Origin of the sequence: Apibacter sp. ESL0404, assembly GCF_019469245.1 — a bacterium.
Lineage (GTDB): Bacteria > Bacteroidota > Bacteroidia > Flavobacteriales > Weeksellaceae > Apibacter.
Genome location: NZ_CP048267.1, coordinates 346,028 through 807,400, shown reverse-complemented (window position 1 = coordinate 807,400; position 461,373 = coordinate 346,028). Strand labels below are relative to the sequence as shown.

The window sequence follows — 461,373 nt, the reverse complement described above, 5'->3', positions numbered from 1 at the left end:
TTAAAAATAACACTTAAATTTAAAATTAATATTTGGTTGAATCTTGTAAAAAATCTATGACCACATATTCAGAATTGGTTCCTATTCTGAACCTTCCACCCCAAATTCCGATTCCTGAACTTACATAGATATGAGTATTTCCTTTTTTTAAATAACCATGAGATTTTTCGAATACGGATTTAGTAATTAAAGAAATCGGCCAAACTTGTCCTTGATGGGTATGTCCTGAAAATTGTATGTCTACTTGATTAAGCTCGGATTCTTCCAGATGATAAGGCTGATGATCTAGAACGATTATAAGTTTAGAGGTATCAAGATCTTTAATTAATTCATTAAGAGGCTTTCTAGAGCTATTGGTACGATCATCTCTTCCCACAATATAAAAACTATTTTCAATTAAAATTGAAGAATCTCTAAGTAAATGAATACCGGCATTTTTAATAAAATCTATACTTTCAGTAATTCCACTTATATATTCATGATTTCCTAAACAACTGTAAATACCTAAACGGGATTTTATTTTTTTAAAGTGCTTTTCCAATAAAAAATGCTGTAAAGGCTTAACATTAGTGTCAATGATATCTCCTACTATAAGAACTAAGTCAGGTTGTTCCTTATTAATTTTATTAATCCAGCTTTTCAGTTCATTTCCCTGAATGGCATAACCCAAATGAAGGTCACTGATCATTACAATTTTTAAAGGTTTAATTAACTTTTTATCGGTTGTTAATTTTAAATAAATTCTCCTTTTATTAAAATAATTTCTATATCCATAGAAACCTATACAAACCACTAAGCATAGAATCAAGATAATACCATAATTGTTATTAAAGAAACTTTCAGGTATAAATTCACCAAACTTATTTAATAAAAGCAATCCATCATAAACAAGAAAAAGTAAAAAAGAGTATAAAAGAACAACCGGCCAACTAGTAGAAATTTTATATAAAATCGTTGCAGATGCTAAAGATAATTTTTTTGAGAAAAGTAAAAATAATATAAAAGATGAGGGAAGAAAAAATACCAGTAAGAAAAAAATGCTTTTTAGTATAATTGATTGTTCAGATAATAAGGAATATATATGATAAAAAATATAAAAGTTAGCTAAAAAGTATAAAAATATGGTAAACGAAAATAAAAAAATTTTTTTCATAGAATCTTTTTTTTCTAATTTTTATAAAGATAGCTAACTTCCATTTCAATCAAATTTAATTTTTATAGATCAAACCTATTTTACTATAACTTAATAAAGCAGATAAAATGATTTTAATTGATTAAAAAAATTATATAAATCAGAATAAATTAAACAGTTAGTTTAGTCTAATTATTTAAATATCGATTTATACTATAATTTTTACTCACCTGGATAATCATTATCTTAGTCAGATACCTGCTTTATTTCTTCTATAAACCTATCTGCCAATTGATCGGCTTCTTGTTGTGTAGGAGCTTCAGTATATATACGGATGATAGGTTCTGTATTTGATTTTCTTAAGTGTACCCAATTATCGGAAAAATCGATTTTCAACCCATCATAAGTTTTTATATCTTCATTTTTATATTTTTCGGTTAATTTTTGTAAAATAACATCTGTATTAATTTCCGGACTTAAATCAATTTTTTTCTTTCCCATAAAATAGGAAGGATACGTATTTCTAAGTTGTTTTATTGTAATCTTTCTTTCAGCAAGATAGGATAGAAAAAGGGCTATTCCAACTAATGAATCACGACCATAGTGTAATTCAGGATATATAATACCTCCATTACCTTCGCCTCCGATACGCGCGTTGATATCCTTCATCTTTGTTACTACATTTACTTCTCCAACTGCCGAAGCATGATATTCTTGATTGTATTTTTCTGAAATATCACGTAATGCCCTTGAAGATGATAAATTAGAAACCGTAGCTGAAGGAGTTTTACTTAAAACGTAATCTGCAACAGCTACTAATGTATATTCTTCTCCAAACATGGTTCCATCTTCGCATATAAATGCTAAGCGATCTACATCCGGATCCACAACTATTCCTAAATCCGCTTGTTCTTTAGGAACTCTTTTCATTATTTCGCCTAAATTGACTTCCAACGGTTCGGGATTATGTGGAAAATGGCCGTTGGGTGTACAATACATTTCGATTACTTCAACTCCTAATTTTTCTAATAAGGGAAGAACCGATATACCTCCTGTAGAATTTACGGCATCAACCACCACTTTAAAGCCTGCTTTTTTAATTAAGTCAACGTTCACTAAAGGCAGTTCCAATATTTTGTTTATATGATGCTCTATTGCTTTTTCTTCTTTTACATACGATCCTAAATAATCCACTTCAACAAAATCAAAATCTTCCGTATCAGCTATGTTTAATAATTCCTTACCTTCTTTATCGGATATAAATTCACCTTTAGCATTCAATAGTTTTAACGCATTCCATTGTTTAGGATTATGACTTGCCGTTAAAATAATTCCTCCGTCTGCTTGTAAGTATGGAACCATAATTTCCACCGTAGGAGTTGTCGAAAGTCCTAAATCAACAACATCTATTCCTACTCCCTGTAAAGTGGATGAAACTAACTCGGAGATCATTTGACCGGAAATCCGTGCATCTCTCCCAAGTACTACTTTAATTTTTTCTTTATTTAATTTTCTTTTTAACCAAGTTCCATAAGCCGAAGCAAATTTTACGGTATCAATCGGTGTAAGATTTTCTCCTATTTTACCCCCTATTGTCCCTCGAATTCCTGATATACTTTTAATTAACGGCATAGATATTTTCTTTTATTCTTATAATTATTTTGAATATTCTTCAATTTTACTTAAAATGAACTCTTTGGAAAGATTTCCTAAAAATCCTTCTTTTTTATTTCCTTTTTGTATAACTGTTACCGGTATACCCCCTTCTAGATCAGGACTAATCGTACCAATATGGTCTCTCATTTCTTTAGAGGATATATTGTATACGTTTTTCATTTTATTTTTTTGCACAAATGATTGTAATGTACTTTCGGTATCTATTTGATCGATGCTTACAAAGATAAATTTTACTTTTTCATGGGTGTATTTCTCTTGAAGAGCCACAAAATCAGGTATTTCTTTAACACAAGGAGGACACCACGTTGCCCAGTAATTGGTAATATATATAGTATCACTCTTTGTATTTAATAAACTTTGAATTTTTGAAAAATCGGATTTGATTATTTTAGTTTCTTGATTACTTACTTCAATTTCGGAATGATCTACAGTAGTTTCATGAGTTTGATTTGAACTCTGCTCTTTACAAGTATTTTTTTCTTTACAGGAAACTAGTAAGGCAAGGCTGAATAGTACTACATATATTTTTTTCATTTAACTATTTTATTTACAAAAGTAATCATTTAAAAGTTCAAATTTTTATTTTATAAAATCAATCATATAGTTTACGTACAAAAAAACATATTTTTTTAAAGTGTTTTTACACGTATTGTTTATAAATTATATCACAGAATACTACTCTTTATTTTTATAAATAAAATAGACCGTAATTGCTATTTTTTTTATATTTGATAAAATTAAATGTTTATGAAAAAAAATTTTTATGTTATAGCAATCCTTACTTGTGGATTGATTTCATGTGATAAATATTCAAGCGGTAATAAAAATATTATTCCTGCCGATATTGAACAAAATGTAAATTCACAATCACAATCAAATGATACCCTAAAAAAATCTTCTATTGTTATTGATTCTTCAAAAAGTGAATCTACAAAAGATTCCTTAACGAAAAAAAATCTTACCCAAGATTCATTGCATCCTACGAAAACAGTTATAAAAAAGTAACTAATTATTTAATACTAATTATTTGATTTATTAAATAATTTTTTACTAACAATTAAAACTTTTAAGATGTTATATAATAAATATATTAGTTTAATTTTATCCGTTCAACTTATTTTGTTTTCTTGCGGAGATAATAAGAGTAATAAATCTACCTCGACTTCTGACGTAAAAAGCACTGAAACTACAACACAACAAATTAAACCTCAAGGAAAAGAATCCGGTTTCAAAAAAGAATTAGTATGGACGGCTTATAAAACTCCCAAAAAAGTACCTGTAAGTGGTAGTTTTAAAAATATTTCCTTAACCAACACCAAAGAAGATAAACCGTTGGAGGAATCATTGGAAGGAGCAAAATTTTATATTGATGGAACAACGGTTTCTACCGGTGACACTTCCAGAGATGGAAACTTAACTTTATTTTTTTTTAAAAGATTATCCTCTTCTGAAATTTATGGATCATTTGGGAAATTTGAAAACAATAAGGTGAAGATCTCCTTAACTTTAAATGGAAAAACAATAACCAAAGAATTCACATATAAATTGGATGAAAAAGTTCTCAAAATTCAAGGTTCAATCGACGTATTAAAAGATTTTAATTCTGAAAGAGCATATACCAGCTTGCATAGAGCTTGTTATGATCTGCATGAAGGTAAAACTTGGACAGAAGTTGATTTAATGGTTTTTATTTCTAAATAATACTTGTTATATACAATTAAGTTTGTTTGCGACAAGTTAAACCTAAAATAGTATCAATCACAATTAAACAATACGTAATTAATTTAGATACATTAGATGATTGATTCAGTACCTATTAATCGATAAAGAATAAAATTTTAAAAAAATCAGTGTTTATTTCATTTATTATTTTATTGAAATTCATAGATTTAATAGTATTAAATGAGATTAATTACTTTAAAAATCGTTATTTGTAGCAAAAAATATGAATTTTTCAATCAAAAAAGTTTGTGAAATTGAAAAATGAGTTTATCTTTGCACCACTGAAATTATTAAAAATAAGTCTTCAGAAAAGATCCGGTAGTTCAGTTGGTTAGAATACCTGCCTGTCACGCAGGTGGTCGCGGGTTCGAGTCCCGTCCGGATCGCTAAGAAACATAAATTTCTTTATTTTTTTATTGCACACTATGCAATCTACCCTGATCCGGTAGTTCAGTTGGTTAGAATACCTGCCTGTCACGCAGGTGGTCGCGGGTTCGAGTCCCGTCCGGATCGCTAAAATTTATACTTCATTTTCATATTAATTCCTATTAATTTCCTTTTTTATTTATTAGTATTTAACTATGAAGACTCTTAATATAGATCTCTAAAGATCTTATTTTTGTTTAGAATTTAATTATTATAAGAGTTTTTTGCATGGATATCTACCCTATTATACTAATTACTATAGCAAAGCATTAATTTAATTTTTTTTCTTTTAACCACTTATGTACATGATCCGCAATTTCAATATTATTAAGGTCTGACATAATAAAATGCGTATTTCCATTTATTCCAATGTCCGGCAAATGAATAACAGTGACATCTCCGCCGCTTTCATTTATTAATTTCGCCCATTCTTTAGCGGAAATCAGTACCTCTCTCCAAAAATTTTGCGAATAAGTAGTATTTTTTTCTTCGGGAATAAAATCTCCATAATATATGAGTATAGGTATACGGGTTAATTTCATAAATTGATTCATGGGTATACTCCCTCCCCTATTTCCAACAGGAACTTTCCCTTCGGGAAAACTAAACGCACCCGGTTCAATGGCAATAATTGCTTTTACCTTTTCATTCTGTATAGCTGTTTTCCATCCGGGCAATCCTCCGGCTGAATGTGTAAAAAAAATAGCATCTCCCGATTTTTTCAATACTTCTGATAATGAGTTTACAAGAGTTTCCTCATCTATACTGCCTGTATTGGGTGTCATCATTCTAAAAAATTGATCGATTGATATACTATCTTTTGGAAATTGTACTCCCTCATAATAATTTGGATATTTTCCTATCCGAAATTGTGTAAACCAGGTTTGATCATCAGGTGCTGTTGAAATAGCTAGGGGCTTACATGTTTGTCCTGCTTCTCCCCTTCCGGGTTGATCTACCAGGTATATACTATACCCCTTTCTTAAAAATATATTGGAAAATCCCTCTCGCCCGTCTGCTGTCGTTTGCCAGCTTCGTCTGGATTGCCCATACCCATGTAGAAAAACCATGGACGTATGTTTAGGATGAACAGGAATTTGATACCATACATCGGCATGATCACAATGTCTTGTTTGTCCTCCTTGTGGCTCGAACCAGGGCTTATTAGGATCAAATACTCCTTCACTCTTACTAATTTTACCTCCTGAAGAAAATGCCCCCTGTTCTTTGATTAGTATGGGCTTTTCTTCAAACTTATCATCTTTTTTTTGACCATAAGCCAATACTAGCAAAAGTACACTTGTCATTAAAAAACTGTTTTCATTATATTATATAATAATTGTTAATTTTATCGTGTTCCACAAAGTTTCATAAATACCAATTTATCTGAGTTTTTTATTGAACTTAAAGAGATATATTTAGCAAATCTAAGAATGAGATTTATTTCAGGATAAATTATTTTAAAAATATTTTATCTCTAATCCGAATATTATACTTATTAATTGAAAAACTTTATAAATAATTTGCCTGAAGATTAAATAGGATTTCTATTTTATAAATAAGTGTATAAAATAAAGTTTACCATAAAATAAAACGACTTTACTTAAAGACTGTAAGTAAAGTCGTTTTATATTGTAAATATTTTAATTTTTAGTTTTCAAGAGGAAGGAATCCATAATTTTTAGAGTAGAACAACATTTCTACTGCAAATGATTCCGGATAAGTAACTTCAATATCAGTTATTTCTCCTTGTTCATTAGTTTTAGGAACTAAAATAGGATTGATGAAACCTTTATAAGCTGCGGTATTAAATTTAGAGTTTCTTTTTAAAACTTCTGCATGTAATTCTTTATCCACTTTTACTCCATACGTTTCCACTAAATTTTTTGCAGCATTATAATCTCCTTCAGATTTAATTCTTTGAGTTTCTTTCAATAATTCTCCAAATAAATTGTGAAGCTTTTCATAATCATTAATTTTAAAATAGGTTTTACCATCTTTAACCACTTTTTCAATTACATTATCTTTTTTACCTTTTTCATACGCCCACGCACTTACCCATTGACGATTTCTCATATGTGCTTCTTCTATATCTCTTCCCGGTTCAATTCTAACTAATTGAGTCATTAATCCGTTTCGTATATAATCATTATAGGCTGTCATTCCTACTTTTTTCCAGTCATCTACTAATCCAAGCTTTTGTAATTCCGGATCATATAAATAATACAATCCTACTAAATCTGCTCTTCCCTCTTCCATTGTAGATGCATAACTTTTTAAAGTTTCTTTAGGGGTTCCGACTCCTTGATTAATTTGTCCAGAAGCATGACCCACAACTTCATGTAAAGCTGTATGCAGTTTATCTGCTAATTCTCCGTATTTTTCTGATAATTCTATTTCTTCTTGGCTGTATGCAAATTCCTTTAACTTTTCACTTCCTCCGGCTAAATTATAAGCGTCTATAATATTTCCTAAAGAAACCGACTTTGAGCCATATTCCGCACGGATCCAATCCGCATTAGGTAAATTTACTCCAATCGGAGTACTGGGTGAAGAATCTCCCGCTTCCGATGCTACATTAACTGTTTTATACGATATCCCTACTACATTTTTCTTTTTATGTTCCGTCATTAAAGGAGAATGATCTTCAAACCATTGTGCATTTTTGGATATAACTTCCATTTTTGCCGACATGTCAAAATCTTTGATTTGAACAATATTCTCATAGGATCCTTTGTGACCAAGCGGATCATTATACACCTCTACAAATCCGTTTATATAATCTATATTTCCTTTAGTTGCTTTAAGCCATGCTATGTTATAATCATCCCAAGTTTTTAAATCTCCTGTTTTGTAATATTCAATTAAAAGTTTTAAAGCATCTCCCTGTTCTTTATTTTCAGCTACGGTAACAGCCTTATCCAACCAATAGATTATTTGATCAATAGCTGAACCGTACATTCCCCCGCTTTTCCAAATCTTTTCTTCTAAAGTACCTTTACTGTCTTTAACTAATTGGGAGTTTAAACCAAAAGATAAGGGACGAGAAGCATCCGGACTTTTTTTAGCTGAATAATATTTCTCCACTTCCTTTTCGGTAATTCCTTCTCCATAAAAATTTACTGCAGATCCTGAAATTAACCCTTTGGATTCATCTAGATTTACTTTTTTAGAATCTTTTTCATTGAATAAAATGGAAACGATCTGAGAATCCAATGAAGTTTGAGTTTCTTTCATTAGCTCCTCAAAATATGCTTGGGTAAATTCAGGCATAATTTTATCATTAGAATAATGATGATGAATCCCATTTGAAAACCAAACCCTTTTTAAATATACTTCAAAATTGTTCCAATCTTTTGAGGTTTTATCTCCTTTATAATTTTGATAGATGGATTCTAATGCTTTTCTTATTTTCAAATTATATTTATAGTTTTGGTCCCAAAGGATATCTCTACCTGCTAATCCGGCTTGAGAAAGATAATAGACCAATTTTTTTTCATTTAAAGACAACTTATCCCATTCAGGTATTCGATATCTTAAAACTTCAATATCGGCAAAACGATCGACTTTATAATTAAAATCTTCTTCACTAATTTTTTCGGTTTGCTCTGAATGTTTTGATTCACAAGACCCCAAAATTATTGAGGCAGCAAGAATACCCGCAACAATATTAATTTTCATCTTTATAATGTTTATATGTTAATTATGTTAACAAAGATAAAAAACTATATGATAAGGAGAGTATAGTTCTCAAAATTATTATAAAATGAATGGGATAAGTTTGTAATTAAAAAATAATACTCAATACGTTATATAGAAACCTTTAAAGAATATTACTTTTTAATAAAACTGATATAAGCACCTTCTATAAAACTATTTACCACTACAATTGATATTTATAACTAAATTTTATAAAAGAGCAAAAACCGGTATACTCTTCTAAATTTAAGACGAAAGCTATTTTAAAAATGAAAGTTATTATCTCAATCAAGAAAAATATATTATAAACGAGTATTCATAAACTAAATTTAATTTTAAACGTTTAGAACTTATATTATATGTAAGCGAATAAGGATACTATAACTATATTTTTTTAAAAAACGGGTTTAACAATATGAAGACTTTATTTATAATTAATCTTCTATTTTTGCAGTTATTAATGTGGCATGAAAATTACATTATTATCGATTGGCAAAACCAATTCTAAAGAATTAGTAATTCTAATGGAAAATTTAGAAAAACGCTTACCCGCTTTCATTAAATTTGAACGCAAAGAATTACCGGATGTAAAAAATTCCAAAAATCTTTCAGAAAATGAATTAAAAAATGCGGAAGCAGAGTCCATTCTTTCTTTTTTAGTTTCGGGAGATACACTCATAATTTTAGATGAAAAAGGCAAAGAGTTTACTTCAACTGAATTTTCATCATTTCTGGAAAAGCAAATGAATAATTCTGTTAAACATTTAGTTTTTTGTATCGGAGGAGCTTATGGATTTTCTGATAAAATTTATAATCTAAATCCTCAAAAACTAGCTTTATCCAAAATGACGTTTACGCATCAGATGGTGCGTTTGTTTTTCGTTGAGCAATTATATCGCGGCTTCAGTATTTTACAAGGAAAACCTTATCACAATGAATAATTATCTTAAATTAAAATGGTATGACATAGTTTTAGCTCTTATCTTATTTTTTTTGGGAGCTTTGGTACTAAGTCCTCTATTTTCAATTCTAGCTAAAAAACTACATACCAATCCCTACGTTTTTACCCCGATTCTAACCATTGGAAATTATCTAATTGTTTATTTAGTCTATTATTTGGTGGGATTGAAACCCAGAAAAGAACGTTTTATAATCAGTTACTCACTTAAGAATAGTAAACTCTTCCCTATTGCCCTTTTGTTATTTTTTGGACAATATTTAGTTTCAGAATTTTTAACCGGATTAATACCTACTCAAGGCGGAATATTCGAAAAAATGTATAAAACCATGTCGTATGCCTTATTGGGTAATGCCGGTAATTATCCTATAATTACCTTTATATCGGTATGTATCGTTGCTCCAATTTTTGAAGAATTATTTTTTAGGGGATTTATTTTAAAGGGAATGCTCAATAATCAAATTAAACCGCAAAAAGCTATATTAATATCAGCCTTAATTTTTGGAGGAATCCATATATTTCCTTGGCAGGTAGTTGGTGGAATTTTAGCAGGAATTGTCTTAGGAATTACTTTCTATAAAACAGGTTCCCTGCTTACCTGCACACTACTTCATTGCATTAATAATACGATAGGTTTTATTTTTTTTATACGATATAAATCATTGGAATCACCCGAATTAGGTTTTAGTAATTTTACTCTGTTCATTGTTGGTATTATTATAATAGCTATATTTGGATGCATTTATATGAAATTAACAAAAAATCAATCATGGAAATCCTATTAGCTACACAAAACGAACATAAAAAAGCTGAAATAATTGAAATTTTACCCGAAAATTTTCAACTTAAAACCTTTGCTGATTATAATTTTGAAGGCGAAATTGAAGAAACAGGTACCACTTTCCGTGAAAATGCTTTTATTAAAGCTAAATTCGGATATGATTTAACTCATATACCTTGTTTTGCAGATGACAGCGGATTAGTAGTTGAAGCTTTAAATGGAGAACCCGGAATCTATTCTGCGCGTTATGCAGGAACCGGATCTTTTGATGATAATATTTCTAAAGTGCTAAAAAGTATGCAAAATAATACCAATAGAAAAGCTTATTTTATAAGCGTAATCTGTTGGGTAAATAATGAGGAAGTTAAATATTTTGAAGGTAAAATTTTTGGAACTATTACTACTGAAATCAAGGGTGATGGTGGATTCGGATATGATCCGATATTCATTCCTGACGGATATTTGAAAAGTTTTGCAGAATTTTCACCTAAAGAAAAAAATATGATAAGTCACAGAGCTATTGCTTTACGAAGATTTACCAATTTTTTAAAGTTATATTAGTTAACTTCATACTATAAATGATCCGTTATATTTTTTTACTTTAATTTAAGCAATCATTGAATTTCATTTTCTTAGCATACGTTGATATTTCAATTAATGGAAAGATGCACGAGTCTTATGAAAAAATATATCAATTATAATTTGATTTAAAAAAGTAGGATCATGAAAAAATATTTTCTAAAAATATGTCTTGCGGTATATATAATTACCTCGGCTCAGAATTTAGAGATCATTCCATTAGGAGTTTATGGAGGAAGTGACGAAAGTAATCTTTCTTCTTATCTAATTGCTGAAGAAAAAACATCCAATTATTTAGCCTTGGATGCCGGAACTATTTATAGTGGTATTAATAAGGCAATTGAAAAAGGAACCTTTACCAATACTACAATTGAAAATGTATTAAAAGATAACATCAAAGGATATTTTATATCTCATGGCCATTTAGACCATTTATCAGGAATGTTGATTAACTCTCCCGAAGATTCCTCCAAGCCAATTTATGCAAGTAAGGAAACCATTGAAGTTTTAAAAAATAAATATTTTACCAATGCTGCTTGGATCAATTTTGCCAATGAAGGCGAAAGTCCAATTCTTAATAAATATCAATATATATACACAGAAATAGGAAATGCATTCCCTATTCTTAATACCCGTTTAACGGGTACAGTTTATGAATTAAGTCATGTAAAACCACTTAAAAGTTCCGCCATTTTAGTGGAAAATAATACCCAAGCAGTTTTATATTTTGGCGATACCGGAGCAGACAGAATTGAAAAATCCGATAAACTCAAAAAAATTTGGAACCTTATAGCTCCTAAAATTAAATCAGGAAAATTAAAAACCTTTCTTATTGAAGTTTCTTTTCCTAATTCTCAACCTGAAGAATTATTGTTTGGTCATTTAACGCCCAACTTACTAAATGAAGAAATGAAAAAATTAGCTCAATTAGTAGGAAAAAAAAATATGAAAAAGTTAACAATTATTGTTACCCATATCAAACCTAAAGGAAATCATGAACAAATAATTAAGGAACAATTAGTTAAACATAACCCATATTCTATCAATTATATATTTCCTACACAAGGAGAGCGTATCATTTTGAAATAGGTGATGAAAAAAAGAATATATTTCTGAAAAATATTTTTACAGTTTATTATTTCAAACATTTCACATTCTCAATCTAAACTTATTTTTGTGTTTTACCATCAAAAAGTTTATAAAATAAATTAAAACCAATAAATAAATTTATTTTAAAAATAAAAATTACAAATTATATTTAAATTTAAGCTAATTTACTTTAATTTTACAAAAATTAATAAACAAAAAAAATGTGTGGATTTGTAGGAATTTTCGATTTAAAAGAAGCCGGTGAAACATTAAGGCCTCAGGCTTTAAAAATGGCAAAAAAAATTCGTCATAGAGGTCCGGATTGGTCCGGAATCCATTGCGATAAAAATGCAATCCTTGCTCATGAAAGATTATCTATCGTTGATATTGCTTCCGGTGGTCAACCCTTATATAGCAGCGATAAAAAATTGATATTAGCCGTTAACGGTGAAATCTACAATCATAAAGAAATTAGAAAGAAATTTGAAGGAAAATACGATTTCCAAACATTATCTGACTGTGAAGTTATTTTAGCTTTATATAAAGAAAAAGGGGTCAAATTATTTGAAGATATTACAGGAATTTATGCCTTCGTTTTATATGATCAAGAAAAAGATGCTTATTTAGTTGGAAGGGATCATATGGGAATCATTCCTTTATATATGGGATATGATGAAAAAGGGCAATTTTATGTAGCCAGTGAACTCAAATCGTTGGAAGGAGTTTGTCCGGATATCAAAGAATTTGAACCCGGAAAATACTTATATAGTCCGGACGGAGAAATAAAAACTTGGTATCATAGAGATTGGATGAATTTTGATTCTGTGAAAGACAACATTTCTGACATTCAAAAATTAAGAAAAGGATTAGAAGATTCTGTACACAGACAGTTGATGTCTGATGTTCCTTACGGGGTTCTTCTATCCGGTGGATTAGACTCATCCATTATTTCAGCTATTGCAAAAAAATATGCAAGTAAACGAGTGGAAGATAACAATAATTCGGATGCTTGGTGGCCTCAACTGCATTCCTTTGCTGTCGGACTAAAAGGTGCTCCGGATTTGTTGGCAGCCAGAAAAGTGGCAGACCATATCGGGACCGTACATCATGAAATTCATTTTACCATTGAAGAAGCTTTAGATGCGATCAGTGATGTCATTTATCATATTGAAACCTACGATGTTACAACAGTTCGGGCTTCTACCCCCATGTACTTATTAGCCAGATATATAAAATCTATGGGAGTAAAAATGGTATTATCGGGAGAAGGATCCGATGAACTTTTCGGCGGATATTTATATTTCCACAAGGCACCTGATGCTCAAGCATTTCATGAAGAAACCCTCAGAAAATTAGATAAACTCCACCTTTACGACTGTCTTCGTGCCAATAAATCCTTAATGGCTTGGGGCGTTGAAGGGCGGGTTCCTTTCTTGGACAGAGAATTTATGGATATAGCCATGACTTTAAATCCTAAAGATAAAATGTGCGGAAACGGAAAAATTGAAAAGCATATTTTAAGAGAGGCATTTGAAGATTATTTACCTGAAGAAGTTGCTTGGAGACAAAAAGAACAATTTTCAGACGGAGTGGGTTATTCCTGGATTGATACATTGAAAGAAACGGCTGATAAAAAAGTTTCTGATAAACAAATGGAAAGAGCATCCGAACGCTTTCCAATTAATCCACCGATGTCAAAAGAAGAATATTGGTTCAGAAGCATATTTGAAGAACATTTCCCTTCTCAGGCAGCAGCACAAACGGTTCCTTCTGTACCTTCTGTAGCCTGTAGTTCTGCCGTGGCTTTAGAATGGGATGAAGCATTTAAAAATAACCCTGATCCATCAGGTAGAGCCGTAAAAACGGTGCATACTGATGCTATTTAGGTCAAAATTTCTCTTTCATGGCTTTTATTATGAATAATAAAAGCCATTTTATTCTACTACTATCCCATTTGGAAATAGGTTTTTCTTTTTTAGATAATTAAATATTTTTGGAAAAAATATGCGTAAAAAGAGTTTTATCTTTAATTTTCTATTTTCTCTTACAGATTGTACCACATAATCACTTATAGTTTCTTGATTAAATACAGAAGCCGGAATTTTACTTTTTAAAGTTTTAATGGCTTCATTATAATTGGTTGCTTTGCTTTGACTTAATGATTTTCCGTCATGAATTCTTCTATATTTGTATAAGGGTTGATTAAAATAATAAAAACTATAATTTTTAACTGCAGATCTTGACCAGAAATCCCAATCTTCTGCATACGATAAAGTTACATCATAGCCCCCGTTATCCTCCCATACCTTTTTTTTATAGATACTTGAATTGGGTAAAAAACATCCGCTATTTATTAACCGTAAACGGTTATATTTTCCTGATTTATTGTACCTGTTCTCACTTCCGAAAATTATATAATCTCCATAGAGAATGTCAATAGTTGGATCATGAATAATCTTATGTAAAGCTTGATCATAATAATTTCCATTCATTATATCGTCCGAATCGAAAGGTAATATATATTGACCTTTTGCATTTTCAATACCCGTATTTCTTGCCCTGGCTACTCCTCCATTTTCTTGATTTATAATTGTATATTTTTCTTTGTAATCTTCCAATATTTTTAAAGTCTCCGAATCTGTTGATCCGTCATTTACTAATATGACTTCATAAGGATATGAAAAATTTACCTCTTCAATACTTTTAATAGTTTCCTTCAAATAAATTCCTGAATTAAAAACCGGAACAACTATAGATAAAATAGGATTTTCTTTCATATTACAAAAGTAATTTTTTTATGGGATTGAATTTTATATTCCAACAAAATAAAATTAAGATCATTACCATGACGATAAATTATCTGTTTTAGTGACCCTTAATTTTATTAGTTTTAAACACAATGTAAGTATGAATATTTTTACAATTGATTCATATACTTTATACTATCTTTTAGATTGTGCAATTGGTAAAATAAGGATAATTGGAACCGAGCTTTATTTAAATAATGGGTCGAATGAACCATTTGACAAGGCTTGGTTTTTAAGAAACCTGATCAACGTTATAAATTTAAATAGTTATCAATTAGCTCAATAAACGGGATCTATTGGGAAACTTTAGAAATCTTTTATAATGGATATTTTTTAACTCATGTTATGAATTTATGAGTAGAAAAAATTTATATCTTATTTAATATACTGATTTAAATTACGATAAAGTTTTCGAAATGATAGCATCTGAAAATCCTATTTTTTTATAGATTTCCAATAATTTTTTGGCTGAATCGTAACTACTTACTTTCCCGCTGGTATATATGTATAAATTGTTATCCGTTTTTTGTCTTATTACATTATTTAATCCCCTGAAAATAGCATCTCTTTCTCTGTATTTTTTAGGTGATACAAATAATTCAATGGTATAGTATAGACCGGTTACCACTTCTTTTTCATTAAATTCAACTATAGAAGCATCTGTAAACCCGGATTCTTTGGCAATTTTTAAAGTCGCTTCACTTTCAGATCGTAAATTGGTACTTCCTGCATAATATATATACTTACCGTTTGATTTAACAATTTCAACATTTTTCATACCTCTAAGTTGTACGGAATTAGGACTGTATCTGTTGAATGATGCTAAGAATTGTACCTTTAGTGATAAGTTACTGTCCACCGGATTTTCAACAACTTGTTGAATTTCTTCCTCCGCTTTTTTCTCTGATTTTTTATCGTATTCCTTTTTATAGCTTAAAAAAGCTTCGTAAATATCTTTAGCTATAGTATTTTGTCCATCTTCTGAAGCTAAATATTGCCCTTCTTGAGGGTTAGAGATGAAACCGGTTTCAATTAATACTGAAGGCATGGCTGTTTGAACTAAAACCAAAAAACCGGCTTGTTTTACTCCTCTGGAAAATCGATTTTCTTTTTTAAAATTATTTTCCACATAGCTGGCCATTTTTAAACTGTTTTCTAAGTATATGTTTTGCATCAATGTGAGGCCTATTACCGATTCGGGTGATGAGGGGTTAAATCCTTCATAAGTCGTTTGATAATCTTTTTCCATATAAATAACTTCATTTTCCCTTTTTGCAACATCAAAATTATCTCTATTTCGATGAGCTCCCAGAACAAAGGTCTCCGTACCGTACGGGGCACTTTTAGGGCTTGAATTGCAGTGGATGGAAATAAATAAGTTGGCTTTTCCTTTATTGGCAATATCTGCGCGGGTCATTAATGGAATAAATTCATCCGTCTTTCGAGTATAAATAACTTCTACATCTTTATTGTTATTTTCAATCATGGCTCCAACTTTTAAAACCAATGAAAGATTAACATCTTTTTCATTGGCAAAAGCTCCTCTTGCACCATTATCATGCCCGCCATGTCCTGCATCCAAAACTAAGGTAAAATCTTTTTTTTGAGAAGATAAAGAGCCGGTGAAAAAAATTAAAGTTATTAGTAGTATATTTTTTAAGTTAAATATTGTTAAAACTCTCATTAATTCTTTTTTTTGATTAATTTTGACAGCAAAATTTTTTCTGAATTTATATGCTTTGATCAATTCAAGTTTCAAATATAATATACTTTATTTATTTTTTCTAATTTTTAACATTCTCTTAGCACAGGAAAAAAGAGTTAAAACCCTTTCTGACACTGTAAAAATCCCTACTGATTCCATATCAGTCAATAAAGAAAAGCTTGAAAATATTGTGGACACTAAAGGGGATGAAATTCGTAATGTTTTCTCAAAAAAATTAACCTATCTGATCCATAATGCACAGGTCAGCTATCAGGATATGACCATTAAGGCAGATTATATTGTTATGGATTGGAATACCGGAGACATTTTAGCTCGTGGAAAAGTGGACAGTTTAGGAAGAATTATTGATAATATAAAATTTATTCAGGGAGGAAAAGAGTACGAATATACAGAAGCCCAATTTAATATGAATACCAAACAGGGTACGGCTTTCAATATTCGAACGGAAGAAGATGAAATGGCAATTATTGCTAAGAAAGCTAAAAGAATGAATGATGAAGAATATTATATGAGGGGGGGATTTATGACTACGGATGAATATTTTAAAGCAAAAAAAGATTCTATTCCTGATTATGGTTTATCGACTAATAAAATGAAAGTTATTACCGGTAAAAATCAAAAAACCATCATTGCAGGACCTACCACGATGTATATTGAACAAGTACCGACTCCGTTCATTTTACCCTTTTTATATTTGCCTTCAACGGGCAGCAATCGACAGGCGGGAATTTTAATCGGAACGTTCGGTGAACGGCAAAATAAAGGATTTTATTTGGAAAGATGGGGAATTTATGTTCCCATTGGTGAATATTTGGACTTAGAAAGCCGTTTTGGATTTTACACAAAAGGAAGCTGGATGATCGATAATAGATTAAGATATTTAAATCGTTACAAATATTCCGGTAATTTAAATTTTATATATGAAAAAAATATAAATAGTACCAAAGGACTGGATGATTATTCAGAAATTGAAAATTATCGTATTACCTGGTCTCATTTACAAGATGCCAAAGCCAATCCAAATTTGTCCTTTAACTCATCGGTAAATTTTATGAGTCAGAATTACTACAACAACAGCATATATAATCAAAATGCTTTACATGGTAATGTAAATAATAATCAGACTTCATCATCAATTTCTTTGGTTAAAAGATTTAATAATAATCCCTTAACTATTTCATTTAATACCTCCGCTTCGCAAAATATTTCAACCGGTGATGTAAGCATGGTACTTCCTAATGTAACGGTTACGATGCCTCAAATTTATCCTTTTAAACCTAAATCAGGACCTAAGAAAACCATTTGGCACAATATCTATATGGATTATAAAATGAATCTTCAAAATTCATTGAATACGACTACTGATGATATGTTTACGTCAAAAATGTTTAAAAACTCTAATAACGGAATGAAAAATTCCACCAGTTTTGGTACTACTTCCACACTTTTTAATTATTTTCAATTAGGTATCAATGGTAATTATCGAGAAATCTGGACTACAAAGACTATTAGAAGGGACTATAATGCTTCTTTGGATAAGGTTGAAACATTTAATAAAGATGGATTTAAAACTTTCCGAACTTTTGACGGGTCCCTTAATTTAACAACGACTTTGTATGGTATCGCCAACTTTAAAAAAGGAAGTATGATTCAGGCAATCCGTCATATGATATCTCCTACAGTCAGCTATGGTTTTATGCCTGACTTCTCTAAAGATTCTTGGGGATATTACGGTACGTATACGGATAAAGATGGAAAAAAAGTAAAATATTCTTATTTTGAAGGAAATGTCATGGGTAATCCTTCCAATTATGAAAACAGTGCCATAAATATATCCCTTGCTAACAATCTTGAAATGAAGGTTAGAAATAAAAAAGAATCCAGCGGTTTTAAAAAGATAAAAATATTTGAATCTTTAAATATCAATACATCTTATAATTTTGCTGCAGATTCTTTGAAATGGAGTCCTATTAATGCTTCGGGCTCTTCTTCTTTATTTAATTCTAAATTACGTGTTAATTATGCCATGAGGGTAAATCCTTATAAAATAGTATTTGATACTCCCGAATCAACAGTAGGTCATGCTATTGATAAGTTTGGATATTTTACTATTGCCAGTTACACGATGGGATTGAATTTTTCTTTGGATGAATCATTATTCGGTGAAAAGAAAGTAATTAAATATAAGAAGCAAGGAACAGTTAGATATGAAAAATACTACTTTGATGATGAAAATTACGCCCATTTCGATATGCCTTGGAAATTGGACGTAGGATTGAATTATGCTTCTACGAAAGAATATAATAGAAATACTAATGTTACTGCTACGGTAAATCTTTCGGGAGAAATCTCCCCTTCTCCGTATTGGAAGATTACTGCATCTACTAATTACGATTTGGAAAGTAAAGAATTCGGATACACTCGACTAGGATTTATGAGAGATTTGAGAAGTTTTAATATTAATTTTAATTGGGTTCCCATATCTTCAAGTTATAACAAGACATGGAGTTTTTATATAGGAGTAAAAGCAGCCATATTAAAAGATGCGGTAAAATACGAGGCTAAAAATTTCAATGACAATGCAAGTTTTTAAAAAATTTGTATATTTAATTCATGATTAAAAAAATAATTAATACTAAAAAAGCTCCTGCAGCTATTGGACCTTATTCTCAAGCGATTAAGGTTAATAACTTTTTATTTGTTTCCGGACAAATACCGGTAAAACCGCAAACCGGAGAAATTCCTACTTCCATTGATGATCAAACTCATCAGGTTATGAAAAATATTGAAGCAATTCTCAATGAAGCTAATTTAAATTGGAATAATTTGGTTAAAACTACCATCTTTCTTCAAAATTTATCTGATTTTGCCGCGGTTAATGAAATATATGCTTCATATTTTTCCGATGCGTATCCGGCCCGTGAATGTGTACAAGTCTCAGCCTTACCCAAAAATGTTTTAATTGAAATTTCAGTTATTGCTACAGAATTATAAAACGAAATGATAAGAAATACTCTTGCAGTTATATCCGGGCTTTTAGTAGCCATTACAGTAATTACTCTTTCTGTTATGATAAATTCTTATTGGATACCTTACAATTATAAAGGTCTTCCAATAGAATATTGGAGATCCATTGTTCGTACTGCTAAAGGCGAATTCTTTATAGCTTTATTAATTTCTTCCGGGATTGGTTCTCTATTAGGTGGAATAGTTTGCGCTTTATTAGTAAAAACAGCAAAAACTGCTTATGCTATGTTGATCGGATTTATACTTTTATTAACTGCTATTATTTCTGTTTTTACATTTAAAGGACATCCCACCTGGTATATAATAAGTATGTTTTTTATATTTTTTCCATTCTCTTGGCTGGGGGCTAAAATAGTGGAATGGTTACAAAATAAAAAAATAATAGATTCACAAAAAAACAAGTAATTCTACATTCGTATAGTTTTCATTAACAGCTCCACTACTTCGTAAGCAGCAGGACATATGACCGTATTTTTTAAGGTTAATTTATTAATCTGATAGAATTTTTTACGATCCGTATGGGGATATTCTTTACATGCTTTTGGACGTACTTCATAAATTGAACAATAATTGGAGCTGTCCAAAAATGGGCAAGGCAATTGTTTAAAAATCCAATCGTTATCTTCATCTTTATATAAATATTGATCTATAAAATCAATCGGTTTCATTCGTAAATATTTAGATATTCTTTCAATGTCTTTTTCCAAAAACAGAGGTCCTGTTGTTTTGCAACAATTAGCACATTGTAGGCAATCTATATGTGAGAAAACTTTATCATGAATTTCGATTAATTCTTGATCTAATTTTTTAGGCTTCTTATTTTTTAGTTTTTCTAAATATTTTTTGTGTTCTGAAGCTTTTTTTAACGCTTCGTTTTTATATTTATCTAAATTCATTATACTTTTAAAGTGTATATATTATTTAACTTAAAATATTAGCCCTTTTAATTGAAAATGGATGATATTTTTCAATGGTATCTCTTAGTTGTTGACTATCTAGATGGGTATATATTTCTGTTGTGGTAATACTTTCATGTCCCAGCATTTGCTGAATTGAACGTAAATCGGCACCATTTTTCAGTAACACCGTTGCAAAAGAATGCCTGAATGTATGGGGGGAAACTTTCTTTTTGATTCCAGCCTTTTCCGCAATATTTTTTATTATTATAAAAATCATTTCACGTGTTAGCTGTCCTCCTCTTCTATTTAAAAAAAGTATATCTTCACATTTAGGTTTAGGGTTTAAATGGATACGAATTGAGTCTTTATAAAGATTAATATATTTAATCGTCCAATCCGATACAGGAACTAATCTTTGTTTATTACCTTTTCCGATAACTCTAATAAAATTTTCATCCAAATATAAATCGGAGAGTCGTAAATTAATTAATTCTGAAACACGAAGACCACATCCATATAAAGTTTCAATAATGGTACGATTTCTTTCTCCTTCTGATTGGGATAAGTCTATAGACTGTATTATAGTTACTACTTCTTCATGGCTTAGCACGTCGGGAAGATATAGTCCAATTTTAGGACTTTCGAGCAATTCTGCCGGATTATCTTGCCTTTTTTCTTCAATTTGTAAAAATTTAAAAAATGATTTTAATGATGATATTACTCGTGCTTGAGATTTTGCTGAGGAAGATTTTTTTGCAAAATCATAAATAAAATCTTGAATTAAAAATCTGTCTATAGTATATGGGGTAATGGACGTATCATGTTCGGTAAATTTTATTAGTTTTTTAATATCCCTTATATAAGCTAATTGTGTGTTTTGAGAAAGGCCTTTTTCTAATAATAAATATTCTTGAAAATTATATATTTCTTGATTCCATTCCATTAATACAAATTTAATATTTTGGCAATTAATATTCTTACTAATTAATTAAAAGCCGTTATTGCCAATGTCTAATTATGTTTTCGTATTTTTGTCGGTATAAATACTGAGAAATGTTTTTCAACTCATTTGAATACGCAATTTTCCTACCTATCATCTTTATTATTTATTGGTTTATTTTAAATAAAAATTTAAAACTCCAAAATTTATTCCTTTTAATTTCAAGCTATTTTTTTTATTCTTGCTGGGATTGGAAATTTTTATTTTTACTTGCCTTTTCAACCATTCTTGATTATATAAGTGGTTTAAAAATATATAATTCTAATACTCAGATAAAGAAAAAAATTTGGTTAATTATAAGTGTATCCATAAATTTAGGTTTTCTAGGTTTTTTCAAATATTATAACTTTTTTATTGAATCTTTTGCTGATTTAATTCAAAAATTGGGTTTTACTGCTCATTATTCAACTTTAAATATAATTCTACCGGTCGGTATTTCTTTTTATACTTTTCATGGCTTGTCTTATGTATTTGATATTTATAATAAAAAAATCAAACCTTCCCATAATTGGATTGAATACGCTTTATTTGTTAGCTTTTTTCCTCTCTTGGTTGCCGGGCCTATTGAAAGGGCTACTCATCTACTTCCTCAAATTGAAAAACCAAGAAAATTCAATTATGAACTAGCGGTAAGCGGTTTAAAACAAATTTTATGGGGGTTATTTAAAAAGATAGTAATTGCAGACAATTGTGCTAAAGCAGTTAATTTAATTTTTAATTCCTATGAAAGTCAATCGGGCGGGACTCTTTTTTTAGGTGCCATTCTATTTTCTTTTCAAATTTATGGAGATTTTTCAGGATATTCTGATATAGCTTTGGGCTCAGGTAAACTTTTGGGAATAAAACTGATTAAAAATTTTAATTATCCTTATTTTTCTAGAAGTATTGCTGAATTTTGGAGACGTTGGCATATATCCTTATCTTCTTGGTTTAAAGATTATCTGTATATTCCTCTAGGTGGAAGTAAAGGAGGAACAATTAAGAGAATTAGAAACACTTTTATAATATTTTTAGTGAGCGGTTTTTGGCATGGAGCGAATTGGACTTTCATTTTATGGGGAGGATTAAATGCTCTTTTTATTTTGCCTTCCATTATTTTTAAAACTAACAGAAATAATATGGATATTGTAGCCAAAGGAAAAATTTTACCTAATTTCAAAGAGTTTTTTCAGATTGTTTATACATTTCTATTAGCTTCATTTGCTTGGATTTTCTTTAGATCAGAATCTTTAAGTCAGGCATTTTCTTATATTAACAAAATGTTTAATTCAATTCATTTACCTGATTTAAGTATTTTTAATCTAAGTTTATTTCCTCTACTTTTACTTTTAATTTTAGTTGAATGGAAAGGAAGAGAAAATAATTATGCTATTGAAAAATTATTTTATAAATCAAAAACTTGTATTCGTTGGAGTTTTTACTACATCCTTATTATTTTAATGCTTGTTTTTGGTCAAAAAAATTCTCAAGAGTTTATATATTTTCAGTTTTAGTAAATACATGAAGAAGTTTATTTATAGAATTTTAGCTTTCCTCCTACCCATAATATTTTTGGCTTATTTAAGTGACTTTATTATATCAAAAAAAATTAGAGCATCTGGTGCTGGTGACTTTTCAGTATGGGAAGATATTTATAATGGTAGGATTAATTCAGATATAGTAATTTATGGTTCTTCTAGAGCTCTTAATCATATTAATCCAGTAATCTTAGAAGACGAATTTCATACAACTGCTTATAATCTCGGAATGGCTGGACAACATATATGGCTACAAAATTTAAGGCATATTGAGTTTTTAAAATATAACAAAAAACCAAAAGTAGTTATTTATTCTTTAGATGATTTATTATTTAGTGATCCAATAGGTATATATCAACCCGATCAATTTTCTCCCTATATGTTTTGGCCTAAACATAAAGAAATTGAAGAGCAACTTTCTGTTTACAAATTTCCTCATTTTAGCTATTTTGATTATAAAATTCCATTATTGAGATATGTTGACTCATTTTATTCTAATAAGGCTTTAGAATTAGGGCGTATTAAATTTCTATCTTTTATCCAAAATATTTCACAGCAGAAGTTTGAAAATTCTGACTCATTAAATGAAGAAATATCTAGGATTATTAATAATGAAAATATTATAAAACCCGAAAAAAGAATTAAAGGATATCTACCCCGTGATTTAAATTGGAATAGTGATTTTGATAATGCTCTATTTTCTAAAGGACATTTAGAAGTTTCAATAAATAAAAAAGGAATACATTTATTTGAAAAAATTCTTACTGAGTTAATTCAAAAAAATATTTATGTATTATTTGTATACACACCTGAATATATTGAAGGACAAAAATTCATTAAAAACAGAGCTGAAGTTATGGAAATATACACAAACATTTCCAAAAAATATAATATACCATTTTTTAGCTATTCAAATGATACAATGAGTTACCAAAAAAAATATTTTTTTAATTCATTACATCTAAATGCAAATGGAGCTGAAAAATTTTCAAAAAAGTTTGCATTAGATATTAAACCAATATTATATAGGATAATAGATAATTTTTAATAAAAAGTTTTCTAATTTAGCTTAGTTAAATGAAATAAGATTTAGAAAAACTTAATATCAATAATTAAAAACTTTTAATTCAAAGGTAAAGATATAATGTTTATTAATCTTTATATACTTTACTTTATTAAAATAAAAGACTTAATTAATTAAATATTCAATGTATTTTTTAATTACAAAACAAACTTATAATTTTAATTTTTAAGATATATATTATTTATAATTAATAACTTAACTTTAATAAGTTTATCAAAATGAGCTTAAGAGATATACAATTACAGGTCGATGAATGGATAAAAAAATATGGTGTTAGATATTTTAGTGAATTGACAAATATGGCACAATTAACCGAGGAAGTGGGTGAAGTTGCTAGAATTATATCAAGAAGATATGGGGATCAATCAGAAAAAGAATCAGATAAAAACAAAGATTTAGGTGAAGAGTTAGCGGATGTAATTTTCGTTGTAGCCTGTTTAGCTAATCAAACAGGAATTGATTTGGAAAATGCCTTTCAAAAAAAGTTGGTTGCAACTACTTGTCGTGATAGTGAAAGACATGTTAATAATAAAAAATTAAAATGAAAGAAGTATCTATCAATCTATCTGGATCAAAAAGTATCACCAATCGTGTATTATTATTAAATTCATTATACAACGATCCACTTCGTTTACAAAATTTATCGAAAAGTCAAGATAGTCAAAAGATGGTACAAGCTTTAGCTTCTAAAGAACCATTGATTGATATACATCATGCGGGTACAGCAATGAGATTTTTAACTGCTTATTTTGCAATTCAAGAAAATAAAACCGTTATACTTACCGGTTCAGACAGGATGAAAGAAAGACCTATAAAGATTCTAGTAGATGCATTAAATTTTTTAGGAGCTCATATTTCCTATCTTGAAAATGAAGGATATCCTCCTTTAAGAATTATGGGAAAAAGAATTATATGTGATACTATTAATTTACCTGCTAATATTAGCAGTCAATATATTACTGCCTTATGTTTAATTGGAGCAAAACTAAAAAACGGTTTAATTATAAATTTAGAAGGTAAAATTACTTCTAAACCTTATATAACTATGACTCTGCAGATTTTAAATAAAATAGGAATTTCTGCTACTTTATATGAAAATAAAATTTCAATACTCCCGATTAATGAAATTAAAAAACAAGATTTTATAATTGAAAGTGATTGGTCATCCGCTTCATATCATTATGCAGTTTGTGCATTAAGTAATAATTTTAGAATAAATATTAAATATTTATTTCAAGATTCTTTACAAGCAGATCGAAGAATTGTTGATATTTATCAAAAATATTTTGGTATAAAAACTTTATTTATAAACGATGAAATAACTTTATTTAAAATAGACCATTTTGATTATCCAAAATATATAGAATTAGAAATGAATGATTGTCCGGATATTGCCCAAACTGTTGCATTAACTGCTTTTGGACTGCAAATACCAATCAAAATAACCGGTCTTGAAACTCTGAAAATAAAGGAAACTGATCGATTAATCGCTCTTAGAAATGAAATTGAAAAATGTGGAGGAAGTGTTGAAATTACTGATAATTCTTTTAAGCTTCATAAAGTCAATATTTTTAATGAAAATCAAAAAATTGAAACATACAATGACCACCGAATGGCTATGAGCTTTGCTCCTCTTAAACTATTATTTCCAATAGAAATATTATATCCAAATGTAGTTGAAAAGTCTTATGTAGAATTTTGGCATGATATGAAATATTATGGAATAAAGTAATATTTACTTATGAATATGCTATTATAACACCCTTTTTTGGCCAAATCTATTTTATATAATAATTTTAAATATACTACCTTTGAATCGTTTTTGATAATTCATGAATTATAAAATATCTATAATTGTTCCCGTTTATAATGTTGAAGCATATCTTCGTAGATGCTTAGATTCATTAATTCATCAAACATGTAAAGAAATAGAGATCGTAATTATTAATGATGGATCTACCGATAAATCGCAATTAATTATTGATGAATATGTATTAAAATATCACAATATAAAATCAATAATTCAAAAAAATAAAGGATTAAGTGAAGCCAGAAATAATGGGATCAGAAATTCCTCAGGTGATTTTATAGCCTTTGTCGATAGCGATGATTGGATTGATGAAAACATGATGAATGATATGTATAATTTAGCAATTAAACATTCTGCGGAAATAGTTGTATGCAGTTTACAAAATGTAGATATATATGGGAACATTATAAAAAAATTACCTCAGTCACATCAATTGCCTGAAAAAATAGACCTCTCAGAAGATTTCACAATTTTTGGAGAAATGTCTTGTTTTGCATGCAACAAGATTTTTAAAAGAGAATTATTTAACGAAATATCTTTTCCATCAAATTTGCATTTTGAAGATGTTGCTACGATACCTCGTTTATTTTTAAAAGCAAAAACAGTAGCAAAAACTAATAAATTTTTCTATTATTACCTTATTAGAAATGGTTCTATAACAAGAAATTTTACAATTAAAGGAATTAATATGTTGGATGCCATTGAAATGGTTAAACAGGATTTTTTTAAAAGCAATTATAAGAAAAATATAGATGAATGGAAAAAATTTATTATATTCCAAGGATTTTATTCTTTTTTAGCTTATTATGCATTTGTAAATGATAATGATGTTAAAAAACAAATGTTTGATAAATTAAAAAAAATATTAAAAATTGAAAACATATCTAAATGGCAAATTTTTCAATATAAACGATTCGGTAAAAATTATTTATTTTCACTAAACCTTAAAAAAATAGTATTTTATTTATTACAATTAATAAAACTATGAATTAATGCTTCATCCTGTATATTATATTATTCTCTTTATAATTACATTTTTTTCATATTTAGAAATATCGAATAATGGCTTAAAGGCAACGATTAAAGTACCTTATATAATTATTTGCTCACTTCTTATTTTTCTTGCAGGAATACGTGTGGCTCAAGGTGCAGACTATTGGCCCTATTATCGAATATATTTAAATATTAATAAATATATTACATGGAATAAAATTTTTAATGCTGATATTGAAGTTTCATACGCATTAATATCAAAAATTTTGGGATATTTTAAAATGCCATTTTTTTTATTATTATTTATATATGCTTTAATATCAATCTCATTAAAAACATATACCTATTACAAATATTCCCCCTATCCGATGCTATCGTTAATGTATTTTTTTATGCCCAATTACTTTTTTAGTGATTGTGGACATATTAGACAAGCTGCATCAATAGCATTGTGTTTATTTTCCTATCAATATATTGAAAAAAGAAAATTAGTAAAATTTTTATTGTGTATTTTCATTGGATATTATTTTCATAAAACTACATTAATATTTATTCCTGCTTATTGGATTGCTAAATTTAAATTATCAACATTTAACTGTATATTAATCGTTGTTTTCGCTATACTCATATCGCCATTTAAACCGTATTTAATTTTTGAAAACTTATTCTCAAATATCTCTTCTGACATTATTTCAGAAGCAACCGGGGGCTTCTATTCTTATAGAAGTTTAGAAGGAACCGGATGGGGGCTAAATGATTTTGTAAAACTTATTTTTTTAGTCATACTTTTACTCAATGACAATTATATATGCAAAACTACCTCTGATAAAAATTATATGATGATTAGAAATCTAATCATCACTCACTATTTTATTTATTATTCTTTACGTGAAAATTCAATTTTTTCAATAAGACTTCCAGCGGCATATGGTGATTTTTGGTCTATTTTAATAGCTATGATTGTTAAATATTGTAATAAAAGTTACAAATACTTTTACTATTACTTTTTTATACTTTATTTTTATTTAATGAGTTGGAGAATGTGGCCTAATTCTGTCCATTTAGGCTTTGATAAAATGTCTAATATATTTAATGAAAATATAAATATTAAAAAGTTTATACCTCAAGAATTTGCTAATGATAATTAGTATGATTATTAAAAATAATATTAAAAAAATATATAAAATCCTAATTTATTAATTGGGTGTTTTAATTTATAAAAAATGCTTCTTATATCTTAAATTAATTGTAAGCATGCAATTAACTGTTAATCCTTAAATTATGAATAATCTTACTTCTGTATCTATAATTACAGCTAATTTTAATTCGGCAAATTTTATTGGCGATACGATTGAATCTGTTTTAAAACAAACTTATACTGATTGGGAGTGGATAATTATTGATGATTGTAGCACTGATAATTCTGTTGAAATAATTAAAAAATATACTGATAATAGAATAAAACTTATTGTTTTAGAAAAAAATCAGGGTGCTGCAATAGCTCGTAATTTCGGTCTAAAAAACGCATGCGGAAGATATATAGCTTTTATAGATAGTGATGATTTATGGCTTCCTAATGCTCTTGAAAAAAGAATTAATTTTCTTAAACAAAATAATGAAAAAGCTGTATATACTTCATATAAAAGAGTTGACGAAAATTTAAATCCTTGTCTTGCTGATTTTGTCGCGGAAGATATGGTCTCATATAAACGTTTATTATTTAACTGTCCGGTATTTATATCAACATTAATTTATGATTCAAATAAAACAGGTAAAATATATTTTCCTGATGTACATAAAAGAGAAGATTATGCTATGATTTTAAATCTTTCAAAAGTCATAGGTAAATTTCGTGCTCTGAACTTACCTTTGGTAATTTATAGAATACGCCAAAATTCATATTCTAGAAATAAGTGGCTAATGCTAAAACTTCAATTTTTGGTTTATTATAAGTTTTTAAAATTACCATTATATAAATCACTATATTATACAACTCATTGGGTTATAAATGGCTTAAAAAAATATAAACTAATATAAATTTTCAATCATCTTATAAAATATATTCTATTATTTATATATTTAAAAATAGAAAAGATTTATATCATGTATTTCAAAATCCTTAAATACACTGGTTTAGCAAATTTCAAAAAATTTCAATAAAAAAACTCTCTAATATTTTATATTAGAGAGTTTATTATTAGCAATAAGAAATTTTAATTTTTTATAATTTTTTTAGTAATAATTTTTGAGCCTGATTGAATTTTTACAATATATATTCCTGAAGGTTGTCCTTGAATATTTACTTCAATATCTGATGAATTAAATTGTTTAGAATAAATAACACTATTATTAATGTTTAATATTTGTATTGTTCCTTCAGTAATATCTTTCAAATTGATTGAAAATAAACCTGTATTTGGATTAGGATATATTTGAATGTAAGAATCGTCTAAGTTTTCATTATCATTTACAGTAAAAATCTCATTAACATTATTTACTGCTTTATGAAAAGTATTTACACTTCGTGTATCTTTTACACAACGAACAGAACGACCTTGACCAATATTATTAAATCCTAATATATTTAAATTAGAATTATTAGCATAAAAAAGATGTGCATTTGAATATGCGGATTGTATCCAATTAGCTATGGATGCTGTCCACAAGGATGATTCAATACCAAAATTTTCAATTGATGATTTTCGATTATCTATAACCACTCTAAAACCTGCTGCAGGATACATTCCTAATTTATAATTCGGTCTATCAAATATAAAACCTGAGCCATTTATTATTTTTTCTTTATCTATGTATAAGGAAATATTTTTGCCTCCTAGTTCTTTATATTCTTTCTCATAGAAAGCATCATTATAAAAATAATAAGTACCTTCTTTATACCAAGGAGATGCAGGTGGTATATTTCCACCTTCAGGAACTCTCCATCCTCCAGGACATGGATCAAAAGGAGATTTCTCTTTTGCTTTACCCCAAAGTTCATTTCCATTATTTAATAAAGCATAGGGAGTCCAAGTATTTTTAGAATCAACGATAAAAGATAAAGGATTTCGGGTTGTAAAGAGCAATGCTTCTTTTGTTGAACCAAATTCTTTACGTCCTATATAATCACTGTTATCGTATTGATCGGATGTCATAGGAGTATAATCTTGTCTTCCGTTTACTGTGTTTCCTATATAAAGAGTATAATTTTCTTTAGAATTTCTTTTAAAGTTTGGAATTGGATCTTTTCTTCCCCATTGGTAGTGCATTCCCACGAAATCCGTTTTAGTAATATTAGCATCTAATGCTCCCAAATCACGATCCATAAATTCTGAAGTTGAAGGTTTATAACCGGATGTTGTTTCATATACTAAGAATCTTTTATAATCAATTAATTTTTCTTTAGTATCACTAAATCGTTTTTCCGTTGTGTAAGTATTTATTTTTACTTCATTTTTAGTAACCCAAATATGCCAACTCCATAATACTTGATCTTTGGAATTTCTATTGTTTCCTGCATGTACTGAAATAATAGCATTTCCTGATTGATTAGGATTTATTTGGACTTTTATTTGAGAATTTTCTTTATTTCCTGTTGTATTATATAAAGATATAGTTTTTATTAAATCTTTATTAGTAGTCCAATATACATTAGATGATAATTCGCCTTGAGGCCATTCACCATCAGTTAAATAGGTATTATATATTGAGAAAGCTTTATTTACAGGAATATTAATTTCTTGAATACGATTTGATTGAGTTAACAAAAATGTATTAGGATTATCCATCCCTTCACTGTAATAGGTTTTTCCCTTAAGATATTCTGTATCAAACAAAAATGTATCAGCCCTATCTTGTTTAATACATCTAACAGCATTTAATAAATATGTAGCTCCACCTCCAGATCCTTCCGGATCAAGTAAGTATTGTCCAGTCCCCTTTTCAAAATCATTTGCTGTTAAGGAAAATTTTTTTGCATAACCATATTGTTCTAAAGTTGCCCCCCAAAGAGCTATTTCACTGTTTTGATCTTGGAATACGAGACCTCTAACAGGATTATATCCATAATATCCTACATAATGACCTGCTAATGGAAATGTACCTATATCATTACCCGGAACATCACTAAAGTCATATCCTAAACTGGGATAAATTTTAATTCCAGGATACTTATCAACGGGCAACATCGTATCATCCTCGTAACCATTAGTAAATTTATATTTTATTAAGTCTAATTTTTGACCAAAAGGCTCATTCCATCTATTTGTACCATCTTTTCTATATCCAATAGTTGGATATTTTCCCCATGGACTTGAATTATATCTGTCATAGCTAGTACGGCTAGCATAAGACGGAACTTTCCATCCGGATGGACATGGATCAAATGGTGTTTTTTGAGCTTGAGCAACCACCCAACCTGCTGAGTTTCGTGCACCTTTTGAATTATCACCCCATAAATCTAAGGTAGATTCGTTATTACTAACAGAAATGTTATTGGACAACCAACTAACATTACTTCTTGTAGTTAAAAATTTTTTGTTTCTCTCGTTCCATTTTTGAGTGTATTCTTTTTCCAATGGATAAAAAAATTTAATCGGATTATGAATACTAGCTTGAATATTTTTATTAACATCTGTCTCATATGGCCTTTCCATTATCATATGATTACCATAATTCCATCTATTTACAAAACCTTTTTCACCTAAATGTATTTCGGGAGCATAACCATCTAAATATAAAAATACCGGGTATGGATCTTTTCTTCCCCATTGATACATAAGTCCCCCTGAACGTGTCCAATCATTTCCTAAAAAGCTTGCGGATAATGCACCTAAGTTTCGGTCCATAAAAGTGGAAACCATTCTTGTTTGTCCATTAGGATTATTATTATTAGTGCGAGCATTTTTAGTAGGATCGTCTGTTACCCAAATATGCCAACTCCAGTATATAGGATCTGAACTATTACCATTAGGACCAACATGGAGTGCTACTATAGCATTTCCTTTTCCTTTCCTTTTATCTATATTAACATTTATTTTTGCATTTTCCCTATCAGAATCTGATGAATTTATAACTTCAATTTTTTCAACTAATCCATACACATCCTGCCATTGTAAATCTGCAAATAATTTTCCTTGTGGTATAGGTTTATCTAAAAACTTATTATTTTCCCAAACTGCAAAAGCTTTTTTTACAGGAATTGAAAGACCACCTAGATTTTCTTTATTCGCTTTGTCGATATCGAAAATATAACTGTTTGGCGCCAAAGTATAATCTTTTTCATTTGATGGAGATATGTATACTTTTGAGGCAACGTTTAGAGATTGTCTTGCTCTACTGCTGTTGACATAAACTTTAACTTTTATGTGATATGTTCCCGGTTTTAATTCTGCCTCTGCTAATGGACTTCTCGAATTAAACCACCCTTTAGCTCCATCATTCATCCACGTAGTTTGAGTTAGTAACGTCTCTGTTTCCGTGCTATTAGTATTTTCCTTAACTAAATATGTCCATTGCCTCATATAAGCTAATGAACGAACTTCTAAATCAGCTTTATTTCCTTTAGGTACCACAAAAGATTTACTTTTATAAATAAAATACCCTTCGCCGGGATCTCCCGGCGCTCCCGTGATCCATCGCTCATTATAAGTATTATCTTTGAATTGCGGATAATACCAACCTGAATAGGTATGCCTTGTACGAGCAACGTGTTCTGATCCATCCGGACGAATACATTTCCAATCCGGATCTTCGATTTCAATTGGCATAACAGAGCCGTCGTCATTACGGCCTGTACTAAGATCAATTACCTTGACCTGGGCTTTCATTATTGAAAATAAAAAAATAAAAAGCCAATAAATTTTCCTCATTTTACTTGATTATTTAATATTGTTCTGACAAATATACATTTTTATTTATTTTTGCTTTTATATTTAAATTAATATTTTTATTCATGATTTTTATATGATTCATTAAAATTATTACACAATTGCCATACAATAAGCGTTTTAATTATATAATTAATAATTAAACTTTATTATTTAAATTATATTGTTATCATATAAATATTTTTAATTCATTTTTTGAAATAAAATATGTTGGAAATTATAATAAATTTGATTAGGAATAAAAAACTATAAAATTCTATTTAAAACTTTCGATATATTAATTATTTAAATATATCTTTGTTTTTACTTTAAGAATTACGCGATTTTGTAAGTCACGAAATGACTTAATAATATGGAAGGATTTGATATAAGAAGTATTAAAGATTTTTTAGGTATTGACAGTTTCTATCTAAAGTGTATTATAGGATTTTTAGGATCTTTCTTATTAACTTATGTGTCAATCCCAAAAATTATAAGAGTTTCTTATAAAAAAAATCTTATGGCTACTCCAAAGGAAAGAAGCTCTCATATAAGAAAAACTCCCAATTTAGGTGGAATTTCTATTTTCTATTCTGTTACCATTATGTCATCCATCTGTGCTTACGAGTTATTTTCTTCCTATATATTTTTATTTTCTGCTATAATCGTTCTTTTCTTTATAGGATTAATGGACGACATACTAGTCGTTTCTCCGAACAAAAAATTTTATGCCCAAATTGTAACGGCACTGATGATTTCAGTTGGTTCTAATGTTAGAATAGGTCATTTTTTTGGTATTTTTGGTATAAATTTACTTCCTTATTGGTTTAGTATTTTATTTACAGTTATAGTCTTTATATTTCTAATTAATGCTTTTAATCTGATTGATGGAATAGACGGTTTAGCCTCGGGCATTGCAATATTAGTATGTGGTGCATTTATAGTAACTTTTTGGAGATTAGGCGCAATCAATCATCCTATGATAGTTTTATCTTTAACAATTATTGGAAGCCTTTTAGCTTTTATCCGATTTAATTTTTCAAAGAAATATAAGATATTTATGGGAGATACAGGATCTATGATTATAGGATTTTTGCTTTCATTTATGGGAATTAAATTCCTTAATCTTTTTTTGTTGCAATATCCTTATGGAGCTCCTGTTTATTGGATACAAACTGCTCCTGCAATAGTAATTGCTATATTAATTATACCTATTATTGATACTTTAGGTGTATTTGTAATTAGGTTATTTAAAGGTCATTCTCCTTTTAAAGCTGATAAAAATCACATGCATCACAGATATTTGCGTTTGGGTTTATCACATAAAAAAGTTTCAATTATAATTGTATTTGAAAATGCTATTGTTATCTTAGTCGCATATTTTTTAAGGCATATTGAAGTTCATTTACTACTTGCAATTATTCTTTCTTTAGGTATTATCTTTTCATTTCTTCCATTATTATTATATAAAAAAATAAATCTTATAAAAAGTGATTCATAATACGAAAATATATTTATCTCCTCCACATATAGATCAATCAGAAATAAATAGTGTTATAGATGCTTTAAATAGCGGTTGGATTTCTCCATATGGTTCCTATGTTAAAGATTTTTCAAATAAATTATCACGATATTTTAAAAAAGATGTTTTATTAACAAATAGTGGAACATCTTCCATTCATTTAGCACTAAAATTATCAGGTATTCAAGACGGGGATTTTGTATTATGTTCAAATTTCACATTTGCTGCTACAGCTTTTCCCATTTTATATGAAAAAGCTTTTCCTGTGTTTATCGGTTCCGAAAATGAAACATGGAATATGTCTCCTGGATTTCTTCAGTCCGCAATAGAAGATTTAAAAAGAAAAGGTATAAAACCTAAAGTTCTAATTATTGCTCATATTTACGGAATGCCAGCACAAATGAAAGATATTATTGATATCTGTAAAAATAATAACATCATTATTATAGAAGATGCAGCAGAGGCATTAGGTTCATTTTACCATAATAAGCCTTTAGGCTCGATTGGCAACTATGGAATTTTATCTTTCAATGGAAATAAAATTATAACTACTTCTCAAGGAGGAGCTCTCATATTACCCAATAAAAAAATTTATAAATATGCAGAAAAATTAGCTTTTCAAGCAAAGGAAAAAGTTGATTATTATAAACACAATGAAATTGGATATAACTATTCAACAAGTAATATTCTTGCAGCTTTGGGTAGCAAACAATTTGATAAATTGGAAAAAAAAGTAAATCGTAGAAGAGAAATTTTTAATTATTACTTCTCAAATTTTGAAAATAAAATTAATTTTGATTATCAAAAAGAGTTAAAAAATAATTTCACTAATAGATGGTTAAGTGTATTTATTTTCCCCCCTTCTATAAATAAAAAAATCAAAAATATACTAAGTAAAAATAATATTGAATCCAGATACGTTTGGAATCCATTAAATAAACAAAAAGTTTTTAAAAATTTTTTATATTATGGAAATAAAAATTTAGAAAATAAATTATTTTCAAACGGACTTTGTCTTCCATCCGGTGATCATTTAAATAGTAATGACTTAGATAAAATTGTAGAATTAATAAATAATGGTTTTAAGTAGTTAAGATGTCAAAAATAGAAGATATAATCAAAATTCAAAATCAAGATATTTCATTTGAAAGTTTATTTGATAAAAAAATTGACTATTCTTTTAAAGAATCATCATTTTTAAATGATAAAATATTATTTATAACAGGAGGAGGAGGATCCATAGGAAGTATATTGATTGAGCGATTACTTGAACAAAATATAAAAAAAATTATAGTATTAGATCATTCAGAATATGCTATTTTTAAACTTAAATTAAAATTTAGAAAAGCGATAGAAAATAATAATTTGTATCTAATTTTAGGAGATATTCGAAATAAAACACTCTTAAAAAAAATATTCTCATTATTCCCAATTCAAATTATTTATCACACAGCGGCATATAAACATATAGACATCTTAGAGAATAATTGTGAAGAATCATTATCTGTAAATTTAAACGCAACATTAAATTTATTAGAAATTGTTTTAAAAAATTCTAATTCTGAGCAATTTATTTTCATTTCAACTGATAAAGCTGTCAATCCCGTTAATAATATGGGAATATCTAAAAGATTAGCAGAATTATATTTATTAAAAAATATTTTTCAAAATGAAATAAATAATCGTGTTAAAATTAAAATTATTCGTTTTGGAAATGTTTTTAACAGTAGTGGCTCTGTTTTTACTATATTTAAATATCAAATTGAAAACAATTTACCTATCACCATAACTAATAAAAACATGAAACGATATTTTATTTCAAAATATCAAGCATCAAAAGGATTAATTGAAATTGCTGATTCTAAAAATATTTCTGGTATGTATGTCTTAGATATGGGAGAACCCTATAATATCACTATACTTTTATACAATTTATTACAAAAATTACAGCTTAATTATACACCAGATATATCTTATCTAAATATCATACCTAAATTTGAAAAATTTGAAGAAGAATTGTATTTATCGTATGAAAAAATTGAAAAAAATATTTCTAATTATAAAAAAATAGATTTAAATAATTATAATATGAGAAATATTAAAACAGAAATATCAAATCTTATACAAATATTAAAAAAATAATTATTTTTGTAACTTAAGTTATTATATGAAATTAAATCAAATTATTTTTATTATTTCTTTTGCTTTATTTTTATGTTCTTGTATCGGTGTTAAAGATTTAAAATATCTTCAACCGAGCGAAAACCTACATTATAATGAATATGGATTAGTTCCGGTAATCTATGAAAACTACAGGGTAAAAAAAGATGATATTTTAGCAATGACCCTTATTACTTCGGATAAAAACGCTTCCCGATTTTTAAGTGAAGAAAATACAACGGCATTTAAAGGAGGTGCTAACAATGGAGATGGAAGATTAAGAACTAGTGGATTAATTGTTGATGCCAATGGATATATAACCATTTATGGATTAGGTGAATTCTATGTATATGGGTTAACTTTAAATGAAATAACAGATTTAGTTCAGTCTAAACTAAATGAAGTATTATATAATGATGGAAAAGCTGAAGTTCGAATGAATATCGGAGCCATTAAATATTATATGGTAGGGGAAATAAATACTCCAGGTGAAAAAATAGAATTATCAAACCGAGTGGATCTACTACAAGCTATAGCTAAATCCGGCGACTTAACTAGATATGCTGATAGAAGACATATAAGAATTATTAGAGAATATCCTGAGGGAAAAAAGAATATAGTTCTTGATATAACTCATGATGATATTCTCAATTCGCCCTATTTTTATTTGCAATCTGGAGATCAAATTATTATTGATCCATTAAAAGAAAAAATATCTGGATTAGGTGGTGGTACTACTATTGGAGATGTGACCCAATTTCTATCTGTAGGTATTCAGGCAATTACAACATATTTATTTTTTAAAACTTTATAATAAATACTAATTGAAATTTATGAATACCTCTGAACATCAAAATAATAATCAAAAAAATAAAAGTTCTGATTTTTTAGAAAAAAATTTTTTTAGTTTTGAAAGATTTATTCGAAGGCTTATAAAAAATTGGTATTGGTTTTTAATCGCTTTTATAATTGGATGGACCATAGCTTTTCTAGTCAATCGATTTTCTGATCGATTTTACCAATCTTCTACCACAGTAAGTATATCTTCTGGTACTTCGAGCGTTTTAGCTCCTAATCAATCCATAAATTTTATATGGGGAGGAAATTCCGGAGCTACACAAGGTATTTACTATAAAAAATTATTGACTTCTAGAACACATAACGAAAATTTAGTCAAATCGCTTAACCTATACATAAATTATTATTTAAAAGGTAATATAAAAACCACTGAAATCGATTATGTAGATGTACCTTTTAAAATTACTGTAGATACAAGTTATGCGCAAGCATTATATTATGATGTTAAAGTTGATATACTTCCAAATAATAAATTCAAACTAACTTTTCCAGATAATCTAAATGATACTTGTTTCCTTTACACAAATGAAAGTTATTTTTTACGTAAAGATAAATACGTTAAAGAAATTATAGTTCCTATTAATACTTGGGTTAAAACTAATAATTTAAAATTCAAAGTCGTAAAAAATACGGAGTATGGAGGAAGATTCGGTGATAATTTCAAAGATCTTAGTTATTATTTCTATCTTTCATCCATCAATTCTTCTGTATCTAAAATAAAATCATTAGTTTCCATAGATTTTGATCAAGATCTTCCTTCCATCATGATTATTACTAAGAAAGGTCTCAGTCTTAATGGAACTATTAATTTTTTAAATAAATCTGTTGAAGAAATTATTAAAAGAAGACTTGAAGATAAAAATAAAGTTAATTTAAATACCATTGAGTTTATTAAAAAGCAACTTATAATTACTAAAAAGAAATTAGATAGTGCGACAGTAATATTTCAAAAAGTCCAGGTTGATAATAAAATATTTTCTAATAGTGATGTAAGTACTAATGTGTTATTATCAAAAATTCAAGCATTAGACCTTAATAGAGAAGAATTAAAATCGAAAATCGATGCTTTTAATCAATTAAAAAAATCGATATTAAATAAAAATTTCTATAGTAACGGTGAAATATTAGGATTATCGGATACAAATTTAGATGGACTAATTGATAAAGTTCAAACTTTAGAACTTGAAAAGAGAGATTTATTATTAATTTATAGAGAAAATTCTGAACCCATTAATGAAATAAACTTTAAAATTGATAATGCAAAGAATAATGTAATAAAAATACTTGAAAGTTCATCTAAAGATCTTTATACCAAATTAAAAAATGTTACTAGTCAAATTAGTAATTTAGAACTTGATATTGAATCTTTACCTGAAAAAGAACGAATGTTCATAAATGCTCAAAGAGGTTATTTACTAAATGACGGAATTTATAATACACTCTTGGATAAATTATCTGAGGCAGAAATGAGAAAAGCCACTACAATTTCAGATATTACTGTATTAGATAAAGCAAAAAATACCGGACAAGCCCCCATTACTCCCAACATTCAACAGAATAAATATAAATTTATAGGAATATCATTATTTATTCCATTTATTTTGCTTTTTATTATTGAACTATTAGATAACAAAATAAAATTAATTTCAGATTTGAAATCGGTTACTAAAATTCCAATTATTGGTACTATAGGACCCAAAAATACCGAGAATAATTTAGCTGTTTTGGCAAGACCAAAATCAAGTATATCTGAAAGTTTTCGAGCTATTAGATCCAATTTAAGGTTTTTATATAATGAAAAAGAGATTAAAGGTGGAAAAGTAATTTTAATAACGTCTTCAATAGGTAGTGAAGGAAAAACTTTCATAGCAATTAATTTAGCGTCTGTTTTAGCTTTAAGCGGTAAAAAAACGGTATTGGTTGGTATGGATTTAAGAAAACCTAGAATTTTCGATGATTTTAATATTAGTAATAAAATTGGATTATCAGCTTATCTTTCAGGTACCAATTCTTTAGATGAAATTCTTAAAAAAACAGAATATGAAAATTTAGATATTATTCCGGCAGGACCTATACCTCCAAATCCGGGTGAATTATTAATTAGTATGGAAAATGAAGAACTGATTAAAAAATTAAGAACTATGTATGATTATATCATTATAGATTCTCCACCGGTTGGTTTAGTTATCGATGCATATGATCTTATGTCTCTTTCAGATGCAAGAATATATGTAGCAAGATGTAATTATACATATAAACAACTACTTAAAGGAATTAATGATAAATACAATAATGATGAAGTAAATCATATCGGTATTATTTTCAATGATTATATTAATCCGAGAGGATATGGTTATGGCTACGGGTACGGATATGGTTATGGCTACGGGTATTTTGAAGAAGATGAAAACTATGACAATTCATTATTTACTCGAATAAAACGTTTATTTAAAAAATAATAATCAAAAAGGTTGGAACATATTCCAACCTTTCTTATAAATATTTATACCTCAAAATTTTCGTATATAACATAATTAATCGTAAGTGAAAAAGCTTATCATTATAGGAGGCGGAGCTTCCGGATTTTTTTTAGTATCCAATATTAATTCCAATAAATGGGAAACAATTATATTAGAACAAGCTAAAAGTCCCCTTCAGAAATTAAAGATATCGGGCGGAGGAAGATGTAATGTTACTAACGCTTGTTTTATACCTAAAAAACTGGTAAAGTTCTATCCTAGAGGATCCAAAGAACTTTTAAGTGTATTTAATCATTTTCAACCATCTGATACATTTGAATGGTTTGCTCAAAAAGGCGTTAATTTAAAAATTGAAAATGATAATAGAGTATTTCCCGAATCTAACTCCTCTCAAACCATTATAGATACATTTATTGAGCAAGCAACCAAAAAAAATATTGAAATTAATTACAATTCAACTGTAATTAACATCAAAAAAATAAATGATAAATTTGAAATAATTACTACTCATTCCACTTATTATGCTGATGCCCTAGTGGTTGCAACAGGAAGTTCCGTGAAAATGTGGAAAATCTTAAATCAATTAGGTCATACCATCATTCCTCCTGTCCCTAGCTTATTTACTTTTTTATGTGATGATCCACTGATTCACAATTTACAAGGAATTTCTTTTCCTGAAGCAGAAATACATATACCTTTATTAAAATACAAGGAATTCGGATCTTTACTTATCACGCATTGGGGTATTAGTGGGCCTGCCGTATTAAAATTATCTGCATGGAGTGCCCGGGAATTATATAATCTTAATTATAAATTTGTTGTACGGGTAAATTGGATTTCTGAAACTTTTGATAAGGTAAAAGAAGCATTAATTCAAGAAAAAGAAAACCATCCTAAAAAATCGATTTATAGTTTAAAACTATACCATTTAACTCATCGATTTTGGAATAATCTTTTAGAACATCTGCAAATTAACGATAAAAATCTAGCGGATTTAAGTAAAAAAGATATTAATAAAATAGCAAAATCACTTACCAATACGCTATTATCCATTAATGGAAAAAATACGCATAAAGATGAATTTGTTACAGCCGGAGGAGTTGATTTGAAAGAAATTGATTTTCGCACCATGCAATCTAAATTAATACCTAATTTATATTTTGCGGGTGAAGTTTTAAATATTGATGCATTAACGGGGGGATTTAATTTTCAAGCATGTTGGAGTGAAGCATATATCATAAGCCAACATCTTAATTCATTAAATTGAAATTTAAATTTTATTTAGTAAATTGAAAAAATAAAATTTGAATTAACTATTATAAAAGCATTTTAAAAATTTTAACCATGATTTCATTAGAAACCTATTTAAAACATGTGAAAGATCTTACCATATAAATTATTTATTTTTTTAAATACCAAACAACAGTTAGTGCCGACAAGCTACCATTTTATATGCTCTTTTATTAATAAAAAATAATTTAACTACTATGAATTTAAAGTATCCGTTCATTTTAAATAAAAAAATTATATCCTTATAAAATAACTTTGTAACAATCTAATTATATTTATATTTCATTTTTATACTAATTAATACTCAAATTATATGAAACCTTTCTATTCTATTTTAATCTTATTGGTATTTAATTTGTCATTTTCACAATCAATAAATTTTGAAACGATAAAAGATAATGTAACGGATAGGAATTCGTCCTATTATTATGATCAATTAATATCTGAATTCTTAAATAATACGTCTGCCTTCCATAATGAGAAGGTTAAATCGTATTATCTTTATTATGGCAAACTATATTCTTCATATTATACTAAGTCTTTGGAAGGAAAAAACAATTATTTAAAATTCATGAAACAAATAGCAGCTAAAAAATATACTAAAGCAGTTATTTTAGGAGAAGAATTACTAAAAAATGATCCGGTTAATCTTACGGTAATTTTAAATCTAATTATATGTTATAATGAAAATAATGAAAATGAAGAAAGATTAAAACTATTAAAAAATCAAGCTGAAATATTAATGAGAGCTATTGCTGATTATGGAGATGGAAAGAATAAGGAAACCGCTTTTAAAGTTATTTCATTAAGTGATGAATTTGCACTTTTGAATTATATGGGAATTAATCTTGAAATGTATAGTAGAAATTCAGAAAAGCTAAATTCAACTACTATCTTAGATATTTGGACTAAAGAGCAGAAATATCAAAAAGATAAAAGAAATAAAATTTATATAGAGGTTTTTACAGAACCTTCTGTTAAATAGAATAACTGAATCTTCTTTGTAGATCACCACTTAGTTTATAAACTTTTAGTGCAAATAACTTATATTTACAAAAATAATATTTATGATAGTCCACGATTTCAGTAAATCTAAATCCATTTTAAATCATTTTGTAGGAGAATTAAGAGATGTCATTATTCAGAAAGACAGAATGAGATTTAGAAAAAATTTGGAAAGAATAGGTGAAATTTTAGGTTACGAACTAAGTAAGACGTTAGAATACCAGACTGTTAACATTACTACTCCTTTAGGTAGTAAGCCTACAGAATTGATTATCCAGCAACCTGTACTATGTACTATTTTGAGAGCGGGATTACCTTTACATCAAGGAATGATGAATTTTTTTGATCAAGCAGAAACCACATTTGTATCCGCATTTAGACATCATCCGAACAGTAATAAAGAATTTGAGATAGTGGTTGAATATTTGGCAACCCCTTCTTTGCAAGATAAAACATTAATAATTTCAGATCCTATGCTGGCTACTGGTGAATCTTTGGCAAATGTTTATGAAGTTTTATTAAGTCAAGGAAAGCCTAAGAAAGTACATATTGTTGCAGCCATAGGCTCCAAACCGGGAATTGATTATATTAAAACTAAATTACCTGAAAATTCAGAACTATGGATTGCGTCTGTTGATGATGAATTAGATGAAAACAAATATATCGTACCGGGATTAGGAGATGCCGGTGATTTGGCTTTTGGAAAAAAATTATCCAAATAGATAAAGCGGATTGTTTTTTTTAGCTAAAATAATAAAATAAAAAAAAAGAGTAACGTTTAATTTAACTTACTCTTTTTTTGATTGAATAATTATTAATAACTATTTAAAAATAAATAAAAATATCTTTTTTAAAATTTCAAAATTTATTTTTTGAAATATTCTTCTTCGTAATCACAGATTCGTTGAACTTTTGGAGCAGAACCGCCACCGCTAAATTCTGACTCTAACCAAGTATTCAACAAACTTTTCGCAAGTTCATGCCCAATTACTCGTTCACCAAAACAAATAATTTGTGCATTATTACTTTTTCTTGCTCTTTCAGCAGAAAAAGGATCATGACAAACAGCTGCTCTAACTCCCGGTATTTTATTGGCTGTTATTGCCATTCCTATACCCGTTCCACACGTTAACACAGCTCTTTCAAATTCTCCTGCTGCTACAGCCTTTGCTACTTTTGCTGCAACATCCGGATATAAAACCACCTCTCCTTTTTCAGCACCAAAGTCTTTGACTTCATATCCTAATTTTTCTAAATGATCTTTTAAGACAATTTTTAAAGCATACGCTGCCTCATCGCAGCCTATTGCTATTTTTTTCTTACTCATAATATTGTTTGTGTGTTTTAGTTAAATCTTTATTAAGATTTCTTTAACAAATATAAGTACTATTTAGCAGTTTACCAACAGAAATTTTAATTTTTATTCACAATTGTAAATAATTTTAACTTTAAGTTAGCAAAAAAATATTTTGTAAAAAATTACAATACAATTAAATACATTAAAAAACTCAAGTAAAAATCTGATGAAAATTTTTTATTGATTTCTTAAAATTATCTTAAGAAAAAAATAAATGTTAATAAAATTAATACTATTGAAAAGTAATATTTCTTTATTTCACGTAAACAAATTTTAAAAATCTTGATAGAAATTAAGATAAATAGGTAAATTATGAACGGGGTAGCCGGATTAATTAATACACAATTTGTTTATAAATAATTTAGCAATAATTATAATTCATCTTTTAAAAATTTTGCAGTATAACTGCTTTTATTTTTAACTACTTCTTCCGGAGTACCTTGTGCAATTATTTTACCTCCTTTATCTCCCCCTTCCAGTCCGATGTCAATAATATAATCTGCTGCCTTAATAACATCGAGGTTATGCTCTATAATAATAATTGAATTACCTAAATTTACCAAACGATTAATTACTTCCATTAAAATTCTGATATCTTCAAAATGTAAGCCTGTAGTTGGCTCATCCAATATATAAATGGTATTCCCTGTTTGTTTTTTACTTAATTCTTTAGCTAATTTAACTCGTTGAGCTTCCCCTCCCGATAGGGTTGTTGATTGCTGTCCTAAAGTAATATAACCTAAACCTACTTCTTGTAAGGTTTTAATGATGCGATGAATTTTAGGGATTGGCTGGAAAAAATCTACAGCTTCATCTATGGTCATATCCAATACATCTGAAATAGATTTACCTTTGTATCTTACCTCTAAAGTTTCTCTGTTAAATCGTTTTCCATGACAGGCTTCACAATGAACATATATATCCGGTAAAAAATTCATTTCAATCAATTTCAATCCGGAACCTTGACAAACTTCACATCTTCCTCCTTTCACATTAAAAGAAAACCTACGCAATTGATATCCTCTTATCTTTGATTCAGGCAATTGAGCAAACAAGTTTCGTATATCTGTAAAAACTCCTGTATAGGTTGCAGGATTGGATCTTGGAGTTCGACCAATTGGCGATTGGTCTACATCTACAATCTTGTCTAAAAATTCTATGCCTTCTATCTTCTTATAAGGAAGAGGTTCTTTTTCAGCACGATAGAAATGTTTATTTAATATAGGATATAATGTGTTGGTTATTAACGAAGATTTTCCACTACCGGAAACTCCGGTTATGCAAACCAATGACCCTAAAGGTATATCCAGGGTTACATTTTTTAAATTATTTCCTGTACATCCTATCAATTTTAAATGATTACCATTTCCTTTTCTTCGTTCCTCAGGTATGGGAATTTGTAACTCTCCATTAATATATTTTGCAGTTAATGTATTTGCTTTTGATATATTTTGTGGTTTTCCTTCCCAAACTACCTCACCTCCTCCCTTTCCGGCCAACGGTCCCATATCAATTACATAGTCTGCATTTAGGATCATATCTTTATCATGTTCCACTACTAAAACAGAGTTTCCTAAATCTCTAAGTTTTTTTAAAGAGTCTATTAATTTAATATTATCGCGTTGATGTAGACCAATGCTGGGCTCATCTAAAATGTATAAAACATTGACCAATTGAGAACCAATTTGTGTAGCCAAACGTATTCTTTGAGATTCTCCACCGGATAAGGTCTGCGACGGCCGATCCAAACTAAGATAATCTAAACCAACGTCAACTAAAAAACTGAGTCTCTTGGAAATTTCTTGAATTAAATCTTTGGCAATTATTTGATTATTTTCAGATAATTTTGAAGGCAATTCGTGAATCCATTCACTTAATTTTTGTAAAGAAAAACGGGCTATTTCCGAAATGTTTTTGTTATCAATCTTAAAAAATAAACTTTCTTTTTTTAAACGAGCACCCTCACAAACCGGACAAATTCTATCTTCAAATACCTGAGTTTTAAATTTTTGAGATTCTTCTTCATCTTTTCCGGTGGACAAACGAGTTATATAATCAATGATTCCTTCAAAATTTACTTTATAGGTTTTCTTAATTTGAGCATAATCTAAATCTAAGGTAACCTTATCATTTATTCCATAGAGGATTTCATCTTTTGCTTGATCAGAAAGTTTTTCCCACGGAGTAGACATTGTAAAACCATTCTTTTTTAGGATAACATCTATTTGAGATAAGATCCATCCGGTATGACTAAGTTCTTCAAAAATTGGAAAAACATTTTTGTCAAAAGATAATTTGGGATTGGGCACCAACTTATTTATATTGATTTCCTTAACTCTTCCTAATCCGTTACAGTGCTCACACGCTCCTTTAGGAGAATTAAAAGAAAATGTATTTGGCTCCGGCATTTGGTAAGAAATCCCGGTACTGGGACACATTAAATTACGACTAAAATATTTTCCCTGCTCCTCTCCTTGCTTCAAAAGCATTATGGTACCCTCTCCATATTGCATGGCTAAACGTATCGACTGTATGATTCGTTGAGTATTCTCTTTTGTATCTATAATCAGCTTATCTATTACAACCTCAATATCGTGAATTTTGTAACGGTCTAACTTCATATCCGGAACAATATCCAATAATTCTCCATCAACTCTAACTTGTAAAAAACCCTTTTTAGCCAGATTTGCAAACAACTCTCTATAATGTCCTTTTCTTGATCTAATTAATGGCGCTAAAACTAACACCTTTTCTTCTGAAAAATCCTTATAAAATAAATCAGTAATCTGGTCTTCCGAATAAGTAACCATTTTTTCACCCGTCTTGTATGAAAATGCATCCGAAGCTCGGGCATATAACAATCGAAAAAAGTCATACAATTCTGTTACGGTCCCTACGGTTGAACGTGGGTTTTTCGATGTAGTTTTTTGTTCAATAGCTATAACAGGAGATAAACCATCTATTTTATCTACATCCGGACGATCTAAAGTCCCCAAAAATTGACGTGCATAGGCTGAAAAGGTTTCGATATATCGTCTTTGACCTTCTGCATATATTGTATCAAAAGCCAAGGAAGATTTTCCACTTCCGCTTAAACCGGTAATTACTACTAATTGATTTCTGGGAATTTTAAGAGAAATATCTTTGAGGTTATGTTCTCTTGCTCCATAAATATTTATATAATCCTGATTCATTATAGGTTATCTCAAGTTAATTAATTAACTGACTTAAATTAAAGTAGTGCGCAAAGATATGAAAATTTGCTTTTTTTAGTGATTTGTGTATTTAATACCTATTATAACACAAATAATCATACCAAATCTTTTTTTAATTATTATAAATTCAAAATATATTTATAATTATATCCATATAATTTAAATCTTTTTATACATGATTATATGAATAACTTTTATTACTCATCTATTTTTAAATTATTATCAAATTATTCTCCAATAAAATTTATTATTTTTTATAAAAAGATTTTTTCTTAATTAAAAAATATAAAATACTATTAAATAGGTTATAAAAGATATTTGTTTAATAGTAAATTTAATCCTTTTTATTGTTTTAAAATTTCATAAATATTTTAAGGTTATATACTGATCAATCTGTACAAATTTGAAATATCAATGGCTTAAAATTATTAAAATAAATCAACTAATAAACTGATACATTTTTTTTAATTTTTAGTTTATGTTTATTTTTTTTAATAAATATATATTTATATAGTAAATATTAAAATTAAATTTATATTTGCAAAGAAATTTAAAATTATATGCCTATGAAATAAAATAATTAGAATAATATAAACTCCTATCTTTTATACAATACCGATCAGCAGCTTCTAAAATTTAATAAAATTAATATATTTAATTAGTATATAAAAGGAATATGTAAGGAGTATAATTAAAATCAAGCTGCATATTTATAACTAACTATTTTAAAATTGCAAAATGAATCAAAACGGAAAAACTACGAAGAAAAAAAGTAAAGGCTGTTTAATTGCTTTAATTATAATGATAATAGCATTTATTGGAGCTATATTTTTCTTTATAATTATGCCAATCTTCTTTATCAAAAAATCAACTGATGCCTATTTAAATAATACCGAACAAAAAATAGAACAATCCAAAAATTTAGTGTATAAGGATGTCTTAGTTTTTAAAGGAAATGGTAAGAAAAAGTCAGAATCATTTCACCTATCAGGAAATGGAGCTAAAATAATTTATAAATATTCTTCAGACACTAATAATATGGGAATATTTAATGTATATGTTGTAAAAGAAGGTAATGATATCATGGTACAAGGAGGAATTCCAGAAATCTTTATCACATCCGATAAAGAAGAAAGTGAAACAACTATTAGAAAACGTGCAGGAGACTATTATTTAGATGTAGATGGTTATGGCAATTGGGAAATCATAGTTCAAGATAAACAATAATAAGTTAAGGGTTCATTAATGAACCCTTTCATATATATTTATAGAATAATAAAATTTTTTGACAGAGTTTATTTAAATGCTTAAATGTTATTAACTATTTAAACAATACTTATTTTTTTAGGTTAAGCAATCGAGTAAAACTTAATTATTGTAATTTTGCAAGTTTTAATTGAATTGATAACCATGAAAGAATACGTTTTTGAATTAGTTCGACAAATCCGTTTCGTTGATATTATTGAATTTATAGGAACATTTGCCTTTGCAATTAGTGGTGTTCGAGGTGCTGCAACAAAAAAATGCGATTGGTTTGGTGCTTTTGTTTTAGGTTTTGTTACTGCCGTTGGAGGAGGAACTTTTCGAGACCTTCTTTTAGGTATAACTCCTTTTTGGATGCTTAATAGTATTTATGTATGGTGTACTCTTTTCTCTTTGTTATTTTATATATTTCTACGTGAGCATCTTAATCATTTAAATAGTTTCTTTTTTTGGAGTGATAGTATCGGTCTTGGATTATTTGTTGTTGTAGGCGCTGAAAAGGCTATGTTGTTAGGATATGATTCATGGGTCATAGTGATTATGGGAACTATTACAGCTGTATTAGGTGGAGTAATTCGTGATATTCTTTTAAATAAAGTCCCTCGAATCTTTAAGCGTGAAATTTATGCTTCTCCCTGTATAGTTGGAGGTATCTTTTTTGTAACGCTTCAATTCTTCAACTTTAATTTACCTTTTATTAGTGCTGTAACTATCGGAATTGTAGTTTTATTAAGATATATAGCAGTTAGATGGGATTTGCAAATCCCTAAACTTAAAAGTGAAAAACTTTAAATCATTGTATGCCTTTACTTTATAACCTAAATTTATAAATTAATTAAGAAGTTAGACCATTTCTTTTTAAAAATTTAAAATATACATTACTATATAAAAAGAAAAAGGGAGTTTAAACACTCCCTTTTTTAATATCCTATGGTAAATCTTTGTTGATGATGTTTTGGATTTTCAAGTTCGTCGACCATAGCTTTCGCATAATCCTGAACAGATATTTTACTGTTTCCTTGATCATCTGTAATAAGATTGTCTAATCCTAAACGATATTTTCCTGTTCTTTCTCCCGGCTCTATAGTTCCGGCAGGTGAAAAGAAAACCCAATCCAGTTCTTTTTCCGGTAAAAATTGATCTTTTAAGACTAATGCTAATGCCTTAACTCCCGGTAAAATTTCGTCCGGAATGGCTCCTGAATCTACAACGGTTTTACCCGGAGCTACCAATAAGCTTCCTGCTCCACCAACCGCTTGTAATCTCTTAATACCCGCTTTTTTAACAGCCTCAATTATTGATTGATATCCTTTTATTGTATCATCGTAAATATTCGGATTAGTCCAGCCCGGATTATATGCACTTATTACTGCATCATTATTTTTTAAAACTTCAGCTAATTTATCTGTGTCAAATACATCTGCACTTACCACTTTTAAATTTTTATCGTCATTCTTAATTTTATCTGCCGAACGAACGATTGCTGTTACTTGGTACCCTCTACTCAGTAATTCTTTTACTAATTGTGACCCTATAAATCCTGAGGCACCTATTAATGCTACTTTTTTCATAATTTGTATACTAATATTAATAATTAATTCTTTGATAACTTATTTTCATATAATAAATGAGATTTCCATATTTGTTTTCCCTAAAATTTCATGCTGAAATCTAGAAGGGTTACTCCTTCCAGTTTTTTAAATACTACCTCTTCAATAGTTTCATTCAATTCGCTAATGTTTTCATTTATTTTTTTTCCGACACAACATAAAGGATTGGGAGATGGTAAAAGTTTTCCTACTAGCGATTGATTGTAAACACTTAAATAAATTTCAGACAATGCAGTTTTTTCAGGAGATTTTAATAATCTACTTCCCCCCTTCTTTCCTTCTTTTGTTTCTATAAAACCATGTTTTTGAAGGTTGGTTAATTCATTCCTGACTATAACAGGATTAAGATTTAAACTTCTTGCTATATAAGCTGACGGTAGCCATTGATCCAAATTTTTTGCCAAAAGAGTAAGTATATGCATGGAAACTGTAAAATGGCGGTCATTCATTACTGTAATATTTTCAATTACAGTTCAAATATAAGCTTTTTTTATAAAATATTTACATATTTATTAAGTTATTCAATATTTATTAAAATAAATTAGTAAACTATTATTCTAATTATTTTGTATTGTCTCTATTTCAAAATGAATTAGTTTCCGATATTTAACTTTTATCTACTAGTTATACAGATCTTAAAAAATCAGATATAAAAAAAGGGATTCAAAGAAATGTTACAGTAATAAGATACAACAAAAAAAGAGCTATTAAAATAGCTCTTTCATAAGTATAAATATATTAGTAAATTCTATTTCTTAAGAAAACAGGTCTTTAAAACAATACTTGAACCGTCAATTTTACAATCTACTTCTTCCGGATTATCAGTTAATCGGATGCTTTTTACTTTAGTTCCTCTTTTAATTACCATAGAAGAACCTTTTACTTTAAGATCTTTAATGACTGTAACCGCATCTCCATCTTGAAGTTCAGCTCCGTTGCTATCTTTAACTATTGAATTACCAGCCGATTCTTCTCCCGACCATTCATAAAAACAATCCGGGCATACGTAGGAAGTACCATCAAAATAAACATTTTCCATTGAACATTTTGGGCACTTTAAAACATCTGTCATTATTTTTTCTTTTTAAAGATTACTAAATTTAATTGGGTTGCAAATATAACTTATTTAAACGCAGAGAACAAATATTCAATTTAATATTACATTTATTTTATTCTTTTCTCTAATTATTTACAAAGTATTTTTTCATATTTTTAAAAACATTTGTATATAGGTTTCTTTATAACTATATAAATTATTCTTTAATTTATAAGATTCTTTTAGTCAAAATAAAAAAGTTTACCTTTGTTTTATTTCGACAAATTCATTTACCATGAAAGATAGAATTGTTGTAAAAATTGGAAGTCAGCTGTTAACCCGTAAGGATGAAACTCTTGACATTACCCAAATGTCTGATATCGTCGATCAGATTGCCGAACTACATAAAAATAATACGGAAATCATTCTGGTATCATCCGGAGCGGTAGCGTCCGGTAAAAATGAATTTAAAATCCATTCAAAGCTTGACAGTATTTCTGCTCGCCAGTTATATTCTTCTGTTGGACAGGTAAAACTAATTCATAGATATTACGACCTATTTAATCAACACGGAATTCTATGCGGACAAATCTTAGCAACTAAAGAAGATTTTTCAACACGCATGCATTATCTAAATCAAAGAAATTGCATGAATATTATGCTTGAAAATCATGTGATTCCAATTGTAAATGAAAACGATGCGATTTCCGTTAATGAACTAATGTTTACGGATAATGACGAATTATCAGGTTTGATAGCTGCTATGATGGATTGCAAAAAATTGATCATTTTAAGTAATATCGATGGAATTTACACCGGCGATCCTTCAGACCCTGAATCTAAGCTTATAAAAGAAATAGACAGTTCAAGAGATTCAGTTGAGGATTATATACAATCTAAGCGGTCGACTACCGGAAGGGGAGGAATGAAAACCAAATATAATATAGCTAGAAAAGTAGCAGAAGAAGGTATAGAAGTTATTATCGCCAATGGAAGAATAAAAAACATCATTTCCAGACTTGTAAATGGCGTTGACACACCTTCCACACGATTTATTCCCGCGTCTAAAGAAATTTCGGGCGTAAAAAAATGGATCGCCCATTCTGAAGGTTTCGCTAAAGGAGAAATACATATTAATGAAGGAGTAAGAAAAGCTTTATTAAATTTTAAAGCCGTCAGCATATTGCCTGTAGGCGTAACTCGGATAGTCGGAAATTTTGAAAGTGATGATATTGTTCGTATTATTGATCACACCGGAAAACAAATTGGAATAGGCCGATCTTCCTATTCCAGCGAAAAAGCGAAAGAAATTTTAGGACAGGCCAACAACAAGCCGATCATACATTACGACTATTTATATATTGAAAAATAAATGATGTCTTCTATTCAACAAAATATTTTTACCTCATCCGTTGAAGCGGTAAATGAACTAAATTTAGTTGATATTGATAAAATCAACCAAGTTTTAGAAGCTCTTGCCAATGAAACTGAAAATTCAATTCCTTATATTCTTTCTGAAAATAAGAAAGACATAGAAAGGATGTCTACTTCCGATCCGAAATTTGATCGGTTGCTTTTAACTGAAGAACGCATACAAGATATAGCAAAAGATATTCGCAAAGTTGCCTCTCTTCCCTCACCTGTAGGAAAAATAATTTCAGAAAAAATTCTTTCCAATGGTCTTAAGTTATCTAAAATTACAGTTCCTTTCGGAGTTATAGGAATTATTTATGAAGCCAGACCGAATGTAAGCTTCGATGTATTTTCTTTGTGTTTAAAATCGGGTAATGTTTGTATTTTGAAAGGAGGCTCTGATGCTTTTTTTTCTAATACAGCGATTGTTTCGATTATTAAGAGGGTTTTACTACAAGAGGGTTTGAATCCCGATATTTGTAATTTATTGCCCGCTGATCGTTCTTCGACTTTACAATTATTGAACGCAAGTGATTATGTTGATCTTCTTATTCCGAGAGGAAGTAAAGAGCTTATTAATTTTGTTCGTGAAAATTCGAAAATCCCAGTAATCGAAACCGGTGCAGGAGTATGTCATACTTATTTCCACCGGGAAGGTAATTTAGAAATAGGAAAAGAGATCATCTTTAATGCTAAAACCCGAAAAGTTAGCGTTTGCAATTCGTTGGATTGCTTACTTATTGATAAGGAAAGAATACAGGACCTTCCCGAATTGTGTAAAAAATTAATTGAGAAAAAAGTAGTTATTTATGCGGATGAACCTGCATACACTCAATTAGAAAACTCTTATCCATCCAATTTACTGCATAAAGCAACTTCCGCAAATTACGGAATGGAATTCTTGGATTATAAAATGTCTATAAAAACGGTAAATTCTATTAAGGAAGCAATTGAACATATAGCGAACTACGGATCCAAACATAGCGAAGCAATAATAAGTGAAAATAAATCATGTATAAAAATTTTTGAAAAGCTGGTAGATGCCGCTTGTATTTATGTTAATACTTCTACTGCCTTCACAGATGGCGCACAATTCGGAATGGGTGCAGAAATAGGGATCAGCACGCAGAAAATGCATGCACGAGGTCCTATGGCTCTGGATGAATTATGTTCTTATAAGTGGATTGTAGAAGGTAACGGTCAAATAAGACCGTAAATAATTAAGATAGTAGCTAGACTGTTTTTATTTCTTAAACTATAATCTTTTCTGTTTTTAAATTCAGTATAAAAATTGGAATTAAAAAAAGATGAATTCTTTATCTTTATATGAAAAAAATTTCATCAAATATAAATTTTGAAAATAATAAAAGGCAATGGATGAATTAAATTTTAATTAGATAGTAAAATTTAATTCATCCATTACAAAATATATATTTAGTAGAATAAATTCTTAATCAAATATATCTTTCTATAAATTATTTATTTTTCCATCACCGTTTTTCAATCTCATCCTAAAATCTTCGAAGCATCCAAAACTATTTTCACTAAAAACAGTAACGAAACAATATAAACCGTTGGAGTAACCTCTTTTCTTCTGCCTCCTAATACTTTTAATAAAGTAAAGCTTAGCATACCAAATACAATACCTTCCGCTATACTAAATGTAAAAGGCATAAAAATTATGGTTAAAAATGCGGGTAAACCTTCCGTGATATCATTAAAATTAATTTTTACAACAGAAGAAATCATAAAGAGACCGACAATAATTAATGCCGGAGCTGTGGCAGCTGCCGGAACTAATAAAAATATAGGTGCTAGAAATAAAGATAAAAAGAACATCAAAGCTGTACTAACCGCTGTAAGACCGGTACGCCCTCCGGAGGCTACTCCGGAAGCACTTTCTACATATGAAGTAATTGTGCTGGTACCCAAGATCGCTCCAACCGTCGTTCCCAATGCATCAGACAATAATGCTTTTTTCATTTGAGGAAAATTTCCTTCTTCATCCGTGAATCCCAATTTAGATACAACTCCTATTAATGTTCCAATCGTATCAAACAAATTAACAAATAGAAAAGTGAAAACTACAATCAACATATCCACTGAAAATATTTTGTCCCAGCCTTCTGAAGAAAACATTGGTTCGACAGCTTTACCAAATATAGGTTCAATAGAAGGAGGCATACTTACCAATGAACCAGTTAATTGTATGTCGCCCAACAAATAGCTAAATAAAGTGGAAACTACAATTCCCGCTAAGATAGATCCATTTATATTGCGCGAATGAAGCACAGCCGTAACCAACAATCCCGCAAAAGCAATCCATACCGAATGTTGTTTAAAATCACCTAAAGCAAGAAAAGTATTGGGATCTGAAACAATGATATTAGCTCCTTTTAGTCCTATTAAGGTAATAAATAATCCAATTCCGACAGGAATTGCCTCTTTCAGTACTCTAGGAATGCTTTTAACTATCATTTCCCTGACATTCAAAAAAGTAAGTATTATAAATATAAGCCCCTCTATAAAAACAGCTGTTAGAGCAAATTGCCAAGAATATCCAAGTCCTAAAACTACAGAAAAAGCAAAAAAGCTGTTCAGTCCCATTCCGGGTCCTTGTGCTATGGGCAATTTTGCCAATATTCCCATTAACAACGTCGCAAAAATAATAGCTAACGTAGTTCCTGTAAAAAGAGCTTCTCTATCCATTCCCGTTTCCGATAAGATACTAGGATTGACAATCAAAGCATAGGACATGGTTAAAAAAGTGATGATCCCGGCTACTAATTCTTTTTTAATAGTTGTACCATTTTCGGATAGCTTAAAATATCCGTCTAGAAAAGTTTTCATGTTATCAGTTTAGTTTAGTTTAGTAAAAAGCAAAAGTACTAACAAATAAGTAATATTGGTTAGTGTTTTTGTGTGTAAAGGCTGCCTTTCCACTCATTTAATCAATTGCATTTTTTATTTAATTAATTATCAGTTTATTAAAATCTAAAGTTAAAAGCTCTTCGGGTAAAATCGTATTGAAAAAGACTTGACTGGCTTCTTCTTTTAGTATGGATATATCGGTATAACGATTGGAAAAATGCCCTAATATTAATACTTTAACGTTTGCCATTTTTGCTATTTCTGCGGCTTGATGTGCTGTGGTATGTCCTGTTTTAGAAGCTAATTCTCTTAATTCATCTAAAAAAGTAGCTTCATGGTATAAAACATCTACCCCTTTAATTAACGGGACTATATTGGGACTGAATTTAGTATCTGAACAAAAGGCATAGCTGTAAGAATGTTTAGGAGGAAGGGTAAGATACTCATTTTTTATGATATCTCCGGATTGAGTTATAAAATCTTTACCTAATTTCAAATTATGATAATCGCATACTTCAATTTCGGGATTGTATTTAATTACATCCATATTAAGCCTTCTCGGCTTTACTTTTTCTTTAAACAGAAACCCATTGGTGTAAATACGATGGTTTAATGGAATCGTCCAAACACACAATTTATTATCTTCATAAATTAATTCACTTTTTAAAGAAGTCAGTTCAATAAAGTTAATATCAAACTGATTACTACTCTCAGTTAATAGTAATTGAATTTCAATTAATTTTTTAATTCCTTTAGGCCCATAAATGGTTAAAGGTTCAGTTCTTCCCAATAAATGAAAGGAAGATATAAGCCCGATCAAACCAAAAACATGATCGCCATGCAGATGAGAAATAAATATAGTATTTATATGGGTAAATTTTACTCTTGCTTTTCTAAGTTGTACTTGAGTCCCTTCTCCACAATCTATTAGAAAATATTGGTTATTACATTCTAATAACTGTGATGTAGGATTGGTACGAACAGTGGGAACCGCTGAGTTATATCCTAAAATAGTAAGTTTCATAAATTTTAAGTTGTATTTTTGAGTTTTTACAAACTATTACCTTACTAATATTTTTCATAAAAATACATGATTTTTTTCATTTGATAAATAAAAAATTAATTTTTAAGGCGCTTTTTTTTACGCTTTTTTTTCATTTTTAACGCATTTTTTAAGAAAAATAAGTGATTTTTTAATGAATTTTTTCTTAATTAAATTAGCGCAAAATACTATATTTCAAACAATTACATTTCCAAAAAATGTTTTTTAAAGAAAAAAATTACAATTTATAACAATTCAAATATATTATTCATATATTACTGTCCTTAATAAAATAAAAACAATATGAAAATACTTAAAAGTCTTTACGTACAAGTCATAATTGCCATAATTATAGGTATTCTTATTGGATATTTTTTCCCAAGTGAAGATATTATAGTTAATGGGGTTAAACAACACAGTACGGGACTTGGTGAAATGCTAAAACCATTAGGAGACGGATTTATCAAGCTAATTAAAATGATCGTAGGACCTTTGATTTTCTGTACCATTGTGCTGGGTATTGCAGGAATGGAAGATACTAAAAAGGTTGGTAAGGTTGGTTTAACAGCTATTGTTTATTTTGAAATTATGACAACAATAGCTTTAATCATCGGCTTGGTTTTCGTTAATGTGCTAAAACCCGGAAACGGCATGCATGTAGATCCTTATGCATTGGACTCTTCATCTATGTCCCATTATATAGAAAAAAGTAAAGAAGATCACGGAATTATTACGTTTATTTTGGATATGATTCCTGAAAATGTTATTGCTTCAATTGCATCTAATAATTTACTTCAAGTATTAGTCTTTGCCATTCTTTTTGGTTTTGCCATGACGAAAATTGGACCTAAATCTTCAAAACCGGTTTTATCTGTAATGCAATCTTTCCTGGATGGACTTTTTGCTATTATAAAAATAATTATGTATCTGGCACCTTTAGGAGCCATGGGCGCTATGGGATATACCATTGGAGTTTACGGATTGAAAGCATTGAGTAATTTAGGAATGTTAATCTTATGCTTTTATCTAACGTGTATTGTTTTCATTTTCGGAGTTATCGGAGCAGTTCTTTATTACAATAAGGTCAACATATTCAAATTTATTAAATACATTAAAGAAGAACTTTTAATTGTGCTCGGCACCTCATCTTCCGAATCGGCATTACCGGGAATTATGAGCAAGATGGAGAAGATAGGATGTTCTAAGTCTGTCGTTGGTTTGGTAATACCAACCGGCTATTCTTTTAATCTCGACGGTACTTCCATTTATCTTACCATGGCTGCTGTTTTTATTTCTCAAGCTTTAGACATGCATTTGAATTTACAACAAGAAATTACGCTTCTTTTAGTATTGCTTTTAACCTCAAAAGGTGCAGCCGGGGTAACAGGAAGTGGTTTTATTACTCTTGCCGCTACCCTACCGGTAGTAGGACATGTACCGGTTGAAGCTGTGGCGTTAATATTCGGTATTGATAAATTCATGAGTGAAGCAAGAGCTTTAACTAATTTAATAGGTAATGCAGCAGCTACTATTGTTGTTGCCAGAAGGGAAAATGAATTTAATTACGATAAAGCTGAAAGCATATTAATATCCAATAAGTCTTAAGTGTGATTTGTAATTTATTTTTAAAAAATATAATTTGTTAAATAAATATTATCATTTTTTTGGTAAAATTATAAATTAAAAATAGATTTGTATAAAATATACTAGTTTTGAAAGTCCTGGTAGATAATTTACTAGGGCTTTCTTAGTAAATTTTCTATTTTTTACTTCGACTTATTTATAAATATTCTTTTTAACGCAGGCTTACGTAAATTTATGAACATATATTTTTTATTTTTGTAATACTATGGATTAGCATAATATTAAATTTTTTAAAAGAAATTTGAAATTTTAGATTAATAAAATTTATTATTAGAAAATATTGAAAATATAAAAGTTTTACTATGTTAGTTTTTATTTAATATTTTAAATGTTAATCTTATGAAGTAATTTATTTCGATAAATAAATTATCTTCAAGCAATTAAAATAGAATACGAGCAACTTTTGAATTATAATTAAGCAATTAACCAATGAAAAAAATATATTTAGACAGTGCCGCTTCAACCATTATAGATGAAAGAGTTATTGAAGCAATGATTCAATCTATGAAAGAAGATTTTGGTAACCCTTCTGCTATACACAGCTTTGGGCAAGAAAGTAAGTCAAAAATAGAAATGGTCAGAAAAAATATAGCTCAATGGTTGCATGTAAATCCTAATGAAATCATTTTCACAAGCTGCGGTACTGAATCTAATAATTTAATTTTACGTTCTTGTATAGAAAACTTATCTATTAAACGGATCATATCTTCTCCCTTAGAACATAAATCTGTTTTGGAAACCATCAGAGATCTAAAAGAAAAACATCCTGAAATTGAAGTTGTTTTTCTTCCTTTGAAGAATAAAAAAGGGGATTTGGATATAGCTTTTTTAGAAGATTTACTAGAAGAAAAAATTCCAACATTAGTTTCTTTAATGCATTCCAATAATGAAATTGGAAATTTAACGGATATTGATAGTATTGCTCAATTATGTAAAAAATATGGAGCTTTGTTTCATTCAGATACTGTTCAAACTATGGCTCATTATCCTTTAGATTTCTCTAAAACACCCATTGATTTTGCTTCTTGCAGTGCCCATAAATTTCATGGTCCTAAAGGAATAGGAATGGCTTTTATAAGAAAATCAAGCGGTTTAAAAGGTATTATTACCGGAGGAACTCAGGAGCGTAATTTACGAGCCGGAACTGAAAATGTTTACGGGATTGTTGGCTTAGGTAAATCTTTTGATTATGCTATGCAAGAATTAAAGGAAAGAAGAAGGATAATTGAAGATTTAAAACAATATACAATTGATCAATTGTCTAAAAATATACAAGGGGTTTTGTTTAATGGGCATGGAACAGACTTTACTAAAAGTAACTATACTCTTTTAAGTATTTTGCTTCCTTTTCCCAATACTATGGTTGGTTTTCAACTCGATATGAAAGGTATCGCCGTTTCTCAAGGAAGCGCCTGTGCTTCCGGTGCTTCCAAACCATCAAAAACCATGTTGCAGCTTTATACTGAAGAAGAATTAAAAAATACAACGACGTTACGCATTTCATACAGCCATTATAATACAAAAGAAGAAATAGATGTTTTGATCAATTTTCTTTATGAGATACAAAAGAATTTAACTAATACCATCCCCGCCGAAAATGGGTAACCACCGCGCTTAAGTTAAAATTAAAGGTAAATCGAATATGGGATAAATAATTATTTTTTGCCGGTTCAAATCCCAACGTTGATTGAATGGGTAAATACAATTCTAAAAATTCAGGTATTATGTTCAATTTAACTCCTGAATCGTAGATAAAATACGTAGATTTCTTTTTATTCGAATACAATCCCATATCTGCATATAAGTCAAAAGGCTTCCATAAATGTATTTCTCCATTTAATGAAGTAATCCATTTATTGGCTGATTTATTCAACATGGATTTAAACCCTCCTTCAGCCATTATATATTGTTGATAAAACAATCCACCGGTTGCAGATCTTCCTAAATAATCCATGTAATTGAAACTATAATCTGTGATATGATCTACTCCGAAATCGAAGTAAGTAGAATTGGAATGATTGTTTATAAAATATCCTCCAAAATAGCGTAAACTTATTTTTTTATTCGGCGCATATTCATGTCTAAAATATATCTCTGTACTTATTTTATTGAAAATATTAGAATGTTGGAAGTTCGTTTTACTATACCATTCATTGATTATTCTTTTATCTGAATGCGAATATGACAGATCCAGCAGATTATAATGGGAATAATCATTTTTTTCAAGAATTTTAAACGGATCTTTTTCTCTTTCAACACTATTAAATGAAAGTCCTATGGTTCTGTTAATATCTGATCTGGGTCTCTTTTTAAATATAAGATTTACATTTCCTGAATATTTTTTATAACTCAAATTCTTATCATAATGATAATAAGTATATCCTGTTCCCATAGACATTCTTCTAAATAAGCCTTCTTCCATATCGTAATTGTAATTTAAGGCAACTGATCCCGTTAAACTTTTGGTTCCAGTGGAATAAGTTGGAGAAAATGAATATTCGAAAGGTCTTGAAAATGGAGAGCTATTATAAAAACGTAATCCTAGTATAAATTTATCGTAATTATTCCAATTTATATTGGGTTCATAAAAAATTTGTGTATAATTAGGATTATCAACGTCTGCATAGAATTTCATTTGCAATTTCTTTCTGTTCTTATAGATACCCTCTGTGTTCAATAGATTATCATTATCATTAATTTCCGGAAACAGATAATTTTTATTTATAAGTAAACGATCATATTCTCCATTTTTAAATGAATATAAAGAATCTTTATTGGTTGAAAACACCCATTTCTGATTGATTATCTTCTTGTTTTTTTCTCCCGTGATTAATATTGGAATCGGTAAAGCCGTTTTATTAGTGATACGTACTTTTATAGTATCTTTTTCATACTTATCCTCATAAAATTTTTTAATCTTAAAATTAATACGATCATTGGTAACTATATAATTTTGAAAAAACCATGCTAAATTTTTTTGAGAGTTTATTTCTAAAATCCTTTGAAAGTCTGATGAAGTAATTTCACGATCTTTTCCTTCTTCTATAAGCTTTTTAACTGAATTTTCGAAAAGATCCGCTCCCAAATAGGCGGATAGAAAATTAAAACTTAATCCCGATTTAAATTCACTAATTATATACTGGTTGATATTGCTCAATTCTAAAAAATCTTCACTTATCGGCTGATCATAATTTTGAGTGGCTATATATCTGTAACCTAATTTATACCGATCGGTTATAGGAACTTTAGATATGAAAAAATATTGTAACGGTTTAATTTTTATTATGCTAAGTTCTTTAGGAAGATTACCTAATAATTTAGTGTCAGGATAATACTTCTTTAAATAATTTAATTGATAATAGGTAAGCAAACCGTTAGGTATCCAATGATATTTATTTTTATCCACTTGTATTACCTGATTGATAACTGAATAGGCTATTTGCTGAAACATTTTAAGATCAATTTTTACGTCATCAGGAAAAAGTTTCCATTCTTTTAAACCCAATAATTTAATATCATCAACTCCTATAAAATTGCGATCTTTTTTAATTTTAGAGCTAATTAATAATTTTGAGGGTAGTTTGCCTAATTTTTCATTTAAAAATAGTAATTCGCGTTTTATATTTTTATAATAAATTTCTTTAAATTTTTCATTAATGGAATATCCAATAACTACTTCGGTTTGCGATCCGTTTATAGTATAAATAAAAGAAATCGGTTTATTTTTAGTAAGGATCATAGTTACAGCATCACCGGATGTTCCCTGTAATTGATTTTCTCCTACTTTTGTAAGGTCTCCATCCATATATAAACCCATAGGATGGTAAAAGTTAATAGTATAATTGGTTTTTCTATAGGGATTAAACTCAGTATCGGTAAATGGCTCCAATTTGGGTTTTGAATTGATAAAATCTAGAGGCTGTATAAAAAAGTTTTTTAAAACATAAGTACCTTTCGAGGAAAATCCATATCCGGTAATTCTATTGGAAGGAATTTTTATATTATAATTTAAATCCAAAGATATACTATCATTGGGTAATAAAGGAGAAAAAAGATTTACTTCGTAAAATTCAAAATCTCTAAGTAAAAAAACGGGTTGTCGTTTATTTATAAAGATGGTCAAATCATTGATTCGACCTCTATCCATATATTTTGAAAAATATAAAGTTTTATTTCTATCCTCTAATTTTCGTTTTCCTAATACCGTATTAGTATTAGAATAGGAATTAGCGGCTGCGTGTAAATATATTTTATCTAAAGTTATACCCGTATTATTATAAAAAACGATCTTTTGTTTTACGGATATATTTTTAGTTAGACTGTCTAAAGTTGCTGATATAAGTATTTTGTCACTTTGTGAAAAGCACAAAACTGGTAAAATTACTAAAATTATATTCGATAAGATTCTTAGAATTTTCATAGTTAACAGCAAGAAGTCATAGGAGATGATTACTATTTAAACCTTATTTCAACGGCTCCAAAACGATATTTAATAATGTCTGCTTCAAAATATTCAATATCATCCATATTATTTAATATTTTATAAATTTCTTTTTTTAATACTCCTTTACCTTTGCCATGTATTAGTATCAACTTCTTAACCTTATCTTTCTTGGCTGATTTTATTTCCTCCATAGCTTTATTAATTTGCTTTTCAAGCATTTGATGAGGCATCATGTTTTTAAAAGAATCAACAATATTTCCTATATGCAAATCAATAATTCTTTCTTGTATAGTTTCTTTTGCTACATTGTTAGTCTTTTTAGAAGTTACATCTTCTTTTTTAACATTAAAATCGGTAGCTTCAGTATACATATTTGCATATTTATCATAGGCAATTAAGTTATTTAGTAAATGTGTAACTTCAAATCCATAAGAATCTAGTAAAACTGCTTTATTTCCTATAAAATTTTTTATAGTAAAAATTCCTTCTTCATCCAGTAGTTTAACTTTATCCCCGATCTTCATACAGATTGAATTAATAAAGAAGGCTATCTTGAGGATAGCCTTATTTGTGTTGTATATATTATTTAATTTATTTTACATCATTTTCTGGGAACTCTATTGCTGGCTCCTCTTTTGGTTCTTTTAGAAGAAGATTCTTTACCTTTATGATCTTGAGCTACCCTAAATCCAACCCATACGGCAGACTCATTTTCAAGCATATATCTTCTTTGTCCAGGATCTAACCAATAAGCGGTATCATTCCAAGATCCTCCTTTAATTACCCTTAAATCATTACTGATTTGAGAAGTTCTTTGTTTGGAATCTTTATCTAACACAACTCTTCCGTTTTTATCTACTGTCCAGTTTCTAATAGGTGAATTGTAGTAATTAAAAGTACCGGTTGAATCAACACGACCATCTCCCGATTCTAAAGATGATTGTAAGTCTCCATCTCTAAAGTTTCTTGCATCATCTACAATCTCTGTTTCAAATTTTCCTGATAAATTTCTATACAATTTTCTTCCGTCTGCCAAAGTATCGAATTGAATTGAACCGTCATCAACTTTTTTAAATCTTCCGGGATTTCCTTCTTCACTAATAAATTGTTGATAAACGTTTCCTCTATAATAGTTGAAATCATTAAAATCAGTATCAATTAACGGTCTATAAACGTCTTGTGTCCATTCAGCAACATTTCCATACATACCATATAAACCAAATGGATTGGATGGATATGCTCTAACATCGGAAGTAATTGCATTCCCATCATTAGCCCAACCTCCACTACCGGAATAATCACCTTGTCCACCGGATTTGAAATTATCCAGGAATTGACCTCTATTTCTTCCTTTTTTAGCACGCATTCTATTGATCATTACGTCTTTACCTTCAATGATATTATACTGTCTGTTATCTGCTTCAGCCAGTGCAGCATATTCCCATTCAGCTTCTGTAGGTAATCTGAATTTTTGTACTAAATTTCCTTGAGCACTTTTATTAACAGCTATAATTCTTTCATTTTTGCTGGTAATACCGCTTTGTTTAGCGATTTTATCTTGATTAACAATACCTTCTAATTCAGGATCATTGTATTTATATTTTTCAACATTAAATGAATTTGAACCTACATTATTGGCCGGATTACTATAAAAATCTTTTGGGATAATACCTTTATTCATTAATTCTCTTTCATTGGCTCTGTCGGTTAACCAATCACAATATCTTTGTGCTTGTAACCAACTTACTCCAACTACCGGGTAGTTATCAAATTGAGGGGCTCTGAAATAATCTTCTGAATAAACATCGTTTCTGGACAATTTATTTTTCCAAACAAGAGTATCAGGAAGGGCTCCATAATAAATATCTTTATAATTCTCATCCGTTGGTGAATATACATACTTTAACCAAGTTACATATTCACGATATTCATAATTTGTTACTTCAGTTTCACCGATAAAAAAAGATCTTACTTGCATTCGGTTAGGGGTATTGTTCCAATCATGCATTACATCGTCTTTAACTAATCCCATAGTAAAAGCTCCACCTTCCACGAATACCATTCCAACCCAACCTTTTTCAGTCTTTTTCTTTTTACTATAAAACCAGCCGTTTCTATCATTGGCCTTCCATCCGGTCAAACTTTTTGTATTTTTAGTTCCACCGCCAGGTTTAGTTCTCCCACCACTGCAACTAACTAATGCTAAGGAAATTGAAGAAACAACGGATAATAATAATATGAATTTCCCGATTCTCATTGTATTTATTTTCATAATTAAGATCATGCAAAAATAATATAATATTACTTGAAAGAAAAATTTTTTCTACTTTATATTACATAACCTCAAATAACGTTAACTTATTTGTAGATATTGTATATTTAGTAAAATATTATTTCTACTTATTCGTTATTTAGAGGTAAATGAAAAGATTTTTATACATTTTTATAGCGTTTTTCATTCAAGTGTCCACATTTATCCCTGTGGCACAAACTATTACGATTAATTGGGATGGTATAAAGAATTTTTATTATTCAACTGAGCAAGTAAAAAAATATCCTTTCTTTACCAATGATAACTATTCCATTGATGAAGGAATACCTACTTTATATTATGCCGAGAAAACTGAATTTAATGGAGATGTATATCTGACTAATTTACAATGGCAACCTATTGAAAAATCGCAACTTGGCGATACGCCTCTGGACTTCATTCCCGATGATGATATTTTCAGCGCGTCAATTACTAAGTCACGAGATCAAAAATTTATATCCGTAACCATTAAAACATTTAAGAAAACAGGCAATACCATTTTTAAACTGATACGTTTTACCATTGAGAAAAAAAATTCTTACAGTAAAAATTATTCATCTTTAGAATCCTTTTTGAATGTTGAAAGTGTTCTAAAAAATGGATCATGGTATAAAATTAAAATAGCTAAAACAGGAATTTATAAAATTGATCGAAATTTCTTACAATCATTAGGAATAAATTGTAATTCTTTAGATCCCAAAACTATACGAATATTTGGCAATGGAGGAAAAATGCTTCCGGAACCAACCTCATCGTTCAGATACGATAACCTAAAAGAAAATGCCATTTTTGTCCGAGGAGAAAATGATGGAATTTTTGATTCAGATGATTATATATTATTTTATGGGCAAGGACCGGACTATTGGATAAGAAATTCAAAGGTTAGGCATAAAAAAAATATATATGAAGATTATGCATATTATTTTATTAACGTCAATCAAACTTCGGGAAAAAGAATTCAATCCAATCCATACAAGACACCGAACGCTAAAGTATATGTAGAGTACGATGATCATCAATTCTTTGAAGAAGATAGACTAAATTTAAATCAATTAGGTAAAATATGGGTGGATGAAAATTTAGGATTGAAAAATTATAAAGAAATCCTATTTCCGGTTCATGACTTAGTTCCGGGTTCAAGCATAACTTGGAAATATGCTTGGGTATCAAGAAACGGTATTAATGGAAAAATAAATGTGTCGTATAATGATAATCCAGTATTTTCATCGATTTTAAGGCCATCCCCTAATGAAATTGATTTTGCAATTGGAAACCAAACACAAACTATTACTCCAACTAATAATCAATTAAAATTTAATTTAGGATTTGATAATTCAGCCAATCCCTCGGCTGAATTTTATCCCGATTATTTTGAAGTCTTATATAAGCAAAAGCTTAAATTTAATGGTAGTCAAATGAATTTCAGAACATTTGATCCCATTGAAGATGGAAAAATATATGGATTTACTTTTGTTCCTTCTGAAGATTTTGAAGTTTGGGATGTTTCTGATGTAGTCAACGCAAAAAAACTGAAACGATCAGCAAATGCTTTTACATATTCCTATCAACTGTTATCAACTAATTTTAAAAACGAAATGATTGCCTTTAAGCACTCAGCTGCCTACATTCCGGAAGTTGTTGGTAAAATTTCAAATCAGGCGTTACATTCCATATCCGATGTAGATTATATTGTCATAACTGTTCCTGAATTTGTTTCTCAGGCAAATCGCATTAAAAATTTACATCAATCTAAAAATCGATTAAAAGTAGAAGTAGTTACAGTAAATCAAATTTATAATGAATTTAGCTCCGGGGGACAAGATTTAACCGCAATAAGAGATTTTTTACGTTATCTATATAAGAAAGACAATGGAAAATTAAAATATGTGCTTCTACTGGGCTCTGCCTCGTATGATTATAAAAATAAAACCGGAACCGGACATAACTTAATTCCTACCTATCAAAGTTATAATAGCACCGGTCTTAATTACTCTTATGCAACAGATGATTTTATAACGATATTGGATGATGATGAAGCTAATTTAATAGGAGAAGATGCCAATCTTTCAGCTACTCAATTAGATATAGCAGTGGGAAGAATGATTGCAAAAAATCTATCCGAAGCAACAGCGTGTGTAGATAAAAGTGTAAAATACGATAATGGAAAAGCTCCTCAAGGTACTCCTTTTGGAAATTGGAGATTAAACGCCTCTGTTATTGTAGACATTGACAGTGATAATAATTTCCATAAAAAAATTGAAGAAACTATTGCTCAAAATATTTTTGATAAATCTTTGAAAGAATATACACTTAAAAAATTATATATAGATTCTTATAATGCAGATTACACTACAGGTGGAGCCAGATTTCCACAGGTAAATGAAGCTATAAAAGCCGCTTTTAACAATGGTAATTTAGTAATAAATTATTTTGGACATGGCGGCACATTATCTCTTTCTCAATATAGGCTATTTTCAAAAGAAGATGTAAACAGCTTGTCTAATTTTAACAGAGATTTTTCTCGACTGCCTTTATTTATTACTATCTCATGCGATGTTTCCGTATGGGACAATCCTTCTTTAAATTCTTTAGGGGATTTATTATATCTCAAAAAAAATGGTGGAGCAAATTCCATGATTACAACCAATAGGGCGCTATCAATCTATTATGGGTTGAATATGAATCCTATAATCATGAAAAACATATTCACAAAAAAAACTGAAAGTAATCAATATATAGCTCTAGGTGAAGCGCTTCGACTTTCCAAAAAAGAAATCTTAAGTGGAGAAAGTCGAAAAATAAATTTGTTCGGAGATCCCGCGCAATCTTTGGTATACCCGAAACGTAAAATTAAGGTCACTAAAATAAACGGATTGGATGCAGACCATTTCTCGGGTGTTATAAAAGCCCTTGATTTCATTACCATTGAAGGCCAAGTACTAAATGAAAATGGAGATGTTGATCCCTCTTTTTCGGGAAATATCCAAACTGTTTTATATGATAAACCTGTGGATAAAAAAACTCTAAATAATTTTAATTATAATTCACTTAAACCACCTCTTGAATATAAAGAACAGGTTAATGCTATATATAAAGGAGGTTCACAAGTGAAAGATGGAAATTTTAAAATAGAATTTTACGTTCCTAAAGATATTAATTATGATATCGGTGATGGCAAATTACTTTTATATGCCGATAATTCTGAAATTGATGCCTTATATTTTAAAAATGATTTAAAAATTGGAGATATAAATCCCAATGGAATAAATGATTCGGAAGGCCCAAAAATAGGTTTATACATGAATAATCTAAATTTTGCTAATGGAGGAATAACTGATCGCTCACCGTATCTTTTAGCCTGTGTAACGGATAGTACCGGTATTAATTCAACCGGTTTAGGAATTGGACATGATATCACTGGCGTTTTAAATAATAATGTAAACGGTACCATTATTCTGAATGATTTTTATACCGGAGGAGAATCTTCTCCTTGTCTAAATCCGAATTTAAAAGATTATCAAAAAGGAAAAGTTTGGTATCGATTAGAAAATCTTGAAACAGGAAATCATTCAATTAAATTCAAAGTTTGGGATATTAATAATAATTCATCTTCTGCTACCTTAGATTTTTTAGTTGTTGATAACGGTGATCAGAGATTAATAATAAAAAAATTATTAAACTGGCCTAATCCATTTACAACTAAAACATTTTTTCATTTTGAACATAATTGTCCCGATATTCTTAATGTTCAAGTCCAAATTTTTACCGTGTCAGGAAAATTAGTAAAAACTATTAATAAAACCGTTACTTCTCAGCCTTTTAACGAAGGATACAGAACCGACAAATTTGGAATTGAATGGGACGGATTGGATGATTTTGGAGATAAAATCGGAAAAGGTGTGTATATTTATCGTGTAAAAATAAAAGGAACATCTGAATTTTGTAAGGGTTCAGTTTCTCAAGTGGAAAAATTGGTAATATTAAAATAAAATTTATTTTTGCATTATAAAAACGCTATAATAAAAAAAATTTATATCATTTTAACTCAAATAGTTCATGAAAAAAAGAATTTTAATTCTGACGTTGTTATTATTTAGCGCCTTTAAGGCTCAGAATAGAAATTACGCCATAGTCACCGGAGCACCCTTTTTAAGAATATCACCGGATGCTCGTTCTGGCGGTTTAGGTGATCAAGGGGTGGCAACTTCACCCGATGGGTTCTCCCAATTTTGGAACCCTTCAAAATATGTTTTTGGAACTAGTTATTCCGGAGTAGGTCTTTCATATACTCCCTATATGAATAAACTAACTAGCGATGTATTTTTATTAAACGGAACTTTTTATACATTCCTCGGTGAAGAAGAAAGAAGCACATTAGCCGCAAGTATTTATTATTTCAACATGGGTGAAATCCAACTTAACGAATTATTAGGAAATAATATTGTTGAAAAAGGTATTTCTAAACCTAATGAATTTGCATTAGATGTGTCTTATGGACTTAAATTAGCGGATGTATATTCCATGGCGGTTACCGCAAGGTATATTCGTTCCGATTTATTTAACAATGTTGATAATTCATCTGCCCAAACAAAGGCTGCCAATACATTTGCAGTTGATGTAACCGGATATTTCCAATCTGAAAAAAGCAGTTCTTTCGGCAATTATGAAGGAAGATGGAGAGCTGGTTGGGGATTATTTAATATGGGACCTAAATTAGACTACTCAGACAGCAAAGAAAATTCCAGCTATTTGCCTACTAATTTAAGATTAGGTGTGGGTTATGATCTGTATTTCGATGACGATAATAAATTGGGATTGACTTTTGAAGCTACAAAATTACTTGTTCCTGCACCCGAAGAAGTTAAAAATCCCGATGGTAGCATAACATATCAAGTTCCAGATAAAAGTTTTATTTCCGGAATGTTTAAATCATTTAGTAATAAAGATGTGGGCAAAGAAATTACGTACAGTATTGCAGGTGAATATACTTTCAATAACGCATTTGCTTTTCGTACCGGTTATTTCTACGAAAATCCTGACAAAGGAGGAAGACAATATGTAACACTGGGAGCGGGTCTTAAATATCAATCGTTCGGTATTGATTTTTCTTATCTAATTACAACTTCAAGTGTTAATAATGCTTTAGATAATACATTACGATTTGGATTAACGTGGGATTTTGGTGGTGATGCAACCAATGCTTACGACAATTATTAAAATTTCAACTAAAATATCTAACCTATAGTAAGAATCACTCTGTATAAAAGAGTGATTTTTTTTACATTTACCAAAATTATACAGTACGATGTTTACACCTGAAAAACTCCAAGAATTAAAACAATTAATTAAAACAAAAAAAAATATACTCATTTTGGCTCATCAGAATCCGGATGGTGATGCCATTGGTTCTTCTTTAGGATTATATCATTTTTTACGTAACCTTGGAGTTCAATCCACGATAATTGTACCGAATGAATTTCCTAAATTTTTAAAATGGTTGCCGGAAGCCAAAAATATCATCATTGGTGAATATCGGGTAAAATTCGTTGAAATAGCTTTTAGAAATGCAGATTTAATTTTCTGTCTTGATTTCAATACTTCTTCAAGGATTAATCAATTGGAAGCAAAATTAAATGAATCAAGAGCCGTTAAAGTGTTGATTGACCATCATCAAAACCCGGATAATTTTGATTATATATATTCAGATACTTCTCAACCGGCTACTTGCCAAATGATTTATAAATTTATTGATGCCTTAGGTGAAGTATCAAAAATCGATGAAAAAATAGCAACTTGTCTATATACCGGAATTTTAACTGATACCGGAAGTTTTCGGTTTAAAAATACCACCGCTGAAACTCATAAAATTATATCCGTATTTTTGGAAAAAGGAGCTAAACCGGATCTTATAGCTTCCAATATTTTTGATTGTAATACACCGGAACGACTAAAACTTTTAGGCTGTGTTTTAGAATCCATTGAACTTATTCCTAATAAAAATACTGCAATATTGTATGTAACTAGAAACCAATTGTTAGAATTGGGTTATCAAAAAGGAGATACGGAAGGATTTGTTAATTACGGACTTTCCATTGTAGGCATTAAGTTTGTTGCATTTTTTATGGAAGATCTGCAAAATGATTTTGTTAAGATTTCTTTCCGTTCCAAAGGAAATTTTGACGTTAACGCGTTTTCTCGAAGCTATTTTAATGGCGGTGGACATATTAATGCTGCCGGTGGCAGAAGTGATCTTTCTTTAAAAGATTCTATTTCAAGATTTAAAAATATAATTGAAAACGAAATCCATGAAATTTCTTAACATTGCAATTATATACTCATTTTGTATAGGCATTTTATTCTCGTGTCAGAAAAAAGAAATTTTCCTTCCGGTTACTAATTCAAAATCTGCATACGGCAAAAAATTATTAGAAAACTCTAAAGCCAGAGAAGATAAGGAAAGGGATTTCTTGCAAAACTGGATTAGTAAACGAGAGGATTCTTTACATTTAAAATTTGTGCCTACTTCTTCGGGTATTTGGATTCGATTTATTTCACATAAAAAATCTCCACAACCTAAAAATAATAGCTGGATTAAATATTCTGCTGAAATAAAAACACTTTCAGGAGATGTAATTTATTCTTTTGATGAGTTTGGTGAAAAGCAGGGAGTTTTGGGAAAATTTAAAGAGATAAGAGGAATTGAGTCAGCATTGTATATGATGGAGAAAGGGGATATAGCTGAAATAGTCCTCCCCTCCTTCACTGCCTATGGTTTATATGGAGATGAAAATAAAATTGGATATAATGTTCCCCTCTTAGTAACCCTTACTTTAATCGACGTTAAACCTTTATCGAAATGATTATCTTATAAAATTTAGTCGGATACACTTATTTTGAAAAATTAATTATATAAATCTTTAAAATAGTTTTGTGTATTTTTTTTATCCAAAATCAATCTAGCCTTAAGTTCATCTAATGAAGAAAATTTGATCTCATCACGTGCTCTATCATAGAAATAAATTTCAATTTCTTTTCCATATAAATCCCTATCAAATTCAAGTATATGAACTTCAATTTGTTTTTGTAAACCTTGTATGGTAGGACGCATTCCTATGTTCATCATCCCGTAAAAAAATTCATCTTTAATCTTAACTTTCACATAATATACCCCATTTTTTGGATATATCTTGTGTGGATCAATTTCAATATTTGCAGTAGGAAAACCGATGGTTCTTCCTATCTTATCACCGGTAACCACTTTGCCCTTCATAAAAAAATTATACCCTAAATACTCGTTTGCTTTACCTATTTTACCTTCGCTAATTTTATTTCTAATTTTAGTCGAACTGATTACGGAAGTATATCCACTTACTGAAGGAAGTTTGTAAAGAGTAAATCCAAATTGTTCGGAATATGTTTGCAACCGTTCGTAATTTCCATCCCGATTATTTCCAAATTGATGATCATAACCAATAACTAATGAATGTATGTGTAATTGGGATACTAATAGATCTCTAACAAATTCTAAAGCACTTAACCGGCTAAACTCTTTAGTAAATTCTTGTATAAATAAATGCTGCACATTAAATTTTTCCAAAAGTTGTATTTTTTCATTTAAAGTAGTTAAAAGCTTAAGTTCAGTCGTGGGTTGTAAAACGAATCGGGGGTGTGGATTGAATGTCATGACCGCTGTTTCAGCTCCCTCTTTATTTGCAATATCATGCAAATAGTTTAAAACAAACTGATGGCCCAAATGCACTCCATCGAACATACCTAAAGTTAGTATAATTTTATTTTCTTTAGCTACTTTAAAATTTTTAGTATGAATATTCACCGGTAATGAAAACAAATTGTCTGCAAAAATATGATATTTTTTTGGTTTTTTTCAACGCCTATAAGCTTTAAAATAGTATATTTGTAATTCCACAAAGGAAATGTAATTATTTGAATTTTAAATTATATGGTAACGGAAAATAAAGGTAAAATATCTCAGGTAATAGGTCCGGTTATAGACGTTGTTTTTGATGACGTAGAACAACTTCCCAATATATATGATGCTTTAGAAGTTATTAAAGATAACGACGAACCCAATTTAGTACTGGAAGTTGAGCAACATATAGGTCAAGATACAGTTAGATGTATCGCTATGGATGCTACCGATGGCTTATATCGAGGTCAGGAAGTTATAGCAACCAATAAACCTATAACGGTTCCTATCGGTGAAGAAATTAACGGACGTTTATTCAACGTTATTGGAAAAGCTATTGATGGAATCGGTGATGTTCCCAAAACTCATGAATTACCTATACACAGGCCTTCTCCGAATTTTGAAGATATTTCTACTTCTGCAGAAGTTTTATATACCGGTATTAAAGTTATCGATCTAATTGAGCCTTATTCCAAAGGAGGTAAAATTGGACTTTTCGGAGGTGCGGGAGTTGGTAAAACCGTATTGATTCAAGAATTGATTAACAATATTGCTAAAGGACACGGTGGGTTATCTGTATTTGCCGGTGTTGGAGAACGAACTCGTGAAGGTAATGACCTATTACGGGAAATGTTGGAATCTAAAATTATCTCGTATGGAGATGAATTTATGAAATCCATGGAAGAAGGCGGATGGGACCTTACAAAAGTTGATTTTGACGCTTTAAAATCATCGAAAGTTGCCTTTGTTTTTGGTCAAATGAATGAACCTCCCGGTGCTCGTGCCAGAGTGGCTCTATCCGGTTTAACCTTAGCTGAATATTATCGAGACGGTTTAGGAGCCGGAAAAGGTCGGGACGTATTGTTTTTCATAGATAATATTTTCCGTTTTACTCAAGCCGGATCGGAAGTTTCTGCTTTATTAGGACGTATGCCTTCTGCGGTAGGATATCAACCTACCTTAGCCAGTGAAATGGGTGCACTTCAAGAAAGAATTACCTCAACCAAAAACGGTTCTATTACATCTGTTCAGGCGGTTTATGTTCCGGCAGACGATTTAACTGACCCTGCCCCTGCAACTACATTTGCTTATTTGGATGCTACTACCGTATTAGACAGGAAAATTGCTTCATTGGGTATCTATCCGGCCGTAGATCCACTACAATCTACTTCGCGAATTCTTTCTCCTGAAATTTTAGGAAATGATCACTATGAATGTGCTCAAAATGTTAAGGAAATCCTTCAAAGATATAAAGCTTTACAAGATATTATTGCCATCTTAGGTATGGAAGAATTGAGTGAAGAAGATAAATTAGTGGTTTATCGAGCTAGAAAAGTACAAAGATTCCTTTCACAACCTTTCCATGTTGCTGAACAGTTTACGGGAACTCCCGGTGCATTAGTGGATATTAAAGACACGATTAAAGGGTTTAATATGATTCTTAACGGAGAATTAGATCAATATCCGGAAGCTGCCTTTAACTTGAAAGGAACTATCGAAGAAGTAATTGAACATGGCGAAAGACTATTAGCTGAATTAAAAAAATAATTTGTTGAATAATTTTAAATCTTGATGAAAATACAAATACTTACTCCGGAAGAGGTTATTTTTGACGGTGAAGTTTCATCTATAACAGTTCCCGGTTCATTGGGTGAATTTCAAATGTTGGAAAACCATGCTTCTATTGTTTCTACCCTTGAACCCGGAATCATTAAGCTTGAAAATGTAAGTTCTTCTTCCAACGTTACTAAATTAAAGAATGAGGGTAAATACCAAACATTCACTATTAAGAGCGGATTATTAGAATTTAATAACAATAAAGGTATAATACTTTGTGATTAAAATATTTATACAATAATATTATAATAACATAAAAAAGGATTTAGTAACAATCCTTTTTTTATTATATATAATTTAGATTTAGAGTATCTAGTTAAGATATTTAAAATAGGTCAATTAATATAGCATGAAATTCCGTTTATAGTTATATTTTAAAATTTAGATAGGTGATAGGTTTACCTTCTTTTAAAAACATATTCTCATAAAAAGTTTTTATTTCTCTTACGTAAGAAGGTAATTCGTATTCCGGCGCTCCATAAATATCATGGTGAGAAGATAACACGGTATATCCCAAACCATGTATTAATCCGTTGGCATAACCATGTAAAAATTCACTATCCGTTTTTAAATGGATACTACCTCCTTCTTTCATAATTCTTTTATATTTTTCAAGAAAAATAGAATTTATTAATCGGTGCTTTGTCCTTTTATATTTAATTTGTGGATCCGGAAATGTTATCCAAATTTCATCTACTTCACCGGGAGAAAATACATGTTCAATTAATTCAATTTGAGTGCGCAAAAAACCAACATTTTTTATTTGTTGTTCTATGGCTGTTTTTGCTCCTCTCCAAAAACGTGCTCCTTTAATATCTATTCCTAAAAAGTTTTTTTCAGGAAAATGTTGCGCTAAACCAACGGAATATTCTCCCTTTCCACAACCCAATTCAATGATTACGGGATTATCATTTTTAAAAAATTCTTCTTTCCATTTACCTTTATAATGAAAATTAGAAAGTATTTCATCTCTCGTAGGCTGTATTACATTATTAAAAGTCTTGTTTTCAGCAAATTTACGAAGTTTATCCTTGCCCATAATTTAGTCTTGAATGTACAAAAATAACTATATTCGTACACATTTCAAATTTCTTTATTGGTAGCTAGTTTCATAATGTGACAATAAATGAATAATCCTAAATATAATTAAGATCTGTTAATTAAAAACGTTTCCTTTTAAATCTTCTTAAATTTCTTTAAAATTCATTAAAATATTAAAATTAAAGTTTCAATTATTATCGTATTTATAATTCATTCATAAAAAATTTCATATACTTAAAATTAATTTAATATTTTTATGAATTAAACACTATTAACAATGAATCTTTCTCAACCAAAACTTACTCCTAAAATACTTTGGCTGATGGCTATTAGTTCAGGACTAGTAGTAGCAAATAACTATTATAACCAACCACTATTGGGTTTAATGGCCAAAGATTTTAATGTCAGTGAATCAAAAATAAGCGGTATAACCATGTTTACGCAGATCGGCTATGCCTGTGGACTATTTTTTCTGATTCCTTTAGGTGACATGTTTCGTAGAAAAAAAATTATTCTTATTGATTTTATATTCATTATTAGTAGTTTATTAGCTATGGCTGTCAGTCCTTCTATAGAATTATTATTTCCTATAAGTTTTATAATAGGTTTTACCTCAGTTATTCCTCAATTGTTTATACCCATGGCTGCAACTTTGGCAGCTCCGGAAGATAAACCTAAAGCCGTTGGATTTGTGATGAGCGGATTACTTATTGGTATATTGGGATCGAGAGTTTTAAGTGGATATATCGGCGATATTTTAGGATGGAGAGAAATGTTTTATATCGCAGCTATATTAATGGGTGTTGTGTATCTTTTGATATATTTTAATTTACCGGAAATCTACCCGAATTTTAAAGGAAATTATAAAAAGTTAATGCTTTCACTCGTTGAGCTTTTTAAAACAGATTCATCATTACGCTCTGCCGCTTTACGAGGAGGACTTAGTTTTGCTTCTTTAAGTGCTTTTTGGACTCCTTTGGTTTTCCATCTTGAAGAAAATTTTCATTTAAGTGATGGAACAGCAAGTAATATAGCCGGAAAATTTGGCTTAGTAGGTGCATTTGGAGCTCTGGCTGCTGCCCTCATGGGAAAAGTTATATCTAAATTCAATAAAAATACGATACTTGTTTTTACTGCATTATTGATTTTACTTTCATGGATTATATTCTACTATGGAGGTTATTCTTATTTGGGTTTAACTATTGGGATCATATTAATTGATATTGGGGTGCAATCTACCCAAATTACTAATCAATCAATTATTTTTTCAAATCACCCGGAAGCAGGTAATCGTGTTAATACTATTTATATGACCAGCTATTTTATCGGTGGATCACTGGGAACCTTTATTTCTGCTTATGCTTTTGAAATTTATAATTGGACCGGTGTGATTAGTGTGGGTAGTTTTTTCGCTATAATAATGTTAATATTCCATTTGCTTTCTATAAAACGATAATGTATTGTTAGTTTATTTCTTTTGTAATAAAGATAGTATAAAATAAACAAGCAATATTTAATTCATTAAACCGGTGGTAACTGACTTTATTTCATAAAAAAAACTCCTATTTTCTAGGAGTTTTAATTTTTTTTTAACAGCAGCTAAATTATTTGGATTGTGGAATATAAATTTGAAATCCTAAACCAAAACCTAAACCACTTTGTTTGTTTCCGTTGTTAATATTTTGAATTGCAGCTGCATAGTTATATCCGATTGTACCTTCTAACGCTACAGAACGGGTAATAAAATGAGCGTAACCCACATTTACACCAAAGGCAAATCCACTGTCTGAGCTTCCGTTAACTGCTGCTCCTTTGAATCCAACATCACCTTCAGCAAAAAATCTTCCGGTTTCTTTAGCACCTTCAGGGAAGTAATACCTAACGAAGGGCATAACCCCATAGTTCCAAATAGGTTTTTCATCATCTTGAAACACTGCTCCGAAATCTATAGCTGCACCAACGGCTATTCCATGAGAAAGAAAATACCCAACTCTAGGAGTTAAATTAAATGAAAATCCTTTGTTTTCGAAATCATAGCCGAGATTTGTAATACCTGCTCCGGTCAACCAGCTTCCTTTTTGAATTGGTGTAGAACCTACGTTAGCCGAAGTTTGTGGTGTAGTTACAATCTGTGCATTTGATATTGCTATACTACCTAAAAAAATAGTAAACAATAAAAGTACTTTTTTCATAATTATTATATTATTTTTATACACCATAGTAAACGACAAAACCTATGCCAAAATTTTAACAAAATATTATATTTTTTTTAATTAGAATAATTTGGTGCTTCTTGAGTAATTATAACATCGTGAGGATGACTTTCTTTTAATCCTGCAGAGGAAATTTTAACCATTTTACTTTCTTTTTGCAATTTTACAATATCTTCTGTACCGCAATAGCCCATACCTGCACGAATTCCTCCACATAATTGATAAACGACATCGGATAATTTTCCTTTATAAGGAACTCTTCCTTCAATTCCTTCCGGTACTAATTTTTTTGTTCCTGATTGAAAGTAACGGTCTTTGCTTCCTCTTTTCATGGCAGAAATTGAACCCATACCTTGATAACTTTTGAACTTTCTTCCTTGAAAAATAATTTCATCTCCTGGTGCTTCATCGGTTCCGGCAAATAAAGATCCCAACATGACACAGGATGCACCGCTGGAAATAGCTTTAACTATATCTCCCGAAAGTTTAATTCCTCCATCAGCAATTACCGGTATATGATGCTGATTTGCATATTCATAGACATTATATATGGCAGATAATTGTGGCACTCCCACTCCCGCTACTACTCTAGTGGTACATATAGATCCGGGACCTACACCCACTTTTAATGAATTGGCTCCGGCTTCTATTAAATCTTTTGCCGCTTGTGCGGTAACTATATTTCCACCAACAATATCTAAATCAGGAAAAGAAGTTCTGATTTCTCTGATTTTATTTAATACATTGATTGAATGTCCATGAGCGGAATCTACCGCAATTATGTCCACTCCGGCTTTTACTAATGCTTCGACTCTTTCTAAGGTATCATCTCCTACTCCTACCCCTGCTCCCACTCTAAGTCTTCCTTCAGAATCTTTACATGAATTGGGATACTCGAACAAATTGTCAATATCTTTTATGGTAATCAATCCTATTAATTTGTTGTGATCATCTATAATAGGAAGTTTTTCTATCCTATTATTTAATAATATTTGCTTGGCTTGTTCCAAAGAAGTATTTTTTAAAGAAGTAATAATATGTTCTTTGGACATGACATCTTCTACTTTCTGATTTAAATCCGATTGATATTTAATGTCTCTATTAGTAATTATGCCGACTAAGGTATCATCTTCTTCTATTACAGGCAAGCCGGATATTTTATACTCCCTCATTAACATGAGCGCATCCTGTAAGGTATGGTTTCGACTTAAGGTAATGGGATTGGAGATCATGCCGTTTTCTGACCTTTTTACTTTGTTAACTTCAACAGCCTGTTGATCTATCGGCATATTTTTGTGAATAAATCCCAGACCTCCTTCTCTAGCCAAAGCAATGGCTAAACCTGATTCAGTTACAGTGTCCATAGCTGCTGAAACTATTGGAATGTTTAATTGAATTCTTTTGGTTAACTGGGTTTTTAAATTTACTTGAGAAGGTAGAATCTCTGAATAAGAAGGAATAAGCAAAACATCATCAAATGTGATAGCTTCTTCTACAATTTTAGAACTAAGCGACATATTGTTTTTTGCCAAGCAAATATATAATTTTTTTTTTAAAAAAATAATTTAATTTTTTTAAAAAAGTATATAATCAAAATAATACATGATAAAATAAAACGTAATTTTTTATAAAAAGACTAATTATTTACAAAAATAAATTAAATTGATATAGATATTTTGGATTTATTTTTATAAAAATTATAAATATTTTTTTTCTACAATTAAAATAATTTAAATTAATTCTTACTACAATTTTTTACATTGTGAATTTCTTATGCTTGATTTTTATCTACATTTCTTTTTTGAAATTCTGTTTTCAATTTATAATTAAATCGAGATTTAAACTTTTGGATTTTAGGTGCAATAGTATAGCTGCAATAAGGTTGATTTGGATTTTGTTCGTAATATCTTTGGTGATAATCTTCAGCCGGATAAAATTCTTTAAAAGGTACTATTTCCGTCACATATTTACCTTTCCATAAGTCAGAAGATTCTGATTTTTTTAAAGATTCTTGAGCAAGAATTTTTTGTTCTTCGTTTCTATAAAAGATAACAGATCTATATTGAGTGCCAATATCATTTCCTTGTCTGTTTAATTGAGTCGGATCATGTAAAAACCAAAAAACATCTAATATTTCTGAAAAAGAAATTTCTTCAGGATCGTATTCAATTTCAATTACTTCCGCATGTCCCGTAGTGCCCGTACAAACATCTTTATAATTAGCATTTTCTTTTTTTCCTCCGGAATATCCTGCTGTAACCTTAGTAATACCGTTTAACATTTCAAAACAAGGACTTAAACACCAAAAACATCCTCCTCCTAATGTAATTTTCTCTAATTTTTTTCTCATTATATCCGTTTTCTTTTCTTGTGATTGATTGGTCTGACAACTAAACAAAAGTAAATTAATAGCATTAAAAAAAATAAATAATTGCTTTTTTATATTATTTGTTAGAACTAGTTGCATATTTATAAAACAGTTATAAAAATTTAAGTATCTAATATTATTCTTTATTAAACAAAAACTGTACTAAAATTTATTTTATTTTAAATATTTTAGACAAACAAAAGGATTTATTTATATTTTTTTTGAATAAATAAATTATTCCATAAAAAAAATATTTATTTTGTTTAGGAAATCATTCTAAATTATGTTATAAGAAAGTATGATTAAGGTAATTAATTTGCTAACTTTGCATATTACCTATTCTATAACATGAGTACAGATACTGCAAATAAAAATTTTGAAATTGTTAAAGATGTTTTTATAAAATATTTAGAAGATCGAGGACATAGAAAAACTCCTGAAAGATTTGCTATCGTTGAGGAGATCTATTCAACAGATGAACATTTCAATATCGATTGGCTGTATATGAGAATGAAAGAAAAAAATTATAGAGTGAGTAGAGCCACTATTTATAATACCATTGAAATTCTTTTAGATGCCAAGTTAGTCCGAAAACATCAATTTGGAGAAGGACTTCAAGCTTTATATGAAAAATCATATTTTGCTAAGCAACATGATCATATCTTAATGATCGATTCGGGAGAAGTTATTGAATTTTGTGATCCTAGACTTCAAACAATTAAAGATTCTTTAGAAAAAATATTTAATATTGAAATCGAAAGTCATTCTTTATATTTTTATGCAAAAAAGAAAAGTAAGTAAATGAATTTAAAAATTATATTTTTTATTTTCTTTATATTCACAGGTGTATTTTTATTTTCTCAAGTTACCCCTCCGGCTTCTTCAAAAAAGGATAATCCCAAACCCATAAATCTTATCAATGCCGACATGGAAGAGGTGAATGAGCATGTATTTAACGGAAATATTGTTTATTCAGGACATGTCATAGCAGAACACGAAACTTCTCATTTAGAAGCAGATTCAATCATTTATTTTAGCGATAAAAATTTTATTGAAGCAAGAGGAAATGTTTTTTTTAGGGATAAACAATCTACCTTGAATTGTAAAAAATTGACTTATAATGGAATAACCAGAAATGCCATCGCATATCATAACGTAAAATTAGTTACCCCTGATCAAACGGTTGAAACCGAGGAAATGATCTATGATGCCAATCGGGATGTTGCCTATTTTGACAATTGGGGAACAGTTTATAAAGGCGAAAATATAACTCATACAAAAGTTGGAAAATATTTTGTTAAAGATAATCGAATTGAATTAGGGGAAAATTCTACGTTAGAATCTCCGGAATATATATTAGAAGGGTCTGATATTAAATACGATGCTAAAAATGAAATTGCAACATTTACTAAATTTACCCGCATAACCAATAAAAAAGATCCCACCGTTTACGTAACGGGAAGTACGGGTTCTTACAATACCAAAACCAAACAATCCGATTTAAAAAATGACGGAAAGGTTTATTACCAAGGGAAAATATTATCCGGCAATGATTTATTTTTTGATGAAATAAAAGGTTTTGGTAGAGGAATTAAAAACGTTAAATTGGAAGAACCTAAAGAAAAAAGATTTTTAATCGGTGAATATGCTGAAGTATATCAATTTAAGGATTCTGCAATGATTACAGGAAGGCCTTATATGGTAAAAGCATTTACTAAAGATTCTTTATATATTCATTCCGATACCTTGATTGCTATTCAAGGAAAAGATAAAAAATCCACCATTCGGGGGTATCATAACGGAAGGCTTTTCAAATCGAATGTTTCCGGAAAAAGCGATTCTCTGGTGTATCAAGAAACCATTGGTAGAATTGATTTTTATAAAAAACCCATATTTTGGTCAACAGGAGGAAGACAATTAACCGCAGATACTCTTTCTGCGTATTTAAATAGTTCCAGTCAAGCCATAGATTCCATTTATGGCAGATCCCATGCTTTTGTAATTAGTAAAGTAGATTCTTTAAGTCCTAAATTGGAATTCAATCAAGCAAAAGGAAGAATGCTTCATGCCTATTTTCAAAACGAAGAACTTCATTTAGTAGATTTAAAAGGTAATGCCGAATCCATCACTTATGTAGAAGAAGAATCTAAAACGAAAGGTAAACAACGGACGGGAATCAGCATATCTGTATGTGGAATTTTACAAGGTGAGTTTGTTGAACGCAAAATGGATATTGTTTCTTGTCAGCTAAGTGCAGAATCAAAATTATACCCTGAAAGTAGGCTTCCCGAGCAAAACAGATATTTACCTGAATTTGAATGGAGAGATGACGAAAGATTAAAAAAATGGCAAGATATATTCCCGGATGTCTTTCCCTATAATAAAAACGAGCCTAGAAAAACCATTGAGCAACTATTGGAAGAAGAGAAAAAACAAAATGCAAAAGTCAGCAATCGATAATTATCAGATACCTATATAAATATCTATATTTGCATCTTACATTAATATAAATTAGTATGGAAAGAGAAATAATTCGATGCGAATGGGTAGGATCTGATGACATATACAAAAAATATCATGATGAGGAATGGGGCAAACCGGTATATGATGACCGATTACTATTTGAATTTCTTTTACTTGAAGGATTTCAAGCCGGTCTTAGTTGGATTACGGTATTAAAAAAAAGAGAGAGTATTCGTGAAGCTTTTGACCATTTTGATTATAAAAAAATTTCACAATATACTCAGGAAAAAATGGATCGTTTACTTCTCAATGAAGGTGTTATTAGAAATAAATTGAAAATTAAAGCTGCCACAACCAATGCACAAAAATTTATGGACGTGCAAAATGAATTCGGAAGTTTTAGCAATTATTTATGGAACTTTGTCAACCACACACCTATTTGCAACCACTGGGAGACCATTAAAGAAGTTCCCGCTTCAACTCAACTTTCCGATAGTATTTCAAAAGATTTAAAAAAGCGTGGATTTAAATTTGTGGGTACAACTATTATTTATGCATTTTTACAGGCAGTTGGAGTGGTTAATGATCATACTCTTACTTGCTCATTTCATCCTGTTAATCATTAGTTGATTGTAAACATGTTTTTTTCAATTTACTTTTATATTTAATGACTAATTATAAAAAATCTCTCTTTAGGACCCATTGTACTATTCAGTAAAAAACACAGAATTAAAAAAATTGTATAATTATTGAAAGATACCTGTTATGTTAAATCACATTATGCAGTAATTACACATACCTTATAAAATTTAATAGTATTACACATTATTAAAAAACAATACATTTGATAAATAAATCGAGTTTAAAGCAGATTAATTTTATATGTTAGAAAAAAAAGAAGCATTATATGAAAAAGCTATTCTAATCGGATTGATTACTCAAAACCAAGATGAAGAAAAGTTAAATGAATACATGGATGAATTGGAGTTTTTGGCAAATACAGCCGGAGCTGTAGTTTATAAAAGATTTACGCAAAAGCTGGATCAGCCACACTCTAGAACGTTTGTAGGAAAAGGAAAGTTGGAAGAAATTAATAGTTATGCTAAAGAACATGAAATCGATACAATTATTTTCGATGATGAACTGACTCCTTCTCAACTTAAAAATATAGAAAAAGAATTAGACAGGAAAATTATTGACCGTACGAATCTTATATTAGATATTTTTGCTCAACGAGCAGAAACATCCTATGCCAGAACACAAGTTGAACTTGCTCAATATGAATATCTTCTTCCTCGCTTAACTCGTATGTGGACTCACCTGGAACGTCAAAAAGGAGGTATTGGATTGAGAGGACCGGGAGAAACTGAAATTGAAACCGACCGACGTATTATCAGAGACAGAATATCCTTGCTTAAAGAAAAATTAAAATCGATTGATAAGCAAATGTCAACTCAACGAAACAATCGAGGAAAATTAGTTAGAGTAGCTTTGGTTGGATATACTAATGTAGGAAAATCTACCTTAATGAATGTGTTGAGTAAATCGGAAGTTTTTGCCGAAAATAAATTATTTGCAACACTAGACACAACTGTAAGAAAAGTTGTAATAGGTAATCTTCCTTTTTTACTAACCGATACAGTCGGCTTTATAAGAAAATTACCTACTCAGCTGGTAGAGTCGTTTAAATCAACGTTAGATGAAGTAAGAGAGGCTGATCTTTTGATTCATGTGGTTGATATTTCTCATCCCAGCTTTGAAGATCATATTAATTCCGTAAATACCATATTGGCTGAAATAGGTTCTGCAGATAAACCAACAATAATGGTATTTAATAAAATTGATAATTTTTCTTATGAAAGAAAAGATGAAGATGATCTAACACCGGTTACCAAAAGAAATTATTCGTTAGACGATTGGAAAAAAACATGGATGGCTAAATCCAAATATCCTAGTGTTTTTATTTCTGCTTTAACTAAAGAAAATTATGAAGAATTGAAGAAAATTATTTATAATCAAGTTAAAGATATCCATACACAACGATTTCCTTATAATGATTTCCTCTTTGAATATTACGATCAAGAAGGAAAAGAAATATAATTTAAAATACAAAAGGGCTTAATTAATAAGCCCTTTTCGTTTTATATTTTTTTGATAAAAAAATTATTTTGCTCGGTTACAATAAATTCTCCAATTAACTAATAAGGCGGAAGGAAAATTCCTTTTAATTCTTTTTAAATCAGATTTTGCCGATTCTCTCTTAAAATAATCTCCGGCCAAAAGTCTCCAATCAGGACGTAAATAACTTTTTTCAACCCGTAACTCAGGGAATAACTTTCTAAATTCTGTAGTCAACGTATTAATTTCCTTCTCTGTTTTAGCTTCTCCAACTTTGATCATAAAACCGGGTATATCGTTACGTCTGCCACAAATGTTTTCAGGAGAAACAGGCCTGTTCACCGGTTTTTTATCGGTGGAAGAAATAGGTTTAGATTCTCGCGTGGTGTCTCCAAATTTTTTGCATAATTCATCTTCACTAACCATTTTCAATATTTCTTCATCAGCATTAATAATCAGCTTTCCCCCGGTAGCTGAATCTACTTTAGTAATGATTTGCTGGGCTTTAAAAGAAATACATATAAAAAAAAGTAATAAAAAAATATAGCTTTTCATTTGGATATTATGATAAAATTAACTACACAAAAATAGCATTTTATAATTAAATCTAAAGAAATATGCTATTTAAAAGAGACTAAAAGTTAATTTAAGAAATAAATTTTTATCGAAAGTTGGAAGGTGATAGGCTCCCATTCTATAATAAATTCCCAATCCAAAATAGTAAATTAGCTTATTAAGCTCCATTCCAACTTCTTGATAATAGTTGTCGGGAACTGAAAAAGAAGTTAATTTATGGATTTCTTTATGATTCATATTTCCTAGTAATCCATTATAAACTAAAGAAAATTGCAACCTACTGTTTCCTATAAAATTTATGTCTTTAAAAGAATGAGTTAAGAAAAAAGCCACATATTTATCCGCATAAAACTCTCCGGGTGCTAAGGTTTCCAGTGATCGATAGCCTTTCATTGAAAATCTATTTCCTATTGATTTTCCTACTTTCGCAGTACCAAAACTTCCATAATTAATCCATAAAACCGTTTTTCCGAAAATATATCCGGAATTCATAACTAAGGAACTCTCCCCTATTGGATTAATTACAGATATATGAGCAGCTAAATCAAAACGATCATAGTTGAAATCAGCTCCTAAAGTTTTCCACCCTTTGGTATAATCAAAGTATAAATAAACGGGCTTATCTTCTACCGTCATTTTTCCTTCCGGAGTCATCAGGTATTTAGCAAATGGTGCGTATTTAAGATGTAAAGAAGTTGAAAATAACGTATATTTATGAGAAGGTGAATAAGATTTAAATGAATATTCATAATCCGATTTTTGAACTTCATAATTCGCTTCCACCGAAGCAGTAACTTTCTTTACTATATCTTGTTCATAAGCGAGCTTTCCTCCTCTGTAAGTATAAAAAATTGAATTTTGAATGTAATTTAATTCGTCCTTTATTTGTTCCTCACGATTAGGAAATCTATCAATAGTTTTCGAAAATGGATTTACATCAGAGTATCCTAAAAGCTTTATTTTTCCATTATTTTTTTTGTTGACATTAAAATCCATTCCCAACGCACCTTTACTGTTAGTGCTTTTCGTCCCGAAGGCAAGATATCCGAGTATGGATATATTTTTACTAAACTTGTAATTGGTTTTTCCTCCTAACTGAAACCTAAATCCTTCATAATCATTATAATTCATCAAATTCAATACATTTAAATTCACTTTACCTAAAGGTAATTTCCAATTTTTTACCGAATTTAAAAGACGAACATTTTTTTCAATGGGTAACGCATTAAAAAAGCTGGAATTTGCATAGGTATTCTTTTCTCGTTGCGTTAAAGGAGTTTTACGAAAATTTTTAATTTTAGATTCCGTATTCGTATTAAAATCTTTTTCCAATTCATATTCATATCCTCTAAAATCTTTTCTTGTAAAAGACTTATTGGATGTAAAATGAGACGTTGTCATCTGGATAACTATCCAGGGAGAAAACAAAAATTTTTGTTCCTTGTTGGAATTTGTCAAAAATTTGGTAACATCAATGGTACTTATTCTTATTTTATTGGTTTTAGACTTTAAATACCATATCCCTTTGAACGATTTCCATTGATACTCAAAATAACGAGTATAATTTGAGTTATATTCTTCACCTGAATATTTAACTACTGCAAAACTTTTAGCGTCAATATACAATGTTCCCCTGCTACCATTTACTAACAAGTTTTTCTTGGATCCGAATGAAATAATGTAATTTTTTTTAGTATCGATTACAATGCTGTCAATTAATTTAAAATTATAAGAATTGAATTTATTCTTGAAAAGATTAGGAAATTCTTCTTGAAAAAAAGGTTCAGAAAACAACTCGTAAAAAGGTTTTTTAAAGCCCGAAACTTGATCGGCTAAAATTATATTTTTTTTCCCGTATCTTCTGTCATATCTACATTTCATCACCCGCTCTCCTAAAAATATATATTCCTTTTTCTCTAACTTAGCAATCTCAGATGAATCACTATTCATACTATGCATAACATTACTAAAATCATCAATATAGAATTTAGTATATAAAAAATAATTATAAGAATTTAAATGGTTAGGATGGTTAATTTTTTCGTTCTTTTTAACCATTTTTAAAATTTTATAAACACGGGAATGAGAATGATCCGGTACATAATATTTCATCTCTAAATTCTGAGAGAACATAAATATTTGAAATAACAAAAAAATATAAACCGGAAAATTCTTCATATAGTCAAATAAAAGTGTATTACAACTAAGTATAAAATTAAAACTTAATCATACTTTATTTAGGGGCAAATATAAAGTATTTAACATAAACAAATTTCTATAAAAATAGTACATTTGCTATTTGTGATTGAATAAATAATACAACTCAAAAATGGATTATTTTATTGTAGCTGAAAATGTTACCCGAACTTATGAAGACAAAATTGCCTTAGATAACTTCAACATAAAAATTCCTAAAGGCAGTATCTATGGAATTTTAGGTCCGAACGGTGCCGGAAAAACTACGTTTATAAGAATCATTAATCAAATTACTAAGCCGGACAGCGGTACAATTTATTTTAATGGAGAGCCTCTACAACCCAAACATATTTCACATATAGGTTATATGCCGGAAGAAAGAGGACTGTATAAAAACATGAAAATTGGCGAACAGGCAATTTATTTAGCCCAGCTTAAGGGCATGAATAAAACGGAGGCCAAGTCGCGTTTAGAATATTGGTTTGATAAACTAAAAATTGAAAAATGGTGGAATAAAAAATTGAGCGAATTATCCAAAGGAATGGCTCAAAAAATTCAATTTGTAGTTACTGTATTGCATAATCCTGAATTATTAATTTTTGACGAGCCTTTCAGCGGATTTGATCCGGTAAATGCCAATCTAATAAGAGATGAAATTCTAGAGCTAAAAGAAAAAGGGACTACCATTTTATTTTCATCTCATCGAATGGAATCTGTTGAGGAACTTTGTGATTATGTTGCTCTTATCCATAATTCAAAAAAAATTTTAGATGGTTCGGTTAAAGATATCAGACATAAATTTAAACAAGGAAAATTTAATATCAGGATTACTGATATACAATCCCATGATATTGAACATTTACTATCTAATCATTCGATCGAAAATTTAATAAAAATGGATAATGAATATTCATTTTCAATTAAATTAACCGACCGGGAGAGCTCAAAATCCCTTTTATCAGAACTTTCATCTAAAGGAACAATCCTTTCTTTTTATGAAGAAATCCCAGGTATGAATGAAGTTTTTATTAATGCTGTAAATTCAAAAAATCTATGAGAAATATCTTTTTGGTAATGAGAAGAGAATTTCTTACTCAGGCAAGAAAAAAATCTTTTGTTCTTATTACTTTTTTTGCTCCGATATTAGTAATCCTAGCCGTAGCAATTATTGGTTTTATGATTAAAATTAATGAAAGCAATTCACGTATTGCCATCATTGATTCTACCCATGAATTTTATCCTGATTTCAAGAGTAATGAAAAAAATATTTTTAATTTTTATACAGATAATGATTTACAAGCTTTAAAAGATTCGTTAGCACAAAGTAATTCATTAGATGCTATCTTGTATATACCCAAAACCAAAGATTCTCTATTAAATAATTTACAAGATCATATCCAACTTTATACAAACAAAAATCTGAACAAAAATCTTCTCTATTCATTAGAAGAAACCATCAATAAAAAAATTGAAGAAAAAAGAAGAAAATTATTAGGAATAAATCAATCCGATATAGATAAAATTAATTCCAAAATATCTTTACAAATTACTAATGTTAAAGAAGGCAAATCAGAGGATAACCACTTAATTAAAGAAATTCTTTCTTTGTCATTGATGTATGTAAATCTTATGTTTTTTATTATTTACGGAACACGTGTGATGAGAAGCATTATGGAAGAAAAAAATAACAGGGTGGTTGAAATAATTATTTCATCCGTTAAACCTTTTGAATTAATGATGGGAAAAATATTGGGTACAACGTTAATTGCTTTAACTCAATTTTGTATATGGATTGGAATGACCCTGCTCCTTCTTAGTATGGGTAAACTGATATTAGGACATGAATTAACGCTTTCCATTCAACAAAATGATTTACGAAATATTCTTAATCAAGAAATGCAAATTCAAATTAGCGAAACTATTAATGCCCTTTTCAATCTTAATTATCCGTTAATTATTTTCGTTTTTCTTTTCTTCTTTTTTACGGGATATTTATTTTACAGTTCTTTTTTTGCAGCCATTGGAGCAGCTGTGGATAATGATACAGAAACTCAACAATTTATCCCAATAATTGTAATCCCCTTACTTTTAGGAGCTTATGGATGCATAAGTATCATAAACAATCCGGAAGGTCCTGTGGCTTTTTGGTTAAGCATTATTCCTTTTACCTCTCCTATGGCTATGGTTACCCGATCCTTTTATGGAATACCGGGTTGGCAATTGGCAGTATCAATTATTACCATGGTCGGATCGGTATTAGTAATGGTTTTTATTGCAAGTAAAATTTATAGGATTGGTATACTTATGTATGGAAAAAAAGTAACTATAAAAGAAATTTTCAAGTGGATTAAACAATCATAATATATTTTTCTGCTTTATTTCTTACTCCGAAAATTAGTAAATAAGAATTCAATTGATGCTTTTATGTAAAGGGCTTTAATTTAATTTTAAATCAATAGTCACCTCTACAGCACAATCAAAAATTTAAAAAGTAAAAATTTAGAACATGAATTAAAATAAATTTTATATTTATGCTCAAATACCATCTTATTAATTAAAAAAAATCCGTTCTGATGGAAAAAAACTCTTTTATTAAATCCCAAGGTTTGGGTAACGAATACATAGTAATCAATGAAGATACTATTACTTTTCCTTTAACTGAAAAAGCCATTCAAAAAATCTGTAACGTAAACTTCGGAATAGGTTCTGATGGAATATTAGTAAAAACAAAGTCAGAAACGGCTGACATAGGTCTGAAAATTTTTAATCCGGATGGTTCCGAAGCAGAAAAAAGCGGAAATGGATTAAGAATTTTTTGCAAGTATGTATACGATTATAAAATTATTCCTCAAAAGGAATTTACAGTAGAAACCAAAGGAGGGAAAGTTCGTGCAACCATACAAGAAACTTTAAATGAGAGGGCTGCTTTAATAACAGTAGATATGGGTCAAGCCATTTTCGATTCAAAACAAATACCCACTTCCTTTGATTCGGAAGAAGTACAAGATGAACGCATTACTATCGATGATCAAGAGTTTCAAATCAATTGTGTTTCTGTAGGAAATCCACATTGTGTGATTCTTAAAGAAAATCTAGATAGTGAAGAAATAAAAAAATATGGACCTAAAATTGAAACGTTTTCAAAATTTCCTAACCGTATAAATGTTCAATTTGCAAAAGTACTGAATAGAGATGAAGTTCAAATATTAATTTGGGAAAGAGGGGCCGGTTTTACCTTAGCCTCAGGAAGTTCGTCTTGTGCGGTAGCAAGTGTATTAAGAAAAAAAGGGTTAATAAATAATAAAGTAACCATTAAAATGCCCGGAGGAGAACTTAAAATAGAAATTGATGATCATTGGCAAATAAGAATGACCGGAGAAGTTCGCCAAATTTGTGAAGGTGTTTTGCATGAAGAACTAATAAACAGTTTTTTATAATTATTCTCAATAAAAAAATATTTTCTGAATTTGATAAATGATAACTTAAAATTGTTAAAATATTTTTAAAATCTAATATTTGATGGAAAAAATTATTAATTTTTTTAAAAAAGCATTTATTAACTAGTAAATTTATAGATATTTGTAATCTGATTTTTTTCCACTATTTAAAATGAAAATAAAGTATCACGATTTAATTCAACAAACTTTTGATTTTCCACAGCCCGAATTTAAGGTTGATAACGGAAATTTATTATTTCATGACATCCCTTTAATGGACTTAATTGAAAAATTCGGAACTCCTTTTAAGTTCAATTATTTACCTAAAATATCGCAAAACATACAACAAACCAAAAAATGGTTTAAAAAGGCTTTTAAGGAAAATAATTACAATAATGAATATAGATATTGTTATTGTACGAAATCAAGTCATTTTTCATTCGTGGTTGAAGAAGCTTTAAAAAATAAAATTAGTTTGGAAACTTCTTTTTCAAACGATATGGAAATTATACGAAGATTATACGATAAAGGAATTGTCGATAAAAATATAGAAGTTGTTTGCAACGGATTCAAAACCGATGAATATTTAAAAATTATTTCGGAAATGATTAACGGCGGATTTTCTAACATATTACCTGTATTGGATAATTTCAGAGAAATCGATCGACTTTCCGACAGCATAGATACTAATTTTAATATAGGTATTCGAATTGCTTCTGAAGAAGAACCTAAATTTGAGTTTTATACTTCTCGTTTGGGAATCGGATATAAAGATATTGTTCCTTTTTATGCTCAAAAAATCCAAAATCATCCTTTTGCTCGTTTAAAGATGTTGCATTTCTTTATCAACACGGGGATTAAAGATACATCCTATTATTGGAACGAACTTTATAAATGTTTGCGAGTTTATGCTCGATTGAAAAAAATCGCACCCGAAGTGGATTCGCTCAATATAGGAGGAGGTTTTCCTATAAAAAATTCCTTGAATTTTGATTACGACTATTATTATATGGTCAATGAGATTACTTACCAAATAAAAAAATTCTGTGAAGAAGAAGGAGTAGAAGAACCTACTTTATATACCGAATTTGGTTCATTCACTGTTGGAGAAAGTGGAGGGATTGTTTACAAAATTTTAAGTCAAAAAAGACAAAATGATCGGGAAAAATGGGATATGATTGACAGTTCTTTTATGACAACATTACCTGATTCTTGGGCTATTTCTCGTCGTTTTACCATGCTTCCTATCAATCGTTGGGAAGATTCCTATGAACGGGTTTTCTTAGGAGGTCTTACTTGTGATAGCGATGATTACTACAATTCTGAACAGCACGTTAATGCCATTTATCTTCCTATTTTCAGTGAAGAAAAACCTTTATATATAGGTTTTTTCAATACAGGAGCTTATCAAGATGCCATTAGCGGGTTCGGAGGCGTGCACCATTGTCTAGTTCCGCAGCCAAAACATATTTTGATCAATAAAAATAAAGACGGCGAATTTACTTATGAAGTGTTTCGAGAAGAACAAAATTATAAGCAAATTTTAGATCTTTTAGGTTATTAGAAGCCCCATACAATAAATTGACAGATTCATAGTTTATAATTACAAAAAAGTACCATCAAGCGTACCTGATTTATTTTCTTGTAATTTTTACTATAATGCGTCTATTGCATAAATTTATACTAATTATATTCATTAGTTTATACTCCATTGTCTATTCTCAAAACGGGCAAGAAATATATACTTTTATGAATATGACCGTATCTGCCCGTCAAGCGGCTTTAGGAGGTAATGTTAATTCTTCTTGGGACAATGATCCTAATATGGCTATGTTCAATCCGGCAATGATGAACGATAAAATGTATAACCAAGCGGGAATAAATTATTCCTCTTATCTTGCAGATGTCAAATTGGGAGCTGTTTCCTATGTCTATAATCCCAAAGAAAGTAAGCACTATTTTTCCCTTCATGGAAGATATGTAGATTATGGAGATCTTAAAGCCGCCGATGAAATTGGAAATGTAACCGGAAAATTTACAGCAAAAGACGCAGCAGTAACTTTGGGTTATGCCTATAATATCTCGGATTTCTTTACGGTGGGCGGAAATTTATCTTATGTTACCAGTAAAATTGAAAGTTATACCTCTTCCGCTCTTTTGGCTGATCTTGGGGTGGTATTTCACGATATTGATTACTATACTACCGTTTCTGCTGTGGTTAGAAATTTTGGTGGACAATTAACTTATTATAATGATAGAAGAGAAAAATTGCCCATTCAAGCAAATTTAGGAATCTCGCAACGATTCGAAAAATTACCGATGGAGTTAACTCTTACCTTACATGACTTACAAAAATTTGATATTTCATCTCCAACTAATAAAAAGGGAGAAAAGATCAATGGAGGAAGAAAAATTATAGATCATATTTCGTTAGGTGCCGAACTATTTCCCGAATCAGGATTCAACCTCAGAGCCGGATATAATTTTAAGAGAGGTAATGAATTGTCCATCGAGGATCAACGGTCATTTGCCGGATTAACTCTTGGTTTTGGTGTGAAAATTTCATATTTTCGCTTTGATTACGCTTGGGGGCGATATAATGCTGCGGGAAACACCAATACTTTTGGACTACGTATAGACTTGGAAAATATGTTTGCCCCTCGTTATGACTGGTAATAACATGAAAAACAACAAGATAAAACCTATAATTGCCATAGATGGTTATTCTTCCACCGGTAAAAGCTCCTATGCAAAAATGTTAGCCAAAGAATTTGGATGGATTCATATAGACACCGGTGCAATGTATAGAGCCGTAACTTTATATGCTATTGAAAATTTTTATAAAAATAATACTATAGATGAGCTAGCTTTATTAACCCATTTAAATGAAATTCATTTGGACTTTAAGCTAAATTCTGATTCCAATACCAATGAAATTTATCTTAATGGAAAAAATGTTGAAAATAGAATTCGTGCTTTTGACATATCTGAACATGTTTCATGGGTGGCAAAAATACCTGAAGTAAGAGAATATTTAGTAAAACAACAGAGAAATATAGGAAAAAACGGCGGGATTGTTATGGATGGTAGAGATATTGGAACGGTCGTATTTCCAAATGCTGATATAAAATTTTTTATTACTGCCAGTATAGAAGAAAGAGCTAAACGAAGATTCACTGAATATAAAAATCAACACAAAAATATTTCTTTAGAAGAAGTTCAAAAAAATCTTAAGCAAAGAGATTACATTGATGGCAGCCGATCGGTGTCACCATTAACTCAGGCCCCAGACGCCATTCTTATCGATAATACTCATTTAAGCAAAGAAGAAACCTATAATAAAATGGTTCAAATCGTTAAGGATAAATTTAAAATCTGATTTATAAAATAATTTTTTTACTTTATCTTATTGTTACTGATAATTCAGTATACTTTTAAAAAATTTGAAAATATAACTATTTTTAATAGTATGAAGGATTAATTTTTATTAATCTGCTTATCATTGAAACTTACAAATAAATAAATCTATAAGGATATTATTTTTCAATAAGATCTTTTATTTTAGAGAGGGAATTGAAAAAACTATTCTTCAATCTCTTCTTGTTTATGATAGGCTTCTAAAATTTTTCTTACTAATTTATGTCTTACCACATCAATTTCTGTCAATTGCACAAAACCTATTCCCTTAACTCTTTTTAAAAGATGAAAAGCTTCTTTTAATCCGGATTTCTGATGTTTAGGTAAATCTATTTGCCCGGGATCTCCCGTAATAATAAACTTAGCATTAGCCCCCATACGCGTTAAAAACATTTTCATTTGCAGATGGGTCGTATTTTGAGCTTCATCTAAAATTACAAAGGCTTCATCTAAGGTTCGACCTCTCATAAATGCCAAAGGAGCAATTTGTACGACTCCTTTTTCAATATAAGAAGCCAGTTTTTCATGACTGATCATATCTCGTAATGCATCATACAAAGGCTGAAGATAGGGATCTAATTTATCTTTTAAATCACCGGGTAAAAATCCCAAACTTTCCCCTGCTTCCACAGCCGGACGAGTAAGCACAATTCTTTTTACTTGTTTATCTTTTAAAGCTTTTACAGCTAAAGCAACGCTAGTATAGGTTTTCCCTGTTCCTGCCGGACCAATGGCAAATACCATATCATTGTTTTCGACTGCTTTCACCAGCTTTTTAAGATTTTCTGTTTTAGCCCTAATAAGTTTTCCTCCTATTCCGTGAACGATAAAATCTTCAGATTCGGATCTAAGCTCATTCTGCTTTTCTCCATTAGAGAGTATTCCCTCCAGAGCAATATCATTTAACTTATTATATCTGTTTATATATTCTGTTATTTCTTTAACTTTATTATTAAACAAAGTTAAATCCGCATCATTTCCTGCAGCCGACACTACCCGATCCCTTCCTGTAATTTTTAATTTGGGAAAATGATTAATCAACAGATTAAAGTTTTGATTATATTCACCATAGAAAGTTTTTAAATCCACCCCTTCTAAAGTAATTCGTATTTGATTCAAATTTTAACTCCTTTTTTAATTTTACATAACAAAAATAAGCAATAACTTTGTGTAGGATAATAAAAAATGGGAATAATAACACTTACTACCGATTTTGGTTTAGACGATTACCATGTGGCTGCCCTTAAAGGTGCTATATACAGCCAAATTTCGGATATTATAGTCGTTGATATCTCACATCAAATTATGCCTTTTGATTTAATTCAAACTGCTTATATTATTCAAAATTCATACAAAAATTTTCCTAAAGGAACCATTCATATAATTGGTGTCGACGCGTTGCCTTCTCCTTTTGTAAAATCTTTAGCTGCAGAAATCAACGGTCATTTTTTTATATGCAATGATAACGGCATTCTTTCTTTAATCGCTGAAGAATATATTCCCGATCAGGTCTATGAAATCACGATTAATAAATACGATGATCTTCATTTTTTAACTAAAGACCTTTTTATTCCTGTAGCCTGTCATCTTGCCAGAGGCGGAAAAATAGAATTAATAGGTAGAAAAATAAATTCTTATAAAGAATTAACTCAACCCAAACCGGTCGAAAAAAGCGAAGATAATTCGTTAACAGGAATGGTTATTCATGTAGATAATTTCGGTAATGCAATAACCAACATTAGTAAAGAACAATTTCACCAATTTGGAAAAAAAAAGGACTTTATAATTTTTGCCAGAAACGTTCAATTCACTGAAATCAAATCTAAATATACCGATATACTTGGGACAGATTCTGATGACAAAAAATATCATGGAAAAGCTTTTGCTATATTTAATTCTTCGGGCTTTTTACAAATTTCCATGTATAAGAGTAATTTAAAAACCGTTGGAGGGGCCAGCTCTCTAATGGGCTTATATATAGGAACTAATATCCGCATTGTTTTTTCTTAGTTAGTAAATCATATTTTTTATACTTCCTATTTTATACACATGTTTACCTATACATGTGATCATTCATGTGTAATACTTTTATAAATTCTGATTTATATTTTTTAGAAAAAAAATAAGAACACAAAAATATACTTTGGTACAATATTTTCTCATCTACACATCAGAATAAATTTAAAAATTATTTATAACATTCTATTTTATAAAAAAATTAGTTTATTTTTTTTTTAAAACAATTAATATAAAAAACAACTAAAATATAATATATTATGAAAATTACCATAGATGATTTCCGTGTGATAGAAGGTAAATCAGTAAACCTTAAAAATTATACTACTCAATCACCTGAAAATTTCAAAAAAAATAAAAAAGAGATAAAGAAAATAATTAAAAGTATAGATTATTATCAAAATATTTTAAATGCTGAAAACAAACAATCTTTATTAATTATTTTACAAGGAATTGATGCTGCCGGAAAAGACAGTTCCATACGAGCAATCATGACGGGAGTAAATCCCCAAGGAGTAAATGTATCATCTTTTAAAACACCTTCTTCTTTAGAGTATGAACATGATTATTTATGGAGACATATTATCAAAATGCCCGAACGTGGAAAAATTGAAATATTTAATCGTTCTCATTATGAAAACGTATTAGTTTGCAAAGTACATCCTGAATTTATTTTAAATGAAAAAATTCCTACTATAAATTCTGTCAAAGATATTAATGATGGGTTTTTCGAAAAAAGATATGAGGAAATTAAAAATTTCGAAAATCGTATGTTTAACAATGGTACTCGAATTATTAAATTTTTCCTCAATATAAGCAAAGACGAGCAGAAAAAAAGATTTATTAAGAGAATTAATGAAAAAGAAAAAAATTGGAAATTTTCAGCTTCTGATTTAAAAGAACGTAAATTTTGGAATGAATATCAAAAAGCTTTTGCAATGGCTTTTGAAAAAACTTCCACTGAAAATTGTCCCTGGTTTATTGTTCCTTTTGATAATAAATCTTACGGGCAATTGATAATGGCTTACATTATAAATGAAACATTAAAATCTATGAACCCGAAATATCCGGAAGTTAATAAACAAGAAAAGGAGGCTTTAAAAATTGCTTATCAGGATTTACTAAATGAAAAAGATTAAAATTCACACTTTGTTTATTTTAATTGAGTAGAACAAACAACTTCCATCTTATTGCTTAACAATTTTTATTTATCTTATAATTGTTTCTTTAACCTTTGAGATAAATAAAAACTGTTTTTTCGAGTTTATAATTAATTTCTTAGCTGAGATTACCATAAATCTATATTATATTAAAAAAACTTTTTTAATACAATAATAATTTATACTCTAAATTATTACAAAGAAACTAAATAATAAATTATTTTTTTATCTCAGATCTTTTAACATTGGTTATACCTTCAATATTATGCAACTCTTCTATAATTTGTTCTAATTGAAGAGTATTTTTTACAAATAATATTAAATTTCCGTAAAAGATACCATCTTCGGAATTAATGTTTATTTTTTTTATACTAATTTTAAATTTATTAGAAATAAGAGTGGTTATATCGTTAAAAATACCGTTTCTGTCAATTCCTTGTAATGAAACTTCTATCAGAAAATCCCTGCTTGAACTACTTACCCATTTAGCCGGAATTACTCTGTAATCATAGTTAGCTCGCATATCAATAGCATTGGAACAGCTTTCTTTATGAACTTTTATACCACTGTTTATAGTTACAAAACCAAAAATATTATCACCCGGAATTGGATTACAGCATTGCGCTAATTGATAATTTAGTTTTTCTTCATCATCTCCAAAAACAATCATATCATAATTTTCCTCCTCTTTAGGTTCTAGAAAATTATTTTCAGTGATTATAGAGGTTCTTTTTCTTAATTTGGATAATAAGTTTGTTAAAACTCCTTTACTATCTCTATATTTTTTTAGTGCTTTACTATCGATGACTCCGGTAGCAACCTGATAAAAAACATCGTGACTGGTTTTTGCTCCGAAAAATTTTTGAATGGAATTTAATTCTTCTTCTGAAAAATTAATTTTTAAGTGCCGTAACTTACGAATTAATAATTCTTTACCTTCTTCTGTATATGTTCTTTTTTCCGAATTCAATGCCGCTTTGATCCTTGATTTTGCTTTTGAAGTGGCGACAAAATCCAACCAATCTGCTTTAGGTTTTTGAACATTGGACGTCAGTATTTCCACCTGATCTCCACTTGATAACTTATAACTCAATGGCACCAATTTATTATTTACTTTAGCTCCTAAACAATGATCTCCGATACCCGAATGCACGGAATAAGCGAAATCTAAAGCCGTTGCTCCTGCCGAAAGTACTTTTAAATCTCCTTTAGGAGTAAAGACAAAAATGTCCTTTGTGTATAAGTTTAATTTAAAATCATCTAACAATTCCTTTGTAGAGGCCGTTCCCAAGTTTTCCAACATTTCTCTGACTTGAGAAATCCAATTTTCTATTTGATTATCTTCTCTTCCCTTATATCCTTCTTTATATTTATAGTGAGCGGCAATACCTTTTTCAGCCAATTCATCCATTCTCTCCGATCGGATTTGTACTTCCACCCATTTAGATTCCGGACCAATGACGGTAACATGCAAACTTTCATATCCCGTGGATCTGGGAGTTGTAATCCAATCCCTCATTCTGCTGGGATTAGGCATAAATTTATCCGTAACTATGGAATAAATTTTCCAAGCCAGGAATTTTTCATTTTTATAATCAGATTTATATATAATTCTAATAGCAAATAAATCAAAAACTTCCTCAAAGGAAACATCTTGTTTTTTCATTTTTTTATAAATTGAAAAAACGGATTTATGTCGTCCTTTAATAGTAAAATTCAAACCTTCGGCATTTAAGCTTTCTTGCATAATCCTTGAAAACTCTTCAATATATCGTTGTCGGTCTTTTTCTGTTTCCTCAAGTTTTTTAACGATTAAAGAATAAGATTCCGGATCGGTATATTTTAAGCTCAAATCTTCAAGCTCAGATTTGATGGTATATAGCCCCATTCTATGGGCTAAAGGAGCATATATATAGGTGGTTTCAGCAGCAATTTTTTTCTGTTTAGAACTTTTCATGCTGTCCAAAGTCCTCATATTATGAAGTCTGTCAGCTATCTTAATTAAAATAACTCTAACATCTTCAGACAAGGTAAGTAACAGCTTTCTATAGTTCTCGGATTGTAAAGAAAGATTTTGATGGTCTATGTTGGATATTTTGGTAAGTCCATCTATAATTTTAGCTACTTTAGGATTAAATAAATTGGAGATATCTTCAATGGTATACTGAGTATCTTCCACTACATCATGCAGTAAAGCACATGCTATGCTTGTTGCTCCTAATCCTATTTCATCTGCAACAATTTTAGCTACGGCTAAAGGATGATATATATAAGGTTCTCCGGTTTTTCTCCGTTGATCCTTATGAGCCTCTTTTGCAACTTCAAAAGCTTTTCTAATCAGAGATTTATCTTCTGTAGTCAAATCTCTGTAGGTGTTACGAAGCATATCTTTGTAACGTTTGACTATTTCTTCTTCTTCTTTTTTTAAGTCTATTTCGTCCATACCACTATTTAGTCTATTTTACTAGTTACAATTTATATGCGAATCATAACATTATTCTTTATTTATCTATTAAAATCTTAACTTTTATTAGTTACACAAAGCTAATTAATTTTTCTTTTAAATATGCATTCTAACTTTTTTATGTTATTATATTATTTATAAATTTATATTTTTAAAAAACTAATTATAGTATCAATGAAAAAAATTACACTAAAATCTTTTTTATTAACCTGTTTTTTTAATGCTTCATCATTAGTCGCTCAAACGGGTGGGGGTATGTGGATACCTAATCAGCTCAATGAAAAAGAAATGAAGGAAATGGGTTTGAAAATATCTCCAAAACAAATATTTAATACCTATAATCCAAGCATAAAAGATGCGGTTGCTCATTTCGGAGGAGGCTGTACTTCTGAAGTTATTTCACCTAAGGGATTATTACTTACTAACCATCATTGCGGTTACTATAGCATACAATCACACTCTACAGTTACCAATGACCTGTTAACCCATGGATTTTGGGCTTCTAACTATGAAGATGAAAAACCGAACGAAGGCTTAAAAGCAACTTTTATTGTTGATATTATAGATGTAACTTCTCAAATATTATTGGGTATAAGCGATAATTTTACTGAACAACAAAGAAATATTATTATTAAAAATAATATTAATAAAATTAGTTCAACCATTAAAAAAGAGGACTATCAAGACATTGCCATCTTGCCTTTTTACAACGGTAATCAATATTATGCTTTTATTACAGAAACTTACGAAGATATCCGTTTAGTGGGAGCTCCTCCATCTTCTATTGGAAAATACGGATCAGATACCGACAACTGGATGTGGCCTAGGCATACCGGAGATTTTTCCCTATTTAGGATTTATGCAGATAAAAATAATCATCCGGCGAAATATTCTAAAGATAATATACCTTATACCCCCAAATACTATTTGCCTATATCAATTAAAGAGAAAAAGGAAAATGACTTTTCATTTGTATACGGATTTCCCGGGAGAACTCAAGAATATTTACCGGCATCTGCTATTGAACAACTATTGGAAATAACCAATCCATCAAGAATTTCTTTACGTAATGAATCTTTAAAAATTTTAGATCATGCGATACGTGCAAATAAAGAAATAAAAATAAAATATGCGGCAAAATATGCATCTATCGCTAACGGATGGAAAAAATGGATCGGCGAAAATCAAGGGTTACTTAAATCAAATGCTATCGAAAAAAGAAAAGAATATGAAAATCAATTGGTAGAGCAAAGTCAAACAAATCTTGATACTAAAAATAAAAATCTGTCTTTAGTAAATGCATTAAATGATTTATATAAAAATAATAGTGGATATAATAAAGCTTACACTTATTTTAATGAAGTTTTCTATTCGAATTCTGAAACTTTTCGTATGGCTTATATAGTATCCAATCTTCTTAATGCTTCTGATCAAGACTTTGAAAAAATTAAATTAAGAGTAATAAAAAATGTGAGTTCAATTTATAAAAATTATGATTCTGAATTAGACAGGAAAGTTTCTTCAAAAATGCTTTCCATGTACAGTATGAATATTGAGCCAAGATTTCAGGTAGCCGGTCATGAAGATTTTGAAAAAGAATCTTCGTGTAATATTTACCTAACTGATTTATGGAAAAATTCTTATATAACTCGTGAAAGAGGAGATCTTTTATCAATATTATCTTCCGATTCTAAGGAAAATATAAAGTATAAATTAAAAGACGATGCAGTACTAAACTTTATTACTCCTTATATTGAAATGTACAGAAGAAAAATTTTACCATTTCATGATGATTTTGATAAAAAAAATGACAGCCTGCAAAGAAACTATATGAATGCTCAATTAAAGAGTTTTCCTTCAAAAAAATTCTTTCCTGATGCAAATTCTACTTTAAGAGTTACTTATGGTAAAATAGACGGATATACACCAAAAGATGGAGTTTATTATAAACCTTTTACAACATTATCCGGTGTTATTGAAAAATATATTCCTGATGATTACGAATTTAATTTACCTAAAAAATTAATAACATTGTACAAACAAAAAAATTTCGGACCTTATTCACAAAATGGAGATATCATAGTAAATTATATTGCAACCAATCACACTACCGGGGGCAATTCAGGAAGTCCCGCCTTTGATGCTCATGGTAATTTGGTAGGACTTAATTTCGACAGGGTTTGGGAAGGCACTATGAGCGATATTAATTATGATCCTTCTATCTGCAGAAATATTATGGTTGATATTCGTTATATATTATTTATAATCGATAAATATGCAGGAGCACAAAGACTTATAGATGAAATGAAAATTGTAAAGTAAAATAAAAAAGGTTTTCTAAATTAGAAAACCTTTTTTATATAATTACTTATTTAAAATAATCCTATCGCTTTCCACCAAGCGGTTCCCACTAGTAGCCAAATGGCCAAAATAACTAAACTCATAAAAAATCCGATCTTCCACCATTTTGCCAATGGTATATATCCGCAACCAAACAAAATAGGAGCGGGTCCGCTCGAATAATGTGTAATTGACATATTTAAATTACTGAAAAATGCAAATAATAATATTGCTAACATTGGTGGAGCCCCTGCAGCTATCGATATGGAAACAAATATAACGTACATCGCACTGATATGTGCTATAGCACTTGCCATAAGATAATGCACATAATAATACACCAATAAAAGTATAAATAACATCGGTAACCAAGGTAAACCTTTCACCGATTCAGCTACATAATTTCCAAACCAAGGAATAAATCCTAAAGTATTCAATTGAGAAGCTAAGGTCATAAGTATCGCAAACCATATAATTGTATGCCATGCTTCTTTTTCACTAATTACATCATTCCAATCTAGAGCACGAGTTAATAATAAAATACATAATCCTACAAAGGCTGTAAATGTCGCATCTATTTTAAGAAATGAACCTAATACCCAAAAAATTACTAAATAGGAAAAAACACCTAGAACAATCCACTCTTTGGTAGTCATTTTACCCATCTCTTTAAGCTTTTCTTTTGCAATCGCTTTCATTTCCGGGGTATGTTTTAATTCAGGTGGATAAAATTTATATAAAACGTATGGAATTACAAGTAAAGATAACAAGCCGGGAACAATTGCGGCCTTTGCCCAATCAGTCCATGAGATGGTATATCCCATATTCTCAACAAATTTTGCTATCATAGGGTTGCCTGCCATCGAAGTTAAAAACATGGCACATGTAATTGCATTACATTGAAATATACATTGTACTAAAAATGCCCCGATCTTATTCTGAGTTCCTTTTTCTGGAGTAGAATCATAGGCATTTGATATAGATAAAAATAGAGGGGTTATTATTCCGCCACAACGTGCAGATGTGGATGGCATTGCCGGCGCAAATATTAAATCGGTCATAACCAAACCATAAGATAAACCTAAGGAACTGTTTCCTAATTTACTAATGAAAAGATATCCTACTCTTCTTCCAAAGCCTGTTTTAATAAATCCTCTTGAAATAAAAAAAGCACAAGCTATCATCCAGATTGTTGTATCTCCAAATCCTTTTAAGGCGCTTTTAATCGGAATTAAATCTAGAGCAACTACCGTGGTCATACTAAAGATTGCCATTGCTCCCAAAGGAAACGGAGAAAGAATCAATCCTAAAACCGTTGCGATAAAAATTGATGCCAAATGCCAAGCTTTAATATCAAGACCATCCGGCACAGGTACGAACCAAAGAATAACTCCTACTAAAATAACCAATAAAAACTTTAATATATTTTTATTCATAATTTAACTATATGTATTTAATTTGTTTTTAATTATTATATAAATAAATTCTAATTGTTTAACGATATAAGTCAACTATCAATAAATATATATGAAGTAAAAAATGTATCATAGTATTTAGAATCATTTATTCCCTTCGAAATTACCATTTTTTAAACTTTTAGGTTATATGAAACATTTCATACAATTTTTTATTCTAAGAGCAATAATTAATCCAAAAAAAAGTGTAGGAGTTTCTAGTTTTGAAAATAATAAAAATGTAATGATCTAATAGTCAGAAAAATATATTTAATAAATAAATTTATAAATTAGTTAAATTTTAAGATAAGAAAAAACTAAATTTTGGATATTTTTTTAAAATATTGTTCTCTCCGAAGAATCAAAAGAAAAAACCCATCAAAAAAGAGTTATAAAAGAAATAAAAATCAATAAAACCTATTTATTCAAATTATATAATTTCAAAAACTATTTTTAAATAAGAAGGTCCTTATTGGGAGTTGAGATTGTTTTTAATAACATTGAAGAATATGTATAGTAAATATCATCATAGACAGTAAAGGTCTGATATAAAATTATGAGAGTTAGCTTATGAGTTTAGCTAAATTAAAAGTTTATAAGTTAAAAATTCCACCTACCAAATAAACCACTCCAATCCAAAACAAAAAAAGCCTTGTATATTACCTATACAAAGCTTTCTTTTTTAAAAAACCGGCGGCTACCTACTCTCCCGCGTTTGCAGTACCATCAGCGCAAGTAGGCTTAACTTCTGTGTTCGAAATGGGAACAGGTGAGCCCTACCGCTATAACCACCCTAAATATCTTAATGGGATTTTATATAATTTTGTAAACTCTTACGGCCAATTCTATTAACTTTTATTTTTTTCTTGGACGAAATCTCCGGGTAATTAGTACTACTCGGCTATGACATCACTGCCTTTACACCTGTAGCCTATCAACGTGGTATTCTCCCACGACCCTATATCGAATTCTTATCTTGTGGCGAGTTTCGCACTTATATGCTTTCAGTGCTTATCTCTTCCAAACTTAGCTACTCAGCGGTGAACCTGGCGGCACAACTGATACACCAGAGGTTTGTTCAACTCGGTCCTCTCGTACTAGAGTCAACTCCACGCAAAATTCTACGCCCGCAATAGATAGAGACCGAACTGTCTCACGACGTTCTGAACCCAGCTCGCGTGCCACTTTAATGGGCGAACAGCCCAACCCTTGGGACCTTCTCCAGCCCCAGGATGTGACGAGCCGACATCGAGGTGCCGAACCTCCCCGTCGATGTGAGCTCTTGGGGGAGACTAGCCTGTTATCCCCGGAGTACCTTTTATCCTATGAGCGATGGCCCTTCCATACGGAACCACCGGATCACTATGTCCTGCTTTCGCACCTGCTCGACTTGTCGGTCTTGCAGTCAAGCACCCTTATGCCATTACACTCTGCGCACGGTTGCCAAGCGTGCTGAGGGTACCTTTGAAAGCCTCCGTTACTCTTTTGGAGGCGACCACCCCAGTCAAACTACCCACCACGCAATGTCCTTCTGTTCAGAAGTTAGGCTCCAGATAAATAAAGGGTGGTATTTCAACGTCAACTCCTCGACTCCTGGCGAAGCCGATTCTTAGTTTCCCACCTATCCTACACATCATTTACCCGAAGTCAATACGAAGCTATAGTAAAGGTTCACAGGGTCTTTTCGTCCCATTGCGGGTAATCGGCATCTTCACCGATACTACAATTTCACCGAGCTCATGGTTGAGACAGTGCCCAGATCGTTACACCATTCGTGCAGGTCGGAACTTACCCGACAAGGAATTTCGCTACCTTAGGACCGTTATAGTTACGGCCGCCGTTTACTGGGGCTTCAGTCAAAGGCTTCGCTTGCGCTAACCTCCTTCCTTAACCTTCCAGCACCGGGCAGGTGTCAGACCCTATACGTCATCTTGCGATTTTGCAGAGTCCTGTGTTTTTGATAAACAGTCGCCTGGGCCTTTTCACTGCGGCTCCCTTTTTACGGGGAGCGACCTTTCTCCCGAAGTTACAGGTCTATTTTGCCTAGTTCCTTAACCATGATTCACTCGAGCGCCTTAGGATACTCTCCTCATCCACCTGTGTCGGTTTTGGTACGGGCGCTGTAAACTTGCCTTAGAAGTTTTTCTTGAGAGCTCTTACCTACACTATCCATTCCACCGTAGCTTCCTGGTACTTTCACTTTCGGCATCTGCAACGCATTTTACTATTGCTGATTTACCTACATGCTTTAACGTACTATTCCGTCAGTACGCGGTAGTGTCATTACTCTGTCACTCCATCGAATTTACAGCCGGTATCGGAATATTAACCGATTTCCCATCGATTGCTCCTCTCGGATTCACCTTAGGTCCCGACTTACCCTCAGCTGATTAGCATAGCTGAGGAAACCTTGGATTTTCGGCGTGAAGGTTTCTCACCTTCATTATCGTTACTTATGCCTACATTTTCTTTTCTATACGCTCCACAATAAGTCACCTTACTGATTCTGCGCATATAGAATGCTCCCCTACCGAAATTTTCATTTCGCATAGCTTCGGTAGTATACTTATGCCCGAGTATTATCCATGCCAAACCGCTCGACTAGTGAGCTGTTACGCACTCTTTAAATGAATGGCTGCTTCCAAGCCAACATCCTAGCTGTCTGGGCAGTCTGACCTCGTTTGTTCAACTTAGTATACATTTCGGGACCTTAGCTGTTGCTCTGGGTTCTTTCCCTCTCGGACATGGACCTTAGCACCCATGCCCTCACTGCTAAGAAACATATAATAGCATTCGGAGTTTGTCAGGATTTGGTAGGCGGTGAAACCCCCGCATCCAATCAGTAGCTCTACCTCTAGTATACTCTTTCTTAACGCTGCACCTAAATGCATTTCGGGGAGTACGAGCTATCTCCCAGTTTGATTAGCCTTTCACCCCTATCCACAGGTCATCCGAAGACTTTTCAACGTCAACCGGTTCGGTCCTCCACTTTGTGTTACCAAAGCTTCAACCTGCCCATGGATAGATCACAAGGTTTCGCGTCTAATCCCACTAACTCAACGCCCTATTCAGACTCGCTTTCGCTGCGGCTCCGTAGCTGAACTACTTAACCTCGCTAGTGAAATTAACTCGTAGGCTCATTATGCAAAAGGCACGCCGTCACATCTTATGATGCTCCGACCGCTTGTAGGCGTATGGTTTCAGGGTCTCTTTCATCTTTCTTTTCGAAATACTTTTCACCTTTCCCTCACGGTACTTGTTCGCTATCGGTCTTCAAGGAGTATTTAGCCTTGGAGGATGGTCCCCCCATGTTCAGACAGGATTTCACGTGTCCCGCCCTACTCTTTTTCATACATATCCAGATTTCACTTACAGGACTTTCACCTTCTTTGGTTGTTCTTTCCAAAACATTCTGCTATCTAATTACATACTTTTGGGCTCTTCCGATTTCGCTCGCCACTACTCTCGGAATCTCGGTTGATTTCTTTTCCTCTTCCTACTTAGATGTTTCAGTTCGGAAGGTTTGCCTTCCCTTGCGGGAATACTATACTCTTGTATAGTGGGTTGCCCCATTCAGACATCTGCGGATCTATTCGTGTGTGCCAATCCCCGCAGCTTTTCGCAGCTTACCACGTCTTTCTTCGCCTCTTGAAGCCTAGGCATCCGCCATACGCCCTTAACGATTTCTTTTCCTTAGCCAATTGTATTGGCCGCTCGGTTTATTTTTTTATATAAAATCCCAATAATGTCAATGATCCGTATATAACACCGGTTCTTTTTTACTACTTCTTTCGTTTTTAGAACCTTGTGGAGAATAAGGGAGTCGAACCCTTGACCTCCTGCGTGCAAGGCAGGCGCTCTAGCCAGCTGAGCTAATTCCCCTTGTTTCCCTTTGTAGTCTCAGGCAGACTCGAACTGCCGACCTCTACATTATCAGTGTAGCGCTCTAACCGGCTGAGCTATGAGACTGATTGATTTTTATTTTCCTCGTTGCTCCTTTTACTCTTCTTCTTATGTCTTACCTTTTCCTTACAGGGGCTTTTCAGGGGTGTTATATATCTTGTGTTTTTTTCAACTTTTTACTTACTCTTTTATTTGTTTAAGTAGGAAACACCTGGAAGTTGTCAGCTTCTTTTGGGGTTTTTATTCCTTGTTTTGACTTTTTGCTCTAAAAAAGAGATGTTCCAGCCGCACCTTCCGGTACGGCTACCTTGTTACGACTTAGCCCCAGTCACTAGTTTTACCCTAGGCAGCTCCTTTTACGGTCACCGACTTCAGGTACCCCCAGCTTCCATGGCTTGACGGGCGGTGTGTACAAGGCCCGGGAACGTATTCACCGCAGCATGGCTGATCTGCGATTACTAGCGATTCCAGCTTCATAGAGTCGAGTTGCAGACTCCAATCCGAACTGAGACCGGCTTTTGAGATTCGCATCTGGTTGCCCAGTAGCTGCCCTCTGTACCGGCCATTGTAGCACGTGTGTGGCCCAGGGCGTAAGGGCCGTGATGATTTGACGTCATCCCCACCTTCCTCGCGGTTTGCACCGGCAGTCTCATTAGAGTTCCCGACTTTAATCGCTGGCAACTAATGATAAGGGTTGCGCTCGTTATAGGACTTAACCTGACACCTCACGGCACGAGCTGACGACAACCATGCAGCACCTTGAAAATTGTCCGTAGAAATACTTATTTCTAAGTACGTCAATTCCCATTTAAGCCCTGGTAAGGTTCCTCGCGTATCATCGAATTAAACCACATGCTCCACCGCTTGTGCGGGCCCCCGTCAATTCCTTTGAGTTTCAACCTTGCGGTCGTACTCCCCAGGTGGGATACTTATTACTTTCGCTTAGTCACTGAGAAGTTAATCCCCAACAACGAGTATCCATCGTTTACGGCGTGGACTACCAGGGTATCTAATCCTGTTCGCTCCCCACGCTTTCGTCCATCAGCGTCAATCGGTATTTAGTAACCTGCCTTCGCAATCGGGGTTCTGTGTAATATCTATGCATTTCACCGCTACACTACACATTCCAGCTACTTCAATACTATTCAAGATTAACAGTATCAACGGCAGTTCTACAGTTAAGCTGCAGGTTTTCACCGCTGACTTATCAACCCGCCTACGGACCCTTTAAACCCAATAAATCCGGATAACGCTCGCATCCTCCGTATTACCGCGGCTGCTGGCACGGAGTTAGCCGATGCTTATTCGTATGGTACCTTCAGAACATTACACGTAATGTGGTTTATTCCCATACAAAAGAAGTTTAAAACCCATAGGGCTGTCGTCCTTCACGCGGGATGGCTGGATCAGGCTCTCACCCATTGTCCAATATTCCTCACTGCTGCCTCCCGTAGGAGTCTGGTCCGTGTCTCAGTTCCAGTGTGGGGGTTCACCCTCTCAGGCCCCCTAAGGATCATCGTCTTGGTAAGCCGTTACCTTACCAACTAACTAATCCTACGCATGCCTATCTGTATCCGATTAATCTTTTAATATCTGCCAATGCTGACTGATATGTTATCCGGTATTAATCCGGGTTTCCCCGGGCTATCCCGGTGATACAGGTAAGTTGCATACGCGTTACGCACCCGTACGCCGGTCTCTCTTGAAGCAAGCTCCAAAATACCCCTCGGCTTGCATGTGTTAGGCCTCCCGCTAGCGTTCATCCTGAGCCAGGATCAAACTCTCCATTGTAATTTCTTTGTTATTATCAATTTCAAGGCTTTTCCCTAACTCAAAAGAATCTCTTTTCTTCCAGGTTGTGTTTTGCTACTTTTTATCTTTCGTAAGCTTTGTTTAAAAAACTTTTTATTTCAACGATCTTTTGCGCTTCTCAGGTCCCTCTTCTTCTGTTTTTCTCTTTCGTTGTTCCTGACTTGCGGGTGCAAAGATAGCTACTTTTTCTTTCCCCGCAAGTTTTTTTTTAATCTTTTTTTAATCTTTTTTGCTAAATAATCATTAATGTCCTGAATACCACCTATTTAACCTCCAAAAAAATTTTTAATTTTTTTTTATTTACTCCCGCTTCTCTCCTCATCATTTGTATTGGACCTTATGGGCTCGTTCTTATTCTTTTCTATTTTATCATCTTTATAGGTTGTATTCTATCTGTTTTGACTTCGTATCCGCTATTGATTTTATTCAAGTACTTTTTTTATATATAATATATAGGTAGATTGTACACTTTACTATTACTTTAACTGAATAGCTTTTTGTTTTGTAATTTATAATAATATATATCGAACAAGTTATTAAAGTCTTTTGCTAAATAAACTAATATATAAAATTAAACCTAAAAAGATATATAAACTATATATAACAAAAAAGACTGCTTATTTATCATAGCAGTCTTTTTAATTTTTCAGATATGTTCTAGCAGATTATCTTTTAGCTCTGTATTCGCTAACAGTTAATTGCTTTCTTCCTTTTGCTCTACGTCTTGCTAAGACTTTTCTTCCGTTAGCTGATGCCATTCTTTCACGAAAACCATGCTTGTTTCTTTTCTTTCTTTCTGAAGGTTGAAATGTACGTTTCATCGGTTGTTATCTTATATCTTTATATTCGTTAATCTTTTTCGAGGTTGCAAAGATAGCATTTATTTTTTATATTCCTACTTTTAATTGTTTTTTTGTGTAAAAAATTTTAGGTGTAACCGTAAGGTAGTTATAGGTTTATAGTCATAAACAAGGTTATTGTAGGTTATTTCTTCACTTTACATGACAAATGTACTATATAATAAACTTCTTCTTAGTTGATATTTTTATATGTTCTGTCAAGAAAGAATAAATTTTGATTGATTATTTTATATTAAGGTAATTTATATTTTGTTTTCGTGAAATCAATTTTATATTTATCAATAAAAAAAGCTATCATTAATGATAGCTTTTTCAATTCATTATAAAGTAGTAATATGAATATTACCCGTTAATTTTAGCAATTCTTTGAATCAATTCAACAACTTTGTTAGAATATCCCCACTCATTATCATACCAGCTTACTACTTTAACAAATTTAGGGCTTAATTGTATCCCTGCTTTAGCATCAAATATTGATGTACGTGGGTCTGTAATAAAGTCAGAAGAAACAACTTCTTCATCGGTATATCCTAAAATTCCTTTTAATTCACCTTCTGATGCTTCTTTCATTGCTTTACAGATTTCATCATAAGTTGTTTCTTTAGCTAAATTTACTGTTAAGTCAACTACTGAAACGTCTAAGGTTGGTACACGGAATGCCATACCTGTTAATTTTCCGTTCAAAGAAGGAATAACTTTGCCAACTGCTTTAGCTGCTCCGGTTGAAGATGGAATTATATTTCCTGCTGCTGCTCTACCTCCTCTCCAATCTTTTGCTGATGGTCCGTCAACTGTTTTTTGAGTTGCAGTAGTAGCATGTACTGTAGTCATTAATCCTTCTAAAATACCAAATTTTTCATGTAATACTTTAACTACCGGAGATATACAGTTTGTTGTACAAGATGCGTTAGAAATAAATTGAGTACCTTTTACATAAGTATTATCGTTTACTCCGCATACAAACATAGGGGTATCATCTTTAGATGGAGCAGACATAACTACATATTTTGCTCCTGCGTCGATGTGTCCTTGTGCTTTATCTTTTGTAAGGAATAAACCTGTTGATTCTACTATATATTCTGCTCCGATATCACCCCATTTAAGATCTGCAGGATTTTTTTCAGCAGTTACTCTAATTGCATTTCCATTTACTACTAATTTACCATCTTTAATTTCAATCGTTCCATCGAATTTACCATGAACAGTATCATATTTTAGCATATAAGCCATATATTCAACATCAATAAGGTCATTGATTCCTACAACTTCAATATTTTCATTATGTTGAGCCGCACGAAATACTAATCGTCCTATACGACCAAAACCATTGATACCAATTTTAATTTTTGACATAATACTTTACTTTTTTAAGTTTGTTTCTAAATTAATTTTTTTATTTTATCTATGTAGATAAGATATCTGCTACTTTTATTAGATCCTTATCTATTTCATTGTGTTTTTTAATTGCTTCTTCTATAGGAGTAAAAACGATCTTGCTTGATTGCATTCCTGCCATTACATTAGATCTACCCGCCATTAATCCTTCAACTGCAGCAACACCTAACCTTGAAGCCAACACTCTGTCGGCAACTGTAGGAGATCCTCCTCTTTGAATATGACCTAAAACGGTAACTTTAACGTCAAATTCCGGATATTTCATTTTAGTAAATTTAGCCAAATCATATACTCCTCCTAATTTTTCTCCTTCAGCTACTACTACAATACTGGATGTTTTTCCTTTTTGTTTTGCATTGTCAAAAGAAGAAAATAAATCTTCAATACTATCTTTTTGTTCAGGTATAAGTATATCCAATGCTCCGGTAGCTATACCGCTGTTTAAAGCAATAAATCCGGCATCCCTTCCCATAACTTCTACAAAGAAAACTCTATTATGCGAAGTGGCTGTATCTCGGATTTTATCTATTGCATCAACGACGGTATTTAATGCGGTATCATAGCCTAAGGTAAAATCTGTACCGAATATATCGTTATCGATAGTTCCAGGAATTCCAATAAAAGGTACTCCTTGTTCTTTTTGGAAAACAGTTCCACCTGTGAAAGATCCATCTCCTCCGATGACTACTAATGCATCTATATTATGTTTTTTTACTGTTTCTGCTGCTTTATTTCTTCCTTCAATAGTTCTAAATTCATCGGAACGTGCAGATTTGAGCTCAGTTCCTCCTCTATTTATTAAATTTCTTACTGAACGAGGACCTAAATCAACAACCATATCATTAATCAGTCCATCATATCCCATTCGTATTCCACAGCATTCTATTCCATAATAATTAGCTGCTCTTACAACTGATCTTATGGCAGCATTCATCCCAGGAGAATCTCCTCCTGAGGTTAAGACACCTATTTTCTTAATTTTATTTGTGTTTTTAGACATGTTTTTTTATATAGATTTTTACATTCTAAGATCATACAAATATACTAATCATTTGTGGATTATGCATTAAGAAAAGGACATATATAATAAAATATATATCATGTGATTTTATATTGATTTAAAATTAATTTTTTCTTAATTTTGTAGTTATCACCTTTAATTTTAAGGTAACTTATTTATTTTATATCCACATTTTAAATTAGATATATTACGAAGTTATTAGTATAATAAATTGTATTGATAATTTACAGTTTTATATATCAAAAATAATACCATATTCCTTTATAATACAACATTTATACAGCTTCTTAGTCGTAAAATAAAAAATCATTTATGCTGATTTTCATAAATTTTTTATTAATTATTTTAAACTTCCTACCATGTCTTCCGGTCTAACCCATTGATCAAATTGTTCGGCAGTTACTAAACCTAAATTAATTGCTTCTTCTTTTAGTGTTGTTCCGTTTTTATGTGCTGTTTTAGCAATTTTGGCAGCATTTTCATACCCTATATGTGTATTTAAGGCTGTCACCAACATTAGGGAATTATTAACGAGTTCTTTTATTCTTGTGTAATTAGGCTCAATTCCGATGGCACAATGATCGTTGAATGATTTACAAGCATCTCCCAATAGTTGGGCTGATTGTAAAAAATTATAGGCCATAACCGGTTTAAAAACATTGAGTTCATAGTTTCCTTGTGTACCGGAAAAAGAGATAGTTGTATCATTACCCAATACTTGAGCACATACCATGGTCATTGCTTCATTTTGTGTAGGGTTTACTTTGCCCGGCATAATGGATGATCCAGGTTCATTTTCCGGTATAAACAATTCTCCTATTCCGCTTCTAGGTCCGGATGCAAGTAATCGTATGTCTTGAGCTATTTTAAAAAGTGAAACGGCTAATTGTTTTAGTGCTCCGTGTGTTTCAACTATTGCATCATGAGCTGCTAATGCTTCAAATTTGTTGGGTGCAGTAACAAATGGCAATCCGGTAAATTTAGATATGTATTCTGCAACTTTGACATCATAACCTTTAGGAGTGTTTAATCCTGTCCCTACAGCTGTTCCTCCTAAAGCTAATTCTGATAAATGCGTCAAGGTATTTTTTATAGCTTTAATGGCATGATCCAATTGAGCAACGTATCCGGAAAACTCTTGTCCTAAAGTTAAAGGGGTGGCATCCATTAAATGGGTCCTTCCTATTTTTACTACATCTTTAAATTTCTCTGATTTTTTTAACAATGTATTTCTTAATTTTTCAACTGCCGGTAAGGTATGTTTTACCACCTTTTTATAGGCTGCAATATGCATTGCTGTTGGGAAGGTATCGTTTGAAGATTGGGATTTATTTACATCGTCATTAGGATGAATCGGACTCTTTTCACCTAGTTTACCTCCACCTAATACCAATGCTCGATTAGATATTACTTCATTGACATTCATATTGGATTGTGTTCCTGAACCGGTTTGCCATATAACAAGCGGGAATTGGTCATTTAATTCTCCTTTAATGATTTCATCACATACTTTGGCTATTAAATCCCTTTTTTCTGAAGGTAATACTCCTAAATCAGTATTAGCATATGCGGCCGCTTTTTTTAGATAGGCAAATGCTTCAATTATCTCTTTGGGCATTGATGCCTCCTGTCCAATCTTAAAATTATTTCTTGATCTTTCAGTTTGGGCACCCCAATATTTGTCAGCGGGAACTTGTACTTCTCCCATAGTATCTTTCTCTATACGGTAATTCATGGTTACGTTTTTTTATTTTATATGAATCTTTCAAAAATCATACAAAAATAAAAAATCAGCCAAAAAGGCTGATTTTATTACTTCTATTATAGGATTGATTTACTTTTTCTTATTTTTATTTTGATTCATTTTTTGTTCTTGAATCTGTTTTTGTTGCTCTTGGGCTTGTTCCAACATGGATTGCATTTTTTGCTGCCATTTACTTTTTTTCTTACCCGGCTTTGTTTTATTCTCTTGCATCTTAGCATGCAACTTTTCTTCATTGATCATAAAGTTTTTAATCAATAAGATTAAAAGTATATTTATAGCATTGGATACTAAATAATACCAAGAGAGACCTGATGCATATGAATTTAACCAAAATATAAACATAACCGGCATCAAATACATCATAAACCTCATATCCGGCATTCCTTCTTGTGTAGGTGCCTGCATGGTAGAGGTTGACATTTTAGTGTAAATTAATAATACTAAACAGTATAATATCGTAAACAGACTTATGTGATTTCCGTAAATACTTGATAAAATCGGAATATGTGTTGTCCATTCATAAATAGAATCATAAGCGGTCAGATCATCTGCCCAAAGGAAGGACTGTCCTCTTAAAGCTATATTATTCGGGAAAAATCTAAATAATGAATAGAAAATAGGTATTTGTATTAATGCCGGTAAGCATCCTGCTAATGGATTAACCCCTACCTTTCTATATAATTCCATCGTAGCTTGTTGCTTTTTAATCGGATCTGAATTTTTGTGTTTTTCGCTTAATTCGTCAATTTCCGGTTTTAAAATTCGCATTTTTGCTCCTTGAATGTATTGTTTATACATAATAGGAGAGGTAACTAATTTTACCACGATGGTCATTAAGAAAATTATCCATCCTGCTGCAATACCGAATTTTGATAAAAATTCATAAATCCATAAATAAAATATACAAAGCCATTTCATCCATCCAAATGGAATGTTGTATGAAAACTGTTTACTGTCTCCATTATCTGCTTTGTAAGATTTCAATAGATCATAATCTAAGGGTAGAAAATTCCAAGTATATTTTTGATTAATTTCTCCTTGTTGGATAGGAACTATACTTGTAAACGTAAAATTCTTAAGATAATCAGGGTTATCTCTTTCTGCTTCTTGTGTACCTTTGGATTTGTAAAATCCGTTCTGTGCTTCTAAAATAGTTGCAAAGAATTGTTGTTTAACACTAATCCAATCTATTTTGTCTTTATCTTCAGTAAATCCGTTTGTATCGTAATCAGTTTGTGAATAATCGTTTAAACTGTATCTAAACTCCGTATAGGTGGTTTCTTGTGATTTTCCTTTTTCAAGAGCGATCGCATTTTGATTCCAGTATAATTCAGCATCATGCTGGGAGGTAATTTTTGATAATCCTTTCGATACTACTTGAAAATCTAAAGAATATTTTCCTTTCAGTGCATAACGGAATTGAATAAAACTCGTATTATCTAAATTCGCAGTTAAAACGGTTACATTTCCTTCCGTTGATGGTGTAAAAACCAAATCTCTGGTATTAATTATTTTACCAGCCTTATCTTTAAATGAAATATTGAAATCGGTATTTTCATTATTTACAAGATATAAAGGTTTTTTGTGAAGGGTTGTATCCTTATCATAAGCCGTCCATTTTTTTAAACGTACTTCACGTAGTTGAGCTCCTTGTGTGCTGACTTTAACTTCTATTTCATCATTTGAAAAAGGTAATAATTCTACCTTAGCCTGAGCAAGTGAGTCTAACTTTACGGGTGCTGACTTATCATTGGTATTCTGAGAGATATTTTCAGATTTGATTTGTTGCTGTTCGGATTTTTGGGCTTCATCTATCGCCTGTTTTTGTTGATTATTGGAATAAATCAAAAATCCAATTAAAATAATCCCTATAAGAATAAAACCAATCAGCTGGTTTTTATCAAATTTGCTTTCCTGTTGCATTCTTTACTTTGTTTATCTGATATTTTTGAGATGCTTTAACTAATGCTAAAAATAATGGGTGGGGTGAAGCTACCGTACTTTTATATTCCGGATGGTATTGTACTCCTATAAAGAATGGATGATCTTTTACTTGTATAACTTCCACTAACCCTGTATCAGGATTAGTTCCAATGGCTTCTAAACCATGGTTTTCAAACTCACTTATATATTCATTGTTAAGCTCGTATCTATGTCTGTGTCGTTCTTCTATATTTTGTGCATTGTAGATTTTTTCTGCTATAGAGCCTTTTTTAAGTTTACATGCCCATGCTCCCAGTCTCATAGTGCCTCCTTTATTGGTGACATTTTTTTGTTCTTCCATTAAACAGATAACCGGAGCTGAGGTATGCAAGTTAAATTCAACACTATCTGCATCTTTATATCCAAGTACATTTCTAGCAAATTCTATGACCGCAATTTGCATACCTAGACAGATTCCTAATACAGGTATTTTATTAACTCTAGCGTATTGACAGGCTATAATTTTTCCTTCAATTGCTCGATCTCCAAATCCGGGAGCTATTATAACTCCATCCACACCTTTTAAATAATCGGAAATATTCTCATAGGTAAGATCTCCGCTGTATATCCAACGAATATTTACTTTAGTTTCTAAAGTGGCTCCTGCATGTATTAGAGCTTCTACAATAGATTTATAGGAATCTTGAAGAGATACATATTTTCCTACTAAAGCTATTTCAACATTACTTTTTGGATTTTTATATTTATCCAGAAAATCATTCCATTGTTTTAAATCCGGTTTTTTATCTGTGGATAAACCTAGTTCTTTTAACACTAATGCATCAAAATTCTGATTTTGCAGATATAAAGGAACTTCATAGATGGTAGGAAGGTCTTTACTTTCAATTACATTATCAATATTAAGGTTACAGAATAATGCTAATTTAGAGCGTACTTCTTTAGATATTGAGCATTCTGTCCTACATACCAGAAAATTGGTTTGTACTCCATATTCCATAAGTTGACGTACGGAATGTTGAGATGGTTTAGTTTTTAACTCTCCACTGGCTGCTAAATATGGAATTAAAGTTAGGTGTACTACAATCGAATTTTGATATCCTAATTCCCAGCGTAATTGACGTACGCTTTCAACATAAGGCAAGGATTCAATGTCTCCTACCGTTCCTCCTATTTCGGTAATAATGATGTCAAAATCTCCTTTTTTGCCTAATATTTTAATTCTTCTTTTTATCTCATTAGTAATATGAGGAATTACCTGTACAGTTTTTCCTAAAAAGTCTCCTCTTCTTTCTTTATCAATAACTGTTTGGTAAATTTTTCCGGTAGTAACATTGTTGTCTTTGCTGGTAGGACTATTTAAGAATCTTTCGTAGTGCCCTAAATCTAAATCAGTTTCAGCTCCATCTTCAGTAACATAGCATTCTCCATGCTCATAGGGATTTAGTGTTCCCGGATCAATATTAATATATGGATCGAGTTTTTGAATGGTTACTTTGTAACCTCTGGCTTTTAAAAGCATTCCTAAAGATGCAGCGACAATTCCCTTTCCAAGTGAAGAAGTAACACCACCTGTAACAAATATATACTTTGGAGAAGATTGGTCAGACATAATTTTAAAGTTTTGAAAAAATTTAGTTTATATAGTTTAGAATAGTTCAGTCAGTACCAATAAAAAAAGGCAAGCTACCTGCATCACACCGCTACAACCGTTTACCTTTGCTGCGTTCCCACCCTGGAGGATTCACAGGAGCTGGTTGTGCAGGACTTGCCGGTGCAAAAGTATAACTTTTTATAAATAATACAAAATTATAAGGCTTTTTTGAATAATATTTTTTTACAGCACTTTTTGAATCATTATATTAAAAATAAATACTGATTTAAAGTAAAAATAATCCTATTTACAACATTAGATGCTATATATTATTTTGTATTTTTGAAATTTGATGAAGATTATTTATTAATTGATAATTATTAATATAAAAATTTCAAGAAAAGGATTTATAAAGTTTACTAATGTAATTTGCATCAATTGAATAATTCATTTAAGTATATTTTCACTAAATTTAATACATATTATTTTAAATTTCATTTGCATCAAATTATCCTTTTATATAAAAGATAACACTAATGATATATTAATTTAAAAGTTTTTAATTAAAGCTCTTTAAAAGAAGTATAAATATACTTTTTGTTCATCAATTATGAATCAAAATATCATATTCTTATTTATCTTAATCAAAAAAAATAATTACTATATTAGCTACTTATCAAAATACTAAACAAAATGAGCATAAAATTGCGGCTAATTATTCTTGTTTTTCTTCAATATTATATTTGGGGTTCTTGGTTAATATCTTTGGGAGGATATGCCGGATTACCTATAACTGAGGGTGGTTTAGGATTTACCGGAATCCAAATCGGAAGTTTATTTGCAACTATGGGATTTACTTCTCTTTTTATGCCCGGCTTATTGGGTATAATTGCCGACCGGTGGATAAATGCTGAAAAATTATTAGGTATAAGCCATATTCTAGCTGCCATATTTATTTTCATGGCTTCTCAAGTTAAAGAATACCACATATTTTATCTTTTGCTATTCCTGCATACTTGCTTTTATATGCCAACCATATCATTGACTAATTCTGTTTCTTATAATGCTCTTGAAAAAAATGGTTTAAATTCAGTTACCGATTTTCCTCCTATACGAGTTTGGGGAACCATTGGTTTTATTGCAGCTATGTGGACGGTTGATTTCTTAGGTTTTGCCAGAAGTTCTGTTCAACTTTTCATTAGTGCGGGAGCCGGAATTATTATGGCCTTATATTCCTTTACGATGCCGGCTACACCACCAACTAAAAATGTTGATAAGAAAGGATTAGTACATGCACTAGGCCTGGATGCTTTTGTTTTATTGAAAAATAGGAAAATGGCTATATTTTTCTTTTTTTGCATGCTGTTAGGTTGTTCACTTCAAATAACCAATGCTTTCGGAGGTCCTTTTTTAGATAGTTTTAAATCCACATATCCCGATTCTTTTGGCGTTAAACACCCTAACTTATTATTATCTATTTCACAAATTTCTGAAACTTTATGTATTTTGCTAATACCATTCTTTTTACAAAAATTTGGAATCAAAAAGGTGATTATGATAAGTATGTTTGCATGGTTTCTACGTTTCGGACTGTTTGGATTAGGAAATCCGGCTAATAAAATTTATCTTTTAATTTTATCCATGATTGTATATGGAATGGCTTTCGATTTTTTCAATATTTCAGGATCTTTGTTTGTAGATAAAGAAACTGATAAGAGTATGCGTTCCAGTGCTCAAGGACTATTTATGATTATGACGAACGGACTTGGTGCTATTTTAGGAAGCTACGGTAGTGGATGGGTGGTTGAGCATTTTACTGTCAATGGCATTACCAATTGGCCATATGTTTGGTTTACTTTTGCAGCTTATTCTCTAACAATTTTTATCATTTTCCCATTTGTATTTAACCCTAAAAAATCTTCCTAGGGATTAGGTATTTTCAAAATGGTCTATTAAAAATATTTTTATTTAAGAATAAATATTTGCGTTTTAGTAAATAACCATCCTATTAAAACGCCGATAAATGCTCCTGAAAGAACATCCAGAGGAAAATGTACTCCTACATATATTCTGCTATAAGATACCAAAATAGCCCAAGAGAATAATAAAAATGATGAATATTTATATTCTTTTTTAAAAAGAAAAGTTAAATAGGTAGCTAAACTAAAAGAATTGGCAGCATGTGCGGAAAAATAGCAATAGGATCCCCTACATTTTTCAATCACTAGCCTAAAAACCCCATCTAATTCCGGATTTCTACAAGGTCTTGGTCGCTGAATCCAATTTTTAACTAATGAGGATAAAGAATCGGTTAAAGAAATCATTAAAGCAATACTTAAACCGACTAAAAGAACTTTTTTCCATCCATATTTTTCTAAAATAACTAAAAATATAAAAAAATAAGTAGGGATCCAATAGTATTCATTAGTTATAAATAACCAAAAAGCATCAAATTTTGGGCTTCCTAAATTATTTAAATATAAAAATAATTCTTCATCCCATTTTATAATTTTATCCATTAACTTCTTTTTACAGGACCGTCGAACGTATCATCCATAAAATCATTTAAATGATCAGTAGCCTCACTTACCTTTTGATCCATATTTTTTTTGGCCTCATTTATTTCATCTTCAATTTCCTTAACTGATCCGTTGTCATCAACTTGAGACATGATTTCTCTTTTAATATTATCGGTGGCATCTTTCATGGCACGTACCCCCTGACCTAACCCTCTTGCTATTTCAGGAATCTTATCAGGGCCAAACAATAAGACCACTACTAAAAGTATAACTATAATTTCTTCAAAACTCACAATATCTACATTTATTTTTTACAAATTTACAACTTTCTCATATGTATTGTCCGATTTTAAATGAATTTAACGTATTCATATTAATTAAATTCTAATAAGTGCTTGTAATAATTATTTTAAATAATAAATGAGAATTTTTATGTGTGAAATATCATTTTAAGCCTAACAATCCTGTAAAATTCAAAATTCACTAACCCTATACATATTGTTTATAAAAAAAGGTCTTGAATTTCAAGACCTTTTTTTATAACAACATAAAATATTTATTTTATAGTGGATACTTTCGTATTTGAATGTTCTTTATCATAATTATATTTAGTTAAATCATAAGATAAAGAAGATGCTATGTATATAGATGAATACATACCAAATGTAAATCCTAAAAATAGTGCAAACATAAACCCTTGTAAAGTTTCACCACCGAAGAAGAAGATAATAACTGTTACCATAATTGTAGAAACACCCGTATTAATAGTTCTTCCTAAAGTATGATTAATTGCATCATTATATAATTCCTCTAAAGTCATTAAGTGGTGCGCATTATTTTTCTTATTTTCTCTAATCCTATCAAATACAATAACGGTATCATTAATAGAATAACCGATAATAGTTAAAATAGCTGCAATAAATGATTGATCTATTTCCACGGAAAAAGGTATGATTTTTAGCCAACTTAATACGGAAAATGCACCCATTACTACTATTGAGTCATGTAATAAGGCTGCAACCGCACCGGTCGACATTTGCCAATTTCTAAATCGTACCAAAATATAAATGAAAATACCTGCTAATGCAATAGATACGGCAATAACTCCATTTCTAACGATCCCACTGGCTACTGTAGGGCCCACTTCTGAACTTGATTGAATTCCATAAGGAGTACCCTTTACAAAACTTTCTTTAGAGTAATTAGCCGGAAGATAATTTTTTAATCCTGTATATAATTTTTCACGAATTACCACATCAATATTCGGATCATTACTATCCATTCCATATTTAGTAGTTATTCTTACTTGATTACCTTCTCCATATTTTTTAGCATTAATATTCGAAGATTCTCCGTCAGTAGTAAATAATTTTTCTAATGATTCTGTTACTTCTTCCGGATAAATATTTTTTTCCAGTTTAATTACATAAGTTCTTCCTCCCGTGTAATCTACCCCTTTATCAAAACCTTTAGTGAACATGGAAATCAAGGCAATAACCATTATAACTAATGAGAAAATATAAGCATATTTTCTTTTTTCCATCCATTTAAAATGAACATTGGTAAACCAGTTTTTAGTTATGCTTGTAGCTAAAGAAAAGTTTTTACCTTTTTCCATAGAACCATAAATAAGCATACTGGTTATAAATATTGCTGTAAATAAGGTACAGAAAATACCTATAACTAAGGTAACCGCAAAACCTTTGATCGGTCCGGTGCTAAATAAAAGCACGATACCCACAATTAATGTGGTTAAATTACCATCAATAATTGCTGCCAAAGCATGTTTTTGTCCTTCAATAAATGCTTGCTTTAGAGGTCTTCCTCGTCTTAACTCTTCTTTAACTCTTTCAAAAATAATAATGTTAGCATCTACAGCCATTGCCATAGAAAGTACTATACCTGCAATTCCGGGAAGAGTTAAAACAGCACCCGTGGAAGCCATAATACCTATTAAATAAAATAAATTTAATATAAGAGCTATATTCGCGTATAAACCTGCTTTTCCATAGTAAAAAATCATCCATCCTAAAATAAACAAGTAGGAAACAACTATAGATATTAATCCATTGTTTATAGATTGTTGACCCAAGGTTGGACCTACAATTTCTGATTGGATAATTTTTGCTTTTGCCGGTAGATTACCGGATTTTAAAACATCAACCAAATCGTTAGCTTCTCTTTCTGTAAAATTACCGCTAATAACTGATTGACCGTTTGGAATAACTGAATTGACATTAGGAGCAGTATAAACTACATCATCAAGAACAACTGCAATGGGTTTACCAATATTTTTTTCAGTCATATTTTTCCAAACCAAAGCACTTTCCGGTCCCATTTGCATACTTATTTGTATTCTGTTGAATTGGTCGAAAGTTAAACCTGCTTCAGTAACTGCCCCGACTAAAGGAGATTTGTTATTTTTAGTTCCACGAATGGCATATAATTCTAACTCATTGTTAGATTGCGAATCCGGTTTAGAAGCCCATAATAATTTTATATATCGTAAACCAATCGGTAATAATTTTTTAGCTTTATCTGAATATATAACTTTATTAATTGCTGCTGTATCAGATAATTTAGCAACTGCTAATGCATTGGATCGATTAGACGGTTTCAATAAGGGAGTTAATTTGTTATTAGCAACCTTTAAATTAACATCCATTAGATAGGACCATGCGGTAGGTTGATCATACACTTCCCAAAACTCTAATCTCGCAGAAGTCTGAAGTAATTTTTTTACACGATCAGCATCAGTAACTCCCGGTAATTCTACTAATATTCTACCGGTACCGGGTACTCGTGCAATATTGGGTTCATCAATATTTAGTTTTTTGATACGGGCCCTTATAACATCTATTGCTTTAGTAACTTTGGATTCAATAACTCCGGAAATATATTTTTCAACTTGCTCGTCTGTTGTGTTATGTTGAATTTGATTGGATAAATCTCTAGTACCAAAAACATCAGGACTAGATAACTTTAAATCCGGCTGATTTAATTCTGATTTAGCTGTTTGAAATGCTTTAAAAAAATTAGCTGTATAGGTATCCCTGGATTTCACTTCCTCCGAAGTAGCTATATCTAAAGCTTTTCTAAATACCGGATTTTCTGAATTATCTGCCAAATCCAACAATAGATCTTTTTCGGAAATTTCTAATAATAGATTTAATCCGCCTTTAAGATCCAATCCTAACTTCATTTCATTCTTCTTGGCATCATAATAATTCATCTTAACTATTCCGAGATTCAAAGTATCTTTAGCTAATTTATCAAGCTCAGCTTTTTTACTCGCCTCCGTTCCGTTAGATAAACTGTTTGCTTTAGATTCTATACGGTTAACATATAATGTTGGAAATAATTCCGCCAAACATATTAACACAAGAACAATTGCAAAAAATTTAACAAGTCCTTTTCCTTTCATTGGTAAGTTTTAATTATAAATAATGTATTTTTATTTGGTTTGCAAATATAACAGTCTATTTGATGACTGGCAATTATTTATATATTTTTTTGCTCATTAAAATAAATACATTCAATAATATGCATAAAATTTTAAAATAAACTTATAAATAAAAAGTGTAAAAATTATTTTTATAAAACCTTGCCGTTTTATATTTGTATTTTAAACAATTATGGAAAAGGAAGAAATTGAAAAAGCAGTTGAAATTTTAAAAAAAGGAGGAACTATTCTGTATCCCACCGATACCATCTGGGGTATTGGATGTGATGCAACCAATGAGGAAGCCATTGAAAAAGTTTTCAAATTAAAAAATAGGGATAAATCTAAAAATTTAATTATTTTAGTAGAATCTGAAAGAAGGCTTCAAGAATATGTTAATGTTTCTTCATTGGCTTGGGATTTGATTGATTTAGCAAACAAGCCATTAACCATAATATATGATAAACCACAAAACTTGCCTGCTCTATTGATTTCTGACGAAAATACTATAGGAATTCGTTTAACGAAGGATCCCTTTTGTAAAAAATTAATTTCAAAACTTAATAAACCCTTGGTGTCGACCTCAGCAAACATCAGTGGTGAACCATCTCCGGAAAATTTTTCATCAATTTCTTGCAAAATTTTGGAAGGTGTGGATTATATAATAAATTTGCGCCACGAAGAAAATATGCAATTTGCATCTTCTTCCATAATACAACTATCTGAGGATGGACGAATTAAAGTAATTAGAGAATAGATACTAAATGAATTTAAGCCACGCAATACAAAATCCTATTTTTAAACTGATAACTCATGTTGTTTCGGACAAAAAACAACAAACTTTTGTTATCGGAGGCTTTGTTCGTGATCTCCTTTTGGAAAGACCGAAAGTTAAAGATATTGATATTGTAACTGAAGGTAGCGGTATTGAATTAGCTTTATCCGTTGCAGATAAACTACATTCCAAACCAAAAGTATCCGTTTTTAAACGTTTTGGTACCGCTATGATCCATGTTAAGGATTATGATGTTGAATTTGTGGGTGCGAGAAAAGAAAGTTATTCTTTTGATAGCCGGAAACCTTTTGTTGAAACGGGTACTATAGAAGATGACCAGAATAGAAGGGATTTTACTATTAACACATTAGCGATAAGCTTAAATGAAGAAAATTTTGGAGAATTGGTCGATCCATTTAATGGATTAGAAGATTTAAAAAGAAAAATCATTCGTACGCCTTTAGATCCTGAAATTACCTATTCAGACGATCCCTTACGAATGATTAGAGCCATACGATTTGCAACTCAGCTAAATTTTACAATTGAATCGTCTTCTTTTCTTGCGATTAAAGAAAATGCTGAACGATTTGATATTTTATCAAAGGAAAGAATTACGGATGAGTTTAATAAAATTATGATGTCTCCTCAACCTAGTATTGGTCTGAAATTGTTATATGAAGCAAATCTTTTACAACGATTTTTACCGGAACTAACCGATTTGCAGGGTATTGAAGAAGTTGAGGGACAAAAACATAAAGATAACTTTTTTCATACTCTTGAAGTAGTTGACAATATAAGTAAAACTACAACCAATTTATGGTTAAGATGGGCTGCTTTATTACATGATATCGGTAAAGCTCGAACTAAAAAATTTGATAAAAAAATAGGTTGGACATTTCATTCTCATGAATTTGTGGGTAGTAAGATGGTTCTTTCCCTATTTAAAAGATTAAAATTACCTCTGGGCGAACCTTTAAAATATGTTCAAAAACTAGTTCAGAATAGCTCGCGTCCCATATCACTTATTACAGATGATGCATCGGACAGTGCTTTGAGAAGATTATTATTTGATATGGGTGATGATTTGGAAGATTTATTTTTACTTTGCAAAGCTGATATCACAACAAAAAATCTAAAGAAACAAACACGTTTCAAGCAAAATTTTGATTACGTTGAAGAAAAAATAAAGGAAGTAGAAGAAAAAGATAAAATAAGAAATTTTCAACCGCCTATTACCGGACATGATATTATGGAAGCTTTCGAAATTATTGAAGGAAAACAAATTGGTACAATTAAGGAAGCAATTAAAGAAGGTATATTAGAAGGCACTATTACAAACGACTATAAAAACTCATACAACTATATGTTACAATTAGGAAAAAAATTAAATTTAAAACGTAAAAACTAGACTATATGATTTATAAGATTAGAGTAATTCTTGAAACAGAAGGGGACGTTTTTCGAGACATTGAGATTAAGGATTTGCAAACATTGTGGAATTTATATGAAGGCATTAAAAGTGCTTTTAGTCTACAAGGTGATGAGTTAGCTTCATTTTATAAGTCTGATGATAATTGGACTCAAGGCACAGAGATTCCTTTAGAAGATATGGATGAAGATGGCGAGGGTGAGACCATGTCAGACGTATATATTAAAGAAGTTTTTACAAAAGTCGGAGATAAAATGTTATTTGTTTATGACTTTATGAAAATGTGGTCTTTTTACGTAGAATTGTTAGAAATTATTGATAGAAAAGCGATAGGTGTTTATCCGTTAACGGTGTATCGTTTTGGTAAAATGCCTTTAAAAGCACCTGATAAAAAGTTTACTTCACCATCAAATATTGACGATTTCAGTGATGTGGGTGATGTTGACATGAACATTAAATTTGACGACGATGACGATTCCTATGACGACGATGACGATGATTCGTATAATGATGACGAACTTCTAGACGAGGATGAATTATAGAAACTAAAAAAGGAAATTAAATAAAATTTAATTTCCTTTTTTCTTTTAAATTTATAAATTTTCACATATAAATTTCATATATTAATTTACTAATAATATAGCTTATAAATCGTATTCGTATTTTCTATCCAAAACAAAATCTTCCATAAATTTGGTCGTATAATCTCCCTTCAAGAAATTTGGATCATCCATAAGCTGTCTGTGTAAAGGAATAGTAGTTTTAACCCCCTCAATATAGAATTCATCTAATGCTCTCTTCATTTTAATAATAGCTTCACTTCGTGTAGGAGCTGTTACTATTAATTTAGCAATCATAGAATCATAAAAAGGTGGAATTGTATATCCTGAATAAACATGTGTATCAACTCTTACTCCATTACCTCCGGGAATATTCAAGGTAACTATTTTTCCTGGTGATGGACGAAAATCACTGTAAACATCTTCTGCATTAATTCTACATTCTATGGAGTGTCTTTGCGGATAAAAATTATTTTTAGGAACTTTAGCACCTGCTGCTAACTCTATTTGAAGTTTTAATAAGTCTAAGTCGGTAATTTGTTCAGTGATCGGATGTTCAACTTGAATTCTCGTATTCATTTCCATAAAATAGAAATTTCCATATTTATCAACTAAGAATTCAATTGTACCTACTCCTTCATATCCTATATATTCTGCTGCTTTTACAGCTGCTTCACCCATTTTTTTACGTAATTCTTCTGAAACAAATGGAGAAGGCGTCTCTTCTGCTAATTTTTGATGACGTCTTTGAACTGAACAATCTCTTTCAGAAAGATGGATAGCCTTACCATATTTATCTCCGGCTATTTGAATTTCAATATGTCTAGGTTCTTCAATAAGCTTTTCCATATACATACCCCCATTCCCAAAAGCAGCTTCGGCTTCTTGAACTGCAGATTCCCAAGAACTTTTAAGGTTTTCCTCTTTCCAGATAGCTCTCATTCCTTTTCCGCCACCTCCGGCTGTTGCTTTAAGCATAACAGGATATCCTATTTCTTTAGCAATTTTAACAGCATCTTCATACGATTTTATTAAACCGTCTGAACCCGGTACAGTGGGAACTCCCGCCTCTTTCATGGTTGCTTTTGCAGAAGCCTTATCTCCCATCCTTTCTATATTTTCAGGAGTACCACCGATGAATTTAATTCCCATCTTTTGGCAAGATCTGGAAAAATTAGCATTTTCAGAAAGGAAACCATATCCAGGATGAATAGCGTCTGCGTTAGTAACTTCTGCAGCTGCTAAAATATTCAATTGTTTTAGGTAGGAGTCTTTACTTGATGAAGGTCCAATACATACTGCTTCATCTGCAAATCGTAAATGTAAGCTCTTAGCATCTGCCGTAGAGTAAACAGCAACCGTTTTAATACCCATTTCTTTTGCTGTTCTAAGAATTCGCATAGCGATTTCTCCTCTATTAGCAATCAAAATTTTTTTAAACATACACTTTAACTTTTAATTTTGATTATTTAAGATGGATCTACTAAGAATAAAGGTTGGTCAAATTCAACGGGTGAAGCATCATCAACTAAAAATTTAACAATTTTTCCTGAAACTTCTGATTCTATTTCATTGAATAATTTCATTGCTTCTATCACACAAACTATACTACCTGCACTAACAGTGTCTCCTATATTAACAAATGCTTCTTTATCAGGGGAAGGTTTTCTGTAGAATGTACCAATCATTGGAGATTTTATAGTTACATACTTAGATGTATCTTCATCGTTCTGGGTAGCTACTGATTGGTTAGTTACAGTTGGCAAAGAAGCTACCGGATGATTTGTCACAGCTTGTATTGGTTGGGAAACTTCCGGTGTATATACTACGGAACCACTTTTGGTTTTAATGGAAATCTCAAATTCTTCTGTCTTATATGTTACTTCTGCAACATCTGATTTAGATACAAATTTAATTAAATTTTGAATGTCTTTAATGTCCATGAGCTAGAGCTTTTATTTAAATTTTCCCAAATGTAAAGGAAATAAATTAATTTTATACAGAAAAAAACCATTTAACTAATAAATTAAATGGTATTATATTTTTAGATTCTAACTAACTTAGATTTACTCTTCAACTTCTTCAACAGCCTTTTCCATAACTACTTTTCCTCTGTAGTATAATTTTCCTTCATGCCAGTATGCACGATGGAACAGGTGCAATTCTCCGGTTGTTGAGCATTTAGCTAATTGAGGAACTGACGCTTTATAGTGAGTTCTTCTTTTATCTCTTCTTGTAGATGACTGACGTCTTTTAGGATGTGCCATAATTCTTCCTTAAATATTTTTTTATTTTATATTTTATTCGCCTTCTTCATCAGACAGGCCATACTTTTCAAGTAAATGGGTATGTTCGTCCTCATATCCTTCGGAATATTTAGGATGAACATGCTTCATAGGTATGGATAAAAGCACACTTTCATAAATTAATTGAGACACATTTATACTATGAGAACCTAAAGGTAAAATTAAAACTTCTTCATTACTATCATCATAAGATTCTCCAAACTTAACTAATGTTTTGATTTCATTTTTAACGGCTTGTTCATATTCTTCTCCGGAAATATCACATTCTAAAACTACAACACCTTCTGTTTTTACCTTTAATTCTAAAAAAGAAGAATGTTTTATAATTTCAATGTCAACCTCAATTTTAGGACTTTTAAACTCCTGTATGAAATCAAACAATTCAAAAAATGGTTGCTCAATACTCATCTTAAAGCTATGAGTTCCAAGCTTTAATGATGAAAATAAAATATCATAATTGCGTAACCTTTCCATAAATATGGTTTGCAAAGTTAAGTATTAGTTATTAAAACTACAAATTTTTAATTTATTTTTAATTGGATATAAGATATTTAGTAAAACTGCCATATAATGTATATAAAAATAAATTTATCTAATTTATTTATTATTAGTATATATTTATAATTATTCTTTTGAAAATTTATAAATTTGTTAGAGAATAATTATCAATGAAAGATTATGCATTTTATTCAGGGTTAGGTTTTCAACTCATGGTAACCATATTAATTTTTACGGGAATTGGTTATTATCTAGATGAAAAATATCTTTCTATGAAACCTTTATTTATAATAATTTTCAGCTTATTAGGAATAGGAATCGGACTCATCAATATCATCCGCCAAGTATCAAGAAAACAAAAATAATATAAATCATATTTTCTTGAGTAGCAAACATTAAAATATGATAAAAATCATACACATGGAATGTGTTTTAAAAATATTTATATTTGCATATACATGAATCAGAAAAATATGATAAAATTTGCATTTAGCTTTTTAGTCTTAATTTTTACCTTTAATTTCACTTTTGCTGAGGGTACTACTAAAAGTAATGATTCAGAAACATTTAATCCTACTGAAACTGCCATGCACCATGTTAAGGATTCTCATCAATTTGAAATATGGGGCGATGATGTTACTCTCTATTTGCCTGTAATCCTCTGGACTGATAATGGATTAGTACTGTTTTCTTCTAAAGAATTTAAAGGAAATGATGATGGAGAAGTAGTGGTAGAGAAAAATGGAATGAGATTTATTAAATTTCATGAAAAAATATATTATGCTAATACCAAAAAAAATGCATCGGGGGAATATATAACAGAATCATCCCAAATTGTTCACTTGGACGATCAACATCATCCTATCAATAAAGCTCCTTGGGATTTTTCAATTACTAAAAATATATTTTCTATGTGGCTTTCCCTTGGGATTTTATTAGTTGTATTTATTTCAGCAGCCAGATATTATAAATCAAAATCTTATACCGGAGTTCCTAAAGGAGTAGCTGCCGTTGTTGAACCTTTGATTGTATTTGTAAGAGATGAAATAGCTATACCAAATATCGGAGAAAAAAAATATAAAAAATATATGCCTTATTTGTTAACTGTATTTTTCTTTATATGGTTAAACAATGTTATGGGGTTAATTCCATTTTTTCCATTTGGAGCTAATCTGACTGGAAATATAGCTGTTACTTTTACATTGGCTGTTATCACTTTTATAATTACTAATATTAGTGGAAATAAAAATTACTGGAAACATATATTTTGGACTCCCGGCGTACCTGTCCCGATGAAATTATTCTTAGCACCCATTGAAGTTATCGGTATTTTTACCAAACCCTTTTCATTAATGGTTCGATTATTTGCTAATATAACCGCCGGACACATTATTATTATCAGTTTAGTTTCATTAATTTTTATATTTAAATCTTATTTTGTAGCTCCTGTATCTATAATTGCAGTAGTCTTTATAAGTGTAATTGAAATTTTAGTAACTGCCTTACAAGCATATATATTTACAACTCTTTCTGCACTATATTTCGGTATGGCAACAGAAGATAATCACGAAGAACATTAATTTTTAATATATAGTAAACATGGGAATGTCAGTAATTGGAGCAGGTTTAGCTGCTATTGGAGCAGGAATTGGAATCGGTCTTATCGGTGGAAAAGCGATGGAGGCTATTGCAAGACAACCTGAAGCTCAAGGAAAAATTCAGGCTTCTGCATTAATCTTAGCTGCATTAGTTGAAGCAGTTGCTTTATTTGCAATTGTGGTATCTTTGATTAAATAAGAAGAAAAATAACAGAAAACTCGAAATGATAACGGTTGGTTATTCGAGTTTTCTTTTAATTAAAAAAGCATTTATTTAAACTCTTATTATAAAAAGTTAAAAAAGATATAAAATATGGATTTATTAACTCCTTCAATTGGTTTAATATTTTGGATGACTATTTCCTTTATAGTTTTATTAATAATTTTAGGAAAATATGCCTGGAAACCTATTTTAAAAGCCTTAGAAAATAGAGAAAACTCAATACAGAAATCTTTAGATGAAGCTAAAAATGCGCGTGAAGCGATGGCTAAGTTAATCTCTCAAAATGAGCAAATTTTAAAAGAAGCTCGTATGGAGCGCGAAGCCATTCTTAAAGAAGCCCGTGAAATTAAAGATAAAATTATCAACGATGCTAAAGATGCTGCTACTGCAGAAAGCAATAAAATTATTCAATCAGCTAAAGAAACTATTAATGCGGAAAGAATATCTGCGATCAATCAAATAAAAAGTGAAGTGGCAGATTTATCCGTTGATATAGCAAAAAAAGTTCTTCAAAAAGAACTATCTTCTCCTGAAGAACAAAAAAAGCTTATTGATTCATTAGTAAACCAAGCAAAATTAAACTAAAATGTCAGTAGTTAGACTTGCTAAGCGCTATGCAACGGGTTTATGGGAGTATGCCCTATCTTTACATGAAAGTGAAACTATCGTTAAAGAAATGAAATCTTTAATTGATATAATCAATCAAAATAAAGATTTTCAATTCTTTTTAAAATCCCCTATAATTGAAACCCATAAAAAAATTAATATTGTAAACGAAATTTTCAAATCCTTCTCTCCTACTTCTCGTAATTTTATTACTTTAGTAGTAAGGCATAAGAGAGAAAATGATTTATTGGAAATAGCACAACAAGTCTTGGAATTATACGATGTATATAATGGCATACAACGCGTTGAAATTATTTCTGCTGTACCATTAGATCAAGAAACCGTAAGCAAAATTTTAAATTCATTCCCAAAAATTAACCAAGAAAAAGCAATTATTGAAAATAAAATAGATGCATCTCTTATTGGAGGATATATTTTACGTATGGATGATCAACAAATCGATGCAAGCGTAAAATCCGAACTAACTAATATTCAAAAAAAATTAAGTAATAAAATATTTTAATTTTTTAGCTATAACTTATAAATAAAAAGACCACAATGGCAGATATAAAACCAGCAGAAGTTTCTGCAATTTTAAAACAGCAATTATCAAATTTCGATCAAAATATTTCCTTAGAAGAAGTGGGAACGGTTTTACAGGTTGGAGATGGTATTGCCCGTATATATGGACTAAGTAATGCAGAACAAGGAGAGCTTGTAAAGTTTTCCAATGGATTGGAAGGAATGGTTCAAAATTTAGAAGAAGATAATGTAGGGGTAATACTTTTGGGTAAATCCAATGGTATTAAAGAAGGAGATATCGTTAAAAGAACTAAAACGATTGCATCTATCGATGTGGGTGAAGGAATGATAGGAAGAGTTGTCGATACTTTAGGTGCTCCAATAGACGGTAAAGGTCCGATTTCCGGAGAATTATACAGAATGCCTTTGGAAAGAAAAGCACCCGGTGTATTATTTCGCCAACCCGTAAATGAACCTTTGCAAACCGGTATAATAGCTATAGACTCTATGATTCCTATCGGTAGAGGCCAAAGGGAATTAATTATTGGTGACCGTCAGACCGGAAAATCTACAGTAGCCATTGACACGATTCTAAATCAAAAAGAATTTTATGATCAAGGCAAACCCGTGTATTGTATTTACGTAGCTATTGCCCAAAAAGCATCTACTGTTGCGCAAATTGTTAAAACATTAGAAGACAAAGGAGCAATGGCTTATACGGTTGTGGTTGCCGCAAACGCTTCTGATCCTGCTCCTATGCAGGTTTATGCTCCATTTGCCGGAGCTTCCATCGGAGAATTTTTACGCGATACCGGTAGATCTGCATTAATTATCTATGACGATCTATCTAAACAAGCAGTTGCTTATCGTGAGGTTTCCTTATTATTAAGAAGACCTCCGGGACGTGAAGCGTATCCGGGTGACGTATTTTATTTGCACTCCCGTTTGTTAGAAAGAGCCGCTAAAATTATTGATAATGATGAGGTTGCTTCAACGATGAACGATTTACCGGAATCTTTAAAAGGTAAAGTTAAAGGAGGGGGATCATTAACAGCTCTACCAATCATTGAAACTCAAGCAGGAGACGTTTCTGCGTATATTCCTACTAATGTAATTTCCATTACAGACGGACAAATATTTTTAGAATCGGATTTATTTAATTCCGGGGTAAGACCTGCGATCAATGTTGGTATTTCTGTATCACGTGTAGGTGGAGCTGCTCAGATTAAACCTATGAAAAAGGTATCCGGTACACTGAAGATTGACCAAGCGCAATTTCGCGAATTGGAAGCATTTGCAAAATTTGGTTCCGATTTAGATCCGGCTACTGCCGCTGTTATTGCAAAAGGAGAGAGAAACGTTGAAATATTAAAACAGTCCGTTAACTCACCTATGCCTGTTGAAGAACAAATTGCTATTATATATGCAGGAACTCAAAATTTATTACGTGAAGTTCCTGTCAATAAAGTTCAAGATTTTAAAAGAAATTTAACGGAAACATTACGAACTCAACATGCCGATTTATTAAAAAGTTTAAAAGAAGGTAAAATAGATGATTCCATTACTTCTTCTTTAGATACGATAATAGCCGGAGTTGTAAAAAATTATTCATAAATAAAAAAGAATATTCTAGAAAATGGCAACATTAAAAGAAATACGAAACCGAATTGCCTCTGTAAATTCGACTATGCAAATTACAAGTGCAATGATGATGGTTTCTTCATCTAAACTGAAAAGAGCGCAAGATGCTATTTTAAGACTACGCCCCTATTCAGAAAAAATGCAAGAATTATTATCAAATGTTAGTCCTTTTCTTGACTCTGATTCCGGTGGTGCAGAATATGCTAAAAAGAGAGAACTTAAAAAGGTTTTATTAGTTGTTATTACTTCCAATAAAGGACTTGCCGGGGCCTTTAACTCTACTATTGTTAAAGCTGTTAAAAATCTATTGGAAAATGACTATAAAAATATTCAAGTTGACCTTTTAACAATAGGAAAAAATGGATATGAAAATTTAAAAAAATCAGTATCCATATATAAAAATTGCAGTTCTCTATGGGATGCGCCAACCTATGAAAATTCTTCTAAAATATCTGAAGAACTTATGCAGTTGTTTTTAAATGGTGAATATGATCAAATTGAATTGGTATATAATCGATTTAAAAATGCGGTGGTTCAGCTTTTACAGGTTGAGCAATTTCTACCAATTGAACTTTCTAAAAATACCAATGATTCTTCCTTAGTTAGCGATTATATTTATGAACCCTCTAAGGAAAGTATTTTAACACATCTTATTCCTACATCATTAAAAACTCAGCTGTTTAAAGCGATATTGGATTCAAATGCTGCAGAACATGGAGCAAGAATGTCTGCTATGCAGGCTGCCACAGATAATGCTAAAGCATTAAAAAATCAACTATCCATATCGTATAATAAAGCTCGTCAAGCATCCATAACCAATGAATTAATTGAAATTGTTAGTGGAGCTCAAGCCTTAGAAAATTAAGATTTTAAAATTATAATCTATATAAAAAGGTTACTATAAACGTAACCTTTTTTATTTTTATCCGGTTTTGGTTCAAATTTTGAGGGATAAAGAGCATTATTAAACCTATTAAAAAATTAAATAATGAATAATTTTGCCTTTGTAAATCCTGTAAAAATTTTATTCGGAAAAGGTATGATTTCCGAAATTACTAAAGAAATACCTTTACAAACTAACATATTAGTCATCTATGGTGGAGGGAGCATCAAAAAAAATGGAGTATATGAACAAGTAATTAATGCATTAAAAGGGTACCAATGGTTTGAATTTTCAGGCATTGAACCGAATCCTCACTATGAAACTTGTATGCGTGCCGTTGAATTTATTAAACAGAAAAATATTGAATATGTATTAGCCGTGGGAGGCGGTTCGGTTATTGATGCAACCAAATTTATTGTTGCAGCAGCTTGTTTCGATGAGGGAGATCCTTGGCGAATACTTGCAGACCCTACTGTGGTTATAAAAAAAGCACTTCCTTTTGGTACTATTTTGACTATTTCTGCCACCGGATCAGAAATGAATACCTATTCTGTCATTACAAAAAATGAAACCCAAGAAAAATTATCTTTCAGCTCACCAATAGTCTATCCAAAATTTTCTGTATTAGATCCAAGTGTAACCTATAGTTTACCTCCGGTTCAAACCAGTAATGGGGTTATCGATGCCTTTGTGCATGTTATTGAACAATATCTAACGTATCCTGTAAACGGTTTATTACAAGATTTCATGTCTGAATCCATTCTAAAGACCTTAATCATTGAAGGACCTAAAGCTTTAAAAGATCCTAAAAATTATGATGTTCGAGCTAATCTGATGTGGGCTTCAACTTGGGCTTTAAATGGTTGGATTGCTTGCGGTGTACCTCAGGATTGGTCTACACATATGATAGGACATGAATTAACCGCTTTCTACGAAATAGATCATGCGCAAACACTGGCAATTGTATTGCCCGGAGTAATGGAAGTATTAAAAGAAGAGAAAAAAGATAAAATTCTTCGATTGGGAAGAGAGGTTTTTTCTTTACAAGCCGATTCTATTGACGAACTGATCAAAGATACTATTAGTGCAGTTGAATCCTTTTTCCATAGCATGAATTGTAAAACCAGACTTTCAGATTATAATTTAGGAGAGGAAGCTATAAACCGAATTTCTGAACGAATAGAAAAAAGAGGTTGGCAATTGGGTGAACATCAAAATATTAAATCCCAAGAAGTTAAGAAAATATTAGAATTAAGAAAATAGAAAATTAATTTAGAATTCCGTCTTATAAATCAGGATAGTTTCCTATCCTGATTTTTTATTGCTTAAAAATTATATTTATTATAAACTTGATAGCGTATGATTATTACCTAATTTTTTCCGTAACAAAATCTACAATTTCCTGAGTACTCTGATAATCGAACCAGTTAACTGACTCATCTCTTCGATACCAAGTTAATTGTCTTTTAGCATATCTGCGTGAATTCTTTTTGATTTCATCTATGGCAAATTCTAAGGAAGAATTTCCATCGAGATAGTCAAAAAGTTCTTTATACCCAACGGTCTGTAACGCGTTTTTATGTCTATATGGTTGCAAAGAAATAACTTCTTCTAATAATCCTTTTTCCATCATTAAGTCCACTCGTTTATTTATCCTATCGTAAATAAGATCACGAGAAGCTGTTAAACCGATTTTAACGGATGTAAAATTTCTTTTTTCTACCAGATTTTTTCTAAATGAACTGTAAGGTTTTCCGGTTCCTCTAAAAATTTCCAACGCTCTCATTACTCGCTGCGGATTATTATAATCCACTTGAGAATAATATTCGGGATCGTTCTTCTTTAGTTCTTCTTGTAAATAGGATAGTCCCTTTTCCTGTATTTCAACCATTAAATCCTCTCTGACTTTAGAATCTATATCGGGAAAATCATCTAACCCTTCATTAACCGCTTTTTCATATAGACCAGACCCTCCCACCATAATGAGTTGATCATATTTATTAAAAAGCTCGTTTATCTTTCTTAATGCGTCTTTTTCAAAATCGCCTACTGAATAATCTTTAGCAATACTTAAATTTCCTATAAAATGGTGAGGAACTAAAGATAATTCTTCCGATGAAGGAGCAGCAGTTCCAATCTTTAATTCTTTATAGAATTGTCTGCTGTCACAGGATATTATCTCTGTTTTTAAATTTTTTGCCAGTTCAATAGATAAAGCAGTCTTTCCTATTCCTGTAGGTCCTACTATAGACCATAAAATTTTTGGATTTTTATTCAATGACAATAGTATTATGTTTTTGCTTTTCCCATGCTACATACTTATCAACTTCTTTGAATAATTTGGAAAATGCAAAAAAGGCAATAGTTAAATCATCAAGAAAACCTATGCCTACTAAAAAGTCAGGGATGAGGTCAATGGGAGATAATACATAAATAATTAAAAAGGTGAAAATAAAAAGATTTTTAATTCCCGGTTTATATTGCCCCTTTAGAGAAGCCCTTAACATTCTAAATAAAACAGGAATTTTGGAAATAAATGATTTATCTTTAGATACTGCACCTACCAAATGTTTTACTTTCATTTTTTTAACTACTTGATTGATTAGCTAATTTCAATTTCTATTCCAAATATTACTCTCTGCCGCATTTGCAATTGACACCTCCTCCGCATTTTTTCTTTTTGGAAAAAAAAGTTTCTCTAAATAATTTAATCAAATACCAGACAGCTACTATTAAAGTTAAGGCTATAAACGCATATTGAAGATAGATATTCACAACTAGTTAACTATTTAGATTAATTCTATGCGAAGATACAATTTTATTTTAAAATATTCTTTTATAAATGATTATTTGCTTTTCAATATTGTAATGGTTTTCAACTAAAAAAACTTATTTTTGTAGAAATTTAGATGTTTTTTATTATGTTTAATAAAGAAGACGAAGAACTAGACCATTTCACACATACAGAATATACTCCTATTCGATCGGATGCCTTTGTTTTATCTCCTGAAGAAAAACAAAAAGCGATTCAAGAGCATTTTACTAAAATTATGCATATTCTTGGATTAGATTTGAATGACGATAGTTTAAAAGATACTCCTAAAAGGGTTGCTAAAATGTATGTAAATGAAATTTTTGGAGGACTTCTTCCCAAAAATAAACCGGAAGTATCTACTTTCAAAAATAGTTACAAGTATCGTCAAATGCTGATTGAAAAAGATATTACGGTTTATTCAACTTGTGAACATCACTTTCTGCCTATAATAGGAAGGGCACACGTTGCTTACTTTTCAAATGGAAAAGTTATCGGACTGTCTAAAATTAACCGAATCGTAAATTATTATTCCAGAAGGCCTCAGGTTCAAGAACGGCTCACCAGACAAATTGTTGAAGCTATAAAAGAAGTATTAAATACTAATGATGTGGCTTGTGTGATTGACGCTAAACATTTATGTGTTAATTCGAGAGGCATACAAGATACAGAAAGCAGCACGGTTACGGCTGAATTAAGTGGTTTGTTTTTAAACAATCCTACAACAAGAAAAGAATTTTTACATTATATTGGTATTGACTCCCATTTCAAAATTTAAATATGCGCAGCTATCTGAACAATCAAATAAAATTATATAATTCTTTACACGGTAAGAAAGAAGTATTTACCCCTTTGCATGAAGGTTTTGTAGGAATGTATGTATGCGGTCCAACGGTATATAACAAAGTGCATTTGGGTAATTGCCGAACTTTTTTATCTTTTGATGTTATTAACAGATACTTGCGTCATTTAGGATATAAAGTAAGATACGTTCGTAATATTACCGATGCCGGACATCTTACGGATGATAATTCTGAGGATAAAATTTCAACGCGGGCTCGCCTGGAAAGAATAGAGCCTATGGAAGTCGTACAAAAATATTCCCTTAATTTCCATAAGGTCTTAGATCAATTTAATATGCTCCCTCCCGATATCGAGCCTACAGCCACCGGCCATATTGTAGAGCAAATAGAGCTAATAAAGAAATTATTGCATAAAGGTCTGGCTTATGAAGTTAACGGGTCTGTTTATTTCGATGTAAATAAATTTGATTTAGAAGGAGGCAACTACGGTGAATTAAGCGGCAGAAAAATAGAAGATATGATTGCCAATACTCGTGATTTGGATGGTCAAGGAGAAAAAAGAAATCCTCAAGATTTTGCGTTGTGGAAAAATGCGTCTCCGGAACATATCATGAGGTGGCCTTCTCCTTGGGGAAACGGATTTCCGGGTTGGCATTTGGAGTGTACCGCAATGAGTACCAAATATTTAGGTAAAAAATTTGATATTCATGGAGGAGGAATGGATCTAAAATTTCCGCATCATGAATGCGAAATTGCTCAAGCTAAAGGATCTTTTGGTGAAGAACCTGTAAATTATTGGGTTCATACGAATATGCTTACCTTAAACGGACAAAAAATGAGTAAATCTACGGGTAATACCATTTTACCTGAAGAATTGTTTAGCGGTGAAAATAGTTTTATTGAAAAACCTTTTCATCCGATCATTGTTCGTTTTTTCTTTTTACAAGCTCATTATAGAAGTGTCTTAGATTTATCCAACGACGCTATTATTGCTGCCGAAAAAGGTTATTTCCGCTTAACTTCCGCGATTGAAAAACTCCCACATATTGCTGCTTCTGAAACTTCAAGTTATAACATTCAGGAATGGATTGATACTTGTTATGAAGCATTAAACGATGATTTTAATACTCCGGTATTAATTTCACATTTATTTGATATAGTTAAACTTATAAATAATTTAGATTTAAAAAAAGAAACACTAACTGCTACTGATTTAAAAAAGTTAAATACTGCTATTCATGTTTTCTTCTATGATATACTAGGATTGGAACTTTTATCTGACACTATGAAAGATTCCGGTAAACTGGATCAAGCTATGAAAGTTCTTATTGATTTAAGAAATAAAGCAAGACTTGAAAAGGACTGGGCTCTTTCTGACGAGATTCGTAATCGTTTGTCAGAAGCCGGTATTAATCTTAAAGATGGAAAAGAAGGAACAACTTTTGAAGTTGAATAATTAAATGATCACAAATAATGAAAAATATCAGTTATTTTACTATTATTTTAATTCTGTTAGCTTGTTACAGCTGTTCAAAATTAAACAAAAAAGAATCGGCAACTATTATTGCTCCTGAAAATGTAATGAATGTTGCTGCTTCAAAAAAAGCTAAGGCAGAAATTACCGGAGAACAAAGCGGTGTATCCATTGCCAACGAAAAAATTAATGTTTGGAATATCGTTTACAGAGACGACAAAGGTAATTTACATTCAACCATTATAAAGAAAATGCCTGAAGATAAAAGTAAGGTGGGTGATTCTTTATCTATTTATTATGATGAAACTAATCCTATGTCACTTCCTATTCACGAATCTCAATATGATGAAATGAATAAGTAAGTAACGTACTGAATGCAGATATAATTAAATTTGTAAAAGATATGTTACGTCTTTTCTAATAAATTTATGATAAAAAAAATATATATCTGCTTATTTTTACTAGTGTTTACGATTATTGGTAAAGCCCAGTCTACCACCTCGACTGAAATAATTAAGGATATTAAAGTAATCACTTTTTCAGATTTTAAAAATATTATTGAGAAAGAGAATGATAAATTTTTAGTCGTTAACTTTTGGGCTACATGGTGTATGCCTTGCGTTGTTGAAATTCCTTCCTTTATGAAAGTAAATGAAAGGTTTAAGGATAACGTTGGTTATAAAATGATCTTAATAAATTTAAATCCTGTTAAAAATATTGAATTTGTTAAAAAGTTTATACGTAAATATTCCATTTCAACCGAAGTTTATCTTCTAAATGACCTTGAAAATATGGATAAATGGATTCCTGCTATTGATCCACTTTGGGAAGGAAGTATACCTGCAACCGTTTTTTATAAAAATGGAAGTAAGATTTTATTTAAAGAGCAATTACTTAACGAAAAAGATTTAGAATCTATAATTATTGCCAACTTATAAAGTTGGATAAAGCCTAATTCATTCATTCTCATTATGATAGTAATTGCTTTTTTTGTGGTATTTACTAGTTAGCTTTATACTTTATTCTATACTGATACTATTTTATCTAAAGAATATATATTAGATTGATTTGTTTCAATTAATTTTGAAATATATTGATAACCTTCAAGGTTATGATTATATCAATATATTCAATCACAGCATTATCTGATAGTTTTTAGGAAACATTTAAAACACAACCATAACCCTTCCTTGAATTAAGTTAATGTTTTCTTTATTGGTTCCATAATTGTTATAAGGTCCTAAATTTAGGTAGGAATAATTAATTTTAAAACCTATGTATTTATTTAGATAGTAATTTACCGCTAATGATAAATCACTCATTCTCCCCCCTTTTAAAATTTCCGTATTATAGATCCCGTCATTAAGATCTGTATAATCATATCTAATAGCCATTTCCAAAGTATGATCTCCCGGTTTTTTCAATCGTCTGTCTCCTAAATTATATTTATAGGTTTTGTCTCCAAGTATTAAAAAACCCGTTTGCACATAAAAACCATCGGCGTTATACGAATGATTATTTGCTTTTCTATTGATATGAATCGAATAATATTCGCCTTGCAAAAAAGCAGGGCCGGCAGTCGCTAATAATTCCGTCACCCATCTGTACTGATCTTTTACGTTAGTGATGGTTATGTCTAAGGGTTTCTTTTTTTCAACATTTGTATTTAAATTTCCGGAGTAACTCATAATCCGTTTGGTTTTTTTATTATCATCCAAACCATCACGATTACCGTTTCTATACTCTCCAGATATTCCTATATGAACTAATTTATCATTAGTACTGACAGGATCAACTGAAAATTTTCCTACAAAAGCATATCCTTGATTTCCTTCTTTGCTGTTGGTTATTGCATCGCTATCTGTATAAAAGCCACCGCTATAATATATTCTTTTATTCCATTTTACATAGGTAAAACCCAGCTGTCGCCCCGAACCAAAAACTTGTGAACTAGCTGCTGCCGTCATAAATTTAAGCCATGCAGAACTTTCCCAGTTTTCCAACCCGAGTTGCTCTCCGGCATATCCCAACTTAACCCAGGAATTTTCATTTATATTATAAATTAAATGGATGTCTTTGGTATTTACTTTTTTATCGGAAAAACCAAAATCTATTTTTGCATCCCATTTTTTATATCGCATTTTGGAGGTTAATCGCACATCAGATATAGTCATTCCATTACCCAATGGTGTTTTATCATCAAAATAAACAGCTCCATCAAAAGCTATTCGACCTCCCATGGTTATTTTTATATTATCCTCAGTATTCGTTCCTGTTTTTATTTCGAGTGTTTGAGCTTTAACAGAACTAACTAAAACGATAAGAAATAACAGACCAATTAAATTTTTTCTATTCATAATTGCAAGAACTTCAAAATATTTCCTCTGAACATTTTTAGATTGTTTAATTAATTCAGAGGAAATAAACTTAATTAATATTACTTCATTATGTAATCAACGGGTTTACCTATGGCACCGTTAGGCATTTGTATTTTTAATAATGCAGATATGGTAGGAGCAATATCTGTCATATAAACTTCTTCTGTAGTGCTTCCGTGAGGAATTTTCCAGCCCATTAAAATAAAAGGTATGTGCGCATCATCCGGTCCCCAAGTACCATGCGTACCTCCTTTGGTTGGATCATAGTATTCAAAATCATAAGATCCTCCATCTAAAATAATCTGTATTTCTCCGGAATATTCTCTGTTATACCCGTTAATGATTTTTTCTTTAATATATTGAGGAACTGTTGCTATAGATGCTTTTTTCATATCAACGGCATATAAGACCCCTTCCAGGGTTTGAAGATAATCAATACAGGTTTGTTTAAGATCTTCTAAATTTATTGAGGCTTGTTTAATTGCAGTATAGTTGAAATTTACTTGATAGTTATTAAAACTTCTAACTAAATCGTCTCTTCCGTATTTTGATTTCAAATAATCATTGATTTTCTTTTCATAAGGAGTTAATCTTCGAAGTGCACCGGCCATTTTATTGTCATTCATAAAATTTGCATTAGGTATTCCTGCATGATCGGCACTTAGAAAAACCAGGTAATTTCCTTTTCCTACTTTACTGTCTAAATGGCTAAACAAATCTGCTAATTCTTGATCCAATTTTATATAGGAATCCTCCGTTAGTATTGAATTGATTGAATAATGGTGAGCCATTTTATCGGGAGAAGAATAACTTATTGCTAAAAAATCGGTATCTCCTGATTTGTTATTTCCTAAATTCTCATGATCAATCGCCAACTTAGCTATATCTGTCGTGGTCGTGTTTCCATAGGGTGTGTATTGAATCAAGCTTACACCTAATGTTTTCATCATTTGGGAAGTCTTCATTGGAAAAGAGGGAGTTTCATATCCTTTAAATCCTACTTCATATTTACCCAGCATTTTGATATCCGGACTTTGTATGTAAGTTGAAATGGGATACGTTGGATTCCAATCTTTACTTAAATATTTTTCCGGCATATTTTTAGAATTATATTCTTTTAACCATTTCGGTAATTCTTTCATATAGTAGGTACTGGTTATCCATCTTCCGCTTTTTGCATCAAACCAATAGGCAGCATCCGCTGCATGTCCTGCTGGTAATATACTTCCTCTGTCTTTTAAAGAGATACCTATTACTTTTGATCTAGAATTGGTAGCATATTTAAGTTGATCGGTAACTGTTGATACTTTTAAATTATACGGAGACATTTTCCCTACTTTGTTTTCCGGATCATCCAATCCTACCCCTTTTACTTTGGAGTCTTCTGTACAATAAATGCTCCTGCCGGTGTTTTGCTCTATATAATCATTTCCTGCAATTCCATGTATGGAAGGAACTGATCCGGTATAAACCGTACTGTGTCCTATGGCTGTAAATGAAGGAACATAATTTACCATGCAGTTCTCAAATGAAAATCCTTCATTTAAGAGTCTTTTAAAACCTGCATTTCCATATCTGTCATACAATCGATATAGGTAATCCCATCGCATTTGGTCTACAATAATACCAACTACTAACTTGGGCCTTTCTACCTGTGTTCTATTTTGTGCTTCTAATGATCCATATAAGGTCATCAAAGTCAGCAATGTGAGAGTAATTTTTTTTATTTTCATATGTGTATATAGTTCAAAAAATTGGTTACAAAAAAAAATAATTTTATATGTATTATGTATTTATTTTATAGATATTATAGCTATACATCCAATATTTTATCAATTTCGTTATTATTTAAAATAAAGAAACATATATTACCATTAATTTAATATAATTAAACCTATAAATTAAATCAATTTATTTAAATTATCGTAATAAATCCTAGTAATATTTATTATTTATATCTTGTTTTCAAATATAAAAAAATTTATCAATTAAATTAATAATATTTTCAATTTCAATAAAATTTATTTTATATGGATTTTAAATCTATTAAAATGATTTAAGCTATAAATTTAATAAAGGTTTTTAAATTATATAATTTATCGGAAAAGATGTAAAAAAATAGAGGTTTATCTATGTTATATCTTTTAAGCAATATGCTTCTTTTTTAGTGAAATAATTATCAATAGATTAAATAGATTAAAGCAGAATGAAGAAAATTTTTCAATCGGTAATTTTCGTTTAAATTAGATAAAATGCTTTTTTTTTAAAATTTAAGCTTCAATACCCTAAACAGTATTGAAGCTAAGTTTAAAATGCGAATAAATTAATTTATCTGTATTCTTTTTTAACCTCTTCGTATGCATTTACAATATCAACTTGAGTGTTGTCTTTTAAACGTCGGATGGTGTATGAAATAGGCGCAGATGAGGCTACTAGAGCTTTTTTTCCTAATAAATTCATATAATCCATGAATTGATCGTAATTAGTAACTATTTCGGATGGACCTCCTAGTACTGAAACTTTAATTTTATTAGAGTTAAACAACCTTTTAAATTCCTCATTCTTTTGATAATTCCCGCCAACTGAAATTCTACCAATTTTAAAGTCTACAGCCCCTTTAACCATATTACCGGTTTCTTGTGATGACTTTTTAGTTTCAATCAGCAAATAGGCCACTCTACCATAATCTATACTGCTGATATATACCGGTTCGTAAGGACCGCTATCTAAAACACTAATATCTCCTTGTACCCAATTTGACCAGTGCACCGGATCTATTCCTGCAGAATATACGGTCTGTCTTAACTTAACCAAAATATAGCTGGATGATTTCACATTTGACTTATTATAATAATAATCAAAAGAGGAATTCGCTATACTAGCAAAATTTGCTTTTATATGCAGATTGATTGTCTTTTTAAAACTCTCCTCTGTTGTAACATGCTCACTTTCATACGTATAATTTGCAGGTATATATTCTTCTGGAAAATAACCTGTATTATTTAATTTTAGATCCGATAAGGCTTGAAAAACTTCACTTCCTTTAGGAACAACATCTTTTTTAACATTAACATTGACTCCTTGGATAGTAAGAAACAAAGTAACCGGATTAAAAGAATTATGAAGTACTACCGGATCATACTTTCCATTTAAAAACGATTCCCCCCTAAGTATGCTTCCCGGATATAAGATTGTTTTTTCAATATTTGCTTCACTCATAAGATCTGCAGCCGAAAATTCGTTGTACCGACGCGTAACAATTTCGTATTCTTTACGGGGAACGCCATCAGCATCTATACTTGTATTTCCAGTAAATTTTGTAGAGATTTCCTTATCCGGTTCGGAATGAAATTTCACTTCACGCAATCCCCTACTACCGGAAACCGCATCATCGTCGCTACTGCAAGAGCTAAACACATTACCAAAGATAAATCCGAAAATCAGAACGGATACTAAATTTTTTTTCAAAGTCATTTCTGTATAGTTTTAGATTATTATAATTAAAGATTATTATTTCCTTCTGTTCCCCAATCATCTTTCCTTCCATAGAAAACTACGGGAATATTTTTGTATTCGATATTGGTGGTTACCCCATTTACTTCTTTTTTGAAAACAATTTTATCAATTGTATTTACCGTATATGCATTTTTACCTCCTTCCACTCTTTGTACTTCATAAAAATCTCTATTCTGTTTATTGCGAAAATTAGATTGCTCGAAACTTCGCGAATTATAATATACGTTATAGGTAAGATTCTCAAGATATTTATCATATTCTTCATTACCTGTGTCAATATAAAGTTTATGAAATACTCCTCTCAAGGAATGTTGCCATGTTGATGATTTCCTAAGCCTGATTTCATAATTGTAAGCAACAATTCTCACTGAATTAAAATACAGATCACTTTTTGAAATTAGTTTATTAGGAATTTCATTGTTTTCAGTATTTACAATAAAAGCAGTATAGGCATGACTAAAATTACCTGCCTTTTTGATATAAAGGGTAAATTTACCTTGCTTTTCTAGCGTATTAATTTTATCAGCCTTCTTATTTTTATAATAAAGATCATAATCTTCTCCTAAAATTTGATGCGAAACAGGACCTCCGAGTTGAGGCATGATAGTAAGTGCTTCATCCGATTTAATAGTGACACCAGTAATTTTATAAGCTATTACAAGTGAATCTCCAACTTGAAGATTATTAATGGTTGATCCACGGGATGTTCTGACAAATTTTAATGAGAATGTTGGATTTTCAATTAGAGTTTGATCTATAGTTTGATTTAAATTATTATCATCGGAATCGCTACAGGAATTGATACCAATATATAGCAAGAATAACAGTATTAATTTTTTCATAGTATAGTTTAGATTTTTTATTAATACTTTATTAACGTAAAATTTAATTTATTATTTTATAATTAACTAAAATTAATATAGTTTTGTTCTATTAACGCAACAAATACAATTTAATTTAATATAATTACTAAATATTAAATCCTAAAATTATTTATATTAGAAAGAGAATTTTAATATCGCATCTGACATTTGGATAACATTTAAAGCATAATACTTAAGCAAAATTCAAAACGTAATTACAGTACATATTCATTTTATAACAAGCCAAATTTCCCTTATTAAAACATTTAGCTTCAATACCAGAAAAGGTATTGAAGCTAAAATTTAGATATAGATAAGCACTATTTTTATCGGAGCTCTTTTCTGACTTCTTCGTAAGTGTTCACAATTTCAACTTTTGTATTATCTTTCAAACGACGAATGGTATATGAGATTGGCGCGGAAGAAGAAATGATGGCATCTTTTCCATATAAATTCATATAATTAATAAATTCGTCATAAGTAGTAACTGTTTTGGAAGCCCCCCCCAACACGGAGACATTGATTTTTTTTGAATTAAATAGTTTTCTTAATTCCTCATTTTTTATATAGTTTTCTCCTGATGTTAAATTTCCTATCTTATAATCAACTGCACCTTTTACCATTTTACCGGTTTCCTTCGCTGTTTTATTAGTCTCAATTAATAAATAAGCTACCCTACCATAATCTATGTTGCTTATATATACCGGTTCATACAAACCAACTTCCGATCCTTTTATATTACCTTCTACCCAATTAGACCAATTGGCGACATCAATACCTGCTGAGTAAACTGTTTGTTTTAGTTTTACTAAAACATAGCTGGATGACTTTACACCGGAGTTATTATAATCATAATCAAAAGAGGAATTTACAAGGGTTGAAAAATTAGATTTTACATGTAAATTGATAATTTTCTTAAAACTTTCTTCTGTAGTAACTTGCTCACTATCATATGTGTAATTAGCAGGAATATAATTATCAGGAAAATAACCGGAATTATTTGTTTTTAATTCGGTCAGAGTTTGTGAGACTTCACCTCCTTTAGGTAAAACATCTTTTTTTATACTAACATTAACCCCATTGATCGAAAGATATAATGTAACCGGATTATATGAATTCGTTAGGTTTAATGGCTCATAGTTACCTTTAATAAATGACTCTCCCCTAAGTAAAGATCCTGGATATAAAATAGTTTTTTCAATAGTAGCTTCTTTCATTAAATCCGCTGTTGAAAACTCATTGGAACGACGAATAATAACTTCATATTCCTTACGTGGAACACCATTTTCGTCCACGCCTGTATTACCTGTAGGCTTTGCAGATATTTCCTTATCTGACTCATAAAGAAATCGTACGGGACGAAAAAAATTAATATTTGAATCAGCATTATCATCACTGCTACATGAATAAAAAATACTACTTAACATAAATCCGGAAAGTATACCGGATAATAAACGTTTTTTAAAAATCATTTTTTATAATTTTAGATTATTTATTAATATTATTTTTTCATAAATAGCTGATATCTTGATTAAAAATATTTACATAAAATCATTTCTAAAATTCATATAAACAATAAAAAGCACCCAAAATATATATCTTTTCATATCAAGATAATAAAATTAAAAAATAAATATAATTATAATAACGTAAAAAAGAAGAAAATTATTTTATTATAATATATATTTTAATTTATTTTGTTCTATTATCACACATAAACCCTAATATTTAACCTGTTTACATAAATTACTCTGATTTTTTTATATAAAAAAAGGAGAATTAAAATTTTAATTCTCCTTTTTTTAATTCATAGAGTTAGTATGAATACAACATAGGTAACCAATAACCTAATTAACCCAAAATTTCTTTCACTTGTTTATACACATTTTCAGGGGTAAAACCTAGTTTTTGATCTAAAACTGCTGCCGGAGCAGAATATCCAAAAGAATTCATTCCCCAGATTTTCCCATTTTCTCCGACCAATCCTTCAAGAGTAACGGGAAGTCCCGCAGTTAAACCGAATTTCATTTTATTTTTAGGTAAAACCAACTCTTGATAGTCTTTAGGTTGTGATCTGAATAATCCTTCTGATGGTACAGAAACAACTCTTGTTTTTATACCGTCTTTTTTTAGTAATTCAGCCCCCTCCACTAATGTAGAAACTTCTGAACCGGAAGCCAGTAATATTATTTCATACCCCTCATCTTCCTGTATTATGTAAGCTCCCTTAGAAGTTTGTAAGGATTCATTAAATCGATCTTGTTTAGTCGGTAAATCCTTAATATTTTGTCTAGACAAAATCAAAGCTGTTGGAGTATGTGTATTTTCCATTGCTAATTTCCAAGAAACAGTTGTTTCCTGAACATCTGCCGGTCTTAAGACTAACATGGAATTTTTTCCTTTATGGTTTTGCAGTTTTTCCATTAAACGTATTTGTGCTTCTTGCTCCACAGGCTCATGAGTGGGTCCATCCTCTCCCACTCTGAAAGCATCGTGCGTCCAAATGAATTTAACCGGCTGTTCCATTAATGCGGCAACCCTAACTACAGGTTTCATATAATCAGAAAAAACGAAAAAGGTGGCACACGCAGGAATTACTCCTCCATGAAGACTCATTCCCACACATAAACAAGCCATAGTAAATTCAGCTACTCCTGCTTGCAAAAATGCACCTGAGAAGTCGTTTTTGGTAAATGGACGGGTATGCTTTAAGAAGCCATCCGTTTTATCTGAATTTGACAAGTCGGCAGAAGATACAATCATGTTGTCAACTTGTTTAGCTAAAGTTTCCAACACCGTTGAAGATGCTGCTCTTGTAGCAGCATTGGGTTTTTGTGTAATTTCAGACCAATTGATATTTGGTGCAGCACCTGAAAACCATTTTTCCATTTTTTCGGCTAATTCAGGATTTTCTTTTACCCATTGTTCTTTTATTTCTTTTTTATTTTTTACTATTTCTTCTAATTCTTTGGCTCTATTTGTATATAATGCTTGAACTTCAGGAAAAATAATAAATGGGCTATTCGGATCACCTCCTAAATTTTCAATGGTTTTTACTAAACTACCTCCGGCTTCCCCTAATGGTTGACCGTGTGTGGATACTTTATTTTCAAAGGATTGCCCATTAGCATCCATTGCTCCTTTTCCCATGATAGTATTTCCTATGATAAGAGTAGGCCTGTCGTTAACTGCTTTTGCTTCATGTAAGGCTTTACGTATTTCTGAAGGATCATTTCCTTTTATAGTAATTACTTTCCATCCCCAGGCTTCATATTTTGCTGCTACATTTTCTTGATTAACTTCTTTTACTTGAGTAGAGAGTTGTATTCCGTTGGAATCATAAAACATAATCAGATTATCCAACCCTAAATGTCCGGCTATCCTTCCTGCTCCTTGAGATACTTCTTCTTGAATCCCTCCGTCTGAAATAAAGGCATAGATGGTTTGATTCATTAAATTTCCTAATCGAGCTTTCAAAAACTTTGCAGCTATTGCCGCTCCCACAGCATAAGCATGACCTTGTCCTAAAGGTCCGGAAGTATTTTCAACTCCTCTTTCAACATCTAACTCAGGATGTCCCGGAGTAACACTTCCCCATTGACGAAAATTTTTAAGGTCATCCATAGAGTATTTTCCGGCCAATGCCAAAACTGAATATAACATGGGCGACATATGTCCCGGATCCATAAAAAATCGGTCTCTTCCTTCCCATCTGGGATTTTTGGGATCGTATTCCAAAAACTCCGAATATAATATATTAATGAAATCAGCTCCCCCCATGGCTCCTCCCGGGTGGCCTGATTTTGCTTTTTCTACCATTGATGCAGCTAATATTCTAATATTGTCTGCTGCTCTATTTAATGTTTTAATATCAGTCATTGTACTTTATAAAATTTTGGATTCCAAATTTACGCTTTAATTGCACTTACTTCAATTATTCAGAGCAATATTGTGAAAAATTTGATTAATGAATTAATATTATTCTTTTATATAATTTTTAAAAGGGCAAGTTCTGTCTCTATCTGTTCATAGAGACAGATGCTCCATTACCCTTGAAAACTAATTTATATGATCTCTTTGATATTTTCTAAACTCAAGTATTTATTAAATTCTTGATTGTAATGTTTATTATATTCTTGGTTAGGATAATAGATATTCGAAATTTCCATTCCCATTTTGCTCTGCGCTTCGGGTAAATTTTTATACACTCCCGCAACTACAGCAGCACACATGGCAACTCCCAAAGCACATGCCTCACGGGTTGCAATAACTTTAATAGGCATTCCGATAACATCCGACATGACTTGCATTACGTATGGTGATTTTTGAGATATCCCCCCAACGGCAATAATTTCTTTAAGCTTTATTCCGTTGTCAATAAAACGGTCAATAATATTTTTAGCCCCGTAAGCAGTTGCTTCCACTAAGGATTTATAAACTAAAGGAGCTACACTGGATAAAGCTATTCCTGTTATCGTTCCTTTTAATTCATAATCTACATTAGGAGATCTTCTGCCATTGATCCAATCGGTAGATACAATCTGACTGTCTTTGGGAGGTATGATTTTCGCTTGTCTGGCCAAATTAGGAATCATTTCAGCATATACTTCATCTCTTAAACTTTGCCGCGTCTCCGGATCTCCTATATTCGATTTTAGCATTATGTTATCTAAAGGCCACATTAACAATCTCTTAAACCAGGCATATAAATCTCCAAAAGCCGATTGACCTGCTTCGAATCCTACCATACCGGGAAGAATAATGTCATCTGCTTGTTGAGGAATCCCCGGAACTAATTTATTCCCTAAGCTCTTAGGTCCTACGGTAATGGCACAAGTAGAAGTTCCCACAATTTCCACCATAGCTTTATCTTTAACTCCCGCTCCAACCGCACCTGCATGACAATCCAAATTACCAACGGCAATAAGTACATGTTCCGGAAGACCTAATTTATTAGCCCACTCTTTGGTGATCGTTCCCGCGACTTGGTCGCAAGTATATGCTTCTTTGTTAAATGTATCTACTAAGCCATCTAAAGACGGATCCAATGATTTAAAGAATTCATTGGGAGGATATCCCCCCCATTCTTTATTCCACATCACCCGAGATCCGGCTATACCCATTCCTCTTTTTATCTCTTTGGGCTTAGTTAACCCACAAAGTATGGCAGGCAACCAATCACTGGACTCGACGAAAGAATAGGCGGCTTGTCTTATTTCGGGGATCTTAAATATATGTAATGCTTTGGTCCAAAAGTGTTCTGTGGAATAATCACCACAACCGGCAGACTTAGTATAGTCTATATGCCATTTTTTTGCAAAGTCATTCAGATATTCATTTTCTTTTTGTCCTGTGTGATCTTTCCATAAAATAAACATGGCATCAGGATTTTCGGCAAATTCCGGCAACAAAGACAACGGGGTTCCTTCTTTATTTACCGCTACCGGCGTTGAACCGGTCATATCTGTACTGATGGCTTTCACGCGAGCGGCTGCTCCCGGCACTTTATATAAAACATCTTTAACGATATATTCGAGAACTTCGAGATAATCTAAAGGGTGTTGTCTAAATTGGGTCTTTACAGGATTACAATATAATCCTTTTTTCCATCTTGGATATTCTTTGATTGATAAGGCTAATTCTTTTCCGGTTTCTGCATCCATTAAAATTGCTCTTCCGGAATCTGTACCATAATCTAATCCTATTACTAAATTATTGGATAATTGCATTTTTTTGGGTTTAGTTTGAAGTTTTGTTTGATTGGAGACGGCGATCATTATTTTTTTACTATCCTCCGTCTCCGTAATATTATGGTTTTCCAGTTAGCTCTTTTACTTTTTCTAACCGTTTGTATTTTTCATATTCAACATTGTAATGTTGGTGATTTTGTTCGTTAGGATAGTAAATTGTTGAAATTCCCATTCCCATTTTTTCTTGAGCATGTTCCAATTTAGAATAAATTCCGGCGGTTACAGCTGCACACATCGCCACTCCTAAGGCACATGCTTCCCTGGTTGCGATAACTTTTATAGGCTTGCCTAAAACATCTGATAAAATTTGCATAACATAAGGAGACTTTTGGGAAATTCCTCCTACTGCGATAATTTCCTCAATTTCAATTCCATTGTTTATAAATTGTTCTACAATAGCTCTTGAACCGTATGCGGTTGCTTCTACTATGGATTTATATAGTAAAGGAGTACTGCTGGATAATGCCAACCCTGTGATAGTCCCTTTCAATTCATAGTCAACATTGGGCGTCCTTCTTCCATTAATCCAGTCAGTGGCTATAATATGGCTGTCTTTTGCCGGTATAAGTTTTGCTTGTCTGGCCAATTCAGGAATCATTTTATCATAAACTTCCTGAATTACTTTATCTTTTGTTTCTTTATCTATATATTCGATTTTTGCAAATATTTCTCGCAACGGCCACATTAAAACCCTTTTAAACCAAGCATAATAATCCCCGTAAACGGATTGTCCTGCTTCATAACCTACCATTCCGGGAATTATGGAATCATCTGCCTGACCTGATATTCCCGGAATTAACGGGTTATTTTCACTTTTAGGTCCTACAATAATATCGCATGTGGATGTCCCGATAATTTGAACAATGGCTTTATTTTTTACTCCTGCTCCAATTCCTCCTGCATGGGCATCTATATTTCCGGCAGCTACTTTAACGGCTGTGGTTAATCCTAATCTGTTAGCCCATTCTTCTGATAAATTTCCTATCGTTTCTACACAGGTATACACTTTTTTTGAAAAGGTGTCTACAATTCCATCTAAAACGGGATCTAATTCTTTAAAGAATTCATTAGGTGGATATCCTCCCCATTCTTTATTCCATAACACTTTAAATCCGGCTGTACATATATTTCTTTTTAAGTCTTCCGGTTTTTTTACCCCTATTATTAAATTGGAAAGCCAATCACAAGCATCTACAAAAGAATGCCCGATTTCTTTTATTTTGGGATCTTCTCTGAATATGTGAAGAGCTTTAGCCCAAAAATGTTCTGCAGAGTAATTTCCACCTCTTCCTGAATATCGGGTATAATCGGTATGCCATTTTTTGGAAAATTCGTTGATATGTTCGCAATCTTTTATTCCTGTATGATCTTTCCATAAGATAAACATCCCGTTGGGATCATCTAAAAAGTCTTCTCGTAAAGCTAAGGGTGTACCTTCTTTATCTACTACTACCGGAGTAGAGCAGGTAACATCTATTGCTAATGCTTTAACTCTTTCTTTTGCTACCGGAACTGTACTAACTACTTCATTAATTATATATTCTAATACTTCAACATAGTCTAAGGGATGGTGCCTGAATTGGTAATTCACCGGATCGCAGTACATACCTTTTTTCCATCTCGGATATTCTTTTACTGAGAGTGCTAATTCTTCGCCGGTTTCAGCATCCATTAATATGGCTCTTGCTGAATCAGTTCCGTAATCAACACCGATTACTAAATTGTTTGAAATGCTCATCATTTTTTTGTTTATTCATTTGGTTTATAGTAATTATTTGTTTTTTTCTTGTCCATAATAAGCATTCGCTCCATGTTTTCTTTCATAATGTTTATGGATCAATGCTTCTTTCAATCTCGGGGCTTGGGAATTTATTTGCCTTGTTAAATAAGCCATTTTAGCTATATTTTCTAACACCGCACTGTTGTAAACTGCTTTTTCAGCTGTTTTACCCCAGGTGAAAGGCGCATGGCTTCCTACCAATACCATTTCCATCTCTTTATGACTTAATTTTTTTTCTTTAAGAATATTGAGAATCTGGAAACCTGTTTGGTATTCATAGTCTCCTTGGATCATCTCATCACTCATAGGCGGAGCACAAGGTATATCAGAAATGTTATGATCTGCATGGGTTGTACCGAATATGGGAATATCCAATAAAGATTGCGCCCAAGCGGTAGCATAGGTGCTGTGCGTGTGTACAATTGAGTTAACGTCTTTCCAATGCTTGTATAAAACGGCATGAGTGGGTGTGTCTGATGAAGGTCTTAGTTTACCTTCGACCACTTTACCGTCAAAATCAATCAGTACCATGTCATCGACCTTTAACTTTTCATAGGGCACTCCGCTAGGTTTTATAGCAAACACTCCTTGATTCTGATCTGCGACACTTACGTTACCCCAGGTAAATAAAACTAAATTCAATTGGGGTAATAATTTATTGCCTTCGAATGCTTCTTCTTTTATTTGAGCATATTTTTTCATAGCTTTATTTTATATGTGAATATTCTATCAGGTTGCCTAATACCTCTATGCTCGGCAAGACAATATCCAATTCAGGATCAGCTTTTTCTGCATCTTCCAACGTAGCTTCTCCGGTTAGTACCAAAACTCCGAAAGCTCCGGCATTATGAGCCATCATCATATCTGTGTAAATGCGATCTCCTACCATAGCCACTTCATCCGGCTCTAAATTTTTCGCTGACAATATCCCGTCTAACATTTCTTTTTGTGGTTTACCCAACACTATATCCGGTTTTCTTCCCGTTGCGGTTTCTATAGATGAACATATAGAAGCACAATCAACTAAAACTACCGGTTTGTCGGTCGGACAAACTTTATCGGGATTGGTTGCTATATAAATTTTTCCTTGTTTTGCCCACCAAGCTGCTCTGCATAATCTTTCATAATTTAAAGTCATATCAAAAGCAACAATTAAGGCATCGGGCTCATCTTGTGCCGAGTCTTCAGTAGATATATATCCTGCTTTATTGAATTGTTTGATCATACTGGGGGTTCCCAATATGAATAATTTTTTTATTTGGGGATGTTTGGCTTTTAAATAATCTATGGTTGCTACTGCGGATGAGTACATTTCTTCTTCTGAAGCATCAATTCCTAATCCTTCTAATTTTTGCAGGTAGTCTGAAATACTTTTAGACGGATTATTGGTAAGAAATGAATAGCTTATGCCTAATCTTTTAAGCTGATTTAAAAAGCTTACTGTATAGGGGAATAGGGTTGAGCCATTGTAAATAGTTCCATCCATATCAAGAGCTACATGCTTCAGCTTTTTTACTTTTTCTAAAAGAACATTTGAAGTCTTTTTTATATCTGTGATATAATTATTCATACAATTTATATTTAAAAGATATAAAGAATAAACATGTAATCTTTCTATTACATGAATATCCTTTTAATTTATTTTCCTTTTAATGCTCCTTTTTCGCTGAATAATTCTTCAATCCATTGATCAAAATATCCTGCTCTGTAAGCAAAGTCTAAAATTGTATATCTGCTTCGGATTTTATGTGCTCTGTAAAAACTATCTTTGAGTCTTTTTCTGGTAATACCGATTTCTTCCGGTTCAACAGGTGCTCCTACGGCTGCCAATCGTTTTTTTGTTTCCTCAAAAGGTATAACTTGATTTCTTAGTTTTTCTTTTAATTGCGGCCAATTCTTTTTAATTTTATTTAACTGCTCCCTTAATTCCTCTTTGGTAACGTATTTATCTGTAGTTTGAACAACAGCAAATGGATGTATTTCTGTCCCTGCAAACATTTCGTCTATCTCTTTTAATTGAGCTTCCAGGGTCGGCCATTTTTTAACTGCCGCTTCAACATCAAGCCGATCTATAGATTCTTTTAACATAACTTCATACAAAGCGGTAATTGCCAATGTGCCAATACCTACTTTAAATCCATGCGATGGGGCTTGTTCATCTTGATTAGGATATAAACCGAATTTTTTGGCCATTTCTCCTTTGAAGGTGTGATGCTCCATATCCCAAAGATGGCTGAATTGATGTTCTGAACCGGATGCCGGACGGCTTACCCCTGCCCCCCATGATTCCATGGATTGCATGGCGAAACCGCCTAGCATTAATCCTTCTGTTAATAATTCAATGGCTTTTGGATTTCCATTTTTTGCTCCTGTCGGATCTTGCAATGCCTCAGCCAGTCCATCTTGTACTATATTCCATGCACTAGTCATGGGCTCAATACCTTTTTTAGGATGATTGGGATCGGCTAATTCTGCAGCTAAAATCCAATCTGCTCCGGATACTACTTTAGCATATAAATCGGCATATCCGGAAGCGGTCATCAAAGGGGGAGCAGCAGCAATAATATCAATATCAGCTACTAAGGCTTGGGGAGCTTCACAGGCATGAGTGATTTTAGCTCCTTTGTTGGTTATGGATGCACCTGCTGAAGAATATCCATCCATGGATGCGGCAGTAGCAACACACATATACGGTCGTTTTAGTTCGGAACTTGCTCGTTTCGTTAGATCGTTTATAACTCCTGAACCAACCGCAATAGGTGTTACGTCTTTATCTTTTAAATAATCTCTTATTTTCTCTACAAATATATAATCTGCATATAAATTAGGATCATCTAAAATATACGGTTCTTCTCCTTCCAATCCGGCTTTTTGTAATGCTTCATGAACTTTTTTTCCTGCTACTCTATAGGTGTTAGGATCTGCTATAATAATTGCTTTTTTTCCGGGAAATTGTTCCTTAAATATTTGAGGTACATCCTTTAAGATATTGGATTCTATTTCTAGAAACTTTGTTTCAGTAGCTTGTTTTAAAGCTGATTTAATGCTTTCTTTAGACATTTTATTTTTTATTTTTTGTGGTTTGTGATTGATATGGTCTCTTATTAAGTTTTAAAGTTTTTTAGAGTCTTCTAAAAACTTGGCTAATCCAATATCTGTTAATGGGTGTTTTAGTAAATCAAGTATGGGAGCTAAAGGAGAAGTAATCACATCAGCTCCTATTTTCGCACAATTGATAATGTGCATGGAAGATCGTATGGATGCGGCTAGTATTTGGGTAGAATAACCGTAGTTATCGTATATTTCTCTTATTTCAGCTATCAGGTTTAAACCGTCTGTTGATATATCATCTAATCTTCCTATAAAGGGAGATACATAGGTAGCTCCTGCTTTTGCCGCAAGAAGTGCCTGACCGGGTGAGAAAACTAAGGTACAATTAGTTTTAATTCCTTTACTTGAAAAATATTTAATGGCTCTTATCCCATCATGGATCATAGGAACTTTAACAGTTATTTGCTTATCAATTTCTGCTAATTCTTTTCCTTCTTTAATGATTCCTTCGTAATCGGTTGAAAGTACTTCTGCACTTACATCTCCATTTACGATTTCACATATTGCTTTATAATGAGCATATATGCTGTCCTTTCCGGTTATTCCAACTTTTGCCATAATGGAAGGGTTTGTGGTAACTCCATCAAGAACTCCTAGATCCTGAGCTTTTTTAATTTGCTCTAAATCTGCTGTATCAATGAAAAATTTCATTTTTTTTATTTTTTATGGTTTTATAATTGATTTGATTGTTTTAAAACATATTGTCCGGTTTTTATTTTAATTAAAATAATCTTTAACTAATAAGTACAGTCCTGCAGCAAGTAATCCCCCTACTATTGGAGCAATGGAAGCGTACACAATTCCATACCCCCAATCACTATCTCCTTTGCCTTTTAATGGGAGGATTTGATGAACTAATCTAGGCATTAGATCTCTGGCAGGGTTTAAAGACCATCCGGTAACCCCTCCGTAAGCCATACCGATTGCAAATATCATAAATCCGGCAGGTAATGCTCCTAAAGATCCGAATCCTACCATCGAATGAGTAAATTGAGGAATACCTGTTGAATTTTCAATAATTACTCCTCCGTGATTAGCACTCATGGATAATCCTATAAATACTAAGAAAAAAGTACCTATGGCTTCAGATGAAAAATTCTGAATTGAGTTATTTTTTCTAATAGATGCATTGGTTGCAAAAACGCTTAAAAGTTTACTTGGATCTGAAGAAGTAGCAGTTAAATGACCTCTATATACAAAAGAAACAAGTAGAGCCCCTAAAAAACAACCGATAAATTGTGCTGTTATATACGGAAGAACAAATTTAGGATCTAAAACTCCTGCAGCCCATTGTGCTATGGTAACTGCCGGATTAAAATGCCCACCCGTATCAAATGGTGAAGAAATAATTACCGACATAGCTACAGCAAAACCCCAGCCAAGTGGCCCGCTTAATGCTGCCTTATTACCTTCTCCGTATGATTTGTCTAAGGTAAGATTCATGCTAATCCCACATCCTAAGGCTATTAATGAAAAAGAACCTAGTAATTCTCCTATAAATTTTGTTGCAACGACTGAATCCATAATCTTTAATTTTAGTTTTGATTTGTAATTTAATTTTATTGAATTTTTGTTTTACATAATTAAAACGTAACAAATGTATTTACTAAATCGAAACTAAACAATAATAAAACAAAATTTTTTTTTATAAATATTAAAATTATTTTAGCATAAAAATAGATTAAAAAGAATTTATTTATTATCTTTGTTGTTGATTGACAAATATTTATATATAAGTTTAACTATTTTCCAAATCGAAACTAATTACATTACCCTCTTCTGACAATTTAAATATTTTCGTAAATTTGATGCATAAAGCATTACATTTAATTTCGTCCATGTCATTATATATCAACCTATGAAGAACAATAACATAAATAATATAAGACAACAGGAAATTTTAGAAGAATTAAATTTCAATCATTATGTTTCTGTAACAGACCTTTGTAAAAAATTAAATGTGTCTGCCGTTACAATTAGAAAAGATTTGACTCATCTGGAGAAGATCGGTAAATTATACAGAACCCACGGCGGAGCAACTCGAGAATCTTTTATTGTTAAGGAAAGACATGTTAATAAAAAGGAAACGCTACAGGTTGAAGAGAAATCGAAAATAGCCAAAACGGCTCTTAATTTTATTGAAGATAATGATTTTATTACGATTTCATCAGGAACTACCACACAAATGGTTGCTCAGGTAATTGAAAATAATTATACTAAGTTAACCATTCTTACTTCTTCTTTAAAATCGGCTATGCTATTATACGGCAATCCAAATTTTGATGTAATACAACTGGGAGGAGACGTTCGAACTAAGTCCGGGTCTGTTATGGGTCCTTATGCGGAATTAATGATCAGTAATTATTCTTGCAGTAAACTTTTTATTGGCGGTGATGGGGTCGATTTTGATTTTGGACTTTCTACTTCAAGTACTATGGAGGCTAAAATGAATCAATTGATGATTCAAAATTCCGAAAAGGTTATTGTTTTAGCAGATTCTACCAAAATTAGTAAAAGGGGATTTGGTAAAATAACTGATTTGGATAAAATACATGTCTTAATTACCGATGAAGGCATTAAAAAAAGAGATGTTGAAAGATTCGAAGATTTAGGTATTGAAGTTGTAATTGCACGATAAAATAAACCGGCTTTACTATCAATATTTAGGTTAGGATATTATGGAATTATCTGAATCTTTGACATCATAATCTCCAATTTTCTCCCTTCGCAATTTAGTCAAATACCCTCCAACGCCTAAGCTTTGTCCAAAATCGTGAGCTAATGAACGGATATAGGTCCCTTTACTGCAATGGACTAAAAATTCTACATAAGGCAGATTAATGTTAGTGATTTTAAAATCGTAAATGGAAATTTCACGAGAAGGAACTTCAATAGCTATTTCTTTCCTTGCAAATTCATACAATCTTTTCCCATCTTTTTTTAAAGCAGAAAATACCGGAGGTTTTTGACTAATGGATTCCCCTATGAAATCTTGTACTGCCTCTTCAATATCTTTTATTTGTAAATGATTGTATTCTTTGGGATTAAACTCTTCTGTTTCTAAGTCATAGGAAGGAGTTTCTACTCCTAATTTAATTTCTCCGGAATAGATCTTGGATGCATCTTGAATTTGTTGTATTTGTTTGGTTGATTTACCAACGCATACAATTAATAAACCAGTTGCTTTGGGATCTAATGTTCCCGCATGACCTACTTTGATTTTCTTTAAATTAAATTGCTTTTTTATTTTCCATTTAATTTTATTTACTATATCAAATGAAGTCCAATCTAACGGCTTATCTATTAAAAATATTTTACCTTCCAGTAATTCATCTAAATCCATTCATTCATAAATTTAAAAGCAAATATAAACAACTAATATTTTAAGTCCATTTTTGAATATTGAAAAATATCGTAATTTTGCAAAAAGCAAATCAACCTTGTTGCTTCTATTTTTTATAGAAGAGGAAAGTCCGGACACCAAAGGATATCACAGCGGGTAATGCCCGTCCATCGTAAGATGAGGACCAGTGCAACAGAAAGGAAGTACAGTTCGGCTGTAGTGAAATCAGGTAAACTCTGTGAGGTGCAATGCTATGTATACCGGATTTATAAGGGCTATCCGTCCGATGCCGGGGGGTAAGCAGATTGAAATAAGGAGTAATTCTTATTCTAGATAAATAACAAGGCTTTTCAGTAATGAAAATGACAAAATCCGGCTTATTGATTTGCTTTTTTTTTATTTGTATATATATAAAATAAGCATGGATTTTATCCTATCCATTCATTGACATGTTCCCCTAATCCCATACTTATAGCCTTTGCTGATATGGTAAATGTTTCTGTAATCGAGGATCTACCTAATCCTAAGGAATCAAATTTTTCTTTATATTTTACTACATAACCGTCTGTAAAATTTAATTCTTTTAAGGGGGTGTTAGAATCCTTTTTTGTAAAGACTACTTTGCCATTTTTCTTTTCATAGCTATTAGTCATCCATTCAAAAAAACGAGTTTCATTAGTTGATCTTAAAGTTATCTCAATTCTTCCTCCTCTAATTTGTGCTGATGGTCGCCCGGTTGGATCTGTTTCTTGCGCTAATGAATAATTTACATTGATAATATTATATTTTCTTCCGGCTACCTCTAATCGTGCTCTAAATGACATAATAATAATGATTTTTAGTGAATTTTTCAAATTTTACAAATTTACGTATTTGAAAGTATATAGTATTTTTCCATTAGTTAAATGCTTGTTAAAAATAAATAGCCTTATTTTGACTAACTTTATCTCTATATCATAATAATATATGGAAATTAATTTTCATACTGTTCTATATTTTAGCAACTATTTATAACAATAAAAAAAAGAGATATTATAAATATCTCTTTTTTTTATAATTTAAATTTTTCCTAATTATTTCTCAATTAAAACATTTCCTGTCATTTCTGAAGGAATCGGTAAGCCCATTAATGTTAGAATAGTAGGTGCTATATCTCCTAGTTTACCTTGTTTTAAATTGTATTTTTGATTATCAACTACAATTAAAGGGACTAAATTAGTAGTATGTTGAGTATTTGGTGAGCCGTCTTCGTTCTTCATTTTGTCAGAATTTCCGTGATCTGCAATAATCAGAGTTGTATATCCGTTTTCTAACGCTGCTTTACAAATATCTCCGGCACATTCATCTACTACTTCTGCCGCTTTAACTGCTGCTTCAAATACTCCGGTATGACCTACCATATCCGCATTAGCAAAATTGAGACATACAAAATCCACTTCTTTTTTTTCAAGTTCGGGAATAATAGCATCTCTTATATCATATGCAGCCATTTGTGGTTTTAAATCATATGTTGGCACATCTTTAGGAGATGGGGCTAAAATTCTTTTTTCATTTTCAAATACTTTTTCTTCTCCTCCTGAAAAAAAGAATGTCACATGTGGATACTTTTCGGTTTCGGCAATTCTGATTTGTTTTAGAGCAGCATTTGCTATCACTTCACCGATTGTATTTTTAATCGTATCTTCTTTGAATATGACATGAATGTTTTTGAATGTTTCATCATATTCCGTCATAGTAACGAAATATAAATCCAATTTTTTAATTCCAACTTCCGGATGGTCATGTTGAGATAAAACATCCACTATTTCTCTCGGTCTGTCGGTACGGAAATTAAAACAGATCACCACATCTCCTTCTTGTATTTTGGCTACCGGATTGTTATTTTCAGTTACCACGATAGGCATAAGAAACTCATCGGTAATTCCGTCTTCATACGATTGCTGTATAGCTTGTAAAGGATCTTCTGTTTTATTTCCTTCAGCATTTACCATTACATCATAAGCTATTTTAACTCTTTCCCAACGTTTGTCTCTATCCATAGCATAGTATCTGCCTACAATAGAAGCTAATTTTGCATTGTTATCTTTGCAAAATTCGATCGTATCTTTTATAAAACCTTTACCACTTTGCGGATCGCAATCTCTCCCATCGGTAAAAGCGTGTACAAAAACATTAGGTACATTCGAGGAGTTTGCCGCTTCTACTAGTGCTTTTAAATGGCTTATATGTGAGTGAACACCTCCGTTGGATACTAACCCGATGAAGTGTACCGGTTTATTATTTTGTTTAGCATACTCAAATGCTTTTTTTAATTCTTCTTCATTTCCTAAGGTTCCGTTTTCTACGGCTAAATTAATCTTCGTCAAATTTTGATAAACCACTCTTCCTGCACCTAAATTCATATGCCCAACTTCTGAATTTCCCATTTGTCCTTTAGGTAATCCAACATCCAATCCATAAGTTACTAAAGTGGTATTGGAATATTTTCGAAAACAGCTGTCCATAAAAGGTGTATGAGCATGGTCAATAGCAGATACACTTTTATCTGTGGCTATTCCCCATCCATCCAGAATCATTAAGATTACTTTTTTATTCATAATTTATTATTTTTTTGTAAAATTAATCTATTTTTATGCGTATTTTTAATTTTAAAGTTACTGAATTTTTATGATTTTTGTTGAATAGATATCGATAATCCATTCTTTTTTCTAATAAAAAAAGACTTGGCAATCAAGTCTTTTATATATTTAATAATTCATGATCTAGCGTTTATTCAACGGTAACAGATTTTGCTAAATTTCTAGGCTGATCTACATTAACCCCTCGTAATACAGCTATGTAATATGCTAACAATTGTAAAGGTATAACGGATAATAGCGGAGTAAAGCATTCTGAAACATCAGGAATTTCAATGGCTTCGGTTACCATATCTTTAACTACGGTATCGCCTTGGGTAACAATTGCAATTACTTTACCTTTTCTTGAATTAATTTCCTGTATATTACTTACAATCTTTTCATAATACCCTTTTTTAGGTGCAATGACAACAACCGGCATATTTTCATCAATTAATGCTATAGGCCCGTGTTTCATTTCTGCTGCCGGATATCCTTCTGCATGAATATAGGATATTTCTTTTAATTTTAAAGCACCTTCTAAGGCGATAGGATAATTATAACCTCTACCTAAATATAAGAAGTTTCCTGCTCCAACATATTGCTCAGCTATCTTTTTAATTTGATTTTCTGTATTTTTGATCACTTCTGCTACCCTTTCCGGTATAGTTTCCAACTCTATGATTAGACTGTTGAATCGTTCTTTACTTATGGTACCTTTGTGTTTAGCTAATTTAAGTGCTATCATTGCTAATAGGGCAAGTTGAGCAGTAAATGCTTTAGTGGAAGCAACACCAATTTCCGGACCTGCATGAGTATAAGAACCGGCATCAGTTAAACGTGCTATTGAAGAGTCGATAACATTACAAATACCGTAAATAAATGCTCCTTTTTCTTTTGCTAATTTTAATGCTGCAATAGAATCTGCTGTTTCTCCTGATTGAGATATTGCAATAACGATATCTTTATCTGTTATTATCGGGTTTCTATATCTAAATTCAGAGGCATACTCTACTTCAACCGGTATTCTGGCTAAATCTTCAATAAGATATTCTCCTACTAACCCGGCATGCCAAGAAGTTCCACATGAAATAATTATAATTCTTTCTGCATTTAAAAATTTTTCTTGATAATCCCAAATTCCCGCCATTTGAATTATGTCTTCATTTACTAATAACCTTCCCCGCATAGTATCCATAATAGATCTGGGTTGTTCGTGGATTTCTTTTAGCATGAAATGCTCATAACCTCCTTTTTCAATTTTTTCTAAACTCGTTTTTAGTTCATGAATTTGGGGATTCACTTTTGAGTTATCTTTTATTTTATATACATCTACTCCTTTTAGAGTTATAGTCGCCATTTCTCCGTCTTCAAGATAAACAACTTCATTGGTAAACTCAATGAAAGGAGAAGCATCTGAAGCTATGAAGTATTCATTTTCACCTATACCAATTGCTAAAGGGCTACTTAATCTTGCTACTACGATTTCTTGCGGTTGGTCTACTTCCATAACTGCTATGGAATAAGCACCTACAACTTCATTTAAAGCATATCTGACAGCTGTTGATAAATCCACGTTTTGTGTCTCTTGCATAAACTGTATCAAGTTCACTAATACTTCTGTATCGGTTTCACTTTTAAAAGTATATCCTTTAGAGGTCAGCATTATTTTTAAAGTTCCATAATTCTCAATAATACCGTTGTGAATAATTGCTAATTTTCCATTATTTGATATATGAGGATGTGCATTTATGTCACTAGGAACCCCATGGGTGGCCCATCTTGTATGTCCTATTCCTACGGTTGCTTCTGAATTTAAATCTTTACATTTAGCTATTAAATCGGATACTGAACCTTTTGTTTTTCTTAATTCAAAGGCTCCGTTTTCATTTAAAACTATGCCCGCACTATCATAACCTCTATATTCTAACCTTTTTAAACCGTTTAATATGATGGGTAAGGCTTTTTTATTTCCAATATATCCAGTTATTCCACACATAATTTAATGTTTTTTAGATTTTTTTATATTAAATATAAATTTAATTTTTAGTATACAATATTTCTAATCTTAACTTCTTATCTCCTGAATTTTTATTACCATAAAAAGTTAATCGGAAAGGTTCATAAGCTCTTGTCGTCTTTGAATAGCCTAAATATTCGTTACTGTTGGTAGAACGGGTTATAAAATTACCCATTTCTACAAGTATTTCATCATTAGGTTTATTTTTTTCTACAATATCTTTGATTTGTTTGGTAACGTTCAGTGTATAATATTGGGGATTAGTTTCAAAATCGTACTTTGGATTAAAGAAATAACCCGCTAGACCGGAATAAAAAGTTAAATCAGGCAAAAACTTCCTTTGTGTATAATTATATCCGTATATATAATCAGGTTTTGACTGTACGTTTCCTGTAAGATAAAATTTCAATTTTGCTCCTGTAATAGCCCAATTGTGATTTTGAACCGAATCTTTTATAGCTTCTAATTGTGAATCATCTAATTTAAGATGAATGGAAGGCCCTCCCATACCTTGTAAAAATAAAATGGATTCACCTGACAGCTTATCCGGATTCTGCATTTGCTGCTTAAATTGGGAACTGGCAGTATTACGATTATAAAAGTTATATTCTCCTACCATTGAATTATAGGCCGAATTCATGGTAAATGAATAAGTTGCAGGTGTAAAATTATCTGATGATTGATCTTTATATCTATAATAAGCAATTAAGGTCATTTTGCTTACCGGGAAATTGAACATGAATTTAGAATTTTCATCGACCGGTTGTATTTTAATTCCTTTAAAATACTGAATAAATCGTGAATTATCACTAATATCTGCGCTTCCTTTTTTACTGAAAAAATATTGGTAGAAATAATCGGGATCTAATTTTATTCTATATCCGGCAGCAGTAGGTTCTGAAATAACTTTTCCATCACTTGTTTTTACCGATATACTGGTCAATGAATCACCTAACAGTGCATTTCCTAATTTATCGCCAACATCAACTGTTTTATTGGAATAAAACTTAGAAGAGGTTGATTCCAAAAATGTATTAATCCTATTTACATTAACTTCCATGGAATTACCTGCTTTACCTAAATAGGAAGCTAATGTATATTTTTTAACGTATTTTATAGTATCGACACCACTGGTACTTCCGGGATTTAAAATGATTTTCTTTTCTTTGTAAGAAGAGGAATTGAATGCCGGATTGAGGCTTAACACAACAGAATCGACTTGTTGGATAGTCCCTTTGATTTCATCGGCTGTACTTAGTCTTACTTGAATATTAAAAGAGGCTTTTGATTTCCCAAAAGTATTATCTTCATAAATACCGATTAATCCACTTCCTAGAGTGTTATAATCTGCTCGAATAGTATCGTTGTTAGAAATATTATACGCAACCAGATCAACAAATGTTTTATTTCCTTCTAATTTATCAGGTATTAGGTTAGCTCCAATATCTGTTGTATCGTTTTCACAACTTAATAAAAAAAAGGTTGAAAGTAAAGTTAGAGCTAATAACTTTACTTGAGACTTAAATATTTTCATAGTTGTTTTACTCTTGGATCTTTATTTCGCTGGTGACGTGATAAATTTCTTTGACATCTTCATTTTGAATAAAATCAAATTTAGGATTGCTTGATTGTTTAAACATGTCTTCCAATTCGTCAATTAAAACTTCTTCGCCTTTTACAATAGTGTCGGATCCTTTCATGGCTTCTTTGATAATACTTACGTATTTGTTATCAGTTAAGTAATTTAATTTACTTGTATCTATATTATCAAATTCCAAAATATCTTTAAGATTATTGCTAAAAATCCCGTTACTTCCTTGGTTATAAACCGATGTGATCACTTTTATATCACTGAAGAATGCATCATTAGCATAATTTGTTTTCAAATAAATTGGTAAAAAGCTGGCCATCCATCCATGTAAATGAATGATATCGGGTATCCAATTTAATTTTTTTATTGTTTCTAAAACCCCTTTGGTAAAGAAAACAGCCCTTTCATCATTATCTTCAAACCATTCATTTGCTTCATCTTTATAGGGAGATTTTCTTTTGAAATATTCATGATTTTCAATGAAATAAACTTGCATCCTTTCTCCCGGAAGTGAAGCTACTTTAATAACCAATGGCTGATCTAGGTCATTTATAATCAAATTCATACCTGATAGCCTGATTACCTCGTGAAGCTGAAATCTTCTTTCATTTATTTGCCCGAATCTAGGCATAAAGATTCTAACATCATTTCCTTGTGCAAACATTTGTTTGGCTAAATTGTAAACTCCTGATGAAATCGGATTTTCGTCAAAGTATGGTACTAATTCTGAAGTAACGTGAAGTATTCTTTTTGAACTCATTATAAATTGAAGGCTGATTATAATTTAACAAAGTTACAAAAAATTAATCAAACTGTAGTAAGTTTGCATTTTAAACCATGACATTCGTCATTTAAATCTAAAGTATGTTATTATTAAAAACCAGAAATGAATTATTTGATTTCATTCAATATATCCACGCTAAAAAATTAACTTTAGGATTTGTTCCTACTATGGGTGCACTTCACGAAGGCCACCTTTCTCTTTTTAAAAAAGCTATTGAAGATAATCAATATACTATAGGCAGCATTTTTGTAAATCCTACGCAATTTAATAATCAAGCGGATTTGATTAAATACCCTCGCACGGTAGAAGCAGACATTGCAAAATTGGAAATTATCGGTTGCGACGCATTATACTTACCAAGCGTTGAAGATTTATACCCAAATGGATTGGAATGTGAATCAATAGATATGAATGGATTGGATGTTGTTATGGAAGGAGCTTTTCGCCCAGGTCATTTCCAAGGTATGGCAACGGTTGTAAAGCGTTTGTTATTACAAGTTCAGCCTACCAGAGCCTATTTTGGTGAAAAGGATTTTCAACAGTTACAAATTATTCGCCAAATGGTCAAAACCTTACAATTGCCTGTCGAGATTTTAGGAATGCCAATCATTCGTGAATCCAACGGTTTAGCTATGAGTTCGCGTAATATGAGGCTTACTGAGGAATTTAAGAAAAAATCATTATTTATATATCAATCATTACTTAAAGCTAAAGAATTATCATCCCATTATGCTCCTGAAAATGTGATTTGCAAAATTGAAAAATTGTATCTCAATTCAGATTTAAAATTGGAATATTTTACTATAACTGAAGAAGAATCACTACAAACGACTCAGTCTTTTGACCCCTCTAAACACTATAGGGCTTTTATAGCAGTCTATGCCGGAGACATCCGTTTGATAGATAATATTCAAATAAGATAAAGAGTAAAATAAATTATATCATTACAGACCATTAAAAAACTATTACAGTATTTATTTTTAAATTATAAATACTTAACCTTTATTTAAATAATATTTATCTTACAATCTTAACTATTTATTTAAATTATAATATATTAAATATAAATTTATTATATTTATGTTTAATTGTTACATTTTTTTAACTATTTATATTTTAACTATTTTTAAGTTTTTTGATTTTGGAGATTATACGATTAATTATTATTTTGGTCTGAATAATACATTGAATTCATGAATAAAAAATTAAAAAATACCCTTACGGTTTGTATATCTGTTATAATTGCCGGTGGACTAATGTATTTAGTTTCTATAAGCTTAGGTGGTGATTTTATAGAAAAAACCATATCAACCGCAAAAAAAGCAAACTATTTTTGGATAAGCATGGCTGCTATCTTCGGTTTAGGGGCTTATTGGATCAGAGCTGTCCGATGGAATTTACTTTTAGAACCCATGGGCTATAAAATTAAAAATTCAAATGCTTTATGGGCTCTTTCCTTTGGGTATTTTTTAAACTTAGGAATTCCAAGAATGGGAGAAATAGGAAGAGCAACTGCTTTACAAACCGTTGAAAAAGTACCTTTTACCAATTCTTTTGGTACAATCGTTACTGAAAGAATTATTGACTTATTTTTTATGTTATTTTTTATTCTTTTAGCTTTAGTTTTTAATTATTCAACATTACTGTCTTTTTTTGAATTACTAAGTAAGAATAAAACGAATAACCCTGATGAAAAAAATTACACACTTTATATTTCTATACTTGTCGTAATTTTATTATGCTGTATTCTAATGTACATATTCAGAAAAAAATTGCTTCAATTATCAATTATTAAAAAAATAGTATTTTTCATAAAAGGAATTATTGACGGTTTAGTTTCAGTTTTTAAATTAAAACAAAGAGTGAAGTTTATTTTATTGTCCTTCGGAATATGGATATGTTATTTTTTTGCTTCTTATCTTGTAGTATTTGCCTTGCCAGAAACTTCTTCTCTACCTGTCCAAACAGGCTTTTATATTTTAGCTGTAGGAACTTTAGGCATGTTAGTACCTGCCTCGGGAGGCATAGGTGCTTTTCACCTTGCAATGATGATCGGGTTTTCGGCTTTATATTTACAATCCGGAAAATCTCTAGATGAAGGCAAAGATATTGGCTATTCTTATGCAATACTTGCTCACAGTTTACAAATGGTGTTAATGATTATAATGGGAATCATTTCAATAATTATGCTCACAAGGAATAAAGAAAAAACAATAATTTAAAATTAAAAAAGTGATAAACTTTTTAATTATAACAAATTAGTTATATTATATAAAAAATAAAAAAGCTGTTCGTTTTGAACAGCTTTTATTTTGATTTATATAGAATACTATAGATTCTAAATTAATTTCGAAAACTTTATGAATATTAGTTTTCTGATTCGTCATCTGCAGAAGCAGCCTTAACATTTCGAGATGTTTTCACAGCTGCAATTACAGTATTAGCCGGATGCAATATTTGGTAATCTTTTAATTCAACTTTAGATACTTCAAATTTATTACCAACATCTAGAGAAGTTACATCTATAACAATCTCATCCGGTAAATTTGCAGGAAGGGCTTTAACTCTAAGTTTTCTTAAGTTAACACGTAATACACCTCCTCTAACTACTCCTTTTGCTCTACCGGTTATTACTACAGGTACTTCCATAGTAACATATTTTTCCGGATTTATTTGATAAAAATCAGCATGGATTATCTTATCTGTTACCGGATGAAATTGTAGATCTTGCAAAATAGCATCTATTTTTTCTCCATCTATTTCCAAAGTAACTGTGTGTGCTTCAGGAGTATAAACTAAATCAGTAAAGCTTCTTTCTTTAGTAGAAAAATGGATTACATTTTTTTCTCCATAAACAACACAAGGAACTTTTTCAGCATTACGTAAGGCTTTTGAAGAATTTTTACCTACGCTTTCTCTTTTTTCTCCTTGAATTGTAATTGATTTCATATAATATTTACATTATAAATTTTTTACTTATTGATTCTCTGTTATGTACCAAGTTCATCACTTCTCCAAACAAAGGGGCGCAAGATAACACTTTTATTTTACTTACCAAAGTATTTTTTAAAGGAATTGAATCAGTTACAATCACTTCCTCCAATTTAGAATCGTTGATTCTATCATAAGCAGCACCTGAAAAAATAGCATGTGTTGCCATGGCTCGTACACTGGTTGCTCCTGCATCCATTAATATATCAGCCGCTTTAGTTAAAGTCCCTGCAGTATCAATCATATCGTCTACTAAAATCACATTCCTTCCTCTAACATCTCCGATTAAAGTCATAAAATCGACATTATTGGCTTTTTTTCTTTCCTTATAACAAATAACCACATCAGCATCTAAATATCCCGCATAGGTTCTTGCTCTTTTTGCTCCTCCCATATCCGGAGATGCAATGGTTAAGTTGTCTAGATTTAGTGATTTAACATAATTAATAAATATTGCAGACGCAAATAGATGATCAACCGGAATTTCGAAAAATCCTTGAATTTGATCAGCATGTAAATCCATAGTCATAACACGCGTTGCACCGGCAGCAGTCAATAAATTGGCTACCAATTTTGCTCCAATCGGAACACGAGGTTTATCTTTTCTGTCTTGACGCGCTAAACCAAAATAAGGAATTACTGCTGTTATCTTATCTGCAGATGCTCTTTTGGCTGCATCTATCATTAACAACATTTCCATCAAATTATCTGCCGGTGGAAATGTTGACCCTATAATAAAGACTCTGGAACCTCTTACCGATTCTTCTAAACAGGGTTGGTATTCACCATCACTAAAATCAAAGAAACTCATTTTCCCTAGGGGCATTCCATAACTTTGTGATATTTTTTCTGCTAAAGAAACACTTTCTCTAGTCGAGAAAATATGGACTGGTTGAATCATTTATATGTGTTAAAAATATTTTCTGAAAACGAGTACTGCAAATTTATGATTTTTTTAATCATACCATAATAAAACTGAACAAAATTTGTTCAGTTTTATTAAATATTTACTTTATCTTTAAGGAAACTTAACTGCTTGATATAGATTAGGATTAACGGAAGGAAGATTCGATTTAAATTTAAAGTTTATAATTTTAATAAATTCATTAGCTATAATGGCATACCCTCTTCCGGTTGGATGTATACCATCTAATGAAAAAAATCCTCCTGTTATAAATTCATTGGTATAACTTACTCCGTTGTAAAGAATACCTTCTTTTGTTTTTAAATTTTTAATTAGTGAATTTGTATCTGTGATTGCCAGATTATACTGTTTTGCTACAGTTTCAATGCTCTCATTAAATGCTTGAGTTGCTTCTTTGATGGTTAGAATCTCCTTATCGGTCAAAACATATTGATCCTCTATAGGTTTTGAAGTTCCTCCACCCGTTTTTAAAATGGAAGATACCGACAATAGAAATAAATCTTTTGAGGTAGACATCCTTATAGAAGGAAGTCCCATCGCATCTAAATTTGTTAAATTCTTATCTATTATTACTGCTCCATTAGCTTTATCTTCAATAAAAACAATTTTTCTACTTGCGGCTTCTTCTTCTGTAATTAAATTTTTTGCTTTTGCTTGATCCAAACCGGAATTATACTTTTGATAGGAAGCATTTAAATTTTTTATTTGCTGCGGTGTAAATTGATTGGCTTTAAAAGGTAAGGACGAAACTTTATTGAAAAAAGGAAAATCGGTAACGTCCGGAATTGTAGCTACCACTCCTTTTGCCGAATTTGAGGTAAGTGTTTGTACCAATGTACTATAAGCATTCTGAAAAGTTGAAATATCTGTAATCACAGCCGATCCATCTCCTCCGGAAGTGGCATAGCTTAAAATATCATTAATTCCAATCCATAAAGAAAAAAAGGTAGGATTTTGTTCCATTACATCTTCTACCACCATTGCATTGGGCTTAGAAGCAAATCGTACAAAATAAGGATTGGATTTTTTGGAAGCTAAATGAGTCGGATTTCCATATCCCGCCGCAAGCAAATGAAATGATTTAGCTCCCGGTATACCCATATTTTGATATCCATCTTTTGAATATATATTTGCCAGTGTAGTTGTTCCTACGCCCGCACTGGTAACCGGAGCAAGAGAACCCTCGGCTACAACCAATATTTTTTTATTATCCACTTTCGCATTTGGAATTCCTCCTAATTCATCTGCCATAAAAGGAATATTAAATCTTTGGCAGCCTGAACGCTTCATTTGCTCGGCAATCATTAACGGAAAGGATTCCTTTTGTCCTGATATATACAGTGCATTATCTCTAAAACCTGCAGTAAACGAATCTCCTAAGGCTATATATTTAGAAAAATTTGCATCTCCCGAACTAAATACCTTATTTATATCTTCATTAAAGTCATTATTGCATGAAAGGAAAAAAATAAACATTCCTAACCAAAGCATTAGTATATTCTTACTCATATTTTGTGTTTTAAAAAGGATTCCAAGCTAATCCCAGCCCGAACATAAAGCTATGCATCTTGACATCTCCTTTGAAATTATAAAATTTATTAACTACTTTTCTTGAATTACCTGCATAATACATTCCTGTCATATCAAGCATTAATTTATCTTTTAAGAATTTATAACCAATACCTCCTGTAATGGCATTATTATCTGTACTTGGCATTTCCGGACTCCAATAGTCTTTACTGATCGGTGAAGGATCGTAGTAGTATCCTAAACGAACATCCAACTTATCAGATACGGAATATTCTGAACCCACTCTAAATGTATGAGTGTTATGTAAATTTTTAGGCGATGTGGATATCGTTGGATTGTTGGGATCATTGCCTACCTTATTTTGATTGAAATCAATTGTCAAAGCTTTGTATTTATTCCATCCAGAAATATTCAAATCGGTAGAAATCGTCCATTGAGGTAAAAGCCTATAGGTTAATCCCAGCGTGATTTCAGAGGTAAGGGGTAACTTTGCATTAAATCGGTCATTTTCCGTAGGAAATGACTCACTTCCCACTAATGATTTTGGAAGGTAGAACCGGGCTTTTCCGTTGACCGCATGAATATCGATATTGGAACGATAGGCTATACTGACATCCAAATTTTTAATCGGTCTGATATACATACCTACATTATACCCATTACCGGTTGCATTTTTATCAACCAGTTTCATTCTCCCGTCTATTGAAGATATAGCTTTTTGCAGATTAACGCTTCCTAAAGCATATATATATCCGGCACCCACGCTAAACCAATCATTTAGACGATAAGCTACTGTTGGTTGAAAGAAATACGACCGGATAGTTATTTTAGTAATTAAATCTTTACCTTCCCAATTTTGTCCCCAATCGACGCTGCTGCCGAAAGGAGTAGTAAAGCTAAAAGCAACGGATAGTTTATCAGTGGCTTTGTAGGCAATATTAAACAGAGAAGGCGTACTTACCGGATTATCTGTTTTTGTTTTATATAAAGTAGGTTTATTTTGAAAATCAGCTTTTCCCATTATTATGAAAGTTCCCGCTGCAATGCTTAATTTTGAGGGTATAAATGATATACCTGCCGGATTGAAGAAAGCAACACTTGCATCTCTGGTGTGGGCACTGGTATGTGCCATAGCTGCTTGTCTCGCTCCTTGAAGTGAAACTCTAAACCCTCCTCCTTGCATTATAATAGATGTCATAATAAAGAACATAAATACTGCTTTTCTCATCATTATAAATGTCATAGTGTAGCAAAACTATAGGATTTTTACGAAATTAATAAATTTCTATACGTTCAATTTTTAATTTGATAACATACCTTAAGTTTTTATTTTATCCCTATTACACAAATCTTTTGGTATCTAGTCTATTAAATAATTTTTGATTTTATTTAGATTAAATACAAATAATTCATATATTTGCTTGAGAATATTAAAAAGGTGTTTAGTTATAAAATCATGCTTACCCATAAATCCCTTTCATTTTTAAAACCAGCACAACAAGCAAAAGTTATAGGATTTTCTGAAGAAGATATACCCACTAAGATTTTAGAAATGGGAATAGTTCCCGGTGTTTTTGTTAAATTAAAACGTCAGGCTCCTTGGAATGGTCCTCTTTTTATTGAATACGGTAAAGAGAAAAGCACGGTAATGTTGCGTAAGGAAGAAGCAGATTGTATATTGATTGAAATGCAATAGAAAAAAACAATGAGTATTAAAACTATTGCTCTCATAGGAAATCCAAATGCCGGAAAAACAACACTTTTTAATCAACTAAGCGGATTACATCAAAAAACCGGAAATTATCCGGGTATTACCGTTGAAAAAAAAGAAGGTAAGTTTACTTATAATAATACTGACTATAGGTTAATTGACCTTCCCGGGATATACAGTCTTTGTCCTTCTTCTGCTGATGAAGAGGTGGTACTATCAATTCTTGCCAATCCTGATAATTCTTACTATCCTGATATTATTGTAGTAGTAGCCGATGTTCATAATATGAAAAGAAGTTTATTTCTGTATGAACAAATCAAAGATTTAAAAATTCCTACTATTTTAGTTATTAATCAGATTGACAATATTGAAAAAGAAGGAATTCTAATTAGAGATAAAAATTTGGCCGATTATTTTTCTACTCCTGTAGTACTTGTTAGTTCCAGAAAAGGTAAAGGTATTGATGAATTAAAAGAAATTATAAATAATGGCTTTGTCAATGAATCGTTTGAAACTTTTCAATATCCTAAAGAATTTGAACAACCGGTAAGAGAATTATCCGATAGGTTTAAAATTGATGATTATCTCGCTTGGCTTTTCTTGGCTCAAACAAAAATGAACAACATCCCGAGTGCGTATCGTGAAAATGTATCGGAAATTATAAATAAGTATAAGTTGATTCCTAAAAGGCTTCAACTTAAAGAAACTATTTTAAGGCATCGCCAAATTGATGATCTTGTAGAAAAAGTTGTCTATAAAGACCCAAACTATCAGACTTTCACGAACAAATTCGATAAAATTGCAACACATCATTTTTGGGGATATTTTTTATTTTTTTCAATCCTATTTTTAATTTTTCAAGCTTTATTTTTTTTGTCAGGTTATCCTCAAGATTGGATTGAAACTCTTTTTTCCAATACTAGTGAAATTCTCGAAGCTTATTTACCGAACGGACCACTATCGGAGCTCATTACGCAAGGTATAATTCCCGGAATTAGTGGAGTTGCTGTATTTGTCCCTCAAATTGCAATTTTATTTTTCTTTCTGTTGATTATGGAAGAAAGCGGTTATATGGCTAGAGTTGTATTTTTGATGGATCGATGGTTCCGACCTGTTGGACTAAACGGGAAAAGTGTTGTTCCTTTATTATCCGGTGCCGCTTGTGCTATTCCTGCAATAATGTCGGCACGAAATATTGAAAATTCAAAGGAACGATTAATTACAATTTTGGTTACACCATTTATAACTTGCTCGGCTCGCCTTCCGGTATATTCCATCATCATCGCTTTAGTAATTCCTAAAGGAAATGGAATCTTTAATTTACAGGGTATTGTTATGATGATTATGTATTTATTGGGAGTCATAATGGTTTTTATAAGTGCATCCATTGCCAACAAATTAATAAAATCTAACTATAAAAGCTATCTTATTTTGGATATGCCGAATTATAAAGTTCCTTTTTGGAGAAATGTATTTTACGGTTTATTTGAAAAATCATTAAGCTTTATAGCTAATGCCGGTAAAATCATCATTGCTGTCAGTGTCATACTTTGGGCATTAGGAAAATTTGGAAAGACAGCCGAAAATGGTAAAACAAATTATCTGGCAGATGTTCCTTTAGAAAATTCTTATTTAGGAAATTTCGGAAAAGTAATTGAACCGGTTTTTAAACCTTTAGGGTATGACTGGAAAATTGATATTGGTATTCTTTCTTCATTTGCTGCCAGAGAGGTTTTTGTCGGAACCATTGCTTCCATATACAGTTTGGAAGATGATGGCAGTGAAAATCTTAAATTAAAAGAATTAATGAGAAAGGATATAAACCATAATACGATGAAGCCTACATTTAATTTAGCGACAGGTATTTCCATTTTATTATTTTATGCTTTTGCCATGCAATGCGTCAGTACCTTGGCTGTTGTTAGAAAAGAAACGAATTCGTGGAGATGGCCGGCTATTCAATTATTTTTTATGACGGGCATAGCCTATTTAGTCGCTTTACTTGCTTATCAGCTCTTAAAATAAATTTTAAATATTATTTACGAACTTATCTACTACTAAATCATTATATAAATTAATTAAATCCAAAATTTAGGATATTTTCTTTTTTTGCTCAGATTGTTGAATAGTAATGCAATAATCACCAACACGATTGCTCCCGACAAAACCGGATTTATTAGAAAGTCCCACTTTACTCCTCCGGTAATAATAATAAGCGGATCTGCACCTGCCGGCGGATGTGTAGTCTTCGTTATTTGCATAACAAATATAGCTAATCCTACTCCCAGTGATAGGGAATACCATTCATTTTTTAGTACCATCGATACAATTAAACCCATAATTGAAGATAAAATATGTCCACCAATAATATTTCTAGGTTGAGACAGTGGACTTTCAGGTACACCAAATGCCAATACACAGGTTGCGCCGAAAGGTGCCATAATAAAAGGAATTGAGGTTGATTTTGTTAATAAGGCTATACACATAATTGCTATGCATCCTCCAATTCCCGATAAAATTGAAAAATTAAAATTAACTTTAAGAGGACTTCGTTCTCTACTTATAAATTTTGAGAGATATTTTTTACTATTCATTTCATTAAATTTTTGATGTTATTTTTTGTTTTCTCTATAAGATTCTGTGTTCTATATACTTGACTATCGATCATACATGCTTCAAAAAACATATAAATAATGAAGGCGTCGTTTTCCTCACCTATTATATCAATAAAAAAATTCTGCAGTTCTGTTTTATGTTTTTGTATCACACTTAAAATGCGAACATTATCCAGTTGTATTTCTGATAGCATGTTCAAAAAGCAACAACCACGAAAATTTTCTTTTTCATTCATTTGTTCTAAATAATCAAAAGCTGATAGTACTTTTCCTTTCGGGGTTGTTTTTTCTTCAGTAAAATGTTTTAATCCTTCAAACCAGATTTTATGACGTACTTCTAAATATTCCAGAGCTAAATTTTCTTTTGATTTAAAATGTTGATAAAAACTGGCTTTTGCAACCTTGGCTTTTTCAATGATTTCATTGATTCCTGTAGCATTGTATCCTTGCTGATGAAATAATTGTGATGCTACGTACACTATTCTTTCTCTGGGAGGCTTATTTTTTAATTCCATTCAACAAAGATAAAATAAATTTTCAAATATAGACATACTTGTCTGTATATTTTTGTTAAATATATTAATACCAAAGTTTACTCTCTTTTATAAAATATATAAACCAGCATAATAATAACGTATTTAGTTACTCTGCTTTATTACTCCTATACCAAATAGATATGTAATCCAATAAATTAATTATAATTATTAATTCATCCAGCAATATCTATATAGAAGCTCAAATATTTATCTTAATTAGAAATTGTGCTTTAATACTACTACTAAAACAGCATTAATATGATTTATAATAAAAACCATTAGCATAAAATATTATATTTTGTAAATTAGCGCATATTTAATAATTTAAGATGATATTTAAAAAAATTAACTCTGTAAAAAATGCCTACAAATCTCCTCTGCTCATTAAAGGATTATATGATTATTGTACTACTTTAAATCCTGATAATGAAATTATTTACAAAGATATTTCCAAATATAATTATCGAGAATTCAAAAAACGAGTTCAACGATATGCCAATATGTTAAGAAATCTTGGGATAGACGGAGGCGAAACCATTGCCGTAATGGATTATGACAGTCATCGATATCTCGAATCTTATTTTGCTATTCCTATGACCGGAAATGTTCTTCATATGATTAATTGGAGATTGTCAGCTGAACAAATTCATTATACTATTAATCATGCTGAAGATTTAGTTATTATTGCTCATGCAGATTTTCTTCCTATTTTGGAAAAATTTGCAGGAGATATGCCATCTTTAAAATATTTAATCATTTGTAAAGATGATGATGCTATAATAACTTCTGAAAATTTAAGTATTACCGGAGAATACGAACAATTGATGGCTGAAGCTTCTGATTCATATGAATTCGAAGAATTTGATGAAGATGCGGTTGCCACAACATTTTATACTACAGGTACAACGGGCAATCCTAAAGGCGTATATTTTACCCATAGACAATTGGTGCTTCATACCTACAATACGGCAGCAAGTTTTGGATTTTCCGGTTCAATTGCGTGTCGTTTAAATTCCAATGATGTGTATTTACCGTTAACACCGATGTTTCATGTTCATGCATGGGGATTTCCTTATCTTGCAACCACCTTTTCATTAAAGCAAATATATCCCGGAAAATTTAATTTAACCGGATTTATTGATATTTTCACAAAAGAAAAACCAACTTTCTCTCATTGTGTACCTACTATTTTGCAAATGATTTTAGAGAGCAATGAAACTAAAGATATTGATTTTAACGGATGGAAAGTTATTATTGGTGGAGCTTCTTTAACCAAAAAGTTAGCAAAAAATGCTCTTGAAAAAAATATTGATATCATGTCGGGATACGGGATGTCCGAAACTTGTCCAATTATAACGTTAACTCATATAGATCCTAAATATAAAAATTTAGATATAGATGAACAATCTGAAATGAGAATCAGAACCGGAACTCCTGTTCTATTTACAACCATAAAAATTATTAACGAACAAGGAGACCATGTACAAAATAATGATGTAGAACAAGGGGAAATCATTATTCGAGCGCCTTGGCTTACTCAAGGTTATTTTAAAGACGAAGAAAGAGGAAACGAATTATGGAATGAACAATATTTACATACAGGAGACGTAGCTACCATAAATTCCAATAATTCTATAAATATTACAGATAGAATAAAAGATATTATCAAAAGTGGAGGTGAGTGGATTTCTTCTGTTCAATTAGAAAATATTATTACCGGACATGAATCTGTGGCTGAAACCGCCGTAATTGGAATTCCGGACGAAAAATGGAGTGAAAAGCCTTGTGCATTTATCGTTTTAAAACCGAATATGACGTTAACTCATGATGAATTAAAAGATTATTTAAAACAATATACGGAATCCGGAATATTGAGTAAATGGGCTATACCTCAAAATATAAAATTTGTTTCAGAAATCCCAAAAACCAGTGTGGGAAAATTAAATAAAAAACTAATCAGACAACAATTTGTAGAAAATTTATAAGTGTTTAAAAATCTATTTTTTTAGTAAAATAAAAAGGTTAATAAATGGTAATTATTAACCTTTTTATTTTTAATCTTTACTGTTTAAAGATGCTTACCAAACTTTTTGATTAAGCATAAGTATACCATAAGGTTTTTTTATTCATTGTATTAAACTAAAATTAGATTAAATATTTGTTTTACTGAGGTAAGTATTGTTATATTTGATACAAATCAATAGTTATCATGCAAAAAATAAAAGTACTTAATCCGGTTGTTGAAATGGACGGAGATGAAATGACAAGAATTATATGGAAGTTCATTAAGGACAAACTCATTCTCCCCTATTTAGATATAGATCTGAAATACTTTGATTTAGGTATTGAAAACAGAGATAAAACTAACGATCAAGTTACTATAGACTCTGCAGAAGCAACTAAAAAATATAATGTTGCCGTAAAATGTGCTACTATTACTCCTGATGAAGCTCGTGTTAAAGAATTTAACTTAAAAAAAATGTGGAAATCGCCTAATGGCACCATTCGTAATATTGTTGGAGGAACAGTTTTTAGGGAACCTATTATTATGAATAACGTTCCGAGATACGTGCAAGGATGGATGCAACCTATTGTAATTGGCCGCCATGCTTTTGGAGACCAATATAAAGCAACGGATGTGGTAATTAATGGCCCCGGTAAATTAACTATGACTTTTACTCCTGAAAACGGTGAACCTCAAACTTGGGAAGTATTTGATTTTAAAGATGACGGAGTTGCAATGTCCATGTACAACACCGATGAATCTATTGAAGGGTTTGCGCATTCTTCATTTCAAATGGCATTAACCAAAAAATGGCCTTTATATCTGTCCACTAAAAATACCATTTTAAAAGCTTATGACGGAAGATTTAAAGATATCTTTCAGAAAATATATGAAGATCATTATCAATCTAAATTTGAAGAACTGGGAATTACTTATGAACATCGTCTAATCGATGACATGGTAGCTTGTGCCATGAAATGGAACGGAGGCTTTGTATGGGCGTGTAAAAATTATGATGGTGACGTGCAGTCAGACACTGTTGCTCAAGGTTTTGGTTCTTTAGGCTTGATGACTTCTGTTTTGGTAACGCCTGATGGCAAAACCGTTGAAGCAGAGGCGGCTCATGGTACTGTTACCCGACATTATAGATTATATCAAGAAGGTAAAGAAACTTCTACTAATCCCATAGCTTCTATCTTTGCATGGACCAGAGGCTTAATGCACCGTGGTAAATTAGATCATACTCCGGATGTTGTCAATTTTGCAGAAACGCTGGAAAAGGTTTGTATTGAAACTGTTGAAGGAGGTAAAATGACCAAAGACCTTGCTTTATTAGTAAAAGGTAAACAAATGACCAGAGAAGATTATCTTAATACTGAAGATTTTCTAGATGCTATTGACAAAGGGTTAAAAAATAAATTAGTTAAATAATTAAGTATTTTTAATCTGTCACAAAAATATATTTATCTTATTAATCAACTACTTGTGTGACTAAATATTAACATATTTTTTTAATATGAAGAATTTCATATTTTTTTGCTGTGTATTCTTGATTATTTAGAAATAAAATTGTAATTTTGCAACTCAAATTTTTAGAGAAATGAAAAAAGACATTCATCCGGATAACTATAGATTAGTTGTTTTTAAAGATATGAGCAACGACGAGGTATTTTTATGTAAATCTACTGCAGAAACAAAAGATACAATTGAATATGAAGGAGTAGAATATCCTTTAGTTAAGATGGAGATTTCAAGTTCTTCTCACCCTTTTTATACAGGAAAAGTTAAATTGGTTGATACTGCAGGTAGAGTTGATAAATTCTTTAACAAATACAAAAATTATAAAAAGTAATATAGTAATACTATTATAAAAATTAAATATACCCATAGTAGTAATACCATGGGTATATTTTTTTATCTTTTTGGCATAAATATTGATGGAAAGAATAGTAATTTAGGTTTCTGCCTTAAAAAAACAACATATTATGAATGCTAAAATTTTAATTTTATTAGTAATAATGACCTTTTCTTCTATATTTGGTTATTCTCAAGAAAAATATAAATATAGAGAAGAAATACAATCTACCAATGAAAAAGTACAGAAAGTGGAAGCTCTGATTCAACAAGAATTTGGCTCTGCTTCTTCGCCCGGAATTTGGACTTCAAATAATCCTGATTATGGTCTTATGATCAGAACAAAAGGGAATACATTTACCATAAGTGCCTGGCAAATTTCTGATAATACAGATATAAAGGCAAGAATTGAAAAACTTATGTCCAAAGTAAAATCTGAACTGTAAAAAAATTTTATATACCAAACTTTAAAACTTCAGTAATGACTTACTGGAGTTTTTTTAACTTAAAATTTGACCAATGAAATTAGATATATTAGCCATAGGCGCCCATCCTGATGATGTTGAACTCGGTTGTGGAGGAACTCTGGCCAAAATGATTTCTGAAAATAAAAAAGTGGGAATATTAGATCTGACGGAAGGTGAATTAGGGACAAGGGGAACAGCTCTTACCAGAAAATCCGAAGCCGAAGAGGCCGGTAAAATACTTTCGATTGCTTATCGTGAAAACTTAAAATTCAGAGATGGTTTTTTTAAAAATGATGATACTCATCAAATCGAATTAATTAAAGTAATAAGAAAATATAAACCGGATATTGTTTTAGCTAACGCGGTAAATGATAGACACCCTGATCATGGAAAAGCTGCTAAGCTTGTTTATGATGCCTGTTTTCTCTCCGGATTATTAAAAATACAAACAAGTTATAACGGGGTAACACAAGATAAATGGAGACCTAAACATATATTCAATTACATTCAATGGAATGAAGAAAAACCGGATTTTATAATCGATATATCTCATTTTTTAGATAAAAAACTAGAAGCTTGTATGGCCTATAAAACCCAGTTTTATGATCCGAATTCATTGGAACCTAATACTCCTATTACCTCCATTAATTTTAAAAAAAGTATTATATACAGAGCTGAAAATTTGGGTAGATTAATAGGCTGTGATGCGGGAGAAGGCTTTACTTCTCAAAAATGGATTGGTCTGAAAGATTTTGAAAATTTTGTTTGATAATATGAAATCTATTCCTATATTTGCATTCCCAAAACGGTGGCCATAGCTCAGTTGGTTAGAGCGTCGGATTGTGGTTCCGAAGGTCGTGGGTTCGAGACCCATTGGCCACCCTAAGCTCCAAAGCATTCCTACAAAAGCTTTGGAGCTTTTTTAATAAACTACTTCAAGTGTATAATTACATAAAACGGCAATGTATACGGCAATGTAATTATTACAAAAATCACTAAATTTCGTTTGTGCTTTTCAAATATAAGGGTTTGTCAACCAAACTAGAAATCAAAATAAAAAAATTTATATTATATCTTTTTTATTAAAGATTAATATAATATTGCTAAGTAACATTTAGATGAAAATATTATAAATATTTTAAATTAATTAGCTTAATCATTATGTTCTTTTTCAAAGCTACTCTAATTAATATTAATATTATATTGATTTAATTATAACATACTACTAATGAAATTACAAAATATTTTTATATACTTAAATAATTATTACATTAGTTATTATTGAATACAATCATATTAACTTATTTTATCATTAATTTTTCTAATCATTAATTAACTTATATAGTAATTAAACAATCCCATTAACTTCTTACTTTAGTTTAAATAATAAAATAGTTTAAATATCATTATTTTTATATGTTATTGATATAGTTATTATATAACAATTAAAATATTTAAATCATTTTTTAATTTTACAAAATATAAATGTCGGATTATTATAATATCAAATAATAATTTTATAATAATTTATTTATTAAGAAATCTTATGTATTGATTAATATATATTTTCTATTTATTATGTAATATTAAAAATATCAATATTATAATTTTACTATATTTAAATTCAAAAATTAATAAAATTTATTATAATCATTTTTTTATAAATAATTATATTTTTATATCTTTTTTACAAATATATATAGCATTATATAATTATATAAAAATTTGACAAACAAATAAAATTTATAGTTATTTATATGTATTATAATAATTAATTATATTTTTTATGGTATATTATTATAATAAAAAATTTTTTATATATATTTGTCCAAAAATTAAATAAAAAATGCATTTATGAGGCAAATAATTAAATACGCATAAATACTTTAAGAATATTAAATCTTTAATTTTAATAATTAAGGACTTTTGGACATGTTATATTCTATTTCATTAATATTTTGATTTAATAGAATAATCGTTTATTATCTTAGTAACTATTTTAATTTATAAATTTAAATAATAATATATATGATAGATTTTAAGGTTTTTATATCATTAACAACATTTTTAATATCTTTTATCTTTTATGGACAAGATATTTCAGAGAGCACTGCAAAAAAAGTAGCTAATAACTTTTTGAAAATTAAATTAAATCATACATTAAAAAAATCAAATGAAAATTTAAAAATAACCAACATTACTCACCAAATTAATAAAGAATATAATGGTTTTTACATTTTTACTATTAAAAACGGTAATGGATTTTGTATAGTTTCATCTGAAAGTGCAAATCATCCAATTTTAGCTTACTCAACAAATTCTACAATTCCAGCATCAACTAATTGTTCACCCGGATTTTTAAATATTTTAAATAGTTTTGAATTTTATAATAATAATCTTAGGAAAAAAATTCAAAAAAGATCATTCGATAAAAACAATGAATTAATTAAAAAAGAATGGGAAGCTTTACTCAATGGACAACAATTACCTAATTCTCAAGAAATAAGCAATAAAGCATTATCTAAATCTTTAAATAATCCCCTAACTGTAGATCCATTAATAAAAACTATTTGGGATCAATCTCCCTTATACAATAAATTTACTCCCAATACATATGAACATGAGCCAACATATGCAGGATCTGCTTCTATCGCCATGGCTCAAATAATGAAATTTTGGAATTTCCCAACATATGGTAGTGATTCTATGAAATATTTTATACCTAATAAGTATTATTATTATAATTACGATTGGAAATGGAAAAAATTATCAGCTAATTTCCAAAATACCAAATACTTATGGGATAAAATGCCTGTTTACCTCTCTAAAAATTCTTCTGCTGAACAAATAGATGCAGTTGCTAGAATAATATCTCATGCAGGTATTTCAATAAAAACTATGTATGGGCCGATTGGTTCAGGTGCTTTTAGTACTAATGTTCCTCAAGCCCTTAAAAAATATTTTAAATATAGCCCAGATATTCAACTAATAGATAGAACTGATTTTGAATCTGATGATGAATGGCTAAATGTATTTAAATCTCAGGTTTCAAAAGGATTACCAGTTTATTTATCTGGTCAATATCCTGATGCTGAACATGCTTATATAGTTGATGGATATGACTCTCAAAATCTAATTCATCTTAATTTTGGATGGGGAGGAACTTCAAACGGATATTATTGGATAGATGAACTCAGAGGATATTCTTCAAGTCAAATTGCAATCATCAATATTTATCCTTCAACTTATTCTTCAAATCTAAATTGTGAAATTCCTTCAGGATTTTCAAGTTCGGATATTACTTTACAGAGTGCTACTCTTAATTGGAACGCCAATCAAAATTTAAATTATACCATTCAAATTAAAGCAGAAACGGATAATGATTGGACTATAGTTGGTAATGATATTAGAGGATCTTCATATACTTTATCAAATTTAAGTCCAAACACATCGTACACGGCTAGGATTAAATCTAACTGTGATAATGGTAAATCTAGCAATTTTACTGAAGTTAATTTTAATACGACTTCTCATTCTAGCCCTTCATTAGCTTCATGTATTAATAATTTTGAACCAAATAATTCATTTGAAGATGCTTATTTAATTAAACCAGATTCTGTCTATTACGCAGGCATACAATCACCTAAAGATGAGGATTTTTTTAAATTCTTTATAACAAAAAATTCAGATATAGAAATTCATCTTCAAAAACTTCCCAAAGATTATGACATAAAACTATTTAATAGTAGCAAGGTTGAAATAGGTCAGAGCGAAGCTGCAAATACCACAGATGAAAAAATCTCAATAAAAAACGTTTTACCTGGTACATATTATATAAAAGTATATGGATATAAGGAAGCATTTGATGAATCTCAATGTTATGAATTAGGAGTTTATGCAACAAATATACCTTCATGCAGCAATAATTATGAGCCAAATAATAGTTTTGAAGAGGCCTATCCTATTGATACACATACAACTTATTTCGCAAGTATAGGTACTGCTAGAGATCAAGATTATTATACATTTACTTTAGATTCTGATTCAGATATAAATATTATTCTTCAAGATATTAACTATGATTACGATTTTAATCTTTATGATTCTTTAAAAAATTTAATTGAAAAAGGTAAATTAATTAGTCCCAATAGTAAATTAATTAGTTTAAAAAATCTTGCTGCTGGCAAATATTACATTCACATAACCGGTAAATATTATTATCCTACTTCATGTTATAGTTTGAACATTGATACTGTTATAGACAAATATTCATGCAATTATAATTACGAAGAAAATGATACCTTTGAAAGTGCTGTTGAAATCAAAACAGATTATCCATATACTGCTAGTATCGGTTATGCACATGATCAAGATTATTATAAATTTACTTTAGATAAAAAATCTAATATTAAGGTTGTACTACAAAATATAGGTGAAAAATATGAATTAAAATTGTATAATTCAAATAAAACAGAAATTGGAAGTAAGTATAATGAAGATAAAAGTGATGAGATTATAAATATTAACGATCTTGAACCTGGTACCTATTATGTACTAATAAAGGGTATTAATGGAGCATTTAATAACAGCAAATGTTATGGTTTAATAGTTGAAACAATCCTTTCTACACCTGCATGTATAAATAATTTTGAACCCAATGATACTTTTCAAGAAGCAACCTCTATAGAATTAAATACAAAATATGATGCAGGTATAGGTTCTTCTAACGATAAGGATTATTATAAGTTTATATTAAATGAGACTTCTGATATTAAAATCTTACTTCAAAATCTTCCAAAAAATTATGATTTAATTCTTTATGACAATTTTAATTATGAAATTGATAGAAGTATAAATATTGGAAATATAAGCGAAAAAATTGAAATAGAAAGTTTACCTGCTGGAACCTATTATATATATATATATGGAAAAGATGGTGTATTCGATACAAGTCAATGTTACAACCTTGAAGTAATTACATCGAGTGTTTGTGCTTCAAACTATGAACCTAACAACAGCATAGATATGGCATATCCTATTAGAAATATTTTAACATATTCTTCTGATATTAGCTCTCCTACTGATGATGATTATTATAAAATATTTATTGGTGTAAAAGCTGATATTGAAGTTGTATTAGATAATCTTCCAGAAAATTACGATCTTAAATTGTATAATTCTTCAAAACAAGAAATAGGAAGAAGTTCAAATAGTGGTACCAATAAAGAAGTTATAAATGTATATAATGTAGAAAGAGGTGTTTATTATGTATATGTATACGGATCTAATGGTGCTTTTGCTCCTGGTAAATGTTATGATTTAACAGTAAATTTTAAACCTACTAATACTACTCATCCTATACCGTCATGTGTAGGTAATTTTGAACCAAATAATACATTTGAAGAAGCATTTCTTATTAATACAAACACAAAATATGAAGCTGCAATTGGTACTCATAACGATCTGGATTACTATAAATTTAATTTAAGTGAAAAAGGAGATATTTTAGTTAAGTTAGATAACCTCACAAAAAATTATGATATTAAAATATATAATTCTTTAAAAGAAGAAATAGGAAGCAGTCTAAATATTGGTGATGCCAAAGAAGAAATAAATATTTTAAATTTGGATAAAGGAATCTATTACGTATATATTTATGGAAAAGATGGTGAATTTGATCCAACAAGCTGTTATAATCTAATTGTTAATTTTTATCCATTAAAAAATAATCCTGATATAAGTAATAATGAAGATTCTATTATATTATATCCTAACCCTGTCCATGATGTATTAAATATTAAAGGAATTAATAAAGATAAGGAAAAATTTACAACTTTTACTATTCTTGATAGTAGTGGACGAATAGTTAAAAAATTGCAAACAAAGGTTGATGATATAATTCCTATTAATGTCTCAGATTTATCTCCAAATCAGTATTATTTACAAATTCAAGGAAGAAATTTCAGATTCATTAAAAATTAAGTTTTAATTATTAATTAAAAAACCGAAAGATAAATCTTTCGGTTTTTTTATATTCATTAAACTGATATTATCAATCAACTCTTTTTTTATCAAAAAAATAAAGGGTCATACCTGCTCCTATGATTCCTAATCCAATAATACTCTCCCGAGGATGGTTAACAAAGGTAAAATACAAAATATAAAAGCTGAAAAGTAAAAAGATACCGGGCATTAGTAAAAAAATATTTCCTTTGAAAAGTACCCGATTTTTTTTCTTAATAAATAAAGAAGTACTCACAGCAGCCGTAGAAAGAAGTTGAAGTACAAATGCTGTGTAAATAAAAATTTCTTCAAATTTACCACTCAATATTATTAGTATACTGATAAGGGTATGAGCAACTACAGCCCAAATAGGTATTCGGTTTTTATTTTCTTTACCTAAATAACTCCAAAGATGATTTTCTTTTGCTGTTGCCTGGGTTACTCTCGATCCAACCCACAAATAGCCACTAATTGTTGAAACTAATTGCAATGCAATCAAATAACTTATCCATTTTACTCCCCGAACACCTAAAATATTGGTAAATGCGATATTGGCAATGTCTTCTTTTCCTTCCATTTGTTCGATTGAAGCATGTTTTAAAAAAACAAAATTTACCAACACATAACTTACTGTTACAAAAACAGTTCCTATTATCAACGCTTTGGGAAGATTAACTTTTGGCTTTTCAATTTCTTCAACAATATAAGAGGCAGAATTCCAACCGGTATAAGCGTAGGTAACAAACACTAACGAACTGGCAAAAGCCGGAACGATAATTTCATGAGTCCAAGAATTATCCCATAATAATGCATTAGTAGGAGACGGACTTATCGAAATTCCAATTAAAATCAGTACTACAATGAATGCTACCTTAAGAACGGCAAATATATTTTGAAAACGACTGCTTACCTTTAGGCTGAAACATTGAAATACAGCAATAATAATGATAATGAGAATAGCTGTACTTCTTTCATTTTCAAAACCCAAATATTTAGCCATAGCCAATGCTGCTAAAGCAATTGGCCCGGAGAAGCCAACTATAAGCGATACCCAACTGGTAATATATCCCATGATGGGATGATACGTACGAGAAAGATAAATATAATCTCCTCCCGATTGCTTAAAATGAGCTCCTAATTCTGCATAGATAAAAGCACCTATTAAAGCCAGTATTCCTCCGATTGTCCATAAAAGAATAATGGTAAACGTATTGTGTAATTCCGGAACTTGATATCCTAAACTTGTAAACACTCCCGTTCCTACCATATTGGATAAGACTATGGCAGTTGCTGTCTTCCAGCCTATTTTTTTCATATTTATATTAAATATATAAGTCTAATTTTAGAAATTCATAGAAAGCTTAGTAAACCAATTAGCTCCGGTTGTACCCATCTGTACCGGTGCATACTTGAAAACATTATAATAAGAATTTTCATAGATTTGCTTATCCGGAAAGACATCAAAAATATTATTTCCGCCCATCGTTAGTATTAAATCTTTTCGTATGGAATAACTGATACTAAAATCGGTTACTAATTTTGGATCATGATGTTGTACCGAACCGTATGGGTAACCATCTCTCGTAACTTTACCGAAATAGGTATTTCTTACTAATAAATTCCATTTCGAAACTGAGTAATTGAAGCCTAAAGTTGCCTTTGCTTTCGGACTTAAAGATTCAATTATATTGGTTTGATCGGGACCGAAATATTCATTTCTGTCTCCTTCAAAAACTTTGGGAAAATGATAATCAACAATTTCTGTTTCTGTATAGTTTCCTGATAAACTTATATCCAGATTTCCCCTTCCTAAACCAACTTTATACGTGGCCACTATATCAATACCTTTCGTTTCCGTATCCACAGCATTAGTAAAAAATCGTGCTCCTTCCACTCCATAAGATTCTACTTTTGCATTAACAAATTCACTTGTGAGTACAATACGATCTTTAACTTTGATATAGTAAGCATCAGCCGTTACATATATTTTTTTAGAAGGTTTAAATGTTAAACCGGCACTCGCATTTATAGATTTTTCTTCTTTAAGTTTATCAATACCTAATGCTTTTGCCAAAGGACTGTCATTTCTAAATATACCTTTAGAAACAACTCCTGATCCCGACGATGAGATACTGGAAAAAGAATTATTGAAATACTGCTGTTGCAGAGACGGGGCTCTGAATCCATTACTAAAAGCTCCCCTTACAGCAAATCCGTTTACATATTCATAACGCACCGCCAACTTTCCTATCCATGAATTACCAAAATCGGAATAATGCTCATATCTTCCTGCCAAATCACCGGTAAGTTTTCCTTTTTTAAATGCTACATCCGCATAACCGGATGCATTATTTCTGTCCTCTTTTAACGCATTTTCAGGAGAAAATCCTATAAAACCTTGAGCTCCCCCCTCTCCCAGTATATCGGTGGGAAGGGTAGATGCTGTTGCCGGATTACCAAATTTATCGTAACGCATCCATGAGCCTTCTTCTCCGGCCTTTATTCTATACTGTTCGTATTTAAATTCTCCTCCGAAGGCAATGGAAAGAAGTGTATTTATTTTTTTAGAAATATCCAGATTGATAGTATTTTGCATAAACTCATGTCCCCCGGCTTTAAATTCCGTTGGAGAATGTATGCCCAACGAGGCGTTGTTTGTATGCGTAGCCTTATAATTAAAGAGGTTTTCTCCAAAGGTATTACTTATATCTACCATCCAATTATTATGCATATATCTTATTCCCGTAGAGTTAGAAATATCATAAATAGTGGATTTTAATAAAGGTTGAAATCCTATCGGATAAAGTTCTTTAACTACATTAGTTTTTTCACTGGGAAGTCTTCGGAATTCAGCTCCTTCTCCTTGTCTTAAACTTGCTCCGCCGAATGAGTAGAACTCATACTTTTCGGATAATGGATAAATGGAATTTATAAAAAACTGTTGATTTTTAATTTGAGCATCTCCTGCCCTGAAACGGAAGTCTTTTTGGGTTAAACCCATTTCTGCCATAATTTTTTCATCGTTTATTCTGGCCTGATTGGGATCCGGTGCAAAATCATAGGCAAAGTTATCGCCAAACTTGTCCAGATTATTTTCATAAGAACGATTGGTTTTATTTCTTTGGCTGACTACAAAAGAAAGATTGATACTTCCTCCTTTATCTCCTAATTTAGCCCCGTAATTTCCGCTAAAATTGTAAGTTTCCCCGTCATTTCTATTGGTTAATCCATAGGTGATGGATGCCGAGCCGCCCTCATTCTTTTTTAAAATAATATTAATTACACCGGCAATGGCATCCGAACCGTATTGAGCTGCAGCACCATCTCTCAAAACCTCTATTTTTTCTATTGCTGAAACGGGTATGGCACTTAAATCTGTACCCACAGATCCGTTACCTACCGTATTTTGATAGTTGACTAATGAGGTAGTATGCCGTCTTTTTCCATTCACTAATACCAGAACCTGATCGGGACCCATACCTCTCAAGGTAGCCGGATCAATATGTTCCGTTCCATCAGAAGAAGATTGGCGAACTGAATTGAATGAAGGTACTAAATAATTTAATAAGTCGTTAACGGTTAACTGAGGAGATGCCTTTTCTATTTTCCTGACATCTATTACGTCTATGGCAACGGGAGAATTTACTTTGGTTCGTTCTGAACTTCTGCCACCGACTACAACAATCTCTTCAAGATCAAGGGAATCTACGGCTCGTTTTTCTTGAGCATCCACATAATTGGTAAATTCTAAAATTAAACTTACCATTAACAAAGAAACTTTTTTCATTATCTTTCTTACATTTAGTAAATTATATTTATTAAAACTGTATCAAGAAAAACCGGAAAGGAAAAAAGAAATTATTCACAACTCAACACACTCACAACTCGCGAATCACTCATCTTTCCCCTCAGGGCTGGAATTAGCACCAAGCCTAAGCAGGCCGGTTGCCAAGGTTTCACAGGGCCAGTCCCTCCACCTTTCTTGATAAGTGATGTAAATATACCATAATTTTCATAATAAAATAATTTTATATTATATTATTTTACCTCTAAGATAAAGAAATAAATTTACTTTATCTTAAAAAATCTTACCAAGAAAATTATTCCTATTCCAAACAAGGAAATGAAAGTAAAAGATATTTGTAATGAAAATTTTTCAGCTAAAAAACCAATGCAAGGAGGGCCTAGAAAAAAACCGATAAAACCAATGCTGGTAATAACTGTAAGCGCTTGTTCGGGCGAAGCAGTTTTTGAATTTCCCGCTAAGGTATATACTAAGGGTACGACTGCAGATATTCCCAGTCCAACAATAACGAACGAAAGAAGTGTAGTTAGTAATGTTGGAAATAGAACAGCACAGATCATACCTATAAAAATTAAAGATCCGCTGATGATCAACGTAATTTTTGAACCGAATTTTCGAACTATAAAATCAGAAATGAATCGTCCGCAAGCCATGGCTGCCATATAGGCAGTCAATCCATATCCGATATATTTTTTATCGGCTTTCACTATATTCCTCATATATTCATTGGACCAATCGGTCATCGTTCCTTCAGAAACCATAGCAAAAAAAGCTAGAAATCCTAAGACAATAAGATTTTTATCAACTCTGATAAATTTTGATTTTTTCGGTAATTCCATTGGTTCTTCTTTGGATTCATCCGGCAACAAGTATCTGAATAACCAAAGGGAAACTAGAATTCCTATGGAAGAATATAAAATAAAATGCTCAGAAGGTGGTATGTTTTTAGCAATCATTACCGCTCCTAACCAAGAAGCAAAAAAACCTCCAATGCTCCAAGTACCGTGCATGGAGCCTATTATTTGACCTTTATAGGATTTTGACACATTAACAGCTTGTGTATTTATAGCTATATTGGTTAAATTACCTATGGCCCCGTAGGCTATTAAATTGAGTTTCAATTGCCACAATTTTCCACAAAATCCAATCCCAATTAAAAATATAAAGTAAAGAATGATAAATGTAAGGGTTGATTTTTTGCTTCCCAGCTTTTTTATTAAATTACCCGCAAAAGGTAACGTAATAAGTGTTCCGATTGATAAAAATAGTAAAACCAATCCCCAATTGGAATCGGAAACATTCATCGATAATTTAATCGTTGGAATTCGTGAAGCCCAAGTCGCGGAACTGCCTCCAAAGAAAAAAAATAAAAGGGTTACCGCCATTCTGGGCAAATGCTTTTTGTTTATCATTAGTAATTCTCTCGGATTTTTATTGGATTGTTCATTTTTCATCAACTCCGCGTATTTATAACATAAAAAAGCCTGCTTGATTCAATCAAACAGGCTCTTCATTAATTATCTTTTTAATCTTTTGTCGGGGATTCTTTTTCCACCTCCCGTATTTTAATTTCCGTACTATCTTTTTCTTTATTTAATCCAATATAGAGATGGTCTCCGTCATGTATCGATGAATTGATAATTTCTTCAGCGATCACATCTTCCACATATTTCTGGATCGCTCGTTTAAGCTGACGTGCACCGAAATTTTTGTCCCATCCTTTTTCAATGATGAATTCTTTAGCTTCCGGAGATAATTCTACTTCATATCCAATTTTAGCAATTCTATCGTACACATTTTTCAATTCTAAATCTATAATTTTGGATATATCTTCCTTTTCCAAATTATTAAAGATGATAACATCATCGATCCTATTAAGGAATTCAGGCGCAAAAGTTCTCTTTAAAGCGTTTTCTAAAGTAGATTTTGCTCTTATATCGGAAGATGATTTTTTGGCAGAAGTTCCAAATCCAACACCGTCACCGAATTCTTTGAGTTCACGAGTTCCGATATTGGAAGTTAAAATGATTATTGTATTTCTAAAATCTATTTTTCTTCCCAAACTATCCGTAACATGTCCGTCATCTAAAATTTGCAAAAGAATATTAAATACATCCGGATGCGCTTTTTCTATTTCATCTAAGAGGATTACAGCATAAGGTTTTCTTCTTACGGATTCAGTCAATTGCCCCCCTTCTTCATATCCTACATATCCCGGAGGAGCTCCTACTAATCTAGATACGGCAAATTTTTCCATATATTCACTCATATCTATTCTAATGAGAGCATCATCTGAATCAAATAATTCTCTGGCAATAACTTTTGCTAATTGAGTTTTTCCAACTCCGGTTGCTCCTAAGAATATAAATGTACCTATAGGCCTGTTAGGATCTTTTAATCCGGCACGGTTTCTCTGAATGGCTTTTACTACTTTGTTGACCGCTTCGTCCTGACCGATAATTTTTCCTTTCATCAGATCTTTCATTTGAGCAAGTTTTTTAAGCTCTCCTTCTGCAACTCTTTGTACAGGTACACCGCTCATCATTGAAACTACTTCTGCAACATTATCTTCGGTAACTATCTCCCGATGTTCTCTTGAAGATTTTTCCCATTCTCTTTGTGCATTCGCTAATTTTGTTTCAATCTCTTTTTCGGTATCTCTTAATTTTGCAGCTTCTTCATACTTTTGGCTTTTAATTACCTTAGTCTTTTCAGCTCTGATTTTTTCTAATTCTTTCTCATAATTAACTATTTCCTTAGGAACTTTGATATTTTTAATATGGACTCTTGATCCCGCTTCATCGAGCGCATCAATCGCTTTATCCGGCAAATATCGGTCGGTAATGTATCTTGTAGTAAGATTTACACAAGCTTTAATTGCCTCCTCGGTATAAGTTACATTATGATGTTCTTCGTATTTATCTTTAATTTGATTTAATATGATAATGGTTTCTTCCGGAGAAGTTTGTTCTACCATTACTTTTTGAAATCGTCTTTCTAGGGCGCCGTCTTTTTCAATATATTGCCTATATTCATCCAAAGTAGTCGCTCCGATGCATTGTATCTCTCCTCTTGCTAATGCCGGTTTGAACATATTGGAAGCATCTAAAGAGCCTGTGGCTCCTCCGGCTCCTACTATGGTATGGATTTCATCAATAAAGAGAATAATATCCGAGTTTTTTTCAAGCTCATTCATGATGGCTTTCATTCTTTCTTCAAATTGTCCTCTATATTTAGTACCTGCAACCAGTCCGGCTACATCTAAGGTAACTACACGTTTATTGTATAAAACACGAGAGACCTTTTTTTGAACAATTCGTAAAGCGAGTCCTTCTGCAATGGCTGATTTACCGACTCCGGGCTCTCCTATTAACAAAGGATTATTCTTTTTTCTTCTGCTTAATATCTGAGATACTCTTTCAATTTCTTTTTCCCTTCCTACTACCGGATCTAAACGACCTTCAAGTGCAGCGGTGGTTAAATCTCTACCGAAATTATCTAATACCGGTGTTCTGCTTTTCGAAGGGTTGGATCTGCTTCCTTTAGGTGCTTCGTATTGATTTCCTTCACTAATGCCTTCTTCTTCAGAAAATTCATTGGTGGGTTGTTCCGTTAAATCTTCTTGAAACTGAAATCTATATTCTTCTTTAAGGATATTAGCATCGATATTATACTTTTTGAAAAGCTGAGTTACCGGATCGCTTTCTATCCTCAAGATACATATCAATAAATGTATGGTTTCTATTTCCGGGCTTCTAAAAAGCTTAGCTTCTAAAAAGCTTGTTTTTAAAGCTCTTTCGGCAGCTTTAGTAAACGGGATGCGATTCCTGTCTACTTTTATACTTATTTCAGGTTTATTAAGATTTTCTATTTTTCTCCTTAAGTCACCTAAATCAACATTTAAACTTTGAAGTATGGTAATAGCTTTGCTGTTACCTTCACGTAAGATACCCAGTACAAGATGTTCCGTCCCTATATGGTCATTACCTAATCGTAATACTTCTTCATTGCTGAAGCTTATTACATCTTTGACTTGTTGTGAAAAATTTTCGTCCATGTATGACTTACTGTTCTATATATTAATATTTTACGATTTGAATCTTGCATTTATCATGCCACTTTACTTATCGGTTATTTTGTCATATTCCTTGATAAAGTAAAATATTTTTTTCTGATAAATGTACTCTATTATTTTAAAATATCATATAATGTCGGAACTATTTCTCGGGTACGTATATTATTTCTCCATTTTCCAGTTCATAAGCTATCCCTACTTTTTTCCCTTTTTTACCTGTGGATTTCTCTTGGGACGGGGTATACTTGTTTATTTTATTTCCTTCTTTGGTTATTATTTCCATGTCTTCTTTTCCCGGATTTTTAACAACGGTAAAATCTTCATTGGAAAATACTTCACCCATATTTAAATTCATAACCATGGCAACCATAAGAGCAACGGCAAAAACCATAGCTACATCAAATAGGTTTACGATGACACTAAGCGGATCGGTATCTTCTTCTTTTAGAAATCTGTTAATTCTTCTTCGCCTTTTCATTCTTAATTTACATTACCCGTTACTACTCTTGCTACATAATCTAAATTGTTAACTTCTTTTGCATACCATCGTTGTTTAACTTGTAAAGTTACTAACCCGATTGCGCTTACTACCAATCCCACCACAGTTGTTGCAAAAACTACTTGCATGTTATACGCCATACCGGAAATATCCCCGGAAGACAGTCCAACCAGTGCCGGACTCATGGCTATCAGGGTACCGATTAAGCCTAAAACAGGTCCGAGTTTTGCAAGCATTTTTGATAAGGAAAGGTCTTTATCTACTTCATTTTCAAAATTAGAAATGGTAAAATCGGCATAAGCTTCATGGGTGGTATTTTCCAATAATGTCCTTAAATATTTTATATATAAGGAATTGTTTTTTGAAGGCAAGGATGCTTGTAAATCTTTTAACTTTTCTTGAGTAAGGTTTTCAATAACCGGATTTATCTTTTTATCGTTATTTCTTTTAACGATAAATTGATTGTAAAAGCTTCCTAAAAGAAGCAATGAACGAGCGAATAATATTAGTAAGATGATGATATCGGGAATTAATAAACTATTCGCTACCCAGAATAATACTTTTGATATAATTTCCATATTTATTAGTTATTTTAATTTTTTCTTTTAGTGTTTAACAATTTTTCCATTTAGTTAACCTCCATTTAATTTTATTTCCTAAAAATCCTATTAGAAAAAAGAAAATGAATAGTCCCATCGATAAAAGTATATAGTTAACATTTATGGTTTCTTCTGATGTTTTATATATTATTTTTCCATCAACGGTGGTTATGAGTCCTAGTATACAAATGATTAAACTCATAATAAAATGTATTTCAAGTCTTAAATCAAATTCCGGAATCAGTTTTTTAAAAGTTATGACAGCTAAAACCATACATAAAATAACGATTGATGCATAAAGGATTGCCATGGTTAAAAAGTGAAAACCGGTAAAGGTAAATGCGGCTTGAGTCAATCCATAAAATAAAACTAAAAAAGGTAATATTCCCGGATAATATTTTAATATTAATCGAACTATCTTATGTTTTTTACTTCCAAACCGTCCCATTAGTGCTGCAAAACAGAAAGCAAAACATACCGCCGATTCTACCGTAACTACTACGGACATGTTTTGCATCATAACATGATCAGCTAAAAAATCTTCTATCTGTGTTTTAGATTGCTTAATGGCTAAGGGATAAATTAAAAGTATATAGACTGTGTATACTAGCATCATTAAGGCTATTAGCCCTATTTTCCAAAAACTTAGCTTTATAATACTATTTACTAGGATAAGAGCCATTAATAAATGTATGATGAGTTCCATAAAGTACTATTCTTTTATCTTAGCTGTTTTTTCTTCTTTTCCTTATATACATTAATAGTGAAAGGGCAACAATGCTTATAACCGTAACTATAATTACTCCGTTGACTGCTGTTTTTTCTGATTTATTAACTCCTTTGGAAACTTCTTCTTTTTTCAAAACCATCCCCTCTTTAGAATCTGATGAAGATTCTCCTATTTTCATTTTAGTTACTTGTTGCTTATATTCTGTAGATTGCTGAGGTGTAACTTTATTTGAAATATAATCCTGGAGTTTTTTATTATTTCCGGAAAATCCTGCTCCTGAATGTCCAAATTCTTTCACAACTTGTGTATGTACGAGAGCCGTTTGTTTTATTTGCTCTTCAGTAGCTTTCCACATCCCTTTTCTTGAGGTTTCAAGCATGATCGCTGTAATTTCTTCCAATGCTGCCGGACTAACTTTTTTGAAAAATTCTTTGGTTCCTAAATTAGTTTTATCGGTTACATAGGTATCATATATCTGATCCCACATTTCATTATCGATCACATCGGGCTTCATTACATTCCAACCGTAGGTATTGGTTATAACCTCTGTTATATCGGCCGCGCTGGATGCTCCCCCTTTCATCTTCTCTTTAATATAGGCCGGATTGAAGATGGTGGTACGAGCTTCAACACCTATAGCTTCTTTCAATTCTTGTATTTTGAAATTAGTATGATTTCTGTAGTCTGCAAAATAGGCATCGGGATCTTTACCTGTAACATTGCGAATGGCTAAATTCATTCCTCCCATAAACTCGTATACATGATCTAGACTTAAAGCTCCCCAGGTATTGCTTTGTCTTGGATGAACAACCATATCTGTATTTTTTAGTACAGCTTTTAGCAATCCTTTGTGAAAATCACCCCAATTTTTATCACTGCCATATATTGCTCCCATATTATTGATATAGGTTTCTGCTATTTCTTTTTCATCTTCCCATTTATCTCCGCTGGTTACCATTTCTTGAATTCCTGTTCCATACATTCCGTTAACTCCTCCGAATATTCTTTGCGTTGAGATCTGACGGGCTTCTTGAGGAGGTACTCCTTCATCGACTAAACTTTTTTCTATATCCAGAGTGCTTTGAGCTACTAAATTTTCATAGTTGGAATCTTTTGCAGATGCGGCCATTTCCACGGCTCTGGATAGTAATGCCAAACGGGAAGCTGCCAGATCTCTAAATTGTCCTGAAGTTTGCACCACTACGTCAATCCTCGGTCTTCCTAAATCTTTCGATTCAATTAGTTGTAAATCGGATACTCTTCCGAAGGCATCGCGAACCGGTTCAACTCCCAGCATATATAAAACTTGCGCTATGGTTGTTCCTTCGCTTTCAATAAATTCACTGCTCCAAAAGGTATAATTAACTTTTTTAGGATACGCTCCATGCTTTGCTTTATATTGTGCCAAAGTTGCATTAACAAGTTCCTTTCCTCTGTCCCATGCTATTTCAGTAGGGGTGGATTCTGCATTAATGGAATACAAATTTCTACCTGTAGGAACTCCGTTCGGATTCGCCACAGCATCTCCTCCTGAAGAAGGTTCAATATAGCCTCCGGATAGTGCATTGACTAATGCTTTAAATTCCAACTCCGGACTTTCTTCTAAACTTTTTTCGTATTTCTTTATATTGGTGATAGTTCTTTCTATTTCAACAATAGCTCTCGCTCTTGATTTTTGCTCTTTGGTATAAGTCATTTTTTTATGAGCCATTCCATGCATAGGCTTTTTCTCTGATTCCTTTGGAGCTGTATGTGCAACTTGTTGCGAAGAGGTATTTTTGGTATGACCTGGAGAATTTTCCATTTTAGAAGGTTTGCCTGCAGTACTTTTAGTACTTTTTTTAAACGTTCTTTTTGGAGGGGAAATAATCATTTTAGATTGTTCCAATTCTTTTTCATCAATTCCGGCAACGCTGCAAATAAATGCAGGACTTGCTTCTTTACCTGATAAGATTTGATTTACTATATTTTTGGCTGCGTCTAAATATCTTTGTTTAAAGTATACTTTATTTTTGAGTTGTTTTTCGGTTACTTTTCCTCTTTGTTTATCCAAGGCGGCCAGACTATAAGCAATCGGATCTGTACTCATTGCCTGAACGGTTGAAATGATTTTATCTTTAGTATAAGGTATACCGGAAGTATAAAGATGTCCGGACATTTTCTCATTGGAAATTTCTTCGGCAAAATTTTCTATTCTTTCTATCTCCTCTAAATTATAAGGTTTTGTTGCTATACTATCTAAACGTAAATCTCTGTGCAATCCCATTTTTACCGCTATTTTCTTTACTTCTAGGGATGCTAATGGCTGATTGGATTCTTCAGATTTATAGTAATATTGTATCTTATCCTGCAATTCTTTAAATTGAGAACGGGTTTGGCTCTCCATAAATGCAGGAGTTAAATAAGATAGTAAGGTGGCGTAGGAACGTCTTTTAGCCATCATACTTTCTCCGATATTTCCAATGGTATAATAATAAAAATGTGGCAAGGTTCCTACCAGTCTGTCCGGCCAATCTTCATTACTCAGTGCAATTTGTTTTTGAGGAGTAAACTCAAGACTTCCGTGTGTCCCAAAATGAATCAACGCATCGGCTTGGAATCCGTGCTGTACCCAAAGATAGGACCCAATATAGGTATGAGGAGGAGCTGTTTTTGCTCCATGGATAATGGCAAAGGTATCATCTCCCAATCCTGCCATAGGTTGAGGTAATAGTACAATATTTCCGAATTGAACTCGTGAAACCGCTAAATACGATTTTTCACCTATATTTTTACTCATGTAATTACCCGGAGCTTCTCCGTAAACCGCTGTAACTTCGGCATATTTTTCGGGGGTAAGTGTTTTTTTTGCCCAGTTTTCATACGTTGTTTTATCAATCAATTCCGGATTGCCATTTTTCAAATATTCATCAAAAGCTCCTTGGGCGTAGGTACTCATTACAGAACCTTGGGTCATCAAGATTTTTTCAAAATCTTGTACATTTTCGGGTAAATTATCTACTTTATATCCTTCTTTTTTTAATCGTTTTAAAAAATTATAAAGTGAAGGAACGGTTTCCAGTCCTTGTGCGGTTAAGGATTCTTTACCGGGTCCTTTATAATAGTAGATGGCTATTTTTTTATCTTCATTTTTTTTATGTTTTAACTCTACAAAATTGTGAATGATTTGAACAAAATTTTGGAGTCTTTCGGGCACTGTTTTAAATAAATAAAGATTGTTATCTGTTAATTCTTGGGTATTTAAAACGTATGGATATATAGATCCATCCAATTCAGGCATTACTACACTTTGTGAGAGGAAACCTCCCATCATTCCCATGGGATCTTTAAGCCATTCGTCTTTAGTTTTTAATATGGTAAGTGGCGTAAATACGGGAATATTTATTTGTTTTAACCAGTTTACTGCTTCTTCTGCTTTTCCTAACGCTAGTCTTCCGTGAGCGAAATGTATAACTGCATCCGGTTGAATTTCCTTTAAAAATTCCAATCTCTCAAATGTGGAGGATATGGGATATACGTTAAATCCTTTCTTTTGTAAAGAAACGATTAAGCTGTCTAAGTTATCTCTATTTCCACTATAGGGATCATTTAATCCACCCAAAATGACCACTTTGGGCGCGCCCTCTATATAAAAATTATTTTTCTTTAAGTAATTTTCGTATTCACTAACATTTTTAAAAGCCAAATCTTCATCTAAATGATACAATACATCTTCTGCAGTCTCAACTATAGGGCTTGGTTCCGTAACAAAAAATATCTTTTTATCTATATTTTTACGTATATATCTGGCAAGGCTTTGATAATTTTTTTTGTTTCCACTATCCATAAATGCTTCTACCGCTTTCATCCGGGTGCTGTCTAAATTACACAGATTATTTTCAGGATTGGTTGCGCGGTATATATAAAAGGGTTTACCGTCTTGCATAATTTTTTTTAGCTGCTCCCTTTCTTCCGCGGATGCTTTCATGCCCATACCGAATCCTAAAATAAAGTCGTACTTCTTTAATTTAGACAAATCTTCTAAAGAGACTTCTTCGTATTGAATGAAGGGGTCTTTATTGGATTGAATAAGACTGGTGGTTTGAAATTTTTGAAAGTTTACTAAAGCTACTTTTGTTGGTGAGGCAGTTTTATTCCAAATGATCCAACTTGCCATTAGTAATACTAATAGACACACTACTATACTCAATAAGAGCTTCTTTTTTTTCATTTTCATAATATTTATGTAAGCCTGATTTTTTCTTTGATAAACGTTTATTTGACAATGATTTTTTTAGTCGCTTTATGATCACCTACTTTGAATACGAGAATGTAAATTCCGGGAGTTAAGGCAGATAAATTCAATTCTTTTGAATAAAAACCGGCTTGCCCCAAGATTTTATCTTCGTACATTTTCTTACCACTTAAGCTATATATGGATAATTCTGCTTTATTTGCATTGGAATTTTTAATATCATATAGTAAGGTAGCCGTTTTATTTACTATAGGATTAGGATAAACCGTAAAGGAAGAATGATCTGTCAATTCTTCTATTCCTAAATTATTTATTTTTTTATACGTGAAATTGATAGTTCCTGTAGCTGCTCCTCCAAAATCAGTAAACCATAATTCGTATAAGCTCGTTGTTTGATCTTTTTCTGTTTTAACGTAATATTTATTTTTTGGAATTACGTATGAATAACCGGATAATTCCTTCCATCGGTCTCCTATGGTATTAATCTCATTTTTAAAATTTTCATTTTGAAGTTCAGTTTGGTCGCCTTCTAATTTTTTAGCAACGGATACGTGAGTATTTTGTAATGCTCCTGTTACAGAAACATAATCTATGTTTTTATAGAACGAAGTATATTTTGTAAAAAGCAAATCCCAATCTGCATCCAAGGGAATTGTATCAACCAATTTATTATTTTTCAATGAATAATAGTTAAACATTTTTCCTTCACCTGTGGAATTTAAGATTGTAAAGGATCGATCTGAACTCCATGATGTTCCCTCCCAAATGGCATATTTACATGTATATCCTTTAAAATAATCTTCAATCATAAATTTCATAAGAGTTCCATCGTCATATTCTAATACAAATATGATAGAACCCACTACATGATGGGTGGGCATAAAATATTCTCCCCATCCGTAGGTCGCCGAACCGTTATCGAACGCTCCTTTTTCCCATTTAACCTCGCTATTATATAATTTTTTCCATTGTTGTTTCTTAGATACATCAATAGTATTCCAATCTGAAGCTGCATTTGCTGCTTCATAAACTTTAATGCGTGCATCATTCACGCGTGTAGCAAAACTTCTGGCATCTTTTCTTAGAAAAGCTAAGTCCCAATCTGTTGTGGGCAGGGTGATTTGATTATTAGAACCCAATTGAAAATATACTTGTTGAGTATAAGAAGAACCTAAGGAAAGAGCGATATTTTTTTCTTGAGCATGTACGGTAACTTGTACCATAAACCATACTATAAGCAGTATAGTCCTTTTCATAATCAATAGATTTAAGTTTTTATTCTATTTTTATTTAGGGCAAATATAATTATTATTTAGATTTATTCTCAATAATATTTAGATTTATTCTAAATAATTTTTACTTTTGCTAAAAAAACTATGAAAAAGAATATCTCCAATAAGTTCTTTTTATTATATATATCTCTGATTTTAAGTAATTTATCTTATTCTCAAGAGACTAATGACAAAAAAAATAAAGTAAAGGATATTGACGAAATTGTGGTAACAGGTCAATATCATCAACAAAGTGTTGATAAATCCATATATCAAGTTGAGGTCATATCCCAAGAAGATATTAAAAACAGGGCAGCATCCAATATATCGGACATTTTAAGTTATTATCTTAACTTTAATACTCTACCCAACAGTAAAAACGGGGATTCTGAAGCTTCTCTTTTCGGTTTGGATGGTCAATATTTTAAAGTATTAATAGATAACATTCCTATGGTGAGTGATTATGGAATGGGCTCCAATGTTGATTTAACCAAAATTAATTTAGATAATGTGGAACGGATCGAGATTGTGAGAGGGAGTATGGGTACGGATTACGGGTCTAATTCACTGACGGGAATTGTCAATATTATAACCCGTAAAAAAATCAATTCTAAATGGAAACTTTCCGGATATGTACAAGAGGAAACGGTAGGTAAAGAGTATGATTGGAAAGAACAGGGAAGACATATTCAGTCATTAGATATTTCTCATTCTTTATCAGATAAATGGTTCTTATCTTTAGGAGCAAATCGTAATGATTTTAAAGGTTTTTTCGGAAACAAAAAGGGTAAAAGATATTATGAGAATGATGGTTATAGAGGTTACGAATGGCTTCCAAAGGAACAATGGAATTCCAATGCTCTTATCAATTATAAAACTACTGATTTTAATGCTTTTTATAATTTACAATTCTTAAATGAGTTGACTAATTATTATAATCCTATCGTTGATTACAGGGCATTGTCTGAAGGTGGTCTTTTTACTTATGCTTCTAAGGATCGAAATTTTAAAACAGATCGTTGGCTTCATCATCTTTTTTTAAGTGCCAAACTTTTCAATTATCTAACTTATAACGGGGATTTTTCTTATCAAAAACAAAGTAGAAAAAGCAGGGATTATACGTACGACATTGGTATGAGAGAGGTTTTTGGAAAGAAAGATGCTTATAAAAAATATGCCGGAACTGATGCCTGGTACACTCGCGGAACTTTTAGTTCTCCTTCCCTTAGTAAAATATTATCTTATCAAATTGGCTATGAATTTAATTTTATTGAAGGATTAAGGTCTGCGAATTCCAGTTCGATTGGAGGAATGAACACTTCCGGCTTTCAAGAGGATTTGAAAAAACATTTAGACAATTATGATTTGTTTGGATCTGCTGAAATCAAAGCGAACCCGGATCTATATTTAAAACCCGGATTCCGAGCGAGTTTTAATACAAAATTTGATAATCAGTATTCTTATTCACTGGCTATGAAATACCAACTATCTCCTAATTCTAATTTTCGTACGGAAGTTACTTCTACCAATCGAACTCCAAATTTTGACGAATTGTATACGTATTTTGTCGATACTAATCATAATGTACAGGGAAATGAAAATTTAGTTCCCGAAAAAGGGTATTCCAGTTCCATTTATTGGAATCAGAAATTTAAATCTAAAGATAATTTTAAAGGTGATATCACGCTAAGTACGTTGTATATTAATTTAAAAGACAAAATTGAACTTGCAACGGTTAATATGCAACCGTTAGAATATAAATATTTGAATGTGGATAAGTTCAAAACATGGGGAGTACAACTCAATTCAAATATGAGAATTCAAAATTTTCATTTTAACCTGAATGCTTCTTATTTTGGAGTTTCTCGAACGTTAGAAGACAATATCAACGGCATTCCTATTACAACTCCTGATAATGATTATTTGTATACCTTCCAACTAAACTCCAATGTTAACTATACAATTAAGAAATGGGATACTACTTTTTCTCTTTTTTATAAATATAACGGAAAAGAATCTTCTTATGTATTAGATTCTAAAACTGATTCTTATTACTTGGGAAAACAAGATGATTTTAATTTATTAGATTTTTCGGTTAGGAAATCATTATTTAACAAATTTATTGAACTTACGGCAGGGGTAAGAAATATTTTTGATATTAAGAAAGTAAATACTACTGCTGCACAAGCTGGAGCTCACGACGGACCTGTAAAAAGTATCAATTTATTTTATGGTAGATCATACTTCGCTAAACTTGGTTTTAATTTTAATATATAAATGATGAAAAAATATTTTTTACCTATACTCATTTCTCTTGTTGTTCTTTTAAATTGTAAAGAAGATGATAGTCCTATCGTGGTTCCTCAACCGGGAGCTACTTTAGATGTTCCCGTTGGAGGACCTACCGAACCTAATCAAGTTTGGGTTGATCTGGATCAAAACCGAATGAATGTAAATCAGAGGGATTCTTGGGATTTTGGATTTTATGGTGGGGATAAATTTCGTGTTATTTTAAATAATTCTACGTTAATGGCTGCAGGTAAATTGAATTCTACTTCGATAGATGAAGTGAAAGAATCTGATATCGCCTCTATGAAATCGGTAGTAACGGTAGGTAATTTTCAAGCAGATAATGTGCAGTATGTTGATGATATTATGGGAAATTATTTGGAGCGCACCGCCATTGATGAAATAAGCGAAAAAGATGAAGAAAACCATGTGTATCTTGTTAATATGGGATATTCTGTGTTTAGCGGTAATACGAATGATTTAACGGTTGTAGGAGAACACAGGGGATGGAAAAAAATTAGGGTTCTTCGTAATGATTCTAATAGTTATAAAATTCAATATGCAAATATAAATGATACAACGCATCATGAAATGATAGTTAAAAAAGATAAAGAGTATCATTTTTCTTATTTAAATTTATCCGCTGGCATCGTCAAAGTTCAGCCTGCCAAAAACTTGTGGGATCTATGCTTTACAGTTTTCATCAATGAAAATAAAGGACATGGTACGTATACTTTTTCTGATTTTGTGACCATAAATACGATGAATAACACCGGAGCCTATCAAGCAAATATATCTGATGTGGGAAGTTACGAAGATTTTACTAAGGAAAAAGTAGATTATACAAAATTTGTTTATAACGATCACAGAGTTATCGGGTCCAGTTGGAGAACAACGTATGGAGGGGCTAAGGTATTTACGGATCGGTTTTATGTTCTTAAGGATTCTAAAGGCAATTTATTTAAACTCAAATTTTTAAATATGACGGATAAGGATGGACGAAGAGGATATCCGAAATTCGAATACAAATTACTCACTAATTAATTGCTCTTTATTTACAGGTTGTTGATTTTTCAACAACCTGTTTTTTTATTTATTTTTATTATTTATTTCTTTACTGTAAGCATACAGGGTATTTTTCAAGAGCATGGCTCTAGTCATAGGCCCTACACCTCCGGGAACCGGAGTTATCCAAGATGCTTTTTTTGATACTTCTTGAAAATCAACATCTCCGGCTAAATAGTACCCTTTTTCGTGTATGGAATCCTCAACTTTAGTAATTCCAACATCAACAATTACCGCTCCTTGTTTAATCATGTCTGCTTTTAAAAAGTGGGGAACTCCTAAAGCGGTTATAATAATATCTGCATTTCTAGTATGTTTAGGTATATCAACTGTTTTAGAATGTACTAAAGTAACCGTCGCATCCCCAGGATTTCCTTTTCGGCTTAGAAGAATACTCATCGGACGACCTACAATTCTGCTTCGGCCAATGACGACAACTTCTTTGCCCTCGGTTGAAATGTTATATCTGGACAGCATTTCCATAATTCCGTAAGGAGTTGCGGGTAAAAAACTTTCAATTTCTAAAGCCATTTTTCCAAAATTTACGGGATGAAAACCATCGATGTCTTTATCGGGATTTATAGCCGTTATAATTTTTTCTTGATTAATATGTTTGGGAAGAGGTAATTGAACTATAAATCCGTCCAATCCTTCCGTTTCATTAAGTTTTTTTACTTCCTCAAGTAATTCATCTTCTGTTACAGTACTCTTAAGTTTTAATAAGGAAGATTTAAATCCTACTGCTTGACAATCTTTAATTTTATTGTTTACATAGGTTACACTTGCAGCATTTTCGCCCACAAGAACAGCTAATAAGTGAGGTTGACGATGCCCTTGGTTTACATATTGGATTACTTCTTCTTTAATTTCTTGTTTTATTTGCTTAGATAATTTGATACCGTCCAATATATTAGCCATATTTTTAATTTTAAAAGTGATACAAATGTAAAAATTAACTTCTAAATGATCGGTATTATATCAATTGTTTTTATCTGATTTCTGAATCAAATATTTTTTTATTTATATACTAGTGATAGTAATTTGGATAAAAATAATTTAATTATTATTATTGTATAATTAAATTACTAAACCATATGAATTAGATAGGTTTTTAAAAATATTGTAAAAAAATTCGCTTATGAAATTAAGTAAGAAGATTAGTAAGTAGTACTACTCTTTTAACCTGGCAATTACCCGTTCTCCTCCATCAGGTATAATATCTCCTACTTTAACTAAGATTTCAGTTCCTAAAGGAAGAAACACATCCATTCTGGAGCCGAATTTTATAAAGCCGAAATCTTTACCTGCTTGAGCTGTATCTCCTATTTGTGAATAAATTACTATCCTTCGAGCCATTGCTCCTGCAATTTGTCTAAAAAGAATTTTTTGTTTTTGCTCTGTTTCTACAGCAACTGTAGTTCGTTCGTTTAATTCTGAAGATTTTTCATGCCAAGCAACTAAAAATTTACCCGGATGGTATTTCTTAAATATAACTTTTCCGCTTACCGGATATCTGCAAACGTGTACATTTAAAGGAGACATAAAAATAGATACTTGGATGCAATTGGTTTTAAGAAATTCTTTTTCATAAACTTCTTTCACAATTACCACCTTTCCATCTACAGGCGCAATAATTTCATTTGCCTTTGCATCATAGCTTCTGATCGGATTTCTGAAAAACCAAATAATAAAAAATGATAATACCAGAACTGGCACCGCTATTATAAGTCCCCAATAGTTAAGAAAATAAATGGAAAGGATACTTATTAGTATGCTTACTATTAAACTAATACCAATAATGGTTTTACCTTCTTTGTGTAACCTCATACAATAGTATTTATTAAATAATAGGCAAATAAAGCAGGGATGCAAAAGATAAAACTATCTAATCGATCCAATACTCCGCCATGTCCGGGAATTAAATTTCCGGAATCTTTAACTTTAAATTTTCTTTTCAGCTTAGATTCGGCCAGATCACCTATTGGTGCAAATATAGCTATAATTATACTTATTACAATCCAATTACCACGTAAACCCGGCTCCAGATATTCGATAACTAATCCTGCTATTATAGTAGACACAATTCCTCCGATTAACCCTTCAACGGATTTGTTAGGTGAAATCTTGGGAGCTAGTTTCCGTTTACCGAATTTACTGCCTATTAGATAAGCAAAGCTGTCACTTATCCAAAGTAATAAAAAGACATAAAATATTTCGGGAGTTAAAGGATTGATACTCCGAGGTATAGCCAGACTCAACCCAAAAGGTATACTTAAATATGCTGTGGTAAATATGAGTTTTGCACTGTCCGTATAAAGCTCATCAGAAAAATAAAATAGAGTTATAATGGATAGGCAAAATAAAACTAAAATAAGAATATATCTCCAATAGAGTAACCGTAAACTAAAACTGCTGTTAAAAAAATTTTGAGTGAAAGTATAATATATAACACCTATTAAGACAAAGGTTAAAAGTTTATATATGAAATTTGAATATTTTAAAAGCTTTACTGTTTCAAAACTGCACCCTAATAAAAATAAGGTAAGCAAAGCATATAATAAATAGAAGGAATTTATTTTTAAGTCAAAGTAAATATAAAGTATATCGGATAGAAAATGAGTGGTGCATAAAAAAATAAGCAGCACATAGACAAGACCTGATAAGGCACGGACAAATATTGTTTTCACCAGTTTTAAAAATTATTCTTCAACTAAAAGTAAATATAGTTTTTTAGCTGTAGATATACTACTAAATCCTTGAACTTGATTGCCATGTATTGAAGTAATATTGGAAGGAATATTATTCTTTTTAGCATATCTTATCTTAGCTAATCCTACACTTGAGGAAGAGATGATTTGACCTGGAGTAGCCCAAACAATAATTTTTTTGGGTAAATCCGTTTTTTTTAAGTGATAGGTTTGATCAGAAGAAATCATTATGGAACCATCCAAAGCTACTAAGTACTCACAATTAATAAGGGCAATATCTTGATCGCCTGTACTTTGTGTTGAATAATTGCAATCTAATTGATTTATCATAGATATTAGTTTAGGTTCTACACATAGAACTTCACTAATATCTTCATTCTTAAGTATTTCTTGTAAATAATGTAAAGATTCTTCCTGATTTTCACAGTAAAAGAACATCCCTCCTCCTGCTTTAAATTTCCTAGCAAATGCTACATCCTCTTCTTCTCCTTCATTGTAAAAATCCAGATTAGTAGTTTCTTCTTTGTTTTTTTTTCCAAATATTTTGTTAAGAAATCCCATTCACTTTTTAGCACTTAAAAATCAAAATTATTATCAAATCAAATATATAAAAAACTTTTTATTTTATATGTTGTTTAGAATTTATCAAAATACTTGCCATTATTCGGATTTTGATTCACTATTTTGATCATTTTCTTTAAGGCTTTCCTCTTCTATTTCTTCTGAAAAAGTTTCTTCATCAAATTTTCTTTTACCGAAAATTTCTTCTAAATCTTCTTTAAATATTACTTCTTTTTCTAATAATTTATTAGCTAATCTAGTTAATTTATCTTTGTTATCTGATAAGATCTGAACAGCTCTTTTATATTGCGATTCAATGATCTTTGATATTTCTTTGTCAATAGTTTCAGCAGTAACTTCTGAGTAAGGCTTTGTAAAACCATATTCGTTACCTGAGCTATCATAATAAGAAATATTCCCTATTTGATCGCTTAATCCGTAAATGGTTACCATCGCATTGGCTTGCTTTGTTACGCGTTCTAAATCGGACAATGCTCCGGTTGATATATTATTAAATATCACCTCTTCTGCAGCTCTCCCCCCTAAAGTAGCACATATTTCATCTAACATTTGTTCTGTGGTTGTTAACTGTCTTTCTTCAGGAAGATACCAAGCTGCTCCTAATGAGCGTCCTCTTGGAACAATAGTTACTTTTAATAAAGGAGCTGCATGTTCAACCATCCAACTGATGGTAGCATGGCCTGCTTCGTGAAAAGCAACTCTCTTTTTCTCATGAGGCTTAATTACTTTATTCTTTTTCTCCAAACCTCCGATAATTCTATCCACAGAATCTAAGAAATCTTGCTTTCCTACACTTTCTTTTCCTTTACGTGCTGCTATTAACGCCGCTTCGTTACAAACATTGGCAATATCTGCTCCACTAAATCCGGGAGTTTGTTTAGCCAAGAAATCGACATCTAGATCTTCATCTAATTTTAAAGGTTTCAAATGAACTTGAAAAATCTCTTTTCTTTCATTTAAATCCGGTAAATCAACATAAATGGATCTGTCAAAACGGCCCGGACGCATTAATGCCTTGTCTAAGATATCTGCTCGGTTGGTTGCTGCCAAAACGATAACGCTGGTATTTGTTCCAAAACCATCCATTTCTGTTAGCAACTGATTTAACGTGTTTTCTCTTTCATCGTTAGATCCGGTAATATTGTTTTTACCTCTGGCTCTACCGATAGCATCAATTTCATCTATAAATATAATTGATGGCGATTTTTCCTTAGCTTGTCTGAACAAATCTCTTACCCTGGAAGCCCCCACTCCCACAAACATTTCGACAAAGTCTGAACCTGATAAAGAGAAAAAGGGAACTTTAGCTTCTCCGGCTACCGCTTTAGCTAATAAAGTTTTACCGGTTCCCGGAGGCCCTACTAATAAAGCACCTTTAGGTATTTTACCTCCTAATTTGGTATATTTTTGAGGATTTTTTAAAAAATCAACTATTTCTTCTACTTCTTCTTTTGCTCCTTCCAATCCTGCTACATCTTTAAATGTAACTCGAACATTATCATTTTCATCAAAAAGTTTTGCTTTGGAGCGACCAATATTAAAGATTTGTCCTCCTCCTCCGGCACTTCCTCCGGCCATCTTACGAAATAAGAAAAACCATATTAGTGCAAAGAAAAGAATTGGTAATAATAATTGAATAAATACATCTCCCCATTGACTAGGGTTTTCAAATTCTAAGTTGGTATTTAAATTATAATTTGCTTTATCTTCATTGAATCTTTTTTCAAAAAGTTGTTTGTCTCCTGCTATGAATGAGAATTGTGGAGAATCAGAAAGTTGTTTAAATGGACTGAATCCTTGATTGTCCATGTTATAAACTTCAGGATTCTTCATTGCTTCCTGGGTTAAATATACTTTTACCTCAGAAGAGCCGTTAACAAATACTACATTTTTAACGTAACCTTTTTCTAAATAGCTGAAAAATTTAGCAGAATCTATTTTTACGTCTTTTCCGGAATTTAAAAATTCTTGAGATACTAGTAGTATAGCAAATATGATAAGTATACCATAAAACCAATTAAACGAAAATGGTTTGTTATCTTTTTTCTTTTTATTATTTGTTTCCAAAATTAAGTCTGATTTTTTATAATTATCGGATTATGTATATTTATAAGTTTATAAGATCTTATTTGTCCGGATTAGGAATTCTGGTTATTTCCACATCACCCCATAAATTTTCTAAATCATAATATTCTCTATATTCGGGCTGAAAAATATGAACAACTATAGATACGTAATCCATTAAAACCCATTGTTGATTATCAACTCCTTCAATATGCCAAGGCTTGTCTTTAGTATTTTTTCTTACAAATCTTTCCACAGAATTGGAAATTGCGGAAACTTGAGTATTAGTTCCCCCCGTGCATATGACAAAATAATCTGTAATTGTATTTTCTAATTTGGTAAAGTTCAAAATAGTTATATCGTATCCTTTAACTTCTTCTATCCCTTTTATAATATTTTCTAATAATTCTTTTTTTTCGATCTGTGTATCAGTCATCTAATCTATTTCTAGTATAATGTGTCTTTTATAAAATGTAATGAATCTATGCAAAAATAATCAATTTATCACTTATATTAATTATAATTTAATAATTTTATCATTTAATTGTATTTGTCAAATCTTATGCCATTAGAATATTTTGATAAAATTGGTTCTACTAACGATTTTGTCAGAGAAAACATAAAGCAATATTCAACTAATTTCCACGGTGTATTTTCTTTTAATCAAACGAAAGGAAGAGGTGTTAATGGTCATCAATGGATGTCCGAACCTAGTAAAAATATTGCTATGACATTTTGTCTTACCTCCCCTTCCATTCCTAACAATTATCTTAGTTTTTGGGTGGCTATTCGGGTATGTTTATTCATAAAAAAAATCACAAAAACTGTTGCCTTAATTAAATGGCCTAATGATATTTTAATTAATAAAAAAAAAGTCTGTGGAATTTTAATTGAAAAATCAGGAAACACGTTTATTGTAGGAATTGGCATAAATGTTCTTCAAAAAGAATTCACGGGAATTCCTCATGCTTCATCCTTACTTTCTTTTTCTTCTCAAAATTATAATCTAACGGATCTAGTACATGGTTTAATGAAAGATTTTGAAAATAATTTCCATTTACTTGATGATCCCTTGTATCTTCTTTCCAATTATAATGAATATCTGTTTGGTAAAGGAAAAGTACTGGCTTTTAAAATAGGCGGATCCATTAAAAACGGAATTATTCAAAAAGTTGAAGAAGACGGACTTTTAGAGGTTAGAATTGAAAATAAGGGGATTATGAAATTTAGAATCAAAGAAATCGAATTTTTATATTAAATTATTTAAATTTTGTTTAATACTTGTGAATAATAAATTATTTCAAATAGTTATAATACTTTTTTTTTAATTATATTTACATAAATTTAAAAATAAAGTAAAAACTAAGTGGAAGATTTTTTTGACAATGAGCTGGTAAATATGTTCGAAGAAATGTTGGAAGAAAATAAATCCGTTTATTTTGAAGCGGATGAGTTTTGCGAAATTATTTCTTTCTACTTGGAGATTTATGATTTTGAATATGCTATTAAAGCTCTTGATATTGCATTTTCTCTATACCCAAACAATATTGATATTAAAATTAAACAGCTCGAATATTTTGTTAAAATCGAAGATTTACATAAAGCTTTCGATTTAATCGAAGAATTAAAGGAATTATGTTTTGCTGATACTGATTACTTAATTGCTACTGCAAAATATTGGTCTTTGCGTAATTTTCCTTATAAATCTATTGATTTCTATAAGGCGGCATTAAAAAATGAAGAAGATGAAGATTATATTTATAATTGTTTAGGCCATGAATATCTTGAAATTAAGGAGCCCACGTTTGCTTTAAATTCATTTAAAAAAGCATTAGAATATAACAAAAACGATGAGTATTCCTTATTTTCTTGCATACATTGTTACGATATTTTACATCAGCATAGAGAATGTATAACTTTTTTAAATCAATACATTGATGTAAATCCTTATTCCGATGAAGCTTGGTTTCAATTGGGATTACAATACTTAAATCAGAATTGGTATGATAAAGCTTTATTTGCTTTTGATTATACAGTTATAATTAACCCTAAGAGCATTGCCGGATATACTCAAAAAGCCTTTTGCTATGAAAAATTAAACCAATGGGAAAAAGCGATAAGTGTTTATAACGAGTCTTTAGATTTTGACGATACGGCTGCTTTTACTCTTTTTAAGATTGGACAGGCTTATAATAAGCTTCGTAAACCTATACAAGCGCTTACCTCTTTTCAAAAAGCAGTAAAAGAAGATCCTCAATTTGATAAAGCTTGGTATGAAATCTCTGACATCTATGATTCTTTAGGTAATAATGAAGAAGCTCTTCACTACATAAAAAAAGCTCTGGATATAGAATCTAAAGAGGTTAATTATTGGAAAAAATATGCTTACCTCAACATTCAGCTTGGAAAATATGAAGAAGCTTCTGATTCGTTTGAAATAATTATTGAGCTTGAACCCAATCATTTTTATAATTGGTTGGCTTTTTCCGAATTACTCATCAGTTTGGGGGATTATAGTAAGGCCGCATTACTATTGCATAAAAGTTTTAAGAATTTTCATAGAGCAGAACTTTACTATCAACTAAGCAACTGCTATTTCTTATTGAAGAATTATGAAAAGAGTGAAAAATTTTTAAAAATGGCACTAAAATTGAATCCTTCCATTAAACAAGAAATGCAGGAAAAATACTCAATTTTACTTAGGGATAACACAATTAAATATAAAAATCCCGGCATTATTTAAAACCTATTTATTAATAAAAACCATAAAGAATAATTGATAATATTCAATGAACATTGTAGCCCATCAATTGCTATCGTATCAAATTCCTGATATACAATTAGGTAATGTGTTGGGTGAAGTTGTTCGGGGTAAAGATTATCAAAATTATCCTCAGTCTATAGCTACCGGCATTCTTTTACATCGGCATATCGATTCATTTACGGATTCTCATCCTATTGTTAAAGAAACAACTAGTATTTTCCATAAATCGTATGGAAAATTTGCCCCTATAATCACCGATGTTATCTATGATTATTTCTTAATAAAAAATTGGCATCTTTTTTATGAAGAGGATTTTGAGCATTTCAAAAATTCATGTTATGATTTAGTTCAAAGTACGGAACTTTTGTTTCCGAAAAAATTAGATACCATTTTAAAATCTTTAATTGAAGATGATTGGTTTGAAAAATACAGTACTTATGAAGGTATTGAATGGACGCTGCATCATCTAACCAAAAAATCCAAATTTAATCAAAGCATTGCTGATATGGGTAATTCAATTAAGGAGATATATTTACAAGAAAAAAAAATTGAACGGCATTTTCTTGATTTTTTCCCTCAACTTCAATCTTATTGTAAAAAATTTATTATAAAGTTAATGCCGGAATACGAAGTTTTAATTTTGCAAAACCATACTCATCGTTTATGAAAACATACATTGTTTTATTTGACGGCGTTTGTAATCTTTGCAATTCTACGGTTCAATTTATTATTAAAAGAGATAAACATAATCAATTTAAATTTTCCTCTCTACAATCCGAATATGGACAAAATTTTTTAAAGGAAAGAAATCTTGATTCTTCCGATTTTAAATCAATAATTTTATATGAACCCGAGGTAGCGTACTATACTAAAAGTACAGCTGCTTTAAAAATAGCACAGAACCTTGGTTTCCCCTATAATCTCTTATCTGTTTTTCTATTGATCCCTTCTTTTATAAGAGATTGGATTTATTCTTTAATATCCAAATATCGATATCATTTATTCGGAAAAAAAGATAGCTGCATGGTTCCTACTCCTGAAAATAAAAGAAAATTTATTTAAAATTTCGGATAGATATTTCTAGGTTACTTACATTAATTTTTATAAAAATTAATATTATACTTTTTCAATTTCATAAACCGAAATTTTAGTTGTAAACAGTCCGTAATTTAGAAATGCGGTTTCTCCTTCAATTTTATCTATGGTAGCAACACTGGAGCTGCCTTTAATTCGAACTCTTTTCCCTTCTTTCATCCATTTTTTTGCTCTATCTGCAGTTGTTCGTACTTCTTCAGCCTTTGTTTCTTCTAATTGCTTTTTTATTTCTTCTTTTTTTAACTCGGTCTTAACTTTGTTTCGTTGCTTCTTAGTTTGAATTTTTTCAACTTCAGTAACTTGTGTTTTTTTATATTTTTCTTGTTCCAGTATTTTAGTAAAGTCTTTTATAATGTCTCTTTTTTTCTTACCACTTGAATATGCGTCTATATATTTTTCAAATTTTTGACCCAGTTGATTTAACTTAGTTTCTTCATCATACAACTTCTGAAAATTAATCAGTTTTTGTTTATAATTATTGATCGTATCGGTCAATTGTCTTTTCTTCTCTTCTGAATGATCAATTTGCTTATTTAAATCGCCTTTTAATTTTTCAACTTGATATTTTTCCTGCTGTAAACGTACTATAGTTTTATCTAAATTAACCTTATCTTTTTCAATTTTTTGCTTGGCAACTTGAATAATTTCTTTAGGTATTTTATTTTTTTCTGCCACTTCAAACGTAAATGAACTTCCCACCTGTCCTACTTCCAACTTATATATAGGTTGCAAAGTTTTCTCGTTGAATAACATAGACGCATTTTTGGTATGACTTAATTCTTCTATCTTCAATTTGATATTGGTATAATGAGTCGTAATAATACCGAATGATTTTTTATGATAAAAATATTCCAAAAATGCTTCTGCCAATGCTCCCCCTAATTCAGGATCAGATCCGGTTCCAAATTCATCAATCAATAATAAGGTATGTGCATCGGCTTGTTTAATGATTTGTTGCATTTTCCTTAATCGAGAACTATAAGTACTTAACTGATTTTCAATCGATTGATTATCTCCTATATCGGTAAGTATTTTATTAAAAAATCCTACCTTAGATTTAGGATGCACCGGAATTAAAATACCACTTTGTATCATGAGCTGCAACAATCCAACTGTTTTCAGTGTAATACTTTTACCTCCGGCATTTGGACCTGAAATACATATTATCCGAATGTTTTTGTCCAAGGTAAGTGTCTGTGGAATCGTTGTTTTTTTCTCTTTTTTATTTGTAAGAAAAAGGATTGGATGATAAGCATTGATCAGATGAACTTCCGCTTGATCAGTAATTTCAGGTAATACTGCATCTAATGCTTCCGCATATCGTGCTTTTGCCTGTATTACATCCAATTTATATATATAGTGTTGATATTTTTCTAATAACGGGTAAAATTCAACCATTTGCTGAGTCAGGTTAAAAAGAATTTTTTCTATTTCCTTTTTTTCCTGATTGATTAATTCCATTAATCGTACATTGGGTTGAATCACAGATTCCGGTAGGATAAAACAGATCGAACCGGTTTTAGAAAAACCTAATACTCTGCCTTTGACTGATTTTTTAAAAGACGATTTTACAGCCAACACTCGTTGGTCATCAATAACACTTTCCCTGATTTCATCTAAAACTCCTGTTTGAGAAAAATGGGTTACTGTTTTATCAAAATTTTCCTGTATAGTTTTCCTGATTATCTGGATATGCTCTCTTATATTTTGCAGAGTAACGGTTGCATCATTCTTAACTTCACCAAAACGATTGAATATTTTATTTACCATTAAAATAATCTCTTTGGTATATTCAATATGTGAGAGATTTTTATGTAGAGTAGGAAAATAATCTTTAAATTTTTCAAAATGAACAATTAGTGAATTCACTAATTGAGATAAATTTCTAATTTTATGAAAGGATCTTGCTTCTAACGTAAAATTTTCTATAAGAAGCATTTTTAATTCAGTTTCAATATCATCATATTCCCTGAACGGAATATAATTTTCATTAGAAAAGCTTCCTAAATATTCATTGACACAGTGAAGACTTTCTTTAATTTTTTCTTTTTTTAGAGGTTTGAGCTGAGCAACTAAATCCTTTGACTTTTCTGAATAACAAAAGGGTATTATTTCATCAATAATCTTCTGAAATTCTAATTCTTTTAACGTATCTTCTGATATCTGCATATTATCCTTTGTACTGTATATAATGCGTATACAAAAATAAGGTTTTTTCCTCTTCTATATTTACTCTTCGATAAACTTCACTTTGAATTAAACCTAAATTTTGCTTAAATATCGAGTTACAAAGTCATGCCTATATCAATTCCCTTAATTTTTCTGTATAAATCTGTAGCGTAATTATCGGTCATTCCCGATACAAAATCAATAATACCCAAAACTTTTTCATAATCTCCTCTGTCTTCATATAGAAACTGTTTAGGAATGAGTTGAACCGCTCTTTTTTCATATCCTAAACGTTCTTTTTCTGATTTTAAAATTGACGGTATAAAATGATCCAGTAATTCATACATCACATTATATCCTGCATTTTCAATTTCAACTACCGATCGATGATTATATATATGGGTTTTGGAAAATTCTTTGATTGTTTGAATTGCTTTGCATTCCTGCTGAATTAGGTCATATATGGAAGTTTGCAAAGTATCTTTTATAATTTCTTCAAAGTATTGTTTATACAATTCCACTGATCTGGAAATTAATGCACCGATTGATACAGCACGCAGAAAAGAAATACGATCGTTTTTATCTTCAATACTATCCAATTTTTTCTTCACTCTGCTCCATTTATTATTACCGTGTATTTCTTCAATAATTTGCTGCAAAAGTTCTTCACATATTTGAGCATTTATAAATCCTAATCGTTGGGCATCTTCCAAATCAATAATGTTATAGCAAATATCATCGGCAGCCTCTACAATCCAAACAAAGGGATGTCTATGATAACACAAGGGATTTTCTTGTACCAAAATCATAGACGTTTCGTGAGCTATGTCTTTAAACGTATTTTTTTCGGATTGAAAAAAACCAAATTTTTTTCTTTCTATTATGTTTTTATCTTTTGCTATGGACTCACAGGGATATTTAGCAATCGACGCTAAAGTTGAATACGTAAGCATAGCTCCTCCTTCGGACTTACCGTTTTGTTTTTGTGTCAAGATGCGTATGGCATTAGCATTTCCCTCAAAATTTAAAAAATCGCTCCATTCTAATGCTGAAAATTTATCTTTTAATTGAGAAGCATTTCGTTGGAAATAACTGGCAATTGCATCTTCTCCGGAATGTCCAAATGCTGGATTACCAATATCATGACATAAACAAGCTGTTGAAATTACGTTGTAAAGACTATGTCTATATAATTCTTTATTTTGTTCTGTTAGCTCCGAAGCATAGGCTGTTGCTATAAAGTTTCCTATATCGCTTCCTAGAGATCTGCCCACTGAAGCTACTTCTAATGAATGCGTCAACCGATTATGTACAAAGACGCTTCCCGGCAATGGAAAAACTTGTGTTTTGTTTTGCAATCTTCTGAAAGAGGTTGAAAATATAACCCGATCAAAATCTCTTTGATACTCACTTCTTGCGTCTGTATGTTTATCCGTAGATTTATATTGTATACCTGTTCTTTTTTCTGAGAACAGTTGGTTTATATTCATCATTCGTTTAATAATAATTAAAAATAAAAATTATTTTATATGTCTAAATATTGGTAGTATGCACTTTACGACACACCTCATTGTTCCGATTAATTTTTATTTAATTTTTTGGATGATTGTATTTTTAACTTAATCCTTCTACTAAGCCATTAACTAAATCTATATGCATGGCAGCAGGATTTTTTGGCAAACCGGGCATACGCATAATATCTCCTGCAATTACTACTATAAATTCCGCTCCTCGGTTTATTACCAAATCCCTAATTTCTAAATCAAAGTCTTTAGTTACTCCGTAAGCCGTAGGATTTGCAGAAAATGAAAATTGAGTTTTTGCGATGCAAACGGGAAATTTACTCATATTACTATCTTCCAATTTTTTTATTTTTTGAGATGCTTGTTTACTAAAACTTACCGATGAAGCTCCGTATATTTTTTTTGCTACTTTTTCAATTTTTACTTTAATTGAATCCTCATCTTTATATACAAATTTCAATTTTTCGGAAGGACTATTTTCTATCGTTTCTACTACTAATTCTGCCAGGTCTACTGCTCCTTTTCCGCCCTCTGTAAATGCATTATTAATTGCAAAACCAACCCCTCTTTTTTGACAAAATTCTTTTACTATAGATATTTCTTTCTCTGTATCATTTGAAAATTTATTAAAAGCAACTAATACGGTTTGCCCGTATGATTTAATATTATCGATATGCTTTTCCAAATTTTGAAGCCCTTGAGCGATTCCGTCAACATTTTCTTCCTTTATATGAGATATAGGAACTCCTCCGTGCATTTTCAATCCTTGAGCCGTTGCCACAAGAACTGTGAGTTTAGGTTCTAACCCTGATTTTCTGCACTTTATATCATAAAATTTTTCAGCACCCAAATCAGCACCAAAACCCGCTTCTGTAATTACATATTCTCCATGACTCATAGCCAGTTTTGTTGCCAGTACGGAATTGCACCCATGAGCTATATTGGCAAAAGGACCTCCATGTACAAAAGCGGCTGTATTTTCAGTGGTTTGTACTAAGTTAGGAAGTAGGGCATCCTTTAATAAAACCGTAATAGCTCCTGCAACACCCAAATCTTTTACAGTAAAAATGCTACCATCTGTTTTGTAGCCCAGTAAAATATTTTCAATCCTTCTTCGTAAATCATCTATATCCGTTGCCAAGCATAGTATAGCCATAATTTCCGAAGCAGGAGTTATATCAAATCCCGATTCTTGAATCACGCCGTTAGCATTTCCTCCCAATCCGGAAACTATATTGCGTAGATTTCGATCATTAACATCTAATACTCTCTTCCAAACCACTTCTTTTAATACCTCCGTAGTGCCTCTGTTTTGATAATTATAATTATCCAATAATGCCGTGATCATATTATGAGCTGAGGTTATAGCATGAAAATCTCCTGTAAAATGAAGATTGATATTTTCCATGGGCAGCACTTGTGCATATCCTCCTCCTGCTGCTCCTCCTTTCATGCCAAAGCAAGGTCCTAAAGAAGGTTCTCTTAAAGCAACTATTGCTTTTTTACCAATTTTATTGAGTCCTAAAGCCAAACCTATGGATACTGTTGTTTTTCCTATTCCTGCTTTAGTAGGCGTTATGGAAGTTACTAAAATTAAATTGGATTTGTTTATTTTCTCTTTGGATTCCAGCTCAAGGGGAACTTTTGCTATATATTTTCCAAAGGGTATTATTTCCTTTTCAGGAATATTTATGTTTTCCGCTATTTCGGATATAGGTTTCAGTGTTATGGAACGGGCTATTTCTATATCTGAATTTATTTTTTTATATGTATGTTTACTTTCCATCTGATTAAAATTTAAATACTTAATTCCAAATATATATATTTTATATCAATAATCGTATAATAATAATTCAACATTATAACTTGTTTAACTTAGTACCTAAAATAGCAACAGATCATACGTTTCCTGATTAGGATATTCTAGGCTATAATTTTACATTTAATTTTACATTAAAAAACCTTCCCGTAAGTTTATTAGGCACAGCATAATAAGAAGTTGAATTGACATCTCTGATCCAATCATTACTGACCGTATTTCTGACATCAAAAACATTAAATATTTCTAACCCCAACGATAACTCCTTAAACTTATCCCAAGCGGTACCGATACGAGCTTTATTCTTTTTTTGATCCACAAAAACATAAGTCAAGCCAACATCGGCTCGTTTATAATCCGATAAGGTGGTTTGATAGTTATACGGATCTGAATATAAAGGGGCTCCGTTGGGAAGACCGGAAGCGTAGACTAAATTTACATTGGCTTTAAATCGGGGATATTTCTTCATATAATCCTGAAAAAATAATCCAATTTTAAATCTCGGATCTGTCGGACGCGGTATATAACCTCTTCCGTCAATATTCTCTTCGGTTTTCCCGTAAGAAACCGATAACCACGATTCGGCACCCTCTACAAATTCACCATTCAATCGGGCATCTATTCCATAGGCATACCCTTTGGAATTATTTTCTCCGGTATAAATTATCCTGACATTATCTACAAAATAGGGTATTAAATCATCTAATTTCTTGTAATAAATTTCCGTTGTTAATTTAAATGGATGTTTGTTGAGCATTTTAAACTCAAAGTCATTACCTAAAATAAAATGTATGGAACGTTGCGATTTAATTTTATCATTAAGCGTACCGTCTAACCGTAAAGCTTCTTTATAAAAAGGGGGTTGATAGTAGAAACCCGTAGCAAAACGAAAAAGCATATCTATCTTCCAATCCGGCTTTAAAGCAATTTGTGCTCGAGGACTCACATTGGTTTCTCCATTAAAATCCCAATGGGTTGCTCGAACTCCTCCATTAATTAATACACGAGTGGTATTCCACATGAATTTAGTTGAATATTGCAAGTATCCATTAACTCGATTGGATTTTAACTTATTATTAGCTGAGATATGATTTATTAAAATCAAATCGGATTCATCTAAATTTCCCGGCGGTACTAAAGGTCTTGGTATGACATATCCTGCCGAATCAATGAGCTGCCATTCGTTTTTAAGGTTTCTTATATCTTCATGTTGGTATTGAAAACCCGCTTCAAATGCTGAATTCACGTTTAAATTATATTTAGCCTTCAATTGTGTACCTAATACCAACATATCCAAATTATTTCTCCCGTGATTTATTTGTCCTCCTGAATTGAAGGAAGGCAACAAATCGCCTGTATCCTGATCTGCTTCTTGTAACCTATATCCGGCTGAAATATCAAAATATTCCTGTTCTTTAGAATGAAAAGCATATCCATCTAAATTAAAGGCTAGTTTATTTGAAGGTTTAAATTCTAAAGAGATCGTCCCGTTAGCCGTTCTATATTTATCTTTTTCATTCCCATTATAGGCAACATTTAGCTTGATAGGCTGTTGTAAAGTTCCAAATTCTACTTCTCTATTTTTGGGTTCCATTGTATAATCATTGGAAGCATAATTACCTAAAAATGACAATTTCCATTGAGGAGTCCAGGTATACTGAAGATAACTTTGTACATCAAAATATTGCGGATTGAAATCCGTATCTCCATCAAAAGTATTTAAAATAAGATCCGTATTTCTATATCTTGCACCTACAATTCCCGAAAATTTATTTTTTTTGTCTGCATACCCAACAGTTGCTCCGCCCCCTAATAAACTTGCTTCCAGACTAGATTCAAATTTTCGAGGTTTCCTGTATTGAATATCCAACACGCTCGACATTTTATCTCCGTATCGAGACTCAAATCCTCCGGCAGAAAAATTAATGGAAGAAACCATATCCGGATTAATGATGCTCATTCCTTCTTGTTGTCCGCTTCGCACGGTTAAGGGCTTATATATTTCTACTCCATTTATATAGACTAAATTTTCATCGTAATTTCCACCTCTAACTCTATAAAGTGAACTTAACTCACTGGCCGTACTTACAAAAACCGTATTTAAAATTTCTTCTACTCCTCCGGAAAGAGTAGGTGTATTATCAAGATTGTGTACATCAATCTGCTGCATAGTTATATCAGCCGTTTTTTTTCGAGTTCCTTTAAACACAACTTCAGGAATTTCTTTTTCTTTATCGAGCATAAGATTAAAATCCATCTTGATATCTTGATCAGACGTTATAAAAGTTTTTGTATCTGATAAGTACCCCTTATGTTCAACGGTTAAAGTTATAGTAGTATGGGACGGTACTTGTAATCCATAATTTCCATTATTATCAGATATGGAAAATGGTTCCGGATTTGCATAAATCTTAGCTTCGGATATTGGTTTACCGTGATTATCTTGTATTTTACCCGAAATAGTTATGGTCTGCCCCCATACACTATAGGAGATCGTCCATAAGACTAGAAATGTTAGAATTTTATAATTTTTCAAAGTCGCTCGTATATATCTTTTTATTATTTACTTTATCGGTAACTATTATCTCAACTTGATGCTTACCTGATCGAATTCCTTCTTTTTCTAAGTTAGAAATAAAAAGGCTGTTTTGCTTATATTCATATTCAGCAAGTACCCATTTTCCATCGATAAAAACATCAAAGGTTTTAATTCCCGATCCTGTGTCTTTAATTTTAAATGATAATTTATTTCCTATTTTTTTTGATTTTGTGAGCATCGGACAGCTAATAGTAGGTATTGATTCATCTAGTGCCAGATAGAATTTTCCAAAATCTTTAGGAGTTGCTTTATATTTTCCGTTTTCATAAGAGGTATCTAAATATTCTTTTTTTAATGGACCGAAATTAGATTCTCTGATAATAACATATTTATCTGCTTTAGATTTATCCAAATTGCTCCAATCGGGTGTTATAGTGATTTCATATTTTTTGTGAATAGGAACTGATGATTGATGCACTTGGTATTGATTACTTCCGATTTTTTTATAATTAAAAATGAAATCTTCATAAAAAGATCCTTTTTCAAAGTTTACAAACAATCCGTCCTGTTTAAATGAATATGGATTTTTAAAATTTACGTTTAAAAGTTCATTTCCTGATTTTATTTTTTCTGCATCATTTGTATTTTTATAAGCAATACCATTCATGGTGAAACTTCGTGCGGTAACATTACCGGCATAGTCTCCCACTTCTATTTTAACTTGATACGTTTTTCCTGCTTCTACTTTTAAAATTCCTCGATTAACCTTTTGTTCATACATCTGCAAAGAATTACCCGGTAATAAATAAGTACGATATATCCAACTGTTGTTAGCCAATAATTCGGGATAGTCCACGGAAGCATTAATAGAACGGGTTTCACTAAAAGAATGCTTATCCGCCTGAAATATGGATAGAATCTGACCGTTAACCCAAGTTTTAATAAAATAAACTCCGTTTAAATTTTGAGATCCGCTCTGTTGATCGTATGCTTTTACACCGAAACCAATTTCTCCTGATACATTATAACTTCCACCTTCAGACGCTATAATTTTAGAATTGCTACCGTTTACCTGTCCTTTTACGGGATAAATCCAGGTGCCTCTTAGTAAAGGTTTTATTTGATCTTTAACATCGTATCCGAATAAAAACGGATTTAATATTTCTTCTGTTTTGGTATCTCTAACTTCAAAATGTAAATGAGGCCCCCCGGATCCTCCGGTGTTTCCTGAAAGTGCAATAATTTCTCCTTTTTTAACCGGAAGTTCTCCCGGCTTCAAATAAAAATCAACTGTAAAACTTTTATTTTTATATTGTTCTTTACGTGCTCTTTCTTCAATGGCTCCTTTCAATTCGCTTAAATGACCATACACGGTTGTGTATCCATTGGGATGATCTATATAAATTGCTTTACCATATCCATAGGGTGAAATATTAATTCTAGAAATATAACCATCTTGAGAAGCCAACACAGATAAGCCTGTTCTCTGTTGGGTTTTCATATCTAATCCGGAATGAAAATGGTTTTTTCGTAGTTCTCCATAATTAGCAGATAAATAAATAGGGATAGTTAAAGGGGATGCAAAATTTTTAGGATAATTTTGTGAATGGGATAAGAGCGTGAATAGTAGGGCTGCTGTTACTGCTATTTTTTTCATGGGAAATTTTAAATAATCATCTTTATGTATTATGATATAGTAATCTTTCTCAAAAATAAGAATTTCATTTTTATTTAGATTCTTTTAACACTTAATTAAGTTAAATTTTATTTATGGTGTTTAAATTGGTAATGAATAGTTGTCTGCTTACTAGTTTATTCTGTCTTTAGTGACAAAGTCATTGGTCAGATATTGAATTTCATTCAATGAATAATGAATTCTATAGTAAAATATTATTTAAATTCATTATAAATTAAGGATAAAAAAAGTCAGGCTTATCCATCTAAATGAACCTATGATCCAGAAGTTAACAAAAAATCTCTCCACCGATTGAATTTAAATTTTGAAATTATTTAAACCTAAAAAAAATTATCCCGTATATTTGAAAAATTATTGCCAATTTACCTCGTATAAATATTTAATACGTTTAAATTTTAACAAAACCACTTTTTATGTTAAAAAAAAACATTCACACGTTTCTATCATTTATTGTCATTATTTTATTTTATAATACTCTTTTTGCTCAAGAAAAACCATCGTTACCTAAAAGTAACATTTATGAACCGTATCAGGTCCAAATAAAAGGGGAATATGAAGGAGGACGAAAGCAATTACTCAAAATTTTATCTTCTAATCTTGAATATCCTGTTAAAGCCATTAACAACCATATTCAAGGAAAAGTGATTGTGAAATTTGTTATTGAAAAAAACGGTACAATTACTAATTTTGAAATTTTAAAAGATATAGGATACGGATGTGCCGACGAAATTATTCGTGTTTTAAAGAAAACACAAGCCAGATGGAATTCGGCCATATTAAATAAAAAGCATGTTCGGTCTTATTATACTTTACGAGTTAATTTTAAAATACCATCCAATCAATCAAAACCTTATATTCAAGATGCCCATAACTAACAAGCTGATTTCAAAAAGTTGTATTGTTTTAATTATTTTTTTATTTAATTTATCCGTAGCGCAAACGCCTAAAGTATATGCGGAACAAGTGATAAAAAAACTAACTTCTTCCGAATTTGCCGGTCGAGGCTATGTTGAAGACGGAATGAAAAAAACATCGGAAGAAATTGCTGCACAATTTGAAAAAATTGGTTTATCTAAAATTCATAATTCATATTTCCAATCCTTTTCTTATCCAATTAATATCATAGACAAAAGTTTTGTTTCTGTAAATGGCAAAGAACTGAAATTAGGTTCAGATTATTTGGTTGGTGCCGGTTCGCCATCTTTAAAGGGAACATTTTCTCCCGTTGTATTTAATACGGGGGTAATTGACAGCTTATTTGAGTGGAATGACCGTTCTTATATTGATAAAGAATTGGAAAAAATAAATACCCGTTCAGTGGTTTTTCCGAATAAAAGTTTCCCGGATAACCTGATTTTACAGGAGGAATCGGCAAATCAATTATATCGTGAGATTCCGCAACTTATTTGCAATGAAGTTTGGGATATTTCAATTCCATTGGTAATACAGCAAACTTCATCAAAATTTATACATTCTTTAAGTCCTAAACAGACTAAAACCGTTAATTTATTTATTAATAATCAATCCGTACCTGATACTATCTCATCCATTACTTTAGATATAAAAACTCATTTTGAACCTAATTTTGAAGCTAATAATGTAGTAGGTTATATAAAAGGCAAACGTTCAGACAGCCTTATTGTATTAACTGCTCATTATGATCATCTGGGTAAAATTAATGACGTTATATTTCCCGGTGCAAATGATAATGCCAGTGGTGTTGCTCTGCTACTTTCAATGGCTAAAGTTTTTGAAAAAAATAAACCCAATTTTGATATAGTATTTATCGCTTTTGCTGGAGAAGAGGCAGGATTAAAAGGTTCTCAATATTTTGTAGATTATCCTTTGTTCGATCTAAAGAAAATTAAATTTTTAATAAATTTTGATATGGTAGGTACGGGAGAAGATGGAATTCAAGTTGTAAACGGTAAAGAGTATTTTAAGCAATTTACTAAGCTTGACAATATAAGTTACATGTATAATTATTTAAAACAGGTTAAAATCAGAGGAAGTGTCTGTAATAGCGATCATTGCCCTTTTTATGAAAAAGGAGTTCCTTCTTTTTATATTTATACTTTAGGGGGAAAAAGCGGATATCATGATATATACGATTCAGAAGTTTCTCTGTATGCCTTCGATAAGTTGGTGGCCCTACTATCTAAATTTATAAATGTATTATAATATATTCATAAAAAAAGGCAAGTAAAAATTACTTGCCTTTAACTTTATTTATCATGAATTTTTATTGAAAACCGATAGCTGATTCCAAAGCTAGAACCATCATCGTATCAAAAGAGGATTGTCTCTCCTGTGCTGATATATTTTCTTTTGTAATGAATGAATCAGAGATGGTCAATAAACAAGCTGCATTCTTACCTAAAACTTGGGCATTATGGAATAGAGCAAAACTCTCCATTTCTACGCAACCGCAACCATGATCTTGAATTAATTTTTTATAATCTGTTCCTCCTTCTACATAAAAAACATCACTGGAATGTATACAAGCTTCATGAATTGAGATTTTCAATTCAATTGCTTTCTTTGCAATAAATACATTTAATTCTTCTGACGGATAGGTTTTATCTTTGTCGTATCCTGACTGAACTTTTGCATAAGAGGATTCACTATATGCGCTATTTCCTAATACTACGTCATATATTTTAATGTCTTCAACATACGAACCTGCTGAACCAATTCGTATAATAGTGTCAACTCCGTACTGAGAGAATAGCTCATAAGAATAGATACCTATACTTGGCATTCCCATACCGGATCCCATAATAGATATTTTTTTTCCTTTATAAAGACCGGTATATCCAAACATGTTCCTGACAGAATTAAATTGTATTGGATTTTCTAAATATTTATCCACTATATATTTAGCCCTTAAGGGATCTCCAGGCATCAATACTGTTTTTGCAATTTCTCCGTATTCTGCCTGAATGTGTGCAGTTGCCATATTATTTAATTTTAGTTTTTTTGTGAAGTAAAGATAAGAATACTATCTTTACTTGATTAGTTATTTGTTTAATTAAAACTTGAATTATTATTCGTTTAGAACTTAGTACAATTTAAAATTCTTTAGCTACTTCATCGATGGATTCTAAAATAATATCACATCCTTTAATAATCTCTTCCGGAGTAATGGTTAATGGAGGCGAAATTCGTAAGAATTCATTTCTGTATAATTGCCAAAAAACGATTAATCCTTTAAGCATACATCTTTCAGCAACTTTTAAGCTAAATTCAGGTGATCTCAGTTGCACAGCCAACATTAGACCTCTTCCGTTAATGGAGAGAATTTCCTTATGTTTTAATTTTTCTCTGTATAATTTTTCTTTGCTGTGAACTTGATCCATCAAATCGGTTGTCAATAATTCTTCCATAACCGCACAAGCTGCTGCAGCCGGAATAGGATTACCGCCGAAAGTGGTTACATGGCCTAGTTTAGGATGATCTGCTAAAGTATCCATCGTTTCAGCAGAAGCCATAAAGGCTCCTATCGGAATTCCTCCGGCCATACCTTTCCCCATGGCCAAGATGTCGGGAACCAGATCGTACCACTGAAAAGCAAATAACTTACCTGTTCTACCAAATCCGGGCTGTATCTCGTCTAATATTAGTAATGCTCCGACTTCTTCACATCTGTTTTTTAATTTTTTCAAATAATTATTTTCAGGGGTTATAAATCCTGCCGCCCCTTGAATGGTTTCAACTACTACTCCCGCTGTTTTTTCGGTTATTTTAGCTAAATCTTCTTCTTTATTAAAGCGTATAAAATTAATTTGAGGCAATAAAGGCTCAAAAGGCTTTTTATTAGTATCCCTACCTGCTAAACTCAAGGAACCTTGCGAGTTTCCGTGATAAGCATCAATAAACGATATGATTTCTTGCCTGCCTGTATACCGTTTAGCTAACTTCATGGATGCTTCTATGGCTTCCGTTCCTGAATTGACCAAATAGGTTGTGTGTAGCGGATCCGGTAAATTTTCCGATAACATTTTACATATCTGCACCGGCTTTTCCATGGCATATTCTCCATATACCATTACGTGTAAGTATTTATCCGCCTGATCTTTAATCGCTTGAATAACTTTCGGGTGGGAATGACCTAAAGTATTTGCCGAAACTCCCGCTACAAAGTCCAGATATGCCTTTCCATCTTTTCCGTATATATAATTTCCTACAGCTTTGTCTACTTCAAAACCTGAGGCATAAAAAGTTGTTTTTGCTTGATATTTAAAAAAATCCTCTTGTAATTTACCCATTTCTCAATGATTTTTACAGGCAAAAATACGGAATATATTGCAGCTTATATATGGTAATTTTTTAATAATTATTTCTTAAAAAATTATTTTTATTATTGTTATATTGGATTATAATTATATGATAAATATCATAAAGACAATTCAACTTTATTTTTTTTGTATATCTTTTCTTATACAATATTTTTAAGATATTTAATTATAGCTTTAAATAAATTATTCTGTATAGGTACTTTATGAAAATATTTAAGATTTATAAATTTAAATTTTTCAACTTAAACAGTATAAACACTCGTTACTTTTCCTTTTGATAAAACTTTATACCAACCTAAAATACATTTGTTTTTACTACTTTTGTGAAGAATTTATTGATATTATGAATTATGATGTAAAAGTGGGTATTGACGCGTTTTCTTTTGATATCCCGAAAATATATTTACCTATAAAAGAATTAGCAATTGCTAGGGACATTGAACCTGCAAAGCTTGAAAAGGGTTTAGGTTTACTTAAAATGTCGCTTCCTGATGTTCATCAAGACGTAATAGTTTTTGCCGCTAACGCTCTAAAAAAGTTATTGAAGCAAGAAGGATTGCGCCCGGAAGAAATTAGCCGAATTTATATAGGTACTGAAAGCGGTATTGATTCTTCCAAACCTATCGGCTCTTTTCTGGTATCCCTAATGGAAGATCTTTATGGGGAAGGTTCTTTTGAGCATTGCGATGTGGTAGACCTTACTTTTGCCTGTATTGGAGGGGTAGATACCCTACATAATTCATTAGATTATATTAGAGTAAATCCTGATAAAAAAGCAATAGTCATCGGCACGGATTATGCAAAATATGACCTGAATTCTACCGGAGAATATACACAAGGAGCAGGTGCTGTAGCTTTATTATTGTCTGCAAATCCAAGAATCATTTCTATCAAAAATAAAATTGGAATTAGTACAAAAGGGGTTTTTGACTTTTTTAAGCCTAAAAGAAGCTTATCTAAAAAAGAAGTCACTGAAAAAGATAATAATCCGATTTGGTTCGGAATAGAAGAAGACGAAATCAATCTTTTTAAGGAACAACCTATTTTTGACGGTCAATATTCGAATACATGTTATCAGAATAGACTAAAGGGTGCCTATTTTCATCTTAAAAAATTATTAGGTATTGAAACCACTCTTTATCAACAGTGGAAAAATATAATTGTGCATTCTCCTTATTCTTTTCAAGGGAGAAGAATGTTTTCTGAAATATATGCCTTAGATTCCGATTTAAAAGAATCTTTACCTACTCAAGAAAAGGAATATACTGATAAACTCAAGGAAATAAGTAAAACTCCGGAATATAAATCTTTTGTTCAAGAAAAGTTTGCTCCTGCCGAAGTTGCTTCTTCCAATATTGGAAATATGTATACCGGATCAATTTTTATGGGATTATTATCTACCTTGTATTATTATGTAAAAAACAATTCTGAAATTATCGGAGAAAAGTTTGGCTTTTTAGCCTATGGTAGCGGTTCAAAATCGAAGGCGTTTGAAGGTGTGATTGAAAAGGAATGGAAAACTCAATCTGAAAAGCTTCACTTGTTTGAAACATTAGAACAAACTAAGGCTATTGATATGGATACTTATCATGCTTTATATAAAAAAGAATTAAAAACATCTGTACTTGCTCCTAAAAATGAATATATGTTGGAAAGTATTGAACATGAAAATCCTGTATTACTGGGTGCCAGATATTATAAGTTTAAACAATAAAAAATTATTTAATATAATATAAAAGCCTGAGAATATTCTCAGGCTTTTTTTATTTTTAGGATCTTTACCGTTTTTTATTTAAAAAAACTTAAGACCGTTTCCGTAATGTAGTTTAGCTGATCATCTTGCAATTCCGTATGCATAGGTAAAGAAATTACTTCATTGATTAGCTTATTGGTTGCCGGAAAATCTTCATCTTTATAATTTCCGTTATCGTAAGCTTTTTGTTTTCTTAAAGGTACAGGATAGTATATCATTGCAGGAACTTCTCTTTCTGAAAGATATTTTTGTAAAGCATCTCTATCTGAATTAATCACTTTTAACGTGTATTGATGAAACACATGGGTGGAATAATTTTCCATTCTTACAGGAATAACTAAATTAGGATGATTGGAAAAAGCTTGATCGTAATAGTCAGCAGCCTTTCTTCTCTTTTCATTATAGGAATCCAATAAAGGTAATTTTGCATTCAAGACCACTGCCTGTAAACTATCCAATCGTGAATTTACCCCAATTTCATCATGGTAATATCTTTTGTACATTCCATGATTAACAATTCCGCGTATTTTATGTGCTAATTCATCATTATCTGTAAAAAGGGCACCTCCGTCGCCGTAACAACCTAAATTTTTAGAAGGAAAAAAGGAAGTGGTTCCTATAATCCCCATTGTTCCTGATTTTTTACGAGTTCCGTTTCTAAATGTATATTCTGAACCTATAGCTTGGGCATTATCTTCAATAACATATAAATTGTGTTCATTTGCAATTTGTATAATTTCTTCCATATTTGCACATTGCCCAAATAAATGCACAGGAATAATAGCTTTTGTTTTAGGTGTAATGGCTTTTCTTATGGCATCCGGACTTATAGTAAAAGTATCATAATCTACATCTACTAAAACAGAATTTAGCTTTAACAAGCTAATTACTTCCACGGTTGCTGCAAAAGTAAAATCAGCGGTTATGACTTCATCACCGGGTTGTAGATTCAGAGCCATTAGAGCTATTTGTAATGCTTCTGTACCATTACCGCATGGAATAACATGTTTTACATCTAAATATTTTTCTAAATTTTGAGCAAATGAATTGACTTGCGGTCCATTGATAAAAGAAGCGGTGTTTAATACTTCTTCAAATCCTTTATCTACAGTAGGTTTTATATGCTGGTATTGGTTGATTAAATCCACCATTTGAATTTTCTTCATATGTAAAATTTTGAACACAAATTTACTAAATGAATTTGTAATGCCGCTTCTATAAAAAGAAAAACTCTTATTAAAAATAAGAGTTTTCTACCTCGTCTACTATTTTATAAGAGTAATTTACTTTTGTTCCTGTTGGTTTTGTTCTTTTATTTTATCTATTTGTTGAGGTGAAATCTGCATAGGTGCTTCATTTTTTACATCTTTAGGTATTGGTTTAAAATCAACCAATTCCACTTCAAATATTAGAGCTTGATTAGGACCTGCAGGGCCATTTTCCCCATAGGCTAAGTCTGAAGGTACATACAATATGTATTTGGCTCCTTTAGACATCAATTTAACCCCTTCTTTCCATCCGGGTACCACTCTTGCTAAAGGAATATCAACAGGTTTACCTTCGGTTTGTTTTCTAGAATCTTCAATCACAGAGCCATCGATTGTTTTCAATACATAATTTACGGACACTATATCTTCATCGGTTGGCTTTGCTCCGTTTCCTTCTTTTTCAACTTTATATTGTAGCCCTGAAGTAGTTGTTTTAACGCCTTCTTTCTTTTTATTTTCTTCTAAGAATTTTTTACTTTCTTCTGCATTTCTTTTGGCAATTTTTTCCAAATGTTTAGGAATATAAATAGCCATAAAAGATTGTATGGAATCTTCAGAGAATAATAATTGTTTATCCTCAAATTTGTCTTCCATGGCTTGTTTAATAATATTTACATTTAAATCTTTATCATATCCTTGAATTTTAAAGCCACGAGCAAGATCTAAGCCAATTGCATAGGCTGCTTTTTCATCTTCGGTATTTAATTTCGTAACTTTTTGTTCTTCCTTATTACACGCAACAAGGCTGATACCTGCTAATGCTAGTAAAATTGTTTTCTTTATCATTATGTTAAATAGTTAAATTAATTTTTTTAATTGGCCGAATTATCAAAAGTATCTTCCGGTTTTTTAAAGTCCACTAATTCAATATCAAAAATCAATACAGAATTAGGTCCTATATCCATTCCCGCTCCATTTTCTCCATAAGCAAGTTCGGAAGGGATAAAAAATCTATATTTTGAACCTTTATTCATTAAGGATACTCCTTCAGTCCAACCTTTAATTACTCTGTTTAATTGAAATTCAATTGGGTTACCAGAATTATTCTTATCAGTCGAATCAAATATTTTTCCATCAAGAAGTTTACCGGTATACTTAACTTTTACCATATCATTTTCGTTGGGCTTTTCAGTAGATTTGCTTTTTTCTATAACCTCATATTGTAGCCCTGAAGCAGTTGTAATTACTCCTTTTTTCTTTTTATTTTTTTCTAAAAAAGCCAAGCCTTGAGTTTTATTTACTTCTCCTTGTTGTTTTCTTTTATTTTCTAGTTCTTGTCTTTTTTTAAAAAAATATTTCTGCATAAAGGAATTTACAGAATCCATAGGATAAATCGATGGTTTACCGGCTAATTCATCCCTAAATGCCCGATTAAATATATTAATATCTATTTCTTCTAACATATCTTGTTGCTTTAAACTTTGAACAATGTTATATGCTAAAGAATACGATAATTTTTCTTTATCCGTTTTTAATTCAATTTTATCTTGTGCAGAAAGTGATAATGAGCAAACTATACCTAATAATGTAACGATTTTATTTTTTTTCATTCGTTTAAAATTTATTATTTTTATTATTGACCTTCTAATTTTTATACTGAATAATATAACTTTTAAATTATTTTTTCCAATATTATAAGTACCCTGCAAATATCCGATAATTTATTGAAACACGAATATAAATTTTAGTTAATATTCCATAAAAAAGAATTTATTCTTTTTTAATAGGTAAAAATCTTATAAATAAGTATTGTTCATTATATTTTTTAGTAATTTTAAAAATCTAATCGAAAATCATTTCTTAATTTCTCTAATAATGGATTTTCCTTTACCATTTTTTCATATTTATCTTTATCTGTTAAAAGGATCGTTCTTTGAGTTTCCTTAACTCGATATTTAAAATTAATGGAATAATTATTCACCTCTTTTTTCAGTTTTTGAAAAATATCTTCACGTAAGTGTTCAAATTCATCATAAGCAGAATTCGAAGGAAATTCAAAAAAAATAGTATGATGCGGCTTAACACTGCATTGGGTCGTATTTAAAACACTATATAAAACCGGTTGGTTTTTTAAAGTTTCCAAATAGGTATTCCAAAAAGTCTTTACTTGATCTTCAGTAAAATCATCTTTATCTCTTTCGGAAAAATCTAAATTAGCTACCTTTTCTTCTTTTTGAGAAGCCGTGTGAAGTGATCCCTTTATTGAAAGAAATGATCCTTTTTTAGTTTGATTTCCCAGAGGTATTCCACTTTTTACAATTGGTTTTGAAGGTAAATTATTTTCAACTTTCACCTGAGAATTACCAACTTTTTCTATCTGTTTCTTTTCCTCGGATTTTATGGTTTGGGGTGATAATTTATTTTCCTGCTTAGCAGGAAGATGATTAGGTGGTGGTATTATCCTAAACTTTTTTTTTTAGTTGTAGGAGATTCACCAGCTGTTAAAGATGCCAATTGCATTAAGGCTATTTCAATGGATAGTTTAGGACTTTTACTATTCCTAAAATTTATATCAGTCTGATGGCAAATTTCAATAGCGTCTATCAAAAATCTGGATGAGCAATTTTGAGCTTGTTCCAAATATTTTTGCTTGGTATTGTCTCCTACTTCCAACAGGGAAATTGTTTGAGGATTCTGTGCTACCATTAAATCTCTAAAATGACTTCCTAATCCTGAAATAAATAATTGTGGATCAAATCCTTTTTTTATAATATCATTAAAAGCTAATAGTAATCCGGGTATATCATTTTTTAAAGCTAAATCCGTAATTTTAAAATAATATTCATAATCAAGAATGCTTAGGTTTTCTGTAACGGATGCAACTGTTAAGTTTTTTTGAGTAAAAGTAACGAGTCGGTCAAACATAGAAAGAGCATCGCGTAATCCCCCGTCTGCTTTTTGAGCGATAATATACAAAGCATCTTCTTCATATTGAATGCCTTCTTCTTGAGCTATTTTTTTTAAATGATTGTTTATATCGTTAACTTCAATTCTCTTGAAGTCGTAAATCTGGCATCTTGAAAGAATGGTAGGAATAATCTTTTGCTTTTCTGTTGTTGCCAAAATAAAAATAGCATGTGCAGGTGGCTCTTCCAATGTTTTCAAAAAAGCATTAAAAGCAGCATTAGACAGCATGTGTACCTCATCAATGATATATACTTTATATTTTCCTACCTGAGGAGCGTAACGCAGTTGTTCAATCAGATTCCGTATATCGTCTACGGAATTATTGGAAGCTGCATCTAATTCAAATATATTGAATGCAAAATCATTCTCATCAGTTTCTCCGTATTTTTCATTAATTTTTCTAGCTAAAATACGGGCACATGTAGTTTTACCTACTCCTCTAGGACCACAGAAAAGCAAAGCTTGAGCTAATTGATTATTATCAATGGCATGTTCCAAAGTATTGGTTATGTGACTTTGCCCTACAACAGCATCAAATTCTAAAGGTCTATATTTTCGGGCTGAAACTACAAAGTTTTCCATGAGTGTACAAAGTTACTAATTTTCTGCTTTTTCTGTTAATTTTTAGATAGGTTTCTCTACACAATCGTTACATAATCCATGAATAACAATATCTAATTTTTCGGCGATAAATCCTTCAGGAATATTTATGTTCGGCGTTTTTACAGTCCGCATACAGTATATTTTTTTACAATTTTTACAACAAAAATGCATATGGCTGTCAGCATGTTGCTCCTCAGAACAATTATCCATACATAAGGCATAAACAGTTATATGTCCATCATTTATAGTATGCAATAATCCTTTTTTTTCAAAAGTCTTTAAAGTCCTGAATAGAGTAGTTCGGTCAGAATAATCAAAACCAGACTCCAAATCCGACAAGGATAAAGCGGTATTTTGTTTCAGAAAATAATCTAAAACCAATAAACGCATGGCTGTGGGATTTATATCTTTTTGTTTTAATATATTTTCTAAATCATACAACATACTACATTCTTTCCGGTGCCCCTATACCCAATAGACTTAACCCGTGTCTAATCACATTTCCGGTCCACTGGGTTATTGCCAAACGCAGTTGTTGCTCTGATTCATTTTCGGCATCCAAGATACGATTACTTTGATAGAAAGAGTTATATTCTTTAGAGACATCGTAAATATAATTGGCTATTAATGCGGGATTTAAATCTGCAGCAGATTTTTCAATTAGTTCCTCATAGGAGGATAATAATATGATTAATTTTTGTTCTGCTTTATTTAATTCTTTATCTTTAATTTCTAAGGTTTGCTTTGCGGCTTTTCTAAGCACAGAACAAGTCCGTGCATAAGTATATTGGATAAACGGACCGGTATTTCCGTTGAACTCGATACTTTCATTAGGATCGAACAAGATTCGTTTCTTAGGATCAACTTTCAAAATAAAATACTTTAATGCGCCTAAGCCAATAAGTTCATTCACTTGTTCTTTTTCACTTTCGGTGTAGCCTTCTAATTTTCCTAATTCGGAAGTTTTTTTAACTGCTTCTTGATGCATTTCTTCCATTAATTCATCTGCATCAACCACCGTACCTTCTCTTGATTTCATCTTTCCACTTGGTAAATCTACCATTCCGTAGGAAAGATGATATAATTTATCTGCCCATTGATACCCTAATTTTTTTAAAATTAAAAACAATACCTGAAAATGATAATCTTGTTCATTTCCTACTGTATAGATTAATTCATTAAGATGATAACGGGTAAATCTTTCAACGGCTGTTCCTAAGTCTTGTGTGATATAGACAGAGGTTCCGTCTCCTCTCAACAATAATTTTTGATCTAACCCCTCTTCTGTTAAGTCTGCCCAAACAGATCCATCTTCTTTTTTAAATAAAATTCCTTTTTTAAGTCCTTCTTCAATAACATCTTTTCCCAGCAAATAGGTGTCACTTTCATATTGGACTAAATCAAAAGATACTCCTAATCTTTGATATGTTTTCTCGAAACCTGAATACACCCAACTGTTCATCTCTTTCCACAAAGCTTTTATTTCCGCATCGCCGTCTTCCCACTTTTTCAACATTTCTTGAGCTTCTAAAAGAATGGGTGCTTTTTTCTTAGCTTCATCTGCATCCATTCCCGATGAAATTAAAGATTGTATTTCTTCTTTGTATTTTTGATCGAAAATAACATAATATTTTCCTACCAAATGATCTCCTTTGATTCCTGTTGTTTGTGGAGTTTCACCATTTCCATATTTTTTCCATGCCAACATGGACTTGCAAATATGAATGCCCCTATCATTAATTATTTGTCCTCTCAACACCTCATTTCCTGCTGCTTTTAAGATGTTACTAATTGAAAATCCTAATAAATTATTTCTTATATGTCCTAAATGAATTGGTTTATTGGTATTCGGAGAGGAATACTCAACCATTATTTTTTCAGTATGCTTTTTCGTAAGCTTAAAATCTTTAACTGAATATTTTTCTTTTAATAGTTTAGTAAAGACGGTCGGATTTAAAGAGAGGTTAAGAAAGCCTTTAACTACATTAAAAGCAACAAATTCCTCTTTAGCTGTAAGATATGATCCTATTTTATTGGCTATTTCCTCCGGCTTCTGTTTCACTAGCTTAACAAAGGGAAAAACCACTAAAGTATAATCTCCTTCAAATTCATCTTTAGTTATTTGTATTTCAACATCTTCAACTTTCTGTTGAAATAAATTTTCAATTGCTTGTATACTTTGTTCTTTTATATAAGACTTTAGGTTCATTGTTTTTAATTACTAGTGAATGTACAAATTTAGGCATTTCCCTTAAATGTGTAACTTTTTATCCTACTTCAATTAACACAAACATGATGACGTATTCTTCATACTATGCATTATTTATAGTTTAAAGATAATTTATAGCAATAATTCATAGTAGACATATTTAAATTTACATGCTTATTATTTATAAAATCTTCAAATTATATAAAATAAATATTTCTTGAGGATATAATTTATTAATAATCACCAATAGTTTGTCATATATTCTTATCAATAGGTTTGCTTCCTTTATTACACCATTTTATTATAAAAAATTATCTATACTTCAATAAGATATTTATAACTGGAATTAGTATGTTTCATTTCGGCCAGATGAGAAGGTAAACGGTCAAAATTGCAGATTTTTTGATCTCTCAACTTTAATTTACCTGTACTGATTTGTTGTAAAAGTTTCTCCCCATCAGTCATTAATTGAACCGTTTGTTTTTCCGATGCAAATCGGTGAAATGCTCCCAAAGCGATTTCATGTAAGGAAACACAAGTTGTAAATGGAGGTAAAGGATTAGTATCTACTCTTCCTTGTATGGCAACTATATGTCCATAATAGGCTGCTAGATCTAAAAGTTGAGAAGCATGATTTCCACTAACCGTGTCAAAAATAACATCAAAGTTTCCTCCGGGTAGAGCCTCTTTTATTTCATTTTTCCAATCATCATTTTTATAGTCGACTGCTTTACTAACTCCCATCTTATAAAATTCGTTATGATGTTGGAGATCGGCAGTTATATAAACCTTAGCTCCTGCATTCAGAATTAATTGGGTAAGAAAATATCCTACCGATCCTCCTGCTCCGCTTATTAGTACATTTTTATTACCTATATCCGGAATTTTCTGCATAGCCTGCCAAGCGGTTAAGGAGGGACAAGGAAACGCTGCAGCTGCATAATCACTAAGTTTTTCAGGAATATGCATAATGCGGTTCCCTTTAAGAATTGTATGAGTGGAAAAACTGCCTGCTTGGGTAAGATCAGAATGATAACATACTCTTGCTCCGATTTGTATACGCTTCATTTTCTTTCCTGTTTTAATAACAATACCTGCACCATCTACTCCGGGAATTTGATCTTTTACCCATGAAGGATTGCCGGATGATATCAGTTTCCAATCAACCGGATTAAGTCCTATGACAGTATTTTTAATGAGTACTTCATCATCTTCAACTTCTCTGATTTTATATTCTTTACAAATTAAATCTTCCGGTTCTCCTCTATGCTGCCAACACCAAGCTTTTGAATATATTTCGTTCATAATTATCGTCAAATTATATAGATTTATAAATGATATGTAAACTGCTCAACTCAAATTAAGATTTTATCGAAACCTACACTTTAATACTTTAAAGAATTTATTCTGCAAAAGGTCCGGATATTAGATTGGTAAGAACTCCTTTAGAATCATTTACTAGTGATTTATAACTGAAAAATATGCTTCCTTTAACTTCTGGATATTCACGATTATAATATACTTGCTCAACAAGTTCATTCGGATTTTTCCATTGATTGACTCTATAGGCCGCCATTCCTATATACAGTTTGGTGTCTGTTTCTTTAGCCATGCTGCTCCACCATTCTACTAAAGTGGCATAATCGGCAAGATTATGTCCTCGATGCCAATATAACTGAGGAGCTACATAGTTTAACCAACCTTTTCTCATCCAAAGTAAAACATCAGCGTACAAATCGTCATAATTTTGTAATGCTTTGGTTTTCGATCCTAAAGGATCATTATTTTGATTTCTCCAAACACCAAAGGGGCTAATGCCAAATTCTATATCTTTATTTTTGGATTTAATGCTCTTATATAATTTTTGTACAAAAGTATTAATGTTGTCTCTTCTCCAATCTGCTTTACTGGCAAAAGTTACTCCATATTTAGTGTAAGCCGTAAAATCAGGATAATCGAGTTTACCCACTTTATAGGGATAAAAATAGTCATCCAAATGAATACCATCTACTTCATAGTTATTAACTACTTCCATAATAGACTGTATTACATAATCTCGTACTTCCGGAAGACCCGGATTTAGATATAATTGATTGGCATATCTAACCACCCAATTGGGATGCTTGAATGCAATATTATCAGTAGCCAATGAGCTCCAATTGGCATTGGCTGCAGAAAGTCTAAAAGGATTAAACCAAGCGTGTATTTCTATATCCCTTTTATGTGCTTCTTTAACCATAAATTCAAGGGGATCGTACCCCGGATCAACTCCCTGTGTTCCTGACAAATATCCCGACCAGGGACTTAATTTAGATGGATATAATGCATCAGATGCGGGTTTTACCTGAACAATAATGGCATTCATTTTCCATTTTTTGACATTCTCCAATAAGGTTATAAATTCTTCTTTTTGTTGTTCAGCAGGTAAACCGGGTTTTGAAGGCCAATCTATATTTAAAAATGTTGCCACCCATACGGCCCTGAATTCTTTCGTATTTTTTTCTTCATTCTCTTCTTCTACAGGCTCATTGGTACCGGCAAAAATTAATGTTAATGATAAAAAATGTGCTACAATCAAAAATAATTTTTTGCTTTTCATTTATTTTATTATTTATTACTTAGAGAATTCATTCAATTTATTTATAAAATTTTATTACACAGTGTTTTTGAAAATTAAGATTCACTTTCAAAAATATCAGCTTTTGATATAAGATCTTCAGGCAAAGTTTTCTTAGCTTTTGCACCCATTTTTTTTAAATTATGTATTTGAGACACTATATTACCTCGCCCTTCTACCAGCTTGTTCATAGCGTTTCCATATTCATTTTTAGCCTCATCCATTTTTTTCCCTATACGCAACAAATCTTGTAGAAATCCTTCAAATTTATCGTATAAATTACCGGCAGTTTTAGCTATTTCATATGCATTTCTTTGTTGCTTTTGGTTATTCCACATACTATCAATAGTTTTCAAGGTTGCTAAAAGAGTAGATGGAGTAACTATAACAATATTTTCTTCGAAGGCTTTGTTATATAAAGATGATTCATAATTTAAAGCCAAAGAAAAAGCCGTTTCAATGGGGATGAAAAGTAATATAAAATCTAATGAATTTTCTGCATGTAACCCCTGGTAATTTTTCGATGAAAGTTGATTAACATGTTTTTTAATAGAATTTATATGATCTTTTAAATGAAGTTTTTTTTCTTCTTCATTATCATTGTTTATGTAACGTTCATAGGCTATTAAAGAAACTTTGGAATCTATAATCATCTTTTTATTATCAGGAAGATATATGATTACATCGGGAATATACCGTTTTCCATCTTCAGAACACAAGCGTTCTTGTATAAAATATTCTCTTCCTTTTTCTAATCCCGATTTTTCTAAAACCCTTTCTAAAACTAATTCTCCCCAATTTCCTTGAATTTTTGTATCTCCTTTAAGAGCTTTAGTGAGATTTTCAGCCTCCTGAGAGATTCTTAAATTTTGGTTTTGTAAATAATGTAATTGTTCTTTTAAAGATGCATAGATCCCTATATTTTCTTTTTGGCTTTCTTCCACTCTCTTTTCAAAAACGGAAATTTTTTCTTGTAAGGGATCTAAAAGTGTTTTTATATTATGCCTGTTTTGTTCTGTAAATTTTTCAGTTTTTTGTTCCAGTATTTTACTTGCTATTATCTCAAATTCTTTCCTAAAATTATCTTGAATTTCTTCAATCTCCAATTTTTGCTCTTTATTTTTATGCATTAAGTTTTCATAATCGGCATCTTTACGAGCTAATTCAAGCAATAATTGTTCTCTTTCCTTTTTTATTTTTTCCTTTTCAAACAACTCTTTTTCTTTTAGTTCTTCACTTTTACTTAAACCGGCATGTAAAGCTTTTATCTTTTCATTTAAAAGAATTTTTTCGGAATTAATGGATGAAACATTAATTTTTTTTCCGATATATATTCCTATTAATAAAAAAATGATACTAAATAGTAAAACCAAAAATATTTCAATCATAAATATAATAGTACAAAATAGGATGTTTGAAAAATCAAGTTCTACTTACGTTTTAAATATTATTTTTTACTTCGTAAGTTTTCTGTATAATATTTGAGAAAATAGGGAATGGTTTCAATTCCTTTATAAAAGTTAAATAAACCATAGTGTTCATTAGGAGAATGAATAGCATCACTATCCAATCCAAATCCCATTAAAACGGATTTTGCTCCCAATAATTCTTCAAATAGAGAAACAATAGGAATACTGCCCCCGGTTCTGTAGGGTAAAACTTTTTTATTAAAGGTTTTTTCCATAGCCAGTTTAGCTGCTTTATATCCGGGATCTGAGAATGGTAAAACGTATGCATTACCTCCGTGATGAGGGGTGACTTTTACTTTAACACTTTCCGGAGCAATGGATAAAAAATGTTTTGTAAACAATTCAGTTATTTCCTCAGGATTTTGGTCAGGAACTAACCTCATGGATATTTTAGCATAAGCTTTTGATGGAATAACAGTTTTAGCTCCTTCTCCTGTATAACCTCCCCAAATACCATTTACATCTAAGGTAGGTCGTATAGTTGTTCTCTCTAACGATTTATATCCTTTTTCTCCTTGCGTCCCTTTTAAACCGATTGATTTTTTAAACTCTTCTTCATCAAAAGGAATTTTATTTAATTCTGCCCGATCTTCAGGAGATAATTCTATTACCTTATCATAGAAGCCTTTAACTGTAATTTTGCCGTCTTTATCAATTAACGAAGCGATCATATCAGAAAGCACGTTAATAGGATTAGGAACTGCACCACCATATAAACCGGAATGTAAATCTCGATTAGGCCCTTCTACTTCAACTTCTACATAACTTAATCCTCTTAATCCGGTTGTAACGGTCGGAACTTGATTTGAAAAAATATGTGTGTCTGATATCAATATAACATCACATGAAAGTTTGCTCAAATTTTCTTTTAAAAAATTCCCCAAATTGACAGAACCTATTTCTTCTTCTCCTTCAATAATTAATTTTACATTACATGGTAAAGTATTTGTTTTAATAAGAGACTCAATAGCCTTTAAATGCATAAAGAATTGACCTTTATCATCAGCAGACCCTCGAGCATAAATTGCACCTTCCGGATGTATGTTTGATTTTCTTATTACAGGATCAAAAGGATCGGTTTCCCAAAGATTCAAGGAATCTGCAGGTTGTACATCGTAATGACCATAAATTAAAACTGTTGGTAAATCGGAGCTAATAATTTTATCAGCATAAATTACCGGATTACCTTGTGTTTTACATATTTCAACATTCTCAAATCCGGATTCTTTTAAATTATTAGAAATACTATTGGCACATTTTATTATGTCATTAGCATATGCAGAATCCGCACTAATAGATGGGATTCGTAATAAATCAAATAATTCGTCTAAATATCTTTGTTTATTATCTATTTGGTATTGAAAAGCTTTATCCATTTATTTATTATTATAGTAACAAATATATAAATAAAAAAACCGCTTCCAGAATAGTTTTTGAAATTAATAAATAAGAAGAAATAATAAACAGGAAAAAAATAACCAAAAACCACTCCACTCCAAAACAAAAAAAGCCTTGTATATTACCTATACAAAGCTTTCTTTTTTAAAAAACCGGCGGCTACCTACTCTCCCGCGTTTGCAGTACCATCAGCGCAAGTAGGCTTAACTTCTGTGTTCGAAATGGGAACAGGTGAGCCCTACCGCTATAACCACCCTAAATATCTTAATGGGATTTTATATAATTTTGTAAACTCTTACGGCCAATTCTATTAACTTTTATTTTTTTCTTGGACGAAATCTCCGGGTAATTAGTACTACTCGGCTATGACATCACTGCCTTTACACCTGTAGCCTATCAACGTGGTATTCTCCCACGACCCTATATCGAATTCTTATCTTGTGGCGAGTTTCGCACTTATATGCTTTCAGTGCTTATCTCTTCCAAACTTAGCTACTCAGCGGTGAACCTGGCGGCACAACTGATACACCAGAGGTTTGTTCAACTCGGTCCTCTCGTACTAGAGTCAACTCCACGCAAAATTCTACGCCCGCAATAGATAGAGACCGAACTGTCTCACGACGTTCTGAACCCAGCTCGCGTGCCACTTTAATGGGCGAACAGCCCAACCCTTGGGACCTTCTCCAGCCCCAGGATGTGACGAGCCGACATCGAGGTGCCGAACCTCCCCGTCGATGTGAGCTCTTGGGGGAGACTAGCCTGTTATCCCCGGAGTACCTTTTATCCTATGAGCGATGGCCCTTCCATACGGAACCACCGGATCACTATGTCCTGCTTTCGCACCTGCTCGACTTGTCGGTCTTGCAGTCAAGCACCCTTATGCCATTACACTCTGCGCACGGTTGCCAAGCGTGCTGAGGGTACCTTTGAAAGCCTCCGTTACTCTTTTGGAGGCGACCACCCCAGTCAAACTACCCACCACGCAATGTCCTTCTGTTCAGAAGTTAGGCTCCAGATAAATAAAGGGTGGTATTTCAACGTCAACTCCTCGACTCCTGGCGAAGCCGATTCTTAGTTTCCCACCTATCCTACACATCATTTACCCGAAGTCAATACGAAGCTATAGTAAAGGTTCACAGGGTCTTTTCGTCCCATTGCGGGTAATCGGCATCTTCACCGATACTACAATTTCACCGAGCTCATGGTTGAGACAGTGCCCAGATCGTTACACCATTCGTGCAGGTCGGAACTTACCCGACAAGGAATTTCGCTACCTTAGGACCGTTATAGTTACGGCCGCCGTTTACTGGGGCTTCAGTCAAAGGCTTCGCTTGCGCTAACCTCCTTCCTTAACCTTCCAGCACCGGGCAGGTGTCAGACCCTATACGTCATCTTGCGATTTTGCAGAGTCCTGTGTTTTTGATAAACAGTCGCCTGGGCCTTTTCACTGCGGCTCCCTTTTTACGGGGAGCGACCTTTCTCCCGAAGTTACAGGTCTATTTTGCCTAGTTCCTTAACCATGATTCACTCGAGCGCCTTAGGATACTCTCCTCATCCACCTGTGTCGGTTTTGGTACGGGCGCTGTAAACTTGCCTTAGAAGTTTTTCTTGAGAGCTCTTACCTACACTATCCATTCCACCGTAGCTTCCTGGTACTTTCACTTTCGGCATCTGCAACGCATTTTACTATTGCTGATTTACCTACATGCTTTAACGTACTATTCCGTCAGTACGCGGTAGTGTCATTACTCTGTCACTCCATCGAATTTACAGCCGGTATCGGAATATTAACCGATTTCCCATCGATTGCTCCTCTCGGATTCACCTTAGGTCCCGACTTACCCTCAGCTGATTAGCATAGCTGAGGAAACCTTGGATTTTCGGCGTGAAGGTTTCTCACCTTCATTATCGTTACTTATGCCTACATTTTCTTTTCTATACGCTCCACAATAAGTCACCTTACTGATTCTGCGCATATAGAATGCTCCCCTACCGAAATTTTCATTTCGCATAGCTTCGGTAGTATACTTATGCCCGAGTATTATCCATGCCAAACCGCTCGACTAGTGAGCTGTTACGCACTCTTTAAATGAATGGCTGCTTCCAAGCCAACATCCTAGCTGTCTGGGCAGTCTGACCTCGTTTGTTCAACTTAGTATACATTTCGGGACCTTAGCTGTTGCTCTGGGTTCTTTCCCTCTCGGACATGGACCTTAGCACCCATGCCCTCACTGCTAAGAAACATATAATAGCATTCGGAGTTTGTCAGGATTTGGTAGGCGGTGAAACCCCCGCATCCAATCAGTAGCTCTACCTCTAGTATACTCTTTCTTAACGCTGCACCTAAATGCATTTCGGGGAGTACGAGCTATCTCCCAGTTTGATTAGCCTTTCACCCCTATCCACAGGTCATCCGAAGACTTTTCAACGTCAACCGGTTCGGTCCTCCACTTTGTGTTACCAAAGCTTCAACCTGCCCATGGATAGATCACAAGGTTTCGCGTCTAATCCCACTAACTCAACGCCCTATTCAGACTCGCTTTCGCTGCGGCTCCGTAGCTGAACTACTTAACCTCGCTAGTGAAATTAACTCGTAGGCTCATTATGCAAAAGGCACGCCGTCACATCTTATGATGCTCCGACCGCTTGTAGGCGTATGGTTTCAGGGTCTCTTTCATCTTTCTTTTCGAAATACTTTTCACCTTTCCCTCACGGTACTTGTTCGCTATCGGTCTTCAAGGAGTATTTAGCCTTGGAGGATGGTCCCCCCATGTTCAGACAGGATTTCACGTGTCCCGCCCTACTCTTTTTCATACATATCCAGATTTCACTTACAGGACTTTCACCTTCTTTGGTTGTTCTTTCCAAAACATTCTGCTATCTAATTACATACTTTTGGGCTCTTCCGATTTCGCTCGCCACTACTCTCGGAATCTCGGTTGATTTCTTTTCCTCTTCCTACTTAGATGTTTCAGTTCGGAAGGTTTGCCTTCCCTTGCGGGAATACTATACTCTTGTATAGTGGGTTGCCCCATTCAGACATCTGCGGATCTATTCGTGTGTGCCAATCCCCGCAGCTTTTCGCAGCTTACCACGTCTTTCTTCGCCTCTTGAAGCCTAGGCATCCGCCATACGCCCTTAACGATTTCTTTTCCTTAGCCAATTGTATTGGCCGCTCGGTTTATTTTTTTATATAAAATCCCAATAATGTCAATGATCCGTATATAACACCGGTTCTTTTTTACTACTTCTTTCGTTTTTAGAACCTTGTGGAGAATAAGGGAGTCGAACCCTTGACCTCCTGCGTGCAAGGCAGGCGCTCTAGCCAGCTGAGCTAATTCCCCTTGTTTCCCTTTGTAGTCTCAGGCAGACTCGAACTGCCGACCTCTACATTATCAGTGTAGCGCTCTAACCGGCTGAGCTATGAGACTGATTGATTTTTATTTTCCTCGTTGCTCCTTTTACTCTTCTTCTTATGTCTTACCTTTTCCTTACAGGGGCTTTTCAGGGGTGTTATATATCTTGTGTTTTTTTCAACTTTTTACTTACTCTTTTATTTGTTTAAGTAGGAAACACCTGGAAGTTGTCAGCTTCTTTTGGGGTTTTTATTCCTTGTTTTGACTTTTTGCTCTAAAAAAGAGATGTTCCAGCCGCACCTTCCGGTACGGCTACCTTGTTACGACTTAGCCCCAGTCACTAGTTTTACCCTAGGCAGCTCCTTTTACGGTCACCGACTTCAGGTACCCCCAGCTTCCATGGCTTGACGGGCGGTGTGTACAAGGCCCGGGAACGTATTCACCGCAGCATGGCTGATCTGCGATTACTAGCGATTCCAGCTTCATAGAGTCGAGTTGCAGACTCCAATCCGAACTGAGACCGGCTTTTGAGATTCGCATCTGGTTGCCCAGTAGCTGCCCTCTGTACCGGCCATTGTAGCACGTGTGTGGCCCAGGGCGTAAGGGCCGTGATGATTTGACGTCATCCCCACCTTCCTCGCGGTTTGCACCGGCAGTCTCATTAGAGTTCCCGACTTTAATCGCTGGCAACTAATGATAAGGGTTGCGCTCGTTATAGGACTTAACCTGACACCTCACGGCACGAGCTGACGACAACCATGCAGCACCTTGAAAATTGTCCGTAGAAATACTTATTTCTAAGTACGTCAATTCCCATTTAAGCCCTGGTAAGGTTCCTCGCGTATCATCGAATTAAACCACATGCTCCACCGCTTGTGCGGGCCCCCGTCAATTCCTTTGAGTTTCAACCTTGCGGTCGTACTCCCCAGGTGGGATACTTATTACTTTCGCTTAGTCACTGAGAAGTTAATCCCCAACAACGAGTATCCATCGTTTACGGCGTGGACTACCAGGGTATCTAATCCTGTTCGCTCCCCACGCTTTCGTCCATCAGCGTCAATCGGTATTTAGTAACCTGCCTTCGCAATCGGGGTTCTGTGTAATATCTATGCATTTCACCGCTACACTACACATTCCAGCTACTTCAATACTATTCAAGATTAACAGTATCAACGGCAGTTCTACAGTTAAGCTGCAGGTTTTCACCGCTGACTTATCAACCCGCCTACGGACCCTTTAAACCCAATAAATCCGGATAACGCTCGCATCCTCCGTATTACCGCGGCTGCTGGCACGGAGTTAGCCGATGCTTATTCGTATGGTACCTTCAGAACATTACACGTAATGTGGTTTATTCCCATACAAAAGAAGTTTAAAACCCATAGGGCTGTCGTCCTTCACGCGGGATGGCTGGATCAGGCTCTCACCCATTGTCCAATATTCCTCACTGCTGCCTCCCGTAGGAGTCTGGTCCGTGTCTCAGTTCCAGTGTGGGGGTTCACCCTCTCAGGCCCCCTAAGGATCATCGTCTTGGTAAGCCGTTACCTTACCAACTAACTAATCCTACGCATGCCTATCTGTATCCGATTAATCTTTTAATATCTGCCAATGCTGACTGATATGTTATCCGGTATTAATCCGGGTTTCCCCGGGCTATCCCGGTGATACAGGTAAGTTGCATACGCGTTACGCACCCGTACGCCGGTCTCTCTTGAAGCAAGCTCCAAAATACCCCTCGGCTTGCATGTGTTAGGCCTCCCGCTAGCGTTCATCCTGAGCCAGGATCAAACTCTCCATTGTAATTTCTTTGTTATTATCAATTTCAAGGCTTTTCCCTAACTCAAAAGAATCTCTTTTCTTCCAGGTTGTGTTTTGCTACTTTTTATCTTTCGTAAGCTTTGTTTAAAAAACTTTTTATTTCAACGATCTTTTGCGCTTCTCAGGTCCCTCTTCTTCTGTTTTTCTCTTTCGTTGTTCCTGACTTGCGGGTGCAAAGATAGCTACTTTTTCTTTCCCCGCAAGTTTTTTTTTAATCTTTTTTTAATCTTTTTTGCTAAATAATCATTAATGTCCTGAATACCACCTATTTAACCTCCAAAAAAATTTTTAATTTTTTTTATTATTTTTTTAATGCTCCTATTACTAGTTATTATATACTCATTTACAAAGATTATTATAGACTATCTTTGTACTAACTAATAAATGTAAATAACTATATATATCTATCAAATATGGCTAAGGCTAAAACTACTTTTTTTTGTCAAAATTGCGGAACTCAATATTCTCAATGGCTGGGTCAATGCAAAGTATGCGGAGAATGGAACACTATTGTTGAAGAAGTTATTGAAAAAAGTTCTGCAAATTCTATTTCTTCCCTTAATTCCTCTTCTTCTAGAAATAAAATATATAAGATTCACGAAATTGAAACTACGGATGAATATCGTATTCTTTCTAATGACTCTGAACTGGATCATTTATTAGGTGGCGGTATTGTTCCCGGTAGTGTTATTTTGATTGGAGGCGAACCCGGCATCGGTAAATCTACTTTGTTGTTGCAAATTTCTTTACAAATACCCGGAAAAGTATTATATGTTTCAGGAGAGGAAAGCAGTAATCAAATTAAAATGAGATCTGACCGTCTGGATATTTCTAATTCTGAATGCTATATTTTAACGGAAACTTCAACTCAAAAGATTTTAAAGAAAGCTCATGAGCTTCAACCGGAGTTGTTAGTGATTGATTCCATTCAAACTCTACATTCCTCTTATATAGAATCTTCTCCGGGAAGTATATCTCAAATTAGAGAATGCGCTTCCGAATTAATTAAATATGCTAAGGAAGCTTCCACTCCTGTATTTTTAATTGGACATATTACTAAGGAGGGTTCTATAGCCGGTCCTAAAATTTTGGAGCATATGGTAGATGTCGTTCTTCAGTTTGAAGGGGATAGAAATTATGTTTACCGACTTTTACGTGCAAATAAAAATAGATATGGTTCTACTTCCGAACTTGGAATTTATGAAATGTTCTCTTCCGGGTTGAAACAGGTAAAAAATCCGTCTGAAATTTTAGTATCTAAAAAAGATGAAAGTTTATCGGGAAATGCTATTGCGGTTACTTTGGAAGGATTACGCCCTATGTTGGTTGAAATTCAAGCATTGGTATCAACGGCTGTTTATGGAACGCCTCAACGGGTGACAACGGGTTTTGACGTTAAACGATTAAATATGTTATTAGCTGTTTTGGAAAAGCGTGCGGGTTTTCATTTGGGAACTAAGGATGTGTTTTTAAATGTTACCGGAGGTATTCGTGTTGATGATCCTGCAATTGATTTAGCTGTTATTTGTGCTATTTTGTCTTCTAATGAGGATATTTCTTTACCGGATAATTGTTTATTCGCCGGTGAAATTGGTTTAAGTGGTGAAATCAGACCTGTAAATCGTATTGAACAGCGAATCATTGAGGCTGAAAAATTGGGTTATGATGTCATTTTCATTTCTAAGTATAATAAAATTGATCGCAAGAAATATAATATTAGGGTTGAAATGGTTTCTAAGGTTGAGGATGTCTATAAGTTATTATTCTAATTAATTGTATGTAAATTTCTCTTTCTTCGTATGGTGTAAACTTTTGCAGTCAATATATTTTTATTATACTAATAAGTGATATTTGGCATTTGTTATCTATTACACATTATACTTTTATTTTTCAATTAACGAAAATTAAGGTCGGTTTTGTGCTTACAAATAATGTTTAAATTTTTGCTAATTTATTGTTAAACGTAATGTTTAAATTATACTTTTTGTTTTAATTTTTTTATATTTGTTCCACTACCTTCAGAATATTATACTATGAAAAATAACAAATCTAAATATTCCACTATAATTATTACTGATAAAAATTCACTGGAAACCAAAATTTTTTCTGTTAAGAATAAGCATATAAGAAATATTTTTCTGTACAAAAAGATTTTACTTTTATCAATTTTTACTATTTTTTGTTTAGTTGCGGGATTGGTTAGTTATATAAGTTATGTGTATTACCAAAAACAAGATTTACATGTTAAGATTGCCGATCTTGAAAGCAAGTTGGATACTAAAAAATTAAATGATATGATTATCAATCTTAATGAAGCTGAAAAATCTTTAATAAAGATTGAGAGATATCTTAAAGATCGTCAAGTTAAAACCCTCCCTACTAACTCCACTAATTATAATGTTGATAATGTGGGGGGAGAGTATTATCCTGTTAATGATTCTAACTTAAATTTAATTGAAAATAAAAAAAAGAGAATTTCCGATATATATAAAAAGATTCAATTCATTCCTATCGGCTTACCTCACGTTGGAAGGATTACTTCTAATTTTGGTGTGAGAGGAAATCCGATGAAAAAAGGTAAAGGATCCGAGTTTCATCCGGGTTTGGATATAGCGGGAACTATAGGTGATCCTATTCATGCTACTGCGAATGGTGTTGTTACCTTTGCCAGTATTAGAGGAGGATATGGCAATTGTGTAATGATAAAGCACCATTTCGGTTATGAAACATTATACGGTCACATGTCTAAAATATTGGTTAAAGAAGGACAGGTTGTCAATGCCGGAGATGTTATTGGTGAATTAGGAAGTACCGGCCGTTCTACCGGACCTCATGTTCATTATGAAATTATTTTAAATAAAGAAAAAGAAAATCCAAATAATTATTTGCATGTAAACTAAATATGAAATAAATTTAACTACTATATAAAATAAACTAACTATGTTCAATAAAAAAAAAGGAGCTGCTCTTAATTTATCTACAGAAAACATTACTACTATTATTGCGGAAGATTGTAAAATCGAAGGAAATATAGAATGTAAGGAATTTATTAGAATTGATGGTCAAACATTAGGAAATGTCAATAGCACTTGTGGACTTGTTGTTGGTCAGAAAGGAAGCGTTAAAGGAGATATAAGGACTAAAGAACTTATTGTATATGGCCAAATTGACGGCGATATTTTTGTTGATAATCTTAGTTTGAAAAACTCGGGATCTATTATAGGAAATATGCAGGTAAAAAGTTTTCAAGTTGAAAATGGTGCCTTATATAAAGGCACCGTAAGTATGGATCAAAATAATTCTACTCCTGTTAATAAAAAAGAAAATAATTCTCAAATTGTTGTATAAATTCTATTACTGAAATTTATACAATATTTTAGGTATTCAGGGTCTTGGATCTCCAATTTTATAAGCACTTCCTAAGGAAGAATTTTTAGATATGTATATGGTTAACCAACGATATAAAGTATTTAATCTATTACCTATGGAAACTAAAGAAATTAAGTGGATGGACGACCAAATAATCCATGCCGGTAATCCTTTTAAAAATAAGGTAGGATGAATCAGATCGGCTACGGCTTTATTTCTTCCGATAACTGCCATAGACCCTCTATCTTTATAACTGAATGGTACAGGTTGATAGTTGTCTTGGGTAAGTTGTTTTTTTAAATTATTTGCCAAATTTTTTCCTTGTTGTATTGCTACTTGGGCTAATTGCGGATGTCCTGCAGGAAAATTAGGATCAGTAGTCATGATACAGGTATCTCCTATTGCATATATATTAGAAAATCCTTGAACTTTATTATACGCGTCAACTTGCATACGTCTACCTCTTCCATACACTTCTTTGGGTATTCCTTCAAAAATTCTTGAAGTAACTCCCGCTGTCCAGATTATAGTTTTTGTTTCAATTTTATCTCCGTTTGAAAAATATATGGTGTTTTCATCACAATCTTTTACTTGTGTATTTACGAGTATTTTAACTCCTAATTTATCTAAGGCATGATAAGCTTCTTTGTGAGATTTTTCGCTCATAGGTCCCAATAATACAGGGCTTCCTTCTACCAAATAGACTTGAATTTGATCTTTTAAATCTTTATAGTCAACATTTTCAATATAATTGATAATTTCGCGAATAACTCCGGCTATTTCAACTCCGGCAGGTCCTCCTCCGGTGATGACGATGGATAATAATCTTTTCTTTTCTACTAAATCAGTTTCTCTACTGGCGGCTTCTAACCTTTCTAAAAGTATATTCCTAAGTAACAAAGCATCATTTAAGGTTTTCATTGGAAAGGCATATTTCTCTAAATTTTCCATTCCGAAATAGTTACTTTGCGTTCCCGTTGCTAAAATCAAAATATCATAATCTAATTCTCCATTAGATAAGACTACTTTGTTTTCATCAGATTTGATTTCAATTAATTCTCCCAATCTGAATTTAACATTTTTTTTATGTCTTATAAATCTACGGAAAGGATAGCTGATAGCTGCGGGATCTAAAATACTTGAACTTACTTGATATATTAATGGTGGAAAAAAATTATAGTTGTTTTTGTCGACTAAGGTAATTTCAAAATTAGGATCATTGGACAATCTGGTGATTATATTAATCCCAGCAAAACCTCCACCTATTAATACGATTTTTTTCATAATTTGCACTAAAAAATTAATTTAACATATTGATGCAAACACATTTATTTCTTAAGAACACAAAAATGTATAGCATACATTTTATCAAAGTTACTATTTTTTTGTAAAGTTATATAAACTTTTAATAAAAATTTAATGCTATCTTTGAATTTATTTTCAAAAATCATGATTCAAATAGAAGATACAATAATTTCTTTAGATGTATTACAGAAACAATTTGTTTGTAATCTTAGTAAATGCAAAGGGATATGTTGTGTAGAAGGAGATTCGGGAGCTCCACTCGATGAAGAAGAATTACCGATTCTTGAAGACATATATGAGCAAGTATCGCCTTATCTTAGAGAGGAAGGGAGAAAGGCTATTGAATTGGAGGGTAAATATACAACCGACCTTGATGATGATTATGTTACTCCGTTAATAGAGGGTAGAGAATGTGCTTATGTAATCTATGATGAAAATCAAGCTGCGAAATGCGCCATTGAAAAGGCTTACGAAGACGGTAAAATTGATTTTAAAAAACCTATTTCCTGTCATCTGTATCCGGTTCGTCTTCAAAAATTACGAAAATATGTTGCGGTAAATTATGATGAATGGTATATATGCAAGGATGCGTGTACTTTAGGTAAAGAACTTAATGTTAAAGTTTTCGAATTTTTAAAAGAACCTTTAATTAGAAAATTCGGTGAAAATTGGTACCATCAGTTGATAGAAGCTGAGAAACTTTTAGAAATAAGTAAATAATTTAGCTTTATTTTTCCTGCAATGCATCTATGGTTTTTTGTATTTCTGTGTCATTTGCCGTAATTGCATAATAGTAAGCAATTTTTCCTTGTTGATCTATTACCATATAGCGTGGAATCCAATTTAATTCAATATATTCTGTAAAAGGATTTTTCCAACCAGTTGAAAACCAATAATTATCACCCGTATTTAATTCATACTTAGTGATACCGTTTTTCCAAGAATCGTAATTTTTGTCTAATGACAGATAAATAAAATCTACATTATTATTTTTTTGCTTAAGAGCCCGTGAATCGGACATTCCCACTATGCAATCTTTACACCAAGATGCCCAAAATTTCAGGATGGTAACTTTTCCTTTGTGTTTATTTAGTATGGATTGCATCGTTGTTTCTTTATTATCCGTATCAACTACTATTTGCTTTAAGGATTCTTCGGAAAATTCAGTTTTGGAAATTAAAGGAACTTGCTGACTAAAACTTAATGTAGCTATTAAAGTAATATATAGTCCTGTAAAAATTTTTTTCATTATTATATTTTTTCAAATCTGAAATTTTCTCCTAAATATACTTGACGAACTATCGGATCATTTGCTAATTCTTCGGGATATCCTTCCTTTAATATATTTCCTTCGAACATAACATAAGTTCTATGAGTGATAGCCAGAGTTTGCTGAACGTTATGGTCTGTTATTAAAATTCCTATATTTTTATTTACCAAAGAACGCACGACTTTTTGAATATCTTCAACGGCAATAGGGTCAACTCCTGCAAAGGGTTCATCAAGTAAAATAAATTTAGGATCGGTAGCTAGACATCGAGCAATTTCGCAACGACGTCTTTCTCCTCCCGACAATAAATCTCCTCGGTTCTTACGAACGTGTTCTAAACCAAATTCTTCTATTAAAGAATCTGCTTTTATTTTTCTTTCTTTCTTTGAAAGTTTGGTCATCTCCAACACTCCCACAATATTATCCTCAACTGATAATTTCCTGAATATGGAAGCTTCTTGAGCCAAATACCCGATTCCTTTTTGTGCTCTTTTATACATAGCATCTTTGGTTATGTTAATCTTATCCAAAAATACATTTCCTTGAGTAGGCTTGATTAAGCCTACAATCATATAAAAAGAAGTGGTTTTTCCGGCTCCATTAGGCCCTAACAATCCTACTATTTCTCCTTGTTTTACATTTAATGAAACATCTTTAACTACTCGTTTGTTTCCGTATGTTTTTATTAAATGTTCTCCTCGTAATATCATAATATCAAAAGTAATTAAATTACTACGTTTTTTTCTATTACTCAATAAAATTTTTACAAATTATTTTTTTAAAATTATTCTAAAAGTAGTCCCTTTATTAATTTCGGTATTTTGAACGAAAATTTTACCGTAGTGATAATCTTCAATAATTCGCCTGGCCAGAGACAAGCCTAGTCCCCACCCTCTTTTTTTAGTTGTAAATCCCGGTTTGAAAATTTTTTTCACATTTTTTGATTCAATGCCAGATCCTTCATCGGAAATATCTATAAAAATATTTTTTTTGTTATCGTGGATTTGCAATTTTATTTTTCCTTCTCCTTTCATGGCATCTGCTGAATTTTTAATGAGATTTTCGATAACCCAACTATATAAGATGTTATTTAAAGAAACATATACAGGATACTCCGGTGCTTGAAATTCAAACCCGATTTGTTTGGACATTCTTCTTTTCAAATACATAAATGCTTGTTCCGATATTTCCACAATATCTTCTTTTTTTAGTGAAGGAGTTGATCCTATTTTAGAAAATCTGTCGGTAATATTTTGCAGTCTGTGTACATCTTTTTCAATATTTATTATCGGTTTCTGATCAATTTCTTCTGTTTTTAATATTTCCAGCCATCCCATGATGGATGAAAGCGGCGTACCGATTTGATGTGCGGTTTCCTTAGCCATTCCAGCCCATAGTAAACTTTGCTCTGTTTTTTTTACGGTTTTAAAATACCAATAGGTAAACCAGACAAACAATGTTACTAGTATAATTAGCACAAAGGGATAATAACCTAATTGTGTCAGCAGAACCGAGTTTTTATAATATACGTATTGATTTCCAAAAGGAAGTTTAATAAGAATGGGATAGTAGGATTCTGCCATTTCGTGCAATTCTTCCTTTAATTTTAAAGAATCTGAAATAATTTTTTTACTTACATTTTTAGAATCAATGTAATTTCCTTTTTCATCTACTAAAATTACGGGTATGGTAGTGTTTTGCTCGATAAGCTGCACTAAAAAAAATTGTGTTTTAGGTGGAATGTCTGTTTCCGTGTTTAATAATTCCAACGTTTTGGCATAATTTGAAATTTTTACGGATTCTTCTTCTTTTAATTCTTCAACTTTGCTGTTAGAAAAGATTATAATAAACAGAGCTACTATAAGCGCCAATATATATCCAAACCAATTCCTTAATCTAACATTTTTAAAAAAGCTCATTTTCCGAATTTTATGAATTCATATATCAACGTATTTATGCAAACAAAAATTATTTAATTAAAACGGATAGTCGATAGCAAAATTAACTTGAGGTTTCAACAGATTGATATATTTAAAATACCATCGGTCATTTTCATCTCTTCTTGGATCATGAAATCGATAAGCAAAATCAAAGCGAATGATAAAGTTACTTATATCCCAACGGATCCCCCATCCCCCTCCAATTCCCAGTTCTTTATAGAAGGAATTAAATTCAAATTTATTCAGTGAATTATTATTAATTCCCCAAACATTTCCTGCATCTACAAATAAAGCTCCTTCGAACCCTTTACTTGGTAAAGGAAACCTGTATTCTACCTGAGTCAACAATTTAAAATTATCGATCGCTATTAGTTCATAGCCGTCTTTTCCTCCTAATTTTGATGATCCCGGACCAAAACCAAAGGATTTCCAAGCTCGAACATCACTCGGTCCACCCACAGAGTAGCTTCGGTCAAAAGGCATACTAAAGGAATTTCCATAAGGTATTCCTATTCCGGTAAAAAGTCTTGCATTAAACGATTTTTTTCCGGAAAAAATCCAAAATTTCCTTAGATCTAAATCGAATTTCACATATTGTGAATAGGGAACTCCAAATATTTGTTTTATAGTTTTATTATTGGAAGTTGTAAAATCTTTGAGTGTTTTGTTAAATAAAGATTCCAGATTACCGGCTAATTCTACTTGTGCTTTTAAATAAAAAGGATGTTTACCCGGAAAATATCCTAATCGTTGATCGTAGGTAAAATCATATTTAAAAGAGGAGATTAATACATTCTGTGTGAAACGATAACGACGAAATTCCATTAAGTCGTAATCGTTAGCTAAACTTAAATGCGTAGTTCTTAAATAATCTTGAAAGTCTATATTATTCTGAATTTGAAACAGCAAATCATTGTCATTATGGTTTTTGTCGTATTCCTCTTTGGCGGAAGGATACTGTTGAAAATATAAATCGTAAACACTATTTCTTACTTTACTGTCTTGTGTATAAATATTGAAATAATTATTAGGATTTAAAAACTGTGTATATTGTAGATTCCATAATGTAATTTGGTGAACGGTAGTTCGGGTGGGATTGAAATTATAAAGTAATCCGGCATTATAACTTCTTTTATCCAAACCTATGTTATATTGTGCATTATATCCTAACGAAATTGCCGATGAAGGTCCCCAGGCTTTAGGAATAATTCTTTTTGCGTTGAAAGGCAAAATAAGCTTAGGAAAGGATAAACTGGCCTGCGCTGATAGTTCCGATGCATTAAAAATCTTACTGTTATTTTTTTTCGTTTTAATATTTCCTAAAGATCCTCCAAAACTGACACTTAAATTTTCTGCTCCTCCGAAAAGATTTTTTACCGTAAAAGTAAGGTTGGGAGTTATTCCGAAATTGACAACACCTGAATTAAACGCTTCAAATCCTAATTCATAAGAATATTTATCCATGGGAGAAAGGATGATATTGGATATTAAGGTGGAATCAGAGTCTTTTTCAGGAACTGTATTAAAACCGAGGATGTTAAAATTATTTACTTTATATATATTCCTTCGAGTACGAGTCTCAGAGCTTAAATTATATGAATGCCCTTTTTCAATGGCTAACATATCTGCCAATACTCTGTTTTTATATTTATTTCCTAAATGGTTAACAATGAAAGCAATGGTATCGTTAACCATCATTTTTGTTTTTCTACCGTCAACCCTTCTTACTATTTTTTTGGTAGTTACATAGAAACTTGAGTCTATAGTATTTTTATTTGTATCTCTATTTTCGTTATCTAAAAGTGAAATGTTTATTTTATTGTATTTAAATCTTTTGAATTTATGCACTAAAGTATCTTTCTTAAGAGTATCCGATCTAGTGGAATCAGTAACAGCTATGGTAGTGGTAGAACTTCCTATTTGGCTTTTCTTGATTGATAATCTGACCGAAACATCATATACATTATTAGCCGTATCAACATAGTAAATAACTTCATCTTTAAGATCATTAAAACGATAATATCCCATATTTTTAAAACGGTTTTCCAAACGGGATATCTCATTCTCAATTACATAAGCATCTAATCGATCTCCTTTTTTAACATATGAACCTCTACTGAATAGGTTGTATATAAATTCGTCTTTTGAAAGTTCATAAGTTTGAGACTTTTTTTTCTTCGCCTGTCTTGTTCGTTTTAAATAATGAGCATATAAATCATCTTTTATTTCATCGGCAATATCATACGTAATTGTATCCATAATCATAGGACGCCCTAATTTTATGGAATACTGCACATGAGCTTTTTTACCGGAAGTAATTACACTGTCTTTTACAATAGACTTACGCCACCCTCTGTTTTTAAAATATTGTTGTATGTTTTTTGAAGAAGTTTTAGATAGTAAGGTATCAACTAATACAGGGGCTTCTCCATTATTATAAAAAAAGCGATCAAACCATCTGGATTTGCCAACATAATTTTTTAAGTTATATTTTACATATAGAGAATCCAGTAATTTTTGATTTCTTTGTTTTTGACTAACGGAATAGTATTCTGCGTAGACGGAATCGAATGTAGGATTTGAGAAATCATACAGCCACAATCCTAATGGAATTATGAATAGTATTTTTTTATTAGATTTTTGCTTTACATAACTGTCCAGTTCATCCTCAAATGGTTTCTTGTATTCGTTGATAATTTCTTTGCCTTTTTTATTCAAAAAGGGATTACCGTATGCATCCAAATAGGGTTTTCCTTTTTTATCTACATATTTATATTTATTATCAATAAATAAATGTCCATTTTTAGGTACTTTATTTGTTCTACATGAAAAAATGAGAAACAGTTGAACAAAAATCAATATTTTTACTATAATATTGTATCCTAATTTCATTTTATGTTGTCTGCAAGTAAAATTAAACTTATTCAGTCGCTTTCAAAAAAAAAGTATAGACAAAAATATAACTTATTTGTTGTTGAGGGTATAAAAAGCATTAAAGAATTCTGCTTTTCGCAGTTTTCTGTAAAAAACATTTACAGTACGGTTCCCATTTCTTTTTTAGATGAAAATCAATATCAGATGATCAGTTTCGAAGAATTAAAGAAGATTAGTTTTCTAACTACTCCTCACGATGCATTAGCAATATTGGAAATACCTCAAAATTCAAATAATTCATATAGCGGAATACAGTTAGTATTGGATGAAATACAAGATCCGGGAAATCTGGGAACGATTATACGTCTTGCAGACTGGTATGGGATTAAACAGATTTTGTGCAGTAAAGGAACTACTGATGCCTATAATCCCAAAGCAGTTCAATCTGCAATGGGATCGTTAAGCAGAGTTAACGTTGTATATACAGACATCTCTGAAATATTGACAAATTCCAACATACCGGTTATGGGAACAGATATGAAAGGTGAAAATTTATATACCACGGATTTACCCGAAAATTTTTATGTGGTTATGGGTAATGAAGGAAATGGCGTTTCAGATGAAATAAAATCTCTGTGTACACATACTCTAACAATCCCCAGATTCGGCTTAGAACAAAAAACAGAAAGTTTAAATGTCGCCATGTCTACCGGAATAATTTTAAGTGAATTTTACTCGAGAGCTGCAAAATTAAAAGGGAATATAAAATGAAATGGAATTCGTATATATCTAAAAAATATCGTAACAATACGGACATATTAAATGAAATAATCGAAAATTTTGATTCTTTAGGTGAGATTATATTTCAAGAACGGAACACTTTACGTAAAATACCTCATCCTGTACTGGGAAACGTAGCGGTAAAATCTTTTAAAAAGCCTCATCTTCTCAATCAACTTGTTTATGCGAATTTTAGAAAATCTAAAGCCCATCGTTCTTATTTTCATGCTGAAATTTTAACTTCTAAGGGTATAAATACACCGGAACCGATTGGTTTTTTTGAAGAGATTCATAATTTTAAAATCAAAAGATCTTTTTATTTTTCAAAGTATTCTGAGTATGATTTTACTTTTAGGGAACTCATTGAAAAAAGAAATAGTTTTGATGATTGGGAATTAATACTGAAAGAATTTGTTTCATTTGTTTTTTCTATTCATGAAAATCATATCTTATTTAAAGACCTTTCACCGGGAAATGTACTCATAAAAAATGATCACGAAAAAAACGTATATTGTTTTTCATTAATCGATTTAAATCGGATGAGTTTTCAATCTTTATCTTTAGATCAAAGGCTTCAAAATTTTATTAGATTATCTTTAACGGATGAAATGATCCCTATCATTGCAAAAGAATATGCCAAATACAGCAATGAAAATGTTAATTTTATCAGGGAACAATTGCATAAAAAAAATAATAAATTCATTGAAAAGAAGGAAAGAAAGAAAAAGATAAAGAAACTGTTGGGCAAAAATGTTTAGCATCTTTTAGTCCCGTTTTTATTTAAATTAACTTTACTATTAAAAATTTCAAAGATTTAATTTTAAAACTTTTTCATATTTACAAGTAAAAAAAGATATATTAATGAAAATATATACGAAAAGAGGTGATGACGGAACTACGGGTTTGTATGGAGGAAAACGTGTATCTAAGAATTCCATACGCGTTCAATCCTATGGCGAAATAGATGAATTAAATTCTTATATCGGTTTGCTAAGAAGCTATGGTTCTCTTAAAAATATTGATGAACAATTAAAAATTATACAAAATTTACTATTTACTATCGGTGCTGAATTAGCTACTCCTTCAGATAAAATGTATTCTCCAAATGGAAAATCAAAAATATCTTGCTTGATTTCAGAAGAAAAAATAATTTTATTGGAGCAATGGATTGATGAAATAAGCGAAACCCTCCCTCCTTTAAAGCAATTTATTCTTCCGGCAGGAAATGTATCTTCTTCTACTGCACATGTTGCAAGAACCGTATGCAGAAGATCAGAAAGAACTATAGTCACCTTAGGTGAAATTGAAGATATAAGACCCATAATTCAAAAATTTATAAATCGTTTGTCTGATTATTTGTTTGTTCTTGCGCGATATTTTGCACATTTAGCAAATGAAATTGAAGAACCTTGGAATCCCAATGAATAAAGCATTACTTTTTTTAAACGGAAAAAAACCTACAATTTTACCTGAAAATTTAGATTCATATTCCATTATTACGTGTACAGACGGGGCGTACAGCAGATATGTAAAAAATTTACCTTTTACAATTAATTATATTTCAGGAGATCTGGATAGTGTACAAGTATCGACTATCCCGACGTCTATTCCAATTATTGAAACTCCGGATCAAAACAAAACTGATTTTCATAAGGCTTTAGAATTATTGCTAGATAAAGGTATACATGATGTGGATGTTTACGGTGGAAGCGGAAGAGAAAGCGATCATTTCATTGGAAACTTATCTACAGCACTTTTTTTTAAAAATAAACTCCGCATTACATTTTACGATGATTATTCAAAATTCTTTTTCTCGGGTAAATCAACTAAAATTAATGATGCAAAAGGTAAAACCATTTCCTTAATCCCTTTTTTTGAGGCTAAAAATATTTGTACGAAAGGTTTACAATACCCCTTATCTAACGAAACTCTTATATTTCCGCAACGAATAGGTACGCGTAATGTGGCTGTAGAAAATGAAGTTGTTGTCACCTACGGTGAGGGCGAACTGTTGATCTATATCAGCCGATAAACTTTTTTTAGCTAATAGAATTAGTTAAGTCTTGAGGTTTTAACGATATAGATGCTTGAAATAACATCTAATGATTAAATAATTTATGATTAACTAGTTAACCGTTATAATCATTATTAATGATTCTTTAAAATTAATGATTCTTTAAAAAGTTTATCTTTTATTTAAATAATAGGAATATCTTATTTAAAAAGGTTTTCCTCCCGACATTTGTTTTGCCATTGCTTGCATCATCATCCTTCCTTGCGGTGTTTGCATCATCTTCATCATTTTGCTCATCTGTTCAAATTGTTTTAACAGTTGATTGATATCCTGTATGGATCTACCGCTTCCTTTAGCTATTCTATTCTTTCGAGATGTAGTTATAATAGCCGGATTTCTTCTTTCTTCAGGAGTCATGGAATAAATTAAAGCTTCAATATGCTTGAAAGCATCGTCATCGATATTAATATCTTTTAATGCTTTACCTGCACCCGGTATCATTCCAAGCAAATCTTTCATATTTCCCATTCTCTTAATCTGCTTAATTTGATTAAGGAAATCGTCAAATCCGAATTGATTTTTCGCTATCTTTTTCTGTAACTTACGTGCTTCTTCTTCGTCAAATTGTTCTTGGGCTCTTTCTACTAATGATACCACATCTCCCATCCCTAAAATACGATCAGCCATACGCGAAGGATAGAAAATATCCAGCGCTTCCATTTTTTCTCCGGTGGAAATAAATTTAATTGGTTTTTCAACCACAGTACGTATAGTTAAAGCAGCACCTCCTCGGGTATCACCGTCTAATTTGGTTAATACTACCCCATCATAATTCAATACATCATTAAAAGCTTTGGCTGTGTTTACCGCATCTTGTCCGGTCATGGAATCCACTACAAACAAAGTCTCATTTGGACTGACTTTTTGATGAACATTTCTGATTTCATTCATCATACTTTCATCAATCGCCAAACGTCCTGCGGTATCAATTATAACAACATTAAATTTATTTTGTTTAGCATATTCAATGGCATGACCGGAAATATCAACCGGATTTTTACTTTCCGGTTCTGTGTATACTTCTACTCCAATTTGATCTCCTAAAACTTTTAATTGATCAATTGCAGCCGGACGATATACATCGCAGGCAACTAACAGAACTTTTTTTTGTTTTTTAGTTTTAAGATAATTAGCTAATTTTCCCGAAAAGGTAGTTTTACCGGAACCTTGTAAACCCGCAATTAAGATAACGGTAGGATTCCCCGATAAATTTACTCCAACATTCTCACCTCCCATTAGATCGGCCAACTCATCATGTACAATCTTTACCATTAGCTGACCCGGCGTAACGGAAGTAAGCACATTTTGACCTAAGGCTTTCTCCTGAATCCTTTTAGTCAAATCTTTGGCCACTTTATAACTAACATCTGCATCCACTAAAGCTCTTCTAATTTCTTTAACGGTTTCAGCAACATTTATCTCCGTGATCTTTCCTCTCCCGCTGATGTTATGTAATGCCTTATCTAATTTATCTTGTAAATTCTGAAACATATTCGGTACTTATATACTATTATACTAACTGCAAAAATAGTAAAGTTTTACTTAATTTAAAAATATGTATTTCAGTAATTAGAAAGCGCCTTTCTTTGCTAAAAAAGTTTAAAAATGTATATTTGCTTTTATATTAAATTAAATAAAAAAGACATCGTGTTTATATACATGATTAAAAAATTTTCAAATTTTAGCTAACATGAATAAAATTTTAATTACAGGGCATCAAAATCCTGATACGGATACCATTACCTCTGCTATTTCATTTTCTTACTTACAAAATGCCTTAGGTAAAAATACTGAGGCAGTCGCTTTAGGTACTCCTAATGAAGAAACCCAATTTGCCCTGGATTATTTTAAAATACAAGCGCCTAGAGTTATTTCTAGAGCTTCCGATGAAACGAAAGAGATTATTTTGGTAGATCACAATGAATTCCAACAATCGGTTGCAGATATTGAAGAATTGACCATTTTAGCTGTTATAGATCACCATCGTATCGCTAATTTTCATACTTCTGTTCCTCTTTATTATCGCGCTGAACCTGTGGGATGTACTCAAACTATTATTTCAAAAATTTATAAAGAAAATTCCATTGAAATTCCCGCTGCTATCGCAGGTCTTATGGTATCAGGGATTATTTCCGATACGTTATTATTTAAATCTCCTACTTGCACACAAGAAGATGTACATGCAGCTCATGAATTAGCAAAAATTGCCGGTATTGAGGTTGAAAAATATGGGCTTGATCTTCTTAAAGCAGGAACCAATCTTTCCAACAAATCTGCCGAAGAATTACTATCTCTGGATGCCAAATCTTTCGAAGTAAACGGAAAAAAGGTACGAGTTGCTCAAGTTAACACAATTGATTATGATGATGTATTTTCTAATAAATCCAATATAGAGGCTGCTATAACCGACCAAATTAATAAAGAAGGTTATGATCTTTTTTTACTTGTAGTGACTAATGTGTTGGATAGTGATTCAAAAATTTTAGCTATGGGTAATGCTGCTCAAGCTTCAGAAAAGGCTTTTGGAATACGACTTGAAAACGGCGAAGCTTTCCTTAAAGGGGTGGTTTCCCGTAAAAAACAGATTATTCCCCAAATAACTGAAGCATTATCCTAGATTCATCCATATTCTTAATTTTTTTAGAAGCCAAGCACTTTATTTAAAAGTGCTTGGTTTTTTCATTTTACAGTTAACACTAAAGGTTGCTAACTTATTTCAAAAAAAATATTTTACATTAATTTTTTCATACTTGACACAATTCCGTAGTGTAATGCTTCATGGGTATTGTTAAAATTTATCGCATCTTCAACGGAAGAAATCACAATGCCCATTTTTGTTTCAAATTCAGTATAAGATTCAAATCTTTTTTCATTAAAATCTTCTTCCAGTTGTTCAGCGGTGATAATTAGCTTACTTTTTAAGTAGTCAATTTCATCTTCTGTAATTACAAATCTGGGAAAAGTACCATTTTGATAGTTTTCAATCCAGTCATTGGTTATCAGTGGATTTAAACCTGACATTTTATAATGAAGAATTTGTTGAGAAACCAACGTATGGGCAACATTCCAAAAAATATTATTTTTAAATCCTTCAGGAATTTTCTGTAATTGCTCTATACTTAAATCGTCAATCTCTTGTACTAAGGATTTACGGTATATTTTAAAAATTTCAAATTGTTTTTTCACCTCAAAAAGAATTTTAACAAAAGTATTAAAGTTATTTAACTAAACCAATGGCCCTAATCGTATCGGAATCTAAATTAGAAAAATCATTTATTATTTGATCCGCAGTAGACAAATCTTGATCACCGGAGGCTTCACTTTTATAACCTATACAAAATATACCGGCCCTATTGGCGGCAATAACGCCATTAGTCGAATCTTCAATGACAATACAGTTTTCTTTTGGTTGTCCTGATAATTTTACAGCTTCTAAAAAAATTGCAGGATCGGGTTTTGATTTTGGAAAATCTTCTCCACTCACAATATGTTTAAAATAAGGAAACAATCCAAATCGATCAAAAATTTTAGTTAAGGTTACACGAGCCGAAGAAGTAGCCAAAAGTAATTGAAAATTATCTTTATATAAACTTTCGATAAGATTTCTTACACCCGGCAATAAATCTAGATCTTCATCTTCTTGAAAAATTTTATTAAAAATATTTCTTTTTTGTTGAACCAATTCCTCAACCTCTTGTTTCAAACCATATTTTTGTTTCAAATTTTGATATAAATTACGGGTAGATAATCCTCTGAACGTATCATATTCTTCCTGAGATATATCCAATCCTATAGAATGAAAATGTTTTTTAAATGACAATTCATGAATAGGCTCAGTATCTACTATTACCCCATCCATATCAAAGATAACTGTGTTTATCATAAGTTTATTTTATCTACGATTGCAGTGTAGGTTTTAATTCTGATATTTTTTAATTATTCTCAATAAAATTTGATTTATTTAAAAAATTGTGAATTTAAAGGCTCAAATTTAAGAAATATTGTGTCTACTATGCAGCTGTTACTAACATTCTAAATTTGGGATGAACATCTACTTTATATAAATTAATTGTAAAATTTTACATTATCTATGAATTTTTATTTTTTTAAAATTTTTAACTCATGAAATTAATACAAATATCCTGTATAATTATCTAAATTTGATATTTAAATTTATATATATGAAAGCGTGTATTATCGTTATTGGAGATGAAATTCTTTCCGGAAGAACTCTGGATACCAATTCTAATTTCATTGCTAAAAAACTAGATCATACAGGGGTTACGGTCACAGAAATTTCGACAATCTCCGACAACCCCGATTCTATAGTTACTAAATTAAAAGAAGCCTTCGCATCTGACACTAATTTTATAATAACAACCGGGGGACTGGGTCCTACTAAAGATGATAAAACCAAACAAACTTTAGCAGAATTCTTATCTGATCAATTAGTTATTAATCAACCTGCTTTGGATTACATCACTCAGCTGTACTGTACAAATGGTCGTATGATGAATGATTTGACACGTAAACAAGCTCTTGTACCATCACATTCGGAAGTTATAATTAATAGATATGGTACAGCTCCTATCTTGTGGACAAAAAAATCAAATAAGATTTTAATCAACCTTCCGGGTGTTCCCTATGAAACCCAAGCTATGTTTGAAGAATTTATTATTCCGAAAATAAAAAAAGAATTTAACCTTCCCTTTATTGTAAGGCGTTCTGTTATTGTTGTAGATTATCTTGAAAGCGAGTTAGCCACAACGTTAACGGATTGGGAAAACAATCTTCCTGATTTTGTGTCTTTGTCTTACTTGCCTTCGGGGGCTAGGATTGAACTTAGATTGAGTGCAAAGGGAACTGATAAAAAACTACTTGAAGAAACAATTACTAAAGAAATAAAAAAACTATCTCAAATTTTACATGAGAAATTACTCTCAACTACTACTACCAATATAATTGAAATTATTGCCGATTTTTTCTCAAAAAATAAGCTCACTCTATCCATCGCTGAAAGTATTACCGGTGGAAACATATCTCATAAAATCACTTCCTTAGCGGGAAGTTCTGTTTATTATAAAGGAGGAATTACGGCTTATAGCTCATTAATTAAAGAGAGCGTTTTAAAAATACCCGAACCTTTTATTCATACTCATAAAGTGGTTAGTGAAGAAGTAGCTAAAGAAATGGCAATCCGGTGTGCAAAGTTATTTAATTCAGATGTTGCAATATCTACTACAGGCGTTGCCGGTCCAAGTTCTGATGAATTTAACGATCCGGTAGGTTTAGCTTATATAGGTTTATATGTTCATGGGAACACCTTTGTAAAAAAATATTATTATCCTCATGTTACCAGAGATGAAATGATTACTCGAATAACTAACAAAGCATTGGAATTTATTTATTTTGAAATGATTGAAAACAAATAAAAGTTGACCTACGCATTTGGTATAATTTTAGATTTTAGGTAGAGATAACAAATCATCAGATTATGAAAAAAAGAAAATTAGGTCCGACTGATCTTGAGGTTTATCCATTTGCTTTTGGGGGCAATGTATTTGGTTGGACTGCCAATGAAAACACTTCTTTTGAATTATTAGATCAATATACCGAATTAGGATTTAACTTTATTGATACTGCAGATGTATATTCTGCTTGGGTTCCCGGCAATAAAGGCGGAGAATCAGAAACCATCATTGGAAAATGGATGCATCAAAAAGGGACTAGAGATAAACTTGTTATTGCAACTAAAGTAGGGGCAGAAATTGACAGTACACATAAAGGGTTGAAAAAATCATATATTCTCTCAGAAGTTGAGGAATCACTAAAACGTCTTCAAACCGATTATATAGATTTATATTTCACTCATTTTGATGATCCCGACACTCCCATAGAAGAAGTATTGGACGCCTATCAGCAATTAATAAAAGAGGGTAAAATACGTTACATAGGAGTTTCCAATATGTCACCTGAGAGAATAGTAAAATCATTGGAAATAAGTAAATCTAATAATCTACCTTCTTATTCCGTCTTACAGCCTGAATATAATCTGTATGATCGACAACCATATGAAAAGGATTATGAACCAATTGCCGAAAAATACCAATTAGGTGTCATGACATACTATTCTTTGGCAAGTGGTTTTCTAACCGGTAAATATCATTCGGAAGCGGATTTAAATAAAAGTAAAAGAGGTGACAGCTTAAAGAAATATTTAAACGACAGAGGCTTACGAATTATAAAAACTTTAGAGGATGTTGCCGCACGAAATACAGCTACCCCGGCTCAGGTTGCTATCGCATGGGTCATCCAAAGACCGAGTATTACTACTCCTATAGCCAGTGCTTCTAAATTGGGACAATTGGATATATTAAAAGCGGTAGACCTAAATTTATCTCAAGATGATATTAATGACTTGGACATTGCCAGTAAGGTAACTTTATAACGACAAGCGTTCAAATAATATAAAAAAAGTATTCATCCTCTTGAATACTTTTTTTCCTTTTATAAGATAATTTAATTAATATAATCTGTTTTTATAATATAAATATAAAATTTTTCTGTCTTTTAAGCAGGTGATGAAATTTGATTTTATTTTTTCTCTGATATTATTTATTATCTTTGCAAAAAATTTTATTCAATTTCATGGAATTATACTACTCATTTTCAATCCTTATTATTTTAGCTGCTATTTTTTCATACATTAATGTTAGGTTTTTAAAATTCCCTTCTACCATCGGAATAATGATCATTGCGTTAATTATGTCAATTATTTTAGTTCTTTTAGGTAGTTTAACCTCTAAACCTTTAAATGATATTGCCTCATTAATAAAAGAATTTGATTTTACCGAAATTTTGATGGGGTGTATGTTAAATTTCCTGCTATTTGCCGGAGCTATACATATCAATATGTCGGATCTAAAGGAACAAAGGCTTCCTGTTATAATATTTTCTACTTTAGGAGTTATAATATCTGCCATCGTTGTGGGCGTAGGCCTTTATTATACATCCAATTATCTTCTTCCTATTATAAATGTACATACTGAAATTCCTTTAATTTATTGTTTACTTTTTGGTGCTTTAATTTCTCCGACAGATCCGATTGCGGTATTGAGTATATTAAAGCAAGCCAATGTTTCTAAGTCTTTAGAAACAAAAATTGCAGGTGAATCTCTTCTTAATGACGGGGTAGCTGTGGTATTATTTGCCGTATTAGCTAATCTTGCTTATAATCCCGTAGTAGTTGCCACGGGACGAATGGATTTATCGTTTGCCCATATTTTTGATTTATTTCTTAGAGAAGCGGTAGGCGGACTGTTATTAGGGGCGGCTCTTGGATATCTTGCCGCTTATGCAATACGAACTTCACATGATTATAAAGTTTCGGTTTTAATTACCCTAGCGGTAGTTATGGGAGGATATCTTATTGCAAGTTCTTTGCATACGTCTGCTCCTCTTGCTATGGTGGGTGCAGGATTGATAATAGGGGAATCCAGACGAAGATTGGGTACTAGTAAAAAAAGCAGTGTGGGTACTTTCTGGGAATTAATCGATGAGGTTATGAATGCAATTTTATTCCTTTTTATGGGATTCCAACTTTTACTTATCGATGATCTAATTCATTACTGGCTACTAGGTATTATATGCATTATAATTGTTTTATTCGCCAGATTTATTTCTATTAAAATTCCAACAATGATTATTCCTTTTAAGGAAAAATTCAGCAAAGGAACTATTGCCGTTTTGGTATGGGGTGGCTTACGCGGCGGGGTCTCCATCGCATTGGCTCTTTCAGTTCCTGAGAGTGACTATAAAGAAACTATTATAGCCGTTACTTATGTGGTGGTGGTTTTCTCAATTTTAGTTCAAGGATTAACTGTTGGAAAAGTAGCAAAAGACATTCAGTAAATAACAGCATCGTAACTATTTTCAAATAGTATTAAAAATAATGATAGTATCTGCAATAATCAATACATGCAGATACTATTTTCGTTTTAACACCGATTTAATTTCCATTGATACTTCAATTTTGTTCAATTTATAAATTGCTGCAACTTCACTTTTTATACTTATTTAACATACGCCAATTTAAATGGAGTATATTAAAATACAACTATGGTTTACTTATTAAATGATAAGGTAATGGCATATTTATTGTTAAATCATAAAGAACTACAAGATTATTACACTTCCTTCAAAATTGAAATAATAGTAAATTCTAAAAAATTTTATAAATGGAAGGAATGAGTATTTTATGGTCTATAATTATTGGAATTATAGCCGGTTTTATTGCAGGTAGAATTATGCGAGGCAGTGGATTTGGAATGTTAGTTAATTTGCTTGTTGGATTAGTTGGAAGTATATTGGGGGGGTGGATCTATAGTTTGTTGGGCTTTTCCAGTGGAGGTAAATTAGGAATGTTACTAATGTCTGTAATTGGTTCTGTGGTCCTTCTATGGATAATATCATTATTTAGAACAAAAAAACCTTATTAAATTATAATATGTTATGAAAAAAGTATTATTGGGTACAATCTTGGGTGCTGCTCTAGGTTATGTTGCCAGAAAAATGCAAGAAGATGGATTTCTAGATCAAGTTTCTGATGAGATAAGTAAATTTACGTCCAAAACCAAAAAAAATTTTAGCAATATAGTGGATGTTGGTAAAAATGAGGCTGAGTATTTAAAAGATCGAGCGAAAAAATACGGAGAAAAAGGAGAAAGCTTTATACACGAAGAGTAATAAGAGTAAGCATTAATCAGTAAGTAATAAATTGAATACATGTAAATAGCAGCTAATTAGCTGCTATTTTGTTTACCTGTCGAAATATTCTATATTTACATTTTAAATAGTATACTAGTAATTTTACTACCTTTATATTGTATGCTTTTTTACTTCATTTTAGATTTAAAATATTCATAATTAAGATAAATAAAATATGAAAGTAACAGGTACACCTATTGAATTAGGTACTGAAAATATTGGAAAACTTTTAAAACAATATGCTATTCCTGCTATTATAGCCATGATCGCATCCTCTCTCTATAATATTACGGACAGCATTTTTATAGGACATGGTGTAGGACCTTTAGCTATTTCCGGATTAGCCATTACTTTTCCGCTTATGAACCTCGCTGCAGCTTTTGGCTCGTTAGTTGGTGCGGGTGCTGCCACCTTACTTTCCGTTCGTTTAGGACAAAAAGATTATACCACAGCTAACAGCATTTTAGGTAATGTGTTCATCATGAACTTATTTATTGGTATTTCGTTTACTATTATTTCCTTATTGTTTTTAGATCCGATATTATATTTTTTCGGTGCGAGTGAAAAAACCCTTCCCTATGCTCATGATTTTATGGTTATTATACTTTCAGGTAATGTAATCACTCATATGTATCTTGGATTAAACTCCATGTTACGTTCTTCCGGAAAACCAAGACAGTCCATGTATGCGACCATATTTACCGTACTTATAAATTTAGTTTTAAATCCTTTATTCATTTTCGTTTTTAATTGGGGTATTCGTGGGAGCGCCATTGCTACGGTAATTTCTCAAACTTCAGTATTAATTTGGCAGATTTATCTCTTTTGCGACAAAAATAATTTTATCCATATACAGAAAGGAATTTTTAAATTAAACAAATATATCGTTAAAGATTCTCTATCTATTGGTATGTCGCCGTTTTTAATGAACGCAGCTGCCTCGGTGATTGTTATAATTATTAACCAGGGACTTTTAAAATATGGTGGAGATCTTGCCGTAGGTGCTTACGGAATTGTAAATAGGATAGCGTTTTTATTTGTAACCATAGTATTGGGATTAAATCAAGGTATGCAACCTATAGCCGGTTATAATTTCGGAGCAAAACTTTATCCCAGAGTAACCCAGGTTTTGAAAAAAACAATTTTAGGAGCGACTTTGGTCATGTGTACCGGCTTCCTTGTGGTTGAATCTGTGCCTCATGCGGTTGCTTCAATATTCACAACCGATAAAGAGTTAATTGATATTGCATCCTTAGGATTGCGCATGGTATTTATTTGTTATCCGATTGTAGGTTTTCAAATTGTTACTTCTACCTTTTTCCAAAGTATCGGAATGGCTCAAAAAGCTATAATTTTATCTCTCACTCGCCAAATACTATTTTTAATTCCTTTTTTACTAATTCTACCTAAATTTTTCGGCATTGCAGGAATATGGTTGAGTATGCCTTTAGCTGATTTTTTCGCTACTATTTTGGCTGCCATTATGCTCTATAAACAATACAAAGAATTTAATAGATATATTCCTGAAAACTAATATAAGTACGTTATGAAAGATAAATATTTTATTACCATTGGTCGACAGTTAGGAAGCGGTGGCAGACAAATCGGGAGAAAATTGGCTGATTTATTGGACATTTCATATTACGACAAAGAGATTATTAATCTGGCTTCAATTGAGAGCGGTTTAAATGCTGATATTTTTGAGCAAGCAGATGAAAAAAATTGTTATAGTTTTTTTGATAATTTTTTTGGTATGCAATTATCTAAAAACTATTTAGGTAACGAAAATTTATTTGAAATACAAAGTAAAATAATTAAAGAAGAAGCCCTTAAAGGTTCTGCTCTTTTTGTGGGTCGTTGCTCCGATTATATTTTGCGTGAATATGAGAGAAGGATAGACATATTTATTACAGCTAATAAAGAAGATAGAATTCGGAGAACATCTCAAAGAAAAAATATTTCTTTAAAAGAAGCAGAAGAATTAAACGTAAAAATAGATAAAAAGAGAAAAGAATATTATAACTTTTTTAATAAGAAAAGTTGGGGGCATGCCAGTTCTTATCATCTTTGCATCAATTCATCCGTTTTAGGGATTGATAAAAGTGTACTTCTTATTAAAAGTTTTGTAGAGCAAAAATTTGCACTTTAGTTGTTTTTTATAAAGATTTATTATCTTGTTTTAAATCAAAGATTGTAAGGCTAATAAACTTCCTTATTTTTAGAAATAACAAGGAACAATTATTGTTATAAATCTTGTGAATCTATTTTACTTTTTAAACTTTACTGCCAGAGAATTTATGAAAAAAATATCGTGGATGTATTTTCAACTATTAAAAGACAGTAGAGAATAATGAAAAATTATCTTGATTATGACAAAAGTATTATATTTGAAAAAAAAATAAGATTACTATATGAAATTGCTTGAAGGAAAAACCGCGATTATTACCGGAGCAACCCGAGGTATTGGAAAAGGAATTGCTGAAGTATTTGCTCAAAACGGAGCAAATATAGCTTTTACTTATGCATCTTCAGTAGCTAAAGCAGAAGAGCTGGAAAAAGAATTAGGTTCTTTAACTAAAATAAGAGGATTTCAATCAGACGCTTCAGATTTTGATTCTGCTCAGAAACTTGCCGATGATGTTATAAAAGAATTCGGGCAAATTGACATTGTGGTTAATAATGCAGGTATCACTAAAGATAACCTTATATTAAGAATGAGTAAAGAGGATTGGGATGAAGTGATTCGCATCAATTTGGATTCGGTATTCAATCTTACCAAAGCAATCATAAAACCGATGATGAAGCAAAAAAAGGGTTCGATTATCAATATGAGTTCTGTAGTTGGAGTTAAAGGTAATGCAGGTCAAGCAAATTATGCTGCTTCTAAAGCAGGAATTATTGGATTTTCTAAATCCATAGCATTGGAATTAGGATCAAGAAATATTCGATGCAATGTGGTTGCTCCCGGATTTATTGAAACTGAAATGACTGAAGCTTTGGATGAAAAAACCATTCAAGAATGGAGAAATAATATTCCTTTGAAAAGAGGAGGAACACCTGAAGATATTGCTAATGCATGTTTATATCTTGCCAGTGATTTATCAAGCTATGTAACCGGACATGTACTCAATGTCAACGGTGGAATGCTTACTTATTAAAAAATATGGATTAAAGCACGATAAACAAGAGATTAAATTTTTTTAATCTCTTTCTTTTTTTAACTTAAAAAACTATGTATAGTAATAAATTATCAGTTCAACTAATTGGAGAGGTTTTATATCGATACGGAATTACGGATATCATACTATCTCCGGGGTCAAGAAATGCGCCTTTAACCATACATTTTACTAATCATCAAGAATATACCTGTTATAGCATAGTGGATGAGCGATCTGCTGCATTTTTTGCGTTAGGAATGGCTCAATCAAAGAAAAAACCGGTGGCCATCTGTTGCACCAGCGGCACAGCATCCGCTAATTATTATCCGGCAATTATAGAAGCTTTTTACCAAAATATACCTATAGTCGTGCTTACAGCTGATCGACCGGAAAATTATGTAGATATTTTTGACGGTCAGACTATAAGACAAAAAAATATGTATAGCAATCATATTTATGGATCTTATCAATTGTCTGAATCAGAAAGTGAAGAATCAATTACACAAAATTTTCTAGATTTAAAAAAAGCATTGAATACTTGTGTTTTAAAATCAGGACCGATTCATATCAATATTCCCTTTTCAGAACCTTTATATGAACAAACAGATCAAATTGAAATTTCATTTGAAAAACTAACTCTTCCTGAAAAAAATTATAATTCAGATAAATATAAACCCTTGTTTTCTACTTGGAACAACTTTTCTAAAAAGATGATTCTTGTTGGAATGCAACAACCCAATTCGGAATTAAATCAATTACTCGAAAAATTAGCTGAGAGGGAAGATACGATTATTCTTACTGAAGTTACTTCAAATCTAAATTCTTCAAAATTTTATCCCAATATTGACCGCTATATGTTTCCTTTTGGTGAAGAAGCGCTAGATGGCTATAAACCGGAATTACTTCTTACCATTGGTCAAAATATTGTTTCAAAAAAAATTAAAGATTTTTTACGAAAATCTAAGTTGAAGGCCCATTGGCATTTAGATGAATATTGGCATCCTGATACTTATTTTTCTTTAACTGAAAAAATTGAAGAAAATCCGGTCATTTTTTTAAAAGAATTAGTGAAAGTTCCTCCCGTTGCTTCTTCGTATTCTTTACTATGGAAACAACTTAAAGATGAGCGACAACTTAGGCATAATGATTTTATTAAAAACTTACCATTTTCCGATTTACGTGTTATAAAAACTTTGGATGAAAAAATACCTGATTCATATAATCTGCAAATTTCAAACAGTTCTATGATCAGATATGCCCAGTTATTCAATTTTAACTCTAAAAATAAGATATTTTGCAATCGCGGTGCCAGTGGCATTGACGGGGCAACTTCAACGGCCGTTGGTTTCGCCGTTGCAGATTCTCACCCTACTCTTTTGATTACCGGTGATATTGGTTTTTTTTATGATTCTAACGCTCTATGGAATAAATATATCCCTAATACATTTAGGATTATACTTGTAAATAATGGTGGGGGCGATATTTTTAAAATTATTCCCGGGCCCGATTCTTCCAATTCTTTAGAGGAATATTTTGTTAGCCGACATAATCGTACTGCTCGATTAATGGCTCAAGAATATAATTTTGAATATATTCAAGCTCATAATCAAGAAAAACTTTTAAAACAGTTAGATTCTTTTTTTCTTAGCTCGGAAAAACCTAAATTATTGGAAATTAACACCATTAATCAACCCAATTCACGAATTTTACGTGAATATTTCAATTATTTAAATCAGGAATAAAAACATGAGAATTAATTTATTCACCCCTATGAGGGAAGAAAATCAAAAAATTTTAGATGCTTTAAAGGTTTTTTCTAAATTAAAACATTCTTATGAGGTTATTATAACCGGTATAGGTCGTGAAAAAATTGCTAAATCCATGATTACTAAACCAAAGTCTGATTTAGATGTTTTAGTAGGATTTACAGCTATTACCGGAATTGAGAAAACGATGCCTAAAGAGTTACAAAAAGGTAGTTTAGTTGAAGTGGTGGCTTCTTCGTTATACGGATATTCAGGAGAAATATTTGAAAACGGGAAATTAATACTTTCCTCATCTCATACTCATTTTCCTAAACTAAGTTCCCTTACCTCCGATAAGTTTGTTACGACTTCCAATATTCCGATCGGAACATTGATTAATATGGAAGATTATACTTTTATGTATTTGAAAAGGCCACAGGATTTTATCCTGCGTATTATCTCTGATTTTTTACCTCATCAGGAAGAAATTGATTTTTTTAAAATTATTGAAGAAATTAGTTTTTCTTCGGTAATTGAGTTTTTGGAAGGATTGAATTAATATATTGTATTTAACACCTATACAACATATTAATCAAATTTGTAAATCTAGAATCTATTCAATATAATATTATATAAATACTTACAACCTATTTTTTTCTTCTTCATTACCTAATTTTCTTTTTCTTAAATTTAGTTTATTATTTCCTAATTTATATACTATCGATATTTGAAAAAAATGATTAATATCTCCATACCAGCTATACGTCTGCTTTATGCTGTTTGTAAAATCAGTATATTTGGGCTTATTAGTTTGAAAAATATCTTCTCCCGAGATTGTTATTTGCAATTTTTTTTGTAAAAAAAACATTCTGAAAGCTAAATCAATACTTTGATATGAATTTATTTTACTTATCTCATCTACCCCTTTACCACTATAGACCCATTTTATATTAAATATAAAATTTTTATTTTTGGATAAGTAAAAGGAATTATCTGTTGAAAAATAGAATAACCAACCCATATTACGGATTTTTCCTATTTGTGAATTATCTGACTTATATTCGGAATACTGTAAATTCATTTCATTATTACTTTCCCACCAAGGAATTTCTGAAAATAAATAGAATATATCTAAATTTGAATTAGATGAATTTATAGCATTCAATTGAGTAGAAACTTGTGTTTTATCAATAGTATTTAATAATGTAACATCTGTGTATTCATTTTTCACCCTTGAATAAGACAATGACACTGATAAATCTTTATACTCATAATTCAATTCGAAATTATGTGTATAATATGGTTTTAAATCAGGATTTCCTGTTATATAGGAATTAGGGGTTAAATATTGTTTAAATGGATTTAAAACTGAAAACTTTGGTCGATGTATTCGCCTTCCATAATTTAAGGATAGTACATTTTCTTCATCCATAGTATAAGAAAGATAGGCCGTTGGAAAGAATTTTATATAACTATTTTTGTTTATTTGTTGCAAAGTTTTAGATATGCCTTTTACTTGAGAAACTTCCATTCTTATTCCTAGCTGAGCCTTCCATTTAGCGTTAATTTCTTTAGATGTGTTCACATATAGACTTTCAATATTTTCTTGATATGTAAAATGATTACTATTGATTGTATCCGGAATTGGAACATTCTCTATATTCAAAGTATAATAAGAGTATTTATTATCAACATGGTTAAAAGAAATCTTGCCGCCATAATTAAATTTAATATTAGAAAATGGATGCTCCATATCTAATGAGGTAGAATAATTTTTTATTTTTTGATCTAAATAATTTTTCGCTACATCCGTCTGATCTACAATTTGATTATCTAGTCTATAATTTGAATGAAACATACTACGTGGTTCGGTATTAAAACTAATATAATTAATATCTAAATTTAGTAACCGCCCCATACTGTCTATTTTATATTGAGTATGAAAATTAGCAATATGTATTTGTGAATTTTCTTTTATAAAAGTTGGAGTGTGAATAATGTTATAAGATTTATTACCTTCAATATCTACCAATGAATTTCTTTTCCCTATGAAATTAGATTGAGAATATGAATAATTTCCGCCTAAAGTAATATGATTATTTAATTTATAATCAAAATTTGTTCGAAATGATGGTTTTTTACTTTTATCTGTACCATTAAATTTATTATACCACAATCCATCAGGGTAATAATAATTAATTTTATTTGTGAAATCACTAAATGTAAAATTATTAAATATATTAGCCGATACTGAGATTTTATTTTTATTAAAATTAAAATCAGCACCTTGACCGGAAGAAGTATGATGCGATTGTTTTAGATTTTCTTGCAAAGAAAGATTCCATGAATCTTTTTTTGCTTTTTTTAAAAGAATATTGATCAATCCACAATTACCTTCCGCTTCATATTTTGATGGCGGGTTCGTAATAATTTCTATACTTTTTATTGCTTCTGATGAAATACTTTGTAAATAATTAATGAGTGATTCACCAGATAATTCAACTATCCTATTATCAATCATAATTTTGACAGAGTTTTTACCTATAATTTTAATATTACTTCCATCAAATTTTAATTTAGGGGTCTTCTTCAATACATCAAGAGCAGTACCTGAAGAGGAGGCAAAAGATTTTTCAACGTTGAAAACCATTCTGTCTATTTTTCGCTCAATTAATTTTTTATTTCCTGTTACTAGTACTTGCTCTAGCTCTTTAATTGGATATATTTTTATTTCACCTAAATCGATGTCTTCTTTTACATCCAAATTTTTCTTATAAATACTTTTACCCAACTGCCTTACATTTAAAGTATAAACACCTTGTGATATATCATTAAAGATAAAAAAACCGTCTTCTCCCATAATAGCATTTTTAATTATGGTATCGCGTTTATATAATAATATTTCTGCTAAATTTTCAATAGCTGAATTTTCAATACTTAATTTTCCTTTAATTTTAAAAGACTGAGAAAAAGATATGTAAAAAGAAAATAATAGAATTGTAAGATATTTAAATTTCATAATAGCATTCTCATTCGAGGGCGCAAAACTATAATAATTAAATAATAAACAAAATAGTTTTATTCGTTTTAAGCCATGACAACAATTTAACTAAATGTAAATATTATTAAAATAAGATAATTTTTTTTTACCCTTGAAATTACTTTATACTTATTTTTATCTTGAATAAAGTGAAATATTTTTATTTTAAATTATAATTATTTTAAAAAATGATTTTTTATCATAATTGAAATATGATTTTTTTATTTAAGAATTAATTTAGCATTATGCGCCCAATTCCAATTGATTTTTTACCAAATTATAGTAATTTGACCTTAATTTTACTAATTGGCTATGATTTCCTGTTTCTACTATTTGACCGTTTTTTAAAACTACTATTTGATCTGCATTTTTAACTGTTGATAATCGATGGGCTATAATTATCACGGTTTTACCTTTAAAAAATTCTTGTAAATTGGCATGAATAATCCTTTCATTTTCAGAATCTAAAGCAGAAGTAGCTTCATCAAAAAATAAGTATTCAGGATTTTTATAAACAGCCCTCGCTATAAGAATTCTTTGTTTTTGTCCGCCCGATAATTCTATCCCGGCATTTCCGACACGAGTGAAATAATGCATCGGTAAGTTTTCTATAAAATCTTGTATTCCCGCTATTTTTGCTGCTTTTCTAAGTTTGTCTTCATCATAGCTTTTTCCGGACATGGAAATATTACTTGCAATGGTATCACTAAAGATGGTTCCATTTTGAAGCACTGTTCCACATCGCTCTCTCCATTCTTCGGCATTTATATCATTCATGGAACAGGTATCTAAATATATTCCTCCTTTTTTTATAGGATAGTACGATAATAATAATTTCAACAGAGTTGTTTTACCACTACCACTGGCGCCGACAATGGCCGTTATGGAATTTTTAGGAATCACCATATGTATATCCTTTAGTATAAAGGGATTATGGGTTCCCGGATATTTGAAGGACACGTGATCAATATAAATATTTTGAATAACACAATTTTTTATGTGCTTTTTATTTTGAGAATCTTCATCAGGTATTTCATAGATTAGTTCAATTCTTTTATTGGCTATAATGGTATCTTGTGTATCACGAAGAAACATAATTAAATTTTGTAGTGGTGTTGAAAGTTGTCCGATGACATAGGATATTCCCATTAAAGTTCCCAAAGACATTTGGTCCTCTATGATAAATGTTGCACAAAATGCTATGGCAATAATTTCTTTTAATTTGGAAAGTGTATCAACTCCAAAAAGCTGATAGGTATTTAAAAGTAACGATTTAATTTCCAATCGGTTTAATTTATCTTGAGTAGAAATAATTCGATCAATAATTTTTTCCTGAGCATTATTAATTTTTATCTCAGGCATATTCATTATGAATTCGTATATATTATTGCTGTTTTCTGATCTTTTTAAAAATGATGCATATTCAATTATATTTCGTTTATTAAAAAAAATAGAAAACCACAATACTGAAATTATTGACAATACCAGATATACACAAAATATGGTTATGCTAAAATATGCCAATACACAGCTAAAAACAACCACATTTAAAAAACTCAATAGTAAAGTAACCCCTTTCCAAGTAAAAAACCGTTGAATGGTTTGCTGATCTTCCAATCGTTGTAGAATATCCGTATTTATTTGAGTGTCAAAGAAAACTATGGGTAAACGTAATATTTTTAAAAGTAATGTTTTCCGTAATTCAATACTTAATATGAAATTTAGCTTGGTAAGCACAATTTGACTAAAAAAGTCCGAGGCAAAATTAGAGATGAACAAAATAAATTGCGCTAATAAAAGATAATAAACTACTCGTAATGATTTTGAAGAAATTCCTAAATCAATAATGTTCTGAAAAGTAAAAGGAATGAACCAATTCGTCACTAATCCTATGAAAACTAAAAATATAGCAAGGAAATAGTTACGTTTATGATTTTTTAAAAACCCATACGTATATTTTATTATACTGGATTGAAACAAACTTTTATTTTTTACACTATCAATTTTTATAGAGCAAAAATTTTCAGAAGGTTCTAAAAATAAAACGATCCCCTTAGTATTGTTTTCTTTCCACTCAATTATAAAAGATTCTCTATCTAGTATTACCTTACCATAACCGGGATCTGCTAAATGATAATAAACTTGATTTTTCTTTTTAACTATTTTTTCTAAAACTACAAAATGACTTTGTTTCCAATATAAAATATAAGGCGTGGGAATTTCATCTAATTCTTCAACGGTTAATTTTAACGCATGGGCTGTTAATCCTAATTTTTCGGAGACATCCACGAGATCTTGTACAGATACTCCAATACGAGTAAATTCAAAAAAAGATTTAATATAATTAAGTGAAGTTTTTTTGCCAAAATAGCTCATGATCATGGCTAGACAGGCTGCTCCGCAATCGCTGCTTTCAAGTTGATTATAAAATTGTAAACGATGCCTTTTATTTATTCGCATTCTCTAAAATTTCACTTATTTTATTTCTTATAACCTTTTCTTTTTCTGTTTCATCCCATGAATACACACAATACTCTCTATTAGCGGCCAGACTTTCCAAGGCAGTTTGAGAACATCCCCCATTACATAAAGGTAAAATTTTACATTCTAAGCATGGACGATTCTTGAACTTTGAATTCATTCGTTTATTTAAGGAGTCATTTTCCCAAAATAATTCTCCGTTTTCCGTTAAATATCCTTCCCTATTTTTAGTTGAGAAATCACGGGCAGTACATTTAAATATATCTCCGTTATAATTGATAACAACACTATTTTTTTTATCTGCATAGCATGAATTTCGAAGGGTATCCGGGCTGTATTCATGGCATGAGGTTTTCCCTCCTTTGCTATTTATTTGATTCATTTCTTTATCAGCAATATCTTGTATCTGATCTATTTTTTTATTTTGCCATACTCTATGAAAATCGAATTTTAAAAATTGAGTTTTAATATCTTCTTCGACGTCTTCAAAATCGTCATAAATTTTGTTTGCATTAAAAATATTTGAATCAGTGAAATTTATTCTAACATTCACATAGAATTTATTCTTTATCAAGTTTTTTATATTTGAAACAATTTTATCATAAGAACCCTTATTTTGACTTATATAGCGCACTTTATTATGTTCTTCTTTATGACCATCTAAGGTGATTTGTAAATTGCATCGGACGTTTTTATCCAAGAAAAAATTTATAAATTCTTGATTTGCTAAATATCCATTAGTAGTGAAAGATGTATATGCATTTATATTTTTCTCTGCACATCTTTCTAAATAATAATTAATTATAGGAATTACATTTTTATTAAAATACAATAAAGGTTCTCCTCCAAAAAATGAAATATTCATATTTTTTAAATCTTTATTATTGGTAATGGTATCTATTAACTTTTTGATTTTAGAAAGTCCATTTTCATCTAACCTTGAACTTTTTACTAGATTTTCATAACAATACCAACATTTAAAATTGCAATTCATAGTTGGATTGATAGTTAATAAAAACAATGAATTATCTTCATCAATGCTTTTACTTATTTTTTTTATTTCATCCAGCTCATCTATTTCATCATTAATAATAAATTTTTCTTCTACCATATAATTGAAAAATTCCGGATGGATCTCTTTTAGCTCTGATGTTTTATACATTTCCATTAACTCTTTAAGTTCAGATTGTATAAAAAGTAATCGTTGCTCAAGGGTATTATATAAAACATATTGCTCTCCATAAGGTAAGCATACATTATAATGACTATATTTCATAGAATGTATTTCCATTATATTTATTTAATTTATTTAGTTTTCTTCTATTACTAATTTTGAAAAATATAATCCATTTATTTACTTTATACTTATATTATATTGTATTTTCATTTTAGATGATCGTTATAATAAATCTTATTATTCATTATATATTTATGAAAAAAATGATTGATACATTAATATTTTAATAAGACATAAGAATTCATGATAATTCATTTAATTATAAATTGAATTCGCATAGGCAAAACTTAGTTTTGTTTAACTTTTACTTTTTATATTTTAACACAACTTTGCGAGTATTTAAAATTCATCTGTAACTTATTCAAACATATCTATAAAACTTCATAAATTCCGTCTGACATTTTTTTAAACTTATATATAGTCCATAACAGAGTATTGCTGCAAACAATACTCTGTTAGGCTAAAGTAAGATTGTTAACATTTCCATCTAACCGGACCCGTACATTTATTTATACAAATTCCTACATTCATACATCCACCCATTACATCCTTAGCATCAACTGCAGTTAATGATTTTGAAAAACCTCCTTTTAAAACTTCTCCTGACGTTTGTAATGTTTCAAATTTTTTAACGTCAACTTTTTTTGTTGTTTTCATATTTGAATAATTATTATAAATTTTAGAGTAACCTTTTTGTGTCTTGACTCATTTATGGACAACGATTGCAATCAGTATTTTTTATTTAATTCTATTCTGATCTTCTGTATTACTTCCCTCAATATTTTTTTCTTTTACTGTTGAACTTCCTAATTTATAGCTTAGTGATATTCGTATTGAAGGAGATTCATAATACCCCCTATATTTAGCACTTATGCCGTTATTGGTGCTTTTATTTCTAAATTGATCTGCATTAAATAGATTAGTAACCTGTAAGGATAATTGCATTTTTTTATCCAACAGTAGAGCTTTAAAAAACATATCCATTTGTGTTAATGAATAATTGGTACTTAAAGCTCCTTGACTGCGCGGGTAATAAGAAATTATCAAGTCTGCTGACAATGTCTTACTTTTATTAAGGATAAATGTATTATTAGCTTGTATTCTACCCATAAATCCTTCTTGAGATTTATCCGTGATCGGATAAATTTTAGATTTTAAATATAGATATCCTCCGACTAACATTAGATTACTTTGCAACCAATTCAATTTAGTATAGGTAAAAGATTGAATGATGCCTACTCCGTAATTATCAAAATAATTCTCCACTTTTGTTGCTTGCACATAACTATCTTTATCCAAATAGGTAACATCGTTAAAGTTATCTTTTTGAACCATAAATTGTAAAATGGTTTGTATGATGTCTTTATAATAATAAGATAACTCAATACTGTTATTAATGACGGGTTTTAGAAAAGGATTCCCTTCAGAATATTGATAGGGATTAGAATAATTCCTGAAAGGATTAACGGAATTGTAATCCGGCCTGTCAATTCTTCTTGAATAGGTAAAAGAATAAGAATTATTCTCGTTAGCTTTATAAAGTATATATAAGGTTGGAAAAAATTTCAAATAATTATTTTTATTGCATTCATTAAGTGAAATGGAATTTCCACGAGTTTGCGTATTTTCCATTCTAATCCCTAGTTGAATATCCCATTTTTTCATTTCTTTATTGACTGAAACATAAAGAGCTTGCGAATTTTCTTTATATATAAAGTCATCTTGATGCGTTTTTTCAATTACACTCTCACCTTTTATCAGGTAATTCCTTAAACTGCTTTTCGTTTTCGTAAAAGATATTTTAGCCCCGTATTGTAAGTTTATAAAAGAAAGGGGGTAATCAATATCAACCTGGCCGCTATAATTATCTATATCTAGCGATCCCTTATTTTCAACTGGGAAATAACGCGTAATTAGATCGTTGTGAGTCCCATAAGAACGGGTTAAATAATTGTATTTTTTCTCAGTATTGTAGTTAAAATAATCAAAATTCAATTTTATTTTTTTACCTAAACTATCAATGGTAAAATGTGAATACCAATTAAGTGAATTCAATCTTTTTGTAGAATTTTCATAGCTTTTAGTCCTGAGTAATGAATCCAATTTATTTTCATATGTATGGAAATTTGTTATATCCTTATATCGAGAATGCGGTTCTGAATAATTGAGCAAATATTGTATTCCTGAATTCCATTTAGAAGTTAATTGATAATCTAACAAAAATTTTGAACTGAGTGTATTTTGATAATTTTTACCTGTTTCCTTTTCATCCCATAATTGCTCGGGATAATACACCTTACTTTTTTTTAAATTTTTGTAATTGCCGTTCGAGTAATTAGATGATAGGCCTAAGTTTATTTTATTTTTACTGTAAGTAAAGTTTGCTCCAAAATTACCTGATGCGTAATACCCTTGTTTATATGAAGACGTAAGGTTAGATGCCCAAAAATCTTTTTTGATTTTTTTTAAATTTATATTTATGAGACCTGAGTTACCTTCTGCATCATATTGTGAGGGAGGCGTAGTTATAACTTCAATAGTCTTTACCTGGTCAGAAGGAATACTTTTTAAATAATTAAATAAATCATCACCATTCAAGTAAAGGATTTTATCATCAATCATCACTTTTACCGAACTTTTACCTGTAAGAAATAATTGATTATTTCGTACCTCTATTCCCGGCATAAGGTGTAAAATATCTAAAACATCTGTTCCGGCGGATCCTATTGAATTTTCAATATTATAAATCGTTCGGTCAACTTTCTTTTCAATTAACCTTTTTTTTCCGGTAACTAATATCTCCTGTAATTCGTTAGGCGTTCTAATGGATAGTATACCTAAATCAGTATCTTCTTTAAGTTCCAAGCTTTGAGCATATAAAACTTCCTCCGATTCTTTAATGATCAAATTATAATTTCCTAGAGACAAATGATCAAAACGAAATTTACCTTCTTCTTTGACTATAACTTTTCCTACCATCGAATCTCGATTTGCCAGAATTATTTCAGCTAAATGACCGGAATTAACTTTTTCAAATTTTATTTCTCCTTTAATATGAACTTTTTGAGAAAAACTTAGGAAGAACTGAAAGAATAAAACTAATAAAATATTAATCTTCATACAAGCACATTTATATCATTATCCTTAGTTTTACAAATACATTTCATAAATGATTACTAATTAAATTACTCTCATTGATAGAAATTTTTAAATTTAGATTTCCTGATCAGATACAACCTATAAAAACAGAGAACTTATAAAATTTAATACAGATAAATATAATGAATTCATAGTAATTTTGTTTTATTTAAAATACAAATTTATATTATAATACTATTTAAATAAAACTGAATTATATCATATTTTATTATTACTCAATGATTACTTAGTCTTGAATACATCATTTTAAAATAAAATATCAAATTTTAAAATATTTTTCACTCTCTACTTATTAGCCAATGGTAAACTTCTAACTTTTTAAATAGTTACTTTATCCTATAAACTAATGATTTAAATAACATTTCTTTTTTAATTTATTAACAAGTAAAACGTTTTTTTATAAAAATCTGAAATATAAAAAACAGTACTTTTGTAAAATGAAACTATTGAGTTACAACGTTAACGGAATAAGAGCCGCATTAAATAAAGGCTTACTTGATTGGTTGAAATCTGCCAATCCTGATATACTTTGCTTGCAAGAAATAAAAGCACATACTGATCAATTCGACTCGACAGTATTTGAAAGTTTGGGTTATCATTCCTACTGGTTTCCGGCAGAAAAAAAGGGATATAGCGGAGTAGCAATTTTATCTAAAGAAAAACCGGTTTCAGTGAAATATGGTTGTGATGAGCAAGAATACGATCAAGAAGGAAGAGTATTACAAGCAAATTTTGAAAACTTTTCAGTTTTAAGTGTATATGTTCCCTCTGCAACCAATATTTCTCGTTTAGGTTTTAAAATGAAATTTTGCGAATATTTATTAAATTATATTAAAAAATTAGAAAAGGATTTTAAAAACCTTATTATTAATGGCGATATAAATATTTGTCATAAAGCCATAGACATCAATGATCCGGTTCGCAATGCTAAAGTGTCAGGATTTCTTCCAGAAGAAAGAGAATGGATGGACCGTTTCTTTGAACAATGTAATTTGGTAGATACTTTACGAGTTTTTAATCATGAACCCAATCAATATTCGTGGTGGACATACCGTGTAAAAACAGCCAGAAGTAATAATAAAGGATGGCGCATCGATTACACTTTGGTTACCAAGCCTTTGGTAAAACATTTACAAAGAGCTTATATTTTAACTCAAGCAGTACACTCCGACCATGCTCCGGTAGGTATCGATTTCGACTTAAATAAAACACAAAATCTTTAATTAAATTATCTAATTATGAAAAAAGCAACTTGTATTATTTCTCTAGTAATTCTCGCCGCATCGTGTGTACCTCAATCCAGATACGATGAATTGGAAAAAAAATATTATGCTTCATTGCAAGGAGAAAGAAAAAGTCAAAAAGCAATTCAAGAAAAAGAAAACGAATTAAAATCTTTATCCGACCAATATTCTTCATTACAAGAACAACAAGACGCCCTGGCTAAAAAGAAAGCGCAGCTGGATGCTGAATATTCAGATCTTCAAATAGAATATGCTACACGACTTAAAGATATGGAAGATCTTAAAGCCAAAAACGCACAAATAGTTGATCAAGTTCAAACTACAGAACAATCCAGAAAAAAAATATTAAATGAATTAGAGCAAACTCAAGGTCAGCTACAAGAAAAAATTAGAAGAATTAATGAGCTGGAAAACTTAATTTCTCAACAAAAAGAATCGGTTTCCAAATTAAAAAACAAACTTCAAATCGCTTTAAAAAATTATTCAGGAAAAGGAATTACTGTTGAAGAAAAAGATGGAAATATTTACGTTTCCATGGAGAATAAACTTCTGTTTCCATCAGCAAGTTGGACGGTGGAAACGGAAGGTATAAAAGCGCTTCACGACCTTTCCGAAGTTTTATCTAAAGATAAAAATTTAAATATAATTATTCAAGGACATACGGATTCAGATAAATATGCCGGTAGCGGAAGTATTAAAGACAATTGGGATTTATCTGTAATGCGTGCAACCGCCATAACTAAAATTCTTCAATCCGAAGGAGTTTCGCCTAAGCAAATGACCGCTTCCGGTAAAAGTGAATATGCTCCTCTAGCCAGTAATTCCACAGCTACCGGAAAAGCAGCTAATAGAAGGGTTGACATTATTATAGCTCCTAATTTGAGTGAAATTACTAAAATTTTAAATGATTTATAATTTTAAGATTTAATTTTATGCGAGTGGTTATCCAAAGAGTTTTAGAATCTTCCGTGAAAGTTGATAATAAAATAGTTGGCCAAATTGATCATGGTTTGTTAATACTTTTAGGTATTGAGGAAGCAGACAACCGGGAAGATATAGATTGGTTGTCTAATAAAATTTGTAATCTTCGAATTTTTAATGATGAAAATGAAATAATGAATAAATCAATTTTGGATATTGGAGGGGATATTTTATTAGTAAGCCAATTTACCCTTCATGCTTCCACAAAAAAAGGTAATAGGCCGAGTTATATAAAAGCCGCAAAACAAGAATTTGCCAATACTATGTATGAAAAATTTAAAGATCAATTATCCAACATATTATCAAAACCTGTCCAATCCGGGATATTCGGTGCAGATATGAAAGTTTCTTTACTCAATGATGGTCCGGTAACTATTCTCATAGATTCTAAAAATAAAGAATAATAAAAATAGATAGTTATTCAAATTAAAAGAGTTTTTTTAAACTTACACCTTTTGATTAATAATTATTGAAAACTTATCGCATAAAAAAACCTGATTATTTAAAATAATCAGGTTTTTATTTTTTTATTTAAACAGAAAGATTAAATATTTAAATTTAAATCTGTCATTTGTTGTTTATAAACACCTCCAACCAGCTTGTCTCTAACAGCTTCGAAAGCATCCAAGGTTTTATCAATTTCTTCATCTGTATGTGAAGCCGTTGGTATTAAACGTAAAAGTATCATTCCTTTAGGAATAACCGGATATACTACAACACTGGTAAAAATTTTATAATTTTCACGAATATCTTTAATTAATAAAGTAGCCTCAATAGGATCTCCCTGCATATATACAGGAGTTACACAAGTATTGGTTTTACCGATATCAAATCCTCTGGCTTTTAATCCTTCTTGAAGTTTCTTTACATTATGCCATAGTTTATCTTTAAGTTCGGGTTTGCTTCGTAACAATTCCAATCTTTTTAACGCACCAATCACCATAGGCATCGGCAAAGATTTAGCGAAAATTTGAGATCTTAAATTGTATTTTAAATATCTGATTATTTCTTTATTAGAAGCTACAAATGCACCTATTCCGGCCATAGATTTTGCAAATGTTGAAAAATAAACATCTATACCGTCCTGGCAGCCTTGCTCTTCTCCTGCTCCTGCTCCTGTTTTACCAAGTGTACCGAATCCGTGAGCGTCATCAACTAATAATCTAAAATTGTATTTCTTTTTCAGTTCTACAATTTCTTTTAACTTACCTTGCTCTCCTCTCATTCCGAAAACTCCCTCGGTGATAACTAATACACCACCTCCTGATTCTGCTGCATTTTTTTCCGCTCTTTTCAGGTTTTTTTCCAAGCTTTCTATATCGTTATGCTGATAGGTAAATCTTTTTCCAAAATGAAGTCTAACTCCATCAACTATACAAGCATGGCTATCTACATCGTAAACGATTACATCATTTTTAGAAACCAATGTATCTATAATCGATAACATTCCCTGGTATCCAAAATTTAATAAATAAGCTGATTCTTTATTTGCAAAATTAGCCAATTGTTTTTCCAATTCTTCATGGTAATGAGTCTGACCCGACATGGCTCTCGCTCCCATTGGATAAGCCATACCATATTGAGCTGCTGCATCTGCATCTGCTTTTCGTACTTCAGGATGATTAGCCAATCCTAAATAATCATTAATGCTCCAGATGATCATGTCATTACCCTTAAATTTCATTCTTGGGCTGATTTCTCCTTCTAGAACAGGAAATATATATTCTCCTTCCCCATAGTCCGCATATTTAGCTAGTGGACCGGGATTATTTTTTATTCTTTCAAAAATATCCATTGTTACTATTTAACCAAAGTTAGTTATATTTTTTCTACAGTAGCGTGAGATTCTAATCCATTCAATTTGCTGTTGACAAAACCTTGAGATGACATCCATTCATCACTGAAAACTTTAGTCATATATCTGGAACCGTGATCTGGAAAAATTAAAACAGCCAATGAGTTATCACTAAAAGTATCTGCTATTGTACGTGCTGCTGTTAAGCTTGCTCCACTGGTATATCCTACCATCATTCCTTCTTTTAGAGCTAATTCTCTGGTAGCATAGGCACTGGGCTCATCTGATACTTTAACGTATTGATCGATAACAGAAAAATCTAAAGCACCCGGGATTAAATTTTTACCTAAACCTTCAATTTGATAAGGTTTGATCTCGTTACGGTCTAATTCTCCTGTTTCAAAATATTTTTTTAATACTGAACCTACTGCATCCACTCCTATTACTTTAATATCAGGATTTTTTTCTTTGAGAAACTGTGCAGCTCCCGTAAGTGTTCCTCCGGTTCCTGTACATCCAATAAGATGGGTAATTTTCCCTTGCGTTTGCTCCCAAATTTCAGGTCCTGTACTTAAATAATGAGATTTTGTGTTTTCTTTATTAAAATATTGATTAATATATAAGGAATTAGGGGTATTTGCTGCTATTCTTTTGGCAACTTCATAATAGGATCTGGGATCATCTGCCGGAACATTAGCCGGACATAAATAAACTTTAGCTCCCATTGCTCTAAGAAAAGAGATTTTTTCAGGTTTTGTTTTATCGCTAACTGCTACTATACATTTATAGCCTTTCACGATACTTACCATAGCTATGGAAAAACCTGTATTTCCTGAAGTTGTTTCAACTATAGTTGCTCCTGGCTTTAATAAACCTTGTTTTTCAGCATTTTCAATAATATGAAGCGCAATTCTGTCTTTAGTTGAGTGTCCGGGATTATAGCATTCTAATTTTGCAAAAAAAGAACCTTTCATTCCTTCTGTTACTCTGTTTAAGCGAACTAACGGCGTATTGTTAATTAACTCAAGAACATTATTATAAGTTCCAGCCATCCTATCTTATTATTAATTTATATAATTAATTCAAGGGGCAAATTTATAATTTTTTTTTCTTACAAAAAATTTAACTGAATGAAATTTAACATATACAAATTGATTAAAAATTTATATCATACTTTATTAGAAAATCCGTATAAATTATTTGTAATTGTTATAGATATATTCTATAATTTTCTTATCCTGTTCAGATAATTCAATTCCTCTTCTTTTCATAGTCCTTTCTGCAACTTCAAATGCTTGTTCCAATTTAAAATTAGGACTCTCTGATTTACCGCCCCATGAAAAAGATTTTATTATATTAGGTGGAAAACCGGAAGTAAATATATTGGCCGAAACCCCTACTACCGTGCCGGTATTAAATTGTGTATTTATAGCTGATTTAGAATGATCCCCCATGATCATCCCTGCAAATTGTAATCCAGACTTAATAAACTTTTGTTTTGTATAATTCCAAAGCTTAACTTCTGCATAATTATTTTTTAAGTTTGAGGAGTTGGTATCAGCTCCCAAATTACACCATTCACCTATTACCGAATTTCCTACAAAACCGTCATGTCCTTTATTTGAATATCCTAAGATTATAATATTATTTACTTCTCCGCCCACTTTGGAATACGGTCCGATTGTTGTTCCGCCATAAACTTTGGCTCCCATATTTATTTTAGAACCCGTACCTAAGGCAAAGGAACCTCGAATCATCGCTCCTTCCATAATTTCAGAATTTTTACCTAAATAAATAGGTCCTTCTTTAGTATTGAGTACTGCACATTCGGCTACGGCACCTTCTTCAACAAACAGTTGTGAAGGATCTCCTATGATTCTAACGGTATTTGATAAGGTACATGATTTTCTGCCTTGAGTAATTAATTGGAAATCATAAGTAATGGCATCTGAATTATAAGTAAACAAATCCCAAGGATATTGTATATGAAAGCTTTCAAATGTTATATCCAATTTTTTGACAAATTTATTTAATTGAAAATTTTCAAGAGTAGTTTTTGCTGCTACCAGCTCTTCCTGATAATAAAAAGCTTCTCCGAATTTTAAATTTTTTAATTGGAAAATAAAATCTTGATTTGGAAAATAGGCGGGATTTATAAATACATTTTCTTCTTCATTTTGAAGAGTATATTTTTCTGAAAGATATCCTTGAGTTAGATAAGAGATTTTTTCCGTTTGGAAAATAAGTTTCCATCTTTCCGCAAATGTTAATATTCCCATCCTTAATTCTGCTACCGGTCGCGTAAACGTTAAGGGTAAAAGATCGGAATACTCTTTCCCATCAAAAAGAATAATATTCATAGTATATACTTTATTATTTTTTCAAATATAAAAAATTATATCATAGTTTTTATTCTTTTATTTCCGTTAAAAACTTTAATTATTTTATATATAAAATTATTAAAATACTGACTCTCTATTTTTTAATAATGCCTTATTATTTATATTTATAAAGCGTTAACATAATGCTCTTTAAAATATTCCAATCCTTCGGATGCTCCTTTTTGTATGAATATGATATCATTGCGTAATGAGGTTCGGAACGGTTTAGGATCTATGACAAATATTTTTGAAGTTACCGGAACAAAATCAAGTAAAGATGCAGCCGGATATACTTGAAGAGAGCTTCCAATGACTAAAAAAATATCGGCATTTTGAGTTATTTCAATAGCATTTTCCATTTCAGGAACCATTTCACCAAACCATACTATATGGGGACGTAATTGTCCACCATCTTCTGCTAAGTCTCCCATATGAACATCTTGTAACGTATCATAAATAAGTGATTCATTAGTTTCGCTTCTTACTTTTGTCAGTTCACCGTGTAAATGAAGTATATGTGTTGATTGAGCTCTTTCGTGAAAGTTGTCAACATTTTGAGTTATAATTGAAATATCAAAAATGGATTCCAATTCTTTGAGCAAATGATGCCCCCGATTCGGGTCATGTTTTTGCAACTCGGCTCTGCGCATATTATAAAAATTTTGCACTAGTTCCGGGTTTTTATACCATCCTTCTATGGAGGCTACTTCTTGCACTTTATAATTTTCCCATAATCCACCTGAATCTCTGAATGTGCTTAAACCGCTTTCAGCACTCATGCCCGCTCCTGTTAATACAACTAATTTTTTTCTCATATTTTATGCACTCAATTAGTGAACTAATTATTTTTAAATATAGGTTCTCTCCTTTTAAAATCTTATTTTAACTCATCATAAGTAGTATCTCCACATAGCAGAAAATTTTTAAATTCTTCTTTATCCATATAACCTGCAACCGGAAAATTTAAAATTCTATTATCCGGTGTTACTAATACGTAGAATGGTTGAGAATTGGAATTAAAGTTCTCCCTTTGAAAAGTAGACCATTTATTTCCTATTGTTTTAATTTTTCTTTTTCTTCCATCTTTTAAATGAAGGGTTTGTTGCTCATTATTAGGCAATTCTTCTGAGTCATCTACATATAAAGATGAAATTATGAATTTATCGTGTAAGATATTCCAAATATCCGGTTCACTCCACACATATTCTTCCATTTTTCGGCAATTTTCACATCCATAACCAGTAAAATCAATGAGAATGGGTTTATTTTCCTTTTTTGCCATTTCCCTTGCTTTCTCATAGTCATGAAAGATGGTCAATCCTAAAACCCCATTTTTTTGGTTGTTTGGATATATGCTAATTTGCATAGGTGGAGTAAGTCCACTAAGCAATTTTAAATTAGGCTTTTCTGAAGGAAACAATCCGGGGATCATATAAATTCCAATAAGTCCAAAGAGACAAGCCCAGATTATTCTTCCTACATTGATTTTTACTTTTTTATTATCGTGAGGAAATTTAATTACACCTAATAAGTATAATACAATTGAAATACAAATAAGGATCCAAATCGCAATAAAAATTTCTCTTTTCAACAAGAAAGTTTTAGCTACTAAATCTGCTTTTGATAAAAATTTGAACGCTAAAGCTAATTCTAAAAAACCTAAAACAACTTTAACGGTATTCATCCATCCTCCTGATTTTGGCATCGTATGTAAAAATTGAGGAAACAATGCAAATATTCCAAACACTAGTGCCCAAGCTAATCCACATCCTCCAAATGCTACGGTCAATTGATTCGGGTTTTGAATTGCATTCGCCAGTATGCTTCCTAAAACAGGACCGGTGCATGAGAATGAAACGATTACCAGGGTTAAAGCCATGAAAAAAAGACCTATTATACCTCCCGATTCGGAAGCTTTATCAGATTTATTAGCCATCCATCCGGGTAACGTTATATCGTAATATCCAAAAAAACTAAAAGCAAACAGTATAAAAATCACAAAAAAGATTAGATTCAACCATACATTGGTGGCAATCTGATTAAAAATATCCGGATTTATACCACTTATAAGATGAAAGGGCAGTGTAAATAGTACGAAAATTAAGACTATGAAAAAAGCGTAAATTAAGGCATCTTTCTTGCCTTCTTTTTTACTTTTAGCATGTTTGGTAAAATAGGATATGGTTAATGGAATCATAGGATATACACATGGGGTTAGCAAAGCTACTAATCCTCCTAAAAAACCAAATGTAAAAATCCATATATAACCTTCTTTTTTAATTATCCTATCTCCGCAATCTTTATTTATGGGTTCAGCTATATTAAAGCCGGGTATAATGATCTGATTTTTATTGCTTTCTGCAATTGTTTTTATTGGTTGAACGGAATCTTTTATTGGAGTTGAAGGAACGGAATCTATTTGTGGTTTCGGTTGAGTCAATTGCTTAATCGTGTCTTTAAGTAAGACCGTTGACTTATCTTGATTTATTGACTTAGGGATCAATTTGAATGAAAAGGTTTCTTCATCAGGTGCTAAACATACTTTATCATTGCATATCTGATATTCAACATCTGCTTCAAATACAACCGGTTTAGAACCTAAAACCTCAACTCGTTGCCTATATTCAACTTTATTGGAATAATAAATCAAAGTTCCTTCAAATACATCGGAATATTCTTCAATTTTTTTACCAATTTCTTTAGTTGTACCAATTAATTTTATTGAGGAATTTTCGGGGTATGAAAATGAAGTTGGAATAGCATTTTCAACCTTTATATCTTTGGAATATACATGCCACCCCGATTCTAAAATTGCAGTGAATACGGCTTCATAGATATTATCTTTTTCATGTTTTATTTCCGATTTCCAATGGATAGGATTCTTAACTTGAGCATTGGCTACTAGGGCAAGAACAAAAAAAATCCAAATCAGTTTTTTCATGATAAGCTTTATGTTAGAATTATTTAGTTTATGAACCAAATGTAATAAATTTCACAAATATAATCGACTGATTTTATCTTAATTTTACTTTGGAAATCCCATCTTTTTTTTCCAAAAATGACAGTAAAATTTAAAATTTTTCTTATTTATTAAATGGTTATTATCTGATTTATAAACACTTCATGATTGAAACAATACATGATTAATTACCAAATTACAATCATTTATTCAAAATTTTTTTAGTATATCTTATCTTTAAGTGTTGAATTTAATAATTAAAACGAAGCTTTTATCTGAACACTTCCAGTATGTATGGTTTTTGAATCTTCACTTTTGCGTCCATCGTATATAATATTCAATGTAAAAACAGAGCTAAGTTCTCGTTGAAGGTATGCTTTCCATATCATATTTTTTCCACTTAGTAGCCCTTCCATCATCTGACTGGATACCAAGGAAAAATTATTTCCTTTTAATTCATTTTTTATATATGAAAAAGTGCCGGTAAGAGAGGTTCTTTTCTCATCATTCCAATGGCATTCAAATCCGGCTTGTTTCCATTCTAAACGTTCATTTCCTAATTTGTTTTTTTTATGTTGATACTTTAGTAAGGCTTTCAGGTTGATATTTTTTTGAATTTCATAGGTTAATGAAGGATGAAAAGCTGTTGTTTCGATGGTAAATCGTTTGGTAACAAAAAGTTGAGATCTACTTTTATCTGTGATAAAATTATTTTGAAGAGAAAAAATCCATAAATCCCATGGTTTATAATTTACTAAAGTTTGAAAATTGACACTATTTCTTTTGTCTTTTCCGGTAAAAATAAATTGTGTAAAGTTATTTTCCATGAATTGAAAAGCTCCCGTCCATTTGTGTACACTGATTCGATTAAATGATAAATTTGTAGTTATAATCTGTGTCTGAGTCAAGAGATCTTTATTGGAAAACGGATTAAGTTCAACGGTTTTATTTTTTTTCTTGTAAGATGAAATCGATTGAAAAGCAGATTGTAAGGTTATTCTTTTCCACCAGTCGGAATTAAGAAAACGAGAGGGATGTACATGAATTGTAAACAGTAATTTATTATTATTTGATTTTAAATAGTTTACATTGTCTGTATAAACACGTATATATTGTGCTTGATCGCTGAATTCTGCCACTTCAAATTCATCAATTTCCTCTATACCGTTCCCATTATAATCCGTCCATTTATAAATGCCTTTTCCATCCGTCACTTTTACATATTTAAATTCTCTTTGAGCTTCCTGACCACTCGACAACTCATATTCAGAATTTAAGGCTAACCCGCTTTTAAGTAACATTTTATTCCAATGAATAGATCCTAATAAGTAATTTTCATCTTTTTGATTGGTATATATAGCTTTACTGTAATGCACTTTACGATAATGGAAATCAATATTTAAATTATGTTTTTGAGATTGTATCAATTGATTGTTTATGATCGTTCCATAGGAAGTGGTAAAATTTTTCAGTTTACCAATACGTACGGAATCATCTGTTCTGGCATAAATTTTTAATTGGGTAAAAATTTTTGCGCTATCTGTTAGTAAGGTTGCATATATTTCATTCCAGTTAAAACTGGATGAGGTATATTTTGACAGCAAATTGTTTTTAACTTTGTTGGTTTCTCCTTTTAAACCTATTCCTACTTTCACCTTTCCTATTTGTTGATTAACTTCCGAAATATGCTTTATAAAATTTGAATGGATACTGTCTTGTTGTTTGGAATATAAATAACTAACATTTGTAGATATGGCTGTATTATTAGTAGTATATCCCAGGTGTATATCATTTTTGTATCCTTTATAAAAATTTTCTTCTTCTAAATAATTCAAGGTGTAATTTAATTTCCATTTTTCATATAGTATGTTTTGCCAACCCAGACTTAATTGGTTCTGATTTATACCATTGAATTCTTGTGAAATATTAAAATCCCTATCGAATTCAACTTGATTAATTCTTTCTAAGATGTGAAAGTTTTTTTGAATAAAAATATGGGATAAATTAAAATTACTATTCCAATATTTTTTATCTATATTCTTATTTAAATATAATTTGCTTGCAAATCCTTTATTTTTGCCATTTCCAATAGACGAAAACGTATTTTCATCATGATCGCTTAGTGCCAAATTAACACCCAAATTACCTTTATTAAACCTATATTCTGCATGAGTTGAAACTATTTGTGTTTTTTGAGGTGGAATCAATTGGGTTACGGGTTCATATTCCCCTTGAAATATTCCGTCAATTGGAGGAATATACTCATATACACGACCATTTACAGGAAGTGATACAATTTTATAATTTCCTTTATTAGCCCCCATATAGGTAAATGAAAGTGTATATAATTCTTCTGAGCTATCGGTTGAATATTGATAAATTGATTCTTGTCCTGTATTTATTTTTTTATATAAGATTTTGTTTGGATCATATTCGGTTAATACTGCATTCGGCGCATACATTCGGTCTATTTCGTTTCCTGCTTCACGTAAAACTTCTTTTTGTCTATCTGTCAATTCTTGATTACTATCTTTGGTATCATTTTCAGAAAATATATTGGCACTAAAAGTAAATTTTTCAGATTGAAATTTTCCACCCGTATATAATAAAAAACGTGTATAAGTTGTTGTATTATAAATATATTCTACTACTATACGACTATTGGAAGAAATATAGGTTTTGGAGGTAAAAGTAAGTTCTCCCGTATTATAATTGATCGTATAATCTTGATCTTCGCCCCTTTTTAATAACGCACCGTTCATATAAACTTTTTCTGAGCCTGATAATACAATTATAAAAAGTTCTCCTTGTTTTCCTTTTAATTTATAAGGTCCTTGATTTCCTTCTATTCCGGTAAATTTCATTCGATTAAATTCTCCTCTGGAAAGCGAACCTAAAGCATATAAATCGGTAAATGAATTTGTACGTTTTATTCGTGTTCCAATTTGCATACCCGTAATCTTTCTCGAGAAATTGGCTAAATAATCTTGGTCTTGAATCAAATCTAAATGTCCCGCTCTTAAATAAGAATTTTTATTAGACAGCTCAATATAGATTTTATCAAATTCATCCAATCGTTGGGTATATCCGTCGGCTTGTATAGGTATATTATGATCTGATATAGCTGCTTTTATCATAACATCTTTACTTAAATGACCGGAGAGCTCTAAATCCAATGATGACTGAACGGAAGCACTTTGATTGTTCCCAAAAGTGATCCCTCTAATTAAGGTCCCTGAACTTGTCAAATTTTGAAAAAATTCATTATTTTTCTTTACTTTTTCAGTTATTTCATAAAGTTTTACAGGCTTATTAATTCTCACTATTAGTGACGTATCTTTAGAATAAATTATTTTTTCTTTTTTTTCAGGAAATAGGTAATAACAAATTTTTAATTCTTGACCTATCAATAAAGGATCAATTTTTATCGCATTTAGCAGCGAATGGTATGAGTATAATTTAGGGTTTATTTTTTCATTATTTTTATTCTTTATGGAAATCGGCTCAGGTATAATCGTTAGAGAATCAAGTACTACTAAGGTGTCCTTTATTACAATTTTTTTACACTTGAAATTTGGATTTTTCCAATCAATATCCTGAGCCTGAATAAATAATCCCAAGCATATAGTAATTAGTATGAATATTGATCTACTTAGCAATTTTATAAATTAACGAATTTATACTTTTTTTTGATATACCCATTAATTGATAAAACTTTATTTTATTCAATAAATTTTATTCACTACAATTTAGTTTACTACTTTTAATAACATTATCTTAATCTTCAACTAAAAAAATCAAAATGACTTTACAATAATTAAATTGTATTAAATAAATAACGATAAAAAATCTTAATAATCTTCCAACGGTTTAATTTTTGTAATACTATAAATAATAAATGAAATATTTATGTCAAATTTTACCGAAATAATTCAAGGAGATAAAACCGTGTTAATTGATTTTTCCGCAGAGTGGTGTCAACCCTGTAAAATGTTAGCACCAATATTGAAAGAGGTTAAAGAAAAAATTGGAGATAAAGCAACAATTATTAAAATTGATATAGATAAAAATCAAAAATTGGCAAATGCATATCATATTCAATCAGTACCAACTCTAATTATTTTTAAAAAAGGAGAAATAAAATGGAGAGAAAGCGGTGTAAGAGCAGCTCAAGAAATTATAGATTTGTTAAATCAATACTCCTAATAATTCTTAAGTATTTCGTTGATTAAATTGTATTCATACCCTTTTTGTAATAGATAATTATATATTTTTTTCTTTTTTAAAGATACTTCAGATTCCCTAATAATATTCCATTTTTTTTCAGTCAACTCCATGAGAGTTGATTTGTAATCATCCTCGTTAATTTCTTCAATCCCTTTATCTATTAAATTAGTTGGAATTCTCTTTTGCTTTAATCCTTGCTTAATTTTAATCTTCCCCCATTTTTTTTGATAAAATTTTCCTCTTGCATACGATTTGGAAAATCTTTCCTCATTTAAAAAATTATTTTGTATTAACCATATGAGTATTTCCCCCCTCTCTTCTTCATTCAAAGATGTTATTTCTTTCAATTTTTGTTCCACCTCGTAATGACTGCGATCCTGATAGACGCAATAATCTGCTAATTTCTTTTTTATTTGGGATAAACCAAGCACGGCATCTTATTTAGATACTAAAATATAAAAAAGTTTCAAAATTTTTTGTATTAAGTTAATTAACCTGATTTTTTAAGTATTTTTATAACAATAATTTTAAAAACATGAAATCATTTAAGATCTATTTACATATATTTTTAGTTGTAACTACTTTTTCAATTTCCTATGCGCAAAATAATAATTCTTTTAAGCCAGAAGAAATTACTGAAAAGCAAATCACAACATTAGATAAAGACCTTATCCTTGACGATTTTCAAAAATTAGAGCTTAAAGAATTCATATTAGAAAAAACTACATATCTAAAAAATGTAATGGATACCGGTATTGACAATCAAGAGATACGTTTTTTGATTGAAAACAACAACAGGGAAATAGATTTTAAATTAAAAGAAGTATTATCAACTGAGCAGTTTGATAAATATTTAAAACTAAAACGGGAAAGAGCGATTAATACGGATCAGAAAAAAAAGAAAAAAAGAAAAACATCTAATTAAATTTTTGAAATTTATCACATTTTTAAGTAAAGTTAAGCAATGATCTCTATACGATATTATTTTATGTTTTTAAACAAGAAAGGCGATAAAATCGCCTTATTTGTAACCTTAATTCAGTTACATAAAATTTAAAATTTTTAATTATGATTTTATATAGATATACTTAATTATCCAATTTTCCAAACATTTTCATAAGCCACATTGCTTATAGAAAGTGATTTTGCTACTATTATAAGGTTAATTTTCATTGGTTCATTATTTACAGAATCAAACTCCTCTGAAAATTCAATGCAATATCCTTTTTCAAATTTTACCTCTTGAAGTTTACTCATGGCATCTCTACGATAAAATATAATTTTTGCATCTTTTGTTTTTTCGGTCGATAACATCCAATCAACAAAATAGGGTGCTCCTGTACTTTCAATCGTTAAATGGATTTGCCCTCCACGGATAGTAGCTTGTGGTTTTCCTGTACTATCTACCCCTTGATTAAAACTATATTTACATTTAAGAACATTATGAGTATTACCATCCATTTCCAATTTAGCTAAGAATGATGACATAATATTATATTTTTAATGATGAATTAAATTTATCATAAATTAGACAGAAATAAAAGGGAATCTTAAATTCCCTTTTTTTGTCAGAAAGTTATTAATGTATGGATTTTAAACCCATTCATTAATATGTTCTCCTGTTCCCATTTTAATAGCTTTCGCTGAAATAGTAAACGTTTCGGTTAATGGATTAGTACCAGATGCATCAAAGTTTTCTCTATACTTAACCACATAACCATCAGTAAATGTCAACTCTTTCAAAGTGGCATCAGAATCTCTTTTTACAAAGATTACCTTACCATCTTTTCTTTCAAAACTATTGGTCATCCATTCAAAAATATCAGATTCACCTGTTGATTCAACAGTTACTTCAATTCTTCCACCTCTTGTTTGAGATGAAGGGCGACCAGTTGGGTCTGTTTCTTGTGCTAAAGAATAATTAACATTTAAAATGTTATATTTCTTTCCAGCAACTTCTAATTTTGCTTTAAAAGACATAATAAAAAAATTTAATGATTAATATTTAATAAAATATATTTATACCACAAAGGTAATTATATCAGATAATCTTATCCTGATACAATATGTTAAAATATTGTTAAAATGCCTATTTGTTATTGTATAATTGCCTACATACTTCTAAATCTCTAGTAATAATTTGTATCTGTCTTCTATAAGTTTCCACCTTAGCAAGTAAGGTGTCAATTTCTGCTTTACTTTTTCCATAAGTTTTTATAGTCTTTTTAGATTCGATAAGGGCTCGACTTGTCAACAAAAAATTCTTATATAACAAACCTCTTCGTACGCTATCTTTACCTGGAATATTTTGTTCCATTTTTATAACCATATCAATGGCTTTTTGTTGATAATAATACATATCATGATTGGGCATGTCAATGGAATCTATATATTTTTTCAAAGTTTCCATTTGATTTTCAAACTTTTCCTGATATCTAAATTCATTAATGATTGCAGTATTTTCTTTTCTGAGTTCATAATTTTCTCTCCAAGGTAACTGATAATTAAAGAATATTGATGTAACAATAATTATTATTGTTAAAGTAAATAAAGATATAAAAAGTAGAAAAGCTATCCATCTATCTTTTTTATTTAATACTTCCATATTATAAATTTTTAATCGTCAAAAAATCTGCTTTTTTTTGTTTTTTCAATTGGATTATTTTCCAATCTTTCTTTAATGAATATTCCGGTATCATTTCTTTTTCCGATGTAATCTAGTCTATTTAATGCGGCAAACAATTGATCTAGCGTTCTCATAAATACATTTACCTTTTTAATAGTTTTATCAACTTGTGAATGATTATAACCGGCATTAACCAGATCCGTAAACAGAACTTCAAAATCACCTTGTGATAATCCACACCATTCTGCCAAATAATTCAATAGTTCTTCTTTACCTGCTCCAGATTTGGCATCAACAAAGTTTTTCATGATTCTGGCTAATCGAACTACTTTATCCAACATGTAAGCCGGTGTAGTATACAACCCAAGCCATCTTAAAGAATTGATTTCATTACCCAAATAGGTAATCACCAACTCCGAAAGCTTTAATACCATAATAGCTAATTCATTTGTTTGATTTTTCCTGTTAATTTTTTGAGCTATTTGAACTGCATATAATTCCAATTGCCCCATAAACTTATCAATTTGAGTATGTACATCAATCAATTCTTTATGACTATTCGTTGAGGTGCACGGAGGTATATAACCCGGTTGTAAATACGTTTCCTCTTTAGTTACAACAATTTTCCCTACTGTTAGCTGATAACCAATGTTAGAAGTTTGTTCTGATATTTGTCCCTCTTGAACTAAATGTAATTTATAAGTAGGAGTTAAATATGGATACCTTGGTGGGTTTTCATCAGAATTTAAGACCCCAAAAGGTATTTGTTCAAACGGATTAACCACTATATTGGCTAATAAAATGATTTCTTGTTCCTCATCTAAATTATATATGGCTTCCGGATAAGGCATCTGTATATCTATCGAATTATTTAAAGGGGTAATTTCTATTCTTGCTCCGTTAGGAGTAACTGCATGACATTCTTCAATTTTTACTCGCAATAATTTATGATTATCTATAATTAAAGAAATTTTTATTGATTCCATCGTGTTATGCACCGGTAGAAGACCATAGCTTATAGGGGTTACATGACTTCCAATGGCATCACGCATCATATCAACAAAATTATCTTGCATGGCTATGAAGTGGGATTTGTTTATCTTCATCCCATCAATCCAATTAACTGGAAAATAATTTAACTTTTCTAACATAGCGAAAGATTTATTTTAAAAATTATCATTATTTTTTTCATTTATATTTTCATATTCATCATTTTGATCATTATCAAAATTATATTTCAACTCTTCTTCAGAATTGATTAATGGCGGAGTACGTTGACATATGATGACACTATTCTCTTCAATTGAATTTACATACAATGGATAATCAGGCTTAATAAATTTTGGTAAGCCTAAATATTTAGATTTTAAATAAAATACCCAGTGTTGTTTTTCACCGTTTATATCCATCAAATTAATAGTTGAATCAGGATTTCTTAAGTTATAATCATTTACAAAATGATAAAATAACCTTCCAAAATCCATACGTATTGGAGCTTTTGCTCTAAATTCTGTTCGTATATCTGAATTAGGATCTCTATGGAAAATAAAAGTAATGACTACCATGTCTCTATATTCGCTGTCCGGTGGATCAGGATAGGCATGTTCTTCCGGAAATTGCCAAGTTTTATAAATTTTCGGAGGAATGGATATAGATGCTTGAAATGTTAAAAATATAGATGTCGGAATGATAAATACTAATGATGAAAACATCATGTTATATACGTACGTATTACCTTTTACCAGTGTATACACGAATAGAAATGGTATAAGAATGTATATCACCATAGTTATACTAAAAAGTAATTCAATCCAGGGAGATTTAGAATCAAACTTATCAAAGTAATTTCTGTAGACGAAACAATGGATAATTCCTAGTATAAAAAAAACAACTTGATAAAAAATAAAAATGCTAAATATCTGATTGTTAAAAACTTCCGAAGAACCTATAAAAACCACTAATGCAGTTACTAAAACTAATATAATGGTGTATGCTATAAATTTGTTTTTATATTTTTGTTTGAAGCCTTCTACTTTTGAGCTAAAAAAAATATAGACAATTATAGATACAGCCAATATTATCAATACTCCTGTTATAATTGAAGGATCTATTAAATCCTTAAGATATGTTTTAAATTTCATATTCTCGATGTTATTCCTAAAATTGTATTTTCAGTTAAATTAAAAACTTCTGTTTCTTTTTCTAATAATATGGTTGTTTTTACATCTACTTCCATAGGTAGAAAATATTCATAAAATAATTCTATAAATTTCTTTAGCTTACCTTGATGTATATAATCTAAAAATGAAGTCTTTTGTAACGGTCCGATTTTAAATTCTAAGTATAATGAGTAATCCATATAGGCACTTCCTGAAATCATATCTAATCCAAGTCTGCAATTTCCCAGATTTATTTCTTCCTCTGAACTGGATTGTTCTTTATATCCTTGCTCTTCTATTTCCACTTCTTCTTCCAACAAATAGCTTAAGCAATGCACAGTCATGTCAAGATCTCCAACAATTTTATGGAGATACGGCAAGATTCTAATTAATTTAGAAACTAATACGGGGGGCAATTCTCGATCAATATGCCAAAAATCGTAAAAGAAATCCAGTGGTTTAGATCCATTAAGTTCCAGTAAAATTTCTTTCTCAATATTTTCTCTTTCTATAGCTTTAAGAAAAAATTCATTTTCAAAAGGAAAGAAAAATTTCCTTGCATATTCTTCTTCCTTTTTATGGATTTTATATTCTTTGGTCATATCAGAGACCATTTTTTGGGGTTTATCGGCTCCCAGTTGGTGAGTTAATCCTTCGGGAAGAGTATCATAAATACCATCTCTAGATAAATTAACTTTTACATACTCTGTTACGTCATAATTATAATTAACAATTTCCGCCCCTAAAACATCCTTCCTAAAGGGTCTTTTAAATTGTCCTTTGTGATCTACTAAAATGTTTTGTTCTTTACTATCTACTTGATCGAGTATTTCTGAAATAATTACTTCGGCTTTTAGATCAAATTTAAAATTGTTTATCCTATTTTTTATTTCATCCGATAGGATATTTGTTTCTATAGCTTCCATATTTATTCAGTCTCTTTATCAATAATTAGTCTTCCGGCACTGACATATCTAAGTTGAAAGTAATCTAAATTAAAATCACTTATTATTAAACCTTTACTCCTGGTACTTACCAATATTCTATTATTTCTTAAATATATTCCTATATCGCCAACCGGTATATCTTTTTGATATCTAAAAAAGAGAATATCACCTTCTTTAAGAAAATTTCGTCCCGTAAAGAGATTAATTTCCGGAGAATTAAAAATTCCCAGGGGGGTGGAAGGTATTTTTCTCTTATAAGTTAATTGAAACAAAGCACTTGTAAACGCTGCAATATTCAAACTATCAATGGTAAAACCTTTAGTTGCATAAGGTGTTCCGATCCATTTATCTATAAAATCATAAAACTTATAATTGGTTAATTCCTCAGGCTTAATACCTAAGGTTATTGAATATTTTTCTTTAAGATAAATTTGTCTATCTGTTAAATTTTTTTCATATTGTTGATCTAAAGTATCCAAGATAGGCAGGTAATTAGTTGTGATTCCTAATTTTAATTTTATATCATCTTCATTGTATTTGAACTTATAAGGTATTTCATTATAATACTTATTTTGACATGCATAGAACAAAAAAAACGTCAATACAGATAGTGCAAGTATATTCTTTTTCATTTTATTAATAATCTATAAGGATAAATATTAGAGGAAACTTTATCTAATTTATAAAGCATGTTATCACATAAATATTGCCATTCAAAATCAGTGATTGTAGAATCCGGTGTTAAATTTCTTTCTAAAATTATATCAATGGTTCGGACAAATCCTTTATTTGTAGAAGTATCGATTTTGGTACCTTTTCTTATTTCCACCCCGGTAATAGTAAACTTAAAATGGTTTTGACAAAAAGTTTTTATATCAGCAAAAGTTACTATTCTTCCTCGAGTTAAAAGGGCTTCCCTATAAGAATCAATTTTACCTTTAGTATCCATCCTGGACTTGCCTCCTACTGATGTATTAATCAGCATGATAGAATCTTGCTTGAAATCACTAGTACCTATCCCGTCCAAATGAGTTCCTACTTTCATATCGTTGGCTTCCTCCCCATTTGTAACCCAATAACTTATGGTAAAGAAATCATTATCATTTTTTATAGCTGCAGATTTTGGACGAATAATGGCATAAGGAAAATTAGATTTTGTGAATTTCTTTTCTTTTATGTGCTGCTCCAATGTTGCAATCGATTTGTTGATCTCTTTAATCGTCCCGTCAATAAAATCTCCACCAATAACGGTAAAGGAAGCGCTTTCATCTTTTAATAATTCAATCAGATATTGTATCAATTCGGAAGCATTCCGTTCATCAAATCGAGTAACACCAGTATGTCTCAACGTGGCATCTCCTATATCTAAATTTCCTTCCGAAAATTCCTTAATATGATATTGGTAACCTCTCGAATCATTTATACTGTCTAAATCTAAAAATATATCTTCAGAAGCTAAAGGTATATAATTAATAAAAGAACCAATGGTTTGATTTTGAGTAAGTAATCTTTTATTAATAACAGGAATCGCGTTAATGTAAAACATTACATTTTCAAAAGCATCATTGATAACAACTTCCGGAAATTGAATCTGAATCCAAATTACATTTTCTGCATCATTAATTTTAGTTACGTTGCTGCCGAATAAATCTACTAATTCATCCGGGACTTTAAATACTTCATCTTTGATAATAATATCTTGAGTAAAATGTAAAAATTTATCTGAATAAAAATTATTTACATCTGTATACAATTGATTGATTTTATTATAGTTCTTATTTACAACTGCATCAATATCAATTGTATAATTTTCGACATTAAATCCTTCTTTGTAAGGTATTTCTTGATTGTTAATATAAAATTTGGCTTGTTTTAAATAATTATAAAAAATTTCCCTTTGAGATATATTCCTTACATCCGTAAAAAACATAAGCTTTTCTAGTTTATCAACCCCATCCGGACAAGTTATTCCTAACCATAAGGATCCCGGTTTCATAAATCTTGATTCTTTTGCAATAGGATCTTTGTGAATAGTTCTTTTTAAAGAATATAATGAATTGCCAAAAGCGATATAGTCTAATTTAGCTTTTGTTAAAATAAAGGGTAAAGTTGTTCCAAAATAAATATCTTTAACAATAGGTTGTAACGGGTCATAAATATTTTGTATTGTCTTTTTACATCTAAATTGATGCTCCAGGGATATGGTAAAATTATTTTCTATAGGCTCCAAATGAAGAATTGATCTGGATGGTATAATTCCAGTATTAATCTCAGGAGACATTATTTCCAATAATCTTTCAATAATACGTGATCTGGAATTATTTAATTCAGCAGATATTTTTTCTAATTCTGATGCGCAAGCTTCTAATAGCAGAGCAACTATAGGATCAAAGGAAGTTTCTAGTTCACTATCCGTATAACCCCACGTTTGGGCAGCCCTTCTAAGTATTCTGTCTTTTATTTTTTCTTGAGTATCCATTTTCTAAATTTGTGAAAGGGGTCCAATAAAAAAATATCCTTGAAAATTGAAGGGTCTATTTGTTTTCTTAATCAGTCCATCGATTTTCATCGTTACTTTTTTCTTTAATCGTATTGAATTATTATAAGAAGGATTCTGACCTACGCCAATCGCAACATCTACTTCTAATAAATTTAATCTACTCTCATTCATCATTATAGCATCTTTAATATCATTTTTGAATTTGTCTCTTAAACTATTGGTGTCTGATAATAAATCAAAATCCATCTCCCAAATTTTACATCCTAACATTTCATTGAATTTACATTCACCAAAGGAAGAGGTTACAATCAAATTAATATATTTAGCTATTGATTGATCTAAATTTGTTTTTTCAACATCCTTTTTTTCAATAATATGTTGAAAATTTATGGGAATATTATAATAAATTCCATACATATCAATTTCTTATTTATAAATAAATGATTTTATTTATTTTACCTGATTTGTCTAATTCAAACTCTTTAATGTTATTTAGACGTTTAATAAGGTGTATTTCAACTTTAGGAATAGTTTTTATAAATTTTTCTCTATATGAAATATCTCCTATGAATTTTTGCCCTTGATGGTGATCCTCAATATAAAAAAAATGTTCACAGCTTGTAGAATTAATAAAGCTTTCCGGAGGTAAACCTGAAACTAATAGTGCTTTTTCATTATTTCTGTGTAGAGTATAATATAAATAATTATCTTTTTTTGTACGGTATTTGGAAACTTCAAATACTTCTTTAACGGATTTTAATGGCTCAAAAGCGACTACAGGTAACATATAAACTGTTTTTTTTAAAATATTTAATCCTAAAAATGAAAATCCACCTGTTTTATTAATTTTTAATTTATTGAGCAATAAAGAGTCACGAGTTACTTCATAATAAGTTTTTTCTTCTGTTTTGTCATCAGTTACCATCATTTTATAGGTAGGTAACATAATTTTATGTAAGTTTTTATCACTTACATTCAGTTCAATTTCATTGACTTTTTCATCAGTAATAACAATGGTAATAGTATGTTGTCGTATAGCGGAATCAAAATCAGACATCTTCTCCCTCTCACCTTTTCCAGAATACATAGGTGACCCGGGATTATCTGTTATAGATAACGATAAACCTAATTGAGGTAATGGCATTTATTTGAATTTAAAACGTTTACTTTTCAAGCATTGAAATTCATCTTTTATTTGATCGGCCTCGGCAGATTCGAGATGAAATTCATAATCTCTATCAAAAGTTATTATTTTAATACTGCTTATATCACTTCTGGTTAGATTTTTAATATCTTTTCTCCTTATTTTTCCTATTAAATATCCGTCGCAGTTTGGTTTATAACTATTTTTTATCCTATATCTATAACCGTTATTTGTAATAAATTCCATAATCTCATCTTTTTTAAGACAGGTATTAAATCTAAAAATTTTAACAAATAACAGAGGGCGCCTTCCTTTTCTTTTAATCGTTTGAAATACTGCAAAATCTTTTTTATTATTAAAAACTCTTTCATAATAAGGTTCGGCATAGATATAAGGTTTACCACCTATTAAGTCAACTTTTCTATTATTGAGTGTAAACAAGGCATTGCAATCAACTATTTTTGTTAGCAAAGTGTCTTCTGTTATTTTTTTCATTGGTAAACTTGACTGTCCATATGACATATTATATCCAAAGAGGATACATCCGCTTATAAAAAATAATTTAAAGATTTTGCTTTTTATATTCATATTATAATTTTTAAAAAGAGAGGTAAAATATTTCCCTCTCTTGGTACTATCAATTATTTTTGTTCATATTCAGTATCCCAATCATTTCCTTCATCTCCTTTATGTCCATCCATTTTTATAAGAAAGTTCTTAGCCGGAAAATAAGGTTTTAAATGTATATCTAAATAAATTCGATCTTTCTGCACTGCATCTTGTTCGAATCTTCTTACTTCAAAATTTTCAATTAATTTATCCGGACCGGTAATACCATCTAAAAAGCGTACAATTTGATTCATAATTTCTTTTCGTGTTTTTGCTGTAAAATTTTCAAATGCTCTTCGATTTAAAAAATCCATTAATACCTTAGTAACGTAGTCAAATACTCTCACCACTGAATAGGTCTGAAGCCCTAAATTATCTCCATTGAATAAGGTTTTACCTGAGAAAGCCATTACTTTACCGTATTCATTAACCATTGGTATTAAACCCATATTCTCTAAATTAGCTATTTCGCTTTTTTTAAGATCGAATTTAACTCCTTCTATTTCATTAATTCCTCCAAATTTTTTACCTGCAGTAACTTGCGACATTAAAGTACCGTATATCTTACCGGCTAATGCAGCGGATGGAGGTATGTATAGATCGTTTTCTTCTTGAATTTCATCAAATTTTCCTCTTCCAACTAACCAATTACATGTCATTAGTACATTGGAACGATAAATGTCTCCACCGGTAAGATATGCTTCATCAAACATCTCCATTACATCATCCGGTTCATCAAGGTGAGCAAAATCTGTTACTAACATTACTTTATTTTCATGAGCAATTTTTGCCCATTTTTCAACCACTCTATTACTACCTAAATAACCGGGTATAACTAATAACCCATAATTATTTTTTAAATCCAGTCGATCATAATTATCTACTAATTCTGTATGTATAGCATCTATAAATCGAGTGTTATCTAAATCAGTTAATTGGTCTAGTTCTGCATTAATTATTGAAACATTTTTTACCTTATCTTGATCTGTATTTTTATAAAATAAAGCTACGGTACGATAGGCCTTTTCTAGCTCTTCAGTCTCTCTTACTGCATTAGCTAAATTCTTTTTTAATGTTTTATCGGCAAGTTTACTCTTATCTTCACTAAGTGCCACCATATCTGTAAGACTGGTATTATTCTTCAATACATTAAGCCAAAGTTCTAACGTTTTCTTAAGTGCATTGCGTTCATTTTCTTTATTGGAATCCCCTAAAAATATTTGACGTCTAGCCTTACGTTCCGGATTTAAATTTTGAACATTTTCTATAGAGGCTTCTAATAAATCAAATCCACCAAATTTGGCTAATTTATCTAAACCACTTTTAATATCATTTTTTTTATTCGCTAGTTCTGATACCGCAACATCTACCGGTTGTATTTGCGCTTTGACATTTTCTTTAGCCATAATTATTTTTGATTTAATTCGTTAATAAGCCCTTCTATACTATCCATTAAAGCTTCTCTGGCTTCCGGATCTTCAAGTGCTGCTTTTAAAATTTTATTGGTTTTAAGCTGTTTAATAATTTTTTGATATTGGTCTTTTTCGACCTGTAAATCAGTTAAAAACTTACTTTGAGCTGTAATCCCTTTTATTCCAAAATCCCCAAGATTTTTAAATTTTAGCTCTTCAAATTGAGTTACTCCGTCTGCATCTTCAAAATTCACTTTTACTTCCGGTTTAAAGTGTTCGAAAACTTGTTCAACAGTTGTTAACCCTTCGATTATTTCTGGTCTGATTGGAGTTTGACCTGTTAATTTTTGAGCTATTAAAGTTCGGTTTTGTGCAATTTCCAGTATTGCTTCATTTGCATCTAAAGGAACTTCGTTTCCTCCAATGCCATAATTTGATAACATATTATTTAAATTTTAATTAATAATTTATTTTAATTGATTATCCATTGTAATTTATCATCCAGCATATCTACAGTAACCTTATTCCCTTCTTTAATTTCTCCGGAAATTATTTTTTTAGCCATAGGTCTTCGTAAAGCTGAACGAATTATTCCTTTTAAAGGTCTTGCTCCATATGTTGCATTAAATCCGTTATCAACTAAAAAGGACTTAGCATTTTGCGACAAGCTTAGATCAATATTTAAATCTTTAACTAGATCTATTAATTCTTTTTTCAAGTGAATTTCAAATATTCCCATCGCATTATCTTTAGTTATAGGACTAAAAGGAATTATTTCAGTAAGTCTACCTAAAAATTCCGGTCTAAAATTACCTGACATAATTTCCATTAATTGATTAGAAGAGGGCAGCCCTTTACCTGTATTAACAGAATCCACAATAAAATGTGCCCCGATGTTAGAGGTGAATAAGATTAAAGCATTGGAAAAATCTCCTTCTTTACCTAAGCGATCATGAAGTTTACCTTCATCCATAATTTGTAAAAAGACATCAAATACAGATGAATGTGCTTTTTCAATCTCATCAAATAATACTATAGAATAAGGTTTTTGTCTGATTTTATTGACCAATAATCCCCCTTCTTCATATCCTACATAACCCGGAGGAGCTCCATATAATAATGCAGCCGAATGTTCTTCTTTAAATTCCGACATATCAAAACGAATAATCGCCTGTTCATCCTGAAAAAGAAAATCTGCTAATGATTTTGCTAATTCTGTCTTTCCTGTTCCTGTGGGTCCTAGAAAAAAGAATGATCCTATGGGTTGTCCTGCTTTGCTTAAACCTGAGCGAGATTCTAAAACTGCTTCTGTTATTACTTCAATGGCATAATTCTGTCCTACTACTCTTTTTTTTAGTATCTCATCCATATTTTGTAACCGATCTTTTTCTTCAGAATGAAGCTTACCTAATGGAATTCCTGTTTTTTGCGCCACTACTGCAGCTAAATCAATTGGATCTATATGTTCTTTTTTGGATTGTGCTACTTGAGATAATCTTTCTAATAAGGATTTTAAATATTCGTATAAAGAATCTTCAGATAATAATTCTATGTCATCCCTAATTAAATTTTCTTGAACCAATAAATATTGAGCCTTCTTTTTTAAATCTTCATAAAACCATTTTAATTCAAGTTTTTTATTTCCTTCTCCTTCTTGTATTTTCATTAACTTATCTTGCAAGGCATCTTTTTCTTTTAGAAAAGAAATACCTGCAGTTTTAATTACAGACATGGTTCGATCTAATAAATTTAACGCTGACTCGGGTAAGCTTTTTTCTTTTAAATATCTTTGAGATAGCCTTATGGATTCTGTAATCGATTCATCCGTAACCTTAATAGTATGATGAGTTAAATAAGAAGGCAAAGCTGATTTTAATATTCTAAATGCCTGTTCTTCATTAGGTTCTTCAACTTTTATTACTTCGAACATGCTGGAAAGTCCTTCGTCTTTTTCAATTTTTTTAGTATATTCATCTACCGTTGTAGTCACGATAAGTGTTAGTCCGCTATTTCCGGATAATTCACTTTTTAAAATGCTGGAAATTCCCGAATTATCACTGTTTTTATCCAAAAGAACATGTATTCCATCTATTACAAGTATTGATTGAGGAAAAGATTTTAATTCTTGTAATATCTTTTTTAAGCGATCTTCTATTTCTCCTTTATATGAGGCCCCTGCTATTAATGTCCCTAAATCTAATTCATATACTTTAGTTTTTAACAATTCATCAGGTGCTTGTTTATGAACAATTTGGTTTACAAATCCTTCGATTAATACCGTTTTACCTACACCCGGATAGCCTTGCAAAAGAACATTAGGTTTAGAAAAACGGCTTATAATTTCTACTATTTCCTTAATCTCTTTTTCTCTGGCCACAATTTGTTTAGGATTTTTTTTAGCTCTAGCTAATAGATCCTTGCAATATTTATATAAGTACTTTATCGAAGCATTTATGCTATTATTTTTTTCTGATATTTTTGAATTACTTTCATCACCAATATCGTTTAATAATTCTCCTCTAATAACAGGAAAACTCTTCATTTGATCAAAGCTGAAACCCACACCCGGAGTTGCCATTGCTACCATTATACAATACAAGTCTACCTCTTCCCTACCTAGTATATCTCTTATTTCATCTGCTTCTTTTATAATTTTATCAATACTATCATCAGCTTCCGGTTTTATATTTCTGCTTGCTCGTGGAAAATCATCTATCCTTACATCTGCCCATTCCTCTATAAAAAAAACATCTTTTTTCATTGCTTCTAATTCTTTTAAAAGAGATAAATCTCTATGAAGAATTGCTTTAAGAAAGTGTGGCGCACCAAAATGTGCATTTTTCTTTTCCATTGCATATTTTCTAGCTATATCTAAAGCCGAGTAAATTTCTTCTGTAAATGTCGCTTCCATTATAAATATGTAGTGAATATTTTATTTTATATTTAAAATCATTTATTTGAATATTTATTCATAAACCCAAATAAGTCCTTTTTTAATTTTATATTTTATAGTCAAACCTTCAATGCAGTTTCTATTATTTTTTGTAAGTCGTATGGATTCAATTTTAATTTTTTTATTTTGGATTTTATCACAAAATTCCGAAAACGGTATAATAATTTTTTCGTTTTTAATTACCGGAAAATCATAGTTATCGCAAGTATATTTACCAAAGTCTTCCTTAGCTTTATTCTGCTTAGCTACATCAATTAATAATAATTCAAACTGATTTTCAGATATGGAAGGAGCTAAGTTTTCTTCTATTTTAGTAATTTTCTCTTCTACCGGAGTCTCCATAGGTATAGCAGGTATATATCTTAAAAATTCTTCCATGGGATCTTTTTGCGGATTACCTGGAGGCAAATAATAGACAATGGTATCTTTTTCCGGAATATATCTTTTAAGAGTATCAATTTTAGACACATTTAATTTTCTAGGCTTGACATATATATCTTTACTGGCAATATGCGTTATATCTCCATTGATTGCTAATGTCAATCTTTTTTTACCTGGTGAACTATAACTATAAACCGGAAATTCAGAAGTATTGTCCATTTGTCCAGATTCTCCAAAACTCCATTCCCATGAAAAAGCCTCCCCTAAATATTTATAATAAACTTCAACTGGTTGTCCAACAGTAACTACCGTTGGAGCAATAATTTTAGGAATTTTCATGGAATCTATAATTTTCCCCATACTCCTTATTTCTAATGTTTTTTGAAATGTACAAGAACCATTAACCTGCAAGGTTACGATATACATTCCTGATTTATCATATTTATGTAATGGAGATCGGTCGTATACTTTCGCAGAATTATCCCCAAAATCCCACACCCAACTTTTAGCATTAGGTGTTAAATCTTTAAATCCGATTATTTCTCCGACCTGTTTTTTTTCAGCTTCAATAGTAAAATCGACTTGCCCACAATCTATATACCTTGAATATTTATAAAATAATATAAATAAACCAATCAGAATAAATACAATAAATATCAATACTATTCTGAAGTCAACTTTTTTAAAAAACTTATTTAAATAATATTTTAATTTATAGTTCATTATGACAAATAATTTTAAAGATATATACCATGTGCTAACTTAAGCAAAATATTTATATATATAAAATAAATTAATTATTTTCTTATAGTATATGTTTACATATATACAAATATTTATTTTGTGTAATTAATTTGATTTCATTTATAAAGTCATAGATTTTAAATGATTTTTATCCTGTATTAAAGCCATTATTAGAAAAGCATATTTATATCCATAATACAATCAATACTTGTAATATATTGATAATTAATTACTTAAAAAAATATATATATGAATAATTACTTATAAAATAATATTATTTATATTTATTTATGGACATGTATCAACTATTAAGTGTATATTGATTATTTTTATATCATAATTTATAAAAGATCTAAGAATAATTATAATTTATATTTTATTTAAACACACATTGTTTATCACATATTTAAATGTATTTAAAAATTTTAAAATTTATAAATTAAAATAAAAGTCAATTAAATTACTCTATAAAATTTTATTTCTCATACAACCAAATAAACTAACATCATATTTTTTTAAAGATTAATTAGATCGACAAACAATATTTTATTTTATAAAAAGATTACTATTCTACTTATAAATATTATCTTACTTAATAAAATTAATTTATCTTTAATATAAATTTTAATTTTGTTTTACCAAAACCCCATAATTAATCAATAGATATAAATAAAAATATATATTTAAATATAATTTTGAATTTGAAAAGTGTTGTTAAATAGATATTCAATTAAAAATTTAATATTTATGAAAATTTTAATTTAATACCAATTAATTTACTTAAACTTTAAAATATTAATAAAAAAAACATATTATATCATATTTATTATACTAACCAATCAATTTTGCCATATATTTAATAATTTTAAATGTTATCTTTAAAAATTAACTTTATTATATTTTATTTATAATTAAAAAATACAAAAAATGAAAAAAAAATTTCAACTGCTTAAGACTTTATTTATTACTATTAGCGGATTACTATTAATTAATAGTTGTAATAACGACAATGATATCAACCCAATATCGAATAAGAATGAAAGTATTACTACTTTCGAAAAAAATTATATAAGGTATATTTATCCGGAATCAAATAATGATTCAATTAAATTAATTGGATTTAAAACGGTCTATTTCAACAAAGATGAAGCACAAGAAATCAAGAACGCACAAGAACTATACAAAAAAGAATTAATTGAAATTAACAAATCAATTTATTATCCTGAAGATTATTCTTTTATTCGAGTATATTTCCCGATGAGTGATGCTATAGTAAACTATAATGGAAAAACGTATGAAGCAAGTAATCGAGGAAGCTTTATTACAGATGCGTTTATAAATTTAAAAACTACTTCTTGGATACAAGTGATTGGAAGAAAAGCATCCGAACACATTACGGGAACAGATTTTAATAGCATTGGAGGAAATCAGATATTGCTAGCCGAAAAATTAGAAAAGGCAATGAAAGATCATACTACTGAAAACACCTATGTATTTAATTTAGGAGAAAGAAGCTTTACTCATCACTCCTTAGAAAATAAAACTGTTACTGCACGTTCCATTTCCTGTTATCAAAATCATGGAAATTTAAATTGCAGCACAGCTTTCGGTTATAATGGAAAATGTGATAGAGAATTTACAAATTGCATGGATTATAATGGATGGCCTGCAAGATGCTTTGATAAAAGCAAAATTGGTTTTATTGGTAGTGATTGCCAAAGAGCAATGGCTGCCGGAAAATGTTGGAATGAGATTATGAATCGTAATTAATAATTTCTATTAATTATAAATCAATTAGTTTACTAAATGATTTTGTTTAGTTAATTTGTCAAAAATATTACCATATAGATAATTTCAGATAAATTAAGTGATTATTATTATTTGTTAAATAAATTATTAAAAAAACTGTTTATTTGTATAAATATGCAATATCTGATTATCTATTGTATTGTTTGTCACTTGAATTATCATAGTTAATATTTTCTAACTTATTATTTCTAGATTTTATTTTTTCACTTTTTTATATATTTTCATTCATATAGTTAATTAAATAAAAATCTTATTAATTATTTAAGTTTTTAATTTCTTTAATTCGTTAGTTTAGCTATATTTTTGATATGTCTGAATGAATTTCCCTTAAAAACACTACTTTAGACGCAATATTAATCCTCCCAATTATCAAATTTCCTTATTATCAAACAAAAATTTAGCACATAATAAATATCATTAAGAATTTAGTATAACTTTCATATAAAATCATATAATCCGAAAATTCATCTAAAACAGCCTTAAGGGTGGTTTAGTTTATATAGCTATTTAAAACCAAATCCCCTTTATTAAACATCCTATTTTATTTTATCTTTGTATAGTATTTCGAATGTAAGTTTTTTAATTATTTAAAATTTTTATTTAAAAAAATGTCCAAAAATAGCATAATAAAATATCTTAAATTAAAACATTTAAAATGAAACAATTCCTAATATTATTACACGAAAACAATGAAAAACTAAGAGAATTATCTGAACAAGAAATGCAGTCATTAGCTGATGCTCATATGAAATGGGCTTCAAAATTAGCAAAAACAGGAAATTTAATTTCAGGGGATGGATTACATGAAAAAGGTGTACTTATTACGGGTAAAGACTGTGTTATTAAAGACGGGCCATACTTGGAATCCAAAGAAATAATTGGAGGCTATTATTTATTACAAAGCGAAAATCTAGAAACTATTATCGAGTTAGCTAAAGAGTGCCCGACACATTATTATGGGGGAACGACAGAAATCCGTCCCATCTTGAATATGGAAGATTATGATTCCTAATTTACCTTCTGAAGATAAAATAAATTACAGAACATTATACGGAAAGCTTTTTTCTATATTAGTGATTCGATTTGGTGCTACCCATATTTTTGAAATTGAAGATGCTATTCAAAATTCTTTTTTGAAGTATCTGAAAATCCAGAAACAAAATAATTTACCAAAAAATATAGAAAATTGGCTATTCATGGTAGCTCGTAATGATTTACTAAATATAATAAAACGCAAACAAAAAGAAGTTTATAATTTTTCAATAGAACTTACAGAAGATGAAAAATTAGATCCATATGAAACCGATCTTCGTTTACAAACAATACTATTTATCTCTTCGTTAAACAGCTTATCCACACAATCTAAAATTATTTTTATACTCAAAAATATATTTGGGTTAAGCATGCTTGAAATTCATGAATCCACTTTAATTAATCAAGAAGCTATTTATAAAAGCATTAACCGAACTAAAAAGAAACTTAATATTGATTTAAATTGCAAAAAAATCGAAATAAATTCCTTTACGGTTAATCAAAAAACAATATCAATTGTTGAAGAAATCCTTTATGCCGTTTTCAATATTGGCTTTGATTCTTTTAGTGAAAATACTGAAAATATTGTGAATAAAGATTTATGCTTAGAATCATTTGTTTTGACAAAGTTATTATATAATAAATGCAATTATACTTCAACCAGTAATTTACTAGCTATCTTATATTTTCACATATCAAGAATTCCTGCAAAAATTGATAATGGGAAATTAATTTCCTTTTTTAATCAAAATCGAGACAAATGGAATAAAGAACTACTTACTATGGCTTTCCATCATATTAAAAAACCCCAAAATAATAATAAATACTATATTGAAGCAATTATCATCAGCAAGTATATGTCTAAAAAAGATTTTAGCTTAAAAGATTGGACTGAAATATCATATTTATATGAAATGATGCTTGAAATCTCGCAATCACCAATACTAAGACTTAATTACTCATTTTGCTTAAGCAAAATTGGAAAAAAAGATAAAGCCATGAACATTCTTTCAGAAGTTCAAAATCAATTACCAGATCATCATCTATACTTTTCTTTAGTAAAAGCTATAATAATGAAAGAGTCCAACCCTAAAAAGTCACATGATATAATTCTTATGCTTAGTAATAAAATGAACCAAAAAATAAGAAAAGAATATTTAAAGTGTTTACCTTAATAATAAAATAGATATTTATTAGATTATTGATTTTCCAAAATAAAACGGGCATGATTAAACCTAATGATTATCCTTTTGATAGGGAATTACACGAAATACCAACGACAAAAAGTCGAAAACTCGCCTTAACCCTTGAACAGATTAAACAAATTGCCAATTTTGATGAAGGAATGAAAGCAACCGCACAGTATAGTGATTTATGGTTATTCCAATCTATGCAATCAAATTAACTTTGTTTATATTTTGCTTTTAAACTTCAACTATATCGAGTAAGATGAGTTATTCTTTTACTGACATAAAAACTTACGGATTGCTAAAGATAAACATGAATTTTCTGTAACAATTTCATTCAAAATATATAAATTATCAATCGCTGGGACAGTATAGATAAAAAAGATTATAATTACCCTTTTCCTTATTTGATAGCACATGAAACACCTTTGCAAGAAAAAAAGAAAATCATTGCGAGTGTGATTAAGTTTTGCGGTAAAATAATGAAAAAAATTGCATGAGCATTAAAAATTAAACAGCTATTAGTACATACAAGCCAGGCACTCTTACGCAACAGTTCTTAAACCTTATGGTGCGAGTATTTCCTATTTTCGTAAAGTAATTGAATATTTAAAGTCTTTACATATAGTAAAATAACTTTTAAAAAATCTTTAACCAACATTAATTAATTGATATAATAATAAAATATATAGTAAATTATATTAAATTAAATATTACAATTATAATATTATTAATATTTTTTAAAATATTTTTATATTTATTTATCTAATACCAAATGATGCTCTATATTTGTGCTATTGTTTATTCTTAACGATAAATAAATTAGTTGAAATTTCTTAATTAAAAAGACAAGGTGTGATTAGATGAAAAGTATAAAAATAACAGGAGCTCGCATTCACAATCTTAAAGATGTTGATATTACTATTCCCAAAAACAAATTAACCGTTGCCACCGGTATAAGTGGATCAGGAAAGTCTAGTCTGATGTTTGATATTGTGTTTGAAGAAGGACGTAAAGGGTATCTTCAATCATTAGGAATATTTCCGGGACTTGAAAATGAGAGAAAATTTGCAAGCATAGAGGGTATCGGCCCGACAATTGCTGTTAAGCAAAGTGTTGTACGTCAGAATAACCCAAGATCAACAGTCGGTTCAAAAACAAACATATTCAACCTTCTTGCCCTGTTGTATTCAAGTGAAGGGCAGGTTAAATGTTCAGAGTGCAACGAAACTATTGGACAAGATAAGGTCTGCGCTAAGTGTGGACATGAGGAAGAGCGCCTTGAATTAGGCTATTTTTCCTATAATAACCCTAACGGAATGTGTATGAAATGCGCTGGCAGAGGCGCATATTATCACGTTAATATGGAAAAGCTTATTGCAAATAAAAATCCCACCGTTCGAGAGTTATTTAATTTTATCGGGGTAACTCCGGGTATACTTCGCGTCTTGGAAAGGAATTTCAAAGGCTATATGGATCAGCCTTATTTAGAAATACCGGATGAAATAAAAGAAGACGTGGTAAACGGGCATTATGTCAGCAATAACAGTGCAAATCAAAGCTTCTGCTTATCAAGAATTTTGCAAGCTAAACACAAAAGAGGCGAATATTTAAATGGTCTGTACGAAATAACCCTTTGCTCAGAATGTCATGGATATCGCATTGGTGAAGAAGCTCGCAACATATTAATTAATGATAAACATATTGGTCAAGTCGGCAAAATGACTTTAGACGAGGCTAAAACGTTTTTTGAATCGGCATTGGAACTAAACGAAATAACGCAATTTGGGAAAAATCTTCTTAAAGATATTTTGGGTAAAACAAACTCATTAATTGCTTCTCGTTTAGGTCATTTGTCACTTTATAGAGAAATGTCCTCACTCAGTGGCGGTGAAATACAACGACTCTTCCTTAACTCGCATTTGGAATCGAAACTTGAGTCACTTATCTATATTCTTGATGAACCCACAGTAGGTCTACATGAATCAGAAAAACTTGAACTTTTACAATCCATAAAAGCGCTTAAAGATTTAGGTAACACGGTTATTGTCGTGGAACATGACAGAAGTACGATAGAAATAGCAGAACATATTATTGATATTGGTCCCAAAGCGGGGATTGAAGGCGGAGAAGTGATTTATGAAGGTGATTATGCAGGCCTGTTAAAATGCGATAAATCATTGACAGGACAATATCTTTCCGGCAAAGCAAAAATGCCGGTAAGGATGTTAAAACAAAATATCGATGATTCTGCTATTCCTCGTTTAGTCATTCGACACGCCAAAACCAACAATTTAAAAGATATTTCAATCGCATTTCCATTAGGCGTTCTTATTGGGGTTTCGGGCGTTTCCGGAAGTGGAAAAAGCTCCTTGATATCGAACACACTTACGCCCTTGTTAAAAAGTTATTTTCGCTTAGGCGCCAATAAGAACAATACCAATGGAGAAGAAGTAGATCTTGAAGAAGAATCACTGTTAATCGAAACAATAGCCGAAAGGCTTGATGGCGCAGAAAATATTTCTGGCTTTGCTGAAGTATCGCAGGCACCAATAGGAAGAAATATAAATTCGAATCCTGTTACTTTTACCAAAATATGGGACAAGATACGCAGATTATTTGCAGAACAACCCGAAGCAAAACGGTCAAATTTAACGGCGGGACACTTTTCCTTCAATTCCGAGGGCGCTTGCCGAGAGTGTCATGGTAGTGGACGTAAAGCTATTTTTCCTGAAGGTAGTTTAAAGATGTATGCAATATGCGAAAAATGTAAAGGTAAAAGGTATAACAACGAAGCTTTAACTGTCATGTATAAAGGGAAAAATATTTCAGAAATTCTTGATATGCAGATTTCGGAAGCGATAGCCCTATTTAGTGATAATGATTTCATTGTTCGTCCGTTACAGATAATGGAACGGATTGGTATGGGATATATAAAGCTTGGGCAACCCACTTCAACAATGAGCGGGGGGGAAACCCAAAGACTAAAACTCGCGAAGGAATTAGGACGGCAACGAAAAGGTCATATCTTGTATATCATGGATGAACCCACTACTGGTTTAAGCCTTTATGATACAGCTCAGCTGATAAAACTGTTGGATGAATTAATCAAAAGCGGAAACTCTGTGATTGTTGTTGAACATAATCATGAAGTTCTTGAATCGTGTGATTGGATTGTGGAGCTTGGTCCTGAAGGAGGATTAAAAGGCGGTGAAATCATTGCCGAAGGAACGCCTAAAGACTTGGTGAAAAATCCAAAATCACTAATCGGAAAATACCTTACGATTTGAAAAGTGGATACTTGATTATGGCTAATATAAAAGAATTAGAAACCATTGATGCAGAATCGGTGGATATGAATCCAGATAAATTGAGAGAGCTGGATGTCGCCTTGAATTTTCAACTAGGCATTATTAAAGGAATCGCTATTTTGCGAAAAGGTGGCATTGTTTTACAAGAATAAAATATTTAAGTATAGTCTGAAGATTTGCGATTCTCTACCTCAGCAAAAATTACATAAATCAATTATCAGTATATTTTACGGTGATTTAAAGAAAAACCCGAAGCAAATTATATTGCGGTATGGCTTTTTCCAACTTTACTTCCGTGCGAAAACACAGAATTTGAAAGTGAAAGTGTTCACGGGTTTTTTCGGTAAATAAGACTCCGACATTTCTGGTCCAAAGTTTTTCCTTACCTTTTCCATGATTCATTTGATCCATAAAACTTGTAGTGAGTCGGTAGTAGTATGTTTTTCCCGGCTGCATTTTTATTTCAATTGGTGTCAACGGTTCCATCGGCATTATAATATTCTCTTTTTCTGCTTTTATTGGGCGTATTGCCCAATTCTCCCCAACGGGAAGACCAATGCAAGTAGTAGTTTCTTATTTTCTTTAGCAATCGATCGGAATCGGTGACGTATATTTCTTCTAATTCTTTTTCGATTGGTTGGTGGTTAGTTTCTGTTTTTTCTTCTATTGGTATCTTCTTGTCTGCTTGATTCAAGTGATTCTCCTTGATTTCTTTTGTTGAAGTGGCTTGATTGAGTTTTTCTTCTTCTTCTTCTTTTTCGCTTTTCAATACCCAGTCTTCATTCCATTTCATGGTATAAAGCTGTAAATATTCTTTGGCCTGTTGCAGGGTCTTGTTTCCCGAAAGACTGTATTTCTCCATTTCGCCGGGCATATAATACTTCCCCATATAGGGTTCTGATTCTTCCCGCATCAGGTGTAGAAAGATATAGCTGTATTCTTTCCTTAGGTTCCGTTCGCCTTTTAAGCTGTAATGGCTGTGCTTAGTTACCATTTTGGGTTCTATTTTTAATTGTTCCGGCGTATACCATCCGCCTTGGATCAATTCTGCTCGATAGTCTATCAGCTTTTCCAATTCATATTTTGGCCTTTTTTCGATTAACAGGTTTTCGCTGCCGGTTTCGGTATAGTTGGAATAGCTGCCTCCTATATCACTGTGAACTCCCGGGAAATTGCGTTCTATGCGATTAGTCCCCGGCTTAATGCGGGTAAGTGGAAAATATTCCCGATGCTCGTCCAACGAGGTAAAATGAACGATTTTTTGTGGTCTTCCTAATTCATCTAAATGTAATTTATGTATTTTACTTTTGAAATTCGGTAAAAGCAAAGCATCCGGATCGTAAGAAACTACTGTATCGTAGATTCCTAAAAAACGCAAATGAATGAAGGTATTGTCGATCAGTTCATGACTAAATCCCATTTTTAATAAGGCTGTTCCTAAATTACCCATTTGGGGCAGTTTTCCATTTTTTACCCAAGCTTGTGGCACTTCCTTTCCTTCATGATCCAAATATTTACCGTTTTTTACTTTCGCTGAATACGCTAATTTTTGAATATTGTAAGCAAAATACCGTGCAGCAGCAGCTCCTCGGCTAAAGCCAAAAGCATCTACGATAATTATAATGGTAACAATATTTTCACTCTCTTTAACATATTTTTTATAGACTTCATAAATTTTTTTAGCTAAATATTCACATCCATTGGTTACTTTTCCCTGTATTCCCGTTTCTCCTCTTCCTAAGGCATACCCCCATAGTTTATCCTCCTTTTTGTCTTGGGTACCGATACCTTCCACATAAATGGTATATTCTTCATCACAACTCATGGATTTTCTAGCGACATTGGTAAAATCATTTAAATAGCTGGCGCTTTCTTTATCTACTCGTTTTCTGCTTAAGAATTTTTTTTCTTGTGCATTTTGCTCGAATATTTCAATTTCTTCCTCGGTGGGATTTCCATACCCTTCTATCCCTCGCACTTTTTTCCATATCCGGGTATTTTCTCGGTTATTAAGTGTTCCGTCAAAAAACAATCCATAGGTTAGTTGAAGCTCTCCCGGTTCAGATCGGGCCTCTCCACTGTTAAATACAAAGGTTTTTCCCATTTTAAAATATTTTTACCTCACTTTTATACAACCCGATGCTTTTTCCGTTTCCTTCCAACCATACTGAAGCATCATCTCCGGTATGGGTGATTCGTATGGTTATTTGTAGAGGTACCCCTTCCGCCTTATCCTGTGTAAGCTCTTCAAATGCTTTAAATATTTGATCTTCATTAAATTTGATATATCCTCCACAGTTTTTTTTTACTTTTTCCTTCCAACGAAAACTTATTTGTTTAGGTATGGCTTTTTCCTCTTCATAGTTCCAGTGCAATTCCTTCGGGATTTCATATTTTTTTATTTGATAGTCTCCAAATAAATTTATTTCTTCTCCGTTATAAAAATCATATGTCATCTCATCCAATTCTGCCTCTTTGGGTAGTTCATAATTTATTTTCCAATTATATTTTTTCCTGTATGTATCCCATAGCCCGTAAGGAATGGGTTTGTTTTTATTGGCCTCTTGCACTTCTTGAGGGATGATCCCCGGATTTTTTATTACCGATTCTTGATATTCCGGCCGTAGCATGCTGTAGATCGGTTCGTCTTTTAATTTTTCGACTTGCTCTTTGGGTATTTCTGTTTTTACTCCCTGGTATCTGCCCACTTCTATTTGACGAGCTGCTCCTGCTACCCAAACCACGGCTACTCCTCCCGGGGCAAAGCCTACATTGATAGTCCAATAATTTTCTTTAAATGGTTCGGGTTTATCTTTATTTATAGAGGGGAGATAATACCCCTTTCTAAAAAGACCGGCTATTTTTTCATAATCCAGTTCCGCATCTACATGATAAAAGGTCTTTTCGACAAATGAGATCCAGATAACATTTAATCGTTTGGGCAAAGGCTTTTTTCCATGACTCATACTCCTTCCTAAACTTCCCCAACCTTTCCTACCTGTATGTAAGCCAGAAAAGAGGCTGGCATATCCTCCATCAGTTAATTCAAGTCCTCCCATAAATACGTCTACCGGATAACCTAAAGGACAGGAGACAGATTCCTTCCAATCAAACTCTTCTTTCATAGTTTTTTTATTTTTATCCTGACAGCTTACCACTACGGAAAGAAGTTGTAGCAGTGCTATCAGATAATGATTTTTTATTTTTAGTTTCATCGTTAAATATTTATATAATTTATGGTTTCCCATTATATATCTACTTCACTTTCATACAATCCGATGCTTTTTCCGTTTCCTTCCAACCATACCGAGGCATCATCTCCTGTATGGATAATTCGTACGGTTAATTGTATTGTTTCTTCCGTATTTCCCTGAGTTAGTTCTTCAAAAGCCTTAAATATCTGGGCTTCATTAAATATTATTTCTCCCGATTTTATGATTTTATCTTTATTTATCCACGTAAATGACATTTTCTTAGGTATTGCTTTTTTTTCTGATTTGTTCCATCTCAACTCTTCCGGTATTTGATATAATTTTATCGGATAATCTCCAAATAAAACTTCCATTTCCCCATTAAAATAAAAACAGGTTACTCTATTGGTTATTTCGTCTGAATTCGGAAAATCAAAGTTAAATTCCCAATTATATTTTTTCCTGTACGTATCCCATAACTCGTAAGGAATGGGCTTGTTTTTATTAGCATCTTGCACTTCTTGGGGAATGATCCCCGGATTTTTTATTACCGATTCTTGATATTCCGGACGTAGCATACTATAGACCGGTTCATCTTTTAATTTTTCGACTTGCTCTTTGGGAATTTCCGTTTTTACTCCCTGGTATCTGCCAATTTCAATTTGTCTTACAATGCCTGCTATCCAAACTACGGCTACTCCTCCGGGAGCAAAGCCTACATTGATCGTTTCATAGGTCCGTTTATAGGGTTGTGGATGCTCTTTATTATATGAAGGAGTTAAATATCCCTTTCTAAAAAGACCGGCTATTTTTTCGTAATCCAATTCGGCATCCACATGGTAAAAGGTTTTTTCGGCAAAAGAAATCCATATTACATTTAGACGTTTGGGCAACGGCTTTACTCCACTGCTCATACTTCTTCCTTCGCTACCCCATCCACCTAACCCTGTATGTAACCCAGAAAATAAACTGGTAAAGCTACCATCGGTTAATTCTAACCCTCCCATAAACACGTCTACCGGATAGCCTAAAGGACAGGAGACGGATTCATTCCATTCAAATTCTTCTTTCATAGTTTTTTTATTTTTATCCTGACAGCTTACCACCACAGAAAGAAGTTGTAGCAGCGCTATCAGATAATGATTTTTTATTTTTAGTTTCATTGTTAAATATTTATATATATAAATGGTTTCCCATTCTAAAATATTTTTACTTCACTTTTATACAACCCGATGCTTTTTCCGTTTCCTTCCAACCATACTGAAGCATCATCTCCGGTATGGGTGATTCGTATGGTTATTTGTAGAGGTACTGCTTTCGCCTTACCTTGTGTAAGCTCTTCAAATGCTTTAAATATTTGATCTTCATTAAATTTGATATACCCTCCACAGTTTTTTTTTACTTTTTCCTTCCAACGAAAACTTATTTGTTTAGGTATAGCTTTTTCCTCATCATAGTTCCAGTGCAATTCCTTTGGTATTTGATATCTTTTTATTTGATAGTCGCCAAATAAATTTATTTCTTCTCCGTTATAAAAATCATATGTCATCTCATCCAATTCTGCCTCTTTGGGTAGTTCATAATTTACTTTCCAATTGTATTTTTTCCTGTACGTATCCCATAGCCCGTAAGGAATGGGCTTGTTTTTATTAGCATCTTGCACTTCTTGGGGAATGATCCCCGGATTTTTTATTACCGATTCTTGATATTCCGGACGTAGCATACTATAGACCGGTTCATCTTTTAATTTTTCGACTTGCTCTTTGGGAATTTCCGTTTTTACTCCCTGGTATCTGCCAATTTCAATTTGTCTTACAATGCCTGCTATCCAAACTACGGCTACTCCTCCGGGAGCAAAGCCTACATTGATTGTTCTATAGTTTTCTTTAAACGGTTCCGGTTTGTTGGGGTTCTTCTCCTTTTATAAGAATATAACCTTCTCCTTCATATACTTTTTTTCCATGCGCTTTTTTGTTTTTAGGTTGTGTGATAAAAAAAATTTAACTAAGCATCTATTTCTTTTTAATGAAAGAAAGCCATTAAAACTCAGGCTGAGTACTAACAAGGTCATACTAACCTGTATCGGGGAAGTTCCAACGGAGCTGAATTTATCCCGGAAATTAATGCAGTAGACTTTTTCAAATGTTTTTTCCAATAGGCGGCTCATTCCATCCCGACTGAAGAAGATAATTTTTCTAATTTTGTCCCCGTCTGTAGAAAGAATCAAGCCTACAAATAGGTTTTCCCGGTTTTTCTATGCTTAGTTCTATTTCTCTGCTTTAATGTTTTTCCAAAGGTTTAAGATGCTTTCGGTGTACTTTCAAAAATTGTACTTGCACTTTAGTACGGTGTAGCTATCTCCGCCTATTGCTAATTTAACTAAAAAGAACTCATAGCTTTAAATTTTTTAAAAGTAAATAAATAGTGATTTTTCATAATAAATTAAAATTTAAACAAAGATAAATATTATTTTTTTAATGGATAAAACAGCTATAATAGATGTGATTCAAAATGCAAAAAACATAGCTATTATTCGTTAAAGATATATAACAGCCATTTTTTCTGATTTTATTTATATTTATTGAACTAGGCGTAATTAATCAAGAATATTGAATATAGATTATTTAAGCTGTTTTCCTCTTTTTCCCTTTTTATACACAAAACTAATATGTCTTTTCACAAGTTCTTCAATACAGCAGGGTATGGTTTGTATGACTGCCTGAAGGCAAAATCAGATAACCACTAAGAATCCTTCATTAACATGTTATCCCCTGTTCAGGGTTACATTTCGCGCGCCCTAACCGAACAAAAAGAGTAAATAAAATGTAAAGTAATGAGGCGAAATATTAAAACAATAAAGATAATGACATTACAAAACAAAGAGATATATAAACAAAAATACCTTATGAGCAAATTGTGTGTACAGGGAATAAAAAAAGAGTTACAAATTATGTAACTCTTTTTTAGCTCCTCCTGCTGGGCTCGAACCAGCGACCCTCTGATTAACAGTCAGATGCTCTAACCGACTGAGCTAAGGAGGAATTTTGTGAGTGCAAATGTAGAAGAATTTTATATATGCTCCAAATATTTTTTAATCTTTTTTTCATCTTAAAATCTAAGTACATAAGTATCAATGAAAAAAAATTTTAATTTTTTAATATATAGCTCATATAAGATACTTTTTCTAATATAAAATAGTATTTTTGTCTCTGTCTAACTTATATAATTTATTATGGACATATCTATATTGCTTGTATTCTTATTGATTTTAGTGCTCTTTATGGGAGGTTTTCTGTTTATGTTAACCCGTTTTTTTCAATCAGAAAGAGAAAGAAGAAGTTTTGAATTGCGTTTAAAATATTCTGAGAATATTTTACCGAATAAATTACAAGCCTATGAACGTATGACTCTTTTTTTAGAAAGAATACGCCCTTCTTCTTTAATACGACGAGTAACCCCTACGGATGATAGTAAATCTTATGAATTCACATTAATAGAAACTATTCAAACAGAATTCGAACACAATTTAGCACAACAACTCTATATAAATCCGAAATCGTGGAAGATTATTTTATCGGCAAAGAATGCAACCCAATTGCTTATAAAAAATACCATTGAAGCTATGAAAGATTCTTCAATACAAGAAATTCAAGAGGAAATCATTAAACAATCGATGGAAGACGCTTCTCCTTCGTCTGCGGCAATTTTGTATTTACAAAAAGATATTCAAGACGGAATCTAATAATTTTCACTATGAACATCAAATCATTGGCTGAAGAAGAAAGACCCAGAGAAAAATTATTACTGAGAGGAAAACAATCCTTATCAGATGCTGAACTTCTTGCTATAATTTTAGGTAGTGGTTCGAAATCTGAAAGCAGCATTACCCTTGCTCAACGAATTTTATCATCTGTGAATCATAATTGGAATGAATTGGCAAAGCTAACCATACGAGATTTATGCAAATTTAACGGAGTGGGTAAAGTTAAAGCAATTGAAATTATCACTTCTCTTGAAATTGGAAGACGAAAATCCTTACAGCAAGCCTTAAAAAAAGAAAAAATTTCTTCTTCGAAAGATGCCTATAATATTCTTCAACCTATTATTGGTGATTTGATGATAGAGGAATTTTGGGTAATTTACTTAAGCAGATCCAATAAAATATTAAGTAAAGAAAAAATTTCTCAAGGAGGAATAACCGGTACAATGGTTGATAATCGACTAATATTTAAACATGCTATAGAACTTAATGCAGTTTCATTAATCATATCCCATAATCATCCTTCAGGAAATATTCAGCCCAGCAATTCTGATATACAAATTACCCATGAAATAAAAAAAGCAGGGAACTTATTAAATATAACTTTGATGGATCATTTAATTATTACGCAAACCTCTTTTTTCAGTTTTGCCGATGAAAATTTACTGTGAAAGACCACTTTACCTATGATTCTTATATATGTTCCTGAAATCAATGAAAGAATTAAGTATACTTTTACTTTTATTATCGAACAAATTTTGGGAATTTCTTTCCGGCTTACAGATTGCGCTTTTCTCTTCAATAAAGAAACTTTGCCTAAATTTTCTTATTCATTTTCAATAGTAAAAAACGAAATTCATTATTCGGCTTGTAATTTATTATTTGAAACGGATATTAAAACACAAAACTTAAGGGAAGTTTTAAAAGACCCTTTTGCAACTGCTTTTTTTTTACTTTCAAGATATGAAGAATATTTGCCGTATCAAAAAGATATTCATCATAGATTCTCATACACAGCATCATCAATTAAAAATAAGATTGATCCGTTAGTTCCATGGATTGATACCTTTGCTTATAAACTATTGGGTCAACTAAAAAAAAACTTTCCTTCACTCAATTATAAAGCTCGAAAGTTTACCTATATAAATACCATAGATATAGATCATGCTTGGTTATATAAAAATAAATTTTGGTTAAAAAAATGTAAAGCATTAGGAAAAAATATTTTAACTTTTCGATGGAAAGATTTTCAACAACAAATTTTAGTTTTATCAGGATTAAAATCGGACCCTTATTACATTTATCCTTATATACAAAAATTAGAAATACCTACCATTTATTTTATTTCTTTTGGATTAGGAAGTCAATGGGATACTAATCATGACCCTAAAAATTCAGCTTACCAAGAATTGATACTACAATTATATAATCAAGATTATACTACTATAGGTCTTCATCCCAGCTATTTTTCCAATAAGGATTTCACAATCTTGAAGAAGGAAAAATTAGCATTGGAAAATCTTGTAAAACAAAAAATTGCTAATTCCAGACAACATTTTATAAAACTTCATTTACCCGAAACTTACAACAACCTGATCCGATTAAATATTAAAGCAGATTTTTCCATGGGTTTTCAAGATCATATCGGTTTCAGAGCAGGTACTTGTACCCCTTTTTATTGGTTTGATTTGAAAAATAATCAAGTTACCGAATTAAAAGTTTATCCATTCTGCGTGATGGATGTGACGCTTAAAAATTACATGCAATTATCTATTGAGGAAGCTGAAAATAAGCTATTAAATTTACTGCATGCCGTAAAAAAAGTAAACGGAACTTTTATATCTATTTTCCATAATGACAGCTTATCTAATCATGGAGAATGGAAGCTGTGGAAAAACGTATATGAAAAATTGATTCGTAAAGCCTATGATCTTTAGATACAATCATAAAACCATTGATAAAACAAAATATTCCGCATGTTTGGATCAATGCCTCAATTACAGAATTTATGCAGAACTGTGGTATTTAAACATTGTTTCTCCCGATGGTTATGATATTTTGGTATTAAACGATTATGAAGCTGTAATGCCTATCCCCTATCAAAAAAAATGGGGATTTAAATTAGTTATTCAACCTATTTTTTGTCAACAATTAGGCATATTTTATAAAGAAATCATATCCGCTGAAACCTTCCATCTTTTTATATCTTTCTTAAAAAAATATAAAGTAAGAAGCTATTGCTTTAACGAAGAAAACACCCCATATTTACCTTCCCACTATGTAAAGAGAGATAATCAAATATTGAATTTAGATCGTGAATATTCAACTCTTGTAACTAATTATAATGCAAACAAAAAAAGGGTCCTTAAAAATTATTTATTATCCAATAGCAGAATTGAAGAAAAATATACGGGATCAATTGTATCAGAAAAACCAAGTAATCTGCTCAATAGAATTCTATCAGCCTCACAGCTCAATATCTTAAACACACTTTTACAAGAATTAAATCGACAAAAAGTGTTAAAACAATATACCCTTTATAATAGAGATAATATTCCTACAGTCTATATATGGCTCATTTTTTCCAAAGGAAGGATTATAAATTTACTGTCAGTAAGAGACAAAGAGTTAGAGATTAAAAATTCGTATGCTTATCTGATAGACGTATTGATTAAAAATTATTCCGATCAAAAATTAATTTTAGATTTTGAAGGTTCTATGATACCGGGAATAGCCTATTTCAATAAAAGTTTCGGAGCAGCGACTAATCATTATGTGTTATATAAAAATTTAAAATGGATGGATAATTTAAGCAGCTTAACTATTTTTAAAACTTCTCGTTAACTTTCCTTTTATTAGTGTATTCATTAACCTATTTTTGATAGAGTTGATTTCTCTAAACTTAAAAATAACACCATAAAAAAATGGTTTGAAATTTCAAACCATTCATTATATTATACTATCTAAAAACTCTTTTAGTTAATTGGTATTGGCTAGTAAACCGGCACGTTTAAGTAAGGCCTCCGATTGAGGTCTTCTACCCCGAAAACTTATATATAATTCCATAGGGTCTTCAGTCCCGCCTTTACTTAATAAACTTTCAAATTTAGAAGCTGTTTCTTTATCAAAAATTCCTCTTTCTTTAAAGTAATCAAAAGCATCAGCGTCTAAAACTTCAGCCCATTTATAGGAATAATAACCTGCAGCATATCCTCCTTGAAATATATGTGAAAAAGATGTACTTATACATGTATTTTTGATATGAGGATACAATTGGGTTTCTTTAATCTTTTCTACTTCAAAATCTTCAATCCCTTGATCTGATGTCAACTCATCGGTATGATAGGCCATATCCAAAAGACCTAAGCCAATTTGTCGAAGAGTTTGATATCCTTGCATAAAGTTAGCAGATGCAACTATTTTATCAATTTTCTCCTCATCCAGCATATCCCCTTTTTGGTAATGAAGGGCAAAAGTTTTTAAAAATTCCTTTTCAAAAACATAGTTTTCCATAAATTGAGATGGTAGTTCAACAAAGTCCCAATAAACATTCGTGCCTGATAATGATTCAAAGGTTGTATTAGCTAAAATACCGTGTAATGCATGGCCAAATTCATGAAATAACGTGGTAACTTCACTAAATGTCAATAAAGAAGGTATTTCTCCGTTAGGACGTGAAAAATTACAAACTATCGAAATATGCGGTCTGATATTATCACTTAAAGTTTTAAATTGCCCCTTATAAGAAGTCATCCATGCTCCTGCCCTTTTCCCTTCTCTGGGAAAAAAGTCGGTATATAACAATGCCTGATGTTTTCCTTTATCATTGATGACTTCATACACTTTAACTTCCGAATGATATTTCTGTATATCTTCTCTTTCAATAAAAGTTAATCCATATAATTTTTTAGCTACATTAAAAGCAGCATTCAAAACCTGATGCAACGGAAAATAAGGTTTTAATTCTTCTTCAGAAAACGAAAATTTTTCTTGTCTTAATTTTTCAGCATAAAAGGCATGATCATAAGGCATCATTTCAGTTATTCCGTCTCGTGAAGCTATATTTTTTAAGTCTTGAATTTCTTTTTGAGCAAATGGCTTAGCTTTATGCAACAAATCATATAAAAAATCATATACAAGTTTAGGTGCAGAAGCCATTCTCTCTTGCAAAATCAAATCGGCATAAGTTTTAAAACCTAATAATTTAGCTTTCTTGCTCCGTAATTCAACAATTTTATGAATAATATCTTCATTATTATACTCATTATCTTTACATGCTCGTTGCATATAAGCAGTATAAATTTCCTTGCGTAACTCTCGATTTGCCGAATACGTTATAAAAGGCACATAGCTGGGATAATGTAATGTGAAAACCCAACCTTTCAAATTTCTATTTTCCGCCTCTTGTTTTGCCATTTCTTTAATGGATTCCGGAATTCCTTCCATATCCTTATTTTCAGATATATGAAGAAAGTAATCATTGGTTTCCTTTAAAACGTTTTGGCCAAACTTAACGGATAAAATTGCTAATTCATTAGATATTTGTCGGAGATTATTTTTATCCTCCGAGGATAACAAGGCTCCATTTTTTGAAAAATCCTTATACGTTTTATCTAAAAGTCGTACTTCTTCTTGGCTTAACTTTGATTTTAAAGTTGTATCGTAAACGATTTTTATTTTTTCAAATAATTGTTCATTCAGTATGATATCATTTGCATATTCAGTTAGCATAGGAGATATTTCCTCCGCTAAACTTTGCAAATAATCATTAGTTTCCGCTGAATTTAAATTAAAAAAAGTAGAGGAAATTATGGTAAGTTTTTTTCCGACATTTTCTAAAGCTACTATGGTATTTACAAAATTCGGTGGATCTGTATTTTGAACTATTTCGTTAATTTCGTTCTTAGCATCTTCAATTGCCTGTTCAATCGCTGGTTTAAAATCTTCTTGTTTAATGTTTTCGAAAGGGATGCTTTCGTAAGGCGTATTAAATTTTTCCACTAAATTATTACTCATAATTTTTTTGTAAGTATATACTATCGAATAAAGTTTCCCCTATATACAATTCTATATAATTAATTTATATGTGATTAAAATTATTCAAATTTACAAATATCCACTGATTCTCCAATGGACAAAAAAGTTAACCGTTTTTCTTCGGCTAAGAATAAATGTTTAATCTTATCCTTATTAACTTTTATGGCAGGAAAAGTATCATAATGAGACGCTATAGCATTTTTTGTTTTAACAAATTTTGCTGCAATAACAGCATCATATCCACCCATCGTATAGGTATTACCAATAGGTAATATTGCCACGTTAATATATCCATAGATAAATGGTAGCAATTTCATGTCAGTAGTAAGGGCAGTATCACCGGCTACATAAATTACTTTTCCATCCATTTTCATCAGGAAACCACAAGCTAATCCGCCATAGGAACCATCGGGAAAAGAAGAACTGTGGGACGCCGATACCATTTTAATTTTACCAAAATCAAATTTCTTAACTCCTCCTATATTCATGGGTATCACATTTAAACCCAATTTTTGATAGTGAGCAGTAATTTCCGGATTAGCCAATATTTGGGAATTATTATTTTTAGCAATAGTTTCAACATCCAAAATATGATCATAATGGGCGTGAGTCAAAAAAATATAATCTGCTTTAATTCCATTTATATCAATATCTTTTGCTAGTTCATTCCCTGAAATAAATGGATCAATTAAGACCGTTGATGATGAGGTTTTAAAACCAAAACATGCATGTCCGTAATATATAATTTCCATGACTTTATCCTTTAATATTTAATGTTCTTCAAATGTAATAAATAATAATTATCTTTGAAAAAAATTAAGCAAAAATCATTATATATGAAAAGACTCTTTCCGATATTATTTTTACTTTTTATTTCAACCGTTACTTATGCACAACAAGTTGAATTTGGAGCCAAAGCCGGAATGGCTTTCGGTTATAAAGGAACCTTAAAGCAAACCGTAACTAATATTAAAGAAAGTAAAGCCACAGATAATATCGGATGGCATGCGGGTTTTTTTAGTCGAATAAAATTTTTGGAATGGTTTATCCAACCCGAGATTTATTTTTCTTCCATGAAAACTAATTTCGATTATAGGAACGATGGCGAATTTACGGCACATTCCAACCGATTGGATATCCCTATTTTGTTTGGATCTAAATTTTTAGAAGTTACCCGATTGTATGCCGGCCCTGTTTTTTCCACTTCTTTAAATGAAGATATTTCCTTAAAAGGAATAAGAAAAACAAAAAAAGACGATTTTTCACTTGCCGGTCAAGTAGGAGGAGGTTTTGACTTAGCTAAGCTCACTTTTGATGTGCGTTATGAATTCGGATTTAATAAAAGTCAAACAAATTTTATAAAGAAGCGTACCGGTGAAGCATTTAAATTAGAGAAAAGACAAAATTCTCTGGTATTAAGTGTCGGATATAAATTTTAAGGCAAAACGTATTTCTTATTTTAGTGCCCATTATTATGATTAAACTGATATGAAAAAATTATCTCTTTTATTATTTTTATCTTTTTTAGCTCTTTCAATTTTTTCATGCAGAGATGATTATAATTATGATTCTGCTTCTAAACCGCTTCGTTTTTCTAAAGATACGGTTATGCTGGATACTGTATTTTCAACGGTTCGATCAGAAACCTATGTACTTAAAGTTTATAACCAACAAAACGATGATGTTGTAATTCCGAGGATTTATCTTGAAAAAGGCTCGTCCTCTCAATTTAAAATTAATGTAGACGGAACTCCCGGCAATGCAACCAATCAAAATAGCTTTCAAAACATACCTATACGGTCTAAAGATAGTTTATTCATTTTTATTGAAGTTGCTCCTCAAGCCATTAATGCATCCGAAGCGTTAGCAGATGAAGACTTATTGTTTAACACCGTCGGATCTACACAAAAAGTTAAGTTACTTTCTTTAATTGAAGATGCAGAATTTTACTTTTGCAAATCAGGGACTAAAGAAATAGCAAAAGATCTGGCTTGGAACAATACTAAATCCAAAGTTATTTATGGAAATTTAAAAATTACGAATGGTGCCAAGTTATCCGTATCGGAAGGAACCAAAATATACCTTCATAAGAATGCAAATATAATTATTGATTCGGGCAGCCAACTTACTATAAACGGTTCTTTGGAACATGAAGTATTAATTCGAGGAGATCGACACGAAACCAAATACGATTCACTTCCGGGTAATTGGAATCAAATTCATCTCGCTACCAATGCCTCCGCAAAAATTAACCACTTAGTTATAAAAGGGGGTAATAATGCATTTTATTTAGAGGAAAATGCTCATTTGAACATCTTCAATTCCAAAATTTATAATTTTTTATATGGAGGAATCTACTCTGTAGGAGGAAATGTGGAAGGTAAGAACCTTGCCATAAATAATTGTGGCACTTCCGATCTTATAGCAGAATATGGTGGAAACTATGATTTCACTCATTGTACTTTTGCCAATTATTGGAATTTGAACGCAGGTGCGGGATACTCTGCCTATTTATCTAATGCTTATCAGAAATCAGGACAAACAAAATACAATTCGCTTACGGCTTCCTTTAAAAATTGTATTTTCTGGGTTAAAAATTATAACAGCTTATTTTTAGATAAAAATGAGCATGCCCCTTTTAATTACACTTTTGATACTAATCTGATTAAAAATACTTCCAATAATTTATCTATAGAAACGGACGAACATTTTGTAAATACTATTCTTAATAAAGATCCTCAATTTTATAAAACAGGATATTCGGATTGTTTACTTCTTCTTAACATAGGATCTCCAGCTTTAGGTAAAGGCAATTTAAGTTATGCAAAGGAGGTTCCTGAAGATATGAACGGTATATCGAGAATTAACGATCCTGCTTTAGGAGCATATCAATGATTTAAAATTATATTTAAATTAGAATTTATAAATTAATGGAATGGCCGGATTATTTTTCAAAACAATTTTACATGGAAACCTTCAGGAAAATTTAAAAGGTTTAATAAAACTATCGATTAGCTTTTAAATATCTTTAAGTAAAACTCCGCTTTCATGCTTATAAATCATATTTCGTATTTCTAAAGTCTTATCCCAAATATTTTTAATATCTCCTTCCATATCGATCTTGAAGTTTTCAGATCCATATTGATCCAATTTATTGAAAAAATAATTTATCGTAATGTGATTGATATCGATTCCGGGAATATAAGCAACCACCATGTCATTTTCTGTTAGTGTTTCTACAATTAATCCTACTTGTAATAAATAGTATAAAGAATCACTAGTTAATCGGGTGGGTATTTTATAAGTTTCAGATAATTCATCTGCCGTGTAGGGCTTTTCGCCAGCTTCAAATCGTTTTATGATGAGTGTAGTGATCATTAAAAGTATAAAATCCTTATATCTTCTGCTTATGTTGCTAATATCTTTTTCGAAGCTAAACTTATTTACATTTTGATAGGAAAAAGATAATTGAACCCCGAACAAGCAAATAAACCAGCTCAATTGCAGCCACAACATTAACAAAGGCAATGCGGCAAAACTCCCATAAATAGCATTATATTTTGCTATCCAAAATTGTCCGGATATATAAAGCATTTGAAAAATTTGGAAACAACTCCCGCTCACTATACCTGCTAAAAAGGCAGCACTAAATTTGACTTTTGTATTAGGAATGTAAATATATATAAATGTAAAAAGTAAGATGATTATAACGTAGGGAATAAATTTTATGATCGGACTAATGACCATACCGATGATATTGATATTGGTAGTTGAGTTCAAAAAAATTGACAATCCGGCATTGCAAATTAAAAACAAGGGAGCTATAAGAATTAAGGCTAAATAATCCGTAAATTGTCGAGAAAATTTCCTTCCTTTTTTAATTCTCCAAATAGTATTAAAATTATCTTCAATACTTACTAATAAAGTTATAACCGTGTAAAAGAGAATGATTATTCCTAAACCTAAAAATACGCCACCTTGAGCATAATCAATCGAACCGTCTATAAATTGCATAGCCTTGGAAAGAGCTACTTTCTGGCCCGTAAAATATTGAAACAGTTGTGTTTCTACTAAATTTTGAAAACCAAATCCACGGGCTATAGCAAATAATACCGCCAATAAAGGCACTATAGACAAAAGCGAATTATACGTTAAGGCGGCTGCACGAGTATTGATCTGTGAACCGTTACTATTTCTAAAAGTTAATAAAAAAGCTTTGGTAATATTGATGAAAAAAGATTTTATATGAGGACCATCGCTTCCGTTTACCCGCCATATATCATAGGTTAAAAAATGTATAATATTTTTGATTTTTTCCTTTATCTTAGAATACATAAGATATTTTTCAAATTATTATTAAAAGATACAAACATGATACCTACTAGCTTTAAATAAGAAAAAATTTACTTTATAAAAGTTTATTATCCTTAACTCTTATGCTTTATAATTTAAATGAAGAAATTTTTGAGTGGAAGGTGATATTTTGAAACGATCATCTAAACGAAACCCTACCAACCAAATAATTTCTCCTGAATTATTACATAAAACCAATACTTTCTCTTTTTGAAAATTAGATACTTTATGATCCTTTAAAAATTTACTTACCTTCTTTTTACCTAATCCATTAATAGGGTAAAAATAATCCCCTTCCTTCCAATTTCTTAATACCAAAGGAAATTCAACTTTTTCAAAATCAATACTTTCTCCTTCCTCAAATATAGCTTTATCAACTTCACAACAAGTAAATTCAAACGGTTGCTTAAGTATCAACGGAACCGATGGAATTAAAAAATTAACAGTTGAAAATTCCGTTTTACTTCTATTAGCTAACAACAACGTTCCCCTATCCACCCAAGCTTTATACTTATGTGATTCAAATAAACTTCCGGTATGAGCATTTAAGATATTTTCACAATCTTTTTTATTAGTAAAACCATATTTGGAAAGTAAATGGTAAGACAAAAGAAAATCAGCTTGTAGGAGTTTATCTAATGAATAAGCCTTCACCCCTGTCTCAGTAAAAACTTCTGCTTTTTTTTGTAATTCTTGCACCTGTGATTCTAAAAAAGATTGAGTTTCATGTAAAATACTCATACTTTTTTCTACTTGATGTAAAAAACCGGATGAAATATCTTGAAATTCAGGAATAATCTGATGACGAATTTTATTTCTTAAATAATCCAACGTTTGATTGGAAGCATCTTCTCTCCAAGTGATTGAATGATTCAAAGCAAAATTAACGATTTCATTTCGGGTAAAAGGCAATAAAGGTCTTACAATATAATTTGCAATCATTTGCATTCCCGATAGTCCCTTAATGCCTGAACCTCTCAATAGATTTATAAAAAAAGTTTCTACATTATCATTAAGATGGTGTGCTGTAACAAGATAATCAAAAGAGTGCTTTTTTATTAATTCTTGAAAGTAATCATACCTTAAGTTCCTGGCAACCATTTCAATAGATTCTCTATTTTTCTTAATTTTTAAGGTATCAAAGCTTTTAATGAAAAGCTCAATATCATGATCATCACAAAAGTCCTTCACTAATTTTTCGTCTAAATCTGAATCCTCTCCTCTCAGCCGGAAATTACAATGAACTACACTAAAACGGTAAGAAGAATTATAAAATAAATGCAACAATACCATACTATCGACTCCTCCACTAACTGCTAATAAATATTTTTTTTCAACAGGTAAGTTATTCAATGAATCCGTTAACCTCATACGTTTTATTTATCCGAAAAAATTGGTAAATATCAGAATTTTAATTTTTAACAAAGATAACTGAAAAAATTTTTGAGTAAAACCTTTCATTAAGCACAATCTTTGCTATCACTATAAATTGTACAATAAAATGCTAAAATAATATAAATACCTAGATTTATTTACTTTAGAATGATTATAAATAACAAAATTATCTATAAAATTAAAAATCTATTATGAAAATTGGTTTATTTATTCCATGTTATATTGATGCTATTTACCCGGAAGTAGGAATAGCAACTTTGGAATTATTAGAAAAATTGGGTTTGGATGTAGAATATCCAATGGAGCAAACTTGTTGCGGCCAACCCATGTCCAATGAGGGCGATTACAAAAGTGCAGAAACTGCACAAAAACTATTTATTCAAAATTTTAAGGATTATGAGTACATTGTTGGTCCTGCCGGAAGTTGTGTAAAGCAAGTCCGTTTACATTTTGATAATTTAGAGCAAACCGATGAGGTAAATCAAGTGAGAAAAAATACCTATGAATTGGTTGAGTTTTTACACGACATCCTACAAGTAAAAAGTTTTCCGGGTGTTGAATTCAAACATAAAGTTGCTCTACACAATAGTTGCAGCTCCATCCGAGGATTAGGAATTGCCAAACCTTCGGAAATCATAGGAACTCCCTATAATAAATCTGCTGATTTATTAAAAATGATTGATGGACTGGAAATAGCAGAGATGAGCAGACCGGACGAATGTTGCGGTTTTGGAGGCACTTTTTGTGTAACTGATGAAGTAGTGAGCGGAAAAATGGGTAAAGACAAAATTTCAGATTACGTAACCAGTGGAGCAGAATATGTAGTTTCTCCCGATATGTCTTGCTTAATGCACCAAAAGGGAGTTGCTTTAAAAAATGGCATCACCCATTTACCTTTTCTTCATATTGCCCAAGTTCTTAACGGAGGTCCATTTTAAACTTTGAAAATGAAAAAGAAGATTGTCAACATTGAAAAAAATTCTGCTGATTTTATAAATCAAGATAACATACACGAAAAGGAACACGATAAAAACCTTTGGAATGCCCGAATAAAAAGAGATCGAATAGCCCAATCCATACCGGAATGGGAGGAACTTAAAGAATTAGCATCTAAAATAAAGGAACACACTTTGTCACACTTGGACGAATATGTATCTACTTTTGCAGAAAATGCCTCCAAAAGAGGAGCGGTGGTTCATTGGGCTAGAGATGCGCAGGAACATAATGAAATCGTTTATAATATCTTACAAGAAAGAAAAGTAACTGAAATTATAAAAAGTAAATCCATGCTTCAAGAAGAGTGTGAAATGACAAGCTTTTTAGAATCCAAGGGAATTGAGGTTACCGAATCTGATTTGGGCGAAAGAATACAGCAGCTTTCTCATCAACCACCGGCTCATATTGTTATGCCCGCCATTGAAAAAACCACGGAAGATATCGCCCAGCTCTTTGCGAAAACCATAGGCACTGATCCTAATGATACGGATCCGCATTCTCTAAACGAAGCGATGAGGAATAATGCCAGACCTAAATTTTTACGAGCAGGAGCAGGAATGACCGGTGCCAATTTCGCCATAGCTGAAACAGGAACTTTTGTTGTCTGCACTAATGAAGGTAATGCGGATATTGGAGCTGCCGTACCTCCTCTTCATATTGCTAGTATAGGTATTGAAAAAATAATTCCAAAGGTGGAAGATTTAGGAATTTTTATACGTCTCTTATCCAGAAGTGCACTAGGAACTCCGGCAACCCAATATACTTCGCATTTCACCGGACCTCGGAAAAATGGAGAACTTCATATTATTATAACCGATAATGGAAGATCTACCCGTTTAGGCATGGAAGATTTTTGGACTTCTCTTAAATGTATCCGTTGCGGCGCATGTATGAATACTTGTCCGGTTTACAGAAGAAGTGGTGGATTATCTTATGAATCAACCTATTCCGGTCCGATAGGAATTATATTAAGCCCGACTTTCGATCTTGAAAAATATAAAGAGCTTCCGTATCATTCCACTTTATGCGGCTCTTGTTCTGATGTTTGTCCGGTAAAAATTGACATTTCCTATCAAATCTACAAATGGAGGAAATTGGTTGTCGACAAAGGATATATGCCTTCAAATCGAAAATATGCGCTGAAAGCAGCCGGTGCTGTTTTAGGTCACCCGCATCTATTTAGAACAACGGAAGCTTTTGCAGAAAAAGCACTGCCCATAGTGCCCGATTTTCTTATATACAGCAGTTTAAATCCATGGACTCAAGAACGTAAAATGTTTTCCATGGCAAAAAATACATTTAGAGATTGGTATATTAAAAACAGAAAAGAAAAAAATGATAAGTACTAAAGAACATATATTAGAAGCTATTCGTAAAAATAAGCCTCAAGGAACACAATATCCCTATCCTGTCATTCCTTCATTTCCCAAAAGCACAAAAGATATTAAGGAAGAATTTAAGGAAAATTTAATCTTAAATGCCGGTACTTGCTTCACCATAAATTCCATTGAGGAGGGCGAAAACAAAATTAAAGAATTACATCCGCAAGCTAAAGTAATTTGTTCTTCTGCCATCGAATTTCCTGGAAATAAAGATTTATCCAAAGTAACTGATCCTCATCAATTGGATGATGTGGATGTTGGAATTATTCGTGCGGAATTCGGTGTTTCAGAAAACGGTATGGTCTGGTTGACGGAAAAAGGTATGATGGTAACTTCTTTGGGTTTTCTTTCTCAACATTTGATTATTTTGTTAAAGCCGCAAGATATAGTTAGAGACATGTATGAAGCGTATGCAAGAATAAATCTTAATGATAACAATTACGGTTGTTTTATGTTAGGTCCTTCTGCTACAGCTGATATAGGGGCTGTTATGGTTCGAGGAGCACAAGGAGCCAGAAGCTTATCGGTATTTTTTATGTAGTTTTATACGTTACCGAAATATAAACAAGTGAAAGTAAAAAAAGAGGAGAAAATGAATTTCTCCTCTTTTAAATTCTATCATATTTTATTGGATTATAACTTTTCTGTTTACTTCAAAATCATTTCCCATTACTTTTATTATGTAACTACCTGATTTTTGAATAGTGATCGTCAATAAATCGCTGTTATAGGAATTGACAATGGTTTGTAATAAAATTCCGTTTAAAGAAAAAACCATTACTTTTTTTATTGCGGATTTATAATCGTTGGATTTTATATAAACAGTTCCCGAAGAAAGAGTAGGATAAATTTCTAAAAAATCTCTGGGTTGATATTCGAAACTTTCCACTTTTAAATTATTTCCCCAAACCATTTCCACCCACTCGGGATGGTCTATATAGGGATTACGATTTTTTTGTTTACTATAAATAGCTTCATTCATGGCTATTTCTCGATCGCTGACAGGATCCATCACATGCCAAGTCAGCAATATATTTCTAAAGGTATCGGTAAACACTTGATTTTTTGTTCTATTAAACATATCAAAACTCAAAGAACTGATTTCATCTTCATATCGGGTTGCAAAATAAAAGAATGCTCGAGCTATATCGCCCTTAAATTCATCAATGGGTTCAAAAACGACTCCTTTATACCCTTTAGAATACCCTGAATTAGCATTGCTACCCAATTGAGATCCGTTTTTGGATACCCATTTGCTGTTAGCTACTCTACCAAACGGATAATCGCTTCTCATGGCATTCACTTTTCCGTCCGTAGGCCAAATATGAAAGGCATCAGACAACATGGGATTTTTTTTATAAAATACAGATTGCGGTATCAGGTGCTCTCTATTATAACAATCTCCTTCTTTAGTATAATTTCCGCACTGATCTACACCAAACCGATAATTGTAGGGATCCGCACCGTTAGGTATCTCAGAATAAATATCCAAAACAGTTCCGTCGTTTTCATACCATTGATCACCAAAAGCACTCATGGACTTATATAAATTCCACAAACCTTTATATCCAATGGGTACATGTCCCTGTTTGATAATTTCTTTCAAGCGTGTTTTTAAGTCATATCCCGTACCGTATGCATCCGCATAATAGTTGAGAGGTATTGACTTACTTTCTATAAACGGTATCTCAGCTTGCTGAGAATAAAAAAAACAGGTGGATAGTACAATCCAAAATAATAAAATTTTCTTCATATTATTTGTAATTTTAGCGTTGGTAATAACTTTGATAAAGTTTTTAACATTTGTTCAAGTTAAGATAAATATCTCACTAATTATAATTATTTTTTTATATGATAAAGGCAAATTTCACCTCATACGAATTACAATTTAAGCGTCCGGCAGGAACTTCTCGCGGAACATTAAATTCTAAGCTAACTTATCTTTTAAAAGTTCAAAATTCAGATACGGAATATGTTGGCGAATGTAGTTTTTTTAGGGGTTTAAGTGCTGATTCCGTAACGGAATATGAGCCTAAACTGCAATGGGTATGTGATCATATCAATGAAGGAAAAGAATTTTTGCTAATGAATTGTCAAGAATTTCCTTCCATACAATTCGGTATTGAACAGATTTTTGCTCAAATTGAAAACAGGAAAGACGGGATGTTTTTTCCTTCTGAATTTACCGAAGGAAAGCAAGGAATTAAAATCAACGGATTAATCTGGATGGGAAACTTGGACTTTATGCGTGAGCAAATCCAACAAAAACTCGAACAAAATTATAGTTGTATAAAACTTAAAATTGGTGTTAACTGGCAAGAAGAATATAAAATATTACAAAACTTACGGAAAGAATTTTCTGCTTCTCAATTGGAATTGAGAGTGGATGCTAATGGCGGATTTTCTTTTGAGGAAGCAAAAAAGGTATTAGAGCAACTGGCTCAACTTGACATTCATTCCATTGAACAGCCTATTAAAGCCGGAAATGAAAATCAAATGGCTGAATTATGCAAATATACTCCCACTCCTATTGCTTTGGACGAAGAATTGATCGGTAAGTTTTATAAAGATCAAAAAGAAAAAACGTTAGAAATTATAAAACCTCAATATATAATTTTAAAACCTTCTTTAATTGGTGGATGGAAAGGATCGGAAGAATGGATTGAAATAGCCGAATCTAAAAATATAGATTGGTGGATCACTTCAGCCTTAGAATCCAATATTGGATTAAATGCTATAGCGCAATGGACTGCTTTATTTCATAAAGATATGCCGCAAGGTTTGGGTACAGGAAGTTTATATACTAATAATTTCCCTTCTAAACTTTCCGTAAGGGATGAATATTTATTTTATAATCCATAAATTGAAAAAAGTATCCGTTAAATACTTCTGAAATATAATCTCATTGATAGTAATCATTATCGTATAAAGATAAAAAATTTCTTATGATTCATCTGAATTTTTCAAAACCTATAGACGTAAATGCAATACCTTGTCAAGAAAAATGGCAAATAGACATTGTTTATTTTTTAAAAGATTGGTATTCTGCTTCACCCACTATAATCACAAAGACATCCGGTTCCACCGGAACTCCAAAAAATATTGAACTGACTAAAAAAGCTATGGCTGAAAGCGCAAAGATGACGGGTACTTTTTTAAATCTTAAAGCCAATGACAGCGCTCTCCTTTGTATGCCTTCTTCCTATATAGCAGGTAAGATGATGTTAGTAAGAGCTATCGTTTGGAAATTAGATCTTTATTGCATTAAGCCCGTATCTCATCCCCTTGAGAATGTTAACAGAGAATTTACCTTTTCTGCAATGACGCCTATGCAAGTTGAAAATTCATTGGATAAGCTTTACCTTATAAAAAAGTTGATTGTAGGAGGCGCTCAGCCTTCCGCTCAATTGGTATCCGAATTAAAAAAACAAACTACCGATATATATGAATCTTTTGGAATGACGGAAACGATATCTCATATTGCACTTAAAAAAATATCGGGTCATTCGGTAAATTCGGCTTTTAAAGTTATGCCCAACACTAAAATTCGTGTGGATGAAAGAGGATGTTTGTGTATTCTTCCTCCATTTTTGGATGAAGAAATTGTAACTAATGATCTGGTTTCGCTCATTTCTGACAATGAATTTGAATGGAAAGGAAGAATGGACCATGTAATTAATTCCGGAGGAATTAAAATTTTTCCTGAACAAGTCGAAAAACAACTGAAATCTATTATTCAAACTGATTTTATCATTTCATCCGTACAAGATCCTTTACTAGGTAATAAAGTAGTGATTATTATAGCCGGAAAAAAAGATCTCAATTTGGAAAAACAAATTCTAGATTTCAACTTTGAAAATAAATATGAAAAACCTAAAGAGTTTATTTATGTAGAAAGCTTCGCTAAAACTCCTACCGGAAAAATCATCCGAAAAATATAAGCTCTATTTTTATTTCGATTGTTTTTAAAATGATTTTTTACTTCTATTAAGTTTAAATTTTACATTTAAAAAATTAAGGTATAAAAAAAGCCTTATAAATAAATTATAAGGCTTTTTTGTCAAAATATTTGAGTATAATCGTACAATTTCTATTTGATTTTCAAGAACCAACGCATACCTGCAATAATTTGATTTCCATTAATTCCATCTAAACCGTTATATATTCCGTTAAAATTGGTTCTGTTATATGCATACATAAGGTGGAATCTAAGGTCTTTAATAGCCGGATCTGTAAATGGATAATATTCAACTGCTGCTTGTACACCTCCATTAATATAGGAAGAAGAATTTATTTGATCTCTTCTTTTATTCCATACTCCTTTAATTAAAGGTTTTATCTTTCCTAAATCGTATTTAAAATTAACTGAAACAGAATTGTCTCTAACATGTCTTAATCCTAAATCTTCATTTTGAACGACATCCCCGTAATCCATATCACGATCTCCCATATACCAATCTAATTCAGCTGTAAATTTTTTAAGATTGATTTGGTTACCAATGGTTATCCAGTTATAATATTTGCTCGCATCATGTTGAAAGGCCCCGTATCCATATCGAGTTCTAAATACATTGTTGAAAAGACTACCTTCCCATAAGAATAAACCTGCTAACGATTTATTTTTATATTTATCGGTAGCAAATTGAGGAGCATCCGAGTTTACCACTTCAAAATTTAAGGTTTGTCCTGCTACTCTATAAGCTAAATTTACCCCCGTTTTATACGCATCCAGGTCATTATAGGTCATAGTATATAAGTAAACATCAGCAGCATTATAGTCAAATTCAAAAGTACCGAATTGTACTGCTTGTTTACCTACACGGAATGTTAAATTTTTTCCTGCATCAATTTCGAAATATGCTTGATCGGTTGCTGATGAATAGTTATCTCTGTACAATGCGTTTTGAGGGGTATTTAGTCTATGACGTACCCTGTAACGAAACCCCGGAATTATTTCACCTTCAAACCATACTTTTACAGTATTTCCTCTGAAACTGCTTTGATCCGTTTTACTTCCTTTAAAAGTAGCTTGATAATCCACACGAGTATCAAACATAATGTTTAACATTTTGTCATCTTTCAATAACTTATCCAGAACGGATTTGAAAGATGGTTCATTGACAGTGTTTTCTCCTGTACTTGGATTGGTTTGCTGTCCGAACATGGACAAACAAAATAAACAATTAGCCGCTATGAGAATTTTTTTCGTAATACTTAATTTCTTCATAAATTTTTAATATTCTGTAAACATTCTTTGTATTTCCTTATAATTATTTGTTTTGGTTAAAGCAAGCATCAACAATACTCTGGATTTATACGGATTTAAGTACCAAGATGCTGTAAATCCATATTTATCGTCATCTACTTCATCATATTGAGCAGTTGGTCCCATTGAAATTCGGGAGGAACGAACTACTGCAATCCCTCTCTTTACTGCATTTGCAAGTGCATTTTGTAGATCGGTAGTAATGTTTCCGTTACCAACTCCTGCTGTAACTATTCCTCTTACTCCGGCATTAACTGCAGCATCTACAAATAATGACTTAGCGTTGGAATAACTTAAAATTACTTCAACTCTAGGCAGTTTAGTTATGTTAGTTATGTCAAATTCTGAATTTATTGTATGTCTTTTTACAGATTCCCGGGTATAAATGGGTTTACCGTTATATACGATTCCCAAATTCCCGTAATTTGGATCTTCAAAAGTTCCTACAGAAAGAGTATGCGTTTTGGTAATATCATCAGCCCCTATAATTTTATCATCCATTACTACCATTACTCCTTTACCTAAAGATTCCGGCGATCCAGCACATGCAACTGCATTGTAAATATTTCTAGGACCGTCTGCACTAATGGCAGTAGATGGACGCATGGAACCTACTAATACTAAAGGCTTGTTGCTTTTTACGGTTAAGTTAAGAAAATATGCTGTTTCTTCTTGTGTATCGGTACCGTGGGTAATTACAATTCCGTCTACATCTTTTTGTTTAAGCAATTCATTAACTCTTTTCGATAATTTTAGCCAAACATCGTCATTCATGTCCTGACTTCCGATATTTGCTACTTGCTCTGCTTTAATGTTAGCAATGTCTTTAATGGAAGGAACTGCTTTTAAAAGTTCATCTACTGTAATAGAACCAGCTGTATATGCCTGAGTTACAGAGGATGACCCTTGTCCTGCGATGGTTCCTCCTGTTGCTAAAATGTAAATAGTTGGTTTATACTGTGCGTTAACCGCCATAAAAATAAACAATACAAACAAACTGAACAAATTTTTTAAACTTTTTGTTTTCATAGTTAAATAATTATAATTAATATTTGAATTTATTTTTTTGAATTTTTCCATGCTTCTACGTATTCGTACATTGTTTCTGAAAGCTTTTTTCCTATAGTTTTATAATCATCGTCATCTAAATTTGCTAATGATACTCTTACTGACCATTCCGGACCGGCAAAACCTCCTCCATTTAATAATACTATGGAAGATTTTTCGGCTAATCTGAAAAGTATATCTACGGGTTCAAAATTCTTTTCCAAGAAAGTAACAAAATCTTTATCGTAATTTTTAGATGCCCATTCATGAATATCTATTTCACAATAGTAAGATGCTCTTTCAGGATCGGGTTTGATAGGTATATTCATTCCTTCCCAAAGTAGATTAAATCTATGTTTTACTAAATCTGTACATACTTTTTTATAGTGATTTTGCTTATCCAATAATGCAAACGATGCAAACAACATCATTTGTATTTGTTGAGGTAAGGATAATCCTGCAGTATGATTCAATGCAACTTGACGACTGTCTGCTACTAATCGGTCAATAAATTTCAGTTTTTCAGGATATAAAGTCAAACTGGAATATAATTTTGCAGTTTTAGCTTTTTCTTTTTCAGGTATTGCTTTTAGCATTTTATCATAAATGTTATCTTCATATAAAGCAATAGCCCCTAAACGCCATCCTGTAGCTCCGAAATATTTTGAAAATGAATAAACACAAAGTGTATTTTGTGGTAATTCGTTCATTAATGAGCTAAATTTGGGAACAAAAGTACCGTAAACGTCATCCGTCAATATCATTAAATTTGGATTGAGGTTTTTAACTACTTTTATGAGATATTTTCTACTCTTATCGCAAATTTCTACTGAAGTGGGATTACTTGGGTTAACAATGAAAAAGGCTTTGATGGTTTTGTCTCCTAATTTATCTAATTCTTCATCCGGATATTGATAGTTTGAAGTTCCGTCGCTATTTTTTCCTGTACCATGCACGTAAGTTACCTTAAAATCATATCTTTTTAATTCAGGTATTTCTAAGTAAGGAGTAAAAACAGGAACCCCTAAAGCAATATGATCTCCTTTTCTTAATAAATAGTTTTCCATCAAAGAATCAAAAATATAACACATGGCAGCCGTTCCTCCTTCCACGGCAAAAATATCATATTTACCACTTCTTTGCGGATTATTCCCGCACATTTCTTGAATGAGGTAATCGTGAACTATGGGTTCTATGTGTTTTAACATCCTTACCGGACTTGGATATTGATCTCCGATAATTCCTTCCGCTAATTCGTGTGCCCAACTGTCGCGATCGTATTTATGTTTTTCTATACCGTATTTGTAGGTATTTTTTAAATGTTCAATACCGGGTTGGTCTTTATTTTTTTCCAAAAATGCTTCAAATCTTTTACCTATTCCTTTTTTTTCCGGTATCCCCGCCAATCCTTCGGGTTTATTTAAGGTTCTTTTACATTCTTCTATTCCGAACCTTCCTAAGGTAAAAAATGCTTCTCGAGGAACTGTTGCTATCCAATTGGGATTTCCGCGACCTGCATTTAACATGGTTCTGGTGGGTTTGGTTTGTTGATCTGAGGCTAATTTAATCAAATCATTTTTTAACTCAAAAGGGCTTAGTTGTTCTAATTGCTGCTCTTTACGACGAGAGGTTTTTAGTTTAGAAATATCCATTGTTATTTACTTTTTTCTTGTTTTACTAATTTTTACGTGTTCAATGGCTAGCTCATTAACAAAACAATTACTACTCCCCATATAATAAGTAGCGTATTACCAACGGCATAAGTAGTGGTATAAGACAGGGCCGGAACTTTACTTTGTAATGTATCTTCCAAGGCTCCCAATGCAGCGGTTGTAGTTCGGGCTCCTGCACAAGCCCCTAAGGTAATGGCAGGATTGAATTTAAATACATATCTTCCCAATAATATACCAATGAACATGGGCACGATACTAACAAATATTCCTGCAATAAATAAGCTTACTCCGGCCGTTTTCAATCCTGAAATAAAATCGGGTCCTGCATTTATTCCCACTACGGCAATAAACATATTTAAACCCAAATTATTCATCAACCAAACTGAGGGCGAAGGAATGTATCCAAAAGTAGGTCGCAAGGATCGTAACCATCCGAATATAATTCCCATAATTAAAACTCCTCCACTGGCACTTAAACTTAAGGGAATATTTCCGGTACGGATTGATAATGAACCTAATAATCCTCCTAAAAAAATACCCAATCCTATATATAGAATATCAGTAACATTAGTGGGTCTTTCCGGATAACCTAAGTAGGAAGCAAATTTATCTACGTCTGTTTTCCTGCCTTCTATTTCCACAATGTCTCCTCGTTGGATGGTTACATTTTTTAATAAAGGAATTGTTGTTTTTCCTCTATGTATTTTTAATATTATTACTCCGTGTCTGTTTTTATTGTATTTTAAGGTATGTAAACATTTTCCGATTATTTCGTTATTGGCAACCATTACCTTTAAACTTTCTACCTTAAAATCCAATAATTCCAAATCTGCAACTTCTTTACCAACCAGATTTTCATCGGATAAAATGGTATCTAACGGGCCATTTAAAACCATTCGATCTCCTCTATTGATAGTAGTATCGGGAGTGGGATTTGAAATAATTTCACTGTTGGAAGCTGAACGAATTTGTTCAACATAAACGGGCCATCCTTTGTTTACTAGTAAATTTTCAACCTCTTGAACGGAGCGTTTTTGATTAAAAAATGAACTTCCTGCTTCAATTACTCTAAAAGTTGCTCCATCGTAAGCATATTCTAAACTTGAATCATCATCTTGTATTTCTCCTCCTAATGATTCTTCATATTTTTTGGTTTGCCCTATAACATCTTTTCCTAAAAGTTTAGGTCCAATGGATGATAAAAACCATGCTGTTCCTGCTGTTCCAAATATATAAGTTACTGCATACGCAACGGGAATGTGATTTATTAATTGTTGTTTTTGAGAAGAGTCTATACTTAACTGATTTATCGTATCGGATGCCACTCCAATTACTGCTGATATGGTATTAGCTCCGGCTAATAATCCTGCTGCATTTCCTACATCAAAACCTGCAATAATTGCGGCAACCCATCCCACTAATAAACAAGATACACATACTAAGGCTGCAAATGCAATTTGCGGCAATCCTTCTTTTTTTAATCCGTGCACAAATTGAGGACCCACACTATATCCAACGGCAAATAAAAATATGAGAAAAAATGCTGATTTTACGGTAGGCGAAATGGAAATACCCAGCTGTCCGATTAATACTCCCATTAAAAGAACGCCCGTAACGGCGCCTAAACTAAATCCTTTAATTTTTATTTGTCCGATTGCAAAACCTAATGCTAAGGTGAGAAAAATAGCTAATTCAGGAGAACCTTGAATAGTTTTTAAAATCCATTCCATATATCTTGTTTTTTAATAAATATTTTTTAGGTTAATTAGAGATAAAAAAAGAAAATAATATTTTTTATCCCATAAAATAACTCTATATAAAATACAATTAATATGCCAACAAAATGAACTTATATTTTTTCACTATTCCTATTAATGTCTAAAAAGTTCCCCCTTAAAAAATTTATATTATGTTCGATATTTCAATGAATTTCTTGATAGTATATATAACTAAAAAAGAAAAAGCAATTGATTTCTCAATTGCTTTTCAAGGTTATATTAGTCTTTATACTTATGAGGCCCCAGCATATTTTGCGGGTTCAATATTTCATCTAATTTTTCTTTTGATAAAAGCTTATTTTCGAGCACTAAGTCATAAACACTTAAATTTTTCTCTAAGGCTTCTTTAGCTATCTTAGTGCTGTTTTTGTATCCTATATAGGGATTTAATGCTGTAACAATTCCTATACTGTTTAATACCATATCTTTGCAATGTTGTTCATTAGCTGTTATACCGTCGATACAATTTACCCGTAAACAATCCATTGCATTCATTAAGATATGAACTGATTCTAACAAGCTGTATGCGATTACAGGTTCCATTACATTTAATTGGAGTTGCCCGGATTCTGCCGCCATAGTTACTGTTAAATCATTTCCAATAACTTTAAAGCATGTTTGGTTCATTGCTTCCGGAATAACGGGATTAACTTTTCCCGGCATAATGGAAGATCCCGGTTGCATAGCCGGTAGATTGATTTCATTCAATCCACAACGAGGCCCGGATGATAATAGACGTAAATCGTTACAAATTTTTGAAAGCTTGATGGCTACTCTTTTCAAAGCTGATGAGTAAATAACATATGATCCGGTATCCGGGGTTGCTTCAACTAAATTTTTCGCAGATATAAACGGTAATTTTGTTATTTCCGCTAATTTTTTAGCACATAATTCAGCATATCCAGGGATTGCATTTAATCCGGTTCCGATGGCTGTAGCCCCCATATTGATTTCTAAAAATAAATTAGAATTTTGGGTCAACCTTTCCACATCTTCGCTTAATGTTTCTGCAAAAGCTTCAAATTCTTGCCCTAAAGTCATAGGCACTGCATCTTGCAATTGGGTTCTTCCCATTTTTAAAACATGCATAAATTCTTTCCCTTTGTTGCGGAAAGATTCAATTAATTGTTTTAAATGATCAATTAAGATCATGTTAGAATTAATTGCTGCTAATTTTATAGAAGTTGGATAGGCATCATTAGTAGATTGGGAAAGGTTTACGTGATCGTGAGGGGAACAGTATTGGTATTCTCCTTTTTTATGTCCCATTATTTCTAATGCAATATTGGCTACCACTTCATTTATGTTCATGTTGGTTGAAGTTCCTGCTCCTCCTTGAATTACATCACTTGGAAATTCTTTGTCGTATTTACCGGTTATAATTTCCTGACATGCTTTTACAATTGCATTTTTGATATTTTCATCTAACACTCCTAATTCACAATTAGTCTCTGCTGCCGCCCATTTTACATAAGCTAATGCTTTAATTAATTCCGGATAATTAGATAATTTTATACCTGTTATATGAAAATTGTTTACAGCCCTTTGAGTTTGAATTCCATAATATGCATTTTCAGGAACTTCTAAATCTCCTATCAAATCGTTTTCGACTCTGTACATAATTTTTTATTTATTAATTTTTTTACGGTTGTTTTTTATTTTTAAAATAGTAAATATGCTAAACCAAAACCTACACTTACGGCTACAATGGTTGCGATAAATCCCGGTAATTGGAAAGAGTGATTGACCACGTATTTTCCTATACGAGTAGTACCGGTACGATCAAAGTTTATTGCAGCTATTATGGTTGGATAATTTGGAATAAAGAAATATCCGTTTACTGCCGGAAACATAGCTATCAAACTAGGGATAGGTATGCCCAGGGAAACCCCTAACGGCATAAGCGCTCGTACGGTTGCTGCTTGACTAAACAGCATGATGGACATAATAAATAAGGCTATTGCAAAGGTCCACGGATATTCTGTAACCATAGTGGTTAACAATCCTTTGAAGAAATCTAAATTTCCTCCAAAAAAAGTATCACCCATCCAGGCTATACCAAAAATAGCTATTACTGCTTGCATTCCTGCAGAGAAAATGGAACCGGTTGCTATTTTTTCTACATTGGTTTTAGTGAATAGTAAGATACATCCTGCTGCTGCCAACATTAGTATTTCAATGATATGAGGCATAGCCATTGGTACCCCATTAAAAGTGGGCTTCATTCCGTCTATGGAACCAAATACCACTATACCTACAACACTAACCAAAAAGATGATCACAGATAGTTTTGCTCCAAAACTTACTTTGTTTTTGCTGCTTTTTTCTTTTATTTCTAATAAGCCTTCGTTTATTCTTTTTTGATATTCAGGATCTTTTTCTAAATCAACTCCTATAAACATTTGTACAATTGCAGCAACTATGACTCCAATTAGAGTGGATGGGACTGATATCATTAAAATATCCGTAAGTCTTAATTCCGGGTTTTTTACCATAATTACGCTAAGTAAAGCTGCCGTAGCTGCTGAAATGGGACTTGCGGTTATGGCTTGTTGTGACGCGATAACCGAAATGCTTAACGGTCTTTCAGGCCTCACCTTTGCATCGGTGGCTACTTCTGATATTATAGGCAACAGTGCATAGGCTATGTGTCCGGTACCTGCAATCATCGTAAAAATATAAGAAACAATAGGGGCTACTATGGTAATGGCAGGAGGATAAGCTCTTAAAAGCTTTTCAGCGATATTTACCATATAGTCTATACCCCCGGATGCTTGTAATGTACTTGCTGCCGTAATTACGGCAACTATCATTAACATGACATCTATGGGCGGATTTTGTGGCTTCAGCTTAAAAACAAAAACTAAAACAGCCAATCCCAGACCTCCGAAAATACCTAATCCTAAACCTCCTTTTCTCGCCCCGATAAATATGGCTGCCATTACAACCATAAATTCCAGCAAAATCATTAAAGTGTTACTCATCTAAAAATTAATTTTATTTAATTTAAACCTAATAATATGTATAATATTTATAACAAATCTTAGTTTTAATTATTTAATATTTGCAAATGTAAACAGATAATTAAGATTTTCATTATTTTTTGTAAGTGATGTTATTTGTATTTTAAAAACAATATAACTACCTTTGTAAGTGAAAAATCTTACTTTTTTGGACATGGAGAAGCTGATTACTACCATCCCTTTTTATGCTATATTAACTGAGGAGGAGAAAATGTTTCTCTCTCAAAATTGTAGTATTGTTGACTTTGATTCCAGAGAAGCTCTTTTTAAACAGGGTAGTTTTGCGGTTAATATATATTTTGTTTTGGAAGGGTATTGTAAAATGACGTACCAATCCGGCAATAAAAGAAAAATTATTTATATAGCTCGAAAGGGTGAAATTATAGGTAAGGATTATATATTATTGGAACATTATCCTTACAGTACTCACTCGCTTACCGCTTCTAAATTAATGGTTTTTCCTAAAAACTTGTTTCAAAAAATATGTGAATTAAATAAATCATTTTATCTTAAAATAAGCAATAAATTAGAATTTAAACTACGGGAAACCATGGAATGGTTGATTAATCTTAGTTTTAAAAATGTGGAAGGAGCTATGGCTATGTTTATTTTAAAATTTTGTAATAAAAATTTTAAGGACATAAGTTTAACTCGAACTGAAATTGCTGAAATTATAGGATATTCCAGAGAAAGCATTATTCATACCCTTACAAAATTTGAACAAGAAAAACTGATCAAAACGAAGGGCAAAGACATTATTATAAAAGATATCGAAAAACTGGAAGAAATAATAAAATACGGATAAATTCAGTAATTATTAAAAAACATAAATCAATTCTTGAATTGTTAATTAACAAACAAATCATATCTTTGTATTGATTTTTAAAAATTATTGATGAATTTATTCAAAGAGTATGGCCTATCAGAAGATTTGTTAAAGGCCATAACAGAGTTGGGTTACACTCAACCCACTGAAATCCAAAAGCAAACCATTCCCTATTTATTATCCAAGGAAGAAGACTTAATAGCTTTAGCACAAACCGGTACCGGTAAAACTGCTGCATTTTCATTACCTATATTGGAAATGATAGATCCCTATCAAAAACATGTTCAAGCCTTAATTCTTTGTCCAACTCGTGAATTGTGTTTACAAATTTCTAAAGATATTGCCAGTTATTCAAAATATTTATCCAAAATACGCTCATTGGCAGTATATGGCGGATCCAATATTTCTGAGCAAATCAGAGGTTTGAAAAATAATCCTCAAATTGTAATAGGTACACCGGGAAGGGTTAATGATATGCTTAAAAGAGGGGTTCTAAAAATTAACCAAATTCAATGGTTGATTTTAGACGAGGCAGATGAAATGTTATCTATGGGCTTTAAAGCCGAATTGGAAACAATTCTTAAAGAAACGCCTAAAGAAAGACAAACTTTATTATTTTCAGCAACTATGTCTAAACAAGTAGAGGCTATTGCTAAAAATTATATGAAGGGTGCACAAAAAATATCAGCAGGAGGAATTAATGAAGTTAAGAAAAATATTACTCATAAATTCGTAATGGTGCGTGACCGTCAAAAAAACAACGGTTTACGAAGAGTATTGGATGCAAATCCAAATATATATTCAATTATTTTCTGCAGAACGAGAGTGGAAACTCAACATGTTGCAGATTTCTTAATGCACCAAGGATATGCAGCTGATGCTTTGCATGGAGATTTATCACAATCTCAACGAGATATGGTGATGAAAAAATTCCGATTGAAAAATTTACGAATCCTTGTTGCTACGGATGTGGCAGCCAGAGGATTGGACGTAAATGACCTTACTCATGTGATTCATTACTCATTACCTGATGATCCGGAAGTTTTCATCCATAGAAGCGGTAGAACGGGTAGAGCCGGTAAAGACGGAGAATCTATAGCTATTATTCGTCCTAGCGAAATGGTTAAATTTAATCGTATTAAAAAGGAAACTTCTATTAAGGTAGAAGAAATGAAAATTCCTACTAAAGAGGATATTTTAAAAGCGAAAGAACTTTATTTATCGGATAAGTTGCTTAATTCCGATTTTGATTCCGAAGAATTTGAACTTTCCACTATTCCTGATCTGTCCAACATTTCTAAAGAAGAACTTTATAAAAGGGTATTGTTCCTTGAATTAAAATCAACTTGGGAATTCTATAAAAACGAGAAAGATATTGCACCTATTGATAAGAACGAAAGAGCAGCCGAAAGAGGTAAAAAATCTTCTACAAGCCGAAACAGAAAGGATAGAAAAGACTCAAAAGACGGAAATAAAAGAAACAGAAAAAGTAAAAAAGGGAATTTCACTCGTTTTTTCTTTAATTTAGGCAAAAGAGATAATCTTAACAAAGTAACGGTTATTGACTTAATTAATAAAAACACGAAAGGTGCCAGAGCGGATATTGGCGAAATTGACATTAGAGATAAATTTACCTTTTTCGAAGTTGACGCCAATTATACTGATCAATTATTAAAGAAAATTAATCAGTTAAGTTTTAATGGTAAAAACATGTCATTGGAAATAGCTCAATAGAAGGTATAGATGAAATTTCTAAATTGTTTAAATTATTTTAAGCTACCTGTTAAAATATACCATAAATCATGAAACTTATAAAAAAAATTTTTGTCATCCTATTGATATTCATTTCATTTACTGAAATAAATGCACAAATAAATAATCAAAAAGTTGAAAAAATAAAAGTTTACGGTAATTGCAATATGTGCAAGGAAACTATTGAAAAAGCCGGTTATGAAGCAAATGTTTCTGCTGTGCTATGGGATCCGGGCACTAAAATTGCAACTATAACTTATGATGATACGCAAACATCTTTGAATGCTATTTTGAAAAAAATAGCAAAATCGGGATACAGCAATGAAAAATATAAGGCTAAAGATTCCGATTATAAAAAATTACCGATATGTTGTCAATATTAAAAAGATAGTAAAAATAGTTTTAAGCGTTCTTTTAGAGAATTTTTTTAATTCTCATAATTTAATACATTAATTTATCAATTTAGAGAACTCAATTTTATTGAGCTCTCTTTTTTGTTTTAATTCTAAATTTACTCTGCAAAAAAAAGGAACTGACTTCAAAAAGCCAATTCCTTATATTAAAAAATTAATTTATTAGTTCAAAAATTTATGAGGCGGTTGCTCTTGGATACCATACCGTACACATAATACCTTCACTTGCTACTTTAGGATGGGCGCAATTTGATTTCTGAAATTTGGAACATTTCAAACAATCATCTTCTCTATGAGGAATCACTTTAAATTCGTATGAATTACAAACTTGATTTTGGCTTACAGCAATTTCTTTAATAGTACATAACTGCCCATTCAAAAAATGCTCACAATTACCACAACATTTAGCTAACTTTAATTCCATATCAATTATTATTTTATTTAAAAACTTTGATACAAAAGTATAAATTAAGATTCAAAGATTTATTCTAAATAACTGATTTAAAGCAATTTGTATTTAGAATAAATTAATATAATCGATATAATCATTCTAAATACTCAGGTATTTTTATGAAGTAATTTTTTTACTACAATTTTATCGACCGGTAATGGGATGCTATCTAATGTAATTTGATCTAAAGGCATCCATTCTATTTGATTTATGGACTTTTCTATTATTTGAAGATTGGAAAGATCATTACATTCCACTTTATAGTACACGGTAAGTAATTGACTATCGGGAGTTAATTTAGATTCCAGGAAAAAATCTTGAGTATAGAAATGCTCTTTTACTGTAACTTCTAAATTTAATTCTTCTTTAAATTCTCTAATCAATGTATCCCGAGTTCCTTCTCCTAATTCCAATCCCCCACCGGGCAATTTAAGTAATGGTTTACCCGCATATATTTCGTGTAGAAACATCAAACAATTATCTTTTATTAAGAGTCCATATACTCTTACATTTAATTTTGTTATCTTTTCCATGCATTAACCATTTCTCGTTTTCCTTTCGGTCCTGTTAATTTTTCAACGTCAAATCCTACCCTTTGCATGGCTCTTCTTGCACTTCCTTTACTGGAATAGGTAGTTAGCAATCCTTGTGGTGCCATCCGATCGAAGATTTGCTTAAAAATATCTTCTTCCCAAAGCTCGGGTTGAACTCTTGCTCCAAAAGCATCATAATAAACTACATTTATATCGGAAATAGGTAAATTTCTTAATTCAAGAAAATCTGCCTTAAATTTAATGATAGTAAAATTTTTATTAATTTGAGTTTCCTTCCCCCACTCTGCTTGATGTAATGATTGATAATATTCCTCTGCTTTTTCTTTATTTAGTAAAGTCCCGTATTGTAACTCTTTAATTTCTTCATGTGTTAGAGGATATTTTTCCAGCGTATAATATCGAACTGTCAAATCCTTTTCTATTGCTTTATATAATGTTAAAAAAGCATTTAAACCCGTTCCAAAACCCATTTCCAAAATGGAAATCTCAGAAATTTTTAATTGATCTAATCCATGAGATATAAATACATGTTCTGCTTCTTGCATGATACCATGACGGGAATGATAAGTCTCATTCCATTCAGGAATATGTAAGGTTTTAGTACCTTCGGATGTGGTAATAATGGTTCTTTCTAACATAAAACGTAAATCCTTTCAAAATTACAACTCTTTTTAATCTATCAAATGATTTATTTATTAATTTTGAAATGTTCAATAAACAATTTTAGCAAGTTAAGTAATGAAAATAAATAAAATAGCAAACTCCAGATTAGATACAATCGATCCCAATGACTCCCCTTTTGGAGCCAACATATCTGATCATATGCTCATATGTGAATACGAAAATGGTAAATGGGGAGAACCGGTTATTATGCCTTATGGTTCGATGAACTATTCTCCTGCTTTGATGGCTCTTCATTATGGCCAAGCCATCTTTGAAGGAATGAAAGCATATAAGGATAAAAATAATGAGGTTTTTTTATTCCGACCTGAAAAAAACTTTGAAAGATTTAATAAATCTGCGGAACGTTTAGCTATGCCGCAAATACCTAAAGAAATTTTTCTTGATGGACTTTATGCTTTAATTGATTTGGATCGGGGTTGGATTCCTACTAAACCGGGTATTTCACTATATATTCGTCCGGTTATGTTTGCTTCTGAAGAAATGTTTTCAGCAAGGATATCTAAAAAATATACTTTTGCTATTATGACTTCTCCTGCCGGACTTTATTATGATAAGCCTTTAAAAATTAAAATTGAAGATTATTATACTCGTGCAGTAGACGGAGGGGTTGGATTTACTAAATGCGCCGGTAATTACGGGGCTTCTTTTTATCCTACATTTCTAGCTAATCAAAATGGTTTTGATCAGGTAATTTGGACCGATAGTAAAAATCACAGGTATTTTGAGGAATCCGGAACTATGAATGTTATGGTAAGAATAGGAAACACTATTTACACTCCCCCTACTTCCACAACGATTTTAAGCGGTATTACCAGAGACAGCTTAGTACATTTAGCCAAATATCACAATCTGGATATTAAGGAAGAACGGATATCTGTTGACGACATTGTAAATGCATATCAAGAAGGTAATTTAAAAGAAATATTCGGTTGTGGTACTGCCGTGGTAATTTCAAGGTATTCTCATTTGGGTTATCAAGATTCTATCATGGAGTTGCCTCAATTATCGGATGAAGAGAGTTATGCCGTTTTTCTTAAAAAACAGTTAGTGGGTATACAAACTAATGAAATTGATGATCCTTTTGGATGGAGATATAAAATATAAAATTATAATTATTTATAACCCAAAAATATTTTTTTGCTAACTTCTGGAACAGTCTGTGATTCAGAAGTTTTTTATTACCTATGTATAAACCTATGAATCATTTTAACATTAAATCAATATTTAGTAAATAATGAAAGATAATTCCATAAAAAACATCCAATTTATATTCATAGGTATTTTATTCATATTTAATATTTTTCAATCGGTAACATTTCCTTTAATTGATGATGAAGCTTATTATTGGGTTTGGTCGAATCATTTGGATTTTGGTTATTACGATCATCCTCCTATGATTGCTTTATTTATCAAGGTGGGATATTTATTTTTCAAAGGAACTTTGGGGGTTCGATTTGTATCGATTATATCTTGGATAGTTGTTTATTGTATTTGGTTGTTGATTCTTAAACCTAAAACATTAAAAGAAAATTATTTATTTATAGGACTTTTTGGATCTGTCGGATTTTATCAAACGTTAGGATTTATATCTACTCCCGACACTCCTTTGCTTTTATTCTGTTCTTTATTTTTATGGATATGGAAATCATTTACTGAGAAAAATAATCTACTAAATGCTTTACTTTTGGGCTTATCCATGGCACTTACCATGTATTCTAAATATCAGGGAGCATTATTGATTATTCTAACTTTTATTCCTTTTCTTCCTTGTTTATTAAAAAATAAATGGTTTTACTTCAGTTTGTTGTTTTCTTTGCTTTTATATATTCCTCATTTATATTGGCAGTATGATCACGATTGGGCATCTATAAAATATCATCTTTTTGAAAGGAGCAAACAAAAAGCTGTGACTTATCCATTCATCAAATGGATACTTGGCATACTTATATTAGGTAACCCTTTGCTTCTCTATATTTACGGTAAAAGTATTTTCAAACGTTTGGATGGAAATAAACCGTGGATAAGATCTTTACAATGGATTAGCTTGGGTGGAATCCTTTTTTTTAGTTTATTTTCATTTAGCAGAGTAATTCAACCGCAATGGAATCTAATTATTTATATTGCGCTCATTCCTTTAACTTATTTAACGTTTAAAGAAAAAAGGAGTGTTTGGATCACCGGACTTTCTTTTGCTTATATTTTACTATTGTTTATTGTGAGAATATCATTATTTTTTCCCGCTCTAATACACAGAAGTCCCATGTATAAATTGAAGCAATTTGTTTTAAATGCTAAAGAAGTAACGGAGGGTATAGCTGTTTTTGAACGCTATCAAAAAGCGGCTGCATACAATTTTTATACACAACAACCTTCCTGTTGTTTACAAGTTTATACTCATAGATATTCTCAATATGATATTTGGAATTCCGAACAAAAAATTCAAGGGAAAACTATTACATTTTTTGGATTGGAAGAATTATCTCCCGTTTACCTTATTGATGAGGATGGAAAAAACGAATATTATAAAACTGTAGATAAATTTTATTCTTATTCCCAAATAAAATGTGAAGTACAGCCCACTAGTATTTCATCCGAAGAAGGATCACAAACACTCGATGTTAAGTGGACAAATCCTTATAATACAAAGATTAGTTTTGGTGATGGTACTCCTCAAGAATTAGCATTTTTATTTTTCAATACTAAAACTTTTGAACCACAAAATATAATTTCAATTAATAAAAAATTAATTCTTCCGCCTAAAAGCTCTACAGACCAAACTTTATTTATTGATGTCTCTCAAATTCCTCCCGGTACTTATAAGGTTTATTTGATTTTGAAACCATTTGGTATATCCGGAAAAATTATCTCTAATGAAATGAGCCTCCATATTCCTTAATTTTTTAGTATTTTTGATAAAATATTATATGGTACTTATTCAAAATATACATAAATCTTTTGGTTCACTTGAAGTTTTAAAAGGTGTTTCTCTCCATATAAAAAAAGGTGAAATAGTTACCATCGTGGGAGAATCCGGTGCCGGTAAATCAACTCTTTTGCAAATCATTGGCACTTTAGACAAACCGTCAAATCCCGAAAGATATCACAGCATTATTGAAATTGATAATTTACCCATTACTCAATTGAGAGATAAGGAACTTTCTTTATTTAGAAACCAGAATATTGGATTTATTTTTCAATTTCATCAGTTATTACCAGAATTTACTGCATTGGAAAACGTGATGTTACCCGGAATGATTGCCGGAAAATCTAAATCTAAATTAGTTAATAAAGCAAAGGAATTATTAAGTTACCTGAAATTATCTCACCGCTTGGAGCATAAACCCGGTGAACTTTCCGGGGGTGAACAGCAAAGGGTTTCCGTTGCAAGGGCATTAATGAATAATCCTAAAATTATTTTAGCGGATGAGCCATCAGGAAATCTTGATTCCGCGAATGCTGAAGATTTACATCAATTATTTTATCAATTAAGAAAAGAATTTAATCAGACTTTTATAATTGTGACGCATAATTCACATTTAGCTTCTATGGCAGATAGAAGTTTACTTATGAAAGACGGGATAATAGCCAATGTTTAATGGTAAAATAGTATATTAATTGAATAGATTCAACGATATCAATTTATAACATTTTATTTAGCATTTTCTTTAAAAAAATTTTCAAATAAGATAATAAGCAGAATGTCAGTATTTTTGATTCCCTGCTTTAATCCAATTAAAAACTTATTTTAACTATATTCCAATAAAAAAGCATCAGAAAATAGTTTTCTGATGCTTTTTTATTTTTAAAATTTTACTTATAACATAACTATTCCTTCAATGGAACTTGCTTCTTTATAATATTCAATAACTGAAATTGAATCCGTTACATACATGGTAATGGTTATGCTTGTATATTTACCGTTTTTACTTTCTTTCGTTGAAAATGAAGCTCCGGCATGATCAAAAATTTTATGCAATTGAGCTACTTTCTTGCTTTCCGTTGGAATTATAAACTTAAACATATAATTCCCCGGAAATGTATGTTCTTTGTCCAACTGTTCTTTAAATCTTGAATAAAAATCTTCAGGATTTTCGCCTTTATTGGCAAATATTTTTATATTGTCATTCCTATTCATGGTTACCCTTAAATCAAATCTAAAGCCAAATAAAATTTATGACAAAATAGCATGTTGAAAATTATTTTAGTTATTTATCATACAATTTATTATATAAATTGATGTACTTTTCTTTAATAAATTTTCTTTTTAATTTTAAGGTAGGAGTTAATTCTCCTCCATCTACCGACCATATATTTGGGGTAAGCTCAATTTTTTTAATTTGCTCCCATTTCCCTAAATTTTTATTTACCTTTTCAACATCTTGCATAATTCTATCTTTAATTATCTTGTTATTGACAATTTCTTCTGGCGAAGCAGTAGAATTTAATGGTAAATGTTTATAACTAATATATTTAGAAATAAAATCAAAATCAGGCTGTATAAGCGCACAAGGCATTTTTTCTCCGTCACCAACTACCATAGCTTCTCCTATAAACCGTGATTGCTTAAGGTTATTTTCTGTTACTTGAGGAATAATATATTTTCCTCCGGAGGTTTTAAATATTTCTTTTTTTCGATCGGTAATTTTTAAGTATCCATCTTTCATATAGCCTATATCACCTGTCTTAAGCCAACCGTCTTCCGTAAATATTTCTTTGGTTTTTTCTTCATCTTTATAGTACCCTAAGAAAACATTCGGTCCTTTGGTTAGTATTTCTCCGTCCTCAGCAATTTTAACTTCATATCCGTCTAATAAAGGCCCCACCGTGCCTAATCGGTAGACTTCATCTTTTATACCGTTTACTGAAATAACCGGAGAAGTTTCAGTCATTCCATATCCTTCCGTAACGAGTAACCCCGCGGCAGTAAATACTCGACAAAGATTTTCAGATAACGCTGCACTTCCACATATCATTAACTGAAGATTATTACCTAAAGCTTCTCTCCACTTTTTAAATACTAAAGCATCTGCTATTTTATGAGAAAGGCCGGCCGGTTTGAAGGGTTGATATTTTTTAGCCACATTGAGTGCCCATAAGAAGATTTGTTTTTTAATCCAACCGGAAGAAGTTCCTTTGTTATATATGGATGCATATAATTTTTCAATTACTCTCGGCACCACTAGAATTACATCAGGTTTAACTTCTTGAAAGTTTGAAGCTAATTTATCTATACCTTCTGCAAAATATATCCCATAACATTTATACATAAAGACATAGACTACCATTCTTTCTAATATATGACTGATGGGAAGAATACTTAGAATTCTGAATTTCTCATCATTTTTCATTAAAAATCTGGTATGGCATCCCATTACATTGGATAGTACATTTCCATGTGAGAGCATAACGCCTTTGGGTCTCCCTGTAGTTCCGGAAGTATAAATTAACGTCATCCATGTATCGGGTTTTATATTATTTTTTAAAGTTTCAACATCTTGTTGATTGAATTCCTCTTCACCCTTTTCTTTAATTTCCGACCAATGGGGGACTCCTTCTATCTCATCGAAGGTAAAAATATTTGAAAGCGAAGGGCAATTTTCCTTTATATTTTGTACTTTATCATATAACTTTTGGTCAGAAATCAGACAAAATTTAGCCTCACTGTTGTTAAGTATAAATGTTAAATCGTCATCGCTCATGGTTGGATATATAGGAACACTTACCGCTCCTATTTGTTGTATGGCAAAATCCATAATCATCCATTCTGTTCTGTTTACTGACGTAATTAAAGCTATTCTGTCTTCAGGTTTAATTCCATATTTTAAAAGACCTCTACTAACTTGGTTAACCTGATCTATAAGCGATTTTGTTGATATTCCTTCCCAAACTCCATTTTTTTTTGATGATAAGGAAACTTCAATCGGCCTATTTTCTAATTGATAATATAAAATGTCAAATAGCCTAGCGACTTTCATTATGTATTCATTTTAAAGCGCGAAAAATACAAAAAAATAATATATTAGCAAAAATCATCTTTTTTCCTGATTTGTTAATTAGAAATAAAAAATCATGTATTCTATCTTGTGTAAATGAAAACTGATTAAAACTTATTAATTAGAAGTAATCAGTTTTCGTAATTTAAATTTTTTTAAAATTCAATTTTTTTATTTACCATTGGAATAAAGGCCTAGAGTCCATTAAAGCATTGACTTCTTTTTTTACTTTATTTATCACCTTTTCGTTTTCCGAATCTGCGATAACTTCATTTATAAAATCCGCTATTTTTATCATATCGTCTTCTTTGAGCCCTCTTGTGGTTACTGCTGCAGTTCCCAATCGAATACCTGAAGTTACAAAAGGACTCCTGTCATCGTAAGGAATCATATTTTTATTACATGTTATGTCTGCTTTTTCTAATACTTTTTCGGCAGCTTTACCTGTAATATTTTTATTGTGTAAATCAATTAGCATAAGATGGTTATCAGTTCCTCCTGAAATTATAGTAAAATCTCTTTCTATCAATGCTTGAGATAAAGCATCTGCATTTTTAACGATTTGATGGATATAAGCAAGGTATCCATCACTTAATGCTTCAATGAAAGTTATCGCTTTTGCTGCTATTATATGCTCTAAAGGTCCGCCCTGAGTTCCCGGAAAAACAGCTCCATCTAGCACTTGTGACATCATTTTTATCTCACCTTTAGGCGTTTTATGTCCGAAAGGATTTTCAAAATCTTTACCTAACATAATCATTCCTCCTCGCGTACCTCGTAATGTTTTATGAGTTGTAGTGGTAACTATATCACAATAAGGTAAAGGATCACTTAAAATTCCTTTAGCTATTAACCCTGCAGGATGTGAAATATCAGCCATTAATATTGCTCCTATTTCATCTGCTATTTCTCTAAATTTTCGATAATCAAAATCTCTGGAATAGGCTGATGCTCCCACTATGATCATTTTAGGCTTTTCTCTCCTGGCTGTTTCAATCATATCTTCATAGTTGATGCGCCCATCATCTTTATTTACTTTATAAAAAACCGGGTTGTAATTTATTCCTGAAAAATTAACGGGAGAACCGTGAGTTAGATGTCCGCCATGGGCTAAGTCTAACCCCATTACTTTGTCACCGGGTTTTAAACAGGCTAGAAATACGGCTGCATTTGCCTGTGCTCCGGAATGCGGCTGAACGTTTACATAAGAAGCACCAAATAATTTCTTAGCACTTTCTATGGCGATTTCTTCTATTTGGTCTATTACTTCACATCCTCCATAATATCTCCTTCCCGGATACCCTTCTGCGTATTTGTTTGTTAATACAGATCCGGCGGCTTTCATTACTTCGTCGCTGACAAAATTTTCTGAGGCTATCAATTCAAGCCCTTTGGTTTGTCTTTGTTTTTCTTTTTCGATCAGTTCGAATATTGTTTTACTTTCCATAACATAGTTTACTTTATTTTCTATATGATTTTTCCCAATTCCATGCATCTTTAACCATATCTTCTAAAGAATGCTTAGCTTTCCAATTTAATATTTGATTGGCTTTATCGCAACTGGCATAGATGCTTTCTACGTCTCCATTTCTTCTGCCTCCTATAACATAAGGTACTTTAACCTTATTAACCGCTTCAAAGGTATTTATTATTTCTAAAACGGAATTTCCAAGCCCTGTTCCTATATTAAATACATCATGCGATAAATCTCCTTTATCTGCCAGTAAATACTCACAAGCATTTACATGAGCTTTCGCAAGATCAACCACATGAATATAGTCTCTTATGCATGTTCCATCGGCGGTGTTATAATCGTTCCCAAATACGGTTAATTCTTTTCTAATTCCAGATGCTGTTTGTGTAATAAATGGCATTAAATTACCGGGAATTCCTTTCGGTAATTCTCCAATTAAGGAAGATGAATGGGCTCCTACCGGATTAAAATATCGTAAAGAAAGAGCTTGTAAGCTACCCGTAGCAGAAACTTTTTCAATTATATCTTCCGCCATTTGTTTGGTACTTCCGTAAGAAGATAGGGCTTTTTGAATTGGTGAGGTTTCTGTAACAGGTAATTTATCAGGCTGTCCATAAACGGTTGCAGAGGATGAAAAAACCAATTTTCTTACCTTAAATTCATTCATTACTTCCAATAAATTCATAAGAGATATCAAATTTGACTGGTAATAGGTCAGAGGAATTTCCATGGACTCTCCAACTGATTTTTTAGCTGCAAAATGTATACAGGCAGAAATATCGTTATTATCCGTAAATACTTGATGTAATTTTATATAATCACCTATATCGTATGAATAGAATTTGGGTTTACATCCCGTAATTTTTTCTATTCTTTCTAATATAAATAATTCTGAATTACTCAAATCATCTATAATTATTGGTTCAAATCCTGATTGGATTAATTCAACCACTGTATGAGAACCTATAAATCCTAAGCCTCCTGTAATTATGATTTTGGTTTTATTCATAAGTCATTAAATTTATCTAAATATTTATTTATAATTCTTCACTCTTTTTATCCTGCTTTTATATATTACATCCGTAAGCATTGGCACTTCTTCCACTTCTACGTTATAAGTGTCTAAGCCTAAAGCAGCGGTATCAGATATTCCTATATATTTTACCATGTTATAAAAGCGTAAGATAAACCTTTCTTTTAATGAAAACAAATATTCTTGATTGAAAACTCTATCTATAAGGATATATTTAAAATCTGCAGGAATATCATATTTTTTCAAAGATGGATAATTGCTTGACAAATCTATCTTTCCTGAGATTTTTAAATCTTCAAGCACTTGGCTAAAATAAATATTTATTAATGGAACTACTTTGAATCCTAATTTAAAATTAACTTTATATAAGGTATTGGGTATTAATTCTAATACATCATATTCAAACGTATAAGGGTTTGTATCATTTTCAACTCTAAGGAACCAATAGTAATCTGCTCTTTTAGGGTTTTTATTGACTATGGAAAATAAAATTTTTGCTTCTATTTCTTCTGATTTACCTGCTCTACTTATATATACTAAATGGGTTGAATATTTCGATATGTCTGTATCGTTTTTCATATCTTGTATAATAGGTAGATAAGGTTTTATATTTACGTATTGTACGTATTTATTCTTCAATTTTCGTCCATTATACCAAATGTACATAGAGAAAGCAATCAAACCGGCCAACATCATGGTAATCCATCCGCCTTCTTCAAATTTCAACGCATTGGCATAGAAAAATCCTCCTTCAATGATAAAATATATGATTGCAAATAGTAAAATAAAAAATATATTTACTTTTTTGCTATATAAATAGAAAAGTAATAAAATGGTTGTCATCAGCATGGTGATGGTAATTGCCAAACCATAGGCCGCCTCCATTTTAGAAGATTCTTTAAAATAAAATACAACAAAAATACAGGATATGAGTAATCCCCAATTTATGGCCGGAACATACATTTGACCTTTTTCATGGGTGGGATATTCAATTTTTTGCCTTGGCCAAAAGTCCAAAGACATAGCCTCGCTAAATATAGTGTAAGATCCAGTTATTAAGGCCTGGCTTGCTATAACCGCTGCCAAGGTAGCCATCCCTACTCCAATGATTACAAAGTTATCGGGCATCATCATAAAAAATGGATTTCCTCCACTAGCTGCTTCTACAGGATGTGACAGAATCCATGCACCTTGTCCGAGATAATTTATGATTAAACAAATTTTTACAAAGCCCCAACTTATCCTGATGTTTTTAATTCCACAATGTCCCAAATCGGAATATAATGCTTCGGCTCCGGTGGTACACAGAAATACAGCACCCATAATTAGTAAAATCATATGTTTAGCTTCTAATGCAGTTTCTGCGCTGTCTCTCACAATAAGCATTAATTTAACAGCGTAATAGGGATTTATTGCTTTTATTACATATAAATTTGGTATAAATTGAATAGCCCCCAGTAGTAACAACATGATAAACCAGAGGGTCATGATCGGTCCATAAAATTTACCTATAGATTGGGTTCCAAATTGTTGGACGACAAAAAGAACTATAAGTATAAATATGGTAATGGGTATGACTTCTGTATTGGGATTATAAGTTTTAAGTCCTTCTACTGCTGACATAATGGTCATTGAAGGAGTAATTACCCCATCAGAAACTAACGTTGCTGCTCCTAAAATGGCTACTATGTACAGCCATTTATTCTTCATCTTTTTGACCAGTGAATACAATGCTAGAATTCCACCTTCTCCATTATTATCAGCTCGTAACGCTATTACCACATACTTTAGGGTTGTTTGCAATGTTAACGTCCAAATGATGCAAGATAAAGCCCCTATGATAAAATCTTCTGAAATATGATCTGTGTGATTGGCGGCAACTATGGCTCTCATTACATATAATGGAGAGGTTCCTATATCACCAAAAACTATCCCGATGGTAACTACTAAACCTATAAAAGTAAGTTTGGATTTCTTAGAATCAATCTGCTGCACAATTAGTTATTTTAATTTACTACTAATTTGCAAAGTTATATTTTTTTTAAGTTAAATTTTTTTATATACTGTTAATTTAATTAAAATAGAACCGGAAATTTAGCTCATTAATTTAACTTCAATGTTGCCAGTACCGGATAATGATCGGAAATTGTAATTGTTTTATCTACATAACATTGCATCGGCGTAAAGCTATTACTTGCAAATATATAATCAATTCTAATGGGATAATAATAATCATAAAAAGTCCATCCTAATCCTTTCCCACTTTCTTCAAAAACATCTGTCAAATCTTTTTTCAAGGTAAAATATTCATACGATAAGGGTACCGAATTCAAATCTCCACAGACAAGTACGGGATAGGGCGATTCTTTTATATATTTTGAAAGTAAATCTATTTGAACTTGATGTTTTTGAAAACCTTTTATTAATTTTTCCGTTATCAGTTCCAAATTACCTTCAAAATGTTTTAGGCTGTTGGCTTTGAATAAATTTTTAGAAAGATTCATAGGTTCTAAATATATGCTGAAACATCTTATTATATCCTGATCTTTCTGTATATCTACCATGCATGCAAATCCATTACCCGGCAGTATTATTTTTTGTTCATTTATAATGGGATATTTTGATGATATGCCAATTAAATCAAAGGCTGCATTATAGCGTTCAGCTAAAAATATTTCTTTTGATCTCCACTGTCTGGTATAGATTTCGTGAAAAAATGCAATGTCAATATCTTTTTGATGAATATAGTTTTCCAGGGATCGTAAGTCTTTATTATCGTTTGCATATCTAATATTATAAGTTAAAATTTTAAGTTCATTATTCCGAATCGGTTGATTATTCAATTCCCCAAAATGAACGTATTTTTTTATAGGAAACAGTAAAAAAAGGGTGATAATAAAGAAGGGTACAAAAATTAATTGTCTTTTAATAAGCCAAAATATAGTGAACAAACAATAAATAGCAATTAGTATGGGATATATAAGAGCCAGTAAGCCTAAATATGGAAATGTCTTGGGTTCAATAAATTTATTAAAATAAGTCAGACACAGTAAAATAGTTATACTAAGATGTATTATAAGAAATAGATAATTTAATTTGCTCTTTTTTATAAACATCATATTCTTAACTATTTCATTTGTAAGAATTAAATAAAAACTCTTTTTCCTGTTTCGTCAAACTATCATATCCGCTTTTTGAAATTTTATCCAATATAGTATCGATCTGTTTTTGTTTCTTTACTTTGTTATAATTAAATTCTTCATCAGATAAAGGTCTGGAGTGATGCGATGTATATTGTTTTTTATCGTTTTTTTCAATTTTAAATTTGGGTTTACCTAGTTTTTTAAAATAAGCTCCAATATGGATGACAATTTTCTTAAAATGGGGAATGGGAAATACTAGAAAATCATTTCCTTTTTGGAAAGACTTCATATAAAAAAATCCAAAACTTGCAGCTGCCATTCTAGCTATAAATACTCCGATAAGTTCATTATAGTTGAGCAAATTAACAACATCAAAAAGCACAAACACTATTCCAACGACATAAAGAGGCAGTTGATAGGGTATGGGAAATAGGGATATTTGCATTTTTGGATTGTATGAAATTATTGCAAATAAGCAACTATAAACACCCAACATCCCACCTTCTAAAAGGGTATATTCCTGATCGGCAACTACATTTGTAAGTAAAAAAGCTATACAACCGATTAAATTGCCATAAATAAAAAATTTTAAAAAACTTGATCCGCTAAAATATATTCTGAAAATTTTTTCCACAAAATAAATAATCATTGCGGCAATTAATAAATCCCAAAGATTAGTATATATAAATGGAAAGGTAATAATAGTCCAAATAAATGGAAAAAAATTATTTACAGAAATCAAAACATATGAGGTTATTGAAAAATCAAACGATTTAATTAATAAAAAGTTTAATATCCAATAAAAAAATGAAAACAACACAGAGATGAAAATGAATTTAATTCCTTCTGTTCCATTTTTATAATAATCCCATATATTTATCATCTTTTTTTCCATACAATTGATTTAATTCCAACGATATCTGTTTTTTAGCCAATGACGAGTTAAAAAATATCCAAAAACGGCTCCTCCTAAATGAGCAAAATGTGCTACATTATCTCCTTGCGATTGTTGAATTCCTAAATATAATTCTAATAAAACCATAATCGGAATAAAATATTTAGCCTTCATTGGGATCGGTGGAAAGATTAACATTAATACGGAATTAGGAAACATCACACCAAAGGCTACTAAAATTCCATAAATGGCTCCACTGGCTCCCACCATTGGGGTGACTAAATCTACATATAGCTTGCTTGCAATGTATTGATTAGTCCCTTGAGGCAAAGTATTCAACCATGCATATGCCTTTTGTTCTACATTATTATTTGCTATTTCATAACTTAATTTTGCGTATTTGCCAACTTCGTTTAAAGGAACATTGGCAGACACTAAAGAATCATACACTTGCTTGAATTCAAAATAATTAACTAAATTGAATAAAGCAAAAGCTCCTAATCCACAAACGAAATACAAGATCAAATATTTTTTAGCTCCTAAAGACTGTTCTACAGCGGATCCAAACATCCACAGGGAAAACATGTTGAAGAAAAAATGTGTAAATCCTCCATGCATAAACATATGTGAAATTATTTGATACCAATGGAAATTAGGGGATAAAGGGAAATATGCTCCAAAAAGAACCGTGAGATCTATCCCGCGAGTAGATAATATATAGGTTGCTATAAAAAACAGAGTGTTTAATAGTAAAAGATTTTTAGTTACCGCTGGTATGGTTCTATTCATTATTTTAAAAAAATTAATTGTTCTAAATGATGGTTATTAATCGAAATTTGGCATGGGCAATATTTCATAATTTCTTTTTCCAAAAGGATTAAATTTAGGACATCCTAAAGTTATGAAATTCTCCCAAATAGGTAAGAAATGAGACGGTTGTATAAATTCATTTCTTTTTCTGGCAGAAACTTTTGAAATGGTTTTACTAAAAAATATAGAAAATTCTTCTTCGGAATGTTCTGATAATTCACTTAATAAATAGTCAATTAATTCAATTATTTTTTCCTGCATAACATCCGATGGTATTGCTGTTATTGTTAGTAAATCTTCTTCAATTTCCATATCTAATCCCTCTGCAAATAATGCGGTTTTAATTGAATCTAATTTCTCTTTTTCAAGATCATATACCGGTCTTTCGATGGGAAACAATAATTGTTGACTTAAGACATTCCCTTTCGAGTTTTTGATATGATTTTCATATAAAACTGTCTGATGTATTCTATAGGGATCCAAAATCCATACATTGGAATCTTTTTCAGTAATCCATCTCCCATTGGATAATCGTAATAGTGACGATTCGGTGATAGTTTCACTAGGATTATCAAACATTTCAGAAGTTAAAATTTCTTGTCTGGAAGATGCATATAATTCATTCAAATTGACTTTTTCGGCACGTGACGGTTTACCGAGTTTAGTATCAAATGGATTATAGGACGTATTAATATTTATTTTAGGTTCAACAATGGGAGTATCTTTTTTATTAAAGGAAAAACTCCAATCAGGATTTTGATCAAAATCTAAGCTTGGAACAACATTATAAACCCCAAGGGATTTTTTTATGGCTGTTCTTAATAATGCATATATTGAGCCCTCGTCTTCAAATTTAATTTCTGTCTTAGTCGGATGAATATTAACATCTATTCTTTCCGGATCAATTTGTATATAAAGAAAAAATGAAGGCAAAAACCGCGGCGGAATTAATCCTTCAAATGCATCTTGTACCGCCTTATTTAAATAGGTTGACCTGAAAAATCTCTGATTTACGAAAAAAAATTGTTCTCCTCTTGCTTTTTTAGCACTTTCCGGTTTTCCGATAAATCCATTCAATTTAATCCAATCTAACTGTTCTGCTATCGGGATCAATTGATGTTGAATTTTTCTGCCAAAGATTTCCGAAATTCTTTGTAATAAACTCCCTGAACGAAGCCTGAACATTTCTTCGTCATTATTAAATAATTGAAATTGTATATCTTCATGTGCTAAAGCAACTCTATGGAATTCGTCTAAAATATGTCTAAATTCAACGGAATTGGATTTTAAAAATTTTCTTCTTGCCGGTACATTAAAAAATAAATTTTTAATTAAAAATGTGGATCCAACTGCTGTATGTACGGGAATTTGAGAAATGATGTCTCCTCCTTCAATAATAATATGAGTTCCTAATTCATCTTCCTCTTTACGAGTTTTTAATTCAACTTGAGAGACAGCTGCTATGGAGGCTAATGCTTCTCCTCTAAAGCCTTTGGTATGAATATGAAATATATCTTCTGTAGTCGTTATTTTTGAGGTTGCATGTCTTTCAAATGACATTCTTGCATCAGTTACGCTCATTCCCACCCCATTATCAACTACCTGAATTAGATTTCGACCCGCTTCTTTTATGATAAGTTGAATTTGCGTTGCTTTTGCATCGATAGCATTTTCTAAAAGTTCTTTTACTACGGAAGAAGGTCTTTGTACTACTTCTCCTGCCGCTATCTGATTGGATACATTATCCGGAAGTAAGTGTATTATATCAGGCATACTACAAAGTTATTAAAACTATTAGAAACCTCAGCACATCCTTTTACTAAATAAAAAAAGAAAGAACTATTATTTAATTAGCATTGATTTAAAAAATGCTAAATTTATTTAACAAAAACTAATCAGTTACCTATATCTTAAATAATCTGCTTTTTTATAGGCAATTTTTTCTCTTTATTATAAAAGTCAACAAAGTTTTCATAGCCAATATATTTACATAAGAAATCTAATATATGTCTATTAGGTTCTCCTGTAGCTTTTTCTCTTCCTCCGATATATTTATCGTAATATCTTATAAATGTCTTATCACTAATACATGTCTTGTATTCTTTCTCAATCTTAGAGGAAATATGTTTTGAAAGAGGTGTTTTTAACACAAGCAATGATTCATTTTTAGCTTTATTAAAAGCCTCATAAATGATTTTCTTAATTACATCCTTATTCCCCATACCTTAATTCTAATAGTTAGTAAATTCTTTATTGTAAGTAGCAACAAATGAAGCAAAATTTGAAAAAGTCTTAAAAAAGTCTTTAGTATGTCTTTATTTTACTTTATATTATCAGTTACTTTGTAAATAAAATTTTTTAATATATTTTATAGCAAATATACTAAATGTATTCTAATAAGAAATAAAGAAGTTGTAGTGTTTTAATAGATTTGGGAAGCCTGTTAATTACTGCACTTAATATTCCTTGCTTCCCTAATACATAAAAGTATTTTAAATGCTTGAAAATAGTTAAAATTAGTTAGTAATCTAAAAATTTTATCTCATATTTTTAACAAATAAAAATTAAGTAAACATGAAAAAAATAACAGCATCCATAGTAAGTTTATCTTTAAGCTTATTCATGGTATCATGCAACGACGATTATAGTGATATACCTATGCAAAAATCTCTATCTGCAGAAAATATATTAAACAGTCAGACACAAAAAGAGGAAAATAATTATGAAAATAAGGAAATTGGAAATTATTTAGTAGATATGGACATCAGCGGAGAAACTGCTCAAAATCCGGTAAGAAGAGTGGATATTAGCGGGGAAACTGCTCAGAATCCAGTAAGAAGAATGGACATTAGCGGTGAAACTGCTCAAAATCCTGTGAGAAGAATGGATATCAGCGGTGAAACCGCCCAAAATCCTGTAAGAAGAATGGATATTAGTGGGGAAACTGCTCAAAATCCGGTAAGAAGAGTGGATATTAGCGGTGAAACTGCTCAAAATCCTGTGAGAAGAATGGATATTAGCGGGGAAACTGCTCAAAATCCTGTGAGATAATATTAAATCCATAATAAAAAAATGATAAAATTACGAATTATGTAAGACGTTTAATTTTATCAATAATTTACAATTTTATACGGCAAGGAATATGTATATTCCTTGTCTTTTTTTATAACTATCTATAAATTACTTAATAAATATATATTTTTCACGTATAATAAGTTTCAATATTATAAGTTTATATTTTTATATTTAGGGAATAATGAAAACTTTTATCATATTTTTATCCTATATCTTTATTATATTGCTAAATTTATCTTCGTGCAAGGATTTTATTACACGAAAAAAGAAATCCAATGAATTAATTAATACAACAAAAGCATACCCTTCTTCAATAATTAACTATTCTAATGAAACAATCCAATTAACTCATAAAGAGATTTTTAAGCTAATAAAAGAAAAAAATAATAAATCTTTGGCCAACATTTATTTTCAAATGGGTCATTATTATTTAAATAAAAATAAAAGTGATAGTGCATTTTATTATTTTAATCATGCAAAAGAAGCCTATTTACTTGATAATAATAATGTCTTTATCGGTAAAAGTTTAATCGACATGGCCATCATCCAAGCAAATGAAGGAGATTACATAGGAAGTGAAGAGACCGCTGTTGAAGCATTACGATATATTAAAAAATCTCAACATAATGCTTCCTTATCTGCTGTATATAATTGTTTAGCCATATCTAAAACAGAACAAAAAGATTATGATCAAGCAATAATTTATTATAATTTGGCTTTAAAATTTTCAACTAACAAGATATCTGTTATTAACATAAAAAATAATGGTGCTGTAGTTAATATTAAAGCCGGAAATTATGACAATGCCATTAAAATTTTAACCAAATTAAGCAACGATCCTTTTTTAAATAATCTCCCTATTCAAAAAGCACGAATAACTGATAACTTAGCTTATGCAAAATGGTTATATGATCCAAACTATAAGGCAGATAAAATTTTATATCAAGCCCTAAAAATGAGGGAAAAGGCTTCTGATTCCATTGGGCAAATTGCCAATCATTATCATTTATCGGAATACTATGAAAAAATAAGCTTTAAAAAAGCTATTTTCCATGCAATTAAAATGTATGATATTGCCTCAAAATTAGGAAATATAGATGATCAACTAGCAGCGATGCAAAAAATTATTCTTTTAGATACTCCTTCTACACGTGAAAAAAATTATTTTAATTCCTATATTAGATTAAATGATGAAATAAATTTGAAAAGAATTAAAGCAAAAAATCAATTTGCTTTAATTCGTTATGAAGTTGAGAGAAACAAAGAAGAAAACGCTTTATTAAAGGCAGATAATGCCCAGAAAAACTATTTACTTTTAAAGCAAAAAGTGATGTTTGGTTCTGTTATATGTCTTACAATTTTAATCTTAATATTATTAATATTCTGGTATCAAAGAAGAAAGGCTAAATTTAGACAAGAAAAAATTGAGGAAGTTCATCGAACCAAATTAAAATATTCAAAAAAAATTCACGATGAGGTTGCTAATAGCATTTACTTTTTGATGGTTCAACTAGAAAATAATTCAGATGCAAAACCAACAAAAATAATTGATGAATTAGAACTTTTATATCATAAATCAAGAGATATTTCTCATGATGAAGAATTTAAAATTGATTTGAAAGAAGAGTTTTCTATTACTTTACGAAATTTGATAAAACCATATGGAGCTAAAAATACTCGCATTATTCTGATTGGCAACGAACCCCATATTTGGGAAAATATTTCAAACAATAAAAAGGAAGATATATATTATATACTTAAAGAATTAATGACTAATATGAAAAAACACAGTAAAGCTGATATTGTTACGTTAAAATTTAAAAAAGAATATTCAACCATTTCTATAGAATATTCAGACAATGGCGTTGGCTTAGCTGGTTCTAATGGTGGAAATTTTAAAGACTTAAAGAACATAAAAGATAGATTGGATCCTACACAAGGGTGTTACTTTATTGATAAAGGAAAATTGACAGGTTACTCAATAAAAATTATTTACTCAATCTAATTTATATTAATGTTTAAAAAAATACTTATTACAGAAGATTTTGACAGTTATAACATTGGCATTAAAAAAACTGTTGAAGAATTAAAAATTCCTATTATTGACCAAGCTTTTTATTGCGATGACGCTTTGCTTAAAATCAAAAGAGCAATTATAGATCATGATCCTTACGATTTGTTAATAACTGATTTATCTTTTGCTTCTGATTATAGAGAACAAAAATTGGAAGGGGGTGAAGATTTAATACTTACCATTAAAAATGAACAACCTGAACTTAAAATTATAGTTTTTTCGATTGAAAATAGATTTCATAAAATTAAATCTATGTTCGATAGATATAAAATAAACGGATATGTGACTAAGGGAAGAAATGACGCAAAAGAATTGCAAAAAGCAATAGTGTCGGTATTCCAAAATGAATCTTATATCTCTAATGATAACTATAAAACAACTCAAAACAATTTATATGAATTAACGGAATATGATATCAATTTATTAAAATTACTTTCTCAAGGATATACCCAGAAAGAGGTTGAACAGAATTTAAAAGAAAATCAAATAGTGCCTAATAGTGAAAGTTCGATTGAAAAAAGGCTCGCTTTACTTAGAGCATCTTTTAATGCAAAAGATACTAAACAATTATTAAGCTTAACAATTGAATTAGGCATTATTTAAAAAGATTTTTTTGAATTACGGATATCCTTAAAATTTTTAAACTTACTAAACATATATTTGCTACTGATTTCATACTTAAATAGATAAAAATATAATGTTTAAGCAAATTGATTTATTTATATCTTTTTTATATCTCTAATTTAAATATAAAAATTATTTAGAGGATTTATTAGTTAGTTAAAAAAACATGGTTAATAAAAATTAACCATGTTTTTATGTAATTTAACATTAATTATATATATGTTTTAACTTAATTTTAAATTAAAAAGTAAATGTAGAATAAAATTATTCCCTGATATGAATATTTATTTTTATTTAAAAATATTAAATTCTTTAAAAGGAATTTTTAATTGAAAATTTTTAGGAATATCATTTCCTAAATCCGATTCCGAATTTTTAATGCTTACCCCTATTAATCTAATTTTCTTATCCAAGTCAAGTGAATAGAGTAATTCCAGAGCAATTTTATAGAGTTGAGGAAAATCCGTTATAAAACTCGTTATAGTTTTACTTCGCGAAATTATTTTAAAATCAGAGAATTTTATCTTTAAAGTTATGGTACGGCCTTTAAAAGAATTTTTATTCATTCTATGGATTACATCTCTACAGATAGTTTCTAATTCCGCATACAATCGAGGTAAAGAATTTGTATCTTCCATAAATGTATTTTCTGAACCTACTGATTTTCGTATCCTATTGGGATTAACTTCCCGATTATCGATTGCTCTCGCATTTAAATAGTATAAACTCCCGTGTTTACCAAATAGCTTTATAAGATCATCTTCAGATTTTTTTTTCAAATCTAAACCTGTATTAATTCCTATTTGATGCATTTTTTCCGCAGTTTTTTTTCCTATTCCGAAAAAATCTTCAATTTTAAGGTTTTCTACAAATTTTTCTGCTTTTTGAGGAGTAATAATAAATAAGCCATCGGGCTTATTATAATCTGAAGCTATTTTTGCAAGGAATTTATTGAAGGATACACCTGCTGAAGCTGTCAATCCGGTTTCTTTAAAAATTTTATTTTTGATTTCTTTTGCAATATCCCTGGCAAAATCCATATTTTTAAGATTATGGGTTACATCTAAAAATGCTTCATCTAACGATAAGGGTTCTACTAAATCCGTATATTGAAAAAAAATGTCTCTAATTTGTTTTGAAACAGAACGATAAATTTCAAAACGGGCGGAAGTAAAAATCAGGCCGGGACATCGTTGAATTGCCTGTTTGGAGGACATTGCTGAACGAACGCCAAATTTTCTGGCTTCATAACTGGCTGCAGCAACTACTCCTCTTTCTCCTGCAAATCCAACGGCCAAAGGTTTTCCTCTAAATTCCTCATGATCTCTTTGCTCGATTGAAGCATAGAATGCATCCATATCTATATGAATTATCTTACGCACAATGACAAAGTTACAAAAGGGGTTAATTTAAAATCAACAAAAATATTATTTTTGTGTAAACTTTATAAAGTAAACTCTATTTTTAACAACAGATTTTATATTATCCTTTTTAAATAAATTTCAAATATGTTAATCAAAAAATAATTGAATTTACCTATGATTTATTTCTTAAGAATTATAATTTAATCTTTATAATACTGATTTTATGGGTAATTCACTTTAATAATAGTTGTATTTTTTTTTAACATTTCTTAATGCAAAGTATAGTAGTATTCGTTTTGTTTAAATTATACTATTATTTAAAAAGTTAAATTATTAAAATCTATTAAATAATTGTATCTTTATCATTTAAGATTTTTTATTAAAATCATTTAAAAAAAATTATTCATTACATAAAAAATAATGATATCATATTTCTGTATTTTTCAAATAAAAATAAAGTTACCAAAAAAATGTAACCATTTTATAATAAAAAAGTTATAATATATTTTATAAAATAAAATGGCATGATTTATGACAAAATTATTTTTTAAAATTTTTTAAAAAATTTTAGCTATTCATATATGAAATTATATTGTTTTACCGTCATATTACTTATTAGTTTACTAAGTTGTAAGAAAGAAGATAGCAAAAAAATAAATGCTTTACCTGAAAAAAATGTTACTAATGTAACTTCTATTTCAGACACAACCGGCACACATCATAATAATTCAAAAAAAGATACTACTATACATCACGGTAAAAAAGATTCTTTAATTAAACCTGTTAACCAAAAAAATAAACATTCTTATAAATCAGATAGTGTTGTTAAGAAAAATAAAGATCAAGATAAATATACCGAAACAAGATATAATCATAAAGGAATCGTAAAAGATTCCTCAGATAAATACTATATTTATCTATCCTTAGATGATGGTCCTCAGTTACCGGGTACGCATAATTGTAAAAGTATTTTGGAAAAGTACAATGTTAGAGCTACTTTTTTCATGGTAGGTGTTCACAATACGGGAATAGTAAGAGAAGAGTTAGTGGATTCCATAAACAATAATCCATTATTTATCGTTTGCAATCATAGTGATACCCATGCAAATAATAAATATAGTTTATTTTATAAGAATGCTAAAAGTGCTCTACAGGATTTTTTACGGGCTGAAGGTAAATTAAATCTTAAACATAAAATAGCCCGACTTCCCGGCAGAAATACTTGGGCGTTAAATCATCAGATTAAAGGTGAAACTTCTGCGTTCAATGTTGCTAAAAAACTCGATTCTATAGGTTATTCTGTATATGGTTGGGATTTGGAATGGAGATTTGTTCATAGTAACATTCCGGTTGAAAGTGCAACTGAAATGATAAAAAAAGTTAAATATACTTTGAATAACGGTAAAACACATAGTCCTAATTCCATAGTAATTCTAGTTCATGACAGAATGTTTGATAAACCGCAATATGCTGATTCTTTACAGAAATTTATTTCTGCATTGAAAAGCGATAAACATTACATATTTGAAACTCTTGATAAATACCCTATTTTATCTTTAGAAAAAAATTGATTATACTTTTTCGATAAGTTTTTTAAATAAGTATTTGTTGAAAAATTAGTAGTGGATTTAGTATTAATTGTATTTAAATTTTAAAAATTGTTTATTTTTTAGTACTAAATATTTTATAAGGATTTTTTATTTTCCGTTATATTGATTCATAGTATTATTTAAACCTGAAAAAATAAAGGATAGTATTGCATCTGTGCTAGTATCAATTCTTTCATTAAGAATCTTTTTTTCTTCTTCGTTCCACTCCCCTAAAACATATTCAATTTGTTTACCTTTTACATAGTTATTACCGATTCCAAAACGAAATCGCGGGTATTGTTGCGTTTGTAACTTTTCTTCGATACTTTTCAACCCATTATGACCCGCACTGCTTCCTTTGGATTTTATACGAATAGTACCAAAGGGTAGGCTTAAATCATCACAAATAATTAAGCAATTCTGAAGCTTTATTTTTTCTTTTGTAACCCAATAGTTAACTGAATTACCGCTTAAATTCATATAAGTATCGGGCTTTAGAATAAAAGTTTTTCTCCCTTTATATGAAGTTTCACAAACTTGACCGAAATTTTGTGCTTTAAAACTACCTCCAAGTTTTTCAACTAATCTATCAACCAGTAAAAAACCTATATTATGCCGTGTATTGCTATATTTTTCTCCTATATTCCCTAAGCCTACTATCAGGTATTTATTCATAAAATTTCGATTTTTGTCGTACTACTCTATAAGAAAAAATCAGTATTTTTTCTTATAGTATTTTTTTATTCTTAAAAGTTCAAAAGGAAGTTTTAAGGAATAAGAAAATTTAACTTTGGAATCTCCCACATCTCTCCAGGCTTCTAAAGGAATTTCTTTTGCTCTTTTTTCAACATTTTCTTTACCAACTATATTCATGAATTTAAAGAAAATTTCAATATCAAAACTCCAATTAGATATAAATGGATCAGCAAATATCTTTTTAGCTATTTCTTGAGAAAATGCTTTGGCTCCACATTGAGTATCATAAACCGGTAAATCTAACATGGTACTGGATAAGGTAGCAAAAATTCTTCCAATTAAATGACGATGCAATTTTCTTTTTATTTGCGAACCGATTCTTCTGACTCTTGATCCGAATACAAAAATAATATTTTCGTTCATGTATGAACATATACGACTATATTCTTCAACAGAAGTAGCTAAATCGGCATCTAAATATCCTAAAATATCAAAATTTTTCCACGTAAAAGCTTCATTGATCCCGGTAAAAATTGCTGCTGCTTTCCCTGCATTTTGCTTTTTATCCACAACCAAAACTTTATCAGGAAATTTTTGATACAATTCATTTAATATTTTTAAAGTTTGATCTGAACTGCCATCATTTACAAAACAGAAAGAAAGATTATTTTCTTCTGCTAAACTTTTTTCAAATTCTTTGACAGGCAACCTGAATTCTTCATTATAACAAGGAACAACTACACAATTAGTTTTCATGATTTATACTATTATATATTATTTATTTAATTATGATCGCTTTTTTATTAAAATATTCAGCCATAGATGCATTATAAAAATGCTTGGGATCAGGGCTTAAATCTGTATGATATATAATTCGTGGTTTTGTTTGTATTGGAGATAAAAATATTGTATCTTCTTTAGATTTTTGAATAATTTTGTATCTTTTTTGAACTTCCTCTTTATATTTTTGAGCTTTACCATTAATGATATCATCGTATGAATAATAAATATTATTGGTTAAATTATAAATATCACGATCTCTAATGGCAAAAGTATAACCTAAAATTAAAATTAGCAAAGAAATATTTAGTAAAAACTTTGGCACATAAACTTTATTGATAAAAGGTTCTCTAATTAATTTACAACATAAAATCATTAAAATTATCAAAACACTCAAAAAGATGACGTTAACTGTTCGTAAAGGTGGATTACTCCCTAAAGTATATATACTTGGAAAGCATCCGATAAATATGACAAGTAAAAATAAAAGTATATAAAAATAATAAGGAAGAGAAAGTAAATGTAACTTCATTTTTAGTAATGGTTTTCTAATGCTGTAGAGTGTCAAAAATATAATTATGAATGAAAGAATTGCATATCTAATAATTATGACAATTGTTTTACTAAAAGATCTTAAAATAATTTCCGAAAAGGAATAAGGATTATATATGGAATGAGAACGCCTGTAATTTCCCGGCGCGATTAGTATAAAAATCGTTAACAGGACAGTCCAAAGTAATAGATAAAAATATATATTGAATATTTTTTTAGTTTTAAAAAAATTATAAGCAAACAATAAGAAATTAAGGATCAGCAAATAAATCATTGATATTTCATTACAGCCTATAATTAGAAATATCAACAAATAGAGAGATACATTTCTTAATTTTAATTTTACGTTACTCTTAGCACAAAATCCTATATAAAATAGAAATAAGATGTTGCCCAAATGATAGGTAGCAGAACCGGAAAGCCAATAAAAGGCTGAATTTATTTCGGGTAATTGAAATATATATATAAATGATAGTGTAGAGGCAAGAGTAATCGACAAAATTTTATCTTTTACCAGCTGATAAAACATAAAATAGGAGGCAAAAATAAATAAAACTATCATTAAAAATGAAATAATTTTATATCCCAAAAAACTCCCCCAATGGATAGGGTTTGTAATTAAAACTGCTGTTGCGGTATATCTGCTTCCCCAATGCATATATTCGTTATATTCTATACCCCAAAAAGTATCTTTACCTAATTTTATAGCATAGTTATAATCATCCGTCGAAGGTTCATTATAAAAAGAAAGATATAACAAAGGAAGGGTTGCAATAAATAACAATAGGATAATGAGTTTATCAAAAATAATTACAGTGCGAGATTGATTCATATATTATGTATAAAACAATAATGAATAATAAATGCTAAGATACATTTTTTTTATACGATTCCCGTTTATTGATCGATAAATGTATTTATTCTTTCCAAAAAATACAGTATATCGTCTATTTTCAATATCTTGTCTTTTCTTAAATAAAGCTGTAAATTATCATGTACGTTTTTTTGTTTTAATGAAGCATCAAAAGGATTATTTTGTAAATATTCCAGAACTTTCTTAAAAGTATCTGATTGATAATATTTAGATTGAGCATTGATTGGAAAATAGGCCAACAAAACATTATTTTTAATTAATAATTTTTCAAATCCTATATATTTGGAAATCCATTTTAACTTAACACTCTTTAATAAATCTTGAGTTTGATCAGGTAATTTCCCAAAACGATCTATAAGCTCGTTTTTAAAATTGGTAAGTTCTTCTTCATTAGTAATTTCAGATAATTTTTGATAAAGTGAAAATCGTTCTTCTACCTTGTTTACATATTGATCGGGTATTAATAATTCAAAATCGGTATCAATTTGTACATCTGTAATAAATTCCTTCTTTTCGTTTTCTTCAACAAACAAATCTGAAAATTCATCTTCTTTTAATTCTTCTATAGCTTCATTTAAAATTTGTTGGTAAGCTTCAAATCCGATTTCTGCAAAAAAACCGCTTTGCTCAGCACCTAACAAATCACCGGCTCCTCGTATCTCTAAATCTTTCATGGCTATATTAAACCCGGAACCCAGATCTGAAAATTGTTCTATTGCTTGTAAACGCTTTTTGGCTTCTGATGTGATAACGTCTAAAGGCGGAGTGATGAGATAACAAAATGCTTTTCGATTGGATCTTCCTACCCGCCCCCTCATTTGATGTAAATCTGCTAAACCGAATCTTTGAGCATCATTAATAAAAATAGTATTTGCATTTGGAACATCTAAACCGGATTCAATAATTGTTGTTGAAATTAAGACATCGTAATTCCCCTCCATAAAGTCAATCATAATTTTCTCAAGTTTCTTCCCCTCCATTTGGCCATGTCCAATAGCCACTCGGGCCATAGGCACCAAGCGTTTAATCATCCCTGCGAGTACATCCAAATTTTCAATTCTATTATTGATAAATAATACTTGTCCTTCTCTGTTTAATTCATAAATGATGGCATCCCGGATTTGTTCTTCATTAAAACCAATAAGTTGAGTCTGAACGGGCTGCCTATTGGGAGGCGGAGTCTTAATAACAGACATATCGCGAGCCGCCATTAAAGAAAATTGTAAAGTTCTGGGGATTGGAGTGGCGGTTAACGTTAACGTATCTACCGTTGTTTTTAATGTCTTTAATTTATCTTTTACGGATACTCCAAATTTATGCTCTTCGTCAATAATTAATAAGCCTAAATCTTTAAAAACGATATCTTTACCGATAAGTTGATGAGTCCCTATAATAATATCAATTTTTCCATCGGCAAGAGATTTGATTATTTCTTTTTTTTGTCCGGCAGTTTTAAATCGATTTAAATATTCAATACGTACAGGAAAATCTTTTAGTCTGGACATAAAAGTTTTATAGTGTTGCAAAGCCAATATGGTGGTCGGAACCATAATAGCGCTCTGTTTTCCATCTGTAGCCGCTTTAAAAGCTGCCCTTATGGCAATTTCCGTTTTACCAAATCCTACATCTCCACAAATAAGCCTATCCATAGCAATAGGTTTTTCCATGTCGCTTTTAACGTCTTGGGTAGCTTTTTCTTGATCCGGAGTATCTTCATACATAAAAGAGGCTTCCAGTTCATTTTGTAAATATCCGTCGGGTGAAAAAGAAAATCCTTTTTTAGTTTTCCTGTCGGCATAAAGTTTTATGAGGTCAAAAGCAACTTCCTTAACTTTTCTTTTTGCCTTATTCTTAAGGTTTTTCCACGCTGCCGATCCCAATTGGTTAAGAGTAACTTCTGCGCCTTCTTTTCCTGAAAATTTTGAGATTTTATGCAAGGAATGGATATTTACATATAAGATGTCATTATTTTTATATACCAGTTTGATGGTTTCTTGTAACTTATCATCATTTTTAATTTTCACCAATCCCATAAATTTACCGATCCCGTGATCAATATGGGTTACATAATCTCCCACTTTCAAGTCTGTTAACTCTTTAAGTGTTAAGGATTCCGACTTAGAAAATGAATTTCGTAAATTATATCGGTGATATCTTTCGAAAATTTGATGATCTGTATAGATAAGAAATTTAGCATTATGATCTATAAATCCTCTACTTACATTTGCATGAAAACCTATAAAAGGAACTTCTTTTTCAATTTCTGAAAAAATATCTTGTAATCTGCTTTCCTGTTTTTCTGATTGAAACGCAATGTAATTCTTATAATGTGATTTTTCTTTTTCAAGCAAATCTTGCCCTAACAAATCAAATTGTTTATGAAAACTCGGTTGCTCTGTTTGATCCAGCCGTACTGTTTTAAATTCATTAAAATAAGGGATTGAGGAGAATTCAATAAATGAATTCTGAACTATTTTAGAAATAAGCTTATGGGATTGTATATAAAGCTCTTTAGGCTCACTGCGTTTTATATTTTGCGATAAGGTAGCATAAACCTCTTCTGCTTTTGAAAATTTTTTTTCAATATTAGCTAAAGTCAAAGAAAAATCTTTACTTATAAATATAGTGTCCGAAGGCAGGTAATCTAAAAATGAAACTTTCATAGTTTCTCTGTGTGAATGATCTATATTGGGAACAATCATAAATTCATCAACCTTTTCTTCGGAAAGTTGAGTATCAATATTAAATTTACGTATAGTTTCCACTTCGTTACCAAAAAAACCTATACGGTAGGGTTTTTCATCAGAATATGAGAAAACATCTACAATCCCTCCTCTTACAGAAAATTCACCGGGTTGAGTTACAAAATCGGTTCGTTTAAAATGAAAACTGAAAAGCGTTTCATTAAGGAAATCTGCATCAATTTTTTCACCTGTTTTTATTTTAAAACTAATCGAATGTAATTCAGATTTAGTAATTATTTTTTCAGATAAAGCATCAGCATAAGTAATAATAATTTTGGGATTTTGCATTTGCGTGATGCTGTTAATCACTTCCGTTCGTAAAACCACATTTGCGTTTTGGACTTCCTCAATCTGATAAGGAGTTAAATGTGAGGTAGGATAAAACAAAACTGTATCTTTCCCGAACATATCTTCAATTTCATTCAAAGCATACGCTGCTTCTTCTTTATCGGAAAAGAGTAACAATACCGTTTTTTTCAAAGAATTATATAAATAACTGCTGTAAATGTTAAGGTACGATCCTGCCGCACCTAATACAGATAGTTTTATGATACTTTTTTCTTCTAAAAATATGGATACTTCCGAATCTAAAATACTCTTTTTTAAAAGCGGAAAAATTGAGTGTATAATGGAATTTGTTTTCAAAACAAAGTAAAGGTACGAATTTTGTTACTAATTTATTTAATCAATTATTTAACCAATCAACATATAATTTTTATATTTTATTTTTTATATTTAATTAATTAAAAATTTAATTTGAATATAAGATAGAAAATAGTAATATTAATCCACGCTCATAAAAATATTGAATGTTTAAATAAATTGATAAAATCATTAGTTTATGATAATTTTGTTATCTATGTCAACTTAGATAAAAAATCCGGCAATTAATCCACAACAAATTGATTCTAGCGCTATTTTAGAAAAAAAAAGAGTAAACGTAACTTGGGGAGAATATTCCATAGTCGATCAAACTTTACATTCACTTCAACAAATTGTGGACGAACAAGAAGATTTTTCTCATGTTCTACTAATTTCCGGTCAAGATTATCCAATAAAAAGCAATCAATATATTGATGATTTTTTTAAAAAATATAAGGAGATTAGTTTTATTGAGTGCTTGTTAATTACTGAAAACAATAAATATAAACCTTATATATGGAGATATGATCGAAGGCATTATCCCGCGAATCGAATTTTAGAAAGAAAAATCCATACGGCATATAAACTAGCTTATAAATTTATTACGGGAAAAGAATATAAAATCAAAATAATTCACCATCTTACGCCCTACTGGGGTAGTCAATGGTGGAATCTATCCAAAGAAGTAGTATATTATTCACTTAAATTTGCAAAAAACAAAAAAATAACTACTTTTTTTACTACAACCTGGTGTTCAGATGAGGTTTTCTTTCAAGTTTTATTAAAGAATTAAAATTTGAAATTTAAAATTATTAATAAGAATTTAGTATATTAATTGTACCAATTGCATTAATAGCCCGAAAGTATTAACTTGAATATGATTTTAATAAGATGATTGTCTCAATTTGCAGAAAAATTGATAAATACACATCCGATTCATTAGTTGAAAAATTAGAAAATAGAAGATAATAAATGGTTATATATTTTCCCTATATATTTTATGGTGATTTTCAAGGAATTACTATATTCCCGTTTATTTTTATACGCTATAAACATTTAAAAAAGAATAAAATATTAATCAATCACGAAAGAATACACCTAAGACAGCAACTTGAAATGCTTTGGGTCTTTTTCTTTATTTTTTATATCGCTGAATTTATAGTAAATCTGGTAAAATATAAAAATGCGTCTATCGCTTACAGTGAAATCAGTTTTGAAAAGGAGGCATATGCCAATGAATTTAACTTAGAATACTTAAAAAAAAGGAAGTTTTGGGCTTTTATGAATTATATAAATTAACAAATATAAATACGTAAAAAGCAGATCCAATTAAATTGAATCTGCCTCTTTTTACAATTAATTTAAAAAAACTATTTATAAAGAGCAGTATAAAAGGTCGCTTTATTTAAATAGGGAACTAAAGCGATAATGTGATCTCCTTCAGTAGAAATGAAAGTTACATTACCTCCAAATTTTTTCTGTTGTTCAGAGAAATCATAAGCATTTTGATAATATACAGATACATCAGAAACTCCATGCGTCATAATAAATCTACATTTATTTACCCAAGGGGTTACGCTGTTTTCATGAAGAATATCATTCATATAAGCTAAAGAAGGGTCTGTATCAAGATCTTTGATAAATTTTTCAGTATACATTTCTTTAGGATATTGTGAAAAATATGCATTTACTTCTATATCCCAATGAGTTCCGTCGAAATAAGACAAAGAGGTTGAAGCATACGGTTCTTTAAGAAAATCTCTAATATTTATATTAGGATACGCATTTTGTTTATACCCCCACAAACCATATGTTAAGAAATAAGTATGTTGAGTTTTTTCTGAATTTCTAACAATATCCGCAATTTGTTTTAAATTACATGGAGTTCCTCCGGTTAACAATAAATTAACAGAAAGCCCAAGTGAAGGGGTAGTTTCAATTTTGCGCCCTATGGATGCTGCTACGAAACCACCTAAAGAATAACCGGTAACGATTAAATCTGTTTTATATCTATATCCTTCTCCCGAAAGTGTAAGTTTAGCCGCATTCAATAAATCCAGTGTTGAATTAACCATTGATTTTGAATCTAAATAGGGATGCTGACATTGTCTGTAAGATTCACCGAATCCAGGATAATCAGGAACAAATATTATAAATCCGTTACTTGCATGAAGAGTCCAATAAGCTAAGAAATCATTATCAGGTAAATTCACATCTTTAAATAAATTGGATGGAGCCGTTTTATTATTGGTATAAGTAGGTGGAGTAGCCACTATAATACGATATTTGGTTAAATCCGAAATAACAGTTCTTGGAGGAAGTAATAAAACCCCTGAAACATCTATTAAGCCTCCTAAACGATTCGGATGCGCTGTTTTAGTTGTAACTTTTATAACTTTTACACTAGGAACAATTTTAGATGTTGGTTCATTTGATGCTTTTAATTTATCTAATTGAAAACTTGAAACATCTACCCCATATTTTTGTAATTTATTTTTTAAATTTAATAAAGCACTCGAATCAAAAGTAGCTATTACTTCTGATTTTACAGGAACATCAGCTGAAGAAGCTTTAGACAAGTTCTCTACTGAACTTGAAGAAGTATCAATGAAACTATCTTCATTATTACATGATTGGATTGTAAAAGTCACTCCCAATATGAAAGCGATTAAAATCCTTGAAAAATTTTTTTTCATGATTTATGTATATTTTATTTTTTTATAAACAAAAATAATAAATTTTATCTTATAAGTTATTGTATTAAATATGATTTTTTCCCTAAAATATATACATAATAATTATTATATCTCTAGTTAATATTAAAACAAAACATTTATTTACAATTAGAGAATTTTTAAAATACTAATATCATTCCTTATATAATCAGAAAAATGCAATGCAATTATCGTTAATAGTTAACCAATCCATAATACAAAGACTTACATAAAAGTTTATTTAAAAAACATTTTATTTTATTTTATTTTTGATTTACAAAAAGATTTTTTATTAAGTTGCATTTAAGAAATCCCTACAATACTGAAACTATGGTAGCAATATAAAAAAAAACAGACCACAGATGAGGCCTGTTTTTTTTGTATATTATTAAAATGCTATTTGTAAAGCATAGTATAAAACGTTGCTTTAGTATAATAAGGTATAATACCTATAATATGATCACCTACAGTAGATATAAAGGTAACATTTCCACCCGCTTGATTCTGTTGTTTTGAAAAATCATATGCATTTTGATAATACACAGAGATGTCTGAAGTACCATGAGTCATAATAAATCTACATTTATTTTTCCATGGCTTAACACTGTTTTCATAAAGAATATCATTCATATATGAAATACTTGGATCTGTATCGAGATTTTTAATAAACTTTTCGGTATATATATCCTTTGGTCTGTTTGAAAAATATAGATTAACTATTAGTTCATAATGAGTTCCATCAAACCAAGAAAGAGATTTTGAAGCATACGGCTCTTTTAAAAAATCATTGATATTAATATACGGATATGCATTTTTTTTGTATCCCCATACACCATACGTTAGAAAAAAATGATGCTGGGTTTTTTCAGCACTTCTAACTAAATCTGTAATTTGCTTTAAATTACAAGGCGTTCCTCCTGTTAATAATAGGCTAACGGATTGGCCATGTGAAGGGTTAGTTTCTATCTCCCGAGCTAAAGATGAAGCTACAAAACCACCTAAAGAATATCCGCAGATTATTAAATCTTTTTTAAATCTATATCCTTTTTTAGTTAAAGTTCTTTGCGCTGATTTTAGAAGATCTAATGTTGAATTAACCATTGCTTTAGAATCTAAATAGGGATGTTGACATTGTTTATATGAATCTCCAAATCCGGGATAATCCGGGAAGAAAACAATAAATCCATTCAAAGCTTGCAAGGTCCAAAATGCCAAATAATTAAAATGCAAATCGTTATCCATCCACTTAAATCCTTGAAAAACATTAGATGGCGCCATTTTATTATAAGTATAAGTGGGTGGCGGAGCAACAATTATGCGGTGTTTAAAAATGGAATTAAAAATGGTTTTTGCCGGTAATAACAATACTCCTGACACATCAATAGTTCCTCCTAATCGATTGGGATGTGCGGTTTTAGTTTTTACTTTTAATATTTGAACTTCAAGTGGTGATTTTTGTGTTTTAGAAGGTTCATTTATCTTTAAATCAGAAACATGGATTCCTGATTTAATTAAATTTTCCCTTATTTCTAATAAGGTATTGTAATCTATTGTACCTAATTCTTCATATTCGCTTGATCCCCTTGATAAAGAATTAGATAATGTTTCGTCGGAGTCTACAGCGCTCGAAGATGATTCATCAAGGCTCTCCTCATTTGTACACGATTGTAGGGTTAATAGTAAACCCAATAGAGAATAAATAATAAGTCTAAAGGTAAATTTTTTCATGATTTTAATCTATTAAATTTATTTTATTAAACAAATTTAATAGATTAAATTATATAATATACTCATAAAATAATGAATATTTAAAATAGTAAAAGGATTTTTTTAGACTGATATAACATTATATAACATAATAATAAATATCATAAAAGAAAAAAGCCCTAAAGAATTCTTAGGGCTTTAATAAATATAGCTACTGTTAATATATCAATCGTAAATTATTTAAAATTTAGTATCAAGGTTTTTTTATAATTTTAAAAGATTGTTCACCTTTTTTAGTTACTAACTTAATATAGTAGATTCCCACTTGATTTGGAATCGGTATTTGAGTATCATCAAAATTTACAATATAATTTACCAAATTTCCTGATATGTTATAAATATATATTGCTTTAATATCTCGGCCTTTAACATATACAAAATTTTCAGAAGTAACGGTTGGGTAAACCTTGTATTCTTCAGATTTAATTACTTCATCCATTAACAAACACCCCCAAGTATTTAAGGCTCTGGGCCCACCCCATATGAGAGTTGCAATGTAAGGGTTATCAATAAATGGATTTCTATTTCCTTGAATGTTGTAAATAACTTCATTTCTAAGTTTTTCAAAAAGGGTTGGATCTTTTTCAGCATTCCACTTCAAATATAAATCGGGCATTTCAACGCTGTAAGTATACGTGCTTTCTGCTGTATTTTTTGCTTCGCATTGACCGGGATATCTAATATGCATATACATTATAATTCTTGCTACAGATCCCTTCCATTCATCCCCAGGATAAAATCCTGTGGATGAAACATTACCGGAATTACCGGTGCCTTCTGCAAAATTGCGATTACTTCGACGGATATTATATTGTTGATCTATGGCTCGTAAGTTATGTGCATCGGTACCGGGACCTCTAGAGGAGGTAACCAATTTGGGATTAGCCAATGATTTGGCAAAAACATGCTCTCGAGTCCAAAGTCCTTTACAAGAAGATTTGTGACAAGAGGAATCAACACTTCTTATTCGATTATGCATTACATCTTGCGGATCGTCATTATAGCCATAAATTAATAAAACAGTATTTTGATCCGAATTTTCAGGATCTATATCCGACAATTTTAAGGTCTTCCAAACATCCGGATTTTTAGTATTGCTGTAATACAACCAGGTGGTATGAGTAGCAGTAACTAAAGTTGAGATATCTGATTTTAATTCCTCTCCGTCTTTTGAAAAATCAATAGAATCGTAATAATTGGGAATTTGAGCAACTAGCATTACATGGGCTATTGCCCATAATAAAAGGATAAAATTTTTCTTCATAAAAGTATACTTAGTGAGACTGGTATAAAAATAAAAATATTGGTTGAGATAAAAAAAATAAATATGTCGTTCTTATTCAACTTTACTCGTTACATTCAATCTGACTACGTTTTTTTATAAAGATCATTGTCCATAAAACCCAGTAAACCACTATCTTTCAAATAAATAAATGTAATTAAAAAATTTTGCAGGCATTAAAAATACCTTGCTTATTAAAATTTAATAATTAAAAATATTTTTTAAAGAATAATCAAATAAGATAGCTGATTGTACCTTATAATATATCGCAAAAAATGAAATTAAATTATCGCTTAATAATCTTTATTTCACCTGATGGAGAGAAAACAAAATGATTATTAGGAAAGTCTGTATAGGTTAAATATTTAATATAATTATACGCTTTGTGATTAGTATCGATTTCAGGTCCTTTTTTTGATCCTTTACTTTGAATGACGGATATAACACGACAAGAAATAAAATTACCTTTAGTATCTGTTTTAATTTTCAAAATAGGAGCATTGCCATTGGGTCCGGTTAACGTAATCTTTCCATACGTGGCAAAATTACCTAAACTGTAAGCAATAAATTTATTATTATAGAGTTCAACGGCCCTGGCAACATGGGGTCCGCTTCCTAAAATAAGATCTGCTCCTGCATCAATGCAAACATGTGCAAATTCTACGACATTCCCTCGATTTTCCCCGGCATAAAATTCATTTTTAAAAGGTATATGCTGATAAGAGGCCCCTTCTCCTCCTCCATGAAACATAACAATAATAATATCAGCTTTAGGTCGTACTTCTTTAATGACTCTTTTAATATCTGCGTAATGAACCGAACTTATTAAGCCCGGACTGTGTCCGGCTCCTATAAAAGCATATCGTATTCTATTTTTCTCTTTAATAGCATATTCACAATGATTCAATACACCGGCATATTGAATACCTAGATTTTTTAAATTTTTTTCGGTTGCATTTCTTCCAAAAGCACCAAAATCATTACTGTGATTATTTGCTATGCTTAAAAAATCAAACCCGGCTTCCTTTAAATAGTTTCCATACGCAAACGGAGATCTGAACACAAAGCAAAAATTCGGATCGGAACATTCTTTTGGTTTTCCTCCGGAATCAAATAAAGTACCTTCTAAGTTACCGACAATCAAATCAGTTTTTTCTTTAAGTACAGGAACTATCCCTTCTAATATATTGACACCCGGCAAGAAAGAGGCTGAAGGATAGTTACTTCCTAACATAATATCTCCCACTGCTGTAATGGTAACAGTATCGGAATTAGCGGATAGGAAATCTTTGGATTCAGTGACAGGATAAGATTTTTTTTCTGATTCTTTGACCTTATTTTTCTTACAGGCAACCGTAATCACCAAAAAGGTCAAGATAATTGAAAAAAATCTCATAAGAGCGTCTAAATGGATATGATACTAGTTTTTAAAGACAAAAATTATAAATGATCTCCATCATATTTATGGTCTTTCTGTGTAAAACCAATAATTCTTTTACACCAATACAAAAGAAATAAACAAAGAATAGCCACATACAACCAATCAACAAAATGTCCAATGACAGGTAAAATTTTGTAAGACCATGTAAATAATTTGCCGATACCTAGTATTAATTCTGTCATGATTTAATAGGTTTTTATTTATATTTTTGTAACAAATATATAAAAAAATGTACTCGAACTCTCCTTCTATCAAATATTTTTTTCCCGTTTTTGGCCTATGGATCATTTTTTTAGGAGTTTTTATTTATTATCTTAATTTACAGGTTACATCTATTTTAAAATTGTGGGAGATAGTTGTTGTTAGTTCATTGTCATATATTTTAAATACCCTCACAATTTTATATTCAAAATTTAAGAAAAAAAGGAAAATTTGGGCGTTAGCGATTTATAATCTTTTATTTATTCCTTCTTGTGAAGAATTTATAAATTTACCTATAGGTCTTTCTTACTTACTTCTTTCTATGGCGCTTATATTATTGTTAGATATTTTCAGCAAATCTTCTCACTTGAAATATTTTAACATTGGAATGTTCGCTTCTATAGCCAGCTTATTATATTTTCCAACCATTTCAATAGTTTTTTTATTTTTATTCATGACTATTGTATATTATAAGGAAAAAATAAACATATCCCAGTATATAGCAGGTGCATTGGTAACCGTTATACTTACTCTTGAAATAACATTTATTACCGATTCTTTTTCATATATTACTAATTGGATAAATCAATTAACCATTCCAACATTTCACTTTGAATATCAAATCCCTATTTTATTAATACTTCTTGTTGTATTAATTTTAGGATGGATCAGTCAATATTCAAATAAAAATATTTCTGAAGATTTAAAGATTTCTTCACAGCATACTATTTTAGTTTTTTATCTTTTGTTCTGGATTTTAATTTATGCTTTCTTCATGGGAGATAATTATGCCTTGTTGATATTCGTTAGCCTTCCGGTGAGCCTGATCACATCCAGATGTATTTAATATCGATTCCATTTAATAAAAACCATACAGAATGCAACAATATGTTCAAGAAGTATTTACTTTTATATTAATTTAAAAAAAATTTAAAGTTAATTTGATTATGACTTTTTAAACTACAGCCATTTCTATAAAATAAATTAGTTTTGTTTTATTTCAAATAAATTGGTATATAAATTTCCCCAATCTTCAATTTGCTTAAGAAGAGGAATGATAGTAATCCCTAATTCAGTTAAGGAATATTCAGCCCGTAAAGGAACTTCCGGATATATGGTTTTTGATATCAATCCATCCGTTTCCAATTCTTTTAGTTGTTGCTGTAATACGCGTTTATTGATATTTGCTATCCTTTTATTTAGGTCCCTAGGTCGTGAAATACCTTTGTTTATCAATTCAATAATACACAATTTCCATTTTGAACCTATGACTTTTAATGCCACATTAATTCCACAACTTATATCAATAGGTATTTTACGTTTGTATGAAGACATATGAACTATTTTTTTCGAAAGTACAAATTAAAAACTTTACAAATCCATAGAGATAAAATTATCACTATACGATAAAATTAACAGTTATAGTATATTCATATGAAGGTTTGTAATTTTGTGTCAAATAAAAATGAATTACTAACTAAATCTTTAAAAAAATGAAAACATTAATACTTGTAGCCCATCCTCAAATTGAAAATTCAATCATAAATAAACGATGGATCGAAGAACTTATGAAATATCCCGATACTATTTATGTTCATCAGATTTATAAAGAATATCCTGATGAAAATATTGATGTTGAAAAAGAGCAAAAATTAGTTGAAAAATATGATAATTTAATACTTCAATTTCCGATGTATTGGTTTAATTGTACCCCACTCCTGAAAAAATGGATGGATAAGGTTTTAATATACGGATGGGCATATGGATCTAAAGGTAATAAATTAAAAGAGAAAAAAATATCTATAGCCGTTTCTATAGGTTTAAATGAAGACAAATTTTCTAAATTTTGGGATTCTGAAACGAATATAATTGACCAAATATTATCCCCTTTTAAAGCTGCATTTACATACACAAAATCAGATTTTCGTCCTTGTTTTAAATTTTTTGGTACTAATGAAGCTACCCGTGAACAAATCGAAGAAAAGGCTAAAGAATATATTGATTTTATACAAGCTCTGTAATTAAAAACTTAACTATTTAACTAACTTTCTTAATTTTATTTTTTAATACATTTTTATTAAATTTTAGGATAGGATTTACAATTTCACAATTAAAAAGAGTAGATCCTATCAAAAAATGAAATACGTAAACCCATTGAGCATTTTTAAAAACCATTAATAAGTACTAATTTAGCAAATTCATGTAAATTAATACCTACTATAATCTTCGAAAGCAATGGGTAAAACAAAAGAAACTCCTTTGATGAAGCAATACAACAGTATAAAAGCCCGATATCCGGATGCTATGTTGCTATTTCGAGTTGGAGATTTTTATGAAACATTTGGTGAAGATGCGGTTAAAGCTTCCAAAATTTTAGGAATTGTACTTACAAAAAAAGCAAACGGCCAAGCAAGTCATATTGAGTTGGCCGGTTTTCCTCATCATTCAATAGATGTTTATCTACCCAAATTAGTACGTTCGGGTCTTAGAGTTGCTATTTGTGATCAATTAGAAGATCCCTCCATGGCAAAAGGCATTGTAAAACGTGGAGTTACGGAATTGGTTACCCCGGGCGTAACTTTTAATGATAAGGTTTTAGAAGCAAAAAGTAATAACTTTTTATTATCCGTTCATCAGGAAAAAAATTTATACGGTATGGCTTTATTGGATATTTCCACCGGAGAATTCCTGATTTCTGAAGGAGATGAACACAAACTTCGACATCTTATCGATAATTTTAAGCCGACCGAAATAATCCATCAACGAAGACATCCTTTACCCTTTGATCATCAAGCCTATTCATTTCAATTAGAAGATTGGGCATTTAAATATGATTATTCGTACGATAAACTAACTTCACATTTTAAAACCAATTCTTTAAAAGGTTTTGGTATAGAATCAATGAAACTGGCGATCACTGCAGCAGGTGCGGTTTTTGCATATTTAGTTGAAGATACTCATCATAAATTATTGGACCATATAACCAATATTCAGCGATTATCACAAGACACTTTTGTATGGATGGACGATTTTACTATCAAAAATTTAGAATTAATCCATACAACTGAATCCCAATCGGTTTCCCTGTTAAAAATATTAGATAAAACGCATACCAATATGGGAGGGAGAATGTTACGCCGATGGATTCTCACTCCTTTAAAAGAAATATCCGTAATTCAAAGGAGGTTGGAAGTAGTAGAGTTCTTCTTAGAATTTTCCGAAATAGCTTATGAGATCCGAGAATTGCTTAAAGGGATATCCGATGTAGAAAGACTTCTAGGTAAATTAGCCGGTGAACGTATATCACCTAAAGAATTAGGGTATTTAAAGGATTCTTTGATTAATTACTTAAAAATCGAAAAAATCTTAAAAGAAAAAAATCATCCAACTTTTACTAATTTTGGAGAATTTAAAAATTTAGAAGAGGTTGTATCCTTATTGCAAAAGCAATTAAATGATGAGTTACCGGTTATTTTGTCAAAAGGAAACGTAATAAAAGAAGGAATTTCCGAAGAATTGGATGTATTGCGTAATTTAAAAATTCATGGCAAAGAATATTTAGACAATTTATGTGTTAGAGAATCTGAAAAAACCGGTATTCCCAGCCTAAAAATTGATTTTAATAATGTGTTCGGCTATTATTTGGAAGTTAGAAACACCCATAAAGATAAAGTTCCTACCGATTGGATCAGAAAACAAACATTGGTTAATGCCGAAAGATATATTACAGAAGAATTAAAGGAATATGAAAGCCAAATTTTAGGCGCTGAAGAAAAAATAGGAATATTGGAGTCTGAACTTTTCAAAGGTCTTTGTTTACAAATCAAAAACAGTCTTACGGATATCCAGCATAATACTTCCAAAATTGCGACCATCGATACCTTACTTTCTTTTGCGGAAACAGCGCAAGAAAACTCTTACACACATCCTAAATTAACAGATTCCAAAGTCATCGACATTAAAGACGGAAGACATCCCGTCATTGAAAAACAATTGCCTTTAGGAGAGTCCTATGTAGCGAATTCGGTCTATATGGATGACGAAAAGCAGCAAATACTTATGATTACTGGCCCTAACATGGCAGGAAAATCCGCATTGCTCAGACAAACGGCATTGATTGTTCTCATGGCTCAAATTGGAAGTTATGTTCCTGCCAAGGAGGCTACGTTGGGTATTGTGGATAAAATTTTTACTCGCGTAGGAGCTTCTGATAATTTATCAAAAGGGGAATCAACCTTCATGGTTGAAATGAATGAAACGGCGAGTATTCTAAATAATATTTCAGATCGCAGCTTAATATTGCTTGACGAAATAGGCCGAGGAACCAGTACATACGATGGGGTTTCCATAGCCTGGGCAATTGCAGAATATCTTCATGAACATCCCACACATCCTAAAACGCTTTTTGCAACACATTATCACGAACTTAACGAAATGACGGAGTCATTTTCAAGAATTAAAAATTTCAATGTGAGTATCAAGGAGGTCAATGGAACGATAGTATTTCTTAGAAAATTAATTCCGGGAGGAAGCGAGCACAGTTTCGGTATACATGTAGCTAAACTGGCAGGAATGCCCGAAATAGTAACTCAACGTGCCGAGCAAATTTTAAAAACTTTGGAAAATAACAGTTCTAAAAAAGAGCGGAAAGAAAATGCAAAAACATCTACCGATGAAAATATGCAATTAAGCTTTTTTCAACTGGACGATCCAATTTTAGAAAATATTCGTGAAGAAATAGTAAAAACTGATATCAATGCGTTGACTCCTTTAGAAGCTTTAATGAAATTAAACCATATAAAGAAAATGATTGGCGGCTGATTGTTCATTTTTTAAAAATATATTAAGATTTTCAACCTATTTTTTTCTATATTTTTTACTGTATAAAATCATAGCTATGGGTCATAATTTTAAAAAATTCTTTTGTTAGAACGAATTGCTTTCGATTTGCATTTTAAACTATTGAATGTTATAAAAAAAGTTTCGTTTAGCTCTTGCTTACTTTCGATTTAGTAAATATATTTGTTTGATTGACTTTCAATTAAACTAAAACCACAAAAAAAATTATAAACTATGGACACAAAAAAAGCAAAAGACGGTCCTTTAGTAATTGCCATTGACTCCTCAACCACTTCCTCCAAAGCAATTATTGTTGATGAAAACGGACACGTTTGGCAAACTGCAAAAAGAAATATACAACTTCATACTCCTGCCATGGATTTTTATGAACATAATCCGATTCGATGGTGGGAAACAACCAAAGAATGTGTAGGAGAAGTACTGTCAAAACTATCTTCTAAAGACAGAGAACGAATTTCGGCTATTGGAATAACTCATCAACGGGAAAGCTTTGCTCCTTTTGATGAAAACGGAATGCCTCTACGTAACGGAATTCTTTGGCTGGACGGTCGCGCAACGAAACAAATTAGAGCCTATGGCTCTCAACATATCCATGACCTCTCAGGTAAGCCGGCCGGCGTAACTCCCGGTATCTATAAAATTGCTTGGTTAAAAGAAAATGAACCCGAAGTGCTGAAAAAAGCGTTTAAAGTTGTTGAAGTACACGGTTATATCACTTGGAACCTTACCGGTAAATGGATTTCATCAGTAGCCACAACAGATTCTTTAGGATTATTGGACATCCGTAAATTTGATTACAGCGATGAACTTTTACAAATAGCCGGAGTAACCCGCGAACAAATGGCCGATTTAGTTCCTCCCGGAGAAATTATGGAAGAATTAAAACCGGAATTGGCAGCAGAATGGAAACTGTCTAAGCCAATACCTGTAATTGCAGGTTTGGGAGATGGTCAGGCAGCAGGAATAGGTGCAGCTGCCGTATCTCCTGATATTGCCTTTCTAAATTTAGGAACAGCTGTTAATGCGGGAGTTGAAAGCTCTGAATACAGGTGCGATCCCGTATTCAGGACTCATGTTTCAGGAATTAAAGGAAATTTTGTTTTCGAAATTTTACAATCGTCGGGTTCTTATTTGGCGGGATGGTTTCGGCAATCTTTGGGAGATCCTAAATTATTGGGAGAACCGGATCCAAATTTGGATCACGAAGCTTCTCATATTCCCCCGGGATGTGAAGGACTCGTAACCTTGCCTTACTGGAATGCCGTACAAAGTCCCTATTGGGATTCTGTAGCAAGAGGTGCGGTGGTAGGCTGGAGAGGAACACACTCCAAGGCGCATATGTATCGTTCTATTTTAGAATCCATCGGCTTTGAGATGAAATTTAATTTAGAATCCATTGAAAAAGGAACCGGTGTTAAATTAAAATCTGTTCGAGCGATGGGAGGGGGAACTCGTTCTCAGTTATGGCGTCAAATAATGGCCGATTCTCTTGGATTACCCATTACCATTTGTTCTGAAGATGAAATTTCCGCCCTAGGAGCCTCCGTTGTTGCCATGGCAGGAATAGGCGCACATGGATCCAACAACGTCGCTCATGCGGCTAAACACATGGCACATTTTGGAGAAACTATTGAACCGGATGTAACGCAATCAGAAAGATATAGAGAAGTCGCCGAGATACAGCATAAACTATATCCGCAACTAAAAAATATTTTTGAACAACTTTATGAGTTGTCTGAAAAATACCCTTCAACAAAACCGGAATCACCAAAATCAGAATTATAAAAACTAAAATCACAAATCGTAAAATAAATAAAAATGGCAATAATCACCATATTAGGCGCCGGAGCCATGGGCTCCGGTTTATGTACACCGGTAAGTAAAGCCGGTTGGGAAGTTAGGTTATGGGGTACCTGGCTCGACGATCATTTATTGAATGCCTGTGAAGCAGGTAAACCTCATCCAAGAACTAAAATACCTTTAGCAAAAGGAGTTAAACTCTTTCGTTCCAATGATTTACAAAACGCTTTAGAAGGAGCAGATGTAGTGGTGATGTCGGTTGCCTCAGTAGGTGTTCCTAAAGTTACTGAAATGGCATTAGAAGGAATTTCCAAAGCAAAAGCACTTTGGTTGACCTCTAAAGGATTTTGTCCCGATAAAAAAGGAAAAATCCAACTTCTTCCCGAAGCTATTCGCACCCTAGCTAAACAAAAAGGAATACAAATCCCTCCTGTCGTTGCAATTGCCGGACCGGTAAAAGCCAACGAGTGTGCAGACGGTAAACCCACAGCTACCATTTTCGGATGCAAGGATATTGAAGTTTCACGAAAATATGCCAGAGAAGCAAGAACAGAGGTTTACTGCATTGAAGCGACCGATGATGAAATTGGAGTAGAAATCTGTGCGCCCATGAAGAATGTGTACGCCATAGCTTTAGGAATTGCTGACGGACTCGAAGAAGGCACCGGGTTTCCTCATCATAATTTAAAAGCAGCTACTTTCAGTCGTGCTATTAAAGAGATGTCTTTATTGGGTCAAGCTTTGGGTGCTCGTATGGAAACGGCCTTTGGACTTCCCGGAGTGGGTGACTTGGAAGTTACCGGATTATCGGGAAGAAATAAAGTATATGGGGTACGTATAGGAAGAGGAGAAAACGCAAAAGATGCTCTGAAAGAAATGGATCGTTTGGAACAAACGGTGGAAGGAGTACCGGCAGCGGGTCTTGCGGCTAAATTAGTTGAGCAATCAGCACCTCAACTTAAAGAAGAACTGACTTTGCTGAAAGCTGTTAATGAGATTTTAGCCGGAACTAGTCGACCTATAGTCAATGTGCTATCAGAAGCAGTACTTCCTAAAAAGACTTAAAGTTAATCTTTGAAAATTTCAATATACTTGTACTATTTAGTCAAAAAAGTTCCTGGTAATTCAGGAACTTTCTGTTTGCTATTCATTTTGATTTTTAATTATAGTTTTTAAGTTGTATTAATTGTATAGGTTTATTAATTCATCAATTCTTTTTTATAAATTTAAAAATGATCGTTGACTTCTTGCGGGATTTTTTTCCATTCTGATACTGTGAAATTTTATATCGATTTTTTCTGAATAGGTAATTTCTTTATCCTCCGTGTAGATATTTATTGAGGCCGTTTTGGAAAGTAATTTACCGCTGTTTTTTTCCCAATGGGCCGTCACTTTGCATTGGGATTTTATGTTTTCCTTAGTTATATAATCTCGGGTATATTTTTTTATGTCTAATAAGTAATTAATATTTTCGATAAATTTATCCTCTAGTTGTTTCGGACATCCATCATAACTACTAAAAATTTCATTTCCTTTTATTTCATTATGGACCGCTCCCAAAAAATACACAGTTCCTATCTTATGCAGACTCCAACGTAAGCTTTTCTCATTTTGATTTTCTGATACACCAAAAAAATACAGTCTCCAAAAAGCTTCTTCTTGTATTTTTTGTTTCAGTTTCTCTTCTGTTTCTATTGCTTGTTTATATTGGTCTCTTAGCTGTCTTGCTACCCCTTCTTGATAGTTAGTATTTAGTAAAGCACCTGATTTTTTTAGCCACTTTTCTTTCCAAAGATTATAAGATACTATTTGTACATAATTTTCATATTTATTTACCTCAACTGTTAACGGATACATTGCCAATTCTAAATTACATACCATATCAGTATTGGGATCATGGGAAGGTTTAGAACTTATTTTAAGATTTTCTTTAGTAAACATTCTTTGAAGTCTCTTTCCATTGGTAATACAACTTATAGCCATATCATAATTGATCTTGCTTTGCTTGTGTTGAGATCGTTCTTTTATATCCAATGTATGTTCTACTTTATATAGGCGCGTGTTTTTCGGATTATTTATCTGCATTTGTAGTTAGTTTTTCAATGCATTAAAATACAATTTTATTTTATCTTTTTGTTTGATTCATTCTAAATTATTACTGAATAATTCTTTTATGGCTTTTCTTATTGTTTTTTCTAGTCTAATCATTAATCGGAATAAGAAACATAAAGAAAACCGGATATTCCTTAAATTAATGCATAATTAAAACCATATAGGGATAAAAAATATGAACAACTATAATATAATTGAGATTATTACAGGTTCAAAGTTTTCATTTAACGAATCTATAGTTCAAACTCAATAAAATAAACCGGTTGCAAACTCTTTTATTCCTTTTCCATTTAAAACGTCCCAATCTGCTCCATACCATCACCTATATAATTTCAACCTCAAACCATTCTCCTTTGTCATGATATGTAATCACTACTTTTTTTTCTTTATCTTTATTATACAATTCATATATATAAGTGTCTATTTCTTTTTTTTCTTTATCCTGTTCTGCGAAATCTAACAGATTTTGTAAAATATTTAAGTTTAGAGTTTCAAAATTATAATATAAGGAAAGAGTTTTAGAATTAATTTTACTTGCTTCTTCTTCATAATCAGTTGCAGATACTTTTATTACAGGAGGCTCATATGGTTTTACTTCTTTTCCTTGTTCATTTTGAAATTGAATAGGTACTCTTTTTTTTAATATGTTTATAATTATTGAATAATATTTATTCTTATCCTTGTGAAAGAAAAATCTATTTTTATTTTTTTTTCTTAAAAATTCTACTCCATCTTCAAAATCATAAATATTTTTATCAGTTAATATTTCAAAATAACCAAATTGTTTTTCAGCAAAAGAGAATATATATTTGATACATTGTTCATTATCATTAAAATTTTCAATTACAAAATATTTAGCAAAATAAGTATCTTGTAAATGGTATATCTTAAGTGAATTATTTGAACATTGTACAATAAATAAAAGATAAAATATAAGAAGTTTTAGAGAGTTTAATTTTTTCATATTATTATATAATCTAATGATTGGTAAATAATTTCAGTTTCAAAAGGCTGACAACCGTATTGGTGCTGTAACCAAAAAAATGCTGTAAGGCTATGAACGCTTCCTTTTACAACCCTATTTATGTCATCCCAGTCTGCCCCATACCAATCTCCTATATACATATTAGTTTTCACTAAAAATTTCCTCGGCTTATCTTCTTCAATTTCCAATTCTACTTTTATGGTTTGTGTTCCTCCCATCAAGCCATACTAGTCATTATTTTATAATATCTCCACTTCAAACCATGCTCCTTTATCGTGGTATTTTAATTTCATTTTTTCCTGATTATCTTTGTTGTATAAAATATAAATATAATTTTCTGTTTCTTTTTTACTTTCGTCCTTTTCTGCATAGTCTAAAAAATTCTGCACCGTATTAACCGTTAATGTTTCAAAATCTGAACTTAAAAATGTTTGGTTATTTTCCTTATGTTTTTGAAAAATAATTTTTTCAGCTTTCAGAAAATTAACTCTTATATATGTATTTTCTAAATTATCATTAAGTCTTCTACTAAATGTAAACCTTTGTTTTGTTGTATCGATTTTACTTAAAACATTATCATCAAATTCAAATGTATCTTTATCGGTAAGAACTTCTATTTTACCAAGATGATTTTTTATAAAATCAAATAGATATTTTATACATTTTTCATTATTTTGAAAATTATTAAATAGGTAATATTTTGCATAATCTGGGCTATACAGGTAATTTATTGAGGGATAATTCTTTTTTGATTTTGCATTATTACTTTTATGATCATTACAGAAAGTAAAACTAATACTAAATAATAAAATTAATAGGATATAGATGTGTTTTTTCATAATTGTATATAATTAGTATCTTCATAAATAATTTCAGTTTCATAAGGATAGCAACCGTAGTAATGTTGTAACCAGAAAAAAGCATTTAGACTTGGTACATTTCCTTTAAGCCCCATATGTTCCTTTCCTGCCCTCTGAATGCGTTTTATCAAATCTGAAGGATTGCTTAAATCTTTTATCGGATCGATTTTTATTTCTTTAAGAAAATCAGATAAATTCCCCCCCATTAATATCGTCCCAATCTGCTCCGTACCAATCGCCTATATACATTTTGGTTTTTACCTTAAACTTATTATTTTCCACTTCAATTATTTCCAAGTCTACCTTAACCGTTTGTGTTCCTTCTACCAAACCCTTATAGTCATAATTTATAATATCTCCACTTCAAACCATGCTCCTTTATCGTGGTATTTTAATTTCATTTTTTCCTGATTATCTTTGTTGTATAAAATATAAGTATAATTTTCTGTTTCTTTTTTACTTTCGTCCTTTTCTGCATAATCTAAAAAATTCTGCACCGTATTAACCGTTAATGTTTCAAAATCTGAACTTAAGAATGTTTGGTTATTTTCTTTTTTTTTGATAAATGAAATGGATTTGTTTTCTAAAAAGTTAACAGTTATACCTTTATTTTCCAAACTTTCTCTATGTCTAAAGAAACTAAATATTTGGCTTACTCTATCTTTATAATATGGAATTCCATCATCGAAAAATACATCATCTTTATTAGTTAATATTACAATCCAACCTTTTTCTTTTTTAGTAAAATCAAAAATATATTTTATACAAATTTCTTCATCTTTGAAATTTTTTATGTAATAAAATTTAGTATTATATGTATCTTGCAAACTTTCAATTTTCGGGGATACATTTTGCTGATTACTTTTATTATCCGCACAATAAATTGTCCCAATACTTATCAATAAAACAATTAGATAATTAATGATCCGTATTTTCATAATTGTAAGTAGTTAGTATCTTGATAAATTATTTCGGTTTCGTATGGATGGCAACCATAGTAATGTTGTAACCAAAAAAAAGCATTTAAACTCGCTACATTTCCTTTCAGTTTGAAAAGTCTTTTTTTCGCCTCTTTTATGCGTCTTATCAAATCTGAAGGATTGCTTAAATCTTTTATTGGATCAATTTTTATTTCTCTAAAAAACTCAGATAAATCACCTCCATTAATATCATCCCAGTCTGCCCCATACCAATCTCCTATATACATTTTAGTTTTTACTAAAAAATATCCACGGTTTATCTTCTTCAATTTCCAATTCTATCTTTATGGTTTGAGTTCCTCCCATTTTGAGTTCCTCCCATTAAGCCGTAATAAACATTACTATAAAATATCTATTTCAAACCATTTTCCAAAATTGTGATATACTTGCCTGATTTTAAGAGAATCTTTTTTATTATATAATTCATAAATATAATCTTCAAATTGTTTTTGTGTATCATAATCATGATAAGAATAATCTAAAAAATTCTGTACGATATTTACATTAAGGCTATCAAAATCAGCAGATAATTTTTTTACATGATTTTTATCTTTATTTCTTTCTTCTTCAATTTTAAAATGGAGTTTTGTTTTTTTTAAATAATTTACACTAATTCTAAAATCCCGAGTATTATTATTATCACCCATACCATATTCTCTATTAAAAATGAACTTATGGGAAACTGTATCTTGAATGAAAGCTATATTATCATCAAATTCATACATATCTTTATGGGTCATAATAATTAGGTAACCTTTATTCTTCTTAGCAAAATTAAATAGGTATTTAATACAGTTTTCGTTATCCTGAAAATTATCAAACACATAATAATGACCAAGATAATTATCCCGTAAATGATAAATATGTGGTTTTCCTAGGGACTTTTTTGGGGGATAACAATTTACCAAAACAGCAAGGAGCAGGAAAAAAGAAATAATAATTATATATATAAATTTATTTTTTTTCATTGTATTATTTCCTTCTATTGATGGTTAAATAATCTACGGATTTATAGACCAGTTCAGTTTCAAAAGGTTTATATTTTTTTTCATATCCGGGAAGGTATCCGTAATGGTATTGAAGCCAGAAAAAGGCGTTCAGACAGGACATGTTTCCTTTTTTATGACCTATCATTTCATTTAGTCGGCCAGACATTGCCGCAATAGCTAAATTTTGCGACATTAGTGTTTTTCCTAAATCGGTAAACTGATTCATCAGTTTTGTGTATATTTCTTCATAGTTTTTACCACCGTTAAGGTCTCCCCAATCGGAGCCATACCAATCACCTATATACATGGTAGTATCTATTTTAAAACGCCCGGGTTGGGTTTCTTCAATTTCCAAGTCTACATTAACCGTTTGTGTTCCTTCAACCAATCCCTAATAGTCATAATTTATAATATCTCCACTTCAAACCATGCTCCTTTATCGTGGTATTTTAATTTCATTTTTTCCTGATTATCTTTGTTGTATAAAATATAAATATAATTTTCTGTTTCTTTTTTACTTTCGTCCTTTTCTGCATAGTCTAAAAAATTCTGCACCGTATTAACCGTTAATGTTTCAAAGTTTGCAGTTAGTAATTTTTTATTAACTGTCTCTTCTACATTAAAATTTATAGGTATATTTTTTAAGAAGTTTACTTTTATATATTTATTTTTTAAACTTTGCCCTATTCTATTAAAGGAAAAATGTTGTTTTGTAATATCTATGTTATTTAATCCATTAGCTTCAAATTCAGCTCCATTTTTATCTGTTAATATATAAAACCAGCCTCTTTCTTTTGTTGAAAAGTTAAAAATATACTTTAAACAATTTTCATTATCTTTATAATTATTTATTACATAAAATCTAGCAAAATGAGTACTTTCAAGGTAATAAATATATGGTGGCTTATTTGAACATTCTAAAAAAAATAATAGGGAAATAAAAAATAGAAAATGCTTAATTATATTTTTCATAGTTCTATATAATTAATTGATTTATAAAATATTTCAGTTTCAAATGGTTGACATCCATAGTAATGCTGTAACATAAAAAATGCTTTTAAACTGGGTGCAAACTCTTTTATTCCTTTTCCATTTAAATCGTCCCAATCTGCTCCATACCAATCACCTATATACATTTCAGTTTTTACCTCAAATTTATTATTCTTTATTTCTGTTATTTCTAAATCTACCTTTACGGTCTGGGTTCCTCCCATTAAGCCGTAATAAACATTACTATAAAATATCTATTTCAAACCATTTTCCAAAATTGTGATATACTTGCCTAATTTTAAGAGAATCTTTTTTATTATATAATTCATAGATATATTTTTCGGATTGTTTGCGAACTATATAATCTTCATCAAATGAATAATCCAAAAAATTCTGTATAATGTTTACATTAAGGCTATCAAAATTAGCAGATAATTTTTTTAAGGGAATCTTCTCATTATTTCTTCCTTGTACAATTTTAAAATTTATTTGAGTTGGATTAGATTTTGTTCGTATATGAAAATTACGGGTGTTGTTATCATCATTCTGATTATCTTCTCTACTAAAAGCAAATATCTGTGAAACAGTATCTTGAATAAAAGCTATATTATCATCAAATTCATACATATCTTTATGGGTCATAATAATCAGGTAACCTTTATTCTTCTTAGCAAAATTAAATAGGTATTTAATACAGTTTTCGTTATCCTGAAAATTATCAAACACATAAAAATGAGCAAGATAATTATCCCGTAAATGATAAATATGGGGCTTTCCTAATGACTTTTTTGGGGGATAACAATTTACCAAAACAGCAAGGAGCAGGAAAAAAGAAATAATAATTATATATATAAATTTATTTTTTTTCATTGTATTATTTCTTTCTGTTAATAATTAAATAGTCTACGGATTTATAGACCAGTTCGGTTTCAAAGGGTTTATATTTTTTTTCATATCCGGGAAGGTATCCGTAATGGTATTGAAGCCAGAAAAAGGCGTTCAAACAGGACATGTTTCCTTTTTTATGTCCTATCATTTCATTTAGTCGGCCAGACATAGCCGCAATAGCTAAGTTTTGCGCCATTAGTGTTTTTCCTAAATCGGTAAACTGATTCATCAGTTTTGTGTATATTTCTTCATAGTTTTTACCACCGTTAAGGTCTCCCCAATCGGAGCCATACCAGTCCCCTATATACATAGTGGTGTTTATTTTATAGCGTCCGAATTCGATTTCTTCAATTTCCAAGTCTACCTTAACAGTTTGCGCCTCCCATTAAGCCATAATAAACATCACTATAAAATATCAATTTCAAACCATTCTCCATAATTATGGTAATTAATTACTACTTTTTTTACTTTATTTTTATTATACAGTTCATAAGTATAAGATTTATGTTTTTGAATTACTTCTTGATCATAACAAAGATTTATAAAATTTTGAAGAACATTAATATTTATATTGGTGTACTCGCTTGTAAATTGTGTCGTGTAAGATTTCAACATTACTTCTTTTGAAAAAAACGTTTCTTTAAGCCTTATTACCGGCCTTAAAGATATAAATTCATATTTATATTTAACATTCCTTATACTAAAAACATCAGAGTTATTATAATTAAAAAAAGCATCTTCATCTTCAAATTTCACTGCATTTTTATTAGTAACAATAACAAAATATCCTTCTCTCTGTTTTACAAAATTGAATAAATATTTGATATGCTTTTCATCATCCTTAAAACCATCATATACATAACAGTTCTTATTATTAGTATCTTGTAAATGGTAAATTTTAGGTGGTTTATTTGAACAATCTAAAAAAAATAAAAGGCAAAAAATAAGATATATATAGTATTTTAATTTTCTCATATCCTTATAAAATCCAATGATTGATAAATAATTTCAGTTTCAAATGGTTGATAACCGTAATGGTGTTGTAACCAAAAAAATGCTGATAGGCTATGCACGCTCCCTTTTATGACTCCATTAACGTCATCCCAATCTGCTCCATACCAATCACCTATATACATTTTAGTTTTTACTAAAAATTTCCTCGGCTTATCTTCTTCAATTTCCAAGTCTACCTTAACCGTTTGTGTTCTTTCTACCAAACCCTTATAGTCATAATTTATAATATCTCCACTTCAAACCATGATCCTTTATCGTGGTATTTTAATTTCATTTTTTTCTGATTATCTTTATTGTATAAAATATAAGTATAATTTTCTGTTTCTTTTTTACTTTCGTCCTTTTCTGCATAGTCTAAAAAATTCTGCACCGTATTTACTGTTAATGTTTTAAAATCTGCTGTTATATATGTTTGATAATTAATTACTTTGATGCTAAAATGAATAGGAGTATTTTCTAAAAAATTTAACCTAACACTTTTATAGTAATTTCCTACTCTTTTTTTATCAAAAATAAATTTTTGATATCTTTTTTTAAACCAATATACACCATCCTCAAAATAAACTTCTTTTTTATTAGTTAAAACAAAGAAATACCCTATATTTCTTTCTGAAAAATCAAATATATACTTAATACTTTCATAATCATCTCTATAACCATCAAATATATAAAATTGAGCATCATAAGTATCTTGTAAATGATATATTTTTTTATCCTGTGTGCTGCAAGAAAATAATTGTAGTGTGATTATAAATAAAAATGCAATTTTTATTAATTTCATAGTCCTATATAATCAATTGATTTATAAAATATTTCAGTTTCAAATGGTTGACATCCATAGTAATGCTGTAACATAAAGAAAGCCTTCAAACTGGGCGCAAATTCTTTTACTCCCTTTCCATTTAAATCGTCCCAGTCTGCTCCGTACCAATCACCTATATACATTTCAGTTTTTATCTTATACTTATTGCTTTCAATTTCAGTTATTTCCAAATCTACTTTTATAGTTTGCGTACCTCCCATGAGCCCATAAAAATCGTATTTGAGTATATCCACTATTTTACTAAAATTAGGTCGTGAATCAAAATCTTTATCGTTAAATATTTTTATTAATTCCTCTCCATCTTTATCCTGTATAGACTTTTCTTTGAGCATATATTTGATTACTTCCAAATAATTTTTAAAGTATTGTCTAAAATATGGATATTCTTCCAAATCAGATTGAAATTGTGGCCAATCCTTAAAACTTAATTTCTTTCCTCTTCCATAATAAAAATTATGGACTACCTTATCTGCAACATTATCGGACAACACTTTGCGTGTACCTGTAATACTACTTTCATAATAAAATTTTGCCATCTTTAAACCTGTTTCTTCCCCCCAATCTACAAACCTTTTATAAGCTTTTTTACCTTGACTATTAGCATTTGCTTCAATATCCTTATTTGTAATTCTATCAAATTTAGCAGAAAAATCTAGTTCTTCATCGGTTTTATACTTTTGAAGTTTACCCCATTGCTTAGTTCCTTTATAATAAAATTTATCATCCAGTCTACTTAGTATACTAACATCCTTACTAGGCTTTTCCAAGTAGGCATATACACTGAATTTAGAATTTTTAACATCTTTGGGTACCCAAAATTTTACTTCTTGTTTTCCGTTATTTTGAGGATATTTAGATATAATCTCTCCTTCATCAAATTGGGTAGCCCACTTAATTCTTATTAGTTCATGTGGTTTAGGCTGTCTATTGAAATTTACTATTTTGTATTGGTATGATATACCTTTTTTAATAAAAGAAACTTTTTGTCCCTTTTCATCAAACGGTCCGTCCAGTTTTACCACGCGTAAAGGTGGTGGAGGGGTATAATCATTTAGATATTCAACTCCGCCCTGCTCTCCTATCATTTCTACTTTTTTGGCGGAATATAAAGTCAAATTATCATGTGTTGCCTCTAATATAAGAGATTTTTTTGCCCTTTTTATACTCTCTCCCCCTATTTTGCGTACGATATTTCCTCCTTGCATAACTCTTTAGTATTAATGAATTAGAAGTATTTTAACTATAATGAATATAACTTTTATTTTCAGGTAAAATTTATTTTAACTCTAGCTATCTCTTACACTGATGAAATTTGTATGCATAAACGCATATTATTTTTTCTTTGTTTTTTTATATAAAATGAAAAATATACCGATACAAATAAGATCTCCAATAAAGTAAATTATACCTAACCCAAATAAAGCACCTACCATAGCTGAATCATCTCCCGGGATAGTATTTTCCGGATGAAAATAATCATACCAGTTAAAGCCAATTAATATAATAGACGCTAAACTTGTATATAAGATTGCAATAATTAAAAGTATTTTAGCTATTTGTATAACTATTTTTTTATTCATGTAAAACTTCTTTTAGTTCTATCTCTTTAGTTTTTACCCAAGATTTTCTTTTATTAATTATTACATAAAATCTTTTTAAAATATCTTGTTCTTTTAATTCTTTAATCTTATTGGTTATTTTTAGCCAGTGATGATTGCTTGAATCATCATCATAATCATCATTGATCGAAGCTTTTTTCGCTAATTCTTCTGTCTGATAAATATCGTTAGAAGGAATAAAAGAAAAACATCCTAATGAACCTCCTAACCACTGTACTAAAAATCCGTTAACACCCGCTCTGTATACACCTCCAATATGTACCATAACATTGGATGCCTCAGTTGGTTTTTCTCGTTTTTCCTCTATGGGATTATTATCAATATCTACCTCAACCTCAAATGGCTCCGCTTTTAATTTTCTCGATTTATTTTGCATTAAAAAATAACCTCTACAATCTGATGGAGCCTTAGAAGGGAAATGTATTTCTTCTGTGTAATAAAGGTTCATATTTTCATCTAAAGGCTCAAATGTTCTATTTAAAAGATGCACTTTATTATCTTTTTCCCCTAAATAGTACCATGCATCCCGTGTTACATTAAATTCTAAAATATCTTTGGTTTCTCCATTTTCAAAAAAACGTAAATAGGCTTTATACGTAGACACAACAACTGCTGGTTCATAAGGATATGTATAATCTTTTGCTGCTGGGTGTCCATAAAGTTTTTGTATTGTATAACCTGTTTTTTGAGTTGAAATGTAAAGCTTAGGATACTTTCCTTCTATTAAAGTAATAATAGAAATTTGGTCAGTTGGTTTACTGAAATATGCATAGACAGACATTGTTGTATTTTCTGTATTTTCACGAACTTTAAAAGAAACATTTTGACTTCCAACTATATGCGAATAATTTGTAATTATCTTGTCATTATCATATCTATTTGCCCATTTTAAATTTTTAAGCTCAGCTATTTTAGGAGTTCGATTAAACTGAATAACTTTATATGAATACCATTTTCCCTTTTTCAAAATAGATACTTTTTTACCTGTATTATCGTCATAAGGTCCGTCCAGTTTTACCACGTGCAAAGGCGGTGGAGGGGTATAATCATTTAGATATTCAACTCCGCCCTGCTCTCCTATCATTTCTACTTTTTTGGCAGAATATAAGATCAAATTATCATGGGTTGCCTCTAATATAAGAGATTTTTTTGCTCTTTTTATACTCTCTCCCCCTATTTTGCGTACGATATTTCCTCCTCTAATTGTCATTTTAAATCAATTTGTTGTGCACTATTTGATTGTACTGTTTTTCCACTTCTTAAACGCAATTTTTCATCTTCGCTTCCGTATATTCCTTTTTTTGAAGTTTCTTCAATATTTAAAGCATCTGAAGTTCTACTTTGTCCTGCAGCTTCATAAATATTAGCGGCGGTCAAACTATAATCTTCTCCCGCCATCAGGGATACATTTCCTCCTGCATTCATAGTTATATTTTGAGAAGCATTTACCGATATATTCTTGGCATCCATATACAAGGTTTCAGGGGCATATACTTTGATATTCCCTTTTCCATCCAAAAAAATTCTATTTCCGCTTGGATCTTCCATTAGTATCGTTCCCTCGGAATCATTAAATATTATCTTAGTGCCGCTTCGGGTCTGTATCACTTTGATATCATTTCCTTCACTATAATAGGCGGCTATTTCTCCTCCATTATAAGCCGTTCCTAATACTACGGGTGCTTCGGCATTTCCTCCTTGAAAGGCACACAAAACGGTCTCTCCTTTCTCCGGATTCATATAGGTACCTTTTCCTCCTCCCGCATGAGGCTGTATTACCTGTATCCACGGGGTTTGACTGTTGCTTTCTTTCTGCCAACTAAACTGCACGCGCACTCTTCCCATTTTCAACGGATCTTGATTATCTGTAACCGTAGCGTGTTGTATTGAAGCTTTCGGATAGGCTCTTCCGTTGTAAAACGGTGGAACGGTCATGTCCTTAGGTATGCCTGTAAAGGTATTTTCATAGCCCTCTCCGTCTGCAAAGCGGTGTTCAATTTCGATGATCTTATATGATTCGATCGGTATTCGACCGTCTTTAAATATTTCATGTTCAGGTATCCACACCATCATCTTGGCTACATCTCCGATCCGCAATTGGGGATTGTTACTCACCCCTTCTACATAAACTAAATTTTGTCTTTTCTTTTTTTCAACCTCCATTGAATCTTCTATTTCCTTTGAACCGTTTGGTAATAAGCTTTGTTCATAATGGAATTGAGGTACTGTGTGATACAAGTTTTTTGAATAGGCTAAGGCATGTTGTTGAAAGGGATTGGTTGAACCGGGATGAGATTTAGGATTAGCGGTTAAAATATGCTCTGTTTTCTGTTGGGCATCATAGGCCGTAAATTTAAAATTCTGAGGTCCGATTCCCAGTTTTAACTCATATTCAAATACGTCTTCTCCTTCCATTAATTCTATGACCCTTCCCCCCCATGAACTATAACAATATTCTTCACCATTGTAATAAAAATATTCACCATAGCGTTCGCTAAGTTGTTGGATAAAGGCTAAATCCGAACAATTGTACTGTACGGTATAAGGTAATCTTTCTTTTTTATTGGGATTGAATTGAAAGTTTATTAAGTTTCGGGAATAGGGTTTTATTATTTCTTTTATAATTTCTTCCTGGGTTTGGTTTTCAAAACTTCTGCATTGTAATCCGCTTTCCATCAATACCTCGGGAGAGGTACCCCGAAATACCAGCTGACGTATGCCTTGTTTTTTGGGTAGAGATATTTGTGTAATCACACCCGTAAAAAGAGAGGCTGTTTTTCCATACTGGCGAAATTCAAAAGTTATTTTTTTTCCTAAGTATTCTTTAGTATTTTGGTAGATATATGTCTTTTTATTTTCTCCGAATTCATCCGGATCACAATAGAGTGTAAAAGTGTGTAGCTGATTAAGCTTTTGCTTTAGCTCTAATTTTATACTGGTTTTGGTAAAATATTCAATTTCGTTGATACGTATTTTTACGGATACTAAATGAGTTTTTCCATAGACCTCTTCTTTAGTTCCTCCGTATTTTGCATAATATCTAACCTCTTTTTGAGGCGGGTTTAATTGAAAGGAAGGCTCCGTACCTTCTTCATAATTTGGAGTGGTTTTCATATAATAAGTAGTTTGTTTTGTTATTAAACAATAATAAACAAAGATACTAAATATTTAGTTATTGAAATAAATATATTTGAAAAATAGAAATAAGTAGTGGTAAAAATGCCAATTATATGGTTTATGAGATAGCAATAAGATCATTTTATATGTATGTGTTTTTTAATCAAACAATCTAAAAAGTATAAAATTTAAGTATAGGATAGGATCAATATTAGTTATTCTTTAAACAAAAAGTGAAATTCAAATCTTACTTCTTTCGGTATTATAAAAAAGAACTTGACGAATACGAAAAAATCGTGAGTCTCATTGAATCTATTTAAAAATGTAAAAAATAATTAAGAAAATAGTATTCCCGAAGATGAAAAACTTATCTAAAAAACCATAAAAAACGAAAAAACCCGTTATTTAAACGGGTTAAAAAGTGGAGATGGAGGGATTCGAACCCTCGTCCAAACAAGCAATACGCAAGCTTTCTACATGCTTAGTGAATTATTAATTTTCGGCTGATTGCTGAGAATTCACACCCCACAAGCAGCTTATCATCTAAATTTTCGAACAGAACCCGATGCGTGTCCTGTTCTATCTCCGCATTCCCGTGCCTCTTAACCAAACGCCGCAGAGAAGGGCTTTTGAGAGACATTTAGCTTCCTTACCTGGTAAGGAGATCGCTTGGACTTACTATAATTCGGTCGTATTAAGCAGCTAAAGCGTATTCTTCGTTGCCAGTTATAAGTTTGTAACGGAAGTTTAACGAGATTACCTTACGTGACTCGACATGCTTACTTACCCATTGATCTTGCTGTCAAAACCGGTCATCCCCAATGGATAAATCTTCAATATTAATTGGCAAATATAATCATTTTAACTTAATTATAGGTCAAAATGGATCCCGTATTCCTTTAAGCACTATATATATTCAATTATTATTTTTAAATAAATTAAAGATTTGAAAACAAAATAAGATATAAAACTATAAATCTAAGCTTTTACTAAATCAATTAAAAACAGGGGGATCGGTTTATAATTTCATCATAACAGAATTGACAGTAAAAAATAATTTTCTAAATATTTTTAAAAATAGAAATTATCTTTTTATTATAATTATAAAAATTTAAATCCCTAAAAATAAAACAATATATCATAAAGAATTTATAATTTATATATATTTTAAAATAGATAATATGATTTTTTCAATAAAAAATAAAAAAAAAGAGTTTGATTTAGAATGAAAAAAACTAATTTTGTAACTATTAAGAAAAAATTCATATATGAAATTCATAGTTTCAAGCGGAGAATTATTAAAAGCATTACAATTAATAAGTGGAGTTACCGGAGGAAACTCATCTTTACCTGTATTGGAAAATTTTTTATTCGATCTGGATTCTGATAAATTAACCATCTATGGATCTGATGGTGAAACAACCATGAAAACCAGTATTGAAGTTCAAAGCACAGATAAAGGAAAAATTGCGGTTCCTTCAAAACTGCTTACCGATACAGTAAAAACTTTTTCCGAACAGCCGCTTTCCTTTTCACAAGAAGGAAATCAACTCGAAATTGTGGATGAAAAAGACAACTACTTCATAGCTTTGGATGATGTAGACCAGTACCCTACCCTACCCGAATTAGACACAGACAGGTCTATTACCATGAAAGCCTCCGTTTTAGGAGAAGCGGTCGCCAATACTATATTTTCAACCGGTAATGACGCCATGCGTCCCGTGATGACCGGGGTATTATTCCAATTTACTAATTCGGAATGTCGATTTGTAGCAACCGATGCGCATCGTTTAGTAAAATATACTCGTAAAGATGTTTCTGCAAATGAAGATATAGAATTCATCATGCCTAAAAAACCGCTTACTCTATTGAAAAATGCCCTGATTGCATATGATGATGAGGTTATTATTGAATTTAATGAAACCAATGCTCGGTTCACTCACAATGAAACTCAATGGGTTTGTAGGCTAATAGACGGTAAATATCCTAACTACGATGCCGTAATCCCTAAAGAGAATCCGAACGTATTGACTATAAACAGGCAATTATTTTTAAGCTCTCTAAAAAGAGCCGCCCTTTTCTCTAATAAATCAACTTCGCAAGTACGTTTAGCTTTAAATGGAAATTTACTTAAGCTAAGCGCTGAAGATGTTGATTTTTCCAATAAAGCGGATATGAGCCTTCCTTGTGATTACAATGGGGAAGAATTGAAAATAGGATTTAATTCCAAATTCTTAAATGAAATGCTTAACAACATTTCTTCGGAAGACATTACTCTTGAAATGTCTACGCCCAATCGTGCGGGAATTATTAAACCTGCAGACGGATTGGATGAGAACGAAGACATATTAATGTTGGTAATGCCTGTTATGCTTAATAACTAAATAAATTTTAAAATATAAACCACTTTTCTCGCTCTTATGTAAATAAATTATTTACATAAGATTTTTTTAATATAAATAGTTAAAATCAATGAAAATTTCTTATAATTGGTTATGTAAATATATTAAGACTGATTTATCTGTTGAAAAAATAGCTTCCATACTTACAGACACAGGTTTGGAAGTGGAAGATGTTGAAGAAATTGAATCTGTCAAAGGCAGTCTAAAAGGTGTAGTAGTCGGTGAAGTCATTGAATGTGAAAAGCACCCAAATGCAGACAAACTGAAACTAACTAAAGTGAACTTAGGGGATCAAATCGTTCAAATTGTTTGTGGGGCACCTAATGTAGAAAAAGGCCAAAAAGTACCTGTAGCCACTATTGGTACTTCTTTATATTCCGAAGATGGAAACGAATTTAAAATTAAGAAAAGTAAAATACGAGGAGAAGAATCTTTCGGAATGATTTGTGCCGAAGATGAATTGGGCTTAGGTAAAAGCCATGAGGGCATACTCGTACTTGATACTAATTTAAAAGTGGGTACTCCGCTCAATGAAGTGATCCCTGTTTCTAAGGATTATTGTATTGAAATAGGGCTCACTCCCAACCGCACGGATGCTATGTCTCATTATGGAGTAGCTCGTGATTTATATGCGGCGCTTAAAAGCAGAAAAATCAAGGCTGAATTACAACCAATCACTTTCGAAAATTTCAAATTGGATGAAGTCAAAGGGAATCCAATTAGCGTTGAAGTGGAAAATCAGCAGCTCTGCCCTAGATATTCGGGTATATATTTAAAAAATATTGAAATTAAACCTTCACCGGATTGGTTACAAAACCAGTTAAGAATCATAGGATTATCTCCTATAAATAATGCAGTAGATATAACTAATTATATATTACATTCCTATGGACTTCCTCTTCATGCATTTGATGCCGATAAAATTGGCGGTCAAAAAATAAAAGTGGGAACAGTACCGGAAGGAACTGCGTTTACTACATTAGACGGAGTAAAAAGAAATCTATCCGATTCCGAATTACTTATAAAAGACGCTCAGGATACTCCTTTATGCTTGGCCGGTGTGTATGGCGGATTAGAATCCGGAGTTTCCAATGAAACTAAAAATATTTTTTTAGAAGCTGCTTACTTTGATCCGGTTTCTATAAGGAAAACCTCTAAAAAAGAAGGGTTAAATACCGATTCTTCTTTCCGTTTTGAAAGAGGTGTAGACCCTAATTATACCCTGATTGCTTTGAAAAAAGCCTGTGAGCTTTTTAAAGAGTTAACCCATGCAACCGTTGTTGGAGAAATGATAGATATATATCCCAATCCAATAAAAAACGTAAATACTATTTTAAGGTATCATAAAATCGATCGAATATTAGGAAAGAAAATCCATAGAGAACAGATCAAAGAAATCTTAAAATCATTAGAGTTTACGATCATAAGCGATACAAACGAAGTTTTGGATCTTATAGTACCGGCTTATCGTGTAGATGTGACGAGGGAAATAGATGTTATTGAAGAAATTGCACGAATCTATGGGTACAATCAAATTGACATTCCTGAAAAGTTTTCGTTTGCTTATGAAAATAAAAATGCCTTTGATGAAGAATTTCTTGAAAACACGATTGCTAACCAATTAAAATATAATGGTTTCAACGAAATCATCAACAATTCGTTAACGTCTCGTAGAGATGAAAACACCCAATACGTGGAGCTGGTTAATCCTTTAAGCACAGATTTGTGTGTAATGAGGCAATCCCTGGTATATGGAGTATTACAAAGTATATCATTTAACAGCAATCGTAATCAGAAAGAAATTAAGTTTTATGAATTCGGAAAAACCTATTTTAAAAATTCCGCGGGAACTTATATTGAAAATAAAAAACTTTCGGTAGCTTTATTCGGAAATTTCCAGGAAAATAATTGGATTATTCCTCAAAATACTTCTACTTTTTTTCATTTAAAAGGAATTGTAAGCCAATTACTTATCGGTTTTAACATATCCATTGATGAAAAACCATTAGAGTCTTCTTCTCTGTATAAAGACGGCATCGAACTTTTTGTAAACGGATCTTCTTTAGGTAAATTAGGAAGTATCAATCCTAAGCTTTTAAAAGAATTCGGACTAAAAGGTAATGTATTTTATGCAGAATTGGAATGGGAAAAATGGGTGGATCTTGCCTCTAAGAAAAAACCTTATAAATTAGCTGAAATTCCTAAATTTCCTGGCTCAACCCGAGATTTAGCCCTTTTACTGGATAAAGATATAAAATATTTTGACTTATATAAAGCGGCCTTCGAAACAGAAAAAAAATTGCTTCAATCCGTAAATCTTTTTGATGTTTATGAGGGCAAAAATCTACCTGAAGGTAAAAAATCATACGCATTGAATTTCTTCCTTCAAGATGAAAATAAAACCCTTACGGATCAAGACATTGATAAGGTTATGAAAAAATTGTTAGATCGTTTTTCAACCCAGTTTCATGCCGAATTAAGAAATAATTAATGATGAAAATATGCATAAAAATGTTGTAATTCTAGGGGCCGGAAATGTTGCTTATCATTTAACCAGAGCCTTACTTGAAAATACGGTGAATGTCGTACAGGTTTTCAACAGAACTCTGGATAAAGCACAAAATTTTGCAGAAGATTATAATATTAATTATACAGATAAAATTTCAGAAATTGTTAAGGCAGACATCTATATTATCTGCACTTCAGATAAGGCCATTTCCGAAATATCTTATTATGTACCATTTGATGATTGTTTAGTTGTCCATACTTCCGGATCGATCCCCTTATCTGCGCTTAAAGGTAAATACAGAAAAGGAGTCTTTTACCCTTTGCAAACCTTTTCAAAAAAAAGAGCGTTGGAATACGATAAAATTCCTTTTTTTATTGAAGCAGAAAATAAAGACGATGAAACTATTCTTTTAAATTTGGCTAAAAGAATTTCTGATGAAGCCTATGTTGTTGATTCAGAAAAGCGATTGAAAATACATATGTCGGGCGTATGGGCCAACAATTTTACCAATCATCTACTTTTCATAGCCAATGAAATTTGCCGTAAACAAGATATACCTTTTGAGATTTTAAAACCTTTGATAAAGGAAACTTTTGAAAAAATTAATGATGACATTTCTCCGTATGACGCTCAAACAGGACCGGCAAAAAGAAATGACCAAGTTGTTATCCAAAAACATTTATCTATTTTAGAGTCTGATTCCAATTTATACCAAATCTATTCTTTACTAACTAATTCCATTTTAGAAACTTACCATGATAAATTATAAAGAAAAGCTCAATCATATTAGCGCATTCGTTTTTGATGTAGACGGAGTTATGACCGATGGATCCATCATTCTCATTAATAACGAAATGATAAGAAATATGAATACTAAAGATGGGTTTGCCTTACAGTTTGCTGTAAAGAAAGGTTATAAAATTGCCGTAATCACGGGAGGTAAGGATGCCTCTGTAGTGAGCCGACTTAACTATTTAGGTATTACTGACATCTATCTTGATTCTAAAGATAAATGGGATGATTTGGAAGATTTTCTTTACAAATACGGATTGAAACCTCATGAAGTTTTATATATGGGAGACGATCTGCCCGATTATGAGGTGATGAACCAAGTGGGAATTGGAGCAGCTCCCAAAGATGCTTGTCCCGAAATTCTTTCCATTGCAGACTATATTTCACCTACTAAAGGCGGAAAAGGTTGTGTGAGAGATGTGATCGAACAAGTTTTAAGAGTTAAGGGCGATTGGGATTACCTCGAAACAAAAGATACTACCGCTTCTATATAAACATCTTATTTACATAAGTTTTAGGATATAAAATTTATTTAGATCCCTAAATAAAATAACCAATATTTTTACCTCTTTGATAGCAATGGATAAAATCATACGCTTTCAATCATGTTATTCAAATTTAATTTTCATCCTATCTCCAAATTTTTTACACCGCCTACCATCTCCATCAACTATATTGTTTTAATATAATTATTTGCACAATAAATACGATTTATTATAAATAAATTAGTTTTTATAAAACATACAATCTATAAACTGCAAAATTTGAATTATAAATGTTAAATATTATTAAATAATTATATTAATTAAATTTATAAGAAAATTTTCGATTCAAAAATATGGATAAATTTATTGCATGGTTTAAATCTTTAAACTTTGAATATCTTTCAATACTAGGGGCTGTTCTTTATATACTTGTTATTATTTATACCATCTTTAAAATAATCAAAAATACGGAAAATCCATCCAAAGCAATCGGGTATTTACTTATAGTTATAATCCTTCCCATTATAGGGGTAATATTATATTTTTCGATTGGAATGAACTACCGATTGGAAAAATTGTATAAAAGAAAATATACACACGATCGAAACTTTTATCAGATACTCAGAAATCAAATAAATGAACATACTGAAAAGAGAATCAACAAATATAATAAATTATTGGAGGGTAAAACTCACTCAATAAGAATGTTATTAAAAGATACTTCTTCTGCCCTTTATGTAGCCGACAATACCAAGTTGCTTATCAATGGTGAAAATAAATTTAAAGAGGTTATTGAAGAATTAAAAAAAGCAACGAAACATATCCATATTGAATATTATATTTTTGCTGATGACCGTATTGGAAACGAAATTAAAGATATTTTAATACAAAAAGCCAAAGAAGGCGTAACCGTACGATTTATTTATGACGATTTTGGAAGCCATTCGTTGAACAAAAGAATGATAAAAGAACTGCGTGAAGGCGGAGTACAAGCCGCTGCTTTTTACAAAATTAAACTTTATGCTTTTGCCAACCGAATGAATTACCGCAATCACCGTAAAATAATAATCATTGATTCTAAAGTTGGTTTTATTGGCGGAATTAATGTTGACGACCGATATATCAATACCCCGAACAGCAAACTATTTTGGCGCGATACCCATTTTATGGTGAAAGGAGAAGCGGTAAACGGACTTCAATATAATTTCATAACCGATTGGAATTTTTGTTCCGGAAATGACGTCGATCCTTTTGACAAAGCCTACTTTCATGCGTCTAAAGATATCACCACTAAAGACGAAAACCCCGAGCTTCTGCAGATTGCTGCCAGTGGTCCGGATAGTGATCGAGCAACTATAATGCTTGTATACAACGGAATTATAATGTCCAGCCGAAAGAGGCTTTATTTAACTACGCCATACTTGATCCCTAATGAAACTATTGTTAATGCTTTAAAATACGCAGCTTTAAGCGGAGTGGACGTTCGAATTTTGGTTCCGTTTAAATCGGACAGTATTATTGTAAATGCAGCTTCGTGCGCCTATTATAAAGAGTTATTAGCCTCGGGGGTTCGAATTTACAGGTATACGAAAGGATTTGTACATGCTAAAACCATAATTTCCGACACCAATCTTTCCGTTATAGGATCAGCTAATTTGGATATGCGGAGCTTTGATTTAAATTTTGAAATAAGCGCCTTAGTTTACAGCGAAACCATTAACCGGGAACTTTATGATGCTTTTATGGAAGACATTGAAAACAGTACGGAAGTTTCCTATAAGGAATGGTTAAAACGAAACCGATGGGTAGATTTAGGTAATTCCATAGCTAAACTTATATCACCCCTTTTATAAAAAAATGATTAGTTAATTCTTCAAGGTTAACAAATATTTTAGGATATAGCAATCCCTATATAGGGTAATTTAATTGATCTGTATTTTTTAAAAATACGATTTTTTTAAAAGTTATAAATCGCTGATTGTAATACAATAAATTAGTTTTACTATACAATTAAAGTCCATTTAAGATAGACTTTTTTTTCGTATATTCGCAAATCAATTTTTTTCGCATTTGTTTTAAAAGAAAATGAGCAATAAATTTCAAGAATATAAAGAATTAAATCTAAATAAATTTGCAGACGAAATTTTAGAATTTTGGAAAAAAAATAATATTTTCCAAGAGAGTATAAAATCTCGTGAAGGCAATCCCCAATTCGTATTTTTTGAAGGACCTCCTTCAGCTAACGGAATGCCGGGCATTCACCATGTAATGGCTCGTACCATTAAAGATATTTTCTGCCGATACCAAACATTGAAAGGGAAACAGGTCAATAGAAAAGCCGGTTGGGATACCCACGGTTTGCCCGTTGAACTTGGAGTTGAAAAGGAATTAGGCATTACCAAAGAAGATATTGGTAAAAAAATAACTGTGGAAGAATACAACAAGGCTTGTAAAGAAGCAGTTATGCGATATACCGGTGCTTGGAACGAACTAACTCAAAAAATAGGTTATTGGGTAGATTTAAATCATCCTTATATTACTTACGATCCCAAATATATGGAAAGTGTTTGGTGGTTGTTGAAACAAATTTACGATAAAAATTTACTTTATAAGGGTTATACTATTCAACCCTATTCTCCTAAAGCAGGTACAGGGCTTTCCAGTCATGAGTTGAGTTTACCCGGTGCATATAAAGATATTACAGACACTACCATTGTTGCTCAATTTAAAGCAATCAAGGAAAGCACCACTTTATTTAACGATATTCAGGGTGATGTATATTTCTTGGCTTGGACTACCACACCGTGGACTTTACCTTCCAATACGGCGTTGACTGTAGGAGGATCTATTGATTATGTATTGGTAAAAACATTTAATCAATATACTTTTGAACCCATAAACGTTATACTCGCTAAAGAATTAGTCGGAAGTCAGTTTTCAGGTAAATTCGTATCTGCTGAGTCTGATGCCGATTTTCAAGAGTATACATCTGAAAATAAAAAAATACCTTATCGAATTCTTGCCGAATACAAGGGGAAAGATTTAGTTGGAATAAAATACGAACAACTTCTTTCTTGGACATTACCGTATGAAGACGCGGACCGAGCATTTGTAGTGATTGATGGAGACCATGTGACTACTGAAGACGGTACAGGTATTGTTCATACTGCTCCTACTTTTGGTGCAGACGATGCGAAAGTTGCAAAAGAACACGGGGTACCCGGTATGTTGGTTCTTGATGAAAATCAAAATCCTGTTCCTTTAGTGGATTTACAAGGTAAATTTATTTCAAGTTTACCTGAACCTTTTGCGGGAAAATATGTTCGCATTGAATATTATAACGATAACGAAGTTCCGGAACGTTCAACTGACGTTGAAATAGCCATACTTTTAAAGACCGAAAATAAAGCTTTTAAAGTAGAAAAATACAATCACAACTATCCTCATTGTTGGAGAACAGACAAACCTATTCTTTACTATCCTTTGGATTCTTGGTTTATAAAAATTACGGAAGTTCGTGATCGAATGACCGAATTAAATCAAATTATCAATTGGAAACCTAAATCAACAGGAGAAGGTCGTTTTGGTAATTGGCTGGAAAATGCTAATGATTGGAATCTTTCCAGGTCAAGATATTGGGGTACTCCCCTTCCTATTTGGAGAACTGAAGATGCTAAAGAAGAAATCATCATTGGTTCTATTCAGGAATTGATTGATGAAATGGAAAAATCCGTAAAAGCCGGATTTATGTCTAAAAATATCTTTGAAGATTTTATTGTAGGTGATTTTTCCGAGGAAAATTACAGTAAAATAGATCTTCATAAAAATATTGTTGATCAAATAGTTCTAGTTTCAGAGAGTGGAAAGCCCATGAAGCGAGAAAGTGATTTGATTGATGTATGGTTTGATTCAGGAGCCATGCCATACGCTCAATGGCACTATCCTTTTGAAAATAAGGAATTAATAGACGAACGAAAATACTATCCGGCAGATTTTATTGCTGAAGGAGTAGACCAAACTCGCGGTTGGTTCTATACTTTACATGCAATCGGAACCATGATTTTTGACAGCGTAACTTATAAAAATGTTGTTTCCAATGGGTTGGTTTTGGATAAAAAAGGAAATAAAATGTCCAAAAGTAAAGGAAATGCTGTTGAGCCTTTTGAAACCTTGGCTATGTATGGGCCGGATGCTACTCGATGGTATATGATTTCCAATGCCCAACCTTGGGATAATTTGAAATTTGATTTGGAGGGCATTGACGAAGTACGCCGTAAAATATTCGGAACTCTATATAATACTTATTCATTCTTTGCTTTATATGCCAACGTGGATGGATTCAGTTATAAAGAGGATGATATACCTTTTAAAGAAAGAAACGAATTAGATCAATGGATCCTATCCGAACTTAATCTTTTAATAGATGAAGTGGATTCTTTCTATACCGATTATGAGCCAACCAAAGCTTTACGAGCAATTAATACTTTTGTAATAGATAATTTAAGCAATTGGTATGTGCGCTTATCAAGAAGACGTTTTTGGAAAGGAGAATATTCCAATGATAAGATTTCTGCTTACCAAACTCTTTATAAATGTTTGGATACTATTGCTAAATTAATGTCTCCGGCAGCTCCTTTCTATTCCGATAAATTGTATCAGGATTTAAATGCTATTACGGGAAAAGAACCTTATGCATCGGTTCATTTAGCTTATTTTCCTGTTAAACAGGAAAATGAAATCGATTATTTATTATTGGAAAGAACTCATTTAGCACAAAAAGTTACCACTATGGTATTTTCTTTGCGTAAAAAAGAAAATATAAAAGTTCGCCAACCGTTGCAAAAAATTATGATTCCTGTTTTAAGTAAAAATGACAGGGAAAATCTCGAATCCATAATACCTATAATTAAACAAGAGGTCAATGTAAAAAAAGTTCAATTATTGAACCCTGAAGAAGCTTCTGATATTATTGTAAAAGCCGTAAAACCTAATTTTAAAACGTTAGGACCTAAATTAGGCAAAGATCTTAAAGCCGTTAGTCAAGAGCTCCAACAATTATCTTCTTCTCAAATTGAAGAGTTGGAAAAGAACGGGGCTATAACTTTGTCCGGCTACGAACTAAACTTAGATGATGTTGAAATTCGCACACAAGATATTACGGGATGGTTGGTTGCCAATGACGGCAAATTAACCGTTGCGCTCGATATCACTATCACTCCTGAATTAAAATCTGAGGGAATTGCTCGAGAATTGGTAAATAAAATTCAAAATCTCAGAAAAGAGAATGGATTGGAAGTTACCGATAAAATATCTTTAGAAATTCAGGCGAATGAGGAAATTGAAAAATCCGTTAACGAAAATATGGAATATATATGTTCTGAAACATTAACACAGAAATTAACTTTTGTAAGTAACACTACCGATGGGACGGAATTAGACATTAATGAAATTAAAATTAAAATCGTACTAAAAAAAGTGTAATTATGACTGAAGACAGACTTAGATATTCTGACGAAGAACTTGAAGAATTCAAGATACTTATTCTTGATAAAATTGAAAAAGCGGAAAATGATTTAACTATGCTGAAAGAAGCGTTTGTTAATGATTTAAATAACGGAACGGATGATACCTCTCCTACTTTTAAAGCTTTTGAAGAAGGTTCGGAAACCATGAGTAAAGAAAGTAACTCCCATTTGGCGGCTCGTCAAGAAAAATTTATCCGTGATTTGCGAAATGCTTTAATACGAATTGAGAACAAAACATACGGAATTTGCAGGATTTCCGGAAAATTAATAGGTAAAGAAAGATTGAAAGCGGTTCCTCATGCTACCTTAAGTATTGAGGCTAAAAACAATCAATAATAAGAATGAAGAAAGTCTTATGGATAACATTTTTTATCCTTTTATTAGATCAAGTATCAAAAATTTACATTAAAACGCATTTTCATCTTCATGAGGAAATAAAGGTTTTTGATTGGTTTTATCTTACGTATGTTGAAAATCCCGGTATGGCTTATGGAGTGCAACTTGGTGGATTTATAGGTAAAATAGGCCTGAGCTTATTGCGTTTGGTATTAATAGGTTTAATGGCTTATTATATCAACAAATGGTCTAAAAAGGCTAATACATGGTATTTTATCATTCCGGCAGGATTAATTTTTGCGGGAGCAATCGGGAATTTGATTGACAGTACTTTTTATGGAGTCCTTTTCGATTCGGGTACAACTTATAACTCGGTCGTGAAGGATTGGTACGGATATTCGGGAATTTCCAAACTTAATTTTAAAGGATATGCCCCTCTATTCGGAGGATGTGTTGTGGATATGTTTCGTTTTCCTCTTATAGACACTTACTTGCCTGAATGGTTTCCTATTTGGGGAGGTGAAAGGATTCAATTTTTTAATTATATATTTAATGTTGCCGATTCTTCCATCACTCTTGGTGCGATATTTCTCATAGGTGTTTATTTCTTCAAACCCGGTATGTTTCCTAAAGAATGGATGAAATAGTCCTGTGTAAAAAATTACTCCATTTTGTATTCTCATGCGGGGTCTAATCTTTATATGGTATAATAAAAATGCATAAGTTTTTGCACTTTATATTTTAAATGTAAATTTGCATTTTATCATATAAAATATACACATGAGAGTTTTAACAGGCATACAAAGTACAGGTACTCCACATTTAGGCAATATATTAGGAGCCATTGCACCGGCTATTAAGTTAAGCAAGGATCCTTCTAATGAATCTTTTTTCTTTATTGCCAATTTGCATTCCATGACGCAAATTAAAGATGCTGAAGTCCTAAAACAAAATACGTATGAAATAGCGGCAACCTGGCTCGCATGTGGTTTGGATATTTCCAAAACTTATTTTTACAGACAATCAGACATCCCCGAAGTAACAGAACTTATGTGGTATTTGCTTTGTTATTTCCCCTATAGCCGTTTGGCTCTGGCGCATGGTTTTAAAGATAAAGCCGATCGTTTGGAAGATGTAAATTCCGGGCTGTTTACTTATCCTATGCTTATGGCTGCGGACATTCTTTTATACGATGCACAAATCGTTCCGGTAGGTAAAGATCAATTGCAGCATTTGGAAATGACTAGAGACGTTGCTCAAAAATTTAACCACGTACACGGCGATGTTTTGGTAGTCCCTGAAGCCAAAATTCAAGAAAATACGATGTATGTACCCGGAACTGATGGAAATAAAATGAGTAAATCCAGAGGAAACACGATTCAAATTTTTGCTCCTGAAAAAGAGTTAAAAAAACAAATTATGTCTATTGTAACCGATTCTACTCCACTGGAAGAACCTAAAAACCCAGATACATGTAATGCGTTTTCAATATTTAAATTGGTAGCCACTCCTGAAGAAGTGGAACTTATGAGAGAAAACTACTTAGCCGGTGGTTACGGATACGGACATGCTAAAAATGAATTATTTAAAGTTCTTCTACGTGAATTTAGTGAAGCCAGGGAAAAATATAATTACTATATGAATCATATTGAGGAACTTGAGAATATTCTTAAAGAGGGAGCTGAAAAAACTAAAAGCATAGCATCTGAAACACTGAAAAGAGTTAGAAAGTCTTTACAATTTTAAAATTTTTCAAAAAAAATTGCAGCAAAAATATCTTTTGCTACAATTTAAACTAAACTAATTAAACTAATATTTAAATTCTTGTGTAAAAGGATACAATTTTAGTTTAATTATTTTTTTCCTGCAATTCTTTATAATAGATTTTATCTATAGCTGTATTTAATATTTTTATATAAGTCATATTTAGTATATATTCACATATCCGCCCTTGATATCTTTTTTAACTACTTCCGCTCCTCCATAGACATTAATATCTCCGCCATCTTTTATTTTGGTTTCAACTAATCCATTGGAATAAACAGATGCTGTTCCTCCGGAAGTAACTGCTACTGCAATTTTGTTTGAGCCCACTTCTTTTGCATCGTAAGTGCCCCCGGATGTAATTTTAATATTTTGATGGTTTGCCAATCCTGAAACTTTGATTTCTCCTCCTGATTTTAGCTTGGCATGTATTTTGTTTACTCCAACAAGAACGGTAATCTTCGAACCTTCAGTAGCCCCGATATTTAATAGATTTTCTTCTAATTTATCATTACCGGTTATTGTTGATCCTTCGTAAGCATGTATATTATTTAACTTTTTATAATATACCTTTACGTTTACCTCATCGTCGTTCTCTAATTTCAATGTATCCATTCTAATAATTAATTCTCCGCCTTTTTTAACGATTTTTACGTCATCTTTTTTTACTCCGCTGATCTCTACTTTTTCTTCCGGTGAGGAAAGTAACGTCACAGGAATTTTATCATAAACACGCAAAACGGTAAAACTTCTTAAATTTTTAACTATTGCCTGAGCAGAAACAATCTGTATAAAAATTATCGCAAATAAAACAAATAAAAATTTCTTCATATACTTTTTTGAGATAGAATTCAATAATTAAGCCATAACTTCATTATGATTACTATATAATCAATAAGTATATTCTTATAAGGGGGTATTGATGATTAGTTTAGCCTAGTAATGCTTTTCTCCATTCTTCTTCTTTAAATCCTACTAAAATACTAGAATCACTTATCACTAAGGGACGTTTTACCAACATTCCGTCTGTAGATAGAAGTGATAAGAGTTCGTCTTCGCTGCTCGTCTTTACTTTTTCTTTAAGGTTTAATTCTTTATATAGTTTGCCTGACGTATTAAAAAATTTATTTATGGGCAATCCTGATCTTTGATACCATTCTTTTAATTCTTCTTTCGTTGGTCGTTCTTTTGCTATATTTCTTTCTTTAAATTCTATGGTATTATCTTGCAACCATTTGATTGCTTTTTTACATGTGCTGCATGTGGGATAGCATAAAATTAATATTTCCATTTCTTATTTTTTTATGAAGTCAAATTTACTTTTTTTATGTGTCTAAAGTCTATTAATAATAGTTTAAAAATTAGCAAAGGGGTAATTATTTAAATTTAGCTGGATCATTAGCTTTCAATTAAACCGGCTTTAAATATTGCTGGATTGATCAAATCAAGTAAATCTTATCAAAATTTTATAATCACTATACAAAACCGGTTTTTTGTAATGTGAACATTAATGATCCACGTTATAATTTTAAGGTAAAATAGTTTATAAAATGGACTTTAAAAAAATTGAATGCCGGAATTTTCTTTTTAATTGAACATTTCAATAATTCACTTTTTTCTTATAACCTTTCTTCTTTTGAAAATGTTACTCAATTTACAATAGATAATTTATCAATATTTCTTTATTTTGCCCAACTACTACTACATTCATTATCGTGGATTTTCAACTTATTTATTAAATTAATCTAATTCAACTACTTTAATTGATTTTACCCTTGTACTTCCTTCGTACAATTCTATTTTATATAAAAGATATTTAGGTTTTTCTATAAGAGATTCATAAATAACAGGAATTACTACATTTGCTTTATTTAGTAAAACATTAGCTTTATAAATTTTCATCCAACTATCTAAAGGTTCTTGTATTTTGATAACATCAAAACTACTATCACATATATCCTTTTGTAAATTTCTTTTGGCATATAAACTATCCATTCTCTGCAATTGAGAAACAAGTTCATAGCCTTGTACTGTATTTGATAATTTATCTTCAATGGAATAAACCCTATAGTTTTCAGATAATGAATTTCTCAAGTTTAATATCGATACACTATCCTTCTCTTTTTTTATATTATGAAAACCTATTTGACTGTTAAAATCCATACTGAGAGAAATGGGTTGTACAATAACTATATGACATTTTTCATCACTTTGTAATTCTTCAGAGAAAAGAATTGATTTATAAATCTCTTCTTTAACCTTATTTAGATAAGATAATTTAAGTGTATCTATTTGTCCTTGCAACACATAGATAAATAAAAAATTAATCAAAATCAAAAGTTTCTTCATATACATGATAATTTATAGTTGTAAGAAATCTTTAAATAAATAAGTTATCAATATTTCCTTTATTTTGCCCAACTGCTCCTACATTCATTATCGTGGAATTTCAACTTATTTATTAAATTAATCTAATTCAACTGCTTTCATTGATTTTACCTTTGTACTTCCTTCATATAATTCTATTTTATATAAAAGATATTTAGGCTTTTCCATAAAAGATTCATAAATAACAGGAATTACTACATTTGCTTTATTTAGTAAAATATTAGCTTTATAAATTTTCATCCAATTGTCTAAAGGTTCTTGTATCTTTATTATATCTAAGTTATTATTACATATTTCATCATAAAAATTATCTAAGGTGTATAAATCATTTTTTCCCTCTAATATATCTAAATAGTACATATAGTCTTTAATATCCAAAGAATTAGAAAGTTTATTATTAATCGAATAAAACCTATATGTTTCAGGATAAGAATTTATCAAGTTATTAACAGAAACCGTGTCCTCAATTTCTTTTATGTCATAAAACATTGCTTCATATCCAGGCGAATATTTCATATTCAATGAAATTGGACTAACTCCTACTATATGACATTTTTTATTATTTTGAAGTTCTTTAGAATTAAGAATTGATTTATAAATATTTATTTTAACTGTATCTATCTCAGAATAACATATTCTATACATAGAACAACTATCCTTAATCTGCCCGCTAAATAGATTTAATTTACAAAAGAACAAACTAAGAAAAAGTAAAGCTTTCTTATTGTACATCATTTTAATCCACAACTTATACTGATTCAATCTTTCCCTTTTTTAGAAAATGCGTCCTTATTAAGCATATATTTTTTCTATTTCTTTATTTTTTTATTAAAATAAATAATCATAAGACTCACTTTCAATAATATTTAAAAAAAATAAAAATATTTAGCTTAAATTTATTAACAATTAATATAAATTATAATATATAATGAAAATGCTTTTTATCTTATTATATCTCTTTCCTCTTTTCCACCACTTATTATTTTTTTGATTATTTCTAATTTACCTTTATCGTTATATCCTATCTTAATTTTGAATAAATAATATTTTTCTTTTTCAATGGATCTATTTCCATTAGATAATAATTCATATTTCACAGGTATTAAGACTTCTGAATTATAACTTCTATCATAGTATTTTTCATAAAAATCTATCCATTTATCAAGGGGTTTATATATTTTTATAATGTCAAAACTAAAATCACATACATCAGGTTCAAAATCAATATTTTTAGGCAAATATTCAATATTATTTTTTTTAAGATTATAAATATAATCTGCTCCAACTTGAACCCCAAAAAAACTATCCGAATCTTCAAATATCCAGTATTTTTTTGGTAATTCTTTTCTTAATTCTTTCACTGATATACTATCCTTTGTTATATAAATATCATTATATAAATATCCATTTGATCCCCCTGTAGCAAAACCTGCTGTATATCCGATATTTAATGAGAGTCCATTAATTCCAATTATATGACATTTTTTATTGCTTTTAAATTCTTTGGAAAGTATAATAGATTTATAAACTTCCGTTTTAAAAAAATCAATAAAACTTATAACTGCATCTTCTTCTTTACTTATTGATTGTCCGTGAAATTGGTTTATTAGAAAAATAGTAATAAAAATCAAAAGTTTTTTTATGCACATCATATTTTATGGCTTATAATTTTTTTTACTTAAAAAGATTATTAAATATTTCCACTTTAAGTTTCATCCCACTTTTAATAAAGAATTTAGAATTAATAACCTTTATATTTTATTTAGTTGATATATTAATTAATCTTTATTATTGCATATGCATAGCTACTATTCCATCCCAATAAATTTAACAGATTTTATTTCTACACCATTTTCATATAGTTGTATTTTATATAAAAAATACTTCTCTTTATTATTAAAACGTTCTAGGTGTTCATATTTTACGGGGATTATAAATTCTATAAATCTATTATTCTTATTAATTTCTTTAAAATAAAGATTAGCCCATTTGTCAAAAGGCTCATAGATTTTGATAATGTCAAATTTATCATTACAATGATAATAATAAAAGCCTTTATCATTAGTGAATAATTTTCGTTCTCTATTTTCTGAAAATTTTTTATGAGCATATATGGAATCCGCATTTATATAATAATCTATTAAATTACTTCCCTTATTAATATATTCCATTTCATTACCTATTTGATATATCCAATAATTATTAGGTAAAAAATCTCTTAATTTATCCAACGTAAGAGAATCCTTTTTTACATAAGGTTCTAAGTATTCATATTTTTTTGTAACTCCTAAAGAAGTAGAAGGAATCACAATCATTTTACATTGCGTACTATTTTCGAATTCTTTTGATGAAATAATACTTTTAAATATCATGAATTTAATAGCACTAAAATCTAAGTCATTATTTTTTAGACAATCCGATTGCCCATAAAAATAAATACTTATAAAGAGAAAATTAACTAAAATAATAGGTTTCATTTGCTCCATCAAATTTAATCCACAACTTTTACTGATTTAATCTTTCCTTTTTTTGAAAATGCGCCTTTATTAAGCATATATTTTTTTTATTTCTTTATTATTTATTATTCGAGTATATAATCATAAGGCTCACCTTCAACAACTATTGTAAAAAAAATAAAAATGTTTATTTAAAATTTAATTTTTTTTACAATTTGTATAAATTATAATTTCTAATGAAAACACTTTTTAATTTATTATATCTCTTTCCTCTTTTATACCACTTATTATTTCTTTGATTATTTCTAATTTACCTTTATCGTTATATCCTATCTTAATTTTGAATAAATAATATTTTTCTTTTTCAAGAAACATATGCCCTTTTGATAACGATTCATATTTTACAGGAATTACAACCTCATAATTTTCATATTTATTATTGAATTCCATAGGGTGTTTACTATAATATTTCTGATAAATCTTCATCCATTTATCTATGGGTTCGTATATTTTTATTATATCAAAACTACTTTCACATAAATCCGTTATAAAATCAATTTTCTGAGGAATATATAAACTATCTGTATTTAGAAGTGCAGAAATGTATTCTCGATCAAATTCAACACCCAAAAATTTTCTTGAATCCTCAAATATCCAGTATTTTTTTGGCAAATCTTTTCTTAATTCTTTCACTGATACACTATCTTTAGTTATATCCAGATTTGTATAATAAAAACCTAGAGAACCGCCTGTAGAATAGCCTTTAGGATAATAATCCATATTTAAAGAAACCGAATTAATTCCTACTACATGGCATTGCTTATTGCTTTTAAACTCTTTGGAAAGTATAATTGATTTATATACCTCAATTTTTAAATGATCAATTGGACTAACATCTACATTATTTATTTCTCGACTGCTTATTTGTCCTTGAAATACATAGATAAAGGAAAAATTAATCAAAATCAAAAGTTTTTTTATACACATCATATTTTACGGTTTTAAAGTATTTTATTATTGATATTTTATCTATATTATCTTTATAAAGTTTAAATTCTCCATGTTTTCTAGGATATTTTGGAGGAAGATTTACAGTTTTATATCCCCGATCTTCTTCATAAATTATAATAGGTTTAATATCTGGATCGGGATTATCTGACCCATTTAAAAAACCAAATTCGATAAATATATAATTTTCACTTTGACCTGTATAATTTATTCTATCCGGTATTTCTATTTCCCTTCTAATTATATTACACAACTTTGCCTCTACTGGAACATAACCTTGCGTTTGTTCTTCTATAGACCCTAAAGGGTATGGATTATCCGTTAATTTCTGTATAGCATGCCCAATAAATTCATGTTCTAAAATTCTAGGCAAATTAAAATAACGATCAATTTTAGGCAAATCTATTTTGCATTGTTTGTATTTGTTCTCTAATGTATATATATACTTCCAACCCTTTTGATTCAAATTATCATCAAAATCAGCTAAATCAATAAAAGCAATATCTCCTATTTTTATCCCTGGAGAAGGTTCTTTCATTTTTAACTCTTTTACTACTTGCATATTTACCTCAGGTATTCCCGGTACAATCCCTGAACTAACAGCTCCTTCTTCTTTTTTTAAATAAAGAACATTCCCATTATCATCGAAGTCATTAAATGAATATTTTTTATATCCAGACCAATTATTACTGATAGGTTCTGCTCTTATTTTATACCCAAAATTATATCCAAATAACAACTTACCCTTAGATACTTGATCTCTGCTTAATTCTCTTTTCCAATGTGCAATTGCAGTTGGAGATATTTTTTCATAGGCTGGAGCACATTCGCCCTTATAGTATAGCATTTCATTTTCTTTGTCATAGGCAATCTTGATACCGTATTCTTCGTTAAATGCTTTTTGCAATTTCTTAGGTATGTCGTATATCTGTTGCCCTTGTTCGTCATAAAATCGGGTATGTATTCCTCCTTGTTTGGTACTTATATTTACTTCACATTTCCCTTCTTTTTTCCAATTGGAAATATAAGCATATATAGTAATTTTATCCAAAGAATCAGTTTTCGAAATATCTAACGTTACTTCTTGTTTTCCAATAGTTTTAGCCGATAATTGTACTGCATCGTCATTGAGCTGTAACGACCATTTAATTTTCATGAGTTCTGTCGGCGATTTTACTTCCCTATTAAATTGAGTAATCTTAAATTTATAAGATTTCCCTTTTTCCACTGTTGAAACTTTTTCTCCTTGTTCATTTAAAGGCCCCTCAATATGAATTACTTGCAAAGGCTCAGGAGGTTTATAATCATTTAAAAATATTACACCGTCTTGCTTGCCAATCATTTCTACCCTTTTAGCATTAAAAATAAGATTCCCATTTTTAGCTGTTAGAGTTATAGATTGTTTAGCTCTTTTAATACTTTCTCCGCCTATTCTACGAACAATGTTACCGCCTTCCATTTTTTACTCTTTTTTTTAAATTTATTATATAGATATTGTTTCTTAGTTATGAATTTTTGTGTCGAAATACTATCAACTGATTTTAAAATCTGATTTATTTAATCAGCTTTTCAAACGGATGTTTACTTCGGGTTTGCTTGCCGTATAGGTGGTAAAAAAGATCTTTATAAACTTAATATAAAGAGTTTGAGTTTTTAAAAATTTAAGTAAGTAATCTAAATTTTCTGCTGTTGTAAAAGGAATTTTTTCTCCATAGACAGCCTGAATGGTATATTTCATAGTACTCTGATTTAATAAATAGGCTCAACAAATATACTAGTATTTTTTATTTTATTTTATATTTTTCTGCTATATATTTTGCCTGTTTTACTATAAATACAGTTTTTGTACGATTAATATAACAATATTTTATCTTTTTGAATGGATGTTTATTTATAACGTTTTCAAATCGGAAATAATGAGATATCTTCTGAAGTTAATTATTAATTATAAATATTAAAAACTATTATGAAGTTGTGTATTTTTTGAATATGATTTCAAATTAAAATTAATTTTAATCATAGTCAATAATTCAATAATTCAAGCCACTTAGTTGTGACTGGATATACTACTTTTTTATTTTATTGATTTAAATAATTTAAGATAAAAAGTTAAAAATTAATCTTTAAGAATTTGGGTAGATATAGTATAGGAAATAATCAGAAGGTAAAATATTTCCGTAATCCTTATGTTGAAAGGGATTTATTTGCTGATTTTTCTATTTAAATCTTTTTATGCTTCAGTTTAATTCCCAATACAGAAATCAACTTTACACATCAATAATGGATTATTTTATAAGTAGTAAGACATTTCGTAAAAACCATCAAAGAATATTTAGTGAATTTTAAATTAATAATTAGCTATAACCCTTATTTTAGATTTATCTTTCTTATCATTATGAAATGATTTAATTAATCCTCTAGATTCTAAATTTTCAAATAGTTCTCTTTTATAAGGAAAATCACTAAATTTAGGTTTATGTTGTTTTTTAAATAATTCTTTGTAATTCCAATTTATACTTCCCACTAAATTAACAATCCCTGCATCATTTAACCGACTGAAATACAAATTAATCAATCTTATCTTATTCTCATTTGAGTTTGAATTTACAATAATTGATTGTAGAGTCTCAAATTTAAAATTAATCATTTCTGATTTTAGAAGTATAATATCTCCAACTAATTTAGATATATCCTTACTATCAATTATTGTTTTTTCTTCCAATTTTGAAATGTAATTAAACTTATTATCAATAGTAATTTTATTTGACTTTAATATCAACAAAATATCTCCTTCATCTGTTTCAAAATCATTAATATTTTCAATGAATTTAGTGAAATCATTTTCAATTAATGTTATATGATTATTAGGGAAATTCTCTCTTAGTAAATCATAATTTGATTTAGTTGTAGTAAGAATCTTATTCGTTAAATACTCAATCTTATTCTCACTTAAATTTTCAAAAGAAAGAGATTCTCTTGTATAAATACTACTCTCAAACAATTTTACATAACTGTCATCTGAAATTTCATTACATAAAAGAAGATTTTTTCTGAAAGAAGAATAATCAAAAGTTTCAGATTTATGAGGCATCTTCTCATTTGCTAAAGCTAAATACACATATTCAGAATTTAAAAATTCAACTAAAATTTCATTTACTGTATTTTCATAGCTTGTATAATAGTTAATAATATTTCCCCAAACAGGTATCACACTATTATTTATTAACAATAAATCCTTAATCCCTATTTCTTTAATTATAGATAAATCAGGTATAACTGTTTCTACCTTTTGAATTATTTTAATTTTTAGTTTATCTTCTAATTTTTCATTATTTAAAAGTAAAAGTAAACTCCATACATCCTCAAATTTATTTTGTTCTAATTTTAAATAAACATTTTCTACATAAGTATTTATATTAGAAGTAATATATTCAACCAAAGGTTTACAATTAGATTTATGTATTGTTGAGTAATTAGAAGTTTCAAAGGTATTCCCTACATTCTTCTCTCCAAATATTGAAATCATTCGAAATATATTATCCTTATTTATCTTATAATGATTATTAAAATAAATATAATTAAATAGTTTTTCAATATTATTTCTATCAATATCTAAACTATTAAATTTTATATTTAAACTCTTTATTATTTCAGATACTTTATTTTTTAATTCAATATAATAATCGGTTTCATCATTAGTCTTTATCAACTTTATAAAATCAATTTTTTCTTCAAACGCTTCTTTTAATTTATCTTTATTCTGATACTTCAAAATCGATTCAACTTCACTATAATCAATGATTAAACGTAAATACTTAAACTGTTTTTCAAAACTATAATTATCATATACATATTCCCAAAACCCTTTCCACATTTCAACTAATATCTGTATAAATATCTTTAAAGGTCTATTTTCATCTTCAATATATTGGTCTATAAACTCTATTGACCTTTCTTTTTCACTTGATAACAATTTAATTATATTGTCGTATTGCTTTGAGTATTCATCGTATTTATTTCCTAATAAATCTAATAAGTCAAAATTTAAAATTGTTTCTCTGTCAAAATATTTTAATTCTAAATGATTATCAATAAGATTTTCAATATGTGTTAATTTATAATTAAAATATGTATCAATACCACTTTTTACATTTCGTTCAAAAATTTTATCTTCTTTAGTAAGTGATATTCCATGAAATAGTGAAATATAATCATTGTAATTTTCATTAATGTATCCTTCCAAAACTAAATTTCTTAATAATCCATTATTAGAAAAATCTTTTAAATAGTGGTTGATATCAACGTCTTTAAAAATTTGTTTTAAATCCCAATTTTGAATTTCTATTTTTTTATCTTCTAATTTTTCAATTTCTTTTTGTAGTAATTCAACTCTATTATTAAATTTACTTTCTATAAAATTAACTCTTTCTTTATATGTGAAATTTGGATTAACTTCTTTCTCAATCTCTTCAAAACTAAAGATTAGTGTATCTGTTATTGGTCCATAATAACGTTTATGTAGATAGTTATATTCTATTTCTCCATTTTCAATTAAACAATTAAATCCCTTATCTACTAAGAAACTCTCAATATTAATTTCAGATATATATATTGGAGTATTAGGAAGTTTTGTTAAAATTTGATTAATATAAATTCGTCTTAAATCTTTTATATCAGAGATGTTTTCATTATTAATATTCTTAATTTGTTTTCGTAATTCTACTATTTTATTATTATTTTCCTCAACATATTTTTTAATATATTTTTCCTTATTACTAATTAAATTATAGAGTTTTCCATCATTATTATTTAATTTATTAAAGTCTTCTGGATCAACATTTTTATAAGTAATAATTGCAAATAGTTCTTCCGGTTTTTTAATGAATTCAGGTTTCAAAACATTTCTATAAATCACAAATTCATGAAAAATATTAATTAATAACCTCATATCAATATCATCAATGAAAGTAGTAATATCTGAAAGAAATTCTTTTGGAAATATATTTTCTTCTAACCCTGATTCTTTTATTAAATTTATTAATGGTTCATCTGCGTTATACGAATTTATAAACGGAATAACTGGAATAATGTAATCAAAGAATTTTACTCTCTCTTTTTTATCATTAAATAGATCATCTCCTACTGCATATAGAAATTTTATCCCATGTTTTCTGTATGATTTTTTATTCTTTATGGTATCAGCATTATTGAGTAATATATTCAATTCTCTTAATTTAGTAAATATATTAGTATTATCGAACCTGTCCAAATCTTCAATAACTACCACATTATACGAATTCTTTTCAAAATAATATAAGATTTCATCATAATGTTCATTGAGTATTGATTTATTGGAATTATCTCCAATTTCAATTTCCCCCTTTAAGTTCACCTTATTTATTTTGGAATTACTAAATAGTTCAATTACTAATTTTGAAGAATACCCAATGCCTAAAAATGAAATTAAAAATACAAAAATAGAACTCCAATCTAAACTATCACTTAATATCCACGTATTTGGATTTAACTTATCTAAATAATTATATTTATAGAGTATAACTATACTCGACAACCACAATATAAATCCAATAGGAAATAAAAACCTTAACTTCCATTTTGGTATATTAATAATTCTTTTAAAACGAGATTCCGGAAGGTTTGAGGGCTTTACCTTATAAACAATTTGTTGTAATATACTTATTTCAAGCCGTCTTTCAAGTTCTTCATTATTTATTAAAGTTTCTTTAAACTCATTAGCAATTTCCTTTTCAGCTTCTTTTTCAGTTTTTCCATTTTTAATTTTTAATTCATACAGTTCTTTGAAATTTTCTTTCGACTTAGTTTGATTAAATGCAGCTAATGAAATATTCAAAAATTTATATTCTTTTTTATTCCAATGCTGAAACGTTTTTAATATAGTGCTTTTTCCTGAACCATATCCTCCTGTTAATGCAATATTATTTATACCTTTAGCTTTTAAAGTATCTCCTAATTTATCTAAATATGGTCGAATTTTATCAATATCTTCTTTTTTAGTTAAAACTTTAGGAGCAAGCGAAGATATGGATGTTACTTCTTCATCATTTTTTTTACTCTTATCTGAAAATAAAGAAGATATAAAACTAAAATTCATAAAACAGGTTTTATACAAATGTACAAAAACCTATTTATCTCATAATTCTATTTATGACTATATCAAGCAAAATTTCATATAAATTAACCCTCCTTTAAAAACTTTAAAGATGAATATATCTTATCCTATTATGTAACTTCCAATTTATCATAGTAAATTACTTTACCATATCTTTTGGAAACTCATTCCAATCGATAATAACATCAATACTTACTTCTTTATATAAGTTTATAAATTCGGCATTGATTAGATTACTTATTAATTATAAAAGATAATAATTAATCAATAAGAATTTGGGAAGAGTAAGTATAGGATAAGAAACAATCAGAAAGAAAAATATTTCCGTAACCCGTATTTAGAAAAGGATTTATTTGCTAATTTTTCTATTTAAATCTTTTTATGCTCCAGCCTATTTACCGATACAAAATTTACCAAAAATATTTCCGAGCAGTTCATCATTAGAAACTTGTCCCACGATTTCCCCGAGCGCTTCCAAGGCACGCCGTAAATCAATCGCAATCAATTCGCTGCTTAATCCGCTTTGTAAACCTTCTTTACATAAAAGTAAAGATTCTCGCGCACGAATCAAAGCATTCACGTGACGTACATTAGTTACAATTGTTTGAGAAGTAGACTTTTGAGATTCTATATACGAATACATGTTTTCTTTAAGTTCTAAAAGATCCGGATTTTGCTTAACAGAAACCATCAGTACTGAATATCTCTGTAAAATTTCATCGGGAATTTCATAAACAGTGAATTTGCTATTCTTATCCAGCTTAGTTAAACATATAATGATAGATACGTCTTCCCTCTGAAATTTAATAAGATCAGATTTTATCTCTTCCCAATTTAATTCTGTTACATCTGCCAAATATAATATAATTGAGGCTTCCTTGGCCTTTTCCAAAGCCTTGGCTACTCCTATAGCTTCTATTTGATCTTCCGTTTCCCGTAATCCCGCCGTATCTATAAATCGAAATTGAATACCATTTATAACTAACGATTCTTCAATGGTATCTCGAGTAGTTCCCGCAATATCGCTGACGATGGCCCTTTCCTCCTGCAATAAAGCATTTAACAAGGTTGATTTTCCCGCATTTGGCTTTCCTAGAATAGTAACCGGAACCCCGTTTTTAAGAGCATTTCCGTAAGAAAATGATTCGATTAATGGATTAATAACCCCTAAAATCTTATCCATCAATTGTACTAATTGAGAACGATCGGCAAATTCAACATCTTCCTCAGAAAAATCCAATTCCAGCTCTAGAAGTGAGGCTAAATCCAATAATTCAACTCGTAATTCCTTGAGAAGAGAGGAAAATCCTCCCCTCATTTGAGATAGGGCCATATCATGACTGGCTTTATTTTCGGCAGAAATTAAATCGGCAACTGCCTCGGCCTGACTTAAATCTATACGTCCATTAAGAAAAGCACGTTGTGTAAATTCACCTGCCAGAGCCAATCGACACCCTTTTTTAAGTAATAAGGAAAGAATTTGCTGTTCAATATATTGGGAACCGTGACATGTGATTTCCACCAAATTTTCTGCCGTAAAAGTTTTAGGAGCTAAAAAAACGGAAACCATCACTTCATCAATCGTTTCATTTTCATCTTTAATAAAACCATAATGAACCGTATGAGAAGGTACCTCATTTAGATTTTTACCCTTAAAAACAGAATTAACTAAAGAGATTGAATTTTTACCAGAAACCCTGATAATTCCTAATGCCCCTGTTCCCGGTGGAGTGGCTAATGCACAAATAGTATCTTCAAACAACATTAATATAGATAATAAAAAAACTAGTTAGGTTTACAAAGTTTATCAATATAAAGCTTTCCTTGCAGGTGATCGAATTCATGTTGGAAAATAGTACCGGTATAATCTTCGGCGCGACTTCCACCTAAAAATTTATGAGTAACCTTTTTTTCATTTTGGTCCGTATATTCCACCTCAATCCAGGCATAACGTTGCGAAGTTCCATATCGGTTAGGTACGGATAAACATCCGTCATTCTGAAAACATAGTAATTCGGTAGAATGGGAAATAATCCGTGGATTAATAGCAACTTCTACCGTTTTTTCTTCCTTATCCAATCGATAAAATAAAAAAACATTTCGATTTACTCCAATTTGAGGTGCTGCAATTCCTACTCCGTTTTCTTCCAACATAGTTAAGTACAGCTTCTTTATCAGCTGCTCCAAATCTTTATTATTGTGTATTTTTTTTATTCGTTTAGAAGGTTTTCTAACAATCAATGAATCCTCTTTGTGATTTATCTTTAAAACTCTTGCCGGAGAGTCGGGAGATTGATAAATAATTGCTTTCTCTGAAGAGGTAAAACAACTTCCGCAAGATGTTAGTATGACAAACAATGCCAGATATGCTATTTTATACATTTTTTTAAGGTTTGTTTTTTTTGGGGTTGTTGATTTTTATCAGTATTTTATTTTTACTATCCAAAATTGTAGAAAAAAACTCGTTCATTTTTTGGAACTCTTCTGAATCCTGAGGATTAATAAAAGAATATTCCTTACCGGAACATAAGACTATCTTGTATTTAGTATCTTTCCCATCATACAAAAGTTTACTTTCACCGCTTTTAATTTTTTCAAGTAAATGAATATCTAAAGTAGATTCTAATTTTTTCCAAACGTCTTCAGGGGTTTTTTCCAGCTCTTTTGCGCTTGTGTTCGTTCTTCTGATAATTGAATGATACGAACTATTATCTTGAGTAATCATAAAAGATTCTTCCCAACCATTCATCCCTCCGTAATTAGAATACTCAACCTTGCAAAGCTTATCCTTGCTAACAGTTTTAGGTTGCTGGGATTTACAAGCAAAGCAAGTAACCAGCATGATAACTAAATAGATAATTCTTTTCACTTTGGATTGAAATGCTTAAACTTTTAATTTTTTTTGAAAAAGCTGTCTACAAACTCATATTTATTAAAGGGTTGGAGATCTTCCATTTTTTCGCCCACTCCAATATATTTTACCGGAATTTTAAACTGGTCGGATATACCGATCACTACTCCTCCTTTGGCTGTACCGTCCAATTTGGTAACTGCTAAAGCACTAACTTCAGTAGCTGCCGTGAATTGTTTGGCCTGTTCAAATGCATTTTGTCCGGTGGAACCGTCTAATACCAATAATATTTCATGAGGAGCATCGGGAATTACTTTTTGCATAACCCTTTTTATTTTACTAAGCTCATTCATTAAATTAACCTTATTATGCAAACGTCCTGCAGTATCAATTAATACCACATCGGCACCTTGCGCTTTGGCAGATTGAACGGTATCAAAAGCCACAGAAGCAGGATCTGATCCCATGCTTTGTTTAATTATTGGAACCCCTACCCTTTCAGACCATATGACTAATTGATCTACGGCTGCCGCTCGGAACGTATCCGCCGCTCCTAATATAACTTTCTTTCCTTGTTGTTTAAATTGATAAGCAAGTTTTCCTATAGTCGTTGTTTTTCCAACTCCATTAACTCCCACTACCATGATAACGTACGGTTTTTTATCCTCCGGAATTTCAAATTCAGAATCAGAACTTTTATTTTCTGCCAATAAATTCATAATTTCTTCTTTTAGAATTTGATCTAATTCTGAAGTATTCATAAATTTATCTCTGGCAACCCGTTCTTCTATTTTTTTTATTATTTTAAGTGTGGTTTCAATTCCTACATCCGAAGAAATCAGCACTTCTTCCAATTCATCAAGAACCTCATCATCGACTTTACTTTTTCCTGCAATAGCTCTCCCAATTTTATCAAAAAAAGATCGGCTAGATTTTTCCAATCCCTTGTCTAATGTTTCTTTTTTCTCTTTTCCGAAAATTTTCTTAAACCAACTCATATAGGATATATAATATAACAAAAATAAAAAAAAAATCATTCACAATGAAGTGAATGATTTTTTTAAAACCTTAAAAACCTATGTTATGAAAACTATTTCTGTTTTAAAAATGTGTCTACGTTATCCGCATTCACAACTTTTTCTTCAAAAACGTAAGCTCCGGATTTAGGAGACTTAACCATTTTGATCACTTTGGTCATTTTTTTAGATTCTGTACGTAATGTTGCTACAACCTTCTTTGCCATGACTAAAATTTATTATTTAATTTCTTTGTGTATAGTATATTTTTTTAACACCGGATTGAATTTTTTCAATTCAATTCGTTCCGGAGTATTCTTTTTGTTCTTAGTTGTTATATAACGAGACACTCCCGGCATTCCACTCTCTTTATGCTCAGTACATTCTAAAATTACTTGTACTCTATTACCTTTCTTTGCCATTTTAATTTTAATTTTTAGTAATTGATAAGACCTTGTTTACGAGCTCTAGCTACAGCTTCTTCAATTCCTATTTTATCTATAATTCTTAAACCATGTGCAGATACTTTTAAAAATACCCAAGCATCTTCTGATGGTAAATAGAATTTTTTCTCCATCAAATTTATTTCAAAACGTCTTTTTGTTTTGTTATTGGCGTGCGACACATTATTTCCTACCATTGCACGCTTTCCTGTTATTTGACAAATTCTAGCCATTATCTTAAATCTAAATAATATTCTTTTTCCTTGAATCGGGTTGCAAATTAACAAATTATTTTTGACTCTACCAACTTTTTTACTTTTTATTTTTTTATATTGTGTTTCCTTTTTAGGGCATTCTTATTTATTTTATTTAAAAAGGTTTTGGATATCGCATAAGCCAATAATATTCCCGCCAGCAGCAATGCCAATCTGGCGATTACATCGCCGTATTTCACATAAGTTGTAAGTGAAGTATTTAAATTAATGTCCCCCCTTAAAGCCCCCCGTTTTCCATAGTCTAATTTTTCTACGATATCTCCCCGTTGGTTTATAAATGCTGAAATTCCACTATTGGCTGAGCGCCCTATATCTCTTCTGGTTTCAATGGCTCGTAATCGCGCATAAGCCAATAACTGCTTATGTCCTTGCGAATCGCTCCACCAAGAGTCATTGGTCATTATAAATAATGCGTTAGCTCCTTTTTTCACGAATTCTCCGACGTATTCTCCATATATGCTTTCATAACATATTATAGGAGCGGCTTTTAATCGATTCTTCGAATTTGTGAATATAGTCGGATGGTCTTGTACTCCTAAACTTTCCATAGATCCGCCAAAATTCATCATATATTCTCCAAGTATAGGCTTTAATACGGATGCATAGGGGAAATGCTCTACTCCTACCACTAATTTTGACTTATTATAATATTGAACCGGATCATTCAAATTTACTTGTACAGCAGAATTATATAGATCAATCCATTGATTATACTGTTTGAGATAACGGGCTGTAGGAGTTTGTTGTTGAGTAAAATATTCAGCTAACGATCCCCCCGACACCAAACTTAATTGAGGGTAATTTTTCAGCCATTGCTTTATTTGAGTTATGTAGATATCGTTTTCAAGATTGTTTACCATTACAAATCCATTTCCCGGAAAAGCAGTTTCAGGGGCAACTACAAATTGTGTAGCAGGGGTTATTTCTCTATCTACTGTTTGTAATAATTCTTGAAGAATTACAGTTCCGTCCAAACGATACTTATCGGCATATGGATCAAGTGCCGGTTGGGCTAAAACCACTTCTATTTTTTCAGAAGCTTTTTCATGATACGATTGATATCTAAGGAGGGAAATAGCCAGGGGAATTCCTATAATGGCCAGGTTATAGCATAGAGATTTCCATATATAGGTTTTATTATGCGTAACTTGATAAGCTCGTAGGTAATAAAAGAATATCAGGTTTGCTGTTAATACCCATAAAGTTCCGCCCAAAGTGCCGGTTACTTCATACCATTGAATGACTTCAGGATAATTAGCAAAGGCATTTCCTAAATTCAGCCAGGGCCAGGACATTTCCCAAGTTAGATGAAATTTTTCAAAACAGATCCAAAGGGTTGGAAAGAAAATAATCCCGAAGCGAGTACCTGTTTTTCTTTTTACAAAATGAAAAAAAGTAAAAACGAAAGCCATTAACAAACTGTTTACGAATAGAGGAAACAAAAATGCCATCCAAGAATGAGACCCGTCCGGATTTTGGGCGAAATGTAGCCATTGGGTTGCTCCCCAGTTCCAAAGGAAAAAGGCCAAATAAGATAATCCAAAAACCTTCCAATCGGAGAATTTTTCTTTTTTTACAGTAATATCATGTTCAACCAATAAAATGGGAACAAAAGCAATAAACAGCAAAAAGGGAAAGCCATATGCAGGCCAAGACAGAGCAAGAAGCAATCCACTGACTATTGCCGGAATAAATCTTTTCATATACTTGTAAAAATAGTTATTTTTGAGTTTTTAAACGCTTCAAATCTATGAATAAATTATTTTTTATAGCTCTGTTCTCTTTGATTTTACTTTCGTGTAAAACTCATCACAGGGAATCAGTAAATACCTATACTACCCCACCCGAAGTAGGAATTCTTACTTCCGATTTACCCAGATACAGCAAACCTCCGGCATCCGTAAATTCTGTTAAATTAGATGAGTCTCTTCCTTCTTCAAAAAAAGACAGCATAGTTACTTCTAAGGATACCGTTTCTTCTCCCTCCCACACAATTAATAGAGAAAATCCTTTAATTCAAACAGTTCCGGTATCCACCTTTTCATGGGAAATAGGAATACGCCAAACGCAGATTGTTGATGTACGAACACTGGTTGAATACAAAAGTGGCCATATATATGATGCTGTTAATATGAGTGTAGACGATCCCAGCTTTGAAAACCAAATTCAAGAATTAGATAAAAACAGTCCGGTAGCCGTTTATTGTAAATCCGGAATACGAAGTTTTTATGCGGCTAATGTTTTAAAAGATCATGGGTTTCAAATCATTTATAATTTAGACGGAGGGCTTAACAGCTGGTTGAAAAATGGAAAGGAACTTGTAAAGTAAAAAATAATTATAATCATTAAATATATGAAGTCTATCTCAAAAATCTTAATTCTATGTTATTCAATTGTTTTACTTATAAGTTGTTCCATACGCGAGGAAATTACGTTCAATCCTGAAGGCAATCTTACGTATTCTTATTTGATTGATGCCGGTGAATTTATGAAAATTATGCCCGATAGTCTGAATAAAGGTATTTATAAAGACACTCTAATTTCATTCAACAACTTACTTTCTCAAAAAAAGGATAGCATATCAAAATTATCTCTCGAGAATCAAAAAAAGTTAGAAGCACTTAAGCCTCTATTTATCAAAGTGCACCAAGATGAAAAGAAAGGGGAATTTTATGTATTGATTTACGGAGATTTCACCAATAGTGCGTCTTTAAATTCTGCTCTCGCCGCTTTAAATTCTATTGATAATTCAAAAAACAACCCTTCCAAAAACATGGAATTTCTCACCAACTCAACTTTTCATTGGAAGGGCAACGTATTCAGTAAAAAGTCCGTGAAATCCGAAAGTTTAAAAAATGATTCTGTGGCTCAAAGCATTCTCCCCTTATTTACCGGTGGTACTTTTAAAACCATTTATACGTTTCCGAAAGAAATAAAGAAAGTAAACAATTCTTCGGCCGTAATTTCTCAAGACAAAAAAAGTCTTTCTATGGTATTTGATGCTGCCGAGTATTTGGCTGCTCCTCAAAAAACGGATTTAAAAGTGGAGTTGGTAAAATAATTACATAATAAATTAGTACTTAGTACAATTTTTATTTTATACTTCTTGCAATGAAGTAACAAGATGTCGGTTTCAGTTGTAAAATCTAAAACAGCCTCCTAATAACTCATTTACATTTATTTACATATTTTGTACCTTTGCGTTGTTAAATAGTAAATGTGTACTATGAATTCTCAAACTCAGATAAAATGCCCGAATTGTGGAAATGTAATCGATGTAAATGATATTCTTAAACATCAATTAGAGGAATCCATAAAGAAAGAATACCAAGAAAAATTTTTTTCTTCTCAGAAAGAACTTCAAGAAAAAAACAATTTATTGGAGCGGCAAAAAGAAGAATTTGAGGCCAAGAAGAAGAAAGAGAATGAAATTTTTCAGGAAAGACTCTCTAAAATAACCAAAGAAAAGACTCTTGAAATTGAAAGTTATCTGAAAAAGAAAATTGAGGAAGAGAATCAAGAACGCATTTTTCTTTATGAAAAAGAATTAGCCGAAAAATCTGAAAAGCTTCAAGAATTAAATAAGATGCAAGCGGAGATTTTCAAATTAAGTAGAGAAAAAGAAGAGTTGAAAGCCGTTTTTGAAGCAGAAGCTCAAAAAAAATTAACTGATGAACTTCTACGAGAAAGAGAAAAAATTCGCAAACAAGAAAATGAAAAAAATGAGTTAAAGTTTAAGGAGTTACTTAAACAACTGGAAGATCAGAAAAGACTAACCGAAGAAATGAAGCGAAAACAAGAACAAGGATCTATGCAATTGCAGGGAGAAGTTCAGGAATTAGCTATTGAAGAATGGTTAGCTCAAAATTTTCCTTTAGATACAATTAACGAAATAAAAAAAGGAGTCCGTGGTGCCGACTGCCTTCAAATTGTAAATACTCGTGAAATCCAAAATTGCGGTTCAATTTATTATGAAAGTAAAAGAACAAAAGATTTTCAAAACTCATGGATTGAAAAATTCAAAAATGATATTCGTGAGAAAAAAGCAAATACCGGAGTTCTTATTACTGAAGTAATGCCTTCAGACATGGATCGAATGGGAATGAAAGAGGGAATTTGGATTTGTACCTTTAATGAATTTAAGGGGTTGAGTGCCGTTTTAAGACATTCCATCATTCAATTCAGCACTATTATTAAGTCCCAAGAAAATAAAGGCGATAAGATGGAAATGCTCTATGATTTTCTTACCGGAAATGAATTCCGTTTACGAATAGAGGGCATTGTAGAAGGATTTACTCAAATGCAAGATGAACTCAGTAAAGAAAAAAGGGCTATGATGAATATATGGTCCAAACGGGAAAAGCAAATCGAAAAGGTAATAGAAAATACAATTTCCATGTACGGCTCCATTAAAGGAATAGCAGGAAATGCCATTCAAAATATACAAGCTTTAGAATTAAATACTGACGAAACCTTAGGCTTTGATGAATAAATAATATACACAATACTAAAAAATATGCTTCTTTATATATAATTTAGAATTATATTTGCAGTACTCTTCAATAACATAACCTAAAAAAAAAGTCTATGGAAAAAAATATCTTTGAAGGCACTCCTATTGAAGATCTTCACCCAAATGACATCGCAGAACAACTTGAAGAGCTTTCCGAAAAAGATCGGATTTTAAACTTTTTTCTGCTTCCTCGTAATCAAAAAACGGATGTTTTTACGTATTTAGACCCTAAAATTCAACAAGAATTGTTGCATGGTTTAGGTAAAAAAGACATTGCCGATTTGTTAAACGAAATGGCTCCGGATGACCGTACAGAATTTTTTGTAGATCTGCCGGACGATCTCATTAAAAACACCATAAATTTATTAGACGAAAACGAGAGAAAAATTGCTTTACAGCTTTTAGGATATCCGGAAGACAGCGTAGGTCGTTTGATGACGCCCAATTATATACAAGCTAAAAAATACTGGACGGTAAAACATACCTTACAACATATTAAAAAATATGGAAGGAAAGCAGAAACTCTAAATTTCATTTACATTGTCGATGAGAATGATAAGTTACTGGATGACATCAAAATAGGAAAGTTATTACTTGCCGATGATGACAGTAAATTGGAAGAATTGGGAGATGACAATTTCATTGCTTTAAAAAGCATGATGAACCAGGAGGATGCCATTCGCGTTTTTGAAGATTATGACCGAAGCACCCTTCCCGTTATTTCCGAAACCGGGGTATTGGTTGGTATAGTTACCGTGGATGATATTTTGGATATTGTTAAGGAACGTGATACGGAAGATATACAAAAATTTGGTGGTGTGGAAGCTTTAGATATTCCTTATCGTGATACTCCACTCTTAACTTTATTTAGAAAACGGGCCGGATGGTTAATCATACTTTTTCTTGGAGAAATGCTTACCGCCAGTGCCATGGTCCATTTTGAAGAGGAAATTGAAAAAGCCGTGGTTTTAGCCCTTTTTGTGCCTCTAATTATCTCCAGTGGGGGAAATTCCGGATCTCAAGCGGCTACCCTGATTATACGGGCTATGGCTTTGCATGAAATCAAATTGAAAGACTGGTGGTACGTTATGAAAAAAGAAATTTTTTCGGGTCTATTATTAGGGATCACTTTAGGAGTAATTGGTTTCATCAGAATACTTATATGGCAAAATCTTAATTTTTACGATTATGGTCCTCATTGGTTGCTCATCGGAATTACGGTTGCCACTTCACTTATCGGAATCGTATTGTGGGGAACCCTTTCCGGTTCTATGATTCCTTTTATTTTGCGTTTATTTAAATTGGACCCTGCTACATCCTCTGCTCCTTTTGTGGCAACAATGGTGGACGTTACCGGATTAATTATTTATTTTACTATCGCTTCTCTTATTTTAAGCGGTGTGTTACTCTAAATTTATTCTAATTTCCGTAAATACGTTAATTGGTATTCAGGAACTAGTTCGGGATGTATGATTTTAATGATATCCGATAATACTTTATCCGCATAAATGCTACCGTACTCGTAGTAGTCATTAGCGAGTGATTGGTTTTCTTTGTTATTTAATGCATATACGTTTCCTGTTTGATACGCTTTAAACCATTCATAGTTTGTATTGGAATTTAACAAATCTCTTTTGGATTTAAAATTACTGGTTCCTATCCATAAATCGGCATTTTTAGCTTTACTTAGTACTTCTTCAAAAGTCATGGGAACAGATCCTGAATTTTTATTATCCTGCCATAAATAATGAGCTCCCGCATCTCTGAAAAGAGTAGCAAGAAAGCTTTTTCCTCCTGCCATATACCAGGAATCTCCATACATAATTCCGGTAAAAACGGTGGGCTTCGTACTTGTATGAGCCGATTTGTCTTTTAATTTTAAATAGTTTTCTTTTACTATAGAAAAGATGCTGTCGGCCTTTGGGAGCTGTTTAAAAACTGTTCCAAATAGTTTTAGATATTCTGTTTTTCCTAATGGATGTAATTCCATAAATTCTTCTACATAAAGAATTTTAATACCCTGTTTAGACAGTTGATTTAAAATTTTTTCATAATTGGGGTTATGTCCGGATATAATTAAATCCGGTTTTAAAGCTAAGATTTTTTCAAAATTCAACGTTCCATCATTTCCTATATCTTCGATGGTTTTGTTTTTAATTTTTTCTATGATTTTTGGATTATAGAAATAATTGGGTGAACAAACACCTACAATGGAGTTAATCTCTCCCAATGCATCAATATAGGCCGAGGCGGAAGTAGTAGTAATTACACATCGTTTACTTTTGTAATGCTTCGGAAAAACTAAACGACTGCCCGCAGATGTTATAATTAGTTGATTATTTACATTTTGAATTGAAAAATTAGTGGCGTATTCGTTTTTAGACGAAACGGATTTTTCAAAAGATTTTCTGCAAGAAAATAAGACAATTGCAAATACACAAAAAATGAATATTTTCCTCATAAACAATTCATGATTTTCGTTACAAAACTACTTAAAGTAAACATTTTTTTAATTTATTATTACACATATTTTTATTTTATCAGTATATCGATTCAAACCTTATATATTATCCCAAAATTAAAACTTCCTATTTTGAACTTTTTATTATAAACGTTTTTTATTCATTACTATTTAAAAATATAATCTCTTTAAGTATATAAAAACATAAAATTTAAAATTAATTGTTTAAACAAAGATTTAATACACTTATAAACATTTTATTTATTATTAAATATTATTATTTTTTTTATTCCTTATTCATTATTTTTTAACATTTATTTTATGATATCAATCATTTTTAATTAAATTATACGTTATTTTTTAAATATATTTGCTTTTATAACTCTACTGTTTTTAATTTATTATTGAACGGTTTAACATTTATTTTTTATGAAGAATTTTTTACTTTTTTTATTTTATTTTTTATCCATATTTTTTTTACAGGGTCAAGTAAAGGTCATTGATATGGAAGACCCCGGCAGCTTATCTAAGCTATTAGGTAATGAAGTTAATTCGATTACTAATTTAACGATTAATGGAAGTATAAATCCTGATGATATAAAAACGTTAAATAATATGAAAAAATTAACGGTTTTAGATCTTTCCAATTCTTCGGTTATGGACGGAATACTTCCTACAGGTGCATTCCAAAGTAATTCCGTTCTAAAAGATATAATTCTTCCTTCCAATTTAACAATTATTTCTAAAGAAGCTTTTGAATATGCGTATAATATCAGCGTGGATGCTTCTAAATGTTCCTATCTTAAAAATATAGGAGAATATGCTTTTAATGGAGTCAAGGGTAAAGTGAGTCTTCCCGACCATCTTGAATCATTACCTTATAGATCTTTTAGATATTTCAACGGTTTCATCGTTTTACCTAAAAATTTAAAAACTATCGGGAAAGAGGCATTCTCGTATTCTAACGTTAAAAATCTCGATTTGAGTCAAGCTCCAAATTTGCATACTATCAACGATTATGCTTTCTACTATTCTAAAATTGACCAGATAGATCTGAGCAAAGCACCCAATTTACATACTTTAGGTAAGGGGGTTTTTGAAGGCTCTGAGCATATAAAACTTATTGATTTATCTAAAAATGACCTGATTAAAATTATCGGTGAAGATGCTTTTTATAAGGTAGCCGGTAAAGTTATTCTTCCTGATTATCTTGAATCATTACCTTATAGATCTTTTAGATATTTCAACGGTTTCATCGTTTTACCTAAAAATTTAAAAATTATCGGGAAAGAGGCATTCTCGTATTCTAACGTCAAAAATCTCGATTTGAGTCAAGCTCCTAATTTACATACTATCAGCGATTATGCTTTCTTCTATTCTAAAATTGACCAGATAGATCTGAGTAAAGCACCCAATTTACATACTTTAGGTAAGGGGGTTTTTGAAGGCTCTGAGCATATAAAACTTATTGATTTATCTAAAAATGCCCTGATTAAAATTATCGGTGAAGATGCTTTTTATGAGGTAGCCGGTAAAGTTATTCTCCCTGATTATCTCAAATCTTTACCTTATAGATCTTTTAGATATTTCAATGGTATCATTGTTTTGCCTAAAAGTTTAAAAACTATCGGGAAAGAGGCATTCTCGTATTCTAACGTCAAAAATCTCGATTTGAGTCAAGCTCCTAATTTACATACTATCAACGATTATGCTTTCTTCTATTCTAAAATTGACCAGTTAGATCTGAGTAAAGCACCCAATTTACATACTTTAGGTAAGGGGGTTTTTGAAGGCTCTGAGCATATAAAACTTATTGATTTATCTAAAAATGCCCTGATTAAAATTATCGGTGAAGATGCTTTTTATAAGGTAGCCGGTAAAGTTATTCTCCCTGATTATCTCGAATCTTTACCTTATAGATCTTTTAGATATTTCAATGGTATCATTGTTTTGCCTAAAAATTTAAAAACTATCGGGAAAGAGGCTTTTTATAATTCTTTAATAAAAGAAATAACTTTACCTGCCTCGCTTAAAAATATTAATACAGAGGCCTTTTACAATGCTAAACAACTCGCATCAATTACTAGTAATAATAGTACTCCGCCTTCTTTGGGTAAAAATGTATTTAATGGGGTTGATAAAAATAACTGTTTGTTACAAGTTCCTAATTCTTCTCGTCAACTATACGCAAAAGCCGATCAATGGAAAGATTTTCAATTTAAAGAGGCCAATTTATTTATTTCTTTAAATTTACCCGATACAGATTTCTCAGTTAATACCCCTTTTTTAGTTTCCACTACTCTTGAAAATAAGGGTAAATCCGAAGCTAATAATAATGGTGAAGTAGCTTATTTTTTATCTGAGGATGATCGTTGGGATGATAACGATTACTTACTAGCTAAACATTCTATCTCTGAAACTATACCTGCCAAGGATAAAATTTCTTTTACTACCTCAATATCTTTCCCTGATAAATTAGGTAATTTTTTCTTACTTGCTGTGATCATTCCTAAGGACTCAGCGGATATCCCATTGGAAGATTACTCAAGCTTTGCAGGAAAAATACATTTATCCCCTGAATATAAAGTGAGCATAAACCCCTTAGATAGATCCATTTATTCCAGAGGGGAAAAAATAATTTTTAATGGTAAAGCCCGATTGGCTGATAAAAGCCCTGCCATTGATAAAAATATTAAAATTAATATAGTTACTGCAGGTACAAAAAGGGAGTTTTTTGCTAAAACTAATACCAAAGGAGAGTTTACCTACACCTTCACCCCTTTTGATGAAGAATTCGGTTTTTATCAAGTAGGAGCCTCTCATCCTGATATCTCTACTTCTGCAGCGCAAACTGATTTTACTATTCTAGGTATAGATATTATCGACAGCAATATTATATTTAAAGGGATAGTAAACAATACTGTAGAAGGATCTATTGAAGTTAAAAATAAAACCCATCTTACTTTACATACTGTTACTGTCCATCCTAAAGTTAATTCCGATAGTTATTCTATTTCTTTTGAACCATTGACCGTTTTAGAACCGGGTAAATCAGCTTTTTTAAAATACAAGCTTAACGCTAAAAAGGTTACATTGACTGATAATTACGAGTCTGCAGCCTTCGACATTAAAGCAGAGGAAGGTAATTTGGCTGAATTCTCCGCTAAATTTACCGCAACTACAGGTAAAGCTTATTTGGAGGTGAAAAAGTTTCCTAAAGATATTACTGTAACTAAAGGTAAAAAACGTTTGGTTGAATATACTCTTTTTAATTCCGGAAAAGAAAATACGGGCAAAATCTCTCTTTCTTTACCTTCTGAGGATTGGTTCAGAATTTTAAGTCCGGCCACTGCTTCAATTGATAATTTACCGCCGGGACAAACTGCTACCTTTACTATTGAGCTCACAGGTAAGTCGGATCTTCCTTTGAATTCACCATTCAAAGGATCCATAGCCGTAAATACCGAAAAAGCCAATTCAATATTAATTCCTTTTGACATTGAGTTTGTTTCTGAAAATGTTGGATCTTTATGGGTGGATGTGGTTGACGAATATTCTTATAATACACCAAGTAAACCTCATGTTAAAAATGCTAAAGTGGTTATTTCACATCCATTTTCCGGTAAGGTGTTGAGCGAAGGATTAACCGACCAAAATGGATTGTATAAATTGGATAGTATTCCGGAAGGGTATTATACCGTTTCTGTTTCTGCTGATAAGCATGAAAGTTATAAAAATAATATTTTAATAAACGCCGGTAAACTCAATAATCAACGGGTGTTTATTTCTTACATGGGGGTTTCATATACCTGGGAGGTAACTCCAACAGAAATTGAAGATGAATATGATATCGATTTAAAAGTTGATTATGAAACCAATGTTCCTCAACCGGTGGTTATTATGGAATTCCCTAAACCCTTACCGGATCTTAAACCGGGTAATACGTACAGCTTTATGGTTACTTTAACCAATAAAGGACTTATCGCGGCAGAAAATGCTAAAATTCAATTTGATTCATATAATAATTACGTATTTACCCCTTTAGTTAATAAAGTAAACATTCCTGCTTTAACGGCTATACAAATACCGGTAGTAATGAGTATGAATAATTCAAATAATAATGGTTCCAATGGAAATGGTGAAGACAACAATAACAATAATAGTTCCAATGGAAATAGTGAAGACAACAATAATAACAACAATGGTTCCAATGGAAATAGTGAAGACAACAATAACAACAATGGTTCCAATGGAAATGGTGAAGACAACAATAACAACAATGGTTCCAATGGAAATGGTGAAGACAACAATAACAACAATGGTTCCAATGATAATAACAATAATTCAGATAATAATAATAGTAATAAGGATAAAAACGATGATAAGGTTAACAAAAATAATGGCTGCATAAGTTATGTTAAAGTTTTTTATGAATACAAGTGCGGTAACACTACAGTTAAAAAATCTTCTTACAAGATAACCCATATTAACCCAGGTTGCAATAACAATAATTCTTCGGGGCATTTGGATTTATCCAATGGAAGCGTGAGTACTGGAAGTGGTGGGTTTATTCCTATTGTTATATCGGGTGGCTGTACCCCTTTACCTCCATGCCTTATTGAAGCTGGTGGAGCAATTATAAGTTGTAACCCACTTCCTCCATATATAGGCTGCGCCTATAGTTTTATAACTTCAGGAGTAAATACTAAAAATATAATACTTTGCCTGATAGGTTTCTTAGAAAAAAAACCGAGTAAATTTGGTATAGGTATAAGCTGTGTTTTAGCTTTATATGACTTTTTTAATTGTGCGTTAGAAGATATTATAAATAAGTTTCAAAAATCTGGCTCAGACAAGATTCAGATTAATGATATGGAAGCTATACTTAATTTTATAAACACTGTAAATAGTTATTATGCTGAATATTATGGTAATTCAATTATGAATTCCTCTTCTTTTTTACAATTCGCAAATGCAACTGCTGCTCACTTAGGTGACAATAAACCTTTTACACCTCAAGATATTGCCAATATCAAAAGCCTTTTTGCTAATTCTGATATAAGCTCTTCTACCATGGATAACTTTTTTACTCGATGGAATTTAACTCTTCAAGCTTGGGATAATGGAGTTTATACTCCTAATGATAATTATCCTGACATAGTAAATAAAACTAAACTTAATGAATATTTGAAAACTATGATTTCTATAAAAGAATATGTAAGTTCCAGAGGATATGATTCTATAGATGAATTATATGCAGACAGGCTTAAAGAAGCTAAAGAATATTTTACTCGCAAACAAAATTCCGTTTGTGCTAAAGTTTCATTAGACATTAAGCAAAAAATGGTTATGACAAGAGAAGCTTTTGAAGGGAATTTTACTCTAACTAATGGTAGCCAACAAAAAGAGATTACTAATATTAAGCTTGATATAGAAATTAGAGATGATCAAGGCAACTTAGCTAATGACCTTTTCCAAATTAATATTAAATCACTTACAGATTTATCAGCCATTGATGGTACCGGATCTTTAGACCCGGGCAAAAAAGGTTTTGCCTCCATTTTATTTATTCCTACCAAGAAGGCAGCTCCTAATAAAAAGAAATCATATTCTTTTGGCGGTACTCTTTCGTATACCAATCCTTTGACTGATGAAGTAACTACGGTTAAATTGTTCCCATCTATTTTGGATGTCCATCCTAGTCCTGAAATTTATCTAGATTATTTTATGCAGAGAAACATTTTCGGGGATGATCCGTTAACTGAAGACATTGAACCTATCATCCCGGCTGAATTGGGTCTTATTATTCACAATAAAGGAATGGGAACGGCTAAAAATGTACATGTTAGTTCAGCTCAACCACAAATTGTTGATAATCAAAAAGGATTAGCTATTGATTTTGATATTATTGGTTCCAACTTAAACGGTAAAAAACGTCAATTGGGAATTACCAATATCAATTTCGGAACTATAGAAGGTGGTAAAACTGCGGTTGGACAATGGTGGTTTACCAGCTCCCTTTTAGGTCATTTTATAGATTTCGAAGCAAAAATTTCTCATTCTAATAGTTTTGGTAATCCAGACCTTAGCTTAATAGGTGGTATTAAAATTCATGAACTGATCAAAAGTGTCCGAGTATATGGAAATCAGGATGATGGCATTAATGACTTCTTAGTTAATGATAGTAAAGATATTAGAGATTTCCCTGACTCGTTATTTTTATCTAGCGGTGGAACTGAGCCTGTGTTCCGTACTAAAAATATCGTAATTAAAGAGAAAAATTCCGATACTTTTGTATCTCAAATTGAAATTATCCCTTCCAAAGAAGGATGGAATTATGGTTTAATCAATGACCCTTGGAACGGCAAATATGTGATTATTAAGATTGTTCGTAATGATGGTGTGATTATTCCGTTGGATAACTTCTGGTTAACCCAATGTACGCTACGTGATAATGCGGATCCTGTTTATGAAAATAAGTTACATATCATCGATAAATTTGAATCTATACATAGTGCTATCTACACCGTTTATTGGGAAATCAATAAAAATAATGCGGTGAGGGTCGAGGCTATTACTCATGTTCCTGAAAAAACTATTTATGAAAGCTTGAATTATGTTGATGTCAGATTCAATACTCCTATTAATCCTACAACTTTTACTTACAAAGATCTTTATTTGTCTTGCCAGGGTGGTAAAAATTTAATCGACTCAAGCATTACAATAAATAAAATCGATGAAAGAAACTATCGCGTGTATATTGGATCTAAAACTATGAAGTTTGGGTATTACAGATTCCGTGTATTAACCAATAATATTGAAGATGCTAACGGAAATAAGGGATCAACAGGTAAAGAAGCCAGTTGGACTCAATCTCACAAAATTAATTTAATTAACGTTTCAG

The 461,373-nt window shown here is 31.0% G+C and carries 377 protein-coding genes, 8 tRNA genes, 6 rRNA genes, 3 other RNA genes, 1 pseudogene and 1 riboswitch (1 of these 396 running past the window's edge); of the genes and pseudogenes, 163 read left to right on the top strand and 232 right to left on the bottom strand.

The genetic code is table 11. From position 1 onward, the window contains the following. Positions 1 to 25: 25 nt before the first annotated feature. The 3 genes from GYM72_RS03370 to GYM72_RS03360 form a co-directional block, all read right to left on the bottom strand. Complete coding sequence (locus GYM72_RS03370; RefSeq protein ID WP_220264701.1) at positions 26 to 1,153, bottom strand: metallophosphoesterase; 1,128 nt, start codon at positions 1,151 to 1,153, stop codon at positions 26 to 28. Between the two features lie 225 nt (positions 1,154 to 1,378). Further along, positions 1,379 to 2,764 carry a phosphoglucosamine mutase gene (gene glmM, locus GYM72_RS03365; RefSeq protein ID WP_220264700.1) on the bottom strand — a complete coding sequence of 462 codons (1,386 nt, stop codon included), beginning with the start codon at positions 2,762 to 2,764 and terminating at the stop codon, positions 1,379 to 1,381. 24 nt (positions 2,765 to 2,788) lie between these two features. Beyond that, positions 2,789 to 3,343 (bottom strand): TlpA disulfide reductase family protein, encoded by a 555-nt coding sequence (locus GYM72_RS03360; RefSeq protein ID WP_220264699.1) that lies wholly within the window; start codon positions 3,341 to 3,343, stop codon positions 2,789 to 2,791. A gap of 213 nt (positions 3,344 to 3,556) precedes the next feature. Between GYM72_RS03360 and GYM72_RS03355 the strand changes: the two genes are divergently transcribed. The 4 genes from GYM72_RS03355 (at position 3,557) to GYM72_RS03340 (ending at position 5,044) form a co-directional block, all read left to right on the top strand. Further along, complete coding sequence (locus GYM72_RS03355; RefSeq protein WP_220264698.1) at positions 3,557 to 3,814, top strand: hypothetical protein; 258 nt, start codon at positions 3,557 to 3,559, stop codon at positions 3,812 to 3,814. A gap of 66 nt (positions 3,815 to 3,880) precedes the next feature. Beyond that, a complete protein-coding gene (locus GYM72_RS03350; RefSeq protein WP_220264697.1) occupies positions 3,881 to 4,510 on the top strand; it encodes a YceI family protein in 630 nt (209 codons plus the stop codon). Between the two features lie 333 nt (positions 4,511 to 4,843). After that, positions 4,844 to 4,917: transfer RNA gene (locus GYM72_RS03345), tRNA-Asp, on the top strand. Between the two features lie 53 nt (positions 4,918 to 4,970). After that, positions 4,971 to 5,044 (top strand) — tRNA-Asp (locus GYM72_RS03340). A 182-nt stretch (positions 5,045 to 5,226) separates the two neighbouring features. Here GYM72_RS03340 and GYM72_RS03335 read toward each other — a convergent pair. Together GYM72_RS03335 and GYM72_RS03330 are read right to left on the bottom strand one after the other, a co-directional pair. Then, the gene (locus GYM72_RS03335) at positions 5,227 to 6,264 is read right to left on the bottom strand and encodes an alpha/beta fold hydrolase (protein WP_220264696.1); all 1,038 of its coding nucleotides are present in this window, start codon (positions 6,262 to 6,264) and stop codon (positions 5,227 to 5,229) included. Between the two features lie 343 nt (positions 6,265 to 6,607). After that, complete coding sequence (locus tag GYM72_RS03330) at positions 6,608 to 8,638, bottom strand: dihydrofolate reductase (protein ID WP_160556350.1); 2,031 nt, start codon at positions 8,636 to 8,638, stop codon at positions 6,608 to 6,610. Positions 8,639 to 9,123: 485 nt separating this feature from the next. Between GYM72_RS03330 and rlmH the strand changes: the two genes are divergently transcribed. The 5 genes from rlmH to asnB all read left to right on the top strand — a co-directional run bounded on the left by rlmH (position 9,124) and on the right by asnB (position 13,949). After that, positions 9,124 to 9,597: a 23S rRNA (pseudouridine(1915)-N(3))-methyltransferase RlmH gene (gene rlmH / locus GYM72_RS03325; RefSeq protein WP_160565515.1), complete on the top strand. Its 474-nt coding sequence runs from the start codon at positions 9,124 to 9,126 to the stop codon at positions 9,595 to 9,597. Next, the gene (locus GYM72_RS03320) at positions 9,590 to 10,399 is read left to right on the top strand and encodes a CPBP family intramembrane glutamic endopeptidase (protein WP_166003282.1); all 810 of its coding nucleotides are present in this window, start codon (positions 9,590 to 9,592) and stop codon (positions 10,397 to 10,399) included. The genes rlmH and GYM72_RS03320 overlap by 8 nt, the downstream gene beginning before the upstream one ends. Beyond that, positions 10,384 to 10,956 (top strand): RdgB/HAM1 family non-canonical purine NTP pyrophosphatase, encoded by a 573-nt coding sequence (gene rdgB / locus GYM72_RS03315; RefSeq protein WP_160556342.1) that lies wholly within the window; start codon positions 10,384 to 10,386, stop codon positions 10,954 to 10,956. The genes GYM72_RS03320 and rdgB overlap by 16 nt, the downstream gene beginning before the upstream one ends. 162 nt (positions 10,957 to 11,118) lie before the next feature. Continuing rightward, positions 11,119 to 12,063, top strand: a complete 945-nt coding sequence (locus GYM72_RS03310) for an MBL fold metallo-hydrolase (RefSeq protein WP_220264695.1) — start codon at positions 11,119 to 11,121, stop codon at positions 12,061 to 12,063. A gap of 221 nt (positions 12,064 to 12,284) precedes the next feature. Beyond that, entirely contained in the window at positions 12,285 to 13,949 is a 1,665-nt protein-coding gene (gene asnB / locus GYM72_RS03305) for an asparagine synthase B (RefSeq protein ID WP_220264694.1), read from the top strand. Between the two features lie 48 nt (positions 13,950 to 13,997). Here asnB and GYM72_RS03300 read toward each other — a convergent pair whose 3' ends face one another. Together GYM72_RS03300 and GYM72_RS03295 are read right to left on the bottom strand one after the other, a co-directional pair. Continuing rightward, on the bottom strand, positions 13,998 to 14,840 hold the full coding sequence (locus GYM72_RS03300; protein WP_220264693.1) for a glycosyltransferase: 843 nt from the start codon (positions 14,838 to 14,840) through the stop codon (positions 13,998 to 14,000). A 427-nt stretch (positions 14,841 to 15,267) separates the two neighbouring features. Then, positions 15,268 to 16,554 carry an N-acetylmuramoyl-L-alanine amidase gene (locus tag GYM72_RS03295; RefSeq protein ID WP_220264692.1) on the bottom strand — a complete coding sequence of 429 codons (1,287 nt, stop codon included), beginning with the start codon at positions 16,552 to 16,554 and terminating at the stop codon, positions 15,268 to 15,270. A 22-nt stretch (positions 16,555 to 16,576) separates the two neighbouring features. Here GYM72_RS03295 and GYM72_RS03290 point away from each other — a divergent pair, with 22 nt between their 5' ends. From GYM72_RS03290 to GYM72_RS03280, 3 genes are read left to right on the top strand one after another with little or no spacing between them, the layout of a single operon-like run. Next, positions 16,577 to 19,189 (top strand): putative LPS assembly protein LptD, encoded by a 2,613-nt coding sequence (locus tag GYM72_RS03290; RefSeq protein WP_220264691.1) that lies wholly within the window; start codon positions 16,577 to 16,579, stop codon positions 19,187 to 19,189. Positions 19,190 to 19,212: 23 nt separating this feature from the next. After that, positions 19,213 to 19,590 carry a RidA family protein gene (locus tag GYM72_RS03285; RefSeq protein WP_220264947.1) on the top strand — a complete coding sequence of 126 codons (378 nt, stop codon included), beginning with the start codon at positions 19,213 to 19,215 and terminating at the stop codon, positions 19,588 to 19,590. Positions 19,591 to 19,596: 6 nt separating this feature from the next. Beyond that, positions 19,597 to 20,028: a hypothetical protein gene (locus GYM72_RS03280; RefSeq protein WP_160556329.1), complete on the top strand. Its 432-nt coding sequence runs from the start codon at positions 19,597 to 19,599 to the stop codon at positions 20,026 to 20,028. 2 nt (positions 20,029 to 20,030) lie between these two features. Here the strand turns inward: GYM72_RS03280 and GYM72_RS03275 are convergent, their stop codons facing one another. Both GYM72_RS03275 and xerD read right to left on the bottom strand, forming a co-directional pair. Further along, positions 20,031 to 20,519, bottom strand: a complete 489-nt coding sequence (locus GYM72_RS03275) for a YkgJ family cysteine cluster protein (RefSeq protein ID WP_160565530.1) — start codon at positions 20,517 to 20,519, stop codon at positions 20,031 to 20,033. A gap of 25 nt (positions 20,520 to 20,544) precedes the next feature. Further along, the gene (xerD, locus tag GYM72_RS03270; protein ID WP_220264690.1) at positions 20,545 to 21,465 is read right to left on the bottom strand and encodes a site-specific tyrosine recombinase XerD; all 921 of its coding nucleotides are present in this window, start codon (positions 21,463 to 21,465) and stop codon (positions 20,545 to 20,547) included. A 110-nt stretch (positions 21,466 to 21,575) separates the two neighbouring features. Between xerD and GYM72_RS03265 the strand changes: the two genes are divergently transcribed. The 7 genes from GYM72_RS03265 to GYM72_RS03235 all read left to right on the top strand — a co-directional run bounded on the left by GYM72_RS03265 (position 21,576) and on the right by GYM72_RS03235 (position 28,963). Next, positions 21,576 to 23,015 carry an MBOAT family protein gene (locus tag GYM72_RS03265; protein WP_220264689.1) on the top strand — a complete coding sequence of 480 codons (1,440 nt, stop codon included), beginning with the start codon at positions 21,576 to 21,578 and terminating at the stop codon, positions 23,013 to 23,015. A gap of 7 nt (positions 23,016 to 23,022) precedes the next feature. After that, the gene (locus GYM72_RS03260) at positions 23,023 to 24,087 is read left to right on the top strand and encodes a hypothetical protein (protein WP_220264688.1); all 1,065 of its coding nucleotides are present in this window, start codon (positions 23,023 to 23,025) and stop codon (positions 24,085 to 24,087) included. A 254-nt stretch (positions 24,088 to 24,341) separates the two neighbouring features. Further along, a complete protein-coding gene (locus GYM72_RS03255; protein ID WP_220264687.1) occupies positions 24,342 to 24,668 on the top strand; it encodes a nucleotide pyrophosphohydrolase in 327 nt (108 codons plus the stop codon). Continuing rightward, entirely contained in the window at positions 24,665 to 25,855 is a 1,191-nt protein-coding gene (locus tag GYM72_RS03250; RefSeq protein WP_220264686.1) for a 3-phosphoshikimate 1-carboxyvinyltransferase, read from the top strand. The genes GYM72_RS03255 and GYM72_RS03250 overlap by 4 nt, the downstream gene beginning before the upstream one ends. Before the next feature lie 100 nt (positions 25,856 to 25,955). Continuing rightward, positions 25,956 to 26,921, top strand: a complete 966-nt coding sequence (locus GYM72_RS03245; protein WP_220264685.1) for a glycosyltransferase family 2 protein — start codon at positions 25,956 to 25,958, stop codon at positions 26,919 to 26,921. 4 nt (positions 26,922 to 26,925) lie between these two features. Continuing rightward, positions 26,926 to 28,074 carry an EpsG family protein gene (locus tag GYM72_RS03240; RefSeq protein ID WP_220264684.1) on the top strand — a complete coding sequence of 383 codons (1,149 nt, stop codon included), beginning with the start codon at positions 26,926 to 26,928 and terminating at the stop codon, positions 28,072 to 28,074. Positions 28,075 to 28,207: 133 nt separating this feature from the next. Then, positions 28,208 to 28,963, top strand: a complete 756-nt coding sequence (locus tag GYM72_RS03235; protein WP_220264683.1) for a glycosyltransferase — start codon at positions 28,208 to 28,210, stop codon at positions 28,961 to 28,963. Positions 28,964 to 29,139: 176 nt separating this feature from the next. Here GYM72_RS03235 and GYM72_RS03230 read toward each other — a convergent pair whose 3' ends face one another. Further along, entirely contained in the window at positions 29,140 to 32,751 is a 3,612-nt protein-coding gene (locus tag GYM72_RS03230; RefSeq protein ID WP_220264682.1) for a T9SS type A sorting domain-containing protein, read from the bottom strand. Positions 32,752 to 33,163: 412 nt separating this feature from the next. On the opposite strand from GYM72_RS03230, the gene GYM72_RS03225 reads away from it, so the two are divergent. The 8 genes from GYM72_RS03225 to upp all read left to right on the top strand — a co-directional run bounded on the left by GYM72_RS03225 (position 33,164) and on the right by upp (position 42,827). Continuing rightward, positions 33,164 to 34,291, top strand: coding sequence for a glycosyltransferase family 4 protein (locus GYM72_RS03225; protein ID WP_255571559.1), 1,128 nt, complete (start codon positions 33,164 to 33,166; stop codon positions 34,289 to 34,291). Beyond that, the gene (locus GYM72_RS03220) at positions 34,281 to 35,402 is read left to right on the top strand and encodes a DegT/DnrJ/EryC1/StrS family aminotransferase (RefSeq protein WP_220264681.1); all 1,122 of its coding nucleotides are present in this window, start codon (positions 34,281 to 34,283) and stop codon (positions 35,400 to 35,402) included. The genes GYM72_RS03225 and GYM72_RS03220 overlap by 11 nt, the downstream gene beginning before the upstream one ends. 5 nt (positions 35,403 to 35,407) lie before the next feature. After that, positions 35,408 to 36,454, top strand: coding sequence for an SDR family NAD(P)-dependent oxidoreductase (locus GYM72_RS03215; RefSeq protein WP_220264680.1), 1,047 nt, complete (start codon positions 35,408 to 35,410; stop codon positions 36,452 to 36,454). 25 nt (positions 36,455 to 36,479) lie between these two features. Then, on the top strand, positions 36,480 to 37,286 hold the full coding sequence (locus GYM72_RS03210) for a polysaccharide biosynthesis/export family protein (protein WP_220264679.1): 807 nt from the start codon (positions 36,480 to 36,482) through the stop codon (positions 37,284 to 37,286). Between the two features lie 19 nt (positions 37,287 to 37,305). Further along, positions 37,306 to 39,789: an exopolysaccharide transport family protein gene (locus tag GYM72_RS03205; protein ID WP_220264678.1), complete on the top strand. Its 2,484-nt coding sequence runs from the start codon at positions 37,306 to 37,308 to the stop codon at positions 39,787 to 39,789. Positions 39,790 to 39,874: 85 nt separating this feature from the next. Beyond that, on the top strand, positions 39,875 to 41,077 hold the full coding sequence (locus GYM72_RS03200) for an NAD(P)/FAD-dependent oxidoreductase (protein WP_220264677.1): 1,203 nt from the start codon (positions 39,875 to 39,877) through the stop codon (positions 41,075 to 41,077). A gap of 336 nt (positions 41,078 to 41,413) precedes the next feature. After that, positions 41,414 to 42,085, top strand: coding sequence for a DUF4919 domain-containing protein (locus tag GYM72_RS03195; RefSeq protein ID WP_220264676.1), 672 nt, complete (start codon positions 41,414 to 41,416; stop codon positions 42,083 to 42,085). An 82-nt stretch (positions 42,086 to 42,167) separates the two neighbouring features. Further along, on the top strand, positions 42,168 to 42,827 hold the full coding sequence (gene upp, locus GYM72_RS03190) for a uracil phosphoribosyltransferase (protein WP_220264675.1): 660 nt from the start codon (positions 42,168 to 42,170) through the stop codon (positions 42,825 to 42,827). 143 nt (positions 42,828 to 42,970) lie between these two features. On the opposite strand, the gene rpiB is transcribed toward upp, so the two are convergent. Together rpiB and uvrA are read right to left on the bottom strand one after the other, a co-directional pair. After that, the gene (gene rpiB / locus GYM72_RS03185) at positions 42,971 to 43,432 is read right to left on the bottom strand and encodes a ribose 5-phosphate isomerase B (RefSeq protein WP_105297045.1); all 462 of its coding nucleotides are present in this window, start codon (positions 43,430 to 43,432) and stop codon (positions 42,971 to 42,973) included. Between the two features lie 401 nt (positions 43,433 to 43,833). Further along, on the bottom strand, positions 43,834 to 46,656 hold the full coding sequence (uvrA, locus tag GYM72_RS03180; protein ID WP_220264674.1) for an excinuclease ABC subunit UvrA: 2,823 nt from the start codon (positions 46,654 to 46,656) through the stop codon (positions 43,834 to 43,836). Positions 46,657 to 47,415: 759 nt separating this feature from the next. Here uvrA and GYM72_RS03175 point away from each other — a divergent pair. Both GYM72_RS03175 and GYM72_RS03170 read left to right on the top strand, forming a co-directional pair. After that, the gene (locus tag GYM72_RS03175) at positions 47,416 to 47,904 is read left to right on the top strand and encodes a hypothetical protein (RefSeq protein ID WP_220264673.1); all 489 of its coding nucleotides are present in this window, start codon (positions 47,416 to 47,418) and stop codon (positions 47,902 to 47,904) included. Between the two features lie 183 nt (positions 47,905 to 48,087). Beyond that, positions 48,088 to 48,732: a trimeric intracellular cation channel family protein gene (locus GYM72_RS03170; protein ID WP_105297047.1), complete on the top strand. Its 645-nt coding sequence runs from the start codon at positions 48,088 to 48,090 to the stop codon at positions 48,730 to 48,732. A gap of 128 nt (positions 48,733 to 48,860) precedes the next feature. Here the strand turns inward: GYM72_RS03170 and GYM72_RS03165 are convergent, their stop codons facing one another. The 3 genes from GYM72_RS03165 to GYM72_RS03155 all read right to left on the bottom strand — a co-directional run bounded on the left by GYM72_RS03165 (position 48,861) and on the right by GYM72_RS03155 (position 50,622). Continuing rightward, on the bottom strand, positions 48,861 to 49,511 hold the full coding sequence (locus GYM72_RS03165; RefSeq protein WP_160542362.1) for an NAD(P)-dependent oxidoreductase: 651 nt from the start codon (positions 49,509 to 49,511) through the stop codon (positions 48,861 to 48,863). An 80-nt stretch (positions 49,512 to 49,591) separates the two neighbouring features. Then, positions 49,592 to 49,999, bottom strand: a complete 408-nt coding sequence (locus tag GYM72_RS03160; protein ID WP_220264672.1) for an Rrf2 family transcriptional regulator — start codon at positions 49,997 to 49,999, stop codon at positions 49,592 to 49,594. 299 nt (positions 50,000 to 50,298) lie between these two features. Beyond that, positions 50,299 to 50,622: a zinc ribbon domain-containing protein YjdM gene (locus GYM72_RS03155; RefSeq protein WP_105297050.1), complete on the bottom strand. Its 324-nt coding sequence runs from the start codon at positions 50,620 to 50,622 to the stop codon at positions 50,299 to 50,301. A gap of 259 nt (positions 50,623 to 50,881) precedes the next feature. On the opposite strand from GYM72_RS03155, the gene proB reads away from it, so the two are divergent. Further along, complete coding sequence (gene proB / locus GYM72_RS03150; RefSeq protein ID WP_220264671.1) at positions 50,882 to 51,958, top strand: glutamate 5-kinase; 1,077 nt, start codon at positions 50,882 to 50,884, stop codon at positions 51,956 to 51,958. Further along, the gene (locus GYM72_RS03145; RefSeq protein ID WP_255571556.1) at positions 51,959 to 53,215 is read left to right on the top strand and encodes a glutamate-5-semialdehyde dehydrogenase; all 1,257 of its coding nucleotides are present in this window, start codon (positions 51,959 to 51,961) and stop codon (positions 53,213 to 53,215) included. A gap of 290 nt (positions 53,216 to 53,505) precedes the next feature. Here GYM72_RS03145 and GYM72_RS03140 read toward each other — a convergent pair whose 3' ends face one another. Together GYM72_RS03140 and GYM72_RS03135 are read right to left on the bottom strand one after the other, a co-directional pair. After that, positions 53,506 to 54,849: an NCS2 family permease gene (locus GYM72_RS03140; protein ID WP_220264670.1), complete on the bottom strand. Its 1,344-nt coding sequence runs from the start codon at positions 54,847 to 54,849 to the stop codon at positions 53,506 to 53,508. Between the two features lie 118 nt (positions 54,850 to 54,967). After that, a complete protein-coding gene (locus GYM72_RS03135) occupies positions 54,968 to 55,894 on the bottom strand; it encodes a ribonuclease Z (protein WP_220264669.1) in 927 nt (308 codons plus the stop codon). Positions 55,895 to 56,215: 321 nt separating this feature from the next. Between GYM72_RS03135 and dctA the strand changes: the two genes are divergently transcribed. Both dctA and GYM72_RS03125 read left to right on the top strand, forming a co-directional pair. Next, complete coding sequence (gene dctA / locus GYM72_RS03130) at positions 56,216 to 57,517, top strand: C4-dicarboxylate transporter DctA (protein WP_105297054.1); 1,302 nt, start codon at positions 56,216 to 56,218, stop codon at positions 57,515 to 57,517. 468 nt (positions 57,518 to 57,985) lie between these two features. Beyond that, positions 57,986 to 59,161, top strand: a complete 1,176-nt coding sequence (locus GYM72_RS03125; protein ID WP_220264668.1) for a cysteine desulfurase family protein — start codon at positions 57,986 to 57,988, stop codon at positions 59,159 to 59,161. Here the strand turns inward: GYM72_RS03125 and GYM72_RS03120 are convergent. From GYM72_RS03120 to gldJ, 3 genes are all read right to left on the bottom strand, one after another. Beyond that, entirely contained in the window at positions 59,133 to 61,976 is a 2,844-nt protein-coding gene (locus GYM72_RS03120; RefSeq protein ID WP_220264667.1) for a hypothetical protein, read from the bottom strand. The two genes, GYM72_RS03125 and GYM72_RS03120, sit on opposite strands and share 29 nt — an antisense overlap. 32 nt (positions 61,977 to 62,008) lie before the next feature. Then, complete coding sequence (locus GYM72_RS03115; protein WP_220264666.1) at positions 62,009 to 62,524, bottom strand: Smr/MutS family protein; 516 nt, start codon at positions 62,522 to 62,524, stop codon at positions 62,009 to 62,011. A 77-nt stretch (positions 62,525 to 62,601) separates the two neighbouring features. Then, the gene (gene gldJ / locus GYM72_RS03110) at positions 62,602 to 64,272 is read right to left on the bottom strand and encodes a gliding motility lipoprotein GldJ (RefSeq protein WP_370626047.1); all 1,671 of its coding nucleotides are present in this window, start codon (positions 64,270 to 64,272) and stop codon (positions 62,602 to 62,604) included. A 149-nt stretch (positions 64,273 to 64,421) separates the two neighbouring features. On the opposite strand from gldJ, the gene porU reads away from it, so the two are divergent. The 4 genes from porU (at position 64,422) to GYM72_RS03090 (ending at position 71,171) form a co-directional block, all read left to right on the top strand. Continuing rightward, positions 64,422 to 68,300 (top strand): type IX secretion system sortase PorU, encoded by a 3,879-nt coding sequence (gene porU / locus GYM72_RS03105; RefSeq protein ID WP_220264665.1) that lies wholly within the window; start codon positions 64,422 to 64,424, stop codon positions 68,298 to 68,300. Between the two features lie 67 nt (positions 68,301 to 68,367). Then, positions 68,368 to 69,528 carry a type IX secretion system outer membrane channel protein PorV gene (gene porV, locus GYM72_RS03100; protein WP_220264664.1) on the top strand — a complete coding sequence of 387 codons (1,161 nt, stop codon included), beginning with the start codon at positions 68,368 to 68,370 and terminating at the stop codon, positions 69,526 to 69,528. 88 nt (positions 69,529 to 69,616) lie between these two features. Further along, positions 69,617 to 70,630 (top strand): bifunctional oligoribonuclease/PAP phosphatase NrnA, encoded by a 1,014-nt coding sequence (locus tag GYM72_RS03095; RefSeq protein WP_220264663.1) that lies wholly within the window; start codon positions 69,617 to 69,619, stop codon positions 70,628 to 70,630. Continuing rightward, positions 70,617 to 71,171: an FKBP-type peptidyl-prolyl cis-trans isomerase gene (locus tag GYM72_RS03090; RefSeq protein WP_220264662.1), complete on the top strand. Its 555-nt coding sequence runs from the start codon at positions 70,617 to 70,619 to the stop codon at positions 71,169 to 71,171. The genes GYM72_RS03095 and GYM72_RS03090 overlap by 14 nt, the downstream gene beginning before the upstream one ends. A 41-nt stretch (positions 71,172 to 71,212) precedes the next feature. On the opposite strand, the gene GYM72_RS03085 is transcribed toward GYM72_RS03090, so the two are convergent. Next, entirely contained in the window at positions 71,213 to 72,145 is a 933-nt protein-coding gene (locus tag GYM72_RS03085; RefSeq protein ID WP_220264661.1) for a bifunctional riboflavin kinase/FAD synthetase, read from the bottom strand. Positions 72,146 to 72,271: 126 nt separating this feature from the next. On the opposite strand from GYM72_RS03085, the gene atpD reads away from it, so the two are divergent. Beyond that, positions 72,272 to 73,786: a F0F1 ATP synthase subunit beta gene (gene atpD / locus GYM72_RS03080; RefSeq protein ID WP_220264660.1), complete on the top strand. Its 1,515-nt coding sequence runs from the start codon at positions 72,272 to 72,274 to the stop codon at positions 73,784 to 73,786. Between the two features lie 24 nt (positions 73,787 to 73,810). Next, on the top strand, positions 73,811 to 74,080 hold the full coding sequence (locus tag GYM72_RS03075) for a F0F1 ATP synthase subunit epsilon (RefSeq protein WP_220264659.1): 270 nt from the start codon (positions 73,811 to 73,813) through the stop codon (positions 74,078 to 74,080). Positions 74,081 to 74,222: 142 nt separating this feature from the next. Here the strand turns inward: GYM72_RS03075 and trmB are convergent, their stop codons facing one another. Continuing rightward, positions 74,223 to 74,894, bottom strand: coding sequence for a tRNA (guanosine(46)-N7)-methyltransferase TrmB (gene trmB, locus GYM72_RS03070; RefSeq protein WP_220264658.1), 672 nt, complete (start codon positions 74,892 to 74,894; stop codon positions 74,223 to 74,225). 279 nt (positions 74,895 to 75,173) lie between these two features. Here trmB and GYM72_RS03065 point away from each other — a divergent pair, with 279 nt between their 5' ends. Then, entirely contained in the window at positions 75,174 to 76,352 is a 1,179-nt protein-coding gene (locus GYM72_RS03065; protein WP_220264657.1) for an MFS transporter, read from the top strand. 148 nt (positions 76,353 to 76,500) lie between these two features. Here GYM72_RS03065 and GYM72_RS03060 read toward each other — a convergent pair whose 3' ends face one another. The 3 genes from GYM72_RS03060 to msrA form a co-directional block, all read right to left on the bottom strand. Next, the gene (locus tag GYM72_RS03060) at positions 76,501 to 77,088 is read right to left on the bottom strand and encodes a hypothetical protein (protein WP_105297090.1); all 588 of its coding nucleotides are present in this window, start codon (positions 77,086 to 77,088) and stop codon (positions 76,501 to 76,503) included. Positions 77,089 to 77,165: 77 nt separating this feature from the next. Beyond that, positions 77,166 to 78,626, bottom strand: coding sequence for an IMP dehydrogenase (guaB, locus tag GYM72_RS03055; protein WP_220264656.1), 1,461 nt, complete (start codon positions 78,624 to 78,626; stop codon positions 77,166 to 77,168). A 254-nt stretch (positions 78,627 to 78,880) separates the two neighbouring features. Beyond that, positions 78,881 to 79,459, bottom strand: coding sequence for a peptide-methionine (S)-S-oxide reductase MsrA (msrA, locus tag GYM72_RS03050; protein WP_255571553.1), 579 nt, complete (start codon positions 79,457 to 79,459; stop codon positions 78,881 to 78,883). Between the two features lie 366 nt (positions 79,460 to 79,825). Here msrA and GYM72_RS03045 point away from each other — a divergent pair, with 366 nt between their 5' ends. The 4 genes from GYM72_RS03045 to hflX all read left to right on the top strand — a co-directional run bounded on the left by GYM72_RS03045 (position 79,826) and on the right by hflX (position 84,040). Beyond that, positions 79,826 to 80,278, top strand: coding sequence for a Fur family transcriptional regulator (locus GYM72_RS03045; protein WP_160542379.1), 453 nt, complete (start codon positions 79,826 to 79,828; stop codon positions 80,276 to 80,278). Further along, positions 80,279 to 81,937, top strand: coding sequence for an OstA-like protein (locus GYM72_RS03040; RefSeq protein WP_166006709.1), 1,659 nt, complete (start codon positions 80,279 to 80,281; stop codon positions 81,935 to 81,937). A gap of 56 nt (positions 81,938 to 81,993) precedes the next feature. Continuing rightward, positions 81,994 to 82,566: a DNA-3-methyladenine glycosylase I gene (locus GYM72_RS03035; RefSeq protein WP_166006711.1), complete on the top strand. Its 573-nt coding sequence runs from the start codon at positions 81,994 to 81,996 to the stop codon at positions 82,564 to 82,566. Positions 82,567 to 82,822: 256 nt separating this feature from the next. Next, positions 82,823 to 84,040 carry a GTPase HflX gene (gene hflX, locus GYM72_RS03030; protein ID WP_160568025.1) on the top strand — a complete coding sequence of 406 codons (1,218 nt, stop codon included), beginning with the start codon at positions 82,823 to 82,825 and terminating at the stop codon, positions 84,038 to 84,040. A 63-nt stretch (positions 84,041 to 84,103) separates the two neighbouring features. On the opposite strand, the gene GYM72_RS03025 is transcribed toward hflX, so the two are convergent. Continuing rightward, on the bottom strand, positions 84,104 to 84,613 hold the full coding sequence (locus GYM72_RS03025; protein ID WP_160542383.1) for an SPOR domain-containing protein: 510 nt from the start codon (positions 84,611 to 84,613) through the stop codon (positions 84,104 to 84,106). A gap of 69 nt (positions 84,614 to 84,682) precedes the next feature. Next, positions 84,683 to 86,767 carry a DUF5686 family protein gene (locus GYM72_RS03020; protein ID WP_220264654.1) on the bottom strand — a complete coding sequence of 695 codons (2,085 nt, stop codon included), beginning with the start codon at positions 86,765 to 86,767 and terminating at the stop codon, positions 84,683 to 84,685. A 196-nt stretch (positions 86,768 to 86,963) separates the two neighbouring features. Between GYM72_RS03020 and GYM72_RS03015 the strand changes: the two genes are divergently transcribed. The 6 genes from GYM72_RS03015 (at position 86,964) to cmk (ending at position 93,646) form a co-directional block, all read left to right on the top strand. Further along, positions 86,964 to 87,887, top strand: coding sequence for an ABC transporter ATP-binding protein (locus GYM72_RS03015; RefSeq protein WP_220264653.1), 924 nt, complete (start codon positions 86,964 to 86,966; stop codon positions 87,885 to 87,887). After that, positions 87,884 to 89,191 carry an ABC transporter permease gene (locus tag GYM72_RS03010; protein WP_220264652.1) on the top strand — a complete coding sequence of 436 codons (1,308 nt, stop codon included), beginning with the start codon at positions 87,884 to 87,886 and terminating at the stop codon, positions 89,189 to 89,191. Before GYM72_RS03015 ends, GYM72_RS03010 begins: the two co-directional genes overlap by 4 nt. 212 nt (positions 89,192 to 89,403) lie before the next feature. Continuing rightward, positions 89,404 to 90,267 carry a diaminopimelate epimerase gene (gene dapF, locus GYM72_RS03005; protein ID WP_220264651.1) on the top strand — a complete coding sequence of 288 codons (864 nt, stop codon included), beginning with the start codon at positions 89,404 to 89,406 and terminating at the stop codon, positions 90,265 to 90,267. Positions 90,268 to 90,439: 172 nt separating this feature from the next. Then, a complete protein-coding gene (locus GYM72_RS03000) occupies positions 90,440 to 91,831 on the top strand; it encodes an arginine decarboxylase (RefSeq protein WP_160542388.1) in 1,392 nt (463 codons plus the stop codon). Between the two features lie 95 nt (positions 91,832 to 91,926). After that, positions 91,927 to 92,943 (top strand): type IX secretion system protein PorQ, encoded by a 1,017-nt coding sequence (gene porQ / locus GYM72_RS02995; RefSeq protein ID WP_220264650.1) that lies wholly within the window; start codon positions 91,927 to 91,929, stop codon positions 92,941 to 92,943. Positions 92,944 to 92,947: 4 nt separating this feature from the next. Continuing rightward, a complete protein-coding gene (gene cmk, locus GYM72_RS02990; RefSeq protein WP_220264649.1) occupies positions 92,948 to 93,646 on the top strand; it encodes a (d)CMP kinase in 699 nt (232 codons plus the stop codon). Between the two features lie 203 nt (positions 93,647 to 93,849). Here the strand turns inward: cmk and GYM72_RS02985 are convergent, their stop codons facing one another. Continuing rightward, positions 93,850 to 94,803 (bottom strand): PhoH family protein, encoded by a 954-nt coding sequence (locus GYM72_RS02985; protein ID WP_220264648.1) that lies wholly within the window; start codon positions 94,801 to 94,803, stop codon positions 93,850 to 93,852. 66 nt (positions 94,804 to 94,869) lie between these two features. On the opposite strand from GYM72_RS02985, the gene GYM72_RS02980 reads away from it, so the two are divergent. Both GYM72_RS02980 and GYM72_RS02975 read left to right on the top strand, forming a co-directional pair. Beyond that, positions 94,870 to 95,694, top strand: a complete 825-nt coding sequence (locus GYM72_RS02980; protein WP_220264647.1) for an S-adenosyl-l-methionine hydroxide adenosyltransferase family protein — start codon at positions 94,870 to 94,872, stop codon at positions 95,692 to 95,694. A 266-nt stretch (positions 95,695 to 95,960) separates the two neighbouring features. Next, positions 95,961 to 96,839: a PPK2 family polyphosphate kinase gene (locus GYM72_RS02975; RefSeq protein ID WP_255571547.1), complete on the top strand. Its 879-nt coding sequence runs from the start codon at positions 95,961 to 95,963 to the stop codon at positions 96,837 to 96,839. A gap of 238 nt (positions 96,840 to 97,077) precedes the next feature. Here the strand turns inward: GYM72_RS02975 and GYM72_RS02970 are convergent, their stop codons facing one another. Beyond that, a complete protein-coding gene (locus tag GYM72_RS02970; protein WP_220264646.1) occupies positions 97,078 to 99,303 on the bottom strand; it encodes a bifunctional (p)ppGpp synthetase/guanosine-3',5'-bis(diphosphate) 3'-pyrophosphohydrolase in 2,226 nt (741 codons plus the stop codon). A 195-nt stretch (positions 99,304 to 99,498) separates the two neighbouring features. On the opposite strand from GYM72_RS02970, the gene GYM72_RS02965 reads away from it, so the two are divergent. Then, entirely contained in the window at positions 99,499 to 101,646 is a 2,148-nt protein-coding gene (locus GYM72_RS02965; RefSeq protein ID WP_220264645.1) for a S46 family peptidase, read from the top strand. Between the two features lie 50 nt (positions 101,647 to 101,696). On the opposite strand, the gene GYM72_RS02960 is transcribed toward GYM72_RS02965, so the two are convergent. From GYM72_RS02960 to ffs, 13 genes are all read right to left on the bottom strand, one after another. Continuing rightward, a complete protein-coding gene (locus GYM72_RS02960) occupies positions 101,697 to 103,100 on the bottom strand; it encodes an anion permease (protein WP_220264644.1) in 1,404 nt (467 codons plus the stop codon). 706 nt (positions 103,101 to 103,806) lie between these two features. After that, a 5S ribosomal RNA gene (rrf, locus tag GYM72_RS02955) occupies positions 103,807 to 103,914 on the bottom strand. A 71-nt stretch (positions 103,915 to 103,985) separates the two neighbouring features. Next, positions 103,986 to 106,808: ribosomal RNA gene (locus GYM72_RS02950) — 23S ribosomal RNA — on the bottom strand. 118 nt (positions 106,809 to 106,926) lie between these two features. After that, positions 106,927 to 107,000 (bottom strand) — tRNA-Ala (locus GYM72_RS02945). Between the two features lie 13 nt (positions 107,001 to 107,013). After that, a tRNA-Ile gene (locus GYM72_RS02940) sits at positions 107,014 to 107,087 on the bottom strand. Between the two features lie 203 nt (positions 107,088 to 107,290). After that, positions 107,291 to 108,812, bottom strand: a 16S ribosomal RNA gene (locus tag GYM72_RS02935). Together the 16S, 23S and 5S rRNA genes with 2 tRNA genes alongside form the textbook arrangement of a ribosomal RNA operon. Positions 108,813 to 109,498: 686 nt before the next feature. Continuing rightward, positions 109,499 to 109,654, bottom strand: coding sequence for a 50S ribosomal protein L34 (gene rpmH / locus GYM72_RS02930; RefSeq protein WP_055425699.1), 156 nt, complete (start codon positions 109,652 to 109,654; stop codon positions 109,499 to 109,501). A gap of 381 nt (positions 109,655 to 110,035) precedes the next feature. After that, complete coding sequence (gap, locus tag GYM72_RS02925; protein WP_160543085.1) at positions 110,036 to 111,046, bottom strand: type I glyceraldehyde-3-phosphate dehydrogenase; 1,011 nt, start codon at positions 111,044 to 111,046, stop codon at positions 110,036 to 110,038. A 49-nt stretch (positions 111,047 to 111,095) separates the two neighbouring features. Beyond that, positions 111,096 to 112,088, bottom strand: a complete 993-nt coding sequence (gene pfkA / locus GYM72_RS02920) for a 6-phosphofructokinase (RefSeq protein WP_160557897.1) — start codon at positions 112,086 to 112,088, stop codon at positions 111,096 to 111,098. Positions 112,089 to 112,449: 361 nt separating this feature from the next. Next, on the bottom strand, positions 112,450 to 113,844 hold the full coding sequence (gene fumC, locus GYM72_RS02915) for a class II fumarate hydratase (protein ID WP_220264643.1): 1,395 nt from the start codon (positions 113,842 to 113,844) through the stop codon (positions 112,450 to 112,452). A gap of 99 nt (positions 113,845 to 113,943) precedes the next feature. Then, positions 113,944 to 115,797 carry a membrane protein insertase YidC gene (gene yidC, locus GYM72_RS02910; protein WP_220264642.1) on the bottom strand — a complete coding sequence of 618 codons (1,854 nt, stop codon included), beginning with the start codon at positions 115,795 to 115,797 and terminating at the stop codon, positions 113,944 to 113,946. Then, positions 115,775 to 117,427: a CTP synthase gene (locus GYM72_RS02905; RefSeq protein ID WP_220264641.1), complete on the bottom strand. Its 1,653-nt coding sequence runs from the start codon at positions 117,425 to 117,427 to the stop codon at positions 115,775 to 115,777. The genes yidC and GYM72_RS02905 overlap by 23 nt, the downstream gene beginning before the upstream one ends. A gap of 64 nt (positions 117,428 to 117,491) precedes the next feature. Beyond that, positions 117,492 to 117,589: signal recognition particle sRNA small type (gene ffs, locus GYM72_RS02900), an RNA gene on the bottom strand. A gap of 513 nt (positions 117,590 to 118,102) precedes the next feature. Between ffs and GYM72_RS02895 the strand changes: the two genes are divergently transcribed. Further along, entirely contained in the window at positions 118,103 to 119,335 is a 1,233-nt protein-coding gene (locus tag GYM72_RS02895; protein WP_220264640.1) for a nucleoside permease, read from the top strand. Between the two features lie 38 nt (positions 119,336 to 119,373). On the opposite strand, the gene GYM72_RS02890 is transcribed toward GYM72_RS02895, so the two are convergent. The 3 genes from GYM72_RS02890 to secD all read right to left on the bottom strand — a co-directional run bounded on the left by GYM72_RS02890 (position 119,374) and on the right by secD (position 123,352). Beyond that, complete coding sequence (locus GYM72_RS02890; protein WP_220264639.1) at positions 119,374 to 119,928, bottom strand: phosphatase PAP2 family protein; 555 nt, start codon at positions 119,926 to 119,928, stop codon at positions 119,374 to 119,376. Beyond that, the gene (locus GYM72_RS02885) at positions 119,928 to 120,221 is read right to left on the bottom strand and encodes a twin-arginine translocase TatA/TatE family subunit (RefSeq protein WP_255571546.1); all 294 of its coding nucleotides are present in this window, start codon (positions 120,219 to 120,221) and stop codon (positions 119,928 to 119,930) included. Before GYM72_RS02885 ends, GYM72_RS02890 begins: the two co-directional genes overlap by 1 nt. A 263-nt stretch (positions 120,222 to 120,484) precedes the next feature. Continuing rightward, positions 120,485 to 123,352 (bottom strand): protein translocase subunit SecD, encoded by a 2,868-nt coding sequence (secD, locus tag GYM72_RS02880; protein WP_220264638.1) that lies wholly within the window; start codon positions 123,350 to 123,352, stop codon positions 120,485 to 120,487. A gap of 226 nt (positions 123,353 to 123,578) precedes the next feature. On the opposite strand from secD, the gene GYM72_RS02875 reads away from it, so the two are divergent. From GYM72_RS02875 to GYM72_RS02865, 3 genes are read left to right on the top strand one after another with little or no spacing between them, the layout of a single operon-like run. Further along, positions 123,579 to 124,127, top strand: coding sequence for an L-threonylcarbamoyladenylate synthase (locus tag GYM72_RS02875; protein ID WP_220264941.1), 549 nt, complete (start codon positions 123,579 to 123,581; stop codon positions 124,125 to 124,127). 7 nt (positions 124,128 to 124,134) lie between these two features. Next, positions 124,135 to 125,553, top strand: a complete 1,419-nt coding sequence (locus GYM72_RS02870; RefSeq protein WP_220264637.1) for a CCA tRNA nucleotidyltransferase — start codon at positions 124,135 to 124,137, stop codon at positions 125,551 to 125,553. Between the two features lie 5 nt (positions 125,554 to 125,558). Further along, complete coding sequence (locus GYM72_RS02865; RefSeq protein WP_105296984.1) at positions 125,559 to 126,116, top strand: hypothetical protein; 558 nt, start codon at positions 125,559 to 125,561, stop codon at positions 126,114 to 126,116. A 102-nt stretch (positions 126,117 to 126,218) separates the two neighbouring features. Here GYM72_RS02865 and accC read toward each other — a convergent pair whose 3' ends face one another. The 4 genes from accC to GYM72_RS02845 form a co-directional block, all read right to left on the bottom strand. Continuing rightward, positions 126,219 to 127,577, bottom strand: coding sequence for an acetyl-CoA carboxylase biotin carboxylase subunit (gene accC, locus GYM72_RS02860; RefSeq protein ID WP_105296983.1), 1,359 nt, complete (start codon positions 127,575 to 127,577; stop codon positions 126,219 to 126,221). Between the two features lie 26 nt (positions 127,578 to 127,603). Next, positions 127,604 to 128,077 (bottom strand): acetyl-CoA carboxylase biotin carboxyl carrier protein, encoded by a 474-nt coding sequence (accB, locus tag GYM72_RS02855; RefSeq protein ID WP_160543074.1) that lies wholly within the window; start codon positions 128,075 to 128,077, stop codon positions 127,604 to 127,606. A 123-nt stretch (positions 128,078 to 128,200) separates the two neighbouring features. Beyond that, positions 128,201 to 128,401: a 50S ribosomal protein L32 gene (gene rpmF / locus GYM72_RS02850; protein WP_055425712.1), complete on the bottom strand. Its 201-nt coding sequence runs from the start codon at positions 128,399 to 128,401 to the stop codon at positions 128,201 to 128,203. A 33-nt stretch (positions 128,402 to 128,434) separates the two neighbouring features. Beyond that, a complete protein-coding gene (locus GYM72_RS02845) occupies positions 128,435 to 128,914 on the bottom strand; it encodes a DUF177 domain-containing protein (RefSeq protein WP_160543073.1) in 480 nt (159 codons plus the stop codon). A gap of 194 nt (positions 128,915 to 129,108) precedes the next feature. Here GYM72_RS02845 and GYM72_RS02840 point away from each other — a divergent pair, with 194 nt between their 5' ends. From GYM72_RS02840 to GYM72_RS02805, 8 genes are all read left to right on the top strand, one after another. Next, a complete protein-coding gene (locus GYM72_RS02840; protein WP_105296980.1) occupies positions 129,109 to 129,303 on the top strand; it encodes an AtpZ/AtpI family protein in 195 nt (64 codons plus the stop codon). 108 nt (positions 129,304 to 129,411) lie between these two features. After that, the gene (gene atpB, locus GYM72_RS02835) at positions 129,412 to 130,518 is read left to right on the top strand and encodes a F0F1 ATP synthase subunit A (protein ID WP_255571544.1); all 1,107 of its coding nucleotides are present in this window, start codon (positions 129,412 to 129,414) and stop codon (positions 130,516 to 130,518) included. 19 nt (positions 130,519 to 130,537) lie between these two features. Next, positions 130,538 to 130,735 (top strand): ATP synthase F0 subunit C, encoded by a 198-nt coding sequence (gene atpE, locus GYM72_RS02830; protein WP_055425716.1) that lies wholly within the window; start codon positions 130,538 to 130,540, stop codon positions 130,733 to 130,735. Positions 130,736 to 130,849: 114 nt separating this feature from the next. Beyond that, on the top strand, positions 130,850 to 131,344 hold the full coding sequence (locus GYM72_RS02825; protein WP_220264635.1) for a F0F1 ATP synthase subunit B: 495 nt from the start codon (positions 130,850 to 130,852) through the stop codon (positions 131,342 to 131,344). Between the two features lies 1 nt (position 131,345). Continuing rightward, a complete protein-coding gene (atpH, locus tag GYM72_RS02820; RefSeq protein ID WP_160568202.1) occupies positions 131,346 to 131,888 on the top strand; it encodes an ATP synthase F1 subunit delta in 543 nt (180 codons plus the stop codon). 35 nt (positions 131,889 to 131,923) lie between these two features. Continuing rightward, positions 131,924 to 133,501: a F0F1 ATP synthase subunit alpha gene (gene atpA, locus GYM72_RS02815; RefSeq protein ID WP_105296976.1), complete on the top strand. Its 1,578-nt coding sequence runs from the start codon at positions 131,924 to 131,926 to the stop codon at positions 133,499 to 133,501. A 22-nt stretch (positions 133,502 to 133,523) separates the two neighbouring features. Continuing rightward, positions 133,524 to 134,393 (top strand): ATP synthase F1 subunit gamma, encoded by an 870-nt coding sequence (gene atpG / locus GYM72_RS02810; RefSeq protein ID WP_220264634.1) that lies wholly within the window; start codon positions 133,524 to 133,526, stop codon positions 134,391 to 134,393. Between the two features lie 123 nt (positions 134,394 to 134,516). Beyond that, positions 134,517 to 135,674: an iron-containing alcohol dehydrogenase gene (locus GYM72_RS02805; protein WP_220264633.1), complete on the top strand. Its 1,158-nt coding sequence runs from the start codon at positions 134,517 to 134,519 to the stop codon at positions 135,672 to 135,674. A 103-nt stretch (positions 135,675 to 135,777) separates the two neighbouring features. Here the strand turns inward: GYM72_RS02805 and miaA are convergent, their stop codons facing one another. Together miaA and GYM72_RS02795 are read right to left on the bottom strand one after the other, a co-directional pair. Continuing rightward, the gene (gene miaA, locus GYM72_RS02800) at positions 135,778 to 136,695 is read right to left on the bottom strand and encodes a tRNA (adenosine(37)-N6)-dimethylallyltransferase MiaA (protein ID WP_255571543.1); all 918 of its coding nucleotides are present in this window, start codon (positions 136,693 to 136,695) and stop codon (positions 135,778 to 135,780) included. Next, the gene (locus GYM72_RS02795; protein ID WP_160543066.1) at positions 136,682 to 136,993 is read right to left on the bottom strand and encodes a YkvA family protein; all 312 of its coding nucleotides are present in this window, start codon (positions 136,991 to 136,993) and stop codon (positions 136,682 to 136,684) included. The genes miaA and GYM72_RS02795 overlap by 14 nt, the downstream gene beginning before the upstream one ends. Positions 136,994 to 137,332: 339 nt before the next feature. Here GYM72_RS02795 and folE point away from each other — a divergent pair, with 339 nt between their 5' ends. The 4 genes from folE to GYM72_RS02775 all read left to right on the top strand — a co-directional run bounded on the left by folE (position 137,333) and on the right by GYM72_RS02775 (position 140,438). Next, positions 137,333 to 138,001, top strand: a complete 669-nt coding sequence (folE, locus tag GYM72_RS02790; RefSeq protein WP_220264632.1) for a GTP cyclohydrolase I FolE — start codon at positions 137,333 to 137,335, stop codon at positions 137,999 to 138,001. A 2-nt stretch (positions 138,002 to 138,003) separates the two neighbouring features. Beyond that, positions 138,004 to 139,482, top strand: coding sequence for a cysteine--tRNA ligase (cysS, locus tag GYM72_RS02785; RefSeq protein WP_220264631.1), 1,479 nt, complete (start codon positions 138,004 to 138,006; stop codon positions 139,480 to 139,482). A gap of 17 nt (positions 139,483 to 139,499) precedes the next feature. Then, positions 139,500 to 139,862 carry a hypothetical protein gene (locus tag GYM72_RS02780; protein WP_160566797.1) on the top strand — a complete coding sequence of 121 codons (363 nt, stop codon included), beginning with the start codon at positions 139,500 to 139,502 and terminating at the stop codon, positions 139,860 to 139,862. A gap of 66 nt (positions 139,863 to 139,928) precedes the next feature. Next, positions 139,929 to 140,438 carry a TlpA disulfide reductase family protein gene (locus GYM72_RS02775; RefSeq protein WP_220264630.1) on the top strand — a complete coding sequence of 170 codons (510 nt, stop codon included), beginning with the start codon at positions 139,929 to 139,931 and terminating at the stop codon, positions 140,436 to 140,438. 228 nt (positions 140,439 to 140,666) lie between these two features. Here GYM72_RS02775 and GYM72_RS02770 read toward each other — a convergent pair whose 3' ends face one another. The 13 genes from GYM72_RS02770 to GYM72_RS02710 form a co-directional block, all read right to left on the bottom strand. Then, on the bottom strand, positions 140,667 to 141,857 hold the full coding sequence (locus tag GYM72_RS02770) for an OprO/OprP family phosphate-selective porin (RefSeq protein ID WP_160557878.1): 1,191 nt from the start codon (positions 141,855 to 141,857) through the stop codon (positions 140,667 to 140,669). An 80-nt stretch (positions 141,858 to 141,937) separates the two neighbouring features. Beyond that, positions 141,938 to 143,611 carry an alkaline phosphatase PafA gene (gene pafA / locus GYM72_RS02765; RefSeq protein ID WP_220264629.1) on the bottom strand — a complete coding sequence of 558 codons (1,674 nt, stop codon included), beginning with the start codon at positions 143,609 to 143,611 and terminating at the stop codon, positions 141,938 to 141,940. Positions 143,612 to 144,206: 595 nt separating this feature from the next. Next, positions 144,207 to 145,352, bottom strand: coding sequence for a thiol-activated cytolysin family protein (locus GYM72_RS02760; protein ID WP_220264628.1), 1,146 nt, complete (start codon positions 145,350 to 145,352; stop codon positions 144,207 to 144,209). Positions 145,353 to 145,378: 26 nt separating this feature from the next. Next, complete coding sequence (locus GYM72_RS02755) at positions 145,379 to 146,236, bottom strand: hypothetical protein (protein WP_220264627.1); 858 nt, start codon at positions 146,234 to 146,236, stop codon at positions 145,379 to 145,381. Between the two features lie 347 nt (positions 146,237 to 146,583). Then, positions 146,584 to 147,729, bottom strand: a complete 1,146-nt coding sequence (locus GYM72_RS02750) for a thiol-activated cytolysin family protein (RefSeq protein ID WP_220264626.1) — start codon at positions 147,727 to 147,729, stop codon at positions 146,584 to 146,586. A 379-nt stretch (positions 147,730 to 148,108) separates the two neighbouring features. Continuing rightward, positions 148,109 to 150,136 (bottom strand): transketolase, encoded by a 2,028-nt coding sequence (locus GYM72_RS02745; protein WP_220264625.1) that lies wholly within the window; start codon positions 150,134 to 150,136, stop codon positions 148,109 to 148,111. A 185-nt stretch (positions 150,137 to 150,321) separates the two neighbouring features. Next, positions 150,322 to 152,034 (bottom strand): ribulokinase, encoded by a 1,713-nt coding sequence (locus tag GYM72_RS02740; RefSeq protein ID WP_220264624.1) that lies wholly within the window; start codon positions 152,032 to 152,034, stop codon positions 150,322 to 150,324. A gap of 31 nt (positions 152,035 to 152,065) precedes the next feature. After that, the gene (locus GYM72_RS02735) at positions 152,066 to 153,745 is read right to left on the bottom strand and encodes a ribulokinase (protein WP_220264623.1); all 1,680 of its coding nucleotides are present in this window, start codon (positions 153,743 to 153,745) and stop codon (positions 152,066 to 152,068) included. 33 nt (positions 153,746 to 153,778) lie between these two features. After that, positions 153,779 to 154,489, bottom strand: coding sequence for an L-ribulose-5-phosphate 4-epimerase (locus GYM72_RS02730; RefSeq protein ID WP_220264622.1), 711 nt, complete (start codon positions 154,487 to 154,489; stop codon positions 153,779 to 153,781). Positions 154,490 to 154,493: 4 nt separating this feature from the next. Continuing rightward, positions 154,494 to 155,357: an HAD-IIA family hydrolase gene (locus tag GYM72_RS02725; protein WP_160543054.1), complete on the bottom strand. Its 864-nt coding sequence runs from the start codon at positions 155,355 to 155,357 to the stop codon at positions 154,494 to 154,496. A gap of 68 nt (positions 155,358 to 155,425) precedes the next feature. Beyond that, positions 155,426 to 156,847, bottom strand: a complete 1,422-nt coding sequence (locus GYM72_RS02720) for a sn-glycerol-1-phosphate dehydrogenase (RefSeq protein WP_220264621.1) — start codon at positions 156,845 to 156,847, stop codon at positions 155,426 to 155,428. 51 nt (positions 156,848 to 156,898) lie between these two features. Next, positions 156,899 to 157,549 (bottom strand): fructose-6-phosphate aldolase, encoded by a 651-nt coding sequence (gene fsa / locus GYM72_RS02715; protein WP_160543052.1) that lies wholly within the window; start codon positions 157,547 to 157,549, stop codon positions 156,899 to 156,901. Positions 157,550 to 157,615: 66 nt separating this feature from the next. Next, positions 157,616 to 158,422: an MIP/aquaporin family protein gene (locus GYM72_RS02710; RefSeq protein WP_220264620.1), complete on the bottom strand. Its 807-nt coding sequence runs from the start codon at positions 158,420 to 158,422 to the stop codon at positions 157,616 to 157,618. Between the two features lie 334 nt (positions 158,423 to 158,756). Between GYM72_RS02710 and GYM72_RS02705 the strand changes: the two genes are divergently transcribed. Further along, entirely contained in the window at positions 158,757 to 159,536 is a 780-nt protein-coding gene (locus tag GYM72_RS02705) for a DeoR/GlpR family DNA-binding transcription regulator (protein WP_220264619.1), read from the top strand. A 30-nt stretch (positions 159,537 to 159,566) separates the two neighbouring features. Here GYM72_RS02705 and truB read toward each other — a convergent pair whose 3' ends face one another. After that, positions 159,567 to 160,241 carry a tRNA pseudouridine(55) synthase TruB gene (gene truB / locus GYM72_RS02700; RefSeq protein ID WP_220264618.1) on the bottom strand — a complete coding sequence of 225 codons (675 nt, stop codon included), beginning with the start codon at positions 160,239 to 160,241 and terminating at the stop codon, positions 159,567 to 159,569. 83 nt (positions 160,242 to 160,324) lie between these two features. Here truB and rnpB point away from each other — a divergent pair. Then, an RNA gene (gene rnpB, locus GYM72_RS02695) (RNase P RNA component class A) lies at positions 160,325 to 160,637 on the top strand. Between the two features lie 32 nt (positions 160,638 to 160,669). Here rnpB and tssD (GYM72_RS02690) read toward each other — a convergent pair. From tssD (GYM72_RS02690) to GYM72_RS02670, 5 genes are all read right to left on the bottom strand, one after another. Then, positions 160,670 to 161,065 (bottom strand): type VI secretion system tube protein TssD, encoded by a 396-nt coding sequence (tssD, locus tag GYM72_RS02690; RefSeq protein WP_160543050.1) that lies wholly within the window; start codon positions 161,063 to 161,065, stop codon positions 160,670 to 160,672. 249 nt (positions 161,066 to 161,314) lie between these two features. Continuing rightward, positions 161,315 to 162,838 carry a 2,3-bisphosphoglycerate-independent phosphoglycerate mutase gene (gpmI, locus tag GYM72_RS02685; RefSeq protein WP_220264617.1) on the bottom strand — a complete coding sequence of 508 codons (1,524 nt, stop codon included), beginning with the start codon at positions 162,836 to 162,838 and terminating at the stop codon, positions 161,315 to 161,317. A gap of 172 nt (positions 162,839 to 163,010) precedes the next feature. Continuing rightward, on the bottom strand, positions 163,011 to 164,855 hold the full coding sequence (glmS, locus tag GYM72_RS02680; RefSeq protein WP_220264616.1) for a glutamine--fructose-6-phosphate transaminase (isomerizing): 1,845 nt from the start codon (positions 164,853 to 164,855) through the stop codon (positions 163,011 to 163,013). A gap of 40 nt (positions 164,856 to 164,895) precedes the next feature. After that, positions 164,896 to 166,410 (bottom strand): DUF4270 family protein, encoded by a 1,515-nt coding sequence (locus GYM72_RS02675; RefSeq protein WP_220264615.1) that lies wholly within the window; start codon positions 166,408 to 166,410, stop codon positions 164,896 to 164,898. 7 nt (positions 166,411 to 166,417) lie between these two features. Continuing rightward, positions 166,418 to 167,227 (bottom strand): glycogen/starch synthase, encoded by an 810-nt coding sequence (locus GYM72_RS02670; protein ID WP_160543046.1) that lies wholly within the window; start codon positions 167,225 to 167,227, stop codon positions 166,418 to 166,420. A gap of 104 nt (positions 167,228 to 167,331) precedes the next feature. Between GYM72_RS02670 and panC the strand changes: the two genes are divergently transcribed. Continuing rightward, positions 167,332 to 168,174 carry a pantoate--beta-alanine ligase gene (gene panC, locus GYM72_RS02665; RefSeq protein ID WP_220264614.1) on the top strand — a complete coding sequence of 281 codons (843 nt, stop codon included), beginning with the start codon at positions 167,332 to 167,334 and terminating at the stop codon, positions 168,172 to 168,174. A 270-nt stretch (positions 168,175 to 168,444) separates the two neighbouring features. Then, a complete protein-coding gene (locus GYM72_RS02660; RefSeq protein WP_220264613.1) occupies positions 168,445 to 169,473 on the top strand; it encodes a lysylphosphatidylglycerol synthase transmembrane domain-containing protein in 1,029 nt (342 codons plus the stop codon). 145 nt (positions 169,474 to 169,618) lie between these two features. Here GYM72_RS02660 and GYM72_RS02655 read toward each other — a convergent pair whose 3' ends face one another. The 4 genes from GYM72_RS02655 to GYM72_RS02640 form a co-directional block, all read right to left on the bottom strand. Further along, entirely contained in the window at positions 169,619 to 170,200 is a 582-nt protein-coding gene (locus GYM72_RS02655; protein ID WP_105296945.1) for a 50S ribosomal protein L25/general stress protein Ctc, read from the bottom strand. Positions 170,201 to 170,207: 7 nt separating this feature from the next. Then, on the bottom strand, positions 170,208 to 171,143 hold the full coding sequence (locus GYM72_RS02650; RefSeq protein WP_105296944.1) for a ribose-phosphate pyrophosphokinase: 936 nt from the start codon (positions 171,141 to 171,143) through the stop codon (positions 170,208 to 170,210). Positions 171,144 to 171,260: 117 nt separating this feature from the next. Then, complete coding sequence (locus tag GYM72_RS02645; protein WP_220264612.1) at positions 171,261 to 172,676, bottom strand: SGNH/GDSL hydrolase family protein; 1,416 nt, start codon at positions 172,674 to 172,676, stop codon at positions 171,261 to 171,263. 10 nt (positions 172,677 to 172,686) lie between these two features. Then, positions 172,687 to 173,895 carry an OmpP1/FadL family transporter gene (locus tag GYM72_RS02640; RefSeq protein WP_255571542.1) on the bottom strand — a complete coding sequence of 403 codons (1,209 nt, stop codon included), beginning with the start codon at positions 173,893 to 173,895 and terminating at the stop codon, positions 172,687 to 172,689. A 258-nt stretch (positions 173,896 to 174,153) separates the two neighbouring features. Between GYM72_RS02640 and GYM72_RS02635 the strand changes: the two genes are divergently transcribed. Continuing rightward, positions 174,154 to 174,393 (top strand): FeoA family protein, encoded by a 240-nt coding sequence (locus GYM72_RS02635; RefSeq protein ID WP_105296941.1) that lies wholly within the window; start codon positions 174,154 to 174,156, stop codon positions 174,391 to 174,393. A gap of 9 nt (positions 174,394 to 174,402) precedes the next feature. After that, a complete protein-coding gene (gene feoB / locus GYM72_RS02630; RefSeq protein WP_220264610.1) occupies positions 174,403 to 176,433 on the top strand; it encodes a ferrous iron transport protein B in 2,031 nt (676 codons plus the stop codon). Between the two features lie 53 nt (positions 176,434 to 176,486). On the opposite strand, the gene GYM72_RS02625 is transcribed toward feoB, so the two are convergent. Then, the gene (locus GYM72_RS02625) at positions 176,487 to 177,002 is read right to left on the bottom strand and encodes an HPP family protein (RefSeq protein WP_220264609.1); all 516 of its coding nucleotides are present in this window, start codon (positions 177,000 to 177,002) and stop codon (positions 176,487 to 176,489) included. Beyond that, on the bottom strand, positions 176,999 to 177,538 hold the full coding sequence (locus GYM72_RS02620) for a TetR/AcrR family transcriptional regulator (RefSeq protein ID WP_220264608.1): 540 nt from the start codon (positions 177,536 to 177,538) through the stop codon (positions 176,999 to 177,001). Before GYM72_RS02620 ends, GYM72_RS02625 begins: the two co-directional genes overlap by 4 nt. Before the next feature lie 350 nt (positions 177,539 to 177,888). On the opposite strand from GYM72_RS02620, the gene GYM72_RS02615 reads away from it, so the two are divergent. The 7 genes from GYM72_RS02615 to GYM72_RS02585 all read left to right on the top strand — a co-directional run bounded on the left by GYM72_RS02615 (position 177,889) and on the right by GYM72_RS02585 (position 187,867). After that, on the top strand, positions 177,889 to 179,544 hold the full coding sequence (locus GYM72_RS02615) for a fatty acid--CoA ligase (RefSeq protein ID WP_220264607.1): 1,656 nt from the start codon (positions 177,889 to 177,891) through the stop codon (positions 179,542 to 179,544). A gap of 224 nt (positions 179,545 to 179,768) precedes the next feature. After that, entirely contained in the window at positions 179,769 to 180,995 is a 1,227-nt protein-coding gene (locus tag GYM72_RS02610; RefSeq protein ID WP_220264606.1) for an isocitrate dehydrogenase (NADP(+)), read from the top strand. Positions 180,996 to 181,164: 169 nt separating this feature from the next. Next, positions 181,165 to 181,416, top strand: coding sequence for a type B 50S ribosomal protein L31 (locus GYM72_RS02605; RefSeq protein WP_105296935.1), 252 nt, complete (start codon positions 181,165 to 181,167; stop codon positions 181,414 to 181,416). Between the two features lie 133 nt (positions 181,417 to 181,549). Continuing rightward, positions 181,550 to 181,864, top strand: a complete 315-nt coding sequence (locus tag GYM72_RS02600; protein ID WP_160557852.1) for a hypothetical protein — start codon at positions 181,550 to 181,552, stop codon at positions 181,862 to 181,864. A 73-nt stretch (positions 181,865 to 181,937) separates the two neighbouring features. After that, complete coding sequence (bshB1, locus tag GYM72_RS02595) at positions 181,938 to 182,654, top strand: bacillithiol biosynthesis deacetylase BshB1 (RefSeq protein ID WP_220264605.1); 717 nt, start codon at positions 181,938 to 181,940, stop codon at positions 182,652 to 182,654. Positions 182,655 to 182,693: 39 nt separating this feature from the next. Beyond that, positions 182,694 to 182,767, top strand: a tRNA-His gene (locus tag GYM72_RS02590). 1,146 nt (positions 182,768 to 183,913) lie between these two features. Next, positions 183,914 to 187,867 carry a C10 family peptidase gene (locus GYM72_RS02585; RefSeq protein ID WP_220264604.1) on the top strand — a complete coding sequence of 1,318 codons (3,954 nt, stop codon included), beginning with the start codon at positions 183,914 to 183,916 and terminating at the stop codon, positions 187,865 to 187,867. A gap of 70 nt (positions 187,868 to 187,937) precedes the next feature. Here the strand turns inward: GYM72_RS02585 and GYM72_RS02580 are convergent, their stop codons facing one another. From GYM72_RS02580 to GYM72_RS02540, 9 genes are all read right to left on the bottom strand, one after another. Then, on the bottom strand, positions 187,938 to 189,203 hold the full coding sequence (locus GYM72_RS02580; RefSeq protein WP_220264603.1) for an APC family permease: 1,266 nt from the start codon (positions 189,201 to 189,203) through the stop codon (positions 187,938 to 187,940). A 27-nt stretch (positions 189,204 to 189,230) separates the two neighbouring features. Further along, positions 189,231 to 191,675, bottom strand: coding sequence for a TonB-dependent siderophore receptor (locus GYM72_RS02575; RefSeq protein ID WP_220264602.1), 2,445 nt, complete (start codon positions 191,673 to 191,675; stop codon positions 189,231 to 189,233). 106 nt (positions 191,676 to 191,781) lie between these two features. Continuing rightward, positions 191,782 to 191,880, bottom strand: a riboswitch (SAM riboswitch). 76 nt (positions 191,881 to 191,956) lie between these two features. Then, entirely contained in the window at positions 191,957 to 193,147 is a 1,191-nt protein-coding gene (locus tag GYM72_RS02570; RefSeq protein WP_255571541.1) for an MFS transporter, read from the bottom strand. Between the two features lie 71 nt (positions 193,148 to 193,218). After that, positions 193,219 to 195,750 (bottom strand): ATP-dependent Clp protease ATP-binding subunit, encoded by a 2,532-nt coding sequence (locus tag GYM72_RS02565; RefSeq protein WP_220264601.1) that lies wholly within the window; start codon positions 195,748 to 195,750, stop codon positions 193,219 to 193,221. Positions 195,751 to 195,910: 160 nt separating this feature from the next. After that, positions 195,911 to 196,246, bottom strand: a complete 336-nt coding sequence (locus tag GYM72_RS02560) for a DUF2149 domain-containing protein (protein ID WP_105296926.1) — start codon at positions 196,244 to 196,246, stop codon at positions 195,911 to 195,913. A gap of 2 nt (positions 196,247 to 196,248) precedes the next feature. Continuing rightward, positions 196,249 to 196,845 (bottom strand): MotA/TolQ/ExbB proton channel family protein, encoded by a 597-nt coding sequence (locus tag GYM72_RS02555; RefSeq protein WP_220264600.1) that lies wholly within the window; start codon positions 196,843 to 196,845, stop codon positions 196,249 to 196,251. Positions 196,846 to 196,879: 34 nt separating this feature from the next. After that, positions 196,880 to 197,572, bottom strand: coding sequence for a hypothetical protein (locus GYM72_RS02550; protein WP_220264599.1), 693 nt, complete (start codon positions 197,570 to 197,572; stop codon positions 196,880 to 196,882). A gap of 19 nt (positions 197,573 to 197,591) precedes the next feature. Continuing rightward, positions 197,592 to 201,806 carry a cobaltochelatase subunit CobN gene (locus GYM72_RS02545; protein WP_220264598.1) on the bottom strand — a complete coding sequence of 1,405 codons (4,215 nt, stop codon included), beginning with the start codon at positions 201,804 to 201,806 and terminating at the stop codon, positions 197,592 to 197,594. A 44-nt stretch (positions 201,807 to 201,850) separates the two neighbouring features. Further along, positions 201,851 to 203,086 (bottom strand): T9SS type A sorting domain-containing protein, encoded by a 1,236-nt coding sequence (locus GYM72_RS02540; RefSeq protein ID WP_220264597.1) that lies wholly within the window; start codon positions 203,084 to 203,086, stop codon positions 201,851 to 201,853. A 120-nt stretch (positions 203,087 to 203,206) separates the two neighbouring features. Between GYM72_RS02540 and GYM72_RS02535 the strand changes: the two genes are divergently transcribed. Continuing rightward, complete coding sequence (locus GYM72_RS02535; protein WP_220264596.1) at positions 203,207 to 205,378, top strand: TonB-dependent siderophore receptor; 2,172 nt, start codon at positions 203,207 to 203,209, stop codon at positions 205,376 to 205,378. 3 nt (positions 205,379 to 205,381) lie between these two features. Beyond that, the gene (locus GYM72_RS02530) at positions 205,382 to 206,434 is read left to right on the top strand and encodes an HmuY family protein (protein ID WP_220264595.1); all 1,053 of its coding nucleotides are present in this window, start codon (positions 205,382 to 205,384) and stop codon (positions 206,432 to 206,434) included. A gap of 45 nt (positions 206,435 to 206,479) precedes the next feature. On the opposite strand, the gene GYM72_RS02525 is transcribed toward GYM72_RS02530, so the two are convergent. From GYM72_RS02525 to rsfS, 6 genes are all read right to left on the bottom strand, one after another. Further along, entirely contained in the window at positions 206,480 to 207,373 is an 894-nt protein-coding gene (locus GYM72_RS02525) for a bifunctional 5,10-methylenetetrahydrofolate dehydrogenase/5,10-methenyltetrahydrofolate cyclohydrolase (RefSeq protein WP_220264594.1), read from the bottom strand. A gap of 252 nt (positions 207,374 to 207,625) precedes the next feature. Continuing rightward, positions 207,626 to 208,282 (bottom strand): phosphatidylserine decarboxylase family protein, encoded by a 657-nt coding sequence (locus GYM72_RS02520; RefSeq protein WP_220264593.1) that lies wholly within the window; start codon positions 208,280 to 208,282, stop codon positions 207,626 to 207,628. After that, the gene (locus GYM72_RS02515; RefSeq protein ID WP_220264592.1) at positions 208,279 to 209,142 is read right to left on the bottom strand and encodes a phosphatidate cytidylyltransferase; all 864 of its coding nucleotides are present in this window, start codon (positions 209,140 to 209,142) and stop codon (positions 208,279 to 208,281) included. Before GYM72_RS02515 ends, GYM72_RS02520 begins: the two co-directional genes overlap by 4 nt. Positions 209,143 to 209,154: 12 nt before the next feature. Then, positions 209,155 to 209,724: a hypothetical protein gene (locus tag GYM72_RS02510; RefSeq protein WP_160568292.1), complete on the bottom strand. Its 570-nt coding sequence runs from the start codon at positions 209,722 to 209,724 to the stop codon at positions 209,155 to 209,157. Positions 209,725 to 209,823: 99 nt separating this feature from the next. Next, positions 209,824 to 211,812 (bottom strand): ATP-dependent zinc metalloprotease FtsH, encoded by a 1,989-nt coding sequence (gene ftsH, locus GYM72_RS02505; protein WP_220264591.1) that lies wholly within the window; start codon positions 211,810 to 211,812, stop codon positions 209,824 to 209,826. Between the two features lie 58 nt (positions 211,813 to 211,870). Then, the gene (gene rsfS, locus GYM72_RS02500; RefSeq protein ID WP_105296916.1) at positions 211,871 to 212,245 is read right to left on the bottom strand and encodes a ribosome silencing factor; all 375 of its coding nucleotides are present in this window, start codon (positions 212,243 to 212,245) and stop codon (positions 211,871 to 211,873) included. A 126-nt stretch (positions 212,246 to 212,371) separates the two neighbouring features. Here rsfS and GYM72_RS02495 point away from each other — a divergent pair, with 126 nt between their 5' ends. The 4 genes from GYM72_RS02495 to GYM72_RS02480 all read left to right on the top strand — a co-directional run bounded on the left by GYM72_RS02495 (position 212,372) and on the right by GYM72_RS02480 (position 215,635). Then, entirely contained in the window at positions 212,372 to 213,067 is a 696-nt protein-coding gene (locus GYM72_RS02495; RefSeq protein WP_220264590.1) for a biotin--[acetyl-CoA-carboxylase] ligase, read from the top strand. Between the two features lie 108 nt (positions 213,068 to 213,175). Next, positions 213,176 to 214,552, top strand: a complete 1,377-nt coding sequence (locus GYM72_RS02490; protein WP_220264589.1) for a tetratricopeptide repeat protein — start codon at positions 213,176 to 213,178, stop codon at positions 214,550 to 214,552. 46 nt (positions 214,553 to 214,598) lie between these two features. Continuing rightward, on the top strand, positions 214,599 to 215,240 hold the full coding sequence (locus GYM72_RS02485; protein ID WP_160543016.1) for an ACP phosphodiesterase: 642 nt from the start codon (positions 214,599 to 214,601) through the stop codon (positions 215,238 to 215,240). After that, positions 215,237 to 215,635, top strand: coding sequence for a thiol-disulfide oxidoreductase DCC family protein (locus GYM72_RS02480; RefSeq protein WP_160557834.1), 399 nt, complete (start codon positions 215,237 to 215,239; stop codon positions 215,633 to 215,635). Before GYM72_RS02485 ends, GYM72_RS02480 begins: the two co-directional genes overlap by 4 nt. 54 nt (positions 215,636 to 215,689) lie before the next feature. Here GYM72_RS02480 and GYM72_RS02475 read toward each other — a convergent pair whose 3' ends face one another. The 5 genes from GYM72_RS02475 to GYM72_RS02455 form a co-directional block, all read right to left on the bottom strand. Continuing rightward, positions 215,690 to 217,837: a DNA mismatch repair protein MutS gene (locus GYM72_RS02475; protein ID WP_220264588.1), complete on the bottom strand. Its 2,148-nt coding sequence runs from the start codon at positions 217,835 to 217,837 to the stop codon at positions 215,690 to 215,692. A gap of 116 nt (positions 217,838 to 217,953) precedes the next feature. Further along, positions 217,954 to 219,327 (bottom strand): dGTP triphosphohydrolase, encoded by a 1,374-nt coding sequence (dgt, locus tag GYM72_RS02470; protein WP_220264938.1) that lies wholly within the window; start codon positions 219,325 to 219,327, stop codon positions 217,954 to 217,956. Positions 219,328 to 219,451: 124 nt separating this feature from the next. Beyond that, positions 219,452 to 221,146 (bottom strand): formate--tetrahydrofolate ligase, encoded by a 1,695-nt coding sequence (locus tag GYM72_RS02465; protein WP_255571539.1) that lies wholly within the window; start codon positions 221,144 to 221,146, stop codon positions 219,452 to 219,454. A 142-nt stretch (positions 221,147 to 221,288) separates the two neighbouring features. Further along, complete coding sequence (locus GYM72_RS02460; RefSeq protein ID WP_255571538.1) at positions 221,289 to 223,715, bottom strand: TonB-dependent receptor; 2,427 nt, start codon at positions 223,713 to 223,715, stop codon at positions 221,289 to 221,291. After that, positions 223,702 to 225,375: a M23 family metallopeptidase gene (locus GYM72_RS02455; RefSeq protein ID WP_220264587.1), complete on the bottom strand. Its 1,674-nt coding sequence runs from the start codon at positions 225,373 to 225,375 to the stop codon at positions 223,702 to 223,704. The genes GYM72_RS02460 and GYM72_RS02455 overlap by 14 nt, the downstream gene beginning before the upstream one ends. Before the next feature lie 452 nt (positions 225,376 to 225,827). Here GYM72_RS02455 and GYM72_RS02450 point away from each other — a divergent pair, with 452 nt between their 5' ends. Beyond that, positions 225,828 to 226,289, top strand: a complete 462-nt coding sequence (locus GYM72_RS02450; RefSeq protein ID WP_160568301.1) for an energy transducer TonB — start codon at positions 225,828 to 225,830, stop codon at positions 226,287 to 226,289. After that, positions 226,276 to 227,595 (top strand): M28 family metallopeptidase, encoded by a 1,320-nt coding sequence (locus GYM72_RS02445; RefSeq protein ID WP_220264586.1) that lies wholly within the window; start codon positions 226,276 to 226,278, stop codon positions 227,593 to 227,595. Before GYM72_RS02450 ends, GYM72_RS02445 begins: the two co-directional genes overlap by 14 nt. A gap of 61 nt (positions 227,596 to 227,656) precedes the next feature. Here the strand turns inward: GYM72_RS02445 and deoD are convergent, their stop codons facing one another. Together deoD and GYM72_RS02435 are read right to left on the bottom strand one after the other, a co-directional pair. Beyond that, positions 227,657 to 228,373, bottom strand: a complete 717-nt coding sequence (gene deoD / locus GYM72_RS02440; RefSeq protein ID WP_220264585.1) for a purine-nucleoside phosphorylase — start codon at positions 228,371 to 228,373, stop codon at positions 227,657 to 227,659. A 112-nt stretch (positions 228,374 to 228,485) separates the two neighbouring features. Next, positions 228,486 to 229,682 carry an aspartate aminotransferase family protein gene (locus GYM72_RS02435; protein ID WP_220264584.1) on the bottom strand — a complete coding sequence of 399 codons (1,197 nt, stop codon included), beginning with the start codon at positions 229,680 to 229,682 and terminating at the stop codon, positions 228,486 to 228,488. A gap of 373 nt (positions 229,683 to 230,055) precedes the next feature. Here GYM72_RS02435 and GYM72_RS02430 point away from each other — a divergent pair, with 373 nt between their 5' ends. After that, positions 230,056 to 231,426 carry a hydroxymethylglutaryl-CoA synthase family protein gene (locus tag GYM72_RS02430; RefSeq protein ID WP_220264583.1) on the top strand — a complete coding sequence of 457 codons (1,371 nt, stop codon included), beginning with the start codon at positions 230,056 to 230,058 and terminating at the stop codon, positions 231,424 to 231,426. A gap of 74 nt (positions 231,427 to 231,500) precedes the next feature. Here the strand turns inward: GYM72_RS02430 and GYM72_RS02425 are convergent, their stop codons facing one another. The 16 genes from GYM72_RS02425 to GYM72_RS02350 form a co-directional block, all read right to left on the bottom strand. Then, positions 231,501 to 232,631 (bottom strand): DegT/DnrJ/EryC1/StrS aminotransferase family protein, encoded by a 1,131-nt coding sequence (locus tag GYM72_RS02425; RefSeq protein ID WP_220264582.1) that lies wholly within the window; start codon positions 232,629 to 232,631, stop codon positions 231,501 to 231,503. Positions 232,632 to 232,748: 117 nt separating this feature from the next. Then, positions 232,749 to 233,519, bottom strand: a complete 771-nt coding sequence (locus GYM72_RS02420; RefSeq protein ID WP_220264581.1) for an FKBP-type peptidyl-prolyl cis-trans isomerase — start codon at positions 233,517 to 233,519, stop codon at positions 232,749 to 232,751. Between the two features lie 26 nt (positions 233,520 to 233,545). Continuing rightward, complete coding sequence (locus GYM72_RS02415; RefSeq protein ID WP_220264580.1) at positions 233,546 to 234,283, bottom strand: FKBP-type peptidyl-prolyl cis-trans isomerase; 738 nt, start codon at positions 234,281 to 234,283, stop codon at positions 233,546 to 233,548. Positions 234,284 to 234,507: 224 nt separating this feature from the next. Beyond that, complete coding sequence (locus tag GYM72_RS02410; RefSeq protein ID WP_160557823.1) at positions 234,508 to 235,026, bottom strand: hypothetical protein; 519 nt, start codon at positions 235,024 to 235,026, stop codon at positions 234,508 to 234,510. A 104-nt stretch (positions 235,027 to 235,130) separates the two neighbouring features. Then, complete coding sequence (gene dnaX / locus GYM72_RS02405) at positions 235,131 to 236,222, bottom strand: DNA polymerase III subunit gamma/tau (RefSeq protein WP_220264579.1); 1,092 nt, start codon at positions 236,220 to 236,222, stop codon at positions 235,131 to 235,133. Between the two features lie 42 nt (positions 236,223 to 236,264). Next, complete coding sequence (locus tag GYM72_RS02400; RefSeq protein WP_220264578.1) at positions 236,265 to 236,687, bottom strand: Fur family transcriptional regulator; 423 nt, start codon at positions 236,685 to 236,687, stop codon at positions 236,265 to 236,267. Between the two features lies 1 nt (position 236,688). Continuing rightward, positions 236,689 to 238,452: an arginine--tRNA ligase gene (gene argS, locus GYM72_RS02395; protein ID WP_220264577.1), complete on the bottom strand. Its 1,764-nt coding sequence runs from the start codon at positions 238,450 to 238,452 to the stop codon at positions 236,689 to 236,691. A gap of 315 nt (positions 238,453 to 238,767) precedes the next feature. Next, complete coding sequence (locus GYM72_RS02390; RefSeq protein WP_220264576.1) at positions 238,768 to 239,757, bottom strand: zinc-binding dehydrogenase; 990 nt, start codon at positions 239,755 to 239,757, stop codon at positions 238,768 to 238,770. A 97-nt stretch (positions 239,758 to 239,854) separates the two neighbouring features. Then, positions 239,855 to 241,051, bottom strand: coding sequence for a glycoside hydrolase family 10 protein (locus GYM72_RS02385; protein WP_220264575.1), 1,197 nt, complete (start codon positions 241,049 to 241,051; stop codon positions 239,855 to 239,857). A gap of 74 nt (positions 241,052 to 241,125) precedes the next feature. Continuing rightward, the gene (locus GYM72_RS02380; protein ID WP_220264574.1) at positions 241,126 to 242,457 is read right to left on the bottom strand and encodes a DNA recombination protein RmuC; all 1,332 of its coding nucleotides are present in this window, start codon (positions 242,455 to 242,457) and stop codon (positions 241,126 to 241,128) included. 59 nt (positions 242,458 to 242,516) lie between these two features. Next, positions 242,517 to 243,914: a dipeptidase gene (locus tag GYM72_RS02375; RefSeq protein ID WP_220264573.1), complete on the bottom strand. Its 1,398-nt coding sequence runs from the start codon at positions 243,912 to 243,914 to the stop codon at positions 242,517 to 242,519. Between the two features lie 172 nt (positions 243,915 to 244,086). Continuing rightward, positions 244,087 to 244,194, bottom strand: a 5S ribosomal RNA gene (gene rrf, locus GYM72_RS02370). Positions 244,195 to 244,265: 71 nt separating this feature from the next. Continuing rightward, positions 244,266 to 247,088: ribosomal RNA gene (locus tag GYM72_RS02365) — 23S ribosomal RNA — on the bottom strand. A 118-nt stretch (positions 247,089 to 247,206) separates the two neighbouring features. Beyond that, positions 247,207 to 247,280 (bottom strand) — tRNA-Ala (locus tag GYM72_RS02360). 13 nt (positions 247,281 to 247,293) lie between these two features. After that, positions 247,294 to 247,367, bottom strand: a tRNA-Ile gene (locus tag GYM72_RS02355). A 203-nt stretch (positions 247,368 to 247,570) separates the two neighbouring features. Beyond that, positions 247,571 to 249,092 (bottom strand): 16S ribosomal RNA (locus GYM72_RS02350). A gap of 431 nt (positions 249,093 to 249,523) precedes the next feature. Between GYM72_RS02350 and radA the strand changes: the two genes are divergently transcribed. The 3 genes from radA to GYM72_RS02335 all read left to right on the top strand — a co-directional run bounded on the left by radA (position 249,524) and on the right by GYM72_RS02335 (position 252,458). Next, the gene (radA, locus tag GYM72_RS02345) at positions 249,524 to 250,879 is read left to right on the top strand and encodes a DNA repair protein RadA (RefSeq protein WP_220264572.1); all 1,356 of its coding nucleotides are present in this window, start codon (positions 249,524 to 249,526) and stop codon (positions 250,877 to 250,879) included. A gap of 264 nt (positions 250,880 to 251,143) precedes the next feature. After that, the gene (locus GYM72_RS09950) at positions 251,144 to 252,010 is read left to right on the top strand and encodes a M23 family metallopeptidase (protein WP_220264571.1); all 867 of its coding nucleotides are present in this window, start codon (positions 251,144 to 251,146) and stop codon (positions 252,008 to 252,010) included. A 40-nt stretch (positions 252,011 to 252,050) separates the two neighbouring features. Next, the gene (locus GYM72_RS02335; protein WP_160557314.1) at positions 252,051 to 252,458 is read left to right on the top strand and encodes a polymer-forming cytoskeletal protein; all 408 of its coding nucleotides are present in this window, start codon (positions 252,051 to 252,053) and stop codon (positions 252,456 to 252,458) included. Between the two features lie 36 nt (positions 252,459 to 252,494). Here the strand turns inward: GYM72_RS02335 and GYM72_RS02330 are convergent, their stop codons facing one another. Next, positions 252,495 to 253,763, bottom strand: coding sequence for an NAD(P)/FAD-dependent oxidoreductase (locus GYM72_RS02330; protein WP_220264570.1), 1,269 nt, complete (start codon positions 253,761 to 253,763; stop codon positions 252,495 to 252,497). 165 nt (positions 253,764 to 253,928) lie between these two features. Between GYM72_RS02330 and GYM72_RS02325 the strand changes: the two genes are divergently transcribed. Then, positions 253,929 to 254,504, top strand: coding sequence for a DUF3109 family protein (locus GYM72_RS02325; protein WP_220234021.1), 576 nt, complete (start codon positions 253,929 to 253,931; stop codon positions 254,502 to 254,504). Between the two features lie 7 nt (positions 254,505 to 254,511). Here the strand turns inward: GYM72_RS02325 and GYM72_RS02320 are convergent, their stop codons facing one another. From GYM72_RS02320 to GYM72_RS02305, 4 genes are read right to left on the bottom strand one after another with little or no spacing between them, the layout of a single operon-like run. Beyond that, the gene (locus GYM72_RS02320; RefSeq protein WP_220264569.1) at positions 254,512 to 255,033 is read right to left on the bottom strand and encodes a thioredoxin family protein; all 522 of its coding nucleotides are present in this window, start codon (positions 255,031 to 255,033) and stop codon (positions 254,512 to 254,514) included. 2 nt (positions 255,034 to 255,035) lie between these two features. Next, the gene (lptB, locus tag GYM72_RS02315; RefSeq protein ID WP_105297198.1) at positions 255,036 to 255,764 is read right to left on the bottom strand and encodes an LPS export ABC transporter ATP-binding protein; all 729 of its coding nucleotides are present in this window, start codon (positions 255,762 to 255,764) and stop codon (positions 255,036 to 255,038) included. A gap of 60 nt (positions 255,765 to 255,824) precedes the next feature. After that, on the bottom strand, positions 255,825 to 256,973 hold the full coding sequence (locus GYM72_RS02310) for a PAS domain-containing sensor histidine kinase (protein ID WP_160542597.1): 1,149 nt from the start codon (positions 256,971 to 256,973) through the stop codon (positions 255,825 to 255,827). 57 nt (positions 256,974 to 257,030) lie between these two features. Further along, entirely contained in the window at positions 257,031 to 259,886 is a 2,856-nt protein-coding gene (locus tag GYM72_RS02305; protein ID WP_220264568.1) for a BamA/TamA family outer membrane protein, read from the bottom strand. Between the two features lie 3 nt (positions 259,887 to 259,889). On the opposite strand from GYM72_RS02305, the gene GYM72_RS02300 reads away from it, so the two are divergent. The 4 genes from GYM72_RS02300 to GYM72_RS02285 all read left to right on the top strand — a co-directional run bounded on the left by GYM72_RS02300 (position 259,890) and on the right by GYM72_RS02285 (position 262,680). Next, positions 259,890 to 260,639 (top strand): RNA methyltransferase, encoded by a 750-nt coding sequence (locus tag GYM72_RS02300; RefSeq protein WP_220264567.1) that lies wholly within the window; start codon positions 259,890 to 259,892, stop codon positions 260,637 to 260,639. Continuing rightward, positions 260,636 to 261,406, top strand: a complete 771-nt coding sequence (locus GYM72_RS02295; protein ID WP_220264566.1) for a Kdo domain containing protein — start codon at positions 260,636 to 260,638, stop codon at positions 261,404 to 261,406. The genes GYM72_RS02300 and GYM72_RS02295 overlap by 4 nt, the downstream gene beginning before the upstream one ends. A 103-nt stretch (positions 261,407 to 261,509) precedes the next feature. Further along, positions 261,510 to 262,076, top strand: a complete 567-nt coding sequence (locus tag GYM72_RS02290; RefSeq protein WP_220264565.1) for a cob(I)yrinic acid a,c-diamide adenosyltransferase — start codon at positions 261,510 to 261,512, stop codon at positions 262,074 to 262,076. Further along, positions 262,069 to 262,680 carry a thiamine diphosphokinase gene (locus GYM72_RS02285; protein WP_220264564.1) on the top strand — a complete coding sequence of 204 codons (612 nt, stop codon included), beginning with the start codon at positions 262,069 to 262,071 and terminating at the stop codon, positions 262,678 to 262,680. Before GYM72_RS02290 ends, GYM72_RS02285 begins: the two co-directional genes overlap by 8 nt. A 186-nt stretch (positions 262,681 to 262,866) precedes the next feature. On the opposite strand, the gene ffh is transcribed toward GYM72_RS02285, so the two are convergent. Beyond that, on the bottom strand, positions 262,867 to 264,213 hold the full coding sequence (gene ffh, locus GYM72_RS02280) for a signal recognition particle protein (protein WP_160557323.1): 1,347 nt from the start codon (positions 264,211 to 264,213) through the stop codon (positions 262,867 to 262,869). A 199-nt stretch (positions 264,214 to 264,412) separates the two neighbouring features. Here ffh and GYM72_RS02275 point away from each other — a divergent pair, with 199 nt between their 5' ends. Then, positions 264,413 to 265,339, top strand: a complete 927-nt coding sequence (locus GYM72_RS02275; RefSeq protein ID WP_220264563.1) for a manganese-dependent inorganic pyrophosphatase — start codon at positions 264,413 to 264,415, stop codon at positions 265,337 to 265,339. Positions 265,340 to 265,452: 113 nt separating this feature from the next. Here GYM72_RS02275 and GYM72_RS02270 read toward each other — a convergent pair whose 3' ends face one another. After that, positions 265,453 to 265,908: a DinB family protein gene (locus tag GYM72_RS02270; RefSeq protein ID WP_220264562.1), complete on the bottom strand. Its 456-nt coding sequence runs from the start codon at positions 265,906 to 265,908 to the stop codon at positions 265,453 to 265,455. A gap of 31 nt (positions 265,909 to 265,939) precedes the next feature. Beyond that, positions 265,940 to 266,605: an HAD family phosphatase gene (locus GYM72_RS02265; protein WP_160542606.1), complete on the bottom strand. Its 666-nt coding sequence runs from the start codon at positions 266,603 to 266,605 to the stop codon at positions 265,940 to 265,942. Positions 266,606 to 266,903: 298 nt separating this feature from the next. On the opposite strand from GYM72_RS02265, the gene GYM72_RS02260 reads away from it, so the two are divergent. From GYM72_RS02260 to GYM72_RS02215, 10 genes are all read left to right on the top strand, one after another. Continuing rightward, positions 266,904 to 268,154 carry a CinA family nicotinamide mononucleotide deamidase-related protein gene (locus GYM72_RS02260; protein ID WP_220264561.1) on the top strand — a complete coding sequence of 417 codons (1,251 nt, stop codon included), beginning with the start codon at positions 266,904 to 266,906 and terminating at the stop codon, positions 268,152 to 268,154. A 62-nt stretch (positions 268,155 to 268,216) separates the two neighbouring features. Continuing rightward, a complete protein-coding gene (locus GYM72_RS02255) occupies positions 268,217 to 269,170 on the top strand; it encodes an aldo/keto reductase (protein WP_220264560.1) in 954 nt (317 codons plus the stop codon). A 200-nt stretch (positions 269,171 to 269,370) separates the two neighbouring features. Next, positions 269,371 to 270,633 carry a sodium:proton antiporter gene (locus tag GYM72_RS02250; protein ID WP_220264559.1) on the top strand — a complete coding sequence of 421 codons (1,263 nt, stop codon included), beginning with the start codon at positions 269,371 to 269,373 and terminating at the stop codon, positions 270,631 to 270,633. 326 nt (positions 270,634 to 270,959) lie between these two features. Then, a complete protein-coding gene (locus tag GYM72_RS02245) occupies positions 270,960 to 271,220 on the top strand; it encodes a GlsB/YeaQ/YmgE family stress response membrane protein (RefSeq protein WP_220264558.1) in 261 nt (86 codons plus the stop codon). A 13-nt stretch (positions 271,221 to 271,233) separates the two neighbouring features. Beyond that, complete coding sequence (locus tag GYM72_RS02240; RefSeq protein WP_105297212.1) at positions 271,234 to 271,467, top strand: hypothetical protein; 234 nt, start codon at positions 271,234 to 271,236, stop codon at positions 271,465 to 271,467. Positions 271,468 to 271,663: 196 nt separating this feature from the next. Further along, a complete protein-coding gene (locus GYM72_RS02235; protein WP_220264557.1) occupies positions 271,664 to 273,022 on the top strand; it encodes an MATE family efflux transporter in 1,359 nt (452 codons plus the stop codon). Between the two features lie 12 nt (positions 273,023 to 273,034). After that, positions 273,035 to 273,637, top strand: a complete 603-nt coding sequence (locus GYM72_RS02230) for an AAA family ATPase (protein ID WP_160542611.1) — start codon at positions 273,035 to 273,037, stop codon at positions 273,635 to 273,637. A gap of 262 nt (positions 273,638 to 273,899) precedes the next feature. Beyond that, entirely contained in the window at positions 273,900 to 274,646 is a 747-nt protein-coding gene (gene fabG, locus GYM72_RS02225; protein ID WP_166005591.1) for a 3-oxoacyl-[acyl-carrier-protein] reductase, read from the top strand. A gap of 74 nt (positions 274,647 to 274,720) precedes the next feature. Further along, positions 274,721 to 276,388, top strand: coding sequence for a 2-succinyl-5-enolpyruvyl-6-hydroxy-3-cyclohexene-1-carboxylic-acid synthase (gene menD / locus GYM72_RS02220; RefSeq protein ID WP_220264556.1), 1,668 nt, complete (start codon positions 274,721 to 274,723; stop codon positions 276,386 to 276,388). Positions 276,389 to 276,392: 4 nt separating this feature from the next. Next, entirely contained in the window at positions 276,393 to 276,950 is a 558-nt protein-coding gene (locus tag GYM72_RS02215) for a hypothetical protein (RefSeq protein WP_255490364.1), read from the top strand. Positions 276,951 to 277,031: 81 nt separating this feature from the next. On the opposite strand, the gene GYM72_RS02210 is transcribed toward GYM72_RS02215, so the two are convergent. The 5 genes from GYM72_RS02210 to GYM72_RS02190 all read right to left on the bottom strand — a co-directional run bounded on the left by GYM72_RS02210 (position 277,032) and on the right by GYM72_RS02190 (position 286,269). Continuing rightward, positions 277,032 to 279,410: an outer membrane beta-barrel family protein gene (locus tag GYM72_RS02210; protein ID WP_220264555.1), complete on the bottom strand. Its 2,379-nt coding sequence runs from the start codon at positions 279,408 to 279,410 to the stop codon at positions 277,032 to 277,034. Positions 279,411 to 279,674: 264 nt separating this feature from the next. Continuing rightward, positions 279,675 to 281,891, bottom strand: a complete 2,217-nt coding sequence (locus tag GYM72_RS02205) for a peptidase domain-containing ABC transporter (protein WP_220264554.1) — start codon at positions 281,889 to 281,891, stop codon at positions 279,675 to 279,677. Continuing rightward, on the bottom strand, positions 281,878 to 283,203 hold the full coding sequence (locus GYM72_RS02200; protein ID WP_220264553.1) for a radical SAM/SPASM domain-containing protein: 1,326 nt from the start codon (positions 283,201 to 283,203) through the stop codon (positions 281,878 to 281,880). Before GYM72_RS02200 ends, GYM72_RS02205 begins: the two co-directional genes overlap by 14 nt. A 420-nt stretch (positions 283,204 to 283,623) precedes the next feature. Beyond that, complete coding sequence (locus GYM72_RS02195) at positions 283,624 to 283,806, bottom strand: hypothetical protein (protein ID WP_160542617.1); 183 nt, start codon at positions 283,804 to 283,806, stop codon at positions 283,624 to 283,626. 81 nt (positions 283,807 to 283,887) lie between these two features. Next, positions 283,888 to 286,269, bottom strand: a complete 2,382-nt coding sequence (locus GYM72_RS02190; protein WP_220264552.1) for an outer membrane beta-barrel family protein — start codon at positions 286,267 to 286,269, stop codon at positions 283,888 to 283,890. A 476-nt stretch (positions 286,270 to 286,745) separates the two neighbouring features. Here GYM72_RS02190 and GYM72_RS02185 point away from each other — a divergent pair, with 476 nt between their 5' ends. From GYM72_RS02185 to dtd, 3 genes are read left to right on the top strand one after another with little or no spacing between them, the layout of a single operon-like run. Then, positions 286,746 to 287,531 (top strand): exodeoxyribonuclease III, encoded by a 786-nt coding sequence (locus tag GYM72_RS02185; protein ID WP_160567712.1) that lies wholly within the window; start codon positions 286,746 to 286,748, stop codon positions 287,529 to 287,531. A 15-nt stretch (positions 287,532 to 287,546) separates the two neighbouring features. Further along, positions 287,547 to 288,467 (top strand): OmpA family protein, encoded by a 921-nt coding sequence (locus GYM72_RS02180; protein ID WP_220264551.1) that lies wholly within the window; start codon positions 287,547 to 287,549, stop codon positions 288,465 to 288,467. Positions 288,468 to 288,484: 17 nt separating this feature from the next. Further along, positions 288,485 to 288,937 (top strand): D-aminoacyl-tRNA deacylase, encoded by a 453-nt coding sequence (gene dtd / locus GYM72_RS02175; protein WP_105297229.1) that lies wholly within the window; start codon positions 288,485 to 288,487, stop codon positions 288,935 to 288,937. A gap of 140 nt (positions 288,938 to 289,077) precedes the next feature. Here dtd and GYM72_RS02170 read toward each other — a convergent pair whose 3' ends face one another. The 6 genes from GYM72_RS02170 to GYM72_RS02145 form a co-directional block, all read right to left on the bottom strand. Continuing rightward, positions 289,078 to 290,328: a pyridoxal phosphate-dependent aminotransferase family protein gene (locus GYM72_RS02170; protein ID WP_105297230.1), complete on the bottom strand. Its 1,251-nt coding sequence runs from the start codon at positions 290,326 to 290,328 to the stop codon at positions 289,078 to 289,080. A gap of 23 nt (positions 290,329 to 290,351) precedes the next feature. Continuing rightward, positions 290,352 to 291,380, bottom strand: coding sequence for a PLP-dependent cysteine synthase family protein (locus tag GYM72_RS02165; RefSeq protein WP_160566502.1), 1,029 nt, complete (start codon positions 291,378 to 291,380; stop codon positions 290,352 to 290,354). 144 nt (positions 291,381 to 291,524) lie between these two features. Beyond that, positions 291,525 to 292,688 (bottom strand): GlmU family protein, encoded by a 1,164-nt coding sequence (locus GYM72_RS02160; protein ID WP_220264550.1) that lies wholly within the window; start codon positions 292,686 to 292,688, stop codon positions 291,525 to 291,527. Between the two features lie 146 nt (positions 292,689 to 292,834). Next, positions 292,835 to 293,524, bottom strand: a complete 690-nt coding sequence (locus tag GYM72_RS02155) for a Sir2 family NAD-dependent protein deacetylase (protein ID WP_220264549.1) — start codon at positions 293,522 to 293,524, stop codon at positions 292,835 to 292,837. Between the two features lie 62 nt (positions 293,525 to 293,586). Further along, complete coding sequence (locus GYM72_RS02150; protein ID WP_220264548.1) at positions 293,587 to 295,650, bottom strand: cytochrome c biogenesis protein CcdA; 2,064 nt, start codon at positions 295,648 to 295,650, stop codon at positions 293,587 to 293,589. Between the two features lie 275 nt (positions 295,651 to 295,925). Further along, positions 295,926 to 299,288: a hypothetical protein gene (locus GYM72_RS02145; RefSeq protein ID WP_220264547.1), complete on the bottom strand. Its 3,363-nt coding sequence runs from the start codon at positions 299,286 to 299,288 to the stop codon at positions 295,926 to 295,928. 289 nt (positions 299,289 to 299,577) lie between these two features. Between GYM72_RS02145 and trxA the strand changes: the two genes are divergently transcribed. Further along, on the top strand, positions 299,578 to 299,874 hold the full coding sequence (gene trxA / locus GYM72_RS02140) for a thioredoxin (RefSeq protein WP_160567698.1): 297 nt from the start codon (positions 299,578 to 299,580) through the stop codon (positions 299,872 to 299,874). Here trxA and GYM72_RS02135 read toward each other — a convergent pair. Then, a complete protein-coding gene (locus tag GYM72_RS02135) occupies positions 299,871 to 300,326 on the bottom strand; it encodes a regulatory protein RecX (RefSeq protein WP_220264546.1) in 456 nt (151 codons plus the stop codon). The genes trxA and GYM72_RS02135 overlap by 4 nt on opposite strands. A 104-nt stretch (positions 300,327 to 300,430) precedes the next feature. On the opposite strand from GYM72_RS02135, the gene GYM72_RS02130 reads away from it, so the two are divergent. Next, entirely contained in the window at positions 300,431 to 300,820 is a 390-nt protein-coding gene (locus GYM72_RS02130) for a hypothetical protein (protein ID WP_220264545.1), read from the top strand. Between the two features lie 167 nt (positions 300,821 to 300,987). Here the strand turns inward: GYM72_RS02130 and tssD (GYM72_RS02125) are convergent, their stop codons facing one another. From tssD (GYM72_RS02125) to GYM72_RS02055, 15 genes are all read right to left on the bottom strand, one after another. Next, complete coding sequence (gene tssD / locus GYM72_RS02125; RefSeq protein ID WP_160542629.1) at positions 300,988 to 301,383, bottom strand: type VI secretion system tube protein TssD; 396 nt, start codon at positions 301,381 to 301,383, stop codon at positions 300,988 to 300,990. Between the two features lie 105 nt (positions 301,384 to 301,488). Then, positions 301,489 to 301,875: a type VI secretion system tube protein TssD gene (gene tssD / locus GYM72_RS02120; protein WP_160557349.1), complete on the bottom strand. Its 387-nt coding sequence runs from the start codon at positions 301,873 to 301,875 to the stop codon at positions 301,489 to 301,491. A gap of 109 nt (positions 301,876 to 301,984) precedes the next feature. After that, on the bottom strand, positions 301,985 to 302,500 hold the full coding sequence (gene tssO, locus GYM72_RS02115) for a type VI secretion system TssO (protein WP_220264544.1): 516 nt from the start codon (positions 302,498 to 302,500) through the stop codon (positions 301,985 to 301,987). An 11-nt stretch (positions 302,501 to 302,511) separates the two neighbouring features. Next, positions 302,512 to 303,672 carry a hypothetical protein gene (locus tag GYM72_RS02110; protein ID WP_220264543.1) on the bottom strand — a complete coding sequence of 387 codons (1,161 nt, stop codon included), beginning with the start codon at positions 303,670 to 303,672 and terminating at the stop codon, positions 302,512 to 302,514. Positions 303,673 to 303,687: 15 nt separating this feature from the next. Next, positions 303,688 to 304,662, bottom strand: coding sequence for a TssN family type VI secretion system protein (locus GYM72_RS02105; RefSeq protein WP_220264542.1), 975 nt, complete (start codon positions 304,660 to 304,662; stop codon positions 303,688 to 303,690). Then, positions 304,659 to 305,606, bottom strand: a complete 948-nt coding sequence (locus GYM72_RS02100; protein WP_220264541.1) for a type VI secretion system baseplate subunit TssG — start codon at positions 305,604 to 305,606, stop codon at positions 304,659 to 304,661. The genes GYM72_RS02105 and GYM72_RS02100 overlap by 4 nt, the downstream gene beginning before the upstream one ends. Before the next feature lie 2 nt (positions 305,607 to 305,608). Continuing rightward, positions 305,609 to 306,259 carry a C40 family peptidase gene (locus GYM72_RS02095; protein ID WP_160557354.1) on the bottom strand — a complete coding sequence of 217 codons (651 nt, stop codon included), beginning with the start codon at positions 306,257 to 306,259 and terminating at the stop codon, positions 305,609 to 305,611. Then, positions 306,256 to 308,106, bottom strand: coding sequence for a type VI secretion system baseplate subunit TssF (locus tag GYM72_RS02090; RefSeq protein ID WP_220264540.1), 1,851 nt, complete (start codon positions 308,104 to 308,106; stop codon positions 306,256 to 306,258). Before GYM72_RS02090 ends, GYM72_RS02095 begins: the two co-directional genes overlap by 4 nt. Positions 308,107 to 308,109: 3 nt before the next feature. Further along, positions 308,110 to 308,544, bottom strand: coding sequence for a GPW/gp25 family protein (locus GYM72_RS02085; protein WP_220264539.1), 435 nt, complete (start codon positions 308,542 to 308,544; stop codon positions 308,110 to 308,112). Positions 308,545 to 308,557: 13 nt separating this feature from the next. Continuing rightward, entirely contained in the window at positions 308,558 to 309,271 is a 714-nt protein-coding gene (locus GYM72_RS02080) for a hypothetical protein (RefSeq protein WP_220264538.1), read from the bottom strand. Then, the gene (locus GYM72_RS02075; protein WP_160557358.1) at positions 309,272 to 309,766 is read right to left on the bottom strand and encodes a hypothetical protein; all 495 of its coding nucleotides are present in this window, start codon (positions 309,764 to 309,766) and stop codon (positions 309,272 to 309,274) included. It lies immediately after the preceding gene. Between the two features lie 146 nt (positions 309,767 to 309,912). Further along, a complete protein-coding gene (locus GYM72_RS02070; protein WP_220264537.1) occupies positions 309,913 to 311,286 on the bottom strand; it encodes a DUF5458 family protein in 1,374 nt (457 codons plus the stop codon). 2 nt (positions 311,287 to 311,288) lie between these two features. Next, the gene (locus GYM72_RS02065; RefSeq protein WP_160542641.1) at positions 311,289 to 311,735 is read right to left on the bottom strand and encodes a hypothetical protein; all 447 of its coding nucleotides are present in this window, start codon (positions 311,733 to 311,735) and stop codon (positions 311,289 to 311,291) included. 29 nt (positions 311,736 to 311,764) lie between these two features. Beyond that, positions 311,765 to 314,203 carry an ATP-dependent Clp protease ATP-binding subunit gene (locus tag GYM72_RS02060; RefSeq protein WP_160557360.1) on the bottom strand — a complete coding sequence of 813 codons (2,439 nt, stop codon included), beginning with the start codon at positions 314,201 to 314,203 and terminating at the stop codon, positions 311,765 to 311,767. Between the two features lie 54 nt (positions 314,204 to 314,257). Then, positions 314,258 to 315,349, bottom strand: a complete 1,092-nt coding sequence (locus GYM72_RS02055; RefSeq protein ID WP_220264536.1) for a PKD domain-containing protein — start codon at positions 315,347 to 315,349, stop codon at positions 314,258 to 314,260. Between the two features lie 948 nt (positions 315,350 to 316,297). Between GYM72_RS02055 and GYM72_RS02050 the strand changes: the two genes are divergently transcribed. The 6 genes from GYM72_RS02050 to GYM72_RS02025 all read left to right on the top strand — a co-directional run bounded on the left by GYM72_RS02050 (position 316,298) and on the right by GYM72_RS02025 (position 322,861). Next, on the top strand, positions 316,298 to 317,140 hold the full coding sequence (locus tag GYM72_RS02050) for a hypothetical protein (protein ID WP_220264535.1): 843 nt from the start codon (positions 316,298 to 316,300) through the stop codon (positions 317,138 to 317,140). A 694-nt stretch (positions 317,141 to 317,834) separates the two neighbouring features. Then, positions 317,835 to 318,191, top strand: coding sequence for a YciI family protein (locus GYM72_RS02045; protein ID WP_220264534.1), 357 nt, complete (start codon positions 317,835 to 317,837; stop codon positions 318,189 to 318,191). After that, complete coding sequence (locus GYM72_RS02040; RefSeq protein ID WP_220264533.1) at positions 318,181 to 319,386, top strand: sigma-70 family RNA polymerase sigma factor; 1,206 nt, start codon at positions 318,181 to 318,183, stop codon at positions 319,384 to 319,386. Before GYM72_RS02045 ends, GYM72_RS02040 begins: the two co-directional genes overlap by 11 nt. Before the next feature lie 50 nt (positions 319,387 to 319,436). Beyond that, positions 319,437 to 319,616, top strand: coding sequence for a hypothetical protein (locus tag GYM72_RS02035; RefSeq protein WP_220264532.1), 180 nt, complete (start codon positions 319,437 to 319,439; stop codon positions 319,614 to 319,616). A gap of 645 nt (positions 319,617 to 320,261) precedes the next feature. After that, positions 320,262 to 322,688: an excinuclease ABC subunit UvrA gene (locus GYM72_RS02030; protein ID WP_220264531.1), complete on the top strand. Its 2,427-nt coding sequence runs from the start codon at positions 320,262 to 320,264 to the stop codon at positions 322,686 to 322,688. 17 nt (positions 322,689 to 322,705) lie between these two features. Then, entirely contained in the window at positions 322,706 to 322,861 is a 156-nt protein-coding gene (locus GYM72_RS02025; protein WP_220264530.1) for a hypothetical protein, read from the top strand. An 85-nt stretch (positions 322,862 to 322,946) separates the two neighbouring features. Here GYM72_RS02025 and GYM72_RS02020 read toward each other — a convergent pair whose 3' ends face one another. The 7 genes and pseudogenes from GYM72_RS02020 to GYM72_RS01990 form a co-directional block, all read right to left on the bottom strand. Continuing rightward, positions 322,947 to 323,195, bottom strand: coding sequence for a hypothetical protein (locus GYM72_RS02020; RefSeq protein WP_220264529.1), 249 nt, complete (start codon positions 323,193 to 323,195; stop codon positions 322,947 to 322,949). Continuing rightward, a complete protein-coding gene (locus GYM72_RS02015) occupies positions 323,173 to 324,813 on the bottom strand; it encodes a phospholipase effector Tle1 domain-containing protein (RefSeq protein ID WP_220264528.1) in 1,641 nt (546 codons plus the stop codon). Before GYM72_RS02015 ends, GYM72_RS02020 begins: the two co-directional genes overlap by 23 nt. 1 nt (position 324,814) lies before the next feature. Further along, positions 324,815 to 325,924 (bottom strand): DUF2931 family protein, encoded by a 1,110-nt coding sequence (locus tag GYM72_RS02010; protein WP_220264527.1) that lies wholly within the window; start codon positions 325,922 to 325,924, stop codon positions 324,815 to 324,817. A gap of 32 nt (positions 325,925 to 325,956) precedes the next feature. Continuing rightward, positions 325,957 to 327,063 carry a DUF2931 family protein gene (locus GYM72_RS02005; RefSeq protein WP_220264526.1) on the bottom strand — a complete coding sequence of 369 codons (1,107 nt, stop codon included), beginning with the start codon at positions 327,061 to 327,063 and terminating at the stop codon, positions 325,957 to 325,959. A 35-nt stretch (positions 327,064 to 327,098) separates the two neighbouring features. Then, positions 327,099 to 327,788: pseudogene (locus tag GYM72_RS02000) on the bottom strand (DUF2931 family protein); the annotation flags it as partial. A 33-nt stretch (positions 327,789 to 327,821) separates the two neighbouring features. Next, on the bottom strand, positions 327,822 to 328,127 hold the full coding sequence (gene tssD / locus GYM72_RS09970; protein WP_220233977.1) for a type VI secretion system tube protein TssD: 306 nt from the start codon (positions 328,125 to 328,127) through the stop codon (positions 327,822 to 327,824). Between the two features lie 740 nt (positions 328,128 to 328,867). Beyond that, a tRNA-Asn gene (locus tag GYM72_RS01990) sits at positions 328,868 to 328,941 on the bottom strand. Between the two features lie 191 nt (positions 328,942 to 329,132). Between GYM72_RS01990 and GYM72_RS01985 the strand changes: the two genes are divergently transcribed. Genes GYM72_RS01985 through GYM72_RS01970 form a run of 4 tightly spaced genes read left to right on the top strand, consistent with a single transcriptional unit; the run spans position 329,133 to position 332,504 of the window. Further along, complete coding sequence (locus GYM72_RS01985; RefSeq protein ID WP_220264525.1) at positions 329,133 to 329,642, top strand: hypothetical protein; 510 nt, start codon at positions 329,133 to 329,135, stop codon at positions 329,640 to 329,642. Between the two features lie 11 nt (positions 329,643 to 329,653). Continuing rightward, the gene (gene radC, locus GYM72_RS01980) at positions 329,654 to 330,331 is read left to right on the top strand and encodes a DNA repair protein RadC (RefSeq protein ID WP_160566578.1); all 678 of its coding nucleotides are present in this window, start codon (positions 329,654 to 329,656) and stop codon (positions 330,329 to 330,331) included. Between the two features lie 15 nt (positions 330,332 to 330,346). Beyond that, positions 330,347 to 331,597: a polysaccharide deacetylase family protein gene (locus GYM72_RS01975; protein ID WP_220264524.1), complete on the top strand. Its 1,251-nt coding sequence runs from the start codon at positions 330,347 to 330,349 to the stop codon at positions 331,595 to 331,597. Then, positions 331,587 to 332,504, top strand: a complete 918-nt coding sequence (locus GYM72_RS01970) for a hypothetical protein (protein ID WP_220233974.1) — start codon at positions 331,587 to 331,589, stop codon at positions 332,502 to 332,504. The genes GYM72_RS01975 and GYM72_RS01970 overlap by 11 nt, the downstream gene beginning before the upstream one ends. 135 nt (positions 332,505 to 332,639) lie before the next feature. On the opposite strand, the gene GYM72_RS01965 is transcribed toward GYM72_RS01970, so the two are convergent. Together GYM72_RS01965 and GYM72_RS01960 are read right to left on the bottom strand one after the other, a co-directional pair. Beyond that, a complete protein-coding gene (locus GYM72_RS01965; RefSeq protein ID WP_220264523.1) occupies positions 332,640 to 334,676 on the bottom strand; it encodes a M3 family metallopeptidase in 2,037 nt (678 codons plus the stop codon). An 80-nt stretch (positions 334,677 to 334,756) separates the two neighbouring features. Then, positions 334,757 to 335,449 (bottom strand): metal-dependent hydrolase, encoded by a 693-nt coding sequence (locus tag GYM72_RS01960; RefSeq protein ID WP_166005565.1) that lies wholly within the window; start codon positions 335,447 to 335,449, stop codon positions 334,757 to 334,759. Between the two features lie 84 nt (positions 335,450 to 335,533). Between GYM72_RS01960 and GYM72_RS01955 the strand changes: the two genes are divergently transcribed. Both GYM72_RS01955 and GYM72_RS01950 read left to right on the top strand, forming a co-directional pair. Further along, complete coding sequence (locus tag GYM72_RS01955; protein WP_220264522.1) at positions 335,534 to 336,136, top strand: outer membrane beta-barrel protein; 603 nt, start codon at positions 335,534 to 335,536, stop codon at positions 336,134 to 336,136. A 49-nt stretch (positions 336,137 to 336,185) separates the two neighbouring features. Further along, the gene (locus GYM72_RS01950; protein WP_220264521.1) at positions 336,186 to 337,592 is read left to right on the top strand and encodes a hypothetical protein; all 1,407 of its coding nucleotides are present in this window, start codon (positions 336,186 to 336,188) and stop codon (positions 337,590 to 337,592) included. A gap of 123 nt (positions 337,593 to 337,715) precedes the next feature. Here GYM72_RS01950 and GYM72_RS01945 read toward each other — a convergent pair whose 3' ends face one another. Beyond that, a complete protein-coding gene (locus GYM72_RS01945) occupies positions 337,716 to 339,032 on the bottom strand; it encodes a YihY/virulence factor BrkB family protein (RefSeq protein WP_220264520.1) in 1,317 nt (438 codons plus the stop codon). Positions 339,033 to 339,131: 99 nt separating this feature from the next. Continuing rightward, the gene (gene tilS, locus GYM72_RS01940; protein WP_220264519.1) at positions 339,132 to 340,421 is read right to left on the bottom strand and encodes a tRNA lysidine(34) synthetase TilS; all 1,290 of its coding nucleotides are present in this window, start codon (positions 340,419 to 340,421) and stop codon (positions 339,132 to 339,134) included. Positions 340,422 to 340,636: 215 nt separating this feature from the next. Between tilS and GYM72_RS01935 the strand changes: the two genes are divergently transcribed. Genes GYM72_RS01935 through GYM72_RS01925 form a run of 3 tightly spaced genes read left to right on the top strand, consistent with a single transcriptional unit; the run spans position 340,637 to position 343,364 of the window. Continuing rightward, on the top strand, positions 340,637 to 341,383 hold the full coding sequence (locus GYM72_RS01935) for a (Fe-S)-binding protein (RefSeq protein WP_220264518.1): 747 nt from the start codon (positions 340,637 to 340,639) through the stop codon (positions 341,381 to 341,383). Positions 341,384 to 341,392: 9 nt separating this feature from the next. After that, on the top strand, positions 341,393 to 342,790 hold the full coding sequence (locus GYM72_RS01930; RefSeq protein ID WP_220264517.1) for a lactate utilization protein B: 1,398 nt from the start codon (positions 341,393 to 341,395) through the stop codon (positions 342,788 to 342,790). After that, complete coding sequence (locus GYM72_RS01925) at positions 342,777 to 343,364, top strand: LUD domain-containing protein (RefSeq protein WP_255571533.1); 588 nt, start codon at positions 342,777 to 342,779, stop codon at positions 343,362 to 343,364. The genes GYM72_RS01930 and GYM72_RS01925 overlap by 14 nt, the downstream gene beginning before the upstream one ends. 84 nt (positions 343,365 to 343,448) lie before the next feature. Here GYM72_RS01925 and GYM72_RS01920 read toward each other — a convergent pair whose 3' ends face one another. Beyond that, positions 343,449 to 344,576: an endonuclease gene (locus tag GYM72_RS01920; RefSeq protein ID WP_220264516.1), complete on the bottom strand. Its 1,128-nt coding sequence runs from the start codon at positions 344,574 to 344,576 to the stop codon at positions 343,449 to 343,451. A 101-nt stretch (positions 344,577 to 344,677) separates the two neighbouring features. Between GYM72_RS01920 and GYM72_RS01915 the strand changes: the two genes are divergently transcribed. Both GYM72_RS01915 and GYM72_RS01910 read left to right on the top strand, forming a co-directional pair. After that, positions 344,678 to 345,685: an o-succinylbenzoate synthase gene (locus GYM72_RS01915; protein ID WP_220264933.1), complete on the top strand. Its 1,008-nt coding sequence runs from the start codon at positions 344,678 to 344,680 to the stop codon at positions 345,683 to 345,685. An 83-nt stretch (positions 345,686 to 345,768) separates the two neighbouring features. Beyond that, positions 345,769 to 346,764, top strand: coding sequence for an AMP-binding protein (locus tag GYM72_RS01910; RefSeq protein WP_220264515.1), 996 nt, complete (start codon positions 345,769 to 345,771; stop codon positions 346,762 to 346,764). Positions 346,765 to 346,913: 149 nt separating this feature from the next. Here GYM72_RS01910 and GYM72_RS01905 read toward each other — a convergent pair whose 3' ends face one another. The 6 genes from GYM72_RS01905 to GYM72_RS01880 form a co-directional block, all read right to left on the bottom strand. Next, the gene (locus tag GYM72_RS01905; RefSeq protein ID WP_160566610.1) at positions 346,914 to 348,050 is read right to left on the bottom strand and encodes a porin; all 1,137 of its coding nucleotides are present in this window, start codon (positions 348,048 to 348,050) and stop codon (positions 346,914 to 346,916) included. 6 nt (positions 348,051 to 348,056) lie between these two features. Beyond that, positions 348,057 to 349,118, bottom strand: coding sequence for a type II asparaginase (locus GYM72_RS01900; RefSeq protein ID WP_220264514.1), 1,062 nt, complete (start codon positions 349,116 to 349,118; stop codon positions 348,057 to 348,059). A gap of 29 nt (positions 349,119 to 349,147) precedes the next feature. Beyond that, positions 349,148 to 350,788 carry an aspartate 4-decarboxylase gene (gene aspD / locus GYM72_RS01895; RefSeq protein WP_160542661.1) on the bottom strand — a complete coding sequence of 547 codons (1,641 nt, stop codon included), beginning with the start codon at positions 350,786 to 350,788 and terminating at the stop codon, positions 349,148 to 349,150. Between the two features lie 47 nt (positions 350,789 to 350,835). After that, positions 350,836 to 352,539, bottom strand: a complete 1,704-nt coding sequence (aspT, locus tag GYM72_RS01890) for an aspartate-alanine antiporter (protein ID WP_220264513.1) — start codon at positions 352,537 to 352,539, stop codon at positions 350,836 to 350,838. Between the two features lie 267 nt (positions 352,540 to 352,806). Next, positions 352,807 to 354,207, bottom strand: a complete 1,401-nt coding sequence (gene aspA, locus GYM72_RS01885; RefSeq protein WP_160542663.1) for an aspartate ammonia-lyase — start codon at positions 354,205 to 354,207, stop codon at positions 352,807 to 352,809. A 41-nt stretch (positions 354,208 to 354,248) separates the two neighbouring features. Continuing rightward, positions 354,249 to 355,556, bottom strand: a complete 1,308-nt coding sequence (locus tag GYM72_RS01880) for an anaerobic C4-dicarboxylate transporter family protein (protein ID WP_160542829.1) — start codon at positions 355,554 to 355,556, stop codon at positions 354,249 to 354,251. Between the two features lie 208 nt (positions 355,557 to 355,764). Between GYM72_RS01880 and GYM72_RS01875 the strand changes: the two genes are divergently transcribed. The 3 genes from GYM72_RS01875 to GYM72_RS01865 all read left to right on the top strand — a co-directional run bounded on the left by GYM72_RS01875 (position 355,765) and on the right by GYM72_RS01865 (position 358,571). Further along, a complete protein-coding gene (locus GYM72_RS01875) occupies positions 355,765 to 356,415 on the top strand; it encodes a Crp/Fnr family transcriptional regulator (RefSeq protein ID WP_220264512.1) in 651 nt (216 codons plus the stop codon). Positions 356,416 to 356,505: 90 nt separating this feature from the next. Then, on the top strand, positions 356,506 to 358,170 hold the full coding sequence (locus GYM72_RS01870) for a DEAD/DEAH box helicase (protein ID WP_220264511.1): 1,665 nt from the start codon (positions 356,506 to 356,508) through the stop codon (positions 358,168 to 358,170). A gap of 68 nt (positions 358,171 to 358,238) precedes the next feature. After that, positions 358,239 to 358,571 carry a heavy-metal-associated domain-containing protein gene (locus tag GYM72_RS01865; RefSeq protein ID WP_105297265.1) on the top strand — a complete coding sequence of 111 codons (333 nt, stop codon included), beginning with the start codon at positions 358,239 to 358,241 and terminating at the stop codon, positions 358,569 to 358,571. A gap of 205 nt (positions 358,572 to 358,776) precedes the next feature. Here GYM72_RS01865 and GYM72_RS01860 read toward each other — a convergent pair whose 3' ends face one another. The 3 genes from GYM72_RS01860 to mnmD form a co-directional block, all read right to left on the bottom strand. Next, positions 358,777 to 359,025: a hypothetical protein gene (locus tag GYM72_RS01860; RefSeq protein WP_105297266.1), complete on the bottom strand. Its 249-nt coding sequence runs from the start codon at positions 359,023 to 359,025 to the stop codon at positions 358,777 to 358,779. Positions 359,026 to 359,159: 134 nt separating this feature from the next. After that, entirely contained in the window at positions 359,160 to 359,585 is a 426-nt protein-coding gene (locus GYM72_RS01855) for an NUDIX domain-containing protein (RefSeq protein ID WP_220264510.1), read from the bottom strand. Continuing rightward, a complete protein-coding gene (gene mnmD, locus GYM72_RS01850; protein WP_160542667.1) occupies positions 359,573 to 360,244 on the bottom strand; it encodes a tRNA (5-methylaminomethyl-2-thiouridine)(34)-methyltransferase MnmD in 672 nt (223 codons plus the stop codon). Before mnmD ends, GYM72_RS01855 begins: the two co-directional genes overlap by 13 nt. A 100-nt stretch (positions 360,245 to 360,344) precedes the next feature. Between mnmD and GYM72_RS01845 the strand changes: the two genes are divergently transcribed. The 3 genes from GYM72_RS01845 (at position 360,345) to GYM72_RS01835 (ending at position 363,886) form a co-directional block, all read left to right on the top strand. Next, entirely contained in the window at positions 360,345 to 361,394 is a 1,050-nt protein-coding gene (locus GYM72_RS01845) for a branched-chain amino acid aminotransferase (RefSeq protein ID WP_160542668.1), read from the top strand. Positions 361,395 to 361,524: 130 nt separating this feature from the next. Continuing rightward, on the top strand, positions 361,525 to 363,186 hold the full coding sequence (locus tag GYM72_RS01840) for a glycosyltransferase family 39 protein (RefSeq protein ID WP_220264509.1): 1,662 nt from the start codon (positions 361,525 to 361,527) through the stop codon (positions 363,184 to 363,186). A gap of 28 nt (positions 363,187 to 363,214) precedes the next feature. Next, positions 363,215 to 363,886: an ABC transporter ATP-binding protein gene (locus GYM72_RS01835; RefSeq protein ID WP_160557393.1), complete on the top strand. Its 672-nt coding sequence runs from the start codon at positions 363,215 to 363,217 to the stop codon at positions 363,884 to 363,886. Positions 363,887 to 364,104: 218 nt separating this feature from the next. Here GYM72_RS01835 and GYM72_RS01830 read toward each other — a convergent pair whose 3' ends face one another. The 10 genes from GYM72_RS01830 to GYM72_RS01785 form a co-directional block, all read right to left on the bottom strand. Beyond that, positions 364,105 to 364,425: a DUF493 domain-containing protein gene (locus tag GYM72_RS01830; protein ID WP_160566640.1), complete on the bottom strand. Its 321-nt coding sequence runs from the start codon at positions 364,423 to 364,425 to the stop codon at positions 364,105 to 364,107. 70 nt (positions 364,426 to 364,495) lie between these two features. Further along, positions 364,496 to 366,265, bottom strand: a complete 1,770-nt coding sequence (locus tag GYM72_RS01825) for a long-chain fatty acid--CoA ligase (RefSeq protein WP_220264508.1) — start codon at positions 366,263 to 366,265, stop codon at positions 364,496 to 364,498. 193 nt (positions 366,266 to 366,458) lie between these two features. Beyond that, positions 366,459 to 367,730: a serine hydroxymethyltransferase gene (gene glyA / locus GYM72_RS01820; RefSeq protein ID WP_220264507.1), complete on the bottom strand. Its 1,272-nt coding sequence runs from the start codon at positions 367,728 to 367,730 to the stop codon at positions 366,459 to 366,461. Between the two features lie 13 nt (positions 367,731 to 367,743). Beyond that, entirely contained in the window at positions 367,744 to 368,766 is a 1,023-nt protein-coding gene (gene galE / locus GYM72_RS01815; protein ID WP_220264506.1) for a UDP-glucose 4-epimerase GalE, read from the bottom strand. Between the two features lie 24 nt (positions 368,767 to 368,790). Beyond that, on the bottom strand, positions 368,791 to 370,785 hold the full coding sequence (locus GYM72_RS01810) for a KUP/HAK/KT family potassium transporter (protein WP_255571532.1): 1,995 nt from the start codon (positions 370,783 to 370,785) through the stop codon (positions 368,791 to 368,793). A 107-nt stretch (positions 370,786 to 370,892) separates the two neighbouring features. Further along, positions 370,893 to 371,741, bottom strand: a complete 849-nt coding sequence (locus GYM72_RS01805) for an endonuclease/exonuclease/phosphatase family protein (RefSeq protein ID WP_220264505.1) — start codon at positions 371,739 to 371,741, stop codon at positions 370,893 to 370,895. Positions 371,742 to 371,922: 181 nt separating this feature from the next. Next, complete coding sequence (locus tag GYM72_RS01800; RefSeq protein ID WP_220264504.1) at positions 371,923 to 372,828, bottom strand: DUF6576 domain-containing protein; 906 nt, start codon at positions 372,826 to 372,828, stop codon at positions 371,923 to 371,925. A 9-nt stretch (positions 372,829 to 372,837) separates the two neighbouring features. Next, entirely contained in the window at positions 372,838 to 373,617 is a 780-nt protein-coding gene (locus GYM72_RS01795; RefSeq protein WP_220233960.1) for a rhomboid family intramembrane serine protease, read from the bottom strand. 36 nt (positions 373,618 to 373,653) lie between these two features. Next, positions 373,654 to 375,411 (bottom strand): DNA mismatch repair endonuclease MutL, encoded by a 1,758-nt coding sequence (mutL, locus tag GYM72_RS01790; protein WP_220264503.1) that lies wholly within the window; start codon positions 375,409 to 375,411, stop codon positions 373,654 to 373,656. Positions 375,412 to 375,548: 137 nt separating this feature from the next. Beyond that, complete coding sequence (locus GYM72_RS01785; RefSeq protein WP_220264502.1) at positions 375,549 to 375,860, bottom strand: hypothetical protein; 312 nt, start codon at positions 375,858 to 375,860, stop codon at positions 375,549 to 375,551. 352 nt (positions 375,861 to 376,212) lie between these two features. Between GYM72_RS01785 and GYM72_RS01780 the strand changes: the two genes are divergently transcribed. The 3 genes from GYM72_RS01780 (at position 376,213) to GYM72_RS01770 (ending at position 379,390) form a co-directional block, all read left to right on the top strand. Beyond that, positions 376,213 to 376,689: a hypothetical protein gene (locus GYM72_RS01780; protein WP_220264501.1), complete on the top strand. Its 477-nt coding sequence runs from the start codon at positions 376,213 to 376,215 to the stop codon at positions 376,687 to 376,689. A 205-nt stretch (positions 376,690 to 376,894) separates the two neighbouring features. Beyond that, the gene (locus tag GYM72_RS01775) at positions 376,895 to 378,718 is read left to right on the top strand and encodes a hypothetical protein (RefSeq protein ID WP_220264500.1); all 1,824 of its coding nucleotides are present in this window, start codon (positions 376,895 to 376,897) and stop codon (positions 378,716 to 378,718) included. A 9-nt stretch (positions 378,719 to 378,727) separates the two neighbouring features. Further along, a complete protein-coding gene (locus tag GYM72_RS01770) occupies positions 378,728 to 379,390 on the top strand; it encodes a response regulator transcription factor (RefSeq protein WP_160557403.1) in 663 nt (220 codons plus the stop codon). 311 nt (positions 379,391 to 379,701) lie between these two features. Here the strand turns inward: GYM72_RS01770 and dinB are convergent, their stop codons facing one another. Continuing rightward, a complete protein-coding gene (dinB, locus tag GYM72_RS01765) occupies positions 379,702 to 380,793 on the bottom strand; it encodes a DNA polymerase IV (protein ID WP_370626044.1) in 1,092 nt (363 codons plus the stop codon). A gap of 563 nt (positions 380,794 to 381,356) precedes the next feature. Between dinB and GYM72_RS01760 the strand changes: the two genes are divergently transcribed. Beyond that, complete coding sequence (locus GYM72_RS01760) at positions 381,357 to 382,346, top strand: polysaccharide deacetylase family protein (RefSeq protein WP_220264499.1); 990 nt, start codon at positions 381,357 to 381,359, stop codon at positions 382,344 to 382,346. Positions 382,347 to 382,472: 126 nt separating this feature from the next. Here the strand turns inward: GYM72_RS01760 and pth are convergent, their stop codons facing one another. From pth to mfd, 4 genes are all read right to left on the bottom strand, one after another. Next, a complete protein-coding gene (gene pth, locus GYM72_RS01755) occupies positions 382,473 to 383,039 on the bottom strand; it encodes an aminoacyl-tRNA hydrolase (protein ID WP_220264498.1) in 567 nt (188 codons plus the stop codon). 39 nt (positions 383,040 to 383,078) lie between these two features. Next, complete coding sequence (locus tag GYM72_RS01750) at positions 383,079 to 383,816, bottom strand: glycosyltransferase (RefSeq protein ID WP_220264497.1); 738 nt, start codon at positions 383,814 to 383,816, stop codon at positions 383,079 to 383,081. A 22-nt stretch (positions 383,817 to 383,838) separates the two neighbouring features. After that, positions 383,839 to 385,224, bottom strand: coding sequence for a DUF6056 family protein (locus tag GYM72_RS01745; protein ID WP_220264496.1), 1,386 nt, complete (start codon positions 385,222 to 385,224; stop codon positions 383,839 to 383,841). A 65-nt stretch (positions 385,225 to 385,289) separates the two neighbouring features. Next, entirely contained in the window at positions 385,290 to 388,655 is a 3,366-nt protein-coding gene (gene mfd / locus GYM72_RS01740) for a transcription-repair coupling factor (protein ID WP_220264495.1), read from the bottom strand. A 226-nt stretch (positions 388,656 to 388,881) separates the two neighbouring features. Here mfd and GYM72_RS01735 point away from each other — a divergent pair, with 226 nt between their 5' ends. Next, a complete protein-coding gene (locus GYM72_RS01735) occupies positions 388,882 to 389,445 on the top strand; it encodes a beta-1,6-N-acetylglucosaminyltransferase (protein ID WP_220264929.1) in 564 nt (187 codons plus the stop codon). Between the two features lie 179 nt (positions 389,446 to 389,624). Continuing rightward, complete coding sequence (locus GYM72_RS09860; protein WP_160562699.1) at positions 389,625 to 389,951, top strand: hypothetical protein; 327 nt, start codon at positions 389,625 to 389,627, stop codon at positions 389,949 to 389,951. 71 nt (positions 389,952 to 390,022) lie between these two features. Here the strand turns inward: GYM72_RS09860 and GYM72_RS01730 are convergent, their stop codons facing one another. The 5 genes from GYM72_RS01730 to GYM72_RS01710 all read right to left on the bottom strand — a co-directional run bounded on the left by GYM72_RS01730 (position 390,023) and on the right by GYM72_RS01710 (position 396,038). Further along, complete coding sequence (locus GYM72_RS01730; protein ID WP_220264494.1) at positions 390,023 to 391,348, bottom strand: S9 family peptidase; 1,326 nt, start codon at positions 391,346 to 391,348, stop codon at positions 390,023 to 390,025. A 414-nt stretch (positions 391,349 to 391,762) separates the two neighbouring features. Then, on the bottom strand, positions 391,763 to 393,094 hold the full coding sequence (locus GYM72_RS01725) for an alpha/beta hydrolase (RefSeq protein ID WP_220264493.1): 1,332 nt from the start codon (positions 393,092 to 393,094) through the stop codon (positions 391,763 to 391,765). A gap of 232 nt (positions 393,095 to 393,326) precedes the next feature. Then, the gene (locus GYM72_RS01720; protein WP_220264492.1) at positions 393,327 to 394,397 is read right to left on the bottom strand and encodes an endonuclease; all 1,071 of its coding nucleotides are present in this window, start codon (positions 394,395 to 394,397) and stop codon (positions 393,327 to 393,329) included. Between the two features lie 304 nt (positions 394,398 to 394,701). Then, positions 394,702 to 395,811 (bottom strand): CapA family protein, encoded by a 1,110-nt coding sequence (locus GYM72_RS01715; protein ID WP_220264491.1) that lies wholly within the window; start codon positions 395,809 to 395,811, stop codon positions 394,702 to 394,704. Positions 395,812 to 395,855: 44 nt separating this feature from the next. Continuing rightward, positions 395,856 to 396,038, bottom strand: a complete 183-nt coding sequence (locus GYM72_RS01710; protein ID WP_160557414.1) for a hypothetical protein — start codon at positions 396,036 to 396,038, stop codon at positions 395,856 to 395,858. 47 nt (positions 396,039 to 396,085) lie between these two features. Here GYM72_RS01710 and GYM72_RS01705 point away from each other — a divergent pair, with 47 nt between their 5' ends. Beyond that, on the top strand, positions 396,086 to 396,904 hold the full coding sequence (locus GYM72_RS01705; protein ID WP_160557415.1) for a DUF6427 family protein: 819 nt from the start codon (positions 396,086 to 396,088) through the stop codon (positions 396,902 to 396,904). Positions 396,905 to 397,041: 137 nt separating this feature from the next. Here the strand turns inward: GYM72_RS01705 and GYM72_RS01700 are convergent, their stop codons facing one another. Next, complete coding sequence (locus GYM72_RS01700) at positions 397,042 to 397,392, bottom strand: helix-turn-helix domain-containing protein (protein ID WP_160557416.1); 351 nt, start codon at positions 397,390 to 397,392, stop codon at positions 397,042 to 397,044. Positions 397,393 to 397,550: 158 nt separating this feature from the next. Between GYM72_RS01700 and GYM72_RS01695 the strand changes: the two genes are divergently transcribed. The 4 genes from GYM72_RS01695 (at position 397,551) to GYM72_RS01680 (ending at position 403,782) form a co-directional block, all read left to right on the top strand. Then, positions 397,551 to 398,078 (top strand): NAD(P)H-dependent oxidoreductase, encoded by a 528-nt coding sequence (locus tag GYM72_RS01695; RefSeq protein WP_220264490.1) that lies wholly within the window; start codon positions 397,551 to 397,553, stop codon positions 398,076 to 398,078. Between the two features lie 214 nt (positions 398,079 to 398,292). Continuing rightward, positions 398,293 to 400,878 (top strand): DNA mismatch repair protein MutS, encoded by a 2,586-nt coding sequence (gene mutS, locus GYM72_RS01690; RefSeq protein WP_220264489.1) that lies wholly within the window; start codon positions 398,293 to 398,295, stop codon positions 400,876 to 400,878. A 252-nt stretch (positions 400,879 to 401,130) separates the two neighbouring features. After that, a complete protein-coding gene (locus tag GYM72_RS01685; RefSeq protein ID WP_220264488.1) occupies positions 401,131 to 402,702 on the top strand; it encodes an FGGY-family carbohydrate kinase in 1,572 nt (523 codons plus the stop codon). A gap of 33 nt (positions 402,703 to 402,735) precedes the next feature. Continuing rightward, positions 402,736 to 403,782: a hypothetical protein gene (locus GYM72_RS01680; RefSeq protein ID WP_220264487.1), complete on the top strand. Its 1,047-nt coding sequence runs from the start codon at positions 402,736 to 402,738 to the stop codon at positions 403,780 to 403,782. Between the two features lie 153 nt (positions 403,783 to 403,935). On the opposite strand, the gene GYM72_RS01675 is transcribed toward GYM72_RS01680, so the two are convergent. The 22 genes from GYM72_RS01675 to ssrA form a co-directional block, all read right to left on the bottom strand. Next, a complete protein-coding gene (locus GYM72_RS01675) occupies positions 403,936 to 404,802 on the bottom strand; it encodes a hypothetical protein (protein WP_220264486.1) in 867 nt (288 codons plus the stop codon). Positions 404,803 to 405,151: 349 nt separating this feature from the next. Continuing rightward, the gene (locus GYM72_RS01670; RefSeq protein WP_220264485.1) at positions 405,152 to 405,793 is read right to left on the bottom strand and encodes a hypothetical protein; all 642 of its coding nucleotides are present in this window, start codon (positions 405,791 to 405,793) and stop codon (positions 405,152 to 405,154) included. Beyond that, complete coding sequence (locus GYM72_RS01665) at positions 405,790 to 406,032, bottom strand: hypothetical protein (protein ID WP_220264484.1); 243 nt, start codon at positions 406,030 to 406,032, stop codon at positions 405,790 to 405,792. The genes GYM72_RS01670 and GYM72_RS01665 overlap by 4 nt, the downstream gene beginning before the upstream one ends. Before the next feature lie 21 nt (positions 406,033 to 406,053). Beyond that, positions 406,054 to 406,653, bottom strand: a complete 600-nt coding sequence (locus tag GYM72_RS01660) for a hypothetical protein (protein WP_220264483.1) — start codon at positions 406,651 to 406,653, stop codon at positions 406,054 to 406,056. Next, positions 406,650 to 406,880 carry a hypothetical protein gene (locus GYM72_RS01655; protein ID WP_220264482.1) on the bottom strand — a complete coding sequence of 77 codons (231 nt, stop codon included), beginning with the start codon at positions 406,878 to 406,880 and terminating at the stop codon, positions 406,650 to 406,652. Before GYM72_RS01655 ends, GYM72_RS01660 begins: the two co-directional genes overlap by 4 nt. Further along, positions 406,861 to 407,004 (bottom strand): hypothetical protein, encoded by a 144-nt coding sequence (locus GYM72_RS01650; protein WP_220264481.1) that lies wholly within the window; start codon positions 407,002 to 407,004, stop codon positions 406,861 to 406,863. The genes GYM72_RS01655 and GYM72_RS01650 overlap by 20 nt, the downstream gene beginning before the upstream one ends. 17 nt (positions 407,005 to 407,021) lie before the next feature. Beyond that, positions 407,022 to 407,612 carry a hypothetical protein gene (locus GYM72_RS01645; RefSeq protein ID WP_220264480.1) on the bottom strand — a complete coding sequence of 197 codons (591 nt, stop codon included), beginning with the start codon at positions 407,610 to 407,612 and terminating at the stop codon, positions 407,022 to 407,024. Then, positions 407,609 to 407,923, bottom strand: a complete 315-nt coding sequence (locus GYM72_RS01640) for a hypothetical protein (RefSeq protein ID WP_220264479.1) — start codon at positions 407,921 to 407,923, stop codon at positions 407,609 to 407,611. Before GYM72_RS01640 ends, GYM72_RS01645 begins: the two co-directional genes overlap by 4 nt. A 72-nt stretch (positions 407,924 to 407,995) precedes the next feature. Continuing rightward, positions 407,996 to 408,394, bottom strand: a complete 399-nt coding sequence (locus tag GYM72_RS01635; RefSeq protein WP_220264478.1) for a hypothetical protein — start codon at positions 408,392 to 408,394, stop codon at positions 407,996 to 407,998. 232 nt (positions 408,395 to 408,626) lie between these two features. Next, a complete protein-coding gene (locus GYM72_RS01630; protein ID WP_220264477.1) occupies positions 408,627 to 409,031 on the bottom strand; it encodes a hypothetical protein in 405 nt (134 codons plus the stop codon). 17 nt (positions 409,032 to 409,048) lie between these two features. After that, on the bottom strand, positions 409,049 to 409,615 hold the full coding sequence (locus GYM72_RS01625) for a hypothetical protein (protein ID WP_220264476.1): 567 nt from the start codon (positions 409,613 to 409,615) through the stop codon (positions 409,049 to 409,051). Continuing rightward, positions 409,612 to 409,857: a hypothetical protein gene (locus GYM72_RS01620; RefSeq protein WP_220264475.1), complete on the bottom strand. Its 246-nt coding sequence runs from the start codon at positions 409,855 to 409,857 to the stop codon at positions 409,612 to 409,614. The genes GYM72_RS01625 and GYM72_RS01620 overlap by 4 nt, the downstream gene beginning before the upstream one ends. A gap of 19 nt (positions 409,858 to 409,876) precedes the next feature. After that, positions 409,877 to 410,503 (bottom strand): hypothetical protein, encoded by a 627-nt coding sequence (locus tag GYM72_RS01615; RefSeq protein WP_220264474.1) that lies wholly within the window; start codon positions 410,501 to 410,503, stop codon positions 409,877 to 409,879. Between the two features lie 4 nt (positions 410,504 to 410,507). Continuing rightward, entirely contained in the window at positions 410,508 to 410,879 is a 372-nt protein-coding gene (locus GYM72_RS01610) for a hypothetical protein (protein ID WP_220264473.1), read from the bottom strand. Between the two features lie 47 nt (positions 410,880 to 410,926). Continuing rightward, entirely contained in the window at positions 410,927 to 411,496 is a 570-nt protein-coding gene (locus GYM72_RS01605) for a hypothetical protein (protein ID WP_220264472.1), read from the bottom strand. Beyond that, entirely contained in the window at positions 411,493 to 411,738 is a 246-nt protein-coding gene (locus GYM72_RS01600) for a hypothetical protein (protein ID WP_220264471.1), read from the bottom strand. The genes GYM72_RS01605 and GYM72_RS01600 overlap by 4 nt, the downstream gene beginning before the upstream one ends. A gap of 17 nt (positions 411,739 to 411,755) precedes the next feature. Then, on the bottom strand, positions 411,756 to 412,316 hold the full coding sequence (locus GYM72_RS01595; RefSeq protein ID WP_220233930.1) for a hypothetical protein: 561 nt from the start codon (positions 412,314 to 412,316) through the stop codon (positions 411,756 to 411,758). Continuing rightward, positions 412,313 to 413,563 (bottom strand): hypothetical protein, encoded by a 1,251-nt coding sequence (locus GYM72_RS01590; RefSeq protein ID WP_220264470.1) that lies wholly within the window; start codon positions 413,561 to 413,563, stop codon positions 412,313 to 412,315. Before GYM72_RS01590 ends, GYM72_RS01595 begins: the two co-directional genes overlap by 4 nt. 126 nt (positions 413,564 to 413,689) lie before the next feature. Next, positions 413,690 to 413,938, bottom strand: coding sequence for a hypothetical protein (locus GYM72_RS01585; protein ID WP_166005476.1), 249 nt, complete (start codon positions 413,936 to 413,938; stop codon positions 413,690 to 413,692). Then, complete coding sequence (locus GYM72_RS01580; protein ID WP_166005475.1) at positions 413,931 to 415,187, bottom strand: hypothetical protein; 1,257 nt, start codon at positions 415,185 to 415,187, stop codon at positions 413,931 to 413,933. Before GYM72_RS01580 ends, GYM72_RS01585 begins: the two co-directional genes overlap by 8 nt. Next, the gene (locus GYM72_RS01575; RefSeq protein ID WP_220264469.1) at positions 415,184 to 417,091 is read right to left on the bottom strand and encodes a type VI secretion system Vgr family protein; all 1,908 of its coding nucleotides are present in this window, start codon (positions 417,089 to 417,091) and stop codon (positions 415,184 to 415,186) included. Before GYM72_RS01575 ends, GYM72_RS01580 begins: the two co-directional genes overlap by 4 nt. Positions 417,092 to 417,513: 422 nt before the next feature. After that, positions 417,514 to 417,914: a transfer-messenger RNA gene (ssrA, locus tag GYM72_RS01570) on the bottom strand. Positions 417,915 to 418,362: 448 nt separating this feature from the next. Here ssrA and dnaN point away from each other — a divergent pair. From dnaN to trpS, 9 genes are all read left to right on the top strand, one after another. Further along, entirely contained in the window at positions 418,363 to 419,478 is a 1,116-nt protein-coding gene (dnaN, locus tag GYM72_RS01565; RefSeq protein WP_105297308.1) for a DNA polymerase III subunit beta, read from the top strand. Between the two features lie 88 nt (positions 419,479 to 419,566). Next, on the top strand, positions 419,567 to 421,987 hold the full coding sequence (gene pheT, locus GYM72_RS01560; protein ID WP_220264468.1) for a phenylalanine--tRNA ligase subunit beta: 2,421 nt from the start codon (positions 419,567 to 419,569) through the stop codon (positions 421,985 to 421,987). A 10-nt stretch (positions 421,988 to 421,997) separates the two neighbouring features. Next, positions 421,998 to 422,774, top strand: coding sequence for a Rossmann-like and DUF2520 domain-containing protein (locus GYM72_RS01555; protein ID WP_220264467.1), 777 nt, complete (start codon positions 421,998 to 422,000; stop codon positions 422,772 to 422,774). Next, entirely contained in the window at positions 422,764 to 423,291 is a 528-nt protein-coding gene (locus GYM72_RS01550) for an HAD family hydrolase (protein ID WP_105297328.1), read from the top strand. The genes GYM72_RS01555 and GYM72_RS01550 overlap by 11 nt, the downstream gene beginning before the upstream one ends. Before the next feature lie 344 nt (positions 423,292 to 423,635). Further along, complete coding sequence (cls, locus tag GYM72_RS01545) at positions 423,636 to 425,135, top strand: cardiolipin synthase (RefSeq protein WP_220233924.1); 1,500 nt, start codon at positions 423,636 to 423,638, stop codon at positions 425,133 to 425,135. A gap of 232 nt (positions 425,136 to 425,367) precedes the next feature. After that, a complete protein-coding gene (ileS, locus tag GYM72_RS01540; RefSeq protein WP_220264466.1) occupies positions 425,368 to 428,763 on the top strand; it encodes an isoleucine--tRNA ligase in 3,396 nt (1,131 codons plus the stop codon). A gap of 2 nt (positions 428,764 to 428,765) precedes the next feature. After that, on the top strand, positions 428,766 to 429,143 hold the full coding sequence (locus GYM72_RS01535; RefSeq protein ID WP_105297303.1) for a TraR/DksA C4-type zinc finger protein: 378 nt from the start codon (positions 428,766 to 428,768) through the stop codon (positions 429,141 to 429,143). A gap of 5 nt (positions 429,144 to 429,148) precedes the next feature. Continuing rightward, complete coding sequence (locus GYM72_RS01530) at positions 429,149 to 429,790, top strand: lipoprotein signal peptidase (RefSeq protein ID WP_160557437.1); 642 nt, start codon at positions 429,149 to 429,151, stop codon at positions 429,788 to 429,790. 133 nt (positions 429,791 to 429,923) lie between these two features. Continuing rightward, a complete protein-coding gene (gene trpS, locus GYM72_RS01525; protein WP_166005463.1) occupies positions 429,924 to 430,889 on the top strand; it encodes a tryptophan--tRNA ligase in 966 nt (321 codons plus the stop codon). A gap of 180 nt (positions 430,890 to 431,069) precedes the next feature. Here trpS and GYM72_RS01520 read toward each other — a convergent pair whose 3' ends face one another. From GYM72_RS01520 to lnt, 18 genes are all read right to left on the bottom strand, one after another. Further along, entirely contained in the window at positions 431,070 to 431,738 is a 669-nt protein-coding gene (locus GYM72_RS01520; protein WP_220264465.1) for a GIN domain-containing protein, read from the bottom strand. Between the two features lie 100 nt (positions 431,739 to 431,838). Further along, on the bottom strand, positions 431,839 to 432,198 hold the full coding sequence (locus GYM72_RS01515) for an arsenate reductase family protein (protein WP_220264464.1): 360 nt from the start codon (positions 432,196 to 432,198) through the stop codon (positions 431,839 to 431,841). Between the two features lie 449 nt (positions 432,199 to 432,647). Then, complete coding sequence (locus GYM72_RS01510) at positions 432,648 to 433,256, bottom strand: hypothetical protein (RefSeq protein WP_220264463.1); 609 nt, start codon at positions 433,254 to 433,256, stop codon at positions 432,648 to 432,650. Between the two features lie 117 nt (positions 433,257 to 433,373). Next, complete coding sequence (locus GYM72_RS01505) at positions 433,374 to 434,057, bottom strand: hypothetical protein (protein ID WP_220264462.1); 684 nt, start codon at positions 434,055 to 434,057, stop codon at positions 433,374 to 433,376. Positions 434,058 to 434,236: 179 nt separating this feature from the next. Further along, on the bottom strand, positions 434,237 to 434,947 hold the full coding sequence (locus GYM72_RS01500) for a hypothetical protein (protein WP_220264461.1): 711 nt from the start codon (positions 434,945 to 434,947) through the stop codon (positions 434,237 to 434,239). A 156-nt stretch (positions 434,948 to 435,103) separates the two neighbouring features. Beyond that, complete coding sequence (locus GYM72_RS01495) at positions 435,104 to 435,667, bottom strand: hypothetical protein (RefSeq protein ID WP_220264460.1); 564 nt, start codon at positions 435,665 to 435,667, stop codon at positions 435,104 to 435,106. Positions 435,668 to 436,000: 333 nt separating this feature from the next. Next, positions 436,001 to 436,714 (bottom strand): hypothetical protein, encoded by a 714-nt coding sequence (locus tag GYM72_RS01490; protein ID WP_220264459.1) that lies wholly within the window; start codon positions 436,712 to 436,714, stop codon positions 436,001 to 436,003. Continuing rightward, positions 436,707 to 438,218, bottom strand: coding sequence for a hypothetical protein (locus GYM72_RS01485; protein ID WP_220264458.1), 1,512 nt, complete (start codon positions 438,216 to 438,218; stop codon positions 436,707 to 436,709). Before GYM72_RS01485 ends, GYM72_RS01490 begins: the two co-directional genes overlap by 8 nt. 102 nt (positions 438,219 to 438,320) lie before the next feature. Next, positions 438,321 to 438,497 (bottom strand): hypothetical protein, encoded by a 177-nt coding sequence (locus GYM72_RS01480; RefSeq protein ID WP_220264457.1) that lies wholly within the window; start codon positions 438,495 to 438,497, stop codon positions 438,321 to 438,323. Between the two features lie 609 nt (positions 438,498 to 439,106). Beyond that, positions 439,107 to 442,892 carry a hypothetical protein gene (locus tag GYM72_RS01475; protein WP_220264456.1) on the bottom strand — a complete coding sequence of 1,262 codons (3,786 nt, stop codon included), beginning with the start codon at positions 442,890 to 442,892 and terminating at the stop codon, positions 439,107 to 439,109. 409 nt (positions 442,893 to 443,301) lie between these two features. Beyond that, complete coding sequence (mnmE, locus tag GYM72_RS01470) at positions 443,302 to 444,675, bottom strand: tRNA uridine-5-carboxymethylaminomethyl(34) synthesis GTPase MnmE (RefSeq protein ID WP_220264455.1); 1,374 nt, start codon at positions 444,673 to 444,675, stop codon at positions 443,302 to 443,304. Between the two features lie 20 nt (positions 444,676 to 444,695). Continuing rightward, on the bottom strand, positions 444,696 to 445,292 hold the full coding sequence (def, locus tag GYM72_RS01465) for a peptide deformylase (RefSeq protein ID WP_160568448.1): 597 nt from the start codon (positions 445,290 to 445,292) through the stop codon (positions 444,696 to 444,698). Between the two features lie 4 nt (positions 445,293 to 445,296). After that, complete coding sequence (locus GYM72_RS01460; protein WP_220264454.1) at positions 445,297 to 445,779, bottom strand: hypothetical protein; 483 nt, start codon at positions 445,777 to 445,779, stop codon at positions 445,297 to 445,299. Between the two features lie 23 nt (positions 445,780 to 445,802). Continuing rightward, on the bottom strand, positions 445,803 to 446,759 hold the full coding sequence (gene ftsY / locus GYM72_RS01455; protein WP_105297294.1) for a signal recognition particle-docking protein FtsY: 957 nt from the start codon (positions 446,757 to 446,759) through the stop codon (positions 445,803 to 445,805). Positions 446,760 to 446,851: 92 nt separating this feature from the next. Beyond that, positions 446,852 to 447,004, bottom strand: a complete 153-nt coding sequence (locus GYM72_RS01450) for a DUF4295 domain-containing protein (RefSeq protein ID WP_105297293.1) — start codon at positions 447,002 to 447,004, stop codon at positions 446,852 to 446,854. A 12-nt stretch (positions 447,005 to 447,016) separates the two neighbouring features. Beyond that, complete coding sequence (gene rpmG / locus GYM72_RS01445) at positions 447,017 to 447,199, bottom strand: 50S ribosomal protein L33 (protein ID WP_055425117.1); 183 nt, start codon at positions 447,197 to 447,199, stop codon at positions 447,017 to 447,019. A 14-nt stretch (positions 447,200 to 447,213) separates the two neighbouring features. After that, complete coding sequence (gene rpmB, locus GYM72_RS01440; RefSeq protein WP_055425116.1) at positions 447,214 to 447,453, bottom strand: 50S ribosomal protein L28; 240 nt, start codon at positions 447,451 to 447,453, stop codon at positions 447,214 to 447,216. An 86-nt stretch (positions 447,454 to 447,539) separates the two neighbouring features. Beyond that, entirely contained in the window at positions 447,540 to 449,198 is a 1,659-nt protein-coding gene (gene lnt, locus GYM72_RS01435) for an apolipoprotein N-acyltransferase (RefSeq protein ID WP_220264453.1), read from the bottom strand. A 47-nt stretch (positions 449,199 to 449,245) separates the two neighbouring features. Here lnt and GYM72_RS01430 point away from each other — a divergent pair, with 47 nt between their 5' ends. The 4 genes from GYM72_RS01430 to mgtE all read left to right on the top strand — a co-directional run bounded on the left by GYM72_RS01430 (position 449,246) and on the right by mgtE (position 453,420). Further along, positions 449,246 to 449,824 carry a rhodanese-like domain-containing protein gene (locus GYM72_RS01430; RefSeq protein WP_220264452.1) on the top strand — a complete coding sequence of 193 codons (579 nt, stop codon included), beginning with the start codon at positions 449,246 to 449,248 and terminating at the stop codon, positions 449,822 to 449,824. A 24-nt stretch (positions 449,825 to 449,848) separates the two neighbouring features. Continuing rightward, positions 449,849 to 450,556 (top strand): hypothetical protein, encoded by a 708-nt coding sequence (locus GYM72_RS01425; RefSeq protein WP_220264451.1) that lies wholly within the window; start codon positions 449,849 to 449,851, stop codon positions 450,554 to 450,556. 165 nt (positions 450,557 to 450,721) lie between these two features. Beyond that, positions 450,722 to 451,987 carry a DUF2130 domain-containing protein gene (locus GYM72_RS01420; protein WP_220264450.1) on the top strand — a complete coding sequence of 422 codons (1,266 nt, stop codon included), beginning with the start codon at positions 450,722 to 450,724 and terminating at the stop codon, positions 451,985 to 451,987. A 95-nt stretch (positions 451,988 to 452,082) separates the two neighbouring features. Beyond that, complete coding sequence (mgtE, locus tag GYM72_RS01415) at positions 452,083 to 453,420, top strand: magnesium transporter (protein WP_160542736.1); 1,338 nt, start codon at positions 452,083 to 452,085, stop codon at positions 453,418 to 453,420. A gap of 2 nt (positions 453,421 to 453,422) precedes the next feature. On the opposite strand, the gene GYM72_RS01410 is transcribed toward mgtE, so the two are convergent. After that, positions 453,423 to 454,469: an ABC transporter substrate-binding protein gene (locus GYM72_RS01410; RefSeq protein ID WP_220264449.1), complete on the bottom strand. Its 1,047-nt coding sequence runs from the start codon at positions 454,467 to 454,469 to the stop codon at positions 453,423 to 453,425. Between the two features lie 429 nt (positions 454,470 to 454,898). On the opposite strand from GYM72_RS01410, the gene GYM72_RS01405 reads away from it, so the two are divergent. Next, positions 454,899 to 461,373 carry the 5' portion of a leucine-rich repeat protein gene (locus GYM72_RS01405; RefSeq protein WP_220264448.1) on the top strand. It continues 539 nt past the right edge of the window, so 6,475 of the gene's 7,014 nt are visible here — the first part of the coding sequence; the start codon lies at positions 454,899 to 454,901; its stop codon lies off the right edge, out of view.

Bases quoted from the DNA above. Each gene is read 5' to 3' on its own strand.
- GYM72_RS01770 (WP_160557403.1), top strand. From the start codon at position 378,728: ATGTTTAAAAAAATACTTATTACAGAAGATTTTGACAGTTATAACATT.
- gap (WP_160543085.1), bottom strand. From the start codon at position 111,046: ATGTCAAAAATTAAAATTGGTATCAATGGTTTTGGTCGTATAGGACGA.
- GYM72_RS03275 (WP_160565530.1), bottom strand. From the start codon at position 20,519: ATGAATTTAGATAAATATAAAAACGAAGCGTTAAAAAAAGCTTCAGAA.
- fsa (WP_160543052.1), bottom strand. From the start codon at position 157,549: ATGAAATTTTTCATTGATACAGCAGATTTAGAGCAAATTAAAAAAGCT.
- cmk (WP_220264649.1), top strand. From the start codon at position 92,948: ATGAAAAACAACAAGATAAAACCTATAATTGCCATAGATGGTTATTCT.
- panC (WP_220264614.1), top strand. From the start codon at position 167,332: ATGTTATTATTAAAAACCAGAAATGAATTATTTGATTTCATTCAATAT.
- rpmH (WP_055425699.1), bottom strand. From the start codon at position 109,654: ATGAAACGTACATTTCAACCTTCAGAAAGAAAGAAAAGAAACAAGCAT.
- GYM72_RS02375 (WP_220264573.1), bottom strand. From the start codon at position 243,914: ATGGATAAAGCTTTTCAATACCAAATAGATAATAAACAAAGATATTTA.
- GYM72_RS02255 (WP_220264560.1), top strand. From the start codon at position 268,217: ATGAAAAAAAGAAAATTAGGTCCGACTGATCTTGAGGTTTATCCATTT.
- GYM72_RS02445 (WP_220264586.1), top strand. From the start codon at position 226,276: ATGCCCATAACTAACAAGCTGATTTCAAAAAGTTGTATTGTTTTAATT.
- GYM72_RS03060 (WP_105297090.1), bottom strand. From the start codon at position 77,088: ATGAAAAAAGTACTTTTATTGTTTACTATTTTTTTAGGTAGTATAGCA.
- rdgB (WP_160556342.1), top strand. From the start codon at position 10,384: ATGGAAATCCTATTAGCTACACAAAACGAACATAAAAAAGCTGAAATA.
- GYM72_RS02210 (WP_220264555.1), bottom strand. From the start codon at position 279,410: ATGAAATTTAAATATCTTACAATTCTATTATTTTCTTTTTACATATCT.
- GYM72_RS03330 (WP_160556350.1), bottom strand. From the start codon at position 8,638: ATGAAAATTAATATTGTTGCGGGTATTCTTGCTGCCTCAATAATTTTG.
- tssD (WP_160557349.1), bottom strand. From the start codon at position 301,875: ATGTCTTTTAAAGCAAAATTAGAAGTTGCTGGAAAGAAATATAACATT.
- GYM72_RS01860 (WP_105297266.1), bottom strand. From the start codon at position 359,025: ATGGAATTAAAGTTAGCTAAATGTTGTGGTAATTGTGAGCATTTTTTG.
- GYM72_RS02295 (WP_220264566.1), top strand. From the start codon at position 260,636: ATGAAATGGAATTCGTATATATCTAAAAAATATCGTAACAATACGGAC.
- GYM72_RS01920 (WP_220264516.1), bottom strand. From the start codon at position 344,576: ATGAAGAAAATTTTATTATTTTGGATTGTACTATCCACCTGTTTTTTT.
- GYM72_RS01605 (WP_220264472.1), bottom strand. From the start codon at position 411,496: ATGAGAAAATTAAAATACTATATATATCTTATTTTTTGCCTTTTATTT.
- GYM72_RS02710 (WP_220264620.1), bottom strand. From the start codon at position 158,422: ATGGATTCAGTCGTTGCAACAAAATTTATAGGAGAATTACTAGGTTCT.
- GYM72_RS02770 (WP_160557878.1), bottom strand. From the start codon at position 141,857: ATGAATAGAAAAAATTTAATTGGTCTGTTATTTCTTATCGTTTTAGTT.
- GYM72_RS03040 (WP_166006709.1), top strand. From the start codon at position 80,279: ATGAATTTAAAAATTATATTTTTTATTTTCTTTATATTCACAGGTGTA.
- GYM72_RS02030 (WP_220264531.1), top strand. From the start codon at position 320,262: ATGAAAAGTATAAAAATAACAGGAGCTCGCATTCACAATCTTAAAGAT.
- GYM72_RS03010 (WP_220264652.1), top strand. From the start codon at position 87,884: ATGAGAAATATCTTTTTGGTAATGAGAAGAGAATTTCTTACTCAGGCA.
- GYM72_RS01965 (WP_220264523.1), bottom strand. From the start codon at position 334,676: ATGAGTAATAATTTAGTGGAAAAATTTAATACGCCTTACGAAAGCATC.
- GYM72_RS01685 (WP_220264488.1), top strand. From the start codon at position 401,131: ATGGACACAAAAAAAGCAAAAGACGGTCCTTTAGTAATTGCCATTGAC.
- GYM72_RS02200 (WP_220264553.1), bottom strand. From the start codon at position 283,203: ATGGAAATACATTCTATGAAATATAGTCATTATAATGTATGCTTACCT.
- GYM72_RS02735 (WP_220264623.1), bottom strand. From the start codon at position 153,745: ATGAGCATTTCAAACAATTTAGTAATCGGTGTTGATTACGGAACTGAT.
- GYM72_RS01905 (WP_160566610.1), bottom strand. From the start codon at position 348,050: ATGAAGAAATTAAGTATTACGAAAAAAATTCTCATAGCGGCTAATTGT.
- aspT (WP_220264513.1), bottom strand. From the start codon at position 352,539: ATGGAATGGATTTTAAAAACTATTCAAGGTTCTCCTGAATTAGCTATT.
- folE (WP_220264632.1), top strand. From the start codon at position 137,333: ATGTTTAATAAAGAAGACGAAGAACTAGACCATTTCACACATACAGAA.
- GYM72_RS02085 (WP_220264539.1), bottom strand. From the start codon at position 308,544: ATGTATGGAATTTATTATAATATTCCCATAAATTTTCAACATATTATT.
- GYM72_RS02725 (WP_160543054.1), bottom strand. From the start codon at position 155,357: ATGAATAATTATATCACAGATATAAAAAAGACTTCAAATGTTCTTTTA.
- GYM72_RS02905 (WP_220264641.1), bottom strand. From the start codon at position 117,427: ATGTCTGACCAATCTTCTCCAAAGTATATATTTGTTACAGGTGGTGTT.
- secD (WP_220264638.1), bottom strand. From the start codon at position 123,352: ATGAAAGGAAAAGGACTTGTTAAATTTTTTGCAATTGTTCTTGTGTTA.
- GYM72_RS01575 (WP_220264469.1), bottom strand. From the start codon at position 417,091: ATGAAAACCACTCCAAATTATGAAGAAGGTACGGAGCCTTCCTTTCAA.
- GYM72_RS03095 (WP_220264663.1), top strand. From the start codon at position 69,617: ATGTTTACACCTGAAAAACTCCAAGAATTAAAACAATTAATTAAAACA.
- galE (WP_220264506.1), bottom strand. From the start codon at position 368,766: ATGAATAAAACCAAAATCATAATTACAGGAGGCTTAGGATTTATAGGT.
- glyA (WP_220264507.1), bottom strand. From the start codon at position 367,730: ATGGAAAGTAAAACAATATTCGAACTGATCGAAAAAGAAAAACAAAGA.
- GYM72_RS02535 (WP_220264596.1), top strand. From the start codon at position 203,207: ATGAAAAAGAATATCTCCAATAAGTTCTTTTTATTATATATATCTCTG.
- pfkA (WP_160557897.1), bottom strand. From the start codon at position 112,088: ATGTCTAAAAACACAAATAAAATTAAGAAAATAGGTGTCTTAACCTCA.
- GYM72_RS03240 (WP_220264684.1), top strand. From the start codon at position 26,926: ATGCTTCATCCTGTATATTATATTATTCTCTTTATAATTACATTTTTT.
- GYM72_RS01660 (WP_220264483.1), bottom strand. From the start codon at position 406,653: ATGAAAAAACACATCTATATCCTATTAATTTTATTATTTAGTATTAGT.
- GYM72_RS01585 (WP_166005476.1), bottom strand. From the start codon at position 413,938: ATGAATAAAAAAATAGTTATACAAATAGCTAAAATACTTTTAATTATT.
- rpmF (WP_055425712.1), bottom strand. From the start codon at position 128,401: ATGGCACATCCTAAAAGACGTCAGTCATCTACAAGAAGAGATAAAAGA.
- GYM72_RS02105 (WP_220264542.1), bottom strand. From the start codon at position 304,662: ATGAAATTTAAAACATATCTTAAGGATTTAATAGATCCTTCAATTATA.
- GYM72_RS02805 (WP_220264633.1), top strand. From the start codon at position 134,517: ATGAATAATTTTGCCTTTGTAAATCCTGTAAAAATTTTATTCGGAAAA.
- GYM72_RS03155 (WP_105297050.1), bottom strand. From the start codon at position 50,622: ATGACAGATGTTTTAAAGTGCCCAAAATGTTCAATGGAAAATGTTTAT.
- GYM72_RS01945 (WP_220264520.1), bottom strand. From the start codon at position 339,032: ATGTATTCTAAGATAAAGGAAAAAATCAAAAATATTATACATTTTTTA.
- GYM72_RS02080 (WP_220264538.1), bottom strand. From the start codon at position 309,271: ATGCCATTACCTCAATTAGGTTTATCGTTATCTATAACAGATAATCCC.
- GYM72_RS01680 (WP_220264487.1), top strand. From the start codon at position 402,736: ATGGCAATAATCACCATATTAGGCGCCGGAGCCATGGGCTCCGGTTTA.
- GYM72_RS02865 (WP_105296984.1), top strand. From the start codon at position 125,559: ATGATTTATAAGATTAGAGTAATTCTTGAAACAGAAGGGGACGTTTTT.
- GYM72_RS03235 (WP_220264683.1), top strand. From the start codon at position 28,208: ATGAATAATCTTACTTCTGTATCTATAATTACAGCTAATTTTAATTCG.
- GYM72_RS01750 (WP_220264497.1), bottom strand. From the start codon at position 383,816: ATGAAAACTAATTGTGTAGTTGTTCCTTGTTATAATGAAGAATTCAGG.
- GYM72_RS02750 (WP_220264626.1), bottom strand. From the start codon at position 147,729: ATGATTTTTAAAAAACGTTTATTATCCGGTATACTTTCCGGATTTATG.
- GYM72_RS02970 (WP_220264646.1), bottom strand. From the start codon at position 99,303: ATGGACGAAATAGACTTAAAAAAAGAAGAAGAAGAAATAGTCAAACGT.
- GYM72_RS01880 (WP_160542829.1), bottom strand. From the start codon at position 355,556: ATGATTTTGCTGGAATTTATGGTTGTAATGGCAGCCATATTTATCGGG.
- GYM72_RS02870 (WP_220264637.1), top strand. From the start codon at position 124,135: ATGAATTTAAGCCACGCAATACAAAATCCTATTTTTAAACTGATAACT.
- GYM72_RS02455 (WP_220264587.1), bottom strand. From the start codon at position 225,375: ATGAAAAAAATAGCAGTAACAGCAGCCCTACTATTCACGCTCTTATCC.
- GYM72_RS02400 (WP_220264578.1), bottom strand. From the start codon at position 236,687: ATGTTGTATGATTTAGAAAATATATTAAAACAAAAAGATATAAATCCC.
- lnt (WP_220264453.1), bottom strand. From the start codon at position 449,198: ATGAAAAGATTTATTCCGGCAATAGTCAGTGGATTGCTTCTTGCTCTG.
- GYM72_RS01700 (WP_160557416.1), bottom strand. From the start codon at position 397,392: ATGTCTTCATACAAACGTAAAATACCTATTGATATAAGTTGTGGAATT.
- aspA (WP_160542663.1), bottom strand. From the start codon at position 354,207: ATGTACAGAGTCGAAAACGATTTGATAGGAGATTTAGAAGTTCCTGAA.
- GYM72_RS01930 (WP_220264517.1), top strand. From the start codon at position 341,393: ATGAAAAAGAAGATTGTCAACATTGAAAAAAATTCTGCTGATTTTATA.
- GYM72_RS02520 (WP_220264593.1), bottom strand. From the start codon at position 208,282: ATGAGGTTACACAAAGAAGGTAAAACCATTATTGGTATTAGTTTAATA.
- GYM72_RS02330 (WP_220264570.1), bottom strand. From the start codon at position 253,763: ATGAAAAAAATCGTATTAATAGGTGGAGGTTTTGCTGGGATTAATATA.
- GYM72_RS01595 (WP_220233930.1), bottom strand. From the start codon at position 412,316: ATGAAATTAATAAAAATTGCATTTTTATTTATAATCACACTACAATTA.
- GYM72_RS02310 (WP_160542597.1), bottom strand. From the start codon at position 256,973: ATGAGCTTTTTTAAAAATGTTAGATTAAGGAATTGGTTTGGATATATA.
- GYM72_RS01875 (WP_220264512.1), top strand. From the start codon at position 355,765: ATGGAGAAGCTGATTACTACCATCCCTTTTTATGCTATATTAACTGAG.
- ffh (WP_160557323.1), bottom strand. From the start codon at position 264,213: ATGTTTCAGAATTTACAAGATAAATTAGATAAGGCATTACATAACATC.
- GYM72_RS02180 (WP_220264551.1), top strand. From the start codon at position 287,547: ATGAAAAAAGCAACTTGTATTATTTCTCTAGTAATTCTCGCCGCATCG.
- GYM72_RS02390 (WP_220264576.1), bottom strand. From the start codon at position 239,757: ATGAACGAAATATATTCAAAAGCTTGGTGTTGGCAGCATAGAGGAGAA.
- GYM72_RS01900 (WP_220264514.1), bottom strand. From the start codon at position 349,118: ATGAAAACAAAAAGTTTAAAAAATTTGTTCAGTTTGTTTGTATTGTTT.
- GYM72_RS02575 (WP_220264602.1), bottom strand. From the start codon at position 191,675: ATGAAAAAAGTTTCTTTGTTAATGGTAAGTTTAATTTTAGAATTTACC.
- GYM72_RS03370 (WP_220264701.1), bottom strand. From the start codon at position 1,153: ATGAAAAAAATTTTTTTATTTTCGTTTACCATATTTTTATACTTTTTA.
- mnmD (WP_160542667.1), bottom strand. From the start codon at position 360,244: ATGTTAGAAAGAACCATTATTACCACATCCGAAGGTACTAAAACCTTA.
- tilS (WP_220264519.1), bottom strand. From the start codon at position 340,421: ATGAGGTTAACGGATTCATTGAATAACTTACCTGTTGAAAAAAAATAT.
- tssD (WP_160543050.1), bottom strand. From the start codon at position 161,065: ATGTCATTTAGAGCACGATTAGAGGTAGCCGGAAGAAAATATAATATT.
- GYM72_RS03280 (WP_160556329.1), top strand. From the start codon at position 19,597: ATGATAAGAAATACTCTTGCAGTTATATCCGGGCTTTTAGTAGCCATT.
- GYM72_RS02305 (WP_220264568.1), bottom strand. From the start codon at position 259,886: ATGAAATTAGGATACAATATTATAGTAAAAATATTGATTTTTGTTCAA.
- GYM72_RS03215 (WP_220264680.1), top strand. From the start codon at position 35,408: ATGTCAAAAATAGAAGATATAATCAAAATTCAAAATCAAGATATTTCA.
- GYM72_RS02070 (WP_220264537.1), bottom strand. From the start codon at position 311,286: ATGGCTAAAGAAAATGTCAAAGCGCAAATACAACCGGTAGATGTTGCG.
- GYM72_RS02430 (WP_220264583.1), top strand. From the start codon at position 230,056: ATGAATTATGATGTAAAAGTGGGTATTGACGCGTTTTCTTTTGATATC.
- GYM72_RS03255 (WP_220264687.1), top strand. From the start codon at position 24,342: ATGAGCTTAAGAGATATACAATTACAGGTCGATGAATGGATAAAAAAA.
- GYM72_RS03125 (WP_220264668.1), top strand. From the start codon at position 57,986: ATGAAAAAAATATATTTAGACAGTGCCGCTTCAACCATTATAGATGAA.
- GYM72_RS02095 (WP_160557354.1), bottom strand. From the start codon at position 306,259: ATGAAAAAGAATATACTTGCACTATCTGTATTGACGTTTTTTTTGTTC.
- GYM72_RS02610 (WP_220264606.1), top strand. From the start codon at position 179,769: ATGCAAAAAATAAAAGTACTTAATCCGGTTGTTGAAATGGACGGAGAT.
- uvrA (WP_220264674.1), bottom strand. From the start codon at position 46,656: ATGAATCAGGATTATATAAATATTTATGGAGCAAGAGAACATAACCTC.
- GYM72_RS01485 (WP_220264458.1), bottom strand. From the start codon at position 438,218: ATGGAAGGCGGTAACATTGTTCGTAGAATAGGCGGAGAAAGTATTAAA.
- GYM72_RS01695 (WP_220264490.1), top strand. From the start codon at position 397,551: ATGAAAACATTAATACTTGTAGCCCATCCTCAAATTGAAAATTCAATC.
- rpiB (WP_105297045.1), bottom strand. From the start codon at position 43,432: ATGAGTAAGAAAAAAATAGCAATAGGCTGCGATGAGGCAGCGTATGCT.
- GYM72_RS02075 (WP_160557358.1), bottom strand. From the start codon at position 309,766: ATGAAAAAAATAACAGAAGACACTTTGCTAACAAAAATAGTTGATTGC.
- GYM72_RS01835 (WP_160557393.1), top strand. From the start codon at position 363,215: ATGGTACTTATTCAAAATATACATAAATCTTTTGGTTCACTTGAAGTT.
- GYM72_RS01705 (WP_160557415.1), top strand. From the start codon at position 396,086: ATGTACTCGAACTCTCCTTCTATCAAATATTTTTTTCCCGTTTTTGGC.
- cysS (WP_220264631.1), top strand. From the start codon at position 138,004: ATGCGCAGCTATCTGAACAATCAAATAAAATTATATAATTCTTTACAC.
- GYM72_RS02510 (WP_160568292.1), bottom strand. From the start codon at position 209,724: ATGGGATTTCTTAACAAAATATTTGGAAAAAAAAACAAAGAAGAAACT.
- GYM72_RS02980 (WP_220264647.1), top strand. From the start codon at position 94,870: ATGGGAATAATAACACTTACTACCGATTTTGGTTTAGACGATTACCAT.
- glmS (WP_220264616.1), bottom strand. From the start codon at position 164,855: ATGTGTGGAATAACTGGATATATTGGAAATAAAAAAGCCTTACCCATC.
- GYM72_RS03160 (WP_220264672.1), bottom strand. From the start codon at position 49,999: ATGAATGACCGCCATTTTACAGTTTCCATGCATATACTTACTCTTTTG.
- accB (WP_160543074.1), bottom strand. From the start codon at position 128,077: ATGGACATTAAAGACATTCAAAATTTAATTAAATTTGTATCTAAATCA.
- gpmI (WP_220264617.1), bottom strand. From the start codon at position 162,838: ATGAATAAAAAAGTAATCTTAATGATTCTGGATGGATGGGGAATAGCC.
- GYM72_RS02250 (WP_220264559.1), top strand. From the start codon at position 269,371: ATGGAATTATACTACTCATTTTCAATCCTTATTATTTTAGCTGCTATT.
- GYM72_RS03015 (WP_220264653.1), top strand. From the start codon at position 86,964: ATGGATTATTTTATTGTAGCTGAAAATGTTACCCGAACTTATGAAGAC.
- GYM72_RS01615 (WP_220264474.1), bottom strand. From the start codon at position 410,503: ATGAAAAAAAATAAATTTATATATATAATTATTATTTCTTTTTTCCTG.
- atpB (WP_255571544.1), top strand. From the start codon at position 129,412: ATGATAAAATTTGCATTTAGCTTTTTAGTCTTAATTTTTACCTTTAAT.
- GYM72_RS01840 (WP_220264509.1), top strand. From the start codon at position 361,525: ATGAAAGATAATTCCATAAAAAACATCCAATTTATATTCATAGGTATT.
- GYM72_RS03350 (WP_220264697.1), top strand. From the start codon at position 3,881: ATGTTATATAATAAATATATTAGTTTAATTTTATCCGTTCAACTTATT.
- GYM72_RS01725 (WP_220264493.1), bottom strand. From the start codon at position 393,094: ATGAAAAAATTTACCTTTAGACTTATTATTTATTCTCTATTGGGTTTA.
- GYM72_RS01420 (WP_220264450.1), top strand. From the start codon at position 450,722: ATGAATTCTCAAACTCAGATAAAATGCCCGAATTGTGGAAATGTAATC.
- GYM72_RS01845 (WP_160542668.1), top strand. From the start codon at position 360,345: ATGAAAATAAATAAAATAGCAAACTCCAGATTAGATACAATCGATCCC.
- GYM72_RS03120 (WP_220264667.1), bottom strand. From the start codon at position 61,976: ATGAAAATTCTAAGAATCTTATCGAATATAATTTTAGTAATTTTACCA.
- GYM72_RS02190 (WP_220264552.1), bottom strand. From the start codon at position 286,269: ATGAAGATTAATATTTTATTAGTTTTATTCTTTCAGTTCTTCCTAAGT.
- GYM72_RS03175 (WP_220264673.1), top strand. From the start codon at position 47,416: ATGAATCAAAACGGAAAAACTACGAAGAAAAAAAGTAAAGGCTGTTTA.
- GYM72_RS01950 (WP_220264521.1), top strand. From the start codon at position 336,186: ATGAAAAAATTATCTCTTTTATTATTTTTATCTTTTTTAGCTCTTTCA.
- GYM72_RS02565 (WP_220264601.1), bottom strand. From the start codon at position 195,750: ATGGACGAAAATTTTTCACAACAAGTCAAAGATGTAATAAGCTTCAGC.
- GYM72_RS02025 (WP_220264530.1), top strand. From the start codon at position 322,706: ATGGCTAATATAAAAGAATTAGAAACCATTGATGCAGAATCGGTGGAT.
- GYM72_RS01785 (WP_220264502.1), bottom strand. From the start codon at position 375,860: ATGGGGAATAAGGATGTAATTAAGAAAATCATTTATGAGGCTTTTAAT.
- atpE (WP_055425716.1), top strand. From the start codon at position 130,538: ATGGGAATGTCAGTAATTGGAGCAGGTTTAGCTGCTATTGGAGCAGGA.
- mutL (WP_220264503.1), bottom strand. From the start codon at position 375,411: ATGCCTGATATAATACACTTACTTCCGGATAATGTATCCAATCAGATA.
- guaB (WP_220264656.1), bottom strand. From the start codon at position 78,626: ATGTCGCTTAGTTCTAAAATTGTAGAAGAAGCTATCACATTTGATGAT.
- GYM72_RS02065 (WP_160542641.1), bottom strand. From the start codon at position 311,735: ATGTTATCAAATTATGGCATTGGAGGAAACGAAGTTCCTTTAGATGCA.
- GYM72_RS03045 (WP_160542379.1), top strand. From the start codon at position 79,826: ATGAGTACAGATACTGCAAATAAAAATTTTGAAATTGTTAAAGATGTT.
- GYM72_RS01590 (WP_220264470.1), bottom strand. From the start codon at position 413,563: ATGCAAGGAGGAAATATCGTACGCAAAATAGGGGGAGAGAGTATAAAA.
- GYM72_RS02555 (WP_220264600.1), bottom strand. From the start codon at position 196,845: ATGGAAATTATATCAAAAGTATTATTCTGGGTAGCGAATAGTTTATTA.
- GYM72_RS02060 (WP_160557360.1), bottom strand. From the start codon at position 314,203: ATGGAAGCGACATTTACAGAAGAAATTTACTCGGCTTTAGATATAGCT.
- GYM72_RS03335 (WP_220264696.1), bottom strand. From the start codon at position 6,264: ATGACAAGTGTACTTTTGCTAGTATTGGCTTATGGTCAAAAAAAAGAT.
- GYM72_RS02325 (WP_220234021.1), top strand. From the start codon at position 253,929: ATGATTCAAATAGAAGATACAATAATTTCTTTAGATGTATTACAGAAA.
- GYM72_RS03360 (WP_220264699.1), bottom strand. From the start codon at position 3,343: ATGAAAAAAATATATGTAGTACTATTCAGCCTTGCCTTACTAGTTTCC.
- GYM72_RS01635 (WP_220264478.1), bottom strand. From the start codon at position 408,394: ATGACCCATAAAGATATGTATGAATTTGATGATAATATAGCTTTCATT.
- GYM72_RS03135 (WP_220264669.1), bottom strand. From the start codon at position 55,894: ATGAAACTTACTATTTTAGGATATAACTCAGCGGTTCCCACTGTTCGT.
- GYM72_RS02035 (WP_220264532.1), top strand. From the start codon at position 319,437: ATGATTAAACCTAATGATTATCCTTTTGATAGGGAATTACACGAAATA.
- tssD (WP_160542629.1), bottom strand. From the start codon at position 301,383: ATGTCATCATTCTTAGCTAAATTGGAAATGGATGGTAATACTCATAAT.
- GYM72_RS02385 (WP_220264575.1), bottom strand. From the start codon at position 241,051: ATGAAAAGCAAAAAATTATTTTTGATTGTAGCACATTTTTTATCATTA.
- deoD (WP_220264585.1), bottom strand. From the start codon at position 228,373: ATGGCAACTGCACACATTCAGGCAGAATACGGAGAAATTGCAAAAACA.
- rsfS (WP_105296916.1), bottom strand. From the start codon at position 212,245: ATGACTGATACACAGATCGAAAAAAAAGAATTATTAGAAAATATTATA.
- GYM72_RS02020 (WP_220264529.1), bottom strand. From the start codon at position 323,195: ATGGAACCGTTGACACCAATTGAAATAAAAATGCAGCCGGGAAAAACA.
- cls (WP_220233924.1), top strand. From the start codon at position 423,636: ATGGATAAATTTATTGCATGGTTTAAATCTTTAAACTTTGAATATCTT.
- GYM72_RS01580 (WP_166005475.1), bottom strand. From the start codon at position 415,187: ATGACAATTAGAGGAGGAAATATCGTACGCAAAATAGGGGGAGAGAGT.
- GYM72_RS01955 (WP_220264522.1), top strand. From the start codon at position 335,534: ATGAAAAGACTCTTTCCGATATTATTTTTACTTTTTATTTCAACCGTT.
- GYM72_RS01670 (WP_220264485.1), bottom strand. From the start codon at position 405,793: ATGAAAAAATTAAACTCTCTAAAACTTCTTATATTTTATCTTTTATTT.
- GYM72_RS03245 (WP_220264685.1), top strand. From the start codon at position 25,956: ATGAATTATAAAATATCTATAATTGTTCCCGTTTATAATGTTGAAGCA.
- GYM72_RS01870 (WP_220264511.1), top strand. From the start codon at position 356,506: ATGAATTTATTCAAAGAGTATGGCCTATCAGAAGATTTGTTAAAGGCC.
- lptB (WP_105297198.1), bottom strand. From the start codon at position 255,764: ATGATATTACGAGGAGAACATTTAATAAAAACATACGGAAACAAACGA.
- GYM72_RS02110 (WP_220264543.1), bottom strand. From the start codon at position 303,672: ATGTTAGAAAAGTTAAATTATTTTCCAGTTAATTGGATTGATGGGATG.
- radC (WP_160566578.1), top strand. From the start codon at position 329,654: ATGAACATCAAATCATTGGCTGAAGAAGAAAGACCCAGAGAAAAATTA.
- atpA (WP_105296976.1), top strand. From the start codon at position 131,924: ATGGCAGATATAAAACCAGCAGAAGTTTCTGCAATTTTAAAACAGCAA.
- GYM72_RS02640 (WP_255571542.1), bottom strand. From the start codon at position 173,895: ATGACATCTATTATAATGCAAGGAGGAGGGTTTAGAGTTTCACTTCAA.
- GYM72_RS02450 (WP_160568301.1), top strand. From the start codon at position 225,828: ATGTTAAAAAAAAACATTCACACGTTTCTATCATTTATTGTCATTATT.
- GYM72_RS02730 (WP_220264622.1), bottom strand. From the start codon at position 154,489: ATGAAAAAATATGCTCAAATAAAAGAAGAAGCATTCGAAGGCAATAAA.
- GYM72_RS02600 (WP_160557852.1), top strand. From the start codon at position 181,550: ATGAATGCTAAAATTTTAATTTTATTAGTAATAATGACCTTTTCTTCT.
- bshB1 (WP_220264605.1), top strand. From the start codon at position 181,938: ATGAAATTAGATATATTAGCCATAGGCGCCCATCCTGATGATGTTGAA.
- GYM72_RS01410 (WP_220264449.1), bottom strand. From the start codon at position 454,469: ATGAGGAAAATATTCATTTTTTGTGTATTTGCAATTGTCTTATTTTCT.
- dnaX (WP_220264579.1), bottom strand. From the start codon at position 236,222: ATGGAAAACTTTGTAGTTTCAGCCCGAAAATATAGACCTTTAGAATTT.
- upp (WP_220264675.1), top strand. From the start codon at position 42,168: ATGATAGTCCACGATTTCAGTAAATCTAAATCCATTTTAAATCATTTT.
- GYM72_RS02840 (WP_105296980.1), top strand. From the start codon at position 129,109: ATGAAAGATTATGCATTTTATTCAGGGTTAGGTTTTCAACTCATGGTA.
- GYM72_RS09950 (WP_220264571.1), top strand. From the start codon at position 251,144: ATGAAAAATAACAAATCTAAATATTCCACTATAATTATTACTGATAAA.
- GYM72_RS02660 (WP_220264613.1), top strand. From the start codon at position 168,445: ATGAATAAAAAATTAAAAAATACCCTTACGGTTTGTATATCTGTTATA.
- GYM72_RS02670 (WP_160543046.1), bottom strand. From the start codon at position 167,227: ATGAGTTCAAAAAGAATACTTCACGTTACTTCAGAATTAGTACCATAC.
- GYM72_RS02415 (WP_220264580.1), bottom strand. From the start codon at position 234,283: ATGAAAAAAAATAAAATCGTTACATTATTAGGTATAGTTTGCTCATTA.
- GYM72_RS03025 (WP_160542383.1), bottom strand. From the start codon at position 84,613: ATGAAAAGCTATATTTTTTTATTACTTTTTTTTATATGTATTTCTTTT.
- dapF (WP_220264651.1), top strand. From the start codon at position 89,404: ATGGAAAAAAACTCTTTTATTAAATCCCAAGGTTTGGGTAACGAATAC.
- GYM72_RS02425 (WP_220264582.1), bottom strand. From the start codon at position 232,631: ATGAAGAAAATTCAAATGGTGGATTTAATCAACCAATACCAGCATATA.
- GYM72_RS02380 (WP_220264574.1), bottom strand. From the start codon at position 242,457: ATGATTGAAATATTTTTGGTTTTACTATTTAGTATCATTTTTTTATTA.
- GYM72_RS02650 (WP_105296944.1), bottom strand. From the start codon at position 171,143: ATGATTCAACCAGTCCATATTTTCTCGACTAGAGAAAGTGTTTCTTTA.
- GYM72_RS02570 (WP_255571541.1), bottom strand. From the start codon at position 193,147: ATGAAAAATGAACAATCCAATAAAAATCCGAGAGAATTACTAATGATA.
- GYM72_RS01960 (WP_166005565.1), bottom strand. From the start codon at position 335,449: ATGGAAATTATATATTACGGACATGCATGTTTTGGTTTTAAAACCTCA.
- GYM72_RS02300 (WP_220264567.1), top strand. From the start codon at position 259,890: ATGTTGTCTGCAAGTAAAATTAAACTTATTCAGTCGCTTTCAAAAAAA.
- GYM72_RS01495 (WP_220264460.1), bottom strand. From the start codon at position 435,667: ATGATATTTAAAAGTATTATTTCATCAAAAGAATTCGAAAATAGTACG.
- GYM72_RS01855 (WP_220264510.1), bottom strand. From the start codon at position 359,585: ATGGAAAAGATAACAAAATTAAATGTAAGAGTATATGGACTCTTAATA.
- dtd (WP_105297229.1), top strand. From the start codon at position 288,485: ATGCGAGTGGTTATCCAAAGAGTTTTAGAATCTTCCGTGAAAGTTGAT.
- GYM72_RS02240 (WP_105297212.1), top strand. From the start codon at position 271,234: ATGAAAAAAGTATTATTGGGTACAATCTTGGGTGCTGCTCTAGGTTAT.
- GYM72_RS02625 (WP_220264609.1), bottom strand. From the start codon at position 177,002: ATGAATAGTAAAAAATATCTCTCAAAATTTATAAGTAGAGAACGAAGT.
- GYM72_RS03140 (WP_220264670.1), bottom strand. From the start codon at position 54,849: ATGAAAACTTTTCTAGACGGATATTTTAAGCTATCCGAAAATGGTACA.
- proB (WP_220264671.1), top strand. From the start codon at position 50,882: ATGAAAGATAGAATTGTTGTAAAAATTGGAAGTCAGCTGTTAACCCGT.
- GYM72_RS02090 (WP_220264540.1), bottom strand. From the start codon at position 308,106: ATGGATACTCAAGAAAAAATAAAAGACAGAATACTTAGAAGGGCTGCC.
- GYM72_RS02760 (WP_220264628.1), bottom strand. From the start codon at position 145,352: ATGACTTTGAAAAAAAATTTAGTATCCGTTCTGATTTTCGGATTTATC.
- GYM72_RS02615 (WP_220264607.1), top strand. From the start codon at position 177,889: ATGATATTTAAAAAAATTAACTCTGTAAAAAATGCCTACAAATCTCCT.
- GYM72_RS01430 (WP_220264452.1), top strand. From the start codon at position 449,246: ATGAATAAATTATTTTTTATAGCTCTGTTCTCTTTGATTTTACTTTCG.
- GYM72_RS03090 (WP_220264662.1), top strand. From the start codon at position 70,617: ATGAAATTTCTTAACATTGCAATTATATACTCATTTTGTATAGGCATT.
- mgtE (WP_160542736.1), top strand. From the start codon at position 452,083: ATGGAAAAAAATATCTTTGAAGGCACTCCTATTGAAGATCTTCACCCA.
- trxA (WP_160567698.1), top strand. From the start codon at position 299,578: ATGTCAAATTTTACCGAAATAATTCAAGGAGATAAAACCGTGTTAATT.
- GYM72_RS02720 (WP_220264621.1), bottom strand. From the start codon at position 156,847: ATGTCTAAAGAAAGCATTAAATCAGCTTTAAAACAAGCTACTGAAACA.
- GYM72_RS01675 (WP_220264486.1), bottom strand. From the start codon at position 404,802: ATGCAGATAAATAATCCGAAAAACACGCGCCTATATAAAGTAGAACAT.
- dnaN (WP_105297308.1), top strand. From the start codon at position 418,363: ATGAAATTCATAGTTTCAAGCGGAGAATTATTAAAAGCATTACAATTA.
- GYM72_RS01970 (WP_220233974.1), top strand. From the start codon at position 331,587: ATGATCTTTAGATACAATCATAAAACCATTGATAAAACAAAATATTCC.
- GYM72_RS02285 (WP_220264564.1), top strand. From the start codon at position 262,069: ATGAATAAAGCATTACTTTTTTTAAACGGAAAAAAACCTACAATTTTA.
- GYM72_RS02620 (WP_220264608.1), bottom strand. From the start codon at position 177,538: ATGGAATTAAAAAATAAGCCTCCCAGAGAAAGAATAGTGTACGTAGCA.
- GYM72_RS02705 (WP_220264619.1), top strand. From the start codon at position 158,757: ATGAAGAACAATAACATAAATAATATAAGACAACAGGAAATTTTAGAA.
- GYM72_RS02480 (WP_160557834.1), top strand. From the start codon at position 215,237: ATGAAAACATACATTGTTTTATTTGACGGCGTTTGTAATCTTTGCAAT.
- dgt (WP_220264938.1), bottom strand. From the start codon at position 219,327: ATGAATATAAACCAACTGTTCTCAGAAAAAAGAACAGGTATACAATAT.
- trpS (WP_166005463.1), top strand. From the start codon at position 429,924: ATGAGAGTTTTAACAGGCATACAAAGTACAGGTACTCCACATTTAGGC.
- GYM72_RS02215 (WP_255490364.1), top strand. From the start codon at position 276,393: ATGAGAATTAATTTATTCACCCCTATGAGGGAAGAAAATCAAAAAATT.
- GYM72_RS01475 (WP_220264456.1), bottom strand. From the start codon at position 442,892: ATGAATTTTAGTTTTATATCTTCTTTATTTTCAGATAAGAGTAAAAAA.
- GYM72_RS02185 (WP_160567712.1), top strand. From the start codon at position 286,746: ATGAAACTATTGAGTTACAACGTTAACGGAATAAGAGCCGCATTAAAT.
- GYM72_RS02530 (WP_220264595.1), top strand. From the start codon at position 205,382: ATGAAAAAATATTTTTTACCTATACTCATTTCTCTTGTTGTTCTTTTA.
- GYM72_RS02155 (WP_220264549.1), bottom strand. From the start codon at position 293,524: ATGAGAAAAAAATTAGTTGTATTAACAGGAGCGGGCATGAGTGCTGAA.
- GYM72_RS01515 (WP_220264464.1), bottom strand. From the start codon at position 432,198: ATGGAAATATTAATTTTATGCTATCCCACATGCAGCACATGTAAAAAA.
- GYM72_RS02545 (WP_220264598.1), bottom strand. From the start codon at position 201,806: ATGAAAAAAAAGAAGCTCTTATTGAGTATAGTAGTGTGTCTATTAGTA.
- GYM72_RS02740 (WP_220264624.1), bottom strand. From the start codon at position 152,034: ATGATCGCCGTCTCCAATCAAACAAAACTTCAAACTAAACCCAAAAAA.
- argS (WP_220264577.1), bottom strand. From the start codon at position 238,452: ATGAACCTAAAGTCTTATATAAAAGAACAAAGTATACAAGCAATTGAA.
- GYM72_RS01985 (WP_220264525.1), top strand. From the start codon at position 329,133: ATGGACATATCTATATTGCTTGTATTCTTATTGATTTTAGTGCTCTTT.
- GYM72_RS02675 (WP_220264615.1), bottom strand. From the start codon at position 166,410: ATGAAAATATTTAAGTCTCAAGTAAAGTTATTAGCTCTAACTTTACTT.
- GYM72_RS01975 (WP_220264524.1), top strand. From the start codon at position 330,347: ATGATTCTTATATATGTTCCTGAAATCAATGAAAGAATTAAGTATACT.
- GYM72_RS02320 (WP_220264569.1), bottom strand. From the start codon at position 255,033: ATGAAAAAAATTTTTACAGGACTATATATTACTTTAATAGCTACATTA.
- GYM72_RS03020 (WP_220264654.1), bottom strand. From the start codon at position 86,767: ATGTTCTCTCAGAATTTAGAGATGAAATATTATGTACCGGATCATTCT.
- porU (WP_220264665.1), top strand. From the start codon at position 64,422: ATGAAAAGATTTTTATACATTTTTATAGCGTTTTTCATTCAAGTGTCC.
- atpG (WP_220264634.1), top strand. From the start codon at position 133,524: ATGGCAACATTAAAAGAAATACGAAACCGAATTGCCTCTGTAAATTCG.
- GYM72_RS01710 (WP_160557414.1), bottom strand. From the start codon at position 396,038: ATGACAGAATTAATACTAGGTATCGGCAAATTATTTACATGGTCTTAC.
- GYM72_RS03225 (WP_255571559.1), top strand. From the start codon at position 33,164: ATGGAAGGATTTGATATAAGAAGTATTAAAGATTTTTTAGGTATTGAC.
- porQ (WP_220264650.1), top strand. From the start codon at position 91,927: ATGCGTCTATTGCATAAATTTATACTAATTATATTCATTAGTTTATAC.
- GYM72_RS03205 (WP_220264678.1), top strand. From the start codon at position 37,306: ATGAATACCTCTGAACATCAAAATAATAATCAAAAAAATAAAAGTTCT.
- GYM72_RS03260 (WP_220264688.1), top strand. From the start codon at position 23,023: ATGAAGAAGTTTATTTATAGAATTTTAGCTTTCCTCCTACCCATAATA.
- GYM72_RS02745 (WP_220264625.1), bottom strand. From the start codon at position 150,136: ATGACTGATATTAAAACATTAAATAGAGCAGCAGACAATATTAGAATA.
- GYM72_RS02050 (WP_220264535.1), top strand. From the start codon at position 316,298: ATGAAAAAAAAATTTCAACTGCTTAAGACTTTATTTATTACTATTAGC.
- GYM72_RS02420 (WP_220264581.1), bottom strand. From the start codon at position 233,519: ATGATAAAGAAAACAATTTTACTAGCATTAGCAGGTATCAGCCTTGTT.
- trmB (WP_220264658.1), bottom strand. From the start codon at position 74,894: ATGGGCAAGGATAAACTTCGTAAATTTGCTGAAAACAAGACTTTTAAT.
- GYM72_RS02825 (WP_220264635.1), top strand. From the start codon at position 130,850: ATGGATTTATTAACTCCTTCAATTGGTTTAATATTTTGGATGACTATT.
- GYM72_RS02960 (WP_220264644.1), bottom strand. From the start codon at position 103,100: ATGAATAAAAATATATTAAAGTTTTTATTGGTTATTTTAGTAGGAGTT.
- GYM72_RS02965 (WP_220264645.1), top strand. From the start codon at position 99,499: ATGAAAAAAATTACACTAAAATCTTTTTTATTAACCTGTTTTTTTAAT.
- hflX (WP_160568025.1), top strand. From the start codon at position 82,823: ATGTTAGAAAAAAAAGAAGCATTATATGAAAAAGCTATTCTAATCGGA.
- rlmH (WP_160565515.1), top strand. From the start codon at position 9,124: ATGAAAATTACATTATTATCGATTGGCAAAACCAATTCTAAAGAATTA.
- GYM72_RS03065 (WP_220264657.1), top strand. From the start codon at position 75,174: ATGAATCTTTCTCAACCAAAACTTACTCCTAAAATACTTTGGCTGATG.
- GYM72_RS02045 (WP_220264534.1), top strand. From the start codon at position 317,835: ATGAAACAATTCCTAATATTATTACACGAAAACAATGAAAAACTAAGA.
- GYM72_RS01760 (WP_220264499.1), top strand. From the start codon at position 381,357: ATGAAATTATATTGTTTTACCGTCATATTACTTATTAGTTTACTAAGT.
- GYM72_RS02165 (WP_160566502.1), bottom strand. From the start codon at position 291,380: ATGGCTGGAACTTATAATAATGTTCTTGAGTTAATTAACAATACGCCG.
- GYM72_RS01655 (WP_220264482.1), bottom strand. From the start codon at position 406,880: ATGGGGGGGAATTTATCTGATTTTCTTAAAGAAATAAAAATCGATCCG.
- GYM72_RS02635 (WP_105296941.1), top strand. From the start codon at position 174,154: ATGCTTACCCATAAATCCCTTTCATTTTTAAAACCAGCACAACAAGCA.
- rpmG (WP_055425117.1), bottom strand. From the start codon at position 447,199: ATGGCAAAGAAAGGTAATAGAGTACAAGTAATTTTAGAATGTACTGAG.
- fumC (WP_220264643.1), bottom strand. From the start codon at position 113,844: ATGAATTACCGTATAGAGAAAGATACTATGGGAGAAGTACAAGTTCCC.
- feoB (WP_220264610.1), top strand. From the start codon at position 174,403: ATGAGTATTAAAACTATTGCTCTCATAGGAAATCCAAATGCCGGAAAA.
- ftsY (WP_105297294.1), bottom strand. From the start codon at position 446,759: ATGAGTTGGTTTAAGAAAATTTTCGGAAAAGAGAAAAAAGAAACATTA.
- radA (WP_220264572.1), top strand. From the start codon at position 249,524: ATGGCTAAGGCTAAAACTACTTTTTTTTGTCAAAATTGCGGAACTCAA.
- GYM72_RS02290 (WP_220264565.1), top strand. From the start codon at position 261,510: ATGAAAATATATACGAAAAGAGGTGATGACGGAACTACGGGTTTGTAT.
- rpmB (WP_055425116.1), bottom strand. From the start codon at position 447,453: ATGGCTAGAATTTGTCAAATAACAGGAAAGCGTGCAATGGTAGGAAAT.
- GYM72_RS01925 (WP_255571533.1), top strand. From the start codon at position 342,777: ATGATAAGTACTAAAGAACATATATTAGAAGCTATTCGTAAAAATAAG.
- GYM72_RS03145 (WP_255571556.1), top strand. From the start codon at position 51,959: ATGATGTCTTCTATTCAACAAAATATTTTTACCTCATCCGTTGAAGCG.
- fabG (WP_166005591.1), top strand. From the start codon at position 273,900: ATGAAATTGCTTGAAGGAAAAACCGCGATTATTACCGGAGCAACCCGA.
- GYM72_RS02560 (WP_105296926.1), bottom strand. From the start codon at position 196,246: ATGAAAAGGCGAAGAAGAATTAACAGATTTCTAAAAGAAGAAGATACC.
- GYM72_RS01780 (WP_220264501.1), top strand. From the start codon at position 376,213: ATGAAAAAAATAACAGCATCCATAGTAAGTTTATCTTTAAGCTTATTC.
- GYM72_RS02230 (WP_160542611.1), top strand. From the start codon at position 273,035: ATGAAAGATAAATATTTTATTACCATTGGTCGACAGTTAGGAAGCGGT.
- GYM72_RS02975 (WP_255571547.1), top strand. From the start codon at position 95,961: ATGAAAATTACCATAGATGATTTCCGTGTGATAGAAGGTAAATCAGTA.
- GYM72_RS03170 (WP_105297047.1), top strand. From the start codon at position 48,088: ATGAAAGAATACGTTTTTGAATTAGTTCGACAAATCCGTTTCGTTGAT.
- glmM (WP_220264700.1), bottom strand. From the start codon at position 2,764: ATGCCGTTAATTAAAAGTATATCAGGAATTCGAGGGACAATAGGGGGT.
- GYM72_RS02655 (WP_105296945.1), bottom strand. From the start codon at position 170,200: ATGAAATCAATTACAATTCAAGGAGAAAAAAGAGAAAGCGTAGGTAAA.
- GYM72_RS01715 (WP_220264491.1), bottom strand. From the start codon at position 395,811: ATGAGATTTTTTTCAATTATCTTGACCTTTTTGGTGATTACGGTTGCC.
- aspD (WP_160542661.1), bottom strand. From the start codon at position 350,788: ATGGATATTTCTAAACTAAAAACCTCTCGTCGTAAAGAGCAGCAATTA.
- gldJ (WP_370626047.1), bottom strand. From the start codon at position 64,272: ATGAAAATAAATACAATGAGAATCGGGAAATTCATATTATTATTATCC.
- mnmE (WP_220264455.1), bottom strand. From the start codon at position 444,675: ATGTTGTTTGAAGATACTATTTGTGCATTAGCCACTCCACCGGGAACA.
- GYM72_RS03250 (WP_220264686.1), top strand. From the start codon at position 24,665: ATGAAAGAAGTATCTATCAATCTATCTGGATCAAAAAGTATCACCAAT.
- def (WP_160568448.1), bottom strand. From the start codon at position 445,292: ATGTATAAAATAGCATATCTGGCATTGTTTGTCATACTAACATCTTGC.
- GYM72_RS02335 (WP_160557314.1), top strand. From the start codon at position 252,051: ATGTTCAATAAAAAAAAAGGAGCTGCTCTTAATTTATCTACAGAAAAC.
- GYM72_RS02260 (WP_220264561.1), top strand. From the start codon at position 266,904: ATGAAAGCGTGTATTATCGTTATTGGAGATGAAATTCTTTCCGGAAGA.
- GYM72_RS09860 (WP_160562699.1), top strand. From the start codon at position 389,625: ATGGTTATATATTTTCCCTATATATTTTATGGTGATTTTCAAGGAATT.
- GYM72_RS02005 (WP_220264526.1), bottom strand. From the start codon at position 327,063: ATGAAACTAAAAATAAAAAATCATTATCTGATAGCGCTGCTACAACTT.
- GYM72_RS02550 (WP_220264599.1), bottom strand. From the start codon at position 197,572: ATGGAACTCATCATACATTTATTAATGGCTCTTATCCTAGTAAATAGT.
- GYM72_RS02435 (WP_220264584.1), bottom strand. From the start codon at position 229,682: ATGGGTAAATTACAAGAGGATTTTTTTAAATATCAAGCAAAAACAACT.
- GYM72_RS02845 (WP_160543073.1), bottom strand. From the start codon at position 128,914: ATGGAAAGGTTACGCAATTATGATATTTTATTTTCATCATTAAAGCTT.
- GYM72_RS02890 (WP_220264639.1), bottom strand. From the start codon at position 119,928: ATGGATAAAATTATAAAATGGGATGAAGAATTATTTTTATATTTAAAT.
- GYM72_RS02265 (WP_160542606.1), bottom strand. From the start codon at position 266,605: ATGATAAACACAGTTATCTTTGATATGGATGGGGTAATAGTAGATACT.
- GYM72_RS02055 (WP_220264536.1), bottom strand. From the start codon at position 315,349: ATGAACTATAAATTAAAATATTATTTAAATAAGTTTTTTAAAAAAGTT.
- GYM72_RS03355 (WP_220264698.1), top strand. From the start codon at position 3,557: ATGAAAAAAAATTTTTATGTTATAGCAATCCTTACTTGTGGATTGATT.
- GYM72_RS01480 (WP_220264457.1), bottom strand. From the start codon at position 438,497: ATGAAATATACCATTCAGGCTGTCTATGGAGAAAAAATTCCTTTTACA.
- GYM72_RS02275 (WP_220264563.1), top strand. From the start codon at position 264,413: ATGAATAAAATTTTAATTACAGGGCATCAAAATCCTGATACGGATACC.
- GYM72_RS03000 (WP_160542388.1), top strand. From the start codon at position 90,440: ATGAAAATAAAGTATCACGATTTAATTCAACAAACTTTTGATTTTCCA.
- yidC (WP_220264642.1), bottom strand. From the start codon at position 115,797: ATGCAACAGGAAAGCAAATTTGATAAAAACCAGCTGATTGGTTTTATT.
- GYM72_RS01425 (WP_220264451.1), top strand. From the start codon at position 449,849: ATGAAGTCTATCTCAAAAATCTTAATTCTATGTTATTCAATTGTTTTA.
- atpH (WP_160568202.1), top strand. From the start codon at position 131,346: ATGTCAGTAGTTAGACTTGCTAAGCGCTATGCAACGGGTTTATGGGAG.
- ileS (WP_220264466.1), top strand. From the start codon at position 425,368: ATGAGCAATAAATTTCAAGAATATAAAGAATTAAATCTAAATAAATTT.
- pth (WP_220264498.1), bottom strand. From the start codon at position 383,039: ATGAATAAATACCTGATAGTAGGCTTAGGGAATATAGGAGAAAAATAT.
- GYM72_RS02235 (WP_220264557.1), top strand. From the start codon at position 271,664: ATGAAAGTAACAGGTACACCTATTGAATTAGGTACTGAAAATATTGGA.
- pafA (WP_220264629.1), bottom strand. From the start codon at position 143,611: ATGAAAATAAAAAAAATTACTCTCACATTGCTGACTTTGATGACCTTA.
- GYM72_RS01830 (WP_160566640.1), bottom strand. From the start codon at position 364,425: ATGAATAGGAATGACAATATAAAAATATTTGCCAATAAAGGCGAAAAT.
- GYM72_RS02780 (WP_160566797.1), top strand. From the start codon at position 139,500: ATGAAAAATATCAGTTATTTTACTATTATTTTAATTCTGTTAGCTTGT.
- GYM72_RS01665 (WP_220264484.1), bottom strand. From the start codon at position 406,032: ATGGGAGGAACACAAACCATAAAAGTAGAATTGGAAATTGAAGAAGAT.
- GYM72_RS02485 (WP_160543016.1), top strand. From the start codon at position 214,599: ATGAACATTGTAGCCCATCAATTGCTATCGTATCAAATTCCTGATATA.
- porV (WP_220264664.1), top strand. From the start codon at position 68,368: ATGAAAAAAAGAATTTTAATTCTGACGTTGTTATTATTTAGCGCCTTT.
- GYM72_RS02465 (WP_255571539.1), bottom strand. From the start codon at position 221,146: ATGGAAAGTAAACATACATATAAAAAAATAAATTCAGATATAGAAATA.
- GYM72_RS02475 (WP_220264588.1), bottom strand. From the start codon at position 217,837: ATGCAGATATCAGAAGATACGTTAAAAGAATTAGAATTTCAGAAGATT.
- tssO (WP_220264544.1), bottom strand. From the start codon at position 302,500: ATGGAAGTATTAAATAAAAAAGATAGATGGATAGCTTTTCTACTTTTT.
- GYM72_RS02755 (WP_220264627.1), bottom strand. From the start codon at position 146,236: ATGAAAAAATTAATACTGTTATTCTTGCTATATATTGGTATCAATTCC.
- GYM72_RS02160 (WP_220264550.1), bottom strand. From the start codon at position 292,688: ATGAATATTATTCTTTTTGATGGGAAAGAGTATTCCGATCTTTTACCC.
- GYM72_RS02015 (WP_220264528.1), bottom strand. From the start codon at position 324,813: ATGGGAAAAACCTTTGTATTTAACAGTGGAGAGGCCCGATCTGAACCG.
- GYM72_RS03310 (WP_220264695.1), top strand. From the start codon at position 11,119: ATGAAAAAATATTTTCTAAAAATATGTCTTGCGGTATATATAATTACC.
- GYM72_RS02205 (WP_220264554.1), bottom strand. From the start codon at position 281,891: ATGCGAATAAATAAAAGGCATCGTTTACAATTTTATAATCAACTTGAA.
- GYM72_RS01530 (WP_160557437.1), top strand. From the start codon at position 429,149: ATGAAGAAAGTCTTATGGATAACATTTTTTATCCTTTTATTAGATCAA.
- msrA (WP_255571553.1), bottom strand. From the start codon at position 79,459: ATGAGAAAAAAATTAGAGAAAATTACATTAGGAGGAGGATGTTTTTGG.
- GYM72_RS02170 (WP_105297230.1), bottom strand. From the start codon at position 290,328: ATGGATATTTTTGAAAGAATAAAAAATAATCCCGGTCCACTAGCTAAA.
- GYM72_RS01645 (WP_220264480.1), bottom strand. From the start codon at position 407,612: ATGAAAATACGGATCATTAATTATCTAATTGTTTTATTGATAAGTATT.
- GYM72_RS02010 (WP_220264527.1), bottom strand. From the start codon at position 325,924: ATGAAACTAAAAATAAAAAATCATTATCTGATAGCACTGCTACAACTT.
- GYM72_RS03165 (WP_160542362.1), bottom strand. From the start codon at position 49,511: ATGAAAAAAGTAGCATTAATAGGTGCCTCAGGATTTATAGGGTCACAA.
- GYM72_RS02150 (WP_220264548.1), bottom strand. From the start codon at position 295,650: ATGAAAAAACTGATTTGGATTTTTTTTGTTCTTGCCCTAGTAGCCAAT.
- GYM72_RS03210 (WP_220264679.1), top strand. From the start codon at position 36,480: ATGAAATTAAATCAAATTATTTTTATTATTTCTTTTGCTTTATTTTTA.
- GYM72_RS03300 (WP_220264693.1), bottom strand. From the start codon at position 14,840: ATGAAAGAAAATCCTATTTTATCTATAGTTGTTCCGGTTTTTAATTCA.
- GYM72_RS03295 (WP_220264692.1), bottom strand. From the start codon at position 16,554: ATGAGAGTTTTAACAATATTTAACTTAAAAAATATACTACTAATAACT.
- GYM72_RS01935 (WP_220264518.1), top strand. From the start codon at position 340,637: ATGAAAATTGGTTTATTTATTCCATGTTATATTGATGCTATTTACCCG.
- GYM72_RS03195 (WP_220264676.1), top strand. From the start codon at position 41,414: ATGAAACCTTTCTATTCTATTTTAATCTTATTGGTATTTAATTTGTCA.
- GYM72_RS03115 (WP_220264666.1), bottom strand. From the start codon at position 62,524: ATGAAGATCGGGGATAAAGTTAAACTACTGGATGAAGAAGGAATTTTT.
- GYM72_RS02585 (WP_220264604.1), top strand. From the start codon at position 183,914: ATGATAGATTTTAAGGTTTTTATATCATTAACAACATTTTTAATATCT.
- GYM72_RS01730 (WP_220264494.1), bottom strand. From the start codon at position 391,348: ATGAAAAAAAATTTTTCAAGGATTTTAATCGCTTTCATATTGGGAGTG.
- GYM72_RS01720 (WP_220264492.1), bottom strand. From the start codon at position 394,397: ATGAAGAAAAATTTTATCCTTTTATTATGGGCAATAGCCCATGTAATG.
- GYM72_RS01510 (WP_220264463.1), bottom strand. From the start codon at position 433,256: ATGAAGAAACTTTTGATTTTGATTAATTTTTTATTTATCTATGTGTTG.
- GYM72_RS02495 (WP_220264590.1), top strand. From the start codon at position 212,372: ATGCCATTAGAATATTTTGATAAAATTGGTTCTACTAACGATTTTGTC.
- GYM72_RS01825 (WP_220264508.1), bottom strand. From the start codon at position 366,265: ATGAAAGTCGCTAGGCTATTTGACATTTTATATTATCAATTAGAAAAT.
- GYM72_RS02195 (WP_160542617.1), bottom strand. From the start codon at position 283,806: ATGAAAACAACAAAAAAAGTTGACGTTAAAAAATTTGAAACATTACAA.
- GYM72_RS02645 (WP_220264612.1), bottom strand. From the start codon at position 172,676: ATGAGTAAGAATATACTAATGCTTTGGTTAGGAATGTTTATTTTTTTC.
- GYM72_RS02100 (WP_220264541.1), bottom strand. From the start codon at position 305,606: ATGGAAGCTATAGAAACAAATATCCTATCGGATGAAATAAAAAATAGG.
- GYM72_RS01555 (WP_220264467.1), top strand. From the start codon at position 421,998: ATGCATAAAAATGTTGTAATTCTAGGGGCCGGAAATGTTGCTTATCAT.
- accC (WP_105296983.1), bottom strand. From the start codon at position 127,577: ATGTTTAAAAAAATTTTGATTGCTAATAGAGGAGAAATCGCTATGCGA.
- atpD (WP_220264660.1), top strand. From the start codon at position 72,272: ATGGTAACGGAAAATAAAGGTAAAATATCTCAGGTAATAGGTCCGGTT.
- menD (WP_220264556.1), top strand. From the start codon at position 274,721: ATGTATAGTAATAAATTATCAGTTCAACTAATTGGAGAGGTTTTATAT.
- dctA (WP_105297054.1), top strand. From the start codon at position 56,216: ATGAAAATACTTAAAAGTCTTTACGTACAAGTCATAATTGCCATAATT.
- GYM72_RS02795 (WP_160543066.1), bottom strand. From the start codon at position 136,993: ATGAAAGTAAAACATTTGGTAGGTGCAGTATCTAAAGATAAATCATTT.
- GYM72_RS02130 (WP_220264545.1), top strand. From the start codon at position 300,431: ATGAAATCATTTAAGATCTATTTACATATATTTTTAGTTGTAACTACT.
- GYM72_RS02580 (WP_220264603.1), bottom strand. From the start codon at position 189,203: ATGAAAAAAATAGGCTGGAAGACAGCAACTGCCATAGTCTTATCCAAT.
- GYM72_RS01520 (WP_220264465.1), bottom strand. From the start codon at position 431,738: ATGAAGAAATTTTTATTTGTTTTATTTGCGATAATTTTTATACAGATT.
- asnB (WP_220264694.1), top strand. From the start codon at position 12,285: ATGTGTGGATTTGTAGGAATTTTCGATTTAAAAGAAGCCGGTGAAACA.
- pheT (WP_220264468.1), top strand. From the start codon at position 419,567: ATGAAAATTTCTTATAATTGGTTATGTAAATATATTAAGACTGATTTA.
- GYM72_RS01450 (WP_105297293.1), bottom strand. From the start codon at position 447,004: ATGGCAAAGAAGGTTGTAGCAACATTACGTACAGAATCTAAAAAAATG.
- GYM72_RS03075 (WP_220264659.1), top strand. From the start codon at position 73,811: ATGAAAATACAAATACTTACTCCGGAAGAGGTTATTTTTGACGGTGAA.
- GYM72_RS02245 (WP_220264558.1), top strand. From the start codon at position 270,960: ATGGAAGGAATGAGTATTTTATGGTCTATAATTATTGGAATTATAGCC.
- GYM72_RS03230 (WP_220264682.1), bottom strand. From the start codon at position 32,751: ATGAAAGCCCAGGTCAAGGTAATTGATCTTAGTACAGGCCGTAATGAC.
- GYM72_RS02775 (WP_220264630.1), top strand. From the start codon at position 139,929: ATGATAAAAAAAATATATATCTGCTTATTTTTACTAGTGTTTACGATT.
- GYM72_RS01800 (WP_220264504.1), bottom strand. From the start codon at position 372,828: ATGGAAAAAAAGATGATAAATATATGGGATTATTATAAAAATGGAACA.
- truB (WP_220264618.1), bottom strand. From the start codon at position 160,241: ATGGATTTAGATGAATTACTGGAAGGTAAAATATTTTTAATAGATAAG.
- GYM72_RS02525 (WP_220264594.1), bottom strand. From the start codon at position 207,373: ATGGCTAATATATTGGACGGTATCAAATTATCTAAGCAAATAAAACAA.
- GYM72_RS02040 (WP_220264533.1), top strand. From the start codon at position 318,181: ATGATTCCTAATTTACCTTCTGAAGATAAAATAAATTACAGAACATTA.
- GYM72_RS03035 (WP_166006711.1), top strand. From the start codon at position 81,994: ATGGAAAGAGAAATAATTCGATGCGAATGGGTAGGATCTGATGACATA.
- GYM72_RS01620 (WP_220264475.1), bottom strand. From the start codon at position 409,857: ATGGGAGGAACCCAGACCGTAAAGGTAGATTTAGAAATAACAGAAATA.
- GYM72_RS01795 (WP_220233960.1), bottom strand. From the start codon at position 373,617: ATGAATAGAACCATACCAGCGGTAACTAAAAATCTTTTACTATTAAAC.
- GYM72_RS02540 (WP_220264597.1), bottom strand. From the start codon at position 203,086: ATGAAAAGGACTATACTGCTTATAGTATGGTTTATGGTACAAGTTACC.
- GYM72_RS01775 (WP_220264500.1), top strand. From the start codon at position 376,895: ATGAAAACTTTTATCATATTTTTATCCTATATCTTTATTATATTGCTA.
- GYM72_RS01625 (WP_220264476.1), bottom strand. From the start codon at position 409,615: ATGAAAAATATAATTAAGCATTTTCTATTTTTTATTTCCCTATTATTT.
- GYM72_RS01500 (WP_220264461.1), bottom strand. From the start codon at position 434,947: ATGATGTGCATAAAAAAACTTTTGATTTTTATTACTATTTTTCTAATA.
- GYM72_RS02895 (WP_220264640.1), top strand. From the start codon at position 118,103: ATGAGCATAAAATTGCGGCTAATTATTCTTGTTTTTCTTCAATATTAT.
- GYM72_RS02605 (WP_105296935.1), top strand. From the start codon at position 181,165: ATGAAAAAAGACATTCATCCGGATAACTATAGATTAGTTGTTTTTAAA.
- GYM72_RS01865 (WP_105297265.1), top strand. From the start codon at position 358,239: ATGAAACTTATAAAAAAAATTTTTGTCATCCTATTGATATTCATTTCA.
- GYM72_RS01910 (WP_220264515.1), top strand. From the start codon at position 345,769: ATGATTCATCTGAATTTTTCAAAACCTATAGACGTAAATGCAATACCT.
- GYM72_RS03265 (WP_220264689.1), top strand. From the start codon at position 21,576: ATGTTTTTCAACTCATTTGAATACGCAATTTTCCTACCTATCATCTTT.
- GYM72_RS01535 (WP_105297303.1), top strand. From the start codon at position 428,766: ATGACTGAAGACAGACTTAGATATTCTGACGAAGAACTTGAAGAATTC.
- xerD (WP_220264690.1), bottom strand. From the start codon at position 21,465: ATGGAATGGAATCAAGAAATATATAATTTTCAAGAATATTTATTATTA.
- GYM72_RS03320 (WP_166003282.1), top strand. From the start codon at position 9,590: ATGAATAATTATCTTAAATTAAAATGGTATGACATAGTTTTAGCTCTT.
- mutS (WP_220264489.1), top strand. From the start codon at position 398,293: ATGGGTAAAACAAAAGAAACTCCTTTGATGAAGCAATACAACAGTATA.
- GYM72_RS01745 (WP_220264496.1), bottom strand. From the start codon at position 385,224: ATGAATCAATCTCGCACTGTAATTATTTTTGATAAACTCATTATCCTA.